The following is a 461,373-nucleotide window of genomic DNA, read 5'->3' as shown; positions in this document are numbered from 1 at the left end:
ACCCATTGAAATAATTGCTTTTTTATCATTTTGATGCAATATTTCTATTCCATTTTTTATATTAAGAGAATTTTTTGGTTCAAAAGTAGGCATTTTAAATTCCCCTTTTGCATAAAAATCTCCAATATTAATTACATTATAATTTGTTTGAACTAGTTCTTCAAATTCGGGAATTCTTTCTTTTTGATTTCAATCATTTATGTCACTATAATAACCAACTAAAACTTTATCTTCAAATTTAATAGGTTCTCCTAATAAATTAAATTTAACTTCCATTGCTCCTTTATAAGCACCTTTTTTTACTGCAGAAATAAGAGCAGTTTTATTTTTATTTACTCTTGCCACTTTATAAGAACTAGCATCTACAGTTGGATTTAATTCTTGAATTTTTTCTTTAATTGTGTCCTTTTTATCATTTTCAAGCATACCTAAAGATGTTCTTAAAACGTGATGTACTAAGTGATTCTCATCATTAACATCACCCATATCAATACCACCACATGCTACAACTGAACTTGAGCCAACTGCAACTAATGACATTGAAGACAATAAACTTAATATTTTTTTCATATTTTACCCCTTAATTTATAATTATATTATCATAAAATCTTAATAACATTTAAAACTATTATTTTGATTAATTTTTTGATTTTTTTACTAATTATCTTACTATGCTTCTTGATAATGAGTTTCATTAAATCAAGACTCAAAACTTCATTTTCTAAAATAAACTTGTTGACCATTACTTTCAATCATACCTTCATAAGCATCATAATTTATGGCTCAAGTCATAAGACCCTTTGTATAAATGCCATCTTCTGAAAGAAGTTTATATGATCTTTTTATAGCATCTTCAGTTGCAGCTCCTCTACCAGCTGGCTCATTAGTAGAAGCTCCTAAAACAAATCTATCAGGATCAATTAAATAAAAATCGTTTTGTGGACTATATTTTGTTGTTAAATACTTTGTCATTAAATAGTAGAATTCAGCTCTAAGTGACACTTCATCATTTGAGATATAACTAGTAGACAAATTTAGTCTTTCTTTTTCTTCTGCATCCACAAATGGTCCAAATGCTCATCCATTATAAAATTGTGGATTAATTCAATTGTAATATTTGTCTAATTGTTTAAGAAATGGAATATAACTACCGCCAGAAGCTTCTGTATTATTTTTCAAATAAGGCATTTCTGGAGCCATTGTTATTATAAATTCTGGATTTTCATCTTTAATTTCTTTTAAAGCATCAATTGTAACTTGTTGACTTTCTCTATCAGCAAGACAACTTCCCTCTCAGTCAATATCAAGACCATCAAAACCATATTCATTTACTACGTTTAGAATTGTTTGTTTTAATTCATTTTTTTGATTGCTTCTAAATCGCATTTCACTTCCAGTAGCTCCACCCATTGAAATAAGCACCTTTTTGCCTTTAGATTGCAAGAATTTAATTCCTTGTTTCATATCAGTTGGATTTCAAGGTTCAAAAACAGGCATAGTATAAGCTGTTGGTGAATATAAAAACGATATATCAATTACATTGTAATTAGTATTGGCAATTTCATCAAAATTTGGTTTTACTTGAGCTGGGCCTCCCCATTCATAGTAATAACCAACTAGAACTTTATCAACTGATTCGATTGGTGCGCCTTTTAATCTAAATCTTATTTCTTTACTTCCTGTATAAACTCCATTACCACTTGGAGTAACTTTTGCTCCTTTACTTCAAATATTTTCAATTTTAATTGAATTAATATCTAAATTTGAATTTAATTCTTTTAGTTTATTTATGATTGTTAACTCTTTATTATCTTCAATTTCACTTAAATTATATTGAGTAATAACTATATTTAGATCATTTTTCTCATTTGAAAAATTACATGAAACTACTGTAGTTGAACACGATGAAATTAATGTAATTGAAGACATTAAAGATAATAATTTTTTCATATTTTACCCCTTTATAATAAGATACTATCATAATTAACATTTAAAAGTTTCATAAAAAACATTTAATTTTATATATTATTGTCTCGTTTGATAACTTTACTAATAACAACTTTCCTTCTAACATTTCTTTAAAATATATCTACAAAAAAATAAAAAAGGATTTATATATAAATCCTTTTCTAAAGCATTTTTATTTATGAACTAACATATTAAATGTTCCAATAGCATCTTTTGATTCAAAAGAAACAAAGAAATACTCTTCATCAATAATTGTATTATTTAAAATTGCTTCTCCTTTTTCAAATGAATTATCTTTTTTAATTGCTTTATAAAGTTTTAATGAATTAATACTATCAATTTTTGTATTTTTTGTTGAATTTATATAAGTAATTGCTTGTTTATTTAAATCCCCTTTTTCATAATTAAACATTTCAATTATTTGTAAGGCTGTAAATTTTATCCCTAAATCTGGTAAGTAAATATTTGAATTAAACATTTTATCTGTATGATCAATTCTTTCACTTACTTTATATTCTGTTATTAGAGTAATAACGTAACCTGGTTTAATTTGAAAATCAGCAAAACCTTGGTCTCACTGATAACCATATAGGTCCCCAGTAACTAATCGCCCATCAGCTAAACCTTCAAAATTAATTCCATATTTATAATTTCCAGAGTTATCTGATTTAGCAATAGTAACCTCCATGCTTAGAACTTCATATTCCTTAGCATTAACTAATTCTTTCAATGATCGCCCAACTCTTATTTTTCCATTTTCAGCAGTTCCTGGAAATCTTGTTATACTATCTGTAATATCAAAATTTGAAACATTATTCTCTTTATTAAAAGCTCTTTGTTTATCAATTGCTTCTATCAATACTTCTTTATAATCTCTTGTACCAAGTATTATTTTTCCATCTTTGTCAAAATGCTTTTCATTTTTTACATCAATTCTCATTGAACCTTGTTCAATATCTGTTGAAATAATATTATTGCTATTTTGTTGAATAATAATAGCTGGTGCAACAGTAGAAGAAGAAATTCCTAGTGCTCCTATAAGACTTAATAATTTTATCATATATGTAACCTTTCATTCTCAAACCCACCCAACCTACCTAAAATTAATATTTAAAATTTTAATAAGGCAAGCTGCTGTAAATAAATTTTTATAAGAAATATGAAATATTTCTACTATTTAATAAGTTAAATAAAATCTTAACTCAAATAAATCCTAGCATGGAAAAATCTAATACTCTTTCCAATAGAGATATAGAAATTAATTTTAAATTTGTATATAAAATTAATTTTTTGTTTTGAATAAAAAAATTTTTACTGAAATAAAATTTATAAGTTTATATAAGTACTGCTATCAGTTGTAATGTAAAATTATTTTTATAAAATTGATATCTATTCTTTTTAAACTAAAAATAAAAAATGAGAATAAAAAAAACTTTCTAATTGAAAGTTTTAAGTAAATTATTTTTTTAATAGAAGGTCTAACTTTTCATTAATTTCTTTTAATAATTCTAAAAGAGGTTTTTCAAAGTTTTCAATTCTTCCTGAATTTCCAGCTTGGCCACCAAATCCACCATTAGGTCTTCCGCCACGGTCTCCACCACGACCACCAAATCCACCTGATCGTCCACCGCCACGACCACCAAATCCACCTGATCTTCCGCCACGGTCTCCACCACGATCACGGTCTCCACCACGATCACGATCTCCGCCACGATCACGATCTCCCTCTTGTTTTTGAGGTCCATCGCTTCTTGATCTTCTAAAGTTATCTTTGTTATCAAATCCCATAAGTTCATTGCCTTTCTATTTAGTTCTTTTAAAGGCAATAATAATACGCTATCAAAAGATGTGTAATTTAACACTCTTATTATTATATACCAATAATCATCTAATATTAATATATTTAAATTAAGTTCTCATGAATTACACTTTTAAGTAATAAAATTAATTAATTAATTTTATTTTTATCATTTTCTTTTTTAAATGAACCATTCAAAATTTTTAAAACACTAATATTAAATAAACAAGCAGATAAAGTAATAATTATTGATACAACACTCATAGTTATGAACATCGTTAAATCCATATTTGCTGAAAGATAATCAGGTATATTTGTGATTAGAATATGATTATTTAAAGTTTTATTTATGGAAATAAATTGTGATATCATAATTGATTTAATAATTATAATACTAATTAAATTTATAATAGTTAAAAATACATATATATTATTCAATTTTTTCAATGTAAAAAAAGGTTTTTTGATTGATTTATTTATAAAAAAGATTGCTGTAAATATAATAAAAATACTTGTTAAAGAAATGGACATTATTTTTAATAAAGCTATATTTGTATTAAAAATAATATCAATTGATTCAGTGTGATAAGCTCCCATTAAGTATTTACCAAAACTATTATATACAATAACTTCAGTTTTATTTTCATCTTTAAAATTTAAACTAATAATATATTTAGAAAATAAAGTTAAAAATGAAAACAAAAAAGCAACAATTCCAGTAATTAAATTATAAGTATAATACCCTTTAATATTTCTATATTTTCTTTTAAGCATTTAAACTATTCTCTTTTCATAATCATTTTTCTATTTTATCATATTAATAAATATTTTATAAATTAACAACAAATCATTTATTAAAAATAAAACTACTTTTAAGTAGTTTTAAGTAATAGTATTTATTTTTTTATAATATTCTTTTTCAATTACTTTGTTATTAATAAAGTTATATAAAAAACTAAATCCAACAAGTAATCCTATTATTCCAAAAAAAGCAATAAAGAATCATCCAATTCCAGGAATTCCCCCAGGTCCAACATGATGAACATCTAAAAAGAAATATGGATATAACAAGTTAACATTTTCACTTTCATTAAAATAATAATCTCCTGAATTAAATCTTAATTCCCCTCTAATCATTGCAAATATACAGTAAGATAAAACCATAACAAATTGAATTCAAAATTTATTAATAAAGAAATTTTGAAGACTAATTTTTTCTTTATTACTCATAAATAAATTTACATATAGGATAAAAGCTAATGGAACAAGAGCATGATCAATTAGTGTTACAAATATACTAAATGGATGTGAAGGAAAACCATCAACTGGAATTAAAATTCCATTATAAACAATTAATGTAACAGTTATAATTGTTGCAAATGAATTTGCTGTTGTATGACTTAAAATTTTTGTTTTACCCTCTTGTTTATAATTAATTGCTGCATATATAAATCAAAATTGAACTAGAACATTTGAAAGTAATGTAAAAGTTGTAAAATATTCTATTGTATATAATTCATAATTACCTTTATAAACACCATTAACTTCTCCTGCTGTTACTATATTTCATATATAATATGAAAAAATTGTAAAGAAAGATAAAAGACCAAAAAAATATTTATATATTAATTGAAATTTAAGTGACATCATAATTTTCTCCTTATTTTTTATATAGTAGAATTATAACTTATATGTTATAAAATTAATTTATTAAAAAAATAATCCTTTAGGGATTATTTTAACTTTATATGGAGTTGATCTAATTGTAAAGTTGAAACTTTATCTGGAGCATTTGTCATATTATCTATTCCTGATGAATTTTTTGGAAATGCAATTACTTCTCTAATATTTTCAGAGCTAGTTAGTAGCATACAAATTCTATCCAATCCTAAAGCACATCCAGCATGATATGGAGCGCCATACTTATATGCATTAAGGAACCAACCAAAATTAGTATCGATTTCTTCTTTTTTAAGGCCAATAGCATCAAACATTCTTTGTTGAATTTTTGGGTCTGTTATTCTTTGACTTCCTCCACCAATTTCAAAACCATTTAAAACTATATCATATGCTTTTGCTAAGGCATTTTCCTTATTAGTATCAAAATCTTCTAAACTTTTATCAGCTGGCATTGTAAATGGGTGATGCGCAGCAACAAATCGATTTTCTTCTTCTGAAAACTCAAATAATGGAAAGTCAATTATTCAAGCTAATTCCATAATATCTTGATCTAATAAATTTAAAATTTTGGCAACTTTATTTCTAACTGCTCCCATTGCTTGACTTGCTCTAAAATATTCATCTACTACAAATAAGATTGTTGATTCATTTTTAATTTTAAATAATTTTATTAGCTCTTTTTTTTCAAAATCTGATAATTTTGAACCTATAGAACCTGTTCAATCATTTAAATCATATTTTGCAAATGCTAATATATTAACACTATTTTGTTTTGCAACTTCTGTTAATTCTTCAAGATCTTTTTTAGTTAACATTGAATTAATACAAATTGCTCTAATGCTTTTATTTTCAATATTAGAAAATAATGGGATTTCAGTATCTTTAAATAAATAATTTAAAGTTTCAATTTCAAAACCGAATCTTAAATCGGGTTTATCATTTCCATATTTATCCATAGATTCTTTTCAAGTTATTTTTCTAATTGGTTTTTTTATTTTAATACCTTTAATATCAAAAATTATTTTTTTAATTAATTGTTCAATTGATTTCATAACATCTTGATCATTTGCAAAAGACATTTCCATATCAAGTTGTGTGAATTCAGGTTGACGATCTATTCTTAAATCTTCATCTCTGAAACACTTTACAATTTGAAAATATCTATCTAGCCCTGAAATCATAAATAATTGTTTATAAAGTTGTGGAGATTGTGGTAAGGCATAAAATTTACCCTCGTTTAATCTTGAAGGTACTAAAAAGTCTCTTGCTCCTTCTGGTGTTGATTTTCCAAAAATTGGTGTTTCAATTTCAATAAAATTATTTTTTAAAAAATAATTTCTAATAGTTTGATTCATTTTACTTCTTGTAAGTAAATTTTTTTGCATTACTTCTCTTCTTAAATCCAAGTAACGATAAGTTAATCTTGTATCTTCTTGAGATTCAATATTATCTTTGATTTCAAAAGGAGTTAATTCAGACTTATTAATTACAGTTAATTTTTCAACTTTAATTTCAATTTCACCAGTTTTAATTTCTAAATTTTTTGACTTTCTTTCAATAACCATTCCTTCAACTTCTAAAACATATTCAGATTTAATATTTTCCAAGTTTTTTGATTCATCAATAACAAGCTGAGTTACTCCATATCTATCTCTAAGATCAATAAAATTCATTGCTCCCAATTTTCTTACTTTCTTAACTCAGCCTTGTAGAATTACTTTTTGATTAATGTTTTTTATTGTAAGTTCTCCACATGTGTGCGTACGTTTCATTTTTTTATTCTCCAACAAGTGCATCAACTATTTTATCAAATGCAACTTTCTTTTCTGTTTTTGTTAATTGATTTTTTATTATAACATTATTTTCTTTTAGTTCGTTATCTCCAATAATTATAATATTTTTAGAATTTAGTTTTTCTGATTGCTTAAAAGCAGATTTCATACTTCTATTCATAAAATCAAAATCAACTTTTAAACCTGCTTTTCTTAACATTAACAATAGTATATTTGAAAATTGCTTAGCTTTTTCGCTTAAAGCAATAATATATGCATCTAAACTATTAGGCACAGAAATATAAATTTTTTCTTCTTCTAAGGCAATTAATAATCTTTCCATACCAATTGCAAAACCAGATGCAGGTAAATCTACATTTCCCAATTGCTTTACAAGCTCATCATATCTTCCCCCACCAAGTAATGTTGAACCTTTTTTATCTTTTACTTCATAAACAAAACCTGTGTAGTAATCTAATCCTCTTACTAGTTTTTTATCAATAATTGGTTTTATTCCAATATTATTTAAATTGTCAATCAAAGTTTGAAAGTAATCTTTATCACTTTGATTTAAATAATCTTTCATATCAATTACATCATCAAATTTATTAGCATCTATTTTACAATCTAAAACTCTTAAAGGATTAACTTGAATTCTTTTTTTACAATCATCACAAAGTGATTTAGGTTTTAAATATTTTTTCAAATCACTAATATATTGTTTTCTTTGTTCACCATTTACTAAGTAGTTTAAGTGAATTGTATATTCTTCAATTCCAATTGTATTGAGAATTGTTGAAGATAAACAAATAATTTCACTATCAATTTCTGGTGTTTTTGGACCAAAAACTTCAATACCAAATTGATTGAATTGACGATTTCTTCCAGCTTGAGGTCTTTCATATCTAAACATTGAACCAAAATAGAACAATTTTAAAGGTAAGTTTTCGTTTATATACATTTTATTTTCCAAAATAGCTCTAACAGTTGGTGCTGTTCCTTCTGGTCTTAGAGTTAATTCTCTATTTTTTCTATCTGCAAATGTAAACATTTCTTTGGAAACAATGTCAGTTTCTTCACCAACACCCTTTTTAAATAACTCTAAACTCTCAAAAATTGGTGTTTTTATTTCATTATAATTAAATGAATCAACAACATTTCTAATAATCATCTCCAAAGCAAAATATTCTCTTACTTTTAAATCAATTAAGTCTTCTGTGCCTCTAGGTTTTTGAATCATATTTTCACCTCTAACCTTTATATTTTACACTTTTTTTAAAAGGAGAAAAATAAAAACCCTAATTAATTAGGGTTTTTATTTTATTAATTATTTATTTGCTTTTCTTGCTTCTCGTTGTTTATGTTTCTCTTCAAGAATTGCTTGATAAGCTTTTTGTTTAGTTGCTAATTCTGTTTCAAAAGCACTATAATTATCTAATTTTTTATTTAAAAGTGTTAATTTTTCTTCTTTATTATTAATTTTTGTATTATTTTTTACACTTTCAATTTTTTCTAAAATAGACTCTTTCACTCCATTAGTTGCATCAAGAGTTAATTTACCATTTTTAATATCTGCAGTTCTTCATAATCCTAAAATCATAGCAGATATAAAACTTGCTCCTAATACAATTAGAACAGCTGATCCAGCTCCTAACGCAATTGAACCACCATTCATTGAACCATTTTCTAAATAACTTGAACTTAGTAGTGGGAATACAAATACCCCACCATGTGATGCAAGTAATTTAATTTTTAATGCTCCAACTAATCCACCAATTAATGCTCCACCAGCCATTGCACTTACTGCAACTCTTTTTGGATCTTTAACCATAAATGGTATTGCACCTTCTGAAACGAAACATGCTCCCATTAATCAGTTAGCTTTTGCAGCATCTCTATCTTTTGCTGTTCAAGCTCTTGGGAAAATAATTGTTGACATTGCTACCATTAATGGAGGTAACATTCCTGCTAACATTGCTGATGCCATAATGATTGTTTGGTCATTAAATGCATTTCCAGCAGCATTAATATCTGTAACTAATTTACCACCAACTGCTAAATTACCTAATGAATAAGCAATTTTATTAATTGGTCCCCCCATATCAACACACATCATAAATCCAATTAAGATTGATACTAATCATAATAAGTTTAATTGAGCTAATTCTGATATACCAAGACTTATACCACCCATTATAAATCCTAAAGGAATATTAATAACAAACATTGTTAATGATATTGATAATAATGATAACACTGGAATAAAGACAATATCTCTAGCCCCTTGTAATCCTTTAGGGAATTTTAGCATAGCTTTTGATCACCCAACAACTAATAAAGCTGCAAGATAACCACCAATAATTGCTCCAATAAAACCTGACTCTGATCCTTGTAAATTCTTTGGAATTAATCTTGCTCAAAGCCCACTTCATCCATTCATAATTGGATTACCATCTCCATCATAAGCGTAACCAAATCCTAAAATATTTGAAGAAAATAATCCTGCTACCATTCCTGGCATTAATCCTTGCGATCCAACAATTGAGAATGCAATAAATGCTCCTAATATTGGTACCATCATAGACATTGATATTTTTCCAATAGCTGCAAATCAACCAGCTGCTGGATTAATTGTTCCAAATTCTCCACCAGCATTTCCATTCCCTGCTGCAAAATCTATCAGGAAAGCAATTCCTAATATAATTCCCCCTGCAACAACAAATGGTAACATTCTTGAAATTCCTCCAAGTAAATTACCTTTAATATCAAGGAATTTTCTCATTGTAAATTCACTTACTTCTGATGAATCAGACGAAGCCTTAACTTCAGTTAAACCTTCACCCTTTTTATATTTTTCAATTAATTGATCACCTTTAAAAATTGCTTCTTTTGTATTTGTATCAATTACTTTTTTTCCATTTAATCTTGAAAGTCCTTCAAGAGCTTTATCATGAGCTAAAATAATAACTTTAGCATTATCTATATCTTCTTGTGTTAACTTATTCTCAATTCCTCTACGTCCTTGAGTTTCAATTTTAACTGTTAAACCTTTTTGTTTTGCATACTCTTCAAGTTTTTCTTGTGCCATATAAGTATGAGCAATTCCTGTTGGACATGCTGTAATACCTATTACATCATAGCTACCTGATTTTTCAACTTTTTCAACTTTTTGTTCTTCTTTTGTTAAAGCATTTTGTACATCTTTAATTGACTTAGCACTTCTAAGTTTTTTTTGAACTTCTGCTTTCATTAAGAAACCAGATAAATCTGCAAGAGCAGTTAAATGCTCATTGCCATCTTTTCCATTTGTCATAATCATAAATACTAAATCAACTGGTTGATCGTCAAGTGATTGTCAATCAACTTTATTTTTTAGTTTTACAAAAGCAATTGCTGATTTTTGAACTGTAGGATTTAAAACGTGAGGAATACCAATTCCATCACCAACCCCAGTTGATCCTTCAGATTCTCTTTTGTAAACAGCTGCTTTAAAATCATCAGTAGATTTAATATATTTTTCTTTTTCTAAATTATTAGAAAGAAATTCAATAACTTCATCTTTTGATTTTAAATCAGCATTAAAGAAACTTATTTGTTTACTAAATAAATCTTTTAATTCCATGTGAACCTCCTATTATATTTTTTTAACATCAATTTTTGAAACTAATTTTTCTATTTCTTCTTTTGAAGCAAGTCATTCGTTAAAAGCAGTTGCAGCTCCACTAGCTGCTGCGTATTGAAGCGTATTTTCAATACTTAGATTTTTATATTTTCCATAAACAAATCCAGCTAACATGCTATCTCCTGCACCAACTGAATTTACAAGTTTTCCTTTTGCAATTCCCACTTTGTAAATATCGTTATTTGAATCAAAATATAAACTTCCTTGTGAGCCCATACTTAGTAATACATTTTGAGCTCCTAATTTTCTTAATTTCTTAATTAATTCTTTTGTTTCTTCAAAACTTATATTTTCATTAAATTCAATTCCTAATGTTGAACAAATTTCTTCAAGATTAGGTTTAATTAAGAAAGGTTTTTCTTTTAAAACATTTTTTAAAAGTTCATTTGTAGCATCACAAATTAAAATAGCTTTTTTCTGATTTGCAATTTTTCCAATTTGTTTATAGATATCCTTATCAATACCAATTGCTACACTTCCAGTTAACATAACAATATCTTCTTTTTGTAAATTAACTGTTAAATATTGCACCAAATCTTTCAAAACACTTTTTTTAGTATTAAATCCCATTCCATTTAATTCTGTTTCTTGTTTTGATTCTAAATGTTTAATTTTATAGTTAACTCTAGTTGATCCTTCATTAACAAAAAAATTGTTATTTAAATTTATTTCCTTAAATTTATTTAAAAAAATATCTTTATTATCTTGACCCATAATTCCAATTGCTTGAATATCTGCTTGCAAATTTTTTAAAATAATTCCTGCATTTATTCCTTTTCCTCCAATAACTTTATATTCATCAGTGTAATAATTAGTTACACCTAATTCTACTTTTTTATTGGCTAAAACAATATGGTCAATTGCGGGGTTTAAAGTTAATGTATATATCATTTTTATACCTCTTCATTAATAAGTGCTATTTGAGATTTATCACTAAATTTCACAAGTGATTTAGAGTTATTTTTTGATGTATCTGCTAAACCAAATGAAAATTGTGAATTTTTAATAGCTATTCTTTTAACTTCTGCCTCGTCTTCATCTGTTGTAAAAAAATTAAATTCATTGTCTACTGCATTAATACCTATAAAAGCTAAATCAAAATTATATTTTGATAATGCCGATATTGTTTCAACACCACATATTGCTCTTGTAGATATTTTTAATTTTCCTGGTAATAAATTAATATCTTTAATACCATTTTTTGCTAAAATCTGAGCATTAATAATAGAATTTGTATAAATTTTATTATTTAATTCTGGTTTTATTATCTCTGCTAGAAAAAAAGTTGTTGAGCCTGCATCTAAAAAGATAGTCTCAAATGGTTTAATACAAGCTAATGCTTTATTTGCTATATTTTTTTTAGCATCAATATTAGTAAGTAATTTTTCATCTAAAAATGCTTCTAATATTGATTTTTCTCTAATGGTCTTTGCTCCTCCATGAACTCTTTTTAATTTAGATTCATTGTGAAGATCTGTTAGATCTCGTCTTAGAGTGGTGAAAGGAATATTTAAATGTTTTGATATTTTTTCATTTGAACAATAATCTTGCTCATTGACAAAATCTAAAATTAACTTTAGTCTTTCTTCTCTAATCATTCTTTCACCTCAATAATATAATATTCCAAAAAAGATAAAAAACAACCAAAAACAACCAAAAATTTAAAATAAAAAATAATATGTATAACATATTATCTTCTCTTTTTCTTATTATTATTTATTGTTATTCCTCTAGATTTTGCCATTGCTAGGTTTATATCAGAGTACTTTTCTTCTTGTGCAATTCCCTCATCTCAAATTGGGTTTATTACTTCTCTTGCATCGCTTTCAGCTTTTGCCTCTTGTGCAACCACTTCGGGATTTGCACCTTGTTCTATTTTCATAGCTTGCTCTATAGTTAAATATGGGTCTTCTGGTCTAACACCTTTTTCAACTAAAGAAGAAATTTGCATTCTAATTTGTGAACTTGATACTTTTTTATCTTTAAAATCAACTTGTCATTGAACTGGTGACACCTTTTCAAACTTATAAGGTTCTTTAATAATTGCATATAACATGTTTACAAATTTTTCAAAGCCAGCTTCTCCCTTTCAAAAATTTGTTTCTTCTTCAACAATTAAATTGCCATTTTTTAAGTCATATTTTGAAAAATGCATTTCAAATATTTTATTTGATCAGTCACCTTCTGGAATTAAATAAAAATTAGTAAAAAGTGAGCAATTAAAGATATGGTTATCAAATTCATAAATTGAGAAATTAAATCTATCAACAGTTGTTGTATCAATTGAAACACTAAAATTTTTAACATCTGCAACTTTGCTTAATCAATGCAAAACAGATTGTGTATATTTTAAAACAAATTTTAACTTTTGACTTGAAAAAATCATTGTTTTTCATCTTGTAAAATTAAAATCAAATTCAGATTCTTTTCTATTTGAAGCAATATTGAAATCCAGGTTTGCTTTAACAAATTCTTCAATTGGTAAGTAAATCATTTCCTTTTTCATGTATACCTCGTTTTATTAATAAAATTATACCATATTTCTAAGACTATCAATACTAAAATATTCAAGGTTTTAGATATTATGATAATTACTGCTTTAAAAATATTTTTCATCATATACACTAAATACTAAATAATATTATTTTCAATAAATAAGTTGATGTTTATGTCAAATTAAAGGTTTTTGAAACTATATTTGTTATTAATATCAATAAATCGCTATATTAACTACTTTTAATTGAATTGCTTCAATATAAAAGTTTGCTTTAATATTAGCTACAATTATCTCACTTATACTAGATATAACTAATTTACTATTATAATCATATGAAAAAATCTCTGTGATAAGAACTTGCAATCCTACATAGTTAGTTATTCTTTTAAAGATTTATTTTCTGTTGTTAACATTACTAAAATTCAGATTTTCATCATGGAAAAGCACCAATTATTAACAATATATTGAAATCAGGCAAATATAAGCAAGTCATAATTAAAACTAAAAAAATATATTTTGCAAGTATTATTTGTGTTCTAACATAAGGTTGGATTAATGAGAAAAATATTTGACATAATATTATTTTCTTTAATAAAATTTTATTTATATCTAAACCTAGTTACACATTTAAGCTTGATGATCAAAATGAAATATCATAGAGCACAGCCAAAATTATCATGTTTTAACTGAAGCATTTATTAGACAAAGTAGCATTAATGTTACTTGTTTTTCAAATAATCTTATAAAAGTAGATCATAAAATTGAATTAAAATGGTTACATTTAATCCCCTTGTTGGTTCATCTAAAACTAAAAAATTTTGATTTATGGATTTCTGCAACAATTATAGTAACCTTTTGTTTTATACAATTAGATATTTTTTTATTTTCATACTTGGACCTAATTCAGAAAATCCAATAATCTCTGATCAAATTAATAATTTAGTTCTTGTTTTAATTTGCAATACTCTTTAAATAAACCATCTTTGTGTTAAAGAATCATAGAGTCAAATTAACTTGCAATATAAATTATTTCTTTTACTTTTGTAAAAGTATCTTTGCCGTCAATTGTAATTTGGTGTAAATCAAGTTTAAATCCTAAAAACTCGTTGATAAATATAGATTTACCAGCTCCATTGGAATCCATTTCATAGACCTGATTTTTATTAATTATTCATGAAGTATCAAAATTACTAATATTTTTAAAATTTATGATAAATTTTTTGCAATTAAAATATTTTTGATTCCATTTTCATTTTGATATAAAATTAATTTTTGTCTATGTTATTTTCCAACTATTAATTCCTCAGCAAATTAATAACAAACTGCCCTACACAATATTCTGAAACTTTATATTTTGGTTTAATTATTGGAGCATTATTTTTAATCATAATTAAATTATCTTTTACTTTAATTATGATTTTTTAATTTTATAAATAAATATAATCAAGTTAAATTAGACATTGAAAAGTAATTACTTATCTAAAAAAAGCAAGTAAAAACTTTTCTATTTATCCTTCATCTTTTGTATCAATAATTAATTTGGATTTGTTCAATAGTCACATTTTAAGCAATTAAGTAAAAAAAAAAAAAAAAGAATAGTTGATACTATTCCTTTTTTGATTAAGATAAAAGCTTTGTTTAAAGACACTTTAAACTCTCTTTGCAATTTATTTTTTTTATAATTTTTTTGAATATTTTAATTGCAAATACAGACCTTTATTATTTTAAATTAATAAACTAATTTCTTATGCTTCAACAAACAATGTAATATTATTTGTAGTTTTGAATGTTTCCAAACTAATCTTAAAGTAATCAAGTTCAAATATTACATTATAGTAAAATGATGAAATGCTAGAATTATGTGTACCTAAATCCATTTTTTTATTATTAATTTTTATTAATGGTTTATACAGCAAACCACCATCCAGATGTGTTCATATATCAAATTGAAAATTATCTTGCTTAGATTCTTTTAAAAATTTATTTCTATCATTAATTAATTCTTTATGAGTTAAATTTACATATTCACTTATTTCAGCTTTATTTACAATATTTAACTCATTAATTCATTTATTAATAATTTTTGAATCACCTTTATAATTAAAAAAGTACGTGTCAAGATTAGGAATTTTTTTATCCTCAATTCCATATGTTTTTATAAATGATTCTCTAGCTGATTTAATATTTTTTATTATATCTTGATTTATTTCTTCTCTTCGAGATACTTTTTTATCCTTAACCTGTCATAAATTTAAATATATATCAGGTATATCAATATAATTATTTTCTTCAATTTTATAAGTCATACTTTTTACTTTAACCATTCTCATTTTAAATACTGAATTAATTGATTTTTCTAAGCTTGGATCATTTCATAAATTTTTATTAATTTTATTTAAATTTTCCTCAATTTTACTATTCATTTCTTTTTCAAAATTTTCCTGAGTAGAAGAAATAAATTGCTCAATTTTTTTTCCATCCTCAAATAAAAAATCTTTAAAACTTTTTTGAAAGTCTAATTCTGACTGATCATCAAACTTAACTGTACTGCTTCTATAAGAAGCAGTTGTTACTAACTCTTTAATAGCAACATTACTAGACATTTTTAATTCAACACCAAAATCTGATTTGACAAAATTAATAAAATTCAATATATAATTATTACTATTTAAGTAATCTAGTATCTCTTCATCAACATTTTCTAAATATGTTTTATTCTTCAAAATTAGATTTTCCGTATAAATCTTACTTATTTCATTTTTAATAAAATTTTCTGATATACTAGAATACATTTTTTGAATTTCTCCACCTATCTGTTGATTATCAGTTAAAGAAATTAAAGCATCAATATCTGATATTTTATACTCCTCAATTACTCCTTTTTTATTTTTAAAATTAACTGAAACTGAATAACTAAATTTGGTTGTTCCAAATCATATTTTATCCTGAGTGACCGTTGAAATTTTAGTTGCTAAATTTATTTTTTCATTTGAACTTAAAGTCACTCCATTAAAAACGTTTATGTTATCTAATATTGTTGAATATTTCTCTTTTTTTTGCAAAAGTTCAATTTTATATTTCAATAAATTTAACTCAATTATATTATTAAAATCTTTAATAATGCTTTCTCTTATAGAGTCATCAGCATTTTTTTCAGAATTTGATCCCATATAACTTGAAAATTTTTCTTTATTAAAAAAAGACAATGAATTTTCTTGATCTACAAGAAAAAAATTTTTACTTATTTCAGCAATATGTTCTTGAACTATTTGATTTACATCCTCTTTAAAATCTTCTATAACCTTTTCAATAGTAACTTCAGGTTTTTCAAGATCTTGTCCACAAGCTATTACAGTTGCACTAGTTGTTGCAACTAGTCCAACTGCCCCTAATAAATTTAAAAGTTTTCTCATAACTATCTCCTTTGATTATTTCAATAATCATATATTTATCTTAAAAGGAAAATAAAAAAATATAAAGAATTATAAAAAGATTTTTTAAAAGAAAAAAATTTTTATAAAATATAGTTAAAGATCAATAAAACAAAATTTATATTTATAAATAAATATAAATTCATATTTTAAAATTAAATATAGACAATACACCAATTATTATTTAAGGTTAAAAAAAAAAAAAAAAAAAAATCCTTGTATATTTTTTTTAATATATACAAGGAAACTTATATTAAGAAATTTTAATTCTAAAAATTTTTTTAATTATGATATAAAAGTATTTTAATTTTATATTTAGTATCAAAAAATATAATTAAGCCATTGGATTTTCAGAAGAAGTTGCTCTTGTTACTGAAATAACACCAGGAATTTCTGAAAGAGATTTTAAGATAACAATAAGTTGTTCAGCGCTATTTACACTAATAATCATACTTCCTTTTCCTGAATAATCTTCTTCTTGAGAAATTACTTTAACTTCATTTAAATTTACTCTTTGAGCATTAAAGACATTAATAATATCTAATAAGATTCCTGGTCTATCATAAGTTGTCATTCTTATTTTTGCATTATAATGTCTATCTACTGTTTTTGCTTCAATTCATTCTGTTTCTAATAAGTTCTTTACTCTTTTAATATTGGTAATATTTAAACAATCACTTCTGTGAACTTGAATTCCTTTTGTTTTTGACATAAAACTAGTAACTGGTTCAATTGGAACTGGATAACAACATTGTGCAAGAGTACAATTAACTTTTTCAATTCCATTAATTCTTAAGTCATCTCTTCCCTTAGCTGATTTATATTTTCTAGTTTTCATATCATTAATTACTTCAATGTCTTTTAATTCTTGTTTTGAAACATAAACAATTTCAACTGCTTCAGGAATTGAAAAATCACCGTTTCCTACAGATAATAAAAAATCATCAATATTTTTATAATCTAAGACATTTAATTTTTTTTGAATTTCTTCAATTGATTTTACTTGTCATTTTAAATTATGTGCAATAATATAACGATCAACTTCACGTTTAACATTTCTAATAATTTTTTGATTGGTAATTTGTTCTTTAGCTTCTTCTTTTATTTTTTCAGCATTTAAATAATCTTCAATTGCTCTTCGAGCAGTTGAAGTTCTAACAAAACGCAATCATTTTTCATGAGGATTTGTATCTTTTGAGGTTTGAATTTCAACCATTTCTCCTGAATTTAAAGTTGAGTTATATGGAGAAAATACCCCATTAATTTTAGCTCCAATAGTTTTATTTCCAACTTCAGTGTGAATTTTATATGCAAAATCTAAAACAGTTGATCCAAATGGTAAGTTAACAACATTACCATCAGGAGTTAGAATATATATCATTGGTGCTAAGTAATCAGATTTAAAAGCTTCTTCAACAACTTCACCACTTAAGTCAATTTTTTGTGATTCTTCTTCGTAATCTAACTCTGCAGCTTCTGATGCTAATTTTTCTAAATCCATTAATCTTGTAAACATATCAACTTTTAAATCAATTTCTTTTTGCTTTTCAGCAATATCAATATTTTTCTCACCCTCTTTATATTTTCAATGGGCAGCAGCACCATTTTCTGCAATATCATCCATTTCAAAGGTTCTTATTTGTGCTTCAAAAATAACTCCATCCTTACTTGCTAATGTTGAGTGCAATGATTGATACAAGTTATTTTTTGGAGTTGCAATATAATCTTTAAATCTCCCCGATAATGGCGTAAATAATTCATGTAATCATCCAAGAATTCTATAACAATCATCTTGCTTTTCTGTAATAATTCTAACTGCTAAAACATCGTGAATATCACTAAATGATTTACCGAATTGAGTTAATTTTCTATAAATTGAATAAATTGTTTTTGAACGACCAAAAATAATAGCATTAGAAATACCACCAGATTTTAATTTTTTATTAACCTCAGCAATAATTTCGTCAATAATTTCTTTTCTAGTACTTTTATCTTCTTCTAAAAGACTTTTAACTCTCTTAAATTCTTTTGGATTTAAATATTCAAAAGAGTAGTCTTCTAAAAGATTTTTAGCATTTTTCATACCAATTCTGTGAGCAATTGTTGAATAAATTTCTAATGTTTCTTTAGCAATAATTTTTTGCTTTTCTGGTTTCATATGTTGAAGAGTTAGTAAATTATGCATACGGTCAGCAATTTTTACAATAATAACTCTAATATCTCTAATCATTGACAAGAATAATTTTCTTAAATAATTAGCCTTCATCTGCTCACGATTTTCTTTAGTAAAATAACTTACTTTAGTTACAGCTTCAACAATATCTGCAACTTCAACACCATATAATTCTTCAATTTCTGAAAAAGTAACTGGTGTATCTTCAATTACATCGTGTAAAAGACCTGCAATAATAGTTTTAGGCCCCATTCTTCATTGTGCTAAATAATATGCAGTTGAAAGTGGATGAATTATAAAGGGATCTCCACTTTTTCTTTTTTGATTTTTGTGTTTTTCTTCAGCATAAAAGTATGCTCTTTTAACTTCATCAATTAGCTTTTTATTTTTAATATATTTTTTCATTTCTGAAACAAGAACTTCGACATCACGACATTCAATAAAATTAAATTCTTGTTCGCTCATTGAGGCTCTTGACTGCATAAAATTCCCCTTGTCTTTAATATTTTATTAATAACTATATTATATATAAATTAAGTTAATAATACTAAGCTTGACCCCAATTTTTTAAATATAAAAAAAGACAAATATTATCATATTTGTCTTTATTATACTAATAAGTTATTAAGCTCTTTGAATCAAACTCTTTAAATAAGTCTGGTTCATGTAGAAATGATAAATCAGCTAAGAATACTATTCCACCAACTTTTGCCTTTTCTTGATTAACAAGTTCAACAATTGCTTTCATAGTACCACCAGTCGCTAATACATCGTCTACAATAACAACATTATCATTTTCTTTTAAATCTCCAACATGCATTTGAATATGACCTTTACCATATTCAAGAACATATTCAACATCTTTTACTTTTCTTGGTAATTTTCCTGGTTTTCTTACCAATACAAAACGGCAATTAGCAGCATATGCAACTGCAGAAGCAAGTAAAAAACCTCTTGCTTCTGGAGCTACTATAACAGTTGCTTTTTTCTCTTTTACATATTCAACCATTTTATCAATTACATATTTAAATGCATCCTTATCATTTAATAAAGGAGTAATATCTTTAAAAGTAACTCCCTCTATTGGGAAATTATGAACATCTAGAATATATTTATTTATATCCATATTTACTTACCTCTTAATCATTTATTCCTTCTATGATTTGTTCTTCATTTGAAACATATAAACCATTTATGAAACGTTTTCTTGCTAATTGATTTCTTATTCTTATTTGCTCAAACACTACTCATAGCGGTAATGATATAAATAATACAAACACACTTGAAATAACAGTTCCAATAATCATTGAAGTTCCAAATGATCAGATACTTGACATAGACGCAGCTAATACAACTCCAAGAATTGTATATAAAGAAATTAATAATAAACATCTTACTAATCCAAATTTAAATGTTTTTACTAAAACTTCAGATAAATAGTTATTTTGTTTTGCAACTCTATTTATTTTTATTTTATTAGCTTTTTTAACTTTTTTAAATTCTATTTTTTTATTATGTTTAATTTCTTTAAATTCTAATTTTAATTTTTTCTTTTCTTCTTTTGGCAGATTATTAGTTTTAATATTTAATCTCATTTCATTTTTAAGATTAAATAGCTCATCATTCATTTTTTTCTTAACTGATTTTGTATCATAAATAATTTCAATTTCTTGTTTAAAGAAGTTAATTAATGATTTTTCATCTTTTGAAGCAATTAAAGTTCTTGCTTTACCAAAAATTATGAATAAAGAAATAATTGTAAAGAATATTGAACCAACTATTGCAATAATTGCTACATTTCCTAAAGGTATTTGTAATGCAGTAATTGCTGCTACTACTACTAATGGTGCTAAAACTATTGAAACTATCATTGCTATATAATATGTTCATTTAAATCTAATAAGAATATAAATAACTAATGCACCAATAATTGTTAATACAGAAATTGCTATTTCTTTAATTGACCAAAGCATTGTTGCAGGTTTAATAGCTTTTGTTATAAATCCATTACCTGAAGTTGAATTTGAATTTTTATCAACACCTAAGTTATTAAACATTTTTTTAATAATTGCTGATTGTTTTAAATCTTGTGTAAACACTGTAACTGTGATTCAATTTTGATTTATATCTGTAATTGAAGAAGAATCATTAAATATAAATTTATCTCCGTAAGAAACTGAATAACTTTTACTTTTATATGATTTATTATTTGAGAAATTTTGAGCCAAATAATTAATATAGAAACTATCTTCAAATGCAAAGTTTAAAAATTCACTTACTGTTCTTGTTTCATCTAATTTAATTGCTTCACGTTCACCACTGTTATTACTTATAAAGTCCTCATGTTTTTGAATTAAATCTTCTTTAAAATTAAAGATCTTTTCTAACTTATCTGCACTACCATTACTTGTATCTTCAAAACGTTCTTCTTTAATTTGTAAATAAAGTGTTGAAGTATTATCACCTCATAAAGTATAATCAGTTCTTCCTCCAAATGTATTATCAAAGCGTAAACCAAATAATAATCCAAAAGCAAGTGATACTGCTAGTAGAATTACTCCGAATAATGAAACAAATTTAGTTCCATTTTTTATGTTTCTTTCAATTGTTTTAATTTTTAATTTTTCATTTGTTGAAGTAATAATTTGCCCTTCTTCTTCAAGAATATTTTGAGTATTATCATCTCTTACAAAGATTAATTCATTCACTTTAAAATTCAATGCTTGAATTTTTTTTGCATCTTTTTCAGAATTTAATTTAGCTATTTTTTGTGTAATTAAATCAATTTTTTTATTTAATTTAGCTTTAGATAGTTCTTGCTTTTTATTATTTTTTTCAATATCTTTAAGATTAATTTCTTTTAACTTTTCATTTAAAGATTTCAAATTATTCTCAAGTTTTGAAATTAATTCTTTATCAATTGTTTTAGTATTTGAGTTTAATTTAGCAATTTTAGATTCTATTTTTCTAATTTTATAATTAATAAAGAATTTACCTTGAGAAGCAAAATCTGTGTTTAAAGCAAATAAATATGATTTATTTGCAATTAACTGAGAATTAATTACTAATTTAAATAGAATTACACCTACTACTATTGTAAATAAAACTGTAAAGAATGACCCCATTGCTAACATTATTGCCATTGAAATAATTGCATTTGACGAAATTCAGAACATACACATTGCTGGAACTAATAGAGCAACAACAAGATCTAAAGCAATTCCCACAGTTTCTTTAATAGAAATATTAAAACTAGTTTTTAATCCCCTTTGTTTTAAATAATAACTTTCCTTCATATTTTCAAATAATGAAGAGAAAATCTCAATATTTAACCCTACTAAAATAAATGAACAAATAATTGTTTCTGGTCCCACTGCTAAGTTAAATCATGATAGTGACAATAAAGTCAAGCCTATAATTGATAATGTAATTATCATTGAAAATAAACCAAGTAATCTGTAGAAGAATCCCATAAAGATAACTAGACATAAAACAATAATTAATATAAATACTAGTGATGAGATTAACATTATTTTAGTTACTTTTCCATCAATAGTTGCAACAGAGTTAACTGTAAAGACAAAACCTTTACCAGAAGCATTGAATAATGAAGCTCCAATTCTAGCTTTCGCTTCAGAATCAACTTTAGTTATTAATTTCTCTCCATCGATATATCCATTAGAATTTTGTGAGTTTGATTCAGTAACATTTCCATTAAATAAGAAATAATTAGTTGCTAAGTTATTTGCATAAGTTTCATTAAAAAGTATTTGATTTGTTCTTACAAAATTTAAAAGTACAGGATTAATTAAAGAAAATATTTCATTAACTTTATATTTTTCTGTTAATGTATTTGAAGAATTTCATAATTGTACATTTTGTGAATATCTTCCACCAGTTTCAAAATCTTTTGTTACAGCATTTGAATCATAAACATATTTTGATGTTTCTGCCAAATAATTAAATGAGTCAACAACTTCTAAAAAAGAATTTGCATCTCTTAGAGAATCATTTGAACCATTTCTTCTAGCCATTAAAGACCCTCTATAAGTAGTATTAATTCCAGAACTAGTTTTTTCAGTTCATTGACCATAAAATAAGTCATATAAAACTTCTTTAACTTTTGTAGAAGTATTTGTTGCGTCATAAAATGTTCTTAAAGGATCAACTATAACTTTAAAAAATTCTTCAATTCTATCTTTTTTGTTCCCTTTAATTAAATTAAAATAGTTTCTTATATCATTATAAAAACCATCAGCGTCTAAAAGAATGAATAAAGGTAAAGTACCTTCTTCACGAGTTTCACCTGCTCCACCCTCTTCAGCTTTTGGGAATAATGATTTAAAATTATCACCATTTAATGAGTATGAAATTGCAGGGTTTTTTGAATTTGATTCATTAATAAAAGTTGATGTTGCTCCAGTAAAGTAATCATTAATTCCTTTTCTTTCAATTTTGTTGCTTTCTTCAGCTGAAATTTGTAAGTCAGTATACTTATTTTCAGTAGAATCTAATAAAACAATTCCACCATTTTTTTGAATTTGGTTTTTAAAAATTGTTTCATTTTGATAAGCATCAACAGGTGATAAAACTTTTAAGAAGTTTTTACCAGCTTTTTCTATTATTATTTGATTATTTCCCATTGGATTTAAACGTTCATTTAAAGCTTTAGCACCTTCATTTGAATCACCATTTGGTTGACCATTAATTGATTCATCTTCATTTAAATTCCCAACTGAAACAAGAGCTGAGTAATAACCTTTAAAGTCTGAACCCAACTTAATATTTTCTGAGAATTTTAAATTAGAGAAAACAATCCCTAATACCAAAGAACAAATAATTATTAATATAGCAAAACTTTTTACAATTGGTTTCTTAGGTTTTTTGCTTATATTTTTTTCCTTGTTATTCAAGTTAACCACTATCTTTCTAAAATAATTTTTAAATCTGTTTCAATTGAATTATGTTTATCTAAAATTGCACTTATATTTAGATACTCAAATACTTTGTTAATTTTAATGTTCATAATGAAGAACGATAAATCATTCAAATCAACTATTTTATTGTTTTTAAATATTACATCTTTTAAATAACAGTATAAATCTTTTAAAGTAATTCTAGTAAATTCTTTTCTTATTTCTGTTAATTTAAGATCTAACATTTCATAAATAATTTTTTTAAGATTTTCTTCTTTCATTAAATCACCACTATAATCATAATTATAAACAAAAAAACTAATAAATTTAATAAATTTACTAGTTTCTTTAAAAAAATTAATCTTTTTTATCATTATTCTCTTGTTTTTTAGATTTTGACTTTCTTTTTTGACTTTTCTTATGTAATTTTTCATGTTCTTTTTGAGCTCGAACAATAGCAATTTGACGAATTTTTTCTAATTCTAATTCATTCTTTTCAATTTTCGTTCTAATAACATCTCTTTCATCATTCTTTTTAATCTCATAATTAAATAATCCACGTACACTTTTTGTTATAATGGCATTTATTTTAACTTGTGGATCAATCATAAAGATTTCTCTTTCAATTTTATCTCAGTCCATAACAGACATTGCAACCATAATAACACTTCTATGTAGATAATTTCCATTAATTCTATTTATACTATCTCAGTTTAAAATATCATTTTGAAAACCATTTTCTAATAACATTTTATTAATTTTTTTGGGATTATTTGTTGTTATCATATATGTTCTTACTGTATATTTTGGATAGAAAACATTAGTTGATATTCCTGCAAAAATTACTAGTGAAAAAGAAGCAAATAATGATGGTCCAAAAATAAATAAAAATTTAATATGTCAAACTAATCCTTGATTTATATTAACTAAATCATCTCCGTAACCTTGTTTACAAACAAATTGAACTAAAAATTCATATTGATTTTTTGCAAGAGCTGCTGAACCGTCAAATAAGTTTTTTGCAATTTCAGGATTTAGTGTCTTATCCTGGCTAAGAATATTAGAAAATCAAGCTTCAAATACTGGATCTCATTGATAACTATTTTTATCTCCTATTAAAGCTCCATTTTCAATTGCATAATCTCACATTGATTTTAATAAACTATTATCTTGATAATAGTTTCCACTTTGAAGAATATTAATTTTTATATCAGAATTAATAAGTGACATTGGAATAATTACAGTGTTTAAAATAATAACGATTGCTAAGATAATAAAATTAACTTTTCTATTTAATGAACCTACTGGTTTATTTGTTTTATTTGATAAAAAAACAGTTAAAAAGTCTAATCCACCTGTAGATGAACCAATTTTATAAACAATTGAATATGAAAATCCTAATAGAAAGCCACCTAAAGCAGCAAATACAAACAATCATATACCTGTATTTCATGAACCAGGCATTGACCCAATTAATTGATAATTTACAAGTAAATTAAACTCTCTTGGGTTAATAAAAGGAATATTTTGAATAATTTGGTCAAAACCAATTTGCATAATTATAAAAATAAATGTTGTAAATGTAAAACGTTTTCCTAGTTTAATATATCCAAAAATAAAAAGAGGAATATTTATTGCAAAATAATAAATAAAATAAAATGACGATTGTAATTGAACTTGATCTTGATTAGGAAAAGTTAAAGTTGCAAAAAAACGTGCAATTGCTCCTGCACCAGCTGGGAAAAGACCTGCTCTTCCAGTTGGAGTAATAAAGTAGTCAAATGTAATAGTAATTAAAAAAGCTGCTAAAATAATTTTAGCTATATCTCTAATAAATTTAGTTTTAAAATATTGTTGAACAAGCAATTTTTGTTCTCTTTTAGACATAATTTTATTTTCAAGATTACTTAAAAGTTCACCGTCAATATTTCCACCCTTATTTAGTTCCTTTGCTAATTTACTAATAGATTTTTTTTCCTCACTTGATTGAAATTCAACAATATCGTCTTGAAGAATTTCTTGAGTTGCTTCCTGAATATCATCAATTTTATCATTCAAATTATTTTCCATTGTTTCACCCCCCCAAAAAAAATGTTTAAAACTAATTTATTTAAAAAAATAATAAAAAAAATAAAATTTATTTTCTTGTTTTTGCTTTATTTATTATACTTGATAAACCCATTAATTCTCTTTTTTTCTTTTGTCTCTCCAATATTAATTCTCTTAATATATCTGAATCATACGCTGATTTTCCTTGCTTTTTTGCTTTTTCAAGAATAACTTGTTCAGGTTCAATAAAGTTTGAAATTCCAGTTTCCTTTATAAATTTATTATTTTTTTGTCTGGCTTTTTCTATTATTGAATGCAAATCTATTACTTCTGGTGTTGGTACCATAGGTTCTTTTTTAAAAACATTTTTATTTAAATTAGTAACAGCACGAGTAGTATTTAACGTAACAGCCTTATTTTGATTTATTTCAGGTACTTTAAAAGTATTTATTTTATTTTCATTATCATCAAATTTTAGTAAAGATAAATCTAATAAATCTTCTAAGATATGAGTTATACTCTCATTTTCTTCAAAAAATAATTTATTTTTTTTCTTGGCCATTAAAAAACACTCCTTACTAAAAATAGTATATACTAAATTACTATTATATTAAAAAATAAAAAAATCACTATAGAAGTGATTTTTATTTTTATGACTATAAGTTTTTCAAACGAACTGTAACTTTGAATGATCCAACTTTCAATGGGTCGTAATCATTTCTTGTAATATCAACAACTGTATAAGTTTTTTGATCTTTACTTGAGTATCCTTCAAATACAACTGCTTGATTAGCTTTTGATTTAGTTGTAATAATAACTGGAAGTTTTGCAACACCTTCTGCAGGAACTTTACAGTATACTACTATTTTAGCAAAAGGAGATTCAACTTCTGCTAATTGTTCATTTAAATATTTCATAAATTCATTTGCAACTAATTGTGATCCTTGTTTAGGACATTCAACAAACTCATGTGTAACATTATGAGTAATATAGAATGAAATTGGAGCATCTACTGAAACAAGTAAATGTTTTTTAAGAACTGTTGCTCCATCATAAGTATAAGCTGATTTATCTTGTGAACGATCAGCAATTACTTTTGAAACTGCTCTTGCAACTTCTTCAATTGAAATAATTTTATTTGATTTAAGATCATATTTAGCTGATTTATTTCATAATAATTCATCATCATTTACAGAAATATTTGTTAAGAACATCATTTTACGTAATCATTTTTTAGGAGCATTTTTTCATTCATCTTCTCCTAAAATAATTTTACTTGGTCCTTCATCATCTAATTTACTTTTTAAAACTTCAACAATATCAAGAGCCTCAGGTTTTGATGCTTTTTTATCAACTAACATCAATGATGGTCCTAAACCAGAAATAATTGATGTAACATTACTTTTAAATAACGCCACTCATTCATCATGAGATAATTCAAATAATTCATGAATTACTTCTAACTCATCATTTGTATTTTTTGTAAAGTCAATTATGTATTTTGAAGATAATAAGTTAAATAATCTTGCTAATAAATATTTTAAAGTATTAGCTGTTTCATAAATTTTAAATTTATGTAATGGATCATTGTCTCATGGTGATAACGCATTGTTGTACATAATTTTCATTGCAACAAAGTTAACACTTGATTTTTTAGCAATTTGAGCTAATGCTCCAGCTTCTGTATCAATTACATCAATAGTTTGACCATATTTGTCAACCATTTCTTTAAATTGTTTTGAGTTATAAATTAACATATCAGAAGTACCAACAATACCATCTGAAACACCTAATTTAAAGTTTTTAACTTGTGTTACAAATTCTGTATTAAAAGTATAAGCTTCTGGTTCGTGTACGATTTGTCCATATTTAATATCTTTAAATACTGTTAAATCAGCATCTCTATAAATAAATTTAGTTGCCATAACTGTATCTGTTGTATCAAATTTATCATTTGTTGATAAAGCTAAGTCTATGTTTAAAACTGTTTCTAAAGTTGGATATTCTTCCATTAAATAAGTAATTGCCATTGCAGCATTTGCTTTTCCATAACCTATTGTTGCAATTATGAAAAATTTTCCTCTATATTTAAGATGTTGAATAACCATATTTCTTCATCAATATTTTTTTACAGTTTTAATATCTTGACGATCTTTAACTGTAAAGTAAGCTGTTGAAATAATACCTATCATTTCTAGTCTCCTCTTTTATTTTCTCTATACCTCTATTATAAGCACAAAAATATGCAAAAATAAAGATTAAACTAATTATACTAAAAAGTTCTTAAAAACACTACTTTTTTTACTAAAATTATTTAATTCCATAAAATAATTAATTAATTGAAATAATTTGGAATTTATTATTTTTTAACATTTTTAAGTTAATAACATATTTTTTATTTTCGACTATAACTTCATAAGAGTATTTCTTATTTTGATTAACACTTTTAATTTTTTGAGTTAAAATATCAGCTCTTAAATTTTTATTATATTTATTTTGTTCGGCTTGATATTTATCTCATAAACTACTTCCTTCACTAGTTTCAGTATTTGATGCTCATGAAGTTAATTTTTTCATTCCTTGTAAATTTACAAATAAAGTTTCCAAATTAGATTGAAAATCTTTAATGTTAATATCAGTTTTTATTCCATTTTTTAGATCCAATATTTTTCTTAAATCAATTACTATTTGAGAAATATTTGAAAAGTCAATTTTAAAGTCTCCTTTAAAATCTTGATTATTATTAATTTTTGACAAAATATCTTTATATAAAATTTTTTCGCCTAAAAATGATATTTTACTATTTTCTAGTATTCCTTTAATATTAATCTTTTCTTCTATTTTTTTATTAAATAAAACTTCATAAAATTTATTAATAAAAGTTCCACCATAAAGTTCAGTTCATAGTGAATTTTTATAAATTTCATCAATCTCCTTTAAAGATTCAATTTTTGATTTCAATTGCTCATTTTTTATAAAATTTATAATCAAAAAATGATTCATAATATCAATAATACCTTTAAAATTAGAACCAGAAACCAAAGAATTTAATAAATCAATAGTTACACTTGCTAAATTTACTTTATCAATTTTAAGTATTTTTAATAAAGACACGACAATTGAAGGCAATCCCTCTGTTATATAAAAAGTCGGGAATACTGCATTTATCGAAGCTTGAAGTAATGGAGTTATTCCTTTCACTTGAATATTTTCATCTGAAATTGCTCCAACATTTATTGTCAATTTTCCTGCTCTTAATTTTGGTTCTTTATAACTTTGAAATAATAATGCAAATATTAATTTTAGACCTTCTCCATCTTCATAAGTACTATCTAAAAATTCAAAAACATTTAAAATGTTCAATTCATTTTTTTTGGCTTCAATTACACTATTTCTAAATTTTTCAATTTCTTCAAAATAATTATGTCCTGATTGATTTTGATTTTCTTTGTAAATTGAATCTACTCCATTTGTAATATAAACAATTAGAGTTCTTGCAAATCTAATTACTTCTGCAATTGCTGGTAAATCAATTATTAAATCTAAATTAATTGTTTTTTCCTTTTTTAAGATAGATCTTAAATTATTTGTTAGTAAAGATATCGAATTTAAAAAGTACTCACCTTGTGACTGTTCTTTAGTTGGAATTTTTAATTCATTTTTATTTCCAAGAAGAAAATCAATTGAATTTGAAAGACCAATTATTGAAGAATTTAAGGCTTCTTGATTTGTAAAATTAGTGTAAGGTTCATTCGAAAAAGCATTCGAAAAAGATTCACTATTTTCTTTTGACAGAATTTTATTTAAATAACTTACTAAATAATTATCACTTAAACTTACAAGAATTGAAGGTGCAATTTCTATTAATTTAAATATAAATGTAAAAATTTTACCATTTCCTAATAAGTCTAATAAATTAGGAATTGTTACAAGTAACAATTCTAAATTTTTACTATTTTGAGCTTGAATGTTTCCTTCTCAATTTATATTTTCACTAATTGACAAGTTATCAGCAAAAAGATTTTTATCAAAATAATAGTTATATAAATCATCAAATCTTGAATAAGAACTTAAATCATCTTTAGTATAAGTATCATTTCCATAGATAGTTGATATATCCTTTATTCTTTTAGTTCTTAATATATCATTCATTTGATAATTAAAATTATATTTTTTTGTATCAGTTAAATAAACTGACTTTCCAATTTGCTCAACTGCAGTTTTTAATGAGATATCATCTATATTCTTTTCTTTTTTAGTACAAGAAACTACTAAAAAAGCTGGTGAAACTACTAACAAAGAAGTTCCAAAAATAGCTAATAATTTTTTCATAATTATTTAAACTCCCTTAAGACCATTTCTTTTATTATTTCTGATACGTATTCATGAACAAACTTAGTTGGATGAACAACATCAGTGAAAAAATAGGATTTCATTATTTGATCTCTTTCTGTTAAATCATTTCATTGATTTACATTTGATGGTTGAGCTTTAAGCGTTACATTTAATTTAGTTTTTTCAAAAGTACTGCTTTCTTTTAACTCGTCAATATATTTTTTATAATCAATTGCTTTAAGTTCATTAAAAGTGAATGTTGTATTACCATTTATTTCAACAACATTTGTTTCAGCAAAAGGTGAAGTACTGTTGTATTCATTTTCAATTTCCTTATCAATATACTCTCCATATCCTTTTATAATAGTTGGAAAATCATTTTCTCCTTCATAAAGTGAAGTATAAAATAGACTATCAGGATAATAACTTTTTACCTCATTGACTACTTTATTAATCTTAATTTCATATTCTTTTCCAAGATCAACAATATCTTGTTTTTCTTCTCTATTTAAATATCTAGGAACAATATCCATAATTGGAGGTCCCATAAATAAGATATTTTTTATACCATTATTTAAAAGAGTAAACAATGTTGCTCTAATACTCTTAATAGATTCATTCATATATTCAACTAAAGCTTTTTCATTTTCACTATCTTGGTTTTGAATTAATGAGAACATATCATTGCCCCCTATTTCAAAGAAAACTAAATCATTTGAACCAATTTTTTGTTGTTTTACCAAAGCTCTTGCTTGTTCTTCTGTACTAAAATCATTAATAACAAGCCCAGTTGTAAGATCTGGTGTTTTACCAGCTGTTGCTCCTCCAACTGAATAATTTTTACCATATCCTTCTTTTGAATTGACTAATTTTGAGTATTTATTACTTGCTCTCATACCACCAAAATTTAATTTTTCTGATAATAAATAACCCGTAGTTTTTCCATTACTAAAAGCACTATTATAAACACCATTTTCATCTTCAAAACCATATGCTCCACCAAGTGTTAAATTAAAATCAATAAATTGATCTAAATTTGTATTAACAACAAATTTATCTTTAACATATGTTGTTAAACCATTAACATCACTTAGAGAATCACCTACTATAAAATAATTAGTAAAACCAAAATGATTCTTTGGGTCTGAAGTTGTATCAATAGTTTGACTCTTGTCTATATCCAAACCAATTTTCAAAGGACTTGTTTTAGTAGTACTTGGTTGTTTTGGCATACAAGATACTGTTGAAGTAACTGTTGATATTGAAAAACTAACTACTGTTAATAGCGATAATAATTTTTTCATCTTATTTCCTTCCTTTTTTACTTATTTCATTTTTTTCTAAGAATCAAAAATAGACCTATTCCACCAGGAATTATTACAATGTTAAAAAATATAACTACAGCACTAAATCTTAGAAAAACCAAAGTTGATGTAAAATTTGGTCATTTTAAATCATTTACTGTTACATATCTTATATTTTGATCTTTACTCAATGTTTTATCCATAAAAGGATTTGTTAATTTAAGTGCAAACTTAATAGAATCAATTTGAGTATTCAAAAATCAAACCTTATTATTTACAATTTTTGTTCCAACAGAATGTTTAATTTTTATCCCATTCAATCCTGGACCACTATATTTCATTTGATCGTCATAATCTGATTGATCAAGAATTGTTTGTTGTCTTAAAGACATTTCATATGTATTTTTTGAAAATATTTCTTTCAAACCTCCACTTTTAAACATTCATTGAATTCCTGTGTTAACAAAACCAAAAGATTGAAATTCTTCAGCTACACTCTTATCAAATTCAATAAAATTTAAACCAATATCATATAAATCAATTTGTTCCTTATTTTTTACTTTCTCAGCTCAATGCTTTTTATATCACTCTTCTGAATAGTTTGAATATTTTAAGTAGAACTCTTCTTTTTCATGTGAATCTTCAAAATTTATTGTTGATAATGCATCTGCTTTAAAAGATGGTTTAATAACATTTTCCATCATTTCCTCGTAAAGAGGATGATTTGGGTCAAAAACAAATTTATTTTTTGGCATTATTCTTTTAATTTGTTTTTCAACACTATTTATAAAAGTTAATGATTCAATTCCCATTCCAGGAACTGTCATAATAATTGTTAATATCGGAAAGAAAGCTACAAAAGATAAAATTAATATTAGAATTATCTTTTTAGACTTACTTTGAATATTTTTCATATTTCCTCCATCCCACTTTTGAAAAGTGTTATAACTATTCTATATCTTTTTTTAGGGAAACTAAAATAATTTTATAAAAAAAGTTAAAAAGTAAATAAAAATAAAAAATAAAACAAATTTTACTCTGTTTTATATATTTCTAAAATAATATTAAATGAGTTTGCAACAACTCCACTAATTAACCTTCCTTGATGTCTGTCAAACTTATCATCAACTGAACTAACCATTATTGTTGATTCACGATTATCAATCATCCCATTTAAATTTGTAACAGTGATAAGTCCTTCTTTTAATAATTTTGATAAGAAAAATGGATCAATTTGAGAAAGAACACCATACTCTAATCTTTCTAAATAGCCATAACCAGTAATTTTAGCATCTATAAGTTTATATTCTCTTATTATACTTTGAATTTGTTGGTCGAGATCTTCACCATGTTCCAAAAAAATTACTAATAAATTTGATTTTTCTTTTACTAACATAAACACATCACCTTCCCTTAATGATTAATTTGTTGCTTTTTAATTTCTAATTCTTTCAATTTTTCCTTTTGTTTTGCAAATTTTTTTGCTTTTGGATCATCTAAATGTTTTTCTCTAAAACGCTTTTTATCTCTAATTGTATTTAAATTATTAATTTGCTCATCACGATATGCAACTTCTTCATCTTTTAATTCCCTTAAATCCCTTAAAGTTTCATTTAAAGATTTAACAATTTGGTTTGTTGCAAAAGGGTCATTTGGATCATAGTACATAACATTATCAAATATGTCTTGAGTTTCAACATTTGGCATTGTTCCTACTATAAGCGAATGAAATCTATTATAATTTTCTTTTAAATCAGCAATTTTAGCTCTTGTCGAATTAGGAAGTGCTTCCATCATAAAATCAGAAATGAATAATAAATCAGCTCTTTTAAAATCTTCTGAATGCATTTTTTCAATAACTTTTTCAAAAGCTGGTTTAGCATTTGTTCTTCCATAAAAAGATTTTGCTAAAAATTCAAGCATTTTTTGTATATTTACGTTTTTACCATTAATTGTAAATTCTTCAACGTGTTGATTTGCAAAATTGACAAAAACTAAATCTCTATATTCTTTCAAAGCAACTTTTGAAATAGCAATTGATAAAGCTTTTGCAATATATTCTCCAGCACCTTCCATAGAACTTGAAGTATCAATACAAATAATAAATTTTCCTTGTTCTAATGGAATTGGAGCTTCATATTCAACTTCTTCAATTTCATGTTCAATAACTCTTTCATTTGATTCAAATAAAAATGTTTGAAGTTGTGATTCTACAAACTTCTTATAAAAAATAATTTCTAAATCTTCATCAAATAAAGCTGCAAATTCCATTGGAAGCAATCTTTCAAGATCTTTTGAAACAGTTAAACCAACAATTTCTTCTGGATTATAAGGTAATTTAACTTCTGTTGGATATGTTACAACTTGTTCAGTTATATTTATTTCCATTAAATCATCTTCACCATTTAATCGCCCTAACATTTCAGCAATCATTAAAATTGAAGGATCCTTGTATAAAAATTCAGCAAATCTAGCAATTGATTCAATATTTTGATTTCTCAATTCATCTTCAATATTTGCAACTTTTCCAAAAACATCATACATTGTTTTATAGATTTTTGCATATTTTCCATAATTCTTAATTATTGAATAGATTTCAACTAAATAATTATATCTCAAGTCTTCAACAGCTTTCATTCTATAGTCTACAATTCTTTTTGTTAACATAAAAGTTCAAGTTTTAAAAAACTCAGTTAATCAATCTCTGCCTTTTAATTCTATATATCCATTATCAATTTTTCAATTCATTGTATCAATATAGGTCGAAAAAGGAGAATCAAATTCTACCAATTTATTTTGAATTAATTTTAAATTTTGAGCAAAACTTACTTCGTCATAATATTCAGAAATATAATTATAATATATTATTTCTTTTCTTATTGGTTCAGGAAGTTTTATTTGTTTTATTGTAGATAAATTTGAAGCTGAATAAAAATTATTAATTTTATCATCTAATTGTTCAGCTGCATATTCATGATTTTTTTTAAATGTTAAAAATTCACTATTATGAATGTCTTTTTGTCTAAGTTTGTCAATTTCTTTTTTTATTTCACTTACTGGTTTATCTAAGTCAAATTTCATAATAGTTTCCTTCTTTACTTAAATTTCTAATTTAAAGTCTAAATCCTCAATTGGATTTTTCATATTATTATTTTTTGCATTTAGTTTCATTTGTTTTTCCAAAGCTGCTTCTTCTTCTAACTGTTTTTTTGTTTTTGTATCAAATGCTTGTGCAATTTTTTCATCATAAATTTCTTCAAAGAAAATACAATTCATGTTCATATATTTTTTGTATTCCTTAAACATTTTTGCTGATAATTCTTTATATTTTGCTTCTAACTCAGCAATATTATCTGCTAAATTATTCATTTGTTGATTAAATTCATTCGGACTTTCATTTTGTAATAAATATTTTTTATTTTCATTTACAAAAAGAATTTGATCTGCTTTATAAGCTCTAACCAAAGTTTTTTGACTTCCTGAGTATTTATTTAAATTTACTCCAAAATGTAAATCAATTTCAAATGATTCATTTGTTAAATTTCTTATCTTATTTCAATCTCCTGCAGATATAAAACAAATTTTATATTTATCTCCACCATCTGTAAAATTAATAAAATAATAAGTTCCAGCAATTGAACCTTTAAATGGGTCTGTATATGGTGTTAATCTTAAAAATTGAGCTTCTGTTTGACCAATTTGAGAGTTTACTAAATCAATTTGATTCATTAAGTTTTTCTTTTCATTTCTTCATTCTAAACCAAATTGTTCCAAAAATGTATTAAAGAAAATTTCAGAATACTGTTTTTCTTGTTCTTCATTATCTCAAATACAATAAGGAATTACGAATAAATCTGCAATATCAGTTTCTGATCTTCCATTATAAAATGCACTTGTTTTCATTAGACCTGATATTTTTTTTCAACGTCTATCAGAAATATAAGCTTCACCATTTGTTTCTTTTAATATTTTTTTTCTAAAATAGTGAATAAAATCAAGAGTTTTTCTACTAATTCTAACTTGCTTTGTTTGTTTTTTTCATATTTCTAATTCTTGAAGAGTAAGTTGAAGCTTTGGATCAACATCAACATCAAGTGATGATTCACCATCTAAAAGTTGCTCGAAATTTGCATCACTTTTTAAACCTTCTGCAATAAATCTAATTATAAAACGGTCAAATAAAGCTTCTAATCCTTCACCTTCTGCAGGTAGTTCATTTGAAGCTGATATTAATAGTTTTAATGGAACTTTTATATCTGTTCCACCATTTCTAAAAATCTTTTCATTAATAATTGTTAATAATGTATTTTGAATACTTGGTCCAGCTTTTCAAATTTCATCTAAAAACCCAACATTTGAAGCAGGTAGATAATTTTCAACTACTCTAACATATTTACCTTCCTTTAATAATCTCAAATCAATTGGTCCATAAATTTCTTCAGGAGTTGAAAATTTACTCATTAAATACTCAAAATTAGTACCACCTTTAATGGCAAATTTTAACCTACGTGAAATCAATGATTTTGCAATACCAGGTTTACCCAAAAGGAAAATTGACTCTTCACCTAAAAGAGCTAACATTGCAAGTCTAAAAATTGTTTCCTTTTCATAAACTTGATATGAAATTGCTGATATTAATTTTTTAATTCTTTCTGTTATATCCATAAAAATTCCCTCTAATACATATTATTATAAAACATTAAATTGCTTTTTAAAAGAGTTGTTAAATTAATTCTCAAATAACTCTTCTCTACGTTTTTTATATTTATCTTTTTTAATTTTAGCAATTGATTCCTTAATATGTTTTCTTCTAATGTCTTTTTTAACTTTATCAACTTCTGCTTTTCTGCGTTTTTTATATCCAGGTTTAACTTTTTGACCCTTATATTTATCAATAATTTTTTTGGTCTCGACATTCACTGGTAAATTAGCATTAAAGTCTTTTTTCTTCTTAACAGTATTAATTTCAACTAATTGATTATTTGCTAATTTAAAGTTTGAAAATGTAATTCCTTTAGATTTAAGCTCATCAATTTGATGTTGGTTTGTAGAGTTAAATAAAACATAACTTTGTCCTGAATATTGATTTCTTCCAGTTCTACCACTTCTGTGAATATAGTAGTCTAAATCTTTTGGCAGGTCAACTGAAATAATATGACTCACTCCATCAATATCGATCCCTCTTGCAGCCACGTCAGAAGCTACTATTCACTTAAAATCTCCATTTTGAATTCGCTTTTGCATATTAGTTCTTTGTCTTGAATCTAAGTCTCCATGTAATTCACCTACATTTTTAATACCAAATTCATTCAATCAAGAAATGATTTCTTTAATTTGATCTTTTTTATTTAAAAAAACCATACAAACATAGGGATTAATTTCACTAACAATTGTTCTAAGAACTTCCTTATTTTCTTTATTTTTTGTTCAAACAAGAACATGTTCAATATTCTTGTTTGTTGGGTTTGCGTCCTTATTCTCAATAAAAATTGAATTAGATAAATATTTTTGTAAAAAAGGTTTTAAACCATTATTAATTGTTGCTGAAAATAATGAAACATTCACATCTTTGTTTATCTTTGATAGCATAAAATCAACTTCTTCAATAAAACCAAGATCAAATATCATATCACACTCATCAATTACAACATACTTTGCAGTAGTAATAAATAAATTACCTTCTTCATACATTTTTTTTAATCTTGTTGGTGTCCCAATTACTACAGTTGGTTGCTTTGTTTTAACATTTTGAATTGATTTTTCAATATCATCACCGCCAACAAATAAACCAACAGTTCCCTTATCATTAAACTTTAAAATATCTTTAGTATTTTCATAAATTTGTCTAGCAAGTTCTCTTGTTGGAGTTACTATTAAACATTGAATTTTATTAGATTCATCATATGCAATATTATTTAAGATAGGCAATAAAAATGAATGAGTTTTTCCAGTTCCTGTATGTGATTGAGCAATAACAGGTCTATGTTTCTTTATAAGAGGAATAACTTTTTCTTGAATTTTAGTTGGATAAACAAAACCTATTTCTTCTAATGCATCATTTATAAATTTTTTAAATCCAAAATCTGAAAATTTCATATTATTTCACCTATTTCATACAACATATATTATATATTATTAATCTCTATCTAGATAGTCTTCTCCCTTTTCAACTTCAACTTTTGAAAGTTCTAAATAGTCTCATTGTCTTAAAACTTCATAACTTGCAATTCCTACTGAATTTGCAATATTTAAACTTCTCCCTGAAGCTACCATTGGTATTCTAAAGCATTTACCAAGATTTTCTTTTAGGATTTTTTTTGGTATTCCAGTTGATTCTCTTCCAAACATTATAAATATTTCATTGTTAATTTCTTTAAAATTAAAATCACTAATTGGTTTTTTTCCATATCGAGTCATACAAAAAATATCAGCTTTTGGATTTTGCTTGATAAAATCATCTCAATTATCATATCTTCTATATTCACAACCTTCAAAATTATTAGCACTACTTCTTGCAAAATTTCTTTTATCAAAAATAAAACCAAATGGTTCTATCAAATGTAATTTTGAATTTGTAAGTGAACAAGTTCTCATAATAGCTCCAACATTATCAGCAATTTCTGGTTCAAATAAGATTATATTAATTTTTCTCATTTTTGTTTCTCCTTAAAAATAGTTGTTTTTTTGTAAATACTCTCTTAATTTAGATATTGAAAGTTTTCGATGTGAAATTGCATTTTTTTCTTCCTTAGTCATTTGAGCAAAAGTTTTATTAAAATTATTGGGTTTAAAAATTCTATCATATGCAAATCCATTTTCGCCAATTTGAGCATCAACGATAACTCCATTTACAATTCCTGTAAATACTTCTTCAATCCCCTTATCCTTATCAATTAAGGCAATTGCAGAAGTAAAAAATGCCTTTCGTTCTTCACCTTCAATTAATTTTTCTCTTCTTAGTTTTTCTAATAATAACTCATTGATTTTAACTCAATCCTTTTCTGGTTTTGCTCATCTTGCTGAATAAATTCCAGGAAAATTGTCTAAATTTTTAATACTTAATCCAGAATCATCTGCTACAACAATACCTTCAATTAGATTAGCTAAAGTTCTTGCTTTAAATAAAGCATTTTCTTCAAATGTTGGTTCATTTTCTGGTATATCAATTACTTCTTTAAGATCATTTAATGATTTAATTTCCATTTCAGGAATCATTTCTTTCATCTCTTTTATTTTATTAAGATTTTGTGATGCAAATCATAAAACACTCATATAAATAACTCCTTTTAATATCTAATTAATATTATAATAATAATGGCTTAAGGAGTTAATTAAATGAAATTTAATGGATATACAAATAAAGTGAAACTTGAAAAAGATATTTTAAAAAAACAATCAGTAGATTTTCACAATATTTATTTAGATAAAGAAAATGAATATAATTTTTTAAAGCAATTAAAAGATATTAATCAAGATATACTATTAGCTCCTTTAAAATTTTATTGAAAAGATAATCAATTATTCTCAGAATATAAGTTTCTAAGGGATTTTCAAACTCTTAAAGATATTAAAATAACTAAGGAAATAATAGATAACGTCGTCAATTTAATAAAAAAACTTCATAATTTTAATTCAAAGGAATTTAAAATAAAGAAATTTGACTATCATAAACTTTTAGCAACTTTTAAAAATAATACTAATACTCTTTTATTTAACTTTGAACTACATTTTAATGAAATAAGTAAAGAAATCGATAAATTTGATGGCTTAGATCTAGTTTTAAGTCACAATGACTTAGTGCCTGGTAATATTCTAGTAAATAAAAATAAAATTATTTTAATAGATTATGATTATATTTCTTTAAATAATAAATTTTTTGATATTGCTAGTTTTATTAGTGAAACATTAAACGATGATGAAAAAATGATTAAATATTTCATTAAACAATGCATTGAAAAAGAACTTATTTATGTTGATGAGATAGGTATTTTAAATTCAATGATTAAATATCAAGATTTGTTATGAACATTATGAGCAAATTTTATGCTTGAAAAAAAGAAACAAATTATTTTTAAAGAAATTTTTGAAAGTAAATTGGAAAGATTAAAAAGCAGAAAGATATACTAATCTTTCTGCTTTTTTGCTCTTTGCCTTTTTTCTTTTTCATCTAATTTATCTATTATTCTTTTTCTTTTCATTTCTCTTTTTATTTCTTGCTCTTCTAATTCCTTTGAGATTTTTAAATCTAAATCAATTCGAAACTGTTTAAGTTCCTCTATTTTACTTTGTTTTTTAACTAAATAATTTTGATATCTTTGTGCTTTTAATAACTTACTATTGGGTATAATTTCACCCTTTTTATATGCTTCAAGAGTTTTTTCAAAGTCTTCAATTTTTTTAATTTCTTTATTTCTAAATAAAACACTAATAAAAACAAAAATTGGAGTTGCTATTATAACTATAGCAACTATTGCAAGAAACCTAACAAATAATCATAATCCCGTACTATTCATAAAACTACCAAATAAGATTATTGTAATTAAAATCAAAGAGATTAATGAACTAAAAGTAAACATATCTGTTTCATGAAATTTAAATTTGTAAAACAGATATGTTGTTAAAAAAGTATATATAAAAAATATAATACAAATTAATGAAACATACCCTACATTTGGAAATGGCAACTTATTTGTCATTGAAAAATTAAAATCAAAGCCTACTAGAAATCAAATAGTTAATCCTGGAATTAGTGATTCTATACTCAAGTAAAATAAACTCTTAAAAAAAGGAGTTCTAGATTCATTAAAATTTTTTATTTGATTATTTAACATTGCACCACTCCTTTAATTCTTATTATAAATACAAAATAAAAAAATCCCTTAAGGGATTTGAATTTTCATAATGGAGCGGGTGAAGGGAATCGAACCCTCACAGTCAGCTTGGAAGGCTGAAGTTCTACCATTAAACTACACCCGCGTATAATCACATTAATAAATATATATAATTAGTACGCAGATGTCAATACTTTTAAAATACTTTTTACAGTTTAAGATTTTATATTTTTAACTTATTTTTTCACTTAATGAAAAGAACAATGAAATTAATGCATAACATCTATACTTGTAAAAAAAATTATTATCTTGAAAGTTAATTAACATATGTTTTTGTTCCTTAATGTCGGGTAGCTCTGCTATATTACTTGGAGTAGTTATAATGAAAATATCATTTTTAGCTTTTATTAAATACTCTAAAGCAAGAACTGTTGTATCAGTATCTCTTCCAGTCAATAAAATAATAACTAATTCATTATTAAACTCTAAATGCTTCCCAACTTCTAAATTTATAGAAATATCAATTATTTTAGTTTGAATTCCCACATTCGTTAAAACATCTTCTAAAAATTTAGCAGAATACATCGATTGATATGATGGACATATCCAAACTTTCCTTCTCTCATTTATTTTACTAGCTAAATCATATAAGAAACCATCGTTTTCGCTTACTCAATTATTTATAACAGCTCTCATTCCTGTCATATCTGCTTGATTTGGCTGATCTGCTCTTATTTTATTTTGCATAACATTTTCATACTCAACTTTTAATCTAATTGATAATTCCTTATAACCTTCGCAATAGCACGCTTTAGCAAATTGTGTTGCTGTTGCTAATGAAACAAAACACATTTTACTAATTTCACTTTGGCTTTTAAAGACTCCAACAGATCAATCTGCTAGAATTTGTTTTCCAATTAATTTAAAAGTGGTATTTTTATTGTCCTTAATTAAGTTCTCTACTCTTTCGTAAACAGACAACATTTATTAAGTCTCCTAACTTGTTGTTATTCAATTTTCAAGTTAAAGATTTGATCTGATATATTCAATAATTTGATTAGATATGGTTTCAAAATTTTCATAATCATGTTCAAATCATTTAACATTGTCTAATTGATTTTTAAATCAAGTTAACTGCCTTCTTGCATAATGCCTATTGTTTTTTTGCATCAGTTCGATACATTGATCATAATCTATTTCTTTTTCAAAATATTTTATGATTTCTGGACCTCCAATACACTTTAAAGATTGAGCCTTTTTGTTTAAATTATTAGCGTTGTAAGCTAATTGAATTTCTTCAAACAAACCTTTCTTTATTAAGCTAAGTACCCTATTGTTTATTTTACTATATAATTCCACTCTTTTGGCAGATATTCCAATAATTAATAAATTATTGTAATAATAATTTTTATTATCTTTTATTAGTTTAGTTTTAGTCATTCCAGTTAATTCTATAAGTTCTAGGGCTCTAATTACTCTATACCTATTATTTGAATGAATTTTTTGTGCTTCCAAACTATCCTTTAAATTCAAAATATTTCATATTTCTTCATTTGATTTATCTTTATATTTATCAACATAATTTTCAATATGATCATTGCTTGTGAAATTATAATCCATTAAAACTGCATTAACATAAAGTCCTGTTCCGCCAACAATTATTGGAGTTTTATTACTTTCCAATATTTGTGCAATTTTCTCTCGTGCTTGTTTTTGAAACTCAGCAACAGAATAACTTTCATCAACTTCTTTTATTGATAAAAGATGATGTTTAATTCCTTGCATTTCTTGAGTTGTTATCTTATTTGTTGCTATATCTGTTCCTTTAAAAATTTGGGTTGAATCTGAATTAATGCACTCACCATTAAATTCTTTTGCAATTTTTATTGATAAGTCCGTTTTACCACTTGCTGTTGGTCCAACTATAACTATTATTTTATTCATAATTATACCAACCTTTCAAAAATTGACAAAAAAAAATATTCCCACCCGCTATCAAATGCATGAGAAAGGAAATACTTATTTATTGAGCGGTCTTTAATATCTCACGCAAACATAAAGAATAACAAATATTCTTGGCGTCCCTAAGGACATAATAATTATATAATAAAAAAACCTTACATAAATAAGGTTTTTTTATTATTTTTTTCCTACAGCTGATCTAATTTTAATATTTACTTTTCTTGGTTCAACTATTGAAGGTTGGAATAAAACAGTTTTTTTTGTTTTTCCTAGTTGATTACCAGCAATTTTAACTTCTTTTTTTTGATTAAAAAGACCTGAAATGTCTCTTCCACCAGTAACTACAGCTACTCAATTTTCGTCTAATTTACGTTTAACTTTTGCATTCATTCAATGTAAAGCAACAACGTTATTTACGTCATCTCTTTCTCCATCTTGATCAATTAAAGCATAAACTCAACCGAATTCTGATGCTTGTCCATATTCACTAACTTTAATAATTGCTCCAGCAATATCTTGTCTATAAATAGATGAATTTGTTGCTGAAACTGGATCTGATTTTTCTCAAATAAATTTTTGTTGACTGTCATTTAATTTGATGTCTTTATTGATAATTTTTTCTGGTTTTGGATCTGATGCTTTTTTTCTAGTTTGAATATGCTCAGGTCTCATTTTATTTGAAGCAGCCTTTTTAACAGCTGATAATTTAGGTTTTTTTGCAGTTGCTTTTTTAGCACTTGTTGATTTTACTCCTGCTTTTTTAGCAGTTGTACTTTTTCCTGTTGTTGTTTTTGCAGTTGCCATATAGTAACACCGTCTTTCTAATAAAAATACTAAATTTTGATAAAAATGTTATTTTTATTATCAAAATATGATTTAATTATACATTATTTTTTAAAAGTATTCTATAACAAATAATAATAGATAAAAAAATAATATAATTGATACACTATTTTCTAATTTTTAGTTTTTCGATAATTGTTTTATATCTTTCAACATCTTTTTTAAATAAAAAGTTTAATAAGTGTCTTCTTTGAGCTACTTTTTTTAATAAACTTCTTCTTGAAGTAATATCTTTTTTATGTAAATTTAAGTGTTCTGTTAAATTTTGAATATCTTGAGTTAAAATAGCAATTTGAACTTCTGCTCTACCAGTATCATTTGCATTAACTCCAAATTCTTTAACAATATTTTCAATTTGTGTTTTAGAAACCATGTCTATAACCCCCCTATTAATTCTTGATTGAAAATTGTTTTATCATAGAAGAGATTTAGGGTAAATCAAATCAGAGAAAAAACATCAATACTTAAAAAGTATATCAAAAATAAAGCTCTTTTTATACTTTTTTTAAAAATTCAATATCCAAAATTTCTTCTTTATTATCTAAAATTACAGCATTATTTTCTAATTGAATTTGACTTGTTTTACCATTAATTACTACTAAATATTGCCCATTTCCAATTACTATATTATAGTCTTCTATTAAAAAAAGCTTTTCACCAGTTTTTTTAAAAGTAGTCGTAAAATTTTCATCAATTATACTATTAACTTTTTTAATTTCTCCTTTTGCCAAATTTTCTTTTATAAGTGAAGTTGAAATATTTGAAACTCTTTTGAAAACAATTATATTATCAATTCCAAAAAAATTTTGTAAATCAGAAACTTTCCCCTCGCCTTTATAACCAAATCTGAAATCATCACCTACAACTACTTTTTTGACATTTAATTTATCCTTTAAAAATAAACAAAATTGATTAGCTGTCAATTTGATTGATTCATTATTAACATTAATTTCAAATAAATAATCTGGAAGATAATTTTTTTCAATATTTTGATATTTTCTATTTCTTGATTCTAAACTACTTTTTACCCCTTTTAAAAAGTCTGATACTTTTTCTGAGAAAGTAATTATAGACCAAATCATTTGTTCTTCTTTTGCTATTTTTTTGGTTTTATTAAAAATTTTTTTATGCATTTTATGAAGACCGTCAAAAAATCCAATACACACAATATTGGGTTTTAATTTTAAATCAAACACTTCATTATCTTTAAGAAAGGTTTGATATTTAATCATAATATCCATTCCTTTCAGCTTCTGTTAGCTGATCCAAAGGAATTTCATCTCATAAACCTCTTTGACATTTATATAGATCATGGGCAATATGTTTATAAATTGCCATCACGTCTTTAGAATCATTAATAATAAAAATTATTGGATAGTTAATACCACTCAAGCTAATTGCCTTACCTTGTTTAATATCTCTAATTCTATGATATTCAATTAAAGTATGATCATTTTTCATTAATGCATCATACATACTCATTAAATCTTTTTGTTCTATTTCTTCAAGTTCTTTTGCTTCACTTAAGTTTAAACCACCCGAAGATGTTCTTTCTAATTGAATAACTGTGGCTATAGTTTCTAAATCCTTTGCAAAATCTGAAACCAAACTTCGAATATAAGTTCCCTTACTACATCTGACATTTAATTTAATTGTTCCTAATTTTTGATTAAAATCTATTAAACTACATTCTTTAATAGTAACTTTCTTGGGTCTAATTTCAACATCTTGTTGTTTTCTTGCATATTCATATAACTTTCTTCCATCAACTTTTACAGCTGAGTAAATTGGTGGATATTGATCATAAATATAGCCGTTATACTTAGCAACAATTTCTTTTACTAAAGACTTTGAAATTTTTCGATATTCTTCTTCTTGAACAACTTTACCTGTAATATCTTGTGAATCAGTGTGTATAAATAATTTCATTGTCACAATATAACTCTTATCACTGCTCAAAATATAATTTGAAATCTTTGTTGCTTGATTTATTAAAATTACCATTAATCCTGTTGCTAGAGGATCTAAAGTTCCTGCATGGCCAATTTTTTTTATATTAAATTTTTTCTTTACATTTTGAATTAAATCATTAGAAGTAATTCCTTCTGGTTTGCGCACTAAAAGCACTCCTGATTTGCCATTCATTTTATTTCCTCCAAAGCATTCCTATATTTATTATTACACATAACCCTTTATTGCTCTAAGAATAATTTAGAAAATATGATATAATATAAAAAGTTAAAGAACTTAGGTGACAAATATGCGTAGAAAATCAGATTTTTATAAAAAGATTGAAAATGAATTTAAAATCATTTCTGAAAAGGAACACTTGAATAGCTCAGGTAATCCTGTAAGCAATCTTAACACAAAAATGTTTTACTTATTAAAACATCACTTTAATTCATTTGAAGAATTTGATCAAGCAATAATTGAAGAAATTTCAAATACATTACAATCACTTGAAGAAGTTATTGTTAAAAAGGCTCTTTCATTTCAAGCATTAGCTAAAGAGGCTTACAATGAAAATATTAATCCGCAAAAATGAGTTGATTTTGCTCAAAAAGAGGCACAAGCTTTAAGTTATGAAATGTATGATGAAAGTGAAATTAAATATTTAAGACACTTCCATATTGTTTGACTGACATGAGTATATTGTGATGAAGAATTAAAAAAACTAAGAATTAAAGCAAGTCGAGATGTATATCATAATATTGGTCAAGTTGAAAAAGATTACATTAGAAAACGTGCTCAAATGTTAAAAGACCACAATGATGGAACTGACAAGTGATAAAAATTACTATTTAAAAATAAAAAAAACATATTCTTTTAAATCTAGAATATGTTTTTTTTATAAATTATTTAAACAAGCAAATCTAATCATTGCTATTTTTTGGTTTTATTTTCTAAACTAGAGTTATTTTTTTATATTTAGTTTATAAAAAAACCTTTATATATAGAATTAATTAGAATTTCTTTATTCTTACTCTATAAAAAGGTTTTTTAAAATTAATAGTTTTTTTAAGTATTAATGTTAACTTAAAAAACCCTTTTTGAAAAGGGATTTTTAAGAAATTTTCTAGAAAGAAGTATTATTTTCTTCTAATTATTTTATGTTCAGGTTTTGGATTTTTTAATGATTTTGTTCAATCCCCTGCAAATGCTCTAGCAAAGTCATATTCTTCTAAATATGCTAAACCATGAGTCAATAGACTTTTATTTACTGGTTTTTTAGAGTGAACATCTAATCCTCTATCATCATTCATTGATCACATTCCAATATAACCTAATCCTACTGTATGACTTCAATTATATAATTCTTTAGCATCTTCTTCAGTAAATACTCCTCAAACTGTATCATTTACACCAATCATTGGAGTTGCACCAATTAATTTATACAATCCTTGGTTACCAATTGAAACTTTTCCATAATTTTTTTCAATTGAAGTTGCTAAGTTATTTTTTGTTGCATTTACTGCTTGTCTTGCTAAATCAAAGTTAGTTAAACCATCTTTGATTGCTTGTACATAAATTGGATCTCCATAATCCATTAACATTAAGTTAACAACTGGTAAATCTTTTTCACTTAATCCAGCTTTTTTGAACTCTTCAACGAAGATATTCATTACACGATAACCAACAGAAGTTAATCCACTTGGTAAAACGGGTAAAGTTAATGAGAAATCTCATGCTTTGTCTTCTTTTTTCATTTCAGCAATTGTTGCTGCCAATAATCTATTATCTTCATCTAATTCCTGAGCGTGTCCTTCAATATCAAAATCAATTGCTTTTGGCATATTTACTTTTTTACCTTTTTTAGCAGCTAATTTTACTAATGAATCTTGATAACCAATTAAAGCTTCTTTTAAATCAGCTTTTGCTTTAGCAGGATTATTTTCATTTAATTTATTTGCTAAAGTTCAAGGGTTTTTTTCTGTAAATCCACCTGTTGTAGCTCCACCATAAGCAACTTTAATATTTTCAAATTGATTTTTATCAGCTATTGGTTTTAAAATTTTATCTCATAATTGACTGCTTTCTCATCAATCATAAGCTTCATCACCTGTTGCAGTACCAGCTATTGATAAATCTAAATGATTACTATGATTATTTACTTGTTGTACAAAAGCCAATGTTAAGTGGTCTAATCCATTAACACTTGAAGTAATATTTTGCATATTATTTCCTTCATATAATCCAGCATCTAAATATGGTGAAAAGTATGTTGATTTATTTGCTTTTGCTTTTTTAGTAATTGATGATTTTCTATTTGGATTAGCATCACTTCATTTAGTATATAAGCTTTTTCCCTGTCCTGTTGGAGGTAAAATTGCTTCTCCTCCACCATTTCCAGCTCCAGGGCCAGGATTTGAAATCCCTCCCCCACCTTCTCATGAAGGTCCTTCTCAACTACCACCATTTTCTAATTGATCTAACGCTTTATTCTCTTGAATATCTTTTTTATAGTCAATTGCTTTAAGTTTACTTATAATTTCATCTTTATCTCTAATTTCTTCTGGAATTTCATTTTCTGAAAGTTTTCCATTTAAAGCTTCTGCATATGTAAATTGTTTGAATCCTGAACCAGATCTAATATTTTGATCTAATGCATTTCTATCAGCTTGAGCTGGACCTTCTAAACCATTATCTTCATAATGACTTGGTACATCTCTTGAAATATAGAACATTCCTAGTCCACCAAATCCCTCTTTAACAGCTCAAGTTCTTAATTGTGCAGCATCTTTTGGAGTAAAGTTATAAGCAGCAGCTTCAGCTCTTCTTCCAATTCAAGGAGTTATTTTAATTCTTTGTTTAGTAAATGGAGTTCCTTTGTTGTCTCCATTTGTAACTTCATTAATTTTATTTCAATTAATTGCTGATTGTTCAGCTCCGTCTTGAATAACTTTTAATTCTCAATCTTTATCAGTGTGTGCATCATTAGGTACAGTTAAAGCTTGTGTAACTAAATTTAATCTAAAATTCATACCTAAATATTTTGTAAAGTTATATAAAGGATATATCTCATCTCCTAATAAATTTAAATTATTATTTCCAGCATCTCCAAAACCAGGATGTAATGCAACTCCATCTTTTGTTGACATTACAAGTGATAATTGGAAATCATAACTTGAATCACTTTCAATTAATATTTTTAATGCACTAGCCAATAATATTTGTGAATCTAAATAACTTCCTTGACGTGTTAAATATGGTGATGCGAAATAAAAGTCAAATTTTTTAGTACCATATTTATCTCCAACTGCTTTAATAACTTGTGCTAATTCTTCTGGAGTTTTATTATTTTCTCATGCTGAATGTCATAATGAATTTGCAAAAGGTCCAAATGAAATTCTTACATTTTCAGGATTTAAATTACCTCCATTATTATGACTTGCTATTTTATTTTTTGAACTTTTTTTTGTTCAATCTCTATATCTATCATTAAATCATTTAGCATATTCAGTTTCTTCACCTTCTTTTGCTAAAATACCTTTTCCATCACCTTTTGATGGACCAGCATTTCACATTGGAACTAAATCTCCTGTATCTGCTGCATTTTGCATAAATCCTAATGTTATTTCTGAATTTTCAGTTATAACATTTTTATTACCAGCTATTTCTCCTAAATCATTGTATATAATGTTTTTTCCATTTAAACTTTTTTCAGCTTCATCCCTAGTACCTTGACTTTTTCCTTTGTCCTTCATTAAGTACTCTGCTGTATCTTCAACAATTCCCATATCAGCATATGGTGAGAATACAAATTCTTTGTTAACTTTTAAAATTTCTTTATTTGCTAAAGAAGATCTATCTTTTGGATCAATTTTTCCATAAGTTAAAGTTTTTTTACTTGTATCATCTGTTAATAAGCTTTTTGAAATTTGTTTTTTAATGCTATTTTGTTTTTTTGTAATAATTTCATTGCTTATATTACCATTTCCTGTTCATTTATCACCTGTTTCAAATGTTTTGTCTTTTGCTTCCATTACATTTGTACATGCCACTACTGAACCACCAGCTGATACAACTAAAGTTGTACTTGCTAATAAATTTAATAATTTTTTCATATTTTGCCCTCACATATTTAGTATAAATAAATATTTATACTAACAAAATAATTATATATAAAAACAATTTCTTTTGCAAAAAATATTTTTAATATATAAAAATATTTTTATATAAAATTTTAATGATTTTTAACTTATTTCATTAAAAAAACTCCTAGAATAAAGGAGTTTTTTAATAACAATAGACTAATTCGCCTAATTTATTATTTATACTAATTTTATTATTATTTTATTTTGTGTTCAGGTTTGGGGTTTTTCAATGAAGCTGTTCAATCCCCTGTAAATGCTCTAGCAAAGTCATATTCTTCTAAATAGGCTAAACCATGAGTCAATAAGCTCTTGTTTATTGGTTTTTTAGTATGAACATCTAATCCTCTATCGTCATTCATTGATCACATTCCAATATAACCTAATCCCACTTTGTGACTTCAGTTATATAATTCCTTTGCATCTTCTTCAGTAAATACTCCTCAAACTGTATCATTTACACCAATCATTGGAGTTGCACCAATTAATTTATACAATCCTTGGTTACCAATTGAAACTTTTCCATAATTGCTTTCAATTGAAGTTGCTAAGTTATTTTTTGTTGCATTTACTGCTTGTTTTGCTAAATCAAAGTTAGTTAAACCATCCTTGATTGCTTGTACATAAATTGGATCTCCATAATCCATTAACATTAAATCAACAACTGGTAAATCTGATTGACTTAATCCAGCTTTTTTAAACTCTTCAACGAAGATATTCATTACACGATAACCAACAGAAGTTAGTCCAGTAGGCAATACTGGTAAAGTTAATGAGAAATCTCATTCTTTATCCTCTTTTTTCATTTCAGCAATTGTTGCTGCTAATAACCTATTGTCTTCATCTAATTCCTGAGCATGCCCTTCAATATCAAAGTCAATTGCTTTTGGCATATTTACTTTTTTACCTTTTTTAGCAGCTAATTTTACTAATGAATCTTGATAACCAATTAAAGCTTCTTTTAAATCAGCTTTTGCTTTAGCAGGATTATTTTCATTTAATTTATTTGCTAAAGTTCAAGGATTTTTATCTGTAAATCCACCTGTTGTAGCTCCACCATAAGCAACTTTAATATTTTCAAATTTATTTTTATCAGCCATAGGTTTTAAAATTTTATCTCATAATTGACTACTTTCTCATCATTCATAAGCTTCATCACCTGTTGCAGTACCAGCTATTGATAAATCTAAATAATCTCCATGGTTATTTACTTGTTGGACAAAAGCAAGAGTTAAATAATCAAAGTCTTTAACATTAGTTGTAATACTTTGCATATTATTTCCTTCATACAACCCAGCATCTAAATATGGTGAAAAGTAAGTAAAATCATTAGCTTTTTCCTTTTTAGTAATTGAAGAAGTTCTATTTGGATTAGCTTCACTTCATTTAGTATATAAGCTTTTTCCAGGACCAGTTGGTGGAGCAATTGCTTCACCACCATTTCCTCCACCAGCTCCAGGACCAGGATTTGTTCCACTTCCACCTTCTCATGAAGGTCCTTCTCAACTACCACCAATTTCTAATTGGTCCAAAGATGTATTTGCTTGAATATCTTCATGATAATCAATTCCACCAATATTTTTAATTTCTTGCTTATCTTTTACTTCAGTAATTGGTACTGCTTCACCTGAATTTGTTCCATTTAAAGCTTTTGCATAAGCAAATTGCTCAAAACCTGTACCAGATCTAATATTTTGATCTAATGCATTTCTATCAGCCTGAGCTGGACCTGTAAGTTTATTATCAATAAATTCACTTGGTACATCTCTTGAGATATAAAACATTCCTAGACCACCAAAATTTTGTTCTCTTGCTCAAACTCTTAAATCAGCTGCATTTTTAGGAGTGAAATTATATGCTGCTGCTTCAGCTCTTCTTCCAATTCAAGGAGTTATTTTTACTCTTTTATTTACAAAATTTGAAGATTTTGATACACCATTTATAACATTATTCAATTTATTTCAGTTTTGAGCTGATTTTAATGCTCCGCTTTTAACAATGTCCAATTCTCAATCACTGTTAGTATTAACATCATTTGGAACAGTTAAATAACCAGTAACTAAATTTAATCTAAAATTCATACCTAAATATTTTGTAAAGTTATATAAAGGATATATTTCATCTCCAATTAGATTTAAATGAACTTCACCATTGGCTCCAAATCCCTCATTTAATGCAACTCCATCTTTTGTTGACATTACAAGTGATAATTGGAAGTCATATTTTGGATCACTTTCAATTAATATTTTTAAAGCTGCTGCTAGCAATTTTTGTGAATCAGCATAATCTCCTCTAGCTGATAAATATGGTGCTGCAAAATAGAAGTCAAATTTTTTAGTATTATATCTATCTCCAACTGCTTTAATAACTTGTGCTAACTCTTCTGGAGTTTTATTATTTTGTCATGCAGTATGTCACAATGAATTTGCAAAAGGTCCAAATGAAATTCTTACATTTTCAGGATTTAAATGCCCACCTTTTCCTTTTATTCTTTCATTTTGGTCTTTATCTTGGCCAGTTCAATTTCTGTAACGATCATTAAATCATTGAGCATATTCAGTTTCTTTACCTTTTTCAGCTAAAATACCTTTTCCATCACCTTTTGATGGACCAGCATTTCACATTGGAACTAATTCCCCTGTATCTGCTGCATTTTGCATAAATCCTAAAGTAACTTCTGAATCTTGAGTTATTACTGATGTATCTTCAGCAATTTGTCCTAAGTCATTATAAACAATATTATTTACTAAACCTTTTTCCGCAGCTTCTCTTGTTGCTTGACTTTTTCCTTTTTCTTTCATCAAGTACTCTGCAGTATCTTCAACAATTCCCATATCAGCATATGGTGAGAATACAAATTCTCCATCATTAACTGTTAAAATATCTTTACCTGCCAAAGAAGATCTATCTTCTTCTTTAATTACAGCACGATTTGAATTATTATTACTTGTATCTTTTGTTAATAATTCCTTAGATATTTGCTTTTTGATGTTATTTTCTTTTAGTTTAGAAACTTCTTTGTTAATAGTTCCATTTCCTTTTCATTTTGAACCAGTTTCAAAATCTTCATCATCTTTTTCAAAAACACTTGTACATGCAACAACAGAAGCTCCTGTTGAAGCACTTAAAGTCACAATTCCTAGTAAACTTAATAATTTTTTCATAAGCGTCCATCCTTTTACATAGTTTTATACTATTAAACTAATTATATAAAATATATAGTCTTTATTTAGAAACTTTTGATATGTAAAAGAATTTTAGAAATGAGCTAAAAGATAAAAATATTTTACTGCTAATTATCATTTTTTATGTTTCATTGTTCTTCATCAATTTTATTAATAGATTCAATAATTAAAGAAACTAACTGCTCTATTTGATAATTTGAGTAAAAAGGATATTTTCTATCAAAGTAAGGTTGTAGATACTTAAGTTTTGTATTATATTTTGTAAGTCATCGATTTGCAATATCATTTAGTTCTGTCATTGCTTCTCTTTGTTTTGTTGATTTAATTTCACTTTTTAAATCTTGATTTAATTGCCCATATAATTCATTAGATTTTACTGTTAATCATTTTTGAAACATTGCATAATTTGCAACTCCACTTTGAATTATTGGAGAAACAATATATCTATGTCTATAATTTTTAAATTTATCTCATGAAGTATTTGATACTCCATTTTCATTTGACAAATTTTCTTGAATGTATGTTTTATCTTCCAATAAATTAGTATCAAATAACTTAACTGATGATAAATAATCAATTGGTATTTTAAAAGTTGAATTTGTATTTATTGAATATCGAGAAATACCATCAAATATTTCTTCATATTCAAAATTAAATTGATTAAAATAGTAAGTATTCACTGAATCTAATTTTATAAAAATAAAGTTAGTTAAATCAAAAAAACTAATATTTCTTTTAATTCACTTTCTTAAATTTTCGTGCTTCATAAACTCTTTTATATTTAATTCTAATTCTTTTTTAATATATCTTTCATAAATGAATGATTCAAGTGACTTTGATAAATATTCATTAAATCACCTTAATAAGTAATAGTCCGCATCATATGTATAATTAAATTCATTTTTTAAAGTGTAATTTATAAGTCTTTTTAAATTAACTAATAATCCAGAACTTAATCTATTTGCCACCTTAAAATCTCTTGTTAATTTCAAAACTATATCAGCTTCTTTCAAACCATTACGATTAACTCAATATTTTTCTTCATTGTTTACAATATTTGCAATTACAGAAACAATTCTAAAATTTATTTTTACATTTTTATAATTAAAAACTAAATTTATATAATTTTTATCTGTATGAATCTCAGGAATTACATTATATGTCTTAGAAACTCTTAAAATTGTTTCGCTTAAATCTGATATTTTAATTGCAGAGCCTTTTAAATACTTAATTGCGCAAAGATCAAGATTAATAACATTATTTACTTTTATATATGAATGATATGCAAAATCTCCTACTTTTTTTAAATGAATTTTTTCATTTAAAAAAAGTAGCTTTAGCTCATTAAAATAGGAATTTATTTTAGTTGTAAAAACTTGCTCTTCAACAGTTAAGATTTTTACAGTTTTATTAAATTTTCATATATCTTTGTTTAATTTCATATTAATCTCTTTCTATTTCAAAAGTAAAATATTGTAAAAAAATTAAAAATAAACCATTTTCTTTATTTGTTGGATAAATTGTTCTTGAATGAATTTGTAACTCTAAATTATCATATTTCTGACTTTCTTTTTTTATCGAAATTGTAGTAGAACCCATTGTATTTTTTAGATATGCAACTGAATCATATCAAAAGAAAAAATTACCTGTCATATTTTTATCTTTATTTTCTAAAAAATTACTAATATACTCAAAATATTTATCCAAGAATACTTTTATGGTAGGATATGTTTTATTAAATACTCAATTCAAATTTTTGAGTTTAAATGAATTATAGAATTTTGCTATTTTTTTAGTTCGTTTATAAAAAATATACTTTGATTCCAAAACATTATCTACTTCTTTTTTACTTGAAAAATTATAGTCAAAAGCATAATCTAATCATCTTTGTAAATGATTACTTTTAGTTAAATCATATTGTATCTCAGACATAATTGCTATCTTTAAAAAAAGTCTTTCTTGTCTAGTTAGCAAATTTCTAAATTTAATTCTTACATAATAAAAAAGAATTTGTAACTTTTTAACTAATAGTTTATTTAATGTGCGAAAAGTTTTTACATAATCTAATGTAAAGGTTCTGTTGTACATTGTTTTATTACAAATTACTGGTAAAAAATCATTATGTTTAATTGCAGTTCTAATAATTATTGAAAAGCCAGCTGATCCTTCCTTATAAAAAGTAATTTTGATTGAATCTGCAAAAGTAATAATTTTCTTAGGGTAATTAGATCTATATTTTTTTTCAACTCAACTCACTTTAATATCATTTGCTACTTTATAGAAAGTGCTAACACGATTAAAAATTTCTTTATTAAGTTCGCAAATTCAACAATCATCAAAATGCTCTCTTGTTTCAATTTCTTGTTCATATATTTTGTACATATTTCTATTGACATATTTGATTGCTAACAGGTCAATATTAAGTTGCTTATCAAAATTATAAAGTTCTCCTGTTGCATAACTACCATGGGTTTTTATTTGGATAATATCTTTTAAATTATTTTTTAAATAATAGATATTTTTATCAATAAATTTTTTAAATTTATTATCAATATAAACTTTTTTCAGCTCTTTGTTAATTTCTTCAACATCTGCTGTAACCAATTTACTTGAATTTTTATCCATAATTATCCCCCATTCTTTTCATAGCTTAAACAACTCAATACAAAGAGTGGTGCTGTTTCAGCTCTCATTATATTATCTCCTAAACCAATACTCTTATAGCCAATATTATTCAATTTCTTGATTTCTTGATCATCAATGCCACCTTCAGGACCGATAATTATATTAATTGATTTAAATTCCTTAATAATCTCTTTTTTAAGAAACTCACTTGTTTCCTCTTCTCAACAAACTAAGTTAATATCTGCCTTATAATTTTCAAGCTCTTCTAAATTTCTAACTATTGAATTTATTGTTGGAATATCAATTCTTTTTGATTGTTTAGCAGCACTTTCACAAATTGTATATCACCTAGTTAATTTTTTTGGTTCATTTTTTATATCTATTTTTACAACATTTCTTTTAAACTCAACTGGAATAATATTATCTACACCAAGTTCTGTTGCTTTTTGAAGAACAAAATCTCATTTTTGTTCTCTAATAATTCCTAAAATTAAATTTACTTTATAATTCTTTTTAGATGATTTTATCTTTGAAATTATTTTTGCTTTACAGGAATTTTCCCTTATTGAAAAAATACTACATAAATATTTTTCATTTTTATAAATACAAAATATTTGCTCATCTTCTTTTAATTTAATAACATTTTTTATATGATGAAAATTATCATTTACTATTTCAAAATAATTATCTTCAATTCTATCTAAAAAGAAACTATGCATAATAACTCCAATTCTTTATATATTATAATATAATATTTATTGAGGTGAATATTATTTGAATTCTATAAAATTGTTTGTTTAAAAGGAGAATTTGACAATGAAGATGACTGATAATAATAGTCAAGAACAAGAATTGATTCAAACAATGGAATCAATCGATATTGACTATGAATTCAGCAAACTAAAGAAGTCAAACAGACATACAAGATTTAAGAGTGAGACTCTAAAAATAACTCTTGTCAGTTTGTTACTAAGTATGTCCACAGCTGTTAGTTTAATAAATGTAATTATTCCATTATATATTACTGGAGTAAATGTAGGTTTTGTCCTAAAATACTTTGTTATTGCTATAAGCTTTCAAGTGGTAGGTATATACTGGGGTATGATAATAGGTTTGTTAGATGGTTTGCTCCAATTTCTAATCTGAGGTTACAGTCCATTATTTAGGATTGTTTCTGGAATTGGATTAGCAATATGAGTATTACTTTTTTGATTAATATACGATAAAGTATTTCGAGTTTATAGTAAAAATGCTTCTTTTAATAGAAGTATCTCACTAGTATTCTCAGGAATGTTAGTATTTATTTTCGGTCCATTAAGCTCAGCATTTTTAAATTATTTAATATCATATATTGAATATGGTGAAATATATGGTATCTTTAAATTTTTTCATTCATGATTAAGTTTTATGGTATTTGATCTATTTGCAATTATTTTATTCACACTCACTACTAATAGAATTCAATTATTAACTGAAAAATTGCTAAAATAAATAGAAAAAACCTGCATATAAATGCAGGTTTTTTCTATTTAATATCTTTTAATATTTTTTCAATTTTATTAGCGTTTTCTAAAGTTTTATCAAATTCAAATGTTAATTCTGGCACACTTCTCATTTCAACTTTACTTGCAAGAATCATTCTAATTTCTTTCAAGTTTTCATCAATTTCAGCTTTTATTGCATCTTTGTTTGAATTAACATCCATTGATGAATAAAAAATCTTTGCGTGACCCATATCATTTGATAATCTTACTTCGTGAATTGTCAATGAATTTAAGTATTCACTATCTGGAAATTCTCTTTGCAAAATTAAGTTTAACTCTCTCAAAATAGTTGATTGAGTTCTTTCAATTTTTATATCCTTTGCCATAATTATTTCACCTCTTCTACCTTATATGCTTCTATAATATCATTTTCTTTTAAATCATTAAAGTTTTTAATTGTAATACCACATTCTTGTCCTTCTTTAGCTTCTTTTATATCTTCTTTTTTATTTTTTAAAGAAGATATTTCTCCACTATAAACAACTATCCCATCTCTTAAAATGTGAATTTTTGAGGAACGAGGTACAACTCCGCTCATTATTCTACATCCTGCTATAGTTCCTACTTGTGAATGTCTAAATAGCTGTCTTACTTGTGCTTCTCCAAGTGACTTTTCTTCAAAAATAGGGTCTAACATACCAGTTGCAGCTTCTGCAATTTCTTCAATTAATTTATAAATAATATTGTGTAATCTTATTTCAACACCATCTTCTTCAGCCTTTTGTCTTACTTGTGAAGTTGGTCTAACGTTAAATCCATAAATTAAAGCATCAGATGCTAAAGCTAATGTAACATCACTTACAGATATTGCTCCAACTGTTGCACGAATTACATTAATTTTTACTCCCTCAATACTAATTTTTAACATTGAGTTTCTAACTGCCTCAACAGTCCCTTGAGTATCCGCTTTTAAAATTATATTAATTGATTTTAATTCACCAGATTCAATTTTATTTTTTATTGAATCTAGAGTAAATGTCTGATTTTTTTGTCTTGCTTCATTTTGTTGTTTTTCAAATTGAGCTTTAGCAATATCTCTTGCCATTTTTTCTTCAGTAACAATAATAAATTTATCTCCAGCTTTTGGAACATCATTTAAACCAATAATAACAGCTGGTTGACCAGGTGATACTTGATTTAATTTAGTTTTATTTTCATTTTCTAAATCTTTAATAGTTCCAAAAGTTCCCCCAGCAATAATGATATCTCTAATTTTTAAAGTACCATCTTGTACTAAAATTGTTGCAACAGGACCCCTATTTTTATCTAATTTTGCTTCAATAACAGTTCCTCTTGCAAATTTATTAGCGTTTGCTTTTAGATCTTTTAACTCTGAAATTAATAAAATTGTTTCTAACAAAGTATCAAGTCCTAATTTTCCTTTTGCAGAACCCTCAATAAATGGAATATCTCCACCATATTCTTCAGCAACTATTCCATAATTCATTAATTCCATTTTTACTTTATTTGGATCTGCACCTTGCTTATCAATTTTATTAACAAAAACAATTATTGGAACATTTGCTGCTTTTGCATGGTCAATTGCTTCTTCAGTTTGAGGCATTACTCCATCGTCAGCTGCAACAACTAGAATTACTATATCAGTAACTTCACTTCCTCTTGCACGCATTTCTGTGAAGGCTTCGTGCCCTGGTGTGTCAATAAAAGTAATTTTATTTGATTTAATTGTTGTTTGATAAGCTCCAATATGTTGAGTAATTCCCCCGAATTCTCCCTCAGTGACATTTGCATTTCTTATTGAGTCTAATAAAGTTGTTTTACCATGATCGACATGACCCATAATAGTTACTATTGGTGGTTTTGATGTTAAATCCTTTGGATCATCTTTTTCATTAAAAGTTTCAAATATATTTTCTTTAGTAACAGTAGTTTCCTTTTTAAAATCATATCCAAATTCAATACATAACTCTCCCATTTGTTCTTCTGACAGAATTTGATTTTGAGTTACCATTGAACCATTTGTAAAAAATCATTTTACGATTTCAGCTGGGCCCTTATTTAATTTTTTTGCAAATTCTGCAATTGATAGTGGTTCTGTATAAACAAAAATACCATCAATTAAACCAGTTTCTGTTGTTTGCTTTAATTGATTCTTTAAGTTAGCACTATGAGCTTTTGACTTATTCTTAGATTGCTGATTTTTATTATTATTTTGTTTAATATTTTTTGCCATAACTACTTCTCCTTTCTTATTCAATGTTTTTTAGAATTAACTTTACAAAATTATCATCATTAATTCCAATACTTTTAATATTGCTTTTTCCAATAGCTTTGTTTAGTTGTTGAGAGTCAAATAAATTATTAATAACTCTAATATTATAAAAATTTGTCTTATCATTGATTTTCTTTAATTGAGTTTTTCCCATATCGGAAGTTGTTAGTACAAGTTTTACTTTTTTTTGCTTAATGCAATCAAAAAGTTTTTCACCATAAACTAGTTTACCTGAAGATGAAATCATTCCTATTGAGCCTAATAATTTATCAATATTTAGTCCCAATTTAATTTTACCTCTTCTAAGAGTTTTTCATAGAATTCATTTTCTAAACTAGTCTTCAAATTTCTTTCTAAAGCTTTAGTTTTTCTTACCTTTTCAACTGCTTCAATTGTTGGTCTTATATATACACCTCTACCATTAGCTTTTTTTGTATTATCAATAAAAATGTCACCACTTTTATTTTTAACAATTCTAATTAATTCAATTTTTGGATACATCTTATTAGATGCAGCATCTTTTCTAAGACTAATATCTTTTGACATATTTTAAAAATTATTTCTCATAGTATGAATCATAACTATCATCATCACTATCAATGCTTTCTTCAAATTCAAAAGTATTATCTGCTTCACTTAGACTTTCAAATGCTGCAATTGATGCTTGAATTTCATCAATTGACTTATCTTCTTCAACAAAAACAATTTCTTCTGTTTCATCTTGTTTTTTAGCAAAATTTTTATCCTTATTAAAATTACCCGCTGTTTTTTCTCTTCTTTTATTTACCTTACTTAAGAAGTCTGGATTACTTAATTCTGCCTCATCAATATTTCCATTTCATTTAATTTCAATATCTTTTTCTTTAGCATTTTCTAATGAAAAAATATTAATTTTCATATTTACAAGATTTGCAACTAATCGAGCTGCCATACCTTTTTTACCAATTGCCAATGATAATTGCTCATTTGGAACAACAATAAAACATTCATTATTTTCTTCATTAATATCAATGCTTATTACTTTAACTGGTGCTAATGAATTCATTACAAATGTTTTTTTATCTTCATTTCATAAAACAACATCAATTTTTTCACCATTTAATTCTTTAGTAATATTTTTAATTCTGCTCCCCGATGCTCCAACACAACTTCCAATTGGATCAACACCTTCTTCATGTGAAAATACAGCTATTTTTGCTCTATGTCCAGGTTCTCTTGCAACTGACTTAACTTCAACAATACCCTCAGAAATTTCAGGTACTTCAGTTTCCATTAATCTAGTTAAGAATTCTGGATGGATTCTTGAAGCTTGAATTTGGGAATGTTTATTATCTCTTGAAACTTCTTCAATATAGAAGCAAATTCTGTCATCAATATCAAAATCTTCTCCTGGAATGATTTTTTTATTTCAAATGGGAATAATTGAACCATTAATATCTACTAAATAACTGTTTTCTGTAATATCTTTAACAAATCCACCAACAATTTCGTGATTTTTTGATAAAAATTCTTGATAAATTTTATTTTTTTCACCTTCACGGATTTTTTGCTTAATAATTTGTCCAACTTGCATTACAGCAATTTTTGAAAAATCCTCTTGAAATTCAACTGGTTCATATACATTATCACCAATTGAAACATTTTCACCATAAAGTTCCTTAGCAGTATTTAACCCAATTTCTAGTCATTCATCTTCGATTTTTTGAACAACAGTTAAAATCTTAAATACCTTAACTTGACCAGTATTTTGATCAATATCTACTCTTACTGTTGCTTCAGGGTCAAATGACTTTTCATATGCTTTTTGAAAACCCTCTTTAATACCCTCTAAAACAATATCTTTATCTATTTTTTTATCTTGTACGATTTCAAAAATCGCATCTAATAGTTTTGCACCATCTGTCATGGCTTTTAATCCTCCTATATTTTTTGTCAATTATGTTTAACAAATATAAAAGAAGACTTGCGTCTTCTTTTAATTTGAATATGACACTTTAATTATAACTAAATTATCTAAAAATTTGAATTTTTTTATAAATTTAAATTTAACAAATTATGGAATTTTGGCATAAAGGCTATAAATTTAAACTTAAATATTAATTTAAAATCTATAGATAAATCTTTTATATATAATTTAAATGTATTTAAATACTAAAAGGATTAAAAAACGATGCAAAGATGTATGTGAGCTAATAAAAATATATTAAATCAACAATATCATGATAATGAATGAGGTAAACCAGTTTATGATGATAAACTACTATTTGAAATGTTGATTTTAGAATTAAATCAATCTGGATTAAGTTGAGATATTATTCTAAAAAAGAGAGAGAATTTTAGAACAGCTTTTGACCAGTGAGATTATCATAAAATTGCTCTTTATGATGAAACTAAAAAAGAGCAATTAATGCTAAATCCAGGAATTATTAGAAATAAACTAAAAATAAAAGCTGCTATTAATAACGCAAAAGCTTTCATTAAAATTCAAGAAAATTACAAGAGTTTTAGTAACTTTATATGAGGATTTACTAATAATGAAATAATAAATAATTCAAATACTAAAGAAGAAATAAACCCTTCTTTTTCTGATTTATCAATAAAAATAAGTAAAGAATTAAAAGTAAATGGCTTTTCCTTTTTAGGAAAAACAACGGTATATTCTTTTCTTCAAGCAATTGGAATAGTAAATGATCATTTAAATTATTGTTCTTTTAAAGATTAATAAAATAGAATTATAATACATCAAATTCTGCTGTTAAATAATTCTCTGTTTGCATTTTTGTAAATTGTCCTATACCAATAAATTTATATAATTTTAGGAACATATTTTTTTGATCGTAATTTTGCTTATCATGTAAAAATAAGTACTTTTTGATTTTCTCATTACTAAAGTCTTTTATTATTTTATGTTCCATTGACATTTTTTCAGGAATAGATCAATAAAATTTATTATTATCTTGATCATACTTTGTTAATTTTCCATAACCATTTCCATCTTCATCAGCCAAAATTACTTGTTTTGAATTATCAAAAGTTAAATATCCAGCTTGAAAAGTTAATACTTTCATTTCATCTCTATAATGTAAAAAATTAGTTCTTCCTATTACTGATAAACATTGCTTTACAGTATAAGTAGAATTTATAGATAAAAGTTTATTATTAGATTCTTCAAAAATTAATATTTCATACTTTAATTTATATTCCAAAATTAATATTAATTCTTCTACTATCAACTTATTATTTTCAATAAAATGCTCTATTAGATCTTTGATTTCTAAATAATTTGGATATAAATCTAAAAATTTTTCTATACTTGTAATCTCATATAAAAATGAGGTCATAAGTAAATTGTCAAAATCTAAATCAATATGTTTCCTATCAATTTGTCCTTTTAATCTTTTTAAGAAATAATTTATAATTTGATAATTATCTAAAAAGATAAACTGCTTTAAAATATTTTTATTTCTACTTGTATTATTTTCTTTAGCACTATAATTTATAATTTCTCTTGCAGTTTTCAAAAATAAATCATCTAGAACATTATAAAAATCTTGCAAAGAAAGTTCATAATCAGCTATTATTTTTTCTAAAGCTTTGTGTTTATATTTATTATAATATTTTACTACTTTAGATTTAATGATGTTTTTATTACCATATCATTTTTTTAGACTTTGTAAAATTATTTGTTCTGTGTGTTTTTCTAAAGTAATTGTTGAATTATAAGGTAATCCATTTTTAATTGAATTAAAATTTGTGCCAATTATTTTTGAATTAAATAAATTTCTTATTCCTAAAGTTAAATCATATTTATTATCAATATTTGAAATTAAATCATAAACTTCTAACTTGCTTTTTAATTCAGTTTTTCTAAGTCCTCTACCTAGTTGTTGTAAATAAACTGTTTTAGAATTTGTTGGTCTTAATAGTATAATTGTGTTAATTTCTGGAATATCTATTCCTTCATTAAAAATATTTACTACACATAAGTAATTTATTCTTCCAGTACTAAATTCATATAATATTTTTTTTCTATCTTTACTATTTTCTGCAGTTAAGCACTCTGCCTTTAAGTTTTTCTGTTTTAAAAAGTTTGAAATAATATTTGCATGTTCAATTGTAACACAAAAAATTAAAGCAGTAGGTCTTGCATATACACCTAAATATTTTTCTATTGTTTTATATAATAATTCATTTCTAGAATCAGTATTAATTTTTCTAAAAATTTCTCTATCGGAATTTATATCTATACCCTGCAAGTCAGTTGAGGTATCGTCAATACAATAATAATCAAAAGAGCATAATAATTTTTGATTTATTGCGTCCCATAATCTTAATTCTGATGCAAACTCATTATGAAAATATTTTTTAATGTCTTTGCCATCCTCTCTTTCTGGAGTTGCAGTTAAACCAATGATTTGCTTTGGTTTAAAAAAATTAAAAGTTCTCTCAAAAGAATTCGCGGCCATATGATGTGCTTCATCAAAAACTAATATATCAAATTGTTCTTTTGAAAAATTATCTATCTTATTTGAAAGAGATTGAATAGTTGCAAAAAGATGTAAAGGTTTTTCACTTATTATTTTTCCATCATACAATACTTCTCCAAAATTTGGTTCATTTAAAACTTCTCTATAAGTTTTTAATGCTTGATCAACAATTTCTCTTTGATGAGCTAAAAATAAAATACTTAGGTTCTTACTAACAGTTTCAATTTGTCTTTTAAAATCAAAAGCTGAAACTAGAGTTTTTCCAGTTCCTGTTGCCATTACAATTAAATGTTTATTTTTTCCCTGAAATCTTCTATAAGAAAGTTTATCAATAATATCTTTTTGAAATTTATATAGATTTTTTTTAATATAATTAGTTGAGGAATCTATTTTAGTTAATTGTAAGCTATTTTTTTGATCTTGATTTTCTTTTACTTTTTGAATTAATAAATCTCTTTGATACACATCTGAAAAATCCACTAAATTTTCATTTCAAAGTATATCAAATTCCTCTATCATTTTTTGAACTAAATCATTACTATCTCTTGAAATAATCTTAATATTTCATTCTCTTCCACTTATCATTCCTTTATAAGTCAAATTTGAAGAACCAATTATAGCACTATCCAAATTTGTTTTTCTTTTAAAAATAGCAGCTTTGATATGTATTCTTTCACTATGTTTTTCTAAATTATCTTCAATTTTTATTTGAATATTACTATACTTTTCGACAAGTTTTTTTAACTCATATAAATTATTAAATTGAGATAAGTCATCAAAAGTAGTAGAAATTATTTTTATTATTATTTTATTTTTTAAACAATAATCAAAAGTTAAAGAAATTTTATTTAGAATTGTTTTTGAAATAAAAGGATATATTAAATAAACCTCGTCTGAAGTTAAAATTTCATTTTGAATTTCTGTTAAAAGCTCTTGCTCATCTTTATTTGTAAAAAATTTATCTTCATTCATAAGTTTATTAGCTCCCATATTATAATTAATAAAAAAAGATAACATAAGTTATCTTTTTTTATTAATAAACAAGTAAATTATATAACTATAATTTTTATTATAAAACATTTATTTATTTAATTCATTATTTTCTAAAGCCTTATGGATTGATTCCATATTAATTGGTAATTTTATAAGATTATTAAGAGGTAAATTATTTTTAATTAAATATAAAAATAAGTAATTTATTTGTCTATAGTTATCAACAGCAATAACTAAGGAATTTTCATCATTATCATATTTAAAGGACATAATATCTTCTTCTAACAAAAATTCTCTAAATTTTTGTACATCAAAAAGATCTTTAATAAATAATTTATATTTTGAATAAATATTTAGTTTTTCTTTTGTACCTGCAAATATTTTCTTACCACCTTCTAAAATAATGTATTCATCAATAATATCTGATATTTCATCAATATTATGCACAGTGATAATAATTGTTTTCCCTTGTTTTTTATAATCTATCAATAAATTTTTAATTTTATTCCTTCAATAAGAATCTAAATTTGCTCCAGGTTCATCCATAATAATAAGTTGCGCTTCTTTAATAAAGCATAAAATTAAATTCAAACGATTTTTCATTCCTCATGAAAATTTACTAATACTTTTTTTTCTTGCATCTCATAAGTCAAAAAACTTTAATCAGTATTCAATTTTTTGCTCTCTTTCTCTTTTTTTTATTCCTAGAACTATACACATAGTTCTTAAAAAGAAGACTACATTAACACTATAAAGTGAAAAATCGGTTTGTGTATAAAAACTAATTAACTTATTAATTTTGTAATGTGTAAATTTTTTTCTTGATGTTCCATTAATAATAATATTACCTTTAAACTTTCTTATAGAGCCTATTATTGAATTTATTAAAACACTTTTACCACTGCCACTTGAACCAAGTATGGCAGTAATCTTGTTTGAATTAATGTCTAGATTTAATTCACCTATTTGATTTGCCTTAAATTTTTTTACAAATTTTCTTATATTTATTTCCATATTTACTTCCTAACTTAGATCAAACTTGCTATATCTATAACAAATCATTGTCATAAATAAAATTGTTATTACAGACTGAATAGCTAAATATATTCATGGTTTTGTATAATAACTATAAGAATTTTTATCTATTATATTAAATTCATTTATTTTAAAAGTGTAGTTACTATAATTCAAAAACATATTTTTTTGATTATTTAAATCAATTTTCGATTTAGAACCAGGCTTGAATCAAAAATCTTCATATGAAAATCCAGATAATTCTGTATAGTTATTTCAAATTCCATTAAATAAATTTATATTATTGTATAAATCAAATTTACTTCTTGATGAGGAATAACTACTTCAACCGTCATTTTCAGTATCCACAGAATATTTTGTAGATACTATATATTTACTTGTATAATTTATAAAATATTCTTCCAATACTCTTGAAGCTAACATTAAAGGAAAGAACAATTTATTTTTTACAAAAGTATTTTCAGTTACTCCTGCTTTTAAAGTAAATCCACTTTGTAAAGATGCCGAAGCATTTAAATTATACTTATAAAGATTTGTTAAATAGTCCTTTTTAAAAACAGCTTCTTTGGTTTTGCTATCTTTATAAATTTTGCTTTTAGTTTCATTAACAAAAATAAACTCTTCAAAATAATCACTTGTAAATTGTTGAAAATTAGGCAAACTATTTTCAATATTTTCTAAAAAATTACTTAAGTCTTTTAAAACTAAATTTAAATTTGTATTTTCAGTACTTATTATCATTTCTAATAATTTTTCTTTTGAAATAAAAGTATTTTCTAAATATAACTCCACTTCAATTGCATCATCAGCTCGAAATTCTCTTAAATCTGTTAAGTTCGAACCAACTGGTAGATTTTTTATTTTCAAATCACTTCCAGTTATTATAGTTTCTTGATTTTCTATAACTCCCAATTTATTTCAAAAATTATTTATTCTTTTGTTTATTGTTTCTTGTAAAATAAATTCTTCTTTTGTAAATTCATTTTCATTAACCATAAAATTATTTATTGCATATGATAAATATGGGTATTTTATTTTATAATTTAAAACATACTTTTGTAAATCAAATGAATCATATAAATCACTTATTTTATAAATTTGTCCATTATTATAATTAAATTTTATTGTCCCTTGACTTTCCTTTGATTCTATAAACTGACGTGGAATATTTGAAAGAAAAGTAATTGAGATTAATAAAGTACAAATTATTGTTGTAAATTGAATATTTGAAAAAAGCAAAAGCAATAAAATAAAGGACATTAAAAAAAGTGATGAAACAAAAGAATAGATAAAAAATGCTAGATTGAGTCTTAAAATTAAATTAAAGGCATCAGTTAGAAAATAGCCAAAAAATATAATTAAAGAAACAGAAATAATTATATTAAATAAAATAGCAAGACCTATTAAAATATATTGACTTAATAATATTTTAATTCTTGATACTTGATTGGCTAATACAAGATACAATAGTTTATTATCCATAGAATTAACAAAATAGAATTGCATAGATCTCAAAATTAAAAGAAATATAAATAATGATATATAGATTAAAATATAAAAATTAAAAAATGTTACTATTTGTTCCCCTTTTGTTAAAAAAAATAAACTAAGAGAAAACAAAAATGGAAAAAATAATAGTAGTAAATTTAAAACTATAAAAGATTTCTCATGAAATATAATTTTAAAATTAAATATTAATAATTTACTAAAAGATATATTACTTTTTATTTTCATAGTTTTTAAGTGAGATCATTAAGTTTCACTTCTTTCAATTATTATTGAATTATCAGCAGCACTACTACTATATTGTTCAAATACGAAAACCAAACTTAAAAAATTAAATTTTAAAAGAATAGATGTTTTTCTTTCATAATAACCCTGATATCTTCTATTTTGTTTATAACCTTTTTCTGTTTTTAAAACATCTGAATAAATTGCTCCTTCTGATATTTTTCCACTAGAGTTATTATAATTTGCAAAATTTAAATCAAAGACTCCCTGATTACCATCTTCTAAAAGCTTATCTCTAAAATTAACTTGTGTATCTTTTAATAAAGATAAGCCCTTATTAACTGATGAAACATAACTTCCGTTACTTTCTTGATGTAAACTATCTCAAATATTTTCTTCAATTTCTTGATCTCTAACTTTTCCACTAAAAGCAAAAGGTGTTTCAAATTGAGTAGTTCCATTCAATATAGTTGGTTTTTTTGTATCAAAAACATTTTGAAATGATTTAATACCTTCAATAGCATTAAAATAAATTGCATTTCCAAATGAAGTATCTTTAATTAAATTTTCGCCATTTGATTCATTATTTTCATTATTATCAATTGCTAAAGAATATTTTATAGATACTGTATTTATTGGTAATTTATAGTTTGAATTTATTATCAATGATAAACCATCAATAGAAACTTTACCAACGGCAACTGAATTTGTCTTTTTATTAACTCCATCATAATTACTTTCTGTTAAAAAATTTGTAAAGTTTTTATAATAATTTTCATACATTATTTTTAAATTTTTATTTAATATATTATAGACTTCTTTATTTACACTTTTTTTGCCATAATCTTTAAAATTTATTTCATTACCATTTTCTTTAAGGTTAATTAAAACTGAGTTATTTATATCCTTATAGTTTTGCCCATCTTTTTCATTTAAAAATATATCATAATTATTTGCTTCAACTTTTGAAGTAATTGAATTTTTTGAAATAACTGGAGTATTGTTATTTGAAAACTGTAATCCAATATTTATTTCATTTAAATATTTAGTTTTAATAAAATTCATAAACTCATCTCTAAATTGAGTGGAGCTATAAATATTATTTACAATAGTTTCTCTTCTTTTTGTATTAAAAATATCAAATATTTTATAACTGCTATTTTTTTCAAGATTTAATAATGTATTTTGATAATCTAGTCATGTAAATTTACTTTCAGTTCCTAAAAAATCATTTTCAATATTTTTTTGAATTTTATCAATACTTTTTAACAAGACCTCATCATTTGTATATGTAAATACTAATGGTATTGTTGTATCAAAATTTTCCTTATTGCCATCTTGATTTTTGAATTGAATTGATATTTTTAAATTGATTACTGTTGAAGACAAGAAATAATTAGGATTAGCTTCTCCACTTTCTTGTCAATCTTTATTTGTATATTTAATATCAATAGAATTTTTATCAAAATCAATACTGTCAACTACTGCATTGTTTCAAATTATTACATTAAATTTATCTGATTTAGTTGCTAAATCATTTAATTCTGATTTTAGGTCAATTGTTTTTAAAATATTATTGAAATCAGTTACTATATCGTCTTTTAAGTTTTCAGTTAGATCATCTAGATTAGCACTTTCTGAATTAGTATCTGTTCCATATTTCTCAATATTTTCTCTATTAAAAAAGTTATAAACTCCATTATCATCAATTAATCCTAATAACTTATCTTTTTTAGAATTGATAAATGAATCCATTATTTCACTTGATTCTTTTTTGAATTGATTAATTAATTCTGATACGTCATTATTTTCTTCAACTGATGGTTCAGATTTATTCCCGCAAGCAATAACTGATGTTGTTGCAGATGAAGCTATTCCTAAACCAGCTAAAATAGTTAAAAGTTTTTTCATTTTTTTCTCCTTTACAAAAATTGCTTGGAAAAAAATAAAATAAATACCTATTTTCTTTGTTCTTAAAGTAGATACTAACTAAAAAAAAAAAAAAAAGCAAGAGAGTTAAAATTAACATATTTAAAAAATATTAACTAATCTAATTAAAAGTTAAACTATTTAAATAAGAAAATATTAATCTTCTGCTTATTAAACTATACTAATTATTTTATATTTATTTCAAATATTAAAAATCTTTTGAGTACTATATTTTGCAAAATTAGTTGAACAATATTCAATTGGAACTGCAATAATTGTTGTTGCAACTAAAATAATTAGACCATATACAATATTTCTTATAAATATTGGACTAAAGTTTAGAAATTGATTATTAAATAATTTCTCCATAATTATAATTTGAGTTATATAATGAAATAAATAAACATATAGAGATAATTTACCAAGATAATTTATAAATTTATTATTATAAGATGGTATTGATAAGAATAATAAAAATAATAGAATTGAAATAGCATATGTAATTACATTTGAAGTGCTCATTGATATTTTATAATTTACTACATTTATATTATAAAACATAATAGGAAGATAAATTAATAAGAGTAATAAGGTGGGAATTAGAAATTTTTTTATGCCTTCCAAATTATAATATCTTTTAATTCAAGCTCCAATTAAATAAAAAGTAATCATATAAAATAAATTAAACATTGTGAATACTTGACCAAATTTATATAAACTAGTTGTTGCAGAAGAAAATATAAATAAAAGACAAATAGATAAAAATAAAAATTTACCTGTAGTTCTATTTACAAAATCATTTAAGTATTTAATAAAAGGTTGCAATAGAAGAAAACACCATATATATCATCAATCTCTGCCCCCCAAAAATAAGTTCTGTACATGATCTAATATATTTGTAAAATTGTTTATTGAAAGACAAACTATTGTATTTATTATTAGACAACCAATTACTATCATTAAAAGATTTAAAAAATTATAATTTTTACTATCAACTTTTAAATATCCTGTAATAAGTATAAATACACTCATAGATGCACCAATAAATGGCTCTAAAAAAAATACATTTTTATAACCGAAAGCTGTTCAATCATGATAAAGAATTATTAGAAACGCCATTAAATATTTAACTAATTGCAAATTACTATTGATTTTTTTCATATATACCCTTTTAAAAACTTTTGTAATTATTATATAACAAAAATATATAAGAAAAGCACAATATATGTGCTTTTCTTATTAATAATTAAATACTAATGTTTTGTGTAGTTCCAACATTTTTTCAGTTGAAGTAAAATGATCTACAATTTGAAGTGCAAATTGTAATGCTCCTCCTATTGAGCTTCCAGTAATAAAATTCTTATCAGCTATTGCTGAAATATGAGGTTTCTTAATTGCTTTTTCTAAATTAGCAGTACATCCAGGATAGTGAGTAACTTCAATACCGTCTACTAAACCTAATTTACCTAATATCTCTGGAGCTGCACAGATTGCTGCAATAACTTTATTTTCCTTTGCATGTTTTTCAATTGCATTCATTAAAATTTCACATTCTTTTAAATGATCAACTCCAACTCTTCCCCCAGGTAATATTAAACAATCATATTCAGAAAATTTAATATCACTAATTACTTTATCTGCAATAATTTCGATATTTCAAGCTCCCTTTACTTGTTTTGAATCGTTAATAGAAACGATGTCTACAACAGGAAAACTCTTAGGAAATAATTTTTCTGCTCTTCTTAAAACATCTACTGTTGCAACAACTTCTGTATCTTCAAAACCATTAGCAACAAAAATAGCCACTTTTGCCATATTTATTCCTCTTTTCTTTTAATATTATACTACTATTTTTTATATATAATATTTATAGGTGATTCATATGGGAACTATAAAAAATTTGATACTAATAACAAAAATATTCAAAAAGGATAAAAGTAAAGATTTATTTAAAGAAAATAGTTCTTCAAAGCTAATTCATAATCAACAGATATTGGAGATTAATATAAGAACTATCAGAAATGTCTCTAAAAAATTCAGCTCACTGATTTTTAAAGATAAATTTTCTAATGAAAATGGTTTTAGATTAATTTATTCAAAGGGATTTAACTCATTTGGTTTTAAAGAAAACGTTGATTTAGTTATCTGTGATGTTAAAAATAAAGTCATTGAAACTTATTCTAATTTTGGACCAAATAAAATGACAAAGTATTATGACAAAGCAGCATCAATTTATGTTCTTGCAAACAATATGAATCAATATCTTAATATAAAGCAAAATGATTTATTAAAAATTTTTAAATAACTATGCTTAATAAGCAGTGATCTTAATATTATTTGATATATATTTATTTTTCTCAATTAATAAATAAGATATAATAAATATCATTGAAATTATTCATGAAACAAATAAGCTAAAACCAAACATAAATGCAATAACTTCAACATCATAAATCAATTGATTTATTGAATTTAGAATAATAAATGGAACAAAAGTTAATAAATTACAAATAATAGCTTGAACTGCTAAAATTATATTTTTACCTTCTCCATTAAAATGTGCGTTAAAGCTAGTAGCTAAAATGTAAAATATAAAAAAACCAATTAATTTAGAGAAAACATTTCAACTTCTTTCAGATAAGTCACTATTATTATTAGATAAAAATAATGTAAAGGAATTATATGTGGGAATAAAAATTGCAAAAGATAATAATAAAGAAATAAGCGCTATTAATTGAAACTCCAAAATTAAGACAACTCTTTTTTTATAATCTAAATTATTACTTGTTGAAACAATAGATTTATTTATTGCAAAAATAACATTTGGTATCATTAATATTCAAGATCAAATAACTGTATTTGAAAGCCAATAAGCATCACTTTCTGCAACTATATTCATGTTTTTTGCAATCATAAATAAATAAAATGAATTATTTACAGTTGAAAATATAAAAGCTGCTAATACATTTAATCAAAATATTTTAGTAAAAGTTAATTTCTTTAAATTTCAATTAAAACTTTTTACATTGAAAAATATTTTAAAACCAAAAGCTTTTGAGATTAGCATTAATGAAGTTAAAAATAACAGTGTTTGTGTTATCAAAGTACTAACACCTAAACCTACATAGGAATTATTGAAAACTTGATTATTTGCCAATGTAAAATCAAAAATAATAGAGAGTCCCAATTTGCTAATTAATAAAACTAAGAAACCTTTATACATTTTTAAATTTAAAATTACCACAGTTGAAACTGACGTTAAAATTTCAGGAATTTTACTTCAAAGTTGTAAAGTAAAAAATATTTTTTGTTCATATCCTTGATTTGAACCAATAACATTAACAAGCTCTCCAATATTTAAACTTAAAATAATAATTAGAATAAAATAAATAAAAAAAGTAATTAAGTAAACTTCTCTTAGTTTATTCAAGTGTTCTCTTTTTTCAATATGTATTTTTCCAAATCACCAAAATAATGGAAAAACAATTGTTTCTTGAATAACTTCTAACATTATATTTAGATAATCTCATTGAGCATATGTATCTATATTGGCTTCCATATACTGTGTAATCACTAAAGTTCTTACTAGAATTCAAATAGCAGGAATTAAAGAATATAAAAACATTCATATAAATAATTTTCAATGATCCTTTTGCTCTTTAAAAATAAAACAAATATTTTTTTTTGAAAAATTAACTAAATTCATCTTCAATACCCTTTCAATAAATTTGAATTCATTTTTTTACATAATTACTTCAATATTCAATTTCTCTTTTTCTAGGATTATCTTTTAAATATCTCTTATCTTTTTCAATCCTATTTAATATTATATTTTTTACTTCAATGATATCTTGTAAATTATATTTCAAATATTTAAAAATAATCTTTATTTCATCAATATACTTTGCATGTTCTTGTTTGTCATCTCCGAAATTAACTCATAATAGACAAATATAGCCAATATCTTCATATTTACTTCCAAAATAACAACCATCTCAATCAATTACTTTAATTGGTATTAAGTTATCATCAAAAATAATATTGACTGGACTTATATCACCATGAACAATTACTTTATTTTCATTAGTCTTATAAAAGCTTTGATATTCTAAAATTATATCTAAAATTTTTAAAGTAGATTTTAAAGGCATAGTCTGAACTGTTTCCAAAGTTACACCTTCTAAAAAATCATATTTGTAATATTTTTCTTCAATATCACTATAATTAGGAAAAAAGGAAAAATCATTTAAATATAGGATCTCTATAATTTTTTTAAAATTAGAATTATTATTGTTTTCCTTATATAATTGTTTTCCTTTTTTTATAATTGCCTTCCCTGATAGTCCATTTTTCTTCATAAATTATTTCCCTTATTATCAAAACCTTATTAATATTTACTTAGTTGTTTCTTTTTGAATTTTAGATCAGAAATCAACAGCTAGCATTTTGTCAACAAATTTAGCAGAAATATGAATTCCTTCATAATGAAAATGATTTTTATTAAATTTTAAACATATAAGAATAATTGTTAATGCTAAAAAAGTATGATTGTAGTTTATTAATTCCTCTGGAGATTTATCTAAAAATTCTAAATAATCATAATCTTTTACCAGCAATTCTTTCACATTTTCAATACCTGGATTCATTCATGTTGACAATAAATATTTTTTTAATTCATAAAGTTTTTTATAACCTTCATTTTTTGAAGTTAAGCAATTAATTACCTTATCTTCAAAGATTATTCCAATTTTTTTCAGTGCTTCTTCTAATGAAGAATAAAAAAATTGTATAGGCTCTAACTCTTTTGCAATTTCAAAATGTATTAAAATTCAAGGTTCTTTAAATTTAACTACTCCTATTTGATTAGAATCTAATTGGTATACTTTTTCGCTCATAATTAAGCTCCTTATTTTTTAAAATTATATCACAGTTATAAAATATTTTTTTATTTTGTAGTCTTTACTAAATTTTATTAATTAAACTTTTTTAAAAGCAAAAAAAAAAAAAAAAATTCTTTAATAGAATTAAATGATTTTTTTAGCTCATTTTTTTATTTTTAAAGAATTTTATTTCATAAGAATTGAAGGTGATTTTTTTCTAATATTTTTGGTTGTTATTGTAATTGAAAGGAAGAATGAACCAAATACAAGAATGATTGCCAATATTGGTGTTCATCAAGTTAAACCAAATGGAATTGATCCAAGTTTTTTACTAATTATATTAAATAGGATTGCTATTACAGTGAAATTAGTAAACACTCCTAATGCATAGAATAGTGCGGAAAGAATTGTTACACTACCAAATGTATATTTGATAATTTTTCAATTTGAATAACCCAGTGATTTCATAACAATCATAAATTTCTTATATTGATTTACATACAAGTCATTAATTAGTGTAATTGTTAAAACCATAATTATTATTAATAAACAAATTGCAACAGTAGCTACAGTTAAAATTATAGAAGAGAGTTTTGTTATAAGAGCTTTTTGTTGCCCTAATAAAATTGTTGATTTCATTTCCAAAGTACTAGATCCGTAATTATTACCATTCATAGTATCTTGTCCAGATTTGTAATCTCTTGAAAATGATGCTTGACTTGTAATGAAATAAGGTTCTTGTGCATTTGATAATATTCCACTATATCACATACTTGGTCTAATGCTTTTTTCTAGCTTATTTTCACCATAAATTACTTCGTCAATATTATTTTTAGCTTTTTCATTAAAATCATTAGGATTGAAATATTGATAAGTTTTTACACTGACATTATTAACATTATAAGACCCACTAGGTTTCGTATAATCTTCATATTGTAAATTGAATGGAATGTATTTAGAAATTCCATAACCACTTAGCATATTAACAATACTTTGATCTGCAATTACTAATGGTTGTCCATAAACTCCAATTGAACCAACTCTTTTAAATTTGATTTGTTGAACATTTTTATTATTAGCTCTTCAATCTAATTCCACATTACCTAATGTTATCGGTCCATTAACTTCTCTTAGAGTTCTTGCAAACAGATTCTCATATCCCCTTGTCATATATTCAACTGGTGTACCTGATAAATTTTCTTGTTCACGTTCAAAGTCTCCTGAGGCATCATAGTATAGTGAATAAGGTTTAATGGCAAAGTACTTAGTATCTTTCCCTAAATTTGGATTAACTCTTGCTCAGGCTTCTTTAGTTTTTAAAGGAACAAAATCAGAAGCATCATCAAGTCATCATTGTTTGCTATCTCTATTACCACTTTGTTTTAACTTCATGAAATTTTCTTTATAAAGTTCAGGAATAAACATAGTTATATTATCAAAAGAATAATAAGGTCTCATTTCAAAATTAATTTTTTCTTCTTTTGAATTAGGATCAGAAGTTAAATTATAGAATCCATATGCATTATTTTTAAGCTTTATTTTATCACCAGTATTTTTAGGATTAATTAAGTTAAAACCAGTTTGATCAAAAATTGGAGCATGTGTAAATTTACTTGCAGACAGTCCTTCCATTTCAATATAAGATTTATCAGAATTAAATGAAGAGTTCTTATATCTTAATCAATCTCCATCATCATACATTCAAGCTTGATTTGGTATATTCAATGAACTTTCCCTTAAGATAAGTCTATCCTTTTTAATTTTTGGATTATTAAGATTATCTCATTCATTATTAAGTACAAAATCTGTTTGACCATTTGCAATTACTGGAATAGTTAGAGTTTTTGCATCATAAAATTGACTAACATCTTTAATCTCACTGTCTGTAACATCAAAACCATTTATTAATTTTTCTAAAATCTTTGCTTGATAATCACTAATAAATAATTTGGTTCTTTCATTTTTATTCATATTATAGGCACTTTGAGTTGATTGTAAACCTGTAATATCTAAATTTATATTATTGTTTGTAGCAATATTTAATCTAGTATATACATTATCTACTCCTGGTATATATTTATTAATCTGTCAACCAAATGAAAAGTTATTAAGTCTATTTTCTGATCTAGTTACATATTGCTTTATATACGATGGCGTTTGTGCAATTATAATATTTACAATTTGCTCTTTTCAATCTCCTTCTGTAACTGTTGAACCAGGAACAAAGTTTGTCAGCAATTGTGGTAAACCATCAGTTAATAATCCAGATAAGTCTGTAATTTTTTGCAATCTATCTTCAAAATTTTCTAATTCTGGTGAATCAGAGTGAATTGTTCATTCCAAAATTTTTTGAATATCTGCAATTGAAATGGCTTTACCAACCAATTGATTAATATTGTTTCCTAATAAACTTGCAATTACTGCAATTAGTGAGTTTTGATTATCTAAATTAACTTCTTCAGAAGAAACACTATTCATAAAATTATAAAGTCAATCCGCTTTTAATTTATTATCTTCTGTTTGTGAAGGATTTAATAGTATTTGAGGAATTGCCGAATTATCTGCTGGTGGTGCAAAACTTGATACGTTTTTTGATATTTGTGTTATACCACTTCCAAAAATATTGTTACTATCAATTAAAGACTTTTCATAATATTCCACTTCTCTTGTTGGTGATAACGACGTTTTGGCTAAAGGTGCATTTCCTATTAATTCTCTATTTTCAAAAGAGTTAGAATAATATACATTTTTATAATAACCTCCCACAACATTTTGAACTAAACCAGGAATTGTTAATCCAAATGATATTAAAAATCCTGCAAAAAAAACTGTTGTAGCAGATAGAATTGTTTTAGAAAACCCAGATGTTGCCAATTCTATACTAAATCTAGTAGAGAAAGAACTTTTGCTAAATACCTTATTATTAAATTTATCAACTCATTTAATTCGTTTAACTTTTTCCATTTTATACATAATCTCTAATGTTGGTCTTTTTACCAATAAAAATGCTGTTAAAAAGGAAATTAAACATAATAATAAACCAAAAATTAAAATTGAAATCAGCAATGCTGAAGGACTAAAAATAATCAAGTTTGATCTTCCTGATGAGAAATTTAAAAATACTTTAGCTATAAATTCTTGAATAAAAGAACCCAAAAGTCACGCAATTGGAGCAATAAATATAGTTACAATTATTCCATAAGACATATATGAAGAAGCTATTTCATAATTGCCAGCTCCCATTGCTTTTAAAATAGCAATTTCTCCAGAATTTAATTCAACTGTTTTTTTAACAGCTACAACAGTTGCAATTATTGTGATTAAAAAAACTAAAACTGAAAAAATATAAGAAAAAATTCTAAAACCGTTAATTAACATTGGAGCAACAATTCAATTATATCTAAAGGTACTTGATTCAAAAGTTGAATATTTATTAATAAAATTATTACTATCCAATTTTTCATTGTTTCCAACTATATAGTTATAAGAATTATAAACTTCTATCACATTATTAAATGAATAAGCTCTATATTTTTCAAGATTCTTATCACTTTCAGACAACTTATTTCTATCTTCAACTGTCAGCATAGAGTAAATTGATTTTGTTGCAAGTTTTTCTAACTGCGTAGAAATTATTTGATTAAAGTTATCTTTAGTTGCAAAAACTATTGCATTTTTTTTATTATTTGGAAGTGGATTTTGAGTATTTCCCATTGGAAAATAACTTAAAGGTTCTACTGCAAAACCTGAAATAACAAAATTACCTTCACCTAAAACAATATTATCTCCTAAATGATATTTATTTGCTGTGGCAAACTGAGGATTAATCAAAATTTCATTTTTAGTCCTTGGTAAATGTCCTTCGTACAAAGTAAGTTTATCTTTTCAATGATTATTGATATCAATAATTCTGTAATTAATTTCGGTTGTTACATCAGTGAATTCCATTTCAGCTCTTGCTTCATATTTGAATCCCATAGCTTTAGCTAAAAATTCATTCTTAATATAAAATGCTTTTGCAGCACTTATTCCTTCAAAATTATATTCAATATTATAAGTATCAAAATCATTAAAATCTCTATAATAACCAATTGTCTGTTCAATACTTTGATTTTCAAAGTGTCTTAAATATTTGCTACTAAAACTATTATCGTAATTATAGACTTTATTATTACTACCATTAACAACAATTTGATTTAAACTTCCTCTCATACCTTTATTAAAAATTTCTTCTTTTGAACTTGGGTATCTCTCTAAATCAATATTTTCAGAACCTACATCAAGATTATTTTTTCAAGGCTTTGATTCTTTATCTACAATAAATTTATCACTTGATTCAAAATTTTCACTATTTCATTCATTTGACTGTGGTTTAAAACCAAATATTCATTTAAATATTGTTATTGCAAACTCTTTACTTGTTTCAATTTCATTTTCTAATAAAAAATTGAAACCAATTTTATTGTCTTTACTTAACTCATTAAATTTTTGAATTACTCTCTCTCTCTCTTTTGAATCTGATTGAGCAATTGCTTGATTTATTCAATATGTAGGATATTCAATTGTTGAACCAATTAATTGTCTCATTATAGCTTCTAATGCAAAATATAAATATCTATTATAAATATCAAAATCAGAATTATCTGTTAATACTTTTTTTGAAGCTTCTTTTCCTTCAAAATTTTCAAGAGTAATTATTCCTTTAGATTTTAATTCATAAAATAGAGTATTTTTAATATAATTTGGTGGATTTTCACTAAATAGATCTTTTAAATAATTACTCTTTAATAGTTCAATTGTTGGTAAGAAAAAATTTGAAATTCTACCACGTTTATTTGCAGCTGTATTTTTTAAATATGAATATGAACTTGAACCAGAATAATAATTAATATCTAAATTTGAATCTCACTTAATTTCATCTTTAATTGGATCATAAGTATATTGAAATATACTAAATCAATAATCCCTATCAGATAACATTTCTAAGAATTGCTTTTGAATTTCAGAATCCTGAAAAGTTTTAGTTAAAAATGTTTCTTGATACCCCTCACTTGAAAAATCGTCAAAAGAAGAAATATTATAATTTAAATCAACTGCTTTATTATTTTTTTGACTAGTTAAATCTTTTGAATCTTTAACATATAAGAACTGATTATTAAGAATATCCATCGGTGCTATTATATTTGAACCTGTACCCTCTGCTAAATTTAATCCAACTGATTGTTGATTTAAAAAATCAAAAGGTTCCATCTTTAACATGGTCTTTTCATAATCATTTGTAATCCTTTTAGTTGTTGAAAAAGAGATGCTCAAAATAAAAGTTGCTAAAAAACTTAAAATAACAATTACAATAAATTGTATTTTAAATTTCATCACACCTTTTATACCTTGTTTTAAATATAAAAATAATGATTTTTTCATTGAATTCTTCCCCGACTACATATTATAATAATTTGAAATAGTATATTATTTCAAAAATATTTTATCATATTTTGAAAATATAATTTATACATCGGGGGATAAAATGAAAAAAATATTATCAATTTTAGCAGTAGTAAGTATGTCAACTTCTACTATTTGTGTTACTTCATGTAGCACAATAAATTTGAAAAAGAAATCAATTAAAAACCAAATTAGTAATTTGACACAAATTTCTTCAACTTTATTAAGAGGTTCAATCATTCAAAATGCAAGTCAAGAAATAAACAAGGGTTTTGCTTATGACTCAAATTATTTAAACAATCTTGTATATAATTCTAAAGCAAATGAGCTAATTCCATTATTTGATACAAATAGTGAAACAACTTTAAATAGCCTTAGAAATCTTTATTTTGATAATCAAAATTTAGATAGAAATGCAATTAATGATTTAAATAAAGACTTTTTAAGTGATAAAGTAAAATCTCCTACTAGCTCAATTCAAAGTATTGCAAGTATTGCTGTTTTTGCTATTACTACTTTAAAGTCTAACGGAGGAATTCACCCAAGTCTTTCAGGTTTAATTCAAGGTGCAATACCTAAACTTGGTTTAAATGATAATTTAGCAGATAATTTAAATAGTGAAAAACTTAAACCAATTGCAAATTTAATTAAAAATATTAAAGACCCTTTAGCAAAAACAATTGGGTTTTTACAAGAATCAAATGCCATTTATGCTATTTTAAAAAATTTCTTTAATTCAGAATTTGAAAATGCAATTAAAGAAAAAGATATGAAGGCAATATTTGACTGAATTATTAAGTTTTTAAACGATATAAATTTATCAGGGGGCGCAAAAATTTTTGATGATTTGGTTAATTCTTTACTGCTACAAGAAAAAGATGCCGATGAACTAACTGGTCAAATGATAATAAACGCCTCTTTAAATAAAATTAATAATATCTTTGCTAGAATAATAAATCAAGAAAATAAAATTATAACTGGTGAAAATTTATTTAGTTTAAGTAAAAACTTTGATAAAGACTTAGGAAAAATAATTGGAGAATTTTTAAAACAAATAACAAAGGAAAATAGTAATTTAAATATACAAGAAGTGTTAAAGTCAATTTTTGAAAAAACTGAAAATATAAGTGATATTTTATTCGTCTTTTCATCATTACTAAAATATATTTCATCAATAGATTTTTCAAGCTTTATTCCACTATCAAATGAATATTTATTTGATAGTAAAAAATTAAATAATGACTATTTAGCAGAGTTAAATAAATTAACTTTAAAAGATAATCCATATAACACTGCAAGACTTTTAAAAAATCTTTCTACAATTACAAACATTGAAAATAATTTAGATGGTAAACAAATGCAAAAGTTATTCTATTTACTTTTTAATTCTGGTGAAAAAGTAACAAATATTGACCAAAACATTGGATTAATAAGTTTAATTCCAAAAATAAGTTCTCCTTGAATAGGACAAAATAAAAAAAATAACTATTCTTCACTTCTTTATGGTATTGGAAATGGAATTGCAATTTGAAAAGATTGATCTTTTGCAGGTATAGGACCTGATCAAGTGGGAAATGTACTTAGATGAGTAATTGGTGATGGACTTGGATTTAACTCAAATTTTAGTGGTTTGAATAAAGTAATTGAGATTTTAAACAGTATTGGTATAAATATTGATTTAAAAGTTAGTGAAAAAACAACAAGTCAATTAAATCATCTATTTAGTGCTATTTGAGATGAAGATTCTACTTTAATAAAGGATTTAACTGGACAACAAATTAGTTTATATTCTCTTTTCAAAAATGAGATAGTTGAAGGTATTACCCTTTCTAAACTTATTGATTTAATTTATAAAGCCCTTACTCAAGTTGATCCAACTAGTACAATGAAAAAAAGTAAAAATATTGATAAAAAAGCAGAAGGTTTATCTAAAGGGTTAGATATAATTAGCAAAGAAATGGTAAATGATAAATATCAACTTTGATATCAAAGTAATAATAATGAAAAACAATTTAAACAAAATAGTGAAAATGGTAACTATAATGCCCTTCAAGCTTTAATTTTAACTTCAACTAGAAATGGTTTATACTTAAAAATTAATGAAGATCCAATCATAGTGAATCAAAAAGTTAGAGGTCCTAAAGCATCAATGTATGCTTTAGGAACTGATTTTGATACAAATGGAAATCAAATATTTAGTAAGTTTAGAAATTCTTCAATTATGCAAGGATTAGAATATATTTTTGATGATGAAATAACTAATCAAATTTTAGATGACTTATTAAAAGCATTTAATGAGATAAATTCAATTAACACAAACATTTCTAATAATATCTATAAAAAATTAATTAAAAGCCAAAATTTTAAGACAAAAATTTTGAATTATAAAAATATAGATCAAAATAATTTAGAACAATCAATTACTTATGAAATTGTTTATAATGAGCCATTTACTAATAAAACTTTTAAATACCAAATTGATTTAATCCTTAAATTAGATCAATCATCTTGAAAAATCAATAGTATAAAAAGAGTTTAAATATAAATATTGACAAAAAAACTTTCTATTTAAAGAAAGTTTTTTAATATATAATTAATGTAATTAGAAGGAGTAGTCGGGGAAAATGAAAAAAATTATTTCACTTTTGGGAATAGTTTCAATAACAGCTTCAACAGCAAGTGTGGCAAGTTGTAGCATGGTAAACAATAAAAAACAGTCAATATTTAATAAAGTAAATAATCTAACTAAAATATCGTCTACTCTTTTAAGAGGAGCAATGATACAAAATGCAAGTCAAAGTAGAGACAATGGTCTTCCATATGATGCAAATTTTTTACTTGATTTAATAAATTCAAGTAGTGCAAAAGAACTTATGCCTGATTTTAATACAAACTATCAAACAAATATGAGTTCTTTAAATAGTAGTTATTTTAATCAAAATTTAACAAGAGATGAGATAAATAAAATAGCTAAAGTAAAAGATTCTACAAATGAAAATAGTTTGTTTCTTACAAACAATGTAAAATCTCCAAATGGTCCAGCAGACTCTATTGGAAGTCTTCTAACAGTTTTTATTGGTATTATAAAGGCAAACGGTGGAATTCATCCGAACTCATCAGGATTAATACAATCTTTTTTACCTGAGTTAAAACTTAGTGAAAATAATGTTGATCAATTTAGTAGTGAAAAGATGAAACCAATTGCAAAAATCTTAGATCAATGAGCAGATGTAATTGCACTAATAATAAAACTAGCTGAGAGTTCAAATTTACCATATTTTCTAATTGCAAATTTTCTAAATGTAAATTTTTGAACAACTATTAAAGAGAATAATTGAAATATTAATTCCTTAGGAACAATAGATTTAGTAATTAATAAAATATTAAATGTAGATAAAATTGAAAACTTGACAAATAAAAAAATAATGAATGCTGCAGTAAAAAGACTTAATAATATATTTGCAAATCTTTCAAGACAAAATGATAAAGTTATTGAAGATATAAATGAGTTGTATAAAGATATTGATTATGATTTTGAAAATAAATTTGGTGATACATTTGCTGGTTTTCTAAAAAATATAAATAATTTAGATACTTCAAATATGATCCCAATTCTTTTTGATGCCCTATTTGTTGTTTCAGCTATTTTGCATAGAATTACAAGTATCGATTTTTCACAAGATACTCCTCAAAGCCATGATGACTTATATTCATACAAAGGTGAAGTTGGAAGAAAAGAAAAAAAGAATTTGAAGTTTTTGAAAGAACTTGGAGAGCAAGAATTTAATAATAAATATAGTTCAAAAATATTAATAAAAAATCTTTCAATCGCTTTGAACGCAAAAGAAAATGATGGATTGAACTTTGCTAAATTAATTGGATTATTATTCCAAAGTGGAAGTAAAAAAACTTTTGATATTGCAAAACCTGGTATTTTAGGATGAGTACCTGCCCTATTAGGAAAATTAACAACCTTATCAGGTGATTACACAGGTGCTGAGGGTTTCTCTCCTTTACTATATGCAATAGGAAATGGTTTGGCACAATGAAAAAATATTAAAATTAATGTAGTTGCAGAAATTGGACCTAATCAGATAGGTAACTTTATGAAAGCAATTATTGATACTTTTATTGAAAATAGAAGTATCAATGGATTAGACTCCCTATTTGATTTTTTAAAAACTTTTGGTGTTAAAATTCCATTTAGATTTAATCAAGATGAAATAATGAAAAACTCTTGAAGGACTCTTTGAAGTTCTGAGTCAACTTTCTTGAAAACTATTATTGGAGGAGAAACAAATACATCTTTACAAACTATATTAAACTCACATATTTTTTTAGGAAAAAATATTTCAGAAATATTAAATCTTCTTTATGAATCAATTAATTCATCAAATCCAAATCTAAAGAAAGTAGAAAATATTAATAAGGCTTCAACATTAATGGCTAATGGGTTCAGAAATCTATCAACAGCTTTAATTGATGATAAATACTCTATTTTTTATGGAAATGATATTCCTTATAAACAAGGTAATAATAAATATACTTCTCTTCAAACATTAATGATTACTAGCGATAAGAATGGTTTATATATTGAATTTGATAATATTAAAAATAAAAAAGTTAAAGGTGTTAAATCAGCAATGTTTGCTCTTGGAAGTGATTTTGATGATTTAGGAAAGCAAAAAAATAATTTTAGAGAAGAAACAATATTAAGTGGTTTAGAGAAAATATTTGATGACCCTTCAATTAATGCTTTATTTGATCAAATATTAGAAGGTTTTAAAGAAGTTAATAGAATTAAAAAAGAGTTAACAAACTTCACTTATAAACAATTAATTGGCAATATGAACTTTAAAACAAAAGTATTAAGTTATGAGGGTATTGATCAACCAGATACTGATGCCTTTATAAAATACAAAACTACATATACAGATATACTTTCATGAGCTACATTTTTTTATGAAATAGAACTTAAATTAACAAAAGGTTCAAATGAGTGAAAAATTACATCAATTGAAAGAAAATAAAACTCGTTATAATAAACGAGTTTTTTTAATATTATAATAGAAACACAATTGCAATAACAGTTCCTAATGTTAAGAATGGTAACAAAAATCATAATAATCAAATCTTTGATTTTCATTTTACACCATATCCTCTTTTTTTATCTTTTTTAGGCTTCTCTTTTTTAGGCGGTACAATCTTAATTTCAACCACTTTATCTTTAGCTTCTGGAGGTGCTTTCCTTCATTGCTCAAATTCTTTCATAGGTTTTATTTCTTCATGTTTTTTTTCTAATTTATGAGGAACTTTTTTCTTAGCTTTTTCTAAATTTTCATCAATTAATTGTTCTTTTTCATTTTCAGCTAATAATGGGTCATCAGAATCTGGAAGTATTTCAATTTCTCCATTTGTTCTTCCACTTAAAGTGTCAACAAAATGTTGCGCAACATCTCGATTAGTTGTTCCAAATGTAATACCATTTCCAAAACTATCATTTTGAAGTGAAACATAATGTAAACCCTTTGCATTTTTTGAAAATTGTAATTGAATTTTTTGAAGTGAATATGAGTCAAAAGGTAAATATCTTATTTGAGTACTACTATCATCATCACTAATTTCCAAAGTAAATGTTCTTTTAGTTGTAATAAAAACTATTCCAATCATATCTTCTTCATATCTTTTAAAACTTGCTCAAAGTGCTGATAAAACTTCTTCATCTTCATCAATATAAGTTTCACAGTGTTGTCAAACTTTCTCTAATATATTTTTATATGTAGGTAATCAAATATAACCATGTTGGGCTAATTCTTCTTTTATTTTTGCACTAGTTTTCATATTAAAAATACCTACTTTCTATCTATTATTTTATCTTATTTCCCTTTGTAAATTTTATGTATATTTCCATTAATTTTTTTTCATAACTACTATGTGGTTTAAATGTAAAGTAATTAATATCTTTAATTTCATCAGGAAGATATTGTTGTTGAACTCAGTCATTTTCATAATCGTGAGCATACTTATAACCAATTCCATGACCTAATTTATGAGCGTTACGATAATGATTATCTCTAAGATATGGTGGAATTGGTGGTGCCAATCCATTTTTAACATCTTCTAAGGCTTTTTCCAAAGCTAAATAAGAAGAATTTGATTTCTCACTTAAAGCCATTTCAATTATTGCCAAACCTAAAATGATTCTTCCTTCTGGCATACCAATTTGTCTAAAAGTTTGACAAGCCTGATAGACTCTTATAGGAATAGTGGGATTTGCCAAACCAATATCTTCATATGCCATAATGATCATTCTTCTCATTAAAACTTCATAATCTCCTATTTGCATCAATCTTGCTCAATAGTGTAAAGCCGCATCAACATCGCTTCCTCTAATTGATTTTTGTAAAGCTGATTTGAGATCATGATATTCATCACCTTCTCCTGTTCCCTTAGTAACAGCTTGTTCAAATATTGCTTCAATAATTTCATTATTAATTTTAATATTTGAATATAGTTCTATCATTAATTCAATTGAATTAATAGCAACTCTTAAATCTCCATTTGAAAGTTCACAAAGATTTTCAAATGCATTCTCTTCAATATCTAAAGTAATCCTATTATTTTTTAGAACTCTTTTTAGTCCCTCCTTCATTTCTTCAATAGTAATTTCTTTTAATTTTAAAATTGTACATCTACTTCTAATAGCAGGATTAATTACAAAATAAGGGTTTTCTGTTGTAGTTAAAAAAACTACAACTTTTTTGGATTCTATAAATTCCAATAAATAATCTTGAATATTTCTATTCATTCTATGAATTTCATCAACAATTAATATTAATTGTTCATCGTGATTTGATGATTCAATTAATTTTTGAAGTTTTTCTTTTTTGTCATTTGAGGCATTAAAAAAATCATATTTTGCTTTAAGATCATTTGCAATTGAAATCGCCATTGAAGTTTTACCAACACCTGGGGGACCATAAAAAATTAAATTAGTAATAAATTTTTTTTCAACCATTTTAGATATTAGGCCATATTTATTATTAATTAAATGTGATTGACCAATAATATTTTTTAATGTATCTGGTCTTAATAAAAAACTTAAAGGTTTATTCATTGTTTTAACTCCTAATTGAATAATAGCATAAAAAAACTAACCTATTGGCTAGTTTTTTTAAGACTTGCCTGCATCATGCAAGTCTTTAAATTTTCCTGGAATTTTTATTAATTCTTTGTAAGTTCCTTCTTGAACAATTCCCTTACCAGGAGCTAATACAAATATTTTGTCTACATCTTTTATTGTACTTAATCTATGAGCAATTATAACTGATGTTTTATCTTTCATTAATTCATTTAATTGTGCTTGTATTTCCTTTTCAACAATATTATCTAAAGCACTTGTTGCTTCATCTAAAATTAGTAACTCAGGATTTCTAAGTAAAATTCTTGCAATTACTAATCTTTGCTTTTGACCTCCACTTAATAATAAACCTCGTTCTCCTAAAATAGTTTGATAACCATAAGGTCAACTATTAATGATTTGATCAATTTGAGCTTTTTTGCAAGCCTCATGAACTTCTTCTTCAGTTGCACCAAAATGCCCATATCTAACATTATCATAAACATCTCCAAAAATTATTGATGGTTCTTGCTCAACATACCCAACATGACTTAGATAACTTTTTAGATTAAAATCACTTAAATTTTTATCGTTGACTAAAACACACCCCTCAGTTGGATCATAAAATCTCAATAATAATTTTGAAATTGTTGATTTACCACTTCCAGTTTCTCCAACAAAAGCATATGATTTTCCTTTTTCCAAAGTAATGTCAAGATTAGGAACTATATTAACTTCTGGCTTTTCAGGGTAATTAAATTTAACTTGTCTAAATTCAATTTTTGAAATATTTTCATCAAATAATATTCCTGTTTTATCTTTATCATCAAGAATAGGATCCTTTTCAATGACTTCATATATTTGAGCTGAACTAGCAGCTGCTCTTGAAAGTCCTGGAATAATAGCTGCAATTTGTCATAATGGACGAGTCAATCCAACCATAGCTGAAATGAATGATGGTAAAGTTGTTGTTAACATTTTGTTATCATTAAAAAACTCTATTGCAATAGTTATCATAATTAAATTTATTAGTACATCTGAAGCAATTAGGATTGCCAATAAAGTACCATCTATTTTTGAAATTGGTTTAAAAGCTTTAATATAAGGTTTATGAAGCTCTTCTAGTCTTGATTCTTCATATCTTCTAGTACCTGTTGCTTTAACTAATTTAATTGCCCCAATTCGGTCAATTACATCACCATTAACATCAGAAATTACATCTCTAACTTTCTTTACTTTTTTTTGATATTGTAAAGAAAACAATATCACAAGAAAAGTTAGTGAATATACACAAATACTTGCAACTAAAGCAAGTTGCCAATGAATAGCAAACATCATTGCTGTTCCCATTACAATAACTAATGGAGCTTGAATTACTCAAGCAATCATTCCTGAAATTTCATTTCCAATAACGTTAGTATCTCCAACTAATTTTGTCATTAATTTTCCAATTTTTTTATCAGAGTAATAACTAATATCTTGTTCTAGTAATCTTTTTATTGTTAGATTTCTCAATTCGACTTCAATATTTACTGCGAGCATAATAGAACATGAGTTCCTAATATATGTACAAAAATATAGCAGTATTAAATCTGTTGCTGTTACAGCCATTCATCATTGTCAAGATAGATTTCAATATCTACCATCAGAAGCTTGTGCAGCACTAAGAACATTTCTTAAAAATAATGTATTTAAACTTACTAAAAATGCACTGAATGTTACAACAAAAACAACACTTAAAAATAAAGCCTTATATTTTCATCCATAAATTAATACTATTCATGAAAATTTAAGTTTATTTTTTTCTTTAACTAATTTATAAACCTTATCATCTGGAATATATTGTTTAGATTCTTCTTTATTATTTACTACAATCGCATCTCCAATTGGATTACTAGTAGCATTATATGAATTGTCCATTTAAATTTTCACCTCTATTTTATATTGTTGATATATTATCATAAAAATATAAAAACAACTATTAAAAGTTGTTTTTTAGATATTAATGAGCTTTTTTGCCTTCTTCTTTTGAAGGAGTTGCAATTGGTAATTCTCTAACAAGATCGTTTAATTTTATACCAAATACATTTTCATAAACTTCTGAATATTTTTGAACAGGAACTACTTCAAGTTCTTTTCTTACTTCTTCAGGAATGTCTTCAATATCTTTAGTATTTTTAAAAGGAATTAAGATTTTTTTCAAACCACTTCTATGAGCAGAAATTGATTTTTCTCTTAAACCACCAATTGGGAATACTAACCCTCTTAGTGTAATTTCACCTGTCATACCAATTTCTTTTGGCACAGGTTTATTTGTTAAAGCAGAAACAATTGCTGTAGTAATTGTCACACCAGCACTTGGTCCGTCTTTTGGAACTGCTCCTTCAGGAACGTGAATATGAATATCATTTTCATTAAATACTTCTTTTGGAATAGCAAATGCCTTATAGTTTGATTTAACAAAGTCATAAGCTATTGTTGCTGATTCTTTCATTACATCTCCAAGTTTACCAGTAAGGATAAGTCCTCCCTTACCTGGAAAATGATTTACTTCAATTGGTAAGATATCTCCTCCAAATTGAGTATATGCAAGACCTGTAACAACACCAACTTGTGCTTCGTTTTCCTTTTCAGTATGTTCAAAAATACGTTTTTTAAGTAATTCATTAACTACTTTAGGAGTAACAACTAATTTTTCAATTTCTTTTTTTAACATTTTTACAACAAATTTTCTAACAATTGAAGCTATTCATCTCTCTAATTGTCTTACACCAGCTTCTCTAGTATAGTGCTTAATAATTTCATTAATTGCTTCTTTTTTAAAGACCACTTGTTCTTTTGTAACAGCATGATCATCTAGAACTTTTGGAATTAAGTATTCTTCTGCAATCTTCATTTTTTCAATTTCAGTATAACTTGATAATTCAATAATTTCCATTCTGTCATATAAAGCTTCAGGAATATTTTCTGGATAGTTTGCTGTTGCAATAAATACAACATCACTTAAGTCATATTCTTCTTCTAAATAATGATCTGAGAATTTTGAGTTTTGTTCAGGGTCTAAAACTTCAAGCATTGCTGAAGCTGGATCTCCCCTATAGTCACTTGCCATTTTATCAATTTCATCAAGTAAGAAAACTGGGTTTTTAACTGCTGCTTTTTTCATTCCCTGAATTACTCTACCTGGCATTGCCCCAATATAAGTTTTTCTATGACCTCTAATTTCTGATTCATCTTTAACTCCACCAAGAGCCATTTTCACAAATTCTCTTCCCATTGATTCAGCAATAGATTTTGCTAAACTAGTTTTACCAACACCTGGAGGACCTACTAATGTAATTATTTGTCCTTTGACTTTATTAGTATTTTGTTTTACAGCTAGATACTCAATAATTCTTTCTTTAACTTTTTCAAGTCCGTAATGATGTTTATCTAAAACTTTTTTTGCAAATGTTAAATTTGTTTTTTCTTCAGTTTTTTGTCATCATGGTGTTTGCATCATTCAATCAATATATGTTCTTGTAATATTTGCCTCAGAAGATGAAGCAGGCATACCCTCACATTTATCAATTTCTGATAAAATTCTTTTTTTAATATTTTCAGGGAAAGGTTCAGTTTCAAGGCGTTTTTTATATTTAGCCAAGTCATCTCCTTCACCATCCATATCGCCTAATTCTTCTTTAATAGCTTTTAATTTCTCTCTTAAATAGAATTCTCTTTGTTGTTCATCAACTCTTGATTTAATTTTTTTACTAATTGATGATTCAATATCTGCAGATTGACGTTTTTCATCTAAAAACTCATTAATAATTTCAATTCTTTTAACAGGGTCCAATTCCTCAAGCATTGCTTGTTTCTTTTCAATTGGCATAAAAGGCATTAAATTTGCAGCACTATCTACTATAAAGTTTGGATTAACATTAGGTGATGAAGATTTAATGATATCTCCTATTTCTGATGGAAACTCCTCTTGAGAACTTATCATTGCTTTAATATATTTTGTAATTTTATCTAATGCTTCTTTACTTGAGCTTTTTAAGCTATCTTTTACTTTATAATTTGCAATATAAAATTCTTTCAATTCAATATCACTTATTTCTACACGTGATATTGATTTTATATTTACAGTTAATGTACCATCTTTTCATTCTTTTTTTATTTTTACTTCAGCTAAAACACCAAATGTGAATAAATCTTTTAATTTTGGATCATCTTCTAATGGTTTTTTTTGTGAAACCATTAGGATTTTCCCCTCATATTTATCAACTGCTTCTTTAACTGCTAAAGTAGTTTTATCTCTACCAATTTCTAAAACTTGCTCAAAAGTTGGGTAGATATAACTCCCTCGAGTAATTAACATAGGTAATTTTTTATTCATAATATTCCTCCTTAGGTACAAAAATATAATATCATAATTTTTAGCACTTGCAAGTGTTAAGTGCTAAAAAAATAAAAAAATACAAGAAATTTGTATTTTTTAACCGTTATTTGTATATAGGAAATCAACGATCTTTTCTTTTATTATTTCTTCTTTTATTTGTGCTTCAGGTAATAAAGATTTCTTAATGAAATCTATTTCAACACCAAAAGTTTTAGCTAAATTTTCATATTTTTGTTTTAATTCTTCTTCTGATACTTCAAATTTTTCAGTATTTCTAACTTTATCAGTTATTAAATAACTTTCAATACGTTTTTTTGCATCTTCAAATAATTCATTTCTAATATCGTTGTCAGTTAAACCTGTTTGTTTCTTATAATCTTTTAATGTAATTTTTTGACTTTGAACTTTTGCTTCAAATTCTTTATATAAATTTTCAATTTCCTTATTAATTGCTGATTTAGGAATTTCAATTTTTGAATTTAATCTTATTAAATCTATTACTTTATTTACAAAGATATTTTTTGATTGTACAGATTTTTGATCTAAAATTTGAGTTTTTAAACTACTTTCTAATTCTTTAAAAGTAGTAATTCCAGGTAAATTTAAATCTTTTACTAACTCATCATCTTTAGCTGGCAAAATTCTTTCTTTTATTTCTTTTATTTCTAATTTAAACTCAGCTTTTTTATCTTTTAATTCTTCAGTATAGTCTTTTGGAAAGACTACATTAATTGATGATTTTCCTAATCCTTTTCCAACCATTGCATCTTCAAAACCAGGAATCATTTGTCCACTACCAATAATTAATTTGAAATCTAGTCCTTTTCCACCTTTAAAAGCTTTACCATCAATAAATCCCTCAAAATCAAAAGATACTGAATCACCTTTAGCAATTTTTCCATCTTTTTCCTTAAGTTTTTCCATTACAAATCTTTCTCTATATTGATCAATTGCTTTATCTAGTTCTTCTTTTGAAACCTTTAATTCCTCTTTTACTAATTCCTTATCTTTTAAGCCCTTATAAGTTCCAATTTGTATCTCTGGCTTCAAGTCAAAAACAAAGTGTAATTCACATTCTTTTTCACTTATTTTTACAGGAGTAGGCACTGGTGAATTAAATGGTTCAACATCAGATTTTTGATCTCTTGCAAAATTTCAAGCTTTATCCATGATTGATTGAACTGCTGCATTTAAATATTTAACAGGTGTTAAATATTGAGCAACTTTTTCTTTTGGCGCTTTACCTTTTCTAAAACCAGGTATTTCAATATTTGCTGCAGCCTTAGATTTACCTTTTTTTACTGCATCTTCTCACTCTTTACCCTCTATTGTAACTATTCAAGTTCCTTGCCCTTTTTCAGCAATTTTTTTTGTACTAAATTTCATATAAATGTCTCCTCTTTTATACATAACTTTTTTTATTATAACAAATAATTAACTATTATTAAGTAATTTTAAACTCTAACTTATTTTCCAAATTAATTAAATTTAAATCAAAAAGATACATTTTTTCTTTTAACGCTTCATACTCTAAGGAATTATCAAGTGATTCTTCATATGAAGCAAATATTTCAGCAATTGATGGTAATAATGAAACAATCTCATTTGTAATTGCCTTTATTTTTAGATAGACATTTTTATAATCTAAATACTTACTTATTTCAATTAAAATATTAGAAAGATCAATATATAATTCTAGTTTACTTATAAAATAAGTTAATTTAGCAATGTTATTTTTTTCTATTAATCTAGCAATATATTCTGGGTCATAATTTGAATCTATGTATTTAATATAATCGTCCTTATTAATTTTATTCAAACTATTTTCCACTTTTTTAAATTCTTTTAAACTATTTTCAATATCTTTTTTAATAATATTTGGTATTATCTTTATTTTTATTACCTCTTTTGAGTAATTTATAAAAGTTTGACTAATATTTAATTGATTCTCTTTTTGTTCTCATTTTCCAAACAAACAACAAAAGCAACTTATAATATTTGTACAATCACATTCAAAAATTGAACAACTGCAATGATTTCTTTTGCTTTTACAATCACAGCATATCATAATTGCCTCCCATGAATAATGTAAATTAGTCTAATCTTAATAAATATTTTCTTCAATAAACAAATTTAATATTAAAATATTGATTATTTAATGATTTTATTAAGATTTCTTATTGTTTTTAGTTGGTTCAGCTTTATTTTTCTTTTTAATTGGTTCATTTGTAAATAAGTATCTTATTTTTTCTCAAAGTCCTGCTTCAAGTTTTAATCTCTTTTTAAGAATTGATCTTTGCTTTTCTGGATGAATCTTTAACCAAATTGATATATTTGATGTATTTAATTTCTTTTTTAAATCATATCAAAAACTAAAAAACTTGTTTTTTGGGTCTATAGTCTCAGAAATTGAAAATTCATATCCAAGAATATCAAAAGTCTTTTGAGCTTCATCTGTTGAATTTATATACAATTTTTTATTATGTTGACTAATCTTAGATACTTTATCTTCTTCTTGATTTTGTCTATATTTTTGTGCTTCTTCTCTTGATCTACCATATAATTGCATTCAAAGTTTTTCTTTTTCTGCTTGCTCTCTTAAGTAATCTCGTTCTTTAACAGATTTAGTTTGTATCATTCGTTCTTCATTTTCTTTTTCTGCTTCTTTTGCAGCTTTTTGTGCTGCTAAAAGTCTTTGTTGTTTTTCAGCTTTAGCTTTTTTTTCTTCAGCCAATCTTTGCTCTTTAGCAATTCTTTGTTCCTCTTTTAATTTAGCTTCTAAGGCTTCTCTTTCGGCTTTAAGCTTAGCTGCTTTCTCTTCTCTTATTTTTTTCTCAATTGCTCTTTTTTCTTCTAATTCTTTTCTTTGTTTTTCTAATTCTTTTCTTTGTAATTCTGCTAATCTTTGCTCTTCAGCTTTTCTTTTTTCTTCAGCTAATCTTTGTTTTTCTGCCAATTTTTGTTGTTCTGCCAACCTTTTTTCTTCGGCTTTTCTTTCCAACTCTGCTAATCTTTGCTCTTCAGCTTTTCTTTTTTCCTCAGCTAACCTTTTTTCTTCTTTAAGTCTTGCTGCTTTCTCTTCTCTTATTTTTTTCTCAATTGCTTTTTGTTTTTCTAGTAGTTTTCTTTTTTCTTCAGCAATTTTTTGTTCTTCAGCTAATTTTTTTTCTTCTATTAGTCTTGCTGCTTTTTCTTCTTTTAGTTTTTGTTCAAGAATCTTTTGTTTTTCTAATTCTTGTTTTCTTTCTTCTGCTCTTCTCTTTTCTTCTAAAATTCTTTTTTCTTCTCTTAACTTAGCTGCAAGTTCTTCGGTTTTTTTCCTTTGAAGAGACATTTTCTCCTCTAATTCTTTTCTTTGCTGTTCAACTAATTTTTGTTGTTCTTTTAATTTTGAGTCTCTAAGTCTTGTTTCTTGTTCTTCTTTAAATTTTGCTTCTAAAAGTAATTTCTCAATTGATTTTCTATCAATTGAGTTTAACTTTGGAACCTCTTTTTCCTTCTTTTTAGGATCAGCTTGAATAGAACTATTAACTAGTTTTTTGCTAGTAGATATTTTAGAATCATTTAATTGAAATTGAAAATTCTTTTTATCAATTTCTTTTGGTTTAAAAATAGTTCTTTTTAAATTTTGATAAACTGCCTCATTAGCTGCTTGATTACTACTTCTTAAATAAGTTGGTAGATTAGCGTTTTCAATTTCCATTATATAATTGATATAATCAATTAATTGTAAACGAAAATTGAAATCATAAGCTTCATATTCTTGAGCAAAGATTATTATTGTTTTAGTATTAAGTCTTTTTTCAATTAAATTCTTAACTCTTGCTCTTACTTTTCCAGATAATAATGAAAAGTCACTTTCAGTTCTTACTCTTGATTTATTTTTTACTATCATTGTTATTTAGTACCTCTTTTTTCCCTTTTTAACTCTTTTTGAAAGAGTTAAAAAATCTATATCAAATTTATTACTATAGTTCATTTAAAACATTTAAACAAACTTTACTAGTTAAAAATATTTTACTATAAATATCATATTTTATTTAAAAAATAAAGTATATTTCATAATTTAAAAGAATTTTTGAATATTAATAAAAAAAACAAAAAACAAAAAAAAAAAAAAAAACAATTTTAATTAAAAATTGCCTTTTTTGAAATTATTTAATATTTTTTATAAATTTTCTGCTGATTTTTTCAACTCTATCTTTACGCTTTTTCTCTTCTAGTTGTTGAATTGTTGCAGCTTTTTCTTGAATTGCTTTGTAACTTGGAACTATTTCCTTAGCAACTTTTAATGATTCATCAAACATTTCATTATCATTAATCTTTGTAAAGTACGCCTTCATTTTTAACTCAGTACCTTTTATTAACTCTTGTTCTTGTCTAATTTGTGCATCAATGGTTGCTATTTCAGCTCTATATTTAGCATCTCTCTCATAACGTCTTTCACGTTCAAGTCTTAAAACTGAAGCTACACGTTTTTCTTCTGTTCTCTTTAATTGACGTTCTTTCATTAATTCAATTAATTTTTGACGTTCATGTAATCTTCTTAATCTCTCTGCTTTTTCGATTGCTTTTACATTAACATCTTCACGTCTCTTAAGTCTTTTTAATTCGCGAGACTCTGCTAATCTTCTAGCACGAGTAATGATATAACTATTAGCTCTTTCAATTTTCATCATATTGACTCTATGACGACGATCATTTCTTAATTGTCTTAAATACTCAACTTTATGAGTCATTTCATCAAGAGCTAGACTTTCTCGTTCATTTGCAGCAATTAAATCGTGAATCATTGGTCTTTTAGAAGCATCATAATTTATTGGATAATGACCTACAGGTCTTTCTTCATGATAAGGTCTTACTTCATCTGATTTATCTATTTTAGTTGGATTAGTAACTAATAAACTAGTTTTTTCTGGGTTTAAATTAATTTCAAAACCCTCTTTTGAAAGAATATTTCTCTTTTCAGGAAGTATCAATTCATCTTTAGAACTATATTCAATTTTACCCATTTTTTCAGTAACATAGACATTAGTTTTAATATCAAATTCCTCAGTTAAATGTTTTTGGAAAAACTCAGTTCCTAACTCTAAAGCAGCAAGGCTCTGATCTTCTTGTACAAAGCTATTTTCTGTTAATTCAATATTATTTGTCCTGTTAAACTCTTCTCTAGACATATTTTCTTTTGCAATATATCCAATATTTTCTGTTTTTTTCTCTTCAGTTTCTTTTACTTCTTTAAGTTCTTTATTTTTTGTTTCTTTATTTATCTCTTTATTAACAACTTCATCACTTTTTTGATTTTCTTCTAAACTAGTTGCTACTGTTCCTTCATTAATAAAATCCAATAAATTAGGATCTGGAATTGCAGTTGAAGTCATTAACTCAGTTTCTTCATCAATTCTAATAAATGATTTAGTTGAATCTACTTCATTTTCACTTGATTGCAAAGCAGCAAAACTATTTTTTAAAATGCTTTCTGGCTCTCCAACACCTTTTTCCTCTGCTGCACTTAATAAGTTTTCAATTTCAAATAAATTTTGTCCAGTTTTAGCTGTTGCTGTAAAATTTATTTTTTCAGTTTTAACTTGATTCTGATAACCAGCTCTAAATAAAATTTCTTCTTTTGTAGTCTTATTACCTTTAAAATCTGCTGCTGTAGGAGAAAGTCTTGAGATTAAATCTCTTCTTTTTTCATCTGGTAAAACAGATACTGGTTTAACATCTAATCTATCTTTTCAACCAGATATAGTTCTTTCATTTGAAAATTGTCCATTTGCAAAATTTTCTCAAAAATGTTTAAAAATCCTATTAAATTCACCTTCTCATAAGTCAATTAAATTAGGCTTTCTTGGATCATCTTTAGGTAACGAATTAATTCTTTCATATGAAGAAATAAGTTTTTTATAACTATCATCAATTTGCAAATTGTATTTATTAATTAGAGCTAATGCTTTAGGACCAAATTTTTGATATAAATATTCATTTGAGCCAGGCTTTTTTACAATAACTGTTTTTGTCCTTGTAGTACTTATTTTTTTTCCTAATGATTTATTATTAACCGCCATGCCTAGTTCCTCCATTTAAATATAGATTTATTATACACTATTTCCCCCTATTTTTAAAGGTTATTATAGATAAGGGGGATATAAAATTATTAAAATTGTATTACAATAAGTGTTAATAACATTAATAATATGATTTTTTTATTACTAATTATGACTAGTAATAACATATTTTCTTTGAGTTAATTATTAAATAATTTTTGTAGCATACCTAAACTTGGTTAAAATATCAAACCTTAAAAAATACTTTCATAATATTTAGAAATGATAATCAAATCTAGTTACATAATAATTAAAATTTTGAACATTCTCAGTTAATATATTCTCTCAAAGTTTTTATATAAAAATTATCACTTTAAATTTAAAAAATTAAGTCAAAAACCATTAAAGGTAAAATAAGCAATTAAAATTATAAATTTTATAGAAAATAAAAAACAAACAGAATTTAAACTTTGTTTGTTTTTTAAATAATTTTTTTATTATCCTCTTCTATCATTCAAACTAAGATACTTATATTAAATTGTTAAATATATCAGAAGCTATTTAATAAATGCAAATGCAATATTTTTTGGTTTTACTTTTAAAGTTTTAAAAATAGAGTCGTTAATAATTGATGTAGCTTTAACACCATCCATAAAGAATTTACCTTCTCCAAGAGCATATACTCTAACCAAAATAAATAAATCTGTTTCCTGATGAATAGTTACACTTACACTTATACTTTTATAACCAACTGCTATTGAAACAACATCAAATTCAATTATTTTACTTAGTATTTTTTCATCTATTTCTAGATTTCCTCTAGAATTTCTTTCCATAGATATGTACATATTATTCACCTCTAATTTCTTATTTTAATTAGCTCTTCCAGCATACTTACCATCAGTAGTATTAATTAGGACCTTTTCTCCTTCTTTAATAAATAATGGAACAGTTATCTCTAATCCAGTTTCAACTTTTGCTTTTTTTTGAGCACCACTAGTTGTATCACCTTTAACAGCTGGCTCAGCTTCAACTATTGTTAATTCAATTTTTTCAGGAATAGTTATTCCTAAAATTTCTCCATCATACTCTGTCATTTTTACCATAATACCATCTGTAATAAACTTTAATTCTCACTCTAATTTATTTGAAGCAATCTCAACTTGCTCATATGTTTCGGTATTCATTAAAACGCAATTTGAACCATCATTATATAAAAATTGCATATCTTTTTTTTCAATTAGAGCCTTATCTACTTTTTCTCCACCAGTAAAAGTAATTTCTACTCTTGCACCAGTTCTTAAATTTTTTACTTTTACTGTAACTTTTCCCTGTTGTCTTCCTGTTTTAGAAAATGAATTTTCTAAAACCACAAAAATGTTTCCATCATATAAGAATGTACTTCCAGGTCTTAAATCGTTTACTGACATAAATTAATCTCCCTTTAATGTATCTATTTAAATTATATCTAAAAAATGTTCTTTTGTGCTACTTTGAAAGAATTTATTAGAAATTAAAAGAATTATTTGAATATTCAACCTACTTTTATAGGTGAATTTGGAGCACTAAAAGTAGCTGCACTAACCATTTTTTTACCTTCCCTTTGAAGTTCAAGAATTTTTAAAAAACCATTAGTAGTATTTACAATAATGCCTTCTTTATCTATTGCAATAATTTCACCATTAGCAAATAATATATCCAATGTTATTAATTTTTCTTCATCTTTTATAACTCTTGCTGATTTTATTTTAATTCTTTCTTGATTAATATATGTAAATGCTACTGGCTGAGGACTTAAAGCTCTAATAAAATTATTAATCTCATTTGCAGACTTATTTCAATCAATTTTTTCTTGATCATTTTTTAAATTATATGCAAAAGTTACTTTTGACTCATCTTGTTGAATTCCATTTAACTCACCTTTAAATATTTTTAATAAATTTTCTTCTATCATTTTTTTTCCTAAAACAGCCATTTTTTCAAAAACTAAAGCTGAGTTATCTTCTTGTCTAATTGCTATTTCTGATTGACAATATATTTCCCCGGCGTCCATTTTTTTGATCATTTTCATTAATGAAATTCCAGTTTTAGTTTCTCCATTCATAATTGCATATTGAATAGGACTTCCACCCCTATATTTAGGTAAAAGACTTGCATGAACATTAACACAATTTTTAAAAAGATCTAAAATGGGTTGAGTAATAAATTGTCCATAAGCACAAGTAACCATAAAATCTGCTTCTATTTTTTTTAACTCATCATAAATTTGTGAGATTTTCAAAGGCTGAAATAGTCTATATTTTTTACTTAAACTATATTCTTTTACTGGTGAAAATTTAATTTCCTTTTTTCTACCAATTTGCTTATCAGGTTGAGTAATAACTGCTTCAATTGAAACTCCAATATTTTCTAACCCCTTTAAAATTTCAACTGATATATTAGGTGTTCCACAAAATATCACTTTATACATATTACTTATCCTCCTTTTGCTTTTCAAGATCTTCTAAGAAATTTGGGTTATATTCTTTAATAATATCAACTACTTTTTGTAACACTACAATCATTGCTAATGTATCTCTATCACAATACTTAAGCATATCTTCTTTTAAAATTATTTCATACTCTTCTTGACTAATTATATTATCTAAAAATTGTCTAAATGTTTGACTTGCTTTATCTCCCTTATTAATTTTTAAATCTTTATAATTTAAACTACTGTCCAAAGCTGGTTGAGTTTTTTTAATAGAATATGAACCTCTAAATTCAGGATGATAAATTAATCAATTGTCACATTTTTTTCTAAAAAATTCCATCAAATCAATAGTATTCATATAGATATAGGTTAATGGAACAGTAAATTGGGGATAACAATAGATAAGATTTTTTAAAACCCCTTTTTCAAAAGATTTGTTATAAGCAACATAAACACCAGGGCCATATTTAAAACAATCTCTAATAAAATTTAATAAAAATTCTGGTCTTGGGTCTTCTTGTTTACTTGCAATAAAATTTAAATGCTTCATTGTATTTATTGGATCATTAAAATCATAATTTGGATTATCAATTACATGAATTGAATACTGAAAGGGAATTTGTTGATAAGACCATGAATTATCATATTTAGGAATCGCTCATTTAACTGTTTCAAAGTCATACATATAAACTGGATATTTATAATATTGTTTTAAATCATTTAATATTGTTTCATAGGAACCTTCTTTAATAATATCTTTTGCTTCAAGTTTTTTATTTTTAATAAAATTAGAAACTACCTTAATGACTCTCTTTTGATCATCTTTAAATAAGTTTTTAGAGTTATAGATATATTTACTATCCTCTAAACTTTTAATATTTTCTATATATATATCATTTGGAAATAATCTATGAATAATTGCAGCAGAAGCTTTAAAACCTGAAAGCTCATAAAGATTGAAATTAGTTTTATCATAATATGGAACAACGTGTTGACAGTATTTTTCTTCAATTTTATAACTTAATTTTGCATATTCAAATTTGATTTTTTGACACTTACTATTAAATAAATTTTTTTCTGATTCAAAAAAATTTAATATTTCATTTATACACCCATCAAAATAAAAATCATTTGCTTCCATACCATCAATTAGACTATTTATTTTTGGTAATTTTGTAGAGTTATCTAATTTATCTGTGATTCTTATTAATTGCGAATATACTAAATCAGATTCGCCACTAATTGGTAGTTTTATATCCATAATTTTAGGCTTCACATCATTTTCAAAATCAATATTATATAAATTTGATACTTCAAAATCTCGTCTCTCATTTTGAATACCAGTGGCTCTAATGTAATCTCTGTTTATTAAACCTATATTTACATCATCAACAATATAACCATTTTTTTCTAAAACTTTTTTTTGATACATAACATCAAAAAAATGTTCGACTTTTGATGCAGTTGATGCTTTAAATTCAACAATTGTTACATGTCTATTACCATGGTTAATTAAAACATCACATCTAACTCTAAGCATAGAATCATTAGCTTCAAAAGTTGGTTCAAATAAATACTTAATATTTCTGTTTTCTAAAAGCTCCTTGGTTTTTTTAATTGTTTGATGATATTCCATATCTTGAAAATCAAAATATTCAAAGTTTGTTTTATTTTTGGCATTATCTTCATATAGCTTTTCAATATAATACTCACGTGCAGCTTCACCTACTGCTAAACCATCAACAATTGTTTCTGCAGGAAGACCTGAAATTTCAAAACCATTCAAATCATTTAATTGCTTAATCAATAAGTCTTTTTGAATTAACTGTTCTTTTGTTAAAAGACTTTCTTCTTGTGTAAGCAAATCAGAATACAAATCAATTGCATTAAAACCAAAAGACGAATTGAAATCTTCATCACTGTTCATTTCAACTTTGTAATGTGTTTCAACAATCTTATTTTTTCTTAGATTAACTATTTTTTTAAAATTCTCTAAACTATGAAAAATTCAAGCAATTTTAGGGCAAACACTCATATATCTTTTAAAATCTTCTTTTGTAACTACTTTCATTTTATAATCCCCCTAAATAAAAAAACATATCTAAAAAAATATGCTATTTATTTCTTCTTGGTATAAATTTAACTGTTGTTGCTTTGATAGCTTTATCCATTTGAAGAGAAATATCCTTATTGCTTTTTTGATTTTTTTTCTCAACTTTAATATTTTTAAGTTCTTCTTTAACTTGAGTTTTATGTTCAATAGTTTTTTGTTTTTCTTCTTTTTTTAATACAACTTTCTCTTGTTTTGTTAATTTAACTTTTTTTTCAGCAATAGCAATTCTTCTTTTTGTATTTTCAAGATCAATTTCGCCATTAACTTGTCATGCAGTTACATAATTATTTTTACCTGATTTTGTTGTTATTCCCTCAACTTCATAAGCGTTTGTTGATATTAATTTATTAGTCTTTGGTTCAAACATTTGAACAACAACGTCAAAAACGTCTCTATATTTATATTCAACACCTTTTCTTGCATAAACCTTTTCATATTCAACTTTAATATTCTTTATGTTTTGTGTCTTTGCAAGATAATTTTTAATTTCTTCTTTAACTACTTTCTTTCTTTTTTGTTGTTCTACTTTTTGAGCCTTTTTACTTGTTATTGATGAAACTATAACAAAAATTAAAACAACTAAAACAACAACTCCAATTACAATCGTACTTGTTGAACTGCTTAGCAACATGTAAACTACACCTTCTTCTAATTCATTTTTATTTTAACTCATTTTTTTTAATTTTTTAAAACTTTATCAATAACTCCACCACCAAGACAAATTTCATTAAGATATAACACTGCTTCTTGACCTTCTGTAACTGCCCTAACTGGTTCTCTATAAGTAATTTTTATTTTACTTTGTGAAATAACTTCTACATCTACTTTAATATCTTTTTGTCTATATCTAAATTTTGCATTACATTCAAATTTATCTGACTTAAAATAGTTTTTGTAATTAGATATAAAGTTAAAGTCTTCTACTATACAGCTTTTTGATTCCAAATAGCTCTCGTCGCTAAGCGGAGAGACATAAATAATTTTATTTTCTATATCCTTATGAGCAACATAATACGGTTCTTTTTGACCACCAAGATTTAGACCTTTTCTTTGACCAATTGTATAGTACATTACACCAATATGTGTTCCAATTTTTTTATTAGTTTTAATATCTATAATATCTCCAGGTTGATTTGGAATATAATTTTGCAAAAATTTTGCAAAATCTCTTTCTCCAATAAAACAAATACCTGTAGAATCTTTTTTTTCAGCTGTTATTAAATCATACTTTTTAGCAATATCTCTAATTTCACTTTTCTTAAATTTTTGTAATGGAAAAAGAGTCTTTGATAATTGGTTTTGACTTAATTGACAAAGAAAATAACTTTGATCTTTTTCAACGTCAAAGCCTTTAAAAAGTTCATATTTTTTTATTTCATCATTAAATCTAACACCTGCATAGTGCCCCATAGCAATATAATCACCTTTAAGGTTATTAATAGAATACTCTAAAAATTTATCAAACTTTATATACTTATTACAAAGAATATCTGGATTTGGTGTTCTTCCCTTTTTATATTCATTTACAAAATATTGAAAAACATAATCTCAGTATTCTTTAATAAAATCAATTCTATGAATTTTTATATTTAATTTTTTTGCAACTTCTATCGCATCTAAATAATCTTTTTCTTGTGGGCAAACTTCTCCCTCTAATTTATTTCCAAGAATATCATTATTTAAGTTACTATCTCAATTTCTCATAAAAAGAGCTTCAACATCATAACCTTGCTCCAATAATATTGCAGCAGTAACAGAAGAATCTACTCCTCCACTTAGACCAACAATAACTTTCTTTTTCTTCATAATTCTCGCCTTATTTTATTTCTTTTTTTTAAGTTCCTTTTTTGTTAATTTACTAATTTTTTTATCTACTTTTGAATCATTATATCAATTTTCAAAAGAATCAAAGTCGAAAGATTTTGAAGCTTCTTTTTTCTTATTTTCTTTTGATTTTTTTTGTAAACTTTCAACAAGTTGAGTTGTTCCACCATCTTTTTCAAAAAATTTTGCTTTCATTTGATCTTTTTTATTTCTATTTTCAAGATTATTAAAAGCTTTTTGAAGATCATCCACTGTATTGGCAATTGTATAATCAGAATTATTTATTACTGGCAATGAATAATTATTATCTTCTTTAAAGAAAGAGTTTAATTCCTTTGTATCTAAATCTGCACTTGGAAGTGTTCTATTAAGATTTAAAATATTATCATTATTTTTTTTATTAGTATTTTGATCTTCAAAATTGACATGAACAATATTATCTAATTCCTGTTTTGAATTAGTTTGAGATTTTATTGCTTGTGATTCAGTCTTTTCTTCTACAATGTTATCCTCTATTTCAATTTCATTTGCTTGTAGCATATATTGTTTATCACTAATTATTTCATCTTTTGCAACTACTTTTCCCTGTTCTTCTAACCTTCTTTTTTCTGCTAATTTATTTTGAATAAAAAGTTTTCTTTCAGTTAATCATTGTTCTTCTGAAATTTTTCTCTTCTCTTCCAACAATCTCTTTTCCACTAAACTATCTTCTTTTTCAAGTTCGTTTTCCTTTAATTTTTTTTCAGCTAAAAATTTTTGCTCCATTAAAATTTTTTCCTCAGTTAATCTCTTATTTTCTGCTAAAAGTTTATTTTCGATTAATAATTTTTCTTCAATTAATCTTTTATTTTCAGTTAATAATTTATTTTCTACTAATAGTCTGTTTGCTGCTAATAACTTTTCATCATCTAATTGACTTTCAAAAAATTCTGTTGCATTAGCAAAATTTGATTCTACTTTAACTTGTTTTTGTTCTTCAATGTTTTCTTTTATTGATTCTGTTTTTTCAACTTCAGAAACTAACAATTCCTGATTATTTAATTGAACTTCACTTGCTTCTTCAATCTTTGATTCAGAAATTGATTCTTCTTGTTTATTTAACTCAAAAATTGAGCCTTCTTTATCTTCACTTGCTTCTTCAATCTTTGATTCAGAAATTGAACCTTCTTGTTTATTTAACTCAAAAATTGAGCCTTCTTTATCTTCACTTGTTTCTTCAATCTTTGATTCAGAAATTGATCCTTCTTGTTTATTTAACTCAAAAATTGAACCTTCTTTATCTTCACCTGATTGAAGAATCTGTGGTTTTTCAACATTTAATTCAGAAATTGATGCTTGTTGTTTGTCTGAATCAAAAACTGTTGAATCTTGAGTATTTAAATTAGAAATTGTTGATTCTTGAATTACATTTTCGTTTATTGGTAACTGTTCATTTTCAATTTTTGAAGTTGTCTTTCCTTCATCATTAAGTAAAAAAATTGACTCACCTGAGCTTTTTACATCAGAAATCATTTTTGTTTCATTAATTATTTCAGAAAATAATGACTTTGGTTTTTCATTTATTTCTAATTGAGCTTTATTTGATGATTTAATCAATTTATTGTCTTCATCTTTAATAGTTTTTTTCATAATAATTTCATTATTATAATTAAAAATTTCATTTATTTGCTCTGAAGTTACTTCCACTGTTTTTTTGATATCATCAATTTTTTTATTTAAAGAATTTTCAAGCTCTCTTATATTTTTTTCATAATAATTATTGTTAGATACTATATTCTCATTTTTAGCTAAATTATAATTTCTAAAATTATTAGGCATTTTTGAATCATTATTTAATTGATTAAGAAGATATTCTTTATCATTTTTTTCATTTTCATAACTTCTTACTCTCATATCAATAATTTCTTTTCTAATATCAGATCTTCTTGGCATAATCATTTTGTCTATAAGATTAATTGATTCATATTTTTTATTTTCGATATCACTTTTATTAAAGTTTAGATTATTGGAATTTTCTGGAGCAAAAAAATGAGAATTAGCATTTTGAACAAGATCAATTTTTGAAACATTTTTACTTTTAAATTCCATTGTATTATCAAATTCTGTTACCAATGTTTCACCTGTATTTTCATCAAATCATAATTTATTGTTAGAAAAATCATCTAAATTATTTTCATAACTATTTGCTAAATTTTTATTAATTTTTAAAACTTTTATTTTATCAGACATAATAAACCTCACTAACTAATTATACAATAATTAGTGGCTTTGAAAAATAATACTTTATGGAAAAAAAATAACCTAATAGGTTATTCTTCTAAATTGTTTTTTACTTTAAAATCTGTTGAATCTAAGATACTTTGTAATTTTTCTCTCTCAATTTTTTCAATATCTTTTGGAATTACAAGATTAACTTCTAATAATAAATTACCTCTATGAGATGATTTAACACCTTTGTATAATCCATAATTTTTAACAGTAATAATTTCACCATTTTTAATACCTTTTGGTATTTTTATATTAATATTGCCATCAAGTGTTCTAATGGGAATTTCATTTGCAAGGATAGCATCTAGATAACTAATATCAAATCTAAACTTAATGTCAAAATCATTTACTATTCTTAAATTTTTAGAACCACTTAAATGAATATCTGCATATAAATGACCACGTTCTCCACCAGATGGAGAATAATTCCCTGCATTTCTTAAAACAATTTGTTGGTCTGGAACTAAACCTCTTGGTATTGGCATTGAAACTGTTTCTTTTTTAAGAACTGTTGCATTTCCTCTACAAGTTTTACATGGGTTTTTATTTTCTTTTCCATTACCTTTACATTTTGGACACGCTTGTTGTGTTTGAAATTTAGCAATACCCATATCTTGAAGCACAGTAACTACACCATGACCATTACATACTTCACAATCAACTATATCAGATTTTGATTTTGCTCCAACTCCATCACAATCATCACATTTCGAAATTAAATCTAACTTAACTTCTTTATCTACACCAAATAGTAATTCTTTTAGAGTTAAACTTACACTTATTACAACATCTTTTCCCCTTGAAGAAGATCTGCCTCTTGAAGAAGAACCACCTCTACCTCCAAAAAAATTTGAAAATATGTCTGAGAAAAAATCGCCAGCTCCTCCCATATTTGAGAAGAAGTCACCAAATCCTTGTCCAAATCCACCACCAAAACCAGAACCCATTCCACTTAGTCCTTCGTGACCAAATTGATCATAAGCTTGACGTTTATTTGCATCTAATAATACTTCAGCTGCCTCTGTAGCTTCTTTAAACTTTTCTTCTGCATCTGGTTCTTTACAAATATCTGGGTGGTATTTTTTAGCTAATTTACGATATGCCTTTTTGATATCGTCTTCAGATGAAGATTTTGCAATACCCAAAATTTCATAGTAATCTCTTTTAGCCATAATATACCTTCCTTCCTATCTTTAAAAAACAACTACAAATTAGTTGTTTTTTAAAATTATTTAGATTCTTCATCTTTATTTTTGTCTTTTTTATCTTTTTTGTCTTTTTTATCTTCAATGTCTTCTTTAGGTTTTTCAGTTGCTCCAGCTTGAGCTTGTTGAGCTGCCATTTCAGAAGCCATCTTCATAGCTTGTTCTAATTCATTCATTTTTTTCTCTAAAGCTTCATAATCTTCTTTAGTAATTAATTCACGAATTTCTTTTGCCATTTCTTCTGATTGTTTTTTTTGCTCTTCATTTACTTGATCACCTGTTTCGCTCATTGAAGATTCAATTATATTCAAGTAACTTTCAGCTTTATTTTTTAGTTCGATATTTTTACGTTTTTTATTATCTGATTCCTGATTTTCTTCTGCTTCTTTAACCATTCTTTCAATTTCAGCATCAGATAAACTTCCTGAATTTGAAATTGTAATTGTTTTTTCTTCATTTGTAGCTTTATCTTTTGCAGTTACAGAAACAATTCCATTTACATCAATTTTAAATGTAACTTCAATTTGAGGTGTTCCTTTTGGAGCTGGCTTAATTCCTGTTAATTGGAATTGTCCTAATGATTTATTATCTGCTGCCATTGGTCTTTCACCTTGTAATACATTAATATCAACTGCTGGTTGGTTATCAACTGCTGTTGAGAAAACTTGTGATTTTTCAGTAGGAATTGTTGTATTTCTTTGAATTAAAGGTGTCATAACTCCACCCATTGTTTCAATCCCTAATGTTAAAGGTGTAACGTCTAATAATAGAACATCTGTTACATCACCAGCTAAAACTCCACCTTGAATTGCTGCTCCCATAGCAACAACTTCATCTGGGTTAATAGTTCTATTTGGTTCTTTTCCAAGTAATGATTTAACTAATTCTTGAACTGCTGGTATTCTTGTTGAACCACCAACTAAAAGAACTTGATCAATATCAGTGGCTTTCAATTTTGCTTCTTTTAAAGCGTCCTCAACTGGTTTTCTTGTTCTTTCAACTAAATCTTTTGACATTTTTTGGAATTCTGCTCTTGATAATTTTGTTGAAAAGTTAACTGGACCATTTTCATTCATAGCAATAAATGGTAGATTAATTTCTGTTTCAACTTGACTTGATAAGTTAATTTTTGCTTTTTCAGCTTCATCTTTAAATCTTTGTAAAGCCATTTTGTCTTTAGATAAATCAATATTATGTTCTTTTTTAATTTCTTGTCCAATTCAATCCATAATTTTTTGGTCAAAGTCATCTCCACCCAATTCATTATCTCCTGAAGTTGATAAAACATCATATGTTCCTTCTGCTAATTCTAACAATGAAACGTCAAATGTTCCACCACCCAAGTCATAAACTAAAACTTTCATTTCTTTATCTTGTTTATCAATTCCATATGCTAAAGCAGCTGCAGTTGGTTCGTTAATAATTCTTTCAACATCTAAACCTGCTATTTTACCTGCATCTTTTGTTGCTTTTCTTTGAGCATCATTGAAATAAGCTGGTACTGTAATAACAGCTTTTGTTACTTTTGTACCAATTTTATCTTCAGCATATTTTTTTAAATATCTTAAAATTTCAGCAGAAATTTGTTCTGGTGAATAATCTTTACCTTCTAAATTTCTTTTTTTATTTGTTCCCATATCACGTTTAATTGATATTGCTGTATTTGGATTTGTTACTGCTTGTCTTTTGGCAGCCCCTCCAATAATAATGTCACTATTTTTAAATGCTACCACAGATGGTGTTGTTCTTTGACCTTCAGGGTTTTCAAGCACCATTGGTTGTCCACCCTCCATAATAGCTACACATGAATTTGTTGTACCTAAGTCTATTCCTATAATTCTTTCTTTTGCCATAATTAATCTCTCCTTTAATATTTTTCTAAATTACTCTGCAACTTTTACAGCTGCATGTTTAATAACTCTATCATGTAGTTTATAACCATTTGAAACAACAATTGCTATTTTTCCTGATTTAAACTCTTCACTTTTTACTTGTTCAATTGCAGAATGCACTTCTGGATTGAAATCATCTCCTGGTTTTACAACAACCATTGTCACCCCAGCATTAGTTAATGCTTGATCAATTTGATTAATAATCATTTCAAATCCCATTAAATAATTTTTAATTTCGGGATTATCAGGAGTTGATTTTAAAACTCCTCTAAACATATCTATTGCTGGAATTAACTCAGAGGCTAATTTTTCTCCACCATATTTTCTAACCAAAGCACTTTCATTTTGGAATCTTCTAACTGTATTTTGATTATCTGCAACTGCAATTAATCTTGCTTCTTCAAGTTTTGCAATTTGCTCATTTAAAGCGACAAACTCTAATTCTAATTTTTCAATATTAGTAAGTTCTTCAACTTTATTTTCTTTATCGTGATTTTTATCCTTATTTTCTTTACTGTCCTTATTTTCATGAGGATTTTTTTGTTCTTTGTGATCTTTATTGTTTTTTTGATCTTTGTTTTCTTTTGAATCTATTTTTAATTCTTTTTTAATATTTTCAAATAAATCTAAAATTGATTTCATTTTTTCTTTTTCCATTGTTATTCTCCTTCCAACAAAAATTTTTCTTCGATTTTATTGCTTATTCATTCTAAAAGTTTTGATACTTTATCATATTCAATTCTTTTAGGCCCAACTAGAGCTAAAGCACCTTTGCCCCCACCTTTTGTGGGGAAGTTTGTTCCAATAACTGCAATATCATCATTTTGATTACCTGTTTCTAAACCAATAGCAACAGTGGTTTTGTTTGTTTTACTTTGATAATTAAATCAAACAAAAGGAGAAGCATTTTCAATAAATTGAATAATATCTTTTATTTTTTTTGCATCATTAAACTCTGGATTTTCTAATAAATATTTGACACCACTTGTTCTTGATTTATTTGAGTCGGTATGAATCAACGCACCAATTAAAGTTTGTAAGACAAATTCATACTTTTTAACTTGTTGTCTTAAAACAGGAATCATCGCCTGAGATTTAGTTTCAATTTCTGAAATTTTTGAGTTTATTAATCTCTCATTAAATAAATCAATTGATAATCTTAATTCTTCTAAACTTATTGAATCAAGACTTATATTTTTATTTTCAATTGCTCCGTTTGAAAGAACAAATATAACTACTGCTGACTTACTTGAAATTGGTATTAACTCAATTTTTGATAAAAGCAACTCTCCATTAATTTCTGAAGTAGCAACAACTGTTGCTAACTTTGTCATCTCACTTAATATTGATGAAGTTTTTTCTAAAATTTCATCAATAGTCGCTCCTCTTTTTTTAAAAATTTCATTGATTTGAACTTTGATATCTTCAATATTATTTGATTCCATAAGGTTATCAACATAATATCGATAACCCTTTGTTGAAGGAACTTTTCCTGAAGACGTATGTGCTTTTTCTAAAAAGCCTTGTTCTTCTAAAAATGCTGATTCATTTCTAATTGTTGCTGAAGATACTTCCATTGTTAAAACCTCTTGAATTCTTTTAGAACCAACTGGTAATGCAGTTTTAATATATTCTTCAATAATAGATTTCAAAATTAAATTTTGACGTTTTGTTAACAATTAAAAACACCTCCATAACAATACATTTCTAGTTTATCAATAGCACTCTTAATAATCAAGTGCTAATTTAATTTATTTGAAGTTGATAGTACAAAATTGTTATTATTAACATCAATTACATAATTTCTCTTTGGTTCTATTTCCCCTGAAACTATAGCTCTTGCAATTAAAGTTTCAATATTTCTTTCGATATATCTTTTAATTGGACGAGCACCATATTGTTGATCATAACCTTCTTCTAAAACTTTTTTAATTGATGAATCTGTGAAGTTTATTATGTATTCATTTGTTAATAAAACTCTTTCCTTTAATTCATCCAAAGTTTTTATAATAATTTCTTTAATCACATCTTTTGATAAAGCATTAAAGTTAACAATGTTATCAATTCTATTTAAAAATTCAGGTCTAAAGAATTTTCTTAAATTTTCAGTTAGAATATCTTGATCAATTAATTCAGGTGGTGTTGAAATTAAATATTCAGAACCAATGTTTGAAGTCATAATTATTATTGTATTTTTAAAATCTATCGTTTTACCAAGTGAATCAGTAACTCTACCATCATCTAAAATTTGTAAAAATATATTAAATACATCCGGATGAGCTTTTTCTACTTCATCAAATAATAATATTGAATATGGAGCTCTTCTAACAGCTTCAGTAAGTTTACCTCCTTCTTCATAACCAACATAACCTGGAGGAGAACCTAATAATTTAGATACTGAATGTTTTTCCATGTATTCTGACATATCAAAACGTAACATTTTCTTTTCACTTCCAAATAAATTTTTTGCAAGTGATTTTGCAACCTCAGTTTTACCAACACCAGTTGGACCTAAGAATAGGAAACTTCCTATTGGTTTATTAGGATCTTTAATTCCACTTCTACTTCTAATAATTGCATCAGAGACTAAATCAAGTGCTTGATTTTGACCCCTCACCATTTTTTTAAGTGCTGTACTTAAACCTAAAAGCTTTTGCTTTTCACTTTCAATTAGGTTTTCCATCTCAATTCCAGTTCATTTAGAAACAATTGAAGCAATTTCTGTTTCACTTACTTCTTCAGATATCAATTTTTCCTTATTATTATCTAAAGCTGAACTTAATTGTTTTTCCAATGCAGGTAATAATGAATATTGAATTTCTCCAGCTCTTTGATAATTAGCTTGTGCTTGAACTTGTTCTAATTCTATTTTTAAACTATCAATTGTGGATCTAAATTGATTAATTTTTTCTAATGATTTTTTTTCAGAATTTCATTTATTATTGAAATCAGCTTGTATAACTTTTAATTTTTTAAGTTCTTTTTCAGCTTGTTGTAATCTCTCTTTTGACTTATCATCTTGTTCTTTAGAAAGAGCTGCTTTTTCAATTTCTAATTGCATAACTTTTCTATCAATTTGATATAGTTCTGTAGGAACTGAAGCTAATTCTGTTTTAATTGTTGCACTAGCTTCATCTACTAAATCAATTGCTTTATCTGGTAAAAATCTATCTGAAATATATCGATCACTTAATTGTGCTGCTGCTACTAAAGCATTATCATGGATTCTTACTCCATGATATGTTTCAAAACGTTCTTTTAGGCCCCTTAAAATTGAAATTGTTTCTTCAATAGTAGGTTCACTTACAATCACCTTTTGAAATCTTCTTTCTAATGCTGCATCTTTTTCAATGTACTCTCGATATTCTTTTAAAGTTGTGGCTCCAATTACTTTTATACCACCTCTTGCAAGAGATGGTTTTAGTAAATTGGATACATCCATTCCTCCACCATTTCCAGTTTTTCCTGCTCCTACAATTAAGTGTAGTTCATCAATAAATAATATTATTTGACCATTTTCTTTTTGAATTGCATTTACAATTCCCTTAATTCTTGCTTCATAATCTCCTAAAAAACTAGCACCAGCCATGACACTTCCCATATCTAGTTCTAGAATTTTTTTATCTTTCAAAACACTTGGAACATCACCTTTATTTATACGTTGAGCTAAACCTTCTGCAATAGCTGTTTTACCAACACCAGGTTCTCCAATTAAAACCGGGTTGTTTTTGGTTTTTCTACTTAAGATTCTAATTACTCGCATAATCTCATCATCTCTACCAATGATTGGATCTATTTTTCCCTCTTTAGCATCCTTTGTTAAATCCCTTGTATATTTATTTAGGATTTCTGGATCATTTAAAGGATCTGGTTTTTGTGTAAAATCCATAAACATTCCTCCTCTTAATTAGCACTCTATGTATCTAATTGCTAATCAATAATATATTACATTTTGTTTTAGCAATGTCAATGTTTAAGTGCTAATTTTTGAAATTTTTAACAAAAAAACACCAAATAAATGGTGTCTTTTTAATTTTTATTAATATAATTTTCTTCAACAAAAATACAGTAAAGTTGCATAAATGTAACATAAGCTAACTTTGCTTTTTCTTTTTTATTTAATTTTGAAGTTAATCTAGTTACTTCACCTTGAAAAAGTTTTATATTTATTGGTAAATATTTAAATATATTTATCTTGATCTTATTATTCAATTCAACATAATCTTCAATTTTATCTGATTTTAAAACTAAATTTAAAAGTTCCTTTTGTTCTTTAGTAATAAGACTTCTCAAATCCTCATTTTCATTAAAATCACAAAATAATAAAAGTAACTTGTAATTAATATTGTCTAAATTTTTAGAGGGCTTAATTTTCTCAGTTTGCTTTTTATTTAATTTCAATCAAATATTTGAATTGTACCTTAATTGAACTAAGAAAATTTGTTTTAAAATGAATATTTTTTGTAAAATTATCATTCCATTTCCTATAGAAAATTTACTTGAAAAAAAGATTGATGTTCAATAAGATATATTTTCAGTTAATTTTCATAAAACATAATTTTTAGTAAACTCTTTTTCCAATTCTTTTACGACCTTTTTAAAACAATTAATCTTAAAAGCCTGAGAAAAAAGTATATCATATTTCTTTTCAATTCTTATTTGAGGCTGATTTAAAAAATTATATATAATATCTTTAAAATCAACAAAATTATCATTATTTACTACTTTTAAAAGAGCAAAATTGTTATTGTTAATATTTTTTAATTGTTCAAGCATATAATCCTCCAAACAATTAATCGATACTTTATTTTATTTTTTTACAAAGATTATAATTTATTACAGATTTATATCCTTTTTTAATAGCATCATCATATGTTGCTTGAACGCAAACATCTAATGCTAAACCACAAATCTCTAAATCTTCAATTTTTTTATTTTTTAATCAAGAATCTAATTGTGATTCTACATTTAATTCTTCTCTATTTTTTGTATCTTTAGAAATATAAAAAGCAGAATAGCTATCATATTCTAGTTTAGTTCCTTTTTTTATTATTAAATCAACATTTGATGAATCAACAAAAAATTCTGCACCTTTTGAACCAACAACACAATGTTCTGGTCATTGTTTAAATGAAACATGTTTTTGTGGATGAAAGTCCCCTGAAAAAATAACATAATCTCCATTATTTTTATATTCTATGATTTTATTTTCAATCTCTTTTTTAATTAACTCTCCTTGAGGAACATAAAGTTTTCCCAATGGATGGGCAAAATCATATTGATAATCAACTACAATTAAAGCTTTTTTCATATTATAAAAAATCAATTAATATCTCATTCAAGATATTAAATCCCCTTTCCGTACATCTAAGATTGTTATTAACTATTTCTAATAAATTTTGTTTAATTTTTTCTTGGATTTTTTCTTGATAAAAATCAATTATATCTTTGTTTTTTTCTAAGGAAATATCAATTCCCTCTACCATTCTTAAGCCCATCATTATAATTTGAAAAAAGTAATCTTCTTGAGAAAGTAATTCAAATTCTTTTTTATAGTTTAAAATATTACCTTCATTTTTAGTTAAATAATACTTACCTTCAATTTGTTCAAAACCTGTAGCTCCAATACCTACTCCAGCAAAAGTAGAATTATTTCAATAACTAATATTATGAAGTGATTTATTATCTTTGCCTAAAGCATAATTCGAAATTTCATATCTAATGTAGCCCAAATCTTTAAGACCTTGATTAACTAATTCATCAAAAAGTTCATCATTTTCAGGCACTTTCATATTTTTTCTTCCTCAAACTGATTTTTCTTTCATTATTAAAGAATACCAAGAAATATGATCTGGTTTCAAATCTTTAAGATACTCCAAATCTGTTGCTATATTTTTTTTAGTTTGATCATATAAATTATACATTAAATCAATACTGACATTTTTAAAGCCTGCTTTTTTAATTAATTTATAAGCTTTTATTGCCAACGAGTTATCATGAATTCTTCCAATTTTTTTTAGAAGTTCATTATCAAATGTTTGAATTCCCATACTGATTCGATTAATGTTAAATTTTTTATAAATATTTAATTTTTCTATTGTAACTGATTCAGGATTTAGTTCTATTGAATATTCAAAATTTTCTTTGTTAGTATATTTTGAAAGAATTGTACACATTCTTGTTGTTTGTTCTTCATTTAAGCAACTAGGTGTTCCCCCACCAATATAAATACTTTGAACATCATCTAGTCTATTTTTATATGATTCTAACTCTAATTCAATTTTATCTAAATACTTTTCAATTACTTGGGGATCTTGGGGTTTTTTAACTTTTACAAAATCACAATAAAAGCAAATATGTTCACAAAATGGAATGTGAACATACAAACTATTAATTTTTCTGTCAATTATTTTATTGCTCCTCATGGTGTTAATGAAAGACCTCTTTTTTTTCTAATAATTAATCAAGGTATAACAATTAAGAATAAAATAATTGCCATTGAAGTAAAGAATATTATCATACAAATTTTATTTGCTCTTTTTCTAATTTCTTTGATTTCATGTTGTGGTATTATTTCATAACCATAATATCCAATTAAATTATTTTTTCTTGTTCTAGTTGTTACAATGTTTAATACATGAACTATTAAAGTAATAAATAAAATAACAATATTTGTTTTAATTTCTGAATCTAATGATTTTAATTTTACTTCTCAAAAGAAGAAATAAATTTTTCCCCCATTTAAAAATTTACTTTGTAAACCATACATTATTCCCAATGAAATTGCTCCAAAGATGTAAATACAAAAGGCGACTCAGTTTAAAAAGACTCCTCTTGAAATTAAACTTCTATAATTTCTTGTTATGAAATAAGGTACGAGTTCCTTGCCAAATAAAAGGTCCTTTTCATATTTTTTCACATTTGAGTAAATAAAAGCAAAATCAGTTAAACTTGTTATAAAAAATCCTGAAGCCACAATTAATAAAGTAATTGAGAAAAATGGATACATAACTTTTGCTCTCTCAACACCCATGTAAGTTCCTGCTTCACCAGCTTTATAATATATTGCTAACATAATTGAACTTGTAATTATTCCAACAACTCCTATTAAGAATATTAAAAATATTCTTAATTTTTCACTTCTTATTTCTCTTGCAATTTCTTTAGGAATAATATTTGCATTTTTCATTCTTTGTCCATATGAATTATGTTCATATGGATTATAGTTGTTTGAACTTACAGGTGCATAATCAACTTCTGGATTATATCCAAAATTTGGATTTGGATTATAAAATTGATTATTATTTGAAAAATCATTATAGCCATATTGCATATTATTATTTGGCATATGATAATTTTCATATAGAGGTTTATTACTATAAATTTCATTTCTTTGAATATTATTAATTTGATTATTTGGTGGATAAACCATTCTGTTATATTGATTTTCATCTCTATAATTTCCATAGTTAATTCTTGACATATTTTCAAAATCTAAACGTTCTTGTTTTAGATTATTATTATATTGATTTTGATAATTTACATAAGATTGTATTTGAGATGGTTGATATCGTGGTTGTTGATATTGCATAAAATCCCTTTGATTATTTTGAAAATAAACTTTTTCATTGGGATCTCTAATTTCGCTTCTTTTATATTCTGGCATTTTATTTTGTTGATAACTATTATCAAAATTTAATTGTCTTGGTCTTATATAACCAGAGTTTTTATTTTCAATTAAATTTTTTTGATAAATAGCTGTTTCATTAAAATAATTAGGGTTATTTTGAGGATTTGAATTCAACGCAAAAGTTCCAACTGTTTGTTGGTTTTGATTATCATTTAATTCTTCATTTTTAATTGGATTTATTAATCCACTCATAAAAAGTGCCCCCTTTTTTATGAGCATAAAAAGGTTTTATTTTTTTATTCTATCTCTTTGAATTTTTCTAATTTTTGCTATTTCTAGCTCAAAATTATTTCTTTGAATTTCAAATTTTTCAAGTCTTTTAAATTCATCTGCTGATACCTGTTCTTTTTCAAAATAAAATTTTCTATTTTTTCTAAAAAGTATCAAAAAATATATAGTTAAAGAAATAGATGCAATTATTGTAAAAACTAGCAATACAACTCATAAAGGAAGACTAAAGTCTAATACTTTAAAATTTGTTTTACTTAATAATAGTGTTTTCATAACAATCACCTTTTTTAGCCCAACTGTAAATACCCTATCTACAATTAATATTATAATATCATATTTATTAAAAAAACTAGATTTTTTTAAATCTAGTTTTATTTTTTTTATTAGTCTCAGCTTGCCACTAATGCATCAATAATATCGTTTTTTCACTCTTGAATATCTAAATCATTAACAAAAAAGTCAATAAATTCATCTTTTAAAGTAACAATTAAATTCATTGAAAAATCATTAATTTCAATATTTAATTCTTCTAATTTTGCTAAAACTTCTTTAGGAAATTCAGGACTAAAAGCAATTGATTGAACACAATCTTCTGCAAATAATTCAGCATCTGATTCTTCTTGTAATGAACCCATTAATGCAGAATAAACCTCTTCTTCTCCTATTTCGTTTTCTTTAACAACTCTTGATATTTCTTCAAGAGATTTACCGTCTAATTTTAGTGGTTCATAATTTTTTTCAATTTCTTCACCAAATAAAACGATTGCAAAATATAAACTCATACCTGCTATTAATTCCTCAAACATCTTATCTGCTATTTCATCAGGTAAATTATCAATATATTCACTTATACTATTTGCTTGTACTTCTGTCATTTTATAGTTCTCCTTATTTATTTAATTATCTAACAAAAACGTCTATTAATGTAAAAAAGTTTTAATAATTAAGAATTTAATTAAATTTTAAGAGTTTTAAAAATATAAATAAAACTTCAACTTATTAAAGTTGAAGTTTTTAATCTAAAAATTATTTTTTTCCTCTTTGTTGACTATATCTATTTTTGTATAAATTATACTATTATAATCTCATCTCTTATTGTTTGGACCTCATATTTCAAATCCATTGTTATAATGTGTCTCAGGATCATTATTAGGATCATTTAAATCGCTTCTATCATCGAATAAAAAATCTTTATAATTTGAGTTTTCATATTTAGAATTAAATTCATACGAATGATTTCAAATTTTATCTTTAATATATAAATTAAGTGCTGAAAAAATTTTTATACTTTCAAGTTCTGAATTTTCATCTCTCTTATATTCCATTATCCCATTAAATTTAAAATTAGCATTTGAAAATTTTAAATTTAAATGTTGGTTATTGGGATTTGTACTAATATTTGCACTTTCATTTACAAGCTCTTTAATTTCTAAATTAGGAGACTCTAATTGAATTTTATATTCTTCAAAAAAATCTTTTATTCAAGAACTTAAATTATTTGTAACATATCCTATAAAATAATCTACATATAGAGAAAATAAGCCTATATACATATCTTCACCTTGAATAGTTTTTACTTTTATAGTCTTATATCACATTCTTGTGCATGAAAAAGTATTCCCTTCTCTTGGTCCTGAACCTAAAAATATTGAAAAAGCATTTTTTTCTCTCAAGTTTCATTGATTATTATTTGTCATTTCTGAGCCAAATTCTTTAACGGCATCACTGTGAGATTTTGCAAGTGCAGTATTAACTTCCTGTTCACTTTTACCAACATAAAATGCAGACATCAATTCAATTCCAAATGGATTTTCTAAATTTGCTCCTGTTGGAAGTAGACTATCATATAAAAAATTAACACTATTTTTTTCTACATCTTCGCTATCAATAACTCTTTTGTACTTATTTCCATCATTTGAACCTGATCAAATTTTAAAGTGGTCTTCTTTTGAAGATAACTCTAAATCACCATTTTCTAATTGATTAATTTCTAATGATCCAAATCTCTCCAAAATTTCTTCATCAGTTCAAGTTGTTTTTTTATCTTCTGGTGGGTCTATTTTACCTCCAAAACAAGATACAACTGTAAATGAGCTTGAAGTTACTAATGTTATTGAACCAAGTACTGCTAATAATTTTTTCATTTTATTCACCTTTATTTAGTTATTCTACTATATCTATTTTTGTATAAATTATACTATTATAATCTCATCTTTTTTGATTTGGACCTGATAGTTCAAAACCATAATTATAATGATTATCATAATCCTCCTTATTAGGATCTTCTAAGTCCAAATCCCAATTGAATTTAAAACCACTATAATCTGATTTTTCATTTTTAGAATTAAATCCATAATGATGTAATGAAATTTGATGCAAAAGGTATAAATTTAATGCTTCTGATACTTTCATAGTTTCTATCTCTTCATTTTCATCTTCTCTATAATTAATTTTTTGAGTAAATTTAAAGTTAGCATTTTCAAATCTTAAATGTAAATGCTGATTATTTGCATTAGTATCATTGATTTCTTGATTTATATCTTCTTGAATTTTCAAATAAGGAGAATCTAATTGACTTTTATATTCTTCAAAAAAATCTTTCATTCAAGAACTTAAATTAGTTGTTACATATCCTACAAAATAATCTACATATAGAGAAAATAAGCCTACATACATATCTTCTCCTTGATTAGTTTTTACTTTTATTGTTTTAGATCACATTCTTGTACATGAAAAAGTATTACCTTCTCTTGGTCCTGTACCTAAAAATATTGAAAAAGCATTTTTATTTCTTCATTTAAATTGATTATCATATGTCATTTCTGAGCCAAATTCTAATACAGTTTTACTGTGTAATTTAGGAAATGCATTTTTAACTTCCTCTTCACTTTTACCAATATAAAATGCTGACATCAATTCAATTCCAAATGGATTTTCTAAACTTGCTTCTGGTGGAAGTAAACTATCATATAAAAAATTAGTGTTAATTTCTTCTACATCCTGACTTTTAACAACTCTTTCATACTTATTTCCATCATCTGATCCTGATCAAATTTTAAAGTGGTCTTCTTTTGAAGATAACTCTAAATCACCATTTTCTAATTGATTAATTTCTAATGATCCAAATCTTTCCAAAATTTCTTCATCAGTTCAAGTTGTTTTTTTATCTTCTGGTGGGTCTATTTTACCTCCAAAACAAGATACAACTGTAAATGAACTTGAAGTTACTAATGTTATTGAACCAAGTACTGCTAATAATTTTTTCATTTTATTTTTCCCCTTAATTTAGTTATTCTACTATATCTATTTTTGTATAAATTATACTATTATAATCTCATCTTTTTTGATTTGGACCTGATAGTTCAAAACCATAATTATAATGATTATCACTATTAGGTTTTTCTGAGTCAATTGTTTCAAAAAAGTTAAATCCATCATAATCTGAGTCTTCATATTTATAATTAAATTCTTCTCAATGATTTCAAATTTTATTATTGAGATATAAATTAAGTGCTGCATTAATTTTTCTATTTTCATCATTTTTATATTTAATTGAATCATTAAATGTAAACTCAGCATTACTCAATTTTAATTTTAAATGTTGATTATCCTTATTAGCAATAATCTCTTGTTTTTGATTTACTTCCTCTACAATTTCTAAATTAGGAGACTTTAATTGACTTTTATATTCTTCAAAAAAATCTTTCATTCAAGAACTTAAATTAGTTGTTACATATCCTACAAAATAATCTACATATAGAGAAAATAAGCCTACATACATATCTTCTCCTTGATTAGTTTTTACTTTTATTGTTTTAGATCACATTCTTGTACATGAAAAAGTATTACCTTCTCTTGGTCCTGAACCTAAAAATATTGAAAAAGCATTTTTATTTCTTCATTTAAATTGATTATCATATGTCATTTCTGAGCCAAATTCTAATACAGTTTTACTGTGTGATTTAGGAAATGCATTTTTAACTTCCTCTTCACTTTTACCAACATAAAATGCTGACATCAATTCAATTCCAAATGGATTTTCTAAACTTGCTTCTGGTGGAAGTAAACTATCATATAAAAAATTAGCTTTAATTCCTTCTACATCCTGACTTTTAACAACTCTTTGATACTTATTTCCATCATCTGATCCTGATCAAATTTTAAAGTGATCTTCTTTTGAAGATAGCTCTAAATCACCATTTTCTAATTGATTAATTTCTAATGAACCAAATCTCTGCAAAATTTCTTCATCAGTTCAAGTTGTTTTTTTATCTTCTGATGTGTCTGTTTTACCTCCAAAACAAGATACAACTGTAAATGAACTTGAAGTTATTAATGTTATTGAACCAAGTACTGCTAATAATTTTTTCATTTTATTTTTCCCCTTTACCGCCATTTTATCAAAAAAAAAAAAAAAAAGAAGTGATTAAACTTAATATTTTCAATCACTAACTATCTAATATTTTTAGGTATTGGAGCACCAATTCTTTTATGTTCAGAAATTTTGTGTAAATAATCAACTCTATCTTTTACTGCTTTATCAACTGATTTACCGCTAATATAATCATCTATTAAGTCATAACTGAAGCCAATTTCAGATTCATCTGTTTGGTCTTCTCATAGACTAGCAGTTGGTGCTCTATTTATAATTGATTGAGGAACACCTAAAATTTTTGCAGCCTCTCTAACTTCTCTTTTTAAAAGATGAACTATTGGAAGTAAATCAACTCCACCATCACCAAATTTTGTGAAATAACCTATATGCCATTCATCTGCATTATCCGTTCCCAAAACTAAGTAATTATGAGTTTGAGCCATTGAGTAAAGTGTTGTCATTCTTAATCTAGCTTTAGAATTTGCAAGTGCAATTTTTGATTGTTTAATTCCAGAATCATTTAATGAATCAGATAAAACATTAAAAGTTTTTGATAAATCAACAGATACATTTTTTAAATCAAATTTTTCAATTAGTTCTAACTTACATTTTTCATCTAGATCACTAGAGTTACATGGCATTCAAACTGTCAAATAGTCATTTGGAAAAGCTTTTTTTGCAATAGCTGCAACAACAGCTGAATCAATTCCCCCACTAATTCCTACAATAACTCCTTTTTGATTTGCTTTTTTTACCTCTTGTTGTAATCATTGTACTAAATAATCTATATATTCTTTTAGTTGCATATTAATCCATTCACTCCAATTCTATATCAAAAACCTTTACAATATCACCACGTTGTGCTCCTCTTTCTCTTAAAATATTATAAACTCCTAAATGTTTAAGTTTTTCATTAAACAACAGTAAGTTATCATAAGTTGAAATTGGAGTTTTTTGATATGCCTTATAAACATCTTCTCCCTCAATTTTTCATTTACCATTTCCAAGGTTTTTCACTTGAATATCTTTTAAATCAGTTTCAAAATTATAAACTTTATAATCTTGAGGATTTTCATCTTTAATTTCTCATAAAGGAATATCTTTAACAACTTCCAAAGTAGAACCAATCTCTAATAATAACTCATCAATATTAATTTTAGTTAATCCTGACACTTCAATAATTTTTTTATCTTTATATTTTTCTTTAAAATATAAAAGATTAATTTTTGCTTCATCAATATCAATTTTATTAGCAACAATAATTTCAACTCTTTTTTCTAAATTAAAATTATATTCAATTAACTCTTTTCTAATTAATTCATAATTTTTGATAACATCTTCAGTTGCGTAATTTCCTGACATATCAATAACGTGACAAATTATTTTACATCTTTCAATGTGTCTTAAAAATTCATGTCCTAAACCTTTTCCTAAACTTGCTCCTTCAATTAAACCAGGTAAATCAGCAACTGTAAAAGTTCTTCCACTTTTATCTCTACTTACTCCCAGCTGGGGATTTAAAGTTGTAAATGGATAATCTGCAATTTGAGGTTTTGAATTAGAAATCGCTCTTAATAAAGTAGATTTACCTGCATTAGGGAGACCAACAAAACCAACATCTGCTAATACTTTTAATTCTGCTTTAATATTTACTTCTTGACCTGGATCTCCAGCTTCAAAAATTGTAGGTGCTTTATTTCTCGAATTTGCAAATCTTGCATTTCCTCTGCCACCTTTACCACCTTGAGCAAGTACTTCTTGTTGACCATCACTAATAAAATCGAATAATAATTCATTAGTATCGTTATTATAAATAATTGTTCCTACTGGAACTTTAATATAGGTATCTTTCCCATTCTTACCGTGCATATTTTTTATGTCACCTTTAAAACCATCTTCTGCACTATAAAACTTCTGTAATTTTAAATCTAAAAGTGATGACTTACCTTCATCAGCTATAAAAATAATATCGCCACCTTTACCCCCATCACCACCATTAGGTCCACCATTTGCTACGTATAGTTCATGACGAAAAGAAACGGCTCCATCGCCACCTTTACCAGATTTGATATTAAAATGCGCTAAATCTACAAATTTCATGAACTAAGTTCTCCTCTTTTTATTTTTTAATCTACAATATCACCATTCATTGATATTGATATTTCACCATTAATTAATTGAGTATAACAGTTATGGCATAAAAATGTTGGCATACCAATTGAAGCATTATAATCATCTAACTCTTGTCATGCATCAATTTGAGGCTCTATCATGTCATTTAGTTCATCATCATCAATTTCTGGATCTTCATCCAATATTTCTTTAGCAATCTGTCCTAAAGTTTTTGGTGCCTTTTCATCTACATAATCAATTTCATCAATTCCACAAACTGAACAAGTAACTCCAAATAATTGCATCATAACGCTTTTTGGGTCATTATATTTTACAAAATCTTCTTCTGTGAAAGTTGTTTTTATCATAATTTTTACCTCTTTTCTTTAAATGATATTATTTAACTCACTTAATAATATCATTGTATTTTCCTTATTAAAATCTATTTTTAATTCTAAACTTTCTTCTAAAACAATTCCTAATGAATCACATGCTTTCATAATAATTGCCATTGCTAAATCATTTAAAGTAAATTTGTCAAAATTTAAAATTGGAAAAACATTATAAAAATAAGTATTTGCAATATGCTGACAAATTGTAAATAGACTTGGATTTGAATCATAGATAGTTTGTTCTATTTTTAATTCAATATCTTTTAAAATATCTTGTGCTTCTCTCAAATTATACTTTGCGGGATTTATTGAAATCTTGCTACCGTTCTTTTCAATCAATATTTCTTGATCGACTAATTGTTCAATTAAAACCATAATTAAAAAAGTTTTATACTCTGGTTTAATTTCACTATCTAATAAGTAAGCTTTAATATCTTCTAAAATTAATCTGGCATTTAATCCTCTTAGTGCATCAAATGCCATTAAATGAGAATCTTGGTCTAATTTTTTTGCCATAATATTTGCAACTTTTTCCGTATTTCAATTTGTAAAGTTTTTTTCTTCAAACTTAATTTTTTCCATTATAATTTTTTGCATTTGTTCTAATTGTTTTTCAAAATCTTGAGGGACATACGGAGCACTTAATTCTTCACAAACAATTTTGAAAGCCTCATCATAATCATTTTTGCTCATAATTTCATTAATTTTTTGCATTATATCTTCATAGTAATTTTTCATAAAAAACAAGCACCTCTTAATATTTAATATTTTACCTTTTTTAAAAATTAATTAAATAGAAACAAAAAAATCTTTCAAATAATTGAAAGATTTTAAATTAAATAATTATTTTTTAACTGCTTTTTTAACTGCTGAAGCATCTTTTGCTTTATTATTAATAACTTCTTTAATACGTGCAGCTTTTCCAGTTAATTTTCTAATATAGTAAATTCTAGCTCTTCTTACACGTCCACGTTTAATTATTTCAATTGTTTCAATAATTGGTGAATGAACTGGGAATGTTCTTTCAACAAAAACTCCATTTGAATTTTTTCTTACACAAACTGAATATGAAATTCCACTTCCTTGAGTTTTAATAACTACACCTTCAAATGCTTGGATACGGAATTTTTCTCCCTCTTTAATTTTTACATTAACTTTGATAGTATCTCCTGATGTAAAGTTTGGAAGATTAGTATTTAATTGTTCATCAATTAATGCTTTTGTGTTTTTTGTTAACATATTCATAATTAATTATCTCCTTTCAATTTTTTTAATTTTTCTATAAAATCTAAATCTGATTTGCTTAATTCACTTTTTTCTAAAAGATCTGGTCTTTTATTAAAAGTATTTCTTAATCGACCTTCTTGACGATATTTTTCAACATTTGCATGATGTCCACTTGTTAAAACTTCAGGAGCTTTTTTACCCCTAAATTCAATTGGTTTTGTATAAACTGGATGATCTAATAAATTATTTTCAAAACTATCATTTAAATGGGAATCTTTTGCAATGACACCTTCTAATAATCTAGTTATAGAATCTAAAATAACTATACTTGCTATTTCTCCACCTGTTAAAACATAATCACCAATTGATAATTCTAAATCCACATAATCTAAAATTCTTTCATCGAAACCTTCATAATGGCCACATACTAATATTATATGCTCATAATTTAAAGAATATTTTCTTGCCAAATTTTGATTTCAAGTTTTACCTTGAGGACTTGTTAAAACTACTAAGCTATTTTCCCTTTTGCAACTTTCAATTGCATTAACTACTGGTTCTACCATTAAAACCATACCTTTACCACCACCAAGTTGATAATCATCAACTTGATTATGTTTAAGTTTTGTATGCTTTCTAAGATCAATAACTTCTACATCAATACTATTTTTTTCAATTGCTCTTTTAATTATTGACTCTGATATATAAGAATTAATTAAGTTTGGAAATAAAGTTATAATTGAAAATTTCATTATACTAAAACCTCAAGTTGCTTTAGATATATTTTTTTTTCTTCAAGATTGATATTTTCTAAATAGAAATCAACACAAGGAATTCAAAGTTGATTATTTTCTATTACAATTTTTATCAAGTCGTGGGCTCCATTAAACATTTCATCAATAACTTTTCCATAGGATTTGTTTTGATAAAAACATTCAAAACCAATATAACTAAACTCTTCTTCTATAAGTTCAGACTCTCTTTTTACATAAACTGTATTATTAATTAATTTCTGAGCTTTTTCAATAGTATTGATATTGTCTAAAGCAATTATATGTTTTTTATTTAAAAAATAAGACTTTTTAACTTCAAAAACATCTAAATTTTTTGAAATACTTTCTAAAAAAAATTGCTCGCTTTTTATTTCCTTAATAAGAATTAGACCACTTTCTAATTTAAATTTAAGTTCACCTTTTAAGCCATGAGTTGCTACAATTTTTCCTATTTTTTGTAAATTATTAAACATGCAGTTCTAAGACCTCTAAATCTATAATAATTTTTTTAGAAAAAATTGATATCTCAGAATTACATATATTTGTAATTGCTTCTAAAAAACCTTCATTTTTTTTATTTTTAAAAAGTTCTTGATCCTTTTCTTGAATTACGAGTATAAACTCGTAAGTTTGATCAGTTTCATATTTTTGCTTTAAAACATATAATACGTCACTTGGGATAATATCTTTTAAAATTCTTTCAAATGCTTTAAAAATATCTTGTTTCACTATTTATTTGAAGTATTTTCTTTTGCTTCACTAACTTTTTTAGGTGCTGCTTTTTGAGCAGAAGCTGCTTTTGGTTTTGCAGCTTTTTTAGGTGCTTTTGGTTTTGCTTTTTTATTTTCCAATTTAACATTGTGTAAATCAGTCATAACACCTTCTTTTGAAAGAATGTTTCTTACAGTATCAGTTGGTTGAGCACCTTGTTGTAGTCATTTTAAAGCTATTTCTTTTTTAAGACTTACTTCTCCATTAATTGGATTATATGTACCAATTAATTCAATGTACTCTCCATCACGTTTAACGCGGGCATCTGAAGCTACAATTCTATAAAATGCAGCTCTTTTTTTACCAGCTCTTTTTAATCTTAATTTAACCATTGTTTTCCTCCTTTTTTTCTATTTAAGAACAATATTATATTAAACTAAAAAATAAGTTTGTCAAGTTAAATTACTTAACAAACTTATTTTAAGCACTCCTTATGAGCATAGAAAATCACTTTATTTGAAAAAATGTCTTGCTTTTCAAAGTACTCATAAACATCTCCATCTGAAATTCTAGTCTTGCATTTATAGCAAATCTTTGCGTGTATATTTTTTCTCATATATTTAATAATAAAAGCAATAATAGAAATAATATGTTTCAGTTTATTTAAAATTATATTTTATTACAATAAAAAGGATTTTAATTATTATCTTGCAAAGAATTTATTTCATATCCCTATAAATATTCAAAACATTATAAGAATTGTAAAATTGATAATATAGTATGTGTTTTGAGTATTATATATTGATAGTATATTTATTACTAAAGTAGAAATAAATATTATTAATGGTATTATAAATGTTTCAATTGAATTTATTAAATTAAATTTGGATTGTTCCAATAGTTCCAAAAGACCTCCAAATACGTATGTTAATAACATTGTTGAAAATACAATATATAATATACTTTTTAATAAATTAAGCAGTTCTGAGTTATATCAAACTGGTTGTTCTGAACCATTACTTGTTGAAACATCAGGAAAGAAAATAATATTAAGTATAATGTTTGCAAATATTATAGAAATAATTACATAATAAACTAATAAATGTAATCAATAGATTTTAATATTTAATTTTCTTGAAGATAAAATAATTGAAATATTATAATGAATCATTGCAACTATTAACATTGCTAATGCAAAACCAGCAAAAAAGTAATTATTTATTCTGACATTATTTAAAGACATTATAATTCCTGTAATTACAAAAACAGTTACATTGATTAAAAATGCCATAAATAATGAATTCTTAAACTTAGAAATATATAAACTAGATATTTTTCATCTGCTTGCTTGACTATTGTCCAAGTTATTTAAAGCTAAATTATACTTAATTGAATCTCAACTTGTATTTGTATAATAGGCTTCTGACATTTTTAATTCTTGTAATCCTCTTTGATTTTTAAGTGTTCTTTCTCTTTCTAAATTAAATGTTTCTTTTACATTATTTGAAATTACTTCAATTGCCTCACTATAGATTGTTATATCTTTTTCTAACAATAAAGTATTTGCCAATTTATCAATAAAATCTGATAAGTAATCTGGAATATAACTAATTGCTTTAAAATCTTTTAAAGCCTTTTTAGCTCCAGATAAATCATTTGCTACTATAATTTTTTTCAAATTATCAATATAGATAATTGTATTGTCAAACTCAAAAAGAATGTTATTTCTTAAATTTTTTCTATAATTTTTAAGATTGACAAATCTCGAAAATAATAGGTTCTTAATTGCACCATAAATTATTGTAAAAATTGTACCTAAAAGAATTAATTTAAAGGGATCAAATAATTGGAACATAAGTTCTCCTTCACCCTTATCTTTTAAATTATTAACTCATGCACTATAAAAATAATACATAAAAAATAAAAAACATATAAATACTAACTGTATACTAAACTTTTTAATAAAATCACCTATATTCTTTTTTTTAGTAAACTACCTTAAATTGTTCTAATCAGAAATCTTCTTCTTTAAAACCTAATTTTTTATAAATATTAAAGGCCATTTTACTTCCAAAAAGACAAGCTTCTTTTTGTCCTTTTTCTAAACATCTATTTATTAATGATTTCATTAAAAAAGTAGCAAGACCTTTTCCTCTTGCAATCTCTAACATTGCAATATCATCAATAACTGTTATATTTTCATCAAAGTGAGTTAAATGACCTGTTCCAACATATTGATCATCATATTTTATAATGTAAAGCTCACTAACTTTTTGATATTCTTCAAATATTCCATAAAATTTTTTAGAATCTGTTACTTCATCTGAAAATATTGTGCCAACTATTTTTACAAAATTGTCTAATTGTTCTTTATTATCCACTTTTATAAATTCAGCTTTTTTAACACTATATTTTTCATATTTTTTTAAATCATTTAAATTAAGTGCCATAAATTGATAATTTATTTTAAACTTAATCTCGTTAAGTAATTTTTGTTTTTGATAAGCTTTATTTGTAAAATTTGTAACAAATTTGGGACTATATTTTTTAACTTCATTAAAACCTTCAAAATTATAATCTCAATTTTTCTTGATAATTGAGGTTGGATGATCATTAAAAGATAATAATTCGTGGTTATTTACTTCTAATTTGTTAATTTCATTATTAACTGGATCAACATAATAACTTAAATAAACCTTTGCAATTGTGTCATATTTTTTTACTTCTGATATTTTTGATTTATACTTGAATTCCATATTTTATTACCTTTAAACCTCAACCATCTTATTTTACAAAAAAATAAAAAAAATACTAGCAAAAGCTAGTATGTATTTTTAAAATTGGCGCCCACGAGAAGATTCGAACTTCTGACCCTACGCTTAGAAGGCGCATGCTCTATCCTACTGAGCTACGTGGGCAAAAATAAGACAAAATAATAATAGCAAATTTTAAAGAATAATACTATATTTTTAACATTTTGGTTCTAAATATATAGTATTATAGTTTTTCTAAAATAATATTATTTTGCCTTTCTACTTTTAAATAATTTTAAATTACTCTTTTTTTAGAGTTGTATTTAATTCTTTAACTATAAATACACTATTATCTGTCTTTAAAGAAATTTTTAAATCTAGCTTATAGACATCTTTAAATTGATCAAAATCCATTTTCTTAAAATCAGTTACATTAATATTTACTAAATTTAATATTGATTTTTCCTGAGATTCTTCTGTAGCCTTAATATTTTTAGTAATTTTATTTTCCAATTCCTTCAATTTATCATTTTTTTCTTCTATTTGATCTAGCTCTTTTGTAGTTAAATCAATTGATAAACTATTAAAAATATCTATTTTTTCAGAACTTGAAGTGCTCATTCCCTCATTATTTTTATAAAAACGATGATTAATTACAGTACCGAATAATTGTTCTAAATATTCCTTTTGTTCATATTTTTCTGTTTGAGTGAATTTAAAAATAAAAGGTAATGTATCGTTATCTCTTTCATTAAATTTATTATTACTTTGATAACTAAATTTACAATTAAAAGTATATTCAGTATTATTTTTAATAACACTATTTTCATAATTTAGAAGTTCTGCTGAAGCTCCTAGAAATGAAAATCCTTTGTAATTAAACTTTTCATTAATTAAATCATAAAATTTTGTTAAACCTAAATGACCTAAAAATCACTTTGTACTAGTTATACTATTATTTATTTTATACCCCTCTTCAAATATAAAAGGTCCCTCATAACTAAATTAATTATTTTCCTTAACAAACTCTTTTAATAATTCATCTGTTAAATCCACTTTCTCAACAGGAGGTGGTACTGGATTGTTACATGCTATTACACTAGAACTTGATGTAGCCACTAAGCTAACAGCTCCTAAAATTGTTAATAATTTTATCATTATATTTTCCTTTTCTATACTATTTATTTCAATTTCTGATAATTATTTTCCAATTTTCATTTAACCTTTTTTAGATAAAATTATATTTAATTTCTTATTTATAAATATACTTATATTATCTTTCAATGCAATTTTTAAATCTAGGTTATAGGTATCTCTATATTCGTCAAGTTCAGACTTATCAAAATCTTTAATATTAATTTTTACTGAGTTCAAAAATGATTTTGATTGAGTTCCTTCATCATTTTTAAAACCATTAATAAATTCTTCCTCTAACTTTTCAATTTTTTTTGTTTTGTCAGCAATTTCTTCTAATGCTTTTGATGTTAGTCGAACTCTAATTGTCTGAAATATATCAATTTTTTTATTTTTTGAAGTACTCATACCTCTATTATTTTCATAAAAATCTTGATTTATTACAAAGTTGAAAAATTTATTTAAATATTCAAGATTGTCATATTTTTTTGTTTGAATAAAAGTAAAATTAAAAAATAATTTATCATTTTGTTCTTGGTTAAATTTATTATTACTTCTATAAGAAAAACCTACTTTAAATGTATATTTTACATTATTTTTAATGCTCTCAATTGTTTTATCAACAATTTCTGCGCTACCTCCAATGAATGAAAAACCATCATAATTAAAATTTTCATTAATTGAATCATAAAATTTTGTTAAAGCTAAAGTTCCTAAAATTCAGTATGTGCTAATACTTTTATCGCTAAATAAGTACCCTTCTTCAAATACAAAAGGTCCTTCATAGCTAAATTCATTATTTTCCTTAACAAACTCTTTTAATAATTCATCTGTTAAATCCACTTTCTCAACAGGAGGTGGTGGTACTGGATTGTTACATGCTATTACACTAGAACTTGATGTAGCCACTAAGCTAACAGCTCCTAAAATTGTTAATAATTTTCTCATTATATTTTCCTTTGTCCTTTTCAAAAATATTATATATAAAATAACTAACATTTTATATAATAAGTTTAATGGAAGTTCCAAACATAATATAAAAGTTATTATATTTTTTTAATTAATTTAGGTTTTTCATCTTAATAATTTTAAAGGGAGCTCCAAATTTGAAATATACATTTTAGATTTTTCAAAATCTTCACTTAGTAATTTTTCATATTCTTTACACATTTTTTCAAATTTTGAATAAAGTTTTTTTACTAATATTTGTGTTTGAACTGTATGATCCAAAGGATGAGGACCCATTAAAATAAGAATATTTTTAAATAGTTCAAACAAATCATAATTCATTTTTGATGCTGTTGTATTTTCAACACCAAGCAATAAACTAATGATTTTACCAATTTTATAGAAACATTTTTTATTATAGAAATCCTCTAATTTAGTATATTTTAACTCCAATACTTCATTAATATCATCTTCAGAAATTAAAAAATCAAATTCTAATAAATTTTCTACATCTAATTTCCTTTTAAATTTATCTTCTTTTACTTCTTCAAAAAGATTTAATACATCAACATATAACTTTTTTTTAGGCATAATTCTTGAATCAATTAAATTAGGTAAATATTCATGAACTAATAAAATTAATCTTAATTTTGCAAGTACAGTATAAATTATTTCTGATGTTCTGAAAAGAGTTTCAGGATTATATGAAATAAATCTTTCTCCTTTTGATTCAATATAAGGAATTAAAACTTCTATATTAATATTTTGATTTGCAAATGGTGATAAAATTTTGACATTTGATTTCTTTAATTCTGTTTTTAATTCTCCCTTTTCATTAATATATTTATCATCAAATATAAATAAGGGAAGATAGTTTTTAATTTGATCATATAGCTCTTCACCATCATCAAGCATAGTTACAGCACTAATTTCTTCTTTCATAAGAATAGTTGTTAATTTAGTTAATTGAAAAAGAGCCTTAAAACGTTCTTTTAAATCAAAATTATCTCATTTTGATGATGAAAAATTACTTAAGAATAATAATCACTCTTCATCATTTTGAATTAATTCATATGTTTCATTTAAATAATCTAACTCTTTTTCTCTTCATTCTCTTCCAGAATTAAATTTTCTTATCAGTACATCTTTTTGATAACATTTTTCAATTCTTTGATATAAACCTTGTTTTTCTTGAACTCCAATTAAACTTAAAGTAAAAACAAAAGGATACATTGTCGAAGCTTTAATTTTTCCATCATCTGATTCATAGTTAATATCATACTCATAGTTAATTACTAATTCTCTAATATACGCTTGAGATAAGTTTTTTCACATATCATATGTTCTAAAACAATATTCATTAATATAGGGTAATAATAGATTGGAAATTATATCTCAACATAATTCATATGTTTCTTTGTCCTTTAAATTTGCTTTTTTTGGTTTATCTTTTACAAATCTATATCTAATTTTATAAATTTCTTCATATCTTTCTAGAATATATTCTGTATATGAATTATTCTCTTCTAATGGAATTTCTGTTAAAACTATTCCTCGATATAAAGAATATTGAATAACTCCTAAATAAACTACTGGATACAAATTATAAATCAGTTCTTTTTGAGTTGTAATATAGTATTTAAGTTGTGCATTTTCATGAACTAAGTTATGTAAACCATATCAAAAAATACTTTGCTTATCGATTTCTCTCATATTAACCTTTCGTTATTTATACTAATGTTTTAATAAATTGCTTCATTGAATTTAAAGCTCTATTTGAATACATATCTTTTTTCTCTTCTTTTTTAATTTTAGACTTAATTTCTAAATTTTCAACAATACTTCAATTTGCTTTCATTGGTTGAAAATTTTTTGAACTAGTGGCAATAATGTAATTTTGCAAACCACCCATAACAGTATCAATTGGAAATTTTTTAAGTTCTTTTTGATTTATTAATCTTGCAATATTAATAGCAGCTATAATACCTGAAGATGTTGATTCAACATAACCTTCTACACCTGTAATTTGGCCTGCAAAAAAGATATTGTGATTCGATTTTAATTGATTAAATTCATTCAAAACAGTTGGTGAATTAATAAAATTATTTTGGTGCATAACACCATATCTTACAAAATTAGCTTTTTCTAACCCTGGTATTAGTCTAAATACTCTTTTTTGTTCAGGTCATGTTAAATTAGTTTGAAAACCTACAAAGTTATAAAGATTATCGGCTGCATTATCTTGTCTTAATTGAACTACAGCAAAATTATTTGTTCCATCTAAATTTCTCAAACCAGCTGGTTTTAATGGACCAAAAGTTAAAGTGTCAAATCCTCTTTTTGCCATTACTTCTAGTGGCATACAACCCTCAAAATACTTTAAATTTTGCTCTGATTCTAAGTGAACTGGAGCTAATTGAGCTGCTACAAGTTCTTTGTGAAATAATTCATACTGCTCTTTATTCATTGGACAATTGATATAATCTTGAGTTTCTCCTTTTTCATAGCGATTTTTTCTAAATGCAATATTCATATTTATTGAATCTTTTGTAATAATTGGAGCAACAGCATCAAAGAAATAAAAATAATCTTGTCCAATTAATTTTGATATTTCTAACTGTAATGTTTTACTAGTTAAAGGTCCTGAAGCAATTAAAGTTATTTGATTTTTATCTATTTTTTGAAATTCCTGTTCAATAACTTCAATATACTTATTTGTTTTCATTTCATTAGTAATATATTTAGAGAATAATTCTCGATCGACTGCAAGACTTCCTCCTGCTGGTATTTGAGCAAATTCAGCAGCTTTAATTATTAATGAGTCAAACATTCTCATTTCTTCTTTTAAAGTACCTACTGCATTTTTTAAATCACTTGATCTTAAAGTATTTGAACAAACTAACTCAGCAAAATAATCCAATTTTTGGACTGGGTTTCTTTTTAAAGTCTTTTTTTCATATAATTTAACTTTGATATTTCTTTTTGCCAATTGGTAAGCAGCTTCACAACCAGCTAAACCAGCACCAATAATGTTAACTATTTTTTCCATTGCTTAATTATAACAAAAAAAAGCCTTAAAAAATAAAATGCACAATATAAAATTGTGCATAAAAATATTTTTTAAGATTCTCATTTTAATTTAAATGAGGCTGTTACTGTAAAGGCACTTATCATTGCTATAGAAACCGCTAAATAAATTCCAGTTTCTAAATCAAATATAAATCTTCCAGCTCATGCATTCGAGAATGGTTCCATGCAATATTTAAATATATTTAAATAGGTAGCATATTTTAGAACTGGACTATTCATGATTAAATCAATTGGTAAGAAAGATCCACCTAAAAATGCTATTGGCATATATAAAATATTTGAAACTGCAATATAAGTTGTTGTTGATTTAAAAATACTTGCTAATAACATTCCCATTGAAACAGCTTGAACCAATGTCAATAATAAGAAAGGTATTGATTCACCAAACTGTACTGGTAATGCAACATTTGCTCAACCAAATTCTCCACCAAACATTATTCCAGCTCATAATAAAGTTCAAAAGAATCCCATAAGCATAAAAATAATTCCCATAGCCACAACAGTTAATATAAAGAATATTGGTTTTATATTTGTTGCTCCAATTCTTTTCATAAGAACACTATTTTTAAATTCTAAAATTGTTTGTGGAATTATAAAAACACCCACAGAAATTATTTGCATTATTGCTAATGAACCTATTAAATTATGTAATAAGGCCCCCGGTTTTCCACTTCCTGCAGCTCCAGGCATTTCCATTGATTTGAATACAAATCCTTCTAAGAATAGAAGAATTAATGGGAAGAAAAATAAGAAAAATGGTACTGCAAAACCTTTTGCATAATATTTCATTAAAAGTTTTATTAAAGGAATATTTTTTCCTTTATTTTTTTCACTATTTATGATTCTATCTAATTTATTTTTATTTTCTTTATCAGCTTTTTCAATGTCTTTTTTTAAATCAGCTGCCTTTTCTTCTTTAAATTTTTTTCAAGTAAAATTATGAACTGATCCATGTTTTTTTACTAAATCTTTAACAAGACCTTGCTCTCTAATTTTTCCATTGTGAATATAAATATACTTATCACAAAGTTCTTCAATTTCACTCATCATATGTGTTACCAAAATCATTGCTTTATTTTTGCTTACAACATTTTCTTTAATTACATCAAAAATTTCACTTCTAACTTCAATATCTAATCCTGTTGAAATTTCATCAAAAATAACTAAATCAGGATTGTGAATTAAACTTAAAAGAATATTTACTCTTTGTTGTTGACCACCACTTAAACCTTCTAGAAATTTATTTTTATAATTTTCAATTTGAAACTTTCTTAATATTTCAATTAGTTTTCCTTCATTCATTGGTATGTTAAATGTTTCTAAATAATACTTAATCATATCCAAAACTGTTATTCCAATTGGGTACTTTGATTCTTGGAATTGTAATCCAATTGTCATATTTTCTTGTCTTTTTATTTTACCTGAGGTTGGTTTTCTAATTCCTCCAAGTATTTCACTCAAAGTTGATTTTCCCCCACCATTTGGTCCAATAATTCCAATTCTATCTCCTGGATTTATTACTAAACTAACGTCGTCTAATGCATTTTTATGCTTATAAGTTTTTGTAATATTGCTAATCTCAATTAACGGGATATTTTCATCTATATTCGATGTTTTTTCATTTATTTGTTCTTTTGCTATCATAATTATTCCTTCCATTAAAATTTAGACTTTTTAAGTATAATACATTTAAGCTACTTTTTCATTGTTAATAAAATAAAAAAAAATTTTTATTTTATTAAAATATTTTATTAATAAAAGGAATAAAATATCAAGAGACCATTATTGAAGATACATGAGCTTTTGGTTATAGTATTAAGGTATTATGATTTACGACAAAAGAAGAACCAACAGAACTTATTGAAGAATATAAAGAAACTATTCAAAGTGAAAGTGTTCAAAAAGTTTTAGAATCAAAGACTAAAAATAAAATTAATTTAATAATTGAATGAATTACAGTTAATCCTTTATCATAGATTTAAATATTTAAAAACCTCTTACTTAGTAAGAGGTTTTAATATTTATAATTAACCCATCAATCCTGCATCGTATAGATTTTTAAAGTGACCTGCTTTATTTTTTAACTCACTAAAACTACCAACTTGAGCAATACCTTTTTCAGGGGCCAATACTATAATTGTATCAACATTTTTTATTGTACTTAATCTATGTGCAATAGTAACAGTTGTTCTACCCTTCATTAATGTATCTAATTTAGATTGTATTTCTTTTTCAACAATATTATCTAAAGCACTTGTTGCTTCATCTAAAATTAATAACTGAGGATCTTTTAAGAACATTCTTGCAATTACTAATCTTTGTTTTTGACCACCAGATAACATGAATCCACGTTCTCCAAGAATAGTTTTGTATCCTTCTGGTCAAGTCATTACTAAGTCATGCAATTCAGCTAACTTAGCAGCTTCAATAGCTTCTTCATCAGTGGCATTAAATCGACCATATTTGATATTATCTAGAACATCTCCAAATAAAATTTGAGGTTCTTGTTCTACATAACCAACTTTATCTAAATAACTTGCTAAATTAACATCTCTTAAATCATTAGTTCCATTTATTAAAATTTTACCTTTAAAAGGATCATAAAATCTTAACAATAGTTTCGCTATTGTTGATTTACCTGCTCCAGTTTCACCTACAAATGCATAAGATTTACCATGTTCAAATGTAAATGAAAATTTTGGAATAATAATTTTTTCGGGTTTTTCTGGATATCTAAACTCTACATCTTTAAAGATAATTGCTTTATCAATATTTTCAATTCTAATTCCCTCTTCAGGATTATAATGAGGATCGATTCTTGATTTTGAAGTAAGAATTTCATCAATTCTTACAGCTGAAGTTGAAGCTTGGATTAATCCAATTTGTAATCTTGCAACTTGCATAATTGGTCCAACCATTGTTCCAACTGATGAAATAAATGCTGTTAAAACAACAGAAATTGTTGCTGGTTCATCATGTCATTTTATTGCTGCAGCAATAACTATTATCATTTGAATTGAACTTATTCCTGCTACTAAAATAGTTACAATTGTTGATTGCAACTTAATTAAACTACTTGATTTTTTAAAGTAATCTTTATGAATTTCTTTAAATCTTTCTGTTTCATAATTTTCTGTTCCTGATGCTTTAATTAATCTAACAGTTGCTATTCTATCTGTTACATCACCATTAATTGATGTAATAGAATCTCTTGTCTTGAAAGCTGCTTTTTTAACAATTCCAAAACTTGAAAATATTGATGTTACAATTACGATCATTGTTATTATTACTACCACTGTTAAATAAGTATCAATTGTAAACATCATAATTAATGCTCCAAAAAATGTAAATGATGCATTTAACATTGTTACTGGTATTTGTTGTGCTTGATCTCCAATAATTTGAGTATCTGAAACAATTTTTGTTAGTATTTCTCCAATTTTTTTATCAGAATAATAACTCATATCTTGTTTTACTAGTTTTTCTAATGTTTTATTTCTTAGTTCAATTTCCACATTTTTACCCATTATTCCTGCAAGATAATTTGAAGCAAAAGTAAATATTGCCAATGACCCAAATAATCCAAGTTGTACATAAATTCAATCTTGTCAAGTCAAATTAAACCCAAATAGAGGTGTAGTTGTAATTTCATTTTCAGTACTTTTTGAAACTAATATCAACATAATATTTTGAATAATTTTGGGACTTAAAACTCCTGCAAGAGAAGATGCAAATGTTAGTATAACCAAAAATATACCAACTAATGGATGTCTTTTTAAATAATGAAAAATAATAGCAAAGAAAGCTTTACCACTCTTTTTCTTTTTAAATTCTTTATTATTCGACTTTTTTGCTTTTTTTTCTGAACTTACTTCTTCAATTATGTTATTATTTGACATTTTTTTCACCTTTTTCTTAAAAATTATACATTAAAAAGCAAAAAAAAGAGAGATAAATCTCTCTTTGAATTAAATAACTTTTATCATTTGTGTGTCGGGAATAAAATGATTAGTTAATTTATACTTAGTTTTTTAGGCGTTAGCCTTACAAGTGTGATATTTCTATCACAAAAACATTATATCATTATTAAATCTGATTTAATATATCTTTTGCATTTTCTACTAACTTTGCACCATCTTTAATTAATTTATTTGTAGCATTTTTTGAATAGATGCTATCAGGAACTGCAAAGACTTCTTTACCTTCATTTATTGAAAAAGAGAATAGTTTTTTTATTATATCTCGTTCTTTAAATTGAATAAATAAGATTGCCTTTGAAATGCCACATAACATTCTATTTGCATAATCTCCCATAAGATTAACAATATTGTTATTTGATTCATATATTTCTGTAATTGCCAATAAATTTTTTCTTTCTGGTATATCAAGTGTTTTTTTAAGATAATCTTTCATACTTTCTTCAACTATTTTAATTAGTTTGTAATTATTTTTTAACCCATTATCCAATACTTCATTGTTTACACCAATATTTTCAATTGTAGAAAATACTGTACCCTCTTCATTTAATTCCTTCATAAAAGTTTGAGTACTTTTAATTCCATACTCATTTACCTCGTCTCCACCAACTAATGCAATAGTTTTATTGTGGTTAGAAATAAGAGACAAGTCACCCTTATAAAATATTACAAATGGTGGTTTATGAGTATTTTTTAAGTAGTTTGGATATAATGGGTTTAAAATAGTTATAAAATTACAATCAACCTTGTTTGAAATTTCATCCAAATCTTTATGAGTAATTTTTTCTTTTGTATCTAAAGCATTATAAATTTGATCTCAATCACCGCTATATTTTATTGAAAAATATAATAGTACATTTTCCACTTAGCTTAATTGAAAAATTTTATTTGCAACTAATTCATTTCCATATTTATTATTTTCAACATTTCCAAAAGATACAATTCTTCCTTCAACACCAATATAAGATTGATCAAAATATTCATATTCTTCTCCTAAAATATTAGATCAAACTTTAACATTAATAAAGTCAGCAATTGTTTCACCAGTTTTAGTTTTATAATTTCTTGGTACTTTTAAAACAAATTTATATAATTTTTTTTGACCATCTTTGGAATCAAAAACAACTTGAGGTTCACCTTCCATTTGGCCAATAATAGTTACATTATTCATATCAACATTCCTCCCACTATTAATATCGACATAAAAATAAAAAAAATAATTGATTTAACAATTATTTTTTTAAATAACTTCAATATTAATTTCCAATGCAACCTTAGAATTATCAGCAGATAATATAAGTTTTAGACTTGCACCACTTTGAGAGTTTTGCTTAGCATTTACAATTATATTATCTCCATTTTGCATATAATTAATTGATTCAGTACTATCAGAATTGATTTTAAAATTAATTAATTGCTCATAATTTAAAATTACAATTGTTTCTTTTAAACCTGCTTTTAAATGAAGATTATTTTCATTATTTAAACCACTAACTTCAATTGCCTTATAACCTTCTAAATTAGCAGTAATTTTAAATTCAATTACTTCTGTATAAGCATTTTTTGCACTCATTTTAACTCATTCTTTTTCATTTGTTTCTTGGTCATTTTCTTTTTTAATGGCTCCAGCAATTATAATAAGTTCATCATTATTTTTACCACTAAGTTGAACCTTAAGATTTGATGAACTTTCAATTTTAAGACCATTAATTTTACTTCTATTTTTAAGTTTTAATTTAATTGACTCAAATTCTTTTATAGTTTCTGATGGCTTTTCAAAATCAATTGTTTTGAATTCTTTACTATTTTCAGTACATGAAGCAACTAAAGTTGAAGACGAAGCAATCAAAGAAATACTTGATAAAAGTGATAATATTCTTCTCATTATTTTTTATCTCCTTTTTTATTATTTTTATCTTTAAAAATAATTTTCTTTTCTTTATATACTTGCTTTTCTTTTTTTAAATCTTCTTTTAATTTAAGTTTAATTTTTTCCTTATCTTCTTTTGTTAAGTCTTTATTTTTTAATTCTTTCATTGATGTGGAATTTAAGGAAATTAGAATTTTAGTATGCTCATCTTTTAAATTTTTAGATTCTAGAATTCTTTGTTGTGAATGAATTCCTCTTTCATTTAAAAGATTGGATCCTTCTTCAATTAGTCCTTCTGATTTTGCAACAATTGTGGCAACAGCAACACCTCCAACAACATTGGCACCAGTTCTTCCCATATCAAACAAACCATCTAGAGGTGCAATTAATTGTAAGACACTTCCTGCATATCCTCCAAATCCAATACCTCCAAGTACACCAACAGTAACAACTGTTGCAGTTCCTGGAACACCTGCTATTCCAAGTGAAGCAATTACTGTAACAAATAAAGCCATTATAAAGAATGTAAATAGCCCCATATCATGAACAGCACTTCCTGAACTAGTTCCTGTTCATAAGATACTTGTTGCTAATCCTGATTGAACTCCAGCACAAGCAATCAATCCCATTGTTGTAGAAATTGGTTGAATTGTGTTTGCAGATCTTCCATTTACTTTCATATCTTGTGTTAATGTTTCCATTGCTATTGGCAAGGAAGCATTAGAAGATTGTGTAGAAAAACCTTGGATTAAAGGTTTTCAAGCGTTTTTTCATCAAGCTCCAACTTTTATTCCACTTAAGAATATTTCTAATGTTAAAAGAGCCAATGCAATAGCAACTCCTAAATAACCTACACCAATTATTTTTCCAATTGAAACTAATGCTCCAATTGGTCTTGAAGTAATTGAAACAGTAATCATAGACATAACAGCTAAAGGCATGATTTTCATAAATGTCATTAAAATAGACATCATAACATCTCATCCTGTATCCATTGCTTTTCTAATAGCTTCCATTTCAACGTGTTTTCTTTTTGATAAAATTTTTACACTTCCACCAGCTAAAGCTCCAACTACCATTACAGGAATAATTGTGTTTTTTGCTAAAGCTCCAATAATATTATTTGGAATGTACTCTCAAATAATTTGAGGTAAAGGTACATTATCTTTACCAGTAACAGAAGAATCTGAAGTTAATTCAAATCCCTGTCCTACTTTTACTAATAACCCTATAAAAAAAGTTATTGTGAACATTACAGCAACATTAAATAGCAATAATGCAATTCCTTTTGCTGTAATTCTTCCCAAACCAGTTTCACCTGGTTTAGATGTTATTTTAAATATTGCAATAAAAACAATTGGCACTGTTAATAAATAAACACCATTAATAAATATATTTTTAAAGAACGACGCTCAAATATTTAACTCATAAATTCAATATAGCTCATTTCAAGGTTTTGAAATCTCTTCAAAAGAATCCGAATCTGGAAAACCTATAATTGATTGTAATACTATACCAAATATTAAACCAATTGCCATACCAAGAATAACTCTGTACATAAATGCAAATTTATATTTTTTTAAAAAGAATCATAGTCCTACTTGTAAAGAAATAAATATAGATATTGCCACAAGTGATTGTCATGTACTAATAGCTACAAAATCTCTAAGTAAGTTATGGCCTTTTTCTTCTTCTGCCAAGAATAACATATTAATCTTTCCCTTCTTATTTATTTAACTTAGATAAAGCGATGTGAATGATATCGACAGTTCTTGAAAATGGTGGAGCATAAGGTAAATCGATTTGTTCTAATTCACTATCTACCTTTGCCTTTTGTCAAATTAAAGCTGCCAAAGCATAAATTCTTAAAACAGAACTATTACTTCCTGCCATTTGAGCTCCAATTATTTCCCTTGTATTTTCATTAATTATCAATTTAAGATATAAGTCTTTTTGATTTGGAGTATAGTTTGTATGGTCTTTATCTTTAATAAAAACTGATTTAATTTTCATATTATTTTTTAATGCCATTTGTTCTGTTAATCCAGCTCTTGCTATTTCAAGGTCAAACATTCTTAACATTGAACTTTGAATAGAACCTGCAAAACTAGCTTTTTTACCAGCAATATTATCTGCAATTACTTTTGAAAATTTGCTAGCAACAGTTGCTAGTGGTGAATAAATATCTTCATTATTAATAAAGTCCTTAGAAGTTGCACAATCACCAGCTGCATAAACACCTTTAATATTTGTTTCACCTTTTTGATTGACAATAATTGTTCCTCTGTCATTCATTTTTAAATCACTATTCTTTAAAAATAAAGTGTTTGGTTGAAAACCAACAGAAAGTAAAACTGCATCTGCTTTAATTTCTTTTCCACTTTTTAATAAAATTGAATTAACTTTATCATTTTTCAATTTTATTTCTACTAACTGTTCACCAAGTAGAGTATTAATTTTTTTCTCTATTAATTTCTCTTCAATTAAATTTGAGATTTCTTCATCAAAAGCTTTTTTCATAACTTTTGATTCCATTTCTAATAAATATACTTGTTTATTCAATTCAGCAAAAGTTTCAGTCATTTCTAATCCAATAAAACCTGCTCCAACTATAACAACTTTTTTGATTTTGTCATTGTTAAGTATTTTTTCTTTTAACAAAACTCCATCTTCTAATGTTGTAAGAGAAAAAACATTTTCTCCTTCAACACCAATAATATTTGGCTTAATAGGCTTTGCGCCAACTGCTAAAACTAAATTATCATAAGATTCAAATTGACCATTAAAAGATACTGTCTTATTTTTAAAATCAACTGAATCTACTTTTGCGTTAGAAATAATTTTAATACCAGTTTTTTCAAACTCTTCTTTTTTTCTTGCTATTAAAATATTTTTATCTTCAAAATTATTTGCAACAAAATATGGAAGACCACAGGCTCCAAGAGAAACATAATCTTTATCTTGTATAACTGTTATTTCTATACTAGGATCATTTCTTTTAAGCCTAGCAGCAACACCCATTCCAGTTGCACTACCTCCAATAATTAATGTTTTCATTTTTCTCCTTACTTTTAGCTTTCATTTATATTAATGCCACTATTATTATAAGTACTAAATTAACAATTTTCATTTTAAATGTAAAAAAAATAATGCTAAAGCATTATTTTATATTTCTAAGAATTTTTTTAGATCTTTAAAAATTAACTCACACTTAGATATAGCTGATTCTTCATTATTGCTAACGCAAATAAAATATATTTTAACCTTAGGTTCAGTTCCTGAAGGTCTAACTGCAAATCAACTTCCATCTTCAAAATAAAACTTCATTAAATTCTGTCCAGGCATATTGAATAACCCATCAATATAATCTTCAACATAACTTAATTTTAAGCCACCCATTGATGAAAACTCTTCTTCTCTAAGTTTTTTCATTATAGGTTCAACTTTCGATTTAATTTCTTCTGGTTTAAAATTTAAATTTTCAGTGTATGTATAGTAATAACCATATTTTGCATATAAATCATTTAATACATCAATTAATGTTTTGCCTTTTTGTTTGTAATATCATGCAGCTTCAACTAACATTGTTGTTGCTTGAATTCCATCTTTATCTCTTGTTGAAGAGTCAAGAACATAACCATAACTTTCTTCATAGGCAAATACAAAATTTAAATTTCTTTCAGGTTCTTTTAAGATTTCTGAACCCATTCATTTAAATCCTGTAAGAGTTTTTATAACTTTAACATTATAAGTTTCATTTGCAATTCTATCTCCTAAATCACTTGTAACAAAACTAGAATACATAGCTGGATTTTCTGGAGTTAAATTATGTTCTTTCATTTGACTTAATTTTCATTCAATTAATAATGGTCCTGTTTGATTACCATCAATTCTAATTCATTTACCATTATGATTAACTGCACAACCTATTCTGTCAGCATCAGGATCTTGAATAATTATAATTGAAGCATCTTTATGTTTTTCTCCATATTCTAATGGAATTTTTCAAGCCGGTTCAAATTCTGGATTAGGATTTCCAACATTTTTAAATGTTGAATCTTCAAAGGCATGTTCTGCAACTTCGATTACTTCATAACCAAAACTTCTCAATAATGGTGGAGTAAACTCTGTTCCAGTTCCATTAACAGCTGAGTAAATCATTTTAAATTTATTTCTTGGTTTCTTTTTATAGAATTGTAAATTTTCAATCATTTCCTTATATTTTTCTAAAACATTTTGAGGTACAACTTCAAGAAGTGTTTCATCAAATTTATAATTTCAATTTAAAATATCACTTATTTCTTCCATATATTCTGCAATTATTTGTGTATCTTCATCAATTAATTGGCATCCAAACTCATCATAAATTTTATAACCATTATAAATAGCTGGATTATGACTTGCAGTAATTACAATACCACCAATTGCATTTAATTGTTTGGTTGCAAATGAAACTACTGGCGTTGGTTTCATAATGTTATTTTCAAATAAGTAAGCTTTAATACCAAAACTTGTTAGAATTTCAGCAGTCAATTGAGAAAATTCTTTTGAAAATTTTCTATTATCATGACCAATAACAACTCCTCTGTTTAAAACATCTCCATATTTTGATAATAACAATTTTGCATAACTCATAGTTACTTTTTTAATTGTATACAAATTAAATCTTCCTGGTCCTGCTCCAAGAATACCTCTTATTCCAGCAGTTCCAAATTCTAGTTGAATATTAAATGCAGCATTTAATTCTTCATCACTTGCTTTCAATAATTCTTCTTTTAAATTTTCATCTAAGTGATTAGAATTTAATCACTCCTGATAGACTTCATTGTTCTTATTAAAGTTCATCTTTTTTCTCCTTTAGAAATTTTATTGGTTTATAAGAAAATCTATGAATATCCAAAATACCAAATTCTTTAACTCTATTTTGATGATCAATTGTACAATAACCTTTATTTTTTATGAAATTATACTGTGGATATTTTAAATGATAATTATTCATTATTCTGTCTCTATAAACTTTTGCTAAAATGCTCGCAGCTCCTATAGTAATACTCAAATTGTCACCCTTAATAATTTTTATCGTTTTACACAAATTTAATTCTATATTTTCTCCATCAATTAAGCAAATATCTGGCTTAATTTTTAATTTTTTTATTGTATCAATCATACCAATTTGACTTGTCCTTTTGGGATTGAACTCATCTACAAACTTAGAATCATATTCACAAATGCTATATGCAATACAATTTTGTTTAATTTCTTCAAACAACTCTTCTCTTTGTTTTTCATTTAATAATTTAGAATCTCTAATTTTAAAATTATTATACTCAGGTTTTAAAATTACACTAGCAACAACAATTGGACCAGCCATTGCTCCTCTGCCAACTTCATCACTGCCTGAAATTAAATTAACTTTATTTTCTTCTCTTATTTTTTGATCAAATAAGTATCTTGGGTTTTCTATCATTCAACTGTTAAATCACTTACTATTGCTGATTCTAAATCTTTCTCTTGAATCGTTTGTTTCGATATTTCCTTTATTTCAATTGGCTTTTCAAATGAAATATTTCCCAAATTGTTTTTAATAATATCTTGAATAAATAATTCTATTGCTCTTTCAACATCAGCTATTTCATCAAGAATTGTAAATTTATTTCTCTTTGCAATTTCTTCAAAAATAGTAAATGTATCATCATAATCAATGGGTCTTAATACATGCTTATTAATTTTATAAGTATTTTCAATTAATGATGGATATGAATTATAAATATATCTCATTAATTTAGTTGCCATTCTTTCTTTTGGAATAACATCTAATCTAATTGAGTTCGTAGCAGCACAATTACAAGCCACCGTTTCATTTTCAAACTTTGCAGGTAAGATTCCCGGAGTATCAATCAATGTAATACTGTTTGTCATTACAATTCTTTGCATTCCTCTTGTAACACCAGGCTTATTACCAATTTTTAAAGTTTTTCCTTTTGAAAGTTTTGAAATAACTGTTGATTTACCAACATTTGGAATACCAACAACTAAAACATTGAGTTGAGGTTTTTCTATTCCCCGTTTCTTCTGTTTCAATTGTGACTCTTTAGTCATTTCATTTATAAGTTTTAAAATATCACTGTAAATATCAGCTTGTTTATCTTTTACAATATATGTTGTATTTCCTATAGACTTAAAATATTCAGTCCATTGATTAGTTATGTCTTTATCTGATAAGTCAAATTTTGTTAATATTATTAATCTTGGTCTAGTATTTAGTATTTTTCTTAGTAATGGATTTTGTGTTGAGAACGGTGCTCTTGCATCAACAATTTCCATAACCAGATCAACTATTGAAATCTTTTGTTCGATTTCTTTAATACTTTTATTCATATGACCTGGAAACCAATTGAAACTTGATTTTTCGTCATTCATAGGATTACCTCCTCAGTGATAGTATCATTTTATAGTTTAATTATTAAAAAATCTAATTTATTTTTTAATTATTTATGATATTTTTGATTTTTAATGATTTTAAAACCTCGATAAATTTGTTCTAATAAAATTATTCTTACTAAATTATAAGGCAAAGTAATTAGACCAAAACTAATTTTATTTTTATGTATATTTCTAAAATCTTCACTGAATCCATCACTTGGTCCAATAATAAAACAAATTTTACCACTTTTATAGTTTTGATTTTCTTGTAAAGTTTGTGCAATTAATTCAGAACTGTACTGTTTTGCATTTATATCTAATAAAAAAAATTCATATTCCTTACTTTCTAATATTTTCAAATTAATATTTTGTTCATTTTTTACCATATTTGATTTTATATCGCCATGATCAAATTCATTAATTTCAATCACTTCCAAAGTACAATGATTTTTAAGTTTATCTATATATGTTTTATAAACTTCTTTATATTCTTTATTTACTTTATTAAAACAAATTATTTTTATTTTCATACAAACTCCTAAAATCCTTATTATTATACACTTACATATTTATTCAAAAGGAAATATGATAAAATATAACTATATTTTGGAGGATATTTTATGGCTGAAAAAAATAAATTTTACTCAATTTTGGACTATAGACCACAATTTGAAAATATAGTTGATGCTCTTGTACCAGATATTCAATTTTCTTATTCTGCGATTATGAATAATTCAACTATTCAAACATATTTTAATATGATTTCACTTGAATACTATGGATATGAATATTATCAATTATTGAGATTAAACAAATTAGAGTTTAAAGTAAGTGAAAGATCATTAAACTTAACTGTATTGGAAATGGTTTATAATATAATCACACAAATTATTGCAAGAAAATGAAGGTATTCAGAATATATTGCATATGATATGTATATATTACCTTTACGTATTAAAAAATACATTAAAGCAATGAACTATGAATTTATAGAATATGAAACTGCAGGAAAAAAACCAATTTTAAAATTAGTTGGACAACCTTCAAGAATTGTTGTCGAAGAATTGGTTGATGAATTCCATGATGATAGATTAAATTATGTTATAGAACAATTTAGATCTACTAGTGAAGATGAAGTTGAAATGAAACTAATTTTATTTAAAAGTATATCTTTATTTGCTCATGAAGGTGAAGCATTAATTTATCAAAAATTTGGAAAATATTTTGCAGACAATTTTTTCAAAGATGTTAAAAGTTTGGAAACTTATAAGGCTGAAAACTTATCAGCAAAAGAAAAAAAACATGTATCTAAAATCATTAATGATATCTTTAACATAACTTTACTTTCAGTATTGTTAATGTCAGATGCAATGAAAACTGGTGTTTGAAAGAAAATGAAAGATGCTGAGAAACGAAGAATGGAATTAGAAAGTACTCAAAAAACAATTGAAGAAGCTAATAAAAAATTACAAGCTATTTCTCAAATAGAAAAAAAAGTAAAAGCAATTGAAGCAAAATAAAAAGAACTAAATTTAGTTCTTTTTTTGTTTTAATTTTAGTTTCTTTTTAACTAAAATTTTAGACCACCAAGATTTGGCATTTTTCCTGATTTAAGTGATTTAGTTAATTCAAGAACTTGTTTTTTACCTTTATCAAATTGATTTAAAAGTTCATTAAATTCTTTTTCAGTTCTACCTGAACCTTTTAAAATTCTTTGTTTTCTAGTAATTGCTTTTAAAAGTCTTGGTTCTCTTCTTTCTTTTAAAGTCATTGATGTCATTAAAATATTTGCCACTCAAAGTTTTTGTTGAGCTTGATTAATCTGAGATTCACTAACTTTTCCATTTAATCCTGGAACCATTTTCATAATTCCACCAAGATTTCCCATTTTGGCAACTTGCTCCATTTGATTTCTCAAATCCTCTAAATCAAATTGTCCTGCAAACATTCTTTTCATTGTTTTTTCCATTGTTCTTTGATCAACAACATCAGCTGCCTTTTCAAACAATGTTTCAACATCACCCATCCCAAGAATTCTATCAGCCATTCTTTTTGGATGGAATTCAGCAAGAGCTCCAATTCCTTCACCCTCACCAATAAACTTAATTGGTAATTTTGTAATATCAGTTATTGATAATGTAGCCCCACCTCGAGCATCACCATCTAGTTTCGTAACAATAACTCCTGTTAATTTTAATAAATTATCAAATTCTTGTGAAACATTTATAATATCTTGCCCTGTCATTCCATCAACTGTAAGAATTATTTCCTGAGGAGAAACTACTTTTCTAATTTCATTAAGTTCATCCATCAATTGCTTATCAATTTGTAAACGTCCAGCTGTATCTAAAATTATTACTTCATATCCATTTTTTTGAGCATAGTCTACTGCTTGTTGTGCAGTTTTAACCGGACTTTGTTTTCCCTGCTCAAAAACATCTAAATTATTTTTCTGTCCCAACTCAACTAATTGGTCAATAGCACCTGGTCTATAAATATCTAAACCAACCATTAGAGTTTTTTTCTTATTTTTTTTAGTAATTAAATGTGAAAGTTTACCAACTGTTGTTGTTTTTCCAGCTCCTTGTAAACCAACCATCATAATAATTGAAGGTTTTTTATCAATTTCTAATGCCTTATTAGTTTTTCCTAAAATTTCAACTAGTTCTGCGTGAACTATTTTAACCATTTGTTGATCTGCTCTAACACCTTGTTCAATAAAAACTCCTTCAGCTTTTTCTTGAATATTTGCTATAAATTTTTTAACAACATCAATATTTACGTCAGCTTCTAAAAGAGCTAATCTAATTTCTCTTAATACGTCTTTTACATTATCACTATTTAAAGTAGTCTTTTTTAAATTCTTTTCAATAGACTTTTTCATTCTATTAGCTAGAAAATCTCCAAATCCCATAGTTTCACTCCAATCTCAATTAATTATAACAAAAAACACCATTATCTTGGTGTTTTTATAATCTTATAACTTCACGTTTTTCACGAATTATTGTTATATAAATATCTCCAGGGGTTTTATTTATTTTTTGAATGTTTTCTTTTAAATTTAAGGAAATTTTTTTCATATTGTAATCATCAATAACAGTTGGATTAACCATAACTCTAATTTCTCTTCCAGCTTTTAAAACATAAGCTTTAATAACACCTTCTTGTTGTAAACAAATATCTTCAAGCTCTTGCATTCTTATAAAATATTCATTGGCATCATTATTTCTTGCTCCTGGTCTTGCAGCACTCATTGCATCAGCAATTGCAACAATTTCTGCATAATAGGTTTCTTTTTCCACATCATTATGATGTGATTCAACAGCATTAATTATTTCAAATTCCAAATTGTATTTTTTAAGAATATCGACTCCTAATTTTACATGACTTCCTTCTTGCTCGAAGTCCACAGCTTTTCCAATGTCATGTAAAAGACCCGACTTAAGTCCAATCTTCTCATCAAGACCCATTTCTAATGCAATTTTTCTACATATCTTTGCAACCTCAATTGAATGTTGTAAAGCGTTTTGTCCATAACTATGTCTAAACTTTAATTTACCAATCATTTTAACTATTTCTTCAGGTAAATCATCAATATTTAAATTTAATAAGACTTCATTACCAATTTCAAAACAATGTTTATTTAATTTTTCTTCTTGAATAATTAATTGTTCTTCAATTGTTGCAGGATGAATTCTTGCAGTTTTAATAAGTTCAGTTAAAGTTAAATAAGCAATTTCTCTTCTTATAGGGTTAAAAGAAGAAATGGTAATCCTATTTGGTGTATCATCAATTATTAAATCAACACCTCCATAAGATTGAAAAGTTTTAATATTGCGACCTTCTTTACCTATAATTTTTCCCTTTCAAGAATCATTTTCAATTTCAAAAAATGTTGTATTTTTTTCAGAAGTAATTTGAATATGACAACTTTGCATTGCATCAATTAATATATCAGATGCTTTTTTTTCAGCTCTAATTTTTAATTTATTTTCGTAATCTTTAATTTTATTTGAAAGTTCATTTAAATATTTATTTTCTACAATATTAAATAATTCACTTTTGACTTGCTCTTCTGTTAAATTTGAAATATTTTCAAGAGCTAACTGATATTTCTTTTTTTGAATTTTTAATTCACTTTTTATTTTATTTGTATTAATTTTATCTTGAATTAATTCTTCTTCCTTTTTATTCAAAACTTCTATTTCTTCAAAAAATTGTTCTTTTTTTTGTTTTAAATTTTTGTTTTCGATAGAAATTTCTTCACGAATATACGAAGCATCACTTTCAGCATTAAGTTTTATTAAAGCTGCATCAGCTTTTGCTTCTGCTAATATTTTCATTTTAATTTCTTTTGACTCGTCTAATGTTTTTTTCAAAATGTATTTGCGCTGACGAGACTTAATTAAATATACAATAACTGTACCTAATACAATTAAAAGTACTATTAAAAAAGATATTATCGCAATATACAAGTGTACTAAATCATCATTCATAACTAGCATTGTTCTCCAATCCTAGAAAAGTGTGGCGTTGCCTTTTGCAACCCTATTATTTTACATCAAATTAACAAAATAGCATAATTAGAGAAGGAACTTAATAAACAAAATAAAACAAAAAAAACAAAAAAATAATTTTTGTTTTTATATTAATATTATCCATCATGAATTTCTTCTTCAAATCAAAACTGTTAATTGGATCAATTTACAGAATAATTGTCATTAATTAATTAAGATTTTTTATATCTAATAATATAGTTGAATATGTTTATGTTGTATTTTTGAAACTATATTTTTATTAAATAAAGTTAATATTTTTCTCTAATTCCTATATCTAATATGACTATTGGATATAAAAATAATTCAAAAAAATAAAAAACTGTATTAAATACAGTTAAAAAGATTACTTATTATTCTATACAGTCTTTAAGTTTAGATTGAATTTCTAAATACTTTTCTGGATTATTATTAAATCATTCTCTAACAGATTCCTTACCTTGTCCAATTTTTTCATCACAATATGAATATCAAACTCCAGCTTTATTTAAAATATTATAAATCGTTGCCATTTCAATAATTTCAAGATCTTTTTCAACACCTTTATTATATGCAATAGTAATTTGACAAGTTTTAAATGGTGGAGCTACCTTATTTTTTACAACTTTAATTTTAACTTTATTTGCAGTTGCTTCACCATTTGTAGAAATTGTTTCTCCTTTTCTTACTTCTAATCTTATAGATGAGTAAAATCTTAGAGCTCTACCTCCAGGAGTTATTTCAGGGCTACCAAAAATGACACCTACTTTTTCTCTTAATTGATTAATAAAAATGACTGTTGTATTAGTTTTAGAAACTATTCCATTAATTTTTCTTAAAGCTTTTGACATTAATCTTGCTTGTAAACCAATTTGTTGATCTGACATTTCTCCATCTAATTCTGCTTTTGGAACTAACGCTGCTACTGAATCAACAACAATTATATCGATAGTATTTGATTTAATTAACATTTCTAAAATATCTAAAGCTTGTTCTCCTGAGTCGGGTTGAGCAACAACAAGATTTTTAATATCAATACCGATATTTTGAGCATATCTTGGGTCTAAAGCATGTTCTGCATCAATAAAAGCAGCCCTTCCATTATTTTTTTGAGCTTCAGCAATTGCATGTAATGAAAGTGTTGTTTTACCACTTGATTCTGGACCATAAATTTCTATAATTCTACCTTTGGGATATCCCCCAACTCCAATAGCTCTATCAAGTAAAAAACTTCCAGTTGGAATAACTTCAATAGCTGAATTTGCTGAATCTCCTAATTTCATAATTGAGCCTTTTCCAAAAGTTTTTTCAATATCTTTTAAAACGCTTTTAAAAGCAGGATCATCATAAATATTATTATCACTCATATTTAAAAGCACCTCGTTTGTATTTTTTTCTAATATTTTTTCTATCATATATTTTTCTCCTCAATTATCATTATCGACAATAAGGAATTAAAATTAAATTTTTAGAAGCTTATTAATAATAAATTCGCTAGCTTGTTGTTTATAATCTTCTCTTGAGATATTTTCTTCAATAAAAAATTCAAAAATAAAATTTCGATTATTAATCCTAAAACCTACAAAACTCAAACCAGATTTTTCATTAACATCTTTTGGAGGAGCATAACCTGTAAAACCAATAACAATATCTGATTTAATTTTTTGATTAGTTTTTTCCAACATTAATGCCAAAACTTCTCTTGAAACGACACTATATTTTTTAATTACTTCTATATCTATTCCTAAAACTTGTGTTTTAAATTCATCTGAATAACAAATAAAGGAACCTTTAAAATATTGACTTGCTCCAGAAATATTTGTTATTTGATTGGCAAAGTATCCTCCTGTAAATGATTCACATGAAGATAGTGTTAAATTATTTAATTTTAAATATTCAAATAATTTTTTCATATACAAATCCTTAAAAAATATAGTGAGATTAAGTTATCATAACCCACGTTTTGTAACACTTACGTGCATCAACTATCTATCTATCGCTTATGCGATCCCAAAGGCTTGTTGAATTCCTCACCCTTAAGCTCCTCTACCAAAATTTGAGTTTCTTGCTTGTGGAGTTTACCCGTTCCATTTCACTATTTCTAGCTAATCGTCTCTGTGGCACTTTATAAAGCTTATCATAGGCATAAATGCCCTTAGACTATACTTAAGTCGTTACCAATAAATTGGTACCTAAAGTTATTTTTTTCTCTAGCACAAACACTACATTCATCTCAGAATGTGCAAGCGTGGAGTTTCCTCTATATTATTTTTCAAATATAGCAGTTGATTCAAAGTTAATCTCATTGATTATTTTATACTAAATTACTTATTATATCTTTCTTTTTCTAAATTAGAAATTCTCTTAATTAAGTCTGAACTATTTAATCCAGCTCTGGCTAATGCTTCCATTTGACTTTCACTTAATTTTAAAGTAGCCAATGTTTCTGTCAGTTCACTAGATAATCTATTAATATTTTCTTTTAAAGTTGCTATTTCCTTTTCTTTTTTAATGTTTTTTTCTTCAAAAAATTTATAGTCTTCTGCTATCATATCTAAAAAAGCATCAACTTCTTCTACTTTATAACCTTTATATTCAACTTCAAAATCTTTGTCTATAATTTCTTGTTTTGTTAATTTTATAAAATCTGCCATTGTTATGCCCCCATTTAGTCTTATTGTATCTTATTTTATATTTTTTTGTAAATATATATCGATTAATATCTTTGGGTGAAATTATGATAATAAAAAATAAAGGAATGTATTTAGAAACTATTATAAATAATAGTATTAGTATTTTAGACGAAAATAATGGATTTATTTATAAAATGCCTATCAATAATAATATTATTTCTATTAATAACAATATTATTACAGCTAGATTAAAAAGAAATTACTTTTGTGATTATATTGGACTTTGAAAAGGCATATACTTAGAATTTGAAGCAAAAGAAACTGAAAAAGATTATTTTAATTTAAATAATTTAAAACAGCAACAATTTGAAAAATTAACTTTAGTTAATAAAAATAATGGTTGTGCCTTTATTTTAGTTTATTTTCACTTATATGAAAAAATATTTTTTATTCATATAAGTGAACTAAGTAATATAAAAAATAAAAAAATACCCTATCAATATTTCAAAGAAAATTTCTTGGAAATAAATTTTTCAGGTATTAATTTTAATTTTAATGATATTTTTAATCATTTAATCAATTATACATAGTTATTTTTACGGAAGTCTCTTTTGACTTATCTTCTAACTTTTTAAATAAGTCTTTAATATTATCAATTTTAAACTCATCAATTATTGACATAATCTTAGGTTTTGAAATACCCAGTTCAATAAAATTTTCAATTTTATCTATTTCAGATTCTGTTAATTTATAATCAAACATTTTTTCAATAAAATTATATGTATTATCATTTCTTAATTTAGAGTGTTTTTCTTCTAATTCTACAAGTAATCTGTTAAATAAAGGTGTTAGATCAAGGATAGTTTTTTTACCTTTTTGTTCCAATTTAATAATTCGATTTTTTAAAAGTAAAGAAATTTCTTTTTCAATTTCTTCTTTTGAAATTATCATATGTTCTGCAATTTGTGATGGTGTAAAGTTTTTTTGGTCATCGTTTGATAACTCCATAATTATTAATAAAATAGCTAATTGATTCTCATTAATTTTAATTTTTGAATAGTTTAAAATTAAAAGAGTTTTTTTGCTTATTAATCCTGTTTTGAAAAGTTCAAACATATTTTTTGCAAAATTAAAACTTGCATGTTGCAAGTCTTTTAAATTTTGTTCTTATTATTTAGCAACTGCTTCTTTTAATTGTTTAGCTACTTTAAATTTTGCTACAGTTGTTGCAGCAATTTGGATTTTTGCTCCAGTTGCTGGGTTAACACCTTCACGAGATGCTCTCTCAGTTGTAACAAATTTACCAAATCCTGCAATTGCAACTTCTTCTTTATTAACTAGAGCATTTACAATTTCATCAAATACAAAGTTAATCATTTTTTCAGCATCAGCTTTTGTATTACCAAATTCTGCTGAAATTTTTTCAGATAATTCTTTTTTTGTCATGGTTATATCCACCCCTTAAATCTATACTACCTTAGCATGTTGGAAAAAATCATTTACTAACCCACTAGGTCTATGATTATTGTATAGTATTTTATATAGTATTTCAAACATTGGTGCTTTAATTTTATATTTGCTACATATCTCATATGCCAATTTACAAGATAAAACTCCCTCGACAGTATTCTTATGAGAAGTTAAAACCATCTTTGCATCATCTTTTTGAGCAATCTGAACGCCCAATGAAAAGTTTCTTGATTTTAATGAAGAAGCAGTTAAAATCAAATCTCCAAGAGTTGCAAAATTCATAAATGTTTCTATTTTAGCTCCAAAATGTTTTGCTATATTATAAATTTCTGCATTTCCAATAGTAATTAATGAAGCTTTTGAATTATCGGCAGCTGAAAAACCATGTAATAATCCAGCAGCAATTGCGACACTATTCTTTAAAGCAGCAGAAACTTCACAACCAATAACATCGGTTGTAACTTTTACAATAAAATATTCATTTGAAAATAAATTTGCAATATAAGTAGCAATTGCTTCATCTTCATTACAACTCATAACGCAAGTTGGTTTTCGCATAATCACTTCAATAGCAACTGAAGGCCCATAGATTGCCCCATAGGATTTCATAACCCCTGTTCCTTCAAATCTTTTTTTAATTTTTTTGCTTAATAAATCAAGATTTTCTTCATCTAAACCTTTAGCCACATTTATTATATGCATCTCACGTTTTCCATATTTTATTACATTTTCAATTGCATTATCCAAAGCAAATGTTGGCACACTTAAAATTACAATATTTGCTTTTTCCATTGCTGCTGGAAAATCTGTAGTTGCTTTTATATTTGAATTAATTAGTAAATCTTGAAAAAATTTAGAGTTTAAATGATTATTATTAATATCTTCAACTTGTGTTTCTTCAATTCCATACATGATTACATCATGACCATTATCAGCTAAAACGTTAGCTAAAACTGTTCCATATGCTCCTGTTCCTATTATTGCTATCTTTTCCTTTTGCATATATTATTTCCTTTCTCTAAAAATAATTGTTATTGGTACACCGCTAAAATCAAACTGTGAGCGAATTTGATTTTCTAAAAATCTTTTATATGAGAAATGAACAAATTCTGGATTGTTAACAAATAAAACAAAAGTTGGTAAATATGCTTCAACTTGTGAGGCATAAAATATTTTTAATCTTCCACCATTATGATTTGGAGCTGGATTAATTAATTGAGCTTTATTGAAAACTTCATTAAGTAGACTTGTTCTAATTCTTTTTTTAATATTTTTTTGAACTAAATCCACAATATCAAATATTTTATTTATTCTTTTATTCTCTTTTGCAGATATAAATAAGACTTTAGCATAATTTAAATACTTGAAATAAGCTTTGATTTCTTCTTCTTTTCTTTTCATAGTATTAGTTTCTTTATCTTTAACTAAGTCTCACTTGTTACCAATAATTATTATAGGTTTATTTTCTTCAAAAGCAAACCCCCCAATATTTGTATCGTGGTCTTTAATATTTTCACTAGAATCAAGAATTAGCAGTACAATATCAGCTTTATTAATAGTACTTATTGATCTTAGGTAACTATACTTTTCAAGATTCTCATAAATCTTTCCTTTTTTTCTCATACCAGCTGTATCAATAATTGTATAACTATTGCCATTATATTTTATTTTACTATCTACTGCATCAATTGTTGTCCCTGCTATTTCAGAAACAATCATTCTTTCTTCACCAACCAATGAATTTACTAAACTTGATTTACCAACATTTGGTCTCCCAACTATTGCTAATTTTAGTTCTTCATTTTCTTCACCCTCATCAAATTTTGGAAAGCTTTCAATTATCTTATCTAGTAAATCACCAATTCCAATTCCATGAGTAGAAGAGATCATAAATGGTTCTCCAAAACCCAAAGTCATAAAAGTAAATGATTCATCAAATTGATCTTTTTTATCATATTTATTAACGGCAAGTATTACTGGTTTGTGAGTTTTATAAAGTATTTTAGCTACTGCTTCATCTTCTTGTGTAATTCCATCTTTATAATTAATTGCAAAAACTATTACATCTGCTTCTTTAATAGCAATTTCTGCTTGCATTCTTATCTCTTTTGAAAAAGGGCTATCTTGTAGCGTAATACCACCAGTATCAACTACAATAAAGGGTAAAGTTAATCACTCTGCTTTACCATACATTCTGTCGCGAGTCACTCCTGGTTTATCTTCAACAATCGCTTTTTTTTCTCTAATTATTCTATTAAAAAGTGTAGATTTTCCAACATTTGGTCTCCCAACTATTGCTACAATTCCTTTTCTTGCCATAAAGCTACACCCCCTTAAAAAGTAAAGACTATTTAAGATTTTCTATTTTATTTAAAATTAATCTAATTACTTTACCGATACTTAAATTACTTGTATTTAAATATCAAGCATCTGGTGCAATTTTAAGTGCACCCATTTCTCTATTTTTATCATAATCATCTCTTTGTTGAATTTGTCTTAGTATATCTTCATAAACGTTTGGAGTAATTTTTTTTCTCTTATTTTGATTGAATCTTCTTTGTGCTCTTGCCTCAACAGAACAATCAAAATATATTTTTAATTCTGCATTTGGAAGAACTACTGTTGTTATATCTCTTCCAATAACAATATTATTTTTATTTTGAGTCATTTCTCTTTGGGCTAAAACCATAAATTTTCTTACTTTATTATTTTTTGCTACATATTTAATATTTTCTGCAACATCATAATCAAAAATAGTTTTTCCATATTCTACATTATTTACTAAAATAGAATTCTCATTTATATATTTAAAATTAAAATTTTTAATTTGTTTTTCAATTTCCTTATCGTTTAAAAAATTTACTTGATTATCCAAGCAAAACTTAGTAAAAGCTCTATACATAACCCCAGTATCAATAAAATTCATTTTTAACTTTACAGCAACTCTTTTCATAACTGAGCTTTTTCCAGACCCTGCTGTTCCATCTACTGCAATATTAATATGTTTCAAATTTAATTACCCTCCTACCACAAATATTGGAATTATTATTGCTAAAAACATTAATACTATAAAAGTAATCAAAGTAGGAAGAACTCATTTAAATCTATATTTTCTTTCTTGTAATTTTCAAGTTTTTAAAACTCTGTTTAAACCCTTTTCATTTTTTTCACTAACTTCTATTATCATTTGCTGAGTACTTCTATTATCTTTGCTTCTTACTTGTTGCACTGTAGTCATAGAAATATCTTGCGGATTTGTTTTTATTCAAGCTTGCTTTTCTTTTAATTTGTTAATATTTATTTGAAAATTTTTATCATTTTCTTGTAAACTTTTATATAAATTAATATATTTATCACTTCTTAAATTTAATGAATTCTCTTGCTCTTCAACTTCATTAGTTGAAATTTTATTAGCTTGATTTAACCCAATTTTCTTTAATTCCGAGATTTCCAACTTCATTTCATATTTTAAATCCTCAGGGAATAAACTTGATGACTTATCTCTATCAAGGTAAGGCTTTTCAAATTCATGTTTTGCATCAAAAATAGATAATTTTTCTTTAAAAAAGTCTAAATCAATCATTTTTAATTTTTCAAATGTTGAATGAATTACTGATTTTTCATCTTGTATATTCTTTTTATAAGCAATTTCCTTCTTTACTTTTTCATGAATTGCTTTATTACGTTCCATTCTTGTTAGGTTCATCTATTTTTCACCCCATTAACTTATATATTATAAATTAAATATAGAAATAATTGAAATTATTGTTATTATATTAAAGAAAAGGAGATGGTTTTTATGAAGAAAACTTGAATTGATAAATCAATGTGTATAGGATGTATGGCGTGCGTGCAAATTGATGAAACTGAAACTCTTTTCATGGATGATGATGGTTTTGCTGAAGCAAACGAAAATGATCTAGAATTAGTTGAATGCCAAATGGTTTGTCCTACTGGTGCTGTTAAAATTGGTGATGAATAAAAAAATAAAAAAATTCTCAGAAGAGAATTTTTTTATTCATTTATTTATGAATATTTTATAATAATAAGTTATTTAATAAACTCACTCATTCATAGTTTATTAAAAGATCAGATTACAAATATAAAATAATTAGCCTTTTGGACAGTTTAACACTTTTTTTAATTTTTTTTGATAATGTGAAATTATAATCTCTTATAATTTCAAATTTATTATATCACAGTTCAAAAAAAGTTATATTTTTTTAAATAAAAATTAGAATTTTTTTCCATAAATAAATAATAAAAAAATCCTATAATTAGGATTTTTTTATTAATAACTTATTTCTTCTTTGACTCTTCTTAATTTATCAAATATTTCAGATTGGAATTTTTTTGTTCCATTAATAACTGCTAATAATGGTTGTTCTCCAACTTTAGTTGGTAACTGTAAAGTATCTCCAACATATTTTGCAATACCGTTAATTAATGCTGTTCCACCACATAATACTATTCCATTTCTGAAAATATCTCCAGCTAATTCTGGTGGTGTCATTTCAAGAACTTGAACGATTAATTCAATAACTCTTGATAAAGGAACTTTCAATACTTCTCTTAATTCTTCTGGTGTAATTTCGATCTCTCTTGGTAATCCAGAAACAACATCACGTCCATAAACTTTCATTGATTTTTCATCAATGAATTTTGCAAGTGAACCAATATTTATTTTGATTATTTCTGCTGTTTTAATACCGATTTCCATTCCATATTGGGCTCTTATAAATTTCAAAATTTCTTCATTTAAATAGTTACCTGCTACTTTAATAGATTTTGAAATAACTATATCTCCTGATGAAATAACAGCAACGTCTGTTGTTCCACCACCCATGTCAACTACAAGTCTTCCAGTTGGAGCGTTAATATTAACTCCTCCACCCAAGGCTGCCATTTTTACTTCTTCTTCAATAAATACTTCAGCAGCACCTAAACTAAGTGCTATTTTTTTAAGTGCTGTTTTTTCTAATTGTGTAATTGCTGATGGACAAGCCAACAACATAACACAATTTTTTAAAGCTTTTTCTAATCTAAGTCTTGCAAAGATATAATTTAATTGTGCTTGAGTTGCTTTGATATCAGTAATAACACCATCAACCATTGGTCTAACAATTCTTAAATTTTTATTTCCTTTTCCAATCATTTTGTATGCTTCTGCACCAACTGCTATAATTTTATTTTCTTTAATTTTATATGCTACAATTGAAGGTTCGTTGTAAACTATTCCATTTCCTTCAATATAAACTAATGTATATGCTGTTCCTAAATCCATAGAAACAAATATTGGTTTTTTTCCTGCCATTTTTTATTTACCTCACTATTTTTAACTTTCATATAGATTTTATCAAATAATCTGTTAAAAAGATAAAAAATTTATTTTTACTTGTAATAATGATTAATTTTTTTAACTTGAGGTTCAATTATTGCAAATAATATGTAACAAATTGAAAATCTAACTAATTCAACAGCTGAAATAACACCTATAAATATTCCAATATTTTCTTTTATACTTGTTCACTCTCCTGAATGAGCTTCATGATATGAATTAATCATTTCAGTTGATAAGTGACTATGATCATGACCATGGTCACTGTTTGTTGTAATGTATAACATTGCAAATACTAACATAGTATAAATAATTGTAATGATAGGTACATAGATAGCAATTGGACTTCATCTTTTAAATTTATCTACACTTTTAATTGGATGTTTATGAATACTTGAATTTCTAAAAATAAAGTAATAAACAAATCACATTAATCAAATTGATACAAAATATCCAAAACTATCAATTAACAAAGTTAGTGGATTGTGTGCATCTATTAAATGAATAAATGGGACTATAAATGCTATCAGGCCAGAAAAAATTGGACCTAATGCAGCAAGTGATAATGTTATAACTAATATATCTAATATTCTAAAAGGAATAGCAACACCATATAATGGTATCTTATCTAACAACTGTTCATAAAGCATTTCAAATGCTGATAAGGCAACAGCTAAAGCTAAGAATACTCCAGTTAAAGTTATTTTAAATGTTAAATTTCTTCTACTTGTAAATAAGCTGTTTTTTCAATGAAAATCAGTGTCATCTATATCATCGTGGTTACCTAGAGAATCAAAGTGGTGTTCGTCATGATAATGGTCTTTTTTACCCTCTTTTACGTCATCATGATCTGGTATTTCATGGTTCTTTTTTTCCATATTTATCTCCTCTTATTTCTCAAAAATATTATATATTAAATTATAAAAATTATAAATAAAAATTATAATTTTTATAATTTTTACTTTTTTTATTTGTTGTTTATAATAATCTTGTGTGTATTTTCGGGGCAAGGTGTGATTCCTTACCGATGGTAATAGTCCATGAGCTCGTAAAAAAAGCTGATTCAGTGAAATTCTGAAACCGACGGTAAAGTCCGGATGAGAGAAAATACCATGGCATTTTTATAAGCTTTTTAGTTTATATTTTTGTTGTATACTAATCGCCCTTTTGCTTTTAATAATAAGGGCTTTTTATTTCAAAGGAGTTAAAATGGAAAATACTTATAGTTTTTGGGGTCATAAATATGACTTTGCAGAAATAAATAAATACAACTGAAGAATGGTATTAAAAGATAATTTTGTTTTAGATATTAAAAGAATATCGCTATTGGCAATGCTTTTTGCAATTGAAATAGTATTTACAATTATTAGTAAATATACAATTGGGGGCTTAGCAATAGCAGAAGCTTTTACAATTGAATTCTCTTTAATCGGGATTTTATTTATATACCTAGCAACAAATGTTTGTTATGCTGCACTATTTAATATTTTAGCAAATTCATTAAGGATGGTATTACCCCTCCCAAGTAATGTGATTGGTGTATTGGCAATGACAATTTCAGATTTAAGTTTTATTATCTTTTTTGCCTTTATATTTTTTCTATTAAAAAGAAGCATACTTTTTAAAATCAAAAAGGAAAATCAAATGAAATGATATTTATTATTAATAGTTATTGCAGGAGCTTTAGCAACTATCATTTCTGCGCTGATTTCTTTTGCTTGTAACCAAAATTTTATATTTCAATGATACAGCACTTTATATCCTGGAATCATGCCACAAAAAAATAGTTATGGATGGAACGTGCTACTATGAACAGGATTTGGAGTATCAATTGCTAAACTATCATTAAACTTAACTATCTTTTTGTTTAGTGCTAAATTACTTGTAAAATTAATAAATAAACATTTATTTTAGAAACTAATGTTATAAGTCAAAACTTTTAATATAAAATAATTTTATAAAGGAGATCTTAATGATGGAAAAAAATGTAATTAAAATGATTGTTGAAATACCAAAAGGTAGTTCAAATAAATATGAATATGATATTAATACTAATGAAATTAGTTTAGATAGAGTTTTATATGGGGCTAATTTTTACCCAGGAGAATATGGCTTTGTTCCTGAAACTCTTGATTGAGATGGAGATCCACTAGATGTTATAAGTCTTGTAACCTATCCTACACTTCCTGGTGTTGGAGTAAATGTTAGAATTTTGGGTTCAATTAAAATGATTGATGCTGGTGAAATTGATACTAAACTATTTGGTGTATTTGCAGATGATAGAAGATTTGATTCATATAAAAAATTAGAAGATGTTCCTCAGCATTTAAAAGACGAGATTGAAAATTTCTTTTTACAATATAAAGCATTACAAAAAAAAGAAGTTAAAATTAATGGTTGGGGTTCAGCAAAAGAAGCAATGCACGAACTAAGTGAATGTAAAGAAAGATATAAACAATATAAAGATAGATATTCTAAACCTGGTGGTAAAGAAGAAATTATGGCTGAATGAAAAGAAAAAGGATTAGGTCAGGGTTAATAATAAATAAAAAAATGAGATTACTCTCATTTTTTTATTTATTAAAGTAAAGTGAATGGACCCACAAATTTTAAGTTCGATGTTTTAGAATTAAATCTAAATACTTTAAAATCAAGCTTATTAAATTCTTTTGAATAAATTCTAGCAATTGAAATATCTTTATTATAACTATCACATTCATTTTTTACAAATTGAATAATTTCCATTTCATATTTTTCTTCTAAACCATTTTTTAGACTATTTGAAAAAAACATTAAAGTAACAATAAAAAGAAATGCTGTAATCGAAATAAATTCAAATATTGGTTTTTCAAAAAGGAAAATCAGAAATTTTGAAGGATTTTCTTTAATAATTGAAGCTTTATTTAAAAATGAAAAAACAATTGCTGTTATTAAAGTTGAATAATAAATAATATATAAAAATAAAGGAATTCATTTAACTATTAATTGAATTCTTTTTATATCTTTATCCTTTTGATAAAGTTTAACATTAAATCAAATGCTTGCCAGTATATAATCCAATTCGTAACCTACACTTGGCATAATTCATTTTGGTATTACTATCTGTTTTTTCCTTTTGTTTAACATTTGGTTAATTCTATAATAACTTTCAGTTTCACCATAAAGCACATTAATTTCTTCAGCTCTTAAATAAACCATAAATTTAGATATTATCGAATCAATTTTTGAACTTGAAATATTACTATCTGCGGTGTTTATTTCATGAATTATTATTTTATTCAAACTAAAAGTATTAAAAATTCTTATAGTAATTAAAGAAATTAGCGATAATCCTAAAGCAATTAAAAGTATCTTATTTAAAGAATCCATAAAAACCACCTTCCTTAAGTTAATTATATAACTTTAAAATACTATCTTTTGTATTTGTCAAATAAAAATTTAATCTCAGGTTTTAAAGAATTTACTTTTTTTACATCATACACTGAATTGAAATTTCTAACTATTCCATGAGAAGACATAAAAGCATTTACATAAAATTTTCCATTTTTGTAATCTACTGGTTTTAAACTTCCCCCAGCAGTTAAGCCTGCTGCAAAAAATCTAACTTTATGATCATCAATTAAGTCCAAATCATGCAGTATTGAATCAAAATCAAGATTATATTTTTCTAATCAAGCTCTCTCCTTATTTTGTCTTTCTATGGTTTCAAGTTCATTTGGTCAAACTTCTTCATATCTTACAAGTCGTGATTGCATTTTACAATCAGAAGAAATAGATAATGCGGCCATTAATGAACCTTCAGGAGCGCCTCCAATTCCATAAACAAAATCAGCTTCTCCATTAACAACATCTATCGCTGCTAAAACATCACCATCTTGAATAAGTCTTACAATTATTCCCATATCATTCATTTTTCTTATAATTTCTTGATGACGGGGTTTATCCAAAATAATACATTTTAAATCCTTTCTTTTGGCATGAAATTGCATTGCTTCAATTGAAAATACAATTCCCTTTGATAAATTAATACATTCCTTAAATTCGGTACTAACAAATAGTTTTTCCATATACATTTCAGGGAGCTGTAACATTGTATTTTCTCTAGAAAAAGCAATGGTAGAAATGCTCCCTGCATAATTATAAGCTGCTGGATGAGTTCCCTCAACAGGGTCAACACTAACATCATATGTTAAGACACTAGGGTCTTCTAAATCTCCCAATATTTGCCCTACAAAAAGCATTGGGGCCTCATCTAGCTCACCTTCTCCATTTACAACTTTCAATTTAAAACCCTTTTCGTTTTTTAACATTACTTGAAAAGCTTCAACTGCAGCTTGGTCAACTAAGTTCTTATTTTTTTTACCAATATATTTATATGAAGCAATTGCAGCTACTTCAACAGTTCTTAATAAAATAATATCGCGATTCATATTAGCACCTCTTTATCTAGATAATTATAACAAAATTATCTAAATCTCCTTTTAGCTGTTTTTTATTGTTTATTTCTTTATTAGTCTATAATCTAATTTGTATAAAGGAGATGTATTTATGTCAATAAAAATAAGACCTCAAGATAATTTCTTTGATTATATGAATAAAGAATGAATTGATAATACAGAATTGCCAAGTGGATATCCATCATGAGGTAGTTTTGAAATGTTACATAAAAAATCAATGGATGATATCAAAGAATTAATTTTAGAGTTTAAATCAAAAGAGTCTAAATTAAAAAGTGATCAAGAAAAAATTACTAATATTTTTAAAAATTATTTAAATGTTAAAAAAAGAAATGAACAAGGTATCGAACCAATAATGGCAATTATAAAATTAATTGATTCTTTATCTTCAAAAAAAGAATTTACTAAATTTTTAATACAAGGTTTTAAAGATTTTAATATTTCTTATTTTCACTCAAAGACAATTGACTCTGATTTTAAAGATAGTAATAAAAGAGCTTTAATGATTGGTTCAATGGGTTTAGGAATGTCAGATAGAGATTTCTATGATGAAAATCACCCTAGACACAATGATATTAAAGCTGCATATAAAACATATTTGGAAGATATGTCAAGAGCAACAAAGTTAAGTTTTAAAACAAAAAATATTTTTGATTTGGTTTATAACTTTGAAAAAGAAATATCTCAAAGTATGTTAAAACAAGAGGAATTAAGAAGTCCAGAAAATATTTATAATGTTGTTAAAATAACTGACTTAGATAAGTATTGTCCATTTATTAATTGAAATGATTATCTAACTCAAACAGGTTATGCAAAAGCTGAAATAATAATATTAACAGAGCCAAAATTTTTAAAAAAATTAAATGAAATTTTAAATAATTTTGAATTAGAAGATTTAAAAGATTTATTGAAAATAAAAACTCTTGTTGCTTTTTCATCAATATTAAGTTTAGATCTATATCAAATAAATTTTAACTACTCAAGTATTTTTAGTGGAGTTAAAGAAATGAAACCAGAAATTGATAGAGCTGTTGAATTTACCAATTCTAAACTTGGAGAATTGTTGGGAAAAGAATACGTTAAAAAATACTTTTCACAAGAATCAAAAGAAGATGTTTTAGGAATTGTTAAAGACTTAATTAAAGTTTATTCAAAAAGAATTAATAATTTAGAGTGAATGAGTCAAACTACAAAACAAAAAGCAATTGAAAAATTAAACTCATTTACAATAAAAATTGGTTTTCCAGATAAATTTGATGACTATTCAAAAATTGAAATTAGGAGTTATGAACAAGGTGGCAATTTATATGAAAATATTAGAAACCTATCAAAACACTTTATTCAAAAAGAATTAACTGAAATAAATCTTCCAGTTGACAAAACAAAATGATATATGAATCCACAAACTGTTAATGCTTATTATAACCCTACTTCAAATGAAATTTGTTTTCCAGCTGGAATATTGCAAAAACCATTTTACGATATAAAAGAACCAAGAGCTAAAAATCTAGGTGGTATTGGTGCTGTAATTGGCCATGAAGTAAGTCATGGATTTGATGATGAAGGAAGTAAGTTTGATAAAAATGGGAATTTTGAAAACTGATGAACTGATGAAGATTATAAACAATATAACTTGAGAACTGAGAAATTAGTTGAACAGTACAATAACTATGAAATTAATGGAACTAAAGTAAATGGAAAATTAACTCTGGGTGAAAATATTGGTGATTTAAGTGGAGTTGCTGCGGCTTTAGATATTTGTAAAGAACAATGTAAAAAAGATATCAAATTATTTTTTGAAAATTACGCTACAGTTTGAATGAGAAAATCTACTGATGAATTAAAAAATACTCGTTTATTAATAGATCCTCATTCACCTGAAGAATTTAGATGCAATGGTGTTTTAATAAATATTGATGAATTCCATGAAGCTTATGAAACAAAACCAGGAGATAAAATGTATCTTGAAAAGTCAAAGAGAATTAAAATTTGATAAAAACAAAAAAATCAATAGTTTAACTATTGATTTTTTTATAACTTTTAATTTTCAACATTATGATAAATTTCTTGTACATCTTCTAATTGATTTAATCTATCAATAAGTTTTTCAAATCCAGCTTTCACTTCACTATCTGTTAAATTAATCATTTCATCTGCTAACATAGTTGTTTCTGCTATATTGTAATTATTAATACCTGCTGAATCTAATGTTTTTTTTACTTGATTAAAAGAGTTGAATGGAGCATAAATTACTGTCATATTTTCTTCTTCAACAACATCATTTACTTCACAATCTGTTTCCATTAATAATTCTAAAGTTTCTTCAACATTTTTTTGATCAAATGCAAAAATACTTACTGCTTGAAATGAGTGAGATACTGCTCCACTATTTGCAATTTTTCCACCGTTTTTATTGAATGCATCTCTTATTTCAGCTATAGCTCTATTAACATTATTTGTAAGTGATTCAACAATTATCATTGAATTTCCTGGTCCATAACCTTCATATCTATTTGAAGTATAATTATCAGCATCTCCACCTTCAGCTTTTTTAATTGCTCTTTGAATTACATCTGCTGGAACTTGCTTAGATTTTGCTTTATCAATAGCACTTCTAAGAGCCAAATTTGAATCAGGATCTTTGCTACCACCTTTTGCTGCCATATATATTTCTTTTGAAGCTCTACCATAGATTGCTGATTTCATAGCAGCAGTTTTTTCCATACTTGCTTTTCTAACTTCATGTGCTCTTCCCATTTTAAAACTCCTTTTCTAAAACAATCTTTTAAATTTCACACTAATTTTATTTTATCAATTTAGGATTTTTTTCATATATTTTTTCCATAATAAAATTCATTTTTATATTTAAATCATCTGTTTCTGCATCAACTACTAAAAACTCAAACATATGTTTTCTTCTTTCAAAAAAATCATCATATTTCTTATTTAAAGTTTCTCAATATTGTCTTGGAGTATTCAACTCTTGACTTCTTCCTCTTTCTTTAATTCTTTGAATTGCTTTATCAGTTGAAACTTTTAAATAAATTACTAAATCAAATGTCGCTCTATGAGCTAAATTTGGAATAACTACATGTTCGTAAAAATCAGTATATGTTTTATAATCAACATCATTCATTGTTTTTAATTCATGATTAACTGCAACAAAAATTGGATCTTCTAAAATAGTTCTATCAAAAATAACATTTTCTAAAGATCTTGCTTCAATTAATTGTTGACTTCTTGCAGTAAGCATATATATTTGCATTTTAAATACATTTGCTTGCATATCCTTGTAATAATCATCAAAGTATGGATTATTATCAATTGGTTCTGGAAATATTTCATAACCTAGTCTTTTTGAAATTTCTTCACTAATAGTTGATTTGCCCGCACCAACTGTTCCAAAAATAGCTATTCTCATTTATTTACCTCTCTTAACCTTTAATGAATTATAAATTCCATAAAATTGTTTAATCTCGTGTGATTTTAGTTCTCTAAACTTACCTATTGGTAAATCATCAATTGTTAAAAACTCTATTTGAGTTCTTTTTAATTTTCTTAAATAAATATCTGCAGCAACTAACATTTTCTTTACGTGATGTTTTCTTCCTTCTGCAATTGTTAATTCAATTACAGATTCATCATATTCCTCATCATATTTCAACATTCTTGCTTGGATTGCTTTTGTTTTATAATCATCATCAATAATAACACCATCTACAAGTTTTTTGATTTGATACTTATGAACTTTTCCCTTACATAACGCTTGATATGTTTTTCTAAATTCATATTTGGGATGCATTACAAAGTTTGCAAATTCTCCATCATTTGTCATAATTAATGCTCCAGAAACATCATAGTCAAGTCTTCCCACAGGATATACTCTTAATTTTGAATCTTTAAAAAACTCTGCTACAGTCTTTCTATCCTTTGGATCATGCATTGTTGTTAACACTAATCTTGGCTTATTAAATAAATAGTAAACCTTCTCTTTATTTTCATCTAAATTTTTATTATTAATATCAATTTTTACATTAGTATCAAATTTTGAACCCATTTCTCTGATAACAGTTCCATTAACTTTTACTCTACCTTGTTCAATTAGTCTTTCTGCTTGTCTTCTTGAACAATATCCCCTAGTTGCTATTATTTTTTGCAATCTTTCTTCCATTATGAACCTCTATTAAAAATGTCTTTTTCTTCTTCTATTGCTTCTTTTAGTTTTGGTAACTCATCTAAGCTGTTTAAATTAAAATATTTTAAAAAATCATCTGTGACTTTATATAACATTGGTTTACCTACATCTTGGGATTTTCCAGCTTCTTCAATTAAATTTCTTAATTTTAATTTATAAAAGATTGTCTCACAATTTACTCCTCTAATGTCTTCAACATTAGCTCTTGATATTGGTCCCTTATAAGCAACTATTGAAAGAGTTTCAATACTTGCTGTTGAAAGCTTTGATTCAGTTTTTACATTTGCAAGTTTTGTATAATATTCTGCGTTTTCTTTTTTAGTAATTAATCTAAACTTATTTTTTGCAAATTTTTGAATGTTTAGTCCACAAGCTTTATCTTTACTATATCTATCAATTAATTTATCAATAATTTTTTCAATTTCACCAATATTACCTTCATTTAAAATAAATTGTAATTCTTCAATTGTTGTTCCTTCATCACCACTTAAAAATAATAAACCTTCAACAATTGCTATCTTTTTATTGTTATCCATAACTATCTCCTCTTATTAAATTAACTTAAATATTTTACAATAACTTCATCTCCATTTTGAGAAAGCGTTATAACTTTCTTGGCAGCTAAGTCTAGCACCGCCAAGAAAGTTGCTACCATCATTCTAATTGAAAATTCTTTTAATTCAATTAGTTTAGCCAAATCAATTTCATTAATATTATTATTTTTTAAAAATGACTTTATTTCTTCTGCAACTTCTTCAGGAGAAATATCAACTCTATTAATTGTATTAACTTCCATTCTCTGGAATTTATTTTTTTCAATTGCTCTTAGAAAAATATTTGAGAATTTTTCAATATCAATATTATTTTGAGCTAAAGGTAATTCATCATCATCAATTTTAGCTACTTTTATTATACTTTTTGTTTTACTAAAAGTTTTTAAAAAATCCTCTTGTTTAAGTTTAAAGAAATTTGTTACTTCCTTAATTTTATGATATTCCATTAATCTACGTATCAAGTCATCTCTTTCTTGTTCTTCATAGTTTGAATCAACTTCTACTTCTTCTTTTGGAATTAATAACTTTGATTTTAATTCAATAAGATAAGCTGCCATAACTAAATACTCACTTGCTATTTCAATATCTAATAATTCATACTCTTTAATATATGTTATATATTGTGAAGAAAGTTCTAATAAATTAATATCCATAATATTCATTTCTTTTTCTTTTATTAAATGAAGTAATAAATCTAGTGGTCCATTAAAATTATTTAGTTGTATTTCATTTCATTTATTCATAATGTCCCTCTTAAATTAAATTATTTTTCTACTCTTAATGATTCCAATGTTTCTTTGATTTGTTCATCTGATTGTAAGTATTTGTTTAATGCTAGCAATATTCTACCAATTATTATGAATAATAACTCTAATGAAAAGCAAATATTGTATTTATATGTCGGATCAACAAAATCATGTTCAATAGAATTTCTCAATCTTCTAATATAATGTCATGCTTTTGAATAAGTAACTCTTTCAATGATATCTGATAATTTTTGAAAGTCCTGAGCACTTTTTGCTAAAAAAGAAATATTTGGTAAAAAGTCATTTGAAAATCTTAGAGCATCACTAGAATATTTTGTAGGCTCTTTTTTGTAATATTTATCTTTTAGATGTTTTGCAATATAAGTTAATTTATCAAATATTGTATAAAGATATTTAAAACTTTCATTTTGTTGATGAAATTCAATTGAACTTACACTATATGAATCTTTAAAATTTTTTAAAGATTCATATTCTTTTGATTTTTCTAAAAAATACTTAAATATACTTTTTATCTCTACAAAAATAGAAAAATTAAAAATTCGCTCTTCCATAAAAATTGTTTTTTCAATTGCTCTTTTTATATTACTTGTATAATTATGAACATTTTCATCACTTAATATAATGCCACTAGCTTTTTTAAAAGTAATATCTAGATATCTTGCACTATTTTCACAATATTCAACTAATTTTTCAATAATTGCATCATTTTTGAAAAAAGTCTCATCGATATATTCTTGAATAACATCACAATATGAACTAAATTCTTTTTGAGATTCATATTCTTTAGAGGCAAGTTTTTTATTAATTTTAACTATATCTCTTAATGTAATTTTCTCTGACATGATTTTTACCCCTTACTGTATTAATTATACATAAAAATTATTTATAACCCCATTATCTGTACTAAAATTTAGTTTATAAAAGAGTGTATAATATTTTAGTAAAGAAAAGACAATTTGGTGAAATTTATGATAAATAGAATTAATACACGTAAAGTTATGGTTGGCAATATTGAAATTGGGGGCAATAATAATGTTGTTATTCAATCAATGACAACTTCAAAAACTCATAATGTTAAAGAAACTTTAAAACAAATAAATTCTCTTTATAAAGAAGGATGCCAAATAGTGCGTGTTGCTGTTTTAGGTATTGATGATGCCAATGCGCTTAAAGAAATTGTTGATAATTCTCCTGTTCCAATTGTTGCAGATATACATTTCAATTATAAATTTGCTCTAATAGCAGCAGATGCTGGATGTGCTAAAATAAGAATCAATCCTGGTAATATTGGTATTGAAGAAAACACAATTGCAGTTGTTGAAAAATGTAAAGAAAAGCAAATACCAATAAGAATTGGAGTTAATTCAGGAAGTTTGCCCAAAAAAATGGTTGCTAAATATGGGTGAACTGCAAAAGCAATGGTTGAATCTCTTAGAGAACATATTGAAATATTAGAAAAATATGATTTTAAAAATATAATTTATTCTCTTAAAGCAACTGACCCATTAATGGCAATTGAAGCCTATGAACTAGCTAGTGAAAATTGAAACTATCCTGCTCACTTAGGTATAACTGAGGCTGGTAGTTTATTAAATGGAGCTATAAAATCTAGTTTTGGTCTTGGTTATCTTTTACAAAGAGGAATTGGTAGCACAATTAGAATTAGTTTAAGTGAAGATCCCGTTGAAGAAATTAAAGTGGCTAAGAGACTATTAAACTCACTAGGTCTTTTTGAAAATATGGTCGAAGTAATAGCTTGTCCTACTTGTGGAAGATTAGAATTTGCTCTAAGAGAAGTTGTTAAAGAAGTTGAAGAATTTGTAGAAGAACTTCAATTCCCCCTAAAAGTAGCTATTCTTGGTTGTGTTGTAAACGGCCCAGGAGAAGCAAGTCAAGCAGATATTGGTATTGCTGGTGGTAATAAGGGTGGAATTATATTTAAAAAAGGAAAAATATTTAAAACCGTACAACAAGATATGTTAGTTCCAGAATTAAAGGAATTGATTATGGAATACTATGAGGAATGAAAAAAGATGCAATAGCATCTTTTTTTTAAAATTCAATATTTAATAAAAACTCTTTTTGTTCATCAGTTTTCAAAGTCAAAATTTCAGGTTTATCTTTTAATTCATTTGAAATTCTTTTTACTCTATCTGGTAAACCATTTCAATGCTCAACACAAATAAAATCACAACTATTATTTTCTCTTCATAAGACTAAATCCTTAAAATCATTAGTTTTAATCTTAAATTTTATTTCTCCACTATTTATATTTATATCTTGATTATTATAGTCATCTGTTATATAAGATTTGCTATCACTAAAATCCAAACTTTGATTTGTAAATTCTTTAATTTTAATATCTTTTTCAAGATTTAGAATAAGTCCATTTTCAAATTTATCTGAAAATAAAATAGGTTTTTCAATTTGTAAGTTTGACCTATTTAAAAATTTGAAACCTGGATGATGACCTATAGAAAAAAACATTTCTTCTGATTCTAAATTTTTTATAATTATATTTAAAAAGAAATTATTTTTATCTAAATATAATTCAATTGTCATTTTAAACTTAAATGGATAAATTTCATAAAAATCCTCTTTTGAGATATATTCAAGAGTAATTTTACTTTGAGAGTGTTCTATAATTTTTCAACTTTTTATTTCTTTGAAAAAACCATGTCTTTCAAGTTTAAGTAATTTACCATTATGTTCTAAATTTCCATTTAAGTTTCCACATATAGGAAATAAAATTGGTCAGTTTTTTTGTCAATTTGAACTTTGTTGATATATTATTTCTATATTTGATTTTTTAATACTTTTTATTTCAAAAGGATTAACTTCAAATATAACTTCAATTTCACTATTAAAAATCCTATTCATAATCTTGATTAATGTCCTCTTCTATTGCTTGTAAATTTAATTTGGTTTTTGTTTTTGTAATAACTCTTTTCTTAATTAACATTTTTAAATTTTTTGTGGCTGAATTATACTTATTATAGTCTGAAAATATTTTGTTGCTCATAAAATAAAATATTAATATTGAAATAAGTACAATTACACATGCAATAGAAATTATTAGAGTTGAGAAATTATCAAATGATCTTAATACCCTTTCAAATTCACCTGTCGTTGAATTATTTTTAAAAATAAATAATTGATTTAAATTAGAAAAATTTTTAAAAATAGTGACTTTTGAAGTAGATAAGCTATTTTGTGTAACTTCAACAATAAAATATGCTGCAAAAATTGAACTACCATATAAGCCTGTAACAGGATTTTTTTTGGCTCTATAATTTCAAAATACACAAGCTGAAAATAATGAGTAAATTATCTGATTAAAACAAATTCCAGTTATTATATTTAATAATATAAAAATGAATGGATTAGAAACAAATGCCATTATTGTATATGCTGAAAACAAAACAAACATATTAATATAAATTAAATATTTTTGTTCTATTATTTTTCTTAAAAACTTATAACTAACTATTGAAGCTAAAATTGTGGGAATTAAATAAACAAATTCATTAATTCTTAATCAAAGTAAAACATTTTCATCATTCAGATTTAAATTAGTTAAATTTAAAGCGATATATAGTTTTATAAACAGTGAATTATTAATTGCACTAGTTAAAGTTAATAAAAAAGCCAATGTATAAATTACAAAGAAAGTAAAATTATTTTTTCTAGGTAACTGGTCCAAAACCTCATTATCAAAAACTTGTACTAAATTTTTGTTTTCCTTAATTATTAAACTAACTATAAAACCTACAATTAACATAAGTATTAAAATTACATTAAATAAAATTGTTACAGCCTGGCTATTAGCAATCATATTTACATTACTAAAATAAATTCCTAAAGAAGATGAAAAAGAAATAAATATAAATGAAATTCAAACTGAAGGCATAATATATATTCTAAAAAAGCTTTGTTCATTTAAAAATAAAGTAAATAAAGTTGAACTTGCTAAACAAAATGAAAGCATTAAAGCTACAATTATTAAAATTCATAATGATAAATTTAAGAAACTAGTTAAGACTATAATCAAGACTAATAAAATACTACTTATTTGAATTCAAATCTTTCTATTTTGAATAATTCCTGTTGTAAACGTGGCAAGTGGTTTTAAAATAATTAAAAATAAAAAAGTTGAGAAAACACTAGCTAAAATAAAATTTGTAGAACTAATATTTTGCTGTAAATTTATTTGATTTTTTATTTCTACTCCTGCATAACCAGCTGCTGATCAAAATAGAATAGTTTGAATTAATCATAAGTAACTATCCTTTTGTAATTTTTCTTTTTTACACAAAAATACTATTGAAATAGTACAAATTATAAAAAGTATCGGAAATAAAATTTTTATATCTCAATGTTGCATTTTTGCACCTCAAATTATATTTTATTACAAAATAAAAGTAAAAAGTCATATAAATGACCTTTTAGTGTGAAATTTTTTGAGCATTTTCCTCTTTTTTAGAAACTACTACATTTAATTGCTGTTGATTAATTTTATTAATTTCTTTTTTAATTTTTTTAATTTCATTATGAACTTTTATTAAATAAACACTTGATTCATCATTATAATTTTGAATTGAATCAATTATCTCAACTTTATTCTCAAGTTGAAAGTTATAGAAAGCAATTTTTTTATATTGTTTATCACTAATAACTATTAAATAGAAAACTAAATAAATTAGAAATGCTAAAGCAAGTAATGCAGAAGTTACAACAAAAATCATATCTATTGCATTATTAGAAGCAATAGAAAATATTGCATTTAAATCAATTGTTTTATTCTCAACTCAATACATTGAAGTTTTTACAAATATTCCAACTAAAGGAGTAATAACCATTAATAATAATAAAATTATTAATCATAGACTCATTAATTTAAATTTTTTATAAATTTTAGAATTTTTTAAAGCATCCTGATTAAAATTTCTATTTACTCCAAATAAAGTATTTGTATTTTCAATATTATTATTATATTTTTCATTTAAACTATCTTGAAAGTTTTGTTGTTTATTGAAATTTTCAAATAATCTTTTAGTATTTAAAGGGCCAGTTTCTAATGTGTCAAAGTGTTTTTCATTAATTACTCTATTTGAACTGTCAGAAACATTATTTAACTTAAATTCTTTTTCTAAAGATTCTGTAAAATCATTTTTTAATTCTTCATTTGCACCAACATTTGCAAGATCTTTACTATCAATTTCTTTAGTTTTATCATTTTTACTAATTAAATTAGAGTTTAATTCTTTTAATATATAAGAGCTTCTTTCATTTAAAGGTTCAGATTGCAATTCTTTAATTAAGTAATTTTTGAACTTATCATTAGTATTATAGACTGTTTCATCTAATGATGAATTTTCTTTAATTTTCTTATTTTTATATTCTAATTCATGTTTTTGAAAATCTCTAATTTCTTGAATTCTATTAATTTCAGATTGCCTTTTTTCTGCTTGTAATTTTCTTGTAGGTATTATTTCAGCAGTTTTAGTGGCTACTTCTCCTACCATTTTAAGATTACTGAAAGTTTCACTAATTGGTGAAATATTTTCTAATGATGATTTTCGTCTTGGTGTTAAGTGTACTTTTGCTTCTGGTGTTTGAAAGTTTTCTACCAACATTGTAGTGTTTGTTTTATCAAATATGTTTATAGTTCCCTCATTTTCAAAATCATCACTTGGATATTTTTCAAAAATCACATCGTCCAAAGTAAAAGTATTTTCGCCAGTTAAATCGAATAAACTAATATCATCTGTTTCTTGTGTTGAACCTATTTCTGAAAATAAAGATTCAATATAACTAGTATCAGTAATTTGGTTTTGAGTTTCTTCTTTATTAACTACTTGTTTTGGTTTTAAGTGAATTTGTTGAACTTCTTGAGAATTAACTGTAATTATTTGTTTATCAATTAGATTTTTTAACTTAAAAAATTTAATGAAACTAGCATCAATTTGTTTTTCAATTATCTCTAATATTACGTAATTTTGATGATTATATGATACAACCATACCTATACTAAAGCCCATAGTTTACACCTCTAATATTTAGTATATATATAAAAAAATGTTTTACAACCTCACATTAATTTCTTTTTTATTGAATATTTTAAAGTACTTTAATTATAAAATGCCTTAAATTATGACTTTTTTACTTAAAATAAAAAAAAGCAAAAGCTTTTTATTAGTCGTTAAATTTTCATTAAATCATTTTCTTTATCTTTAGACAATTTATCTAACATTTCAATAAACTTATCAGTATGTTTTTGAACTTGATTTTCTAAATCTTTTTTAACATCTTCAGGTGATGAACTATCTTTTTTAATTTTTTCATTTGCATCTCTTCTTGCATTTCTAATTCTCACCTTAAAAGTTTCAAGCTCCTTTAACATTTTTTTAACTAAATCTTTTCTAATTTCTTCAGTTAAAGGTGGTATATTAATTCTTACTAAATCTGCTTCAGCAATAGGATTTAAACCTAAATCTGCTTTATTAATCCCTGCAACAACCGCTGCTACTTGACCTTTATCATAAGGTTTAATAACTAACTGTTGAGGTTCAGGAGAAGATACTTGTGATGTTTGGTTTAATGGAGTTGGAGTTCCATAAAAATCAACCATAACACTATTTAGCATACTTGCATTTGCTCTTCCAGTTCTAATTTTTAGTAAATATTCTTTGAAACTTTCAATTGTTTCTTGCATACTCATTTCAGTAATATCAATTATTTCATGTGACATATATTAATTCCTCTCTTATTTAATTACAGTGCTTTCTAATTCACCGTGTGCAATCTTTATAATATTATCTGCACCATTCATATCAAAGACAACAATTTCTAATTTACCATCTCTTGATAATGCTGCAGCAGTTGAATCCATAACTTGTAAGTTACCTGCAACTAAATCATTATGTGTTAATTTTTTTAAAAATTTTGCTTTGGAATTAGTATTTGGATCTGAATCATAAACTCCTTTAGTTCCATTTTTAGCCATCAATAAAGCATCTGCTTTAATTTCAATTGCTCTGATACTTGCTCCAGTATCAGTTGTAAAGTAACTATAACCAGTTCCTCCAGCAAAAATTGTTACATAACCTTCATCAAGTTTTTCTCTTGCATTTCTATAGTTATATGAACTTGTTACTGTTTTGATTTCTAATGATGAATAAACTTTAACTTTATCAAAACCTAATTTTCTTAATGTTGCTTCAAATGCTAATGCATTCATAATTGTTGCTAACATTCCCATATAATCTGCTTCAATTCTAAATAATTCAAGAGTATCTGCTAATTTACCTCTTCAAATATTTCCCCCACCAATTACGATTCCAATTTGCAACCCTTGATTCGTTAGTTCAATCACTTGTTTTGCAACTGCATCTAGTTTCTCTTTATCATAAATGTCTCCATTACCTTTTAAAGCTTCACCAGATATTTTCAATAAAACTCTTTTAAATTTTAATGCCATACTTACCTCGCTAGATAGATTATAACAAAAACCCATATTTTTTTTATAAAAATATGGGTTTTTTAATGATTTAATTTCTATATTATTAAATTAGCTTTCAATACTTTCTTTTTTTAAGTATTTTTCTTGTAAATAAAATTTTAAAAAACCTATAGGTACAATTAAAATCACAAATAAGATAACTAAAATAGGTTTTCAAATATCAGTCATACTTGTTGTACTTAGCATTAACATCATAGAACCAATAAGTGTTAATATACAAGTTAAATATGCAAAAGTAACAAATATTCAAAATAGCCAATTTTTATATACTTTCTTATATGAAGTTTCTTTTAATCTCAAATATACTACATTTGTTGTCATCAATATTTTTAAAGCACTTACGGCTAGTGAAAAATAAGCCAACAATTCTACAATTTGATTAAAAATTATATAAACTATTGCACAGCCCATTAATAATAACATTGCCATATATGGTTGATTTGATCATTTAGAAGTTTTTAAAAAAGGTTTAGATAAATCTTTTTCTTCTGCCATTTTATAAATTAATCTTGTTTGATATAAAAGAAAAGCATTAATTGAACCAATAAATAATAGAATTGCCAAAATATTAAAAGTCATTTTAGCTCAATATGGCAATTTTGAAAACGCCAATAAACCTTGATTTCCATTTGCCATTTCATCACCAGAACTAGCTAATGATAATAAAGCTATTCCATATATTAAGTAAATACTAATAACAACTATTACTCCACAAATAATTACTTTAGGTGTTGTTTTTTCTGGATTTTTAATTTCACCAGCAACATAGGTTGGCACTTCTGTTCCTGAATATGAAAACATTGTCATTGTTATTGCTGGAATCAATAATGAAGAAGAAATATATGCTTGGCCTAATCCTTGATTCATTTCTTTGTTACTTAACAAGCCATCAGTTGAACCATAAATTAATGCCAATATCATTACAAATAATATTGGTAGTGCTTTTATTACTAAAAAGACAATTTGACTTATTTGACTACTATTTTTTAAAAATATTTGTGTTCCTCCAATTAATAATAAAATTAAAACAGATATAGTTTTTAATAGATAAATATTATCACTTTTTGCCATACTCATAATAATTGTAGATAAAGCTAAACAACTACTTGCAATTGCAGTTGCTGATACAAATAATGTTAATACTCAACCAAATCAGAAACTCATAACCTTTCAATTTGCTCTTCTTAATCAACTATAAGTAGTTCCATTTTCTTGAAAAGAAATTGCTGGTTCTACCATTAAAAAAGTCTCGGGAAGAATAATTATTCCTCCAATAATTCAAGCTAATATCATTAATAGTGGATTATTACCAACCATCATAAAAACTTGATTAAAAGTAACAAGTAAACTTGAACCAATTGTTGCTGTTAATGTCAATGCAAGAACAGTTCAAAAACCCATCTTCTTATTTTTCATTTTTTATTTTCTCACTTTCTTTGGAAAAATCTAAGGTTCTATTTATGTATTCCTTATTATAATCTGTAATTACACTTACATGTTCAGAACCTATTGGTGTTCATAAACTACTCTTTTTATTTACTTCAAATGAGATTTTTTTATTATACATATCTAAACTCATTTCATAAGGTATAAATGTATCACCAATAGCATGTATAAAAAATATTGGTGTTTGATTATTAAGTTTCATATTTTTAATTAAATTATATTTATTTTGATTTGTTTTTGTAATTCTACTAAAGCGCTTTGTAAATCCTAATCCATTTAATCATCAAGCTTTTTTAAAAAAATTATTTTGAATATAATAACGATATTGATATTTGATATTACTAAATCCGCAATCAGCAATAACTCAACTTATTTCTTTTTTAAATAGACCTTTTTGAGAATATAAAATCGAAGTTGAAGCTCCCATACTATTACCTATTAAACCAATATTTTCAATATTATTTTTATTTTTTAAATCTATTATAATTTCATCTAACATTTCAATACTTGAATAACCAATATCAGTATAATTACCATAACTATCACCATGAGCAAAGGCATCAAAAGATAAAATATTATAACCTTTTTTAAAATAATGATAGACGAGTCTTAAAGCCAAAAATTTATCTTCGGTTCAACCATGCAAAGCAATAACTCAATTTTTACTGTTTGTATTTTTTGCTCTAATACAACTTATGTTTCCCTTTTCAGTAATCAAAGTATAGTGTTCAATATCTTTTTCTTTAAATGATTCTGCTTTTAAATTCATTTTTTTTAAATCTCAATAATGATACTCTAAGCAATTTAATTTAGATTTAATATTTGGGAATTCATTAAAATTTCTTTCTTTTTCTGACCTTGGATATATATAACAAAAATCTCTATATAATTTAAAACCTTTCTTTGATTTTAATAAAATTAGAGGAAGTAAAAGAATTGTAAATATAAGTTTCGCAAAGTTATATCTATATTTTTTAATTTTTTTTGACATAATTTTTTCCTCTTAAAATATTCTTTAAATTCCTACAAAAAAATTTTAAAAGAAATGTAATTAAAAATTTCATTTTTATTAAAAATGAAATTTTTTTTTATATTTAAATTTTTAATCTAAAATTTCTGTTGAAACTAAATCTCTATTATAGAAAAATCTTTCTTTAACTGTTCAAAGAGATTCACATATTGTTGGAACACAAATTATTAAAAGTATATAGTCAAAAATTGTATTAATTGAATTATAAATAAATGAATAACCAATATTATTTGTTCAATTGAATTCTTTATTGATTATTTCAATTTTATTTGGATTTAACCAATATACAACTCCTGATGTAACTCTTGAAAGATATAAAAATAAAACAGGAATTGAAATAAAGGCAAACCATACACCCAATTTTATAATCATCTTATCTGTTTTTACATTTGGTGTAAAAGCACCCGCTGTAAAAATTAATAATGTGGGAAGTCAATAGTCAAAGAAAAATTGTCAGAAATTTAAATATGCTCCTGGTAAAAAAACTGATAATGTAGCTGCTAAAAAACATAAAGTGAGTGAAGCAGAAAGAGATAAAACAAAGGCTCCAAAAAAAAGTGGTATATATTTAAAAGTTAAAGTTATATAAAAAGGCATTGGTGGAATTAAACCTGTAACAAAACCAACTGAAAAATATAATGCTAATAAAATTGATATTGAAGTTATATCAAATATTGTCCATCTTCTCATTTCTATTTTTTTAAACTTAAAACTTTGCTTGCTTAAGTAATAAATCAGAATTTCTAAATTTATAGTTATAAAAGATAAAGCTATTATATTTTTTTTATTAATATCATTGATATTAATAATGCAATTTAAAAATAAGGAAAAATTTATTAAAGTAAATAAAATAAAAAAAAGTGAAAAACAAAAAGAAATTGTTACTATTTTACCAACAGATAGATTTCCATTTTGATCTCCTGCATTTACAATTGATATAATTCCTCATATCATTAAACCTAAACATATTAATATTCTTATTAAAGACAATGTGATAGAAATTTTTATAATATTTTTATTCATGAAGTTCCTCCATGAAAAAAGCAGAATTATTATTCCAAAGGTCTTCCTACGCTAGTATAAACTAGATCAGGTTCTAAGAGTATTTCTCAAACTTACTTAAAAGTTACCTCTGCCTTTTTCATATTAATTTTATATTAAATAAAATAAAAACACATATGAAATGTGCTTTTATTTTATTTATCTTCTTTTTTTTCTGAAGCTTTAGATTTTGCAGTGGGTTTTTTAACAGAAGAAGTTGGTTTTTTAACTGGTTTTTCAACAATTTCCTCTGTTTTTTCAACTGCTTGTTCTACATCTTTTGAAACTTTTTCAACTTTTTCTTTTGCTTCTTTTTCAGTTTTATTTTCAACTGGTTCAACAGGTGTTTTAACACTTTTATTTGTCATTTCCAAAGCTTCTTGTCTAATTTTAGCTATTTGCTCTTTAAAATAAGAAACTTGATCACCTTTTTCAGGAGTAACACCAGTTTTTGATGCGTTTTCTAAAAAATAAATTCCTAAAGCTGTTTTTTTACTAAATTTAACTTTTTTAATTGTTCTTCTACCTTCTAAGTAGTTTACATATACTGCACTTTTTTGATCATCTTCAATAATTTTTTGAATTTTTGATAGTTTTATTGATTCGCCTAATGTAACAATTTTTTCTTCATCCATATAAAATCATATTTGATTTGAAAAGAATAAAACCATTGAAAACCAAATTGCTGATGTAGCAAATGCTATGACAATGCAAACAATGAATAACGTTTGACTTAAATTCAAATCAATAAAATAAAATACTATTGACATTATAGATGATGCAATTGATAAAAATTGTAAAGTTATCATAATTGAAACTCATAATTTATTTGCAAATTTAACTTCAGATTTATTAGTTTTAAATTGAAGTGTTAAATATCAAGAATAGATTGAAGACAATGGTGCTACTGTTAAAAGTACAATTGAAAGAATTAGCAAATTACTTTGTTCTAAAGATAATAAATTATTTATCATATTAATTACCTGCCAACTGTGCTGCCACTTCAGCTGCGAAATCTGTTGTTACTTTTTCAATTCCTTCTCCTACTTCAAATCTAAACATTTGTTTCAAAGTTGAGCCTTTAGATTTTACAAAATTGCCTACTGTTTGTTTTTCATCCATTACAAAACCTTGATCTAATAAAGTAATTTCAGCAATTTTTTTATTTAACTTACCTTTTAAAATGTTTTCTGCAACATTTTCTGGTTTACCTGTTAAATCAGTAGTTTCTCTAATAATATGCATTTCTTGATCTTTAAATTCTTGAGGAACATCACTTGATGCTAAATATTTTGGAGACATAGCTGCAACGTGCATACAAACATTATATGCATCTTCACTTGAAATGCTTCCTTCAAAATTTAATAATACAGAAATTCTTTTATTTGCATGATTATAAATTGATAAATTTTTACCTTCAACTGCAGCAATTCTTCTTAATTCAATTTTTTCTCCGATTGTTGCTGTTGCTTCTACACAAGCTTCACTAATAGTTTGTCCATTTGATAATTTTACTTCCAAAGCCTCTTGTAAATTCTTAGCTTTTGATTTTAATAAAGCATTACCAATATTGTCAATTAATGCCATAAATTTATCATTTTTCGAAACAAAGTCAGTCTCTGAGTTCACTTCAAAAATAATAGCTCTTTTACCATCAGTTTTTGCAAATGAAACTCCTTCAGCTGCTACTCTATCAGCTTTTTTAGCTGCTTTTGCTAAACCATTTTCTCTTAATCATACTACTGCTTCTTCAATGTTCCCGTTTGTAGCTTCTAAAGCTTTTTTACAGTCCATCATTCCAGCAGAAGTCATTTCTCTTAATTCTTTAATTAATTGTGGTGTAACTGCCATTTTAATCTCTCCTATTTAGTTTCTTCTTTGTTTACAGCAGGTTTTTTAGGTGCAGCTGATTTTTCACCCATTGAATCATTATTTCTTGGTGTATAAGGTCTTTGACCTTCTCCATATTGTTTCTCTTCTTTTTTCTGAGCTACAATTTTTAAACTACTTGGTTGCATTTTTATTCCAGCTGCATCAGCATAAACATCAACTATAAAGTTAGTAATTATGTTTACTGATTCTTGAATATCATCATTTGCAGGAATTACAAAATCTACCATATCTGGATCAACATTTGTATCACAAATAGCAATAACTGGAATTCTTAATTTTCTAGCTTCTTTAACTGCAATTTCATCAGTTTTAGGGTCAACTACAAACATTGCTGCTGGAAGTTTATGCATTTGTTTAATTCCACCCAAAGTTTTTTCTAATTTAGCTTTTTCTTTTCTAATTAGAATTTGCTCTTTTTTAGGTCTTAAATTAATTTTTCCTGTTTTTTCTTCATTTTCAATATCTCATAAAGTTTTTATTCTTAATGAAATTGTTTTCATATTTGTTAGTGTTCCACCCAATCATCTTGAGTTTACAAAGAAATTTCCACTTCTTAATGCTGCTTCTTTAACTGCATTTTTCGCACTTCTTTTTGTTCCAACAAAAATTATTTTCTCTTTTTTTTGTCCAATTGAAGTAACGTATCTTTTAACGTCCTCTAATCTTCAAATTGTTTGTTGTAAATCAATAATATGATTTTTATTTTTTGCTCCGTAAATATATGGTTTCATTTTTGGATTTCAACGTTTAGTTTGATGTCCAAATTGAGCTCCAGCATCTCAAAGCTGTTCTCTTGTTAAATCTTTTGCCATGTTAAGGTCCTTTCAAATTTTTATTCGTTATTCTTCCATACTGGTTCTAAATACATCCACTTGTTTAATTATAAATAACAAGCACTAGGATATAAAATTCCCAAATGTGATTGCATACCCAAAATTAAATATACAATATTTATAGTATATCATTTTTTAATATTGGTTTTATAAAAAAAATAATGCTTAATAGCATTATTTTAATTTTGTTAATTTAACTAAAGATTTTGCATAAATCTCCATCATTTTCTTTAAATCATCAATTTTTACATACTCATTGTATGCATGCATAGTTGAATCATTTAAGTCAAATTCAGCTCCAAAAGCAATCATATTAGGCATTGATTTTGCAAATGTTCCTCCTCCAATTGCAATTGGTTCTGCTTTCAAATCTCCTGTTACTTCTTTATAAACTTCCATAATGTTTTTTACAACATCACTGTCTTTTGGAAAATAAACTCTATCTTCAATTGAAATTAGTTTTAATTCAATATTTTTATCTGAAACAAATTTTTCTAAAACATCTACGACATCTTTTTTTGGATCTCTTGTACATGGTATTCTAAAATTAATTGTGAATCTAAAATCTCTTTTTGAAATATTAACTATTCCATTACATGCTGTTAAATCCCCGGTTTCATCTTTTAAATCTCCAAAAATTTCTTTCATATCAAAATTTAAATGACCATATTTTGAAACAAATTGTGCCAATGGATGTTTTAAACCTACTGCATCAATTGCTTTTAATAATCAAGTCGAAGCTGAAATACCTTTAAATGGCAAACTACCATGAGCAGATATTCCTTTTACAAATAAATAATTATCTTTTTCATATGAATCAATTGAATTATCTTTTAATCAAGCTGCAATTTCACTTGTTTTAGGACCACTATACTTTACTAAATCATTTACAGCGTTATAAACTTCTCCACCACTTAATTCAAATTCTGATTCAAAATTCCCTACTAAATCAACATCAGCAATTCATTTCTCTGCATATACAACTGGAAAATGACCATCAGGTACATAACCTAAATCACATAATTGCTCATTTGCAACATATGCTTCCATACATTCTCAGTTTGTTTCTTCACTTGTACCAAAAATAAATCTAACTTTATAATCTGGTTTAAAACCATTATCAATTAAATATTTAAAAGCAAAAATATTCATCATTGTAGGACCCTTATCATCAAATGAGCCTCTACCTATTAATTTCCCATTTTCAATTATTGGCTCAAATGGATTAGTTTTTCACTCATCAATATTTCCTGGGGGAACCACATCTAAATGACAAATTATTCCAAATAATTTGTCACCATTCCCATAGTCTGCATAGCCATATCTATAATCTGGTGCTATAAACGTTTTAAAACCAAAGCCCTTTAATAAATCAATACAATGATTAAGTACATTTTTTGTATCTTGATGAACTGGAGCTCCATGTTTTAAGTCTCTTCTATAAGATGGCATAGCAACTATCTTTTTTGTTTCTTCTAAAGCTTGGTCAAAATATTGACCTAATAATATTTCTTTATTTACATTCATAATATTCTCCTTAATTTTTATTTCTCTCTTTTACTACAATATCATATGCATCATTAATTTGTGCCATTTTTTCTTTTGCATTTACATTTTTATTTTTATCTGGATGATACATTTTAGCAAGTCTTAAATAAGCCTTTCTAATTTTGTCATCTGAATCAGTTGGCAGTACTTGCAAAATCTTATAAGCTTCTATTAATTTTAAATTTTCTTCAGTAATTTGATAATCTATTTTACTCTCTTTTGATTTAACTCTTAATTCAATTTCAATCATTTTAATTATTTTATTCAGTTCCTGAGAAAATTTAATAAATTGACTATCAATAAATTCATTTAGATTTTCTGGTTTAATTTTTTTATATTCTCTTTTTTCTTGTTTAAAAATAACAGCAGGTAAAACTTCTAAAATAAAAGTAGATTTGTATAAATTAAAGGTTTGCCCTAAAAAATCTTTATATATTAATAATAAATTTTTGGTCGAAAAGATTACAAAATTATTTTTTGACAAATTTTCAAATATTATAAAAAAATCAAACTCTTTACTTGCTCAATAATCATAAAAGCTATTTTGTGTATTTTCAAGATTTTGAATTAAAGATTCATTTTTATATTTAATTTTTATTTCTTTAAAATCTGATTTAAAAGGAAATTTATTAAAACTTTCTACTAAATCCAATTCTTTTATCAAAATTTTTTTATCTTTTTGACTTGCAAAAGTAGACTTGAAATTTTTTAAAGCCACCTCTATGTTCATATTATCTTTACTAATTTTTTTGCTCTTTCGTATTCTAATCTTACAGAAAAAAGATAAAAGAAGAACTAATAATAAAAAAGTAAGTGTCAACATTAAAAAAGACATATTATTTCCTCTTTTCATTAAAAAAAACTCCTAGTGAGGAGCTTTTATATTATTATTTAGATTCTTGGGGAATAACAACAGCTCTAGTTCTGTTTTTACCAAATCTTTGATATTTTACTATTCCTGATACTAAAGCAAATAATGTATCATCTCCACCACGTCCAACGTTTACACCTGGATGGATTTTTGTTCCTCTTTGTCTAAAAATTATAGAACCTGCATTAGCAAATTGACCATCTGCTTTTTTAGCTCCTAAACGCTTTGATTCTGAGTCACGACCATTTCTAGTTGACCCTACTCCTTTTTTAGAAGCAAAATATTGTAATCCTAATAAGAAACGCATATTAAATCATCCTTTCTATTCTAAAATTCTTTGGGTATTGAACCTCAATAGTTTCCAGTTGAATAATCATAAATTCAAGTAGTTGATTTAGAATTGTATCATTTACTATAACTTCTATTTCAATTTTCTTTTCATCAACTTTAATATTTAAATTTTTATTAAATTTAATATCTAATGCATTTAATGCACCTGAAACTATGCCTGTAATAGCTGCACATACAAGATCATTTCCATAATCTGCTGAATTTGCATGACCATTTATTACAAATGAATTTATTTTGTTGTTTTTTTCAACAATTTTAGCTTTTACCATTAACTATTCCTCTGTTTTATTTGAAGTAGTTGTTTTTGGTGCAGCTGTTGTACTTGAAACAACTGATTCTGTTGTTTTTGGTGCAGCTGTTGTTTTTGAACCATTTAATGAAATAGTCTCAATTTTAACTTTTGTATAAGGTTGTCTATGACCATACACTTTATTAACGTTTTTCTTAGGGTGATATCTAACAACTCTAAGTTTTTTACCTTTACCTTGTTTAACAACAGTTCCTATAACTGCTGCTCCATTTATTAAAGGTGAACCTACAGTACCATCAATCATTAGAACTTCATTAAAAGTAACTTTTTTACCTTCTTCGACCTCTAATTTTTCAATATAAATTTCATCACCTGATTGAACTTTAATTTGTTTTCCACCAGTTTTTATAATTGCGAACATCTTTATTCCTCCAGTCTAGACTCGCCTTGTATGTGAGTTATTTTACAAACTTCTTAAGTACATACAAAAGTGCGGTTGAAACTAGCAACCTAAATAATTTTATACCAAATTAGTACTTTTTTTTACTTTTTTTTACTTTTTTGAACAAAATTTTAGAATAAATTTACTACATTTGGCACTTTATTTTCAGCTTCAATTAATGCTTTATTTGAAGCTGAATTATCTAATTTAAAAGTAGAATTTCCAATTTTTGATTCTAATTTATCACTTTTATTTAATGAAATTGCTGTAAATACAGTTGTTGCAATAGTTCCTACTGTATTTGAAAAAAAATCACTAATTGATTTTGTAACAGAACCAACACCGCCAAGTAAAGCTCCTGTTATTCCTTTTCCACCAACAATTTCTCTTGATTTTGCTATAGATAATTTTTCCATATATAGACCTCCTATAATTTATATCGTCTATAATATTTAAAAAATTACTCCTTATAAAAGTATTTTGTTAATTCATTTTTATTTACACTATATTTTTTTGAGATATTTTTAATAGCATCTTTTTTACTAATATTTTGTGATATTAATTTTTGAACTTCACTTATTACTTTTTCCATATCAACTTTTGTATCATTTTTTAAAGTAAATTTTGAATCAATCACAATACAAAATTCACCTTTTAAAACTAATTGATTATTATTAATATAATCACAAATTTCAAAAATTGTACCTCTTAAAAATTCCTCATTTAATTTTGTCAATTCTCTTACAACTACCACATTTGTATTTTCATTTAAAAGTAAAGCTAACTGGTTTAAAGTTGATTGGATTCTATGAACTGATTCATAAAAGGAAATTATTACATCATTATTATGATTGTCATTTAATATTTTTTGTAGTTCCTTTTCAATATTTTTTTTATCTATAAAACCTAAAAATAAATTTCTTTTTGCCACAAAACCACATGCTACTATTGCATGAATATATGCTGGACCACAATTGATTGAAGTTATATTTACTTCTATATTTTTTTCTATAAGCTCTCTAATTACAATTGCTCCTGGATCACTAATACAAGGAACTCCTGCATCACTAATTATTGCTATATTTTTATATTTATTAAGATCTTCTATTAAGTTTGGTGAAACAGAATATTCATTGAATTTATGTAGTGATTTTAATTTTTTTGAAAGTTTTAATTTTTCTATTAATTTAATACTTACTCTAGTATCTTCACAATATATAACTTCAACATTTTCAAAGGTTTCAATAACTCTTTTTGAAATATCATTTAAATTACCAATTGGAGTTCCAACTAAATATATTGTTGGTAAATTATTTTTAAATGTGCTTTGAACCTTTAACATATTACTTTCTCCTTTTATACAAAAAAACCTAATAAAATTATTAGGCTAACTACTTAATATCTTTAATTGTTATTTTATAAGGTTCTTTTAGTTCTCTTACTTCAACAGAGTCTCCAACAACTTTACCCATCATTGCTTTAGCCAATGGTGATTCATTTGAAATTTTGTTTTCAAATGGATCTGCTTCAATAGCTCCAACAATTTTTACAGTCATTTCTTTTTTAGTTTTTTGACTTGTAAATGAAACTTGACTTCCAATTTTTACTTCTTTATTTTTAGAATTAGAATCCTTAATAATTTTTGCTTTAGAAAGCATTGCTTCTACTTCTTTAATTCTTGCTTCTACTTCTGCTTGTCTATTTCTTGCAGCATCATAATCAGCATTTTCTGATAAATCTCCTTGAGCACGAGCTTCAACAAGTTCTTCAATAACTTGTGGACGTACATTATTAATTAAATGAGTTAACTCTTCTTTTAATTCTTTAAGACCCTCTGCTGTTAAAATAATATCTTTATCTGTCATATGAATCCCCTTTTATTAACTAAAATATTATACATTTTTTTATAATAAAAATACCTATATTATTCTATTTTTTATTATCTAATTGGTTTTTTATTTCTTTAATTGCCAAAACAATTTCATCTTTTTTAACAATACTCTTTATTTCTTCAAAACTGGCATTATAAAAATCCATTCTAGAAGGAAACTGCGTATTTATTTTTTGGATCATTTTTTCACCAACTCCCTTAATTGCAGATAAATCATCTCTTGTAAATGATTTATTATGTTTTTTTCTAAAGCCAGCAATTGCATAATTATGAACTCGTTCTTGAATCAGTTCTAAAAATTTGAAAACCTCTTGAGATTTATCTAAATATATTTCTTGTGAGTCATGATTTAAAATATATTCAGTTTTATGTTTATCATTCTTAACAAGTCCAATTATAGGAATGTTTAAGTCCAATAATTCTAATTGTGACTTAGCGGCACTTACTTGTATTTTACCCCCATCCATAATAATTAAATCAGGGAGGTTTTTTTGTTCACCAACTTCTTTTTGATATCTTCTATAAATCATATTTTGCATTCTTTGAAAATCACCTTTTTCATCAATGATAATATTGTACTTTCTAAAATCATTAAAACTTGGCTGAGCTCCTTTGAAAACAACCATTGCCCCAGTTACAAATTCATCTAAAATATTAGCTACATCAAACATTTCAATATGATATGGATAATTTGGCAGTTTTAAAGTTTTTTGTAAATTATCTAGTAGCTCTTCTTTACTAATTGATTTTTGATTTTTGTATAATTCTTGTTGTCTAATATACTCTTGAGCATTATTTTTTGCAAGATCCAATATTTTTAAACTAGTCTCATCATTGCCATAAGTTATTTTTTCTTGAAATAAAAAATTCAAACTTGTATTTTTTAATATTGGAGGAAGAATAATATAGTCAGGAAGCATATTTTTTAAGTATATCTGCATAATAAAATTTTCAAATAAAGAAACTAAATCTTCTAAACTATTTTTTATAATTAATTGGTCTTTTAAAATTAATTTACCACTTCTATAAAATAAAACAACAAAACAAATATATTCTTCTGTTTCAAAATAATTAAAAACATCTCGATTTAAATTATCATTAAAGTCCACAAATTGTTCTACAATTGAAAAGTTTAAATGAGCAATAATTTCCTTTATTCTTTGAGCTTCTTCAAATTGAAGATTATCAGCAGCAATAATCATTTTTTCTTCTAATTTATTTTTAAAATCATCATTTGTTCTATTAAAAAAATTTTTAACTTTAGTTATTTGATCTTGATAATATTTTGGTTCAACTTCTTTAAAACATGCACCTGAACATTGATCAATATGAAAATGAATACAAGGTTTACCCAAATTTCCTTTACATCTTCTCAATGGATAAATTCTTTCCAAAGTTTTTAAAATATTTCTAGCACTAGTTCCATCAGGAAGAGGTCCAAAAGATATTTGATTTTTATTGTCAAAATTTCTAGTATAAACATAAATTGGATCTTGCTCTTTTGTAATAGCAATATATGGGTATTTTTTATCATCATTTAATACAATATTATATCTTGGGCGATATTTTTTTATAAGATTTTGCTCTAAAATTAATGACTCCTTTTCATTTTCAGTAACTATAGTTTCAATGTCACATATATTTCTAACAAGTTGGGTTGTTTTATAATTATGTGCTTTATTAAAATAACTTGAAACTCTCTTTTTAAGATTTTTAGCTTTTCCAACATAGATTATCTGTTCTTTTTTATTTTTATATAAATAACAACCAGGTTTTTCTGGTAAATTTTTAACTATGTTTTCCATAAAATCTCACCTCAAATATTATTATATATAGTTAAATAAATTAAAATCAGCAAATAGTTTTGCTGATTTTAATAAACATCTTCATTTTGAATGTATACATCTCTTGGTTTTGATCCATTTTGTGGACCAATAATTCCGCTCTCTTCAAGTTCATCTATAATTCTTGCAGCACGATTATAACCAATATTGAATTTTCTTTGAATTAAACTGGTAGAAGCTTTTTGAGTTCTAATTACATAATCTTTTATTTCATCAAACATCGCATCTTGACCAGCTCCAAGATTTACTGTATAACTTGGTTCTTCAACTTCAGTTTTTAAGAATTCTGAATCAAAAATTTGCTGTTGTTGACTAGAACAATGCTTTACCAATTTTTCAATTTCATCATCACTAATATAAGCTCCCTGAGCTCTTACAAGCGATGTGCTCCCTGGAATTGTGTAAAGTAAATCTCCCTTACCAATTAATTTTTCAGCTCCATTTGAATCTAAGATAGTTCTTGAGTCAATTGAAGAAGCAACAGAGAAAGCTAATCTAACTGGTATATTTGATTTAATAACTCCTGTAATAACATCAGTTGATGGTCTTTGAGTTGCAACAATTAAGTGAATTCCTGCAGCTCTAGATAATTGAGTTAGTCTCATAATTGAGTCTTCAACATCTTTTTTATTTGAAGTCATCATTAAATCAGCAAGCTCATCAATAATAATTACATAATACGGTAATTTAGTTGAATCTGATTTTTGTTTTGCATTAAATCCAGCAATATTTTTAAGACCATATGTTGTAAATAATGCATATCTTCTTTCCATTTCATTAATAACTTTTTTCAATGCATTATTAGCAATATTCATATCACTAATAACTGGAGCAAGTAAATGCGGAATTGAAGAATAAACTGAAAGTTCAACTTTTTTAGGGTCAATCATTAAGAATTTAACTTCATGAGGTTTTGCCCTCATTAAAATTGAAGAAATAATTCCATTAATCATAACTGACTTACCACTACCTGTTGAACCAGCAACAAGTAAGTGAGGCATTTTATCTAATTCACCAAATAATAATTCACCAGTAACTGTTTTACCAATAGCAAATAATAATTTATTTCCCATTTTTACTATTGGTGTATTTTCAATAACACCTCTCATTGGAACTGCTTCAGGTTTATCATTTGGAATTTCAATTCCTACTGCAGCTTTCCCTTGAATTGGAGCTTCAATTCTTACATTTTGACTTGCAAGTGCTAGTTTTAAATCATTTTCTAATGAAGTAATACTATTAACTTTTGTCCCTGGTTCTGGTTGCACTTCAAATTTAACAACACTTGGACCAATACTCATATTTTTAACACTTGCTTTTACACCAAATTGTTTAAATGTTTCATTAATACTTTCAGCTTTTTCTTTTGCAGAATTAGTAATTGCTTCTTGATCTTTTAAGTTTACTACATGAACTTTTAAAATATCAATTGGAGGCAATTGATATGAATGATTTACAAATTGCTCTTTTTCAACTGCTTTATTTTTATTCACTTCCATAGTTTGATTTACTTTATTTGCAGATTGATAAGATGCTGAAGAATGTAAAATATTTCTTGATACATTTTCTTGCATTGGTGAAGTGTAATCTCCATAGTCTTCAATCATTTTTTTCTCTTCTGCTTTTTCCTTTTTAGTTTCACTAATAAAATGATCTAAAGTAATTTGACCAGATTTAACTTCTTCAAATTTAATTTCTTTTTTATTTCTTGATTGTACTAACTCCAATGTTTTTCCATTAGCGCCAAAAGGAGTAATATTAGTTTCTTTAGCCAATTCTTCTCTGGCTTGTTCCGTTGAAACTTGTCCATATTTTGTATCATATGGAAGAGAATCATAACTATAATCTTTATCTCTTCTTGGCATATAGTTATGTTCTTTTCTAACTAAATTTTCAGCTTGCAATCTAGCTTCTTGAATTTTTTGATCTAAATTATAATCAACAATTCTATTTGGATTTGGAGGTGGAGTGGGAGCTGGGCGAGCATATTCTTCTTTATAATTTTGATTTGAATTATAATTTTCTAAATTTACATTAGAAAAATCATCATTATAAAAATCAGTATTTACTTCTTCATAAATATTATTTTCATAATTTCTAGTAAAACTTGGCAATTCAATAGTAATATCTGATTCTTTTGATGAAGATAAAATTATTCTTTCATCAAATGTTTCATCATTTTGAATATTTAATATATTCAAAATACCTCTTCCATTTCTTTCCCTTTTAGGTGCTTCTTTCATGTGATAATTAATATCTTGACTATTTTTTAAAGAAAGAATTCTTAATCTTTTTCCTTTTCTTTTATGTTTTGGTTTTAAGAAAAAGAATGGATCTCCTGTAAAGATTCAAATCATATCTAAAGCAAAGAATAAAATAGCAAAAATTAATCCTACATATATTGAAGTGTAGGCAAATATTCCAGCAAGAATAGTTCCAATTAACCCTCCCCCAGATCATGTTGTGAAATATGTACTTGGGTCTGCTATTCAAACTGTTCCACTATTTTCTCCCCAAATAGAATTACTTTTTCAATTAGTTAAATAAGAATTTAATGAGTCCTTTAATATTGAACTTGATCATATATCTTTTACTATAAAATCTTGAGTTTTAACGTGATAGGCCACAATAAATAAAATTGCACTAATAATCCAGCATAAACAAATCCAAGTTAAAAAAACCATTGCAATAAACCTTTTTTTGGGTTTAAATTTTATTCCAAAATAAATTGAAAAGTCTAATAGAAAAAATAAAGAGTACAAAAAATATTTGAATCAACCAAAAGGTAAATTAAAAATTACATCATCAAAGAATTGACCAATTATAGTAATTCTTCCCAATGACATTAAGTTTAAAAAAAATAAAATTAATGCTCCAACTATTCAAGAAATTGAGTCATTTTTTCTTTGTTTTTTTTGAATAGTAAAAGCTCTTGTACGATCGCTATTATTGTGATTATTTAGCCCTTTGTTATTATTCATTATTTCACCTTAATTATGCCCTTACCATATGATTTTAATATATTTTAACCTTTTTTTACATCAAATAGCAAAAAAACTCATGGAACTATGAGTTTTTTGATTTCACCATTTTTGGTTCAAAAAATGAACCATCTAATTCATTAATTATTACTAAAACAATAGGTTGCTTTCCTGTTTCTTGTTTTAAAGTACTTCTTATTCTTGAAACAATCTCTTTTTTAATTGCATTTAAATCGAAACTAGCTGGTTTTGATTTTGCTTCATTTTTATATTTCTCTAAAATATCAATTATTTGTTTTTGCATTAATTTAAAAATTGGATTTTCATCAGTGATGTAAATAACACCTCTCATTTGAATATCAATTAGAGATATTAACTCTTTAGTTTTATTATTTATATTTGCTCCAATAATAACTGCCCCATCTGTTGCAAGTTGTTTTCTTTCATTTAAAACAACTGCTCCAATATCACCAACTCCAATTCCATCAACATAAACATCTGCTGTTTTAATTGAGTCAGCACCAATAACTAATTTTCCCCCATCATTAATTTTAAGAATTTGACCATTATTAATTAGTTGAATATTTTTCTTGTCCACGCCAGCTTCTATTGCAGCTCTTTCAGCACTTAAAAAATCTTTATACAATCCTTTAATTGGTATGAATGATTTAGGTTTCATAATTCTAGTCATCAATTTTATATCTTCATAACTAGCTCTCATAGATCAAATATTTTTTTCAGTTAAAGAAATTAACTTGGCATTTGTTCTTGATAATTCATCAAGAATTTCAGCGTGTCTTTTTTCAACTCCAGCTGCTGGAGGAGTTGCTAAAATAATAGTATCATTTTCAGTAAATTCAACTTTATCATCATTTCCCGCAGCAATTTTTGCAAGTCTTGCATATAACAGATCTCCTGCTCCAGTTAACAATAAAATTCCATCTTGTGATTTCATAAATTCTTCAATAGAGATAATATCTTTTTCAGTAATATTTAAACTTTCTTGTATTACTTTAGATTCAACAACCTTAGTAATAGTTTTTCCATAAATTGCTATTTTTCTATCATTTGCTTTTGCTTGTTTTATTATTTCAAATAACTTAAAAACATCCTCTTCAAACATTCCTAAAATCAAACGTCTCTTTTTATCTTTTATTGGTGCTGCAATAAATTTTTCAATCCTATGATTTGGAACAGTGTAACCTATTCTTGAAGCATATTCAGCATCACTAATTAAAGCCAATACTCCTTTTTGAGCAATTTGGTTTAGATGATTCATATCTGTTGAAAAATATGATTGTTCATTTCCATCAATAATATAATCTCCAGCATAAACAATAACACCATCTTGAGTATGAATTGCAAAACCATAAGATTCTGGAAATGCAGCTGTTGTTCTAAATGCCTCTACTTTTACATCTCCAAAATTAATGACGTCTTTATCATTAATTATTTTGAAGTTATTTTCTCTATTTTTTATTCTATATTTTAAGTTTCTATATTTTAAAATAGTTGTTGTAAGTTCATTACAATAAACAGGTACATCAATTTCTCTTAAAATATAACTAATTGCTCCGGAATTATTTGAGCTTGGATTTGAAAGGAAAATTCCTTTGATTTTTTTGGCATTCGCCTTCAAAAAATCAAAATTTGGGATTATTACATCAATTCCTAATACACTTCTTTCTGGAAATTTAATTCCTGCATCAAAAATATATAAGTTATCATTAACACTAATAACAAAAATATTTTTACCTCTTTCGTCTTGCCCACCAAGGGCCATAAATTTAATATCTGCCATATTTTTTCTCCTTATTTTTTATTTTCTTCTTATTATTTTGTTTAATTTTTTTAATAAACGTTAACCAGAATTGAATTCTCTTTAATTATAATTTATTTATACTTAAAGTAAAGTTTTTTTAAAATAAAAGAATAAAATCTTATTGAGAGAGGATGAAATTTATATGTATATTTCAGTAGAAGATTATTCTTTAAATCATGATAAATATTTCACTTTAGATGTTAGAACAGAAACTGAGTTTAAGACTCTGCCTCATTTTGATTGAGCAATAAACGTTCATATTGATAAGTTTCTAAGAAATTATCAAAACATTCTAAAAGAAAAAAATCCTGAAAATAAGCCAATTGTAACTGTATGTAACGCAGGAAATAGAAGTGGTGAAGTTGCTAGATTTTTAGAAGAGCAAGGGTATAATGCCAAAACCCTTGATGGTGGAATTTATAAATATAAAAGAAAAATAAGATAATTAATTTATCTTATTTTTTAATTCATTTGATAATTTTTTCAAAAATAATTTAATCGAAAATTCCTTTGAAGTTAAAGTTAATTGTTTTTCTTCAAATTCTGCTTTTATTTTTAATTTTTTCAAGTTATTTAAATTTACTAACTCTTTTGATAAAACCATTATTTTTTGCTCTTTAATACCGTCAATATTTTCAATTGTGCCAATTTCATCTAGAATTTTTTCATAAATAGTTGCACCCTTTTCAATTGAATTTATTCCAAATTTTTCTTTTCTCTTCTTTAACATACTCACTGTTGAGAAATAAAGAAATAAAGAAATAAAACAAATAACAAATAAAATGGCAATAACAATATATAAAATATTATTCATTATTCAATCACTTCCTTATCTTTAATAAAGATATCTCTTAGTATTTGAATTTTACTTGTATTTTTAGAGTTGCTGATATCAGTTACAACTTTAATATTTATTTTTGAAGGTTTTATTTCAATTTCTAAATCATTAACTGGGTATTCGACAGTATCAATAATCATTATTTCATTTGATTTAGCTTCGAACTTTAATTTTAATACATATTTATTATTCAAAATTAAAGGAGCATTTAGTGTTCTGAATTTATTAGTACTTACAGGAACTAATTCTTGCAATTGATAAATCTGACTTGTTCGTGAAAGAATTACTGCTCCACCAGCAGATTTCATATATCCACTACTTCCATTTGAAGTTGATACAACAAGCCCTGTACCATGAAATTTCTCTAAGAATTCATCATTTATATAAATCTCAACATATAAAGGTGTCTTTTCATTAAGTATTTTTATTTCATTCGCAGCAATCAGCTTTTGAGATTTAGTTTTAATTTCTAATAATTCAAAATTGTTTATATTAAACTTATTTTTTTCAATTAATTCAATTGTAGCATCAAGGTTTTCTATTCTATTTTTATTTGTATAAAAACCAATACCCCCTGATTTGAAAGGAACAAATTTTACTTTATCAATTTGATCCTTATATCTTGATACTGCTTTTAGAAAAGTTCCATCTCCTCCAAATATAAAAATATAATTTGGTAACTTTTCATTGTAAGTTCATCCTCTAGATTCTAATTTTTCTTTTAAATGAGAAACAACTTCTTTTGTTGCTTTATAGTCATTTTTAATAATACTAAACGAAAGCATTATATCACCTCTAAACTATTATTAATTTTACTTATTTTTAGGAGAAAAATATATAAAGATTGTATAATATTAAATGTAAATCAAGGAGCAAATAATTATGAATAAAAAAAGAATGTTATCAGGAATAACCACTACAGGAAAAATGACATTAGGAAACTATATTGGAGCTATGAAAAATTTTGTAGCTTTACAAGATGAATTTGAAATGTATGTCTTTGTTGCAAATCTTCACGGAATAACTACACCAATTGATAAAGATATTTTGAGAAAAAATATTAAAGAAATGGTTACTTTATATTTCGCTTGTGGAATGGATCCTAAAAAATCAACAATTTTTTTACAAAGTGATGTTTTAGAACATACACAATTAGGATGAATTTTAACATGTAACACTACAATTGGTGAATTGCAAAGAATGACTCAATTCAAAGATAAATCTACTAAGGTTAAATCTGAAAATGGAACTGAATTCATACCTACTGGTTTACTAACATATCCAGCTTTAATGGCAGCAGATATTTTGCTTTATGACGCTGAATTTGTACCTGTTGGAAAAGATCAAAAACAACATATTGAATTAACAAGAAATATTGCAGAAAGAATGAATAATAAGTTTGGAGAAATGTTTACCATTCCTGGTGATTACACTCCAAAAGTTGGATCAAAAATAATGGACTTGCAAGATCCTACAAAAAAAATGTCAAAATCTGGAGCTAATCCTAAAGGTTTTATTGCTCTTTTAGATGATATAAATGAAGTTAAAAAGAAAATTAAATCAGCTGTAACTGATTCAGAAAATATAATTAAATATGATGTTGAAAATAAACCTGGTGTAAGTAATCTATTAACAATTTATTCAGCTTTAAAAAATATTTCAATTGAAGAAGCAGAAAAATTCTTTAAAAATAAAGACTATGGAATTCTAAAAGATGAAGTTTCAAATGTTGTTGTTAATTTATTAGAAAAAATTCAACTAAAATTTAAAGAACTATTCAACTCTGATTTAGTGGATTCTTGGTTGGAACAAGGCGCAGAAAAAGCTCGCAAACTAGCAAGTAAAAAGTTAACTAAAGTAAAAAATTTAACTGGTTTAAATTATAAAAGAAAATAAAAAAAACTTTAAATAAAGTTTTAACTAATTAGCAGCACTTCATTGTGTTGCTTTTATTTTTTTAACTATTTTAGAACAATCATCTTTATGTCTAAATTCTCTACATTGTGGGTGGATTGCAATTAAATTATCAGGTGTTAATCTTAAATTCTTAAGATCAATAAACTCACAAACTCATGAAAAATCTCCCTTTTCAAATTTCGAATGGTCCATAAAAAATTTACATATAAAACATAATCTAAATTCATCTTCGTCTCTATTAATTAATTTAGGAGAATTATTTCAAGCTGCTTTCATATCTTCTTTTGAAAATTCAATTTTATTATTTTCTAATATTTTTGCCATATAATACCTCTTCTTTTAAGCAATATAATTTTAACACAATTAAAAAAATGAGCTGATTTTGCTCATTTAGATTATTTTTTAGCTTCTAAAGCTTTTTTAGATGAAGTTACGATTGATTCAAATTGTTTTGGTTCGTGAATTGCTAATTCTGATAACATTTTTCTGTTAATATCAATTCCAGCTAATTTTAAACCATTCATAAATTTTGAATAACTTAGTCCTAATGGTCTAACTGCTGCATTTATACGAATAATTCATAATTTTCTAAAATCACGTTTTTTAAGTTTACGCCCAACAAAAGCATAGGCCATAGAACGTACAACTTGTTCATGAGCCTTTTTATAGTTTGCTTTTTTTGTTCCATAGTAACCTTTTGCTCTTTTGATTCAACGTTTTCTTCTTGATCTAGTTACTTTACCAAATTTTACTCTTGCCATATTGTTCTACCTCCTAGTTTTGTAATAATCCTTTTAGACGTTTCATATCTCCAGCTGAGACGAAAGTTGCTTTTTTCAAATGTCTTTTTTGCTTTGTTGTTTTATTTTGTGCTAAATGAGATCTATAAGCTTTACCTCTTTTTAATTTACCTGCACCAGTTTTTTTAACTCTTTTTGCTAAAGAGCTTTTTGTTTTCATTTTTGGCATAAATTCTCTCCTCCTATAATTAACCTTTTTTTGGCACTACATACATATCTAAGAATCTTGTATTTAGTTTGGCTTCTTTTTCAACTTTTGCAATATCTTCAATTTTTGTAAAGAATTTATCTAATGTTTCTTTACCAAATTCTTGAAAAGTTATTTCTCTACCCTTAAATTTTAATGAGACTTTAACTCTATCGCCTTGTAATAAGAATTCTCTTGCTTTTCTAGCCTTAGTATCTAGATCATGCTCTCCAATTCCTACTGTTAAACGAATTTCTTTATTTTCAACTTTTACTTGATTTTTCTTATTTTCTTTTTGCTTACGTTTTTGTTCATATTTGAACTTACCATAATCAAGTATTTTAGCAATAGCTGTATTACTATCTTGCATACCAACTTGAAGTAGGTCTAAACCTGCTTCTTCTGCTAATTTTAAAGCTTCAAATTTGTTTAATGGACCATTTTTAGTCCCATCATCATTAATAATTAAAATCTGTTTTGCTCTAATTTCTCTATTTACAAAATCTGTTATTATTTTTTTATTGTCTGCCATTTGTCCTCCGAAATAAAAAGTGTGCCGTTAAAAGATTAGGAGCACACTTAAAATTTATTTATTTTATATATAGATAATAAATAAGTTTTATACCGTTTCTTTACAAATTACGGTGAGCTGTGCGCTTCTTTCTTTAAACCTTAATTATTATAATATAGTTTTTTGTTATTTCAAATATTATTTAAAAAAATATTTAAAAATATTGATAAAAAGTTTATTTTTTAGCAATAACTTCAATCTCAATTAAACCATTTTTTGGCAGTTTTGAGACCTCAAATGCACTTCTTGCTGGTTTATGATTGCCAAAATACTCTCCATATATCTGATTAATTACATCAAAATCAGCCATATTATCTATTAAAACCATAGTTTTAATTATGTCATTTCTATCAAAATTTGCCTCTTTTAATATTTCATCAATATTTTCAAAAACTCTTCTTGTCTGCAGTTCAATATTGTCTTCTAAAATCATTGTTTGAGGGTTTAATCCTAATTGCCCAGAAACATATAGAAAATTGTCATTAGTTAAAATTGCTTGTGAATACGGCCCAATTGCCTTTGGTGCTTTTACAGTATTAATTACTTTCATTTATTTTTCTCCTTTTATGTTAAATACTACTAATTTTAATTTGTTTACAACTTGCTTTAAAGTTTTTTTATTTATACCAATATTTAGTCTTATTCAATTGTCTTTACAATCAGCAAAATCATCTGAAAAGCTCAATATTAAATTATTATCTATAAATTGTTGTTTTATGTCCTTTAAACTTAACTTAGATTTAAATTTTATCCAAACTAAATATGAAGCTTGCATTTGCATTATTTCTAAATTTTGAAAATTAGATAATTGCTGTTTTAAAAAAGTATAATTTGAATAAATATATTCTTTCAATTTTTTTAATCAATTATAAGAATAGTTATTTGTATAAGCACTTATTAGTGCTGGTTGAAAAAAAATATTTGGCGATGTAAGCGAATCAATTTCATATTGATTAGATATTTGTTCAAATATATTTTTATTAGAACAAATCATATATGAACCCTTCAATCCTCCCAAATTAAAAGTTTTATTTGGTGAATTACAGACTATAAAATCTTTTATTAAATTTGAGTAATTTAGTAAAGAATTATGCTTTTGATTTAAAACTAAATCACCATGAACTTCATCAGAAAATATTAGTACTTTATTTTTATTACAAATTTCTATAATTTTAAGTATTTCTTCTTGTTCTCAAACCCTACCTCCAGGATTATGAGGATTACATCATAAGAATAATTTTATTTTGTTTTTTACAATTTTATTTTCAAAATCAACAAAGTCAATGTAATAATTATCATCTCTATAAATTAGATTATTATATATTACATTTCTTTTTGTTTTAATAATTGATCTTTCAAATGGTTGATATATAGGAGATTGAATTAGAACTGATTCCTTTTCTTTTGTAAAACATTTAACAACTTCAAACATTGCATTTACAGTTCCGTGAACTAACTTTATTAAATCAGTTTTTAAATTAATTTCATGCATTTTTTTATATCAAATCTGAATTGCTTGAAGTGATTTTTTTTCTGTATAAGTATAACTATAGGTTTTTTTCTTTGCTCTTGAAATTATAGATTTTACAATAGGTTTTGGAGTTTGAAAGTCCAAATCGGCAATTGAAAGATTGTAAAATTTTTTTGAAAAATCAATTTTATAATTTTCTTCTAAATATTCAATTGACCATTTTCTTTCATTACTTTTTGATCTATCTATTTTTTTGTTAAAGCTCTTGTTCATTTTATCACCTAGTTCCTTATTGTTTTTGCTATTTCATTTTTTAGTTTTTCCACTTTCGGACCAATTATTATTTGAATATTATAGTCATCAATATACTTAATAGCTATTGCTCCTAATTCTTTTACTTCTTCTTGAGAAATATTTTTAGGTTTGTTTAAAGTAATTCTTAAACGTGTATAACAGTTATTTAAAGTTTTTATATTTTCCTTACCACCTAATAACTCAATATATTTAATTGCAATTTCATCTGAGGTACTGATCTGTTCTTTTTTATCATTGCTTATTAAAGTAATTTTTTCTTCTTCACTTAATTCTGTTCTTCCAATAGTCTTTACATCTCTATATTTTATATAGAAATAAAATGTTGAAAAGTATAACACACCTCAAATTGGACCAACTAATAATATATAGTATCATTTTGTAACTAATCCTTGCATTAAACCAAATACTATAAAATCAATAATATTACCATCAGTATTTCCAATTTTTACTTGTAATAACCCCACAAACATATAGGCTAATCCAATATAGAAACAATGGACTAAGTATAATAATGGTGCTACAAAAAGAAATAAAAATTCTAATGGTTCTGTAATTCCCCCTACAACACTAGCAACTATTCCTGGAATAATAACTGACTTGACCATTTTCTTTTGTTCTTTTTCTGCAAGAATATAAATGGCAATTGCTGCCATTGGCAAACCAAACATTACTGTTGGCATATAACCTTGAGATAAAAATCTAGTTGCAGATGCTGAGATTGGTAATCCCAATTCTAATTCTTTATAAAAAATATTTAATGCCCCTGTGATCTTTTCACCACTTGGAAGAATAATTGTTCCACCAACTGCTGAAAATCTAACTATTGTATTAATAACATGGTGCATTCCCGTAGGTCTTACTAAACTTTCTGTAAATCTATATAGAAATGGACCAAACCAGTCTACTTTTTGTACACCTAAGCCAATTCAAAATATCAATTGATTAAAACAAGGTCAAATAAAAGTTGTTGGTATTGCTATTGCTGAAAATATTAATAAAGAAATTATTGGAACAAATCTTGTACCACCTCAAAAAGATATTGCATTAGGTAAACTAATATATTGAAATTTTTCGTGCAGTCAATATACTAAGAGACCAACAAAGATAGCTCCCAAAACTCCAATATCCATTGTTTTGATTCCCAATATGGATTGTGTTGATTTACCAATGAATGTTCCCTCAGATGTTAAATTTTCTGGTAAAACATTTAATGTAAAGTTAATTACAAAAAGCATAGTCACATAACCAATAAAACCACTGAAAGCAGCAGAACCTTGATTATCAGAAGCTAAACCAATTGGAATTGCCATAGCAAACATAAATGGTAAAAATGTAAAACCAATTGCTCCAATAGTTTTAAGCAATACAAAGAAATCATATAATCCTCTAGTTTTTAATCAAGGTATTTGTATAATTGTTGCATTAGAAGTAAGTGAAGCACCAATTCCTAATAAAATACCACAGAAAGCTAGCATTGCTATTGGTAACATAAATGTTCTTCCCAATTTTTGAAATTTATTTAGCAAATTTTTTTTAGATTTTTTTATATCGATTTTATCAATATTTTTTTCTTTTTTAAAAGTTAATCCTTTCATATTTATTATTCCTTTCGTTTTAATATTACTTAAACAAAAAAAATAATTAATAACTTTAGCTCATTGTGTACCTTAGTTAATCAGTTTGTACCTTTTTAAGTAAATAATTTGTTAAATCCATATAAATATAGTCCAAAATTTGAATTAAACATTGTCCCCTTATTGAAAATGAATCTCAGATTTTATCTTCAAATTGTGGTATTTCAATTACACTATCACAATATTTTTTAATTTCACCATCATCACCCAGAAGCCCAAAAATATATGTCTTATTTTTTAACTTTGATGCAAAATCAATTAAATATTTGCTATTGCCAGATAGACTTAATATAAATACTACATCATTTTCATTAATTTGCTGAACATATGATTCTATTGAATTTAAATCTCTTTCCTGAATTATTGTTTTATTTAATCACCTAATTCTTTGAACAAAATTTCGCGAAATATTATAAGCTAGATTCATACCAAAAACATAAATTGAATTAGCTTTAGATATTCTATCTAATAAAATCTTTATATCTTTTTGATTTGCAATATATCTTTCTAAAACAATATTTGAGGAATTATTTTTAATTTGTAAATAGTTTTGATATTTATCATTATTATCTACTAACTGCTTTTTAAAATTAAATTGCTCATTTAAAGCTAAATTATTTTTTATTAAGTTTTTAATTTGAAATTTTAATTCGCTAAAACCAGATACCCCTAGCTTATTACAAAATCTAATAATTGAAGGTTTTGAAGTATTTGTTAAAATTGCAAATTTTTCAAGACTATAATCATTAATTTCTTTAATATTATTTAATATAAAATTTGCAATGTAAGAATTAATATCTTCAGGATTTTTATTTGCAATTGATTTTAATATTGATAAAAACTTTAATTCTTCCATATCAATTTTTCCTTTTTATAAAATTAAATAATTATAAGTGTTAATTCTAAAATTATTATAAAAATTTAACTATACTTTAATATTATCTATAAACTTGTAATTTTATAATATATTTTATATTTACTATTTTTTATATTTACAAGAATATAATCTTATTAGGATGTGATTTTATGTTGGATATAATTAAATTTAATTTTAAAAGAATGAAAAGTAAATGGTATTTAATATTGGCAATTATGTTTATATTCTATTTTTATTTTTTACTAATTGATATAGGGAGTCTAATTATTTCAGATATATCTGAGGAACCAAAAATAGAGCTTATGGATATAAGAAATAAAAGTATAAATATATCTTTAGTAATGTTTTTTATTTTCTTTACTTTATATCTTTATAAAGATTATCAAAATGGAATTTGAAATCATTTAATAAGTTCAGGAATTAAGTCTAAAAATATAATTCTCGCCTATTTATTAAATAGTTTTATTATTTCAATAACAAACTTAACAATTTATTTTATTTGGTCTTTAATTTTTTATAGAAATTATTTAGCCAATTATGGAATATTTGAGTTTTTTATTAATAATTTTTTTAAACAATTTTCTTTGATTATAAGTATTTTTATTATATCCATATTAATTTTTAAGTTTTCACCTTACAAAAAGGAATTCTTAATAAGTTTTTTAGTATTACTACTATTATACTCATTATGATTTGAAAGTTATTTTTTATTATTTTCTATATATACAAATAGTAAAATACTGAAAATAAGTTTTAGTGTAATTCCACTTATTAATATATCAATGATTGACGGGTCAAATGAATATATATGGTTAGCAATATTAATTAATTATGCTTTATTAGTATCTGGGGCACTGATATTTGCCTTAAAAAAATAGGAGGTTTCTATGAAAATTAATATAAATAAAAAAATATCAGACTTTTTTCAAATTAATATTAAAGATTTAGAAATAAAAGAAAATGAAATTATTGGTGTAATGGGTGCAAATGGCTCAGGAAAAACTACATTTTTGAAACTATTGTCCAACTCTTTTAAAGTTGATAAAAATGTTAAAGTTGATAAAATCTATAGTTATAGTATTTTACAACAAGTAAGCAATTTTGGACTTATTAAATTAGTAGACTTGGTTATTTTGTTTAATAATCTAAATAAGAAAAAAATTGATATAAACGATTTTTTTAAAAACTATGATTTACTAGATTTTAAAGAGACTTATTTTGCTAAATTATCTCCAGGACAGCAACAACGTTTTAAATTTATGATTATTCAATTATTTAAAACTGATATTCTAATTTTGGATGAAGCTTTTAATTTTCTTGATAGCGCTTGAAAAAATAAATTACTAAATGATATAAAAAAAATAAAAGACAACTATAAAAATATCTTTATTATTGATCATGATTTAGAGAAAATAAAACAAATTTGTAATAGAATAATTTGTTTTAAAAATGGTGAAATAGTAATTGATTCAAAAGATATTAACTTAATTAAGCAAGAGGATATAGATAATATATTAATTAAATAAAAATCAACTAATCTACATTAGTTGATTTTTTATCTAAATTTATCTATATCAGCTATATTTGGATTTTCCCTTTCAATATTTCTGATAAGATTATTCTCTTTACAATAATTTTCAATTTCATTAGAAATAAGTTCAATTTTATTTTTTAAACTAATTGATGATTTTACATTATCATACTCATATTTTAAATTTCTAATACTATTTTCTAGCTTATACAATTTTAAAACTTTATTATGTTTTAATTTTTGTTCCTCTTTTGTAAACTTTTTATTTGGAATTCTTGTTGAACCAGGAAAATAATCAATATCAATATGTTTGCAACCAATATGATGATAACCTTTCGAAATTGCTTCACTCATTGTAAGATATTTATTATCATACTGTTCTAAAGATAAAATAGTATTTTCAAATGGAATACATAATTCACAACTATCTTCTTCTGGTTGAACATAAACAATAGTTCTTAACCTTAATGCTTCTTTTTTTCCAAATCAATTATAAATTCCAAGCATAGGTCTATTATTTCTATTTTCTTTGGCCTCTGTTATTTTAATGTCAACCTCTGAATCAATAAATTCTTTGGGGTTATTTACAAGATCAGATTTGTCTTTTGCTTTTTTAGTTATTTTATTTCAAGGAATAATAAAATAAAGCAGTACAAGAAATAAAACAATAATTAAAATAGCTCATCAAGGAAATTTATCCATATTTATTTTTAATTATTATGATCATTTAAATGATCATAATAATCTCTTGCCTCCTTTAAATTTATTCTTTGCTCTTTTTTACAACTTACACAAATTCCATTATAAGAAGCTTTTGTTTCGAAATTAATAGGTTTATTAAAAATAAATTTTTTAAAGTCTCAGCAATTTTTGCAAAATGTAAATATTCAATCTGTATCTTGCTCAAAATTAAAAGCCATATTTACCTCCAAAAAAAGAAATGTAACCATTTCTTTTTTTACTATTTTTTAACTTCTTTTACTTCTTTGTTTTCTTGTATAACAACAATTTTTTTCAATGCATTTGCTGCATGTTCTACATCTGGACCAATAACAATTTGTAAACTTTCTGTTCCTAATCGTTTAATTCCATATGTTCCTGCAGATTTTATTAATGCATCATCAATTTTACTGTTATCTTTTAAAATTAATCTTAATCTTGTAGCACAATTATCAATACTTACAAAATTATCTTTTCCAATTGCTTCAACAATTATTGAAGCCATATTTTCATACTTATCACCTTTTTGTGATGTTTCCTTTGTTGTTGATGCTTTACTTGAAGTATTTACACTATTAGGTGATATTGCTTCAACATTTCTTCCTGGTGTAGAAAGATTCATTCATTTAATTACAAAGTAGAATACAAAGTAATAAGTTGCTCCTGCTGCTGCTGTTAAAACTAAGATTCATAATGGATTAGATATTATATTTCCCTGATAATTTGATAATGCTCATGATTGTGGTAATGATGCTGCATAATCAATAAATCCGGCACTAAATCCAAATCCAATTTGAATTTTCATAGCAGTAGTTATTGCCATAAATATTCCTGTAAGTCCTGCATGAACTCCAAGTAATACTGGTGCAATAAATACAAATGAGAATTCTAATGGTTCTGTAATTCCTGATAAGAATGAAACCCCTGCAACTCCTCCAAGGAATCCAGCAATTTCTTTTCTATTATTTTTATCTGCTGTCATTATCATAGCAACAGCTGCCATTGGAAGACCTCCCATCATTATTGGAAAGAATCCTGCTTGGAATAATCCTGAGTTACTAATTCCTTTTGCAAAGGCATTAATATCTCCCATTTCAGTTACTCATTCAGTTCCAATCGAAGGATTTGATCCAAATCCTGGTTGTACTATATTTCCACTAACAGGCATTTGGAATCAGAAGAATGTATTCATAATTTGATGTAAACCAAATGGTAATAATAATCTATTTAAAATTGAATAAGCTGTAGTTCCTGGTATCGCAACAGCAGGATTTTCTGGATTAGCTACAGCTGTTCCAAAACTAATTAGTCCTAACTGTATTCAAGGTCAAATAATTGCAAAGGCCAACGCTGTTGGAATTGTAACTACAAGTGCTATCATTGGCACAAATCTGCGACCTCCAAAGAATGATAAAGCTGTTGGAAGTTTAATATCTTTAAATCTATTATATAAGAAAGCTGATAAACATCCAGATACAATACCTCCAAGTACTCCAGTACTTAAAACATAAACTCCACCTACTATATTGTCCCCATCCATTTTTTGGACATAAAGTAGCTTAGAAAAAGAATCTTTTCCATCTTGAGTTGTAAATGTCATTAGTTTTCCATAAAGCATTTCAGGAAGAGTTTTTTCTCCAGTTAAAGCTGCAATAGATAAATAAAATATTACAGCAACTAATGCAACTTCACCCCGATGATCCTTGGCTAAACCAAAGGCACATCCAATTGCAAACAATAATGCAAGATTATCAAATGGAATTGAACCTGGTTTTTGAATTATCAATGAAATTCAGTAACCTATTTGATTAGTTATTATTAACTTATCACCGACTACTTCACTACTATAAGTAATACCTAAAGCACCAAAACGATTTAAAATAGCTGCAAAAGGTAAAACTGCAATTGGGAATTGTAATACTTTTCCCAATTCTTGAAGCATGGTTAAAAATTTACTTCAACCACTACTTGAGTTATTTGAATCTTTAACTTTTTTTGTCTTTAACTTTTTTTCATTAGTTAAATGCACATTTTTATTGTTCATTTTTAATTTCCTTTACTATACAAGTAAATGGTATAAAAAAAAAAAAAAAAATGCAACAATTTTTCCATAAAAAAGTGATTTTTTAGAAAAAATTTGCACTAAATAATTTCTCCTAGACAAATTGCTAAGAAAATTAGAGCCATTAAATAACCCACAACTGCTAAAGTAAAAATTCCATAATATTGTCAAAATCGAAATATTTTAAATTTTGTTGTGACAACTTTAAAAGAATCTTTTTCATCCTTTTTATTTTGTTTAAATCTAATAAAAAATATGGTTGAAAAAATCCCAAGCAATAATCCTAGTATCCCAAAACTAAATAATGCTCAAAACGTTCCACTACTTAATGAACCTAATAACATTTTGCTAATCCTCTATTCTAAATCTAAAGTGACTTCACGGACCAATAAAATCAAGTAGCCTATTTTCACTTTTTTTGATTGTACCAATTCAATTATACTTTTCTTGTTTGTCTTCGAAATTATCTTTTAAAATTATATGACATTCACCCTTATATTTAATATCATTGTTGTTTATTATAACAACATCACCTTTATTATAAATTTTTTTAGTATTTTGTAGAGCAATAGAATCTTTTTTAAATTCTACTCTTGAAAAAGTAGATCTTATAAAATACTCTGTTATATCTCCTCTTCTAAAATGATCAAATTTTAAAATTTGCTCTTCAGTTTTGCTAATTTTATAAAGAGGTTTTAAATTTAAAGTTATTTCATATTTGTCTATTTTTGCAAGTTCTTCCAATTCAGCATTAGTTGCATATGCATTACCAATAATTACTGTATTAATTTCATTTGTATAAAATAGAATCTTTGCTTGTTCAGAAATAGCTAAATGTCTTTGTTCTTCTAAAGTAGGTAATTCTTTTCAACCTACAGCTGATGTCATTTCTCCATTATGACTTCCTACAAAAGCTGCAGTAGATAAATTATGTTTTAAATATTTTTTATTTGCTTCACTAAAATATTCAAAAGGTAAAGCAGTATACTCTAATGGATAAAAATTATGACATCCACTTAGCCTTTCTTTTATTGGTTTAAAGTCCATTACATTATCAATCAAACTGTCATTATTTGACATATTTAGTTGTATATCAATACCAAACTTGTTATGAGTAACATTTGCTATTTCAAAAGGCAAACTTGGTGAATCCAATCTCAAACAATCAATTCCATATTCTTTGCATTTTGATATATCATTAACATTAATTTTTATTAGTTCCATTGATTTATATTCAACGTCTAATATAGTATAAAATCCAATTTTTTTTGCATATTGAATTGATTTTAAAACCATCTCTGCTTTTTGTTTATCATTTTTTGATCCCACAAAATGTAAAATACTTGTAAAAACAACTTCATATCCTAATTTTTTAGCTAAATCTAAATATTTTTTATCCTTTTCAAATGTTGATTGCTCTGGATAAATTGATATTCCTAATTTTCTTTTCATAAATTACCTCACTAATATAATTTTATCAATAAAAAAATCACTTTTTAAAAGTGATTTTTATTTACAGTTTTTTAAAGCAAATTTTAAAACTTTTTCTCCATTTGCTTTACCATAATCTTCTTTTTCAATTACAAAAACAGGCATATTAAGATATGATTTCATTTCTTCTAATTCATAACCTACTTGTGGTCCTAATAAAACTATATCTCAATTTTTTCCATTAAGTTTTGCTTCATTTATTGAAACAGCTTTAATTTCAACATTTATATCCTCTTCAAATGCATAATTTTGCATATTTTTCACTAAAATTGAAGTACTCATTCCTGCATTACATGCTAATAGTATTTTTTTATTCATTTTTAATTTCCTCCCAAGATAATTTAAATTTATGAATTTAAATGATTTAGTTTATTTTGTTTTTCTAATATATTTATATCTTCTAATTTTGGTTTTTTTGTGAATTTACTTAATAATTCACGTTGTTCAATTTTGTTTGCCAATAAAATGAATGGTGTATAACTTCCCATCAATATAACTAAATTTATTGCAGCTACAATACCACCCATAAAACTTTTCGTTGTCAAGATTCCACCAAGTATTGGTGGTGTTGTTCATGGAACCATAACACTTGAATATGGTATAATTCCCGCTGTTGTGGCAAAATAAGCAAAAGCTCCTGCTAGTAATGGTCCAATAACAAATGGTACAAATAATATTGGATTTAATACTAAAGGTAATCCAAATAGTAATGGCTCATTAATACAGAATATTGCAGGTATTAATGTAACTTTAGCCATTGATCTGTAATCTCCACGTTTTGAAAACATCAATATAACAAGAATTAGTCCAATCGTACCACCAGTACCTCCCATAAATATAAAGTTATTCATGAATGGATTTGTAAAAACATATTCAGGGTCTAACCCTTCTGCTAGTGCTTGCTGATTTTGAGTAAGACCATCTAATTGAATTGGTTCTAATATTGGTGAAAGCACTCCACTTGCGTGAATTCCCATAAATCATAGTACTTGTCATAAAAGTACTATAGCAATCATTCCACCAAATCCTGAAACTGCATTAACCATTGGTTTTTGAATTGCTACAGTTATCAAACCATTTAAATCAATAAATGTAACTGTTTCAGCTCCAATAGAAATTTCTCCCACGATTTGACCAATTCATGTAATTGCAAATGCTATCATTCCAAAAAAGATTGCTGAAATAGCATATGGAATTAAAATATTAAATGATTTAGAAACCCCATCAGGTACTGATTCAGGCATTCTAATCTTAAGTTTTTCATTTTGTGAAAGCCTACCAAATAGAACAGTAGATAAAATACTTATAATCATGGCTGTAAACATTCCAGAAGTTCCAAAAACTCCTATGCTTGTTCAAAATGATGGACTCATAATTAGAAATGCTACAAAAGCAACAATAGCAGCTGACCATTGATTAACCTTATAATAAGGTGCTAAATGATATGCAATTGCTCCTGCTAATAGAAAACCAAAAAATGCATAAGTTCCATTTCAAATATAAGAACCAACTGTTTTAAATTTATCTAAAATTGCAAGTTCATCAGCAGTTAGGTAAAAGAAGTTAAAGAACCCTCCATTTGCTGCTCCTAAAACAATATTATTAATTAGAATAAAAACAGCACCAACAATTACCAATGGCATAAGTGAGAAAAATCCATTCTTTAAAGCCACCATAAATTTTCAGTTTGAAAGCTTACCAGATGCATTTGTTACTTTATCTACTGTCATTTTAATAGTCAATCGATCTGCTTTTCCTGCATTATATCTAATTAAAAGTTTTTGATTTTTAATTTTTAATTTTTCTTCTCTAATTTGATTCTCATATGAAATTCTGATTTCATTTATTTTTAAAGATAAATCATAAATAGTTTGATCTAATTCATTTTGAAATCGTTTAATTCTTCTAACTTTTCTTTGGCGTTTTAAAATGTAATCAATATTTGCAAGACTATTATTATCCTTTTTTCATTTCTCCATTAAATCATTAGATTCTGCTTTGTATTTTTTTCTATATTCATATATATTAGCTGAAACTTCTGACTTAATTGTTTTTAATTGCTCAATTAATTTTAAATGTTCTTCTTTAATTAAAGCTTTTTTATCTATTCAATCCCTTTTAATTTTTGTTTTAAGTTCTTTATTTTTTGATTTCATAGAAATCTTTTGACTTTTTATAGAAGAGATTTTACTTTTAGTTTCTTCTATATCTAACTTATTTTTTTCAATTCTGTTAATTTTTTTTGTTTCATATTCTGTATCTAAATTTTCAATCTCTTTTTCATAATCATCATAAAGTTTATTAATATCAGTTTTTTGATATTTCGCAATTGAAAGTGATAAATCAAAATTCGCTTTTATATCTTTTTGTTTTTCTTTTTTAATTTTATTAAATGTTGAAGATACTAATTTTAATTTTTGCTTTTTTTGATGAAGCTGATTTGACAATTCAAATAATTCTTTTTTATTATTTTTTAGTTTTACTTTATTTTCTTTAATTATTTTTGTTGCTTCAAAAATTTCAGGATATTTTTCATACTTTTGCATAATTATTAAATACCCCCTTTATCAACTTCTTGAAAACCGTATTTAAAGAATTTTTGAACCTCTTCATTATTTAAGATTCCCTCTAAAGCATTAAAATGAACTCTAGGAGCAATTTGAACTTTTTCTTCAAGTCCAAAATCCTTTTCAACAATTGCATTATTAATTTTTGAATCATTTTTATTAATTCCTAATGACATAACTTTAATTAAATTATCATCTATTTTTAAAGCCTCTTCTTCACTTAATTGATTTGCTGGTTTTCCTTTATAATCTTCACATGATCTTCAACTGTTTAGATATTCTTTTTTTTGTTCGTTTGAAAGTTTCATGTAATCTAAATCTAAATTGCTTTCATATGTATGTTCACAATTTCAATTATAAGTTAAAATACCACTTGTATTTTTATTTTTAGAATCATATCAATAACCTATATATTTATCTAGTGTGTTTTCTCCTTTTTGACCAACATTTAAATATTCAATAATATTTTTATCAAATTTAAGTTTTGTTAAAGAGTTTCCAGCACTTATTACTTTTTCCATTACAATAAATTTTAATAATGGTACAAAGAAGCCATCTTCAATATATTTATTCATTTCATGAATACTTTCAATATATGCTTTATTTTGAGAAGTTTGTTTAGAATAATCTGAAGTTATTACCTCATAGTAAGCTTGAGTAAATTTTAAGTTATTTTTCAATACTGCAAATCTAGCAGCATTTGACTGAAATTCTGGTTTTATTATTTCATCTCCAAAAAAGTCTAAAAAACTTTTCTCAGATTCATAATTCATTATTTTTGAAGCGTTACCATAAATTTCCTTATCTTGAAGAACATAGTAATAATAGTCATTATTGTTATTGCCCTCATCATCAATTACTACCATTGAATCAAAATAAGCTCTAGCTATTGCAAATAATTCTAATGACTCATCAGTTATTTCTCTCAATAAGGCATTATTTCTCTTAATTTGACTATTAATATCTAATGAAAATAAATTTCTTTTTATTTTATTTGATAGGTCAATTTTACTAGTAATATCAAAATACTCATTTTCAGCAATAGATTGGGCATCCTTTTTTAAAATTGATTTATATTCCAAAGATCAAGTTGCGTTACACGAAACAACTTGGGTTGTTAATAAAATTGATGAAGAACTTAATCCAATTGTACCCATCAAAGATAATATTTTTTTCATGCAATCAACTCTTTCTATATATATTTTATAATATTTAAAGCATTTAATAACAAAAAAATAAATTCAAGAATTTATTTTTTTGTTATTAAATTATCTATACCATATTTATAAACTCCCCAAGCTCCAACCATATTTCCTAATTGAGCTGTTCTGATAGTTATTCTTGAATAAAAGTCTGGTAAAACGTAATTTTTTAATTTTTCTTTAATAATTTGAATTAAAGGTTCACCCAAATTTGATGGACCTCCACCAATAACAATCATTGATAAATCAAAAAAATGAATTAATACTGAAATACATTTTGCTAATGGCTCTAAGCTATTTTCAAATATTTTAATAACTTCTTTATCTCCATTTTTAACTAAATCAGCTATATCAATAATATGAATATCACCATTTAATTGACTGTATATTTTACCCAATGGGCCTGTAGATTTTGAACCAATCTCTCTTAATTTTCTTTCAATCCCTGTTGCTGATGATACTGGTTCTATACAACCAATTAAACCACAACTACATTGACACTCTGATTGAAATCCACCACCATGCCCAGGTTCACTTGGTAATCCAGTGTTATCTCCAAAAACTAATTTTCTATCAAAAATAGCTCCTCCACCAACACCAGTTCCTAATGTAAATAGTGCCATAGAATCTGGCTTCCCTTTTAAAGAAATTGCTCATTCTCCATAAGCAGCAGATTTTGCATCATTTAATACATAGACATTTTTGTTATTAAATAACTTCATTAATTCTTTTTTTGCTGGGTAATTCTTTCAGCCTAGATTTGTTGAATAAATCACTGTTCCAGTTTTGTTATCAACTATTCCACAAACTGCGATTCCAATGAAATCTAGTTCATTCATATTTATGTTATTTTCTTTTGCTATTTTAAACGCCTCTACTGCAATATTTTCAAGTATTTTATCTTTATTTATTGTTTTAAAAATAAAAGTTTGCTTAATTTTCATATTTTCAAAAAAAGCACATTTTGCAGTTGTTGCTCCTAAATCTATTGTAAATGCTTTTGGCATATTATGCCCTCCCAAAATTTTTATTTATTTATAATTTTATACATTTCAATCATTTCTTTTCCAAGATCAATAATAGCTTGAGTAGTTAGCATTTGATCTTCAGCATGAATAAAAATTAATTTTAAATCCAATTTTTCTCCATTTGCTTCTCTTGAAACAATATCAAAATGAAGACTATGTGCTTTGGTCATTTCAATTTCAGCTTCTTGCATTAATTTATTTGCTTTTTCAAATTCCTTAATTTTTGCTGAACGAATTGCCATTATTGCATTAGATTTTGAAGTTCCAATACAAGAAATCATTTCCATCGATATATTTTCTCAGTCAATTTTGCTCATTTTACTCACCTATTTCATAAGACCTAATGTATATAATTTTTTAAAACGACCTTCTTTTTCTTTAAGTTCGTTAAATGTTCCTCTCTGAGAAACACCATTTTTATCAAGTACAATAATTTCATTTACATTTTTTATTGTACTTAACCTATGTGCAATAACAACAGTTGTTCTACCAATCATTAATTTATCTAATTCTGATTGAATTTCCTTTTCAATCACGTTATCAAGTGCACTTGTTGCTTCATCGAGAATTAGCAATTGAGGATCTTTTAAAAAGATTCTTGCAATTACTAAACGCTGTTTTTGCCCTCCGCTTAACATAAAACCTCGTTCTCCTAAAATTGTATCATAACCCATTGGTAGTTTTTTTATGTAATTGTGGATTTTTGCTTTTTTTGCAGCCTCAATTGCTTGTTCATCAGTCTTGTCAAAGAAAGGATACTTCAGGTTTTCCATCACAGTTCCATAAAGAATTTGAGGTTCTTGCTCAACATAACCTACTTTATCTAGATAATCATTTGGGTTTAATAGCTTAATATTTTTACCATTAATTAATATTTGACCTGTAGTAACATCATAAAATCTTAATAATAATTTAGCAATAGTTGACTTACCAACACCTGTTTCGCCTACAAAAGCATAACTTTTGTTTTTTTCAAAAGTTAAATTTATTTCAGGCAATATTTTTTTTGTTGGTGATTCTGGATAATTAAATGTAACTCTATCAAAAGTTATTTTTTCAATATCTCCTACTTTTTCAGGTTGATCTACAAAATTTAACAATGAATTTGTATCATAAATGTAATTTAATCTCATAATACAATTAGACAGTTTTGTAAGTCCTCTCATTCACATTGGTAATGTTAATAAAGAATACAAAATATTATTAGTAGCTGATGTAAAAGCTACAAGCAAATGTGATAACTCGCTTGGATCCATAGAGTTTTTATAAAGTCCAATTGCAGCAATTATTGTAATAATTGGTAGAGACCAAGCAAAAGTATAAGAGAAAAATGATAATAAAGATTGAAGTCAAATTACTTTACTTAATTTTCTATCATATTTATCATGCAATCTCATGTTTCTTTTAGTTTCTCTATTTTCTGCTGCATTTGCTTTAATTGCTCTAATGTTAATTAATCTGTCAGTAATATCTGCATCAATTGATTGTTTAACATCAACTGATTCGATAATTGCTCTTCGATAATAAATAAATAAAACTCAAATTATTATTACTAAAACAATAAAAATCATTAAGACAATCAAAGCAAGATTAACGTCTAAGATAAACATAAATACCATCATTGCTATAAAACTAACAGTTGTAAATAATAAATTTAACAAGAAATCATTGAATGAATCTCCTGCCCCTTGACTGTCATTAATTACTCTTGACATAATTAAACCTAATTGGTTTTTTGAATAGTAACTAATATCAACTTCAACAAGTTTTTTTAAAGCTTTTACTCTTAAATAAATTTCAACTTTTTTAGAAAAATATGCAGAATAAATATTTGTCAGATAATCAAAAATTACAATTAATATTAATAGTCCTAAACCAACATATGCTCAGCTAACTCAACTCATTGAAAATCATAAAAATTGATTTGCTTGTTCACCATTGTTAATAATATTTTTTGTCATTTGACTAACAACAATTGTCATTGATGAATAAAAAATTGCATCAATAATTGTAAAAACTATATATCCTGTAAAAGTAGCAGGATTTCTTTTTATACACTCACCAATCATTTTGAAAGAGTCTATAAATTTCTTTTTTGAAAATGCTTTATCACTTATAAATTTCTTTTTTTTCATATAAATACCTCAAAAAATAAAAAACCTTTTTAGGTTTTTTTAGTTCTTCTTAAAAAATGTGAGAACCTGTATAATTCAGTCCAGTTCCTATTAATAGTAATGCAATATTAATACCTAATAATGATAAATGGAACTTTCACGTACCTTTCATTATTGTACCATAACTTGTTCTACCAATTTGTGCTGCTCCAACAACAATTCCTGATGCTGGTGATACCATATTTGCCATACCATTTGCAAATGCAAATGCTGTAATACTTCCTGAAACCATAGTAATAGAAGTAGAACCAATTGTAACTGAATTTGCAAGAGGTCCTCATACTGGAAAGATGGCTGTTGAGAACCCTGAAGTTGAAGGTAATGCAAATGACAATGGAATAAATAATAAGAAAGTTATTACTATAAATGCAAATGGATTCATTGCATTACTATTTGAACCATTTATGGAACTAAGCATCAATGATTTAATTCCTGTTTCACTCAATAAATAAGTAATTGCTCCAGCTATTGAAATAATAAAAGCAACTCCTATCATATCTTTTGATCCAGTAAGTAAATCCTCAACAAATGTCTCTTCTCCTTCTCAATTTAAAATTGAAACAATTAACGACCCAATTAAGAAAAATCCAGCAACAACATACATATCACCATGTCCAAATCCAGGAACTAATGATGTAAAGAATGGCATATTTTCTTGTACTCAAATACCCGCATTTTCGAATATATTTTTTCCTATTAATGTATCTCAAGGAAATAAATAAGCAATCATTAAGAGAAACATTAATAAAAATATTACACATATCGAAATTCTTTTTTTTGTTAAAGGTACTTCATTTATTTGTTCTTTTAAGAAAAATTTTTTATCTTCTTCTAATGTTGAAAAAGTATAAGACAAACTGGGATTTCTTTTAACTCTTCTTGCATAAAACATAATATATGCTGATGTAAACCCAGTGACTAAAAATCAAGCAATTATTCTAAAAGCTAATCCATCAGTTGGTTCAGAAATACCAGCCTGACTTGAATTAGCAGCAGCTGAAGCTGTAAAAATTAGAAAAGGATCAAATGTTGCTAACATTGGCCCAATTCCTCCACCAAGAAGTACAGTAATTGTTGCTGTAAAAACATCAAATCCTGCAACAAGCATAAGTGGAATAACTATCATATGAAACCCTAAAGCTTCTTCAGCCATACCATATGCTGAACCACAAAAACTTAAAAATACTACAATAATAGGAATAGCTCATATTGTTTTATCTTTAAACTTTCATGCAATTTTTTGAGTTAAAGCATCTAAAGATTTAGATTTCATTACAATAAAAATAAAAGCACCAATAGACATAACAAAAACTATAATTTCAACCTTATCATTAAATCCTTGAAAAATAGACACAAATAAATCGATAATACCAATAGCTTTAATTTTTTCATTTTCAACTTTAATACCTGAATAGTGTAAAATTCATGACACTATCATTATTGTTACCAATACAAAGAAAAGTATTGTAAAAGATGTAGGAACTTTAAATTTCCTCTTTTTTTTCATTTTTATTTCATTATTATTCATTTTGAGTTCTCGCATTCTAATTAATATAATTTGATAATATTTTATTTATTGTTGATTATTATTTATTTGTGTATTAAAAATTTAAAAAATAAGTATAATTGAAAAATCAATCAAAAAAAACATAGTTTAAACTACTTACGTTTGCCCTTACTGTTTTGCTTGATTTTTGATCTCATAATATACTCCTGTACTTTTATCTATTAAATTATAATATAAAAAAATGTCATTTCTGACATTTTTAAAATATATTATTTAATCTAAAATAATTTATTTATTATCTTTTGAATCATTTTCAGCTTCTTGTAGTTTAATTTTTTTATCAATTCTTTTTATTTGCTTATCTGCTTTATCTTTAAAACTAACAGTTTTACCTTCTAAATATTCTAATTTAATTTTTTTAAATAAAATTGAAACATATTCTTTATTAATATAATATAAAATACCTGGCAATAATAATGCTCCTGATATTCAATTACCAATTAATGTTGGAATAGTACTTAAAGCAATAAACAATAAAACTTGAGAAAACTGTGGTGTTAATCCACTTTTTAAAGTTAATTCTGGACTAAAAATTACTTCAAATAATAACATTCATAAGAAAAATGAATTTGCAGGACCATGTTGGAATCCTCCAATTGCAAAAAATGCAATTGGGAAAATTAATAATAAAACTATTGTTGCTGAATTTTTTGTTGAGCTTGTTAAAGGCAAAGTTGAACAAACCATCATATTACATAAGATTCCTGAACAAATTCCTATTCCTATAGTTGCAAAAATACTTACTGTTTTAATAGAATTACCATTAGTTAAATCATTTGCAACTAAATATAACTTATGAATAGTCATATCAAAGGTTTTAAGTAAAAATGGCTGATTACTATTAAGCAAACCTCCAGCTCCAGCAAAAATTGCTACAAATATAAAAGTACCCAAAAAGTTTCCTAAAAGGACTCCAAAAATTCCTTTTAAATAGGACCTTTTACTAGCACAACCCTTTAAAACTGGAATCGTACTAAAGACGTGACTTGTGAATAATCCCCCGCCAAGGAAAGTAATTAAAATAATGCAACCCGGAAAAAGAAATCCTAATAAAAGAGTTCCAACCTTTGCAAAATCGGTTCCTTCTAAAGAAACCATTGCTATAACACACGCTACATAACCAAAGCCAATTATTACTCCACTCATAATTCCTAAAAGAATTTGTTTTATAAAAGTATAGTGCAATTTATGAATAGCTGCTTTGAATCCTCCAAGCGTACCATCAATCATAAATGAGTGTTGAGCATCTAATATACCATAATCTTGTTCTTTTAGAATTTTTATTTCTTCTTCTATATTTCTATTATTCTTATTCATAAAAAGTATTTTCTCCTATTAATACACTATTCTTTATCTATAATCTTACCTTCAATCATTTTAATAAACTCTTTTAATGATACTGTAGTTTGTTGTTCAGAACCATATTTTCTAAAAGTTACTGTTTCATTTTCTGATTCTTTTTCTCCCAGAACTAATTGATACGGAATTTTTCTTACTTGTGAATCACGAATTTTATAACTTAATCTTTCATCTCTTAAATCAATTTTTGATCTAATTAATTTTGCTTTAAATGCATCTCTTACTTTTTCTGCATAATCTTTGTTTGCAATATTTACTGGTATTATTTCAACTTGTAAAGGTGAACATCATAAAGGTAATACTCCCTTTGTTTGCTCTAAAAGAACTGAGATAAAACGTTCATAAGTTCCTACAAGACCTCTATGAATCATAATTGGTTTTTCAAGTTCTCCATCACTGTTAATATAACTTATATCAAATCTTTGTGGTAGTAAAAAGTCTAATTGTATTGTTGAAACAGTAATTTCATGACCTAAAGCAGTTTTTGCTTGAATATCTAATTTTGGACCATAAAAGGCAGCTTCACCTATCATTTTTTTATAATCAATTTTTAGTTCATTTAAAACATTTTCCAATTCTGTTTCAGCATGATTTCACATTTTTTCATCATTAAAATATTTTTCTTTATCTTTTGGATCTCTTAAAGATAAAGATAAATAATCTACTTTAATATCAAAAGTTAGTAATACTTCTGTGATTAGATTAAAACATCTTACAAATTCTTCTTTTACTTGTTGAGGAGTAACAAAAATATGTGAATCAGTTAATTCCATTGCTCTAACTCTTTCAAGTCCTGTTAAACTACCTGATGACTCATACCTATGTTGTAGAGCATGTTCTGCAAATCTTAATGGTAAATCTCTATAACTTCTTTGTTTGTATTTATATACTGCAATATGATGCGGACAACTCATTGGTTTTAAAACCATTTCTTCTTTTGGAAGCAACATTGGTGCAAACATGTCATCACGATAATGGTCTCAATGTCCAGATGTTTTATAAAGTTCACTTGTACCAATAACTGGAGTTTCAATTTGAATAAAATCATATTCAAATTCTTTTTGCATTAAATATTTTTTAATTTCTTGCTTTAAAATAGTCCCATTTGGCAATCAAATTGGTAATCCTTGACCAATTAAGGGGTCTAAATGATAAATTTCTAAAATTTTGGCAATATGTTTATGATCATTTTCCTTAATTTCTTCAATTTTTTGTTGTTTTTCTAAAAAAGCTTTTTCAGTAGTTGCAGTTAAACCATGAATTTTATAAACAAACTTATCTTCTCTAATTTGAAATGCTGTAACTTCATTTAATTGAATTTTAAATAAGTCACTTGTTTTATTTAAAGTTGCAAATCTTGAGTAAAATAAAACATCTTTTATAGCAGAAATTGGGAATTTAATATATCTTTTTTTGTTTAAATCCACCATACCCATTGTATATTTCTCTTTTACATTCATTTTGTTCATCATATTAATATAATCTTTTTCAGTAAAAGTATTTCCTTTAAACTCTATATCAAGAGCTAATGAAATATATTTGTTTGATAATTCTTCAACTTTTTTGATATTTTCTAAAGTTAACTTTTGATCACAATCAAAATAACTAAAAAACTCTAATTTATTATAACCTTCTTCTTCTGGATAAAGGCTACCTTCAGGAAAAATTTCTTTAAGAGCTAAGCCCACTATTACCTTTGCAGTATAGTTTATAACAGATTCATATAATTCATGTCTTTCAGTTATTAGTTGCAATTTACAATCTCTATCAATAAGAGCAGTATTTGGTACAACTTCTTTATCATTAATAACAGCACCTACGCACTTCTTACCAAGTGACTTAGAAATTTCTTGAGCTACTTCAAGAACAGATTTTGGTTGATCATAATTTATAATGTTGCCATCTAGCAGTGTTATTTTCATTTTTTCTCCACCTTTGTCTTTATAAAAAATACATAACCTAATATTCTTAATTATACATAATTTTATTAATCACAAACAAATAAATTAATTTTATATTTTATTTTATTATTATTTTTTGTAAAATTTCAATATTAGAATAAAAAAATATACTTTTATAATAGTATATTTTTAATAACTATAGTTTTAACTTTTTAAAATTTTTATCAAAATATTTTATAACTTCAAGACATTGATCAATGCTTTCTAATTTGGCACCTGATGCATTAATGTGCCCTCCGCCTCCAAATTTAACAGCAATATCACGAACATTACATTTATTTGACCTAAATTCAACTCTTATAAAATCTTTGCCTTGTGTAAAGAATACTCAAGCTGTTGCATCTTTTATTTCTCCTAAAATGTTAACTCAAAGTGAAATTTTATTATTATCATCAATATTAAAACCTTGCATTACTTCTTTGGTTAAAATAATATATGCAATTTTTTCTTTTGAGATTTTATAATTACTTAAAATATAGCCTTTTAATCTAACTTCGTCTTGGCTTAAACCATATATATTTTTATAAACATCATTTATAGCAAAACCTTTTTTTATAAGAATACTTGCCATTTCAAATGTTCTGGCAGTTACATTTCTATACATAAATCTATCAGTATCTGTAATAAGACCATGAAATAAATAATAGGCTGTTAATTTTGAAAAAACTAATTTGGAGTTATTGTAGAGTTCTGTTAATAACTCGCAAGTAGCTGGATATGAGGAATCTACAATTTCCATGGTTCCATATTGATCAATATTAACGTGATGGTCAATTTTAAATACATCAGATGCTAGAGCTAACCAATTTAAATCTTGAATATCTATTCTTTCTTTTATAGCGGTATCTGTAATAATAACTAAAGCATCCTTAAAGTCTTCTTGCTTTAATTTTTGTGTTTTACCAATACAATGATATTCCTTTGGTAAATCTCCACCTAATTTAATATTTTTATTTTTAAAATTATCATTAATGAATTGATATAAGGACATTTGTGAACCAATTGCATCAAAATCTGGATATATATGTCTCAAAAGAATTATTTTTTTATTACTATTTATTAGTTCAATAAGTTTTTTAAACATTTTATTTCCTCTAATATTCTAAACTTTCAATTTTAATTTTAGTTGATTTTCTAATAAAAGATTTTGAAGCTTTTATTTCTTTTTTAAAGGATTTATCTTCTAATATATTTTTGGAATTTAAATCCAATTCTTTAATTTGTTCAGCTTTACTATTTTTTAATTTTTGAATAAAATCAATTCTTTTTTCATTAAACTCTTTAATTAGATTTTTATATTCTAAATTATGTTTGTTATATATTTTTTTTGCTTCTTGTAAATCTAAGTCTAAATTATTACTTAAGTTAAAGTTTTTAATATAACTTAAGTATCAACCGTGACTTCTTGAAACTTTTTTATCTTTAGAAATGATTTTTGCTTCTTGATAAATAACTTTATTAATATATGCATAGTAAGCTTCTGATTGAATATATTCAAAATCAGCTTTTGATAAACCTAAAATTTCATTGGCTTTATATTTTGCAAAATTTTTATGCTTAATAAAAAGAATGATTTTATCAATATATTTAGGATTGATTCCTAAATTTATTTTATTTCTTAAAGTTGTAGAAATATACTCAATCAATAATGTGAATAATATAATACCAAATAATAGTGCACCAAATTCATTAAATAATTGATCTGCAAAATAACTATTTAATAAATAACCCATATTTCCAGAAGAAACTACTCCTAAAAGCGCAACCTCTTTAAAATTTATATCAAATCTATAAATAATATATGAAATTACACTACTTGTTGTTTGAGGCATTACTCCATATTTAAATCTTTGAAATTTATTTAATCCTGTAGATTCTAATTGATATAAAACTTTTAAATTTATATCATCAAAAACTTCCCTATTATATTTTGTTAACATTCCTACAGTTCCTGCAGCAATTGCCAAAGTTGCAGTAAAAGGTCCCATTCCAACAAGAGCTATAAATAAAATTGCATAAATATATGTGGGTATTGATCTTATTATAGAAGTTATTAATACAAAGAATTTTGCAACATAGTAATTGACTATATTTTCTGAACTTAATATACCAAAAACATATGCTACGATAGCTCCAATAAACGTACCAACTATTGCAATTGATAAAGTTTGAAACAGTAAATAAATTACTGATTGAGGTGCATATCCATGAGCTATGAAAAGTGACAATCAATTTATTTTAAACATTTCTATTATATTATTATTGGTATTTTTAATTGTTTCTGCACTCTCTATATTAAATTCAATAAAGGTTAATGAATAACAAAATAATGCAAAAAGAATAAAGTATAAACATAATCTTTTAATATATCTTTTGGGATTTTTTTTAATAACTTCATCTATAGTTAAATTTTTTAAATAAGTTTCATGTTCTTGCAATGCTGTATTATCTAAATTACTTTTTATTTCCTCTTTTAATTTTAAAACCTCAAAATTAAAATTTGTTAAATAAATTTTATCTCTTCTAACATTCATAGAATTCTCTGCATCTCAAATAAATCAATTTTTTGAATTTAAATTTTGACTTTTAAATATTTCAAAGTCATTAATATCTTTTTTCATTTTTGATTTATGATCAGATAGAAAATTATTTTTTTTAATTCTCATTTCTTCTTTAATTTCTTTAATTGAATTAAAGTCTTTATTTTGCTTAGCTATTTCAAGATTTAAAAATAGGTCCTTTTGAATAACATATCTTATATAAAAATTTAAATTATTCATTCTTGAAATTTTTTTAATTAAAGTTGAATATTTTTTTTGATTTTTTTCATCTAAAATAAAGTCCTTATCTAATAATATATATTTTCTTAATACATATATTATTAATTCTAATAATATTACTACACTAATAATTAAAAATAATAAAAAACCTACTCGTGATCAATCATCATTTCCTCTTGAATCATCAATTAATTTACCAATACCATAATTTGTAACACCACCAATAACAGAAATATATCTTATATTAGTTTCCAAAGCATAAAAAGTTGCTGATGTAATATGATTTGATATTTGCGGTACAACTGCTGACCTAAAAGATCTCATTTTATTAGCACCAGTTGCTTGTTGTGAAATAAAAATCTTTGTATTGATATGTTCAATTCTTTCAAATAAAATTTTTGAAGTAATTGAAAATGTAAAGATTGATAAAACAATTGTAACTGTTAAAATTGTTTGGCCAAAATATCCCACAAAAATAAGAGCATAAACAAAAGCTGGAATTGTTCTAAAAATTGCAATAAGACTTTTAGCAGTATTATTAATAAATTTATTAGTAACAATATTTCCTGCTGCTAAAATTGCTACGGGAATTGCTATAAGCACTCCAATTATTGTTCCAGCAAAGGCTGTAATCATTGTCATAAAAATTGAGTATAAAGCCGTATTAAAAAATACTATTCCAACTGTATCTGGTTTAAGAAAGTCCTCTCAATCCCACCTAATTAAATCACCAATTCTTTCAAAGAATAAACTAAAACTTGAAAAAAATTCAACTCAATTTGTTTCTAACATATTGAAACCAAAGATTATTAATATGAAAACTATAATAGATAGAGATATAAAAAATGTTTTCTTTGGAGCTTTTGTATACTTATCATTTATTGCAAAAACATTTCTAGAAGTAATTGCATTAATTTTTCTATTCATTTTAATAATTATCTCCATAAACTTCTTTTAATATTTTTTTAGTCAATTGTTGAGGTTTACCATCAAAAATTATTTTTCCATCTTTTAATCCAATAATTCTTGAAGCATACTTTTGTGCTAACTCAACATGATGTATATTTAAAATAATTGTTATCTTATCAGACTTATTAACATTTTGAAAATCTTTAATAACTTGATTTGCAAGTATTGGATCTAATGCAGAAACTGGTTCATCTGCAATGATTAATTGTGGTTCTTGTGATAAGGTTCTTGCAAGAGCAATTCTTTGCTGTTGACCACCACTTAAGTTTTCAGCTCTAATATATGCATAATCAAGTAGATTTAATTTTTCTAATGACCTTAGAGCTATTTCTTTATCTTTTTTTGAAAAAATTCCTAAAAGAGATCTTCAAAAGTTTACTTTTGAAATTCTTGAATTTAAGACATTTGTTAAAACTGTTTGTTTTTCTAAATTATTATATTCTTGTGACATAAGACCAATTTTATTTCTTAATTGTCTTAATTTTTTATTTTTTATTTTACTTAAATTGTATTCTTCATTATTATTTCAACTAATTAATATTTCTCCCGAAGAAATTTTATTAATACCATTAATAGTTTTTAAAAGTGTAGTTTTACCAGCACCAGATAAACCTATTACTGCAACAAATTCTCCATCCTCTATTTTTAAATTGATATTTCTTAAAACATGTTTGCCATTAGGTCAAACTTTATTTACATTTGTAAAATTTATCATATTATAAAAATACAAAAAAGCTTAAAGCTTTTTGTACCATATTTATTTTCCTATCAATTTTTCATCTTATCTAATAGAGCTTGTGTTGAATTTGTTGTATCAGTTATTGTTTTATCTGTTGCTATTTCAAAGTCATTACTATTTTCAATGTTTATTGGCCCTACATAGCCAGTATGATTATAAATTTCAAATATACTTGCATTATCTTTATCTGCAATTAAGTTTTTAAAAGCAGTTCTTAAATCATTTTTGAAGATTTCATCCTTTATAGTTTTTTTAGAATAAGCTATTAGATCATTAACAATAGGTTCAGTTGCCCCAATAACTGTTGTATTTTTAAAAGCATTTTCTACGTCAGTTGAAGATTTACTTTCCATTCTAATATCACTAAATCCAACAGCATAATTTGAAGTTGCATTTGAAACTTCCTGAGATGCTTGTGGATAACTACCTTGTTCATGTTTATTTTGTCATAAATCTTTTAATTCATTATCTTCAATTCCTAAAACATCTTGCAATCATAGCATAGGATATAACACTCCTGAGCTTGAAGTTTTGCTAGCTCCAAAAGTAAATTGGAATTTTTTATCTTTTGCACCTTTTAAAATTAATTCTTTTAAAGCTGCTTTATACTCCTCACCATTTTCAAATGAATTAATATCAAACTGATTATCTGATAGGAATTTATTATTTGCATATATATATGATCTATAATAAGATACTTCATTATCTTGATCTAATAATAATTTTTTTGCACTCTCTTGTGTTTTTACTTCTTCAGGATTATCTTTAACCATTTTATTATAATGCTTAGATAATTCTAATGAAGCTTCTGAAGTAACTTCTTCCATTGCTAATGACAAATTAAATTTATTTTGCTCATCAAGAAATTGTGAAAATGTAGTTTCAGGTTTAGCACCTGCTCTAGAAGCATTTAATAAAATTCCTTCCTTATCAAATGCTTTATCTTTTTCTTGCCCTCTATATTTTGCATAAGTATTTACAGGTAAAAATGCTAAATGAGCCTTTCCATCTTGTAATGTTTTTCCTGCAACTTCATAACTTGTTGAAGGAGCAATTTTAACTTTTTTTGTTGATATTCTATTATCTGCTTGTGCTATTTTAGCTAACTCATTTGCTAGCTTTTCTTCTAATGGTTTTACAGTATTTATAATTTCTGTACTATTTTGTGATGGTACAAATAATATATTAATTGTATCTTTATTTGGATTACATGCAATTACATATGTCCCTGAAGATACCACTATTGACGCTGATCCTAAAATTGAAAGTAGTTTTTTCATTTTTTTTCTCCTATTAATTATGTTAAAACTATAAAGAAAAAGAAAATATACTAACTATATATTTAATAGATGTACATTTTCTCCTATTCCTTATTAATTTCAAAAAAATAATAACACTTATTCAATAAAAAATACATAGAAAATTTTCTATTTATGAATTTAAATAATAAAAAAACCTAAACTTTAAAGGTTTAGGTTTAAAAACTATTTTATTGTAATTTCTTTAATATCTTCATTTCTAACAAATAGAATTCTTTCGCCTTTTTTTACGCCTCATGATTTTGCAACTTGTGCTATTGCTTTTTCATCTTTCATAAAGGCATCCAAATTATCAACTTTATTCATAAAGATTGAGTGCATTGCTCCAAAACCAGTTCATAATTTTTCATTATCACAAACTCCCAAAATTGTAACATTTGGTCTAAATTTTGAAATTGTTCTTAATAATTCACCAGTTCTTGAAACAACAATTGCATATTCATAACCTCCACTAATTGTAGTATTAGCTAATTGATTTGCAATTTCTGCTCTTTTACCTGAACTTGATTTTCTAGCTTTTTCCAATTGTTTTGTATAATAATTTTTTTCATAAAATTCTATTTCTGCACGTTTATTGATTGTTGACATTGTTTCAACAGTAATAAATGGGAAATCACCATTTGCTGATTCACCACTTAACATTGTTGCATCGGCTCCTAATTCAGTAGCATAATAAACGTCTGTAACTTCTGCTCTAGTTGGTTGGGGGTTATCAGTCATTGATTCCAACATTTGTGTTGCAACAATAACTAGTTTCCCTTTTTCTCTACATTTTCTAATTATTTGTTTTTCTCAATATGGTACATCATAATATGGGATTTCTAATCCTAAATCTCCACGAGCAACCATAATTCCATCTGATGCATCAATGATTGAATCAATATTATCACATCCAACTTGTGATTCTATTTTTGAAATAATTTGAATATGTTCTGCATTTTTCTTTTTTAATATTTCTCTTATTTCATTAACATTATCTGCTGAATTAACAAAAGAAGCTGCAATATAATCAATATTATTATCAATACCAAAATTAATATCGTTATAATCTTTTTCTGCTAAGAATGGCAATGTAAATTCAATACCTGGTAAATTAACTCTTTTATTTGTTTTTACTAAATGATTGTTAAATGCTTTACAAATAACTTTAAATTTTTGAACTTTAGTTACGTGCATTGTTAATTTTCCGTCATCTACTAAAACAGTATCTCCAACTTTTACATCTTGTGACATATCGTATGACATTTGCATTTCAGTTGCACTACATTCTCTTGTAGAAAAATCTTTAGGGTCAGTATAAACAGTTACTTCTGTTCCTACTTTAATTTCTTGTTTTCCATCTTTCATTTTACCAATTCTAATTTCTGGACCTTTTGTATCTAGTAATATTGATATTGGTTTATTAATTTCTTTTCTTAGTGTTTTTACTCATTCAAATCTTTCTCCATGTTCTTGGAAATCTGCATGTGAAAAGTTTAAACGAATTGTTGTCATTCCTTTTTCAAACAATTCTTTTATCGCTTCTTTTGAGTGAACACTTGGACCAATAGTTGTAATAACTTTGGTTCTTTTCATTTTTTCATTTAAATTAATTTTATTCATTTTATTCTCCTTGTTAATAACAAAAAAATTATATCACTTTATTAGATGATTTGCTCAAATACACAAGTGTATAAAAAAATAACCATTAATTGGTTAATTTTAAACTTGATAGACTTTAATATCTTCATTTTTTACTATTAAGATCTCTTCACCTTTTTTAGCTCCTCAAGATCTAGCAATTTCTATTAAAGCATCTTTGTTCTTAATAATTTCATCAATGCTTTTTACTTTATTCATAAAAATTGAATGCATTGCTCCAAAACCAGTTCATAATTCTTCTTTATCACAAACTCCCAAAATTGTAACATTTGGTCTAAATTTTGAAATTGTTCTTAATAATTCACCAGTTCTTGATAGAACAAGAGCAAACTCATATTTACCATTTCTTGTAATATTTGCTAATTCATCAGCTATTTCTGCTCTTTTTCCACTAGTTGATTGACGAGCAACCTCTAAAGCTCTATCATAATAGATCTTTCCATAAAAACCTAATTCTGCTCTTTTATTAATTGTAGCCATAGTTTCTGTAGTAATAAAAGGATAAATTCCTGCAGCAGATTCTCCACTTAACATTGTTGCATCAGCTCCTAATTCAGTAGCATAATAAACATCTGTAACTTCTGCTCTAGTTGGTTGGGGGTTATCAGTCATTGATTCTAACATTTGTGTTGCTACAACAACAACTTTACCAGCTTTTCTACATTTTCTAATCATTTGTTTTTCTCAATATGGTACTTCATAGTATGGGATTTCTAGTCCTAAATCTCCACGAGCTACCATAATTCCATCTGAAGCTTCAATTATTGAATCAATATTAAAAATCCCAATTTTTGATTCTATTTTTGAAATAATTTGAATATGCTCTGTTTTTTCTTTTTTAAGAATTTTTCTTATTTCATTAACATTATCTGCTGAATTAACAAATGAAGCTGCAATATAGTCAACTTTAGCTTTTGCTCCAAATTTTATATCTTCAATATCTTTTTTTGCTAAAAATGGTAATGAAAAATCAACTCCAGGTAAATTTACTCTTTTATTAGTTTTTACTATATGACTATTAAATGCTTTACAATTTACCAATCCTGATTCAACATTAATAACATTTAATGTTAATTTTCCGTCATCTACCAAAACAGTATCTCCTGGTTTCAAATCAATACTCATATCATATGAAACCGTCATTTCATTTGATTTGCATTCACGATTTAAGTATTCTTCTTGTGTAGTATAAACTCTAACATCAGTTCCTGCTTTTATTTTTTGAGCACCTTCAAAAACTTTTCCAATTCTAATTTCTGGACCTTTTGTATCCAACATAATTGAAATTGGTTTTTCCAATTCATCTCTTAATTCAATTACTGATTTGATCTTTTCAGCTTGTTCTTCTGTTTTACCATGTGAAAAATTTAATCTAACAACATTCATTCCTGCTTCAAAAAGTTTTCTAATATCATCTTTTGAATGAGTACTTGGTCCAATTGTAGTAACTATTTTAGTTCTTTTTATTTTTTTTGCTATCTTACTTGGTTCATAAAATTCTATTTCTTTATTCATTATATTTCTCCTTGTTAAAATTATACAGCTTTATTAATTTCTCTTAATTTTTCATACTCATCAGTTTTATTAACTTTTGGCATATTTAATGTTGATTCTATATCTCTTGCAACTAACTTATTATTGCTCATTCCAATATACAATCCACCTTTACCTGCTATTAATTCTTCAACTGCAAAGATACCTGCTTTTACTGCTAAATATCTATCCATAGCAGTTGGTTTTCCACCTCTTTGAATGTGACCAAGAATTGTTGCTCTAGTTTCATAACCAGCTTGTTTTTCAATTTTTTTTGCTAAATCATTTACATCATAAATTTTTTCAGCAACAGCAACTATTACACTTCTCTTATTTTTATCATGTAATGCTTTAACTTGTTTAATAATTTCTTCTTCTGACAAATAACTTTCTTTTGTAGAAAATACTTCAGCTCCACTTCCAGTAGCCCCATATAATGTTAAATCTCCACAGCCATTTCCCATTATTTCTACAATAATACATCTATTGTGAGATTGTATAGTATCTCTTACTTGATCTAATGCATTAATAACTGTATTTAAAGCTGTATCAAAACCAATTGTATAATCAGAAGATACAATATCATTGTCAATTGTTCCTGGAAGACCAATGCAATTAATTCCCATTTTTGTTAATTTTTCAGCTCCTTGATAACTTCCATCTCCACCAATTACAACTAAAGCCTCTATTTTTAATTTTTTTAAATTAGCCACAGCTTTTTGTCTTACTGACTCTTCTTTAAATTCAGGCAATCTTGCAGAACCAATAACTGTTCCACCCTTTGAAATAATATCTGAGGCAAAATTAATATCTACTTTTTCAATTCAATTATTAACTAGACCTTTATATCCATCTCTAATAATATAAGGCTCTATGCCCTTTGAGATGGCAGTTTTAATTACTGATGCAACAGCTGCATTCATCCCAGGAGCATCTCCTCCTGAAGTTAAAACCCCAATTTTTTTAATCATAATAACTTCCTCCATATATACATTATATAACTTTTTTAAAAATCTAATTAAATATTAGAAAATGATATTATTATCATTTTCAAGTTTTTAATTTCTCAACATCACAAACTGCAACATATGGAAGATTTCTTAATCTTTCATCGAAATCTAAACCATAACCAATTACAAATTCATTTTTAATTTCAAAACCAACTCAATCAGATTTAATTGGTGCAATTCTACCTTCTGTTTTATCTAAAAGAGTTACTATTTTAACTTCTTTTGCTCCTTTAAAAGAAATATATTTTTTTATATAATCTAACGTTATTCCTGAGTCAATTATGTCTTCAATTATTAAAACATGCTTATCTTTTATTGATAAATTTAAATCTAAATTAATTTTAGGTTCTCCACTAGTTTTTGTACCACCCATATATGATGAAACAACCATATACTCAGTTTGACATTCATGATTAAAATATTTAATAAAATTTGCCATAAAAGGAACACACCCTTTTAATAATCCTACAATGATAACTGTGTTGTCCTTTATTTTTTGATCTCTATAATAACTTTCTATTTCTTTTGCCAACTCATTTGTTCTCTTGTCAATTTGATCTTGATTAAATAAAATTTTTTTGACTAAAGGATGTGTTTCCATTGATACCTCCACTGATATTTATATTGTAATTATATACTACTTAATTGAGTTCAAATAGGTTTCTAAAATTAATTTGGCTGCCAATTGATCCTTATTTTCTTTTTGTTTTTTCCTACTTAAATCAGCTGATATCATTATTTGCTTTGCCATTCTTGTTGTTAATCTTTCGTCTACTCTTTCTATTTGCTCTTCTATAACTAGATTTTGTTCAAGCATAATTTTAATAAATTCTTCAACCATTTCAACTCTTTCACCTGTTGAACCGTTCATATTCTTTGGATAGCCAATTGCAATTTTTTCAAAACCTTCTTTTTTAAGAAAAATATCTAATTTATTAACTGCTTCTAAAAAATTATATTCTTGAAATCTAATTGTTTCTTTTGGATTTGAAAAATATCCTTCGCTTGTTGCAATACCAACAGTTTTACTACCAAGATCTAAACCAATATACTTTGCCATAATTATTTTTTCCCTTCATAAATTTTTTTAACTATTTTTTGTGACACAGAATAATAAAGAATTACAATTAAAATTGAAAATGATACATCAGTCAAAAAATGCTTGCTCATTAATATTCTTGAAATAGCTGTAAGAATAATAAAAACTCAAATAAAAATTATAATAATTTTTTTTCAAATTTTTTTTCCTTCCAAAAAATAAATAAAACTTAGCATTGCACCTGCTGCTGCTGTATGACCTGATGGAAAACTAGATCCTCTTACTTTAGAGAAATTTATTTGAAATAGTCATTGGAAGTTTTCTTTTTGAACTATTACATCTTCAGGTCTATTTCTTCCAAAAATAATTTTCAATAGTTGAATACTTATAAATAATAATATTATAAAGATACTTGCTTTTAATGCTTTTTTAAAATAAATATTTATATCATTATTTTCATTATTAAATAAATTCCTTAAATATATATTTATAAAAATAATAAAACCTACTAAGCTAAATGTAAAAAATATTGAGAAAATAAATTTTGAAATATGAAATTCATTTTTTTGTAAAATAAAATGTTTTGTAAAATAAAGAAAAGTAACTTCAATTATCAAATATATACAATTAAAGATAGCTATTCATATTATTTTTTGCTTTTTACTAAATTTTAAATTATTAAAAAAACTTAATAGAAAAATAAAAAAGAACAAATAAATGGGAAGAAATAAACAAACCCTACCGTAAGCATCAAAAATTGCAGTGAATCAAGTTTTATTTAAATTACTTTCTATATGACTTGATAATTTTAAATCATAAAATGAAGTTAAAATAAAAAAAACTAAAGTTATTATTAGAAGCGAAAATCATACAATATATTTATTTTTGAAATTTGTTTTTTTAAGCATAATTTAATTATAAATAAAAAACTAGTAAACAAAAAAAGAATCATTAAGATTCCTTTATTAATTATTTTGTTAAGTTATAAAATGATTTTAAACCATCATAAATTGCAGCTTCGCCTAATTCAGCTTCAATTTCAATTAATCTGTTGTATTTTGCAATTCTATCAGATCTTGACATTGAACCTGTTTTGATTTGTCCTGTATTTAAAGCAACAGCCAAATCAGCAATTGTTGAATCTTCAGTTTCACCTGAACGGTGTGAAGTAACTGCAGTTCATCCAGCCTTTTGAGCCATTTGAATTGTTTCAATTGTTTCTGTTAATGTTCCAATTTGATTTAATTTAATTAAAACTGAGTTGGCAGCTTTTTTTTCAATTCCCTCAGCAGTAATTTTTGGGTTTGTTACAAATAAGTCATCTCCAACAATTTGGATTTTATGTCCCATTGTTTTCACTTGTTTTTGGAATCCATCTCAATCTGATTCAGCTAATCCATCTTCAATTGAAATAATTGGATATTTATCAACTAATTTATCTAAGAATGAAACCATTTCATCAGTTGTTAAAGCTCATTCTTTTCCTGTTAATTTTTCAATTTTCTTAAAGTGATATTTTCCATTAATATATAATTCTGAATTGGCACAATCCATTGCGATCATAATACCATCTTTACCAGTTTTATAACCAGCTTTTTTAATTGCTTCAACTAATAAATCTAAAGCAACTTCAACTGGAGTTTTTGCTTTGAAAGCTTCAATAGTTTCTTTCGGATATGCTCAAGCAAAATTTGGTGCAAATCCACCTTCATCACCAACAGCTGTAATATCTTTTTTATCATGTAATAAAGATTTTAGTGCTTGGAAAGTTTCTGAAGCTCATCTTAAAGATTCACTAAATGTTGGCGCACCAACTGGCATAATCATAAATTCTTGAAAGTCAATTGCAGAATCTGCATGTTCTCCTCCGTTAATAACATTTAACATTGGTACTGGCAATCTTCTTGCGTTTGTTCCTCCAATATATCTGTATAATGGAATTTCTAATTCACTTGCAGCAGCTTTAGCAACAGCTAAAGAAACACCTAAAATAGCATTTGCTCCTAAATTTTTCTTAAAGTCATCACCATCTAATTGACACATTTTTGTATCTATTTTTACTTGCTCTGTTACTTCCATTCCAATAATTTCTTTTGCAATTTTAGTATTTACATTTGCAACAGCTTTTAAAACACCTTTACCATTAAAACGTTTTTTGTCTCCATCTCTTAATTCTAGTGCTTCTCTAGAACCAGTTGAAGCTCCTGATGGAACTTTTGCAGTTCCAAATCCACCAAATTCAGTTGTAACATCAACTTGAACAGTTGGAAAACCACGTGAGTCTAAAACTTCACGTGCTATGATACTTGTTATTTTTGACATATTAAATTCTCCTTACATTTCTATAATAAACCTATTTTTGTATATTTAGATATTTTTTTCTAATATAATATTGGAACTTTTTTTAAAAAAAAATTCCAATATGGAATTTTTAGTGTGGATCATTTCTATGTTGTTTTCTTTCATTTTCTGAAAGTCATTTTTTTCTTAATCTAATATCTTCTGGTGTAACTTCAACAAGTTCATCTCATTCAATAAACTCTAAAGCTTCTTCTAAAGTGAATTTTTTTGCTGGTGTTAACTTTACTGAATCATCACTTCCTGATGCTCTAGTGTTTGTTAATTTTTTTCCTGTAGTTGGATTTACATTTAAATCATTATCTCTTGAATGTAATCCTACAATCATTCCATCATAAACTTCAACTTGAGGGCCTACAAATAATATTCCTCTTTCTTCAAGATTATTCAAAGCATATGGAAGTGTTATTCCATTTGCCATTGAAACAAGAGTTCCGTTTTGTCTTCCTTCAATTTTACCTTTATATTCTTCATAACCAATGCTTGATTTTACCATAACACCCTCACCACGAGTATCATTAGTGAATTCTGATTTAAATCCAATTAATCCTCTTGTTGGTATATGGTAAGTAACTTTATCTCTTATACCATCTGAATCCATGTCAACCATCATACCTTTTCTCAGGTTCAATTTATTAATTACTGTACCAGAAAATTCTGTTGGCACATCAATAATAACTCTTTCCATTGGCTCCAATTTTTGACCTTTTTCATCAATTTTTACAACAACTTCAGGTCTTGATATACCTAATTCAAAACCTTCTCTTCTCATTGTTTCAATTAAAACAGATAAATGAAGTTCTCCTCTACCAAGAACTTTAAATCCATCCGCTGATGAATCCGTTAAAGCTTCAACTCTTAAACCAACATTTACTTCTAATTCTTTATCTAATCTTTCTTTAATATTTCTTGTTGTTACATATTTTCCAACTTTTCCTGCAAATGGTGAAGTATTAACCAAAAAATTCATACTCATTGTTGGCTCTTCAATTACAATTGAAGGCAATGCATCAATTTTATCTGGCTCACAAACTGTATCACCTATTGTTAAATCACCAATTCCTGATATAACAACAATTTCTCCTGCTTGTGCTTCTTTTACAGCAACTCTTTTTAAACCCTCATATATAAATAGACCTGAAATTTTTCCCTTTGTTACTGATCCATCATTTTTTGAAATTGCAACTTGTTGTCCTTCTTTAAGAACACCTTTAAATAATCTTCCAACTCCTAATCTTCCAATAAATGAGTCGTAAGCTAAAGATGAAATTTGAAGTTGAACTGGCTCTTTTGCTAATTCCAATGGGTAATTTCCAACTTGTTTAATAATTGTTTCAAATAAGGGACCTAAATTTTCACTTTTTTCTTCCATAGAATATTGAACAATCCCATCACGAGCAGTTCCAAATAATGAAGGAAATTCAATTTGTTCATCATTTGCATTTAATTCCATAAATAATTCTAAAACCTCATCAACAACTTCCAATGCTCTTTGGTCTTTTTTATCAATTTTATTAATTAAAAGAATTGGTCTTAAACCTAACTCTAACGCTTTTGATAATACAAATCTTGTTTGAGGCATTGGACCTTCAGCTGAATCCACTAATAAAATAACTGTATCTACTGTTTTCATAATACGTTCTACTTCACTTGAAAAATCGGCATGGCCTGGAGTATCTACAATATTAATTTTGTAGTCGTTATATTCAATAGCACAATTTTTTGAATAAATTGTAATTCCACGTTCTCTTTCTTGATCATTACTATCCATAACTTGTTCTTTTATTTCTTCATTTGCTCTAAAAACATTAGACTGATTTAAAAAAGCATCTACTAATGTAGATTTTCCAGCATCAACGTGAGCAATAACTGCAATATTAATAATTTTTTTATTCATAAGTTTCTCCTATTTAATAACCTATTGATAATAACAAATATTTAAATATTATACCAATAAAAATCTATATTTATTTTTTTAAAAATTATTGTTATATTAAAAATAGGTCAAATTTTTTAATTGACCTAATAATCTTTTTAAAGTATTTATTAAATTTTTGTTCTTTTAATCTGCTTATTTTCAATTGCTTTAAATATAGAATCCATATTTATATTTAACTTAATTAAATTAAATATCGGAATTCCTTCTTTTAACAAGTACAAGAATATTCAATTTATTTCTTTTGCATTATTTGTTGCAAATACAAGTGACTTTTCCTCTTCATCATATTTAAATGACTTAATTTTATTTTCATTTAAAAAATTACGTAGTTTTTGATGATTTATATTTTCAAAGAAAAAAATCTTATATTTAGTATAAATATTTAACTCTTCACTTGAACCATAAAAAATAATTTTTCCCGCATCAATAATTAAATAATCATCAATAATATCTGCAATTTCATCAATATTATGAACAGTTATAATAATAGTTTTACCTTCTTTTTTTTCTTTAATAAGAAGATTTTTTACTTTATTTCTTCATATTGAGTCTAAATTTGCTCCTGGTTCATCGAGAATTATAATTTTAGGATCTTTAATAAAACACAAAATTAAATTCATTCTATTTTTCATTCCCCAAGAATAATTTTTGAGACTTTTATCTTTACTATCTCAGATATCAAAAAATTTCATTCATTGCTCTATTTTACTATTTAAATCTTTTTTATTTATTCCAAAACTTGGACAAATAATTTGTAAAAATTTATAAGCTGAAATGTCGTATAAAGAAAAGTCCATTTGAGTATAAAAACCAATTGAACTGTTGTCTTTATAACTATCTCTTTTTTTTCTATCTCTATTATTTAATTTTATAGTCCCTTTATAATTTTTAATTGCTCCAATTAAAGAATTTAAAATTACAGATTTTCCACTACCACTTCTTCCAATTACAGCAGTTACTCTATTTGGTTTTACTGTAAATGATAATTCCCCTATTTGATTTTTATGAAATTTTTTTGAAAACTTACTAAATTCTATTAAATCTTGATTCATTATGTCAGATCCTTTCTATTGAAAAAATAAATTCCAAAAGTAAAATTAATAGATGCTATAAATAATTGAAAAAATAAAAATCAATAAGATTTAATATAATTATTGTATGAATCAGGCCTCATTTTATTATTTTCATCTAATTTAAAAGTATAAGTATGATAATTTAAAAAAATATTTTGTTGGCCAATTAAATCAATATTTGATTTTTGTGAAGGATCAAATCAAATATCATCATATGATAATCCAGAGTAATTTGTATATATTGACATTGTGCTTCCAATAAAATTAAACATATAAAATATATTGTATCCAGTTCTTAATTTACTATATTTTTTTCATTCTTCACTTGTTGTATTAACTTTATAATTATTAAAAATTACAAAATCAGAAGTATAATTTATAAAATAGTTTTCTAAAAGCCTAACTGACAAATATAAAGGATTATATAAATTATCTTCAAATAATTCCTTTGATTCTTTTGAATTTTGAAATTGAACTCCATCTAATCCATCAATAAAATGTAATTGATAACTATTTTTTAAATTACTTTCATTATATACTGTTTCTTGACTACCATTTTTTGATTTAATATAACCTTGTTTTAAACTTACCATATCTCCAAAAACATCTCTTGTTTCATTTTGAAATGAAAAATCATCAATATAAAAACTATTAATACTTTTTGTAAATTCTATCAATTCAATTAATATAATTTTTTCTTTGGAACCATCTTCCATATTAACAATAATACTTTCGATTTCTTCTACAGAATAAAAAAGATAATTAAAAGTTAAATTTAGTTCAACTTTAGAACCTTGTATTATTTCGGGATTTGTCCATTGCTTTGGTAATGATTTAATTGTTAAATCACTTGAATTAATATCTACTGATTTATTATTAATCACTCCAAGTGAATTTCAAAAATCATATCTTAATTTTAAATTTGAACTTGATGAAAATTGATCTTTTCTAAATTGATTTTCAACAAAATAATCATTTATATGCTTTGATAAATTTGGATATTTAATATAACCATTTTTAATATTATGTTGTAAATCAAACACATTATATACATTATCTATTTTAGAAACATAAGGTGTTCCTACATTAGAATTAAATGATATATTATTAAGCTTTTCGCTATTTTTTAAAAATTGATATGGCAAACTAGATATAAATGTAGCTGCTAGCATTAAGGTAATTAAAATAGTTGTAATTGAGCTTTTCAGCAACAAACTTAATAAAGTAAAAAAGTTGATTAAACAAATTGAAATAAAAATAGTATATATAAAGTGAACAAGGGTAGTTCGAAAAACCACTAAGTTTATATCTAAATTCACTATTAATGAAATGATATTAATCATAAGAAAATTGATTAAGCTCAAAGTAATTGAAAACATTATCATAACTGATCATTGAGAAATAAATATTTTTTTTCTAGAAATTTGGTGAACAGAAATAATATAAATTGTTTTATCTTCAATTTTGGAATATAAAAAAAGAAAGACAAGTCTCATTGTTATAATTATTCAAAATGCGCCTGTAAAAAATAAAAAGAAAAAATTATAAAATGTTATAAAATCAGCGTTGGTTTTCATTATTATAAATACTGTGTTTACAGAAAAACCCATTATAATTGACAATATTGATAATATTAACAAAGCTTTATCTATTAATAATAATCCTAAATTCATTTTGAACATTACGGAAAATGGTATTTTTTTCATAAAAACCCCTTTTTATTGACTAAATTTTAGATTTTTTAATATTATATATATTATATAAAAATTAAAATTAATAGATATATTAATACTTTGCAAAATTAAACACTAAAATATTTTTAATAAGAGAAAATATTTTATATAAAAAAACCAACTTAATTTAAGCTGGTCTAATTTTTTAAAGTCTTATAAAAAATTTCTTTACTTTGATCAGAGAGCATTTTAGTTTCTGATATTCTTAATTCTTCTTCTTGAATTAACGGTTTATTTTCATCAATTATAGTATTTGTTATTCTTTCTTCTTCAGAAATAATATGTTCTCTTAGCAATAATGAAAAATAAATTTTTGTTGAATGATAAATTGCAAAATTGTAAAGAATAACTTCATCATCTGTACCAAATTGAAAACTATTATCCTCATCTTCTTCTAATAAATCTAATAAGTCACTTAGTAAATCATTTATTTTATATGCTTCTTTAATTATCAAATAAAAGTCATTTATTTCTTCACATCTATTTATAATATGTTTAATATCATTTGTAACTAAAATATATTTCTTTGAAATCTTCATTGTATTAATCTCTTCAATAAAACTTTTATAGTTTAAGTCCATAAGTTCTTTAAAGGCATAATCATAAGTTTTTAAATTATTCATAACTTCTTTTTTAGACTCTAAAAATAGAACTCTACTTGAATCATATAAATATTCATATTCAAAAAAATTATCACAAATTGATATCATTCTTAGTAAACAACTTAAACTATCTCTATCAACTTGACTCTTTTGTTTCACTTCTATTTCATCAAATTTTAGTTCAATAAAGTCCCTAAACTTTTCAATATCTTTAGTCTCAAATCATTCTTGCTGAATTACTTTTAAGAACTTGCTTTCTCCTCCAAAAATTGAATATAAAATAAAAATCTCTTTACTTAATAAATCACTTTGTATAAAACTGTACTCTTCATATTCTTTGATTACCATCAACTGTCTCCCACTATTCAATCTAAATATTATAAATAATATATCAATTTATAATACTTGCTCATAAATTAATAATAGCCCCATCTTCTAAATATTTTTATAATAAAACAATTTTTTAAAATATTCAAAATGTCTATCTTCTAATTTAATTAGATTACATTAGAACTAATACAAAATTAAAATAGAAAATCAATAAAATTGTTTCAAATATTTAATTAATTATAGAACATCTATTTTGCAATTTTAAATTAATTACTTTTAAAAGATCTCATACTTCTCATAATATTTTTCAACAATTTCTTTAAATAAATTAATTTTTTTCATTTCTGTTGCAGATGATTGATCTGAATTTAAGTCTGGATGAAATTGCTTTGCCATTTTTCTATAAATTTTTTTAAACTCATCTGGCTTTGCTATTTTTGATATACCAAAATAATTGAATGCGTCATTTACCTCATCATTAAACACAAGTGTTTTTGTTTTTTCAAAGAAATCATCAAAGTCATCTTCATCTTCTACCGAGAAAAAATCAGATTCTACTGTTGATTTAGATGGGTTATTTGGCTTACCATATTTACTTTGAAAGATAAAAGTTTCAACAGTTAAGTCAATCACTTGATCATACATTCTTGATCAGTGATAAGTAAAATCATCTCCTAAATCAATAATTTCTTCAATTAATAAATGATGTTTATATGGATCTAATTTTCTTTTATCAATTAGTAAAAAAGACTTCTCAATAATTCCTTCTAAAGCTTCCAAAGAGGTTCTTTGCATAACTTCAAAAACTCTTAATAATGGAATTTCATTTATATTTTTATTTGCAAAGGTGTAATTAAATAATTTCCAAAATTTCTTAGTTATATAATAACTAAATTTTGAGCAACTTAAAACAATTAATGTAGCTTCATAAACACCTAGTCTATTTGAAATACTATTATATGTTTCTTTGAAATAACTTGCCATAGGATAAGCGTAAAATTTTTCAACTATTGATATTGAACCTAAATTTCATGAGTATGCACTAATATTATCTGGCATAATTTGATTTATAATTATTTCTTGAATCAAACCATTAAACTTTGAAATATCAATAACTAAATTATCAACTTTTCAATGACTTGCAGAACTCATAGCTCTTTCTCAAAGAATTAAACTTGAAATATCTTCAGAATTATCAAAAAGATTAGAAGCTTTTTTAGTCTCTTTTTGCATTTTTTTAAATTCGCGTTTTCATCCCATAAGTTTTTCTCCATAAAGTTATTATACTTTATAATACATTCACTTTTAGTATTTCACTTACCTTTTTATAATTTGGCATATATCGCTCAACATGCCTTCAAAAGTCCTTTGAGTGATTTTTATGCACTAAATGACTAAGTTCATGAATAACAACATACTCTAACGCAACAGTTGGAAAGTGAATTAACCTTGTATTTAAAACTATTTTTGATTTTTCAGGAAAGCAAACACCTCATTTGCCTTTCATAACTTTAACAGAAAGATTTTTAAAGTCTAAATTCATTATTTGCTTATATTTATTGATAACACTTTCAAAATAGAAAAAGTAATTTATAGATAATTTTTTATACATTCTTTTTACAGTTTCTTCCTTTGTTTCATAAAGTTTAAAATCAAGTTTTTCTTTTCTATCAATTTTTTCTAAAAATCTTGCTGCATATTTCTGATCATTCATTTTAACAAAACCATTTTCTGAAATTAAAAAAAATTGGTTTTTTTCTCTATAATCAATTATTTTTTGAATTTTTTGAATATTTTTATATATTAATTGCTCAATTTCTCAATCATATGCATGAAATGGAGCTGAAACATTAATGCTTGTATCTTCTAACTTAAGTCTAATAAATTTCTGGTCTTTTAAAGTTAAACAATACTCAATTTGTTGACCTTTATAACTTAAGCTTTTATTCAGTTTTACCCTTTTTCTTTCTTTTTGCATTTTTTCTTTCTTTTTTTTCTTTCTTTTTGTTTATGTATTCTTCTTCCATTTTCTGAAATTTTTCAAATTTCATTCTTTTTTCTTCTTCTATTGTTTCTTTTCTTATTCTTTTAAGTTCATTATTAATTTCATCTGGTTCAAACTCTCCAAACTCAATTTTTCCTTCAATTACTTGATTAACTAAACTTCTTGAGTTTTGGTCTTTAATGTAAAAGTCAGTGTAATCCAATTTCATTTTTCTAACCATATGTGCCTCAAAAATTGAAAACATTCCAAATACTACAATAACTCCATACATACATTGTAAAGCAATCATTCAACTACTAAATGGAGAATAACTATCTTTTAAGGATTTTCATGCCTGATATATTGGATCATAATTTGGGTCTGTTGGGTCTGTTACTGGATTTCCAATTTGAAGAATTGGAATTAAAAAATATATTCCATAAATAAGTCCAATAAATAGTAAAGGTCAAAACATTAAATTAAATGCTAAAGTAGCTCTTTGTGTTCATTTCTTCTTGTTAAAAAAAGGTTTAACATCTGCAAAAAGTAGTATTAACAAAGTTAATAGTCATGAAAGAGGTGCTATTACATTTATTATAATTGTAGTATTGGATGATACTCTATCTGGATAAATAAATATACCAATAAATTTTACTAAATTTCGTATTCCATCATCGAATCCAATTGTAAAACCAACAATTATTGGTGCTAATAGTCAAAAAATTACCATTAATATTCTAAATATTAATAAGATAGTCATAAAAAAAATTGAACCTGTTTTAAAGTTCTTAAAATTAATTTTCTTAATTTTAGTTTTTTCTTTTTTTAAAACTTTTTCTTTTTTCATAAATTCACCTAATACTATAATTCTATATAAAAAAAATTTTAAACAAAATAAATGTTTAAATTCTTTTAATGTTTATTTTCATCTGTATTTGTTCTTCTTGAAGTAAATCTTATTTCACTAGTTTCAAGAGTTGATGAATCAATATCTTGATAATTTTTATCACTTTGAGAATTTGCTATTGGATCATCAAAACTTAGTGGTAATTCTAATTCTTCATCTATTTTTTTTCATTCATTTATTAAATTATTATTTGACTCTGATTGTTGATTTTCTTGTTGTTTAAATGAATTTTCAATATCATTTAATATCTGTTGATTTTCTTCAACTGAAAATGGAATTATTTTGTCTTTTTTAGATTCTTGTTCATCCTCTTTTATTAATGAAGACATATCTAATCCATTTAAAGCTCCTGTTCTTTCTATTTCATGAATTGCTTCTTCATATGATTTATTTAATCCACTTTTCATATTAAGAATTTTATTTTTTAAATCTGATACATCTTTAAGAGAATCTTGATTTGCATAATTTTCATCATTAATTTTATTTGCAATTGAATTTGTTCTTTGAATACTATTTTTAAATGAAATATTTTCATAGTTAATTGATATATCAACAATTGTAATAATTAAATCTACAATCAAAAGAGATAATAATGGCATAAAATAAGTCATTTTTAATTGAATTTCTATATTAAAATATAGAAATGTATGCATAGATAAAATAATAATGACCCAAAAACTAAAAATAATATCAAATACTCCAAATATTTTTTCTACTCTTTTTTTTCCTAAGATTGAAAATAAACTAATAGCAACATAAACTAATCCTGTTGCTAATAAACCTACTCTTATTATATTAAATCCACTACTAGAAAATACTATTTTATTATTTATATCTACAGTTATTCAGGGCAAAATTAGAATAATTGAAATAGAAACTAACAGCATTATTATAATTTTTCAAATTTTTATCTTTTTCATCTAAATACCGCCTATATGTTTAATTATATAATTTTATTGATAACAATTATATAATTTTTATATAAAAAAGCGCTTTTAATTTTTACATGTCTTTTTTTATAACTGCTTTTTTAATATCTAATTACTTATTTATCTTTAAATTTTTTTTCATTTTAAAATGTCATATTTCACCATCTAAAAATTTATCAGAAATAACTTCAAAGCCATTTTTTCTATATAGATTTAAAACTGTTTCTTGAGCATTTAAGAAAATTTCAGTAGCGTTAAAATTTTTTTTAATAAATTCTTCTAAAAAGTTAATAAGTTTATGACCTATCCCTTTTCCTCTAAATTGTTTTAATACTGCAATCCTTCCAATATATCAACCATCTTCTTTTTCTAAAATTCTTGCACAACAAACTACTAAGTCATTTTCAAAACCAATAACATGAAAACTTGTAGAATCATATTTATCATACTCATCTTCTTCTGGATACTTTTGTTCTTCACAGAAAACTTTTTTTCTAATTTGTCAAGCTTGATCAAATATATCATTTTCCGTTGAGTATTCAATTAAAAAATTCATTAAATTTATCTCCTAATCATCTAATTTAAGTACAGCAATAAAAGCTTCTTGTGGAACTTCTACAGAACCAATAGCTTTCATTCTTTTTTTACCTTCTTTTTGTTTTTCTAATAATTTTTTCTTACGTGAAATATCTCCACCATAACATTTTGCCAAAACATTTTTTCTCATTGCCTTAATTGTTTCACGTGCTATTATTTTTCCACCAATTGCAGCTTGAATTGGCACTTCAAAATTTTGCCTTGGAATTATTTCTTTTAATTTTTCAGTCAAGATTCTTCCTCGTACTTGAGCAAAATCTCTATGTACAATTGTTGATAAAGCATCAACGATATCTCCATTTAATAAAATATCCATTTTTACTAACTTAGATTGTTTATAGCCAACTAATTCATAATCAAATGAAGCATAGCCCTTCGACATTGATTTTAATTTATTAAAAAAATCAAATACTATTTCATTTAATGGCATTTCATAAATTAATGTTCTTCTCATATCATCCAGATATTCAATATCAATATAAATACCTCTTTTATCTTGACATAAACTCATCAAGTCTCCCAAATATTGATCAGGAGTCATAATTGTAACTTTTACAAAAGGTTCTTCAATAAACTTAATTTTTTGAGGATCTGGTAGAAAAGCTGGATTATCAATTTCAATTGTCTCTTCATTTGTTTGAGTAACTTTATATATTACAGATGGTGCTGTAGCAATTAATATTAAGTCATATTCTCTTTCAAGTCTTTCTTGAATAACATCCATATGCAATAAACCTAAAAACCCACATCTAAATCCAAACCCCAATGATTGAGAGCTTTCTGGTTCATAAACTAAACTAGCATCACTTAATGAGATTTTTTCTAATGCTTCTTTTAAATCTTTATACCTTGCAGTATCGACTGGATAAATTCCACAATAAACCATTGGATTTAATTTTTTATATCCATCAAGAGCTTCTTTTGTTCCATTTTCTTTAGTAGTGATAGTATCTCCAACATGTACATCTCTTACAGTTTTAATTGCTGCTGCAATTCAACCAACTTCTCCAGCTTCAAGTTTATCCTTTTTTAGTTCATAAGGAGTTTTAACACCAAGTTCTGTTACTTCATATGTTGCTTGTGATTGCATCATTTTAATAGTTTCACCAACTTTAACAGTTCCTTCCATAATTCTTACAGAAACCATTACACCTCTATATTTATCATAATAAGAGTCAAAAATTAAAGCTTTTAATGGCTTATTGTCATCTGCATCTAATGGTGCAGGAACATACTTTACAATAGCTTCTAAAACATCTTCAACATTCAATCCAGTTTTTGCACTAATCATAGGAGCATTTGAACAGTCAATGCCAATTACTTTTTCAATTTCTTCTTTAACTCTTTCAGGTTCTGCTGCAGGTAAATCAACTTTATTAATTATAGGTACTATTTCTAAATCATTGTCTAATGCTAAGTAAACGTTTGCCAATGTCTGAGCTTCAATACCCTGACTTGCATCTACTACTAACAAAGCACCCTCACAAGCAGCTAAACTTCTTGAAACCTCATATGTAAAGTCAACATGACCTGGTGTATCAATTAAATGAAAAATGTATTCTTCTCCATCTTTTGCTTTATATTTTAATTGAACTGAGTTCAGTTTAATTGTAATTCCACGTTCTCTTTCAATATCCATTGAATCCAAAAGTTGTGCTTGCATATCTCTTTTTTCAACACTTCCAGTTAGTTCAAGTAATCTATCAGCTAAAGTAGATTTTCCATGATCAATATGAGCGATTATACTGAAATTTCTAATTTTTGATTTATCCATTTTAATCGCCTCATAGTTTCTTTAAATATTATAACCAATATTCTTTTAATAAAAATTAATTTGTTATTAGTAACTAAAAAAAACTAGTATAACTAGTCCTTATTTTTTAATTCTAAGTATTTATTTCAAATATCATTTACATATTCATGAACAAAAGGTTTTTGTTTAGTTTTAATTTTTTCTTTAATTTCATCAACACTTTTTCATACTTTTTCAATAATATCTCTTGAATAATTTCAAGTTATTCTATTTCGATTAAATTCCTTTAAGTCCAATATTTTGTAACTAAAATCATTAAAAACTTTAAAATCTAGATCATAATCGATATATTTTACTGTACCTTCTTCAAAAATATAAGGTGACGCTAAGTTACAGTAATAATTAATTCCCCGCTCTTTAAACATACAAATAATGTTATATCAGTCCTCTTTAAAAAAGAATCATATAGCTGGTTCATTTGTTTTTCATTTTCTCCCAGTAACTTCAGTAATTAATACTTCTTCATTAATTAATATGATGTAATTTTCTGTTTCTTCAAAAATACTAACTTTTTCTCATGATCTATATAATTTACCATTGTGTTTGTATGCATGAACAAAAACTAAATCTCCAGTTTTTGATTTCATTCAAAAACCTCCTTTCAGTTACCCATTCTTCTATTTTTTTAAAATATTAGTTTAATAACATTATCTTTTTTATCGTAATACAAAATTATTATAACTTTTATTTAGAATTAATTTAAAAAAAACAAATACTTTCATATTTGTTTTTTTTAAAAATATTTTTAATAAGCTCTTGCAAAATATACCATCAAACTTGATACTTTATTGCAGTTAAAGCATTTTGATTTAGTTTGTTCAACACCTTCTGGAATACATCTTGAATTTGTTGATGTCTTCTGTTTAACATCATTTTCACACTCAATTTCCCCACAAAAAGGTACTAAAACAAATCCAGGTGTTTTTTCAATTATTGATACATATTCTTTTAAAGTCTTAGCTTTAAAAGTTTTATCTGTTCTATTTTTTAAAGCCTTTTTGTAAAGGTTTTTATCATGTTCCAAAATTTCTTTATTTATATAATTTTCAACTTCTGCTAATTTGATTTGTACTTTATTTCTTAAATCTCTTCTAGAAATAGTAACAACTCCATCTTTTAAATCCCTAGGTCCAACTTCAATTCTAATTGGAACTCCTTTTATTTCTGCTTCAGAAATTTTAAAACCAAAAGACTTATCACTTTTATCCAATTCAACACGAAAACTTGAGTTTAATTTTGTTTTCAAATCATTTGAAACTGTCATTACCTCTTGTGAATCATTTATTGCAATAATTGATATTTGAATTGGAGCTACTTTACTTGGTAAAACTAACCCAAAATCATCTGAATGAGTCATAATAATTGCACCAATTAATCTTGTTGATATACCCCAACTTGAAGAATAAGCATATTCTTCTTTTTGATTTTTATTTTGAAACTTAATATTAAATGCCTTTGCAAAATTATCTTCAAAATAGTGACTAGTACCTGACTGCAATGATTGTCCATCATACATAAGTGATTCAATTGTATAAGTTTCTTTTGCCCCAGCAAATTTTTCTTTTTCAGTTTTTCTTCCAGAAATTACAGGTAATAAAAGAACATCATTGGCTAATTTTTTATAAACTTCTAAAATATCTAAAGTCATTTGTTTTGCTTCTTCTTTTAAAGAATGAAATGTATGACCTTCTTGTCATAAAAACTCACTACTTCTCAAAAATGGTCTAGTTGTTTTTTCTCATCTCATAACATTTGCTCATTGATTGTATTTTACTGGTAAATCCCTATATGAGTTTATTTCTCTAGATAAAAAATCTGCCACTAATACTTCACTTGTAGGTCTAATAAATAAATTTTCTCCCAGATTTTTATCTCCAACTTTAGTAACAGTTGCTAATTCTGGTGCAAATCCTTCCACATGTTCTTTTTCAGCAAGAAATAATTTTTCAGGTATTAAAAGTGGAAAATAAACATTTTGAACTCCTAATTTTTTAAATTCAATATCTGCAATTTTTTGAATTAATTCTCAAATTGCATAACCATGTGGTTTAAAAATCATAGTTCCCTTTACTGGTCCATATTCCATAAGTCCAGCATTTTTAACAACATCTGTATATCACTGACTAAAATCTACATCTCTTAATGTTATTTTTTCCATTTTATTTGCCATTAATTATTTTCTCTCTTTCTTTTTATCAATATTTCCAGTTTCACCAAAGAAAACATCAATATCAATATCATTTGCTTCTACATATGTTTGAATTCTTTTTAAATTTGCTTTATCTTTAATTAATATAAAATCAATTACTTCTAATGGAATTGTTTCATAAATATAAACTATATTTTTAACCTCATCAAGTGCTCAATCATTTTTAGTTAATTTAGCTAACTTATGTGGGTCAACCCCAATAACACTAATTTTTTCAATATCTACTTTTGATTCACTTGCTCATTTTCAAAAATGAGCTCTTGTTGATGAGTCAAACTCTAATCCGATTGAATTTTCATTTTCCAAATAAGTTCATACAATATACTCTTCGTCTTTTTTAAGTTTTTGATCTTTTAAAAGTCTAATACCTCTTTCTAAAATCAGTAAAATATTATTTACATCAGTATAGAAATACAAATTATTTATTTTTTTATTTTTAACAATATTTAGAACTTTTTTTTGTTCTTCTTTTCCTTTAAATATTTTTTTAAGAAAACCTTTTTTAGGTTTATTTTCACTTAAATCTTTATTTTTATCATTTTTTTTCATGTTATAAACCTCTTAACATATTTCATATTACTTATTTTATATGTAATACTTTTTATATTCAAATAAAAAACCAAGATTTTAAAATCTTGGTTTTGTTTTTTAAAAAATGGCGGATTGAGAGAGACTCGAACTCTCGCGCCAGTTGCCCGGCCTAACACCTTAGCAGGGTGCCCTCTTCACCAACTTGAGTACCAATCCATTTACATTTCTAATTATAACAAAAAATATTGCTTTAATATAAATACATTTTTGTAAAATTTGTTAAAAATGATTTTTAAAGTTTGAAAATGATTTTTATTAAATTAATAGGAATAATTTCCACTTTTTAGTTAAAAATTGTAAAATTTGAAAAAAAAAAAAAAAAAGTATATACCTATATAATAAGGCAGTGGAGGAAAACAAATGATAGAAATTAAAAATTTAACAAGAGTCTTTAAAAATAATACTGGCATAAAAGATGTCAGTTTTAATATTAATGACCAAGATATTATAGCTTTTGTTGGTGACAATGGAGCTGGCAAAACAACAACAATTAAAGCAATTTTTGGAGAATTGCATTTAAAAAAGGGAAATATTTTAATTGATAATGAAAATTTATTTTCAAATAACAATCTAAAAAAATTAGCTTTTTTCCCAGATACTAACAATATTCCATTAGATATGAAATTACATGAATACATTTTATTTTTATGTGCTGCAAATGGAATTAAAAGAAAAGAATTAGAAAACAAAATCAAGAATATATATGAAATGCTTGGCTTAGATAAATTTAAAAATAAAAAAATTAAAGAACTATCTGCAGGTTGAAAGAAAAAGGCAATCATGGCAAGTGTCTTGGTTCGTTCACCAAAATACATTATTTTGGATGAACCAACAGCTAATTTGGATGTTGAATCAAAAATAGAGTTTATTTCAATTCTTAAAGAATTAAATAAACTAGGAGTTACTATTCTTATTACAAGTCATATTATCGAAGAACTTCAAGAAATAGCAAACCATTTGGTTTTAATTAAAAATGGAGAAATAGTTTATGATAAAAGTTTTAACAATAAAAAGGAATTAATAATTGATATTTATAAAAAATTTATTGATCCAAAAAAAGTAAATATTGAATTAATTTCAAACTTGTATAAGGAGGATATCAAAAATGAAAAGTAAAAATACCAAAAGTTTATTTATTATTTATTTTTTAAATTTAAAGTTAGCTTTAAGAAATAAATCAATTATTATTACAGGATTAATTTTTATTTGTATTAGTTCATTATTTATTATTATGCAATCTCTTTCAAGTAGTTATCCTAAAATGCAACTAATGAACTTGTCTTTATTTAAGGCAGTCTCATATATTTGTAGTGGTTTTTGTTTTAGCATTTTTCTTACTCTTATTGCTTTTTTCTTTTTTAAAAAACAAAAAGATGATGGAATTCAAAATATTGAACTGAGAGCTGGAATACCGATATGACAATCTTTCCTATATAGATATTCTCTTGCCTTATTTATATCAATATTTTATGTTTTAATTAATTTTAATTTAGGACTATTATTTACTTTAATTTCAAGTTATGAGCAAGTAATTATCAAAGACATTCTACTAACTCAATTAGCATTTTATTTCTTTTTGCCAATAGTATTACTACCTTTTATAATAGCTATTTCAATGACTTTTAGTGTTGCAATTGGTATTTTAAATAATTTACTATTAGCTTTAATAATTTTTATATATCCCTTTGGAGCAGCTTTAAGCACTCAGTTAAATGGAAGTATAAATAAAATCTCAGAAACTAGTTACATGAATACCAATATTAATATGCATTTAGGTCATTTATTTTATAATTCATTAAAAAATAATGACGATTACAAAGATATTTTTGAAGAAACTGAAATTAACTTCAGATATGATAGTTTTGAGAAAGAAGATATTGGTGATATTGAAAAAAGAGCTTTTTTAAATGGTCAAGCAAATCTTTTTAATGGCGATCAAAAAATTCTAAGTCAATATAAAATTGCAAAACTTATTGACATAATCTATGAAAGTTCAAAAGAAATTGATACTTATAATAATAGTATTGAAAACCAATATTGATTACTTTCTGAAGAAGCTTGATCAGATAAACAAGTTTATATTAAAATTAAACCTACTTTAAATCATTTAAAAACACAACTACCAGAATTATTTGACTTATTTAATTGAGTTGAATATATCTATGACAATTATTTGACAATTATAAAAGATGGTGAACCTGGCGGAATAAACGGTTTAGCATATTCAATATTTAAAAAGAATCCTTTGATTATTAAAAATACATTTAAGTTTGAAGATGAAAAATTGAATAGTGAAGAAAATAATGAAGTTTTTAAAGTCTATAAAAAAAATCCTGAAATTATGATAATTAATTGAATTATTCTTTCTGGTTATAGAGCTTCAATGTATAATGATTTCAATAATTCAGACAATGATATACTAAGTATAAAAAATAATGGTATTAATTATAACTCTGAATTCAAATCAAATAATTCTTCTGCTAATGGAAATTTCTTTAATAACTGATGATATATCTATAGAGGTAATAACACAAAACCTTTTGTAAATGATTATGTTTCATCAATTTCAGCTATGATGCAACCTACAAAAGCATTAAAATATTATTCAAAAAATGATATTGAAGAAATTATTAGAAGAACAAAAAAATCAGAGGAGAAAATAAGCAATCAAGATTTATCTCTTTATAAAGATTTAGAAATGAAATTAAATGGTGGATTTAATATAACAGTTGCTGTAATTTGTTGAATTACTTTTTCTGCAGTATTAATATATTTAAACTCATTAATCTATAAGAAAAAATCAAAAATTTAATTTAAAAATTTTAACTAATAAAAAAGTTGCAGAAATGCAATTTTTTTATTTTACTAAATTCTTAATACTTTCAATAATAATTTTTAATATAAAAAACCCTACTAGTATTGGGGAAAATATACTAATAAGGTTTATATTATATTTAAATGAAATTTTACAAATTAAACTTGTTTATCTTTTTTTGCTTTACGTTGTTGGCCCAATACTTTTATCATACGTGGTTTAATGGCCTCTTGTTCTCCACCATAAACAATTTGGACATTTGTTCCTCTAATTAGAGCTCCATTAGCTCCTCCTAAGGAAATAATACCCTCCTTGTCAACAACACTTCCATCTTTTACAGTTACACGTAAACGACTTGCACAAGCATCAATATCAACAATATTTGCTTCTCCACCTAAAAATTCAATAATCTTTGTGGCCTTTTCAATTCTTGCATTTTCTGATGAACTTTTATTATTTTCAATTTTAGTGTCATCAGTATTTAATCCTTTTGCTTCTTTATAGTCAGCTTTAGTTGCTAATTTAACATCACTATTTCCATCTCTTCCTGGAACCATTACATTTCCATATTTTACTGCAAAGTAGAATGAGAAGAAGTATGCTGGTGCCATAATACCTGCTACTCCTAGAATGGCAAATACTGATGTTGCACTCATAGCTTTATTACCAAAGAATGGAATTAAACCAAATACTACATAATCAATAAATCCTCCTGAAACTGTCATAGAAACGTGAGTTCTAAATAGTCCAGATAGTAGGAATGAAATTGAAGCTAGTGGCATATGTACTCCATAGAATAATCATGGTGCTAGGAATAAGAATGTATATTCAATTGGCTCTGTAATACCTGTTAAGAAACAAGTAAATGAAGCTGAGAAATAAATTCCCATTACTGATTTTCGATTTTCTTTTGGAACATTTAATCACATAGCTAATCCAGCCATTGGTAAACCTAATAACATAAATCCAAATTTACCTGCTTGGAATCTTCCAATATTTAAACCTAAAATATCCAAGTCTTTAAAGTTTAATACATCTGAATTTGCAATAACTTTATAAGCCATTGTTTGGTCACCCATAGATTTTCATAAGTCAGTGTAATTTGTACTTATTAAATTTCTAATTTGGTCAAATTTTGGATCTGCTGTTCCTAACAATCCCATTGCATCATGATTTTTTGCTCATAAATCAGCAAATTGTTGTTGAACAATTGGATCAACAGTTTTTTCAAATGCTTCAGCAATTGAACCTCCTGCATTTGTTCATCATAGTGGTGCATAGAATACGTGATGTAATCCAAATGGCACTAATGAACGTTCAGCAACTTCATAAATTAATGAATCAACTCCGTATGGAAGTTTTCCAGAAGCTTGTCCAAATGCTGCTAGTCCCATACCTAAATATGGTCATAAAAACATAAATATAAATGATAATGGAATAACTGCAACAAAAGTTATAATTGGAACTAATTTTGTTCCACTAAAGAAACTTATTGCTGAAGGTAATTGTGTATCATGAAATTTATTGTAGCATTTGGCAGCAATTGCTCCAACAAAGATTCCTGCAAATACTCCTGTGTTTAATGAATTAACTCCAATATTTGAAGTTATTAAACCATTTGGAATTCAATTAATTCATAGTAATGAATAATAAACACTTCCAGCTGCATCAATATATTCAAGATTTGAATTAATTGCTACACCTTCTCCAGCTTCAGCAATATTTTTGCTTGAAGCGCTAACATATTTTGCAATATCTTGTAATCCAAAATTTAAATTTTCTCAGTCAATCCATCATTTATTATCTTGACCTGCAACTTGTGAATAAAGTTGATGTCAACTATTATCTTGCAATTGCACATAAACTGTACTTTGTTCAACTGAATTAGTATGTAATAATGCAGCTTGCATTCCATTCATAACCAGAAAACCAACAACAGCTGTTAACGCTGCAATACCTGAATCCTTAGTATATGCTAATGCTACAGAAATACAAAACAACACTGGTAAATTTCCAAAACACACATCACCCATTTTATTTAGAAGTGATCCAAAATAAAATAGGAATGTACCATCAGAGGCATTAGATGAAATTGCTGCACCAACACCAAGAAAAACACCTGCAATTGGTAAAAGTGCAATTGGTAATAAGAATGCTTTACTTAATTTTGAAAGTGTAGGCATAATATTTTTACCCATACTCTTCATTTTAGCAACAAACTTATTTGAAGATTTCTCACCTGTTTTTTGAGAAACATTTTTCATATAGTTTAATTCCCTTTCTTTTTCTTTTTTTTGTTGTGGTTGCTAACTAGAACATCATCATTAAACCAGTAAAAGCCATTATAAAACCAAAAATCGCAACAAAAATAGGAAAGTTTTTTTTAGTAAACTCTCAAATTGTTTGACTTTCTTGATTTCCAGTTTTAAAATTTGAATTATTTTTAGCTTTATTTTTGGCATAATAGGCCCAATATCCAAAACCTATAATTATTAATAATCCTATAACTATTAATAACAACCCTATAATTTGATTTTGTTCCATTTTAAAATTCTCCACATTTCTATTATATAATGGAAAATTTTTTATTACAATACCATTTTTAAGTTTTAAATATATAAGAGTTTCTAAAATATTTTACTTATTAAACCCTCTAATATCTGTCTTAGTTTTTTTAATTCAGTATTTAAGTTTCTCATAATCAATATTTTCTTCTAATTGTATAAATCTAATATCTGTCTTATTTAGCCCATTTTCTTGCATATAGTCTTCAATATTTTTATATTTTTTTTGTTCAATCTTATCAATAATTTCTAGTGCACTTTGACTAAATTTAGTGCTCTCAAATATTAATATAGGTCAAAAATACTCTTTTGAATTAAAGTTATTAAAAATTAAGGCATAAATACCTGATTCATTTTTAAAACCATTCTCATATTTTATTATTTCTTTATTTTTGAAAATTTTTTTAATATCATTATTTTCTAAATTATTTTTTAATTTAAAAACAGAAGCTGCTCCTCAGATTGATACTATTAAGCCAATAATAAATAAAATTATTATTAAAATTAAAGCCCATGCTGGCATATTTGAACTTTTATTAATTTCTTTCATATCTAAAAACTCTCTCTCCTATATAAAACTCTTTATATACAATGGTTTAATATCTTTTATTTCTTTTATTTCTTGAAAGAATATTTTTGTTTGTAAATAGCATTCCTTAAAATCAATTTCTTTATAATCTTCAACTAAGCGAAAATTTAAAAACTGTTGTTCAAAATCCTTAAGATATTCTAAAGGCACTAACTGATCTTCAATAATATTTTTTCCTTTATCATATATTCCTAGATATATATTTTTTCCTTTTGCATCCAATATGCTTATTACTTTTTTAGTTGATGCTTGAAAAGCAAGAGAAGATAAAACATATATTTTAAATTTATTATTTAATGTTTTTAAAGTTTTTACAATAGTAATCCCTACTCTTACTCCTGTATAACTACCAGGGCCTTTTATTACATATAAATTATCAATATCTTTTATAGTTAATCTATTATTTTTTAATAAATTATTAAGTTCATTTATAGTAATATCGCTAATTCTTATCTGATTATCTAAAAAAAATGAATCTATAATTTCATTATTTTTTTCTAAAATAATAATTAATTTATTATTACTTGTGTCTAAAAAAAGATTCATTTATTTTGTCTCCTCTATTATAAATATTCTCTTATTTTCATTAATTATTTCAATTGAAATTTTTATTACATTAAAATAATTAAAATAATCAATTGCTAAATTTTGACTTCACTCAATTATATTAAAAGAATTAATCATTTCTTCTAGATACATTTCACCATCTTCTTGTAAAGATAATCTATATGCATCAATATGATTTATTTTTAATTCTTTGATTTGATATTGATTCATTATTGTAAAAGTTGGAGATGTTACTAATTCTTTTAAACCCATTTCTTGAAGTAGATATTTACTAAATGTAGTTTTTCCAGCACCCATTTCTCCATCAAGAATTAAGCAACAATTTTGCTTAATTCTTGGCAAAATAACTGCAATAACCTTATTAAGTTCTTCAAGATTATTAATTTCTAATCTCATTTAGCAATACTCCTTTGCCTATATGTATATATGATATAATGAATTTGCACTATTTTGGAGGTAATTATGGTTAAAGATATTTTAATAATAGGTTGTGGTTCAGCAGGATTATATGCTTGAAAAATGGCAGCTGATTTAAAATTAACTGGAGATATAGTTGAATCTAAAGACACTTATGGCGGTCAAGTAACTACTTATTACCCTGAAAAATACATTTATAATTTTCCAGCAATTCCAAAAATACAAGCACAAGTAGCTATGGATCAAATGTATGAAGCTATTAAAAAAGAAGACAACGAAATTATTGCAATTTATAATACATACGTTTTAGAAATTAATATAATTAAACCAGAAGAAATTGGCCATGATAATTGATTTGAAGTTAAATTTTCAAACAAGCAAAAAAGAAAATATAAAAGAATTCTTTTTACAGATGGAATGGGTTTATCTAAACCAATTCCCCTTGTTGAAAAAGATTATGACAATATTTTTTATTCAGTTACAAATATGAGTGCTTTTAAGGATCATAATGTCTTAATATTTGGAGGTGGAGACTCATCACTTGATTGAGCAAATGAACTTAGCAATAATATTGCAAAATCAGTTACTATAATTCATAGAAGAGAAGAATTTAGAGCCAAACCAGTAAGTATTGAAGAGGCTAAAAAAAATAAAGTTGCATTTTTAACACCATACAATTTTGTTAATATTATAAAAGAAGAAAAAAATAATGTTAAAAAAATAAAAGTAAGCAATATTAATTCAAAAGATGAATTAGAATTAGAATTAGATTCAATTATTGTTCAATTTGGACAAACAATTGAAAAACAAAAATTTGAAAATTTAAAATTAAATATAAATAATCTAAATAGATTTGAAGTAGATTATACTATGCAAACTAATGTAGTAGGAATATACGCAGCTGGTGATTGTTGTGTTTATCCAACAAAAGTAAGAAACCTAGTTTCTGGAGTTTATGAATCAATGCAAGCAATTGTACATATTGAAAAAACTCTTAAAAATAGAAAAGCTGTAAATAATGGCTGATAAGATTATTGGAATTAAAGGTTTTTCAAAGTTATTTATTTAATTAAAGGTAGAGAAATAGAATGAAAAATAGACTTAAAATAATAGCTTGATATATATTTTTTATTTATTTTTTTGCTTTCTTAATGCTTTCTGCAACCATGGCTCAAATTGATCCAGCTCCTAGATATCACCTTTTTGGATGATTAAATAAAATATTTGCTGATATTTCTTTTTGAACTACACAAACAAATTGAATGTTTTTTATATTCTTTTTATTTGTTGCTTTGAATGGAAAATGAGGCTTGTGAAAACCTGGTAAAGTAGCTTGAATTAATTTTTTAAGCTACTTTACTTTAACAATGGTACTTTTTTGATCTGCATTATCTGGTTCAAAAGAACTGCCATTAGTTTTATGAGCTAATGAATATAATTCTTTTATAAAATGATTTATTACAGTTACTACTCATTTAGTAACTTATTTAATAGCTATGATCTATTATTTTTTTATAGTGAAAAAAGAGAAAATTGATATTTCCAATTGATATAAGAAAAATCTTTTAATTGGTTGAATCTATCCAATATTTTATTTATTTTTTGTTTTAATTAGAATGCTAATAATGAATTATTTGGATGTTGAACATTTTATAAAACAGGCATCAAATAGTGAAATTAGTTGAATAGAAGAAAATCATGAATGAGTATTAGACTTGCCAATTTATGTTCTTTCTACTCCCTATTTTTTCTTTAATCCTTTTGTAGTCAATGGTAAAGAACTAATTGTGGCTGGAACTATGGTATGTTTACTTTTAATAACACTTTGCCAATACTTATTAATATGAATTAATAACCTTTGTTTAAAGGAAAAAAATACCTCTAAAAATAATCAAATTATAGAACTAAATACAGAAGAAAAATTAATTGCTTATATAAAAATTATGTTAGGCCTAATTTTTATATCTGTTGCAATTTATAAATTAACAATATTTTCAAATTATAATTTTAATAATAAAGAAAATACTCTCTATCATATAATGTATATAATTGTTTATTTATTTGCACTAATATTAAATATTACAATGATTTTATTTGCAATATTTAGATTATGTAAAATATATGAAAATAAGAATATTGAATTTGTTTCTTCCTTTTTTTCTGGATTTTTTTTAATTCATATATATATTTTGCCTATAGTTATTTTAATACCAATAATAGCTGAAAGATTTTCGGAGAATAAGGAAGTTTTATTAAAAAAATAACCCAAATATATTTTATTAATTATAAATAATGTTTTTATAAAATAATTTTTTATGGATAATAACCTTTGATTTTTATTGAAATATTTGAATATAAAAAATTCTCTAACTATACATAATATTTAAAAATAAAATGTTATAGTTAGAGAATTATGTTAAATTAAAATTAATTTAATATTCTTTTTTTAGAATTAGTTTTTAATAAAATTTTGTCAATTGCTGATTGAATATCATTATTGTAAAAAATAACACTAATTTCTTCACCAATTAAAGAGTTGCTATATGTATACATATATTTTTCAATTGCCATTTTATTTACATCTCCATTGATTCTAGCATTTGAAAGAGCTGCCTTTAACGCCATTTCCTGAGAGGAATAGTAAATATAGGAATTAGTTTTTAAGTCTTTTAATTTATAAACTAAATATCTTCCATCTGAAATAATTGAATCATAAGATTTTTTAATATTATTATTTCATGAATCGATTTCTTTCTTATGTGTCATTTTTGATTGTAGTGCAATATTACGTTTTAAAGCTCTAATAGCTTCTTGTTCTGAATTTCCACTTTCAATTGATTTACCAAAAACATCATAAGCTATATATCTTTTTTTAAGACTTAAACTACTTTGCACAAATTGCTTTTCTCTTGCTTCTTCATATGAATCAGCAAGTAGTTTTCCATCTGGACTAGATAAATCTGGTGTTGCCCCATAAGAGTATTTCAAAACTGTATTAAATTTTCCTTGCAACTGTAAAAAATTATCTAATTGTTCTCTTGTTGCATAAAAATCTGGCTTTAATTGATATTTTTTTTCTCCATCAATTATTATAGGTTTTTTTAATAACTCATTTTTTACAATTAATCAATCATAATAGCTTTGAATTAAAGAGAAACTAGTTCCTTTTGCATAGTTTATATCATACATCAGATCTTTATAAACACTACCATCTACATTTTTTATATAATATTCATTTAAAATATCAGAATAATCTACACCTTTATTCTCATTACCCTTGAAGTTTGTAATATTCTTTTGAAAATATTCTTCAAATCAAGCATCATACATAAAAGCTTTGTCTTCTCTAGTTGATTCTTGAATTGAATATCTTTGATTTAAATTACCTATTGATTCTACTAATTGTCTTTGACTTGAATCATAATAAGTACTTATTTTAGAAACTGTTTTATCTTCATAATTATAATCATCAAAGCTTGGATTGTTTTTACCTAAACCATGGCTAAATTTAGGAACTAATTTAACAGTTGCTTTATATACTTTATTATCATTAGGTTTTTTTAATTCAAAATCTCTATACCAGTAATTTCTTCCAAGAGTTCATGAACCTTCATGACCTGTTGATCATTTTGATTTGTCTTTAAAATCATTAACCATTTCAGTTTTTGATTCATATTTATTTGCAAAAATTATTGATGGATATTGTCCTCTATAGTAAATACTTTGACTCTCTCCTTTAAAAGCAATTCTTAATTCACTTTTATTTTTTATTCCAAATTGAAGAGAATTGACGTAGTCCATCTTTGATACTTTATAATAGTAACTATCTAAGAAATTTTCTTTTAACTCTCTTTTCATTTTTTTATATAAAATTTCTTTATCTCCATATTCATTAATTGGTTGTAATAAATGGTTTCCCTCTAAGCTTTTTGATTTATTTACAAAATAACCTTCTTCAAAATTACTTAAAAGATTATTAATATCTTTTATATTAAAAGCGTTATAGTATTTATTATTATATTGATAATAAAGAGATTTGTTAATTTTCATATTATTTTTTTGATTAATTTTAGCTTCTTCAGGAGAATCAAATCAATTTTCTTCATCATAACTATATTTTTGCCTTACAAGACCTCCATGAGTATAAGTTTCCAAAGCCTCATCACTTGTATAAGCAATATTTCCAAAAGCATCTCTATAAATTGGTGAAAATTTATCCATGTCAATATCATAAATCTTATTCTCATCTAAAGTCATGTGTTCATAATCTTTAATTATTTTGCTTGGATTTGAAGAGGTAAATTCACTCTCAACTATTGAATTAGATAGGATATACTCATTTAAAGATTCTTGACTTGTAAATATTTTATTATCATATTCACTATAAATTTGATTTCCTATATATACTTTATTTTCTTCAATATCTCTTCTTAAAAAATCTGTCAACTGCTCTTTATCTAACATAGTTGTATTTTGAAAATTTGTGATGCTAGTAACTGAGGCTGTTGAAAAATTAGTTATAGCACAAACTGTTAAAATATGTTTTAGCATTTTGTTCACTACCCCTTCCGTCTATATTATTTTTTTCAAATACAATTTCTATCTGTTTATCTATTCATTGTTTAAAATTTTTTTCATCTAGAAATTCAATTCCTTTATATGTATAAGTTGTTTGTTTTCTATCAAGTTCATAAACTTGATAGTTAATTTTATTATCTAAATAATTAATTGCTTCTAAATAAGATCTAAAATATTTCTTTTGTCCATAAAAATTCATTTCATAAATTTTAAAATCATAACCATTATTTTCTTTTAAATTATAATAATAACTAGTTTCAATTAAATCAGTATTAATAATTGATTTATATTCTATTATCTGATTATTTCTAATAAATTCTTGAATTTCTTTTTTAGTTTCTTTAAATACTTTATTATTATTCATTTCATAAGTATAAATTTCTTTGTAATTTGAAGAGTCATCAGCCTTTCTTTGCAATTCCTGAATTGCAATTTGTTTTGATTCATATCCGCCACCAAAACCATCAAGATAATACTCTTTTCCATTATCTTTATAAAATTTATTAAATAAGTTTGAAATATACTTTTCTTTTTCTTCTGCAAGTTTTTTTTCATATTCATAACTTTGCAAGCAGCCTTGTGTTGATGAGTTTGAATTACAAATACTTGGAAGATTAAGCATATAGTTATTATCTTTACTAATAACTGAAGTTAGTAATTGCTTTGTTTTTAAGTAATTTTCTGGCTTTTTGTAAATTGAATATTTTAAGTCATCAATTGCTTTATTTTTTTCCTTATAATACTTACCATCAAACTCATATAATTCTTTTATTTCCTTTCCATCTATTGATGGAGAAAAATATTTTAAGGGAGCATCATTTAAAGTATAAATAGATTGATCTTTTACTTTACCAAAAGAAATATTTAATAATGGTAATTTAAATGTTGGTTTGAAATAATATAAAGATTGATTACTATCTAATTTAGCTTCATATGTTTTTAAACTTATAAAGCTAAACATTTGTCCTAAATTTCAAACCCCAGATACTGCTTGAGCAATATACACTATAAGCAAAGGAGAAAATCTAAGATTGGATTCTTCAATGTCTAAACCCATTGCATTGATAAATTCTTTTTCATTATTAACTAATGAATTAGTTATCATCTCCTTATTTTTTTGCATATTTTTTTCTAATTCACTTTCATTTTTATTTTTAGTTTTTTCTGAGTCCTTAATATTTTCACTGACTTGTTTAACTGCTCCTGAAATTTTATCTATTTTTTCCATTACAGCATCAACTCCCCTAAATATTTTTTCTGCTATATCTCATAAAATTTTTTTTGTTCCTCCATCATTAAAAAAATTGGATGTATTTAAAAATAGACTGTAAATATCATCAAAAGATATACTATCATCTAATAATATATTTGCGCCTTCTTTATTATCTTTAACATCAATAAAGTTATTCATGAAGTCTTTTTGGGAGTTTAAAATTTCAACAACAATTTGTTTTAAATTTTTTTCTAATTCTTCTGGTTTTATTGATAAATCATATATTTTTGTCAAGTCCAAAAATCTTTTAAAAGATATTAATAATCTATAAAAATCACTTAAATCATTATCTTCAATTTCAGCTAAACCATATGATAAATCATCTTTTAAATTTTTAGATATTATAGAGTAAAAATCTCTATTAAATACATTTAAAAATTCCTTATTTAAATTTAAAGTTTCAAAAGTGTTATTTAAATAATTCATCATTTCATAATCACTTCCAATTGGATCCTTTATTTTTGAATCTAATACTACAGTAGTAATTATTGCAAAGGCTCACCCTCATATAGGTAACATTAATGCATTGATATCATAAGATTTAATAGGTTTAAATTCTGCAATTGAAGATACATTCTCATTACTTTCAAAATATTTTGGACCAACAAAATAACTTAAACTTTTTTTACTATGTTGTGTTACTCAATATGATGATTTATCTGCATTTAAAACTGGCTGAATATTCCTATTAATTATTTCTTCATCTAAATCTTTCATAGCATCTAAGAACTCAAGATAATTTAAATTTGAAAAGTCTTTTCCTTGGTATTCAAAACCTTTTGAAATGTTATTTCTTAATCAAGAAGTAATTTGCTCTTGTGTTTGACACATTCCCCCTTGCTCATAACACATTGTTTTTGATTCACTTGACTCTAGATTTTTTAATTTGACATTTAAATAATGTTCTCTGGCACTAAAAATGTTGTCATAATGTTGACCATCTATTTCATAATTCAATTGAAAATTATTTGTATAAGTTTCTAAAGCATCATTTTTTGAAAGATATGTCAAATCATTATTTCCTTTATAAACTGTTTGAATACTTTCATTGCTACTTGTTTTAACTAATCCAGACAATTCTCCTGAGTTATTAATAAGATAATCATTAGGATTTCTTTTAGTTTTAATTTCGTTTAATTGAAATTTATTTTCAATATATAAATCTAACTCATCTTTTGTGTTGAATATTTCATCATCAAACATGTATATATTACTTTGAAAAGAATAATTATTATTAATTGCATTTAATTTTGAATATTCATAAATCTCCTCTTTTGAAGAAAAATAGTTATTATCAAATTTAAAATAAATTTGCTGCTCTAATTTGGATTTTAATACTATTGGTAAAGATATAGCTAACGTTATAGACGAAACAAACCCAAATATTGAACCTAATAAAAAAACTCTTTTAAAATTTGCTTTATTATTTTTATTAAATATTCTATCAACAAATTTTTTGATGTTACTTTCTTTTTTTCTCATTTTACTTTATTTTTCCTTTCAAGAAAATAATATTAAAAAATTTAAAAAATACAATATACTTTTTAAATTTTATTGTAAAATTTTGATAGAGGTGAATTATGAAAAAATTATTATTAGCATTTTCTTCTATTTCATTAACAGCTATACCAAGTTTAAACATAATTAGCTGTACACCTGAAATTGAAGATGAAGACTATTTTATACCAACAGAGCAACCAAAAAACATCGAAGAAATTGAAACTAATTTCAAACTAGCTGTTGACAAAAATGAAGATTTTTTAGTTCAAGCATACAAAGAATGAGCTGAACACAAAATAAAAATTGATTGAGACAATCTAAAAAAAGATGAGCAAGATATTGAAAGAATTAAATTTAATCACAATTCAATAGAAACTCAAAAAAGTAAAATATATATATTTTGAATGTCAGTATACGAATATAAAATATATCAATTTGATAAAAATTATAAGAAAGAACTAGTGACAAACAACGGAATAAAAGACACATTAAAGGCCGAAAATGAAGAAACATTCAAGTTCTTTTTGGAATTAGCTCTTAAAAATGAATTCTATAATGATAAAACAAAAGAGCACATAAAAAAAATGTACGATTGAGGAATCCAAGAAAACCCAAATGCAAAAGTTTAATTAAAAAATTTTCTTTATAAAATATCTAGATTTGATCTAGATATTTTTTTATATAAATTAAATATTAATAATATTACACTCCATTAATTTTTAAACTTTTAAGTTACCATATTTTAATTTATTTCACAAAAATTTTAATATTATTGTAAAATTTTGATAGAGGTGAATTATGAAAAAATTATTATTAGCATTTTCTTCTATTTCATTAACAGCTATACCAAGTTTAAACATAATTAGCTGTACACCTGAAATTGAAGATGAAGACTATTTTATACCAACTGAGCAACCAAAAAACATCGAAGAAATTGAAACTAATTTCAAACTAGCTGTTGACAAAAATGAAGATTTTTTAGTTCAAGCATACAAAGAATGAGCTGAACACAAAATAAAAATTGATTGAGACAATCTAAAAAAAGATGAGCAAGATATTGAAAGAATTAAATTTAATCACAATTCAATAGAAACTCAAAAAAGTAAAATATATATATTTTGAATGTGAGTATACCAATATAAAATATATCAATTTGATAAAAATTATAAGAAAGAACTAGTGACAAACAACGGAATAAAACGAACATTAAAGGCCGAAAATGAAGAAACATTCAAGTTCTTTTTGGAATTAGCTCTTAAAAATGAATTCCATAATGATAAAACAAAAGAGCACATAAAAAAAATGTACGATTGAGGAATCCAAGAAAACCCAAATGCAAAAGTTTAATTAAATAATTTTCTTTATAAAGTATCTAGATTTGATCTAGATACTTTTTTATAAATTAAATATTAATAATATTACACTCCATTAATTTTTAAACTTTTAAGTTACCATATTTTAATTTATTTCACAAAAATTTTAATATTATTGTAAAATTTTGATAGAGGTGAATTATGAAAAAATTATTATTAGCATTTTCTTCTATTTCATTAACAGCTATACCAAGTTTAAACATAATTAGCTGTACACCTGAAATTGAAGATGAAGACTATTTTATACCAACAGAGCAACCAAAAAACATCGAAGAAATTGAAACTAATTTCAAACTAGCTGTTGACAAAAATGAAGATTTTTTAGTTCAAGCATACAAAAAATGAGATGAACACAAAATAAAAATTGATTGAGACAATCTAAAAAAAGATGAGCAAGATATTGAAAGAATTAAATTTAATCACAATTCAATGGAATCTCAAAAGAGCACAATATATATATTTTGAATGTCAGTATACAAATATAAAATATATCAATTTGATAAAAATTATAAGAAAGAACTAGTGACAAACAAAGGAATAAAACGAACATTAAGGGCCCAAGATAAAAAAATATTCAATCATAGTTTATCATTAGCTCTTGAGAGTGAATTCTCTAATGATAAAACAAAAGAGCACATAAAAAAAATGTACGATTGAGGAATCCAAGAAAACCCAAATGCAAAAGTTTAATTAAATAATTTTCTTTATAAAGTATCTAGATTTGATCTAGATACTTTTTTATATAAATTAAATATTAATAATATTACACTCCATTAATTTTTAAACTTTTAAGTTACCATATTTTAATTTATTTCACAAAAATTTTAATATTATTGTAAAATTTTGATAGAGGTGAATTATGAAAAAATTATTATTAGCATTTTCTTCTATTTCATTAACAGCTATACCAAGTTTAAACATAATTAGCTGTACACCTGAAATTGAAGATGAAGACTATTTTATACCAACAGAACAACCAAAAAACATCGAGGAAATTGAAACTAATTTCAAACTAGCTGTTGACAAAAATGAAGATTTTTTAGTTCAAGCATACAAAGAATGAGCTGAGCACAAAATAAAAATTGATTGAGACAATCTAAAAAAAGATGAGCAAGATATTGAAAGAATTAAATTTAATCACAATTCAATGGAATCTCAAAAGAGCACAATATATATATTTTGAATGTCGGTATGCGAATATAAAATATATCAATTTGATAAAAATTATAAGAAAGAACTAGTGACAAACAACGGAATAAAACAAACATTAAGGGCCCAAGATAAAAAAATATTCAATTATAGTTTATCATTAGCTCTTGAGAGTGAATTCTCTAATGATAAAACAAAAGAGCACATAAAAAAAATGTACGATTGAGGAATCCAAGAAAACCCAAATGCAAAAGTTTAATTAAATAATTTTCTTTATAAAATATTAATAATATTACACTCCATTAATTTTTAAACTTTTAAGTTACCATATTTTAATTTATTTCACAAAAATTTTAATTTTATTGTAAAATTTTGATAGAGGTGAATTATGAAAAAATTATTATTAGCATTTTGTTCTATTTCATTAACAGCTATACCAAGTTTAAACATAATTAGCTGTACACCTGAAATTGAAGATGAAGACTATTTTATACCAACAGAGCAACCAAAAAACATCGAAGAAATTGAAACTAATTTCAAACTAGCTGTTGACAAAAATGAAGATTTTTTAGTTCAAGCATACAAAGAATGAGCTGAGCACAAAATAAAAATTGATTGAGACAATCTAAAAAAAGATGAGCAAGATATTGAAAGAATTAAATTTAATCACAATTCAATGGAATCTCAAAAGAGCACAATATATATATTTTGAATGTCAGTATACGAATATAAAATATATCAATTTGATAAAAATTATAAGAAAGAACTAGTAACAAACAACGGAGTAAAAGAAACATTAAGGGCCCAAGATAAAAAAATATTCAATCATAGTTTATCATTAGCTCTTAAAAATGAATTCTCTAATGATAAAACAAAAGAGCACATAAAAAAAATGTACGATTGAGGAATCCAAGAAAACCCAAATGCTTCTACTTCAAAATAAAAAAACCGCTCAATTAAAAAGCGGTTTTTTTATTTTATTATTAGAGAAGGTTGCGTCATTTCTTTTGGAATTTCAACTCCTAAAATTTCACATATTGTTGTTGCTACATCAGCAATTGCAGCATCTTTTTTTCTAATTTTAATATTTTTATCTGTTATTATAATTGGAACTGGTTGACTTGTGTGTTTTTTATTTGGTCCACCTTCACCATCAATCATAATTTCTGCATTACCATGGTCAGCAGTAATTATCATTGTAGCTCCATGACTTTCACATGCCTCATAAACTCTTTTTAATTGTTCATCTAAAGTCTTAACACCTTTAATAGCTGCATCTAAAACCCCAGTATGCCCTACCATATCACAGTTAGCATAGTTTAAAACAATTAAATCAAATTCTTCTGAAGCTATCCGTTCAATTAATTTATCTGTAATTTCAACAGCAGACATTTCCGGTTTCAGATCATAAGTTGCAACTTTAGGTGATGCAATTAAATCAATTGATGCTCCTTTTAATTTTATTTCATCTTGTGTTGCTAAACCATTTTTAAAGTAATCTTTTCCACCATCAAAAAAGAAAGTAACATGAGCTATTTTTTCAGTTTCTGCAATTCTTAATTGCTTATAACCTTTTTTACTTAGTCATTCTCCTAAACCATTAATTACTTCAATTGATTTAAATGCAATATGATTTGATTTAACTGAAGCAGAATATTCCATCATACATAAGAAATAGATTTTATCTCCTAAAAAAGTTAAATCTTTAAAAGCAGGATCACTTCAAGCATCATATTTTTTATTTGTAAATGTACTTGCCATTTGAATTGCTCTATCTGGTCTAAAGTTAACAAAAACTACAGTATCATTTTCCTTAATATAACCATTTTCACAACTTTTATTATAAGCTGGTAAAATCCCTTCATCATCTTTTCCTAAGTCATATTGAGATTGAATATAAGCTGCTGGATCTGTAAATGAGTTTTGACAACTTCTATTTACCAATGATTTATAACCCTCTGCCACTCTTTCCATTCTTTTGTCTCTATCCATTGAAAAGAATCTTCCAGAAATTGAACCTACTTGTCCAACTTTATATTCTTTAAATAAGTTATTTAATTGTTCTAAATAATTTAAAGCCACAGTTGGTTTTGTATCTCTACCATCTGTAAATAAATGAATATAAATTTCTTTTACCCCAGCTTTTGCAGCAGCTCTAAAAGTAGCAAACATATGATTCATATGTGAGTGTACTCCTCCATCAGAAAATAATCCCATTATATGAAAAGCACTATTTTTATCTAATGAATTTTTAATTGCTTTTTGAATTTCTTCATTTGAATCAAATTTATTATCACTAATTGCTTTATTAATTAATGTTAGTGATTCATATTTAATTCTTCCTGCTCCTAAATGAATGTGACCTACTTCAGAATTACCCATTTGTCCTTCAGGAAGTCCAACTCATTCTCCACTTGCATGAGAACTTACTCATGGATATTCTTTTTTAAGGCTCTCTACAAACTCCATATTTGCTTGAAAAACTGCATTACCTACTGATTGCTCTGCAATTCCTCACCCATCTAATATTGCCAATACTACTGGTTTTTTTGTTTTCATTTTTACTCTCCTAGTATATATTTTTTAATTGCCTTGGCAACAGCACCTTCTAAATTTGTATATTGAGATACTTCACTTGCCTTTGCTTTAATTTCATCATGTGCATTTGCAGGAGCAATTGACAATCCTGCAAATTCAAACATTGGAACATCATTTGCTCCATCACCCATTGCTAAAATTTCTTCTTTTTTAATAGAAAATTTTTTAGCTAAAAATTCTAAAGCATATTTTTTGTTTATTCCCTTTTTAGTTATTTCACCAGCTCATGTTCCCTGTGTTCAAGAAACTTCTAAACCAATTTCTCTTAATTTTTCAACATATTTCATATTAGTATTCATTGTTAAAATTTTATGACAATCTAGCATTTCCATACTTGAATCAAAAACTACTGGTTCATAATCAAAAAAATAAGTTTCGTGTTTTAAAATTTTACCTTGTTCAATTGGCATATTAATATAACTTAATTTGTCATTTACAGTATATGCTCAAAGTTCTATTTCACTAAAATCTTTGTCTGTTTTAATAAGTTCAAAAGCTTTAAGAGCCAATTCTTTATCAATTGGATTTGCATCAATGGCTTTATTATTTTTTAAATCATAAATTAATGCTCCATTAAAAGCTGCAAAAATTGCTCCTTCATTTTTAAAATTAAATAATTCTAATCTGTTCAATTTAGTGTGAATTGGTCTTCCAGTTACAAAAACTACTTTTATATTCTTCTCAATTGCTTGATTAATTGGTTCAACATTTTCCATTACAATATTGTCCAAAGATTTGAAAGTAGTTCCATCCATATCTAAAGCTAAAATTTTATAACTCATATTAAAAATTAACCTTTGTAATTTACTAATCCTAGATAAGAATCTTCAATTAATGAAGCACCACCAACTAGTGCTCCATCTATATCAGCTTGATCTAAAATATCTTTAATATTTTCTGGTTTAACACTTCCACCATATTGAATTAAAATTTCATTTGCAACTTCTTGATTGTAAATTCCTTTAATAATATCTCTTATTTCTTTACAAACATTTTGAGCTATTTGAGGAGTTGCAACTTTTCCAGTTCCAATTGCTCAAATTGGTTCATATGCAATAACTATTTTTTTAGCATCCTGTTCAGCTATTCCCGCAAATCCTTTAGTAATTTGATTTTTAACTCAAGCAATTGTTTTTCCACTTTCATAAGTTTCCAAACTTTCTCCACAACATAAAATTGGAGTTATATTTGCTGCTAACAAACTTTTTGCTTTGTTATTAATCATTTCATCAGTTTCACCAAAAATGTCTCTTCTTTCTGAATGACCAATAACTACATATTTAATTTTTAAATCTTGCAACATTGGCACTGAGATTTCTCCAGTAAATGCTCCTTCTTTTTCAAAGTAGCAATTTTGTGCTGAAATTACTATATTTTTAGCAACTTTTTGAACGTCACTTAACATAATTGAAGGTACAGCAATACCTGCAATAATATCTTTATTAACTTTAACTTTTGAATCTACAGTTTTAATAAACTCAATAGCTTGTGAATTTGTTTTAAACATCTTTCAATTTCCTACAATAATTTTTTTTCTCATTTTTATACGCTCCTCTAATGATTACCCTATAATTTTACACCATATTATAATGTTGCAAATTAATTAAAATAAAAAATCCCAAATGGGATTTAAATTATTTTAATAATTTAGCAGCTTCATGATCAATTACAACTGTTACATCTTTATGATTTAATAAAATTGAACATGGTCAGTTTTTTGATACTGGTCCTTCGACTAGATTTTTAACAGCTTCTGCTTTTGCTTCACCTGTTGCAATTAGAATAATTTTTTTAGCATTCATAATTGATTTTAAACCCATTGAGATAGCTTGAGTTGGTACATCTTTTTCATTATCAAAAAATCTTGCATTTGCTTCAATTGTTGATTTTGTCAATTTAACAACTGAAGTTAATCCCTCAAATTCACTTCCTGGTTCGTTAAATCCTACATGCCCATTAATACCTAAACCCAATAATTGTAAATCAATGCCACCTTTTTGAGCAATTAGTTCATCATATTTTTGAGCTTCTTGATTCGTTTCAATCATACCGCTTGGAACGAAAGTGTTTTTTGAGTCAATATTAATATGATTAAAAAGTTTATTATTCATAAAGTATCTATATGATTGACTGTGATCTGGAGCTAATCCTTTATATTCATCTAAATTGAAAGTAGTAACTTTACTTCAATCAATATTTTGCTCTTTTGATTTAACAATAATATTTTCATATGTTGTAATTGGTGAACTTCCTGTAGCTAATCCTAAAACAATATTTGAATTAGATTTTACTTCCTCTAATATTAAATCACTTACAACTTTTCCAGCTTCACTATTATTGCTTATTTTTATAATTTTCATATGTTCTATTCTCCTCTTATATTTATATATTAACTAATTTTAGAAATTAATTTATTTCAAAAATCAAAATAATTATATAAGCCTTGAGTGGCTTCTAATTTAAGACCTAACCTTGGAATCATTCTCTGCAACAAGACATAAGTTAATAGTCGATTTTTTCCTCTAAATAAGTACTTATTTTTTTTGGTAGAGATAATTACTCCAAAGGTTTCAATTGCTACATCAACAATTGAGTTATATTCAATTGTTTTCAATACATTTTGATTATTGTCAGTTAAAAAGATATTTTGATTTGAAAAATAACAATCATAAATTCCCATTAGATTAATTTTTTTCTCTAATTGTTCTGGTTTGTAGTTATGAATATTTACTCTAGTTTGAATTAAGTTAATTCTTTCTTTTTTTTCTAAATTGAATCTAACTGGAAATTGTTTTAAAGGTCTTCAAGAATTAAAGACTAGTTCTTCTAATTCTCTTATAAATCGCTCTTCTTTGGAATTTAAAGTTAATTCCAATTTTTTAATATTTCTTTTTAACTTACTAATAAAACCCTCTGAAAGTTTAAAATTGGCATTTATTCATCTTCAAAGAATTCAATGTTTAAAATAAGTAAAGGTATTTTTATCATTTATTTTTTTTTCAACTCTTTTAATATATCATTTAGTTTTTCTAGAAAGATTATGTTCATCAAAGTATTTAATGAAACTAGATCTTTTTAGATAATAACTTATATCACCATTTACTCTTAAGAACATCTTTACCACCTTTTATTTAAAAAATATTTAAAGCTTATTTTAGAGAAATTATTCCAATTCTTACCAAAATGCAACTTTATTCATATATTATTATAATGTAAAAAGATTAAGGAGCAAAACAAATGAAAACAATAGTTATTGGAACTAATCATGCTGGTACAACAGCTGTTAGAACTTTAAGAAGATTAGACAAAAATATGGAAATTACAACTTACGATCAAAATGATAACATATCATTTTTAGGTTGTGGAATCGCTTTATGAGTTAGAGGAGAAGTAAAAGACCCTAATGGTTTATTTTATGCTTCGCCTGAAATTTTAGAAAGTGAAAACATAAATGTTAAAATGCAGCACCAATGAATTGGATTAGATGCAAAGAAAAAAACAATCAGAGTAAAAAACTTAAAAACTGGAGAAGAATTTGATGACAATTACGACAAATTAGTAATAGCTTCAGGTACATGACCAATATTCCCTCCAATTGAAGGAATTGATTTAGAAGGTGTTCAAATTTGTAAAAATTTCCACCATGCAAAAGTTATTAAGGCAGCTAACGATAACCCTGCAATCAAAAAAGTTGCTGTTGTTGGAGCTGGATACATCGGAGTTGAATTAGTAGATGCTTTTGTTGCAAACAATAAAAAAGTATCATTAATTGATATTGCTGATAGAATTATGCCAGTTTATTATGATAGTGAATTTACTGGATTAGTAGAAGAAACAATGAAAGAAAAAGGAGTTAACTTAGCTCTTGGACAAAAAGTTGTCAAATTTGAAGGAAAAAACGGAAAAGTAAATAAAGTTATCACAGATAAAGGTGAAATTGCAGTTGATTATGTTGTATTCTCTGTTGGAGTTATTCCTCAAACAGCTTTATTAAAAGGTGTAATTGATCTTGATGAAAGAGGAGCAATTAAAACAAACGAATTTATGCAATCTTCTAATAAAGATATCTATGCAGTTGGTGACTGTGCACAAGTTTATAACTGTTCAATGAAAAAAGATACTCAAATTGCATTAGCAACAACTGCTGTAAGAACTGGTATTTTAGCTGCTGCTAACATTGTTCAAGGAAATAAATTAAAAAGTCCAGGATTTACTGGAGCAAATGGAATTGAAGTATTTGGATGAAAAATGGCTTCAGTGGGTATTTCAATGGAAGCATGTAAACGTTTTGGTCTTGATGTAGAAGAAGTTATGTTTAAAGATTCAGATAGACCTGAATTTATGTCAACTTACAAAGACGTATGAATTAAAATTATTTGAGAGAAAAAATCAAGAAGAATTATTGGAGCACAAGTTGCTTCTGTAAATAACCATACAGAAGTTATGTATATGTTCGCCTTAGCAATTCAAAAAGGATTAACAATTGATGAATTACCATTAGTTGATATCTTCTTCTTACCTCACTTTAATAAGCCATATAACTTTATAACATTAGCAAGTCTACAAGTTTTAGGATTAAATTATTTCGAAAAATAGTATAGAAAATAAAAAAATGGATTTAAATCCATTTTTTTATTTTCTATTTTAATCCAACTACTTCACCATTTTGTAAATCAATATCTTTTGAATTTGGATATTTATTTAAACCAGGCATACTCATAACATTATTTGTATAAACAAGTATAAATTTTGCTCCACTATTTACATTGACATCTTCAATAGTTATTTTATAATTGCTCTTTTTATTATCATTTCCATCAATTGAATTTGATGATTTAACCATACAAATTGGAAGATTTTTATATTTTGTTTTATTAATTGAATTTATCTTGGCTGATGCAGCTTTACTAATTTTGAAGTCTTCTAAATAATAAAAATTATTAACAATTTTTTTAATTTTTTCTTCAATAGTTTCATTTTCTTTAATCAAAGCTTTAAAATTTTGTTTAGTATTGCAAATTTCAACTACTTTATTTGCTAATGCAGATGCTCCAGTTGCACCTTTAATATACGCTTCATTCATTTCTCATAAATAATTATTTTCATCTAATCACTTTTTCAATTGTGATAATTGTTCTATGCTATCATTTTCAATAAAATTAATTGCTACAATTAAATTTAAATGATATTGAGTTATATGTTTTAAGTGCTTTTGTAAGTGATCAAAATTATTTTCAAAATCATTGTGCAAATTTAATGCTCTTAAAGTTACAACCATAACTGTACAATCAGGAATTAAATCATTGTCTTGGTTAACTACATTTATATACTTTTCAAATCCTAAATCACTGCCAAACCCTGATTCGACAATACAATAATCTCCTAAACTTAAAGCTAAGTTTGTTGAAATAATTGAATTTGTTCCCGTAGCAATATTTGCAAATGGACCACAATGAATTAAAGTTGGAGTATCATATTTTGTTAAAACTAAATTAGGATTAATTGCATTCTTTAAAATTGCCATTAATGACCCTGTTATATCTAACTCTTTTAAAAATATTTCTTTACCCTCTAAACTATAAGCTACTAAAGAACTATCTAATCTCATTCTTAAATCTTCAATATTTTTTGAAAGACTTAAAATTGTCATCATATTACTTGCTGCTGTAATTGTAAATTCTTCTTTTCTACAGACCTTAGAACTAATTTTAATATCAATATTTCTTAGAGCTCTATCATTTAAATCTAAACACCTTTTTCATATAACTTTATTAGGATCAATTTTAAGCTTACTATTTCAATAAATCTCTGAATCTATTTGAGCTGAAATTAAGTTATTTGCTGTTGTAATTGCATGAATATCTCCTGTGAAATGTAAGTTAATTTCATCCATTGGAATAACTTCACTTTCTCTCCCACCAGTGGCAGTTCCTTTTCTACCAAACACCGGACCTAAACTAGGTTCTCTAAGAGCTAATATAACATTTTTACCAATATGTTTTAACCCATCTGCTAAACCAATTGCTGTTGTTGTTTTACCTTCTCCTGCGGGAGTTGGATTAATTGAAGTCATTAATATTAACTTACCTTTTTTCTTATTCATATATTTCTCATAATTAATTTTTACTATTTCTTTTCCATAAAAATAAAAATCTTTTTCATCAATTTTTAGGTTATTCAATACTTTTAAGATTTTTTCCATTATAATCACCTTTAGAATGTTTCTTAGAGAGGACACTTAAATCATGAACAAAATAATTGATGGTAAATATTATGCTCAAGAATTAAATACTAGTCTCAAAAATAGTATAGAACAATTAAATAAAAAAAGAAGACCAAAATTAGTAATAATTCAAATTGGAAATAATTTTGCAAGTAATAAATATATAAAAAATAAGTTAAAAGCTTGTGAAAATGTCGGTATAATTGGAGAACTAAAAAAATATAGTGAAGATATTAAGCAAAGTGAACTAGTTAAACAAATAGAAATCTTAAATAGTGATCTAACAATTGATGGTATCATTGTACAATTGCCTTTGCCTTCACATATTAATGAGAAAGAAATTACAGATATAGTTTCGCCTTCAAAAGATGCTGATGGATTCAGTCCAATAACTTTGGGTAATGTAATGCTAAATAAATCAAATATTTATCCAGCAACCCCTTTTGGAATAGTTAAATTACTAGATTGAAAAAAAATTAATTTAATTGGAGAGAATGTTGTAATAATTGGAAGAAGCAATATTGTTGGAAAACCTCTTGCAAATATGTTAATTAATAGATCTGCAACAGTTACAATATGTAATACAAAAACAAAAAACTTAAAAGATATTTGTAAAAAGGCAGATATTTTAATTAGTGCTGCTGGTTCTCCTAATTTAGTAACAAAGGATTTTGTAAATAATAATATGACAGTAATTGATGTTGGAGCAAACTTTAAAGATGGTAAATATTGTGGAGATGTAAAATTTGAAGAAGTATTAAAAATTGTTAAATATATTACTCCTGTTCCAGGGGGTGTTGGTCCAATGACAATAGCATGTCTATTAGAAAATACTTTTAATCTTTATAAACAAAAAGAGAACTAAATGTTCTCTTTTTGTTTATTTTTTAATAATGAATTTGTGACTAATAATATTGACCCTATTATTACAAAAGATGACATTAAAATAATCATTGCTAATAAAGATGCTTGTGTTAATAATATAATTATGAAAAATATACTTGCAATAATTAATGAAAAGAAAGCATTACCCATAACATGATCAATAATCATTGCTAATGAAAACTCGTCATCACTTACAATAGACTTAAACCTTTTTGCTTTTGTTTTTTCAATTAGAGCATAAGCTGTTCCAAATATAAACATAAGAATAAGCAATATTGAATAATAAATATTATTCATATTTGAGTAATTTATATAGTAACTTGAAATTAAAAAACTTATAAAAGCTGTAACAGATATTAAAGTTAAAAACATTGCTATTCTATTGACATTATTATTTTTAAATTTAATATTTCCAAAAATTGCTTGTGCAAAATATTTTGAAATAAAACCAAAAATTAGGAATAATATAAGTGAAGTTTCATTGATTTGAGTAGTTATAATAATTTTATTATTTTCAAATTTTAAAAAAAAGAATAAAACTAAAGACCAATCTAGAAATTTAAAAAAGCCTATAAAATAATTTTGAATAAATATTTCAATAAAGAATTTTTTATTTGTTTTTAATGTTTTAAAGGAATCTTTATTAATATTTAAAACATTTCCATCTGACATAATATTTTGATTAAATATAAATAAGCAAATAAGAATTATCATTACTATAAGAAATAAAAATAAAATATAGAGACTCTTAGAATAATAGTCCATTAGAAATGGTATTGGTAAAAGCAAAAAACCATAAATGGAATTATACTTTGCTGTTTTATTTTTTAAACTATTTCTTCTTTCATAACTTTTTATAATTTCTATATTGATTGGTAATAAGCCTGCAACGAAAATTCCAAATAAGATTAAACCTGTAAATAACAACCCATTAGCCAAGCTTAAATTATTAGTTTCAAATGAACTAAATGTACATATTAAGGCAAATAATAATCCAATTGAATTAATTTTTAATACTTTTAGGTTTCCAATTTTTTTTGCTAATTTAATTCACGTTGGAGTTACAAATAACATCAAAATTGGAACTATTATGATTGCTGCTAAGTAATTAATATCTTCAAACTTAGTTACCATTTTATAGGGAACAAAACTAAAATAAGAAATTAATATCATCATTGAAATAATCATTGAAGCTAATTGAATATTATAATTAATTTTTTTATCTGAAATTTTCAAAATGTTACTCTCACTTTCTTCAATATATTTTTTAAATGATTTATTATATATAGATGAATATCTTCCCTCAATTTTTATTAAAAGGTTTTCAAACTGCTTTAGTAAAAAGGGTGTTATTAAGCAATACATAAAAAATATTATATAGGCTTCATGTAAATGTGTTAAATATAATGAATAACCCTCTGTTCTACCATATGTAAAAATTGAAACTAACAAATATAAAGAAGTAATCATTAAAGCAGAAATGGGTGCCATTACATAAATAACAATTTTATTTCTTAATAAAAAATACTTAAAAATAACTAAAGAAATATTAAAAAGTAAATAAATTGTAATTGTACAAATGCTTAAAATGATATCTACAGGCATAAGTAAACTTAATAATGATATTCCAATCGTTGATAAAATTGAAATATTAGATTTCAAAAATAGCCCTGTCAATAAAATAATCAAAAGTGTTAAATCCACACCTGGTAAAGGTGAAAAAATTAATTTTAGACACATAGCTAATGAGATCATCATTGCACTTGAAGTTAAATCTAAAATTTTATTACTAATATTTCTATTCATTTTCTAAATCCTCTCTTTTATAAATTTATAAAAGAGAAAACGAGAAGAAATTCACCATACTTTTAACTAAAAAACTCATAATTATTTCCTTCTATCTTATTTTAAAATTAAATTCACCATTTTCATTATCAAATATAGCTCCATCTCCATTCATTGAAAGTCTATCATTATAGATTTGTATTTCAACTTCTGAATGAGGTTGTTCAAAATAATCACAGTTTTTATATCTATTTGTTATTTTTATTACTCTTTGATTTTTGCTACCAATAAGTCTTCGATTTTTATCTAAAAGCCTCATAATAAACGGTCCATCGATTAAAATATCTATATGTTTTAAAATTTCATTATGTTCTTCAAGCATTTGCTCATAAATATAACCTGTAAAACAAATTACTGAAAGATTATTTTTTTGACTTCAAATGACAAGTTCTTTTAAACCATCAGGTTGCAAAAAAGGTTCTCCTCCAATTAGAGTAATGCCTTCAATATTAAATAATTTCTTTGCCTCTAAGATTTTCTCATAAATAAACTCATTTGGCATAAACATCTTTTTTTCTAAGGTTAATAACTCCTGATTTGAGCAACCATTGCAACCTATTGTACATCCCTGAAATCAAATAACAAATCTTGTTCCTGGTCCTTCAATTTCACTATTCATAAGAAACTTTCCAATATTTAAATTAGCCATTAATATTAAATACAATCTTTCCTTCATTTGTTGAAGTCAAAATTTTAGTTCCCATTTTTATATTTCTTAAATTATTAAAAATAAATTCTGAGAGTGGATCTACTAAGTTAGTCTCAAGAGAGTTTAAAACATCTCTTCCTCCTCTTCTCTCATCTGCATTCTTTAATAAAATTTCAATTACAGTTCTATTCGTTAAATCAATATGTAACTCTGCTTTGTACTTTTCATAAATTGCAATTTGAATTGGCTTAACTTTTTGACGTATAATTTTTGCTTTCAAATTCAAATCTTTTATGAAGTTAAAAGGAACTATATTATTTCCAAATCTTCCTAATAGTTCAGGTCTATTTAATTCATTTGTAAAGTGATCTTGAACTTTTCTTATAAATTGATTGTGAACTGCTTTTGAATCTTGATTTGGATCTACTTCGGCAGCTCCAATATTTGAAGTAAATATTATAAATGTTTCACTAAAACTAACTGTTTGTCCTGTATTATCTGTTAATCTTCCATCTTCAAGAATTTGTAAAAATTTATCAAATATTTTAGGGCTAGCTTTTTCAATTTCATCAAAAAGAATTACACTAAATGGTTTTTCCTTAACAGAATTTGTTAATTGTCCACCACCTTCAAAACCAACATAACCTGGAGGAGCTCCTATTAATTTCTGATCAGCATTATCTTGTCCATATTCAGACATATCAAATCTTATAAGATTTGCCTCATCATTAAATAAAAAAGTTGTAATTGCTTTTGCAAGTTCTGTTTTACCAGTCCCTGTTGGACCTACAAAAAATAAAGTTCCTTTAGGTTTGCTTCTCTTTGAAGAATAAGTAATTCCAGTCAAGCCAGTATAAGCTTTATAAATAATTTTTGCCACTTTAGCAACTGCTTCATCTTGACCAATAACTTTTGAAGAAAGCTCTTCTTTTATAGTTAACATTTTTTCATAACTTAATTCTTCTCATGGAGAGGTTTTCTCTCCATAATTATATATATTGAACATCTTACTAAAAACAAGTGGTGTGTCAAAATTACAAGTAAATTTTGCAAAATGAGATAATTCCTTTAATGTTCAACCCTCAGTTGCATCAATTATATTTTCAAATTCAGTTGATATATCAGTAACTTGAATTCTTGATTTTATTGTTGATAAAAATTGTTTTCTTTCATCTCTACTTGGTTTTGGTAAAGTTGAAATGATAATTTCAGGATTATCTAAGTATAAACTTGGAGGTAATTGATTTATTTTTTTAGTTAAAAAAACAATACAATTTGTTAACTCATCAATTTTTGAAATTGAAAAATTAGATTCTTTTAAAGTTTTTGAAAATTCTGTTAGAACAGTTCTATCATCAATATCTAATCCTTGGTCACTAAAAACAAAATTAGTATAATCTGCTATAAATCCAATTTTTCTTTCATCTTCTCTATTAATATTTTTATTTAAAAGAACAAAAAAATCAATTGGCTTTTTTAAAGTTAGATGATCTTTATAATCACTTTTGTCAATATCACCAGAAAATAATTCTTCAAATTCATTGCCAATAGAATCATTACTACTGTGTCTATTTGATGAAGTAGTTATTAAATTAGTAATTTTTTTTCCTTTAAGACCCGAATTTTGATCAAAAATAAATTTATCTGAATATTTTTTGTAATCAAAAATATTGAAAATAATGTCGTGAATATTTATATATTTACCATCAAACTCATAAATATCATCTATATTTCCCTCAATTATAATTGCCTTTTTAATTCCAATTAAATTTTTTAACTGATTTAATTCTCTTTTTACACTCATAAATTCACCTACTTACTTGAGTTCTTATTTTTTTTACTATTTATATTTTGCCTATTTTTGGCAATATATTTTGGCTCTCTATACTGTTTATTAAATTCATCACTTGAATGTAAGTTAAACTCTTTGAGTTTTTTTATAAAAGCTTGGGCATCACTATCATGCTCACGCCCTTCAAAACCTTCTCAATTGTAAACAAAACTTCCATCTAATTTTACAACAAAGTCAGCTGTTTCACCAGTTAGTTTTTCACCATGTATAAGAATCATATTTTTTTCTTCTAATTTTCTGATATTTTCTTCTTTAACTATATACCCAACTTCTCTTATGGCTTTGACAATTTTTATAACATTATCTTTTCTAATTGCTTCTTGTTCTGCTAATTTAGAAGAACTTAAAAAATATTGTTTTATATCTTTTTGAAAATTTTTTGATTCTTTTAGTAAGCTTAATTTATTAGCTGAATCTTTAATTGCCTTTATAACATCTAGATCTTCTTTATATAATTGAATTGAATCCCCTATGATTTCTTTTGCTATAACTTGATTAGACGCCTTTAATTCTTTTAAATCTTCCATTATCAAACTATATATTTGATCCGAAGTTTTGTTAATTAATTTATGTTGATTAGTTTCAAACATTTTTTTAATATAAATCTTATCTTGGTCATTTTTGTATTTAGCAATTAATTCATTTTTTAAACTATTTAAATCTTTAAAAATATCTTTGTTAAAAGCTTTTAAAATATTTTCTTGCTCTTTTATTAAAACATCTTTTTTAAAACTATAAACTTGAGTTTTAAATTCAGCAATTGTTTCTCGTTTTCTTTCTGCAAATCTTTGGATTTCATGATAAGTTTCAATTGCAATATGTGTATCTGAAGAAAGTTCTCTTTCATAAGTGTTTTTGGCTAAATCAGTTTTTTCTCTTTTTAATTGCTCTAGTAATTTTTCAATTTCTTTTTTATAAAATCCTGAATTATCAATTTGTTCACATTGTGAAATTAGTTCAATAATATATTCAATTAAAACATCAATGTCTTTTTTAATGAAAGAAAATTGCTTTTCACAGTTAATAAGAATTTCTTCAGCAGACATACTCATAATTATTTTCCTCCAAACATATGATTATATTTTGTTAAATCAGCTTGTGTATATTTTCTTTCTTTACCAAAAATAATAGTTAAAGCCTTTTTGTAATAATTATCATTATTCTTTAAAATTTTATCAACAACTTCAGGTTTATTTAAAACATTCTTAACTCATACTAATTTTAACTCAATTGGCATATTATATATCTTTTTATCTATAAATTCATTTATTTCATTTTCAATTCTATTTATATAATTTCCTGCTAAAATTTTAACTTTATAATCTACTAAATCTTCTGTCATTAAAGGAAATTGCTCACTTTTATATTTATAATAGTATTTATAAAAATCTATTAGTGATTCAGAAAGATTTAATACATATTGATCAAAATTCTCAATATCTAATGAATTACCAACTAATTCTATAATTGAGTCCAATAAATATTTATAATTTTCTTCTACAAATTTATAATTTGTAGTATATAGCTCCTTTGTTATTTTTCCAATTATATTTAAAGTTTCAGCATGTTGCTTTCAAACATCTGATGTATATTTATTTTCATCAAACATCTCTGCTCTATTATTAATTTTAAAAAATTTTGTTAATACTACTAATGAATCTCTAACATTATACTTTCATCCATCAATTGAGTGTTTTTCTAAAAAGCTATTGATTTTATAAATATTTTGAATTGTATTTTGCATATTTATTTTATCAAATATATCTAATATATTTTTTGTATCAATGAATTGATAATTCTCTAATATATCAAATAACTCTTCATCCGTTCTTTCATTTGAAATTTTTATAATTAAACTTTTTGCTACTTTTTCTAATATTAAAGCTAATTTTCTGTCAGTTTTTTCTGCTAAATGTTCTTTCATATCATTATAATTTTGTCCAAAGTCTATGCTTTTCAATAAAAAGTTTTCCAAAATTGAAGACACTTTTTCTTCTAATCCAAGTCTTTCCAAAATTAAATATATATTCATTGAAATATCATATTTTTTATTTATAAGTGAGTCTTCAAATTTTTCTAAAACATCATAAACTTTTGAAGAAAATAATTTTGTAAGTTCTATTGGTTCAATTGGATTTTTGTATTTATAAATAACAGGAATATTAATGTTAATGGAATCAAAAGATTTATTAGCTAATAAAAAACTATTCGATGCATTTTTTGAATCTAAATAAACAAAAGAATTATTTTGTAATATTTCATCATCAATATAATCAACATAGAAAATTAATTTATTATCTACTGTAGTTACTACTTTTGTATTTCTTTTTGAGTTATAAAAAATAATTATTTCTATATTTTTAGATAGTTCTTTACTTTTTATAATTTCGTCGTCAGATTTTATAAATTGATCATTTACTAACATTAAGTTATAGCTTGTTTTAATATTTAAATTGGAGAATAAATCACAGTTAGGCATAAAATTTGGTTTGTTTTTAAAATTTAATTCTGGCATAAATAATTTTTTAATTTTTTCATCGTATTTATTTAAAATACTTTTTAAAATATCTAAACTCATCTTTGGATTTAATCTTAAATAATCATCAAATAATTTATTTTCTGTTTTAATTTTATAAGCACCATTATCAAATATTTCAATTCAAGCTTCAATTGCTGCTGTATCAACTTGAATGTATTTTTCAAAATTGTGTGCGTCTTGTATTGATTGTTGGGCATCGTATAAGACATCTCTCAAATATGAATTATCTCCAAAGATATCAGAATTTTGTTTTATAAATTCCGAACATCCACTATAAAGTCATTCCTTATTTGAAAATTCTTTCTTATCAATTGATATAGAAAGTTTGTGTGTAAATTTAACATCTGCTACTCTCTTTTTTCAATTAATATCTGTAATAATTTCCTTATTTTTAAAAATAGGATCTGCAAAAAATTTTACATCTTGAAATTTATTATCTTGAGATATTGTATAGGTTCCCTTTTTGAATTCTTCTTTTAAATTTAAATCAATTGAGAAATTTTTTATTGGTGTATGCATATTTAAAAGGCCTACTCCAACTTTATTTTTTCCAATCTCTATTACTTTAAAATTTATAAGTTCTCTTAAAGCTCTTTCGAAAAGAATTTTATTTTTAATGTTAAAATCAATTTCCAAAATCTCTTCCATATTTTTATTTTTATTTGGATGTTCTATTATAATTAATAAAATTAAAAATTCCATAAATGTAGGCTTTCTGATTTCAGAATACTTTATTTTTAATGGTAAATAAAATTTTTCATATTGAATTTCAATTTTATTAAATATCATTTTTTTAATCCTCCATTATTTCATTTGGTTTTAATAAACTTCCTTCAAAATCTAGTTTTGAAATTATGTCAGCATAAACCTGATGACTATTTGAAATGTTTGGGTCATCAATCGTTGGTATTTTAACTGTTATGTCATTTACTGCTCTTTGAGCTCCAACTATTATTAACAATTCTCTTGCTCTTGAAAATGCAACATTTATTCTTTCATATTTCTTTAAAAAATCTCTTCCAGATTTAGTTGATAACTTTTCTGGATTTCTAACTAGATTCACTAAAACATAATCTGCTTCTTTTCCTTGAAAATCATCAACCGTGTTAATAATTAAATTTATATTTTTAAAAGTTGAAGCATTAATTTCTTTTTTTAATTTATTTACATGTAGTCCATAAAAACTAATTACAGCAACACTTGGTTTTAATTTTAGATTTTTAGATAACACAGCTTTATCAAGTTTAGTTAATAATTCCTTTGTTATTTTTATTTCTAGATCATTAAACAAACTTGTTGAGAATTCTTCACTTTGCTCATAACTAATTTCATTTTTTAAATTATATGTAGAATCAACTCAATACACAGAATTTCTTGAATTAATAATTTCTTTATTAAACTGATTAACTATTTTTAAATCATGTCTCTTTTGCTCACTTACTTGTGATTCAACTTTTAGTTGTCCATCATAAAACTTATTTACAATATCCATAATTTGTTCATGACTTCTATACTGTGTTTTTAAAATTGTAGTTATATTTTTATTCTTTGCTGCAATAAGTTTCTTGAATGCAGAGTCATCTAATAATTCGTACATTAAATTATAACTATAATCTTTTTTAAAATGCTTATTAACATCTTCAACATCATTTGGCTGCAACTTTAAAATTGGAGGTAATTGTCTATAATCACCTACTAATATTAATGCTTTCCCATAAATTAGCGGCATTAAAATTTCTATAATTGTTGCTTTTGAAGCTTCATCAATTATAACAACATCGACATCCATATTTCTTAAATTCAATTCTTCTAATCCCAATTTATTTGCAAAATTGTCTTTTGTAAATTTAAATAAATTAGTAGAAGTTAATGTCATTGAATATACATTAACTAAATTATCTAAAATAGTATTTATATATTTTTGACTATCTTTAAAAGTTTGTCCCGTAAAATTTTTTGAAGCTAATTCTTCTTCAAAATTATTAGTTATTTTATAATTGTTATTTAAATAATTAATTATTGAGTTATACATTTCTGAGAAATTTTCTTTTCTTTCTTTACCATCTTGTAATTTTTTTTCTAATTTTTTTAGTTCAGATTTCACTTGATCTTCTAAATCAATATCTGTTAGACCTAAATTTAAAGAAAATTTATCATTGACAATTTTTATGAGCTCTCTAAGTTCTCTTGCACTCGAACCAGCATTTTCTCCTAAATTATTTTTTGTTACTATCAATTGATTTTTTTCAATTTCTAATTTATCTAAATCGAGATCAATAAAAGTTTCATTTTCTCTATTTTGTAATCTTAATTCAATCTCTACTTTCAAATTTCTCAAACTAACTAAGAAAGTTTCAAATATTTTATTTAACTCATTAATTTTAGTATCCGTTCTTAAAATTTGTTCTAATCCCTGAATTCTACTTTCTTCTTTTTCAGCTAAATCAAAATCTGCATTTCTTTTATATTTATTTAAAATTGATTTTGCTTTTTTAATTTCTAAGAAAGCCTCATTTTTATAAAAAATATCATTAACAATTTCCTTTATTAATAAATATGGATTCAAAAAATCATTTGGTTCAAAACTTAAGTTCATATATACAAAATTATTTAATTCAAATTTAATTGAATTTTCAAAACAAGTAATTATTCTTTCTCCTACATTAATAGAAGCATCAAATTCCTTTGTAGATATTGTTTCAATTAAATTTGTTACATTAATTAATTCTTCCTTTAATAAATTTTTAGATCTTATTTTATCTAAGTTTTTTTCTTTAAAAGATATTAATTGATTATTTAATTCATCAATTTTTTCTTGAATTAATCTAACTTGAGTATTATTTTGATAAAAACTTTTATTTGCATTTATTAATCGTTCCAATTCACTTTTATAATTATTAAATTCTCTTATTAGATTTTCATCATTTGTCATATCATCAAAAGCTCTTTTTCCAATTGCCTTATAATAATTGTAAAGCACTCTATCTGGAGAATAACCATTTGAAGATTGTGACTTTATATTTAATTGATTTGTTAATCTTATTTTATTAAGATTAGGGTCAATTGGTAATCTATCAACAACATTTTTAATGGCTTCATGATTTTGACTTGATATAAGAACTTTTCTGTTCAGTTTAGTTAATTGAGTAATAATTTCACTAATAACTTGTGTTTTACCTGTTCCAGGAGGACCTTGTAAAATAAAAATATCTTTTGTATTAACAGCTTTTATTACAGCTTCCTTTTGTTCTGAATTTAAAGTAAAAGTGAACTGATCATCATCTATTTTAATATCATTTGAAACCTCAGATAATTCTACTAATTTTGTATTAAATAAATAATTAATTAAGTAAGGGTTTTTTGTATTTCCCTCTGATATTTTTTTAATAACTTGCTTAGATCTTTCAATTAAAACGTCTTCACCAATACCAGTATATGCAAGATAGCCTGAACTTAAAGACTCCAAATTATTATTTAAAAAAAGTGATTCATCAAAATCCTCTTCTATTTCAAAATTTATTTTTTTTATTTTTCATTGTTGCATTTCTTTAGGATTATTTTTCATTAATGTATCAAATTCTTTTTTCTCTCCAAGGAAAATATTTTTACTATTCTTAATTCAATAATCTGCAAAAGTTATTTCCTCTTCTAAAACACCCAACATATTTGAAACTTGCAAAATGTTTTTTATTTCATTTATTTTATCAAGGTCAAAATCAAAAATTTCATAAATATTTTTAACAAGCTCATGAGTTGTTAAAATATTCTTATTCATTTTTATTGGAACTAAAGATAAATCTTTTGTTTTTTTAATTTTATTAACTTTTTCTAGTTCATCTAATAAAAGATCAAGTGTAACTACATAAGATATTTGATATTGAATTCTTTTACTTTTCAAATACGATTCAGAATTAACTAATAAATATTTATAAGCTTTCGTCTTAAATTCTTTTATTTCATATTCAAATAAATTTGAATCAAAATAAATTTTATCTATTCTTATTACTTTTTGATAATTCAACCCTAAATAGGGCAATGATTTTTTTCTATCCAATTTTAATAGGTCATCACTAAATTCTAAATAGTTTAACCATTTATCTTTTTCTTCTTCAAATGTTGATAATAATTTACCAATTTGTGAAATATTAGATGAGTTTAAAACATTTCTTCTAATTAACTCATCATCTTTAATTTGACCTTGATTTCTAATTATTAAGATTTGTGATTCTTGTATTATTGTTTCAAATTCTTGAGCCAATGGCTTTAATCTTGTCATAAATATAGAACTTATGATTAAAGAAGCATTCATAGTATCAATATTTACATAAAATCCTAGATAAGTTCCCTCAGGTAGTAAACTTTGATTTTTAGAATCTAGCTCAATTCTTATAATTCCGTTATAAGATGATTTGCTCTTATCTTTTTTAGAAAATTGTCTAGTTTTATTGTCTAAAAGACATATAAAGGATTTTTTAGCCAATGAGCTTCTTAAGAAATTTTGAAACTCCACACAAGTATTTATACCTCTTATGTCTAGCTGCTCAATTATCTGATCTAAAGCTGCTGGATTTTCCTTAAATTGAACATTTTGTAAAAATGAGAAATCTAATATTATTTCTTTAACTGCATTATTTTCAATAATATTTGACATAAATTAGCCCTCACTTTTGTCCTTTTTATTATAACATTTTTAGTTAATTAAAAAATATCAACCAAAAGGCTGATATTAATACTTAATCTTGATGCGGTGCAAATGGGTCAATAACTGCTAAAGTATTTGGATTTTCTCTTTTTAATACTTTCTTATCTATTTCATAGTGATTTCCATTAGACATTTTAATTCAATCAAGTAAATCATTGGTTTCTGATATTTCTTCAAAAAAATCAATGGCAAATCATTCATAGAATTTTACTGTTGTAAAATCAGATTTATCTTTTGCATTTTTTGTAAATTCGTCTGTAATTTTAGCAAAATGTGTTCTACAAGTAATATACTCTTCTAAAATTTCTACAATATTTTTAAAATCCTTATTTTTGATTTCTATTGAAGAAATTTTATATCCTTGACCTTTATCTAAAAGATAATTCATTATTCTTCTTTGATGTAAAAACTCATCTTGAGCTTGCACTTGAAAAAAATGAGTAAAACCTGGGTAGCCAAGTTCATCACATTTTCTACTCATATTAAAACAATTTATTTGCATCTTAATATGTTCATTAATGTAATCTTGAAGATTACTTAAAATTAATTTATCCATAAAAAATCCTCCTTTAATATTTTTATTATATTCTCTTGTAGTTGAAAAATATGTAAATTACATAAAAATGTTTTAATCTAAATTATTTAATAACAATATTTACAATTTTATCTAAAACAGCTATTTCTTTTAATATTTGCTTACCTTTAATTTGTTCTTTTATTACATTTAAAGTTTTAGCCTTATCAATTAATAACTCTTTTTGAGTACCTTTATCAACTTCAAATGTTGCTCTTAACTTACCATTTACTTGAACAGCAATAGTAACAATTGATAATGATAATTTACTTTCATCATGCGTTGGTCATTTTTCTAAACAGACACTAGATTTATTACCAAGTTTTTCTCATAATTCCTCAGCTAAATGAGGTGCATAAACTGACAACATTTTAATGAAATTAAAAATATACTCTTTATAAATTGGTTGTGTTTCTTTATAAACAGAATTTACAAACATCATTAATTGAGAAATAGCAGTATTAAATTTGCAATCTTCAACCATTTGAGTTGTTTTTTTAACAACATCATTATAAATGAAATCTAAATTGCCATTATTTTTATCTGTTAACTTTATATTTTCAATCATTCTATAGACTCTATCAAGTCACTTTCTAGCTCCATCAAGACCTTTATAACTTCAAGGTAAAGAAGCTTCTAAGGGACCCATAAATACCTCATACAACCTTAAAGTATCAGCTCCATGTGATTCAATTATTTCATCAGGATTAATTACGTTCCCTTTTGATTTACTCATTTTTTCACCATTATCTGCTAATATCATCCCCTGATTTATTAATTTTTGAAATGGTTCTTTTGAAGGTACAATTCCCAAATCAAATAATACTTGGTGTCAAAATCTTGCATAGAGTAAATGAAGAACAGCGTGCTCTTGTCCACCGATATAAAGATCAACTGGTAATCATTTTTTAAATAATTGCATTGCTTCTTTTGAGTTTATATCTACCAAATTATTAGGACTTGTTGTTAAAATATATGCTAAATAATATCAACAGCTTCCTGCTCATTGCGGCATTGTATTTGTTTCTCTCTTCGCTTTTTTGCCTTTGAAATCTATATTTACTCAATTTGTTAAATTTGCCAGTGGTGATTCACCAGTACCTGATGGTTTAATATAGTCTGTTTTTGGCAATTCTAATGGTAAATCTTTTTCATCAATTAAAGCAATTTGACCATCTTCTAAAAAAACTACTGGGAAAGGTTCTCCATAAAATCTTTGTCTTGAAAATAATCAATCTCTTAATTTATAGTTAATTTTTCTTTCAGCTTTTTTTTCCTTTGCCAATTTACTAATTACTAAATCAATAGCTTTTGTTTTAGACAAACCATTTAAAAAATCTGAATTAATTAAGTTTGATTCACCAACAAATGCTTTAGATTCATCTTTAGTTTCTAAAACAAATTTTATTGCTAAATTATACTTTAATGAAAATTTTCAATCTCTTTCATCATGTGCAGGGACAGCCATTACAGCTCCAGTTGCATAATCATTTAAAACATAATCAGCAATTCAAATAGGTAATTGTTCTTTTGTAAAAGGATTTATAGCATAACTACCTGTAAAGATTCCTGTTTTTTCTTTTGAATCATCTTGTCGCTCAACATCAGTTTTACTTTTTGTTAAAGTAATATATTTCTCAACTTGCTCTTTATTTTCTGGTTTAGTTAATTTTAAAGTTAACTTATTTTCAGGAGCAAGAACAATATAAGAAACTCCAAAAATTGTATCTGCTCTTGTTGTAAATACATTTATTTTCTCTTTATTATCTTTAACATCAAACTTAATAATTGCTCCTTCAGATTTTCCAATTCAGTTTTTTTGTAATTCTTTCACTGAATTTGGTCAATCTAATAAGTCAAGACCTTCTAATAGTCTATCAGCATATTTTGTTATTTTTAAAACTCATTGTTTCATTGGTTTTTTAACTACTTCAAAACCACCAATGTCTGAAACCATTTTCCCATTTATTGAAACAACTTCTTCATTTGCAAGAACAGTTCCTAACCCCTCACATCAATTTACACTTGCTTCTCTAATTTCAGCCAAACCTTTTTTATAAAGCTGTTGAAAAATTCATTGAGTAATTTTATAGTAATTTGGATCACTTGTATTAACTTCTTTATTATAATCATAACTGAAACCTAATTTTTTTAACTGTTCTCTAAAAGTAATAATATTTTTAGCTGTGAATTCTCTTGGGTCATTTCCCGTTTTTAAAGCATATTGCTCTGCTGGTAACCCAAAAGCATCTCACCCTATTGGATGTAGTACATCATATTGTTGCATTCTTCTCATTCTTGCAAAAACATCTGTTGCAGTGTAGCCCTTCGGATGACCAACGTGAAGACCTGCTCCACTTGGATATGGGAACATATCTAGTATATAAGCCTTCTTATCTTTATTACTTGTTGTTTTATACGTATTATTTTTTTCTCAAAATTTTTGTCATTTTTTTTCTATTGCTTTATGTGAAAATTCCATTATATTACCTCTTTTATTAACTTTTAATATTTTACCTTAAATATTAATTAGTGTTAATGTTTAATAATAAACAAAAAAACTTAAACATAAGTTTAAGTTTTTTATAGTCATTCTTTAAATATTTTTATGTATAGCATTTTTACAGCTTGGGCTAAAACCATATATGCTGCAACAAAACTTAATGCAATTGGTAGGAATGACCATTTTGGTACACCCATTTTCATACCATCACTAATTGCATCAATACTCATAAACCCATAAGGAACAATTACTGCCATAGAACAAACAAAGATTGTTGAAACAGTAACTTGTCATGACCCATTAGATTGAATGAAAGGAATTTTTTCAGTTCTATACATTTGCATTACTGCAGTTTGTGTCATTAAACCAACAACAAATCAGCTACCATTAAAGATTTCTAATGACCCCTCACTTGGTGGTTGTACACCTGCACCAATTCCTGGGTTAACAATGTGATATCCATATAATAGAACTAAAAATGTTGAAATATCAAATATTGAACTTACAGGTCCATTTATTACTGTAAATCAAATTATATTTTTTGTTTTTAATGGTCGTGGCTTATCAGTAAATTTACTATCCACTTTATCAAAAATAAATGCAAACATTACTATATCATATAATAAGTTTTGAGTTAGTAAATGTAAAGGTTGCATTGGCTCTGACATTGTTAAAAATAATGCAACTAGAACACTAAGTACATTACCAAAATTTGAAGCAATTGTAACTTTAATATATTTTAAAATATTTGCCAAAGAAACTCTTCCCTCATGAACTGCATGACTAATTGGAAGTAATGATTCTTCCATTAAAATAATGTCTGCTGCTTCCTTTGCAATGTTTGAAGCTTCATCAAAAGAAATTGCAACATCTGATTCTCTTAAAACTGGAGCATCATTAATTCCATCTCCCATAAATCCAACGACATGGCCTTGCTCTTTAAGTGCTCTTATTATTGTTGATTTATGTATAGGACTTAACTTAACAAAAACATTTCCTTTACGAACTGCCTTATGAAGTTGTTCTTCATTCATTGAATCAATTTCTTTTCCTGTATATAATTTATCAATTTTAAAATCTACTTTAGAACAAATAGCTCTTGTGATAATTTCATTATCCCCAGTTAAAATTTTTGTTGAAATTCCTTTTTGAGCTAATTCCTTTATAATTTTTTTTGAAGTTTTTTTTGGTTCATCAAAGAATGTTCCAAAACCATAAAATACTAAGTCTTCTTCAATATCTTCATCTTCTAATTCATTATGTGCAATACCAATAACTCTAAAACCATCATTATTATATTCATTTGATTTTGCCATAATTTTATCAATATGTTCTTTTTTAAGTTTTACTATTTCACCATTAATAAAAATACGATCACATACTTTCAGAACTTCTTCAATAGCTCCTTTTGTAAAAATTTCTTTTTCACCATTTTTAGATAAAATGACTGATAAAATTTTTCTTTGAAAGTCAAAGGGAACTTCTCATTCTTTTGAATATTGTTCAAGATTTGGCATACTTATTTTTTTACTTAATAAAACGGCTTGGTCAATTGGATTTTGAAATCCTGTTTGGAAATAACTATTTAAATATAATATATGTTCAATCTTTTCATTTTTTTGATTTTTTATATCAAAAACATGATCAAGATTAATTTCTCCACTTGTAATTGTTCCTGTTTTATCTGTACACAAAATATCAATAGCACCCATATTTTGAACAGCATTTAAGTTTTTTACTATAACATTTTCTTTCTTAATTTTTGCATAACCTCTTGAAAGATTTGCAGTAACTATTACTGGCAGCATTTCTGGCGTTAATCCTACTGCAATTGAAATTGCAAACAATGCAGCAGAAAGTCATCTTTGGTCAATTGTTGCTGGTCTTAATCCAAAAACTAAGAAAACAATTGGTGTAACTGCTAACATAAATGAAATTAACAACATTGTAATTTTTCAAACTCCTTTTTCAAAAGAGTTTTTACTTCTTTTTTCTGTAACTTTATCATTAATTGCAGAAAAGAAAGTTTTTTGTCCAGTTTGAATAACCAAACATAATGCTGAACCTGAAACTACTTCAGTTCCCATATAACATACATTTTCATATTCTAAATAATTTTCCTTATTATTTATTGTTTTCTTTTGAACAGGAAAAGATTCTCCTGTTAATGATGATTGATTTAAATATAAGTTATTTGATCAAATAACTTTTACATCAGCTGGAATTAAGTCCCCATTTGAAACATATATTAAATCTCCAGGAACAAGTTCTGATGTTTCAATTTGTTCACTTTCTTTAATTAATTTTATTGAATTTGCATTATCAATATTTGTGATTTTAAAATCAACATCTCTAATAACTTTAGTCATATGTTTATTTTCAAACGTCATTTTTTTAATAACATGAAAGGACCTAATTTCTTGTACAAAATAAATAGTTCCACTAATTATAATCATTGTTAAAACTAATAGTGCTCCAACAAGATCTGATAGTTCAGGATCAGTTGCATATTGATAGAAACTAAATGTATCAATTACAATTAGTATTAAATTAAAAGGACTGAAAAATGCCTTAATAAAAGACAAAATATAATTAAATTTTTTCTCCTTTAGTAAATTATCTCCAAATTTGTTTTTTTGAGTTTCTACTTCAGTTTCTGATAACCCAAAGTTAGAAATCTCTAATTTTTTTAAAGTTTGTTCTTGATCTAATTTAACAAACTTTGATAGTTGATTATTATAATTGTTATTTACTTTTTTATTTTTAGTTTTCATAACATCGTTCTCCTTATTTATGAAAGCTAACTTATAATTTTATTTTGACAATACAAAAAAAAGCGATAAATTAGCATTACTTCTTATCTTGCTTTGAATAATTAAATTTCGTACCTGTTCGGAAGGAATACTCATATTTACCACCTCTCTTTAAGTCTTTAATTATTATACATACATAAAATAAAAAAAGACACCATAATGGTATCTTTAAATTCTAAATGGTCGGAATAAGTGGACTTGAACCACCGACCTCACCCTTATCAGGGGTGCGCTCTAACCAGCTGAGCTATACTCCGTAAAACAATATTAATTATAAAATATTACTTTTTAAAATTCAATAAAAAAGCATTTTTAATTAAAAATATTTCATTAAAAAAACGTCATTGAATGACGTCTGTTATTCATTTAATGGTGGTTTTGGACGGAATTGAACCGCCGACACATTGAGCTTCAATCAATTGCTCTACCAACTGAGCTACAAAACCAATAATGGCGACCCCAACGGGACTCGAACCCGTGATCTCCTCCGTGACAGGGAGGCGCGATAACCAACTTCGCTATGGGGCCAAAATGGTTGCGGGGGTAGGACTTGAACCTACGACCTTCGGGTTATGAGCCCGACGAGCTACCAACTGCTCCACCCCGCGATAAAAATGGCGGAAGATGAGGGATTCGAACCCCCGCTCGGGTTTCCCCGACTCTCGGTTTTCAAGACCGACCCCTTCAGCCAGGCTTGGGTAATCTTCCGTATTTTGTTTGCCCCATCATGATCAATATAGAGTCATCATGAATGGTGGACCTTATTGGACTCGAACCAATGACCATCCGGTTATGAGCCGGATGCTCTAACCAACTGAGCTAAAGGTCCAAAATAATAAAAACAATAAATATATGGTAGCGGGGAAGAGACTTGAACTCTTGACCTCCCGGGTATGAGCCGAGCGCTCTAACCAGCTGAGCTACCCCGCCATATATGGTGGACCCGAACGGGATCGAACCGTCGACCCCCTGCGTGCAAGGCAGGTGCTCTCCCAGCTGAGCTACGGGCCCATATATAAAAAATATTAAATTATAATGGTCGGGAAGACAGGATTCGAACCTGCGACCCTTCGGTCCCAAACCGAATGCTCTACCAAGCTGAGCCACTTCCCGAAGTTATGAATATTTAATAATATTCATGGTAATTTTCAATAATGGCGCGCCCTAAGGGACTCGAACCCCTAACCTTTTGATCCGTAGTCAAACGATCTATCCAATTGATCTAAGGGCGCATTTTTGTGTGAAAACAACCAAAAATATTATATTACATTTTGTAAGTTTTTTATCAACTTTGCATAAAATTGACAATATTTATTATAGCAAATAAAAAGATAATTTGTGTCTTTTTGCAAAAAATAAATAAAATAAAAAGAAGTGTTTAAACTCCTTTATTTCAATAATGGAGGTACCAGTCGGAGTCGAACCGACGATCAGGGAGTTGCAGTCCCATGCCTTAGCCTCTTGGCTATGGTACCATTACCTAAATGATTATACTAAAAAAAATAATATATTTACAAATATAATGTTATTAATACAGTAGTCTTTTGAATATTTTTAGTAAAAAATAATATTAATTAAATTTAAAATTCGCCCTTAAAAATATAATTATTTATTTAACTAAGATGAAAAAATTAGAAAGTAATTTGCTAGTAAATTATAACTAAAGAAGCCATCTAAATAAAATTAAGAATTATATTATTTACTTTTTGAATTATTTACTAAAATATTTTATTATTTTAAAAATATTTTAGTAAATATAAAATTAATAATCATATTTTTCTTTAAAAAATAAAAAAATGCAAAATATTGCATTTTTTTATTAATGTTTAGTTGAAATTATCTGATTAAATTTATCAACTAAGTAATTATCAAATTTTTCATCAAAACTAAATGAATCTCCTTCTTGAGGTGTAAATCATTTCTCTCATTCATCACCTTTTGTCATACCATATTCTAATATTTCTTGAAATCCAGTAGGCATTCCTGTTTCATCAACAAGAGCTTCTTGTGAATCTCTACTATAAATAAAGTTTATAAATGCATAAGTCGCTTCTAAGTGTCTATTGCCACTTGAAATAACAAGATTATCACTTCATAAATTGGTTGATTCTTTTTTAACTTGTTTATCTAAAATCTTAATATTTTTATTGGTCAAATCTTTTCTAGGTACTTCAGATATTATTGTAAAATCAAAACTATTTGTTTGTGCTTCTTCACGAACCACCTTCAAATTATCTTCTTCAACTTCACTTTCATAATCATCTTGGGTTGCATAAATTAAATCACCATTATACATTACTGCAATATCAAAATCTCTATCATGAACTTTATCTTGAAGCTGATCACCATATAATCCAACATTTCTATAACTTACAAGATTTTTAATTTCACTTGAAACATTATCAATTTGTTGTTGTTTAGTTAACAATGTTTCATTAACTTTAAGTCCATCTTTTGCCTCTACATTTCCATATAGTTTTTCAAAACCATACATAAAAACATTTTTTGGATCTTCATTTAATGCAAGATTAAATCCAGCTTCAGCTCCTTTTCATAAAATATCTCATGATAACTTATCAGGATCAATTTCATAGAATACACGTTTTTGGTTAGCTTGATTTTTAAATACATCTTGCTCTTTTAAGAAATTTACTAGTTTTGTATTTTCTTTGAATTGCCCATTCACCATATCACCTAGGTTAAATACAATTCTAACATCTCCTCAAAATCATGGAATTGAATAATCTAATAGATTAGAAGAACTATCTTCGGCATCCTTAAATTTATGATTTTCATGTGCTTCTAAAATATTGCAATTATAATGTAGTTTTTCTTGAACTACTTCATTATCTTGAAATAAAGAATTTTGACAACTTGTAGAACTAGGATTTTCAATTGGGCTTTCAATTGTTTCAACTTTATCTCAATCAATTTTTTGCAAGGCACCTTCTGTAGCTAATTTTTCAACCATGTAATCACTTGGTACCATTATGTCATAATTAAAAGTATATGTTTTATTATAAAGTGACTCATTTGAATCATATTGTTGATAATTAACTTTATACCCTGTTTCTTTTTCGAACTTAGTAATTAAATTAACATCAATATAACTTCCTCAATTTCCAATTACTAAATCATAAATATTATTCATTATATAAGCTGTTGTTAATAATGAAAATGAAATTAACAAAGCTGATCCCATTGTAAGTTGTTTTCAATTTCTTTTAATTCATCTATTTGATTTTGGAACATAAGTTTCTTCTAAAACATCAGGAAAATATTTATCTCTTTTAGCTTTTACATAATTATTAACTTTTTCTAATTTTTCTTCTTTTGAAGATAATTTAGAATTAATTGCTTCAGTCGCCTCTTTAAGTTTTTCTTCTCTAATTTCTTGTAATTCAACTAATTTAACTGAATAATTTTCATCATCTTTATCTAATAAATTTATTTGTTTATCAATTGAATCAACAAGTGAAATTTTTCTAAACACTTTTGATTTAATTAATTTTAATTGTTCATATTTTTTTCTTGATTTTTCTTCATTTTCTTTTTGTAATAAAGCAAGTTTTTCAATAGTCATTCTTAATTTGTATTGATTTCTTCCTTCAAGTAAACTATCTCTTTTAATAGAAAGTTCCTTTATTTTTTTGTTATATCAAGAAATTTCTTTTGAATTTGGATATTCTAAATTTGCTAATTCCTCTTTTAAATCAATTACTTGCTGTCCAATTTCCAAAGCTTTCTCTTTATCAATTTCATTTCTTTCATTAATTCATTCAATTTCTTTTTCATACTTATTAATTTTTCTTTCAAGTTTACTTAGTACTTGTTCAAATTTTCTTATCTTTTTCTCATTTGTCATTTTTTGTATTTTTGATTCAATTTGAGACTTTTTAATATTCAATTTTTTAAATATTGTAAAATATCTTTTTTCAGTTTTAATCTCTGAAGAAATTATTTCCTTTTTTCATTCTAATTTACTAATCTTTTTATTATTATTTTTACTATTTAATAATTTGAATTGTATTTTTAATAATTTATATTTTGCTAAAAGCCTTAAATTTTTCGATTTTTGGGTTCTTGTCCCAGTTGAAAGACAACTTTGTAGATATTTTATTTCACTTTCAATTCTACTAATTAGTTTTATTTTATACTCACCTTTTTTAATTTGAATTTTTACATCTTTTGATTTTTGTAAAGCAATTTGAATTATATTTCAAATTAAAACTATAACTACAATTGAAGCTACTAATAAAGTTCCAAAAGCATTTATGTATGGTTGCATTCTTTTTGCAGTATAAATAAAAGTTGATACGTTAGTTTGACCTCCACCAGTAAAGTAAGAAATAATAAAATCATCAAAACTCATTGCAAAACAAATTGCAGCTGCAGTAATAATACATGGTGTTAAAATTGGAAGAACAACTTTATAAAAAGTTTGTCTTTGATTTCCTCCAAGATCTTTTGAAGCTTCTAGAATGTTTTTATCAATTCTGTTCATAAATGGTAGAACTGTAATGATTACATATGGCACATTAAACGAAATATGTGCTGCAATCAAAGTAACAATTCCAAATTTTAGTCCTGCAAGAACAAATAAAAGCATTAATCCAACAGCTGTAATAACATCAGCATTTACTAAAGGTATATTTGCTATTCTTACTCAGTTATCTGAAGATCTTTTTCTAATTTTAGTTAGTCCCACAACAGCCATCATTCCAATTAATAATGACATTATTGTAGAAACCATTGCTACAAATAAAGATACTGTTATTGATTTCATAAATGGTGAATTATTAACTAATGCACTATATCATTCAAGACTAAAACCACTTCAACTTGTAACACTACTTCCAGAATTGAATGAGAAAATAATCATAACTGCTATTGGTACATAAATAAATAACATCATTATTAAGAAGTAACTTGATTTGATGAATTTTTTCATTTTTTTGACCCCCTTACTTCGAATTTATTTGAAATTAATTTCATAATTCCCATAATTGCAAATAAAAGTAATGCCAATGCAATTGCTATTGTTGCTCCGAAAGTAAAATCAGTTCCTCTAAAGAAATAATTTTCTATAATTGAAGTAATCAAGTTTATTTTTCCATCACCCATATATCTAACAATTAGAAGTGATGTTGCTGCTTGAATTAATACTAATGTAAAGCCAGCAAAAACTCCTGGTAATGATTGTCTAAAAGTCGTATGTCAAAATGCTTTTGACTTGCTAGCTTTTAAATCTAAAGCAGCCAAATAATAATTTCTATCTTGATTTTCAATTGCATTATAAATTGGAGATATTGCAAATGGTAAAAACATATATACCATTCCAATAATAACTGCTATTGGTGTTCCTAAAACACTTGGAGATATCACTAAAAATAAACTTCTCAGTCCAAGAATTTTTAATATCATACTTATTCAGATTGGTAATGTAACAAGTACTCAAACATTTTTGGCTAATAATTTATTTTTTAGTTGTGCCATAATTAATGCTATTGGATAAGCACAAGCAACACAAATAATACTTGCTATGAAGGCATACATTAGTGATAAAAATAAAACATACATAATTGATCCTGATGTTAAAAGTTTAACAAAGTTTGAAAAATCAAGTTTAAATTTTATACTATTGCCTGTAGCTTCAACAATTGAAAATATAATTATTCCCAATAATGGAAGTATAACTAAAAAGCCCATAACAACCATAAATGGCAACATAATTGGTCAGACTTTTGATTTGATTCCCTTAACAATTTTAAATTCCTGAATTTTTTCTTTTAATTTTACTTTTGGTATTTCTGTTTCTATTTCTGTTCCTTCAGATTCTATATTTTCAATATCGTCTAATTCTTTTTCGACTTCAACATTATTTTTTTGTTTAATAATGTCTTTTTCGTTATCTAAATTATTCATCTATCTCTTTTCACATAATATGTAAATCATCGGGATTTCATTTAATAGAAACTTCTTTATCAAAATCATGAAATTCAGTTGTGTGTACAATATAATTTCTATTTTTTGTTTTAATAGTTATCTCATAATGGACACCTTTAAAAATAATATTTTCAACTACACCATTAAAGAATCCTTTATCTGGTTTTTGAATTTTTAAATCTTCAGGTCTTAAAACAATATCAATATTTTTTTCATTTTCTCCAAAACCTTTATCTGTACATTCAAATTCCTTACCATCAAATTTAACTTTTAAGTCTTTGATAAATTCACCATCACCAATAACATTTGATACGCCAATAAAATTAGCTACTCAGTTATTTTCAGGTTCATTATAAATTTCTTCTGGAGAGCCAATTTGTTGAATTGCTCCATCATTCATAACAACTATTCTGTCACTTAAAGTCAAAGCCTCTTCTTGATCATGGGTTACTAAAATAAAAGTAATTCCAATTTCTTCTTGAAGTTCTTTTAACTCATCTTGCATTCTTTTTCTTAATTGAACGTCAAGAGCTGACATAGGTTCATCTAAAAGTAGAATTTTTGGTTTCAAAATAAGTGCTCTAGCAATTGCAACACGTTGCTTTTGACCACCACTTAATTCATGAACCCTTTTATTTTCCATACCTTCTAATGAAAATTTTTTGATATATTGCATTACTTCTTTAGTTATTAGATCTTCTTTAACTCTTTTAACTCTTAATCCATAAGCAATATTATCGTAAACATCATAATGAGGGAAAAGTGCATAATTTTGAAAAATTGTATTTATTTGTCTTTTATTACTTGGAATTGGAGTAAGGTCTTTTCCTTCAAATAATAAATCACCAGAGTCTTGTTTTTCTCTTCCTCCAATGATATTTAAAGTAGTTGTCTTACCACAACCAGATGGTCCTAAAAGAGTTATAAACTCTCCTTCTTTAATATTAAAACTAACACCTTTTAAAACAACTTTTCCATCATAACTTTTAGTAAGATTTCTAATCTCTAAAATATTATTGTTGTTCATAATATGTCTCCTTTAAAAAATATTAAATTTTTAACGCGTAATTTATTAAAATGGATTACGCAATCAGGAGGAGCATTTCAGTCTCTAAGACTTTTTCAAATCATTCAACACGAGTAATTACTACATTAAATCACTCAGTAATTAGATATTGATTGATGTTTGTTACTGATTGTAATTTCATAGTAATTCTCCTTTGTGTTTTTAATAACATTATTATATATAAATAAATATAATAAAGTTAAAATAAATATTAAAAAGATTTTATTTTATCAATAAAATCTAATATTTCTATTTTAAAAATTATAATTTCTAATTAATCAGTTAATATAAGTTGCTTGACCTGATAAACTTCTAGTTGAAAAATTATTATTAAAATCATAATAATTTAAATTTCATTTTTCATTAATATATCTATTTTCTTCTTTTGTATCAAATTGTAATATATCTTTATAGTTACTATAATTTGAACTTTCTTTTAAAATAATTTTTGCTTTATTTACAAGATTAATACCTTTAATCATATTAACGTATCTTAAACTATCAAACATTTCATTTGAATCACCAGGATAAATATAAAATGAATCTCCTGGTTCTTTTGTTGGGTCTAAAACTTCACCATCTAACGAGATATCATTTTTATAACCATCTACTTGATACCTATCATAACCATGTGCTCCCACTTTAAATGAAAATAACATGGCTCATAACATTTCATAACCATTACTATTTAAATAAGTTGCTGGGTAATTATTTCATGAAGAATATATATGAGTTTTTTTATTATCAGAATTTCTTTTATTAAAGTATTCAATTAGATCCTCTAGCATATCCTTGCTTTTACTAAATTCATAAATAAATTCTCTTTGTTGGAGAGTCACATAATCATAAACATCTAAAGCATTTTCAAGACCTTCAAAATCTTTAGATTCTAACTGAAATTGTCAACCACCATACAAGTGACTTTTTCAAAAGTCTTTGTATGTATCATCAATATCTTTAAAAATATCAATTGATAAATTATTTACTTCAGCTGAAAATTCATCATAAGAATAATAAATATTGATATCTTCGTATATAGTTTGATTTTGAGATGCGTGAATTGCCAATTGATCACGTAATAACGGTATCATTTGATTTATTACTGCAATTCCATCTGGTGTAATTTCACCATAACTATCTACATATAAACTATTGGCAGCAACTTGATAAGCTCTTTGGTCTGAATCTTTAACAAAAAAATTAAACATATTAGAATTTCCTCTTGAACCTATTGGAATTAAAATATTTTTTACTCCACTATCCTTTAGGAACTTAACATATCTATCAAATACTTTAAAATCTAATTCTCAAATACCTTTATCTGCTGTTTTACTAAAAACTTCTTCCAAAGTTTCACCCATAAAGCTTTTTATAACATTTTTTTCATCTTGATGAGGAGTGAAAACATATTTTATAAAATTACCCAAACCAAAATTTGGAACTGATATACTTTCATAATTTGATCTTTCACTCATATCTTTAATTTTTCGTCCTAAAATATTATCTCTTGTAACCAAAGAGTTTGTATCTAGGTACTTTGGAAGAGTTCTTGTAATATCATCTACTATTGCATAGTCATAATTTCCAATAATTTTTGTTGCTTGTGATTCATTATTTAAATCTAAAAAATACTCTTGATTAATTTTTTTATAAAAATCAACATTAATATAATCAATTTGTTTACCAGCAGTTGTTACATATTTGTATGTCTTTGATTTTAATCAAACTCTTATAAAATCGTCTTTTTCTTCTACTTCAAATACTTCTGAATCATTTGGCAATAAGGGATTTTCAAGTTTAATTATTTTTTTTAATTTTTTAGAATCCTCAAAATCTATATTATCTTCATCACTATAATCAATTTTTCTTTTTGTAACTACTTCATTTAAATTTTTTAAAATAAATTTTGAAGAAGTATTTGGAAAGAACATTGCACTAGATCCAAAATCAGAAACCTTATATTCTAATTTATTATTAATTTGATATTCTTTATCTATAATAATTTCTTTTATAACATTATTAATACTATAATTAATTTTGAATTTCAATCTACCTACATTTGATTTATCTTTACTAGCATATCGAATTAGTATTGGTTGAAAACTTAAAGGCATTTCACTAATTTCTACATTGTTAGTTATTTCATCAAAAGTATAAAATTCTCCTAAAGGAATTAGATCATTGTTTGCTTTTGTAGTATTATTATTCTTTATTGGATTAATAATATGTGCTGAAACATCTATATCTTCATTTTGATTAAAAACTTCAATATTAATATTTTTAACAACATCTTCATTAACATTTTTAAATAAAATTATTTGCTCTTCAAATGTATCATTTTTTCATAAATTTATTTTTTTATTATAAATTTTTGTTCTCTTAACGTTTTGCTCATCGCCATAAAAAGTATAATTTTTACTATCCCTTTTATAAGTTGCATAATTAAATTCTGTTTCACCAAAAAAATAAGATAGTGTATGAGAACTTTCCAACTCTTTCTTATCTTCATTCTTTAAAGGTCCTGTTTGTCAAACAGCTGATCTTTTATTATCCAAAATAATATCTCTACCATTTTTTGAAAAAATAAAAATCACGGGAAGAATAATTGAAGTCATCAGTAATAAACTCATAAAAGCAATTAATATAATTTTTGATTTTGTTTTCATAATATCTCCTTTATAAAAGAATTTCCCTATTTTAAACAATCAAAAAATTATAAATTTAATAAAATATAAAATTACATTAAAATTGAAACATAATAAAATATTTTATTATGTTTCAATTTGTTTAAGATTGCTTTTAGACTAGTATTGTCTTTTGAATTCAGTAGCCTACTCCATGTTTCTTATTAGTTTTTGTTGAATCTGTTGCAATTTCTTTTAAATGTTTTTTAGAATTTCCCATTGCAATTCCTTGACCAGCTCATTGAAGAGCTTTTTGATCATTATCACTATCTCCAAAATACATTATTTCTTCAGCTTTTATACCATAAGACTTTGCAACATTTTGAAGTGAATATAGTTTATCAACACCTTTTGGATTAATTTCAACATTAGAAGAATGCGGAACATAGCTTCATGAAAACATTTCAAATTCTTTATCCTTTAATTTATTTTTAAGTGTAGAAATACCTTTTGGCTTTCCATAAACAACAATTTTATATGAAGTATCTTTTACTGTTTCGCGATTATATTTGATTAATTTTCTATGAGAAAATTTTTTCAATACATAGGTAAATAAATCTCTTTTTAAAATATATGCAATATTTGGATCTTTTGCATAACTAAAACAGCTTAGTTTATTTTCCTTAGCTACATCATAAATAAATTTAAAATCTTCTAATTCAAATAAATGCTCTTCCACCATAATAGGTTCTGCATTTTCATTGTATTTAAAAGTAGCTCCTCCATTTAAACTTATTAAAAACTCTTGAGCTGAATCAAGGCCAATTGCCTTTGCAATATTTTTAGCTCTTGATATATTTCTACCTGTAGCAATACAAATTTTAATACCTTTTTTTCTTGCCTCTTTAATGGCTTTAATATTTTTCTTAGATACTACATTTCTTCTTTTTACTAAAGTTCCATCAATATCAAGTGCTATTAACTTTATCAATTTCCTATGCCCCCTTATTTAATAAATTGCTTTAATATATCTTTTGGCATAAACCCACTATTTTGTTTAACAACTTCACCATTTTTAAACATAATAATAGTTGGAATTGACATAACATTATATTTTAATGCTACTTCTTTTAGTTTATCCGTATCTACTTTAATAAAATTTACTGAACTTTCTTCATTTGAAGTTAAATCAAATATCGGTGCAAACATTTTACAAGGTCCACATCATTCTGCATAAAAATCCACAACTGTGGCTTCTTTTGAAATTTCTTGATTAAATTCTTCTACTGTTTCTATTACTTTAACTGCCATATTTTTCTCTCCTTTATAAAATATTTTCTATTATATAATTAGCTACACCATTTTCATCATTTGTTTTAGTTATAAATGATGCTTTTTCTTTTAGTTCTTTCAAACCATTTTCCATTGCTATAAAATTGTCAACTTCCTGAGCTAACTCAAAATCGTTAAAACTATCACCAAATCCAAATGTTGTTGTATTTGATTGATCCAAACCCAAATAGTTTAGTACTTCTTTAACTACAGATCCTTTATGAATTCCTTTAATTGCCAATTCATAAACTCTATCTGTATATTTTATTATATCAAGTTCATTACTTATAATAGCAAAATTTTTATAAAATAATTCAATACTTTCCTGGCTTGGTTCCTTTTCTAAAACAACGGTAATATGATTAATTTCCTTATCAATTTCTTCAAAAGAATCAATTACTTTATAATCTATTTTCATAATTTCTGATCAATAGAAGGAATTTTCACCAGGACCATAAACAAAATAAGCATCATCTGCAATAAAATGTACTTTATATTTTCCGATTTTTCCATAAGTTATATTAAAAATTTGTTTCAATGTGTCTTTAGAGATATATTCTTTTCTTATTCAATTATTTTTTTTAAAATCATATATATGAGTTCCATTATTTGCCGCAGCAATTCCACCTAACTTGTCTAGTTCTAAGTAAATTGATTGTTGTTCAAAGGTATCTTTTGTACATCTTGCAGTTACTGGAATAAAGTAATAGTTTTTATCATAAACCTTCTTTACAACATTTTTTGTAAATTCACTAAATTCATGTGTACTTGCAAGAGCACTACCATCTAAGTCTGAAAAAATAAGAACATTTTCTTTTAATTTCATAATTTCACCTCGATTTGTCAATTATGATTATAAATCAAATATATTAGTTTAGGAAGTCAATTAAAAAATGATTCAATTAATTTGAATCATTTCCATAATTTCATAGACATTTATTTAATTATTTATCTTTTTTATTCTTGATTTGTTTTTTATTACTATCAACACTATCTTGCTTGGGTTTTCTTTTGAAACTATTAAATATTGTTAAAATTCCAGCATTATCATGCTTTGGAAGCAACAAATTCAACATTACTCCAGAAAATGTTGCTAAGAATAATCCTGTAATATGGAATGAGCCAATTACAATATCTTCTTTCATAATTGACATTCCAATTCCTATTGCTAAAATAACTGATATTACAACTAAGTTTTTAGCATCTTTAAGGTCTACTTTTGAATCAATCATAATTTTAATTCCATTTGAAGCAATCATTCCAAATAGCATTAAACTAATCCCACCCATTACAGGTACTGGTATCATTTTTATTATTTCATTTATAGGAGCAATAAAACTCATTATTATTGCAAATATGGCTGCTAATCCTGTAACTCAAACACTTGCAACTTTTGTTAAACCAACAACACTTGTATTTTCTGCATAAGTTGCATTTGCAGGACCACCAATTAATCCAGCAAAACTCATAGCCACCCCATCTGCCATTAAGGTTCTACTAATTCCTGGATTTTTGATAAAGTCTCTTCCAGTCATTGTTCCAATATTTATATGATCACCTAAATGCTCAACCATAGTAACTAATGATATTGGAACAATTGCAACCAATGCTGGTCCAATTGTATTAGGATTTACATCTCATATCTTCTTAAAACTTGGATATCATTCTCAATTATTTGGGTTTGCAATACCTTGGGTATTTAATATTGTTCAATTATTTTTTATTAAAGAGAAGTGTAAAATTATACAAATAATATATCCCACACTTAAAGCAATTAAAATTGGAATAACTTTAACAAAGCTCTTTGCTTTTAACATACAAATAGCTGCTACAAGAAAAGTTATAACTCCAATTAGAATTGCCAATCACTGAGGGTAATTACCTCATGCATTATTCTTTGCTACAAAACCAATATTTTCTAATGCACTTGGAACTGCACTAAGACCAATAGTAATTATTATTGGACCTACGACTATTGGTGAAAAGGCTTTTTTAATTCATTGCACTCCAGTTCAATGAATTAAAAATCCCATAAAAATATAGACAACTCCAACAGCAAATACAGCAATAAAAATTGAGTTTCCCCATTGATTTCATCCAATTCCTAAAACCGTCATATAAGCAAAACTGCTTCCCAAATATATTGGTACTTTTGCCATTGTAAGGGCAATATAAATTAATGTTCCTACTCCAGAACAAAAAAGTGCCATTGATATATTTATAACTTCCCCTTTTTGAGAAAGACTATTTATAATAATTGGAACCAACACAGTTGCTCCAAACATTGCAAAGACGTGTTGAAGTGATAAAACAATTCATTGACCAATATTTTTTGGTTTTTGATTTGGTTCTAAAACTAAATTAATTTTTTTAATTTCTTCCATATTTTCTCCTTTCAAACTAAAATATTTACAAAAAAAATCAACCAATAAAATGGTTGATTAATTAGATATAAATAATTTAGAAAATTGAAAAGAATGAGAAATATAAAAATCTCTGTATTCTAACTTATTGTTTTTGATTAGTCAGTTAAAATTTTTCATAGAATTCCTCAAACTTTTCTTAAAGAAGAATATACACAATATAAAATTAAATTGCAATATTTTAATTAAAAAATAAAAAAAATCACTGGCAAGTGATTTAAAAATCTTTATGGTCCGGAATAAGGGACTTGAACCCCCACGTGTTACCACGCCAGATCCTAAGTCTGGTGCGTCTGCCAATTCCGCCAATTCCGGATGAATGGTGTCCCGTATAAGACTTGAACTTATGACCCACTGGTTAAAAGCCAGTTGCTCTACCGACTGAGCTAACGAGACGATTAAAATAACAAATTTATAATAACATTTTTTTTGTTTTAATCAAATAATTAAAGAGAAAAATTATAAGTATTCCCTCGTAGTTTTTAAATGAATTGACCCAATTGAAATAAAGATTAAACCACAAATAATATTTATAATTCCAAATATTCAAGTGAATGAAATTATAGTAAAGAATAATATAATACCCAAAATAATCAATATAATTGAGCCGACAAAAGTAGATTTAGTTGTGTTTTTAATAATAGATATAAAAGCGACAAAAGCTACTATTAATAAAAATACTATTGATGAAATCACAATTATATAGACTATATCTTCAAGAGATTTATTATTCAATTCATAATAAATGCTTTTAATAAAAGCAATAACCAAAATTTGATTTAAAAGAAATACTGATAAGGATATATATGTAATTAAAGATAAGCTTTTTTTCATTAATTTGCTCCTTTAATAATATAATACATATATTTCAGAATAAAAAAACAACCAAGTATGGTTGATGATATTTTCCTTATGGTGCTGATGATAGGACTTGAACCTACAACCTACTGATTACAAGTCAGTTGCTCTGCCAATTGAGCCACATCAGCATAAAAAAATGGTGGAGTGTGACGGGCTCGAACCGCCGACCGCCTGCTTGTAAGGCAGGAGCTCTCCCAACTGAGCTAACACTCCAAAGAAAAATATAAAAATGGTAGCCTGTACGGGGTTCGAACCCGTGTGTGCACGGATGAAAACCGTGTGTGTTAACCGCTTCACCAACAGGCCATCAAAATGGCGGCTTTTGCAGGACTCGAACCTGCGACCAACCGGTTAACAGCCGGTTGCTCTACCAACTGAGCTAAAAAGCCATAGATAGATTTCTACCTATTCATAATAGCATATTAATATTATTAAAATCAATCTTTTTTATTAATTTTTTGTAAAAAGTGCGTCTTTTTGCATATAAAAAACAAATATTAGATATTTGTTTTTTATATTATTCAATTAACCCTGCTTTATAAAGTTTTTGGAAGTGACCTGGTTGATCTCTTAATTCACTAAATTTACCTCTTTGGACTATTCCAGCACCATTACCACCTAAAACAATAATTTCATTAGCATTTTTTATTGTACTTAATCTATGAGCAATAGTTACAGTTGTTCTTCCCTTCATCAATAAATCTAATTTTGCTTGAATTTCTTTTTCCACAATATTATCAAGAGCTGAAGTTGCTTCATCTAAAATTAAAACTTGAGGATTTTTTAAGAACATTCTTGCAATGATTAATCTTTGCTTTTGCCCACCACTTAATAAGAATCCACGTTCTCCTAAAATAGTTTCATAGCCTCCCGGTCAAGTCATAACAAGTTCATGTAACTCTGCTTTTTTACATGCTTCGATTACTTCTTCATCAGTTGCATCAAAAGAACCATATTTTACATTTTCAAAAACGTCACCATAAAGAATTTGAGGATCTTGTTCTACATATCCAACATGGTTTAAATAACTTGCTAAATTAACATCTTTTAAATTTGTTTTTCCATTAATAATAATTTCACCTTTTGAAGGGTCATAGAATCTCAATAGTAATTTTGCAATTGTTGATTTTCCACTACCAGTTTCACCAACGAAAGCATAAGATTTTCCTTCTTCAAAAGTAAAACTAAATTTTGGTAAAACAATTTTCCCTGGTTTTTCTGGGTATTCAAATTCTAAATTTTTGAATTGAATATCTCCTTTAACTGATTTGACAATCTCACCATCAAAGTAATGTGAATCCATAATTGACTTAGCATGAATAGTATCATCTACTCTTTGTGAAGCAACAGAAGCTTGTGCTAATCCAAATAACGCAGCCATAATATTAAACAATGGTCCAATCATTAATCCCTGAGCTAGATTATATGATGCAAATGTAGTTCCAAAAAATTCTTTTGAAACAGTTGGATCAGTATTACCATAAATTAGCATTGCGCTTACAACTGTTGAAAACTGAAGTACAAAGATTCCACCTCACATAATTGTTAACATAAGTGCTAATCTTGTTCCAACTTTTTTTGATTTTTTATAAAAATCCTTATGAACTTCTTTAAATCTTTCAGTTTCATAATTTTCTGTTCCTGACGATTTAATTAATCTTACAGTGGCGATTCTATCAGTTACATTACCATTAATTTCTGTAATGCTTTCTCTTACTTTAATAACTTTTTTTCTTGTTGCAAAGAAACAAATCATCATTAAAGCCATTATTATAGTAAAAGTTATAACAGTTACTGTTGCCAACTGTCAACTTAATATATACATTAAAATCGCTGCACCTATAATTTCGAAAAATGATAATCCAAATTGTAAAGGAACTTGAACAGCTTGATCTCCAACTATTTGAGTATCAGATACTATTTTTGTCAATATTTCCCCAATTTTTTTATCTGAATAATATGAAATATCTTGTCTAACTAAATTTTCTAAACATCTATTTCTTAAACTAATTTCAATTCTTCTTCCCAATATAAATGCTAAATAATCATATACATAAGAAAAAACACAGTATATAAGAACAACTGCAATTGAAATATAAACTAGTAACTGCCAATCGTCTGTTCATATTTTTGTAATAATGTTAGTTCCTTGAACTACATTATTAGGATCATTTTTTAGGCTAATAGCTCCTGTCATTTGAAATGTTAGTATTGGTAAAAGCAAAGCTAATATAACAATGATTATACAATGAGCTAACATTACTAATGATAATTTTCACTCTTTTATAAAGTAGTAGACTAAAGTTTTTAAAAACTTACCTCCACCAACTTGTAATTCAAAATCTTCCATAATTGTAATTTTCCTTCTTTATATTAAATACAACTCTTATTATATAGCAAAAAGAAGACTATAAAGTTTTCTTCAAGGCTTAAATTCATTTAAAAACTAATTTATAAGTAAAGTAAATGAACACTGTTGGCAATAAAGAATTGATAAAAAATATCATTGCCAAGATTGGGTTCAACCCTATAGTTGTAAAATCAAAGAAATCATTGATTACCCCTACTGGTATTAAAGTTAAACTAGTAACTACAAAAGCCACCGCCATTAAAATTAACAATCATTTATTTGGTCTATACTTATCAACATCGCAAATAGTCTTTGTAGCTCTAATTGGCAAGAAAAAATTATTATATAATATTGAATAAAATATTGGTGAATACATGATTGCCATATAAACTCCTGTTTTACCAAAAGCTAAAGAACTTTCAGTTCCATAACCAAATCATCAAACAGCAATTTGATAATTTAAAACTGCAAATAAAGTATTAAATAATGTTGTTATGATCATTTGAACTCAAATGCCTTTAAGTAGACTTTCACTCTTAGTTGTTGGTGGCGGGTTTTTCATAACTCCTTTTCGCTCTTTTTGCATTCCAATAGGAACTGCTACGATTGTTTCTATAATAAAAATATGAAATAAAATATTTACTGAATTTAAAGCAATATCTTTATTTATTAAAAGTATTAACAATAGAGTAATTATTTGACTAATATTGGCTGCAAGTAAAAATGATATTGAGTATTTAATTTTTTCATAAACATTTCTTCCTGAGTTAACACCAGAAATAATACTTTTAAAGTTATCATCTGCTAAAATAACATCACTAACACTTTTTGCAACTTCTGTACCAGTAATTCCCATTGAAATACCTACATCAGCTTTAACTAAACTTGGGGCATCATTAACCCCATCACCTGTCATAGCAACTATATTTTTATCTTCTTGAAGTAAATCCACAATTAGAGCTTTATGCTCAGGGTTAACTCTTGCAAAAACATTTGTTCTTTTTAATCTTTGTTTTAATTCTTCTCTTGATAACTCATTAATATCTTGACCTGTTAAAACTCCATCAAATACTTCATCTGCAATTCCCAAACGTGAAGCAATTTCAAAAGCTGTTATTTTATGGTCACCTGTAATCATAATTACACGAATACCACCTTTTTTAGCTTCTTCAACTGATTTTTTAACTTCTTCTCTTGGCGGGTCAATAATCGCCACACAACCTAAAAATATCAAATTACTTTCATAAGGATCTTTGGGGTTTTTATATTCTTTTTGTGCAAAACCTAAGACTCTCAATCCACTTTTAGCAAATTTGTATAATTGTTCATTTAATATATTTCTATCATCTTCTGTTAATGGTGTTACTTTTCCATTAATAAATTTATTTGTACAAATATTTGATAAATAATCAACTGCTCCTTTTACATAAATCATTTCTTTTCCATCAACATTATTTAAAGTACTCATTAATTTTCTTTTTGAATCAAATGGAATTTCATCAATTCTTTCATAATTTTTTCTCATTTTAATATAGTTAATATCAAATTTTTTAATAAATTCAATAGTAGCTATTTCAGTTGCACTTCCAATTTTTTCTTTTTCTACAATTGCATCACTACACAATGATATGCAATTTATTAATTCTTTATACTTTACTTTATCAAAATCTTTAAAATCTTTTTCAACAAAATCAATAAAAATCTTATCTACTGTCATCTTATTTTGAGTTAAAGTTCCTGTTTTATCTGAACAAATAACATTAACATTCCCTAAGGTCTCAATTGATTTCGGATTCTTTATAATAACATTTTTTCTAGCCATTTTTTTAGTCGCAACCATTAAACAAATTTTTACAATAATAGTTAGAGATTCTGGAATTAATGATATTGCAGCAGAAACTGCAACTAGTAAAAGATTTTTTATATCAGCTCTTCCTCCAGAAGAAGGATGAATTGAGTCTTTTAAAAATCATGCTGTTAAAAACAAAATTAAACCTAATATAATTGAAGTTAGACCAATAATTGCTGTTAGTAAAGTTACTTTTTTTTCTAAAGGTGTTTTTTCAGGTTTATGTGAAGTAATCTTATTTGCAATTTTTCCAATTTCAGATTCCTTACCTGTACCAAAAATAACACCCATCATTTTACCTTCGATGACCAAAGTAGACATAAAAGCAATATTTTTTTGATCTCCTAGCATTAAGTTTTTATCTTTAATTGAATCCGATATTTTTTTAACAGGTTCATTTTCTCCAGTTAATGCTGATTCATCAATCCTAAGCAATTGATTATCAATAATTCTTGTATCTGCTGGTACAAAGCCCCCAGAATTAACAAAAATAATATCTCCAGGTACAAGCTCTTCAATATTAACTTCAATTTTTTTTGAATTTCTTAAAACAATTGCAAATTGCTTATTTTCATTTAAATTAGCAACTTGATTTAAAGATTTAATCTCTTGTATTGTTGCAATGATAGAGTTGGTTAAAACAATTATTGCAATAATAACTAGTCCTGTTATATCCACAGTTTCAATTTTTTTCGAAATTGCTGATACTAAACCAGAAGCTAAACCAGATAAAATCATTATTAAACTTAATGGATCTAAAAAACTTTTTAAAAAAATTATAAACCAGTTTGGCTTCTTACTTTTTGGAAGATTGTTTTTACCATATTTTTCTAATCTTAATTTTGCTTCTTGATTTGATAATCCAGTTTGAGGATTTGTTTCTAATATACTACATATTTTTTTATTTGATAGTTTATACCAATCGTCGCCTACAGCGACATTTTGGGAGTCTGCTATCTCTTTATTATTTTCATTTATATTCATGATGCACCTCAAAGATTTTATAATCTCAATATTTAAATCATACTACTTTAAATATATAAGTCAAATAAAAGTGAACTTTTAATATTTATATTTTATTATTAATTTAAATTTTTTTGCTTAATTTTTAATTTAAGTACTTTTTTTAATTTTGATTTTTTTATAGTTATTTAATATCTGTTTTACTTAAAACATAAATATCAATTACCTCATTTGCATATAAAAGTAATTACAGAGCTATTATAATTTATAGATATTGTTTTTGCTTCTTCATCTTTTATTAGGAAAATATAAGGCATATTACTAATAAAAGCAACAGATAATCTAATTAACAGATAATTAATTTTTAAAGCAAATAAGATATGTTAAATATTTATTAATAAATAACTCATAGCAATTTTATTAGTATCAATAAAATAAAAAAATGGATATTAAAACTTAATAATCAAATATTAATAAAAAATCACTACTATTCTTTTGAATAACTCAATAAATAAGTATATTACATAAAATATTAAAAATGATTTTTCTTTATAAATGACTTAAAACTAAATTTTATTATCCATATAATTGGTATTATTTTTTCATTGTTATTTATTAAACTTTTTTTCTATACAAACTTAATAAAGCTTTTTTTACCTTCAATTTCTTTTGTTCCCTTTATTATTTTATCTAGATTAAAGTTAAATTGAATATAACCTAAATTGAAATGTAATATTCCTTCATTTAAATTAGGATTAGTATTTGGTCTACCTGGATCAGCAATCATTCATCCATCTTCTTCAAGATATCATGATCATTCATGATAAGATCATTGATTTCCATTTCTAGCTTGGCTAAAAGCAAATTCATACTTTGTATTACTTGTTAAATTTGCTTTTCTAAACATTTCCAATCTGTAATCTTCTAAAGCAATTTCAAAGTTACTATCTGTTGTTAAGTTGAAATTTCCATTAGCTACTCATGAAGTTTCTCTTCCTCAATTTGGCTTAAAGTTGAAATCTTCAGTTAAAGTAGATTTTTTTATTGCCATTAAAAAATCTTCGTTAGTATTTTGTTCTGGATATTCATTATAGTCATGATCTATCTTGAACGTTTCATGAAATGCAGAAAGTGTTTTTGTAGAAAATAGTGCTAAATTTTTTCTTTCAGCATCTTCTTTTATATCTTTACTAAATAAGTAATTAATTGCTATTCTAAAATCAGGCAGTTGATGAACATATGCTCCATTATCTATCCTAATTGATAAACCTTTTAGGCTTACATATCCTAAACTTAAAGACTTTTTAAAGGCTTCTTCGGCTTTTATTTCTTCCATTTGATCTGTTGACAGACCTAGTTGCTTTAAAAATTTTTCTTTTTCAACAGAATATTCCTGTTGTCACATTTTATAATTTTTTTGAGTGAAATAATAATCTCCTAAGTTATTTTGAGTAGCAATTTGTGACGGATCTTTTCTAAAGAAAGTTTCCAACATCATTTTATCATTTTCTTCTTTATAATCATATTTAATTGAATTACTGCTATTATAACTTTTATTTTGATTTACAACTTTAAGTAAAGAATTATCAAATAAATTTGATTCCTTATAGATTAAATCCCCTTCAAAATCAATTGGCAATGATGTTTGTGAACTATCAAAATAGTTTTTTTGAATAAAAGAAATTATTGAAGTTCTAAAATTATTATCTCGTGAATCATCTTGATAATATTTTTTTAGTCCAGATTCAACATCACCATAAGCTTCAAAAGCATCTTTACCATTAGCAATTTTATTTCATTCTAAATTAGTATGTACACTATTTTTTGCATCATTAGAAGCAAAATAGTCTTTTGTTATATTTTGATAAAAATTTTTACTTCCTGTTTGAATTCAATTTTGATTTGTTGAAGTATATTTAAGTGTGTCATTTAATTTAAAAGTTTCAACTTCTTTTTCACCTTTATATTGAAGTACAATATCGTAATCAATAACAACATTTCCAAGATATATTCCATTTGTTTCATTACTTTGTATAATCATAGTTTCAAAATCAAATGCTACACTTTTAAGCAATGATTTTACATCATTTAAAATTATTTTATATTTATTTTGTTTTTTTAATTCATTATTTAAACTAGTCTCCAAAGATTTTACATCTAAAATTTTTTCAAGGTCATTTTTAAGAGCAGTTTTGTCAGCTCCTTGAATTCCTGATGGATTACCTTTATATTTATCAATATTTGCCTTTCTTAAAAACTGATTACTTGATTCAGTTGATGTAATACCAAATAATTGTGGTGCTACTTTTTCAACTAAATGCTTTTGATAAATTTTTTGAACATCTACTTTTAGTTCTTTAATTAAACCATCATAATCAAATGTTTCAGTAATTTCTGGCTCCTTTTCTCCACAAGCAATTACAGTTGCACTTGCACTTGTAATTAATGTTAATGAGCCCAACAATCCTAATAATTTTTTCATTTTTTACCCCTTTTATATTCTAAAAATATTTTTAAAATATAAAAATATTTTACTAAAAAAATGAAAAAAAGCAAACTTTTTAATATGTTTTTTAAAATTATCAAAGCTCCTTATACTTAATTAATATTATTATATAAAAAAGAAAATTTATATTTAAATTTTCTCTTAACCATATTTAAAATTTTTAATATTTTTAGAGTCTAAGAATTTTTTAAACTCAATAATATCAAGTTTTTCATTTGAATATACTTTATCTTATTATACAAATCTAATTTATTTTTTGATCCTGAAAATATTAACTTTCCAGAATTGATAATTAAATAATTATCAATAACCTCATTGATCTCATCAATATTATGAACAGTTATTATAATAGTTCTTCCTTCTTTTTTATTAATTCCCATCATGATACAAATATATAATAAGAAATTATATGCACTAATAGTATATAAAGAGAAATCCATTTGAGTATAATAACCTATTTTACTATTTATTATGAAATATTTTCTAGTTTTTCTATTGAAATTCTTTAATAATTCCCAATAATGAATTTAGTACTACGTTTTTCCTACCATTGTTTCTGAATAATGGTGTCATTTTATTATTTTCGATTGAAAAATTAAATGACCAATTATTTTTTTAACTTTTTTTGCTATACTCTTTAAAATTTATAAGTTTTTCCATAATCTTTATACCTTTAAGTCTAATTTTTTAAAATAAAATAATTAATTTTTAAAGTAAATAGATATTAAAATATCTATTAATATCGGCAAAATATAGAAAATAAATTGAAGATTAAATAACTTTAATCTAGAAATTTAATGATTAATGATAATATTTAATGTTTTATCCTCTTTTTTTTGAAGAGATAAAAATAGTGAGCCAATCCTAAACAATATGTGAATAAAATAACAAATATGGATGATAAAACGTAATAATCAAATATTAATAAAAAATCACTACTATTCTTTTAAGTAACTTAATAAATATCTATAAATAATGAGAATAATAAATATATTTCATTAAATATTAGAAATGATTTTTCTTTTATAATTGATTTAAAACTAAATTTTATTATCCATATACTTGGTATTATTTTTTTCATTACTATTTATTAAATTTTATTTCTATACAAACTTAATAAAGCTTTTTTTACCCTCAATTTCTTTTATTCCCTTCATTATTTTATCTAAATCAAAGTAAAATTGAATATAACCTAAATTAAAATGTAATATTCCTTCATTCAAAATATAACCATTACTTGGTCTACCTGGATCAGCAATCATTCATCCATCTTCTTCAAGATATCATGCTCATTTATGAGAAGCTCAGTCATTTCCATGTCAAGGGTGATTAAAAGCAAATTGATAAATTGTATTACTTGGTAAATTTGCTTTTCTAAACATTTCTAATCTATAATCTTCTAAATTAATTTTATACCTACTATCTCTTGTTAAGTTAAAATTTCCATTTGCTTCTCTTGAATCTTGTCTTTCTCAAAAATTAATAAAATTGAAGTCTTCAGTTAAAGTAGATTTTTTTATTGCCATTAAAAAATCTAGTTTAGTATTTTGTTCTGGATATTTATTATAGTCATGTTTTACATTAAATGTTTCATGGAATGCAGAAAGTGTTTTTGCAGAAAATTCGGATAAATTTCTTCTTTCAGTATCTTCAGCTCCACTTTTACTAAATAAGTAATTAATTGCTATTCTAAAATCCGGCAATTGATGAACATAAGCTCCACCATCTATTTTAATTGATAAACCTTTTATACTTACATATCCTAAGCTTAGAGCTTTTTTAAATGCCTCTGCTTCTTTTATTTTATCCATTTCTGCTACTGACATACCTAATTCCTTTAAAAAATTCATTTTTCTAATAGAAAATTGATCTTGTCATATTTTATAATTTTCCCCAGTAAAGTAATAGTCATTTAAGTTATTTTTAGTAGCAGCTCTTGATGGATCTTTTCTAAAGAAAGTTTCTAACAGTATTTTATCTTTTTCTTTTTTATAATCATATTTAATTGAATTACTGTGATTATAACTTATATATCAATTTATAGTTGCTAGTAAAGAATTATCATTATTGTCAAAATTTGATCCCTTATAGATAAAATCACCATCAAAATCAATTGGAAATTTTTGCAAAATATTAAAATATTTATCTTGAATAAAATTAATTATTGAAGTTCTAAAACTATTTGTTTTTGAATTATCTTGATAATATTTTTTTATCTCAGGTTCAACATTACCATAAGCTTCAAAAGCTTTTTTGCCCTTAGAAATTTTATTTCATTCCAAATTAGTATGAACTGTATGTTTTGGATCAGTAGAAGCAAAATAGTCTTTTGTTATATTTTGATAAAATCTTTGACTTGCTTCTTGAAATAATTTTTGATCTGTTAAAGTATATTTAAGTGTGTCCTTTAATTTAAAATTTTCAATATCTGTTTTACCTTTATATTGAAGTACAATATTGTAATCAATAACAACATTTCCAAGATATATATCATTTATTTCATTACTTTGGATAATCATAGTTTCAAAATTAAATGTTACACTTTTAAACAAAGATTCTACATCGTTTAAAATTATTTTATACTTATTTTGTTTTTTTAATTCATTATTTAAACTAGTTTCGAAAGATTTTAAATCTAAAATTTTTTCAAGGTCATTTTTAAGAGCGGTTTGTTCATTACCTTGAATCCCTGATGGATTATCTTTGTATTTATCAATGTTTGCCCTCTTTAAAAATTGATTATTTTTTTCAGTTGATGTAATACCAAATAATTTTAGCCCTACATTTTCAATTAAATGCTTTTCATAAATTTTTTGAACATCTGTTTCTAGTTGTTTAATTAAAGCACCATAATCAAATTCTTTAATAACTGACTCTATTGACCCTCCACAAGCAATTACAGTTGCACTTGCACTTGTAATTAATGTTAATGAGCCCAACAATCCTAATAATTTCTTCATTTTTTTACCCCTTTTATATTATAAAAAATTTTACTAAAAAAAATCTTTATATACTCCTATAAACCTTTTACATAACTTATAGTTTAGTATATTTAGAAATTTCTAAGTTATTATCTTACTATCAAGTGCCTTATGAACTGCTTCCATATTTATAGGCAATTTAATTAAATTTAAAATTGGTATTGATTTACTAATAAAATAAATAAATATTCAGTTAATTTCTTTTAAATCTTTTGTTGCAAATACAATTGAAATTTCCTCTTCATCATATTTAAAACTTTTAATATTTTTAGAATCTAAGAATTTTTTGAATTCAATAATATCAAACTTTTCGTTTAAATATACTTTATATTTATTATATAAATCTAATTCCTCTTTTGATCCTGAAAATATTAACTTTCCAGAATCAATAATTAAATAATTATCAATAACCTCATTGATCTCATCAATGTTATGAACAGTTATTATAATAGTTCTTCCTTCTTTTTTATATTTAATTAATAAGTCCTTAATTTTTTTTCGTCAATAAGAATCAAGATTAGCTCCAGGTTCATCCATAATAATTATTTCTGGTTCTTTTATAAAACAAAGAATTAAATTTATTCTATTTTTCATTCCCCATGAGTAATTATTAATTTTTTTATCTTTATCTTCTCAAATATCAAAATATTTCATTCAATGCTCTATTCTTTTAAATGATTCCTTTTTATTAATTCCCATCATAATACAAATGTCTAACAAAAAATCATATGCACTAACAGTATATAATGAGAAATCCATTTGAGTATAATAACCTATTTTACTATTTATTATGAAATATTTTCTAGTTTTTCTATTGAAATTTTCAATGTCAATACTACCATTAAATTTTTTAATAATTCCTAATAGTGAATTTAATATTACAGTTTTTCCACTACCACTGCTTCCTAATAATGCTGTTATTTTATTCTTTTCAATTGAAAAATTAAATGGGCCAATTACCTTTTTTTTAAATTTTTTGCTATAGTCTTTAAAATTTATAAGTTTTTCCATAATTTTTATCCCTTTAAGTCTAATTTTTTAAATTTATTTTTTGCAATAAAATAATTAATTGTTGCTATTGAAGCTTGAATTAAAATATAAAATAGTGGATTTAAATAATTATAATAAGTTTCTGGAATTATTTTATTTTGATCATCAAGCTTAAATGTATAACTAGGCTTAGCTATAAATAAATTGTCCTGTTTATTGAAAAATATTCTACTTGAGCTTTCTGGTTCAAATCAAAAATCTTCATAACTTCTTCCTCCAAAATATGTATAACTTTGAAGTGTATTTGAAATAAAATTAAAATAGAAGAATGAATTAAAAATAGTTCTTGATTTATTATACAATTTTCAATCTTCATCTTTTACAACATTACTATTTTCCAAAATAACCATATTATTTGTATATCTTATAAAGTAGTCTTCCAAAATTCTCATACTTAGCATTGTTGGCCAATAGAAATCTTGTTCAATTAATTTTTCTATTTTCTTATTTTCCAATCTTAATTTATTATCAGAAAATGAAAAGTAATTTTGATACATTTCCACTAGATATTTCTTATCAAATAACATGTTTTCTTCTTCTGGTTTTGTTTCATTCTTGATATAATTTTTTTCAATATTTGTTTCATCATTTAGAAAAATAAATGATTCAAATAGACTAGCAAATTTAGATTGAAAGCTAGTAAAATAATTTGTTATATATTGTGTAAATTCAATAAATTCTTGTAATAATTTTTTTTGTTTATCAGACAATGAACCTAAATGCATTTTTTGTTGCAGTTCTTCTATTGTTAAAAACTTATACTCCAAGTTAATTTTAAAAGTAATTTCATCATTTTTTCATTTTGAAATTGTTGAATTATTATTTACAGCCAATATTCTTGTAGGTGTAGTCAGATTAACTTCTTTTGATTGTTTTTCAACTATTCCCATTTCCTGTCAGAAGTTAATTCTTTTATTTATATTACTTGCACTTTCAAAGTTATTAAGTAAATTTGGATCTGTTTCATACTGATTTTCTAAAAAATTATTATAGATTTCTAAACTTAAATTAGAATATTTTAATTCTTTATTTAATACTTGTTTTTTTAAATCAAAACTATCATATACTTCGTTCACATATAATGTAGTTTTGGAACTATTATAATCTACAGATATTTTTTTTGCTTCTTCACCTTTTATTAAAAAAATATAGGGCATATTACTAATAAAAGTAGTAGATAAAATTAAAGTTGCAATTATTGTAGATACTTGAATGTTTGTTAATAAAGAAATTAGTAAAAAGAAACTTAATAAAAATACGCAACTTAGTAATGCATATAAGAAGTAAACACTAGTCACTCTAATTAAAAAGTTGTTAATTTTTAAAGTAAATAAAATATGTAAAATATTTATTAATAAATAACTTAAAGTTATATTTATTAACATCAATAAAATAAAGGAAATAAATTGAAGATTAAATAACTTTGATCTAGAAATTTGCTGAGTAATGATTATATTTAATGTTTTATCCTCTTTTTTGACGAGATAAAAGTACTGAGCCAATCTTAGACAAAGTATGAATAAAATGACAAATATAGATAACAAAACATAATAATCAAATATTAATAAAAAATCACTACTATTCTTTTGAATAACTGAATAAATAGCTATAAATAATGAGAATAATAAGTATATTCCATTAAATATTAGAAATGATTTTTCTTTTATAATTGATTTAAAACTGAATTTTATTATCCATATACTTGGTATTATTTTTTTCATTGTTATTTATTAAACTTTTTTTCTATACAAACTTAATATAACTTTTTTTACCTTCAATTTCTTTTGTTCCCTTTATTATTTTATCTAAATTAAAGTTAAATTGAATATAACCTAAATTAAAATGTAATATTCCTTCATTTAAATTAGGATTAGTATTTGGTCTACGTGGGTCAGAAATCATTCATCCATCTTCTTCAAGATATCATGATCATTCATGATAAGATCATTGATTTCCATTTCTAGCTTGGCTAAAAGCAAATTCATACTTTGTATTACTTGTTAAATTTGCTTTTCTAAACATTTCCAATCTGTAATCTTCTAAAGCAATTCCAAAGTTACTATCTGTTGTTAAGTTAAAATTTCCATTAGCTACTCATGAAGTTTCTCTTCCTCAGGTATTCTTAAAGTTGAAATCTTCAGTTAAAGTAGATTTTTTTATTGCCATTAAAAAATCTTCGTTAGTATTTTGTTCTGGATATTCATTATAGTCATGATCTATATTGAATGTTTCATGAAATGCAGAAAGTGTTTTTGTAGAAAATAGTGCTAAATTTTTTCTTTCAGCATCTTCTTTTATATCTTTACTAAATAAGTAATTAATTGCTATTCTAAAATCAGGCAGTTGATGAACATATGCTCCATTATCTATCCTAATTGATAAACCTTTTAGGCTTACATATCCTAAACTTAAAGACTTTTTAAAGGCTTCTTCGGCTTTTATTTCTTCCATTTGATCTGTTGACAGACCTAGTTGCTTTAAAAATTTTTCTTTTTCAACAGAATATTCCTGTTGTCACATTTTATAATTTTTTTGAGTGAAATAATAATCTCCTAAGTTATTTTGAGTAGCAATTTGTGACGGATCTTTTCTAAAGAAAGTTTCCAACATCATTTTATCATTTTCTTCTTTATAATCATATTTAATTGAATTACTGCTATTATAACTTTTATTTTGATTTACAACTTTAAGTAAAGAATTATCAAATAAATTTGATTCCTTATAGATTAAATCCCCTTCAAAATCAATTGGTAATGATGTTTGTGAACTATCAAAATAGTTTTTTTGAATAAAAGAAATTATTGAAGTTCTAAAATTATTATCTCGTGAATCATCTTGATAATATTTTTTTATTCCTGATTCAACATCACCATAAGCTTCAAAATCATCTTTACTATTAGCAATTTTATTTCATTCTAAATTAGTATGTACACTATTTTTTGCATCATTAGAAGCAAAATAGTCTTTTGTTATATTTTGATAAAAATTTTTACTTCCTGTTTGAATTCAATTTTGATTTGTTGAAGTATATTTAAGTGTGTCATTTAATTTAAAAGTTTCAACTTCTTTTTCACCTTTATATTGAAGTACAATATTGTAATCAATAACAACATTTCCAAGATATATTCCATTTGTTTCATTACTTTGTATAATCATAGTTTCAAAATCAAATGCTACACTTTTAAGCAATGATTTTACATCATTTAAAATTATTTTATATTTATTTTGTTTTTTTAATTCATTATTTAAACTAGTCTCCAAAGATTTTACATCTAAAATTTTTTCAAGGTCATTTTTAAGAGCAGTTTTGTCATCTCCTTGAATTCCTGATGGATTACCTTTATATTTATCAATATTTGCCTTTCTTAAAAACGCATTACTTGATTCAGTTGATGTAATACCAAATAATTGTGGTGCTACTTTTTCAACTAAATGCTTTTGATAAATTTTTTGAACATCTACTTTTAGTTCTTTAATTAAACCATCATAATCAAATGTTTCAGTAATTTCTGGTTCCTTTTCTCCACAAGCAATTACAGTTGCACTTGCACTTGTAATTAATGTTAATGAGCCCAACAATCCTAATAATTTTTTCATTTTTTACCCCTTTTTATATTTTAAAATATTTTTAAATTATAAAAATATTTTAGTAAAAAAAAAGAAAAAAGCAAGTTATATCAATAAATTATTAGTTTTACTTAAAGTTGTATTTAAACCAATTTTGTTTATATTTCTAATATTTGCTTAATTCTCATTCTGTAATAAAACTTTTATTTTATTAAATTTGCTATTTCACCAATAATAGATAATTATAAAATATTTATTTTTATTTCTATCACTACTTAAATTTTAAAAAGTGAATATGCAAATCTAATCCTTCTGATAGTTTTTTTATTTTCTTTTAAACTATTTTTATCTGTTTTACATTAAATCAGCTAATTGTAAAAGTGAAACTATAAATAGAACTTAATAAAATAAATACTAAAAATGGATGTCACCAAATAAAGGACATAAAGAAAATAGAGTTCCCTAAAAGTGATAGATATTCAACAATACTTATTAATGATAAAAACCCTATAATAAAACCAAATGAAAACATAAATAATATTAACCAATTATAAACACTAAATATTTGATTTATTATATAGAAATTAGAGTATCCCATAATTTTCATCCCATTTATAAATTCCTTATTATCTGTAATAATTAAAGTTGTTGCTAGCAATAATATTATGAAAGTTATCATCAATAAAATAATTATAAAAATATATATTGAAAGATTAAAACTTACAATTAAATCTTTTGTTAACTCTTCTACAGTATTTATTGGCAATAAGCTTTTTACTGTTGAAACAGAAAATCCTTCATAATAGTTATCTTTATCAATAATGGGTTCACATTCCTCTTCATTTTGACATTCTTCAGGATATATTTGTCCATAACTTCCCCTAGTTCCAAATTCACTATGATCTCCATATCTTTGAGAAGTTGACATTCCAAATGTTAAATCTGAAATATCTATGTTAGAAGAAATTTTGTAGTTAAATATTGGATATAGGTTTTTAAAAAACTTATCCATATTTTTTCATATTTGATTTTCTCCTATGTTATTTTTGAATTCATCATATGTCATGGTTCTTAATTTACTCTTCAATGATTCATCATTAAACTCATTAAAAGTATATAAGTCATCTACATATGCTCATTCCGGAATAAAAAATTTTTCGAAGTTAAATTTTTCTACTTTATTATATCCAATAATTTCATTTGCTTTATCATTTGCAACTCATGCCTTTAGAGGTCCATAACTTTTTTCTATTCCTACAACTTTAAATTTATTTTTCAAATCATATTTTTTATTTGTAATTTGCAGTTCATTATTAGTAACTCTTTTATGAATCGGAGGTTGCTGAGACGCACTTATTGCTCCCCCATTTGTTATTGCAAAATCATTACCTCCTATTTTTGCTGAGTTAAAATTGGCTGGTATTCCTGCTAAAGTATCTGAAAAATTTCTATAATCTGATCTACTTTTGGGCGCTGAATAATAACTTCTACTTGATTGCGTTCTAAAATTTTCAAATGGGCTTTTTTCTCATCCCATTTCTAAATCACTAATACCAATATCTGAGTAAATTTCATTATTGTATTTTTCTAATTTCTCAATATATACTTGAATATCAAGAATTTGATTTTCTTTTACTTTCATTTTTTTTGAAAAAGCTTTATTAATAATTATTGGATAATAATTATTTTCAGTTTTTTCAAATAACTTATTATTTAATAAGCTATTATTTATATTCTTCATTAAATTTAGTTTTGAGTTTTCAATAGTCCCATAAATATTGAAATCTTGATTACGATAATTTGCTTTTAAATATGTTCCTAATTCTTCATTTTTTTCATTAAAAGGAATTATACCATTGCTTATATTAAAGTTATCATTTAATTCAATTGCTTTAATAATTTTTTGTTGTATAAAATATGGTGAATTTGTATAAGTTAATAAAAGTATTGCCACACCTAATCTTCACTCAAACACTGATGCAAATCAAATAGTTAAATTATTATTTAAACGTTTAATATCTTCTTGATCTCAATCTTTTAATGTTTTTAATTTCAAATTCTTTACATCTATTAACTGTTTATTATAAATAAAATCAAAATCCGCATAGGTTGAATTGTTAATTTTATAAAATTTATTATGCTCATTATTTAGTTTTCAATAGCTTTCAAAATTAGAGAGCGAATCTTTTTTATAAATAGTGGGTTCTTTTAGTATCTTATTTAATTCTTTATTAACAATCTCATTTTCATTGACTATTTTAGAATTATATTTTAATGGTAATCCTCCAATGTACTTTTTATAGAAATTTAAAAATAAATTAGTATATTCTAAAATTTCTTCTTTATTTGGATCTTTTTTATTTAAACTAATTAATTCCTGTTTAAGAAAATCATAATCTTTTCATTGTGAGTAAATATTTTTAATTGTCTGTTTTGAACCAATTATTCCAATTGGTCAGGAAGTATCAATATTTGCATTATCTAAATCTAATAAAAATTTTGTTGAAAGATTTTTTCAATTTAATCAACTAAATTCTGCTCATGCTGTATTATTTTTTTTCGCTATATCATAAGAGTAATAATCTTTATGAATGTCTGAATTTAAAATATCTCTAGTTACTTTTTCTCAATTTATAGTTTTTTTGTCTTGTAAAATTGGATATGCCGTACTTACATCATCTTTACTTTTTGACCCTATATATTCTTTTGTTATTTTATTATTAAAATCAAATCCTCACTCTTTATCTTGAAAATTCGGATTATAGGTCTTATAAAAACTTAATGGGTTATTTGGAAGTGGGTTAGTATACTCAATCCTATTTTTATAATAAATATTAGAGAAAATTGAATCATAATTATTTTTAATTTGTTTTGGAATAATTACAGTTGATGTTGTTAATGTAGCACATAATAACATAGCAAATGATATACCAGTAATTTTACTTAAGGATGAAATTACTAATGCAGATCTTAATTTTTTATTAAAACTAGAATTTTTATATATTTTTTTATATTGTCTTGCTATGTATGAAATTTTGGTTTTTTTTATTCCATTATTTAAATATACAATTGGCTTATTAAACACTGTTATTGAAATTAATCTTGTAATAAGTAAAAATACTATTATAAAAATAATTAAAACTCCTAAATGTATAGGGAATAAATAATTAAAGACTTTAAACTTGAAATTAAAAAAGCCTGAAAAAATATTTAATAATGAATTCTCAAAAGCAACAAACATAATTATGGAGATAACAAAGGCTGTTAAAATAGAAATTAATATTAAAGCTAAATAATTAAAAATTACTTGTCCATTTTTGTATCCCATTGACTTTAGATAACCTATCTCACTTAAAGAATTTTCAAACTCTTTTTTTGAAACTAAATAAAATATAAAAAGTGAAATTAAAAAAATTAAAATAGACAACATTGTTAATAAAATATTAAATATTAAAATGATTTGTTTGGGGCCATTAATTCTTGAAAAATGACTATAGTTTTTATCATTATTATTAAAAAAATAATTAAGATTATTTGTTAATTTACCATACTCTTTATATTTTTCATTTAAATATTTTAAACTTTGATTTGATTGCTTCGAATTAAACTTAATTGAAAAATATGAACTAGCATCAAATTCAGAAGTTAATGAAATTAAGGAGTTTGAAGAATTATAAATTTTCATATTTCTTTCTACTTTTTGGTTATCTCCAAATTTAATATTAAACTTATAGTCACTAATTCCCAAATTTCTATAATCAACATAAACAATAGCCTCATTATTTATGTTAGGAAAAAATGATAAATCTCCAAATACAGGATATGCAAAATCAGCTGAACTTCCAAACCCAATAACTTCATATCAATTTAGTCCATAATATTGATTTAGTTGTAATAATTCATCTATGTTTGAAGTTTTCAAAATGTCAGAAGCGACATTCTCGTTTTCTTTTACTAATAGTGAATCACCAAATTCATCTGGTTGTAATCTAACTATATCTCCTAATTTAATTTCATTATTTTTTGCAAATTGCTTATTAAAAATTACTTGTCTCTTTGAAATTTGATATGAATCTGAAAAATTATTTCCTTCTTCAATTATTAAACAATCAATACAATTATTTTTAACTGAGTTAAATTTTGAAATTATTTTAAGTTTTTGACTTTTAGTTTTATTTTTAATATTGTTAATATTTCACTCTTCAGTTTTTGTTCATTCAAAATGATTTTCCAAAGCTAACCGATTTAAAATATATTGTTGATATAATTCTTGATTTTCAGGAAGTTTAGTTTCTTCATCCTTTGTTGGATCAATAAGTCGAGAGCTCTTTTTAACCTCCATTACAGCATCTCTTAAATTACTTGTATTTTGAAAATCCTTATAACCTCAAAATATTTTAAGATTAACTGAAAAAATTGAAAAGACAATAAATAGTGTCAAAAAAAATAAAAATGACAATGAAATAATTTGAATAATGCTTTTTTTAGTTTTTCTTATTGAGTTTTTTAAAAATAATATTTTTTCTCTCATTTATACCTTTTATAAAAAATAATATACAAATACTATAAATTAGTTAAAATAACAAAATTTCTTGTTAATATTTATAAATAAATTTTTAATTTTTAATTAAATAATCTTAAAAATTATATCACAGTTGTTTAAAACATAATTAATTTAATTTGAGTCAAAATAAAATCTACCCTATTGTAACTTCTTCTTCTAAGTAACTAAAGTTTTGTTTATTTTTTGGTTTTACAAAAGCTAATAATGTATTTGATATTCCCAACTGTCCTACAAACATTGTCATTACTAACATTATTTTACTTATGACACCCAATTGAATAATTTGTTCATTTGGAAATGGTTGGAATCCAACTGTACCAAAAGCACTACATACATACATTATTAATTTTATTATTGTTGCTTCTGTATTTTGAGTTTCATCTGTTCTAAATAACATTTTGTTACTATCCAAATATACAACAAAAATACTTGTTGTAACAATAAAGAATGAAATAAATACTACAGCAAAAGCTCTTTTAACTGTTTCATCTGGTATTTTTCGTTTAAAAACTTCAACTGATTTTTTATTTCTCATAATTGAAAATATTGCCAATATGCATATTGCAAAAGTAGTTGTTCTTATTCCCCCAGCAGTTGACGAGGGCGCTGCTCCTATAAACATCCAAATTGATAATAAATATTTACTTCCTGCAGTAAAACTATTAACATCTACTGTGGCAAATCCAGCATTTCTAGTTGAAGAAACGTTAAAAATTAAGTCCATCAATCAAACATGAGTTGGCTTTCATGAACCATCACCATCAGCCACTCATTTATTAAATATATATACTTTTTCTTTTTCTAATAACATATAACTTTCTTCATAGTGACCATTTAACAATATTTGACTTTCTTCTACAGTTAAATATTCTGTTAAAAAAACTAATACTGGTCCTAATAAAAATAAAGATATATATGTAATAAAATTTAATTTTGTAAATAGAGAAAATTTTACTTTTTTTCCTTGTTTTCTCGCTTTAATTTTCTTCTTAATATCATGATATGTAGGATAGCCTAATCCCCCAATTACTCATTGACACAAAAAAGTTACTTGAATTAAATAAGCATGTGAACTACCTTGATTGTAAGGCAGTAATGAATTACCACTTACAATGTCAAAGCCAGCATTGTTTGTAGCACTTATTGAATGAAAAATTGCAGCTCAAAGTGATTTTCCAAAATCATTGTAAGGATTTGTAACCGATGAAGGATCTAATTTATGAATACCATCCAATGAAAGAGGAGTAAAGTAAAAACCAAAAAATAATACTATTGAACCTACTAATTCTAATATTAATAAGAATACAAAAGCATCTTTTATCATTTCAACAGTATTTGATAAGCTATTATTTCCTCTTTCTTTTTGTGCAATATTTTGATCATCTAAAGAAATTTTTCTTCCAATCATTACTAAAAGAGTAATTTTAATTGTAAGAATCCCTATTCCACCAATTTGACACATTATTATAATTAATAATTGACCTATAAATGAGTAACCTGTATTTGTTTGTACCATAGTTATCCCTGTGTCAGAAATTGCACTTGAAGCAGTAAACATTCCTGTAATAAAATTTCAGTGATTTTTAGGGTCAACAACAACACCAGGTATTGAAAGCAAGAATCCCCCTAAAATAATAGAAATTAAGTATGCTAAAATAATTTTTCCACTTATTCTAGAAAAAGGCAATCAGTTTTTTAATTTATGAAAGAATTTTTCATTCTTATTTTCTAAACTCTTTTTTACTTCTGGTTTCTTTTTATTAGATTTACTTTTAACAATATCTTTTTCATCACTTGAAGAATTTTTCATAAAAATAGCCTCTTTTAAATCTATACTAAATTATACATTAAAGATTAAAAGAGTTGTATAATTAATAGGTTAGAAAGTTGGAGTAAATATGGCTAGAAAAAAAAGTTTTGCTATATTTGGGGCAAACTATTTTGGTCTATCAGTGGCGCAAACACTAGATGAAAGAAAGCAATTAATAAAGATTTTTGACTATGATGAAGAACGATTAAACTTATACATTAATCAATTTGAATCTGTTGAGGGAGTTGTTTTAGATGCAACTAATAAAAATGCTTTAGAAAAAAATGGAATTTCACAATACGATGGAGTTATAGTTTGTTTTGGGGGAAATATGGAATCAAGTATTTTAACAGTTTTGAATCTATTAGATTTAGGTGTTGAAAACATTATTGTTAAAGCAAGAGATGAAAGACACAAAAGAATCTTATTAGCTCTTGGTTTAGAAGAAGATAAAGTTATTATTCCCGATGTTATTACAGGAAAAATGGTTGCTACCAAATCTCTATTTGATATTGAAAGTGAAGTTCAATCAATTGATAATGAATATGTTTTTACAAGTATAACTGTTTATGAAGAAGAGATTATTGATAAATCAATATTTGATGCTGGATTAGTTTCTAATAAAGACTTTAATATTATTCAGATAAAAAGAAACGGAAAGACTATTTTACCTGATGAGTATACTATTCTTAAAGAAGGAGATATTCTTGGAGTATATGCAAAAAATAATGTTGTAAATGATCTTGTTTTGAAAATTAGAGGAGAACAAGAAATTGATGAATAAAAAATGCTAACCTTAAAATATGGTTAGCATTTTTTATAAATTTTCTTTTATTTTTTTAATTATTATTTCTGTGGCTATTGTAGGACTTACATTACCACCAGTATCTTTCATAAGTTGACCCATAATTGTTTTTTCAACTCTTTCTGGTCTTTGTTCATATTGTTCTTTTATTAAGTTTAAGTTTTGTTTAATAATTGGCAATAAAATTTTTTCAATTTCATTTATATTTGAAATTAATTTTAAATTATTTTCTTCTACTATATCTATAATTTCTTTATCTGTTTCAAAAGCTATTGGCAATATTGTTTTAACATGTTTTGAAGAGATTATTCCTTTATCCAGCATTTCTATTATCTGATTAATATCTTTTGGTTTTAAATTTGATTTATCTAATTCAATACCATCTTTATTTAATAAGGCTTTAATATCAGTTAATAAATAATTTGCAATCTTCTTAGGGTCCGAACCTAATGAAATTGTATCTTCAAAAAATTTAACTAATGCTAAATCAGACAAAATATAATTTGTATCTTCAATAGAAAGATTATAATTATCAATATATTTCTTTCTTTTATGTGATGCTAATTCAGGAGAACCATTTAGAACTTCTTTAATTCAATTTTTATCCAATTGAATGGGAAAAATATTTGGTTCTCTAAAATATTTATAATCAATTGCGTTTGATTTTTTTCTCATTAAAATTGTTTCTTGACTTGACTCATCAAATCTTCTTGTCTCTTGATCAATGGTTCCACCAGATAACAATATTTTAGATTGTCTTTTTATTTCAAATTCAATTGCCTTTTTAACATTATTTAGTGAGTTTAAATTTTTGATTTCAACTTTTGAACCAAGTTTTTCATAACCATATGGTCTTAAAGATATATTTATATCGCATCTTAAAGAACCCTCATTCATTTTTACATCACTTACTCCTAAAAATAATAATAATTCTCTTAATTGATTTACATACTCAACTGCTTCAAATGCACTTCTTATCACAGGCTTTGAAACAATTTCAATTAAGCCCACACCACTTCTATTAAAATCAATGTATGTTAAATCATCTTTATGTGTTTGTTTAGCAGTGTCTTCTTCAATATGAAGTCTTTCAATTTCAATAAATTTCTTTTTACCATTTTCTAAATTTATTTCAATTTTTCCTTCTTTTCCAATTGGAAAAAATTGTTGCGTAATTTGATAACCTTTTACTAAATCAGGATAGAAATAATTTTTTCTATCAAATCTTAAAAGTGAATCAATCTTCATTTTTAAAGCATTACAAGTAAGTAAAGCTAATCTTACACCCTCTTTATTTACTGATGGTAAAATTCCAGGATAACCCATATCAATTTCTGAAACTTGTGAATTTGGAGTTTCTCCATATGTAACTGGACCTAAACCAAACATTTTTGATTTAGTTTTTAATTCAATATGATTTTCAATTCCTATAACTACTTCAAAGTTATTCATTTAAATCACCTACTTGTCTAAAATTTTTTGCAATAATAGTTTCCAAATATTTTGCAGCTTGTAAGACTTTCAAGTCTTCTTTAGGTTTTGCATTTAAATTAATTCCAATTGGCATATTTTCTTGTGAAACAAAGGGAATTGTAATTGATGGCATTCCATTAAAATTTGCCAAAATTAAAATATCTTCTGCAAAAATAAAATCTCCATCTCCTTTTTGTTCTACATCAACACCATATACATGATCAACAGTTGGAGCTGGTTCAAAAGTTGGAGGTAAAATTAAAATATCAACTTGTTTGTATAATTTTTCTAATTCTTCAACAATAAGTCTTCTTACTTTTTTTGATTTAGCTAAAAGTAATTCCTGATTTTCAGATTTTAATTGATAGCTTCCAATTAAAAATCTTCTTTTAACAGTTTCACCAAATCCTTGAGTTCTAGAATTTTTTATTATTTCTTTGTAATTATTTCCCTTGGCTCTTAATCCAAATTTAATTCCATCCAAATTATAATTTGAAGAAACTCCTTCAGCAAAAGAAATCATCATATATGCTGCTGGTATAGCTTCAAGTAACTTTTTATTAAAATCCAACTCTATAACTTCATGACCATCAGCTTTTAAAGTTTCATATAATTTAAGATAATCTTTTAATAATTGACCCTTTAAAAATTTATTTACACTTTTAATATATCCAAATTTTATTTTCTTATTAAACTTATTAATATTTTTTACAAATTCTTGTTTATTATCGATTGATGTAAAATCTTTTTCATCTTTTCCATATGTTGCTTCACATAAATAAGCTAAATCTTCAACATTATTTGTGAAAAAGCCTAAGTGATCTAAACTAGGAGCATACGGAATAGCACCATACCTTGAAATAGAACCATAAGTTGGTTTGAAACCAACAATACCTGTTAAACTTGCAGGTTTTCTAATTGAATCTCCGGTATCTCCCCCAGTTGCAAATGGTACAATTCCCTTTGCAACTGCATAAGCACTACCACTTGAACTTCCCCCAGCAATTCTATTTTTGTCATATGGATTTCTAACTTCTCCATTAAATGAAAATAAACCTGTTCCTCCCATAGATAATTCATCTAATGCAGCTTTACCTATTAAGATAGAATTTGCATTATTAAATTTTTTTGCAATTGTTGCATCAAAAGAAGGAATATAATTTGACAAGATTTTTGAACCAGCCGTAGTTAGAATTCCCTTAGTTGATATATTATCTTTATGAATAAATGGAATTCCACTTAATACATTTTCTTCTTCAATTTTGTTTTCCATTTCAATGGCCCTTTGCATAGCTTCTTTTTCACACAAGGTAATTAGAAAATTGCTATCTCAATCAGCTTTTGAGGAATCTAAAACACTCTTAATTAAATCAGTAGTTTTTAATTCTTTATTTACTAATTGTTCATGCAATTTTTTTAATGTAGTTTTTTTAAAATTCATACTATTTAACCACCTTTACAATTGTAATAAAGTCGTCATGCACACTTGGAGCATTTTTTAAAATCTCATCTTTGGGCAAAGTCTTTACTTCTTGATCTTCTCTTAATTTATTTGTAGTTATATCAAAAGGATAATGCATTTCTTCAACATTATCTGTATTAACTAATAAAACCTTTTCAAACTTTTTCAAAATAATATTTTCATATTTTAGAATATTTTGTAATTCTTTTTCTGATAAATCCAACATAGCATCTTCTTGAAGCTCTTTTAATAATTCTAAATTAATCGTCATTTTTATTCTCCTATCATTTCTAAAAACTGCTCTTCTGATAAAATATTAATTCCTAATTTTTGAGCTTTCTCTAATTTGCTTCCAGCTTCATTTCCTGCTAATAAAAAGTCAGTCTTTTTACTCACTGTATCAATAACTTTTGCTCCATATTCTTCAAGCAAATCTTTAAAATAGTTTCTTGGTTTGCTTAATGTACCTGTAATAACAAAACTCTTCAATGTTATTTTATCATTATTTTTAGTTCCTTCATTACCCAAATACTGCATATTTATTTTAAGTTCATTTAATTCTTTAATCAGCTCTCTGTTTTGTTTAATAGTAAATCAATCACATACTGATTTTGCAACTATTGGTCCTACATCATTTATTTGTTCTAACTCTTCAAAAGTTATTGTTGAAATTTTATCAATATTTTTAAAACTTAAAGCTAAGGTCTTTGCTGTTTTTTTACCAACATGTCTAATTCCAAGACCAAAAAATAATTTTTCTAAAGAATTTGCCTTAGAAATTTCTATTGATTCTAAAAGATTTTTAACAGATTTTTCACCCATTTTATCCAACTCTATTAATTGTTGTCGAAACTTATTTAATTTATAGATATCAGAGACAGTACTTACAAATTTATTATCGTAAAGTTTTTCAATTATTTTTATGCTTAAACCCTCAATATTCATAGCATCTCTTGAAACAAAATGTTCTAAACCTCTAACAATTTTTCTGGGACATTGGGAATTTATACAATACTGATCTACTTCTCCCTCAACTCTTTCTAAAATTGAATGACATTGAGGACATTTTTTTTCTTCTTTTCATTTTTTTAATGAAAAATAATTTTCATCTTGTATTGGTGAAATTACTTCGGGAATAATATCTCCAGCCTTTTTTACTTTGACTTCTCCCCCGATTCTAATATCTCTTTGAATAATGAAATCTGCATTATGTAGTGTTGCTGCTTGAACTGTTGTACCTGCAATTTGAACAGGTTCTAATGAAGCGTTATAAGTAATTCTTCCTGTTCTTCCAACAGTTGAAAAAATATTTTTCAGTTTTGTTTGTTTAGTTTCTGCTGGGAATTTAAATGCAATAGCTCACTTAGGTGATTTTGCAGTATAACCAACTTTTTCATATAAATCAAAATCGTTAATTTTAACTACTACACCATCTATTTCATATTCCAGTTTTTCTCTTTGTAAAAGAATGGTTTGTATATGTTCATAAACTTCTTTAATATTATTGCAAATCTTTCCTAAACTATTTACTTTAAAATTCATTGTTTCTAAATATTTCAATGAATCACTGTGAGTATGAAATTTTTCTCTGTCCATAAAATAATATAAAAATGCATCAAGTTTTCTTGAACTAGCAATACTTGAATCAAGTTGTCTTAAAGTTCCTGCTGCTGCATTTCTTGGATTTGCAAAAATTTCTTCATCATTTAATAATCTCTGTTTATTTAATTTTTCAAATTCATTTTTAGATAAAAAAACTTCTCCCCTAATTTCTACATACTCACTTTTATCAGATATTGAAAGAGGAATACTTTTTATTGTTTTAACATTTGAAGTAACATCTTCACCATAAATTCCATCTCCTCTAGTTACTCCTTTAAATAAATTCCCATTTTTATATATTAGTGATATTGATAACCCATCAATTTTTGGCTCAACAAAAAAATTGTACTTCTTATTTTCAATTTCCTTTAAAATTTGGTCATTAAAATTCTCTAAGTCTTCTTCATTAAATGCATTAGCTAAACTTAACATTGGTTGCTTATGTTTATACTTTTCAAATTTATCCATAACTACTCCACCAACTTTTTGTGTGGGAGAATCTAATGTAATTAATTGTGGGTATTGAGATTCTAATTTTATTAACTCATTTAAACTCTTATCATATTCTGAATCATCCACTAATGGTTTATCTAAAACATAATAAGCATGACCTCATTTATTAAGGTTTTCTTTTAATTTGTTTATTTTTTCTATAATTTGTTTCATTAAAATTTCTCCTTATTAAAAATTGACTCTTGAATATTTTTTTATAACTATTACATCGTTTGACTCTTGAATTGTTTTTTTTGTTTTAATGGCATAAGGTAATGCATTTATGAATGTAAATAACAAAACAACTAGAACCATTCCATTAGTTTCAAACATTTTTGGATAGAATGTACTTATAAATCTAACTGAAATTGGATTATAAAATGTTAGATAACTAACTAAAAATAAATCAATACAATTAGTTATTAAATCGTATTTAACTTTTTTCCTAAAGAAAACTCATACAAAAGAACATGTTAATAGTGTCATTGATATTATAAAAGTTAAAAATTGCTTTGCTATATTATTTTCTACTAAAGAAGTTCAAATATAAATTATATTTAATGAATTATATTTTTCAGCTAAAATGTTTTCATTAAAGGCTAATATAAATGCTGTTGAAATTGTCATAAAAAATATTGGCACAAATAGGACAGTAAATAAATTATGATTTTCTAAAAATAGTTCAAATTTTGCAACAAAACTATAACGTCTATTCATTAAGTAAGAAGCTAGAAGCATTAGTACAAGAATTGATCCAAAAATAACAACTTGTAAATATAATCTCAAAATAATATTATAGAAAATAAAGCCAACCATTGGGAAAATAGCAATTTTTAGAATGTCTTTTGTAAAGTTTTGATTAAATCTCCTTTGGATTAAAAATATAAAAGCATACAATAAAAATAATATTTGATATGAGCTTTCTCAAGAAAAGGAAATATAGCCCCCCAATACAAAACCTATAAAAATAGGGTTATATCTTTCTCTAACATTTAGAGTTGTATATCTTAACAACATAGTTGTCGCATAAAAAATTAAATAAAGTAAAATCATATCTCCTGTAAATATGGAATAATCTAATCATCAAAAAATCATTCTTGTAATAATAAATGTTACCAAACTTATAAAAAAAACAGCTACCCTATTATTTAATCTCATTTTAGGTGTAAATGATTCATAAAATAAAAATAAGATTGAAGTTATTATAAAAGCATCTAAAATTATTAATAAAGGAACTATAAGATCTTTATACTGATAAGGCTCAACATTAACCATCATTATTACAGAAAGTTGGAAAGTATATCAACCTTGAAATGGTTTAAATCCAAGAAAATTAAATAGAGTAGAATCATTAAAAAATGAAACTTGGTTATCTTTTAATCAATATAAAATAGCTAAGGTATTTTTGTGTCTACTAAAATTTTCTCTTGAAATGCTGTTAACTGAAAAGTAATCTATACCAATAAAAACAGCTACCACTAATAAAAATATTAAGGAATCCAACTTGAAAAAATTAGTATTTAGTCAAAATTTTATAAATATAAAGCAAAATAGTAGGTAAATTATAGTAATTGCAAATATATAATAGACAAAAAAAACGTAAGGTAAAACTGATATTAATTGCAAAGGAAAGGTACAAACAGATATAAAGGTAAAATAACTAAAAAAACCCGTAGCAATTGCCACAAAGTGATTTTTGATCTTAAATTTAAAAAATTCAATGAATATTAAGCCTGATGTATAAAACATAAATAAATATAGCATTGATATTCCTATAACAATAAATATTAAAGAACTTGTCATATTTTCACCTTTATAAATTATAGCACCTAGTGACTATTTAAATATTCTTAAAAAGTAAATAAAAAAAATTGATATAAATCAATTTTATTTTCCCTTTAAAACATAAATATTTTCATTTTTGGGATTAACATTAATAACAGTTGACTCATTTATTACTGATGAACTAATTGTTGTTTCTTCAATGCCATACATAGCATGAGAAATTTGACTTCCTTTATCAACAATTTCATTAACATCAATACCATATTCTTCCAAATTTTTCTTTCTTGATTGAGAAGTTTTTCTTAAAAGAGTTTTTTGAATAATTGGAAGATTTCTTATAATTCCATTAAAAGACTTTGCATTGAGAATATATGAAAATAATATTAATGCAAAAATTGTTGAGAAAATACTTCCAAAGAATAGCCCAATTAAAGGCGCAATATGAGCACCCTCTCCCGTTGCTTTTCTAATGTCTAAATATTGACTAATCACAAATATATTTAATAAAGCTGCAATAAAAGTTGGAACTATTAATATCAAGAAATTATTTGCCACATATTTTTTATTAGAATTATAAGTAACATATTTTCAAACATAAACTCATAAATAACCATATCTAATAATTAAGCAAAATAGTTTAATTAAATACATACTTATAACTCCAATTACTAAACTGTTAATTCCACCAACACCAGATGTTACTAGTACAAATGGAATTAGAATTGCTGTAACTATATAAGCAACTCCAATTATATTTTGAAATTTTGAAACTTCACCATATCGACCTTTTGCTTGAATTAAAGTCATTTGACTATCACAAAGAATAGTAAAAGCGGTTACAGCTGCATAAAGCATTGAGAAATTTGGTGTATAAAACATGAATTCAAAAGCTCTTGTACTTGGATTTGTTGGGTCAGTTAAAGTAATATTTTTACCATAAAGTGCACTAACAAAGTATGGTGATAATATCGACATATTAATAAATGTAAAAGCTGCTATTAAATAAGTATAAAGTTCATATTTAGCATAACTACTTCAATTAATTCTTCCTCTTCTAGCAACTAATGTAACAAAAAATTCTCTAAAAGAAACAATAAAATTAGTCATTATTAATCTAACATTTAAAGCAACAACTAAATATAGTGAAAGTGTTGATGAAACATTTAAACCAAAAATAACTGAAGCTATTGCAATGTCAGAATTTAACAATAAAGTAGATCCTAAATTAGATCAAGTTATTTTTGAAGTTGTTGTATTTAATTTAAAGCTATTAAAATCACGATAGTATTTTAATCATAAATATTTTCTTTTAACATATAAATATATCAATAATCCTTTAACTGGTGAATAAAGTAAAATAGGAATAAATGCAATTATTGGATTTTGAGCTATTGCTAATAAATAAAATGTTAATCCATTTACTAAAATATCTGTAAATAGAATTGTTATTCTTCTTATAACATTTTTATTATCAGCTATAATTATAGTTTCATAAACACTAAATCAATAAGCAGAAACGAAATTTTTTGAGCCAAAAATTAAAGCAATAATCATTAGCTGTCAATAAGCAGCAAATTGTCCATCGTTTAAAGTTAAACCAATACTTTTTCAACTATTTGGATCAAAAATACTACTATCTTGAGCATTTACTCCAGCATATAATGGATATGCAAGTGCAGTTACAGTTACTAAAACTAAGCCAACAATTGCTGATCTTCTAAAACTTTTTTTTGCTGTTGAGTAAATCTCATTTGCACTAATTCAATCATTATTAACTAAGGGCTTTACAAGTAAAATTGATGCTGCAATTCCTAATGCGCCTTCAGCTGTTGCTATAATTGCAGAAAATGATGTTACTAAACGCACAAACCCGTTAAATTCAGTTCCAAACTTTTCTAACACTCAATACATTGTTAGAAATTGAATTATTGCATTTAAAGTAGAGATTGTTGTACCAACAATAACACTAAAAATACCTTGTCTTGTTGATAACATTGCTAACCTCCTAATATATTATTTTAATTTTAACATTAAAAATTATATTTTGATTTGTATTCCTTACCATTTAAGTATTCTAAATGACCGTCAAAATTATTGAAAATTATTTTGTAAGCAATTAAGTCTATTTCTCTTAGGTGACTTCTTTTGCCACCATATCTAAAGTCTTTACATATTGGTGATTTATAAAAATTGCAAACAGCTCTAATTTGATGTTTTCTTCCAGTTAATATTTGAATTTCATATATGTTATTTTGCTCATCAATTATCTTATTTATTTGTTCAACTTTTTTAGCATTATTGAATTTTTCAATTCTAAATTTAGCTTTTTGATTATCATTATCATATTTAATGTATCCTGATATTTTTCCTGTTTCTAAATTATTATTTTCTGTTCTTGCTAAATATAGTTTTTTAATTTTAGTTTTATTATTTAATTCATTTAAAAGAATATCTAGAGTAATTTTATTTTTTGCATAAATAACTAAACCTTTTGTAAGTTTATCAATTCTGTGAACATGACTTATTACAAAACTATTTTCTAAATCTGGATTATACTCTTTTTTATCTTTTAAGTAGCTTTTCACTTTTTGATCTAAATTTATATTTATTGGTGAGTGAACTTCAAGATTTGGTTGTTTATCAACAATAACAATATTTTCATCTTCATAAATAATTTCTAAATCAGAAAAATCAATTTCTATAAATTGATCTCTTTTTTCTGTTTCACTACTATCATAAATTTTAACTTCATCATTTAATTTAATTTTTTGCTTTGTATCTTTAACTTTAATATCGTTAACTTTAATTTTTCCTTTTCTAAATCATTTATAAATAATTGATAAATTTGTAGATTTAAAATTTTTTTTAATAAAATTAAAAATAGTTTGATCAACATCATTTTGGTTCACTTTTATTATTGTCATAACAACCTCGTTTTTCTTTTTTTAAATAATAATTAATATTAAAATAAATGCCAATAAATTATTTAGCAAATGCACTATTCAAGAGAAAGTCATATTACCTTTTGTAAATAAAAATATTCCCGATAATATAAAACCCGCTGCAGAGTAACTCAATATATGTCCAAAATCAAAAGTTGGTCCATAATGAACAAAACCAAAGAACATTGCACTACCGACAAATCCTAATCATCTATTAGAAGCATTTAAATTGAAAGAATTTCTAAGACATAACTCTTCACAAAAAGGAGCTACAACAACAGTAAGGATAAATAATAGTATAACATATGCTATAGTAATTGATTTATCGCTATCTCTTAATATCCCTATTAAATTCTTTTGATTTTCACTTTCTGAAGCTCCCATTAATTTAGTCTCAATTAAATTTAAAAATATAAATGTTGAAACAAAATATAATATTATTGTCCCTGCTACTGCAATTACAATAACTTCTTTTCATTTAGTTTTTAAAGTTTCTTTAAATCTCTTAAAGATTTTTCTATCATAAATTATAGCCAAAATTATAATTATAACTTCTGTCAATATCATAGTAATTATAGATGAAAATGCTGATATTAACTTTGGGTCATTATTTAATGAAGAATTAAATAATGACATTAAAAGTCCTGTAAAAATGAAAACAATTTGAGGACCAATAATTAAAAGATAAATTCAAAAGTAGCCTCCTTTAAAAAAACCAGGTCCATTTCTAAGCATATTAAAAACCATTCCCACAATAACAGATACTAAATATAAAAGAGCAAAGACTTCATTGTTATTATAACCAAAATAAGACACAAATAAAGACAAAACAAAAGGCACTATTAGTACAGAAGTTAAAAAAATCATTCCATCTGTTTTGTAATTTAATAGGTCAAATCTGAATTTTGTCTCTTCACTTAAATTAAAATGCTTATCTCTTAATTTGGTTATCTTTTCTTTCATTAAATCACCTTTTTTTATTTTACTCCAAAAAAAATGAAAAACCCTAACTAATAGGGCTTTTCATAAAAAATATTATTTAACTTCAATTATTAAATCACCTTTTTTAACTTTACCAGTTTTTAAAACTTCAAAACTTCTTCCATTCATTGAATCAGTTGTAAATATTAATGGTGTATTCATTGAAGGTACTTTTTTAGAAACCTTTGCCATATCTACATTTACCAACAACTCTCCAGCTTTAATATTTGCTCCTTGTTTTACTTTAATATCAAAACCATCACCATTTAGAGAAACTGTGTCTAATCCAATATGTAATAAAATTTCGACACCATTTGAATTTGAAATTCCATATGCATGACCACTTGGAAAAACTGTTACAAGTTTTCCATCTATTGGTGCTACAAATTCTCCATTTTCGGGAATAAATGCAATTCCATCTCCTAACATTTTTTCTGAAAATACTTCATCTTCAACTTTTGATAAGTCAATAATTTCACCATCAACTGGTGCAAATACTTCTAGTTTTTTATTTTTTGTGAATAATCCCATAATTTACCTTCTCCTCACTCATTATTTTATAACAAAAAAATGTTATTATTATTTATTTTAAATAAAATAAATGATTCTTATGAATCATTTATTTAAATTATTTATCTTTCATTACTGCTTTAACTAATTTTAAAACTTGATCTGAATTTTCACATTCTAATGCCTTAGTTGCCAATTGTTGTGTTTCTTTTAAAGTTAATTTTGACATAATACTTCTTGCTTTTAAAATACTTGTTGCAGACATTGAATAAGCATCAAGACCTAATCCCATTAGTAATGGTAACGCATCAGGTTCTCCTGCCATCTCCCCACACATTCCTGCTCATTTTCCATGTTTGTGTGCACCATCAATTGTCATTTTTAGTAATCTTAAAATTGAAGGATTATATGGTTGATATAAGTAAGTAACATTTTCACTCATTCTATCAGCTGCCATTGTATATTGAATTAAATCATTTGTACCTACTGAAAAGAAATCTGCGTGTTTTGCAAAATTATCAGCATTAACTGCAGCGGCAGGAATTTCAACCATCATTCCAATTTGTAAATCTTTACCAACTTTATGACCTTCCTTTGTCAACTCTGCTTTACATTCCAATGTAAATTTTTTTGCTGCTAAAAATTCATCAATAGTTGCTATCATTGGAAACATAATACCTACTGGTCCAAAAGCACTTGCTCTTAATAAAGCTCTTATTTGATCTCTAAAAATATCTTTTCTATCTAAGGTAAATCTAATAGCACGATATCCTAAAAATGGATTCATTTCATGTGGGAATGAAAAATATGATAATTTTTTATCTCCCCCAATATCTAGAGTTCTAATAATAGTAATTTTACCTTTCATTTCTTCAACAACTTTTTTGTAAGAAATAAACTGCTCTTCTTCTGTTGGAAAATGGTCATTATCCATATACAAGAACTCACTTCTAAATAGACCAATTCCTTCTCCACCATTTTCAAGAACTGATTCAACATCCTTAGGACTTCCAATATTCCCTTCCAAAACAAATCCATCAAATCCATCTTTAGTTAGAGTTGGCTTATCCTTTAGTTTTTTTAATTCCTCTTTTTCCTTTTCAAAGTTTTCTGCTAATTTTTTTCATTTATTTTTATCTGAAGGATTGATTTCAACATCACCAGTTTCACCATTCATTGCTAAAACATCTTTATCTTTTACATCATGTAAAATAGTTTTTAAACCTAAAACTGCTGGAATTTCCAAACTTCTTGCCATAATAGCAGCATGACTAGTTCTTCCACCAATATTGCAAGCAAATCCTTTTACAAATTTAGGATTTAATTGTGCAGTTTGTGAAGGTGTTAAATCTTCAGCTACAATAATAACTTCTTCATTAATTGTTGCTAAATCTGCAAGTGGAATATTTAAAACATATCTAATTAATCTTTCAGTAACATCTTTAATATCTGCAGCTCTTTCTTTAAAATAATCATCATCCATAGCTTCAAACATAGACATATATTTATCTGCAACTTCTTTGATTGCTCTTGCTGCATTATAATTTTTTTCTTTAACTAAAGCTGTAAATTCCTCTGCCATTGCAGGGTCTTCTAAAATTGAAGCATGAGCTTCAAAAATAGCAGCTTTCTCTTCCCCTAATTTTTCTTTTGCAATTACTTGCAAATTCTCTAAATCAGTTTTAGCTTTTACAATAGATGATGTAATAAGTGTTAATTCCGATTCAATATTTTTTGGTATTTCTTTTGAAATTTTTATTGGTTGCTCATCTAATATATAAACCTTAGCGATTGATATACCATTACTTGCTCCAATTCCTGACATTTTTTTAGACATTAAAATCTCTCCTTTAAAACAAATATATTATAACAAATATTGTATATATAGAGTGTAAAGAGCATATAAAAAAAGTAACTAATTAAATGAGTTTTTAATTACTATGTATGTTTTAAATTATTGTTTCAATTTGAAATTATTAAAAACGCTTTAAAAATTAATTATTAACTTCAATCAGTTTTTGTTTTTCTATTATTCTTTTTACAACTTTATAAGTTACTTTTTTTTCTACATAAATATTATAAGAACTCATAATAATAAAAAAGACTGAGAAAATAAACATTAAGGCTTGTTTTAATTTACCTAATCTTGATTTTTTTAAAACCTTTTTTAAAACTCTTCCATAAGCATCAACTCATTGAGAATATGCAACCATATAATTTATTGTAATCATTAATAATAAAAATGATGCAACTAAAATAATTGATGAACTTACAAGTCTTCTAGTGCCTCTTGTTTTTTTTAATAGAGTAAAATGATTTAAAGTAAGCAATAAAATTAAAAAGAATCAACCAAAATAAGCTCATAAATTTTGATATGTAAATAAAGTATAACTATAATCAAAATCTCATAGAATTTTTGTTTGATCATTTTGTATTTCCTTTTGTGCAAAAGAAATTGTATTTTCTTTTTTCCCAACTAAATTTAATTTTATTAATTCTCCATCTTGTGTTTCAAAAACCATTGGAAGTAAAAATAAAATAAGAATTGAACTTAATGATAAAAAAATAAATAAAATAATAGTTGTCTTTCAATTATTTTTTGCATTAAAAGCATTTTTAATTTTTATCATTTTAACTTTCTCCTTTATCTACTTCATATAACTCTTTAAATAAACCATCTTTTTTTATTAGTTCATTAAAGGTTCCAACCTGAGCAATTTTTTTGAAGGAATCTAATACAAAGATCTTGTCATAGTTTTTAATTGTAGTTAATCTATGTGCTATTGTTATTGTTGTTTTTCCAACTATAAGCTTATCTAGCTCAATTGAAATTTCCTTTTCAACTAAATTATCTAATGCACTTGTAGCTTCATCTAAAATAATTAAACTTGGGTTTTTTAAAAATGTTCTTGCGATTACAAGCCTCTGCTTTTGTCCCCCTGAAAGTTGTTTTCCTCTTTCAAATAAAAAAGTATCATATTGCTTTTCTCAACTCATAATTAAATCATGTAACTTTGCTTTTTTACATGCATCAATAATTTCTTTATCTGTAGCATCATTTTTAACATATAGTAAATTTTCTTTAATAGTTCCAGAAAGAATTTGTGGTTCTTGATCTACATAACCAATATTTTCAAGCCAGTCCTTTAATTCAATATCTTTTAATTCCATATCTCCATTAATTTTAATTGAACCTTCATAATTTTCGTAAAATCTTAAAAGTAATCTTGTTATTGTTGACTTACCACAACCAGATGGACCTACAAAAGCATATGATTTTCCCTTTTCAAAACTTATAGATAAATTATTTAAAATATTACTTTCCGGAGACAATGGATAAGCAAATGAAACATTATCAAAAACTATACTCTCAATTCCTTTTTTATTAATGAACTTTGGATTTTCAATTTCAATTATATTATCTTCATCATTTACTATACTTGCAATATTTTGTGAAGATTTATTTGTTGAACTAATACTTTGCAAAATAGTATTTAATTGAAAAATTGGTGTCACCATTACAAAAATACCTGCAGTGAATGTAGAAAATACTGTTATCAATTTACTTGTATCATTTGCATAAATGAAAACTCCAAAAACAATAGAAGATAATGTAAGACACCCAATTGCACCAATAATAATTCCAGGAATTATAGATATTGCATAATTCAATTTTCGATTATACTTATTTTGTTTTTGATTATCTTGATTAAAATGTTCAATTTCTTTTTCCCAAGTTCCAGTAGATTTAATTAATCGTATTGCTGATATTTTTTCAGTAATTTCAGAATCACTTTTTGATTTAGCATCCATACTTTTTTTTACTGGTTTAGCAATAAATAAAACAACAGATAATGCAATTAGCATTACGCATAATATTAGACTAAACATTAATATAGAAATTAATTTATCAATATATATTAGCATTGCAGTTGAACCAACTGTTGAAAAAACAATAAATAATAAAATTATTGGAGCTACCTTTAATTGCTCTGCTATATTTTTACAATCTTTAACTATTGTCTCTGTAATTTTTCCCTGTGAATTCTTATTATAGAAATCTACATTTTTTGTTAATAAAGATTTTATTAATTTATTTTTTAAATCTGTTTGAGATTCTTCGCTTATAATTCCACAAAAACAATATGCAATATACATACAAACTATTACTAATCCTATTGTTGCTAATAAAATATAAACTCATTGCATTTTTGTAATAGATAATCCAAAAAATATTGCTACAACATTTTTACCATCATAGCTTAAATAATCAAAATAAAATTTTTGCAATATATTATTAACTAATTCCTTAGGCATTTCTAAATCATTGCTTGCTAGAAATTCATTTATCATCTCTAATAATTTTTCATTTTCTTCACCAACTAGAGGAATTAAACCAGTTATGATTTCAGATAGTAGTTCCTTATTATTTAAAGTTTCAATTAAAGACTCTCCAATTAAAATTGAAGTGATTTGTCTTGCAATAAGAATATTAAATACTGAAAAACCAGAAACTAAAAGTATAAAAATTATTGCAAAAATAGATTTAACTTTATATTTTTTTCAATAGAAAAATCATAGTCCAAAAAAACCTTTACTTTTTTTAAATTCTTTTTTCTCTTTATATTCAATTAAAGATTCGTCATCAATATATCTAACAAAGAAATTATTTTCCATAAATTAGTTTCCTTTTTCATTATTATATACAAATTAAAAAAAAAAAAAAAAACATCTATTATGATGTTTTTAAATTTTAGATTTTCTTGATCATACTAAATAAACCAAATAATTTAAACCAAATGATACAAGTAAATATATTAAATAACTAACTGCTACATTATACCCAAACTTTTTCTTTAAATTAGCTTTTTCAAAAATTGGAGTTAATGCTTCATTACTTTTATTTTCACTTAAATCATATTTTGCTAACTCCGAATAATTTGTATAACCATTTGTTATTCCTGAATATGCTAGCACTGATTTTGAAAAAACTAAGTCCTTATTAAATGCACTTCCGAATAATTGACTGTACATTATTGAAAAGTGCTGAAAGATATTAATATTATTTTTTAAAATAGATTCATTGGCTCAACCTTGATATGCTTGATATGCTTGAGCTGCATCATTAAAATTAGACTCTTCACTTGACAATCCTCAAACTGAGTTATAAAGTTCTGCTTTTCAAAGCATATTATTTAATCATGCCTCTGTAATTATATTATTAATAATCAATAATTCTGGATATCTTTTATAGACTTTATGAACCTGAGAATTTTCCACTACAGTTTCTTTTTTCTCAAGTAGTTTTCATAACTCATCAAAATCACTTGCGAAAATATAAGTTCTATTTTGTTCCATCATTTTTGTTCCAGTTAAAATAAATGCATATTTAGAATAAATAGAATTAACTCAATCCAATAAAGCAGAATATTTTTTTGTATCTTCTTGCTTTTTTAATCATTTAATCAAAGGAGATAAATTGTGAAACCCTGATTCAGCTCCATATAATTCATCTAAATATCCACCTTTAAATCCAGGACTAGATATAGTTGGTTTATTATTATTTGATTTCATACCAGTCAATATAGTTTGGTAAATTTCATTTAAAATTTTAAAAATCTCTGTATCTTGTAAAACTGGTTTTGCAATTTCACTTTTAATTGTATCTTCTGGCTCAGTTATTTCTACCTCTGCATAATGAATATTTGCACCACCACCATATAAAGCAGCAATTAGACTGTCAAATGCTAATCCTTGTCTCTGTCCTAAATTCGATAAATTATAATAATTAATATCTTGCGCATTTAAAGATTCTAGTTCTAAATTAGTCTGAATTTGATTTAAAAACAATGAACTTTTTTCATTTGCTTTTGAATCAATAAAAATTGAATTTACAGCTTTGTCATCTTTGAAATTATCATAAAATGATTTAGAAATATTTATTTTTATATTTGTTTTCATAACAGAATCATAATTATTAATTCTTGTAAAATCTGTCATAGAACTTAATGAAGAGAAAAGACCAGATAAACAAAGAATCATCGCAATTAATATATTTATCATTACGCTTCAAGCAATTGAGCATAGAATTGTTACTAAAAATACTATCGGACTTCAAACAATAGTTAAAAAGAAATAAAAGACACATGTGCTTAAAACAATACCCGATATTAAATCAAATTTTAAAACAATTGATGATGCAATAATTATTTTTAAAATTGAATTGATAAGCGCAATTCCACCAACAAAAGTAATAAATACAAATCATCTTAATAAGAAAGAACTATTAAATTTAATACCAGATCGTGTTTCAATATTTTGAATTCCATCTTGCATTTGTTTTTTAATAAGTTCGGTAGACATTATAATCATAAACACAATAAAGAAAAACACTTCAAAAATAAATGAAATTGAAACAATAATTACACCAATTTCAAAAGCATTAATTGGTGTATTCAATAAACCAGCTACAGATGAAGAAAGTATTAAAGTTACAATAATTGAAATTATTGCAGTAGCCAACACTGCTTTATTTCTAAGTAATCTTTTAAGATTTATAAGATATAAAGTTTTAAATCCATTAAATTCTTTTGGCTTTTTAGTTTTTAAAACTTTTGTTTTAATTGTTTCCATACTAATCCACCATTTCCTTACTCTTATAAATTTCTTTTAATAATTTTTCACCATTATTTTTTTCAGCCATAACTTCTTTATATAATTGTGAAATTGATTCTTTTTTATTATCAAAATCTTTTTCTAAAACAACTTCTCCATCTCTGATAAAAACAACATAATTTGCAACCTCTTGTAATTCTTCTAGAATATGACTAGTAATTAAAATTGTTACTCCTATTGTTGAAAGTTCATGAAGAATGTTCATAAAAGATAATTTGGCTTCAACATCGACATTGGCTGTTGGTTCATCGAAAACAATATATTCAGGTGTTCTCACTAGAACGCTTGCCATAATTGCTCTTTTTTTTCAACCCGCGCTTAAACTTTTAATTTTTTTGTTTATATAAGGTTCTAATGAAAGCATTTTAAATATTTTATCAGCAGTTTCTTTTGCTTCCTTTTTTGAAATATTATTAACTGCACAAATATATGCAACATAATCTTTTAATTTCATATTTAATGGAACACTATTTGAATCTGGAAAAAAAGCAATTCGTTGAAGATTTTGCTCATCAAAAATACTTTTACCATCCATTAGTATTTCCCCTTGCTCTAATTTTAACTCTCCAAAAAGAGCTTTAATTGTTGTAGTTTTTCCTGCACCATTATCACCAACAAAAGCAACAACTGAACCCTTCTTTATTGTAAAACTAACTTGGTTAATAACAAACCCACCCAAGTCTCTAGTAATATTTTTTATCTCTATCATATTAAAGCTCCTTTCTATAATTTAGCTTTTTTATTAAAAGCTAAATAACCAACATAACCAAGTGGTGTAATTATTAATATATATATAAAATACGCAAGAGGTATAATAAATGATGTCGAGGTTTTTATTTTAAGTTTTTCATAAATTGGCTTCATTGCTTTACCTTGTTCTTTATTTTCAGAACTAAAGTTTTCAAAATCAAAAATGTTTTTTATATTTAAAAATTGTCCTTGATAAAAAATAGTTCCTGAAGAATTATATGAATCATTTAATAATCTTGAAGAGAATAATCCTGTTGACATAGCTGCAAAATGTCTAGATATATCTGTAGTCAATGTATTAGATTTTTTAGCTACATTAAAATATAAATAAAGTCCATCATCAATACTTGAATTTGAAGAATATCAACCTGAAGGTCTTACAACATCAAATTCCATTGCTTCTTTTCATAAGTTAATTATTAATGCATTAATAATTGTTAACTCAGGAAATTTTTTATATACTTTTGCCATTTCATCATTTTGTTTTTGTACTTCTTGATTAATACATAATTTTAAAGGTTCTCCGTCACTATTATTTGATACAGTTAATTTACAAAAGTCATCTGTAACATTTTGATAAGACTTTTTATTGTTTGATTCAAAGACTTTTTTTCAAGAAAAGAAATTTAAAGTTTTTCTATAATCTTTATTTCTAGTATTTACAAGAGCAAAGTCAAAAATATCATTGTAAAAAGAATTACTTGATGAATATGGATTCTTATTATCAGCTAAAATTGCAGTCTTATTTTTATTATAAAAAGTTTGAATAAATGAAAACATACTTGAATACTCTGGTAAAATATTTGACATTTGAGTTGAGAAATTTTCTATATTAATATCTTTTGAATTAACTTCATTATTTACATAAGAATAAGTTTTCTTAACAAATATTGATGGTATTTCATTTTCATTTTGAGCAATAAGCTTTTCACTATTTTCTAATGCTGTTCTATTTATTTTTTCAATTATCTTTCAAATGGGAGTCTTTTCTAATAAATATTTCTGTTCATGTGTATTATCATCAAAAACATTAAAATTATAATATACTTGTCCAAAACCAATATTCTTAAGAAGAATATGAGTTGCTTTTTCATAATTAAAATTTTCTTGTGAAGTAAATTCATTTTGGTTTAAATATTTTTTTGAATTTCAAGCAGGGAAAAATTTTTGATCAGGAATTATTTTATAATTAAATTTACTTTCACTATTTTCTTCAATATTTTCATATTTATTTAATGGTTGTAAACTCTGATTTAAATATTTATGTATTCCATTTAAAGACTTAGACTGTCCTTCATTTTCATCATCATCAAATAGTTCATTATCACTTTTAAAAGTATTATAGAAATCTTGGGCCCCTAACATTTTAATATTTGTTTTTCAGTTAGAAAAATCTGAGCTACTCATAATAAATTTAAATGATGCAAACATTGGTGCTAAAACTACAGTGAACATAAATATCATTGAAAATAGAGTTGCTAATGAAGTTTTAAAAACAACCATCATTAAAGATAAAACAATTGTTGAAAAAAAAGCTAAAAAGTAAAAGAAAAATATTTGTGAATAATGTAAATTGAAGAAAAATGTACTATCACTTAAATTAGCTAAATTTAAAATAATTGCAAATAGTAAGGGTATTGTTATATAAATACAAGCCACAGTAAAAGTAATAAGAACTCTAATTAAATAAGATTTTCAAGTTTTATACCCTGCTCTTAATTCAATTGAAGATATACCATCTTTTACTTGTCTTTTGAATAAATATAATGAATTTAATACTATATGAAAAATTAATGTTGCTCCCCCAAATAAGAAAGTTAAATATTTTAATGAAGTATAACTTGAAATATTTGATTTATCAATAATGTTTGAATATTCAGTTATAAAGAATATTATAGTTACTAATGAAAAAACTAATCCACTAATAATAGAACCAATGTTTTTTAAACTTAGTTTTAAATTAATTGAATAAAGCAAAGTAAAATTTCTAAAATTCTTCTTATTCCTATTTACTACTAAATTTTCCATATTACTCTCTTTCCTTTTTATTTTTATACAAGTCTCTTAGAATATGTAAGTCCTTAATTGGCTCATTCATATGTCTTTTATAAACATCCATTATGTGCTCTTTTTTTCTATCAAAATCATTTGCATAAACTATTTGACCTTTTTTAATTAAAACTAAATAATTAGCTAACTCTTGTAGTTCTTCAATTATATGACTTGTAATTAAAATTGTTATCCCTACTTTTGATAAAAGTTTAAAAATATTCATAAAATATAATTTTGATTCAACATCAACATTGGCTGTTGGCTCATCAAAAATAATATATTCTGGTGAACGAACTAAAACACTTGCCATAATTGCTTTCTTTTTTCACCCAGAAGAAAGTTGCTTTATTTTTTTATCCTTATATGGTCTAAGTTCTAATAATCTATAAACATTATCAATACTCAATTCAGTTCTTTCCTTATTCATATTATTTGCAGCACATATATAGTGCAGATACTCATGTACTTTTATATCTAAAGGTACATTATTTGAATCTGGAAAAAATGCTACTTTTGATAAATTATTATTTTTAAATAAATTCTCACCATCTATTAAAACTTCTCCACTATCTAATTTAAGTTCACCAAAAAGAGCTTTAATTGTTGTAGTTTTTCCTGCACCATTATCACCAACAAAGGCAACAACCGAACCTTTCTTTATTGTAAAACTTACATCCTTTAAACCAAAATTCCCTAATTTTCTGGTTATGTTTTTTATCTCTATCATAACTTTCTCCTTTGTAATATTGTAAATTATTTAACTTAACTTTTTACAATAAAAATGAAAATAAAAAAAACCTTTAAGGTTTTTTAAATAACACAAGCATCACATTCATAATTTTCACTATCTTCAAGAACTTCTTGACGTACTCTTACATAGTAAATTGAAGCACATCCTTTTTTAAAGGCTCTTACATAAGCTTTATTTAAATCTCTTGTAGTTACTTGGTCAGTCATAAATAATGTTAATGATATTGCTTGATCAACGTGTTGTTGTGCTGCTGCTGCGATATCAATAATAGGATCTGGACCAACTTCATATGCTCCTAATGAATAATAACCCATATTATCAAAATCAATTTTATAAGCAGGAACATAAACTCTTCCAAGTTTTCCTTCTTTTCTAACTTCAACTGGTGCAACTACTGGTTGTAAACTTGGTGTACAAGATGATAAGTAACTTATTGAACCTGTTGGAGCAACTGCCATTAAATGTGAATTAGCTAATCCTGTTTTTTTAATTTCATTTGATAGCTCTATTCATTCTTTTTGAGTTGGTATTGAAACTTTGTATTTTTCAAATAAATTTTTAATTTTTTCTGATTGAGGAATAAATTTGTTATTTTCACATTTAGTATATTTATCAAAATATGAACCATCTGCAAATTTTGAAATTTTAAATCCTGCAAAAGAACCATATTCTTTTGCTAATCTATTCGAAGCTTTAAAAGCATGGAAAGCCATTGTATAGAAAAACATATTAGTAAAGTCAATTGCTTCGGGTGAATTATAATAAATATGATTTACTGATAAGAATCCATGTAAATTCATAGCACCTAAACCTACAGCATGATTATTTTTATTTCCATTTTCAATTGATGGTGCACTTGATAAATCACTATTTCTTGAAACATGATCTAAAGCAAGGATCGAATTATAAATAACTTCTGAAAACTCTTCTCCACTTTCCATTGTTTTTGCAATATTCATACTTCCAAGATTACAACAAATATCTTCTCCTGTTTTTTTGAAAGATAAATCTGAATTATATTCACTTGGAGTTGAAACTTGAACAATTTCACTACACAAGTTACTCATAACAATTCTTCCAGCTACTGGATGAGCATTATTGTTATTTACAGTATCATCAAATAATAAATATGGATAACCACTTTCAAAATGTAATTCTGCTATTGCTTGAAATAACTTTCTAGCATTAATATATGTTTTTTTAATATCTTTATTTTTTAACATATTTTCATACTCATCAGTTACAGAAATATCTGAAAATGGTTTTTTATAAACTTTCTCAACATCATATGGACTGAAAAGTGCCATATCTTTATTTTCTTTTGCTAAATCAAAAGTAATGTTAGGAACAACAACTCCTAATGATAAAGATTTAATTCTTATTTTTTCATCAGCATTTTCACGTTTTGTATCAAGGAATGACATTATATCTGGATGGTGAACATTTAAGTATACAGCTCCAGCTCCTTGTCTTTGCCCCAATTGGTTTGCATAAGAAAATGAATCTTCTAAAATTTTCATTACAGGAATTACACCTGTTGCTTGATTTTCAATATTTTTAATAGGAGCTCCAAATTCTCTTAGGTTAGTTAAACAAATTGCAACTCCCCCTCCACGTTTTGATAATTGTAAAGATGTTGTTACTGCTCTTGCAATTGATTCCATGTTATCTTCAACTCTAAGTAAATAACAAGAAACATATTCTCCTCTTTGTTTTTTACCTGCATTTAAAAATGTTGGAGTTGCTGGTTGGAATCTTCCTAAAATAATTTGCTTTAAAATATTTTTAGCTTTTTCGAAGTTCCCACCCCCTAAAAATAACGCATTTAAAACTACTCTATCTTCATAACTTTCCAAATATTGTTTTCCATCAAAACTTTTTAAACCATAAGCGTTAAAGAATTTTAAAGCTCCCATAAAACTAGGAAACTTAAAGTCAAATGAATATGCATATTTACTTAATTCATCAATTTGCTTTATTGTATATTTTTTAATAACTTCATCATCATAATATTGATTTTTTACTAAATAATCTATTCTTTCTTTAGTAGTTGAGAACTTCATCATATTTGGTTCAATATGCTCTTTCATATATAATTCTGCAGCTTGAATATCTAATTTAAAGTTATCTTGACCAGGCACAAACAATTTAGCTCTGGCATTCAATTTTATATATTCATCTGATTCATTTGTACCAGAAAGATTTTTTATATTATCTTTTTTCATTATTTTATTCCTCTCAAAAATCTTCCAAGATTTTTCTTATTGTTTCAACATCATTTACTGTTCCTAAAAGCTCAAATTGATATAGTAAAGGAACTTTTAATTTTTTAGAAATTATTGGTCCTGCAATTGCAAACGTATCACCAAAATTAGTGTTTCCAGAAGCTATTACTCCTCTACATAAATTTCTGTTATTTTCATTATTTAGAAATCTAATTACTTGAACTGGTACAGCACCCTTTGTGTCTCCGCCGCCTCCAGCATAAGTTGGAGTTATTAAAACATATTCCTTTTGAACAATTAATTGATCATCTAATTCATAGGGAATTCTTGCATCATTTACATCTAGTTTTTCCATAAATCTATGGGTATTATTAGAGACTGAAGAAAAGTATACAACAAATACTTTTCCCTTTGGTTTTTTAATATCTTTATTTGATATTCTAATAACATCATCATGCATTAATTAAAATTCTCAATCCTCATCAGATGTTTCTTCAGTTACACCCATAACATATGATGACCCATTCCCTGAGAAAAAGTCATGATTTTCATCAGCTCTTGCTGATAATTGTGTAAATATTTCTGGTTCGATTCTAGTTTCTTCTTCTGTAAATGGAGATTCATATCCTAAGTTTTGTAAAAATTTTCCTGCATTGTATAAACTAAATCTGACTGCATCTTCTGCAATACCAAACCCGTCATATAATTCATATAAAAATTTATTTTCTAAATCTATTAATTCATATAATAAGTCAAATACAAATTTTTTCATCTCTGCTTGTTTTTCAGGAGATAATTTTTCAACTTTTCTTTGATATTTATATCCACTGTAATAATTATGAATAACTTTATCTCTTAAAATTAATCTTATAATATCTGATGTATTTGGTAATTTACCTCTTGCTGATAAATAAAACGGTAAGTAAAATCCTCCATAAAGTAAGAACCCTGGCATAAGTGCTGCTGCAACTTTTGATTTTAATGGATCATTTCCTGTGTAATATGGTATTAATGCTTTAGCTCTTTCTTGCAAACTATCACAATTAATTACTCATTCATGTGCTTCTTCTATTTGGTCACTTGAACATAATGTAGAAAAAATTGTTCCATAAGATCTTGCATGAACAGCTACCATAAATGCAAAATTAGTATAAATAACTTGCTCATGATCTGTTAATGAATTTTGAACTTGAGCAACATCTCCAACAGTTGCTTGAATAGTATCTAATAAAGTAAGTCCAGTAAAAGTTCTTGTTACTAATTCTTGTCATTCAGGAGTTAGTGTTTTTCAAGAAACTAAGTCATTTGAAACTGGTACTTTTTCAGGTAATCAAAAATTTTGTGTAGCTCTATTTCAAACCTCTAAATCTTTATCGTCATTCATTACATTTCAATTCACTGATCTCATTCTTCCTTTAAACTTATTTAAAGCAAATTCAATCGGAGAAAGTGAATCATAGTAATATTGGTTTTTTTTCTTTGCCATTTTATATATCGCCTTTCGTTTAATTCTATTTTTTATAGAATAATGCGCTATAACAAGCGCCTATAATTATGAAACTGTGCCTAGTTTTGTTGTTAAAAATTTTACCTAGAAAAGTAAGTGATTTCACTTAAAACTTTTTAGTAAATAAATATTAAGTGAAACAAAAAATACAATATTTATATTATGGCTAATGTAATGCTATTTTAGTCTTTTTTTATAGCCAATGAAAAGACTAATATAAATATCCTTTTAACTTTAATTATTATAAACCTCCTGATTTATACTTTTTCAGTTAATTTATAAATTTAAATCTTTTGTTAAATTTGAAGATATTTTTATGTGAAATGTTTTTTTATTTCTATAATGTTATAACCAAAAAAGGAAAAAAAAGGTATAGTTTTTTCAAAAAAGTTTAAGAAAATAATTCATTTAATTTAACTAAATAAGATTTTTTTTCTAAAAAATGTTAATAATAAAAAAAAGCCTTATAAAAAGGCTTATTAATACTAGATAATTGAGTTATCTTTCATTGCTTTTTCAATTGCCTCAATAGCTGCACTTTCGTCTTCGCCATTTGCTTCAATTGTAATTTCAGCACCAGTTTTTACTGCAAGTGCCATAACGTTCATAATTGATTTCAAATTACCTTCTTTATCTCCGCATTTTATTTTAATTTCTGATGCATATTTTGATGCTTCTTTTGTTAAAACTGATGCAGGTCTGGCATGTAATCCTACTGGATCAATTACTTTAGCTGTGAATGAAGTCATATATTATCCTCCTTAACAATATTATTGTATATAAAAATGTTACATATACAATAAAAAAATTGCTTTAAATTTTAATTAAAATTATTATATTTTTTCTCATGCACTAGAGCTAATTGGTATCATTTTAACCCCTTGTTTGGGGTCTGAAAATGCCACTGAGATATACCTATCAATAACTTTAACAACTAGTCCATCTCCAAATATCATATGCTTTATTTTATCTCCCTTAATAACTCCAGCTTCTAATTTATCAGGTCTAAACTCTAAATTTGCTTTTCCCTTATAAGTACTTGAAACATCAGTATTTGAGTGAAAATAAATACTTTTTTCAATTTCATATAATTCAGGATTAAGTTCTTGAATAAATCTTGAAGGTCCTAATTCTCCATTAGAAATATAAGAATATTCTCCAGATACATACGATATAAATACTCTTTCCTGTGCTCTTGTAATAGCAACATAAAAGGCTCTTCTTTCCTCTTCAAGATTTTCAATTGATAAAAAACTCATTTTTGAAGGAAATACATCTTTATTTAAACCTACAATAAATACTACTTTGTTTTCTAATCCCTTTGCGGAATGAATTGTTAATAAAGTAACCTTATTTATCTCGCTTTGATTATCTTCATCGCTTGATAAAGCTTCTTCTTGTAGAAACATGACTGCTCTATTTAATTCATTTTCAGATTCATTATAATAATTATCATATTTTTCCATTTGGTCATAATAAGCTTCTAAATTTTGTAGTGCTTCAATATCTTCTTTATCTTTTAAATCTAATCGGTCTCTATAACCAGATTCTTTAATTAAAGTTTCTGTTAACTTTAATATACTCTTATTTTCTTCAAAAATCTCTCTTGCTTTTATTAAACAAGCAACCAGTTCATTTAAATTTTTTGATATTTGATTGACTTCTTGATTTTGAGATGTCAAAAAATCAAATAAGTTTAAGTTCAATTGCTCTGAAGCAATTTTTAATTTTGAAGCTGTTACAGCTCCTACTTTAGGAGTAAATGTAAAAACTCTTTCCATAGCTAAGTCATCTTTAAAAACAACTGAACGCAAAAGTGCAGTTACATCTTTAATTACTTTTCTATCTCTAAACTTAAATCCACCAATAAGTTGAAATGGAACTTTCTGATTTTGAAACTCCTTTTCAAATTCTTGAGATCAAGCATTTGTTCTATAAAGTACAAAAATATCTGAGTATTTATAATTATTTTCTTCAACTAATTCCTTAATTTTTTTAGTTACAAATTTTGCTTCAAAATTTCTTGAAGCCACTTCTTTTACTTGAACAATTTCTCCCGCTTTTTTTTGAGTAAAAATATCTTTTTTTTCTCTATTTTTATTATTATCAATAAAATTATTTGCTATATCCAAAATTGGTTTTGTTGATCTATAATTTTCAGTTAACATTATTGTACGTGAATTTGCAAATTCATTTTTAAAATTAAGAATAATATTAACTTTTGCCCCTCTTCATGAGTAAATAGTTTGATCTGGGTCTCCAACAACTGTTAAATTATTTTTTGAACCTGTTAATCATTTAACCAAATCAAATTGAGTGTAATTTGTATCTTGAAATTCATCAACCATTATATAATCAAATCTATTTCTTCATTTTTCTCTTATTTGTATATTTTCATTAAAAAGTTTATGAACCTTTAAAATTAAATCGTCAAAATCTAAATAATTTTTATCATATAAATATTGTTGATAATCTCTATATGCTTTTGCTCATTTTTTTTCTTCAAAATTGAAAGTTTCTTCATAAGCTTCATTTCAATCAATTTGTTTTGCTTTTCAATTACTTATTTTTGATAAAATTTTTCTTTCTGGTCTATTTTTATCAGTGCTAATATCAAGTTTTTTAATTATATCTCTAATTATCTTCGCCTGATCTGATGCATCAATAATAGTAAAATCCTTTGATATTCCTATATCTTCGCAATCTTCTCTAAGTACTCTGACACAAAAAGAGTGAAAAGTTGTAATTAACGGATTTCTATCCAAATTTGGAATTATTTTATTAACTCGATCTTTCATTTCCTGAGCTGCTTTATTTGTAAAAGTAACTGCTAATATTTTTGGTGGATAAATTCCTTCTTTTTCTATTAAATACGCTATTTTAGTTGTTATAACTCTTGTTTTTCCACTACCTGCTCCTGCAATTATTCTTACAGGAACATCTGTAGTGATTACTGAATCTAGTTGCTCATCATTTAATTCTTTTAATAGTTCTTTTATCATATAAATAACTCCTATAACTTTTCTATAATATCAATTTTTTAAGATAAAACTTAAAAAATTAAAGTAATAATTTAAATACTTTTTAAATCTTTATAAAGTTCTGCAAAAAACTCACTTTCAATTAATTTATTATGTCCTGGTTTTGAACTTAACATTAAACAAACACTAAATTTATTTAATGGATCAACTAAACCAATTGACCCTAATAATCCATCTCAACCGAACTCTCCAATTTCAGTTAAAGGGAAATTGTCATTTTTTATTCTTACTCTAACCCCATAACCATAACTATAATCTTCATTTAAAGTTCATCTAAAATTTGATTTCAATTTCTTTAATTTATCTGATGTCATTTCTTTTAATATTTTTTTACTAATAATTTGATTTCCCTTTGAATCTTTTCCATCAATTAAAAAATCTAAAAATTTTAAATAATCTTTTACAGTTGTAAATAAACCAGCTCCACCCATTGGCATTTTGGGAACCTTATCAATCTCTTGAATGAAAAAATTAAAATTCTCAACTTTTTTTAATATTGGTTCATCATTTACTAAACTTCAATTATAAACTTTTGCCTCTCTATTTTTGTCTTTTAAATAAAAATCGCTGTCAGACATTTCTAATTTATCAAATATTGCCTCTTTTACAAAATCTCTATAAGTCATCCCAGTAACTTTTTCAATAACACCTGCAATAACATCAAGAGATAGTCCATATCTCCAATTTGTTCCTGGTTCAAATTCCAAAGGAATTTTTGAAAGTTTTTTTATAAATTCTTTGTAATTCATAAATTCACCATTAACAGGTTTTACAAATTCTGATAATAACACTGTTGTTTCTTTTTGTGTTATATTTTTATTTCCGAAATATGCTAACCCTGATGTCATTGTTAATAGGTGTTTAATTAAAATCTCTTTTTTGGCATCGATTATCTCATTATTATTTAAAACTTTCATATTTTTAAATTCTGGAAAAAATTTATGTAAAGGTTCATTTAAACTAATTATCTTTTTATCAATTAAAGTTAGAAACGCAGCCACAGTTACAGTTTTTGTAAGAGAATAGCCTCTAAAAATTAAATCTTCATTCATTTTAGTTTTTTTATCTACATCATTAATACCAAATGAAAAGGAAAAAATATTTTCTTTATTTCTATTAATTTTTAAAACTGCTCCGGTAAAATATTTTTTTTCGACAAACTCTATTAATTTATTTTTTGTATTTTCAAAATTATTCATCTTCTTCTCCTATTATTTTTTTTATTTCTTCTAGATTAATTTTACCTGGTTTATTTTTTTGTAAATGAACATGATCAAACTCTTGCTCATTTTTTTCTATTATAATTATTTTTTCAAGATAATAAACTCTTGTTTTTAATTTAAGATCAATTGCTGAAATATTATCTTTTTGCAAATAAATTGTTAAAGGTATATACATAAATCACATTGCTAAAAAAGCATATCCAATATTATTTATTATTTTTAAGATTATCATATTATTGGAATCTCTTGGAGAAGTAAATAAAATAATTCCCATAATAATCTGAATAATTAATAAAAAAAATAAAGGGATATATAAAAAATATAATTCTCTAAAGAAAATTTCTGACATTTTAATTTTTTCATAATTACTTTTTTTCAACCTTAAATTAAAAATTAATTTTCCTAAAGTATTTCCCTTGCAAAAGTATGGCAAAAAAACAAAATAAAAAAATAATACTATTTGACTTATTGGAATGTTAATAAGTAAACTTTTTAAATCGTGAATTGGATTTAAAAAAGATAATAGTAAAGTTGGAATTGAACATAAAATAATATCAAAAAATCTTGCAAAAAATATTCTTCCTAAATGTGGTTTAACCAAATTTCTAAAAGAATCTCTTTCATCTTTTTGATTTTCTTGATTTATCATTAAAAATCTCCCTTTTTTATTTAGCTAATTTTAATAAATTTTTCATATATGATGAAAACCCTTTTATTATTTCTTTGAACCTTTCATCTTCTGTTTCTAAAAATGCTTTATTATTTTTCATAAAGTCTTCTCTTTTATCTTCAAATTTTCTTATTGCAAAATTTGCTGACTTTTTAATTAGTAATTTATTATCAAATTTTTTAATATTTCATAATCATATATGAATCATAGTTTTGTAATATGCATAATTTAAATAATCTTTTAAAGGCTTAAATTTACCAATTCTTCTAAAATAATTTAAAATATGAGTTCATTGATTAACTAAATCAAAAACTGAGTATTGAACTTTTTGTAAATTCATTTCTTCTAAAGGTTCATTTATATTTAAAAACAAATAAGAATTTGCTTGACCTAAAACTTTATATGCAAATAACATATCATATCTTACAAATCTTCTAAATTTGAAACCAAATTCCTTTAGTAAATTAGTTTTAAACAACTTGTTTGATAAAGAAGTACTTAAGTAAGCAAAAGGTTGATATTCATTATTTAAATTATAAATCTTTCCTTTTTCTAATAGAGTATCAATGCATTTATCAGATAAACCAGTTAATTGAGTAGTATATTCTAAAACATCAATTTCTTTATTATCATATTTTGCCAATTCTTTTTTTAATAAACTAATAAAATTAGGATTAATTATATCTCCTTGAGATATAAAATGTATATATTCACCATCAGCTAAATCAATAGCTGTATTTCAACAAACTGAAGCTCCTTGAATTGAACTATTTATAACTATTTTTATATTTTCAATATCTCAAAAATATTTTCTTGATATTGAAAGTTGCTCATTACTTTCTAACATTTTATCTGCAATTAAAATTATTTCACAATCATTATCACTTTGATCTAAAATGCTTTGTAATGTAGCATCAATATTTTCTTCAATATCTTGTCACGTAAGAACAAATGAAACTAACATAGAATACCCCCTACTTATTACAATAATTTTACACTAATTTATAAGTACAAAAAACCTTTTCTAGAAATACATAATAAATAAAAAAGCAAAAATATTTTGCTTTTAAAATAATAAATTTTTAGGTGTTCTTGGAAAAGAAATTACATCTCTTATATTTGAAGCTCCAGTAACATACATTATAAGTCTTTCAAATCCTAATCCAAATCCTGATGATTTATAATATCCAAAATTTCTAAGTTCGTTATATCAACTTAAATCCTCAGGTTCAATTCCCATTTCTTTACATCTTTTAATAATTTTATCAAAACTATCTTCTCTTTGACTACCACCAACTAATTCACCAATTCCTGGAACTAATAAATCTGCTGCTGCAACAGTTTTATTATTTTCATCTTGTTTCATGTAAAATGCTTTAATCTCTTTTGGGTAATTGGTTACAAATGTTGGGCACTTATTAACAACCTCACAAATATATCTTTCATGTTCTGTAGCCAAATCAAGACCAAATTCAATATTTGATTCTTCAAATTTATGACCATTTTTAACTGCTTGTTTAAGAACTTCAATAACCTCTTCATATTTACTTACAACAAAATTAGATTTTCTTACATTATTTAATTTATCAATTAATCCTGTTTCTAAATTTTCATTGCAAAATTCTAATTCTTCTTTTGCAGTTTCAAAAATATAGTTAATTGTATATTTAATTAAACTTTCAATTACTTCTAAATTTTCTTTTAAATCACAAAAAGCCATTTCCGGTTCTATCATTCAGAATTCAGCTGCATGTTTTGAAGTATGAGAATTTTCTGCTCTAAAAGTTGGACCAAAAGTATAAATATTTTTAAAAGCCTGAGCATATGATTCACCATGCAATTGACCAGAAACTGTTAAACTTGCTTTTTTACCAAAAAAATCGTCTTCATAGTTACCATCTTTTTTTGTGGTAACTGTAAATGATTCTCCTGCACCCTCAGCATCATTTCCTGTAATTATTGGTGTATTTACATAAATATAATTTTTTTCTTGAAAAAATTTATGAATAGCAAATGCTGCTACTGATCTAATTTTAAAAATAGATTGAAAAGTTTTTGTTCTAGCTCTTAAATGAGATATCTCTCTTAAGAATTCAGGAGAGTGTTCTTTTTTTTGAAGTGGATATTCTTCAATTGCTTGATCTAATAAAATAATTTCTTCAGCTTGAATTTCAAACTCTTGTTGCTTACCAGGAGTTAAAATTACTTTACCTTTAATTTCAATGATTGAACCCACTCTAGATTGTGTGGCTTGTTCATAACCTTTAACATCAGATTTATAAACTACTTGAACATCTTTAATTGTTGTTCCATCATTTAAAACTAAAAAACTGACAGCTTTACCTTGTCTATTATTTCTTACTCTTGCAATTAAATTTATACTTTTTATTTCTTTATATTTTAAATATAATTCTTTAATATCTTTCATATTAACACTTCCTCTTACAATATTATTATACAAAAAAGAAAGTTAAAACTCTCTTTTATTTTTATTAACTAATTTAATAAAAGAGAAATTTTATCTTTTCTTTCAAATTTTAATAAGTTTCAATCTTCAACTAATTGATTAAATAATTCATTATCTTTTTCATACAAATTAATGAACTCTGCCAACTTGTAATTGTATGTCTTAAAGTGATACCTTACTGATTGAGTGTGCATTGAAAAGTTAAAAACTAAATAATCATCTTTTTTACAATTTCTTTTTAATAATAATTCATAAGTATCTGAGCAACTTGTAACTTTATCATCTGTTGAATGAAAAAATAAAGTTGGAAATAAACTCTTATGATCAGCTGTATCTAAAACTTTAAATATACTTGCATTATGCAAATTTAAATTGCTTTCATGTCTATTATGTTTTTCAATTAATCTATTAATAACTTTTTTAGTTCTTCTTTTTGGTAGTAAAAATAAATAAATATTTCTAACATGCAAAAATAATCTAAAGACACTTCCAAATCCTGCATCGGAAACTAAAAATTGTAAATTTAATTTTTCAAATTCTTCTTTGTATACTATTGAACAATAATTGATTACAAAAGCACCCATACTAGTTCCCATTAATGCTAGTTTATCAACTTTTTTATTTTCTTTAATTCAATCAACTGCACCCATCAAATCATGTTGCTCATTAGCACCCATAGTTGTAGAACCATTTTCTGATTGACCATGGCCTCTAAAGTCAAAAACTAAAATATTGTAACCCATCTTTGCAAATGCCATTGCATGATGAAGTGATCAAGTTTTATGTCCAGCAAATCAATGACAAGCAATTACTCATTTATTTGAGTTTTTATTAGGTTCATAAACTAAACCTGAAATATTTAACCCATCTCTAGCTTTAAAATTAATTGAAGATAAATTTTCAATATCTTTTACTTCAATTTCTGGTCTTTTATAAAACCTTCTAACAATTTTATTTGTTGTAAGAATTTCTTTAAGTCAAATTTTATCTTCTTTGGTTTTATTATATACCTTGACTTTTTTAGAAACTCTTAAAGAGGATTGAGAAAAAGGTTTTTCTAATCCTGAATAGAAAACTCTAAAACTTCTTTTAACACTATTTAATAATGTATTTTTTCTTTGTCTTTTTGATTTTTTCATAGTTTAATATTCTTTTCTACATAATTAATTATCTGAATTTAAAAAGTGATAAATTAATAAATCATTAAAATAATTAAAGGGTACAGAATTAGAAATATGTCCCTTATATATACTTTTATCAGGATTATCAACAATTAATGTATGAATAGAACTTAAGTATTTTGTAATATCACTTGACGCTACTTTTCCTGAAATATATATTACTTTTCTTTTCATTTCTCCCAATTCAGTTATAGCTTTATCTAATCTTGATGAATTACCATATCTTGTAAAGAAAATAAAAATATCATCTTCATTTGAAGTTTTAATTCTATCTTTTATTGTTTCTTGATCACTGTCTAATAAGTAAACATTAAATCCACTTTTGTAAAAAAAGTTAGAAAGTTCTTGAGCTGGACCTGAAAGTAAATTTTCTCAATAACAAAAAAATATTTTTTTTGAAGATTTAATAATATTTAATGTATCAAATATTGATTTCTTTTCTATTAAAGCATAGTTTTGTTTAATTATATTAATATATCCAGAAACCACATTTTCGTCATTTTTTGCTATATTTATTTCCTGATTTTCTGCATCATTTGCAAGTGAAATAGCAAAATCTCTAAACCCCTTAATGTTTAATTTTTTTAGTAACCCATAAATAGCACTATATCCTGTTCCTGCTTCTTGTGCCATTCTTTCAATTTTCATATTAGTATCAACAATTTCTTTTAAGTGATCTTTAATATAGTCAACAATTTTCTTTTCTTTTATTGTTAAATCTTTATCATCAATAGTTGTTAATTTGCTTAAAAATGATCTCATAAATTTTCTCCTACTTTTTATCTTTAACTAAATACTCATTTGTCAGCTCAGCTATCATAGCTGCATTATCTGTACAATACTTTAAATCTGGAATAATAACTTTTTTTATATTATATTTTTCTCCTACTTTATAAAAAATGCTTCTAATGCTTTGATTTGCACTAACTCCTCCCACAACAGTTATTGTATTAGGTTTAAATTCCTTAATTGCTTTTTCAAACTTTATCATTAAAGTATCAATCGCTGTTTTTTGAAAACTTGCACAAAAGTCTTCAATTATAATCTCTTCATTATTTTGATTAAGTTTATTGATCAAATTGAGACTCGCAGTTTTTAAACCCGAGAATGAAAAATCATAACTATCATCATTTTTGCTAATTGGTAATTTATATTTTTTATCATTTCCATTTTGCGCTAATTTATCTATTACAGGTCCACCAGGATAATTAAATCCTAAGACTCTTGCAACTTTATCATAACATTCACCAACAGCATCATCTTGAGTAGTACCTATTAATTCAAAACTCAATGATTCCTTTAAAAGTTGAATTTGTGTATGACCACCACTAACCACTAAAGCTAATACTGGATATTGAAATTTTTGTTCAATATTGGCTCCATAAATATGGCCTTCAATATGATTCATATCTAGCAATGGTTTTTTTAAATACGTCGATATAGTTTGTGCAACTAATTTTCCTATAATTAGACTTCCAATAAGTCCTGGATTAGATGTATAAGAAATATAATCTATATCTTCTAACTGAGAATTACTTTGTTGAAGTGAATCTAATAATACCCAATGAAAGTTTTCAACATGTAATCTTGAAGCTAATTCCGGAATAACTCCTCCAAATTCGGAGTGTTCTTTTATTTGACTTGAAATTACATTAGATAAAACTTTTCCTTTATCCATGATTGAAATACTAAATTCATCACAACTTGACTCAATAGCCAAAATTCTCATTTAAATCCTCCCTTTATAAAGTTAAATTAATTTTACTATATTTTAATGTTTAGTAAAAGGTCTAATAGAATATTTTTCCAAAAAGCAAAAAAACACCATTTTGGTGTTTTTTTGCTTTTTAATTTACTATTTTAACTCTATTGAAGCTTCTAGAGCAAGCTCTATCATTCCCATAAAATTATTTTGTCTTTCTTCAGCACTTGTTACTTCATTAGTAACTAAACTATCTGAAACTGTCAATAAGCACGCTGCTTGTTTTTTTGTAAGTTTTGCATTTGCAAATAATGCAAAAGTTTCCATTTCAACAAGAGATAAATTATTAGCCTTTGCAAAATCAAGTACATTTTCATATCTATAGAAAACATCAGATGAGTGACATCTTCCACTATGAATTTTAATATTCTTTTTCTTTGCAACTTCTTCTATTTTATCAAATAAAACTTTACCTGCTTCAATTATGTTTGAATCAATGTTTGCAGCAATTTTTGCATAATTGTTTTCTCCAAATGATTCTTTAACATTAAAAATGTCATAAACTTTTATTTCTTCTTTATAACTTCCAGCACTTCCAACTCTTATAATGTAATCTACATCATAAAATTTAAAAAGCTCATATGAGTAAATTCCAATACTTGGACAACCCATTCCACTTCCAGCAACAGTAATTTTTACACCTTTGTAAGTTCCTGTATACATAAACATATTTCTAACTTCATTTACAAGTTTTACATCTTCTAAATATGTTTCTGCGATTTTTTTTGCTCTTAATGGATCTCCTGGCATTAATACGATTTTTGCTATATCTTCTTTTTTAGCATTAATATGTGGTGTTGGTATATTCAAAATAATAATCCTCCTCTTACCAAGGTAATTTTAACTAAATAAAAAAAAATTTCCATAGAAATTTTTTTTATTATTTTATCTCTGTGTTTTATCAAATGGGATTCCATTGGCTTTTGGTGGTTTTGATTTTCTTGCAAAAATCATCATAATAACCAAAGACATCACAAATGGTAAGATTCTAAACAGTGATCCATTTGTTTTCATTCAATTTCCAGCATTTTCAATTACTGGTAATCTTGTACCAAAGGCAAACATTAATGAAAATACAAATGAGAATAAAGCAATCATACTAATTCTTCATTGTCCTAAAATCATAATCGCAAGAGAAATATAACCATAACCTTGCACTGAACCTGCAAAACTACCTAATAGTCTTGATACAACAAATATTGCTCCTGCTAAACCTGCAAGCATTCCAGAAATCAATATACAAACTACTCTGTATTTTGTAACTGAAATTCCAGCTGAATCTAAAGCATGAGGATTTTCACCAGCTGCTATATGTCTTGTACCTGTTTTTGTAAATGTAAAGTAAAATCCTACTATTAAAGAAATAATTATTGCTATAACTAAGTATAGTGTAATTATTATATTAATTCCTGATCCAATTCCAATTACCATAAATCCAGTTGAAATATAATTTTCTGGACCTGTTAATGTTGAAGTTGCTAGAACTAAAGCAATTCCTTGAGCTAAGATATTTATGGCAGTACCAGAAATAATTTGATCTCCCTTTAATTTTATTGCCGTAAACGCATGCAATAATGATAGTAATCCTCCCATTACAGCTCCAACAAATAATCCAATTAATTGTCATCATTGACTTATTTCAGCACCAGATGAATGCACTGCAAACCCAAATAAACTATAACCTAAAGCTCCCATTGTCATAAACCCTTCAATACCAAGATTTACAACTCCAGACCTTTCTGAAAACATACCAGCAATTGCTGCTAACATAAATATTGCAAAGAAAGTAGATGTATCACTAAACAATGCACTAATGAAGTCTGTCATATTTATCTTTCACCTCCACTAATCTTTCAAAATATTCTTTTTTAATTTTTTCAGTATCCTGATTTTCTTTTAAGTTTTTTTTGTATTCATTTTTTAAATCTTTTAAGAAATTTTTTGCTTCTAATTTTGAAGCAAGATAACTTTCTTTTAAAACACTTATTTCTTTTTTTGTATTTTCAATCAACTCTTTACATTCTTGAGAAATGATTGATTTTTCATTTTTATCATAATCACTTATTTTCTCAATTATTATGTCTAAAGCTACAAATTGTTTTCCAATTTTCTGATTATTGAAGTTAATTCATAATCCATTAATAGAATTTAATCGATAATTTCTATACCCATTTTCAATTGCATCATGAATTAATTGTTTTATTGCTTCAATATTTTTTAAATGTTTTCTATGATGAAAAGTTTTTAATTCATTATATTGATAAGATAAATCTTTTATTTTTTGTTTGTCATTTCTTGAAGTTTTTTTAATTTCTTCTTTAATTGCTACTAAATCCTCTAAATGGGGAATTTCTTTAATTAATTTTTTGATACTTTTAATTTCTAATTTATAAACTCCAATTTGATTTTTTGTAATTATATCTTTTTCAAGATATAATTTTTCTTTTATTTTAGTTCATAAATTTAATTTAATAAATATTACATAAAGTGTTGAACAATAAATTATAATTCCAAAGATTAAGTCAGCAACTTCTGGTTGTAAATTATTAAAGTTAGGTGTTGTAATTGCAACAGCAGCACCCTCTTTAACAATTGCTCAAAAGAACGCAATTGGCACAATACCCAAAATATTATTAAAGGCAACTAGTGCAATAGGAATTCCATCAAAACCAAGTTGAGGAACTAAGTCCTTATTAAAAGTTACACTTCCTTGAATTAAAAAGTAATAAAAGAAACCAGCCATACTAATTAAAGCTCCTTGTATTGCCATAACCATTAGAATGTAATATTGACTCTTAATACCTGCATATTTTGCAGCTGTTGGTGAATTACCAATTACTTTAACTTTATATCCAGTTGTAGTAAATGTAAATATAATATATACTACTACAACAGATATTAATGCTAACATAACGCATAACGCTCAAAGTGAATTACCTAACATAGCCATTGATTCATTTAATGAAGGTGACGCTGCTGGTGTTCCTGATACAGTCATATATCATTTTAATAAATATCAAAATATTCAATTCAGTAATATTGATGAAGCCACTTCATGAACATTTAAATAAACTTTCATTGCTCCACAAAGTACAGATATTAACATTCCTGAAATTATAAACATTATAAAAATCAGAAAAGCGTTTTTTGTATCATTACCTATCGAACTCATTATTAAATAAGACATTAATAAACCTGAAAGAATTTGTCCCGAACCACCCATATTAAATATTTTTAATTTAAATCCGAGAGCTAATCCTAATCCAATTAAAATGTATACTCCAAAATAAACTAATGTTCTATCAACATTTGTTGATAAAGCTCTAACAAATGCAGTTCCTAAGAAAGCAAATCCATTTTCTCCGTTACTGAATATGAATAGAACCCCAACTAAAAGACCAAGTACAATTGATATTACAGAAGATTTTACAAAACCTAATTTTTCTAAAAAACCAGGGGACTTTACAAATGCTTCTGTTTTAACTTTTAGAGTTCATAACTTAACTTTAAACATTTGTACTAACTCCTTCCATATTCGAAGTCATTAATTGACCAATTTTTTCTTTAGTCGCTTCTTTTTTATCTAATTTACCAATAATATTTCCAGAGTTAAGAACAACAATTTGATCTGCTAATTGCATTACTTCTGAAAGTTCATATGAAATTAACAATATTGCTTTTCTTTCTTCTTTTGCTTTTAAAATCTGTTGATGTATAAATTCTATTGAACCAACATCTAACCCTCTTGTAGGTTGAAAAATAATTATAAAATCATTTTCTCTTGAAAGCTCTCGTCCTATAATAACCTTTTGTTGATTACCTCCAGACAAATCTCTTGCAATTCTAAATCCTGAATCGGCATTTCTTACATCATAGTCTTTAATTATTTTTTGAGTATGATTTTGAACTTTTGCAAAATTTACAAATCACCACTTACTATATTTGTTAGTTGAAATATCTTGTAGTGTTGTATTATTTATAATATTTGCATCCAAAACTAATCCATGTTCATGCCTATCTTCTGGAATAAAACTCATTTTATTTTTTAAATATCTTTTTGAAACTGAAGATTTTGTAATATCGTCACCTCTATAAAATATTTTTCCACTTAATGGTTTTGTTAATCCACTAAGAACCGAAGCAATTTCATTTTGGCCATTACCTTCAACACCAGCAATAGCAACTATTTCGCCTTCCTTTAATTCTAAATTAAAATTCTTTAGACCAATGACTTTATTATTACTATGTTTTTTTACATTAATATTTTCAAACTTAATTACAGTTTCGCCCACAGTTGCTGTTGAATTATTTTTAACTTCAACAAGGGATCTTCCAACCATAGCTTTTGAAATATCTTTAATACCTATTTTTTTAACATCATAAGTACCAATATATTTTCCCTTTCGTATTACAGTTGCTTTATCAGCCACTTTTTCTATCTCAGCAAATTTATGAGTAATAAAGATAATTGTCTTACCCATTTTTTTAAATTCCAACATAACATCTAATAATCCATCAATTTCTGCTGGTGTTAATACAGCTGTTGGTTCATCAAAAACAAGAATATCTGCATCTCTGTATAATATTTTTAAAATTTCAACTCTTTGTTTCATACCTACAGATATATTTTGAACTTTTTTATTTAAATCCACTTCTAAATTATATTTGTGCATTAATTCAGTAGTTTTTTCAATAACTGCTTTTTTATTAATAAATTCTCAGCCAATAACATCTTCAACACCTAAAGCAATATTTTTTCAAACAGGAAGAATATCAATCATTTTGAAATGTTGATGTACCATTCCTATTCCTAATTTTGTTGCTTTTATTGGAGAAGTAATTATTTCTTCTTTACCATTTATTTTAATAATACCCTTTGTTGGTTGGTAGATACCAAATAGAATTGACATTAGTGTTGACTTACCAGCACCATTTTCACCAACTAAACAATGTATTTCTCCCTTTTCAACTTTAAAATTAATGTTTTCATTTGCAATAACTTTTTTATTAAAAATCATTGAGATATCTTCCATTTCAATTGCATATTTAGCCATTTAGAAAGCACCTCCTGCAGAACCATTTAAAATTCTATCAGCATAAGCCTTAATTGTTTTTTCATTAATTAACGATTTTTCAAATGCATTGTTATCAATTGTTTCAAACAATTCTATTGAAGCTTGTGTTAATACGTCTGGTTCAAAAATTAAAAGAATTTTTTCTTTTAATTCTGGAGTAGCTAAATTGTTGCCTCCAGCTGACATATTTCCACCAACTCAAAGTGTTCTTCCAACTTTACCTTCTTTTCATTCCAACTCACTTCAAGGGAATTCATCATCAATTTCTACTGATTCAAACTTTCCTGTTTCTTCATTTTTTTCAGTTAAATTTATTTTACCTTTTAAGTAAGTGGCTGTCTTTCCAACAACTTCTATATCTTTTTCAATTCAATATGGTGTATGTGCTAAACCAGCTATTGTAGCATTCTGAAGATCTTTTTCAGCACTTGTTAAAAACATATTTTTATTTTGAGGAAATGCTTCTGCTTGATTAGTATCTACACCAATCACTTTGACAGTATCTCCTCCATCTTTTTGTTTTGAAAGACCAACTACGTCTATAGTTTGTGGTCCTGCAACTGGCATTATAAAGTTAGCACCATTCTGCATCAAAGTACTTGATACAACTAATCCATCTCCTTGTTGGAATGAATTAGAATATCAACTTGCATCTGATGGAGAATTAGGAAATTGACTTTGGGTCATTTTGACTTTTTTGGCATATGCCTCATCATTTAAACCAAAATCTTTAAGCTTTGCTTTTCCTTCATCAGTTTTTTTAAGTTCATTGAAAACTTCAATAGCTGCTAAATATCCAACAATAAATGCATCAACTGCCCTTGGATTTGATATTCCACCAAATGAACCAAGAGAAATTTCCTTATATTTATTTCCTTGTTGGAGACCCCAAATTATCGAACTCATTCCAGCATAAAAGCCAGAAATGTCTCCTCTAAAACTAAATCCAATTTCATTAGTAGCTGAACTTTCTCCATCTAGAAAAATTGTGGAACCTTTTTCACTCATAACTTGTGGAGCATAGTTTTCACCTTCTCCAGGCATTGCATGGTGAAATCCAGGTAACAAAATAATTTTTGCTCCATTATTTCTTGCATTTCTATATTGATTTTTCATTACTTTTGAACTACTATTTTCTGGTTCAATTTTAGATATTTTTCAATCTTTTCTTTGAAGAACTTCTTGAAGGAATTCATTTCCTGCTTTAAAAGTTGATTCATTAAAAGACTTATCAGAGATTTTACCTGCATCTGTTACTAAATATATTTCTGATATTGCAGATAATTTACTACACGAAACTAGACTAGAAGTTGATGAGCAAACAACAACCCCAGCCATTAATCCTGAAAGTAATTTTTTCACTTCGTTTTTTCTCCTATATTTATTTATTTGTGTAAACTAATTATTGCTATTATGTTTGATAAAAAGGACTTTATATATGTAAATTAAAAATTCCTTTAATTTTTGCTTTTAGGTAATGTATTGGTACATTGTAGAAACATCAACCCTTTATGTCGACTTATAAAAGCTTTTATTTAATTTACACCTTTATTATAGAATGAATACTTTGAAAAAAAGAATTATATTTATATTATTTTACAATTTTAACAATAATAAAATATAATATAAAAAGGTGAAAAAAATGGACTTTAAAATAATTAAAAAGGATTTGAGAAAACCAATACTATGATTTGCTTCATTGACATTATCTTTTATGGTTATTTCTTCAATTATAATTCTGAGTATGAGTGGTTTAGAATTAAGAAAAAAAATATCTCTGTTTTGTCAATTCAATTTAAATTTTTTATTAGTCTATATGGTCTGTCTATTAACAAACTTAAGCAAAATATCTATTTCTCTATTTTACAATATAGAAGTTATAACAAATACAGAAACAGATGACAAAGAAATTAGAATTTTGAAAAGTAGGTTTGTATCTATCTTTATAACTATATTTTCAATCGGAGCTTTCTTTATTGAAATGACAAGTGGTTCAGTGATTAATCAAGTATCTTGAGTACAAAATGCTTCTGAAACTTGATGAATCTATTTAATTATTTTTATTATAAATGTTATTTATTTATATTTATTTTTTGAAATTAACAAATACTTAATTTCACAAAATGAGGAATTTAGAAATCAATATTTGGAATTTATTAAAAATCCACCAAAAAAAGAGGTTATAGAAAAAAACTAAACCTCTTTTTTTATTACAATTTTTTTAATTTTTTTCCCAAGTGCATAGAACTTCTGTTCATACTCGGTTTGAATATTATCTTTTAGAAACTCCTTATTAGAATATAAATCATTTGTTTCATAAATAATTTTAAACTTAGAGTCTTTAATTTGTTCCAAACTAAAATCATATAATTGATCATTATCTGTTTTAATTTCAATAATACCATTATCTGCTAATAGGTCTCAATAAATTTCTAAAAACTTTAGATAAGTTAATCTTTTTTTAAAGTGTTTTGCTTTTGGTCATGGGTCTGAAAAATTTAAGAATATTCCTTTTAAAGAATTCCGCTCAAATATATCTAACAAATTTTCAGCAAAGCGATTTAAAAATAATAAATTTTTAAGATCAAAATTTTCCTGATTGATAGCTTTTTTTAAAGCAACTCCCATTACAGTTGTTTCTTTTTCCATAGCAATAAAATTTTTATTAGATTTATTTTTTGCTTGTTCAATTATAAATTGACCTTTACCACAACCAATTTCTAAAAAAGTATCTTGCTTTTTAGAAAATAATTTACTTGCATTAATTTTTTCTTCTGTAGTTATTAAGTATTTTAAATTTTCTTCAATGAAATTTTTTGTTCAATTTTTATTTCTTAATCTCATATTAAATTCCTATATAAAAAATTATATAAAGAAAATTAAACCTACAGAAAAGAATAAAGCTGTTGATAATGCGTCAACAAGAGTTGTTAATAATGGTGATGCCATAATTGCTGGATCTAATTTAAGTTTTTTAGCAATTATTGGAAGAGTTCCCCCAACTAATTTAGCCATTATTAATGATAAATACATTGCAATTGAAATTGTAGCAATTGTATATCATAAGTTAGGATTACTTAAATTCCCTTTAAATTCAATAGAATAAATAATTATCATTCTTACAAAGTTAACTGTCACTAATATTAAACCTGTAATAATAGCTACTCTAAATTCCTTCCACATTACTCTAGCATAATCTTTTGTTTCAACTTCTTTTAAAGATAAAGCTCGAACAATCATTGTAGAAGATTGACTTCCAGCATTCCCTGTTGTTCCAGAAATTACAGTTAACAAGGGAGCTAATAAAATCATAATAATATAACTTATTGAGTTTTGATCTGAGATTCCTTGACTGCCACTTTTTGAATGATAAATTTTTATAAATACTGAAATTATAATTTGTGAAAATGTTGCAGATAACATTAATAGTAATAGTCAAACACTTCTAGACCTAACCATTTTTCAAATACTTGTTTTAAAATATTCATCATCTGTTGGACTTATACCAGCCATTTTATGAATGTCCTCAGTTACTTCTTCTTCAATTACATCTAAGACATCATCAACTGTAACAATACCTACAAGTTTTTGTTGAACATTAATAACTGGAAGAGTTGTAATATCATATTTTTTAAATAACTCTATAACGCTTTCTTGATCATCTTTTGTACGAGCAAAGATAACTCTTTCATCCATTATTTCAGATAAAAGAGTTTCACCTTTTGAAAAGACTAAGTCTTTTAATTCAACAATTCCCTTTAAATTATTTAAATCATCTACAACATAAAACGTATTATGATCTTCCGATTCTTCATCTCTTTCTCTTATTTTTTCAATGGCTTCTGTTACAGTTCAATTTATTTTGAATCTAGTATAATCAACACTCATGATACTTCCAGCAGTATCATCATTATATTTTAAAATACTATTTATTTGAGCTCTAGTTTCTGGAGTTGAAGATCTTAAAATTTTTTTAACTATGTTTGAAGGCATCTCTTCTAATATATCAACAATATCATCTGTATATAATTCAGAAAATAATAGACTTACTTGCTTAGAAGACATTTTATTTATTATTTCCTCTTGTATATCTGCATCAAGGTGAGGAAATATTTCACTACTTGTATCATTTGTAAATAATCTTAATGCCACAATTGTAATTTTATCTTCCAATTTTTCAAGAGCTTCTGCAATATCTTGAGGGTAATGCTCCTCTTCTAACTTTCTTAATTCTTTAATATTATTTGCATTAATTACCTTTTCAATTTCTTCACTTAACGTCTTTAATTTTTCTTCTCTTTCTAACATAATATATCCTCCCTAATTTTCTATTTATTTAATAAATATTTTAACTCATCTGAAATATTTTCTCTAGGTTCTACTGAACTTCCAATTAGTTCACCAGTGAATAATTCTACTCCTAAAAGTTTAAGATGTTTATAAATTAAATAACTATTTACTGAAGAAGCTACTAATTTTGCTTCCAATTTATTTGCTATTTTAAGACTTTCAATTACTATTTTTTCATTTTCCTTAACAAAATTTATTTTTTTTGATATTTCATTTTCTAAAAAAATAAATTCTGGTTTGTAAGAGTTTAATAAAGCAAAATCAGTTTTAAGTGAACCAAAATTACTTATTGATATTTGTATTGAGTGACTTTTCAATTTTTCAATATTTTTTTCTAATTCTTTTTTATCATCTACTTCTTTATTTATATCAAAATTAAGTACTATTTTTGATAAATCTATTTTAAGATTTTTTAATTTTAAAATAAATTCTTCAGCATCAAATTCTTTATCTGATAAATAATTACTGTCATAGCTTATAAAGAATTTTTTATTTTTTATTTTTTCACTTTGCTTAGCCATTTTTTTTAATGAGTGAAATGAAGTATATCTTAAAAATAATGTTGATAATCCCATATCAAATATTAATTTATTTTTTTGAGAAAACTCATCTGCATTTATTTCTAAACCATCTATAAGACCATTTAAAAAATAATATTCAAAATCATTTGTTCTTGTATAGTATATCGGTTCAAACAAAGTTACAAACTGATTTAAATTAGCAATTTCATTTAAAGATAACATTTTCTTATTTTGATTTTTCTCTTTTATTATTTCCATTGGATTAACAACAATATTTTCATCTTGATATTTAAGTAGTAAATCATTTTCAACATGTAAATTATATTCTAATAGAGTATCTAAATTATTTGAATGCAAACCATAAAAAGAGCAAACTGATTTTAACTTTACACTAATTTTATAATTACTAATATTAAATGAAGTATTAACTGTAGAAAAAATACTTTTTATTTTCTCCAGTTTTAAATTATTTTTTTCACTAAAATCTTCTTTTAATTCAAAAGGCACAAACACACCAAAAGTTTTATAATTTGGTTTAAAAAATATTGCTTTAGGAAATTCTTCTTGTAGTAAATTGTAACTTTCTTCTGAAATTGAATTTACAACTTGCTCTCTTATATAACCATTAACCTTTGATTCAAATTTTTCAAAATTTGAAATAAAGTAAGTTATATATAAGCCATATTTATATTTTTCATCTTGAATTTTATTTAAAATTTGATCATGTGCTGAAGTAAAATTCAAATAATAAGTATTATCATAAACTACAATATTTTGAAGTTTTAATGCATGTAAATAAATTTGATTTATAACTGCAATATATGCATAAGCCAAATAACCACTTCCTAATCAAAAAAGTAAGTTGGCTAAATTATCAAGTGATGGTGCAGTTTTGATTGTAGATAATGCTCAAATTAGGCCAACTATAAGTATACTAATTGTAGTTATAGATCAACTTGATCACTTTGAGATTTTAATTCAAAAAGTTGAAATTATATAATTCACAAGAGGAATTATATAAGCTAATGTAAGCATTGTTATATTTCAAATACCAGTTGGCTTACCAAAGTAATCGCTAAAGAGTGAAGAAAAAACAGCTAAATTTAAAATATTACAAACTAGAATTCCAATTCCACTAAATGGAGAAATAAAGACAATTGCAACTCAATATAAGAATGTTGGCAATAAAATTGTTATACCTAAATTTCCAGTATTAATTCCCAATATTGAAATTATAATAAGAGAAAAAGTTGATACAAAACCTAAAATAAAACCTAAAAGAATTTCATAATACACTTCTATTTTTTTAAAAAGATGTCTTGTTAAACCTCAAAGTAATGTATAACAAAAAGCAATAATTGCTGTATAAGAAAGACATGTAATCAAAACATTTATAATATCCATATAAATTACATTCCTTTCTTATAAAGCAATTAAGCATAAAAAAATGGTGGAGATGGCGGGAATCGAACCCGCGTCCAAAATACTCCAACCCATAACGTCTACAGTTTAGTTGTCTCTAACTTACGCTAAAAAACCAACAGAGCCAACAAGATTTAAATTTTTAGCGCTAATAATGATTTTTCAAACAAACTTATTATTAGAGTCATTTGTTCTATTGTGCTAGGTAATACGTTAATCAATGAAGCACAAACACACTTCATAACGTTGAAACACTATAAACTTTAAAAAAGTTTATTAAGCTGCTAAAGCAACTCCAGCTGATGCATTATTGATCATAAATGCTGGCATTTCAAATTCATTTTTTTCTTCGTTTGCATTTTATCAAACCTAGAAGTATTAAGGTCTACCAGACCACTGCAGTTATGAGTCAGCTGTATCCTGTCGAAACCGGGACACCCCCATACATATATTATAAAACATTATTTGTATAAAGTTTAGTGCTATTAAATTTTATCTTGCCTGTAATAATTTCAACATTTCTTAATATTTAGATAAAAATTAATTTTATTAACTAAAATAAATTGCTTTATTTCAAAAAAACATTATTATTAATATGAGGAGAATAAGTAAATGACTAAAACATCAAAAGGTTTAGGACTAGCAGGCGTTATAATTTCCATAGTTTTCAGTTCACTAGTAACAGTGATTGCAATATTGGGAGCAATAGCCTTGCAACAGGAACCAGGTTTAATTGAAAGTGACATCGTTACTACATTTGTAATTGGTTTTCTAATTGTGTCATTAGGTATTTCATTAATATTATATATATTAATATTAGTTTTTTTGAAATCAAAAAATGAGAAGAGAATCTTAGCTGCCGGAATTATTGAAATAGTGGTATCTGGATTATCTTTATTAACAATATTGACAAGTACATATGCATTATTGAGTTTGATTCCTTCGGCTTTAATGTTAGCAAGTGGAATTATGATTTGTGTTGAATATAATAAATTCAAAAAAGAAAATAATACAAATTTAAACCCAACTGTTAATGTAACTGAAAACGATCAAAATAAAGAAGTTTAAAATAAAAAACACCATTTTAAAATGGTGTTTTTTATTTTAAACAATTTCAAAAATTAATTTTCTTCAGGTATTAAAATTAATATTCCACATATGAACCCTAAAATACCCATAAAAAATATACTACAAATCCCTAAAGCAATATGAGGTTTATTATCTCCAATAGATTTTTTTGTGGCTATTGTCATTGGTATCATTCAAGCTAATGGTATTAATAAAAAAGATGACAATACTGTACTAACAATTGAAAATATATATGCTTCTTCTCTCATTTTTTTCTCCTTTGTATAATAGATTTATTATAAAATTTTTAATAAAAAAATAATTTATTACTTAATCTTATTTAATCTTCTTTCAATATCTCTTTTTTTAATTGTTTCTCTTTTGTCAATTTCTCTTTTCCCTTTTGCTAATCCAAGTTCCAACTTAGCCAAATTATCTTTTAAATATAATTTTAAAGGAACTAATGTAAGATTTTCAAGTTGCACTCTTTTTATTATTTTTTTTATTTCACTTTTGTGTAAGAGTAAAATTCTATTTCTAGTTGCATCTAATTTAATGTTATTTGCAAATTCATAATTTTTTATATTCATATTTAAAATTTCCACTTGACCTTTTCTAATAAGAACAAATGATTCCTCAATTGAAACATCTTTATTTCTAATTGATTTTATTTCTGGCCCAGTTAAAACTATTCCAACTTCTCAACTATCAAGTATTTCATAATTAAAATATGCTTTTTTATTTTTTAATAATACATGCTCACCCATTTTAATCACCACCGTTAAACAAGCACAAAGTCTATAATTCTTTTTTTAACATCTGCATTTTTTACTTTAATTTTTATTTTCTGACCTAATCTAAATATTTTATTTTGTTTATTTACCATAATATTTGTCTTTTCTTCAAAAGTAAAATCAGGTAACTCTGAAATATGAATTAAACCTTCAACACAATTTTCTAGTTGTACAAAAATCCCAAACTTTAATACTGCAGCAACAATTCCTTCATACTCTTGACCAATTTTAGATTGCATATACTCAGCCATACAAACTTTATTAACTTCTCTTTCGGCAGAAACAGCTTGTTTTTCTGTATCATTAATAATAGCACAAGCTTTTAGAACAAAATTTTTATTTTGTTCTAATTTCTGTTCTCTTAAATCTTTTGAAATTAAATATTGTTTTAAAAATCTATGAACAATCAAATCACTATATCTTCTAATTGGACTTGTGAAATGTGTATAACAAGCACTTGCTAATCCAAAGTGTCCTATATTTTCCAATTCATAAGCAGCTTTTTCCATAAATTTTAATAGAGTTACATTAATAACATCTCTTTCAGTTGAATCCGTTATCTGACTTTCAATTTGACTTAAAGCTTGCTTAATCATTTTTGGATTAATTTTATCTAAATCAGTTAATTTAACATTTACTCCTAAAGCTCTCAAAATTGAATGTCATTCAATAAGATTTTCTTCTTTTGGAACATCATGATTTCTATAAATAAAAGGTAATTTTTTTTCAAAGATGATACTTGCCACACACTCATTTGCACTTACCATAAAATTTTCAATAAGTTTTTCACTAATACCTCTTCCACGTTTTGCAATTTCAATGACATTTGAATCTTTATCTAATATTATTTTTGGTTCTGCAATATCAAATTCAATTGCTCCTCTATTTGATCTTTCTAAATCAATAATTTCATGAAGCTCTTTTGCAGTCATTAACATATCAATAATTTCTTTTTTAATTTCCACTTTATTATTATTGTATAGCTCATTAACTTCTTTATAAGTTAGACGTGCTTTTGAAATCATAATTGATTCATATACTTTTTTGCTTATTACATTTCCTTTTAAATCAAAATCCATTTCTGCAACCATACATAATTTTTCTTCATTTGGATTTAAACTACAAACTCCATTAGATAATTTTTCAGGTAACATTGGTATTACTTTATTTGCTAAATAAACAGAGTTTCCTCTAAATAAAGCTGTATTATCCAAAGGTGAGAATGGAGTTACATAATAACTTACATCAGCAATTGCAACAATAAGTTTATATCCATTATTTGTTTTTTCAACATAAATTGCATCATCTAGATCTTTTGAATCCGCTCCATCAATTGTCACTAAATTTTTATTTATTAAAGAATTTGAAAGTCTTCTTTTAATTTTTTCATCTTTATAATCAATTGGTTTAGCAACTTCAATTGCATTATCTAATGTCAGCTTATTAAATTCTGGTTTTATTTCAAATTCATAAGCAATTGAAATAATTCTATCTATTGCTTTATTTGCATCACCAATTATTTTTTGAATTCTTGTAAAAAGTTTTCTATCTCTTACATCTAATATTTTGACTTTTATAATTAAATCTTCTTTTAATTTATAATCTTTTGAATTAACCAATACAATTCTATAATTTTTAAATCCTGGTTCATTTGGTATAAAGTCCATAAATCTACCACAATTACTTTTTCTTATTTCACCAATTAAAGATGTTTTTGTTCTTAAAATAACATCTTCAACATTTGCTTTAAATCTATCATCATTTTCCTTTTGAACAGTAAAAATTACCTCATCAGAAGATATAGAACCATTAAGTCCATTTGGAGGAACAAAAAAATCATCATCCTCACTGTTCAGTTCTTTTATAAAACCAAAACCTTTGTCATTTATTTTTATTGACCCAATTTTATATTTTTCACCCACAAAATAAATAACATTTTCTTTACTTCATCCTATTAAATGATCTTCTTGAAGTATTCTTAAAGCATCAGTAACGCTTTCATACTTTTCATTCATATTATTAATTAAATCATTTAAGTGCATTTTTTCTTTTTTCTTTAACCGCTCTAATATTATATTTTTCATAATTTCTCTTTCTATTAAAAAAACACTATTAACTTAGAACAGTGTTTGAAATAATTCCCATTACAATTGTAATTATAAATAGTGTAATTCCTAAGCTGAACATCCATATTGATGTAGTCTTATCCATTCCTCTTTCTTTTGAGTTAGAGAATAATTCATCATTACCACCATTTAAAGCACTCAATCCAGTTTGTGAACTTTTATTCTGTACTAAACCAACAATTATCATTAATATAGATACGATTAATCCAAGAATTTCAAAACCTAAAATTATTTGATTTGCTAGTGTTTGTTGTGACGCTGTTCCGGCAAGTAAATTCATACAAGGCCCTCCATTCATTAAGTATATAATACTACAATTGCTACAAAAAGAAAAACTTTTATGCATCTATATTCACATAAAATGACCTACTTCAAAAAAATATTTCAATAAAGCATTAAAAAAATAGAGTATTTTCAAGTTATAATCATTTAGGTGATAAAAAATGCAATGACTAGAATACGTATTTAAATTTTTTGAAAAGATATTTAAGACAAATGCTTTTAAGGCAAAATATAAAACAAAAAATATTAAAAGTCTTAATAGTATAATAAAAAGCAAAAAGTGACAAATTATTGATATTAGAAATAACGTTTCATTTAATGAAAATCACCTTAAAGGTTCAATTAATATTCCAATACTAATTTTTAATTTAAAATATTTTAAAGTATTGGATAAAAAAAATAAAATTCTTATAATTGATGAGGACTCAAGAAGTCATCTATCTATTTATAAAAGTCTAAGAATTAAGGGTTTTAAATCTTATATTTTTTATGATGGTTATAAAAATATAAAAGATAATCCAAAATTTGATAAATTGACAAAAGTAGTTATTTATTAAAAAAAACAGAACTTAAGTTCTGTTTTTTTTAATACTAATCAATGTCCCTAAAAAATTCAATTGGCTCTACATTTAGTGCTTTAGCTATTTTTTCAACAGACTTTAGCGATATATTTCTTTTACCTCTTTCAGTATCTGAAATATAGTTTCTGTGTAGCTCTGATGAGAAGCTTAATTCTTCTTGTGTTAATTTTGCATCTACCCTTAGTCGTTTCATGTTCTTACTAAATGTTCTTATAATGTTTTTTTCCATATTTATTCTCCAATTGTATTTGCCAATTTACTTATTATTCTAAATAAATTGCTTATTCCAGATTTCGTTATTGATACATTTCTATCGTTCATTAGAATTTCTAATTCTGAAAATGATGCGTCTGGATTCTCTAATCTTATTTGTGAAAGCAACTGGGCTTTAGGCGATAATTCTGAAATAAGATTATTTTTCATAATTTTATTAATTTCTCGTATTTGTTTAAGACCAGTTTCTGACGATTTTTGCTGATTATAGATATCTATATTTATCATTCTATTTATATTATTGCTAACATCTCTATTAATTCTGGTATTTTCAAATTTCATAACAGAAATTGATGCATCCATAAATTTTAGAAAGTCAGAAACAGCAATAGATTTTTTAATATAGCAAACTATTTTATTTCTTTTCATTGTAGTTTTAAAATTAAAGTGATATTTTTTTAAAACTTTTGTGATATATTGAGCTGATTCATTTTCTTTAAATTGTAACTCTAAATGATAATTTGTAGTTTCAGGAGAATTAACACTTCCAATAGCTATGAATATTCCAGAAATATAGGCTCGTGTTAATCCCTCTCAAGTTTTTTTAATATATTTTTCCAAATTAATTTCAATAATTTTATTTGCTAAAGCTGGCTGAAATATATTATTCGTTGTTAAAAAATCAATAACATTTTCAGTTAACATTAGTTGATAAGTCTTATTGTTTCTAAGTTTTTTAATTTGTATAATTGATATTTCAATTTTACCGTTATATACAGTTTTCAAAATTGAAAATATATTTCTAATAACATTGTTACTATTACTTGTAAGTTTTAAAGCAACTCCGCTATTTGTATATATAATCTCACCATTGTATTTTATAAAACCAGAGAGTAGCATAATCTTTTGCTCATTTGTAAAAGTGTGATTCAAAATTTCTTCTTTAACTTCCATTGCAAAAGACATAGTTACCCTCCTATTTTTTTTCTAATTTTTCTTTTAATTTTTGTCTTGCTTTTTCTTCTTTGATCTTGTTTTTCTCTATTTTTTTTGTTTGTATTTCCTTTTTAAACTCCTTATTATTTTCATGGTCTAAGTAGAAATATTCTTGTTCGTATATAAAACCAGTTGCTCTAAATAGATATGGAAAAACAAATTGAGCCATTAATGCGACTAATAAACCAAAGAACATTGACAAAGCGATTATGGTTAAAGATAAAGTTCTTTGATACATTAGGAATAAATGATCATCTGGTCTTCCTATTTCTAAGATAAGTCTTACTAAGTTTCATACAAAGAAATATGATCCTGCTTGCACCCCCGATCTAATAAGCACATATTTTTCAGGGTTATTACATTTGGATAAAAGTCTTCCTTGTTTTCATTTTCTTTTAATGTAATTTTTATCATCTATTTTTACTATTTCTTTTTTATATAATTCGATTTCTTTTTTATGATGATTTGCATAAACTTCTTTTTTTCAAATATTAAATTTAGAAAGTCCTTCAAATGAACCTTCTGGGTTTACTTTTCAAGGCTTTTTACTACATCACTTACCAATATTGGGAATTACAAAAGTTATTATTAATCAAGCTGCAATTAAACTCATTGATTCATATAAAAATATTGGTGACATAAGATAGTTCTCACCTTTTTCAAGAACTAATCCATTTAAGGTCTCTCCATTATCTCCATCATAAGTTCAAACCATATTTCTTCTTATAAAATAGGGTAATCAATTTAAAGCTGTTGAATCTCCATTATTCCATAGTGCAACAGGTTTACCAAATATTTCGTGATTAAAGAAATTTCCTCATCTACCAATTCCTTGACCAACAAGAATATTTGGAATTATACAATCGGCGTAGACTCATAATGAAACTTTAGTTCTTCTACCTAAAAAATAAAATATTATCAATCCAGCTAAAGTACCAATATAAACTCCCCCGTGAATTGCCATTCCACCATTTCAAAATGCAAATAATCCAAAGAAACCACTATTATTTTTCCCATAACCTCCAGCATTTAATTTACCAAAAAAACTAGCTCCTAATAAAGAAACAGGTACTATAATTGCTGCTCCAATTCAAAGTTCAGTCAATGATACGCCTCTTCTATAGAGTTTTATAGCTGAAATTCCCACAGCAAAAATTACTCCTAAAGTCATAGTTAAAGCATAAACATGAATAAAACCATAATCATCTCTTACAGTTCATCATTGTGTTGCTTCTTTTCAGTTGTCTTTTTGTATTCATCCATATAACATTTTATCAACACCTTTTATAACTTTGATTATTTTAACATAGCAATTAATAAAAAACCTTGATAATTAATCAAGATTTTCAATATAATTTACAGCGTTTTGACCAGCAATTGCCCCATCAGATGTGGCTGTTGCAATTTGTCTAAAGGGTGTATTTCTTACATCTCCAGCCACGAATAAGCCTTCAATTTTAGTTTTCATTCTTTCATCTCCAACAACGTGCTTTTCTTCATTTAATATCTGAATTTGCTTCACAAAGTTTGTTACTGGATAATGTCCAATAAATGGAAAAATAGCATTGACTTCAATTTCTAATACCTTATTTTCAATAGTATTTTTTATTTTAATTGAAGATACTTTTTCACTACCTTGTATACTTTCAACAATAGAGTCCAAAATAAATACTATCTTTTCATTAGATTTAGCTTTCTCTAATGTCTTATTATCAACTCTAAATTTTTTACTTCTATGTATAAGATAAACTTTTGAAACAAATCTTGTTAAAAATATAGATTCTTCAATTGCGCTATAACCTCCACCAACAACTGCAACAGGCATTTCTTTATAAAAACTTCCATCACAAACAGCACAATATGAAACTCCTTTTCCATAAAGTTCAATCTCTCCTGGAACTCCTAATAAATTTTCTTTTGTACCAGTTGCAATAATTAATGCCTTAGATTTTAAGATTTTTCCATTTTCAAGAATTACACTAAAAACTTCTTTTTTTTCAAAATCTTTTAAACCTGAAAATTCAAAGTTAGCACCCATTGCAGTTGCTTGTTCAAAGAAATGCATTGCTAAATCTGGTCCTTGAATATTTGTAAAACCTGGATAATTTTCAATTTCTCCAGTTTTAATAACTTTACCACCAGGAGCTTCTTTTTCTAAAACTAAAACATTTAATCCAGCTCTCCCTGCATATATTGCAGCACTTAAACCAGCAGGACCAGCACCTGCAATTATTAAGTCATAATCAACATTAATATGATTTTTCATATAATCAACCTTCTTCCCTTCATTTTTTTGGAGCAATAAACTGTGCAAATATAATTATAGATAACCCAAGTATCAAAAATCCTGTTAAAAATAAGGAATTTAGAACAACATTGTTTTTAACAGTTAATTCATATGGGTTTCTTAATTGATCAAGAATAACTCTTATCATAGTATAACCTACTATGTATATTCCTGCCAATACTCCACTGTGAATAATTTTATAACTATTAGGATTATTTATTTCATAAAGTTCTTTGGAATCACTTTTTAAAAAACTAATAAATCTATTTTTTTCAAATTTCAATTTTTTTAATTCTGATCTACTATCTTTTTTTAATTGAATTCTATAATTATTAAATTCTTGCTTTGTTATTTTACTTTTTTCTAACTTACTTTTTTGTTTTTGTATTTCTTCATTATTTTTTCTAATTAAAGCTACATATTTTTCTTGTGCTTTTATTGCTAATGTCTTTCTTTGATCTATTTTAAATTGAGCCTTTTGAGTTAAATCTTTTGAAGGTTCATATAATGTATACGCCTTTTTTCAAACTCAAGAATTTGACAAATATAGCTTACCTTCTTTATCCTTCAAATATTCAATTGTTGTTTGAGTATTATAGATTTTTAAATTTTCTTCGGAAATAGATTTAAAAGTTTTATTTGCTTTACATGGGAAATTCTCTGGGTCTATTTTTCAAGGTTTTTTACTTATGATTTTTCATAAGTTTGCAAAAACAAAAGTAATTAAAAGTCAAAGAAATAAAGTTGCAAATGATTCATATAAAAATAAGGGTTCACGAAATTGAAGTGTATCTAATTCTGAAGATGCACTTAAGTCTTTAAAATAAAACAATCTATGTCAAATAAAATTTGGCAATCAATTTATTTTATTTAAATCATGGACTTCTCTACCTAATATTTCGTGATTAAATAAGTTTCCTCATCTTCCAATTGATTGACCTAATAAAATATTGGGAACAATACAATCTGCATAAACATAAATCGAAATTCTGCTTTGTCTACTTTTATGTCATAATCACAAAAATGCAGCAGTGCCTCCACAAAGCATTGAACCAAAAAAACTCATTCCCGGTTCTCAAAAGAAAACTAACATATAAAGTTTTCATTGATCCCCTGATGACCCTAACTTTCCAAAAATACTTGCCCCAATTATTCCAACAGGCAATGATATATATATACCATTCATAAAATCTTTAAGTGGAATACCTCTTTTATATAATTTAAAAGCTGATACAAATATTACAGTGAGAACTCCAGTTACAACTAAAAGAGAATATAAAAATGATAGTGGATCAGATTCATATGGAATCTTTTCTCCATTTTCTCAAATAACATCAGATAAAAAATTAATCATTATTAAATTTAATTGCTCTTTCACTTAAAATTTGAGTTTCATCTTTATAAAGCCCACTTTGCTTAATTTTTAATTTAGCAACTGCAGCTTCAATTATGTTTGGGATATTTCTTCCTGAAGACACAGGTATTTTAATATAAGGAACTGAAGCTCCTAATATTTCATATGTTGCAAAAGAAGTTCCTAATCTTTCTGAATCATCGATACCATTTTTCTTAAATTGTGTTAATTCAATAACAAGATCAATTTTAGTTTTTTCTAATATAACTTGATAACCATTAGTTTGAGAAACGTCAACTATTCCAATTCCTCTAACTTCAACTAAATTTTTCAGTATTTCATGACTTTTGCCATATAATTCATTTGATTTTTTAGTAATAACAATTCTATCATCACCAACAAATAAATGATTTGTTTTAACTAAGTCTAAAGTAATCTCAGACTTACCAATTCCAGATTCACCAATTAATAAAACACCTTTACCAAAAATATTTACACATGAAGCGTGCACTTCAATTAGAGGTGCAAAATAATCATCCATAAATTCAAGAACATTTTGAGTAAAATCACTAGTTGATTCTGTTCTAGTTCTCACAAGCAATGAGTTACTTTCTTTTGCAACAGTTATTGCTAATTTATCTTCAAACTTATCTGTAAGAATTATCATTGGAATATTTCTTGAAAAGAGTTTTTGATATCTTAATCGTCTTTCTTTTTCTTCAAAATTCATAATGTACAAATATTCTTTTGTAGACATTACAATTATTCTATGAGATTTTTCTCCACTTTCAAAGTAACCAGTTAATTCCAAGCCAGCTCTATTTATTCCATAAACATCAATTTTATTTTCTATTTTATCTTGACCTGAAACAACTTCTAGTTTAAATTCATCAATTATTTTTTTTGCATAAAGTTTACTCATTTTTTTTACCTCAATAGTAATTATATCTAATAAATTAATTAAAAAATCTAGATTTAATAATCTAGATTTTTTAATAAATACTCTGTTTTAAAACATCATACAAACTCAGTATTTCAATTTTTTAGCAGCTTTCTTATAGGTAAAAATGTTGAATATGTAAAGGATATATAAATTGGTAAAATTATTGGCAATTTAATTAACTTCGCCACAAAATCAACTCACGCTGCGTCTCCTTTTCAAGACATCATTCAAATTTGATTTAATATTAAACTTTGAAAAATATATGCAATTGAATATAAAATAATAATTTTTAAAAGAATTCTATTTTGTGCTCTTGTTAAAAAAACAAGTGATCCAAAAAAAGCTAAAACACATTTACCAAACATATAACCTGCATGATAACCATAACTACTTGGCATAACAATTGCCATTAAAGTATCTGTACAAATAGCAGAAATGATTCCACATAAAGGACCAAATAAAAGACCTAATAAAAAGATAATTCAGTCACCTAAAGCAATATGAGTATTTCCAATAATTGGAGGAAGTTTATAAGTAAATCCAGTTAATACTGCACTACAAGCTGCAAATAATGAAATTACTGTTAGATGCTTTAAACTAATTTTTTTAAAAGTAAAATTCTCTAAAGCTAGAGCACATAAAAGAATTCCTAGAATAAGAAATATAGCTGCAATATTTGTATATAGATATAAATTCATGTTATTTCTTCTCCATTCATTTATATACTAATGGAATAAAATACAAACTTCCACATACTAATATATTTTTATTTTTATTTTCTGTAAGAAAATTTTTTCAATTATTAATAATTGTATAATTAGCAAATTCCTGTTGATTTATTTTTCAAGATTTCTTATGATCAAATTCTGTTAAGAAAATATTTTTTTTCCTTTTTCTAAAAACATTTAATATTCTCTTATAATTTTTACCCTCGCTTGCTCCAAATAAAATTATTAAATCTTCAATATCCTTTATTTGCTTAGAAAGTTTTAAAGCTCCATTATGATTATGACAACCATCAATAATAAAAATTGGGTCACTTCTTAACAAGCTATATCTTCCCAAAGGGGCCTCATTAAAAGAATCAACTGCAATTCCTAAATAATTTAATACGGCTTTTGCTAAACCTTTATTAAAACTTTGAAAATAAACTGGGTCAATAAATTTTTTTGTAAAGACCTTTGGATTATCATTAATTGTTTTTATTATTTTTTTATATTTTATATTATCTGCACTTAAAAATATTTTGACATTCTCTTTTGCAATGTTTAATTTCTGATAAATAATCTCCTCAATTGTTTCACCTAAAATTTCTTGATGATCTAAACCAAGAGAAGTTACACAAACTGCCAATTGTTTTTCAAAGACATTTGTTGAATCCTTTAAACCCCCAATTCCTGCTTCGATAACAGCAATATCAATTTGTAATTCGTGAAAATATAAAATTGCAATAAAAGTTCAAATTTCAAAAAAAGTTAACTCATATTTTTTAATTAATTTTTCATTTTTTGAAAGTATTCTTTTTAAATCTTCATCTGAAATCATTTTTGAGTTATATTGAATTCTTTCATTTTGATTTAAAAATGCTGGAGAGATGAATAAACCAACCTTTTTAAATTTAGTTTTTAAACCACTAAAAATAAATTGTGAAGTAGAACCTTTACCATTTGTTCCTACTACATTAATAACTTTAAAACTATTTTGTGGATTTCCAAGATCTTCTAATAATTTTTTTAAATTATAACTTTTTTTAAAAATTATTTCAGAAGGTATTAAATTTTCCTCAACACTAATCATTTAAATACTCCTTTAAATATTTTGCTGTAAAGCTTTCTTTGTTTTCAATTATTTGTTCTGGTGTACCAGTAGCAAGAATTGTTCCTCCTCCACTTCCACCTTCAGGACCTAAATCAATTACATAATCTGAAACTTTTATAAAATCAAGATTATGTTCAATTGTTAAAACTGTGTTTCCTTGATCAACTAAAATATTTAAGACACTTATTAATCTTTTTACATCATCAATATGTAATCCTGTTGTAGGTTCATCTAATAAAAATAATGTTTTACCTGTTTGTCTTTTTAATAAGAAAGTTGAAAGTTTAACTCTTTGTGCTTCTCCCCCAGAAAGAGTTGTAGCATTTTGACCTAATTTTATATAACCAAGACCAACAGCTAATATTGTTTCTAATTTTTCTCTAATCTTAGGAATATTTTCAAAAAAATCATGAGCTTCTTGAACAGTCATATTTAAAACGTTTCAAATATTTTTTCCCCTATATTTTATTTGAAGAGTTTCTTCATTATATCTTTTACCATCACATATTTCACAAACCACTTCAACATATCCAAGAAATTGCATGTCAACACGAACAACTCCATCTCCTCAACAAGAGTCACATCTTCCACCAGGAACATTAAAACTAAATCTTCCTTTTTTATAACCTCTAATTTTTGATTCTGGAATTTCTGTATAAAGATCTCTAATATCATCAAAAACAGATGTGTAAGTTGCAGGATTAGATCTTGGTGTTTTTCCAATTGGATCTTGAGATACATAAATAATTTTGTCAATATTTTCTCATCCCTTAATTGATTTATACTTACCAGGACGAATTAACTCTTTATTTAATTCTTTTTTTAATCCTTTATAAATAACTTCTTCAACTAAAGTTGATTTACCACTACCACTAACCCCAGTAACAGAAATAAATTTACCTAATGGTAGAGTTACATCGATGTTTTTTAAATTATTTTCAGTTGCACCCTTAATTTCAATTTTTAAACCATTCCCACCCCTACGTTTTTTTGGTGTAGGTATTGATAATTGTTTTGATAAATATTTTCCTGTTAATGAATTTGGATTTTTACAAATATCTTCATATGTACCTTGAGCTGTAATATTTCCACCCTCAATTCCAGCTCCAGGCCCTATATCAACAATTCAATCTGATGCCTTCATTGTATCTTCATCATGTTCTACGACAATTAATGTATTTCCTAAATCTCTTAATTTTTTTAGAGTAGTTATTAATTTATCATTATCTCTTTGATGTAAACCAATTGACGGTTCATCAAGAACATAAAGAACTCCTGATAATTTTGAACCAAGTTGCTTTGCCAATCTAATTCTTTGTGCTTCTCCTCCAGATAAAGTTGTTGCACTTCTTGAAAGAGTTAAATAATTTAACCCTACCTCATTTAAAAAACTTATTCTTGAAACTAGTTGATTTAAAACTAAACTTGCAATTTTGGCTTGTTGCTCAGTCAAATTTAAATTTAATAAAAAAGTTAATTCCTCTTCAATAGTTAGTTCTACAAAATCTGCAATTGAAAGATCATTAATTTTTACACTTAAAGCAATATCATTTAATCTTTTACCTTTGCAAGTTTTACAAACCTTTGACATCATATATTTGCCATAATATTTTCTATTGTCCTCTGATTTGGTTTCAATATATTTTCTTTCAATTATATTTGCTATTCCCTCAATATAATCAAATGCTCTTAATGTATTTCCACTAACTGTTGTTATTTTAGTTTCAATTGGTTCATCACTTCCATATAAAATAACATTAATTTGTTTTTCACTTAACTTATTTATTTGAGAATTTATATCAATTAAATAATAATCACATAGTAATTTAAATTTTTGTCATTCAATATTTGTTGAATCAACAATATTTTTGTAATATAAAATACCACCTTCGCGAATTGAAAGTGATGAGTCAGGAATTATTAAACCTGGATCAGCTTCTAAATTAACTCCTAGACCAGAACAAGTTTCACAAGCTCCATTTTTTTTATTAAAAGAAAATAAGTTTGCTTCTAAATTGGGAATTGAAAATCCACACTCACTACAAGAATACTTAGTTGAAAATAATTTAGTTTCATTATTTCTTTTTGGATAATAAATTTTTATTAAACCATTTGAATAACCCAAACCTACTTCAATAGCTGAATAAATTCTTGACTGTAACTCTTCATCTCCTGCTTTAAAAATTAATCTATCTACAACGATATCAATGTTATGTCTTTTATTTTGTTCTAATTGAATATCTTCTTCAAGATTTCTAACTTCTCCATTTATTTGTACTCTTAAAAAATTTTCTCTTTTTAATTTTATAAAAAGATCTTTATGAGTTCCTTTTTTATCTCTAACAACAGGTGCTAAAATAAAAATTTGATCATCTTCTTTTGTTTCCTTTTTTAAAGTTTCTATTATTTCTTTAAGAGAAGAAGTTTTAATTGGACCATGTCCATTTACACAAAAAGGAGTTCCAATATTTGCAAATAGTAATCTAAGATGGTCATGGATTTCAGTTGTTGTTCCAACAGTTGATCTTGGATTATGACTTGTTGTTTTTTGATCTATTGAAATTGCTGGACTTAAACCTTCTATTTCATCAACATCTGGTTTTTCAACTGACTTTAAAAACTGTCTTGAAAAAGAAGAAAGCGATTCAATATATCTCCTTTCACCTTCAGCATAAATAGTATTAAAAGCTAATGAAGATTTCCCACTTCCAGAAAGTCCTGTAAATACTACAAGCTTCTCTTTTGGAATTTCAATGTCAATATTTTTCAAGTTATGTTCTCTTGCTCCTTTGATAATTATTTTTTTATTCATAATGATAACCTCTATCCTTCTGCTTGTAACTCTAAAATAAGATCTCTAAGTTCAGCTGCCTTTTCATAATTTTGTTCTTTTGCAGCAGTTAACATTTGTTTTCTTAAGTCAGAAATTAAATCTTCTTTTTTCTTTTCTTTTTCTTTTTTCTTTAGTTTCTTTAATTCATCAACTTTATTTCTAATATTTGAATCAGAAATAATATCTGTAATTTTTTTGATAATAGTTGTTGGAGTAATTCCATGAAGTTTATTATACTCTTGTTGAATATTTCTTCTTCTATCTGTTTCTTCAATAGCTTCTTTCATTGCTGGAGAAGTTGAATCAGCATAGAAAATTACACGTCCTTCTGAGTTTCTTGCAGCTCTTCCTATTGTTTGAATTAAACTTCTTGTATTTCTTAAAAAACCTTGCTTATCTGCATCAAGGATACAAACTAAACTAACTTCGGGAATATCTAATCCCTCTCTCAATAAGTTAACTCCAACAATAACATCATAAACTCCTTTTCTTAAATCAGTTAAAACCTGATTTCTTTCCAAAGTCTTTAATTCTGAGTGTAAATAGGCAACTTTTAAATTTCTTGATTGTAAGTAAGTTGTAATATCTTCTGAAATTCTAATAGTAATTGCTGTAATAAAAACTTTTTGTTTTTTTGCAACAACTTTATTTATTTCATCAACAATGTCATTCATTTGATTAACTGTTGAGCGAATTTCAATTTGTGGATCTACTAAACCTGTTGGTCTAATGATTTGTTCTATTACATCATTATCTACTAAATCAAGTTCATAAGGTCCTGGCGTTGCAGATGTATAAATTACATTTTTTAATTTTCCTGCAAACTCTTCAAATTTTAATGGTCGATTATCAATAGCACTTGGCAATCTAAAACCGTGCTCAACTAGAGTTTCTTTTCTACTTCTGTCAGTATTATACATAGCATTTAATTGAGGAATCATCATATGAGATTCGTCAATGATAGTTAAAAAATCATCTCCAAAATAATCAATTAAAGTAAATGGAGGTGTACCTGGTGATCTAAAATCTAAATGTGGTGAATAATTTTCTATCCCACTACATATTCCAAACTCACTCATAGTTTCCATATCGTATTTAGTTCTTTTCATTAATCTATCAGCTTCAATAAATTTTTTTTGGTCTTGAAATCATTGAACTCTTTGGTTTAATTCTTTACCAATATTTTCTACAACTAATTTCATTTTATCAAAATTAGTTACATAAGCTGCAGCTGGATAAACAGTAAACATTCTAATTTTTTCTAAAACTGTATTATTTAAAACATCAATCATTTCAATTGCTTCAATTTCATCACCAAACATTGAAATTCTAATATGATATTTATCAGTTCAACTTGGAGCAATTCTTATAACATCACCTTTTGCACTAAAATAACCCATAGATAAATCAGTTTCATCACGTGTATAACCTGTTTGCACTAAAAAAGTTAATAACTCTTTTTTAGATAAAAGTTGACCTACTTCTAATTCAAAGAAAACATCTCCATACTCTTTTGGATCTTGAGTTGCATAAATACATGCAACAGATGCAACTACTATTGTATCTCTTCTAATCATTAATGCATTCATTGAGCTCAATCTCATCATTTCTAAATCATTATTTCTCTTTGCATCTTTATCTATATATAAGTCTCTCGATGGAATATATGCTTCTGGTTGATAAAAGTCAAAATTTGAAACATAGTATTCTACTCTATTATTTGGAAATAACTCTTTTAACTCAATATACAATTGCATTGCTAATGTCTTATTGTGTGCTAAAACAAGAGTTGGCTTATTCATCTCTTGAATAACATTTGCCATTGTAAATGTTTTACCCGTTCCAGTTGCTCCCATTAAAACTTGATGTTTAACATTATTTTTTAACCCATGAATTAATTTTTCAATTGCTTTTGGCTGATCTCCATCAGGTTTATATTCAGTAACTAGACTGAATTTTTGATTTGTACTTTCCATTTTATTACCTCTTTAATAGGACATAAAAAATCTAGAGTTTGGCCCCTAGAAATAATCTTGCCTAGCAATATTTTACATAGTTTAATAAAAAAAACAAGACTTTTGTCTTGTTGTAAAAAATAGAAAAAAATATTTTAACCAATTTTTGTTTTTGTTTGAACTTGTTCTGTATCTTCAATATCATCTTCTGATATTGAACCATCGGGATTAGTCTTAAATGTTTTTTTAACTTTACCTTTTTCGTCAACAATTTTAAATTCTTTTTGTCTTTTTTCTAACTCTGCAGCTAAAGCAGTTAATATCTGAGTTTCAATTAAAAGTTTAGTTTTTTCTTTTTCATCAGTTTCTTTTTTAATTAATTTCTCATAACTAGTTTTGACGTCTTTTGCAGTGAAAGTTTTCTTCAATTTAAACTTAGTCATCATTCTTTCAACTTCTTCGAAAGGAACCTCAGTAGTTTTTTGTTGTTGTGCAAAAACTTCATCAAGTTTTTTCATTAAACCTTCAAGAATAGCATACTGAAATTTAACTTTTTCTAACTCATCTTTTTTACCTTTTAACTCTTTTTTAAGTTCTTTAAATCTATCTTCAACAGTTTTTCTTGCAAATTTTTCTTTAGGAATTTTTCATTCTTCTAAAATTTGATCGATATCTTTATCACTTATATTAATAGTTTTTGGTTCGTCATTTCTAAATTCAAGATTTTTTCCTTCTTGACTAACTTCTCTAACAAATGACCCATAAAGTTTAATTATTGTTTCTTCTGCAATCATTATTTTCATTTTATTAAATAATCTAGCTGATTCTTCAACATACTCATGTAATGGGTTATTTTGTGCATATTGTTGTAAGTAAATTCCACTTCTTAATTTTTGATTTATATTAATGTGTTTTTGTCAGTGATAATCTAATGATTGAAGAATAGTTCTTCTTTCCATTTCGCTTATAACTTCCTGAGGTACTGAACTTGTTTTACTCAAATATAATTCCATCATATTTTCAGATATCTTTTTAGCTATTTGACCTTTTTCTAATCCACTAAAATCATTTTCAGTTAATGAACCTTCAATAACAAACCTTGAATCAATTTCTTTTATTAAAGAAGGGATATTAATTGTTCTTTCACCTCTAACAAGCTCTGAATTTCTTTCAACAATTTCATATGCAATTGTGTATTGAAATCTTGCAATAACTCCTTTTAAAGTTTCTTGTTCTAAAATTGAATCTCTTTGAGAGTATATTGCTTCACGTTGTTGTGAAAGAATATTGTCATAATCTAAAACATTTTTACGTTGATCAAAATTCAATCCTTCAAGTTTTTTTTGAGCATTTGTAATTGCTCTTGTAAACAATCTTGATTTAATATGGTCGTCTCCTAATTTTAAAAACATTTGTCTTAATTTTGGAGCTGAAAAACGAATCATTAATTCATCTTCCATTGAAATATAAAATCTTGAACTTCCTGGGTCACCTTGTCTACCAGCTCTACCCCTTAATTGATTATCGATACGTCTAGCTTCGTTACGTTCAATACCCATAACAAATAGACCACCATTTTTCTTAGCTTCTTCTGAAAGCTTGATGTCTGTTCCACGACCAGCCATATTAGTAGCTAATGTTATTGAACCTACTTGTCCAGCTTTTTCAACTATTTCAGCTTCTCTATGGTGATTTTTGGCATTAATCATTTCAAATTTTAAACCAGCTTTTTCTAAATAATGAGAAACTTGTTCAGAAGAGTCAACTGAAGTTGTTCCAATAAGGATTGGTCTTCCAGCATTTTTTACTTCTTCCAAATCTTTTACTAAATGTTTTAATTTGGCATTGATTGTTCCAAAAGTTAAGTCTGGTTCGTCAACTCTGATAATTGGTTTATTTGTTGGACAAACAATAACTCTTGTATTATATATTTTTAAAAATTCTTCCTCTTCAGTTTTTGCAGTTCCTGTCATTCCTGAAAGTTTATTATAAAGTCTATAAAAATTTTGATAAGTTATTGTTGCTAGTGTTGTTGTTTCTTCTTCAATTTCAACATCTTCTTTTGCTTGTAAAGCTTGTTGTAAACCATCACTATATGCTCTACCTGGCATTGTTCTTCCTGTAAATTGATCAATTAAAATAATCTCATTACCCTGAACAGTATATTCAACTTCTTTTTTAAAAGTAAACATTGCTTTTAAAGCATTCATAATTAAGTGAAATACTTCAGTGTTTCTAAAATCAAACAAGTTATCAATACTAAAGAATTTATGTGCTTTTTGAATTCCTGGTTCAATTAAATAAACTTGTTTTGATTCTAAATCAATTTCAATATCTGTTTTTTCATCTAATGATTTAGAAAAAGCATCTGCTGCTTTATATAAATTAATTCTATTTTGACTTCCACCAGAAATAATTAATGGAGTTCTTGCCTCATCAATAAGTATTGAGTCAGCCTCATCAATAATTGCAAAATTAAGTTTTCTTTGAACTTTTTGGTCTAGACGATAAACCATATTATCTCTTAAATAATCAAAACCTAATTCTGAGTTAGTTGTATAAGTTATATCTTTTGCATAAGCATTTCTCTTTTGTTCTTTTGAAAGATCCCTACCATTTAGTCCAACACTAATCCCTAGCATGTCATAAACTTGACCGTTAATTTCACTATCTCTTCGTGATAAATATTCATTAACAGTAACAACGTGAACTCCTTGTCCAGATAATGCATTTAAATAAGCAGGAAAAAGACCAGTTAAAGTTTTACCTTCCCCGGTTCTCATCTCAGCAATATCTCCTTGGTGTAAAATTATTGCCCCAATTAATTGAACTTTATAAGCTTTTAGTTTTAAAACTCTAAATGCAACTTCTCTAACTACTGCAAAAGCTTCAACTAAAAGATCGTCTAAAGTTTCACCATTAGCTAATCTTTCTTTAAATTCTTGTGTTTTATTTAATAAATCAGCTTCACTTAATTTCTCATAATCAGCTTCTAGTGAAATAATTTCATCTGCTATTTTACCATGCTTCTTAACTATTGATTTATCTCTTGCCATTAAAAACTACTCCTTTTTTTGCTAAGTCAAAAATCTCTATGATTATACAATTATTATCGTCAAATAGAAAGTTATAAACAAAAAATAAAAGAATTTAATTTTTAAATCGTTGAGACATTATTGTCTATATTCTTTTATATGATAATTATTTAACAAGATAATTATACTAATAAAAACCTTGATATACTATCAAGGTTTCGAGTTTTTAATATTAAATTTTTCCTTCTGCTTTTAATTTTTGCTCTAATTTTTCTAACATCTCTTTTGTCATTGAGTCTAAATCAAATTTAGGATTAAAATCTCATTCTTTTCTTGCACAACTATCATCAATACTATTCGGTCAAGATTCTGCTATTTTTTGACGAACAGGATCTACTTTATACTCCATTTTGAAATTTGGAATATATTTTTTAATTGATTCAAAAATTTCTTCTGGTGCAAAAGACATTGCAGTTATATTAAATGAGTTTCTATGAACTAATCTTTTTTCATCTGCATTCATCAATTTAACAATCGCATCAATTGCATCATCCATATACATCATATCCATTTTTGTACCTTTATCAATATAACACTCGTATTTACCAGTTAATAAAGCTTGATAATAAATATCTACAGCATAATCAGTAGTTCCTCCACCTGGTTCTACTTTATATGAAATTAAACCTGGAAATCTTACTGATCTTGAATCAACATTATATTTTCTATTATAATAATTTTCTAATAATTCTCCTGCAACTTTTGTCACACCATACATTGTTGTAGGGTTCATAACAGTATCTTGTGGAGTATTATCTGGTTGTGCATCTGGTCCATATGCAGCTATTGAAGAAGGAGCAAAGAATTTAGTTTTTAATTCTTTTGCTATTTCTAAAGCATTCATTAAACCAGTCATATTTAAATCTCAAGCGAATTTGGGATTTTTTTCTGCAGTTGCAGAAAGTAAGGCAGCCAAATGAACAATTGTATCTACTTTATTATCTTTGGCTAACTTTAAAAATGAATTATAATCAGTTACATCTAATTTTTCAAAAATACCTTCATCACAAATAAAATTATCATCAAGTTTTCTTATATCTGTTGCTATAACATTATCTATTCCTAAATCTTTTCTTAAACGTGAAACTAATTCTGAACCTATCTGTCCTAAAGCTCCTGTAATTAAAACTTTTTTCATATCTATTTATCTCCTTTTGTTTTAATTTTTTCAAACTCTTCTGTAATAATTTTGTATACTTTATCTAATTCTTCTTTTGAATGTAAAGAAGAAATCATTAATCTTATTCTTGCTTTTCCTTTTGCAACTGTTGGATAAATAATTGGAGAAACTAAAATTTGTTTTTCAAATAATATTTTAGTTAATTCTGTTGCTATTGCCTCTTCTCCAACCATAAATGGTGTTATTGGAGTTTTTGTAGTACCAATTGAATAACCATTTTCAATAAATTTATTTTGAATATGCTTAGTGTTTTCTCAAAGTTTTTTAATTCTTTCATTTGACTTTTGCATTTCCTTTACAATTTTTATCCCAGCATAGCAAATCCCTGTTTGTAATGATGATGAAAATAAAAAGACTCTTGATTTTTGTTTTAGATATTCAATTAGTACTGATTTACCACAAATGAAACCACCAACTAATCCATATGCTTTTGATAATGTTCCAACTTCAATATCAATTTTTCCTTCAAGACCAAAGTGAGCAATTGAGCCTTGACCATTTGGTCCTAATACTCCTTCACCATGTGCATCATCAACAATACTATAAGCATTATATTTTTTTGCCAAAACACTAATTTTATCTAATGGTGCAATATCACCGTCCATTGAAAATACACCATCTGTAATAATAAAAATGTTTCCATTTACTTTATTAGAATTTTCTTTTAATATTTTTTCTAAATCTTCCATATCACAGTGTTTATAAACTGCTCTTTTTGCTTTTGATAAACGAATACCATCAATGATTGAAGCATGATTTAATTCATCAGAAATAATCAAGTCCTCTTCTGTTGTAATTGTGGGTATTAAACCTGTATTGGCTTGAAAACCACTTTGAACAACTAAAGCATCTTCTGATTTCTTAAAATCAGCTAAAACTCTTTCAAATTCACTATGAACAGAATAACTACCAGAAATTGATCTTACTGCTCCAGGACCTACCCCATATTTATCAACTGCCTCTTTAATAGCTTTCACAGTAATCGGGTCATTTGCAAAACCTAAATAATTATTTGAACACATATTCAAAAAATCCTTATTATTAATTTTGACAATATCGCTTTGAGCACCCTCTAATATTTTGATAATGTTATAAAGTTTATCTTCTTTTCTAATTTTTAATTCTTTTTCTAAACGATTATATAAATCCATTCTATTCTCCTTTATTTATTTTTTGTCTTTTTTTAATTAAATAAAATTCAACTAACATAGATATTGAGACATAAAATATAACAGCTATTGCTAATCATTTAAGAACTATATCAAAAGTTCTTTTATCCATTCCTGCTCCCATTTGCAGTCCTACAAAGATTAGTAGAAATGAACAGACGACTCCAAAAATTGCAGATATCATAATAAGATTGGATGTTTGCTGTAAATATTTTTTTCTTTTTATAAAAGTATGTGCTGCTGGTAACATACATAATGCTGAACCACAAGCCATTATTGGAAATACTACTTCTTGTTGTAATCCTAAAAATGAAAGTGTAGCCATTGCTGGTGCATATAAACCAATTCCAAATGATTGGATCATTCCTAAAAAGAAAAATACAATTGTTCCAACAATAATTCTTCACGGTTTATCCATTAGAGATGTTTTATCACCAATATTTGATGTGCTAATTACATTCACTTGTGGGTGAGTTAAAATCATTAATATAGCTACAAAAAATAAAGCTACTCCCATAATAATTTTTATAGATGTTTGATCTTTTATTTTTGATACAAATAGCGAACCAACAAAAGTTCCGCAAATAATTGCTATAACTAAAATTAATAAGGTTGCAATATTAACTTGGATAGAACCAACAAATAAAGCTGATTCTATTAAGGCACTAACACCTAAAGCTACATTTAATGTACCAGGTAGTTTTGTGTCATCTTTAATTGCTTTTGTTCCTTTTAATAAACCAGTAATAACTCCAAAAGAGCCAACTCCGATTGTATCTGTAAATCCGCCAGTAAAACCAATTGCTAAAATTGCTTTTTCTTTTTGATTTATATCATCATGCTTAACTTTTAATGTAAATCAAAAGTAAATTATGCTGAATACAACCGCTGATAATAATAAAAATATACAAATTATAAAAGCAATTAATTGCTCACCTTGTCAAATAACTTTCCCAGGATTTTGTCAAGGGAAAAAAACTAGATAATTTATTAAAATTGATATTACAGTTGCTACCATTGCAATTGAAAAAAATAGCATTCATCTTGCAAATTTTTTCTTATGTTCTTGCGATGATAAAAGTAACTGAGCTTCTTCTTCATTAACTTTAATATCTTCTTTTCTCATCTTTTTTCTTTCTATGGTTATAGAACTTTCTATAACCACCTTTATGATATAAAAAAAAAAAAAAAACCAATATTTTTTCCAGTTTTTTTAAAAATAATATAATTTTTTCCATTTAAATAATCTAAAATTATTTAAATAAAAACTTTGTTTTTCTTTAATATAAGAGTAAAATAATTGGTGGTAAAGTTATGATAATTTTAAAAACATTAATCAGTAAAAATATTATAACCAGAAGCTTCTTAACTAAGAAATCAAGATTCATTACCTATATTTCAAAAGTAACAAATAAAACTGAATTAGAAAATTTTATAAAAAAACATAGTGATAAGAGTGCAACTCATAATTGTTATGCTTTTAAGTATGGCCATGATGGATTAAATTATGGATATAACAATGATGGTGAACCTAACGGAACTGCTGGTGAACCATTACTAAAACTAATTGAGGTAAATAATGTCACTGATATTATAATATTTGTTAAAAGATATTATGGTGGAATAAAATTAGGAACAGGTGGATTACAAAAAGCCTATACTAATTCAGCAATTGAAATAATTAAGGAAAGCGAATTTAAAAAGTTAAGACTTCTAAATCAAATAGAAATCAATTTTAAAATTGCAGATATTAAAATTATTAATTTATTTTTAATAAAAAAAGCAGAAGAAGTTAATTATACATATGCTAACGATTTAGTCACTGCACAATTCAAACTAGATGAAATTAAAAAATTAGATTTTATTAAAGATAAAATAAATATTTTAAAAATTAAGCAAGGGTATTATTAAAGGAGAATGACAATGGACAAGAAAAAAGTTGTGATTATAGATGGTTATCATCTTCTTCACAAGGGTTATTATGGAAGTTTAAAAAGAAAAAAAGTTGCTATAAATAGAGATGGTGTTTTAATTAATGCTGTCTATGTATTTGTGGCAAATGTTTTCCAATTAGTACAGTCAAATGAATATCATACTGTATTGGTTACATTTGATGTAGGAAAAGAATGCTGAAGAAAAGAAATATATCCCGAATATAAAGCAACAAGAAAAGAAACACCTTCAGATTTAATTCCTCAAATGCAACTGGTTAGAGATTTTTTAACAGCTGCAAATATTCCATGATATGAAAAAGTTAAATATGAAGGTGATGATATAATGGGTACTATATCTAGAATCGCTGTTAAATTGGGATACAAAGTTGAAATAGTTTCAAACGATAAAGATACATATCAATTAGTTTGCGACGATGTAAAAGTTGTTTCGCAACAATCAAAAAAATGTAAACAAGAAATAATAACAAAAAAAGAGGTATTTGAAAAATTTGGATGTAAACCTTGTCAAATACCAGATATAAAATCTTTACTAGGAGATCAATCTGACAATATAAAAGGTGTTAGAGGAATGCACTATAATACTGCAACTAAGCTAGTTGCTAAATATGGCTGTGTAGAAAATATTTATAAAAATTTAAATGACTTTCCTGAAGAGCAAAGAAAAAAACTTGAGCTTTGCAAGGAAAAGGTTTTAATGAATAAACAGATTGCAAAAATATTAAAAAATGTTGATATAGGTAGAATTAATTTTAAACCACTAAGAATAAACTATATAAGATTTATGGGTTTTCTAAAAAGAGAAAAAATGTGGGCCTTTACTAAAATGATAGAAGATAAAGTAAAACAACAAGTTAGCTATAGAGAAAAAATAAAAACAGAGATTCAAGAACTTTCTTAAAATCTCTGTTTTTATTTTTTAATTCTTTGACCCTTCTCATCAACTTCATAAAGTCTTTGAGTTAATATTTTAATTTGATCTTTTGATACTCTAATTATTCCCCTATGAAGATGAATATATTTTTTAGCTCCATCTATTTCATATTTCATATCACCAATTAAAAGTGTTGAAACTATTGATGTATGATTAGCATAAACTGTTATTTGTCCATCTGAAGTTTTTACATTTGCATATTCTACTTCTAAATCATCTATGTATACACCATCAGGTGTAATAATTTTCAATTTAGTTAATTGCATTACTTTTTATCTTGAAATCTTTCAATTACTTCTTCAACTGAACCTGCATACATAAATAAGATTTCAGGAATATGATCTAAACTACCATTTAAAATAGATTCAAATGAACTTACAGTATCTTTTACAGCAACATATTTACCACCTCTGCCAGTGAATTTTTCTCCAACTGTAAATGGTTGAGACATAAAATTTCTTATTTTTCTTGCTCTATTAACTACTATTTTATCTTCTTCTGATAATTCTTCCATTCCAAGAATTGCAATTATTGATTGCAATTCTTTATATTTTTGTAATGTTTCTTGTACTTTTAAAGCTATTTGATAATGATTTTCTCCTACAATTTGTGGATCTAACATTCTTGAATTTGAATTCAATGGATCAATTGCTGGATAAATTCCTAAAGATGCAATAGTTCTATCAAGAACTACTGAAGCATCTAAATGAGTAAATGTTGTAGCTGGTGCTGGATCAGTTAAATCATCAGCTGGAACATAAACCGCTTGAACTGATGTAATTGAACCTTTTTGAGTTGAAGTAATTCTTTCTTGAAGTGCTCCCATTTCAGTTGCCAATGTTGGTTGATATCCAACAGCAGAAGGCATTCTTCCTAAAAGTGCTGAAACCTCTGAACCAGCTTGAGTAAATCTAAAAATATTGTCAATAAATAAAAGTACATCTTGGTTCTTAATATCTCTAAAATATTCTGCAATAGTCAGACCTGTAAGAGCAACTCTCATTCTTGCTCCTGGTGGTTCATTCATTTGACCAAATACTAAAGAAGTTTTATCAATGACTCCTGCATCTATCATTTCAAAATATAAATCATTTCCCTCTCTTGTTCTTTCACCAACTCCTGCAAATACAGAAATACCTCCATGAGCTTTAGCTACGTTATTGATTAGTTCCTGAACAAGAACTGTTTTACCAACTCCTGCTCCACCAAAAAGACCAATTTTACCTCCCTTTGCAAAGGGCATCATTAAGTCAATAACTTTAATTCCTGTTTCTAAAATTTCAGCAGAAGTTGCAAGTTCATCATAATTTGGTGCTAATCTATGAATTGGCATTCTTTCTCCTTTAACTGGAGGTTTATCATCTATTGGATCACCTAAAACATTAAACATTCTTCCCAAAACTTTGTCCCCTACTGGAACACTAATTGGGCCTCCAGTGTTAGTTCCAATAATTCCTCTAACTAAACCTTCTGTTGGACCCATTGCAATAGTTCTAACTAAGTCATCACCAATGTGTTGAACAACTTCTAAAACTAATTTTGTTCCATTATTATTCAATTCAATTGTATTATAAAGTTTTGGCATATCCTCTTGTTTGAATTTAACATCAACAACTGGACCCATTACTTGTACAACTTTACCTTGTGTAATTTTTTCTGTCATACTGATTACCTCTAATCTTCGTTTTGAGCATTAGCTCCACCAATAATTTCACTAATTTCTTGTGTAATATTTTCTTGTCTTTTTCTATTAAATACAACACTTAAATTTTCTGAAAGCTCTTTACCATTCTTATTTGCAGCTTCCATTGCCATTCTTCTACTTGCATGTTCTGATACTTGCGATTCAATAATTGTGCCAAATAAAATTGTATTTAAATACATCGAAACACTTGTTGTTAATACAGTTTCTGGATCTGGTTCTAAAATTAAATCTTGATGTAAATCATTTTCATCAAGTTTTTTTTCTATTGGAAACATATCTAAAACTGTTGGTTCAAAAGTAACATTATTAATAAATTTTGTATAGACAATTTTTATTTGGTCAAATTCTTTTTGCACAAAATAGTTTAATAAGTTAACTGACATTTTTCTTGATTGTTCATTTGAAAAGTCAACATCTATATCTAAAAATTCTTCTTTAATATTTATATTATTTGATTTGCAAAAATTTACAACTTTTGTTCCAATAGCTATTACGCTATCTGTTTTTTTATTTACTAATGGTTTCCAAACTTTAAAAATACTTGAGTTATATCCTCCGCATAAACCTAAGTTAGAGCCAATAACAATTCACAAAGTATTATTTAATATTTGATTTGGTTTCTTTAAATAGATTGAATCTTCGGAATGAGAAATAATATAGTTAAAAACATCATATACTTCATCTAGATAGGTTTGAATATTGCCCATTCTTTTAGATATTTTTTTTAATTTTGCTGTTGCAACTAATTCCATCGCTCCAGTAATTTTACCAATATCTTTTATCGAGGTTATTCCTGCTTTTAGTTCACTTAAATTTGCCATACTAATTTAAACTTTCATATTCTTCGTTTTTACCATAGTCTTCAATTTTATAACCTTTTAATTTTGAAGTAATGTTTTTTAAAACCAATATTAATTGAGATTTTACACATGCATATAAATTATCGCTAAACTCTTTTTGTGCATCTAGCATTTTTCTAAGGGCCTTAGCGTTTTTATCATTTTCAAAATGATAAAAGACAGCTTCTTTAAAGTTAATCATTTCACTTAAAGGCAATCATTTAATTAATCTCTCTTTAATTGATAATAATAAAATTGCTTGATCAATTTGAGCAACTGGTTTATATTGTCTTTGTTTTAATAGTTCAACAATTTTTTGTCCATGGTTTAATGTTTCTTTTGTTGTTTCATCTAAATCACTTCCAAATTTAGCAAATGATTGCAATTCATAATATTGAGCCAATTCTAATTTTAAAGTTCCAGCAACTTGTTTAACTGCTTTAATTTGTGCAGCAGAACCTACTCTTGAAACTGATAACCCAGTATCAACAGCTGGTCTAATTCCTGAGTTAAATAATTGTTCTGATAAAAAAATTTGACCATCTGTAATTGAAATTACATTAGTTGGAATATATGCTGATATATCACCAGCTTGAGTTTCAACAATTGGTAAGGCTGTAATGCTGCCACCTCCAAAGTTTTCATTTACTCTTGCTGCTCTTTCAAGTAGTCTTGAATGTAAATAAAATACATCTCCTGGGTATGCTTCACGTCCTGGTGGCCTTCTTAGAAGTAATGACAAAGTTCTATATGCAATTGCATGTTTTGATAGGTCATCATAAATAATTAAAACATCATCACCTTTAGACATTCACTCTTCAGCTATTGAAACTCCTGTATAGGGAGCAATATATTGAATTGGTGCTGATTCACTTGCCGACGCTGAAATCACTGTTGTATATTCCATTGATCCTGCTTGCTTTAATTTTTCAACAACTTGGGCAACTGTTGACTCTTTTTGTCCAATAGCTACATAGATACATTTTACATTTTTGCCCTTTTGATTAATAATTGCGTCAATAGCAATAGCAGTTTTACCTGTTTGTCTATCTCCAATTATTAATTCTCTTTGACCTTTTCCAATTGGTATTATTGAATCAATTGACATAATACCAGTTTCCATTGGTTGATTTACTGATTTTCTTGACATAACACCAGAAGCAATTTTTTCAACTGGGGCAAATTTTTTATTTTTTAAGGGACCATTACCATCAATAGGTAAACCCATTCCATTTAAAACTCTTCCTAAAAGAGCATCGCCAACTGGCGTTTCAACAACTTTACAAGTTCTAATTACTTTATCACCTTGACGAATTTTTGAATCATCGCCCATAATAACAGCACCAACAGCACCTTCTTCTAAATTAAGAGCCATTCCATAAATATCATTTGAGAAAATTAAAAGTTCACCCATCATAACATCTTCAAGTCCAAATAAAAGAGCAACACCATCACCAATACTTGCCACAGTACCTTCTTGTGATTGAATAATATTTTTTCCATATTCTTTAATTTGCTTTTTTATAACTTCTGATATTTCATTTATCTTAAGTGACATATTATGACCTCTGCTCTCTATTTTCTAAAATAATATTTTTCATATCTTCAACTTTACCTTTTAAAGAAAAATCAAATATATTATTGGCAACTTCAATTCTAATACCTGCAATTAAAGAACTATCAATTTTATTTTCTAATTTTATATTTTGATTTATTTTATTTTTTATTTTTTCTTCAATTGTAGAAATATATTTTTGATCAATTTTTAATGTTGAGTAAATTATTCCCTTTTTAATCTCTAAACTTTCTCATAATTTTTTTATTGAAGCATTTAAAATATATTCTATTTGCGAAAATATTTCTCTTTCAGCAATTAACTTTAAACAATTTAAAAGTAATGGTTCTAAGTCTTTTTGAAAAATTTTTTCAATAAATTTTATTCTAGTTTTAATATCAATAAATTTATTTGATAAAAAATATATAGCTTCTTGATTTAACTCAAATATGTTTTTTAATTCTTCTAAAGTTTTTGTAAATGATTTGGCTTTTTTTTGTTCAACAGCTAGTTCACAAATTGCTGTTGCTCAATTATTAATTAAAGATTGCTTGACCATTTAACTAATCCAAACTATTTATAAAATCTTTAATCATTTTTTCATTTTTATCTTTAGAAATATTTTCATTTAAAAGTTTTTCTGCAGCTACAAAAGCTAAGTCAATAACTTCTTGTCTCATTTGTTCATACATTTCATTTTTTTCAAGTTGAATTGTTTTTTGTGCATGCTTTTGAATATTTGCAGCTTCCGCTCTTGCATTATCCATAATCTCCAATTTTAAATTATCAGCTGACAACTTTGCTGAATTCATTATCATTTTAGATTCTTCTTTTGCAGAATCAAGAATTTTAAAAGATTCTTTGTTATTCTTGTTTGCCTTTGCTTGTTTTGAAACTGCATCATCTAATAATTCACTAATTTTTTTTCTGCGTTCTTTTATAGTTTCTCTAAAGGGTTTATAAACTAATTTAGTTAATAAGATTAGTATAATTATTGTTGATAAAATATGGGCAATAAAATTTGCTAAGTTTGGAAATAAATTTTCAATAATATTTGGTATTCCAGCCTCTAAAAACATAAAATTCATCTCATCTTTCTTATGCTACAAAAATTAATAAAATTGCAATTACAAGTGCGTAGATGGCTCCTGATTCTGCAAAACCAGCAGTAATAATTAATGTAGAAGTTATTTTGGGTGCTGTTTCAGGATTTCTACCAATTGCAATACAAGCTCCATACCCTACTATTCCTTGACCAATTGATGCTCCAACCATTCCCATTCCTGTAAGTCCTGCTCCAAGAAGTTTTAAACCTTGACCAACTTCTTTTGTTTCAGCTAGAAACATTAATAATGTTGTATATACAGGCATAACTGAAATAAAGTTACCCCCTAAATTTGTAAGTATTTGTGCAAACATATTTTTTCTCCTTTTATAAATTATCTTTCAATTTTTTCTTTTCCATCATTAAGACCCTCACCTAATTTGGCACCAGATCAATATGAAAGAGTCAACATTGAAAATACAACGGCTTGAATGGTTCCATCAAATAAATCAAAGTATAAATGTAACCATGGTAATGAAATTACTGAAAAAACATTAAAACCAGCTCATCAGTAACTTAATTTATTATCTCAATCCATTCCTGGACCACTTGGTCAGAATATATTTCCTTGAAGTTGTATTAAACTTGCATAAAGCAATCCTAATAAAATACTTCCTCCAAGCATATTTCCAAATAATCTAAATGAAAGAGATATTAAAGGAACAAATTGTCCTAAAATTTCAATTGGATTATAATACCTTTTGAAAAAAGCTAGTTTTTGATATCTTAATCCATAATAATAAATTCCTATAAACGTTACAAATCCCATAGAGAATGTAACAGTATAAGAAGTGGTTAATGGTTCTATTCCTAAAATTGCTACAACAGAAGATACTATTATATACATAAATAGATACATTACGTACGGCGTCAATTTTCTGTATTCTTTACCCATTATTGTAATAACCATATTTTCAACTTTAGTTATAAACATTTCTGTCAAAACTAAAAATCCTGTTAATTTTTTATCTTCTTTATAATTTCTTATTTTTACATTATAGACTATACAAAATGTACAAATAATAATGCAAGTTATTAATATAGATAAAAGTTGAGGGGTAATTGCAAATATAACATCACCAAAACCTTTGTCATCTGCAAGGAACATATATACTCCTTTCTTTTTTTGAGTGGCTACCATATAAAAAATTACTTACTTTGCTTTACTATAATAAACTGATGGAAATCAATTTATTACAAAAGCAATTACTAATCCATATATACTAAATAAATTAGGTAAGTAAAAACTTATAAGGAATGGAACAATATAAAATCCTATTCTTAATGTGATAATAAACATATAATTATAAGGATTTAAAGTATCGATCAAATTTTTTATTGCTAATTTCATAAAAAATAATGAAATATATAAAAAACAAGAACCTAAGAGATAACCAGTAACTAATGAATAATTTACTAATTTTAGAAGAACTAGAATTGTTAATAAACATGTAATCATTGAAACAAGGGATATTAATATAATTTTTCCTTTATTTTTTAACAACTTATAATCTCCTTATTAAGTTCCATCTAATTAATAATACTCTTATTAATTTGGAAAATCTAGGAAAATTATATTCAGATTAAATAAAAAATTTGGGATATATTAGAAATAATTTTAGTTAATGACGTTTTTCTTGACAGATCTGATTTTCTATTTTATAGTGTAATAATTCCTATATAGTAATCACTAAAATTTATTTGTTTAATTTTAAATAAATTAATAAAGATTCAAATAGGCTTTTTTGTTAAATATTTCAAAGATATATATCTTACAGAACGATTCATAATAAAAAAATAGATATTATTAAAATATCTATTTTGTTCCAAAAATTCTATCTCCAGCATCTCCAAGACCTGGTTCTATAAAACCACTTGCATTTAAAATTGGATCTAAACTAGCTGTATATATATCTACATCTGGGTGATCTTTAATAATTCTGTCAACACCCTTTTGAACAGCAACTAAACAAACAAATTTAATTTGAACTGCTCCTCAAGATTTTGCTATTTCAATTGCTTTTGAAGCACTTCCCCCAGTTGCTAACATTGGGTCAACAACAATAACATAACTATTTTCAATATCTTTTGTTGTTTTTGCAAAATATTGAACTGGTTCTAAAGTCTCTTCATCTCTATAAAGACCAATATGTGCAATCCTTGAAGTTGGTACTAATCTTTGAATACCCTCTGTCATTCCTAATCCAGCTCTAATAATTGGTACTAAAACTACTGGAATATCTAACTTATAACCTTTTGTTTCAGTTACGGGTGTTTTAATATCAATTTCTTGTATAGGAACATCTCTAAAAATTTCATAGACCATTAATTGTCCTATTTCATTTAGATTTTCTCTAAAGTCTTTAGAAGATGTATCTTCTTTTCTCATTCTAGTTAATTTATCTAGAATAAGAGGATGTTTAATAATTGTAAAAGCCATCTTATAACCCCCCTTATTGATTATTCAATTTTTCTACTCTATTTTTATGTCTTTCTTCAAATTTTGTATTTAAAAAAATATCTACAAGTCTAACTGCCTTTTCATTTGCAATCATTCTTGCTCCAAGAGCTAAAATATTTGCATTATTATGTTGTCTTGCTAAAATTGTTGTTTGATCTTCATAGCATAAAGCTGCACGAGCACCTTTTACTTTATTTGCAGCTATTGATATTCCAATACCAGTTCCACAAATAACTATTCCAAAAGATTTATTTTCAACAACTTTTTTTGCAACCTCTTTACCAAAATCTGGATAATCAACTGAATCTTCATTATCTGTTCCAATGTTTATTACTTCATAACCATTTGATTTTAAGTATTTTACTATGTGATTTTTCATATCAACACCAGCATGATCATTTCCAATATATATTTTCATAATTTAAAAGCTCCCTCTAAATGAATATACACTATTTTAAAATCAAAAAAACTTAAAATAAAAAAAGGTTTTCACCTTTTTAATATTCTGAGTCGTAAGTTTCCTTACCTTTTTTAATAATATCTGCACTACCAGTTAGGCCTGTTCCAGCTGGGATTAAGTTTCCTAACATAATGTTTTCTTTTAATCCTTCTAATTTATCAATTTTTCCTTTGATTACAGCCTTTACAAGAACTCTTGCAGTATCTTGGAATGAAGCACTTGATAATCATGAATCTGATTCAAGTGGTGCTTTTTTAATACCAAAGATAACATGTTTTGCAAGTGGTGGTTTTTTACCTGCCATAATTGCAATTTTAACTTCATTTCTAAATGTTCTTGAAGAAATAACTTCTCCAGGAAGTAATTCAGTTTCTCCTGAATCAATAATTTTAACTTTGTTCAACATTTGTTTAACAATAATTTCAATATATTTATCTGAAATTTCAATCCCTTGTAAACGATATACTTTTTGTACTTCTTTTAGAATGTAATTTTGTACATCTTCAATTCTTGCAACTTCTAATAATTCTTTGATGTTTATTGCACCCTCAGTTAATTTTTGACCACGAGTTACAACTTCACCTTCAGAAACTCTTAAAATAGCTCCATATTGTGATTTGTATTTTCTTTCATCTTGTTCAGATGATACAACAATTGTAATTATTCCTTCTTCTTCTTTTGCTTCTTTTATCACACCATCAATTTGTGAAATTATAGCAATTGAACCTTTAGGATTTGTAACGTCAAGTAATTCTTTAATACGAGGTAGACCTTGAGTAATATCTGCTCCCCCAGCAACCCCTCCAGTATGGAAAGTACGCATAGTTAGCTGAGTACCAGGTTCACCAATTGATTGGGCTGCAATAACTCCAACAGGTTCACCAATTGTAACGATTTCTCCTGTTGCTAAGTTTATACCATAACATTTTCTACATACTCCACGGTTTGTATCACATGTTAAAACTGTTCTAATTTGAACTTCTTCAATACCAGCATTAATAATATCATCAGCAATTTGTAATGTTATTAATTCATTAGCTCCAACAATTGTTTTTCCCTTTTTAGTTACAACATCATTGAAAGTAAATCTTCCAACAAGTCTATCTTTTAAAGGAACAATTATATTATCATGCTTAGTTTCAATAATTGAATGCACATCAAATCCTTTTGATGTTTTACAATCATCTTCAGTTACAATAATTTCTTGTGAAATATCAACAAGTCTTCTTGTTAAATATCCTGAGTCAGCTGTTTTCAAGGCAACGTCAGCCATACCTTTTCTTGCTCCGTGAGTAGAAATAAAATATTCTGAAACAGTTAGACCTTCACGGAATGATGACTTAATTGGAATTTCTTTAATATCACCTTTAGGGTCATTCATAAGTCCCCTCATACCTACTAACTGAGTAAAGTTTGAAACGTTACCACGAGCTCCTGAATCTGCCATAACAAATACTGGATTTTTTGGATCTTTTTTTAGAACTTCTTCAAGTTTATTTTGAATTTTATCTTTTACTTGAGATCATACAGTAATTACTCTACGTTTTTTCTCAGTTTTTGTTAACATACCCATATTATAGAAATTAGTAATTTGAGTTACCTTCTCATCTGCAATTTTAAAGTCTTCAAATTTTTGTGTATAAGCAACAACGTCAGCAGCACTAATTGTTGTTCCAGATTTTGATGAGAATTTAAATCCTAAATCCTTCATATTATCTAACATTTGAGCAGTTCTTTGTGCTCCAAATAATTTAAAGTATCTTTCAATAATTGAAGACAATTCTTTTTTCTTAATTGGTTGTTGAATTTGATAATCTTTTGCAATATAAGTTCTTATATCAGTATTTCCATCAATAACAAACTTCTCAATTTCTTCTTCTGCATTGTTAATATTTGCATTAACAATTCAAGGGAATTCTTCAACAAACATTTGATTAAAGAAAATTTTACCAACAGTTGTAATTAAGAATTTATCTTTGTGTTTATCTGATATTTTTTTATTTTTAAGTTCACTAATTGGAATTGCAACAATGGCGTTTAATGAAACAGAATCAGTTTCATATGCAATTTTTACTTCGTCATAACTTGCAAATAAAGTTCCTTCTCCAAGAACACCTTTTTCTTCAGTTGTTATGTAATAGTTTCCTAAAATCATATCCTGAGTTGGTGTAACAATTGGTTTACCATCTTTTGGTCCAAGAATTGCTTTTGAACCTAACATAAGTGCTCTCGCTTCAGCAACTGCTTCATCACTAATTGGTAAATGGACAGCCATTTGGTCACCATCGAAGTCAGCATTGAAAGCTGTAGTTACTAATGGGTGAAGTCTAATTGCTTTACCTTTAACTAATTTTGGTTCAAAAGCTTGAATACCTAAACGGTGAAGAGTAGGAGCACGGTTTAATAAAACCGGTCTATCTTTAATTACTTCTTCTAACACATCTCAAACTTTAGCATCATTTGTTAAAATCATTTTTTCTGCAACTTTTACATTTTCTGCAAAATCTTTTTCTTGTAATCTTCTAATGATAAATGGTTTGAATAATGTAATTGCCATATCTCTTGGGATACCAGCTTGGTACATTTTTAAATCTGGACCAATAGCAATAACTGAACGACCTGAATAGTCAACACGTTTTCCTAAAAGGTTTTGACGGAATCTTCCTTGCTTACCTTTTAAAATTGATGTTAATGATTTTAAAGGACGTTTATCTTTACCAGTAACTGGTCTTGGTTTACGTTCGTTATCTAATAAAGCGTCAACTGCTTCTTGAAGCATACGTTTTTCATTATTAACAATAATGCTTGGAGCTCCCATTGATTTAACTTTTTTTAGACGTTCATTTCTAATAATTATTCTTCTATATAAATCGTTAATTTCAGAAGTAGTAAATCTACCACCATCCAATTGAATAATTGGTCTTATATCTGGTGGGATTACTGGAATAACATGTAAAATCATTCATTCTGGTCTTGATTTTGATTTTTTTAAAGAATCTAAAACTTCTAAACGTTTCATTAATTTGTTTTGTTCAGATGAACCTCTTTTTTCTTTTAAGTCATATCTGATTTTTTCAATTTCTTTTTCTAAATTAATGTTTTTTAATAAATCCTCAATTGCATTAGCACCAATTCCAAACTTTGCATTAATATATCTTGAAATGAAAGTTGCTGCTTCATCCATTGAAAATGGTAAACTTGGAGTTCTCAACTGATTAATTAAGTTCTCTGCTCTTTTTCAAGAAAATGTATCTGGTTCTATTCCAGCTTTAATATCTTCAAGTGTTTTTAATAATTTTTCTCTTGTTTTTAAACTTGCTTTAGCATTTCCTAAATCTAAAACCATTCCTTTTTTAAGGTGTTTTGAACTTCCTGGATCTAAAACAATATAACTTACAAAATAAACAACTTCTTCAACTTCTTTGGTTTTTAAATCTAAAATTGAAGCTATTCTTGAAGGTGCTACTTTTAACATTCAGATATGAGTTACTGGTTCTTCCAGCTCAATATGCCCCATTCTTTCACGTCTAACAATTGATTCAGTAATTTCTACTCCACAACGCTCACAGACTTTACCTTTGTTTTTTACTTTTTTGTATTTTCCACAAGCACATTCATAATTTCTTGTAGGTCCAAAGATTCTTTCATCAAATAGACCTTCTTTTTCTGTCTTTAATGTTTTATAGTTTATTGTTTCTGGTTTTGTAACTTCACCACGTGATCAAGATCTAATCACGTCTGGAGAAGCTAATTCAATTTTAATCATTCTTTTATTTGAAATTGCCATTTTAAAACTTCTCCTCTTTTATTCTTCTATACTTTCATCATCAAAAGTAATAACATCATCTTCACTAGTTTCACTAAATCCTGCAATGTCACCTTCATTAAATGATGAGTCTGCTAATAATAATTCATCATCGATTTCAAAATCATCATCGTCATCATAAGCATTGATTTGCACTTTTTTACCATCTTGGTCAATCATGTGCATATCAAATCCTAATCCCATAATTTCTTTTGTAAGAACATTAAATGATTCAGGAATTCCTGGTTTAGGAATTGGTTTAGATCTAACAATTGATTCATATGTTTTAATACGACCTTTAATATCATCAGATTTAATAGTTAAGATTTCACGTAATGTATAAGCAGCACCATATGCTTCAAGCGCTCAAACTTCCATTTCTCCAAATCTTTGACCACCATTTTGAGCTTTTCCTCCTAATGGTTGTTGAGTAATTAATGAGTACGGTCCAATATTTCTTGTATGTAATTTATCGTCAACCATGTGAGATAGTTTTAACATATACATTACACCAACAGAAATAGGTTTATCAAATGCTTCACCTGTTTGCCCATCAATTAATGTAACTTTCCCATAATTATCCATTCCAGCTTCTTCCATAATATCTTGTAATTCTTGTTCTTTAACCCCTTCAAAAACAGGAGTATTAACTTTAATTCCAAGTTTTTTTGCAGCCATTCCTAGATGGATTTCCAGTACTTGTCCAATATTCATACGTGAAGGAACCCCTTGTGGATTTAACATAATGTCAACTGGTGTTCCATCTTCCATATGTGGCATATCTTCAACAGGTAAGATTTTTGAAATAACACCTTTGTTACCATGGCGTCCTGCCATTTTATCTCCCTCTTGAATTTTACGTTTTTGAACAACATAAACTTTAATGATTTCTAAAATATCTGCTGGTAAGTCATGACCATCAACTCTTGAGAAACGTTTAATTGACTTAATTATTCCTTCTCCACCATTAGGTACTCTTAAAGAATTATCTTTAACATTTCTTGATTTTTCTCCAAAGATAGCATGTAGTAATTTATCTTCTGGTGATAATTGAGTTTGTGATTTTGGAGTAACTTTACCCACTAAAATATCACCAACTTTAACTTCTGCTCCAATTGCAACAATACCATCTTCATCTAAGTATTTTTTGCTTGCTTCAGAAATATTTGGAATATCTCTTGTTATTTCTTCTGGACCTTGTTTTGTTTGTCTTCTTTCAATTGTATATTCATCAATATGAATTGAAGTAAATCTATCTTCAATAACAATTCTTTCTGAAACAATAACAGCATCCTCATAGTTATAACCATTTCAAGTAGTAAATGCTACAACAACATTTTGTCCTAAAGCTAATTCACCTTTTTCCATTGAAGGTCCATCAGCTAAAATATCTCTTGCCTTAACTTTATCTCCAATTTTTACAATTGGTAAATGAGTTAAAGCTGTTCCATTATTTGAACGACTAAAGTCATTTAAATCATATGTTTTAATTCCATCTTTTTGTTCAATAACAACTTTTTTAGAGTCCACATATTTAACAATACCTGGAGCTGTTGCAACAACAGCATCTCCTGAGTCACGTGCTGCTTCGTGTTCAACACCAGTTCCTACAATTGGAGATTCTGGATTAATTAATGGTACAGCTTGACGTTGCATGTTTGCTCCCATAAGTGCACGGTTAGCATCGTCATTCTCTAAAAATGGAATACATGATGTAGCGATTGAAACAATTTGTTTTGGAGAAACGTCAACATAGTCAACATCCTTAGGACTAACCATTATGTCATCTCCTCTATAACGAGCAATTACTTGGTCATCTAAAATTGTTCCATCTTCACCTAAATTAATATTTGCCTGAGCAACAACATAATCTTTTTCTTTATCTGCAGTTAAATATTCATATTCTCCTGACATAACTTTAGTATTTTTAACTTTTCTATATGGAGTCTCAATGAACCCATATTCGTTAATTTTTGCATAAGTTGATAAATTGTTAATCAACCCAATGTTTGGTCCTTCAGGAGTTTCAATTGGACATATTCTCCCATAATGAGAAGGGTGAACGTCACGAACTTCTAAAGCAGCTCTATCTCTACTTAAACCACCTGGCCCTAATGCTGTTAATCTACGTTTATTTGTTAATTCAGCTAATGGGTTAGTTTGATCCATAAATTGTGATAATTGTGAAAGGTTAAAAAACTCACCAATTATTGCAGTTAATGGTTTATTGTTAATAATACTTGATGGTTTCATTTTGAACGGATTTGAAGTTGCAAGTTTTTCTCTTACATTTTTTTCAATACGCATCATACCAATTCTAAATTGGTTTTGTAATAATTCTCCAACTGTTCTAACTCGTCTGTTTCCTAAATGATCAATATCATCTATTTCACCAATACCATCCATTAAATTTATTGCATAAGAAATTGTTGCAACAATATCTGGTAAATTAATAAATTCATCTTTTGATTTTTTTGTAATCCCAATAATTGTTGCTGTTTCATCTCTTAAATCATTATCTTTATAAACTTTTACTTTTTGGATTTCATTACCTGATGTTATTTGTTCATTAAAGTTAATTTTTTGAACCATTGCACCAGCTTCTAATACTTTATCTAAGTCATCTAAAATATCTTTTGTAATTTCTGTTCCTTTTTCAAAAGCAACTTTACCTTTAACATCGATAATATCTTCAGCTAAAACACGTCCAATTAATCTGTTTTTTACAGATAATTTTTGTTGTAATTTAAATCTTCCTGCTTTTGTTAAATCATATTTTCTTTTGTCAAATAGTAAACCATATAAGTATTTACTTGCTCCATCAGCTGTTGCTGTTTCACCTTGACGAATTTTTTTATAAATTTCTTGAACTTGGTTTTCATAATCTATTTCAATATCACCAGTTAAAGTATCCAATTCATAACTTGATGAAATTACTTCATTATTATCAAACAAATCTAAAATTTGTTCTTTTTGCATTTTGAATGCAGTCAATAAACTTGTTGCTGTTGTTTTTCTAGATTTATCTATTTTTACATAAAAAACATTTAATACTTTATTATCTAAAGCTTTTTTAGAATCTAATTCAAATTCTAATCATGTTCCTCTTGATGGAATTATATCTGCAAAATAAATCATTTCCCCATTTTTACGGTTCATTTCTTCTTTGAAATAACTTCCAGGTGAACGAACTAATTGTGAAACAACTACTTTTTCACTACCATTAATAATAAATGTCCCTCTATCTGTCATTATAGGGAATTCACCAAAGAAAACTTCTCCTGTTTTATAAATATCAATATTTGCTAAATAAAATTCTTCTTTGTCTTCTTTAATTTCAATTTGAATTGCATCTTTTTCGCCAACCTTGCTTTTGAACTCAAAAAAGTAAAGTGATCCTTTACTGTCTTTAAATTCAACTCCAGTTGATTCCAATTTCTCTTGTAATCATCCTTTTAAGAATGTTTCCATAGAACCTGAAATTTCTTCTTTAAAAACCTCAACATCTTCCATATGAATAGTTAAAGATAAATTTGAATAAATTGGTGCTTCAAATATTTTTGACTCTTCTTTTGCTTTTGTAATTGAAAGTCTTGGTTCTCTAAACTCTCAATCAGTCATTGATAATACTATATCTCCATCAGCTGAAACTACTGGAAAAACTTCTTCAAATACTTCATTTATTCCCTTATTTTTAAATCAATCAAATGTGTCTGTTTGTAACTCAATAAGATTTGGTAATTCTAAATCACCTGAAACCTTAGCATAGTCACGCCTTTCCACTAATGCATTAATTTTCTTGATTTTGTAATTCATTTAATAGTGTCCCCCGTTCAAATAAAACATACGCAAAAAAATTCTATCTTATTTTAAAGACTAAATCAATAGCAAATAGCAAAGAATAATTATTTCTTTGCATTTTTTTAGTTATTTAGTTAATTTCTCTAACATAGTCTTAATTGATTCTATACTTTCATTTCATCATTGCAAGTCTTCTAGCTCTTTTATTTTATTTTTTTCAAATCGCATTCTTTTTACTTTTGCTGGATTTCCAGCAACAATTGAATAAGGTTCAACATCTTTTGTAACAACTGCCTTTGCTGCAATAATAGAACCATTGCCAATTTTTACCCCAGGCATAATAGTTGCTCCATACCCAATTCAAACATCATGACCAATTACTGTATCTCCCTTACTTTTAAAAGGTTTAGCAGTTTTTTCATTAAATTCAAACTCTTTAAACATTTCAAATGGATAAGTTGATATTGAATCAATTCTATGATTTGCACCATTCATTAGAAATTTAACATCTTCTGCAATAGCACAAAAATTACCAATAATTAATTTATCTTTATGAACATTTGGGAAATGATACAAGATATTTCTATTTTGAAATTCTCTAGCACCCTTTTCATTTTGAAAACTATAAAAGTAACTATATTCTCCAACTTCAATAGCAGTATTAGTAATGTAATCTTTTAATAAATATATTTTTGATGATTTTGACATATAAAATTCCCTCTAATAAAAAATGACCTACTAGGTCATTATAAATTAATTTTTATTTTAAATCTACTGAAGCTCCAGCTTCCATTAATTGTTTTTTAAATTCTTCTGCTTCTTCAATTTTTACATTTTCTTTAATTGCTACAGGTAAAGTTCCATCTACTAATTTTTTAGCATCCATTAATCCTAAACCTGTCATTTCTTTAACTAATTTAATAACTGAAACTTTGTTTCCTCCAGCACTTGTTAACATAACACTAACTTCACTTGGTGCTGCTGCTCCTGCTGCTGCAGCTGGTGCTGCAACTGCTGCAGCAGCTACAACTCCGAAGTGATCTTCTATTGATTTAACTAAATCGTTTAATTCTGTTAATTTCATTTCTTCTAAAGCTTTAATAATATCATCTTTTGTAATTGCCATTTTTATATTCTCCTTTTTCTTTTCTTTTTTTTTAATTTTTAATTAATTGCTATTTGTACACTTAATTGCTTATTTATTGTGATTTTGTTTTTGCTATTTCTTTTACAGTCAACATAAATTGACGTAATGGGTAAATAAGTGATGAAGCAAACATTGAGTATAATTCTTCTTTTGATGGAAGAGAAGCAATTTCATTAATTGCTGCTGTATCCATAACATTTCCTTCATATATACCTGCTTTAAGAACTAGATCTGGATTTACTTTTGCAAATTCTGAAACTAATTTTGATGGAAATAAAGCTTCTTCATCTGAAAAAATATAGATATTTTGTTGTACTAAATATGCATCTAGTCCTTTAATTTTTAATTCTTCAGTTGCTCTTCTAACTAATGAATCTTTATAAACTTTAATAAAAATTCCTTTTTCACGAGCTTTGTTTCTTAAATCTGTCATTTGTGCTACAGTTAAATTTTTATATTCAGCTATTACCATTCCTTTACAGTTTTGGATTCTGTCTGAAATTTCTTTAACTATCTCATTCTTTTTAGCATGAGCTGGTCTTGCGTTTGACACTATTAACAACCTCCTTTTTTACTTTCGTTTTTAAAATCAAAATAAAAACCTCAGATAATTTCCGAGGTCAATTAAAAATACAATAAACTTTGTAAGATTAGATTACTTACAAATAATATATGTAATTTCATTCCTCGGTAACAAATTAAGGGATAAATCCCAGTTACTTTCTTCGGTACGAATAGCACTTATATAATAACATATTTAGAACCTCTAATAGCCATATTTTTAATTTTTTAGTATAGCATTAATTTTCATCTTCAATAGTATAAATTTGGTCTAATTGTCTATATAAATCATCAATTTCAAAACCATAACCTACTACAAATTTATTTGGTACCTTGAAAAGAGATCTATAATTATACTTAAAATCTTCATGGCATCCTTCTTTATCAGCCAGAGTGATTATCTCTAATGTTTTAGGATTAAGTGTTTGCAAATACTCATAAACATTTGTTAGCGTTCTACCTGTATCAATAATATCTTCAATTATTAAAACATGCTTATTTTCTATAATAGGTTTGACAATCTTTTTATGAAATTTCACCTTTCTTGTCGACTCAGTTCCTAAATAACTTGATATAGAAATTGTATCCATTTTAATTGGCATATTTAATTTTCTTGCTAAATCTGCAAAAAAGAAAACGGAACCATTAAGTATCATTATAAGACTTATCTGTTCTCCCTGAAATTTGTCATTTAATTCATTTGCTAAAATTGTGATCTCTTTTTCAATTTCTTGTTTTGAAATTAATAAATTAAGTTTGTGTTTAATATTTATCATAGTTTTCTCCTAAAAAAATTATAAATGATTTAAAAAAAGTTGTTTATTAATAAACAACTTTTAAGTAATTTTAAATATTTTTAAGTTCTATCAATTGCTTTATTAGTAGCTTCATTATATCTTTCTCCAATAAGTTCAATTTGATCAAGTCTTTTTTTAATTTCATTTAATTCTTCTTGTGTAAATTTAACATCAGCTCCTGTTAAATTTTCTTCTAATCTTTCAATCCTTTTTGTACCAGGAATTGGAACAATTCAATCTTTTTGCGCTAAAACTCAACCAATTGCAACAGCTGCACTTGTAGTTTTTTTCTTTTCTGCTAATTCTTTAACAAATTCTACTAATTTAAGATTTGCTTTTAAATATTCCTTATTTTGAAATCTTGGTATTGTTAATCTAAAATCACCAGGTTCTAATTTTGTATTTAAATCAATTGTTCCAGTTAAGAAACCTCTTCCTAAAGGAGAGAATGGAACAAAACCAATTCCTAATTCTTCAAGTGTAGGTATAATCTCTTTTTCTGGATCTCTTCAAAATAATGAGTATTCACTCTGTAAAGCAGTTACTGGGAAAACTTTATGAGCTTTTCTTATAGTATTTGCAGAAGCTTCACTTAATCCTCAATGTTTAATTTTACCTTCTTTATGAAGTTGTTTCATAACTTCTGCAACTTCTTCTATTGGAGTATTTGGATCTACTCTGTGTTGATAAAATAAATCAATATAACTAGTTCTTAATCTTTTCAAACAACCATCTATTGCTCTTCTTATATTTTTTTCACTGCTATCAATTCCGCCTCTTGTTCCATCGTCATTGTAACTAAATCCAAATTTTGTTGCAATAACAACCTTATCTCTAAAAGGTTCTAGTGCTTCTCCTAAAATCTCTTCATTATTAAAAGGGCCATATATTTCAGCAGTATCAAAAAATGTTACACCTTTTTCATATGCTTTTCTAATAAAATCAACAGCTTCTTGTTTTGTTGGAAATGGAGGAAATGAGAAACTTAATCCCATACACCCTAAACCAATTTCAGATACTATTAAATCTTTTCCTAATTTTCTTGTTTTCAAAATTTTTATCACCTTTCTTATTTATCTAATTTTTTAAAATATAAACCTTTTTTGTATTCAATAAATTCAATTTGTTCTTGAATATCTTTAAGTTTATTCAAAACAATATTTTCCTGTTTTAATATCATTTCATATCTTTGTTTTATAGAAGAATCACCTTGCTCAACAAAATCTAAATATTTTTTAATTTCTTTTAATGACATACCTGTTTTCTTTAGGCAAATAACTGTTTTGGGAAAAGCTAAATCGTCTTCAAGAATAAAACGATAATTATTTTTATCTCTTTGTAATTTTGGTATTAAACCCCGTGAGTCATAATATCTTAAAGCAGATTCGTTTATTTTAAGAATTTTTGCTAACTCGTTTAAATATATTTTATCCATGCACTTCTCCATTTTCTAAATAGATTAACTTTCAAAGGTGATCCCTCATTTAAAATTATAATTCATTAAAGTTACTTTAAGGCAATAGTAAATTTGATTTATTTAAAAGTTTTTTATTTCAAAAACATTACTTATGATATGTTTAGCTGCTTTATCAACTCCTGGTTGATGATTTTTCATAGCAAAAGAATTTTTTGTATATTGAAGCATTTCAATATCATTCTCACCATCTCCACTTGTATAGATATCTTCAGATGAAAATTTATTAAGCTCTTGGATAACTTTAATTCCGTAAGCTTTTGAGACATCCTCTCTCATTATTTCAATAACATTTTTATGTGTTCTTACTGCTTTACAACCTTTTATTTTTCCTTCTAATAATTTTTTAACTTCTTCAATTTGTGATTCTGCTAGAAAGAAATACAATAAATTTAAATCTTTTGAATTTAAAATATCATGATTACCTTGTTCAAAATTATTATGAGTAGAAGCATATTTCTTTAAAAAGAAATTATCATAAACTTCAGGTTGATCAACTTTTGAATAACTCATTCTTTTATCTTTTAAACAATAACCTAAAACATACTTCTCTTTTAAAGTGTCAAAAATTTTAATTATTTCTTCTCTTGATTCTTTGGGAATTGAAGCATTTGCAATTACTCCCTTACCATTTTCATAAATTACTGCTCCATTATTACAAATCATATAGTCATATGGTATATTAGCTTTTTCTAGAACTGGCTGAATTTCGTGCTCCATTCTTCCAGTTGCTATTGCAAATTTATTACCCTCCTTAATTCACTCTTTAATAAATTCTAAATCTCTTGGATCAATATAATCATTATGTGTCAAATTAATTGTTCCATCATAATCTGAAAATCATCATTTCATAGTTTCATTTCCTTTCTTAATTATTATAAAATAAAAAAATAAAAATCTCACAATTGTGAGATTTTACTAGTTTTCAATAAGAACTTTGATTCCAGGACCCATAGTTGTTGAAAGAGATATATTTTTAATATATGTACCTTTAACTGCTGCTGGTTTTGCTTTTTTGATTACATCAAAAATTGCTGTATAGTTTTTCATTAAATTTTCTTCATTAAATGAAACTTTACCTAATATTGAGTGAACATTTCCCTCTTTATCAGTTCTATATTCAACTTTACCTTTTTTAATTTCATCTAAAGCTTTTGCTACATCCATTGTAACTGTTCCTGTTTTAGGGTTTGGCATTAATCCTTTTGGTCCTAAGACTTTACCAATTTTACCTAATTCAGCCATCATTTCTGGAGTTGCAACAATGATATCAAAATCAAATCAATTTTCTTTTGCTATTTTGTTAATTAAATCTTCTGCTCCTACAAAATCTGCTTTTGCATCTTCAGCTTCCTTAACTTTTGTTTTTGTTAGAACTAAAACTTTTTGAGTTTTACCTGTTCCACCAGGCATTACAATTGCCCCTCTTATTTGTTGGTCTGCATGTCTTGGATCTACATTTAAGTTAAATGCAATTTCAACAGTTGAATCAAATTTAGTAACTGAAGTTTCTTTTGCTAATTTAATAGCTTCTGCAATTGGGTATAATTTAGTTTTATCAACTTTTTGGTTAACAGCTTTTAATTTTTTACTTAATTTTGCCATTATTATTTACCTTCTTTTTCTGGCATTCCAGTAACTTTAATACCCATATTTCTTGCTGAACCTTCAATAATTCTCATCGCTGCTTCAATTGTGTTTGCATTTAAATCTTCCATTTTATATTCAGCAATTTTTTTAACATCTTCTGCTGTAATAGTTGCAACAGTTTCAGTTCCTGATTTTGATGATCCTTTAGTAATTCCTGCAGCTTTTTTTAGCATAAATGCTGCTGGAGTAGTTTTTAAAATGAAATCAAAAGATTTATCATCATAAGCTGTAATAACTACAGGCACTACCTCTCCAGCTCTATCTTTAGTGGCATCATTAAATTGTTGTGTGAATTGAGGCATGTTAATTCCTAGTGAAGCTAATTCTGCACCAGGTTTTGCTTGCATTGCCATAAATTCTAATTTTGCTATACGTGTGATTCTTTTTGCCACGAACAACACCTCCTGTTTTCGCTGTGGTCCTAACGTAATGATATGCATTTGCTTATCTTACTTCCACAATTAAAATCTGCCATAAATAATAATAACACAATTTAAAAATAAAATGAATCCCTTTTATTAAATAAGATTCATTGTTTCTATAATGATTGGTTCTGTTGGTACATCATCATGATAATCATGTGTTGTTGTTTCACAATTGCTAATTTCCAAAGCTATTTTTAAACTTTCTTCATTTGATAGTTTTCCAAACGAAGCATACTGACCATCTAAAAAACTAGCATCTCCTGTAACAATAAAAAATTGGCTAGTGGCACTATTCATATCATTTGTTCTTGCCATTGATAATACTCCAGGTAGATGTTTTAAATTTGTTGCATTTTTATTTCAACCATTAATTGAAAATTCTCCTTTAATTGGTTCTAGACCACCTTTTTCATTCATTTTAACATCCATTCCTCCACCTTGAATCATAAAGTCCTTTATAACTCTGTGAAATATTAATCCGTCAAAATATTTATTTTTTATTAAGTTTACAAAATTTTCAACTGATATTGGTGCTAACTCTGGGAAAAGCTCAGCTTGCATTTTTTTGCCATCTTTTAAAATTATTTCAAATTTAATTATTTTCATATTTAATTACCTCATAAAATAATAATACAAGAAAATAAAAGAACTTTGTATAAACAAAGTTCAAATTAATTGATATAAGCTTTTTCTAAATTCGAAAATTCAAATTCTGTTTGTGTAATTCTTCCAAATAATTCAATATTAACAATAGCAATTCCCTTTTCGAAATCCATCTCAATAACTTGACCTTCAGTGCCTGCAAATGGACCATCCTTCACTCTTACAACTTCTTTTGTAGTGAATTTTGCAGTAAACAACACTTTTTCTTTTTTAGGTTGATTTGCATTACCTTTTGATGTTTTTTCATTTTTATCTTGTTGACTATTTTGTTCTAACATTCTTGAAACTTCTTCAACTGTTAATGGTAAAGGTTTCGCACCTTTTCCTGATGAACCAATGAAACCAGTTACTCCTGGAGTATTTCTTACAATAAATCAAGTTTCATCAGTCATATTCATATTAATGAATAGATATCCTGGAAATTTATTTTTTTCATTAATTTTATTATTTTTTCCTACAACAGGTCCTTTTGAAATTCTAATATCGAATATTCTATCCTCTAATCCTGATGTTTCAATTTTTTGAAGTAAGTCAGCTCTAACACGGTCTTCGTGTCCACTATTACAATTAATTACAAATCATTGTCCTTTATAAGATGCTAATTCATCTTCTAAGTCAAATAAGCGTTGTTCCATGATAATCTCCTTTTAAATAATTTTAATAAGTTCAAATAAGCTTTGAAATCCTCAGTCAACAAAGAAAAAGAATACTCCAAAGATTGCAATAAATATTATAACTCATAAAAATTTTGTTCCTAAATTTTTTCTTGAAGATCATTGTATTTTATTTACTTCTTTAAGAAACTTAATAGGTGCCTCTTTTATAGCTAATTTGTAATTTATTTTTTCTTTTTCTTTTTTTACTTTTCTTTTTTTAGCTGCTTTGATTTTTCCTTCTTGTGTACCATCATGCCCCTCAAACTCATTAAATAGTTTAGTAAATTCTTCTTTTTTCTCTTTCTTTAGAGTCTTTTTACTATCTTTTTGAGCTTTTTTGTCTTGAATTTTCTTTAATTTTTCTTGAGCTTTTTGCTCTTTTGAATTATTTTTATCAGACATATTTATCTTGTCTCCTTATGTAAAACATGTGCATTACAAGTAATACAATGTTTTTTAATTTGCAATCTCTCTCTTTGAGAAATAGTACTTTTTTGAATAGTATAATTTCTTGAAAGGCACTCACTACAAACTAATATAACTTTCTTTTTTGATTGTGGCATGAAAACACTCTCTTCTTTTCTTACATATTATATATTAGAACTATCTTTAATAAAACCCTTAAAAAGAATTTTTAGTTTTTCTTTAAATTCCAAAAAATCCTTTCTTTTAATTTTTAATTTACTAATAATCTCTTTTTGACTATATCCTTTATACATCATTTTTGCAATAAGAGCTTCTTTTTCTAAGCACTCATACTCTATGAAATTTTTTAAGGTTTTTCTAATATAGAGATTTTTCTGTTCTTCATTATATATTTGCAAAGAAAATTTATCAATATCTCTATCAATAAAAGTCTGACCCTCTTCTGTGATTCCACTTCTAAATGAGTTTATTATTAATAGAGTTATTTTTCTTTTATCCCTTTTAAGATATTTTGCATAATCTAAGATACGTCTCTTAATTATAAAATTTGCATAAGCTAATAAAGGCACTTTTCTATTTATATCAAATTTGCTTTTAATCTCTTTAAGTGCAAAAAAAACGTGTGATGTAAAATCATCTTTATCCAATTGGAGATAACCTAACTTGATATGTTCTGTGTTAATAATTTTTATTACAGATTTTTGAAAATGTAATAATTCCTTTTCAGAAATTTCATTTCCAAATTCTATTCTTATTGTTTCTTTAATTGCGTCTAACGCGCCATATTTATTTGGCATTTATTGTTCCTTTCAAAAATTACTTTTTAGATAATTCAAAAAGGATTATTCCTGTTGCAACAGAAACATTTAACGAGTCAATCACGTTATTAGTTTCAATTTTAAAAGTGAAATCTGACATTTCTATGATTTTACTTCCAATTCCATTTCCCTCATTCCCTATAATTATTACTGATTTATTATCAAAATCGATTTCCCCAATGGATTTACTTTCCTCATTTAAATAAGAACTATATATCCAAAATCCCCTATCTTTTAAGCTGCTAATTGCAGATTTAAGATTACTAACTTTGATGATTGGCACATTATAAATCGTTCCCGCAGAAGCTTTCATAACTGCTGGTGTAACTTGAACTTGATTGGTTTCTTGTATAATAATCCCATCAACTCCAAAAAGACTAGCAGTTCTAATAATTGATCCAAAATTTTGTGGATCTTGTATTTTATCTAAAATCAAAACTTTTTGTTTTAATTTTGAATTATTATAGAAGTCTTTTAATTCAAGATAATTGAAGTCCTTTACTTGTGCAATTAAACCTTGATGATTAACTCCATCTTTTATTAGTGAGTTAAACTCTTGCCTTTCCAAAGAGTGTCATTCCAAATTTTTTTGTTTTATGATACTAAAAATTTCTGGATCAAATGCGTGACCTTTCAAAATAAAAACTTGCTTAATTTCATCTATAAAGTTTTTAATTGTATTTTCAACTGCATTTTTTCCATAAATATAGTTTTTCATTAAATGATATTCTCCTGTTTAAGAGTTTCTCTCAATTTATCTGCTTTGTCAAACTTTTTTTGAGAAACTAAAATCTTTCACTCTTTTATTTTTTCAATATCTAGCTTATCTAATTTTTTTATATTAAAATTGAAGCCTAAAACTTTTAAAATAGATAGTAATTTTTTATAAGTTAAATCTACTTTTTTATTTTTCATTTGAATGTTAATGCTTTTACACATTTCATCAATAAGTGAAATTATCATTGGAGTATTTAAATCGTCATTTAATAGAGATTTAAAATTTGTAATGTATTTATAAGAATTAAAATCTTCATCAATTGGAGTTTCATTTATCAATATTAATTGCCCAATTGCAGTAGATCAATTAATAGTCTTTAACAATGACTCAATTTTTGAAACTCAATCAAGTGATTGATTAATTAAATCTTGAGAGATATTTAAAGGTTGTCTATAATTTGAATTTAAGAATATGTATCTTAATGAATTTGCTCCATTTTCTTCTAAAAAATCTTTAACAAGAATTGTATTTTTAAGAGATTTAGACATTTTAACATCTTCAATTGAAATATGACCATTATGCAATCAAATGTTTGATAATTCTTTTGAATTCTTTGCAATATATTGAATTCTTTCATTCTCATGATGAGGAAATTTCAAGTCAATTCCTCCAACATGAATATCAATTGTATCTTTAAAAAAGTCATCTATTAAAAGAGCACATTCTGTATGTCATCCTGGTCTCCCAAACCCTCATTTAGAAAGTCATTTTTTACCAGTTTTTGTTTTTTTTCAAAGAATAAAATCCTGAGGATTTTTTTTATTTTCGTCTACTTCAATTCTTTCACCGTTATTTAGATTATTAATATTTTGATTTGACAAAGATCCATACTGGTTATTTCATTGACTTATATCAAAATAGACATTACCTTTTTTTTCATAAGCAAATCCTTTTTTCAATAGATCATCAATAAAAATTAAAATTTCACTTATTTTTGAAGAAATTGGTGTTATCAAAGTTGGAGATTTAATATTCAAATTCTTAAGATCATTTAAAAAAGCATCAGAATAGATTTTAGCATGATCTTCTTCTGTAATATTATTTTCAGCAGCTCTTTGAATTATTTTGTCATCAATATCTGTAATATTTAAAAGATATTTATATTTGATTTCCATGTATTCTAGATATCTAACAATAATGTCAGTTAAAATTAAAGGTCTTGCATTACCAATATGAATAAAATCATAAACCGTAGGACCACAACTATAAATACAAAATTTAGGAACATCAATCTCAACAAATTCTCTTTTTAAAGAATCATATAATTTCATTTATTTTTACCTCTAGTATCACTATCTATCTCGTTTAATCAATGGAGCTACAGCTTTATAAGTTAAATATAAAACCGCAGAATTAAATATTATTTTTAATGGAGCTTGAACAAGTCTTCCAATAAACATTGCTGTATAACCACCTTCTGATGGTATTCCTAAAAATCCTGCATCACCTCATGCAGAAATGACGGCTGTTACCAAATACTCTGATGCTGTTGCAAAAAGTATTATTGGCAATAGCACATGTAAGGTCTTTCTTTGCCCTTTGAATAAAAGTGCAAAATAAATTATTCAAAATAATCCAAGACAAATAATTATTGAGCCTAAAAAAATTCATTTATAAACCTCTTTAGAAACCTCAAAACTTAAAATCTTAATTTTTTCATCATCTGGGTAAGCACTAATTACAAACACTATAAAAATAGCAAATAAAATTAAAAATAAATTAATTAAAAGTACTGGTACTCAATTATAACCCTTACCTAGTCTTAAAAAACTTGACCCGATACCTGCAATAAACCCATAACAAATTATTACAATTATAAAAGCTGGGTGAATAAATGAAGGTACAAAAATCATAACTAAAACTTCTGTAATAAGAGCAACTAAAACTCCAATTATTGGACCAAAAATAAAGCCCGTTATTTTTACCATAACACCTTCAAATGCAATTCTAATTGGCGGAAAGACAGTAATTGGTAAAGTTAATGAAATAACAACAGTAACACTTACATTTATTGCTGTAAACATTGTTATATAAGCAATATTTTTTGTAGTAAATCTTATACCATGGTATCTTTCTTTAAGAACTCAATATGAAACTGCATTATAAAAAAAATAAATAGCAATAAAGAAACCTATAAATGCAGACATTGCATAGGCCATATTATTACCCTCTAATAACCATTTACTAATGTTGTTCATATTTTTGCTCCTTAGTATTCTCAAAAAATTTCTTTTTTATTATTATTTTTCAGCATTAAGTTTATTTTTGAAAAAGGTTTACTATTTTCAAAACCATTTTTAAAACTAAATGGTGACGGATGAGCAGAAAAAATAATTTCGTTCTCATTTTTAAATACAAGACTATTATATAGTTTTTTTGCAAAATTTCCCCACAAACAAAAAATTATATCCTTGTTAACTTTATTAATTTGATTTAAAATTTTTAAAATTATTTTATCTCAGCCTAAATTTTTATGAGAATTTGGTATTCCCTTTTCAACTGTCAAACAAGAGTTAATTAAAAAAACTCCTTGTTTAACTCAATTTGATAAATCATTATTTTGCGAATGGTCAATACCAAGATCACTTCTTAATTCTTTAAAAATATTTCTTAAACTTGGCGGAGTTCTAACATTATTGGATACACTAAAAGCTATTCCATTTGCTTGATTTTTACCATGATAAGGGTCTTGTCCAATAATTATTACTTTAATATCTTGAGGTTTAATCAGATTAAACACTTTAAAAATATCTTCTTTTTTAGGATATATATTTTCAAAATCTTCTATTTTATTAATAATGCTATTGATATCTTTAATAATATCATCAGTAGAAAATAACTCTATTCACTCTTCGCTTAATTCTTTTAATATATTCATTATTTAAGTAACTTTTCGTATTTCTTTCTAGAATTTTCTTCTCTTTTTTTTATTTTTCTTAATTGTTTTTTTTCTTTTTTAGATAGTTGTGTTTCTTCAAAATCTTCTAATTGTGCATCTTTCCTAGGAGTAGAAAATATTTGATCATCTTCTAAAACTGGTCCCAAATCAATTACATTAGGATCACTTTTTTTTAATGGTATAACCTCAGAATCTAATTTTTCTTGATATTGTTCATTAAGATCTTCCGGATTAAAATCATCAAATTCAGTATCATCAATAGTTATATTTTCATTTTTAGATTTTAATTGTTCTATTTCATTTACTTCTTTATTTTCTTGATGTTCCTTAATTAATTCACTTGCAACCTCACTTAGATATAAAGTTGGAGTTTCATTAAAATCAGCACTCACTGTTGGCAAATCTTCAAGACCTAATATTTTACCTTTTTCATTTTGAATTCCAGAACTATCTTTATTTGATATTTGAGTTTCATTAAAATCTTGATTAATCATTTTTAGATCATCTTCTAAAATAAAATTTTCTTGATTACTTTTTGTTTCAATATTTTCTTCATAATTAGAAAAATTACTCATTTCTTTATATGCAGAAACTTCTCCTAAACTATCATCATCTGTATTATTTATAAATTTTTTTCCCTCTTGAATAATAGCTCCCAATTTATCTTCTTCAAATAAACTTGAATCAATTGAAATAGTATTATCATTAAATCCAAACTTAAATTCTTCATTTTCATTCTCATTTTCATTTTCATTTTCATTCTCAGGATATTGTTGTAAATCTTTAAAATTTTGAACTGTTTGATTAATTTCTATATCTTCATCACTATTTAAATTATTTTCTTTTTCAAGTTCTTCATAGTTTTGTCTTTCTTGAAATCTTCTAAATTCTTCATAGCTTTGCTTTTCTTGAAGTTCTTTTAATTTTTCATTTTTTTGCTTTTCTTCAAGCTCTTTTAATTCTTGAATTCTTTGTTCAATTTGAATATTTTGATTATCTATAATAGCTTGATTCTGTTCATTTTTTAATTTGTCAGAAATACTATTTACCTTTCCACTTAAATTAAGTAGTTGATCAGAAAGATTATTTATTTGACCTGATAATTTATTTGAGTTAGACTGTTCTTGATTAAAATAATTGTTTGGTTGATTATACATATCATTATTAAAATTAGTTGGAGGTTGAGGATATCCAACACTTTGAAATGGTGCTCCTGGTGCACTATTTTGACCATTCATTATTCCGAAATTTTGTGTTGGACCATTATATGTCGGATAAACTGGTTGTTGCATAGGTGGATAACCATAAACTGGTTGTTGCATAGGTGGATAACCATAAACTGGTTGTTGTACACTAGGATAAGTTGAATGGATAAAATTTTGTACAATACTTGGTACTTCGCTTTTTCCAGAATCTTGTTGTGGTATTCCATTTTGGACATTATTTATTAATTCCGGTTTTGTTACTCTATTTTCATTTAAATATTGGTCAGATACTCCATAAGGTGCTGTTTTCCCTAATTTTAATTTAAATGGATCTTCATGTATTGCAGCATTTTTAGAGAAATTATTTTTTTGAGGTTGTTCTCAATTAGAAAGACTCTTATTGCCAGTTTTAATAAGAGATTGTATAAATTTATTGGCTTCCAATTCTCCAATGAAAGAGGCCACTATTTGATTGGTTCTTCCATCAACTATATTAAAAAAATCATTTTCAAATTTTACGTAGTAATTCATAGTGAACCTCTCATTCCTATTTTTTATTAATTTTTTATTTTTCTTTTTCTATTTCCAATTTTACCTTTTTCAAATCTTTAAATACATTGCTATTACCAGGTTTAAAAATTTCTTCATTCGTAAATTGATAAATACTTGGTTCATATCAATATATAACTTCATCTTCTCTTTTTTTATCTTTATCATCAAAACCTTTTTCTAAGGTAATTCCATTTAATTGATAACCTACAAATAAATTTTCTAAAGTAAGTCTAATTATATAGTTTTTTTCCTTAGGAGAATATTTATTATCCTTGGGCACATTAAATAAAAAGTCTATACTTAACTGCTGTCCTTCATCTGATTTTCCATAAATGAAAGTTCTTTTATTATTTTCTTTAAAACCTACAACCTGTGCTTGCATTGATTTTCCATCATTTGTAGTATAAAAATTAACACCCTCTGATATATCTTTTCTTTCTTCAACTGGGTTACCTTCACTAGATTTAATAAAACTTGCTTTAGTTTGAGAAAAATTCTTTTCAAATTTTCCAGGCATTAAAATACCATTTTTAAATTTTTCATCAACTTTATTTAATTGAGTATGTAAAACTTTAAATTGATCTTGAGATAATTTATTTACTCCCAAATCCTCTTTCATTTTATCACTTCCAGAGTCTTTGATTTTTGTATAAAGTTCCTTTGCTTCTGTCTCAGACATATTATAGATTTTTTTATCTTTATATTTAGTAAAATCTCCACTATTAAAATAATCTTTGTATTTTGTTTTCTCTCATGTAAGTTCAATATAATCTTTAAGATTTTTGGGATTTTCATTTTGATTCTCTTCAATTTTTTGAACTTTACCATCTTTGTATTCAATTTTTGTATTCATTGTTAAGACTTTTTCTGATTTATAAACCGAAGCTTTTGAAGCTGATCACTTATCATTTTCGCTTGCTAACTCAGATTTTTCAATACCTAAGTCATAATTAATTTCGACAAAATTTGAATTTATTGGAGCCTCATAATACTTTTGAAAATTGTCATTGTCATTATCATCTTGACTATTATCAATGAACTCAATAAAATCTTTTGGACCATCATTAAAGATTTTCTCTAAAGACATTGCTATTCCTTTTTCACCTAAAAAAGTCTTTGCTTCATTTTTTTTCTCACCAATGTATTTACTTTCAGTGAAAGATAAAGATTCCAAAACTAAATTAGCTAAAATAGGTAGAGTAGCCACACTACCAAAAAGCTTTTGAAAGCCTACTTTTTCATTGGCAATTTTAAATTCATCTTTTCCATCGACTTTAAATTTTACTGGATTTGTTTCAATACCACAAGATACAACAGCTGATACACTTGGGGCAACAACTAGTAATGAACCTAAAACTGACAATAACTTTTTCATAATTTAACCTCTTTTAAAAAATCTTTATTATATTTTACCTTATTTTAAGCAAAAAAGCATTAGGAATTTTTAGACTGATCAATAAATTTACCATAACTTCTAAGAAAGTTTACTTTAATAAGTCCTGTAGCTCCATTACGATGTTTTGATATTATAACATCTGTTTCATCAGTTGGATCTTCAGAAGTTAAATTATATTCCTTTGTTTTATAATAGGCATCTCTATATAAAAACATAATTATATCTGCATCTTGCTCAATAGCACCACTATCTCTTAAGTCAGACATAAGAGGTGTCTTTTCTTCTCTTTTTTCAACACTACGTGATAATTGTGATAAACAAATTATTGGCATATTTAATTCACGAGCTATTTTTTTTAAATGTCTAGAAATAGTTGCCACTTCATTTTGTCTACTGTCAAATTTATTTGACATAGAAGATATTAATTGCAAGTAATCAATAAAACAAATTTCTACTCCAAAATCTCTTTTCATTTTTCTTAGTTTTGATTGTAATTGTAAAACAGTAATTCCTGGAGTATCATCAATAACAATATTCATATTTTTTATTTGTTCTCCCCCAGCAGTAATCCTAGCTCATTTTTCTGTTGTAAGTCCTTGGGCATTTCTTAAAGAACTAGACTCTATACCAGAAATTGAACTTAGAATACGCTGAACTAATTGTTCCTTAGGCATTTCTAAAGAAAAGAAAGCAACTCCCTTTTGTCTTTCAGCTGCATTTACAGCAAGGTTAAGTGCAAAGGCAGTTTTACCCATTGATGGACGAGCAGCTAAAATTATAAAGTCTCCCTTTTGTCATCCATTAGTAATTTGATCTAAATCTGAAAACCCTGATGGAACTCCATTTACTAAACCACCATTTTTTTCTAAAGCTTCAATTTTTTTAATAACATCTACTACAGTTTCTTTAACTTCAGTTGCGTCATCTTTTTTAACATCTGTTTTTATATTCAAGATTTTTTGTTGAGCAATAACAAAAACCTCATCAATTGGTGATTTACTTTCCCTCAATTGTTTAATGTGTATTAGTGCTCTATCTAATTGTCTTCCAATTGAATTTTTAAAAACTATTTCAACATAATCTTCAAAACCCTCATCTGTATAAAAGTATCCTGAAACATCAGATAAATATGAAACTCCTCCAACTTTTTCAAGTACTTTTTTATCCTCCAAATATTCTGCAAGTTTTGTAATTGTTATATTTTGACTATTAATTGAAACTGTATTTATAGCTTCAAAAATAATTTGATGTTTTTCTAAACTAAAATCTTCTGAATTTAGTTGTGTTAAAATATCAAAACTTGCTTTTGGTGAATGCATTGCAATTGCTAATACTGCTTTTTCTGAATCAATTAAAACACTTTCAATATTAATATCTATATTTTCTTTCATTATTCTGTACCCTCTACAAAGATTTTCAAAGTAGCAATAATTTTTAAATCAAGTTTTATTTTTAAATAATACAATCCAAGCTTATTAATATTTTCATGTTTTTCAAATTTTCTTTTATCTAAATCTATTGAAAATTCCTTTTTGATTCTATCTGTAATTTGTGAAAGTGAAACTGAACCGAAGGGTTTACCATCCTTTGTTTTTATTTTAAAATTCAATTCAAGAGTTTCAAGTTTATTTTTTAAATTATTTAATTCGATTTCCTTATCTTTTTTTACTTCTTCTTCTTTTCTTTTTCTAACATTTAAATGACTTAAGTCACCTTTTGATGCGACAATTGCCAATCCCTTTGGAATTAAAAAATTTGTTGCATATCCATCTGATACATTTACAACATCATCTTTTTTACCATAATTTTTTACATCAGTTAATAGAATTACTTTCATTTATTTCACCTTAATAATTATAACAAATAAAAAAACACCTTGGTGGTGTTTAAAAATTATTATTGAACTACGAATGGTAAAAGTCCCATACCTCTTGCTCTTTTAATTGCAATAGCTAACATTCTTTGATGTTTAGGTGATGTACCTGTTACTCTTTTTGGTAATATTTGCCCATTAGCTGATATAAATTTTTTTAAAAGATCTACATCTTTATAGTCAATATAATCGATATTGTTTTTTGCAAAGAAATTAACTTTTTTTCTTCTTACAAATTTTTTCATTTTTTATTCTCCTCTTTTAGTCTTCTCATAAAATTGAATCATCATTTGAAGATTTTGAATCATCTATTAAATCAAAATCAAAATTATTTGATGATGGTTGAGCGGTTGGTTTTGATTGATTTGATTCAAATGAATTGTTTGACCCAGATTGATTATTACTTCCTGTCCCATTTAAAAATTCTATTCTGTTAGCTCTAACTGTAACAATTTGTGAAAATTGTCCGTTATTATTTTCTTGCCTAACATTAATTGAACCCTCAACAGAAATTTGAGCTCCCTTTTTTACAAATTTAGCCAAATTTTCAGCTGTTTTTTCTCATGCAAAACAAGGTACAAATTGTGTAAATTGATTTCCACCAGAAAACTCATTAACAGCTAGTGTGAATGCAACAAAAGATTTTCCATTTGATGAACTTCTAAGTTCGGGGTCCTTTGTTATTCTTCCAATTAAATTTACTGAGTTCATTTAAATTCTCCTTCAAATATTTTAAGCAACTTCATCTTTAGATTTTGGTGCTTTTACTTCTTTAGTTTCAGTTTTAGAAGTATCTTTTGGTTTTACTTCTTTTACTTCTTTTACTTCTTTTACTTCTTTTACTTCTTTTACTTCTTTTACTTCTTTTTGAATTTTTGCTTCGCTAAATTCTTGTGGTTGACTATTATCATCTCTTCTTGGCATTCTTCTATCGAATCCTCTTGAAGGTTTTTTCTCTTCTTTAAATTTTGACATATCAGTTTTTGATAATTTTGTTGATTGAATATATCTTTTTTCATTTTCAGTATTAATTACTTGATATCTCACAACGTTTTTATCAATTCTTGAAACACGCTCAAATTCATTAATATTTGTAGAGTCTGTTTCTGCAATTACTACAGTATAGTAACCTTTTTTCTTTTTCTTAATTACATATGCAAAATCTTTTAAACCTCAATCTTCTGATTCTAAAATTTTTCCACCATTATTAGTAAGTATGTCATGTAATTTCTTTTGTACAGCTTTAATATCTGTAACATCTTGATCAATAATATACATTATTTCGTATTTTCTAATCATATTCTATCTCCTTATGGTCTTTTGGCCTAGTTAAAGGCAAGGAGTTAATAAAAATTAACTCGCTTATTTATTATATAGTAAAAATTAATGTTTATTCAAGATAGATTGAAATTAAGAGTAACTTTTTAAATCATTTTTAAAAGTTATCTTAATATTTTTATCATCACCATCAATAAATTTAATTTTATTATTTTGTTTTTCAATTAATTGGCAATCATCAAAAGCTTCAATGTTTTTTTTCTCATAAGCCTCTTTTATTAATTCAGTTTTAAACCCTTGAGGTGTTTGAGTTTGAATGTATTCTTCTCTATTGACAGTTTTAATTTTATTATTTTTAATAAGCTTTAAACAATTTGTGATTTTTAAAACTGGTACTACACAATCATGGAGCTTTAAATTTTCTATAATAGAAATAATTAAATTTTTGGATATAAAAGGTCTTGCTCCATCATGAATTAAAACATATTTTTGTTTACAAACTGCTAAACCTTTTTTTACAGATTCTGATCTTGTAGCTCCTCCCTCAATTAAAATAATTTTATTATCTTTAATTACATTAAAAACTTCTTTATTTGAAACCAAAATAATCTCTTTAATATCTTTAATATTATAAAAATTACTTATTGTTTGATTTACTAAAAATTGATTTTCAATTTTAACTAACATTTTATTTTGTCCAAATCTTTCACTTGAACCATTTGCAACAATAATTAAGGACACCATTTTTTATCACCTTTCTAATTATAAATAAAAACCACAACAGAGTTGTGATTAAAAAATATTAATGTTATTTGACTTACAATACTCTACAAAATCTTTACCTCATATTGAAGAGTGAACTTCCCCAATATGTTGCTTTTCAAGAATTGTCATAACAACTCTATTTATTAAAACCCCAATTGATAAAGTTAAAGGTAGCTCATTTGATTTTATTAAATGATTATACTCATTATTGATTTTGCTATTTTCTTTTAATATTAAATTTTGTTCTTTTAAAGTTTTTCTATCAACTTGAAAACCTGCATAAGCAACTGAAATAGATTTTTCACATTCACCATTATAAATATAAAGTTTAGAGTAAGTTTTTAAATTAAAAACATCTTCTGAAAACTGACCAATATTTTTTTGATTAAGGATTCTTTCAACATAATTTTGAATTACAAAACTACCATTATCTTTTCCAAATTTATTTAATCTTTCAGTAAAAGTCAATAACGGATATAATTCTTTAAGCTTATTATAAGTTACAAAAGTTAAAGTCTTTGAATAATGAAAATTATTTAACTCTTCAAATTTTTCACTAATTTTTAAATCAATAGAGCATAAAAGCTTATAAATATCTATTAAAGTATTATTTAAAAATTCCATTTCAACTTCTTCAACTAGAATTTCCAATCCTATTTCTTCATATATTAATGAATTTGTATTATCTAAAATAGCATCTCTATTAACTGTAATAAAATTAGTTATTATACCTTTTATGTTTTGCTCACTATTTTCTAAATTCCTTAAAAAGTATCTTCTTCATTTATTGTTAGCTTGCATAATTTCACCATATTCATTTTGACTTACTATATCAAAATCAATTGGTCTTTTTGTTTGTTGAAAATCATCATTTAATCATACTGCCTTATTTGTTATTAAAGCACTTGATGTATTCAATAAATTAAATTTATTTTTTAAAGAGAAAAAAATATTTTCCTTAATGAATTCTATTCCCTTAATTGTATCTTTGAAATTTAATTTTGATACATATCCTAAAGCTATACCATATTTCATTAGATACCTCTTGGTTTCATTTGAGGGAAGAGCAATACATCTTTTATTGAATCAGAATTTGTCAATAGCATAACCATTCTATCAATTCCAATTCCAATTCCAGCTGTTGGAGGCATTCCATATTCTAAAGCTTCTATAAAATCAATATCCATATCATTTGCTTCATCATTTCCTGCATCTGCTTCTTTTATTTGATCCATAAATCTTTCATACTGATCAATTGGGTTATTTAATTCAGCAAAAGCATTTGCGTATTCTCTGTTAATAATGAATAATTCAAATCTATCAGTAAATCTTGAATCCTTTGCATTTAATTTTGAAAGCGGCGAAATTTCTTTTGGATGTCCTCAAACAAAAGTTGGTTCAATAATTTTGGCCTCTACAAATTCTTCAAAAAATAAATTAATAATATGGCCAACTGAGAAATGATGTTTATCAACTTTAATTTTATGTTTTTTAGCAATTTCGCAAGCTTCTTTAAAAGTCATTTTTTTTCAAAAATCTACACCACAAACTTCTTTAATTGCATCAACCATATGTCATCTTTTAAAAGGTTTTGCTAAATCTAAATCATGACCAGCATAATTTATTTTTGTAGTTCCTCTAACAGCTAATGAACATTGTTTAAATAATTCTTCACATAGATTCATTAAAAAATCCATATTTTTATAAGCAACATAAAGTTCCACAGAAGTAAATTCGGGATTATGTCTTGTACTTATACCTTCATTTCTAAATATTCTTCCAATTTCATAAACTCCATCAAAGCCACCTACTATACATCTTTTTAAATGTAATTCAGTTGCAATTCTTAAAAAGAAATCATTGTCGAGTGCATTATAATGAGTTATAAAAGGCTTTGCACTTGCTCCACCTCTTACAGATTGTAAAATTGGAGTTTCAACTTCCATATATCCCTTTGAATCTAAAATTGATTGAATAGTTCTTATAATTTTTGTTCTATCAATAAAAACTTGTTTTGATTCAGGATTGACAATTAAATCTACATACCTTCTTCGATATTTTTCTTCAATATCTGCAATACCAAGATGTTTATCTGGTAATGGTTTTAAAGCCTTTGTAAGTAATTTAGCATTTTTAACTCGAATAGTTAATTCACCATGATCTGTTTTCATCATGATACCCTCAATACCAATAATATCTCCAAGATCTAAATCTCTAAAATATTCAAATTCTTTTTCACCTATTTCATCTTGTCTTACATAAATTTGCAATGATGTATCTTGATCTTGAATATTTCCAAAAATCGCTTTTTTACCTGCTTCTCTAAAAAGTCTTATTCTTCCTGCTGTAGAAATTTTAATTTTTGTTTTTTCTTGTAGTTCTTCTTTTGAAAATGAAGAAAATGTTTCTTTTAATTCATTTAAAGAATGAGATTTATTAAATTCATTTTCAATAAATGGATCTCTCTTATCTTGAATAAGTTTTTTCAATTTTTCTCTTCTAATATTTTCTTGCTCTGAAAAATTTCTTTCAAAATTATTGCTCATTTTCTTATTCTCCTACATTTCCATTTTCATAAAACTTAAATATTGTTTTGATATCTTCCAATGATTCAATAGTTGTTGCCATTTTTTTCATTTCTTTTATTTTATTATCTGAACCTAATGTTCCTAAATATCAAAGTAACTGTTTTCTCATTTCTCTAATTGCAAATTCTTCTCCACGCATTTCGATAAGAATATTTGCGTGTCTTGTTACTGTTGCTTTTCATTCTTCGTAACTTGGTTTTTCTAAAAACTCACCAGTATCAAGATAATGTTGTATTTCTCTAAAAACTCATGGATTACCCTGTGCTGCTCTTGCAATCATTATTCCATCGCAACCAGTCTCTTCAATCATTGCTTTAGCTGATGGTCCATCAAAAACATCACCATTTCCAATTACTGGAATATTAACTGCCTCTTTAACTTTTTTTATTCAACTTCAATCAGCTTTACCATTATAAAATTGATTTCTTGTTCTACCATGAACAGCAATAGCACTCGCACCATTTTGTTCAGCTATTTTTGCAAGTTCAACTACATTTCTATTTTCATCATCTCAACCAATTCTCATTTTTACTGTAACTGGTTTTGAAGTATTTTCAACAACTGCTTTAATAACTTCTCCAACTCTTTCTGGATATTTTAATAAATTAGCTCCTGCTTGACTTCGCAATGCAACTTTTGGTGCAGGACATCCCATATTTATATCTATAACATCGCACTCAGAAAACTCTTCAACAATTTTTGCCCCTTCAACAAATGATTCAACATCAAATCCAAAAATCTGTAAAGTTATTGGATGTTCCAACTCTGATACTTCAATCATCGTTTTAGTTTTTTGATTGTTATGAACTAAACCTTCTGTACTAACCATTTCAGCATATACTAAAGAAGCTCCTTTTTCTTTACAAATAATTCTAAAAGCTGCATTTGTAGTTCCTGCCATAGGACCTAAAAATACTTTGCCTTTTATATCTATATTTCTAATTTTCATTAACCTTTATTTTCTCCATTTATATATAAGAAATTATTTATTTCTTCAAATATGACATATATATTCTTTGATATTTTTGTAAAGAAATTTTGAATATGTTTAACAACTTCTTCTTGTTTCAATGGTCTTGCTAGTCATTCAATTTTTACTTGAATTGCATCTTTTTCATAACCATTCCCAATTAAAATACTTGAATCATTTCAAAAAACTATTTTTTTAACATCTGTGTTCATAATTAAAGCTAATTCTTCAATTTGCTTAAAATACTCTTTAAGGTGATTTTCTTCTACACCTTTGAAACTAAAAATTGGCATAACTTCTCCACCTTTAACATTTATAATTATATACTTTTTTAAAGTCATTTTAATATTAAAAAAACTACAAATTATCCATTTGTAGTTTTTAGTTTTTGAACTATGATCAGTCAATTTGAGACGGTCTTTTAGGAGACTTATTATGTTTAATTTCATCAATTAAACCATTTCTTACGTGTATTACAGTATCTCCAATTTCACTAATATTTGGGTTGTGTGTAACAATTATTACAGTTGTATTATATTTTTCTTTTACATCAACAAGAATATCTAATACTTTTCTACCCATTTCTTCATCAAGTGCTCCAGTTGGTTCATCACCAAATAGGATTTCTGGGTTCTTTGCTAAGGCCCTAGCAATAGAAACCCTTTGTTGTTGTCCACCAGACATTTGATGTGGATATTTGTTCATTTGTTCTTCCATACCAATAGTTTTAAAGATTTCTTCAATTGACATTTTATTTTCTTTTGATTTACTTAAGTTTTCTCCAACTTCTGCATTTTCTTTTGCAGTCAAATTTGAAAGCAGATTATATTGTTGGAAAATAAAACCAACATTTTCTCTACGGAATTTTGTTAAATGAGAGTCTTTTAATAAAGACAAGTTATTACCTAGAACGAAAACATCACCCTCTGATGTTTTATCCAATCCTGAGATTGTATTTAATAAAGTTGTTTTTCCTGAACCAGATGGTCCAAGTATTACAATAAATTTACCCTTTTCAAGTTTCAAGTCCACACCGCGTAACACAGGAGTTAACATATCTCCAGTCACATATCATCTTTTTACGTTGTATAGCTCAATAACGTTTTTTTCTAAATCAGGTTTGTTACCTGTTGTAGACACAATTTTACCTTCTAATATTTTTTTTGAATATTTTGAAGTATTTTGTTTTTGGATTTTATTTTTTAATTTTAATCCTTTAACTCCCTCTTCAGTTACTAAAGGTAACTCAACATGCTCAAATTCTCTTATAAGAGTTTGATCTGTTCCCACAGAAGTTTTTTTAGCTAATTTTTTATCTTCAATCTTTTCTGATTGTGCTAATTCCGCTTCGACTTTTTTTTGTTGTTTTAAATCTTTTTCTTCCATATTAAACTCCTTAATATAGAACTTAAATACACCTAAAATAGTATAACATAAAAACTATATAATTTCATTTGGCTTTACATTATATTGTTTTTTACAAAAGTCACAGACAACTTCAACTAATTCTCCTTCTTCAATTATTTTTTTAATTTCTTTTTCTCCAAGTAATTTAACTGAAGATACTACTTTTTCAATATTACAAGTACATTCAAATTTTAATTCACCAATACCTAATACTTTTGCATCTTTACAAATATCTTTTATTAGAGATTCATAATTAGTTGTTTCAATTAAAGTTTTAACCAAATGATCTAATGTACCTATCTTTTCTTCAATAAAGTCAATATCTTCATCTTTAAAACCAGGAAGTAATTGAATAATTATTCCACATGCTTTTTTAATAGTATTATCTTCATTTAATTCTACAGCTGAAGTAATTAAAGAATTAACCTGATCACTTTGTTGTAAATAATACATAAAATCAAAATTGACCTCTCCTGAAATTATTTCAACTCTTGAAGTATATGGAGTACTTTCCCCATTATCTCTAGATATTTGTAAAAATCCTTGTTTACCAACAACTTGTGATAAAGCACTTCCCTCTTCAAGATTAATTTTATCAATTTCAAAATTTGGATTTTGAATATATCCCCTTACTTTTTTATCTTGGAACTCAACAATTATTGAACCACCAAGACCCATTCCATTTAAATTAGTTGTCATTTTACTTCCATCTTTTAAAGATAAACTCACAAGAGCATTATCAATAATTGTTCTACCTAAAGCTACTGAAGCTAAAGGGTTAGTATTTTGCAATTTTGCAATTTCATTAAAACTTTCTGAAATATCAACTATTGATATTTTTACATTATTTTTTTCACTTATTGCTCTAATTTCCATATCCATAATTTTGTTCTCCTTAAGAATTCACTTTTATTATTATACTTGTTTAAAAAATAAAAAAACACTTCAATATAAAGTGTTCTATTTATCATCTTCATCTGGTTCAAATTCTAATATTTCTCCAGATTCTTTTTTCTTGTCTTCAACATCTTTTCTATTTTTTTCTTCTATAACTTCTTTTGGTAACTTATTATGTTTATCAATATAATCAATTTGCTCTGCTGTAATAGTTTCTAATACTCTTAAAGACTCTGCAATTAATTCTAAAACATCTTTATGTTTATTAATAACTTCTAATGCAGTTTTATAACATTTTTCTAAAATAGTATTTATCTCTGTATCAATTTTAAATGCAACTTCATCTGAATAAACACCCTTAGTTTGTCCATATGATTCTTCTTGCATAGTTAAATATTTTGTAAGTCCTAATGTTGACATACCAAATTGAGTTACCATTCTTCTTGCAATGTTTGTAGCTTTATCTAAGTCATCATGTGCTCCTGTTGTAATTTTGTTTTTACCAAACATAATTTCTTCAGCTGCTCTACCACCCAAATAACCTGCAATTGAGGCAAATAAGTCTTCTTTTGATGAAAAATTTGATTCATCTTTTGGAGTCATAATTGTATAACCCCCAGCATTACCTCTAGGAATTATAGTAACTTTTTGAACTTTTGAAGCCGATTCTAATCTTAATCCCATTAAAGCATGACCTGCTTCATGATATGAAACAATTTGTTTGTCTTGCATTGTCATTGCTCTTGATTTTTTGGCTGGTCCCCCAACAACTCTATCAATTGCTTCATCAATATCTAAAATATTAATCATTTTTCTTTTATCTCTAACAACAAGAATTGCAGCCTCATTAAGAACGTTTTCTAATTGTGCTCCTGAAAAACCTGGTGTTCTTTCAGCAATACGCTTTCAATCAATTTCAGGAGAAACTGATTTATTTCTTGAATGAAGTTTTAAAATTGCTTCTCTCTCACGGATGTCAGGTAGTGAAATTTGAATTGTTCTGTCAAATCTTCCTGGTCTTAACAAAGCACTATCTAAAACATCAACTCTGTTAGTCGCAGCCATAACAATAACTCCAGTATTTGAAGCAAAACCATCCATTTCAACAAGTAATTGGTTTAATGTTTGTTCATTTGTTGAAGCACCCATTCCACCACTACGTTTTCTACCAACAGCATCAATTTCATCAATAAAAATAATACAAGGTGCTGCTTTTTTTGCGTCACTAAAAAGATCTCTTACTCTACTTGCTCCTAAACCAACAAACATTTCTTCAAACTCAGAACCTGCCATTGAGAAAAATGCAACACCGGCTTCTCCAGCAACTGCTTTTGCTAATAATGTTTTACCTGTTCCAGGAGGGCCTTCCATAAGAACACCTTTTGGAACTCTAGCTCCCATTAGTGCATATTTATTTGGATTTTTCAAATAGTCAACAAGTTCAACAAGTTCAATTTTTTCTTCATTAATACCTGCAACGTCTGAAAATTTTACATCTGATTTAATTTCTCTTGGTCTTGTATTTTTACCTGGGCCAAACATTCCTCCACCCATTCCACCTTTTGACATTGATGAAAATATTCAAATATAAAAACCTATTAAAATTACCATTGGCAATAAATTAATTATTAAAGTCATAAACGGTGAATTTCCTTGTGATAATGTTATTATGCTTTGAGTAAAATCCTTAAAAGCATTATTATCTTCTCTAAGTGAGGTATAAGATGAATTCGTTAAAGTCAGTACAAACTTTCTTACAACTCCAGAGCTATTAGTATATGATCCAGATATAATGTGTAAACCACTATAAACCTGTTCTGTTGAATTTTTACTTATTTTATTATTCATTAACAAATCAAGGAATTCTGCTTCAGTTAATTTATCTGATGTTCCTGCAATAAACTGTCAGATTACTATTCCTATTACTATTAACATAACTATAAATAAAACCCATAATCATATAGATTTTTTCTTTTTCATTTTTTCACCGTTTTCTAATTTCTTTATAATTTTATCATTATATGTTTATTTTATTTAAAAGTATTTTCTTTGTTTTATCAAAAATTAAAATATTTTTATATCTCTTAAGATAATTTATTTTTTTATCTCTATAAATTTTGGATAAGAACTTATCATTAACTAATAATTTTGATTGATATTTTTTTCAATTATTTGTAACAACTATATTTTCATGATTGACAATATTATTTTCAATTAACAATTTTTTAAAAAATTTGTCATTACTATTTTCAATTTCAAAAGTATCTAACTCCTCAGAGTTTACTACTCTAATTAATTCATAGTCCTTCATTAAAATTAAATTTCCCTTTTTAATTTCAACTAATTTTTTTTTAGATAATATTTGCTTTAAAAATTCTCTAATTATCGCTTTTTTTGTTTTGTATAAAAAATAAGAAAATTGGTTTCTTTCTAAAAAACTAAATAATAGATATTCATTTCACTCATTATCATCATTAAATTTATCTATATTCAAAACATTAGAATATATTAAATCTTCAATTTTAAGTTTATAATTTAAAATTTTTTCATTTTTAATATCAATCTCTTTAATTAACTTATTAAAAGTATTCTCCCTAAGAGTGAATCTTAGTTTATTTCTTTCATATTTTAAATCTGAATTTGTACTATCAATAATATATCCTATATTTTTTTCATCTAAGTCTTTTATTATGTCAGACTTTTTAATAGATAATATAGGTCTCAATATTTTTTTATTTTTATAATAGGATTCAGAATTTATACCAAAATATCTAACTTTTTTTTTATTATTTTTTTGCATCAAGTAAGTTTCAATATGGTCATTTAAGTTATGAGCAATTAATATTGCATCGGCTTTTTGTTTTTCAAATTGCTCACAAAAAAAATCATATCTAATAGTTCTTGCTCATGATTCAAAATTTTCTTTCAAGTTATTATAATCTTGTTTAATATTTTTTATAAAATATTCAATCTCATATTTTTTACACATTTTTTTCACAAGTTCTAAATCTTGATTAGAGTCTTTTCTAAAATTATAATTTACATGGCATACTACAAAATTTTTGAATCCATTATCTAATAGATAATTAAAAAGAAAAACACTATCTGGCCCTCCAGATAATCCTAAAATATACTTTGAACTTTTCTTTAGCAATTTAATCACCAAACATTTCTAATATTTCCTTCTTATAACTTCCATCTTCATTATGAATATAAAGAGGCTCTAAAATTTTCATTCCATTATTTCCATCGTTAATTGCTTCTATAAGAATTCTCTTTGAATTTTGTTTTTCTTTTGAATAAACTATTTGTAATTTTTTTACTGAAAAATTATTTTGCTTTAATAAAAAAATTATTTCATCTAACCTTTCACTTAAATGAATCATAAAAAACTTACCACCATTTTTTAATGCTATTTTTGCACTTTTTATTATTTCCTCCAAAGTTATTAATATCTCATGTCTTGCAGGAGTTAAAAATTTACTTTTTTTATTAAGCTTTGATTCCTTATCCACTTTAAAAAAAGGTGGATTACAGAATATTAAATCAAAGTTATTATTTTTATCCAAAATAAAATCTTTAATATCTGAATTTATTATTTCAATTTGATCTTCAAGTTTATTTATTTTTATGTTTTTTTTAGCAATTTTGCAAGCCTCCACTTGAATTTCAATACCAGTTATTTTGGACTTTGTATATCTTGAAATTATTAAAGGTATGATTGCATTATTAGTTCCAAAATCTAAAATGTTTTTATATTTATTTGATGGTTTTCAAAATCTAGCCAATAAAACTGAGTCAATACAAAAATTGAACATTTCATTATCTTGAATTATTTTTAGTTCTTTATAATTTAAAATGTCGTTTTTTACTTGCATTAGATTACCTCATACATTTTTATAAACAAATTCTCCAAAATTAAATTAATATAATTTGTTTCTTTTATTTCATTTATTGTATCCAATAAAAGTTCTTGTAAAAATTTTATATTTAAATCTATAGAATTTTCAAAAGCAATATTTAAATCTGCTATAATTTCTGATCTTTCCATTTTCTTAAAACTTATCAAATATTTTAATAATTTTTTCTTCTCTTTATTTAAAAAGAATTTTATAATTTGTGAATCAAATTTTTCTTTAATAATTTCATTTTCAATAGAAAAAAGTTTGCATCTTGATTTAATTGTGCTCAAAATTTTATTTCTATCCTTTGTTAAAATTAAAGCATAAGTATTTTTAGGAGGTTCTTCTAAAAATTTAAGTAGCGCATTAGACGCACTTTCACTTAAGTTTTCTCCATTAGCCAATATATAAACTTTATTTTTATTGTCTTCAATTCCTGAAGAAGAGAATTTTATAATTAATTCTTTAATATCATCCTTTGATATTTTTGATATTGAGTCTCCAATATAAAAAATATTTAGATTGTTTTTATTAACAACTTTTAAACATCAATCACAACCATCATTTTCAAAGGAATTATTTAAACAATATATTTGTCTTAAAATTTCTGTTGAGATTTCATCAAGATTAGTTTGATTTTCGTTTGAAATTATTATTGAATGGTAAAGTTTTTTATTTTTTATCAATTCATTAACAATACTAAATACCTCTACTTTTTTCATTATTTTTTTGTTCTTTCATTAAGAGCATTATCAATTAAAAAATCAACTTGTTGTAAAACTTCATTAATTTGCTTTCTCGAATCTACAACTTTAATTCTATCTGAGTTTTCAGAAATTAAGATTTGATAACCCTCATATACTGCCTCATGAAATCTTTGATTTTCCTGTTCCATTCTGTCAGCGCTTCTTTTTCTATTCATTAATCTAATTTGTGATTCCTTTGGAGTTATATCAAAAAAAATTGTTAAGTCTGGTTTTGTTGAACCTAAAACGATGCTTTGTAATTCATTAACATCTGCCATACCTATATTTCTTGCATATCCTTGATAAGCTGATGTTGAGTCCATAAATCTATCACATACAACAATTGTTCCTTCTTTTAAAGCAGGCAATATTATTGAATCTAAATGTTGTTTTCTTGCTGCAACATACAACAAAGTTTCTGCTCATGGATTAATTGAATTTTTTTCATCAAGAATAATTCTTCTTAATTCTTCTGCCAAAGGTTCTCCCCCTGGTTCTCTTGTAAGTAAAACTTTGTATCCCTTTTGAATTAAATTATCTTTAATCATTTTAGAAATTGTTGTTTTACCTGAACCATCTATACCTTCTAATGAAATAAATAACATACTATAAGTCCTCTAAACTAATCATCTAGTTTCTTTCTATTCAAAATTGCATCATTTAATGTTTCTTGATCAATATAATCTAAAACTCCACCTAATGGAATCCCTCTTGCAATTCTAGAAATTTTCTCGCATATTCCTTTTGCTTTATTAGCTATGTAGTTTGAAGTTACTTCTCCTTCAAATGTTAAATTTAAAGCAAGTAATAATTCTATACCTTTACTAATTCTAACAAATAATTCACTTATTTTAATTTTTTCAGGACCTATATTTTTATTCAAATTTATCTCCCCATTTAATACATGTATTAGACCATTATAATTACTTTTTGCTATTTTAATTGCATCAAGTTTTGTAGATACAACACAAATAATATTTTGATTTCTATTTTTGTTATTACAAAAAGTGCAAACATTATTTTCTTTAAAGTAAAAACAAGTATTACATTCACTGTAAGATTTTTTTATTTCATTAATCACAGTTTCTAACGAACTAATTTTATTTTTATTAATTATTAAATCAAAAAGAATTTTTTCAGCCACTTTTTTCCCAATACCATCGATACTCTTTAATTCTTCAATTATTTTATCCATTAGTTCACAACCTTAATATTTTGATCTCCTAAAATTTCTTTTGCTCTTTTCAAATATTGATTTTCATCATTATCATCTTTTTTATTTAAAGCTTCATAAAAATATTCTGTATCTATATGTTTAAATTCTTCTAACTTATTATTATTTTTTCTATCCATAAATTCAATTTTAATTTCTGATCATCTTGTTTTATCAAGAGAAATTATTTTAACTTCTTTTCCAAAATATTCATAAATTTGTTTTCTTATATTTGGTTTCTGAAGTCTATTATTAATTCATTTTGATATTGTTCTTTCATCCGAAACTAATATAACTGAATCTTCACTTGAAGCTGTTATTTTTGAACCATAAAACATAATAAAATTTTCAATAAATTTTGAGTTACCATTTATTACCTCTTCATTAAACATGCGTTCAAATTTTTCTTCATAATATTTTCTTGCTTGTTTATTTGCACCTACTAAAACATTAATAATTTGATCATTTGTAAAATCTATAATATTTTTATAAATAATTGCTTCTGAAATTAATAACTTCATTTGTAGCTTTAAAAACTTAGAATCATCTTTTTCTTTAAAAAAATCTTGTATATTATTTTTCACAGAGAAATTATTATTCATATTTTTTTCATCTTGTGATTTCTTTTCTTGTGAAACTATATTTTTATTTAACTCAAAAGATTTTTCTTTTAAATTTTCACCTAAGTTATTTGTTTTATCTGTATTTGGCTCATCTCAATTAATTGTTGAAGTTGGTAAACTGCAAGTAAGTTTATCTTTTTCAATAACACTTATAAGTTTTTTAGTTGAAACAGTTTTTAAAATATTTATTAATATATATTGAAAGCTTATATTTGAGTTTTTAGATTTAGTATAAGAATCAGATATATTATCTGCTAGATCAAACATAATTTTTATATCTGTTTGATTAAAATTATTAAAATCCTCAATTGTTAAATTACTTAAAAAATTATAATCTTGTGTAAGTTTAACTTCTATTATCTCTTTTATAATATCTAATAAACTTAATGTCATTGTTTGAAAGTCTATTCCTTGGTTATTTGAAACTTCAAAATATGAAATTATTTCCTTTGTATTACCTTGAATTACATTCTTAATAATATTTAATTTTTCAACTTTTGTTGCAATGTAAAATATCTTTTTTAAAATTTCAACATTAACTTCTTTTTCAGAAATTGTTAATGATTGCTCTAAATAATTAAGTGCATCTCTTAATGAACCATCTGACATATAATAAATTTCATTTAAAGCTTCCTTAGTTATTATTTTGCCTTCAGCTTTACATATTTCTTCAACTTTTTGCTCTAAATCTTTTTGACCAATTTTTTTAAAATTAAATAATTGACATCTTGAAATTATTGTAGCTGGGATTTTTGAAAACTCTGTAGTTGCTAAAATAAAAATAACATGTTTTGGTGGTTCTTCTAAAGTTTTAAGTAAAGCATTAAAAGCCGAATTTGAAAGCATATGTACTTCATCAATTATATATACCTTATACTTTGAAAAACTTGGTAGCAACGAAACATTAGCTTTTATGTTTCTAATCTCTTCAACTCCATTATTTGAAGCTGCATCTATTTCAAATATATCTGAATGAGCATTATTATTAAACTCTTTACAACTTATACAATTATCACAGGGATTATAACCATTTAAATTTTGGCAATTGACTATTTTTGCAAATATTTTTGCAATAGATGTTTTACCTGTTCCTCTTTGACCAGAAAATAACAAAGCATGTCCAAATGAATTTGAATTGATTTGAGAAATTAATATTTCCTTAATTCCATTATGACCTGCAACTTGATCAAAATTCTTTGGTCTATACTCCCTATAAAGTGACTTTTTATTTTCCATAATTATTTACTCCCCTTGCATAAATATTTTACATAGTTATTTCCTTAATTTTAAAAAGAATTCTTTTAATTCCGTTTCAAATATTGTACTTTCTTTACTACTTCCTATTTTTTCAAAAGTAATATCTGTTAGGATCCTATTATAATTACATTTTATATTATCAAGGTAATACAATACTTTTTTTATACTAGCTTGTTCAATAACAGTAATACACATTAAACAAGGTTTTAATGATGTAACTAATCTATAGTCTCCTAAGTTTTTAGTTTTTAGTTTTTTATATATTTTATTTAATACTCTTATCTCGGCATGATTAGAAAAATTATATTTCTTTTGCCTACTATTAAAAGATTTTGCAACTATTTTATTATTAGTGTCAATTAATAAGGCAGATACTGGAACATCCTTATTCTTCTTACATTTTTTTAATTCCATAAGTAGTGTATTAAAAATCAATTCCATAAAAAGTTCTCCTAAAAATAAAAAAAGTCACTGTACAAGGCACTGGATTCTTATGGCTGCTACCTTCCGGTCCTGACCAACTTCGAACGTCACCCTTACAATGACATCTATATAATAACATTTTTTTCATAGATTTATATGCTTTTTATTTTTTATAAATTGTTTCACGTGAAACAATTTATAAAAAATAAAAAAAATAAAAAAAATAATGTTTCACGTGAAACATTATTTTATAAAGTCAATATTACCTAAATATGGCTTTAAAATATCTGGGATTAATAATTTATCTCCATCATAATAGTTTTCTAAAATAGCAGCAAATAATCTATCAATTGCTAAACCTGAACCATTTAATGTATGAACATATTCATTTTTATTATCATCATTTTTATATCTTGCCATTATTCTTTTTGATTGAAAATCTAAACAATTTGAGCATGATGATATTTCTCTATATTTATTTTGATTAGGAAATCAAACTTCTAGATCATAAGTTTTTGCTGAAGAAAACCCTATATCTCCCCCACACAGTTCAACAACTCTATAAGGTAAATTAAATAATTGTAAGCATTCTTCTGCATCTATAAGCATTTTTTCTAGTTCTTCATAAGATGTTTTATTATCTGTAATTTTAACCATTTCAACCTTATTAAATTGATGCAATCTTATTAGACCCTTTGTATCTCTACCAGCACTTCCCGCCTCTTTTCTGAAACATTGAGTAAAAGAAGTTAAATAGATAGGTAATTGTTCTTTTTCTAATATTTTATCTCTAACTGTATTTGTTAAAGGAACTTCTGAAGTTGGTATCAAATACTGATCACCAATTTTATAAGCATCTTCTTCAAACTTTGGAAGTTGCCCTGTTCCATACATATTTTCCTTATTTACTATTAAAGGTAGATACATTTCTTTATAACCATTATTTGTATGTCTATTAATTAATATGTCTGCTAAGGCTCTAATAATTTTTGCTCCGAGATTAGTGTAGACAACAAATCTTGAACCAGATAATTTTGAACCTAACTCAAAATCAACTAATCCCAATTTTGAAGCTATATCCCAATGAGATTCACCATCATTTTTTATTTTTCCATTTTTTCATGTTTTAATTTCAATATTATCATTTTCATCTTTTCCCAATGGAATATTATCATTTGGTATATTTGGTATGTAACTTAATTTAGAATTAATTTCATCATTAATTAATCTTAGATCATTATCTAATTTTTCAACTTCTTGATTTATTTTTGAAACTTCTTTTTTTAATTTTTCAATTTCATTCTTATTATTATTTTTAGCTAAAATTCCAATATCTTTTGAAATTTTATTTTTTTTAGCTTTTAATTCTTCTACTTTAAAAGTAATCTTTTTTCTTTTTGAATTTAATTCAACAATTTGATTTAATTCCAATTTGAAATCCTTATTTCTTTTTTTTAAATTTGAATTAACTTTCTCAAAGTCACTTTCAATTTTATTTATATCTAGCATTCTATTCACCTTTATTTCATTCTAATGTAGTTGATGTAATAGTTTCATCTGTTTCTAAATTAAATCCAATTACTCCTGCTGAGTTTCTAGATTGTAAATTAATATCTTGAGCTCCAATTTTTATTATCTTACCTTTTGAAGATATCATTAAAATTTCATCTGTTTCTCTAATTGCTAGAAGAGATTTAAACTTACCAGTCTTTTCATTTAGTTTCATTCCCAAAACACCTTTAGCACCTCTACCAAAAATGTTATATTCACTTATAAGTGTTTTTTTAACAATTCCTTTTTCTGATATTGTTGCAACACTTTCATTTTTATAACTTGAACACGAGGATACAACAAAATCATTTTTGTCTAATCCCATACCTTTTACTCCTCTTGAAGATCTTGACATAGGTCTAAAGTTATCTTCGTTAACTTTAATTATTTTTCCATTTAGTGAAGCTATTAAAATTTCTGTTCCACCAACAGTTGGTATTACAGAAACTAACTTATCTCCTTCATCTAAATTAATTGCAATTTTCCCAAAATTATTAATTCTATTAAATTCCTCTATTTCAACTTTTTTAACAACTCCCTTTTGAGTTACAAAAAGTAAATATTTATACGCATTCTTTTTATTTTTTAAAGGTAAAATTGAAGTTACCTTTTCAGAAGAATTTATTCCTATAAAGTTAATTACTGGTACACCTCTAGCATTTCTAGAAAATTGTGTTATATTATAGGCTTTAATCCTATAAACTTTTCCTTCATCTGTAAAAAATAAAACATCATCTTTTGTTTTACCAAATTTTGCAATTGCAATATTATCTTCATGATTATTATTTATAATGACACCTTTACCACCACGTTTTTGAGTTTTAAATTCCTCATTTGAAAGTCTTCTAATATATCCATCTTCAGATAAAGTTATTAACATTTGTGTATCTTGAATCAATTCCTCATCATCAATTTGGGTTTCATCTTCTTCAATAATTTTTGTTCTTCTTTCATCACCAAATTTATTTACAATATCTTCAAGTTGAGTAATTAATAAGTCATTTTGTTTTTCTTTTGAAGATAAGATTTCTTCAAGTTCAGATATTCTTATTTCTATATTTTTAATATCTAATTCTACTTTTTCTCTTTCCAATCCTACTAATCTTTGCAATCTCATATCTAAAATTGCTTTGGATTGTTTTTCATCAAAACCAAAAGCTTTAAATAATTTCTCATGTGCAATTTCAGTAGTTTTTGACTCTTTTATAATTTTTATAATTTCGTCAATATGATCTAATGTAACTCTAATTGCATTTAAAATATGTAATTTTGCATTTAATTTATTTTTTTCAAAAATGCTTCTTTTAACAATTATTTCAATTTGATGTTTTACATAAAATTTTAATATATCTTTAATATTTAAAACAACAGGAATTCCATTATTTAAAGAAAGCATGTTGATTGCAAAACTTGACTGCAAGTTTGTATATTTGTAAAGTTTTTTGATTATAAGTTGTGGATTTGAATTTTTAGATAATTCTATTACAATTCTAATTCCCTCATAGTTAGACTCATCTCTGATATCTGAAATACCCATTATAATCTTATTTTTATAAAGTTCTACTATTTTTTCAACAACTTTTAATTTATTAGTTTGATATGGAATTTCACTTACAACTATTCTTTGATTTTTGCTAGTTTCTTCAATATCAATTTTTGATCTAATTATTAAATTACCTTTACCGGTTCTATAACCTTCAATCATGCTTTTTCCATTTGTCATTAAAGCACCTGTTGGAAAGTCTGGGCCTTTAATATATTTTAAAATATCATCAATTGTCATTTGATCATCTTTTATATATGCAATAGTTGCACCTACAACTTCTCTTAAATTATGAGGTGGGATATTAGTTGCCATACCTACAGCTATACCTGTTGCTCCATTAACTAAAAGGTTTGGAAAATAACCAGTTAAATACTTTGGTTCTCTTTCAGACGCATCATAGTTATCAACAAATGGCACTGTATCCATATCAATATCTTTTAATAATAATGATGTAATTTTTGCAAGCCTTGCTTCTGTATAACGCATTGCAGCTGCACCATCTCCATCAATTGAACCAAAATTCCCATGTCCTTCAACTAAGGGATATCTATAGGAAAAATCTTGCGACATTCTAACCATTGCTTCATAAACTGAAGAATCACCATGAGGGTGATATTTACCAATTACTTCACCAACAATACGTGCAGATTTTTTGTGTGGAGTATCTGATGTAATTTTTAAATCATTCATAGCATAAATAATTCTTCTATGAACTGGTTTTAATCCATCTTTTAAATCAGGAAGAGCTCTACTAACAATAACACTCATTGAGTATTCTAAAAAATCTTTTTCAACTTCGCTTTTAATATCCATCTCTAAAATGCGACCGTGTTTTATTTCACTCATTTAGTTTCACCTACCTTACTTTAAATATCTATATTTTCTACAAATTGTGCATTTTCAATAATAAATTGTTTTCTTAAATCAGCATTTTCTCCCATTAAACTAGAAAAAACTTCATTTGCAAGAAAAGCATCTTCAACTTTTATTTGAATCATAGTTCTTCTTTCTGGATCCATTGTTGTTTCTCATAATTGAATTGGATCCATTTCACCAAGTCCTTTATATCTTTGAATAGTATATTTAAGTTCTTTGTATTTATTTTCTTTTAATTGTTCAAGCTCTAAATCATTGTATGCATAATCTGAAACATTTTTTCCATTATCAATTTTATATAATGGTGGTTGTGCAATATAGACATTTCCATTTAAAATTAGTTCTTTCATATATCTATAAAAGAAAGTTAATAAAAGAACTCTAATATGCGCTCCATCAACATCGGCATCTGTCATAATAATTATTTTTCCATATCTTAATTTTGTAAGATCAATATCTTTTTTAACACCAATACCTACAGCAGCAATAATTGATTGAATTTCATTATTATCAAAAACTTTTGATTGTTTTACTTTTTCAACATTTAGAACTTTTCCTCTTAGAGAAAGGATTGCTTGAGTTTTTCTATTTCTACCAGTTTTTGCACTACCACCAGCAGAATCCCCCTCAACAAGATATAATTCACATTCTTGAATATCTTTTGATTCACAATCTGCTAACTTACCTGGTAATGAAAAATTATCAATAGCTGATTTTCTTCTTGTATCTTCTCTTGCTCTTTGAGCAGCTTTTCTTGCTTTTTGAGAAACTAAAATTTTTTCAATAATTTTTTTAGCATCATTTGGATTTTTTAATAAAAACTCTTTAAATGTTTCATTTGTTATTTCTAATACAGCTTCTTTAGCATCTGTATTAGATAATTTTGCTTTTGTTTGTCCTTCATATAAAGGATCTCTATGTCGAATTGAAACAACAGCAACAATTCCTTCTTTTAAATCATCTCAAGTAAATTTATTACCTTTAAAATTTTTTAAATCATTTGTATAAGAATTAACTGCTTTTAATAAAGCACTTCTAAATCCTTCTTCATGTGAACCACCTTCAGATGTAAAAATGTTATTACAAAATGAAAATAAGTTTTCATCATACGTCTCATTGTATTGTATTGAAATTTCAACTTCAATATCATTAAAACTATTGGACATATAAAAAATTTCATCGTGAACTTTTTCTTTTCCACTATTTATTTCTTTTATATAATCTTTTATTCCATCTTCAAAAATATAACTTAAATACTTATCATTTCTTTGGTCATATAAATTTAATTTTAATTTTTTATTTAAAAAAGCTAACTGTCTTATTTTGTTTTGTATTACTTTAAAATCAAAATCTATAACTTCTTTAAAAATTTCTGGATCAGGTTTAAATTTTATAATTGAACCATTTGAATCAGAATTACCTATTTCTTTAATAGCAGTAGCATTTCTACCACCTTCAGAAAATTTCTGATGATAAATTTTTCCATCTCTAGAAATCATAGCTTCAACATATAAAGATAAAGCATTTACAACAGAAGCACCTACACCATGTAAACCACCTGAAACTTTATAAGTAGCTTCATCAAATTTTCCACCAGCATGTAAAACAGTAAAAATTGTTTCTAAAGTTGTCTTCTTTGTTTTTGGGTGAATATCAACTGGTATTCCTCTTCCATTGTCTTTAATTATTATTTCATTTTCATCAGTTATAAAAATAGATATTTCATTACAAAAGCCTGCTAATGCCTCATCCACTGAGTTATCCAATATTTCTCAAATCATATGATGAAGACCAGTTTTGTTTGTATTTCCTATATACATTCCAGGTCTTTTTCTAACAGCTTCTAATCCTTCAAGTACTTGAATTTGATTAGCTCCATACTTATTATTTTCCATAATAAAATACCTCTCACAAACTTAATTATATCATTTAAGTAAGTGAAAGGTATGTAGATATAAGTTATTAATTTGAAAACATCGGTAAAATAATTTGACTTAAATCCATATCTTCTGATGAAGATATCACAATTGGTTTTTTAGAATCAATTAAATTAATTTCAACATTTTTAGTTTCAAAAGTTTTTAATGACTCAATTAAATATTTTGAATTAAAACATATATTTTGCTCATCTAATCCTTTTAATTCAAATTCCTTAAAAATTTCTTCAAAACTTCCTATTTGATGAATATTAGATTTTATAAAAATACTATCATTATTTAAAATAAGATTTACTACCGTAGAAGTATTTTCTTCACTTGGAATATCTGCTCTAGATATTAATTTAAAGAATTTCTTATTATCCATATATAATGTTGTATTAAAATCAGTTGGGAAAACTGCATTAACATCAGGGAATTGCCCTTCTAAGATTGTTGTTTGAAACAATGTATTATTAATTATAAAAGTTACGTGACTATCAACAGAAACAATTTTACATTCACCTTTTTCTGGTAATAATTTTATTAACTCTAAAACACTTTTATGTGGAATATTAGTTTCAAATTTATTTGGTATATCTTCAAATAGTTGAATTCTTTTTCTTGATACTCTAAAACCATCAGTTCCTGTAATATAAAACATTGAATTATCTATAGAGAAATTTAATCCAGCTAATACTATTTTTTGATTTCATTCATTTACGGAAATTATTGTTTGGTTAAGACTTTTCTTCAGATCATTATTTTTTACTGTTACAATATCTCCCTTTTCTCTAAAACCAATAGTTGGATAATCATTATAATTTAAAATGTTTAATGAAAATTCAGACTTTTCTCCTGATAAAGAAACTATGTTTTCTTCTATATTAGAAATGTTAACAATATCATCATCCATACGTCTAAGTATTTCTAAAAAATATTTTCCCCTTATTAAGATTGTGCCTGTCTCTTTAATTAATAAATCATTGGTACCCATATTAATAATTGTCTTTATAGACATTGAGGTATTCGAAGAAATCAAAGATATTTTATCAGCATCTATTTCTAATAAAATTCCACTAATACTTGGTGTAGGGACTTTTGAATCAATAATTCTATTACATTTGTTTATTTCTTCAATAAAAGCTAATCTATTTACACTAAAGAACATTGAAAATACCTCCTTATTTATTATTTATTATTTATATTATTATTATGCTCTTAAAATGTGGATAACTTTTAAAAAACCAACAAAATATGAGCTTTATGAAAAGATTTTATCACTTTATACTATATTTTTATAATTAAGAAGTTATGTCCTTTTTAATTTTTTTTAATGTGTTTTTAAAAATCTTATCTTCAGCAATAGCTTTTTTAATTTTATTGCAGGCATTAATAACAGTTGTATGGTCTTTTCCACCAAATAAAATACCTACTTCTGAATAATTTTTTTTCATTAATTCAGTGGTTAAATACATTGAAACATGTCTTGCAATAACAACACTAGAAACTTTATTTTTTGCATCAATAGATTTTACATTTACACCATAATTTTGAGCAACAACACTTTTAATTTTTTGAACAGTTATTTCTCCACCTGGAGCATAAGAATAATCTTCTAATAACTTTTGAATAGTATCAAGTTCAATTATTTCTCCTACTGATTCTTGATCTTGTATTAATTTAAACTCTATTTTATTAATTATTCCTTCAATTTTCCTAACGTCAGTTCCAAAATGAGATGCTATGTATTTTTTTGATTCAGTTGCTAAATTTAAATTTGCAATTTGAGTTTTATAATCAATAATTTTTAAAGCTGTTTCAACATCTGGTGGCTCTATTTTTACACTTAAACCTTGATTAAATCTAGATACTAATCTTTTATCAAATCCATTTAGTAATTCAGGGAATTTGTCTGATGTTATTACTATTTGTTTCCCTTCTTCAATAAAAGAATTAAATATATTGAAAAATATTTCATTTGTTTTTCCACTATTTGCAAGGAATTGAATGTCATCAATTAATAAAACATCAATTTCATTCATTTCTGATTTTGTTTGTTCTATTTCTTTAAAACCACCTAACAATGAATCTAAAATTTCTTTTCTAAAATCATTAGATGCATAGTATTTAATGTTTAAATCATTTTTTTGTACATTTAGTTCATTGTTTATAGCTTTAAGTAAGTGAGTTTTTCCTAATCCAGAATCTCCATATATAAAAAGTGGGTTTCACTTATTACCTAAATTATTGATTAAAGCTTTTGAAGCATTATATGCTTCACTATTACTTTTTCCTGAAATAAAACTTTCAAAATTAAAATCTCTTCCATTATTTTTTTTCTTACTTATTATTATTTCACTTATTTTTTTTTCTTTTTTGAACTCTTCTTTTGATAAAAAACTTATTGAAATATCTTTTTCTAGTATTTTACTTATTTTTTCTTTAAGTTCTTTTACTATATTTTCCAAATAGTATTTAGATAAGTCCTTATTAACAACAATAACCTTTTGATTTTCAGAAAGGTCTTCAATTGAAGCACTTTTTACATACTCTTCATAAACGTTTGGTTCTATTAAATCAGAAGATATTAATCATTTTTTTATTTCTTTTCATAATGCAATGTTAGTCAT

The 461,373-nt window shown here is 25.5% G+C and carries 389 protein-coding genes, 20 tRNA genes, 3 other RNA genes, 2 pseudogenes, 2 riboswitches and 2 other annotated features (1 of these 418 only partly in view); of the genes and pseudogenes, 34 read left to right on the top strand and 380 right to left on the bottom strand.

Translation table 4 applies throughout. From position 1 onward, the window contains the following. The 30 genes from SCANT_RS02050 to rdgB form a co-directional block, all read right to left on the bottom strand. Window positions 1-570: the start of a lipoprotein gene (locus tag SCANT_RS02050; RefSeq protein ID WP_053946062.1), read on the bottom strand. The gene continues 789 nt to the left of window position 1, outside the view; 570 of the gene's 1,359 nt are visible here — the first part of the coding sequence; the start codon lies at window positions 568-570; the stop codon falls past the left edge of the window. Window positions 571-669: 99 nt separating this feature from the next. Then, window positions 670-1,950, bottom strand: coding sequence for a glycosyl hydrolase family 18 protein (locus SCANT_RS02045; RefSeq protein WP_053946061.1), 1,281 nt, complete (start codon window positions 1,948-1,950; stop codon window positions 670-672). 190 nt (window positions 1,951-2,140) lie between these two features. Continuing rightward, the gene (locus SCANT_RS02040; protein ID WP_053946060.1) at window positions 2,141-3,028 is read right to left on the bottom strand and encodes a hypothetical protein; all 888 of its coding nucleotides are present in this window, start codon (window positions 3,026-3,028) and stop codon (window positions 2,141-2,143) included. A 448-nt stretch (window positions 3,029-3,476) separates the two neighbouring features. Then, window positions 3,477-3,713 carry a hypothetical protein gene (locus tag SCANT_RS02035; protein WP_158500848.1) on the bottom strand — a complete coding sequence of 79 codons (237 nt, stop codon included), beginning with the start codon at window positions 3,711-3,713 and terminating at the stop codon, window positions 3,477-3,479. A gap of 203 nt (window positions 3,714-3,916) precedes the next feature. Further along, window positions 3,917-4,540, bottom strand: a complete 624-nt coding sequence (locus tag SCANT_RS02030) for a hypothetical protein (RefSeq protein WP_053946058.1) — start codon at window positions 4,538-4,540, stop codon at window positions 3,917-3,919. 108 nt (window positions 4,541-4,648) lie between these two features. Continuing rightward, window positions 4,649-5,416 carry a hypothetical protein gene (locus tag SCANT_RS02025; protein ID WP_083434199.1) on the bottom strand — a complete coding sequence of 256 codons (768 nt, stop codon included), beginning with the start codon at window positions 5,414-5,416 and terminating at the stop codon, window positions 4,649-4,651. A gap of 83 nt (window positions 5,417-5,499) precedes the next feature. Further along, complete coding sequence (gene aspS, locus SCANT_RS02020) at window positions 5,500-7,218, bottom strand: aspartate--tRNA ligase (protein ID WP_053946057.1); 1,719 nt, start codon at window positions 7,216-7,218, stop codon at window positions 5,500-5,502. 4 nt (window positions 7,219-7,222) lie between these two features. Beyond that, window positions 7,223-8,458 (bottom strand): histidine--tRNA ligase, encoded by a 1,236-nt coding sequence (hisS, locus tag SCANT_RS02015; RefSeq protein WP_053946056.1) that lies wholly within the window; start codon window positions 8,456-8,458, stop codon window positions 7,223-7,225. An 87-nt stretch (window positions 8,459-8,545) separates the two neighbouring features. Beyond that, window positions 8,546-10,840, bottom strand: coding sequence for a PTS fructose transporter subunit IIABC (locus SCANT_RS02010; RefSeq protein ID WP_083434198.1), 2,295 nt, complete (start codon window positions 10,838-10,840; stop codon window positions 8,546-8,548). Between the two features lie 12 nt (window positions 10,841-10,852). Continuing rightward, window positions 10,853-11,791: a 1-phosphofructokinase gene (locus SCANT_RS02005; RefSeq protein WP_053946055.1), complete on the bottom strand. Its 939-nt coding sequence runs from the start codon at window positions 11,789-11,791 to the stop codon at window positions 10,853-10,855. A 2-nt stretch (window positions 11,792-11,793) separates the two neighbouring features. Continuing rightward, window positions 11,794-12,498 carry a DeoR/GlpR family DNA-binding transcription regulator gene (locus SCANT_RS02000; RefSeq protein ID WP_053946054.1) on the bottom strand — a complete coding sequence of 235 codons (705 nt, stop codon included), beginning with the start codon at window positions 12,496-12,498 and terminating at the stop codon, window positions 11,794-11,796. Window positions 12,499-12,590: 92 nt separating this feature from the next. Further along, on the bottom strand, window positions 12,591-13,406 hold the full coding sequence (locus SCANT_RS01995) for a hypothetical protein (RefSeq protein ID WP_053946053.1): 816 nt from the start codon (window positions 13,404-13,406) through the stop codon (window positions 12,591-12,593). 1,000 nt (window positions 13,407-14,406) lie between these two features. Beyond that, window positions 14,407-14,541 (bottom strand): hypothetical protein, encoded by a 135-nt coding sequence (locus tag SCANT_RS05550; RefSeq protein ID WP_268794790.1) that lies wholly within the window; start codon window positions 14,539-14,541, stop codon window positions 14,407-14,409. 601 nt (window positions 14,542-15,142) lie between these two features. Continuing rightward, window positions 15,143-16,810 carry a lipoprotein gene (locus SCANT_RS01990; RefSeq protein WP_053946052.1) on the bottom strand — a complete coding sequence of 556 codons (1,668 nt, stop codon included), beginning with the start codon at window positions 16,808-16,810 and terminating at the stop codon, window positions 15,143-15,145. A 352-nt stretch (window positions 16,811-17,162) separates the two neighbouring features. Then, entirely contained in the window at window positions 17,163-19,484 is a 2,322-nt protein-coding gene (locus SCANT_RS01985; RefSeq protein ID WP_053946051.1) for a RelA/SpoT family protein, read from the bottom strand. A 130-nt stretch (window positions 19,485-19,614) separates the two neighbouring features. Then, on the bottom strand, window positions 19,615-20,127 hold the full coding sequence (locus SCANT_RS01980) for an adenine phosphoribosyltransferase (RefSeq protein ID WP_053946050.1): 513 nt from the start codon (window positions 20,125-20,127) through the stop codon (window positions 19,615-19,617). 13 nt (window positions 20,128-20,140) lie between these two features. Beyond that, window positions 20,141-23,914, bottom strand: a complete 3,774-nt coding sequence (locus tag SCANT_RS01975) for a protein translocase SecDF, variant type (RefSeq protein ID WP_053946049.1) — start codon at window positions 23,912-23,914, stop codon at window positions 20,141-20,143. Between the two features lie 8 nt (window positions 23,915-23,922). Beyond that, a complete protein-coding gene (locus SCANT_RS01970; RefSeq protein ID WP_158500847.1) occupies window positions 23,923-24,291 on the bottom strand; it encodes a hypothetical protein in 369 nt (122 codons plus the stop codon). Beyond that, on the bottom strand, window positions 24,275-25,987 hold the full coding sequence (locus SCANT_RS01965) for a YitT family ABC transporter (RefSeq protein WP_053946047.1): 1,713 nt from the start codon (window positions 25,985-25,987) through the stop codon (window positions 24,275-24,277). Before SCANT_RS01965 ends, SCANT_RS01970 begins: the two co-directional genes overlap by 17 nt. Window positions 25,988-26,054: 67 nt before the next feature. Continuing rightward, entirely contained in the window at window positions 26,055-26,528 is a 474-nt protein-coding gene (locus tag SCANT_RS01960) for a hypothetical protein (protein WP_053946046.1), read from the bottom strand. Window positions 26,529-26,622: 94 nt separating this feature from the next. Then, complete coding sequence (gene fib / locus SCANT_RS01955; RefSeq protein ID WP_053946045.1) at window positions 26,623-28,158, bottom strand: cytoskeletal motor fibril protein Fib; 1,536 nt, start codon at window positions 28,156-28,158, stop codon at window positions 26,623-26,625. Window positions 28,159-28,297: 139 nt separating this feature from the next. After that, window positions 28,298-30,298, bottom strand: a complete 2,001-nt coding sequence (locus tag SCANT_RS01950) for a lipoprotein (protein ID WP_053946044.1) — start codon at window positions 30,296-30,298, stop codon at window positions 28,298-28,300. A gap of 2 nt (window positions 30,299-30,300) precedes the next feature. Continuing rightward, the gene (locus SCANT_RS01945; protein ID WP_053946043.1) at window positions 30,301-31,605 is read right to left on the bottom strand and encodes an SGNH/GDSL hydrolase family protein; all 1,305 of its coding nucleotides are present in this window, start codon (window positions 31,603-31,605) and stop codon (window positions 30,301-30,303) included. Window positions 31,606-31,622: 17 nt separating this feature from the next. Next, window positions 31,623-32,519, bottom strand: a complete 897-nt coding sequence (locus SCANT_RS01940) for a hypothetical protein (RefSeq protein WP_053946042.1) — start codon at window positions 32,517-32,519, stop codon at window positions 31,623-31,625. 119 nt (window positions 32,520-32,638) lie between these two features. Beyond that, the gene (locus SCANT_RS01935) at window positions 32,639-33,001 is read right to left on the bottom strand and encodes a PPC domain-containing DNA-binding protein (RefSeq protein WP_053946041.1); all 363 of its coding nucleotides are present in this window, start codon (window positions 32,999-33,001) and stop codon (window positions 32,639-32,641) included. A 17-nt stretch (window positions 33,002-33,018) separates the two neighbouring features. Continuing rightward, on the bottom strand, window positions 33,019-34,686 hold the full coding sequence (locus tag SCANT_RS01930) for a vWA domain-containing protein (RefSeq protein WP_053946040.1): 1,668 nt from the start codon (window positions 34,684-34,686) through the stop codon (window positions 33,019-33,021). Between the two features lie 18 nt (window positions 34,687-34,704). Continuing rightward, window positions 34,705-36,270, bottom strand: a complete 1,566-nt coding sequence (locus SCANT_RS01925; protein ID WP_053946039.1) for an AAA family ATPase — start codon at window positions 36,268-36,270, stop codon at window positions 34,705-34,707. A 63-nt stretch (window positions 36,271-36,333) separates the two neighbouring features. Further along, entirely contained in the window at window positions 36,334-37,701 is a 1,368-nt protein-coding gene (locus SCANT_RS01920) for a DEAD/DEAH box helicase (RefSeq protein ID WP_053946038.1), read from the bottom strand. 39 nt (window positions 37,702-37,740) lie between these two features. Next, window positions 37,741-38,259: a tRNA (cytidine(34)-2'-O)-methyltransferase gene (locus tag SCANT_RS01915; RefSeq protein ID WP_053946037.1), complete on the bottom strand. Its 519-nt coding sequence runs from the start codon at window positions 38,257-38,259 to the stop codon at window positions 37,741-37,743. A 12-nt stretch (window positions 38,260-38,271) separates the two neighbouring features. Then, the gene (rdgB, locus tag SCANT_RS01910) at window positions 38,272-38,877 is read right to left on the bottom strand and encodes an RdgB/HAM1 family non-canonical purine NTP pyrophosphatase (protein ID WP_053946036.1); all 606 of its coding nucleotides are present in this window, start codon (window positions 38,875-38,877) and stop codon (window positions 38,272-38,274) included. A gap of 63 nt (window positions 38,878-38,940) precedes the next feature. Between rdgB and SCANT_RS01905 the strand changes: the two genes are divergently transcribed. Further along, entirely contained in the window at window positions 38,941-39,732 is a 792-nt protein-coding gene (locus SCANT_RS01905) for a phosphotransferase (RefSeq protein ID WP_053946035.1), read from the top strand. Here SCANT_RS01905 and SCANT_RS01900 read toward each other — a convergent pair. The 8 genes from SCANT_RS01900 to truB form a co-directional block, all read right to left on the bottom strand. Beyond that, complete coding sequence (locus SCANT_RS01900) at window positions 39,729-40,436, bottom strand: DxFTY motif-containing membrane protein (protein WP_053946034.1); 708 nt, start codon at window positions 40,434-40,436, stop codon at window positions 39,729-39,731. The genes SCANT_RS01905 and SCANT_RS01900 overlap by 4 nt on opposite strands. 71 nt (window positions 40,437-40,507) lie before the next feature. Further along, window positions 40,508-40,581: transfer RNA gene (locus SCANT_RS01895), tRNA-Gly, on the bottom strand. An 86-nt stretch (window positions 40,582-40,667) separates the two neighbouring features. Further along, the gene (locus SCANT_RS01890; protein ID WP_053946033.1) at window positions 40,668-41,420 is read right to left on the bottom strand and encodes a MurR/RpiR family transcriptional regulator; all 753 of its coding nucleotides are present in this window, start codon (window positions 41,418-41,420) and stop codon (window positions 40,668-40,670) included. Between the two features lie 39 nt (window positions 41,421-41,459). Then, window positions 41,460-42,380, bottom strand: coding sequence for a tRNA (adenosine(37)-N6)-dimethylallyltransferase MiaA (gene miaA, locus SCANT_RS01885; protein ID WP_083434197.1), 921 nt, complete (start codon window positions 42,378-42,380; stop codon window positions 41,460-41,462). A 195-nt stretch (window positions 42,381-42,575) separates the two neighbouring features. Further along, window positions 42,576-43,202: a hypothetical protein gene (locus tag SCANT_RS01880; protein WP_053946032.1), complete on the bottom strand. Its 627-nt coding sequence runs from the start codon at window positions 43,200-43,202 to the stop codon at window positions 42,576-42,578. A 145-nt stretch (window positions 43,203-43,347) separates the two neighbouring features. After that, window positions 43,348-43,614 (bottom strand): 30S ribosomal protein S15, encoded by a 267-nt coding sequence (gene rpsO, locus SCANT_RS01875; RefSeq protein WP_053946031.1) that lies wholly within the window; start codon window positions 43,612-43,614, stop codon window positions 43,348-43,350. A 121-nt stretch (window positions 43,615-43,735) separates the two neighbouring features. Next, on the bottom strand, window positions 43,736-44,473 hold the full coding sequence (locus SCANT_RS01870) for a nucleotidyl transferase family protein (RefSeq protein ID WP_053946030.1): 738 nt from the start codon (window positions 44,471-44,473) through the stop codon (window positions 43,736-43,738). Further along, window positions 44,466-45,386 (bottom strand): tRNA pseudouridine(55) synthase TruB, encoded by a 921-nt coding sequence (gene truB, locus SCANT_RS01865; RefSeq protein WP_053946029.1) that lies wholly within the window; start codon window positions 45,384-45,386, stop codon window positions 44,466-44,468. The genes SCANT_RS01870 and truB overlap by 8 nt, the downstream gene beginning before the upstream one ends. A gap of 115 nt (window positions 45,387-45,501) precedes the next feature. Here truB and SCANT_RS01860 point away from each other — a divergent pair, with 115 nt between their 5' ends. Continuing rightward, window positions 45,502-46,032 carry a hypothetical protein gene (locus SCANT_RS01860; protein ID WP_053946028.1) on the top strand — a complete coding sequence of 177 codons (531 nt, stop codon included), beginning with the start codon at window positions 45,502-45,504 and terminating at the stop codon, window positions 46,030-46,032. Window positions 46,033-46,330: 298 nt separating this feature from the next. Here the strand turns inward: SCANT_RS01860 and SCANT_RS01855 are convergent, their stop codons facing one another. The 5 genes from SCANT_RS01855 to SCANT_RS01835 all read right to left on the bottom strand — a co-directional run bounded on the left by SCANT_RS01855 (window position 46,331) and on the right by SCANT_RS01835 (window position 55,862). Then, a complete protein-coding gene (locus SCANT_RS01855) occupies window positions 46,331-49,306 on the bottom strand; it encodes a lipoprotein (RefSeq protein WP_053946027.1) in 2,976 nt (991 codons plus the stop codon). Between the two features lie 224 nt (window positions 49,307-49,530). After that, window positions 49,531-52,497 (bottom strand): lipoprotein, encoded by a 2,967-nt coding sequence (locus SCANT_RS01850; protein WP_053946026.1) that lies wholly within the window; start codon window positions 52,495-52,497, stop codon window positions 49,531-49,533. Window positions 52,498-52,625: 128 nt separating this feature from the next. Next, complete coding sequence (locus tag SCANT_RS01845) at window positions 52,626-53,960, bottom strand: hypothetical protein (RefSeq protein ID WP_053946025.1); 1,335 nt, start codon at window positions 53,958-53,960, stop codon at window positions 52,626-52,628. A gap of 1 nt (window position 53,961) precedes the next feature. Further along, entirely contained in the window at window positions 53,962-55,143 is a 1,182-nt protein-coding gene (locus SCANT_RS01840; protein WP_053946024.1) for a hypothetical protein, read from the bottom strand. Between the two features lie 2 nt (window positions 55,144-55,145). Next, on the bottom strand, window positions 55,146-55,862 hold the full coding sequence (locus SCANT_RS01835; RefSeq protein ID WP_053946023.1) for an RsmE family RNA methyltransferase: 717 nt from the start codon (window positions 55,860-55,862) through the stop codon (window positions 55,146-55,148). A 97-nt stretch (window positions 55,863-55,959) separates the two neighbouring features. Here SCANT_RS01835 and SCANT_RS01830 point away from each other — a divergent pair, with 97 nt between their 5' ends. Further along, window positions 55,960-56,634, top strand: coding sequence for a hypothetical protein (locus SCANT_RS01830; protein ID WP_053946022.1), 675 nt, complete (start codon window positions 55,960-55,962; stop codon window positions 56,632-56,634). A gap of 34 nt (window positions 56,635-56,668) precedes the next feature. Here SCANT_RS01830 and rbfA read toward each other — a convergent pair whose 3' ends face one another. From rbfA to nusA, 5 genes are read right to left on the bottom strand one after another with little or no spacing between them, the layout of a single operon-like run. After that, entirely contained in the window at window positions 56,669-57,013 is a 345-nt protein-coding gene (rbfA, locus tag SCANT_RS01825; protein ID WP_053946021.1) for a 30S ribosome-binding factor RbfA, read from the bottom strand. Between the two features lie 2 nt (window positions 57,014-57,015). After that, complete coding sequence (infB, locus tag SCANT_RS01820) at window positions 57,016-58,881, bottom strand: translation initiation factor IF-2 (protein WP_053946020.1); 1,866 nt, start codon at window positions 58,879-58,881, stop codon at window positions 57,016-57,018. A 16-nt stretch (window positions 58,882-58,897) separates the two neighbouring features. Next, window positions 58,898-59,206 (bottom strand): L7Ae/L30e/S12e/Gadd45 family ribosomal protein, encoded by a 309-nt coding sequence (locus SCANT_RS01815; RefSeq protein WP_053946019.1) that lies wholly within the window; start codon window positions 59,204-59,206, stop codon window positions 58,898-58,900. Then, window positions 59,197-59,466, bottom strand: a complete 270-nt coding sequence (rnpM, locus tag SCANT_RS01810; protein ID WP_053946018.1) for an RNase P modulator RnpM — start codon at window positions 59,464-59,466, stop codon at window positions 59,197-59,199. Before rnpM ends, SCANT_RS01815 begins: the two co-directional genes overlap by 10 nt. A gap of 10 nt (window positions 59,467-59,476) precedes the next feature. Continuing rightward, the gene (nusA, locus tag SCANT_RS01805; protein ID WP_053946017.1) at window positions 59,477-60,826 is read right to left on the bottom strand and encodes a transcription termination factor NusA; all 1,350 of its coding nucleotides are present in this window, start codon (window positions 60,824-60,826) and stop codon (window positions 59,477-59,479) included. A 276-nt stretch (window positions 60,827-61,102) separates the two neighbouring features. On the opposite strand from nusA, the gene SCANT_RS01800 reads away from it, so the two are divergent. Next, window positions 61,103-61,642, top strand: a complete 540-nt coding sequence (locus SCANT_RS01800; protein WP_235443297.1) for a DNA-3-methyladenine glycosylase I — start codon at window positions 61,103-61,105, stop codon at window positions 61,640-61,642. Window positions 61,643-61,652: 10 nt separating this feature from the next. Here SCANT_RS01800 and SCANT_RS01795 read toward each other — a convergent pair whose 3' ends face one another. The 6 genes from SCANT_RS01795 to SCANT_RS01770 all read right to left on the bottom strand — a co-directional run bounded on the left by SCANT_RS01795 (window position 61,653) and on the right by SCANT_RS01770 (window position 70,910). After that, window positions 61,653-64,379, bottom strand: coding sequence for a DEAD/DEAH box helicase family protein (locus SCANT_RS01795; RefSeq protein ID WP_053946673.1), 2,727 nt, complete (start codon window positions 64,377-64,379; stop codon window positions 61,653-61,655). 108 nt (window positions 64,380-64,487) lie between these two features. Next, window positions 64,488-65,414, bottom strand: a complete 927-nt coding sequence (locus SCANT_RS05265) for an ATP-binding cassette domain-containing protein (RefSeq protein WP_083434195.1) — start codon at window positions 65,412-65,414, stop codon at window positions 64,488-64,490. Window positions 65,415-65,423: 9 nt separating this feature from the next. Further along, window positions 65,424-66,917: a hypothetical protein gene (locus SCANT_RS01785; protein WP_144416872.1), complete on the bottom strand. Its 1,494-nt coding sequence runs from the start codon at window positions 66,915-66,917 to the stop codon at window positions 65,424-65,426. Window positions 66,918-67,187: 270 nt separating this feature from the next. After that, window positions 67,188-69,077: a lipoprotein gene (locus tag SCANT_RS01780; RefSeq protein WP_053946014.1), complete on the bottom strand. Its 1,890-nt coding sequence runs from the start codon at window positions 69,075-69,077 to the stop codon at window positions 67,188-67,190. A gap of 189 nt (window positions 69,078-69,266) precedes the next feature. Then, window positions 69,267-70,256, bottom strand: a complete 990-nt coding sequence (locus SCANT_RS01775; RefSeq protein WP_053946013.1) for an acyltransferase family protein — start codon at window positions 70,254-70,256, stop codon at window positions 69,267-69,269. A 78-nt stretch (window positions 70,257-70,334) separates the two neighbouring features. Further along, entirely contained in the window at window positions 70,335-70,910 is a 576-nt protein-coding gene (locus SCANT_RS01770; protein WP_053946012.1) for a DJ-1 family glyoxalase III, read from the bottom strand. A gap of 67 nt (window positions 70,911-70,977) precedes the next feature. On the opposite strand from SCANT_RS01770, the gene SCANT_RS01765 reads away from it, so the two are divergent. Next, a complete protein-coding gene (locus SCANT_RS01765) occupies window positions 70,978-71,400 on the top strand; it encodes a hypothetical protein (protein WP_053946011.1) in 423 nt (140 codons plus the stop codon). A 6-nt stretch (window positions 71,401-71,406) separates the two neighbouring features. On the opposite strand, the gene SCANT_RS01760 is transcribed toward SCANT_RS01765, so the two are convergent. From SCANT_RS01760 to SCANT_RS01745, 4 genes are all read right to left on the bottom strand, one after another. After that, the gene (locus tag SCANT_RS01760) at window positions 71,407-72,801 is read right to left on the bottom strand and encodes a hypothetical protein (RefSeq protein ID WP_053946010.1); all 1,395 of its coding nucleotides are present in this window, start codon (window positions 72,799-72,801) and stop codon (window positions 71,407-71,409) included. Then, a complete protein-coding gene (locus SCANT_RS01755; protein WP_053946009.1) occupies window positions 72,788-73,453 on the bottom strand; it encodes a phosphotransferase in 666 nt (221 codons plus the stop codon). Before SCANT_RS01755 ends, SCANT_RS01760 begins: the two co-directional genes overlap by 14 nt. Before the next feature lie 36 nt (window positions 73,454-73,489). Next, window positions 73,490-73,990: a hypothetical protein gene (locus tag SCANT_RS01750; RefSeq protein ID WP_053946008.1), complete on the bottom strand. Its 501-nt coding sequence runs from the start codon at window positions 73,988-73,990 to the stop codon at window positions 73,490-73,492. A 171-nt stretch (window positions 73,991-74,161) separates the two neighbouring features. Beyond that, entirely contained in the window at window positions 74,162-79,396 is a 5,235-nt protein-coding gene (locus SCANT_RS01745; protein WP_053946007.1) for an ABC transporter permease, read from the bottom strand. A gap of 103 nt (window positions 79,397-79,499) precedes the next feature. On the opposite strand from SCANT_RS01745, the gene SCANT_RS01740 reads away from it, so the two are divergent. Then, complete coding sequence (locus SCANT_RS01740; RefSeq protein WP_053946006.1) at window positions 79,500-81,956, top strand: hypothetical protein; 2,457 nt, start codon at window positions 79,500-79,502, stop codon at window positions 81,954-81,956. 85 nt (window positions 81,957-82,041) lie between these two features. Continuing rightward, complete coding sequence (locus SCANT_RS01735; protein ID WP_053946005.1) at window positions 82,042-84,447, top strand: hypothetical protein; 2,406 nt, start codon at window positions 82,042-82,044, stop codon at window positions 84,445-84,447. Window positions 84,448-84,478: 31 nt separating this feature from the next. Here the strand turns inward: SCANT_RS01735 and SCANT_RS01730 are convergent, their stop codons facing one another. The 57 genes and pseudogenes from SCANT_RS01730 to SCANT_RS01455 form a co-directional block, all read right to left on the bottom strand. Beyond that, on the bottom strand, window positions 84,479-85,258 hold the full coding sequence (locus tag SCANT_RS01730; protein WP_053946004.1) for a hypothetical protein: 780 nt from the start codon (window positions 85,256-85,258) through the stop codon (window positions 84,479-84,481). A 25-nt stretch (window positions 85,259-85,283) separates the two neighbouring features. Further along, window positions 85,284-86,534: a replication-associated recombination protein A gene (locus SCANT_RS01725; protein WP_053946003.1), complete on the bottom strand. Its 1,251-nt coding sequence runs from the start codon at window positions 86,532-86,534 to the stop codon at window positions 85,284-85,286. A gap of 57 nt (window positions 86,535-86,591) precedes the next feature. After that, window positions 86,592-88,457, bottom strand: a complete 1,866-nt coding sequence (locus SCANT_RS01720) for an ABC transporter ATP-binding protein (RefSeq protein ID WP_053946002.1) — start codon at window positions 88,455-88,457, stop codon at window positions 86,592-86,594. Between the two features lie 82 nt (window positions 88,458-88,539). Then, window positions 88,540-90,915 carry an endopeptidase La gene (gene lon, locus SCANT_RS01715; RefSeq protein WP_053946001.1) on the bottom strand — a complete coding sequence of 792 codons (2,376 nt, stop codon included), beginning with the start codon at window positions 90,913-90,915 and terminating at the stop codon, window positions 88,540-88,542. A 99-nt stretch (window positions 90,916-91,014) separates the two neighbouring features. Next, window positions 91,015-92,304, bottom strand: a complete 1,290-nt coding sequence (tig, locus tag SCANT_RS01710; protein ID WP_053946000.1) for a trigger factor — start codon at window positions 92,302-92,304, stop codon at window positions 91,015-91,017. A 58-nt stretch (window positions 92,305-92,362) separates the two neighbouring features. Beyond that, the gene (locus SCANT_RS01705; RefSeq protein ID WP_053945999.1) at window positions 92,363-92,986 is read right to left on the bottom strand and encodes a hypothetical protein; all 624 of its coding nucleotides are present in this window, start codon (window positions 92,984-92,986) and stop codon (window positions 92,363-92,365) included. 99 nt (window positions 92,987-93,085) lie between these two features. Continuing rightward, window positions 93,086-94,813, bottom strand: coding sequence for a hypothetical protein (locus tag SCANT_RS01700; RefSeq protein WP_053945998.1), 1,728 nt, complete (start codon window positions 94,811-94,813; stop codon window positions 93,086-93,088). A gap of 259 nt (window positions 94,814-95,072) precedes the next feature. After that, window positions 95,073-97,001 carry a hypothetical protein gene (locus tag SCANT_RS01695; RefSeq protein WP_235443296.1) on the bottom strand — a complete coding sequence of 643 codons (1,929 nt, stop codon included), beginning with the start codon at window positions 96,999-97,001 and terminating at the stop codon, window positions 95,073-95,075. A gap of 521 nt (window positions 97,002-97,522) precedes the next feature. Beyond that, complete coding sequence (locus SCANT_RS01690; protein WP_144416871.1) at window positions 97,523-97,801, bottom strand: hypothetical protein; 279 nt, start codon at window positions 97,799-97,801, stop codon at window positions 97,523-97,525. Between the two features lie 36 nt (window positions 97,802-97,837). Further along, on the bottom strand, window positions 97,838-98,395 hold the full coding sequence (efp, locus tag SCANT_RS01685; protein WP_053945995.1) for an elongation factor P: 558 nt from the start codon (window positions 98,393-98,395) through the stop codon (window positions 97,838-97,840). 92 nt (window positions 98,396-98,487) lie between these two features. Continuing rightward, window positions 98,488-99,435, bottom strand: a complete 948-nt coding sequence (gene fmt, locus SCANT_RS01680; protein ID WP_053945994.1) for a methionyl-tRNA formyltransferase — start codon at window positions 99,433-99,435, stop codon at window positions 98,488-98,490. 1 nt (window position 99,436) lies between these two features. After that, a complete protein-coding gene (locus tag SCANT_RS01675; RefSeq protein ID WP_053945993.1) occupies window positions 99,437-101,509 on the bottom strand; it encodes a DUF2779 domain-containing protein in 2,073 nt (690 codons plus the stop codon). Window positions 101,510-101,552: 43 nt separating this feature from the next. Beyond that, window positions 101,553-102,182: a hypothetical protein gene (locus SCANT_RS01670; RefSeq protein WP_053945992.1), complete on the bottom strand. Its 630-nt coding sequence runs from the start codon at window positions 102,180-102,182 to the stop codon at window positions 101,553-101,555. Between the two features lie 47 nt (window positions 102,183-102,229). Next, window positions 102,230-103,357 carry a tRNA 2-thiouridine(34) synthase MnmA gene (gene mnmA, locus SCANT_RS01665; RefSeq protein WP_053945991.1) on the bottom strand — a complete coding sequence of 376 codons (1,128 nt, stop codon included), beginning with the start codon at window positions 103,355-103,357 and terminating at the stop codon, window positions 102,230-102,232. Window positions 103,358-103,372: 15 nt separating this feature from the next. Beyond that, entirely contained in the window at window positions 103,373-105,604 is a 2,232-nt protein-coding gene (locus SCANT_RS01660) for a coiled-coil domain-containing protein (protein ID WP_053945990.1), read from the bottom strand. 80 nt (window positions 105,605-105,684) lie between these two features. Continuing rightward, a complete protein-coding gene (locus SCANT_RS01655) occupies window positions 105,685-106,815 on the bottom strand; it encodes a DnaJ C-terminal domain-containing protein (RefSeq protein ID WP_053945989.1) in 1,131 nt (376 codons plus the stop codon). Window positions 106,816-106,871: 56 nt separating this feature from the next. After that, window positions 106,872-108,701: a molecular chaperone DnaK gene (dnaK, locus tag SCANT_RS01650; protein WP_053945988.1), complete on the bottom strand. Its 1,830-nt coding sequence runs from the start codon at window positions 108,699-108,701 to the stop codon at window positions 106,872-106,874. Window positions 108,702-108,731: 30 nt separating this feature from the next. Continuing rightward, entirely contained in the window at window positions 108,732-109,397 is a 666-nt protein-coding gene (locus tag SCANT_RS01645; protein WP_053945987.1) for a nucleotide exchange factor GrpE, read from the bottom strand. 2 nt (window positions 109,398-109,399) lie between these two features. Next, window positions 109,400-110,419, bottom strand: coding sequence for a heat-inducible transcriptional repressor HrcA (hrcA, locus tag SCANT_RS01640; RefSeq protein ID WP_053945986.1), 1,020 nt, complete (start codon window positions 110,417-110,419; stop codon window positions 109,400-109,402). Window positions 110,420-110,481: 62 nt separating this feature from the next. After that, window positions 110,482-112,629, bottom strand: coding sequence for an ATP-dependent Clp protease ATP-binding subunit (locus SCANT_RS01635; protein WP_053945985.1), 2,148 nt, complete (start codon window positions 112,627-112,629; stop codon window positions 110,482-110,484). A gap of 140 nt (window positions 112,630-112,769) precedes the next feature. Continuing rightward, entirely contained in the window at window positions 112,770-113,516 is a 747-nt protein-coding gene (locus SCANT_RS01630; RefSeq protein ID WP_053945984.1) for a hypothetical protein, read from the bottom strand. A gap of 28 nt (window positions 113,517-113,544) precedes the next feature. Next, entirely contained in the window at window positions 113,545-114,051 is a 507-nt protein-coding gene (locus tag SCANT_RS01625) for an isochorismatase family protein (RefSeq protein WP_053946672.1), read from the bottom strand. Between the two features lies 1 nt (window position 114,052). Continuing rightward, complete coding sequence (hemW, locus tag SCANT_RS01620; RefSeq protein WP_053945983.1) at window positions 114,053-115,165, bottom strand: radical SAM family heme chaperone HemW; 1,113 nt, start codon at window positions 115,163-115,165, stop codon at window positions 114,053-114,055. Further along, the gene (locus SCANT_RS01615; RefSeq protein ID WP_053945982.1) at window positions 115,147-116,622 is read right to left on the bottom strand and encodes an MSC_0882 family membrane protein; all 1,476 of its coding nucleotides are present in this window, start codon (window positions 116,620-116,622) and stop codon (window positions 115,147-115,149) included. The genes hemW and SCANT_RS01615 overlap by 19 nt, the downstream gene beginning before the upstream one ends. A gap of 36 nt (window positions 116,623-116,658) precedes the next feature. Continuing rightward, window positions 116,659-116,934, bottom strand: coding sequence for a TIGR04561 family membrane protein (locus tag SCANT_RS01610; RefSeq protein ID WP_053945981.1), 276 nt, complete (start codon window positions 116,932-116,934; stop codon window positions 116,659-116,661). 110 nt (window positions 116,935-117,044) lie between these two features. After that, entirely contained in the window at window positions 117,045-117,536 is a 492-nt protein-coding gene (locus tag SCANT_RS01605; protein ID WP_053945980.1) for a hypothetical protein, read from the bottom strand. Between the two features lie 144 nt (window positions 117,537-117,680). Continuing rightward, on the bottom strand, window positions 117,681-118,805 hold the full coding sequence (locus SCANT_RS01600) for a lipoprotein (protein ID WP_053945979.1): 1,125 nt from the start codon (window positions 118,803-118,805) through the stop codon (window positions 117,681-117,683). 19 nt (window positions 118,806-118,824) lie between these two features. Beyond that, window positions 118,825-119,928 carry a lipoprotein gene (locus tag SCANT_RS01595; protein WP_053945978.1) on the bottom strand — a complete coding sequence of 368 codons (1,104 nt, stop codon included), beginning with the start codon at window positions 119,926-119,928 and terminating at the stop codon, window positions 118,825-118,827. Between the two features lie 22 nt (window positions 119,929-119,950). Then, window positions 119,951-121,033: a lipoprotein gene (locus tag SCANT_RS01590; protein WP_053945977.1), complete on the bottom strand. Its 1,083-nt coding sequence runs from the start codon at window positions 121,031-121,033 to the stop codon at window positions 119,951-119,953. An 80-nt stretch (window positions 121,034-121,113) separates the two neighbouring features. Next, window positions 121,114-121,842, bottom strand: coding sequence for an NAD(+) synthase (gene nadE, locus SCANT_RS01585; protein ID WP_053945976.1), 729 nt, complete (start codon window positions 121,840-121,842; stop codon window positions 121,114-121,116). Between the two features lies 1 nt (window position 121,843). After that, a complete protein-coding gene (obgE, locus tag SCANT_RS01580; RefSeq protein WP_053945975.1) occupies window positions 121,844-123,136 on the bottom strand; it encodes a GTPase ObgE in 1,293 nt (430 codons plus the stop codon). A gap of 26 nt (window positions 123,137-123,162) precedes the next feature. Beyond that, complete coding sequence (locus tag SCANT_RS01575) at window positions 123,163-123,516, bottom strand: hypothetical protein (protein WP_053945974.1); 354 nt, start codon at window positions 123,514-123,516, stop codon at window positions 123,163-123,165. Between the two features lie 18 nt (window positions 123,517-123,534). Next, window positions 123,535-124,278, bottom strand: coding sequence for a DUF3196 family protein (locus SCANT_RS01570; RefSeq protein WP_053945973.1), 744 nt, complete (start codon window positions 124,276-124,278; stop codon window positions 123,535-123,537). A gap of 105 nt (window positions 124,279-124,383) precedes the next feature. Beyond that, entirely contained in the window at window positions 124,384-124,788 is a 405-nt protein-coding gene (rplS, locus tag SCANT_RS01565; RefSeq protein WP_053945972.1) for a 50S ribosomal protein L19, read from the bottom strand. Further along, window positions 124,788-125,519 (bottom strand): tRNA (guanosine(37)-N1)-methyltransferase TrmD, encoded by a 732-nt coding sequence (trmD, locus tag SCANT_RS01560; protein WP_053945971.1) that lies wholly within the window; start codon window positions 125,517-125,519, stop codon window positions 124,788-124,790. Before trmD ends, rplS begins: the two co-directional genes overlap by 1 nt. Then, window positions 125,519-126,013 carry a ribosome maturation factor RimM gene (gene rimM, locus SCANT_RS01555; protein ID WP_053945970.1) on the bottom strand — a complete coding sequence of 165 codons (495 nt, stop codon included), beginning with the start codon at window positions 126,011-126,013 and terminating at the stop codon, window positions 125,519-125,521. Before rimM ends, trmD begins: the two co-directional genes overlap by 1 nt. After that, entirely contained in the window at window positions 126,006-126,269 is a 264-nt protein-coding gene (locus tag SCANT_RS01550) for a hypothetical protein (RefSeq protein WP_053945969.1), read from the bottom strand. Before SCANT_RS01550 ends, rimM begins: the two co-directional genes overlap by 8 nt. Window positions 126,270-126,376: 107 nt before the next feature. Beyond that, window positions 126,377-126,643, bottom strand: a pseudogene (gene rpsP / locus SCANT_RS05580) (30S ribosomal protein S16); the annotation flags it as partial. 311 nt (window positions 126,644-126,954) lie between these two features. Next, window positions 126,955-128,106, bottom strand: coding sequence for a hypothetical protein (locus SCANT_RS01540; protein ID WP_053945968.1), 1,152 nt, complete (start codon window positions 128,104-128,106; stop codon window positions 126,955-126,957). 130 nt (window positions 128,107-128,236) lie between these two features. Next, entirely contained in the window at window positions 128,237-129,007 is a 771-nt protein-coding gene (locus SCANT_RS01535) for a GNAT family N-acetyltransferase (protein ID WP_053945967.1), read from the bottom strand. Between the two features lie 85 nt (window positions 129,008-129,092). Continuing rightward, a tRNA-Arg gene (locus tag SCANT_RS01530) sits at window positions 129,093-129,169 on the bottom strand. A gap of 135 nt (window positions 129,170-129,304) precedes the next feature. Continuing rightward, window positions 129,305-129,625 carry a hypothetical protein gene (locus SCANT_RS01525; protein ID WP_053945966.1) on the bottom strand — a complete coding sequence of 107 codons (321 nt, stop codon included), beginning with the start codon at window positions 129,623-129,625 and terminating at the stop codon, window positions 129,305-129,307. A 384-nt stretch (window positions 129,626-130,009) separates the two neighbouring features. Then, entirely contained in the window at window positions 130,010-130,162 is a 153-nt protein-coding gene (locus SCANT_RS05355) for a lipoprotein (protein WP_158500845.1), read from the bottom strand. Window positions 130,163-130,222: 60 nt separating this feature from the next. Continuing rightward, window positions 130,223-131,086 (bottom strand): lipoprotein, encoded by an 864-nt coding sequence (locus tag SCANT_RS01520; protein WP_053945965.1) that lies wholly within the window; start codon window positions 131,084-131,086, stop codon window positions 130,223-130,225. Between the two features lie 117 nt (window positions 131,087-131,203). After that, window positions 131,204-132,799, bottom strand: coding sequence for a hypothetical protein (locus SCANT_RS01515; RefSeq protein WP_053945964.1), 1,596 nt, complete (start codon window positions 132,797-132,799; stop codon window positions 131,204-131,206). Between the two features lie 16 nt (window positions 132,800-132,815). Beyond that, a complete protein-coding gene (trmFO, locus tag SCANT_RS01510) occupies window positions 132,816-134,135 on the bottom strand; it encodes a methylenetetrahydrofolate--tRNA-(uracil(54)-C(5))-methyltransferase (FADH(2)-oxidizing) TrmFO (protein ID WP_053945963.1) in 1,320 nt (439 codons plus the stop codon). A 71-nt stretch (window positions 134,136-134,206) separates the two neighbouring features. Further along, window positions 134,207-135,820 carry an ABC transporter ATP-binding protein/permease gene (locus SCANT_RS05260; RefSeq protein ID WP_083434193.1) on the bottom strand — a complete coding sequence of 538 codons (1,614 nt, stop codon included), beginning with the start codon at window positions 135,818-135,820 and terminating at the stop codon, window positions 134,207-134,209. 383 nt (window positions 135,821-136,203) lie between these two features. Further along, on the bottom strand, window positions 136,204-138,075 hold the full coding sequence (locus SCANT_RS01500) for an ABC transporter ATP-binding protein (RefSeq protein ID WP_144416870.1): 1,872 nt from the start codon (window positions 138,073-138,075) through the stop codon (window positions 136,204-136,206). 187 nt (window positions 138,076-138,262) lie between these two features. Continuing rightward, a complete protein-coding gene (locus tag SCANT_RS01495) occupies window positions 138,263-139,018 on the bottom strand; it encodes a DNA-processing protein DprA (protein WP_053945961.1) in 756 nt (251 codons plus the stop codon). Beyond that, on the bottom strand, window positions 139,019-139,324 hold the full coding sequence (locus tag SCANT_RS01490) for a single-stranded DNA-binding protein (protein WP_053945960.1): 306 nt from the start codon (window positions 139,322-139,324) through the stop codon (window positions 139,019-139,021). 69 nt (window positions 139,325-139,393) lie between these two features. Further along, on the bottom strand, window positions 139,394-140,038 hold the full coding sequence (locus SCANT_RS01485; RefSeq protein WP_053945959.1) for a lipoprotein: 645 nt from the start codon (window positions 140,036-140,038) through the stop codon (window positions 139,394-139,396). Next, window positions 140,038-141,732, bottom strand: a complete 1,695-nt coding sequence (locus SCANT_RS01480) for a dicarboxylate/amino acid:cation symporter (protein WP_083434192.1) — start codon at window positions 141,730-141,732, stop codon at window positions 140,038-140,040. The genes SCANT_RS01485 and SCANT_RS01480 overlap by 1 nt, the downstream gene beginning before the upstream one ends. A 16-nt stretch (window positions 141,733-141,748) precedes the next feature. Beyond that, window positions 141,749-143,080, bottom strand: a complete 1,332-nt coding sequence (locus tag SCANT_RS01475; protein WP_053945958.1) for a CoA-disulfide reductase — start codon at window positions 143,078-143,080, stop codon at window positions 141,749-141,751. Between the two features lie 108 nt (window positions 143,081-143,188). Further along, on the bottom strand, window positions 143,189-144,868 hold the full coding sequence (locus SCANT_RS01470; protein ID WP_053945957.1) for a phospho-sugar mutase: 1,680 nt from the start codon (window positions 144,866-144,868) through the stop codon (window positions 143,189-143,191). Then, window positions 144,858-145,490 carry a ribonuclease HII gene (locus SCANT_RS01465; protein ID WP_053945956.1) on the bottom strand — a complete coding sequence of 211 codons (633 nt, stop codon included), beginning with the start codon at window positions 145,488-145,490 and terminating at the stop codon, window positions 144,858-144,860. The genes SCANT_RS01470 and SCANT_RS01465 overlap by 11 nt, the downstream gene beginning before the upstream one ends. Then, the gene (ylqF, locus tag SCANT_RS01460; RefSeq protein WP_053945955.1) at window positions 145,484-146,443 is read right to left on the bottom strand and encodes a ribosome biogenesis GTPase YlqF; all 960 of its coding nucleotides are present in this window, start codon (window positions 146,441-146,443) and stop codon (window positions 145,484-145,486) included. Before ylqF ends, SCANT_RS01465 begins: the two co-directional genes overlap by 7 nt. A 68-nt stretch (window positions 146,444-146,511) precedes the next feature. Further along, window positions 146,512-146,976 carry a 23S rRNA (pseudouridine(1915)-N(3))-methyltransferase RlmH gene (locus tag SCANT_RS01455; RefSeq protein WP_053945954.1) on the bottom strand — a complete coding sequence of 155 codons (465 nt, stop codon included), beginning with the start codon at window positions 146,974-146,976 and terminating at the stop codon, window positions 146,512-146,514. 90 nt (window positions 146,977-147,066) lie between these two features. Between SCANT_RS01455 and SCANT_RS01450 the strand changes: the two genes are divergently transcribed. Further along, window positions 147,067-147,966, top strand: a complete 900-nt coding sequence (locus SCANT_RS01450) for a hypothetical protein (RefSeq protein WP_053945953.1) — start codon at window positions 147,067-147,069, stop codon at window positions 147,964-147,966. A 50-nt stretch (window positions 147,967-148,016) separates the two neighbouring features. On the opposite strand, the gene ffh is transcribed toward SCANT_RS01450, so the two are convergent. From ffh to SCANT_RS01425, 6 genes are all read right to left on the bottom strand, one after another. Continuing rightward, window positions 148,017-149,360: a signal recognition particle protein gene (gene ffh / locus SCANT_RS01445; RefSeq protein WP_053945952.1), complete on the bottom strand. Its 1,344-nt coding sequence runs from the start codon at window positions 149,358-149,360 to the stop codon at window positions 148,017-148,019. 55 nt (window positions 149,361-149,415) lie between these two features. Beyond that, window positions 149,416-150,942: a ribonuclease Y gene (gene rny, locus SCANT_RS01440; protein WP_158500844.1), complete on the bottom strand. Its 1,527-nt coding sequence runs from the start codon at window positions 150,940-150,942 to the stop codon at window positions 149,416-149,418. A 413-nt stretch (window positions 150,943-151,355) separates the two neighbouring features. Then, on the bottom strand, window positions 151,356-152,396 hold the full coding sequence (gene recA, locus SCANT_RS01435) for a recombinase RecA (protein ID WP_053945950.1): 1,041 nt from the start codon (window positions 152,394-152,396) through the stop codon (window positions 151,356-151,358). A 45-nt stretch (window positions 152,397-152,441) separates the two neighbouring features. Next, complete coding sequence (locus SCANT_RS01430) at window positions 152,442-152,894, bottom strand: CinA family protein (protein WP_053945949.1); 453 nt, start codon at window positions 152,892-152,894, stop codon at window positions 152,442-152,444. Between the two features lie 34 nt (window positions 152,895-152,928). Further along, window positions 152,929-153,278, bottom strand: an RNA gene (gene rnpB, locus SCANT_RS05255) — RNase P RNA component class B. Window positions 153,279-153,305: 27 nt separating this feature from the next. After that, a complete protein-coding gene (locus SCANT_RS01425) occupies window positions 153,306-153,635 on the bottom strand; it encodes a DivIVA domain-containing protein (RefSeq protein WP_053945948.1) in 330 nt (109 codons plus the stop codon). Window positions 153,636-153,718: 83 nt separating this feature from the next. Here SCANT_RS01425 and SCANT_RS01420 point away from each other — a divergent pair, with 83 nt between their 5' ends. Further along, a complete protein-coding gene (locus SCANT_RS01420) occupies window positions 153,719-154,204 on the top strand; it encodes a Holliday junction resolvase RecU (RefSeq protein WP_053945947.1) in 486 nt (161 codons plus the stop codon). Here SCANT_RS01420 and SCANT_RS01415 read toward each other — a convergent pair. From SCANT_RS01415 to SCANT_RS01390, 6 genes are read right to left on the bottom strand one after another with little or no spacing between them, the layout of a single operon-like run. Then, window positions 154,179-154,763 carry a DnaD family protein gene (locus SCANT_RS01415; protein WP_053945946.1) on the bottom strand — a complete coding sequence of 195 codons (585 nt, stop codon included), beginning with the start codon at window positions 154,761-154,763 and terminating at the stop codon, window positions 154,179-154,181. The two genes, SCANT_RS01420 and SCANT_RS01415, sit on opposite strands and share 26 nt — an antisense overlap. A 21-nt stretch (window positions 154,764-154,784) precedes the next feature. Continuing rightward, a complete protein-coding gene (locus SCANT_RS01410) occupies window positions 154,785-155,060 on the bottom strand; it encodes an HU family DNA-binding protein (RefSeq protein ID WP_053945945.1) in 276 nt (91 codons plus the stop codon). A gap of 21 nt (window positions 155,061-155,081) precedes the next feature. Next, window positions 155,082-156,086, bottom strand: a complete 1,005-nt coding sequence (locus SCANT_RS01405; RefSeq protein ID WP_053945944.1) for an NAD(P)H-dependent glycerol-3-phosphate dehydrogenase — start codon at window positions 156,084-156,086, stop codon at window positions 155,082-155,084. A gap of 3 nt (window positions 156,087-156,089) precedes the next feature. Continuing rightward, window positions 156,090-157,403, bottom strand: coding sequence for a ribosome biogenesis GTPase Der (gene der / locus SCANT_RS01400; protein WP_053945943.1), 1,314 nt, complete (start codon window positions 157,401-157,403; stop codon window positions 156,090-156,092). 28 nt (window positions 157,404-157,431) lie between these two features. Then, complete coding sequence (gene cmk / locus SCANT_RS01395) at window positions 157,432-158,094, bottom strand: (d)CMP kinase (protein WP_158500843.1); 663 nt, start codon at window positions 158,092-158,094, stop codon at window positions 157,432-157,434. Window positions 158,095-158,100: 6 nt separating this feature from the next. Continuing rightward, window positions 158,101-158,790 carry a hypothetical protein gene (locus SCANT_RS01390; RefSeq protein WP_053945942.1) on the bottom strand — a complete coding sequence of 230 codons (690 nt, stop codon included), beginning with the start codon at window positions 158,788-158,790 and terminating at the stop codon, window positions 158,101-158,103. A gap of 93 nt (window positions 158,791-158,883) precedes the next feature. On the opposite strand from SCANT_RS01390, the gene SCANT_RS01385 reads away from it, so the two are divergent. Next, window positions 158,884-159,066, top strand: a complete 183-nt coding sequence (locus tag SCANT_RS01385) for a ferredoxin (protein WP_235443295.1) — start codon at window positions 158,884-158,886, stop codon at window positions 159,064-159,066. 309 nt (window positions 159,067-159,375) lie between these two features. Here SCANT_RS01385 and mreB read toward each other — a convergent pair whose 3' ends face one another. Next, on the bottom strand, window positions 159,376-160,398 hold the full coding sequence (gene mreB, locus SCANT_RS01380) for a rod shape-determining protein (RefSeq protein ID WP_053945940.1): 1,023 nt from the start codon (window positions 160,396-160,398) through the stop codon (window positions 159,376-159,378). 77 nt (window positions 160,399-160,475) lie between these two features. After that, on the bottom strand, window positions 160,476-161,300 hold the full coding sequence (locus SCANT_RS01375) for an ECF transporter S component (protein WP_053945939.1): 825 nt from the start codon (window positions 161,298-161,300) through the stop codon (window positions 160,476-160,478). A gap of 115 nt (window positions 161,301-161,415) precedes the next feature. Continuing rightward, window positions 161,416-161,535, top strand: a riboswitch (FMN riboswitch). 96 nt (window positions 161,536-161,631) lie between these two features. On the opposite strand from SCANT_RS01375, the gene SCANT_RS01370 reads away from it, so the two are divergent. Further along, a complete protein-coding gene (locus SCANT_RS01370) occupies window positions 161,632-162,336 on the top strand; it encodes an ECF transporter S component (RefSeq protein WP_053945938.1) in 705 nt (234 codons plus the stop codon). Between the two features lie 61 nt (window positions 162,337-162,397). Further along, window positions 162,398-162,961, top strand: a complete 564-nt coding sequence (locus SCANT_RS01365; RefSeq protein WP_144416869.1) for an inorganic diphosphatase — start codon at window positions 162,398-162,400, stop codon at window positions 162,959-162,961. A 41-nt stretch (window positions 162,962-163,002) separates the two neighbouring features. Here the strand turns inward: SCANT_RS01365 and SCANT_RS01360 are convergent, their stop codons facing one another. Together SCANT_RS01360 and SCANT_RS01355 are read right to left on the bottom strand one after the other, a co-directional pair. Next, window positions 163,003-163,791, bottom strand: coding sequence for a hypothetical protein (locus SCANT_RS01360; RefSeq protein ID WP_053945936.1), 789 nt, complete (start codon window positions 163,789-163,791; stop codon window positions 163,003-163,005). 41 nt (window positions 163,792-163,832) lie between these two features. Continuing rightward, the gene (locus SCANT_RS01355) at window positions 163,833-164,852 is read right to left on the bottom strand and encodes a fructose-bisphosphatase class II family protein (protein WP_053945935.1); all 1,020 of its coding nucleotides are present in this window, start codon (window positions 164,850-164,852) and stop codon (window positions 163,833-163,835) included. A gap of 118 nt (window positions 164,853-164,970) precedes the next feature. On the opposite strand from SCANT_RS01355, the gene SCANT_RS01350 reads away from it, so the two are divergent. Continuing rightward, complete coding sequence (locus SCANT_RS01350) at window positions 164,971-166,875, top strand: M13 family metallopeptidase (protein ID WP_053945934.1); 1,905 nt, start codon at window positions 164,971-164,973, stop codon at window positions 166,873-166,875. Window positions 166,876-166,919: 44 nt separating this feature from the next. Here the strand turns inward: SCANT_RS01350 and SCANT_RS01345 are convergent, their stop codons facing one another. From SCANT_RS01345 to SCANT_RS01320, 6 genes are read right to left on the bottom strand one after another with little or no spacing between them, the layout of a single operon-like run. Continuing rightward, on the bottom strand, window positions 166,920-167,636 hold the full coding sequence (locus tag SCANT_RS01345; RefSeq protein WP_053945933.1) for a YebC/PmpR family DNA-binding transcriptional regulator: 717 nt from the start codon (window positions 167,634-167,636) through the stop codon (window positions 166,920-166,922). A gap of 46 nt (window positions 167,637-167,682) precedes the next feature. Continuing rightward, entirely contained in the window at window positions 167,683-168,300 is a 618-nt protein-coding gene (locus tag SCANT_RS01340; RefSeq protein ID WP_053945932.1) for a deoxynucleoside kinase, read from the bottom strand. Beyond that, entirely contained in the window at window positions 168,301-169,053 is a 753-nt protein-coding gene (locus SCANT_RS01335) for a pseudouridine synthase (protein WP_144416868.1), read from the bottom strand. Continuing rightward, entirely contained in the window at window positions 169,050-169,610 is a 561-nt protein-coding gene (gene scpB / locus SCANT_RS01330) for an SMC-Scp complex subunit ScpB (RefSeq protein ID WP_053945930.1), read from the bottom strand. The genes SCANT_RS01335 and scpB overlap by 4 nt, the downstream gene beginning before the upstream one ends. A 20-nt stretch (window positions 169,611-169,630) precedes the next feature. Next, the gene (locus SCANT_RS01325; RefSeq protein WP_053945929.1) at window positions 169,631-170,371 is read right to left on the bottom strand and encodes a segregation and condensation protein A; all 741 of its coding nucleotides are present in this window, start codon (window positions 170,369-170,371) and stop codon (window positions 169,631-169,633) included. Window positions 170,372-170,391: 20 nt separating this feature from the next. After that, window positions 170,392-171,237 carry a hypothetical protein gene (locus SCANT_RS01320; RefSeq protein ID WP_053945928.1) on the bottom strand — a complete coding sequence of 282 codons (846 nt, stop codon included), beginning with the start codon at window positions 171,235-171,237 and terminating at the stop codon, window positions 170,392-170,394. Window positions 171,238-171,363: 126 nt separating this feature from the next. Here SCANT_RS01320 and ispG point away from each other — a divergent pair, with 126 nt between their 5' ends. Then, a complete protein-coding gene (ispG, locus tag SCANT_RS01315) occupies window positions 171,364-172,437 on the top strand; it encodes a flavodoxin-dependent (E)-4-hydroxy-3-methylbut-2-enyl-diphosphate synthase (protein ID WP_053945927.1) in 1,074 nt (357 codons plus the stop codon). A gap of 10 nt (window positions 172,438-172,447) precedes the next feature. On the opposite strand, the gene SCANT_RS01310 is transcribed toward ispG, so the two are convergent. The 22 genes and pseudogenes from SCANT_RS01310 to SCANT_RS01205 all read right to left on the bottom strand — a co-directional run bounded on the left by SCANT_RS01310 (window position 172,448) and on the right by SCANT_RS01205 (window position 196,139). Beyond that, window positions 172,448-173,275: an aldose epimerase family protein gene (locus SCANT_RS01310; RefSeq protein ID WP_053945926.1), complete on the bottom strand. Its 828-nt coding sequence runs from the start codon at window positions 173,273-173,275 to the stop codon at window positions 172,448-172,450. Beyond that, on the bottom strand, window positions 173,268-174,779 hold the full coding sequence (locus tag SCANT_RS01305; RefSeq protein ID WP_053945925.1) for a hypothetical protein: 1,512 nt from the start codon (window positions 174,777-174,779) through the stop codon (window positions 173,268-173,270). Before SCANT_RS01305 ends, SCANT_RS01310 begins: the two co-directional genes overlap by 8 nt. 61 nt (window positions 174,780-174,840) lie before the next feature. Then, entirely contained in the window at window positions 174,841-176,436 is a 1,596-nt protein-coding gene (locus tag SCANT_RS01300; protein ID WP_053945924.1) for a hypothetical protein, read from the bottom strand. A 161-nt stretch (window positions 176,437-176,597) separates the two neighbouring features. Then, window positions 176,598-177,146: a ribosome recycling factor gene (gene frr, locus SCANT_RS01295; protein ID WP_053945923.1), complete on the bottom strand. Its 549-nt coding sequence runs from the start codon at window positions 177,144-177,146 to the stop codon at window positions 176,598-176,600. A 15-nt stretch (window positions 177,147-177,161) separates the two neighbouring features. Beyond that, window positions 177,162-177,875 carry a UMP kinase gene (gene pyrH, locus SCANT_RS01290; protein WP_053945922.1) on the bottom strand — a complete coding sequence of 238 codons (714 nt, stop codon included), beginning with the start codon at window positions 177,873-177,875 and terminating at the stop codon, window positions 177,162-177,164. Window positions 177,876-177,965: 90 nt separating this feature from the next. Next, entirely contained in the window at window positions 177,966-179,333 is a 1,368-nt protein-coding gene (locus SCANT_RS01285) for an amino acid permease (RefSeq protein ID WP_053945921.1), read from the bottom strand. Continuing rightward, the gene (locus tag SCANT_RS01280; protein WP_053945920.1) at window positions 179,323-180,354 is read right to left on the bottom strand and encodes an alpha/beta hydrolase; all 1,032 of its coding nucleotides are present in this window, start codon (window positions 180,352-180,354) and stop codon (window positions 179,323-179,325) included. Before SCANT_RS01280 ends, SCANT_RS01285 begins: the two co-directional genes overlap by 11 nt. A gap of 111 nt (window positions 180,355-180,465) precedes the next feature. Further along, the gene (locus tag SCANT_RS01275) at window positions 180,466-181,416 is read right to left on the bottom strand and encodes an energy-coupled thiamine transporter ThiT (RefSeq protein ID WP_053945919.1); all 951 of its coding nucleotides are present in this window, start codon (window positions 181,414-181,416) and stop codon (window positions 180,466-180,468) included. 25 nt (window positions 181,417-181,441) lie between these two features. Continuing rightward, a riboswitch (TPP riboswitch) is annotated at window positions 181,442-181,537 on the bottom strand. Window positions 181,538-181,589: 52 nt separating this feature from the next. Continuing rightward, window positions 181,590-182,408 carry a hypothetical protein gene (locus SCANT_RS01270; RefSeq protein ID WP_053945918.1) on the bottom strand — a complete coding sequence of 273 codons (819 nt, stop codon included), beginning with the start codon at window positions 182,406-182,408 and terminating at the stop codon, window positions 181,590-181,592. Window position 182,409: 1 nt separating this feature from the next. Continuing rightward, window positions 182,410-183,285: a translation elongation factor Ts gene (gene tsf, locus SCANT_RS01265; protein WP_053945917.1), complete on the bottom strand. Its 876-nt coding sequence runs from the start codon at window positions 183,283-183,285 to the stop codon at window positions 182,410-182,412. Window positions 183,286-183,296: 11 nt separating this feature from the next. After that, window positions 183,297-184,139, bottom strand: a complete 843-nt coding sequence (rpsB, locus tag SCANT_RS01260) for a 30S ribosomal protein S2 (protein WP_053945916.1) — start codon at window positions 184,137-184,139, stop codon at window positions 183,297-183,299. Between the two features lie 195 nt (window positions 184,140-184,334). Next, window positions 184,335-185,687 (bottom strand): Sapep family Mn(2+)-dependent dipeptidase, encoded by a 1,353-nt coding sequence (locus SCANT_RS01255; RefSeq protein WP_053945915.1) that lies wholly within the window; start codon window positions 185,685-185,687, stop codon window positions 184,335-184,337. Window positions 185,688-185,697: 10 nt separating this feature from the next. Beyond that, complete coding sequence (locus SCANT_RS01250) at window positions 185,698-186,561, bottom strand: J domain-containing protein (RefSeq protein ID WP_053945914.1); 864 nt, start codon at window positions 186,559-186,561, stop codon at window positions 185,698-185,700. Window positions 186,562-186,595: 34 nt separating this feature from the next. Continuing rightward, a complete protein-coding gene (gene rpmA / locus SCANT_RS01245; RefSeq protein ID WP_053945913.1) occupies window positions 186,596-186,886 on the bottom strand; it encodes a 50S ribosomal protein L27 in 291 nt (96 codons plus the stop codon). A 1-nt stretch (window position 186,887) separates the two neighbouring features. Further along, window positions 186,888-187,199 carry a ribosomal-processing cysteine protease Prp gene (locus SCANT_RS01240; protein ID WP_053945912.1) on the bottom strand — a complete coding sequence of 104 codons (312 nt, stop codon included), beginning with the start codon at window positions 187,197-187,199 and terminating at the stop codon, window positions 186,888-186,890. A gap of 105 nt (window positions 187,200-187,304) precedes the next feature. After that, window positions 187,305-187,601: pseudogene (gene rplU, locus SCANT_RS01235) on the bottom strand (50S ribosomal protein L21); the annotation flags it as partial. A 7-nt stretch (window positions 187,602-187,608) separates the two neighbouring features. Continuing rightward, window positions 187,609-187,688: a sequence feature (ribosomal protein L21 leader region), on the bottom strand. Between the two features lie 65 nt (window positions 187,689-187,753). After that, window positions 187,754-188,038, bottom strand: coding sequence for a hypothetical protein (locus SCANT_RS01230; protein ID WP_053945911.1), 285 nt, complete (start codon window positions 188,036-188,038; stop codon window positions 187,754-187,756). Between the two features lie 44 nt (window positions 188,039-188,082). Further along, window positions 188,083-188,964: a 16S rRNA (cytidine(1402)-2'-O)-methyltransferase gene (gene rsmI / locus SCANT_RS01225; RefSeq protein WP_083434189.1), complete on the bottom strand. Its 882-nt coding sequence runs from the start codon at window positions 188,962-188,964 to the stop codon at window positions 188,083-188,085. A gap of 49 nt (window positions 188,965-189,013) precedes the next feature. Continuing rightward, window positions 189,014-189,487 carry a transcription elongation factor GreA gene (gene greA / locus SCANT_RS01220; protein WP_053945910.1) on the bottom strand — a complete coding sequence of 158 codons (474 nt, stop codon included), beginning with the start codon at window positions 189,485-189,487 and terminating at the stop codon, window positions 189,014-189,016. Between the two features lie 64 nt (window positions 189,488-189,551). Beyond that, entirely contained in the window at window positions 189,552-191,318 is a 1,767-nt protein-coding gene (uvrC, locus tag SCANT_RS01215) for an excinuclease ABC subunit UvrC (protein ID WP_053945909.1), read from the bottom strand. 68 nt (window positions 191,319-191,386) lie between these two features. Continuing rightward, window positions 191,387-194,338 carry a DNA translocase FtsK gene (locus SCANT_RS01210; protein ID WP_053945908.1) on the bottom strand — a complete coding sequence of 984 codons (2,952 nt, stop codon included), beginning with the start codon at window positions 194,336-194,338 and terminating at the stop codon, window positions 191,387-191,389. An 85-nt stretch (window positions 194,339-194,423) separates the two neighbouring features. After that, window positions 194,424-196,139: a ribonuclease J gene (locus SCANT_RS01205; RefSeq protein ID WP_053945907.1), complete on the bottom strand. Its 1,716-nt coding sequence runs from the start codon at window positions 196,137-196,139 to the stop codon at window positions 194,424-194,426. A gap of 163 nt (window positions 196,140-196,302) precedes the next feature. Between SCANT_RS01205 and SCANT_RS01200 the strand changes: the two genes are divergently transcribed. Then, a complete protein-coding gene (locus SCANT_RS01200) occupies window positions 196,303-196,605 on the top strand; it encodes a rhodanese-like domain-containing protein (RefSeq protein ID WP_053945906.1) in 303 nt (100 codons plus the stop codon). Here SCANT_RS01200 and SCANT_RS01195 read toward each other — a convergent pair whose 3' ends face one another. Continuing rightward, the gene (locus SCANT_RS01195) at window positions 196,606-196,974 is read right to left on the bottom strand and encodes a hypothetical protein (RefSeq protein ID WP_053945905.1); all 369 of its coding nucleotides are present in this window, start codon (window positions 196,972-196,974) and stop codon (window positions 196,606-196,608) included. Next, complete coding sequence (locus SCANT_RS01190) at window positions 196,974-197,783, bottom strand: diacylglycerol kinase catalytic domain-containing protein (RefSeq protein WP_053945904.1); 810 nt, start codon at window positions 197,781-197,783, stop codon at window positions 196,974-196,976. The genes SCANT_RS01195 and SCANT_RS01190 overlap by 1 nt, the downstream gene beginning before the upstream one ends. A gap of 97 nt (window positions 197,784-197,880) precedes the next feature. Between SCANT_RS01190 and trpS the strand changes: the two genes are divergently transcribed. After that, window positions 197,881-198,894, top strand: coding sequence for a tryptophan--tRNA ligase (gene trpS, locus SCANT_RS01185; protein ID WP_053945903.1), 1,014 nt, complete (start codon window positions 197,881-197,883; stop codon window positions 198,892-198,894). A gap of 24 nt (window positions 198,895-198,918) precedes the next feature. Here the strand turns inward: trpS and SCANT_RS01180 are convergent, their stop codons facing one another. From SCANT_RS01180 to SCANT_RS01145, 8 genes are all read right to left on the bottom strand, one after another. Beyond that, a complete protein-coding gene (locus SCANT_RS01180; RefSeq protein WP_053945902.1) occupies window positions 198,919-199,239 on the bottom strand; it encodes a hypothetical protein in 321 nt (106 codons plus the stop codon). 71 nt (window positions 199,240-199,310) lie between these two features. Then, window positions 199,311-199,676 carry a 50S ribosomal protein L20 gene (gene rplT, locus SCANT_RS01175; protein WP_053945901.1) on the bottom strand — a complete coding sequence of 122 codons (366 nt, stop codon included), beginning with the start codon at window positions 199,674-199,676 and terminating at the stop codon, window positions 199,311-199,313. Between the two features lie 13 nt (window positions 199,677-199,689). Next, window positions 199,690-199,884: a 50S ribosomal protein L35 gene (rpmI, locus tag SCANT_RS01170; RefSeq protein WP_053945900.1), complete on the bottom strand. Its 195-nt coding sequence runs from the start codon at window positions 199,882-199,884 to the stop codon at window positions 199,690-199,692. A 19-nt stretch (window positions 199,885-199,903) separates the two neighbouring features. Beyond that, window positions 199,904-200,434 (bottom strand): translation initiation factor IF-3, encoded by a 531-nt coding sequence (gene infC, locus SCANT_RS01165; RefSeq protein ID WP_053945899.1) that lies wholly within the window; start codon window positions 200,432-200,434, stop codon window positions 199,904-199,906. A gap of 214 nt (window positions 200,435-200,648) precedes the next feature. Then, complete coding sequence (locus SCANT_RS01160) at window positions 200,649-201,023, bottom strand: RidA family protein (protein WP_053945898.1); 375 nt, start codon at window positions 201,021-201,023, stop codon at window positions 200,649-200,651. Continuing rightward, the gene (locus SCANT_RS01155; RefSeq protein WP_053945897.1) at window positions 201,024-202,217 is read right to left on the bottom strand and encodes a MalY/PatB family protein; all 1,194 of its coding nucleotides are present in this window, start codon (window positions 202,215-202,217) and stop codon (window positions 201,024-201,026) included. It lies immediately after the preceding gene. Window positions 202,218-202,225: 8 nt separating this feature from the next. Further along, window positions 202,226-203,854 (bottom strand): PTS transporter subunit EIIC, encoded by a 1,629-nt coding sequence (locus tag SCANT_RS01150; RefSeq protein ID WP_053945896.1) that lies wholly within the window; start codon window positions 203,852-203,854, stop codon window positions 202,226-202,228. A 76-nt stretch (window positions 203,855-203,930) separates the two neighbouring features. Next, on the bottom strand, window positions 203,931-204,749 hold the full coding sequence (locus SCANT_RS01145) for a MurR/RpiR family transcriptional regulator (RefSeq protein WP_053945895.1): 819 nt from the start codon (window positions 204,747-204,749) through the stop codon (window positions 203,931-203,933). 908 nt (window positions 204,750-205,657) lie between these two features. On the opposite strand from SCANT_RS01145, the gene SCANT_RS01135 reads away from it, so the two are divergent. Next, complete coding sequence (locus tag SCANT_RS01135; RefSeq protein ID WP_053945893.1) at window positions 205,658-206,296, top strand: ATP-binding cassette domain-containing protein; 639 nt, start codon at window positions 205,658-205,660, stop codon at window positions 206,294-206,296. Window positions 206,297-206,325: 29 nt separating this feature from the next. On the opposite strand, the gene SCANT_RS01130 is transcribed toward SCANT_RS01135, so the two are convergent. The 39 genes from SCANT_RS01130 to SCANT_RS00940 form a co-directional block, all read right to left on the bottom strand. Further along, window positions 206,326-207,003: a structural protein gene (locus tag SCANT_RS01130; RefSeq protein WP_053945892.1), complete on the bottom strand. Its 678-nt coding sequence runs from the start codon at window positions 207,001-207,003 to the stop codon at window positions 206,326-206,328. Window positions 207,004-207,011: 8 nt separating this feature from the next. Continuing rightward, window positions 207,012-207,221 (bottom strand): hypothetical protein, encoded by a 210-nt coding sequence (locus SCANT_RS01125; RefSeq protein WP_053945891.1) that lies wholly within the window; start codon window positions 207,219-207,221, stop codon window positions 207,012-207,014. A gap of 41 nt (window positions 207,222-207,262) precedes the next feature. After that, complete coding sequence (locus SCANT_RS01120; protein ID WP_053945890.1) at window positions 207,263-209,065, bottom strand: PTS transporter subunit EIIC; 1,803 nt, start codon at window positions 209,063-209,065, stop codon at window positions 207,263-207,265. A gap of 98 nt (window positions 209,066-209,163) precedes the next feature. After that, entirely contained in the window at window positions 209,164-209,427 is a 264-nt protein-coding gene (locus tag SCANT_RS01115) for a hypothetical protein (RefSeq protein ID WP_053945889.1), read from the bottom strand. 4 nt (window positions 209,428-209,431) lie between these two features. Further along, a complete protein-coding gene (locus SCANT_RS01110; RefSeq protein ID WP_053945888.1) occupies window positions 209,432-210,535 on the bottom strand; it encodes a MupG family TIM beta-alpha barrel fold protein in 1,104 nt (367 codons plus the stop codon). A 57-nt stretch (window positions 210,536-210,592) separates the two neighbouring features. Continuing rightward, window positions 210,593-210,892, bottom strand: a complete 300-nt coding sequence (locus SCANT_RS01105) for a PTS sugar transporter subunit IIB (protein ID WP_053945887.1) — start codon at window positions 210,890-210,892, stop codon at window positions 210,593-210,595. Window positions 210,893-210,921: 29 nt separating this feature from the next. Beyond that, window positions 210,922-213,120: a PTS transporter subunit EIIC gene (locus SCANT_RS01100; RefSeq protein WP_053945886.1), complete on the bottom strand. Its 2,199-nt coding sequence runs from the start codon at window positions 213,118-213,120 to the stop codon at window positions 210,922-210,924. A 5-nt stretch (window positions 213,121-213,125) separates the two neighbouring features. Further along, window positions 213,126-214,319, bottom strand: a complete 1,194-nt coding sequence (locus SCANT_RS01095; protein WP_053945885.1) for a hypothetical protein — start codon at window positions 214,317-214,319, stop codon at window positions 213,126-213,128. A gap of 71 nt (window positions 214,320-214,390) precedes the next feature. Then, a complete protein-coding gene (locus SCANT_RS01090) occupies window positions 214,391-215,350 on the bottom strand; it encodes an ROK family protein (protein WP_053945884.1) in 960 nt (319 codons plus the stop codon). 20 nt (window positions 215,351-215,370) lie between these two features. Beyond that, complete coding sequence (locus tag SCANT_RS01085) at window positions 215,371-215,688, bottom strand: PTS lactose/cellobiose transporter subunit IIA (RefSeq protein WP_053945883.1); 318 nt, start codon at window positions 215,686-215,688, stop codon at window positions 215,371-215,373. 9 nt (window positions 215,689-215,697) lie between these two features. Then, window positions 215,698-217,506: an ABC transporter ATP-binding protein gene (locus SCANT_RS01080; RefSeq protein WP_053945882.1), complete on the bottom strand. Its 1,809-nt coding sequence runs from the start codon at window positions 217,504-217,506 to the stop codon at window positions 215,698-215,700. 49 nt (window positions 217,507-217,555) lie between these two features. Then, window positions 217,556-219,052 carry a YfcC family protein gene (locus SCANT_RS01075; protein WP_235443294.1) on the bottom strand — a complete coding sequence of 499 codons (1,497 nt, stop codon included), beginning with the start codon at window positions 219,050-219,052 and terminating at the stop codon, window positions 217,556-217,558. A gap of 288 nt (window positions 219,053-219,340) precedes the next feature. Beyond that, entirely contained in the window at window positions 219,341-220,429 is a 1,089-nt protein-coding gene (locus SCANT_RS01070) for a formate/nitrite transporter family protein (RefSeq protein ID WP_053945880.1), read from the bottom strand. A gap of 26 nt (window positions 220,430-220,455) precedes the next feature. After that, window positions 220,456-222,393, bottom strand: a complete 1,938-nt coding sequence (thrS, locus tag SCANT_RS01065; RefSeq protein ID WP_053945879.1) for a threonine--tRNA ligase — start codon at window positions 222,391-222,393, stop codon at window positions 220,456-220,458. A 175-nt stretch (window positions 222,394-222,568) separates the two neighbouring features. Beyond that, window positions 222,569-223,516: a DHH family phosphoesterase gene (locus SCANT_RS01060; protein ID WP_053945878.1), complete on the bottom strand. Its 948-nt coding sequence runs from the start codon at window positions 223,514-223,516 to the stop codon at window positions 222,569-222,571. A 10-nt stretch (window positions 223,517-223,526) separates the two neighbouring features. Continuing rightward, window positions 223,527-226,157: a PhnE/PtxC family ABC transporter permease gene (locus tag SCANT_RS01055; protein WP_053945877.1), complete on the bottom strand. Its 2,631-nt coding sequence runs from the start codon at window positions 226,155-226,157 to the stop codon at window positions 223,527-223,529. After that, on the bottom strand, window positions 226,141-226,896 hold the full coding sequence (gene phnC, locus SCANT_RS01050) for a phosphonate ABC transporter ATP-binding protein (RefSeq protein ID WP_053945876.1): 756 nt from the start codon (window positions 226,894-226,896) through the stop codon (window positions 226,141-226,143). Before phnC ends, SCANT_RS01055 begins: the two co-directional genes overlap by 17 nt. A 50-nt stretch (window positions 226,897-226,946) precedes the next feature. After that, window positions 226,947-228,200, bottom strand: coding sequence for a PhnD/SsuA/transferrin family substrate-binding protein (locus tag SCANT_RS01045; protein WP_053945875.1), 1,254 nt, complete (start codon window positions 228,198-228,200; stop codon window positions 226,947-226,949). Window positions 228,201-228,404: 204 nt separating this feature from the next. Then, on the bottom strand, window positions 228,405-229,841 hold the full coding sequence (pyk, locus tag SCANT_RS01040; protein ID WP_053945874.1) for a pyruvate kinase: 1,437 nt from the start codon (window positions 229,839-229,841) through the stop codon (window positions 228,405-228,407). Window positions 229,842-229,940: 99 nt separating this feature from the next. Beyond that, window positions 229,941-231,395, bottom strand: coding sequence for a pyruvate kinase (gene pyk / locus SCANT_RS01035; RefSeq protein ID WP_053945873.1), 1,455 nt, complete (start codon window positions 231,393-231,395; stop codon window positions 229,941-229,943). A 20-nt stretch (window positions 231,396-231,415) separates the two neighbouring features. Then, complete coding sequence (gene pfkA, locus SCANT_RS01030) at window positions 231,416-232,384, bottom strand: 6-phosphofructokinase (RefSeq protein ID WP_053945872.1); 969 nt, start codon at window positions 232,382-232,384, stop codon at window positions 231,416-231,418. Window positions 232,385-232,454: 70 nt separating this feature from the next. Then, window positions 232,455-233,024, bottom strand: a complete 570-nt coding sequence (gene hpt, locus SCANT_RS01025) for a hypoxanthine phosphoribosyltransferase (RefSeq protein WP_053945871.1) — start codon at window positions 233,022-233,024, stop codon at window positions 232,455-232,457. A gap of 36 nt (window positions 233,025-233,060) precedes the next feature. Beyond that, window positions 233,061-233,483, bottom strand: a complete 423-nt coding sequence (ruvX, locus tag SCANT_RS01020) for a Holliday junction resolvase RuvX (RefSeq protein ID WP_053945870.1) — start codon at window positions 233,481-233,483, stop codon at window positions 233,061-233,063. Between the two features lie 2 nt (window positions 233,484-233,485). After that, a complete protein-coding gene (locus SCANT_RS05490; RefSeq protein WP_053945869.1) occupies window positions 233,486-234,370 on the bottom strand; it encodes a phosphatase PAP2 family protein in 885 nt (294 codons plus the stop codon). 61 nt (window positions 234,371-234,431) lie between these two features. Further along, entirely contained in the window at window positions 234,432-235,784 is a 1,353-nt protein-coding gene (gene eno / locus SCANT_RS01010; protein WP_053945868.1) for a phosphopyruvate hydratase, read from the bottom strand. A 109-nt stretch (window positions 235,785-235,893) separates the two neighbouring features. Further along, window positions 235,894-237,717, bottom strand: coding sequence for a translational GTPase TypA (gene typA, locus SCANT_RS01005; protein ID WP_053945867.1), 1,824 nt, complete (start codon window positions 237,715-237,717; stop codon window positions 235,894-235,896). 149 nt (window positions 237,718-237,866) lie between these two features. Continuing rightward, window positions 237,867-238,811 (bottom strand): ATP-binding cassette domain-containing protein, encoded by a 945-nt coding sequence (locus SCANT_RS05250; RefSeq protein ID WP_083434187.1) that lies wholly within the window; start codon window positions 238,809-238,811, stop codon window positions 237,867-237,869. Then, window positions 238,811-240,538 carry an ABC transporter permease gene (locus SCANT_RS00995; RefSeq protein ID WP_053945866.1) on the bottom strand — a complete coding sequence of 576 codons (1,728 nt, stop codon included), beginning with the start codon at window positions 240,536-240,538 and terminating at the stop codon, window positions 238,811-238,813. The genes SCANT_RS05250 and SCANT_RS00995 overlap by 1 nt, the downstream gene beginning before the upstream one ends. A 164-nt stretch (window positions 240,539-240,702) precedes the next feature. Further along, window positions 240,703-241,515, bottom strand: a complete 813-nt coding sequence (locus SCANT_RS00990; protein ID WP_053945865.1) for a hypothetical protein — start codon at window positions 241,513-241,515, stop codon at window positions 240,703-240,705. 258 nt (window positions 241,516-241,773) lie between these two features. After that, the gene (locus tag SCANT_RS00985; protein ID WP_053945864.1) at window positions 241,774-242,757 is read right to left on the bottom strand and encodes a DnaJ domain-containing protein; all 984 of its coding nucleotides are present in this window, start codon (window positions 242,755-242,757) and stop codon (window positions 241,774-241,776) included. 28 nt (window positions 242,758-242,785) lie between these two features. Then, a complete protein-coding gene (locus tag SCANT_RS00980) occupies window positions 242,786-243,475 on the bottom strand; it encodes a M48 family metallopeptidase (protein WP_053945863.1) in 690 nt (229 codons plus the stop codon). Next, window positions 243,441-244,328 carry a hypothetical protein gene (locus SCANT_RS00975; RefSeq protein WP_053945862.1) on the bottom strand — a complete coding sequence of 296 codons (888 nt, stop codon included), beginning with the start codon at window positions 244,326-244,328 and terminating at the stop codon, window positions 243,441-243,443. Before SCANT_RS00975 ends, SCANT_RS00980 begins: the two co-directional genes overlap by 35 nt. 65 nt (window positions 244,329-244,393) lie before the next feature. After that, entirely contained in the window at window positions 244,394-245,308 is a 915-nt protein-coding gene (locus SCANT_RS00970; RefSeq protein ID WP_053945861.1) for a hypothetical protein, read from the bottom strand. Between the two features lie 121 nt (window positions 245,309-245,429). After that, on the bottom strand, window positions 245,430-245,873 hold the full coding sequence (locus SCANT_RS00965; RefSeq protein WP_053945860.1) for a GNAT family N-acetyltransferase: 444 nt from the start codon (window positions 245,871-245,873) through the stop codon (window positions 245,430-245,432). A 12-nt stretch (window positions 245,874-245,885) separates the two neighbouring features. Then, window positions 245,886-247,688 carry a translation elongation factor 4 gene (gene lepA, locus SCANT_RS00960; protein WP_053945859.1) on the bottom strand — a complete coding sequence of 601 codons (1,803 nt, stop codon included), beginning with the start codon at window positions 247,686-247,688 and terminating at the stop codon, window positions 245,886-245,888. Between the two features lie 92 nt (window positions 247,689-247,780). Beyond that, window positions 247,781-248,314 (bottom strand): DUF402 domain-containing protein, encoded by a 534-nt coding sequence (locus tag SCANT_RS00955; RefSeq protein ID WP_053945858.1) that lies wholly within the window; start codon window positions 248,312-248,314, stop codon window positions 247,781-247,783. Window positions 248,315-248,472: 158 nt separating this feature from the next. Further along, complete coding sequence (gene proS, locus SCANT_RS00950) at window positions 248,473-249,897, bottom strand: proline--tRNA ligase (RefSeq protein ID WP_053945857.1); 1,425 nt, start codon at window positions 249,895-249,897, stop codon at window positions 248,473-248,475. A gap of 3 nt (window positions 249,898-249,900) precedes the next feature. Further along, the gene (locus SCANT_RS00945) at window positions 249,901-250,485 is read right to left on the bottom strand and encodes a hypothetical protein (RefSeq protein ID WP_053945856.1); all 585 of its coding nucleotides are present in this window, start codon (window positions 250,483-250,485) and stop codon (window positions 249,901-249,903) included. Between the two features lie 107 nt (window positions 250,486-250,592). Then, window positions 250,593-250,683 (bottom strand) — tRNA-Ser (locus tag SCANT_RS00940). A 204-nt stretch (window positions 250,684-250,887) separates the two neighbouring features. Here SCANT_RS00940 and SCANT_RS00935 point away from each other — a divergent pair. Further along, entirely contained in the window at window positions 250,888-251,643 is a 756-nt protein-coding gene (locus SCANT_RS00935; RefSeq protein WP_053945855.1) for an ABC transporter ATP-binding protein, read from the top strand. Beyond that, window positions 251,633-253,339: an ABC-2 transporter permease gene (locus SCANT_RS00930; RefSeq protein WP_053945854.1), complete on the top strand. Its 1,707-nt coding sequence runs from the start codon at window positions 251,633-251,635 to the stop codon at window positions 253,337-253,339. The genes SCANT_RS00935 and SCANT_RS00930 overlap by 11 nt, the downstream gene beginning before the upstream one ends. Window positions 253,340-253,500: 161 nt before the next feature. Here the strand turns inward: SCANT_RS00930 and SCANT_RS00925 are convergent, their stop codons facing one another. The 5 genes from SCANT_RS00925 to tsaE all read right to left on the bottom strand — a co-directional run bounded on the left by SCANT_RS00925 (window position 253,501) and on the right by tsaE (window position 257,458). Continuing rightward, a complete protein-coding gene (locus SCANT_RS00925; RefSeq protein ID WP_407696238.1) occupies window positions 253,501-255,549 on the bottom strand; it encodes a PTS transporter subunit EIIC in 2,049 nt (682 codons plus the stop codon). 103 nt (window positions 255,550-255,652) lie between these two features. Then, window positions 255,653-255,886: a hypothetical protein gene (locus SCANT_RS00920; protein ID WP_053945852.1), complete on the bottom strand. Its 234-nt coding sequence runs from the start codon at window positions 255,884-255,886 to the stop codon at window positions 255,653-255,655. Between the two features lie 93 nt (window positions 255,887-255,979). Continuing rightward, a complete protein-coding gene (locus tag SCANT_RS00915) occupies window positions 255,980-256,456 on the bottom strand; it encodes a hypothetical protein (protein ID WP_053945851.1) in 477 nt (158 codons plus the stop codon). Window positions 256,457-256,474: 18 nt separating this feature from the next. Beyond that, window positions 256,475-257,041: a tRNA (adenosine(37)-N6)-threonylcarbamoyltransferase complex dimerization subunit type 1 TsaB gene (gene tsaB / locus SCANT_RS00910; protein ID WP_053945850.1), complete on the bottom strand. Its 567-nt coding sequence runs from the start codon at window positions 257,039-257,041 to the stop codon at window positions 256,475-256,477. Further along, window positions 257,042-257,458, bottom strand: a complete 417-nt coding sequence (gene tsaE, locus SCANT_RS00905; protein WP_053945849.1) for a tRNA (adenosine(37)-N6)-threonylcarbamoyltransferase complex ATPase subunit type 1 TsaE — start codon at window positions 257,456-257,458, stop codon at window positions 257,042-257,044. It lies immediately after the preceding gene. Between the two features lie 66 nt (window positions 257,459-257,524). On the opposite strand from tsaE, the gene SCANT_RS00900 reads away from it, so the two are divergent. Further along, on the top strand, window positions 257,525-258,508 hold the full coding sequence (locus SCANT_RS00900; protein WP_053945848.1) for an NAD(P)/FAD-dependent oxidoreductase: 984 nt from the start codon (window positions 257,525-257,527) through the stop codon (window positions 258,506-258,508). A 59-nt stretch (window positions 258,509-258,567) separates the two neighbouring features. Continuing rightward, on the top strand, window positions 258,568-259,743 hold the full coding sequence (locus SCANT_RS00895) for a hypothetical protein (RefSeq protein ID WP_053945847.1): 1,176 nt from the start codon (window positions 258,568-258,570) through the stop codon (window positions 259,741-259,743). Window positions 259,744-259,906: 163 nt separating this feature from the next. On the opposite strand, the gene SCANT_RS00890 is transcribed toward SCANT_RS00895, so the two are convergent. Both SCANT_RS00890 and SCANT_RS00885 read right to left on the bottom strand, forming a co-directional pair. Continuing rightward, window positions 259,907-262,030: a hypothetical protein gene (locus SCANT_RS00890; protein WP_053945846.1), complete on the bottom strand. Its 2,124-nt coding sequence runs from the start codon at window positions 262,028-262,030 to the stop codon at window positions 259,907-259,909. After that, window positions 261,993-264,812, bottom strand: a complete 2,820-nt coding sequence (locus tag SCANT_RS00885; protein WP_053945845.1) for a hypothetical protein — start codon at window positions 264,810-264,812, stop codon at window positions 261,993-261,995. The genes SCANT_RS00890 and SCANT_RS00885 overlap by 38 nt, the downstream gene beginning before the upstream one ends. Before the next feature lie 98 nt (window positions 264,813-264,910). Here SCANT_RS00885 and SCANT_RS00880 point away from each other — a divergent pair, with 98 nt between their 5' ends. From SCANT_RS00880 to SCANT_RS00860, 5 genes are all read left to right on the top strand, one after another. After that, complete coding sequence (locus SCANT_RS00880; protein WP_053945844.1) at window positions 264,911-265,459, top strand: hypothetical protein; 549 nt, start codon at window positions 264,911-264,913, stop codon at window positions 265,457-265,459. A gap of 169 nt (window positions 265,460-265,628) precedes the next feature. After that, window positions 265,629-266,177, top strand: coding sequence for a hypothetical protein (locus SCANT_RS00875; protein WP_053945843.1), 549 nt, complete (start codon window positions 265,629-265,631; stop codon window positions 266,175-266,177). 167 nt (window positions 266,178-266,344) lie between these two features. Beyond that, a complete protein-coding gene (locus SCANT_RS00870) occupies window positions 266,345-266,893 on the top strand; it encodes a hypothetical protein (RefSeq protein WP_053945842.1) in 549 nt (182 codons plus the stop codon). Window positions 266,894-267,062: 169 nt separating this feature from the next. Continuing rightward, on the top strand, window positions 267,063-267,611 hold the full coding sequence (locus tag SCANT_RS00865; RefSeq protein ID WP_053945841.1) for a hypothetical protein: 549 nt from the start codon (window positions 267,063-267,065) through the stop codon (window positions 267,609-267,611). Window positions 267,612-267,740: 129 nt separating this feature from the next. Beyond that, window positions 267,741-268,295: a hypothetical protein gene (locus SCANT_RS00860; RefSeq protein WP_053945840.1), complete on the top strand. Its 555-nt coding sequence runs from the start codon at window positions 267,741-267,743 to the stop codon at window positions 268,293-268,295. A gap of 29 nt (window positions 268,296-268,324) precedes the next feature. On the opposite strand, the gene gpmI is transcribed toward SCANT_RS00860, so the two are convergent. The 5 genes from gpmI to SCANT_RS00835 form a co-directional block, all read right to left on the bottom strand. Continuing rightward, window positions 268,325-269,911, bottom strand: a complete 1,587-nt coding sequence (gene gpmI / locus SCANT_RS00855; protein WP_053945839.1) for a 2,3-bisphosphoglycerate-independent phosphoglycerate mutase — start codon at window positions 269,909-269,911, stop codon at window positions 268,325-268,327. Window positions 269,912-269,913: 2 nt separating this feature from the next. Then, the gene (locus SCANT_RS00850; protein ID WP_053945838.1) at window positions 269,914-270,732 is read right to left on the bottom strand and encodes a Cof-type HAD-IIB family hydrolase; all 819 of its coding nucleotides are present in this window, start codon (window positions 270,730-270,732) and stop codon (window positions 269,914-269,916) included. Window positions 270,733-270,740: 8 nt separating this feature from the next. Beyond that, entirely contained in the window at window positions 270,741-271,490 is a 750-nt protein-coding gene (tpiA, locus tag SCANT_RS00845) for a triose-phosphate isomerase (protein ID WP_053945837.1), read from the bottom strand. A gap of 94 nt (window positions 271,491-271,584) precedes the next feature. Further along, entirely contained in the window at window positions 271,585-272,310 is a 726-nt protein-coding gene (gene nagB / locus SCANT_RS00840) for a glucosamine-6-phosphate deaminase (RefSeq protein WP_053945836.1), read from the bottom strand. Between the two features lie 29 nt (window positions 272,311-272,339). Beyond that, window positions 272,340-273,065: a hypothetical protein gene (locus SCANT_RS00835; protein ID WP_053945835.1), complete on the bottom strand. Its 726-nt coding sequence runs from the start codon at window positions 273,063-273,065 to the stop codon at window positions 272,340-272,342. Between the two features lie 122 nt (window positions 273,066-273,187). Between SCANT_RS00835 and SCANT_RS00830 the strand changes: the two genes are divergently transcribed. Further along, entirely contained in the window at window positions 273,188-274,546 is a 1,359-nt protein-coding gene (locus SCANT_RS00830) for an FAD-dependent oxidoreductase (RefSeq protein WP_053945834.1), read from the top strand. Window positions 274,547-274,589: 43 nt separating this feature from the next. Here the strand turns inward: SCANT_RS00830 and SCANT_RS00825 are convergent, their stop codons facing one another. Next, window positions 274,590-276,152 (bottom strand): formate--tetrahydrofolate ligase, encoded by a 1,563-nt coding sequence (locus SCANT_RS00825; RefSeq protein WP_053945833.1) that lies wholly within the window; start codon window positions 276,150-276,152, stop codon window positions 274,590-274,592. A gap of 43 nt (window positions 276,153-276,195) precedes the next feature. On the opposite strand from SCANT_RS00825, the gene SCANT_RS00820 reads away from it, so the two are divergent. Further along, window positions 276,196-277,038 (top strand): bifunctional 5,10-methylenetetrahydrofolate dehydrogenase/5,10-methenyltetrahydrofolate cyclohydrolase, encoded by an 843-nt coding sequence (locus SCANT_RS00820; RefSeq protein ID WP_053945832.1) that lies wholly within the window; start codon window positions 276,196-276,198, stop codon window positions 277,036-277,038. On the opposite strand, the gene SCANT_RS00815 is transcribed toward SCANT_RS00820, so the two are convergent. The 45 genes from SCANT_RS00815 to SCANT_RS00595 all read right to left on the bottom strand — a co-directional run bounded on the left by SCANT_RS00815 (window position 277,035) and on the right by SCANT_RS00595 (window position 330,427). Then, window positions 277,035-278,864: a hypothetical protein gene (locus tag SCANT_RS00815; protein ID WP_053945831.1), complete on the bottom strand. Its 1,830-nt coding sequence runs from the start codon at window positions 278,862-278,864 to the stop codon at window positions 277,035-277,037. The genes SCANT_RS00820 and SCANT_RS00815 overlap by 4 nt on opposite strands. A 91-nt stretch (window positions 278,865-278,955) precedes the next feature. Further along, complete coding sequence (locus tag SCANT_RS00810) at window positions 278,956-279,579, bottom strand: 4Fe-4S single cluster domain-containing protein (protein WP_235443293.1); 624 nt, start codon at window positions 279,577-279,579, stop codon at window positions 278,956-278,958. Then, window positions 279,545-281,356: an AAA family ATPase gene (locus SCANT_RS00805; RefSeq protein ID WP_053945830.1), complete on the bottom strand. Its 1,812-nt coding sequence runs from the start codon at window positions 281,354-281,356 to the stop codon at window positions 279,545-279,547. The genes SCANT_RS00810 and SCANT_RS00805 overlap by 35 nt, the downstream gene beginning before the upstream one ends. Window positions 281,357-281,364: 8 nt before the next feature. Then, window positions 281,365-282,456, bottom strand: a complete 1,092-nt coding sequence (locus SCANT_RS00800; protein ID WP_053945829.1) for a hypothetical protein — start codon at window positions 282,454-282,456, stop codon at window positions 281,365-281,367. Between the two features lie 2 nt (window positions 282,457-282,458). After that, a complete protein-coding gene (locus tag SCANT_RS00795) occupies window positions 282,459-284,732 on the bottom strand; it encodes a hypothetical protein (protein ID WP_053945828.1) in 2,274 nt (757 codons plus the stop codon). A gap of 4 nt (window positions 284,733-284,736) precedes the next feature. Further along, a complete protein-coding gene (locus tag SCANT_RS00790; protein ID WP_053945827.1) occupies window positions 284,737-288,594 on the bottom strand; it encodes an AAA domain-containing protein in 3,858 nt (1,285 codons plus the stop codon). 82 nt (window positions 288,595-288,676) lie between these two features. After that, window positions 288,677-289,201, bottom strand: coding sequence for a ferritin-like domain-containing protein (locus SCANT_RS00785; RefSeq protein ID WP_053945826.1), 525 nt, complete (start codon window positions 289,199-289,201; stop codon window positions 288,677-288,679). 82 nt (window positions 289,202-289,283) lie between these two features. Beyond that, window positions 289,284-291,701, bottom strand: a complete 2,418-nt coding sequence (gene leuS, locus SCANT_RS00780; protein WP_053945825.1) for a leucine--tRNA ligase — start codon at window positions 291,699-291,701, stop codon at window positions 289,284-289,286. 101 nt (window positions 291,702-291,802) lie between these two features. Then, window positions 291,803-294,496, bottom strand: coding sequence for a magnesium-translocating P-type ATPase (mgtA, locus tag SCANT_RS00775; RefSeq protein ID WP_053945824.1), 2,694 nt, complete (start codon window positions 294,494-294,496; stop codon window positions 291,803-291,805). 219 nt (window positions 294,497-294,715) lie between these two features. Continuing rightward, window positions 294,716-294,792: transfer RNA gene (locus tag SCANT_RS00770), tRNA-Ile, on the bottom strand. 113 nt (window positions 294,793-294,905) lie between these two features. Next, window positions 294,906-294,981: transfer RNA gene (locus SCANT_RS00765), tRNA-Phe, on the bottom strand. 5 nt (window positions 294,982-294,986) lie between these two features. Then, window positions 294,987-295,063 (bottom strand) — tRNA-Asp (locus SCANT_RS00760). A 4-nt stretch (window positions 295,064-295,067) separates the two neighbouring features. Further along, window positions 295,068-295,143 (bottom strand) — tRNA-Met (locus SCANT_RS00755). A 7-nt stretch (window positions 295,144-295,150) separates the two neighbouring features. After that, window positions 295,151-295,243: transfer RNA gene (locus tag SCANT_RS00750), tRNA-Ser, on the bottom strand. A gap of 44 nt (window positions 295,244-295,287) precedes the next feature. Continuing rightward, a tRNA-Ile gene (locus SCANT_RS00745) sits at window positions 295,288-295,364 on the bottom strand. 24 nt (window positions 295,365-295,388) lie between these two features. Then, window positions 295,389-295,465: transfer RNA gene (locus SCANT_RS00740), tRNA-Met, on the bottom strand. Window positions 295,466-295,470: 5 nt separating this feature from the next. Beyond that, a tRNA-Ala gene (locus tag SCANT_RS00735) sits at window positions 295,471-295,546 on the bottom strand. Between the two features lie 25 nt (window positions 295,547-295,571). Further along, window positions 295,572-295,648: transfer RNA gene (locus SCANT_RS00730), tRNA-Pro, on the bottom strand. Window positions 295,649-295,690: 42 nt separating this feature from the next. After that, a tRNA-Arg gene (locus tag SCANT_RS00725) sits at window positions 295,691-295,767 on the bottom strand. A 168-nt stretch (window positions 295,768-295,935) separates the two neighbouring features. Next, window positions 295,936-296,010 (bottom strand) — tRNA-Cys (locus SCANT_RS00720). 344 nt (window positions 296,011-296,354) lie between these two features. Beyond that, on the bottom strand, window positions 296,355-299,486 hold the full coding sequence (gene potCD / locus SCANT_RS00715; RefSeq protein WP_053945823.1) for a spermidine/putrescine ABC transporter permease/substrate-binding protein: 3,132 nt from the start codon (window positions 299,484-299,486) through the stop codon (window positions 296,355-296,357). Next, window positions 299,453-300,460 (bottom strand): spermidine/putrescine ABC transporter permease, encoded by a 1,008-nt coding sequence (potB, locus tag SCANT_RS00710; protein WP_053945822.1) that lies wholly within the window; start codon window positions 300,458-300,460, stop codon window positions 299,453-299,455. Before potB ends, potCD begins: the two co-directional genes overlap by 34 nt. Next, window positions 300,453-301,508 carry a spermidine/putrescine ABC transporter ATP-binding protein gene (gene potA / locus SCANT_RS00705; protein WP_053945821.1) on the bottom strand — a complete coding sequence of 352 codons (1,056 nt, stop codon included), beginning with the start codon at window positions 301,506-301,508 and terminating at the stop codon, window positions 300,453-300,455. Before potA ends, potB begins: the two co-directional genes overlap by 8 nt. A gap of 293 nt (window positions 301,509-301,801) precedes the next feature. Next, window positions 301,802-304,213 (bottom strand): glycoside hydrolase domain-containing protein, encoded by a 2,412-nt coding sequence (locus SCANT_RS00700; protein WP_053945820.1) that lies wholly within the window; start codon window positions 304,211-304,213, stop codon window positions 301,802-301,804. A gap of 133 nt (window positions 304,214-304,346) precedes the next feature. After that, the gene (locus tag SCANT_RS00695; RefSeq protein ID WP_053945819.1) at window positions 304,347-305,162 is read right to left on the bottom strand and encodes a Cof-type HAD-IIB family hydrolase; all 816 of its coding nucleotides are present in this window, start codon (window positions 305,160-305,162) and stop codon (window positions 304,347-304,349) included. Between the two features lie 14 nt (window positions 305,163-305,176). Next, window positions 305,177-305,482, bottom strand: coding sequence for a thioredoxin (trxA, locus tag SCANT_RS00690; protein ID WP_053945818.1), 306 nt, complete (start codon window positions 305,480-305,482; stop codon window positions 305,177-305,179). Between the two features lie 13 nt (window positions 305,483-305,495). Then, a complete protein-coding gene (locus tag SCANT_RS00685) occupies window positions 305,496-306,329 on the bottom strand; it encodes an HAD hydrolase family protein (RefSeq protein ID WP_053945817.1) in 834 nt (277 codons plus the stop codon). Window positions 306,330-306,447: 118 nt separating this feature from the next. Further along, window positions 306,448-307,887 carry a uracil-xanthine permease family protein gene (locus SCANT_RS00680; protein ID WP_053945816.1) on the bottom strand — a complete coding sequence of 480 codons (1,440 nt, stop codon included), beginning with the start codon at window positions 307,885-307,887 and terminating at the stop codon, window positions 306,448-306,450. A 269-nt stretch (window positions 307,888-308,156) separates the two neighbouring features. Beyond that, window positions 308,157-308,241: transfer RNA gene (locus SCANT_RS00675), tRNA-Leu, on the bottom strand. Between the two features lie 5 nt (window positions 308,242-308,246). Continuing rightward, window positions 308,247-308,322 (bottom strand) — tRNA-Lys (locus SCANT_RS00670). Window positions 308,323-308,385: 63 nt separating this feature from the next. After that, window positions 308,386-308,760, bottom strand: a complete 375-nt coding sequence (locus tag SCANT_RS00665) for a hypothetical protein (protein WP_053945815.1) — start codon at window positions 308,758-308,760, stop codon at window positions 308,386-308,388. Between the two features lie 79 nt (window positions 308,761-308,839). After that, a tRNA-Thr gene (locus SCANT_RS00660) sits at window positions 308,840-308,915 on the bottom strand. Window positions 308,916-308,924: 9 nt separating this feature from the next. Further along, window positions 308,925-309,000, bottom strand: a tRNA-Val gene (locus SCANT_RS00655). Window positions 309,001-309,017: 17 nt separating this feature from the next. Beyond that, window positions 309,018-309,093: transfer RNA gene (locus SCANT_RS00650), tRNA-Glu, on the bottom strand. Between the two features lie 7 nt (window positions 309,094-309,100). Continuing rightward, window positions 309,101-309,176, bottom strand: a tRNA-Asn gene (locus SCANT_RS00645). Window positions 309,177-309,304: 128 nt separating this feature from the next. Then, window positions 309,305-311,137 (bottom strand): ABC transporter ATP-binding protein, encoded by a 1,833-nt coding sequence (locus SCANT_RS00640; RefSeq protein ID WP_053945814.1) that lies wholly within the window; start codon window positions 311,135-311,137, stop codon window positions 309,305-309,307. Window positions 311,138-311,216: 79 nt separating this feature from the next. After that, entirely contained in the window at window positions 311,217-313,970 is a 2,754-nt protein-coding gene (locus SCANT_RS00635; protein ID WP_053945813.1) for a cation-translocating P-type ATPase, read from the bottom strand. A 607-nt stretch (window positions 313,971-314,577) separates the two neighbouring features. Then, window positions 314,578-316,431 carry a lipoprotein gene (locus SCANT_RS00630; protein WP_053945812.1) on the bottom strand — a complete coding sequence of 618 codons (1,854 nt, stop codon included), beginning with the start codon at window positions 316,429-316,431 and terminating at the stop codon, window positions 314,578-314,580. Window positions 316,432-316,631: 200 nt separating this feature from the next. Then, on the bottom strand, window positions 316,632-316,895 hold the full coding sequence (locus tag SCANT_RS00625) for a hypothetical protein (RefSeq protein WP_053945811.1): 264 nt from the start codon (window positions 316,893-316,895) through the stop codon (window positions 316,632-316,634). 663 nt (window positions 316,896-317,558) lie between these two features. Continuing rightward, entirely contained in the window at window positions 317,559-319,415 is a 1,857-nt protein-coding gene (locus tag SCANT_RS05440; RefSeq protein ID WP_053945810.1) for a lipoprotein, read from the bottom strand. A gap of 102 nt (window positions 319,416-319,517) precedes the next feature. Next, a complete protein-coding gene (locus tag SCANT_RS05245) occupies window positions 319,518-320,447 on the bottom strand; it encodes an ABC transporter ATP-binding protein (protein WP_083434186.1) in 930 nt (309 codons plus the stop codon). A gap of 5 nt (window positions 320,448-320,452) precedes the next feature. Further along, window positions 320,453-322,207 carry an ABC transporter permease gene (locus tag SCANT_RS00610; RefSeq protein WP_053945809.1) on the bottom strand — a complete coding sequence of 585 codons (1,755 nt, stop codon included), beginning with the start codon at window positions 322,205-322,207 and terminating at the stop codon, window positions 320,453-320,455. Between the two features lie 22 nt (window positions 322,208-322,229). Then, window positions 322,230-324,083, bottom strand: a complete 1,854-nt coding sequence (locus tag SCANT_RS00605; protein ID WP_053945808.1) for a lipoprotein — start codon at window positions 324,081-324,083, stop codon at window positions 322,230-322,232. A 304-nt stretch (window positions 324,084-324,387) separates the two neighbouring features. Then, the gene (locus SCANT_RS00600; RefSeq protein WP_053945807.1) at window positions 324,388-328,584 is read right to left on the bottom strand and encodes an ABC transporter permease; all 4,197 of its coding nucleotides are present in this window, start codon (window positions 328,582-328,584) and stop codon (window positions 324,388-324,390) included. A gap of 166 nt (window positions 328,585-328,750) precedes the next feature. Beyond that, window positions 328,751-330,427, bottom strand: coding sequence for a TrkH family potassium uptake protein (locus SCANT_RS00595; protein ID WP_053945806.1), 1,677 nt, complete (start codon window positions 330,425-330,427; stop codon window positions 328,751-328,753). An 88-nt stretch (window positions 330,428-330,515) separates the two neighbouring features. Here SCANT_RS00595 and SCANT_RS00590 point away from each other — a divergent pair, with 88 nt between their 5' ends. Continuing rightward, the gene (locus SCANT_RS00590; protein WP_053945805.1) at window positions 330,516-331,211 is read left to right on the top strand and encodes a potassium channel family protein; all 696 of its coding nucleotides are present in this window, start codon (window positions 330,516-330,518) and stop codon (window positions 331,209-331,211) included. Between the two features lie 33 nt (window positions 331,212-331,244). Here SCANT_RS00590 and gatB read toward each other — a convergent pair whose 3' ends face one another. The 33 genes from gatB to SCANT_RS00425 form a co-directional block, all read right to left on the bottom strand. Next, window positions 331,245-332,684: an Asp-tRNA(Asn)/Glu-tRNA(Gln) amidotransferase subunit GatB gene (gatB, locus tag SCANT_RS00585; RefSeq protein WP_053945804.1), complete on the bottom strand. Its 1,440-nt coding sequence runs from the start codon at window positions 332,682-332,684 to the stop codon at window positions 331,245-331,247. Beyond that, the gene (locus SCANT_RS00580) at window positions 332,677-334,146 is read right to left on the bottom strand and encodes an amidase family protein (RefSeq protein WP_053945803.1); all 1,470 of its coding nucleotides are present in this window, start codon (window positions 334,144-334,146) and stop codon (window positions 332,677-332,679) included. The genes gatB and SCANT_RS00580 overlap by 8 nt, the downstream gene beginning before the upstream one ends. Window position 334,147: 1 nt before the next feature. Next, entirely contained in the window at window positions 334,148-334,438 is a 291-nt protein-coding gene (gene gatC / locus SCANT_RS00575) for an Asp-tRNA(Asn)/Glu-tRNA(Gln) amidotransferase subunit GatC (RefSeq protein WP_053945802.1), read from the bottom strand. 2 nt (window positions 334,439-334,440) lie between these two features. Further along, on the bottom strand, window positions 334,441-336,435 hold the full coding sequence (gene ligA / locus SCANT_RS00570) for an NAD-dependent DNA ligase LigA (RefSeq protein WP_053945801.1): 1,995 nt from the start codon (window positions 336,433-336,435) through the stop codon (window positions 334,441-334,443). Window positions 336,436-336,450: 15 nt separating this feature from the next. Next, window positions 336,451-337,740: a hypothetical protein gene (locus tag SCANT_RS00565; RefSeq protein ID WP_144416866.1), complete on the bottom strand. Its 1,290-nt coding sequence runs from the start codon at window positions 337,738-337,740 to the stop codon at window positions 336,451-336,453. 408 nt (window positions 337,741-338,148) lie between these two features. Next, entirely contained in the window at window positions 338,149-340,041 is a 1,893-nt protein-coding gene (locus SCANT_RS00560) for a hypothetical protein (RefSeq protein WP_053945799.1), read from the bottom strand. 35 nt (window positions 340,042-340,076) lie between these two features. Next, window positions 340,077-340,970, bottom strand: a complete 894-nt coding sequence (locus SCANT_RS00555) for a pseudouridine synthase (protein ID WP_053945798.1) — start codon at window positions 340,968-340,970, stop codon at window positions 340,077-340,079. A gap of 21 nt (window positions 340,971-340,991) precedes the next feature. Beyond that, the gene (locus SCANT_RS00550) at window positions 340,992-341,951 is read right to left on the bottom strand and encodes a CPBP family intramembrane glutamic endopeptidase (RefSeq protein WP_053945797.1); all 960 of its coding nucleotides are present in this window, start codon (window positions 341,949-341,951) and stop codon (window positions 340,992-340,994) included. A 72-nt stretch (window positions 341,952-342,023) separates the two neighbouring features. Further along, window positions 342,024-342,500, bottom strand: coding sequence for a PTS sugar transporter subunit IIA (locus SCANT_RS00545; protein WP_053945796.1), 477 nt, complete (start codon window positions 342,498-342,500; stop codon window positions 342,024-342,026). Window positions 342,501-342,597: 97 nt separating this feature from the next. Continuing rightward, entirely contained in the window at window positions 342,598-344,316 is a 1,719-nt protein-coding gene (gene ptsP, locus SCANT_RS00540; RefSeq protein ID WP_053945795.1) for a phosphoenolpyruvate--protein phosphotransferase, read from the bottom strand. Window positions 344,317-344,473: 157 nt separating this feature from the next. After that, window positions 344,474-345,109, bottom strand: coding sequence for a hypothetical protein (locus tag SCANT_RS00535; RefSeq protein ID WP_053945794.1), 636 nt, complete (start codon window positions 345,107-345,109; stop codon window positions 344,474-344,476). Window position 345,110: 1 nt separating this feature from the next. Next, window positions 345,111-347,156 (bottom strand): ABC transporter ATP-binding protein, encoded by a 2,046-nt coding sequence (locus tag SCANT_RS00530; protein ID WP_053945793.1) that lies wholly within the window; start codon window positions 347,154-347,156, stop codon window positions 345,111-345,113. A gap of 69 nt (window positions 347,157-347,225) precedes the next feature. Continuing rightward, window positions 347,226-349,112: a hypothetical protein gene (locus SCANT_RS00525; protein ID WP_053945792.1), complete on the bottom strand. Its 1,887-nt coding sequence runs from the start codon at window positions 349,110-349,112 to the stop codon at window positions 347,226-347,228. Between the two features lies 1 nt (window position 349,113). Then, on the bottom strand, window positions 349,114-349,863 hold the full coding sequence (locus SCANT_RS00520; protein ID WP_053945791.1) for an ABC transporter ATP-binding protein: 750 nt from the start codon (window positions 349,861-349,863) through the stop codon (window positions 349,114-349,116). A gap of 14 nt (window positions 349,864-349,877) precedes the next feature. Continuing rightward, window positions 349,878-351,932, bottom strand: a complete 2,055-nt coding sequence (locus SCANT_RS00515; RefSeq protein ID WP_053945790.1) for an ABC transporter permease — start codon at window positions 351,930-351,932, stop codon at window positions 349,878-349,880. A 1-nt stretch (window position 351,933) separates the two neighbouring features. Further along, entirely contained in the window at window positions 351,934-352,683 is a 750-nt protein-coding gene (locus tag SCANT_RS00510; protein WP_053945789.1) for an ABC transporter ATP-binding protein, read from the bottom strand. A gap of 83 nt (window positions 352,684-352,766) precedes the next feature. Further along, window positions 352,767-354,932, bottom strand: a complete 2,166-nt coding sequence (gene nrdE, locus SCANT_RS00505) for a class 1b ribonucleoside-diphosphate reductase subunit alpha (RefSeq protein ID WP_053945788.1) — start codon at window positions 354,930-354,932, stop codon at window positions 352,767-352,769. A gap of 4 nt (window positions 354,933-354,936) precedes the next feature. Further along, window positions 354,937-355,392 (bottom strand): class Ib ribonucleoside-diphosphate reductase assembly flavoprotein NrdI, encoded by a 456-nt coding sequence (gene nrdI, locus SCANT_RS00500; RefSeq protein WP_053945787.1) that lies wholly within the window; start codon window positions 355,390-355,392, stop codon window positions 354,937-354,939. A gap of 3 nt (window positions 355,393-355,395) precedes the next feature. Next, window positions 355,396-356,418, bottom strand: a complete 1,023-nt coding sequence (gene nrdF, locus SCANT_RS00495; protein ID WP_083434185.1) for a class 1b ribonucleoside-diphosphate reductase subunit beta — start codon at window positions 356,416-356,418, stop codon at window positions 355,396-355,398. Between the two features lie 506 nt (window positions 356,419-356,924). After that, window positions 356,925-357,188, bottom strand: a complete 264-nt coding sequence (locus SCANT_RS00490) for an HPr family phosphocarrier protein (protein WP_053945786.1) — start codon at window positions 357,186-357,188, stop codon at window positions 356,925-356,927. Between the two features lie 84 nt (window positions 357,189-357,272). Next, window positions 357,273-359,441: an ATP-dependent helicase gene (locus SCANT_RS00485; protein WP_053945785.1), complete on the bottom strand. Its 2,169-nt coding sequence runs from the start codon at window positions 359,439-359,441 to the stop codon at window positions 357,273-357,275. A 71-nt stretch (window positions 359,442-359,512) separates the two neighbouring features. Next, window positions 359,513-360,679 carry a serine hydrolase domain-containing protein gene (locus tag SCANT_RS00480; protein WP_053945784.1) on the bottom strand — a complete coding sequence of 389 codons (1,167 nt, stop codon included), beginning with the start codon at window positions 360,677-360,679 and terminating at the stop codon, window positions 359,513-359,515. Beyond that, window positions 360,672-361,352, bottom strand: coding sequence for an RDD family protein (locus SCANT_RS00475; protein ID WP_053945783.1), 681 nt, complete (start codon window positions 361,350-361,352; stop codon window positions 360,672-360,674). The genes SCANT_RS00480 and SCANT_RS00475 overlap by 8 nt, the downstream gene beginning before the upstream one ends. Window positions 361,353-361,368: 16 nt before the next feature. Continuing rightward, the gene (locus tag SCANT_RS00470) at window positions 361,369-362,337 is read right to left on the bottom strand and encodes a glycosyltransferase family 2 protein (RefSeq protein ID WP_053945782.1); all 969 of its coding nucleotides are present in this window, start codon (window positions 362,335-362,337) and stop codon (window positions 361,369-361,371) included. A gap of 102 nt (window positions 362,338-362,439) precedes the next feature. Beyond that, complete coding sequence (gene asnS / locus SCANT_RS00465; protein ID WP_053945781.1) at window positions 362,440-363,801, bottom strand: asparagine--tRNA ligase; 1,362 nt, start codon at window positions 363,799-363,801, stop codon at window positions 362,440-362,442. A gap of 68 nt (window positions 363,802-363,869) precedes the next feature. Continuing rightward, window positions 363,870-364,979 (bottom strand): alpha/beta hydrolase, encoded by a 1,110-nt coding sequence (locus SCANT_RS00460; RefSeq protein WP_053945780.1) that lies wholly within the window; start codon window positions 364,977-364,979, stop codon window positions 363,870-363,872. Window positions 364,980-365,003: 24 nt separating this feature from the next. Beyond that, window positions 365,004-365,783, bottom strand: coding sequence for a MurR/RpiR family transcriptional regulator (locus SCANT_RS00455; RefSeq protein ID WP_053945779.1), 780 nt, complete (start codon window positions 365,781-365,783; stop codon window positions 365,004-365,006). Between the two features lie 10 nt (window positions 365,784-365,793). Continuing rightward, complete coding sequence (gene tsaD, locus SCANT_RS00450) at window positions 365,794-366,750, bottom strand: tRNA (adenosine(37)-N6)-threonylcarbamoyltransferase complex transferase subunit TsaD (protein WP_053945778.1); 957 nt, start codon at window positions 366,748-366,750, stop codon at window positions 365,794-365,796. A 126-nt stretch (window positions 366,751-366,876) separates the two neighbouring features. Then, window positions 366,877-367,587 (bottom strand): purine-nucleoside phosphorylase, encoded by a 711-nt coding sequence (gene deoD, locus SCANT_RS00445; protein ID WP_083434237.1) that lies wholly within the window; start codon window positions 367,585-367,587, stop codon window positions 366,877-366,879. A gap of 81 nt (window positions 367,588-367,668) precedes the next feature. Then, window positions 367,669-368,610: an ABC transporter permease gene (locus SCANT_RS00440; RefSeq protein ID WP_053945777.1), complete on the bottom strand. Its 942-nt coding sequence runs from the start codon at window positions 368,608-368,610 to the stop codon at window positions 367,669-367,671. Further along, complete coding sequence (locus SCANT_RS00435; RefSeq protein ID WP_053945776.1) at window positions 368,594-370,297, bottom strand: ABC transporter permease; 1,704 nt, start codon at window positions 370,295-370,297, stop codon at window positions 368,594-368,596. Before SCANT_RS00435 ends, SCANT_RS00440 begins: the two co-directional genes overlap by 17 nt. Next, the gene (locus SCANT_RS00430) at window positions 370,290-371,837 is read right to left on the bottom strand and encodes an ABC transporter ATP-binding protein (RefSeq protein WP_053945775.1); all 1,548 of its coding nucleotides are present in this window, start codon (window positions 371,835-371,837) and stop codon (window positions 370,290-370,292) included. The genes SCANT_RS00435 and SCANT_RS00430 overlap by 8 nt, the downstream gene beginning before the upstream one ends. Beyond that, window positions 371,838-373,220, bottom strand: a complete 1,383-nt coding sequence (locus tag SCANT_RS00425) for a type 1 periplasmic-binding domain-containing protein (protein ID WP_053945774.1) — start codon at window positions 373,218-373,220, stop codon at window positions 371,838-371,840. A 280-nt stretch (window positions 373,221-373,500) separates the two neighbouring features. On the opposite strand from SCANT_RS00425, the gene SCANT_RS00420 reads away from it, so the two are divergent. Next, the gene (locus tag SCANT_RS00420; protein WP_053945773.1) at window positions 373,501-374,055 is read left to right on the top strand and encodes a hypothetical protein; all 555 of its coding nucleotides are present in this window, start codon (window positions 373,501-373,503) and stop codon (window positions 374,053-374,055) included. Here the strand turns inward: SCANT_RS00420 and trmB are convergent. From trmB to ssrA, 4 genes are all read right to left on the bottom strand, one after another. Next, a complete protein-coding gene (gene trmB / locus SCANT_RS00415; protein WP_053945772.1) occupies window positions 374,052-374,702 on the bottom strand; it encodes a tRNA (guanosine(46)-N7)-methyltransferase TrmB in 651 nt (216 codons plus the stop codon). The two genes, SCANT_RS00420 and trmB, sit on opposite strands and share 4 nt — an antisense overlap. A gap of 21 nt (window positions 374,703-374,723) precedes the next feature. Continuing rightward, window positions 374,724-376,166 (bottom strand): magnesium transporter, encoded by a 1,443-nt coding sequence (gene mgtE / locus SCANT_RS00410; RefSeq protein WP_053945771.1) that lies wholly within the window; start codon window positions 376,164-376,166, stop codon window positions 374,724-374,726. 20 nt (window positions 376,167-376,186) lie between these two features. Beyond that, entirely contained in the window at window positions 376,187-378,133 is a 1,947-nt protein-coding gene (locus SCANT_RS00405; RefSeq protein ID WP_053945770.1) for an EAL domain-containing protein, read from the bottom strand. A 44-nt stretch (window positions 378,134-378,177) separates the two neighbouring features. After that, window positions 378,178-378,593: a transfer-messenger RNA gene (gene ssrA / locus SCANT_RS05240) on the bottom strand. 170 nt (window positions 378,594-378,763) lie between these two features. Here ssrA and SCANT_RS00400 point away from each other — a divergent pair. Further along, window positions 378,764-379,219, top strand: coding sequence for a hypothetical protein (locus SCANT_RS00400; protein WP_053945769.1), 456 nt, complete (start codon window positions 378,764-378,766; stop codon window positions 379,217-379,219). Window positions 379,220-379,272: 53 nt separating this feature from the next. On the opposite strand, the gene SCANT_RS00395 is transcribed toward SCANT_RS00400, so the two are convergent. From SCANT_RS00395 to secG, 4 genes are read right to left on the bottom strand one after another with little or no spacing between them, the layout of a single operon-like run. Next, window positions 379,273-379,488 (bottom strand): hypothetical protein, encoded by a 216-nt coding sequence (locus SCANT_RS00395; protein WP_053945768.1) that lies wholly within the window; start codon window positions 379,486-379,488, stop codon window positions 379,273-379,275. 57 nt (window positions 379,489-379,545) lie between these two features. Beyond that, window positions 379,546-379,986, bottom strand: a complete 441-nt coding sequence (gene smpB / locus SCANT_RS00390; protein ID WP_053945767.1) for an SsrA-binding protein SmpB — start codon at window positions 379,984-379,986, stop codon at window positions 379,546-379,548. A 14-nt stretch (window positions 379,987-380,000) separates the two neighbouring features. Continuing rightward, window positions 380,001-382,097, bottom strand: a complete 2,097-nt coding sequence (rnr, locus tag SCANT_RS00385) for a ribonuclease R (RefSeq protein ID WP_053945766.1) — start codon at window positions 382,095-382,097, stop codon at window positions 380,001-380,003. Between the two features lie 28 nt (window positions 382,098-382,125). Continuing rightward, a complete protein-coding gene (secG, locus tag SCANT_RS00380) occupies window positions 382,126-382,419 on the bottom strand; it encodes a preprotein translocase subunit SecG (RefSeq protein WP_053945765.1) in 294 nt (97 codons plus the stop codon). 163 nt (window positions 382,420-382,582) lie between these two features. Here secG and SCANT_RS00375 point away from each other — a divergent pair, with 163 nt between their 5' ends. After that, window positions 382,583-382,978, top strand: a complete 396-nt coding sequence (locus SCANT_RS00375; protein WP_053945764.1) for a rhodanese-like domain-containing protein — start codon at window positions 382,583-382,585, stop codon at window positions 382,976-382,978. Between the two features lie 34 nt (window positions 382,979-383,012). On the opposite strand, the gene SCANT_RS00370 is transcribed toward SCANT_RS00375, so the two are convergent. The 14 genes from SCANT_RS00370 to SCANT_RS00305 form a co-directional block, all read right to left on the bottom strand. Then, window positions 383,013-383,195: a helix-turn-helix domain-containing protein gene (locus SCANT_RS00370; RefSeq protein ID WP_235443290.1), complete on the bottom strand. Its 183-nt coding sequence runs from the start codon at window positions 383,193-383,195 to the stop codon at window positions 383,013-383,015. Between the two features lie 38 nt (window positions 383,196-383,233). Continuing rightward, on the bottom strand, window positions 383,234-384,181 hold the full coding sequence (whiA, locus tag SCANT_RS00365; RefSeq protein WP_053945762.1) for a DNA-binding protein WhiA: 948 nt from the start codon (window positions 384,179-384,181) through the stop codon (window positions 383,234-383,236). A gap of 10 nt (window positions 384,182-384,191) precedes the next feature. Next, window positions 384,192-385,481, bottom strand: coding sequence for a prolipoprotein diacylglyceryl transferase (locus tag SCANT_RS00360; RefSeq protein ID WP_053945761.1), 1,290 nt, complete (start codon window positions 385,479-385,481; stop codon window positions 384,192-384,194). 63 nt (window positions 385,482-385,544) lie between these two features. Beyond that, entirely contained in the window at window positions 385,545-386,477 is a 933-nt protein-coding gene (gene trxB / locus SCANT_RS00355) for a thioredoxin-disulfide reductase (protein WP_053945760.1), read from the bottom strand. Then, window positions 386,461-387,876, bottom strand: coding sequence for a prolipoprotein diacylglyceryl transferase (locus SCANT_RS00350; RefSeq protein ID WP_053945759.1), 1,416 nt, complete (start codon window positions 387,874-387,876; stop codon window positions 386,461-386,463). Before SCANT_RS00350 ends, trxB begins: the two co-directional genes overlap by 17 nt. Next, window positions 387,845-388,774 carry an HPr(Ser) kinase/phosphatase gene (gene hprK / locus SCANT_RS00345; protein ID WP_053945758.1) on the bottom strand — a complete coding sequence of 310 codons (930 nt, stop codon included), beginning with the start codon at window positions 388,772-388,774 and terminating at the stop codon, window positions 387,845-387,847. The genes SCANT_RS00350 and hprK overlap by 32 nt, the downstream gene beginning before the upstream one ends. Before the next feature lie 53 nt (window positions 388,775-388,827). Further along, on the bottom strand, window positions 388,828-389,493 hold the full coding sequence (locus SCANT_RS00340; RefSeq protein ID WP_053945757.1) for a folate family ECF transporter S component: 666 nt from the start codon (window positions 389,491-389,493) through the stop codon (window positions 388,828-388,830). A 1-nt stretch (window position 389,494) separates the two neighbouring features. Further along, complete coding sequence (locus tag SCANT_RS00335; protein WP_053945756.1) at window positions 389,495-390,592, bottom strand: bifunctional folylpolyglutamate synthase/dihydrofolate synthase; 1,098 nt, start codon at window positions 390,590-390,592, stop codon at window positions 389,495-389,497. Beyond that, the gene (gene uvrA / locus SCANT_RS00330; RefSeq protein ID WP_407696237.1) at window positions 390,585-393,428 is read right to left on the bottom strand and encodes an excinuclease ABC subunit UvrA; all 2,844 of its coding nucleotides are present in this window, start codon (window positions 393,426-393,428) and stop codon (window positions 390,585-390,587) included. Before uvrA ends, SCANT_RS00335 begins: the two co-directional genes overlap by 8 nt. An 8-nt stretch (window positions 393,429-393,436) precedes the next feature. After that, window positions 393,437-395,422 carry an excinuclease ABC subunit UvrB gene (uvrB, locus tag SCANT_RS00325; protein ID WP_053945754.1) on the bottom strand — a complete coding sequence of 662 codons (1,986 nt, stop codon included), beginning with the start codon at window positions 395,420-395,422 and terminating at the stop codon, window positions 393,437-393,439. 134 nt (window positions 395,423-395,556) lie between these two features. Then, window positions 395,557-398,457 (bottom strand): preprotein translocase subunit SecA, encoded by a 2,901-nt coding sequence (gene secA, locus SCANT_RS00320; RefSeq protein ID WP_053945753.1) that lies wholly within the window; start codon window positions 398,455-398,457, stop codon window positions 395,557-395,559. A 211-nt stretch (window positions 398,458-398,668) separates the two neighbouring features. Continuing rightward, window positions 398,669-399,634 (bottom strand): L-threonine 3-dehydrogenase, encoded by a 966-nt coding sequence (locus SCANT_RS00315; RefSeq protein ID WP_053945752.1) that lies wholly within the window; start codon window positions 399,632-399,634, stop codon window positions 398,669-398,671. Window positions 399,635-399,636: 2 nt separating this feature from the next. Next, complete coding sequence (locus tag SCANT_RS00310; protein WP_053945751.1) at window positions 399,637-400,827, bottom strand: glycine C-acetyltransferase; 1,191 nt, start codon at window positions 400,825-400,827, stop codon at window positions 399,637-399,639. A gap of 1 nt (window position 400,828) precedes the next feature. Further along, window positions 400,829-401,971, bottom strand: coding sequence for a TSUP family transporter (locus tag SCANT_RS00305; RefSeq protein ID WP_053945750.1), 1,143 nt, complete (start codon window positions 401,969-401,971; stop codon window positions 400,829-400,831). A 188-nt stretch (window positions 401,972-402,159) separates the two neighbouring features. Between SCANT_RS00305 and SCANT_RS00300 the strand changes: the two genes are divergently transcribed. Both SCANT_RS00300 and SCANT_RS00295 read left to right on the top strand, forming a co-directional pair. Continuing rightward, the gene (locus SCANT_RS00300) at window positions 402,160-402,756 is read left to right on the top strand and encodes an IMPACT family protein (RefSeq protein ID WP_053945749.1); all 597 of its coding nucleotides are present in this window, start codon (window positions 402,160-402,162) and stop codon (window positions 402,754-402,756) included. Window positions 402,757-402,768: 12 nt separating this feature from the next. After that, window positions 402,769-403,698, top strand: coding sequence for a 5'-3' exonuclease (locus SCANT_RS00295; protein WP_200902957.1), 930 nt, complete (start codon window positions 402,769-402,771; stop codon window positions 403,696-403,698). 11 nt (window positions 403,699-403,709) lie between these two features. Here SCANT_RS00295 and SCANT_RS00290 read toward each other — a convergent pair whose 3' ends face one another. The 59 genes from SCANT_RS00290 to dnaA all read right to left on the bottom strand — a co-directional run bounded on the left by SCANT_RS00290 (window position 403,710) and on the right by dnaA (window position 461,373). After that, window positions 403,710-403,997 (bottom strand): F0F1 ATP synthase subunit epsilon, encoded by a 288-nt coding sequence (locus tag SCANT_RS00290; RefSeq protein WP_053945747.1) that lies wholly within the window; start codon window positions 403,995-403,997, stop codon window positions 403,710-403,712. Further along, complete coding sequence (atpD, locus tag SCANT_RS00285) at window positions 403,997-405,394, bottom strand: F0F1 ATP synthase subunit beta (protein WP_053945746.1); 1,398 nt, start codon at window positions 405,392-405,394, stop codon at window positions 403,997-403,999. The genes SCANT_RS00290 and atpD overlap by 1 nt, the downstream gene beginning before the upstream one ends. 11 nt (window positions 405,395-405,405) lie before the next feature. Beyond that, window positions 405,406-406,257, bottom strand: a complete 852-nt coding sequence (atpG, locus tag SCANT_RS00280) for an ATP synthase F1 subunit gamma (protein WP_053945745.1) — start codon at window positions 406,255-406,257, stop codon at window positions 405,406-405,408. 1 nt (window position 406,258) lies between these two features. After that, complete coding sequence (gene atpA, locus SCANT_RS00275) at window positions 406,259-407,833, bottom strand: F0F1 ATP synthase subunit alpha (RefSeq protein WP_053945744.1); 1,575 nt, start codon at window positions 407,831-407,833, stop codon at window positions 406,259-406,261. Between the two features lies 1 nt (window position 407,834). Continuing rightward, window positions 407,835-408,389 (bottom strand): F0F1 ATP synthase subunit delta, encoded by a 555-nt coding sequence (locus SCANT_RS00270; protein WP_053945743.1) that lies wholly within the window; start codon window positions 408,387-408,389, stop codon window positions 407,835-407,837. Window positions 408,390-408,393: 4 nt separating this feature from the next. Continuing rightward, window positions 408,394-408,909: a F0F1 ATP synthase subunit B gene (gene atpF / locus SCANT_RS00265; RefSeq protein WP_053945742.1), complete on the bottom strand. Its 516-nt coding sequence runs from the start codon at window positions 408,907-408,909 to the stop codon at window positions 408,394-408,396. 19 nt (window positions 408,910-408,928) lie between these two features. After that, window positions 408,929-409,177 (bottom strand): ATP synthase subunit c family protein, encoded by a 249-nt coding sequence (locus SCANT_RS00260; RefSeq protein ID WP_407696236.1) that lies wholly within the window; start codon window positions 409,175-409,177, stop codon window positions 408,929-408,931. A gap of 92 nt (window positions 409,178-409,269) precedes the next feature. Further along, window positions 409,270-410,043 carry a F0F1 ATP synthase subunit A gene (locus tag SCANT_RS00255; protein ID WP_053945741.1) on the bottom strand — a complete coding sequence of 258 codons (774 nt, stop codon included), beginning with the start codon at window positions 410,041-410,043 and terminating at the stop codon, window positions 409,270-409,272. Between the two features lie 45 nt (window positions 410,044-410,088). Continuing rightward, window positions 410,089-410,439: an MG406 family protein gene (locus SCANT_RS00250; protein ID WP_053945740.1), complete on the bottom strand. Its 351-nt coding sequence runs from the start codon at window positions 410,437-410,439 to the stop codon at window positions 410,089-410,091. Between the two features lie 312 nt (window positions 410,440-410,751). Beyond that, entirely contained in the window at window positions 410,752-411,375 is a 624-nt protein-coding gene (upp, locus tag SCANT_RS00245; RefSeq protein WP_053945739.1) for a uracil phosphoribosyltransferase, read from the bottom strand. Between the two features lie 13 nt (window positions 411,376-411,388). Then, on the bottom strand, window positions 411,389-411,814 hold the full coding sequence (rpiB, locus tag SCANT_RS00240) for a ribose 5-phosphate isomerase B (RefSeq protein ID WP_053945738.1): 426 nt from the start codon (window positions 411,812-411,814) through the stop codon (window positions 411,389-411,391). 79 nt (window positions 411,815-411,893) lie between these two features. Then, entirely contained in the window at window positions 411,894-415,643 is a 3,750-nt protein-coding gene (gene rpoC / locus SCANT_RS00235) for a DNA-directed RNA polymerase subunit beta' (protein WP_053945737.1), read from the bottom strand. 18 nt (window positions 415,644-415,661) lie between these two features. Next, a complete protein-coding gene (gene rpoB, locus SCANT_RS00230; protein ID WP_053945736.1) occupies window positions 415,662-419,477 on the bottom strand; it encodes a DNA-directed RNA polymerase subunit beta in 3,816 nt (1,271 codons plus the stop codon). Window positions 419,478-419,588: 111 nt separating this feature from the next. Further along, window positions 419,589-420,170, bottom strand: coding sequence for a CatB-related O-acetyltransferase (locus tag SCANT_RS05575; protein WP_053945735.1), 582 nt, complete (start codon window positions 420,168-420,170; stop codon window positions 419,589-419,591). Between the two features lie 52 nt (window positions 420,171-420,222). After that, entirely contained in the window at window positions 420,223-420,588 is a 366-nt protein-coding gene (rplL, locus tag SCANT_RS00220; protein ID WP_053945734.1) for a 50S ribosomal protein L7/L12, read from the bottom strand. Between the two features lie 73 nt (window positions 420,589-420,661). Next, complete coding sequence (rplJ, locus tag SCANT_RS00215; RefSeq protein ID WP_053945733.1) at window positions 420,662-421,162, bottom strand: 50S ribosomal protein L10; 501 nt, start codon at window positions 421,160-421,162, stop codon at window positions 420,662-420,664. A gap of 33 nt (window positions 421,163-421,195) precedes the next feature. Then, window positions 421,196-421,356, bottom strand: a sequence feature (ribosomal protein L10 leader region). 53 nt (window positions 421,357-421,409) lie between these two features. Next, a complete protein-coding gene (gene hpt, locus SCANT_RS00210) occupies window positions 421,410-421,946 on the bottom strand; it encodes a hypoxanthine phosphoribosyltransferase (protein WP_053945732.1) in 537 nt (178 codons plus the stop codon). 80 nt (window positions 421,947-422,026) lie between these two features. Then, entirely contained in the window at window positions 422,027-423,019 is a 993-nt protein-coding gene (locus tag SCANT_RS00205) for an aldo/keto reductase (protein WP_083434183.1), read from the bottom strand. 17 nt (window positions 423,020-423,036) lie between these two features. Continuing rightward, a complete protein-coding gene (locus SCANT_RS00200; protein WP_053945731.1) occupies window positions 423,037-423,402 on the bottom strand; it encodes a MerR family transcriptional regulator in 366 nt (121 codons plus the stop codon). 102 nt (window positions 423,403-423,504) lie between these two features. After that, entirely contained in the window at window positions 423,505-424,293 is a 789-nt protein-coding gene (locus SCANT_RS00195; RefSeq protein WP_053945730.1) for a Cof-type HAD-IIB family hydrolase, read from the bottom strand. A 66-nt stretch (window positions 424,294-424,359) separates the two neighbouring features. Beyond that, window positions 424,360-425,046, bottom strand: coding sequence for a 50S ribosomal protein L1 (gene rplA, locus SCANT_RS00190; protein ID WP_053945729.1), 687 nt, complete (start codon window positions 425,044-425,046; stop codon window positions 424,360-424,362). A gap of 2 nt (window positions 425,047-425,048) precedes the next feature. Beyond that, on the bottom strand, window positions 425,049-425,483 hold the full coding sequence (rplK, locus tag SCANT_RS00185) for a 50S ribosomal protein L11 (protein WP_053945728.1): 435 nt from the start codon (window positions 425,481-425,483) through the stop codon (window positions 425,049-425,051). Window positions 425,484-425,609: 126 nt separating this feature from the next. Continuing rightward, window positions 425,610-426,122 carry a peptidylprolyl isomerase gene (locus tag SCANT_RS00180; protein ID WP_053945727.1) on the bottom strand — a complete coding sequence of 171 codons (513 nt, stop codon included), beginning with the start codon at window positions 426,120-426,122 and terminating at the stop codon, window positions 425,610-425,612. 65 nt (window positions 426,123-426,187) lie between these two features. Beyond that, on the bottom strand, window positions 426,188-426,814 hold the full coding sequence (gene nusG / locus SCANT_RS00175) for a transcription termination/antitermination protein NusG (RefSeq protein ID WP_053945726.1): 627 nt from the start codon (window positions 426,812-426,814) through the stop codon (window positions 426,188-426,190). A 12-nt stretch (window positions 426,815-426,826) separates the two neighbouring features. Next, window positions 426,827-427,237 (bottom strand): preprotein translocase subunit SecE, encoded by a 411-nt coding sequence (secE, locus tag SCANT_RS00170; protein ID WP_053945725.1) that lies wholly within the window; start codon window positions 427,235-427,237, stop codon window positions 426,827-426,829. Window positions 427,238-427,239: 2 nt separating this feature from the next. Then, the gene (rpmG, locus tag SCANT_RS00165; RefSeq protein ID WP_020835970.1) at window positions 427,240-427,398 is read right to left on the bottom strand and encodes a 50S ribosomal protein L33; all 159 of its coding nucleotides are present in this window, start codon (window positions 427,396-427,398) and stop codon (window positions 427,240-427,242) included. A gap of 27 nt (window positions 427,399-427,425) precedes the next feature. After that, complete coding sequence (locus tag SCANT_RS00160) at window positions 427,426-428,058, bottom strand: hypothetical protein (RefSeq protein ID WP_053945724.1); 633 nt, start codon at window positions 428,056-428,058, stop codon at window positions 427,426-427,428. A gap of 19 nt (window positions 428,059-428,077) precedes the next feature. Next, window positions 428,078-428,797 (bottom strand): 23S rRNA (guanosine(2251)-2'-O)-methyltransferase RlmB, encoded by a 720-nt coding sequence (rlmB, locus tag SCANT_RS00155; protein ID WP_053945723.1) that lies wholly within the window; start codon window positions 428,795-428,797, stop codon window positions 428,078-428,080. Next, entirely contained in the window at window positions 428,797-430,128 is a 1,332-nt protein-coding gene (gene cysS / locus SCANT_RS00150; RefSeq protein ID WP_053945722.1) for a cysteine--tRNA ligase, read from the bottom strand. The genes rlmB and cysS overlap by 1 nt, the downstream gene beginning before the upstream one ends. Before the next feature lie 21 nt (window positions 430,129-430,149). Continuing rightward, a complete protein-coding gene (locus SCANT_RS00145) occupies window positions 430,150-431,055 on the bottom strand; it encodes a hypothetical protein (RefSeq protein WP_053945721.1) in 906 nt (301 codons plus the stop codon). An 11-nt stretch (window positions 431,056-431,066) separates the two neighbouring features. After that, window positions 431,067-431,735, bottom strand: a complete 669-nt coding sequence (locus tag SCANT_RS00140) for a uracil-DNA glycosylase (protein ID WP_053945720.1) — start codon at window positions 431,733-431,735, stop codon at window positions 431,067-431,069. After that, a complete protein-coding gene (locus tag SCANT_RS00135; protein ID WP_053945719.1) occupies window positions 431,735-433,492 on the bottom strand; it encodes a hypothetical protein in 1,758 nt (585 codons plus the stop codon). The genes SCANT_RS00140 and SCANT_RS00135 overlap by 1 nt, the downstream gene beginning before the upstream one ends. 34 nt (window positions 433,493-433,526) lie before the next feature. After that, window positions 433,527-434,888, bottom strand: coding sequence for a lipoprotein (locus SCANT_RS00130; protein ID WP_053945718.1), 1,362 nt, complete (start codon window positions 434,886-434,888; stop codon window positions 433,527-433,529). 59 nt (window positions 434,889-434,947) lie between these two features. Continuing rightward, window positions 434,948-436,300, bottom strand: a complete 1,353-nt coding sequence (dnaB, locus tag SCANT_RS00125; RefSeq protein ID WP_053945717.1) for a replicative DNA helicase — start codon at window positions 436,298-436,300, stop codon at window positions 434,948-434,950. Next, window positions 436,300-436,746 (bottom strand): 50S ribosomal protein L9, encoded by a 447-nt coding sequence (gene rplI, locus SCANT_RS00120; protein ID WP_053945716.1) that lies wholly within the window; start codon window positions 436,744-436,746, stop codon window positions 436,300-436,302. The genes dnaB and rplI overlap by 1 nt, the downstream gene beginning before the upstream one ends. Before the next feature lie 59 nt (window positions 436,747-436,805). Continuing rightward, window positions 436,806-437,027 (bottom strand): 30S ribosomal protein S18, encoded by a 222-nt coding sequence (rpsR, locus tag SCANT_RS00115; protein WP_053945715.1) that lies wholly within the window; start codon window positions 437,025-437,027, stop codon window positions 436,806-436,808. A gap of 16 nt (window positions 437,028-437,043) precedes the next feature. Continuing rightward, window positions 437,044-437,493 carry a single-stranded DNA-binding protein gene (locus SCANT_RS00110; protein ID WP_053945714.1) on the bottom strand — a complete coding sequence of 150 codons (450 nt, stop codon included), beginning with the start codon at window positions 437,491-437,493 and terminating at the stop codon, window positions 437,044-437,046. A gap of 21 nt (window positions 437,494-437,514) precedes the next feature. Continuing rightward, a complete protein-coding gene (gene rpsF, locus SCANT_RS00105) occupies window positions 437,515-438,081 on the bottom strand; it encodes a 30S ribosomal protein S6 (protein WP_083434181.1) in 567 nt (188 codons plus the stop codon). A gap of 111 nt (window positions 438,082-438,192) precedes the next feature. Next, window positions 438,193-438,804 (bottom strand): IspD/TarI family cytidylyltransferase, encoded by a 612-nt coding sequence (locus SCANT_RS00100; RefSeq protein WP_053945713.1) that lies wholly within the window; start codon window positions 438,802-438,804, stop codon window positions 438,193-438,195. Window positions 438,805-438,852: 48 nt separating this feature from the next. Continuing rightward, on the bottom strand, window positions 438,853-439,860 hold the full coding sequence (locus tag SCANT_RS00095) for a class-II aminoacyl-tRNA synthetase family protein (protein WP_053945712.1): 1,008 nt from the start codon (window positions 439,858-439,860) through the stop codon (window positions 438,853-438,855). Further along, window positions 439,860-441,371 carry a lysine--tRNA ligase gene (lysS, locus tag SCANT_RS00090; protein ID WP_053945711.1) on the bottom strand — a complete coding sequence of 504 codons (1,512 nt, stop codon included), beginning with the start codon at window positions 441,369-441,371 and terminating at the stop codon, window positions 439,860-439,862. The genes SCANT_RS00095 and lysS overlap by 1 nt, the downstream gene beginning before the upstream one ends. Window positions 441,372-441,375: 4 nt before the next feature. Then, the gene (gene dusB / locus SCANT_RS00085) at window positions 441,376-442,362 is read right to left on the bottom strand and encodes a tRNA dihydrouridine synthase DusB (RefSeq protein ID WP_053945710.1); all 987 of its coding nucleotides are present in this window, start codon (window positions 442,360-442,362) and stop codon (window positions 441,376-441,378) included. Continuing rightward, entirely contained in the window at window positions 442,362-442,724 is a 363-nt protein-coding gene (locus SCANT_RS00080; RefSeq protein WP_053945709.1) for a DUF1904 family protein, read from the bottom strand. The genes dusB and SCANT_RS00080 overlap by 1 nt, the downstream gene beginning before the upstream one ends. 52 nt (window positions 442,725-442,776) lie before the next feature. After that, entirely contained in the window at window positions 442,777-443,769 is a 993-nt protein-coding gene (locus SCANT_RS00075; RefSeq protein ID WP_053945708.1) for an ABC transporter ATP-binding protein, read from the bottom strand. A 54-nt stretch (window positions 443,770-443,823) separates the two neighbouring features. Then, window positions 443,824-444,672 (bottom strand): Hsp33 family molecular chaperone HslO, encoded by an 849-nt coding sequence (locus SCANT_RS00070; protein ID WP_053945707.1) that lies wholly within the window; start codon window positions 444,670-444,672, stop codon window positions 443,824-443,826. Window positions 444,673-444,750: 78 nt separating this feature from the next. Further along, complete coding sequence (gene ftsH, locus SCANT_RS00065) at window positions 444,751-446,667, bottom strand: ATP-dependent zinc metalloprotease FtsH (protein WP_053945706.1); 1,917 nt, start codon at window positions 446,665-446,667, stop codon at window positions 444,751-444,753. 37 nt (window positions 446,668-446,704) lie between these two features. Beyond that, complete coding sequence (gene tilS / locus SCANT_RS00060) at window positions 446,705-447,841, bottom strand: tRNA lysidine(34) synthetase TilS (RefSeq protein WP_158500839.1); 1,137 nt, start codon at window positions 447,839-447,841, stop codon at window positions 446,705-446,707. A gap of 1 nt (window position 447,842) precedes the next feature. Continuing rightward, a complete protein-coding gene (locus SCANT_RS00055; protein WP_053945704.1) occupies window positions 447,843-448,565 on the bottom strand; it encodes a tRNA1(Val) (adenine(37)-N6)-methyltransferase in 723 nt (240 codons plus the stop codon). After that, window positions 448,565-449,311 (bottom strand): hypothetical protein, encoded by a 747-nt coding sequence (locus SCANT_RS00050; protein WP_053945703.1) that lies wholly within the window; start codon window positions 449,309-449,311, stop codon window positions 448,565-448,567. Before SCANT_RS00050 ends, SCANT_RS00055 begins: the two co-directional genes overlap by 1 nt. Beyond that, window positions 449,311-449,940, bottom strand: a complete 630-nt coding sequence (tmk, locus tag SCANT_RS00045) for a dTMP kinase (protein ID WP_053945702.1) — start codon at window positions 449,938-449,940, stop codon at window positions 449,311-449,313. The genes SCANT_RS00050 and tmk overlap by 1 nt, the downstream gene beginning before the upstream one ends. Window positions 449,941-449,957: 17 nt before the next feature. After that, the gene (locus tag SCANT_RS00040) at window positions 449,958-450,530 is read right to left on the bottom strand and encodes a toprim domain-containing protein (RefSeq protein WP_053945701.1); all 573 of its coding nucleotides are present in this window, start codon (window positions 450,528-450,530) and stop codon (window positions 449,958-449,960) included. Continuing rightward, window positions 450,530-452,407: a DNA polymerase III subunit gamma/tau gene (gene dnaX / locus SCANT_RS00035; RefSeq protein WP_053945700.1), complete on the bottom strand. Its 1,878-nt coding sequence runs from the start codon at window positions 452,405-452,407 to the stop codon at window positions 450,530-450,532. The genes SCANT_RS00040 and dnaX overlap by 1 nt, the downstream gene beginning before the upstream one ends. A 36-nt stretch (window positions 452,408-452,443) precedes the next feature. After that, window positions 452,444-452,869, bottom strand: a complete 426-nt coding sequence (locus tag SCANT_RS00030; protein ID WP_053945699.1) for a deaminase — start codon at window positions 452,867-452,869, stop codon at window positions 452,444-452,446. A gap of 14 nt (window positions 452,870-452,883) precedes the next feature. Beyond that, window positions 452,884-452,981: signal recognition particle sRNA small type (gene ffs, locus SCANT_RS05235), an RNA gene on the bottom strand. A gap of 113 nt (window positions 452,982-453,094) precedes the next feature. Beyond that, window positions 453,095-454,360, bottom strand: coding sequence for a serine--tRNA ligase (gene serS / locus SCANT_RS00025; protein ID WP_053945698.1), 1,266 nt, complete (start codon window positions 454,358-454,360; stop codon window positions 453,095-453,097). Between the two features lies 1 nt (window position 454,361). Next, on the bottom strand, window positions 454,362-456,794 hold the full coding sequence (gyrA, locus tag SCANT_RS00020; protein WP_053945697.1) for a DNA gyrase subunit A: 2,433 nt from the start codon (window positions 456,792-456,794) through the stop codon (window positions 454,362-454,364). A gap of 20 nt (window positions 456,795-456,814) precedes the next feature. Then, window positions 456,815-458,719 (bottom strand): DNA topoisomerase (ATP-hydrolyzing) subunit B, encoded by a 1,905-nt coding sequence (gyrB, locus tag SCANT_RS00015; protein WP_053945696.1) that lies wholly within the window; start codon window positions 458,717-458,719, stop codon window positions 456,815-456,817. A 67-nt stretch (window positions 458,720-458,786) separates the two neighbouring features. Further along, entirely contained in the window at window positions 458,787-459,911 is a 1,125-nt protein-coding gene (gene dnaN, locus SCANT_RS00010; RefSeq protein WP_053945695.1) for a DNA polymerase III subunit beta, read from the bottom strand. Window positions 459,912-460,044: 133 nt separating this feature from the next. Next, entirely contained in the window at window positions 460,045-461,373 is a 1,329-nt protein-coding gene (dnaA, locus tag SCANT_RS00005; protein WP_053945694.1) for a chromosomal replication initiator protein DnaA, read from the bottom strand.

The sequence above is a fragment of the Spiroplasma cantharicola genome, assembly GCF_001281045.1.
GTDB lineage: Bacteria > Bacillota_I > Bacilli_A > Mycoplasmatales > Mycoplasmataceae > Spiroplasma_A > Spiroplasma_A cantharicola.
The sequence above is the reverse complement of the archived record's forward strand: the minus strand, read 5'-3'. Positions and strand labels throughout refer to the sequence as shown.